The 461,373-nt window shown below is 68.6% G+C and carries 409 protein-coding genes, 6 tRNA genes, 3 pseudogenes and 1 riboswitch (1 of these 419 only partly in view); of the genes and pseudogenes, 179 read left to right on the forward strand and 239 right to left on the reverse strand.

Going from position 1 to position 461,373, the window contains the following annotated elements:
- Positions 1-122: 122 nt before the first annotated feature.
- Complete coding sequence (locus ACFYTS_RS00005; protein ID WP_387300239.1) at positions 123-521, reverse strand: hypothetical protein; 399 nt, start codon at positions 519-521, stop codon at positions 123-125.
- Between the two features lie 223 nt (positions 522-744).
- On the reverse strand, positions 745-1,371 hold the full coding sequence (locus tag ACFYTS_RS00010; protein ID WP_387300241.1) for a hypothetical protein: 627 nt from the start codon (positions 1,369-1,371) through the stop codon (positions 745-747).
- 277 nt (positions 1,372-1,648) lie between these two features.
- Between ACFYTS_RS00010 and ACFYTS_RS00015 the strand changes: the two are divergent.
- A pseudogene (locus ACFYTS_RS00015) lies at positions 1,649-2,163 on the forward strand (DUF1990 family protein).
- A gap of 301 nt (positions 2,164-2,464) precedes the next feature.
- On the opposite strand, the gene ACFYTS_RS00020 reads toward ACFYTS_RS00015, so the two are convergent.
- The gene (locus tag ACFYTS_RS00020; protein ID WP_387300243.1) at positions 2,465-3,049 is read right to left on the reverse strand and encodes a DUF1877 family protein; all 585 of its coding nucleotides are present in this window, start codon (positions 3,047-3,049) and stop codon (positions 2,465-2,467) included.
- Between the two features lie 446 nt (positions 3,050-3,495).
- Complete coding sequence (locus ACFYTS_RS00025; protein ID WP_387300245.1) at positions 3,496-4,341, reverse strand: SDR family NAD(P)-dependent oxidoreductase; 846 nt, start codon at positions 4,339-4,341, stop codon at positions 3,496-3,498.
- 102 nt (positions 4,342-4,443) lie between these two features.
- Here ACFYTS_RS00025 and ACFYTS_RS00030 point away from each other — a divergent pair, with 102 nt between their 5' ends.
- Positions 4,444-5,016, forward strand: coding sequence for a CGNR zinc finger domain-containing protein (locus ACFYTS_RS00030; RefSeq protein WP_357282400.1), 573 nt, complete (start codon positions 4,444-4,446; stop codon positions 5,014-5,016).
- Between the two features lie 75 nt (positions 5,017-5,091).
- Here ACFYTS_RS00030 and ACFYTS_RS00035 read toward each other — a convergent pair whose 3' ends face one another.
- From ACFYTS_RS00035 to ACFYTS_RS00045, 3 genes are all read right to left on the reverse strand, one after another.
- Positions 5,092-5,343: a hypothetical protein gene (locus ACFYTS_RS00035; protein ID WP_387300247.1), complete on the reverse strand. Its 252-nt coding sequence runs from the start codon at positions 5,341-5,343 to the stop codon at positions 5,092-5,094.
- Positions 5,340-5,522: a hypothetical protein gene (locus ACFYTS_RS00040; protein WP_387300249.1), complete on the reverse strand. Its 183-nt coding sequence runs from the start codon at positions 5,520-5,522 to the stop codon at positions 5,340-5,342. The genes ACFYTS_RS00035 and ACFYTS_RS00040 overlap by 4 nt, the downstream gene beginning before the upstream one ends.
- A 71-nt stretch (positions 5,523-5,593) precedes the next feature.
- Entirely contained in the window at positions 5,594-5,830 is a 237-nt protein-coding gene (locus ACFYTS_RS00045) for a helix-turn-helix domain-containing protein (RefSeq protein ID WP_357282405.1), read from the reverse strand.
- Between the two features lie 171 nt (positions 5,831-6,001).
- Between ACFYTS_RS00045 and ACFYTS_RS00050 the strand changes: the two genes are divergently transcribed.
- From ACFYTS_RS00050 to ACFYTS_RS00065, 4 genes are all read left to right on the forward strand, one after another.
- Positions 6,002-7,207, forward strand: coding sequence for a helix-turn-helix domain-containing protein (locus ACFYTS_RS00050; RefSeq protein ID WP_387300252.1), 1,206 nt, complete (start codon positions 6,002-6,004; stop codon positions 7,205-7,207).
- Positions 7,208-7,388: 181 nt separating this feature from the next.
- Entirely contained in the window at positions 7,389-7,883 is a 495-nt protein-coding gene (locus tag ACFYTS_RS00055; protein WP_387300254.1) for a hypothetical protein, read from the forward strand.
- Between the two features lie 68 nt (positions 7,884-7,951).
- The gene (locus tag ACFYTS_RS00060; protein ID WP_357282411.1) at positions 7,952-8,245 is read left to right on the forward strand and encodes a hypothetical protein; all 294 of its coding nucleotides are present in this window, start codon (positions 7,952-7,954) and stop codon (positions 8,243-8,245) included.
- Positions 8,242-8,670: a type II toxin-antitoxin system VapC family toxin gene (locus ACFYTS_RS00065; protein WP_357282413.1), complete on the forward strand. Its 429-nt coding sequence runs from the start codon at positions 8,242-8,244 to the stop codon at positions 8,668-8,670. Before ACFYTS_RS00060 ends, ACFYTS_RS00065 begins: the two co-directional genes overlap by 4 nt.
- Before the next feature lie 46 nt (positions 8,671-8,716).
- On the opposite strand, the gene ACFYTS_RS00070 is transcribed toward ACFYTS_RS00065, so the two are convergent.
- The 5 genes from ACFYTS_RS00070 to ACFYTS_RS00090 form a co-directional block, all read right to left on the reverse strand.
- The gene (locus ACFYTS_RS00070; RefSeq protein ID WP_387300257.1) at positions 8,717-9,517 is read right to left on the reverse strand and encodes an SGNH/GDSL hydrolase family protein; all 801 of its coding nucleotides are present in this window, start codon (positions 9,515-9,517) and stop codon (positions 8,717-8,719) included.
- Between the two features lie 242 nt (positions 9,518-9,759).
- A complete protein-coding gene (locus tag ACFYTS_RS00075) occupies positions 9,760-13,251 on the reverse strand; it encodes an indolepyruvate ferredoxin oxidoreductase family protein (RefSeq protein ID WP_387300259.1) in 3,492 nt (1,163 codons plus the stop codon).
- Positions 13,248-14,897 (reverse strand): FAD-dependent monooxygenase, encoded by a 1,650-nt coding sequence (locus ACFYTS_RS00080; RefSeq protein WP_387300261.1) that lies wholly within the window; start codon positions 14,895-14,897, stop codon positions 13,248-13,250. The genes ACFYTS_RS00075 and ACFYTS_RS00080 overlap by 4 nt, the downstream gene beginning before the upstream one ends.
- Positions 14,894-15,409: a VOC family protein gene (locus ACFYTS_RS00085; RefSeq protein WP_387300263.1), complete on the reverse strand. Its 516-nt coding sequence runs from the start codon at positions 15,407-15,409 to the stop codon at positions 14,894-14,896. The genes ACFYTS_RS00080 and ACFYTS_RS00085 overlap by 4 nt, the downstream gene beginning before the upstream one ends.
- Positions 15,410-15,494: 85 nt before the next feature.
- A complete protein-coding gene (locus tag ACFYTS_RS00090; RefSeq protein ID WP_387300264.1) occupies positions 15,495-16,058 on the reverse strand; it encodes a TetR/AcrR family transcriptional regulator in 564 nt (187 codons plus the stop codon).
- 100 nt (positions 16,059-16,158) lie between these two features.
- On the opposite strand from ACFYTS_RS00090, the gene ACFYTS_RS00095 reads away from it, so the two are divergent.
- Positions 16,159-17,025, forward strand: coding sequence for a fumarylacetoacetate hydrolase family protein (locus ACFYTS_RS00095; protein ID WP_387300266.1), 867 nt, complete (start codon positions 16,159-16,161; stop codon positions 17,023-17,025).
- Positions 17,022-18,890, forward strand: a complete 1,869-nt coding sequence (locus tag ACFYTS_RS00100; protein WP_387300268.1) for an acyl-CoA synthetase — start codon at positions 17,022-17,024, stop codon at positions 18,888-18,890. The genes ACFYTS_RS00095 and ACFYTS_RS00100 overlap by 4 nt, the downstream gene beginning before the upstream one ends.
- Before the next feature lie 34 nt (positions 18,891-18,924).
- Here ACFYTS_RS00100 and ACFYTS_RS00105 read toward each other — a convergent pair whose 3' ends face one another.
- Positions 18,925-19,848: an SGNH/GDSL hydrolase family protein gene (locus ACFYTS_RS00105; RefSeq protein WP_387300270.1), complete on the reverse strand. Its 924-nt coding sequence runs from the start codon at positions 19,846-19,848 to the stop codon at positions 18,925-18,927.
- Positions 19,849-19,942: 94 nt separating this feature from the next.
- Entirely contained in the window at positions 19,943-20,956 is a 1,014-nt protein-coding gene (locus ACFYTS_RS00110; protein ID WP_387300272.1) for an AraC family transcriptional regulator, read from the reverse strand.
- Between the two features lie 164 nt (positions 20,957-21,120).
- Between ACFYTS_RS00110 and ACFYTS_RS00115 the strand changes: the two genes are divergently transcribed.
- The 4 genes from ACFYTS_RS00115 to ACFYTS_RS00130 are packed head-to-tail and all read left to right on the forward strand — an operon-like array spanning position 21,121 to position 24,648.
- Complete coding sequence (locus ACFYTS_RS00115; protein WP_357282812.1) at positions 21,121-21,642, forward strand: hypothetical protein; 522 nt, start codon at positions 21,121-21,123, stop codon at positions 21,640-21,642.
- 11 nt (positions 21,643-21,653) lie between these two features.
- Positions 21,654-22,985, forward strand: a complete 1,332-nt coding sequence (locus ACFYTS_RS00120; protein WP_387300274.1) for a Dyp-type peroxidase — start codon at positions 21,654-21,656, stop codon at positions 22,983-22,985.
- Positions 22,982-24,001: a hypothetical protein gene (locus ACFYTS_RS00125; protein ID WP_387300276.1), complete on the forward strand. Its 1,020-nt coding sequence runs from the start codon at positions 22,982-22,984 to the stop codon at positions 23,999-24,001. The genes ACFYTS_RS00120 and ACFYTS_RS00125 overlap by 4 nt, the downstream gene beginning before the upstream one ends.
- Positions 23,998-24,648 (forward strand): GAP family protein, encoded by a 651-nt coding sequence (locus ACFYTS_RS00130; RefSeq protein ID WP_357282431.1) that lies wholly within the window; start codon positions 23,998-24,000, stop codon positions 24,646-24,648. The genes ACFYTS_RS00125 and ACFYTS_RS00130 overlap by 4 nt, the downstream gene beginning before the upstream one ends.
- Before the next feature lie 188 nt (positions 24,649-24,836).
- Here the strand turns inward: ACFYTS_RS00130 and ACFYTS_RS00135 are convergent, their stop codons facing one another.
- On the reverse strand, positions 24,837-25,307 hold the full coding sequence (locus ACFYTS_RS00135; RefSeq protein ID WP_357282432.1) for a carboxymuconolactone decarboxylase family protein: 471 nt from the start codon (positions 25,305-25,307) through the stop codon (positions 24,837-24,839).
- 42 nt (positions 25,308-25,349) lie between these two features.
- The gene (locus tag ACFYTS_RS00140; RefSeq protein ID WP_387300279.1) at positions 25,350-25,715 is read right to left on the reverse strand and encodes a DoxX family protein; all 366 of its coding nucleotides are present in this window, start codon (positions 25,713-25,715) and stop codon (positions 25,350-25,352) included.
- A 180-nt stretch (positions 25,716-25,895) separates the two neighbouring features.
- Here ACFYTS_RS00140 and ACFYTS_RS00145 point away from each other — a divergent pair, with 180 nt between their 5' ends.
- Together ACFYTS_RS00145 and ACFYTS_RS00150 are read left to right on the forward strand one after the other, a co-directional pair.
- Complete coding sequence (locus ACFYTS_RS00145) at positions 25,896-26,519, forward strand: LppP/LprE family lipoprotein (RefSeq protein ID WP_387300281.1); 624 nt, start codon at positions 25,896-25,898, stop codon at positions 26,517-26,519.
- Between the two features lie 207 nt (positions 26,520-26,726).
- On the forward strand, positions 26,727-27,950 hold the full coding sequence (locus tag ACFYTS_RS00150) for a PucR family transcriptional regulator (protein WP_387300283.1): 1,224 nt from the start codon (positions 26,727-26,729) through the stop codon (positions 27,948-27,950).
- Here the strand turns inward: ACFYTS_RS00150 and ACFYTS_RS00155 are convergent.
- Positions 27,934-28,956 carry a MaoC family dehydratase N-terminal domain-containing protein gene (locus ACFYTS_RS00155; RefSeq protein WP_387300285.1) on the reverse strand — a complete coding sequence of 341 codons (1,023 nt, stop codon included), beginning with the start codon at positions 28,954-28,956 and terminating at the stop codon, positions 27,934-27,936. The two genes, ACFYTS_RS00150 and ACFYTS_RS00155, sit on opposite strands and share 17 nt — an antisense overlap.
- Positions 28,957-29,172: 216 nt before the next feature.
- On the opposite strand from ACFYTS_RS00155, the gene ACFYTS_RS00160 reads away from it, so the two are divergent.
- Positions 29,173-30,303 carry an esterase/lipase family protein gene (locus ACFYTS_RS00160; protein WP_387300287.1) on the forward strand — a complete coding sequence of 377 codons (1,131 nt, stop codon included), beginning with the start codon at positions 29,173-29,175 and terminating at the stop codon, positions 30,301-30,303.
- Between the two features lie 40 nt (positions 30,304-30,343).
- On the opposite strand, the gene ACFYTS_RS00165 is transcribed toward ACFYTS_RS00160, so the two are convergent.
- Entirely contained in the window at positions 30,344-31,006 is a 663-nt protein-coding gene (locus tag ACFYTS_RS00165; protein ID WP_357282441.1) for a TetR/AcrR family transcriptional regulator, read from the reverse strand.
- 115 nt (positions 31,007-31,121) lie between these two features.
- On the opposite strand from ACFYTS_RS00165, the gene ACFYTS_RS00170 reads away from it, so the two are divergent.
- Entirely contained in the window at positions 31,122-32,483 is a 1,362-nt protein-coding gene (locus ACFYTS_RS00170; protein ID WP_387300289.1) for an ABC1 kinase family protein, read from the forward strand.
- Here the strand turns inward: ACFYTS_RS00170 and ACFYTS_RS00175 are convergent.
- Both ACFYTS_RS00175 and ACFYTS_RS00180 read right to left on the reverse strand, forming a co-directional pair.
- Positions 32,446-33,369 (reverse strand): formylglycine-generating enzyme family protein, encoded by a 924-nt coding sequence (locus tag ACFYTS_RS00175; RefSeq protein WP_387301051.1) that lies wholly within the window; start codon positions 33,367-33,369, stop codon positions 32,446-32,448. The two genes, ACFYTS_RS00170 and ACFYTS_RS00175, sit on opposite strands and share 38 nt — an antisense overlap.
- Before the next feature lie 29 nt (positions 33,370-33,398).
- A complete protein-coding gene (locus ACFYTS_RS00180; RefSeq protein ID WP_357282445.1) occupies positions 33,399-33,701 on the reverse strand; it encodes a hypothetical protein in 303 nt (100 codons plus the stop codon).
- A gap of 128 nt (positions 33,702-33,829) precedes the next feature.
- Here ACFYTS_RS00180 and ACFYTS_RS00185 point away from each other — a divergent pair, with 128 nt between their 5' ends.
- Together ACFYTS_RS00185 and ACFYTS_RS00190 are read left to right on the forward strand one after the other, a co-directional pair.
- Positions 33,830-34,774, forward strand: coding sequence for an ATP-binding cassette domain-containing protein (locus ACFYTS_RS00185; protein WP_387300291.1), 945 nt, complete (start codon positions 33,830-33,832; stop codon positions 34,772-34,774).
- Positions 34,771-35,583, forward strand: coding sequence for an ABC transporter permease (locus ACFYTS_RS00190; protein ID WP_387300293.1), 813 nt, complete (start codon positions 34,771-34,773; stop codon positions 35,581-35,583). The genes ACFYTS_RS00185 and ACFYTS_RS00190 overlap by 4 nt, the downstream gene beginning before the upstream one ends.
- On the opposite strand, the gene ACFYTS_RS00195 is transcribed toward ACFYTS_RS00190, so the two are convergent.
- Positions 35,567-38,728 carry a BTAD domain-containing putative transcriptional regulator gene (locus tag ACFYTS_RS00195; RefSeq protein WP_387300295.1) on the reverse strand — a complete coding sequence of 1,054 codons (3,162 nt, stop codon included), beginning with the start codon at positions 38,726-38,728 and terminating at the stop codon, positions 35,567-35,569. The genes ACFYTS_RS00190 and ACFYTS_RS00195 overlap by 17 nt on opposite strands.
- A gap of 147 nt (positions 38,729-38,875) precedes the next feature.
- Here ACFYTS_RS00195 and ACFYTS_RS00200 point away from each other — a divergent pair, with 147 nt between their 5' ends.
- The 7 genes from ACFYTS_RS00200 (at position 38,876) to ACFYTS_RS00230 (ending at position 45,625) form a co-directional block, all read left to right on the forward strand.
- Positions 38,876-39,511: a DUF4097 family beta strand repeat-containing protein gene (locus ACFYTS_RS00200; protein WP_387300297.1), complete on the forward strand. Its 636-nt coding sequence runs from the start codon at positions 38,876-38,878 to the stop codon at positions 39,509-39,511.
- A 128-nt stretch (positions 39,512-39,639) separates the two neighbouring features.
- Positions 39,640-40,710, forward strand: coding sequence for an FO synthase (locus ACFYTS_RS00205; protein WP_387300299.1), 1,071 nt, complete (start codon positions 39,640-39,642; stop codon positions 40,708-40,710).
- A 4-nt stretch (positions 40,711-40,714) separates the two neighbouring features.
- The gene (locus tag ACFYTS_RS00210) at positions 40,715-42,190 is read left to right on the forward strand and encodes a flavin-containing monooxygenase (protein ID WP_387300301.1); all 1,476 of its coding nucleotides are present in this window, start codon (positions 40,715-40,717) and stop codon (positions 42,188-42,190) included.
- A gap of 98 nt (positions 42,191-42,288) precedes the next feature.
- Positions 42,289-43,200 carry a dienelactone hydrolase family protein gene (locus ACFYTS_RS00215; RefSeq protein WP_357282454.1) on the forward strand — a complete coding sequence of 304 codons (912 nt, stop codon included), beginning with the start codon at positions 42,289-42,291 and terminating at the stop codon, positions 43,198-43,200.
- A gap of 295 nt (positions 43,201-43,495) precedes the next feature.
- Positions 43,496-44,152, forward strand: coding sequence for a hypothetical protein (locus ACFYTS_RS00220; RefSeq protein ID WP_387300303.1), 657 nt, complete (start codon positions 43,496-43,498; stop codon positions 44,150-44,152).
- Positions 44,153-44,348: 196 nt separating this feature from the next.
- Positions 44,349-44,525 carry a hypothetical protein gene (locus ACFYTS_RS00225; RefSeq protein WP_357089339.1) on the forward strand — a complete coding sequence of 59 codons (177 nt, stop codon included), beginning with the start codon at positions 44,349-44,351 and terminating at the stop codon, positions 44,523-44,525.
- 110 nt (positions 44,526-44,635) lie between these two features.
- Positions 44,636-45,625 carry a cation diffusion facilitator family transporter gene (locus ACFYTS_RS00230; protein ID WP_387300305.1) on the forward strand — a complete coding sequence of 330 codons (990 nt, stop codon included), beginning with the start codon at positions 44,636-44,638 and terminating at the stop codon, positions 45,623-45,625.
- 15 nt (positions 45,626-45,640) lie between these two features.
- Here the strand turns inward: ACFYTS_RS00230 and ACFYTS_RS00235 are convergent, their stop codons facing one another.
- Positions 45,641-46,483 (reverse strand): helix-turn-helix transcriptional regulator, encoded by an 843-nt coding sequence (locus ACFYTS_RS00235; protein WP_387300307.1) that lies wholly within the window; start codon positions 46,481-46,483, stop codon positions 45,641-45,643.
- 91 nt (positions 46,484-46,574) lie between these two features.
- On the opposite strand from ACFYTS_RS00235, the gene ACFYTS_RS00240 reads away from it, so the two are divergent.
- On the forward strand, positions 46,575-47,336 hold the full coding sequence (locus ACFYTS_RS00240; protein WP_387300309.1) for an SDR family oxidoreductase: 762 nt from the start codon (positions 46,575-46,577) through the stop codon (positions 47,334-47,336).
- 177 nt (positions 47,337-47,513) lie between these two features.
- Here ACFYTS_RS00240 and ACFYTS_RS00245 read toward each other — a convergent pair whose 3' ends face one another.
- Complete coding sequence (locus tag ACFYTS_RS00245) at positions 47,514-49,043, reverse strand: AMP-binding protein (RefSeq protein WP_387300311.1); 1,530 nt, start codon at positions 49,041-49,043, stop codon at positions 47,514-47,516.
- Positions 49,044-49,393: 350 nt separating this feature from the next.
- Complete coding sequence (gene ctaD / locus ACFYTS_RS00250; RefSeq protein WP_357282465.1) at positions 49,394-51,133, reverse strand: cytochrome c oxidase subunit I; 1,740 nt, start codon at positions 51,131-51,133, stop codon at positions 49,394-49,396.
- A 252-nt stretch (positions 51,134-51,385) separates the two neighbouring features.
- On the opposite strand from ctaD, the gene ACFYTS_RS00255 reads away from it, so the two are divergent.
- Complete coding sequence (locus ACFYTS_RS00255) at positions 51,386-51,787, forward strand: hypothetical protein (protein ID WP_357282466.1); 402 nt, start codon at positions 51,386-51,388, stop codon at positions 51,785-51,787.
- A gap of 38 nt (positions 51,788-51,825) precedes the next feature.
- On the opposite strand, the gene ACFYTS_RS00260 is transcribed toward ACFYTS_RS00255, so the two are convergent.
- Complete coding sequence (locus tag ACFYTS_RS00260; RefSeq protein WP_387300313.1) at positions 51,826-52,689, reverse strand: LLM class flavin-dependent oxidoreductase; 864 nt, start codon at positions 52,687-52,689, stop codon at positions 51,826-51,828.
- A gap of 161 nt (positions 52,690-52,850) precedes the next feature.
- Between ACFYTS_RS00260 and ACFYTS_RS00265 the strand changes: the two genes are divergently transcribed.
- The 4 genes from ACFYTS_RS00265 to ACFYTS_RS00280 all read left to right on the forward strand — a co-directional run bounded on the left by ACFYTS_RS00265 (position 52,851) and on the right by ACFYTS_RS00280 (position 56,852).
- On the forward strand, positions 52,851-53,591 hold the full coding sequence (locus ACFYTS_RS00265; protein ID WP_387300315.1) for a hypothetical protein: 741 nt from the start codon (positions 52,851-52,853) through the stop codon (positions 53,589-53,591).
- A gap of 83 nt (positions 53,592-53,674) precedes the next feature.
- On the forward strand, positions 53,675-55,033 hold the full coding sequence (locus ACFYTS_RS00270) for a wax ester/triacylglycerol synthase family O-acyltransferase (protein ID WP_387300317.1): 1,359 nt from the start codon (positions 53,675-53,677) through the stop codon (positions 55,031-55,033).
- A gap of 14 nt (positions 55,034-55,047) precedes the next feature.
- The gene (locus ACFYTS_RS00275; protein ID WP_387300319.1) at positions 55,048-55,812 is read left to right on the forward strand and encodes an RluA family pseudouridine synthase; all 765 of its coding nucleotides are present in this window, start codon (positions 55,048-55,050) and stop codon (positions 55,810-55,812) included.
- A 260-nt stretch (positions 55,813-56,072) separates the two neighbouring features.
- Entirely contained in the window at positions 56,073-56,852 is a 780-nt protein-coding gene (locus ACFYTS_RS00280; RefSeq protein WP_357282478.1) for a metallophosphoesterase, read from the forward strand.
- Here ACFYTS_RS00280 and ACFYTS_RS00285 read toward each other — a convergent pair.
- Positions 56,833-57,900, reverse strand: a complete 1,068-nt coding sequence (locus ACFYTS_RS00285; RefSeq protein ID WP_357282480.1) for an AraC family transcriptional regulator — start codon at positions 57,898-57,900, stop codon at positions 56,833-56,835. The two genes, ACFYTS_RS00280 and ACFYTS_RS00285, sit on opposite strands and share 20 nt — an antisense overlap.
- A 95-nt stretch (positions 57,901-57,995) precedes the next feature.
- Between ACFYTS_RS00285 and ACFYTS_RS00290 the strand changes: the two genes are divergently transcribed.
- From ACFYTS_RS00290 to ACFYTS_RS00305, 4 genes are all read left to right on the forward strand, one after another.
- Entirely contained in the window at positions 57,996-59,450 is a 1,455-nt protein-coding gene (locus ACFYTS_RS00290; protein ID WP_387300322.1) for a flavin-containing monooxygenase, read from the forward strand.
- Positions 59,451-59,690: 240 nt separating this feature from the next.
- A complete protein-coding gene (locus ACFYTS_RS00295; RefSeq protein ID WP_387301053.1) occupies positions 59,691-61,763 on the forward strand; it encodes an ABC transporter ATP-binding protein in 2,073 nt (690 codons plus the stop codon).
- Positions 61,760-62,524, forward strand: a complete 765-nt coding sequence (locus ACFYTS_RS00300; RefSeq protein WP_387300324.1) for an energy-coupling factor transporter transmembrane component T family protein — start codon at positions 61,760-61,762, stop codon at positions 62,522-62,524. The genes ACFYTS_RS00295 and ACFYTS_RS00300 overlap by 4 nt, the downstream gene beginning before the upstream one ends.
- A gap of 166 nt (positions 62,525-62,690) precedes the next feature.
- Positions 62,691-63,326, forward strand: coding sequence for an ammonium transporter (locus ACFYTS_RS00305; protein ID WP_387300326.1), 636 nt, complete (start codon positions 62,691-62,693; stop codon positions 63,324-63,326).
- A gap of 27 nt (positions 63,327-63,353) precedes the next feature.
- Here the strand turns inward: ACFYTS_RS00305 and ACFYTS_RS00310 are convergent, their stop codons facing one another.
- A complete protein-coding gene (locus tag ACFYTS_RS00310; protein ID WP_387300328.1) occupies positions 63,354-64,601 on the reverse strand; it encodes a lipase family protein in 1,248 nt (415 codons plus the stop codon).
- Between the two features lie 223 nt (positions 64,602-64,824).
- Here ACFYTS_RS00310 and ACFYTS_RS00315 point away from each other — a divergent pair, with 223 nt between their 5' ends.
- The 3 genes from ACFYTS_RS00315 to ACFYTS_RS00325 all read left to right on the forward strand — a co-directional run bounded on the left by ACFYTS_RS00315 (position 64,825) and on the right by ACFYTS_RS00325 (position 67,306).
- A complete protein-coding gene (locus ACFYTS_RS00315; RefSeq protein WP_387300330.1) occupies positions 64,825-65,463 on the forward strand; it encodes a YitT family protein in 639 nt (212 codons plus the stop codon).
- Between the two features lie 104 nt (positions 65,464-65,567).
- On the forward strand, positions 65,568-65,987 hold the full coding sequence (locus ACFYTS_RS00320; RefSeq protein ID WP_357282490.1) for a YciI family protein: 420 nt from the start codon (positions 65,568-65,570) through the stop codon (positions 65,985-65,987).
- 11 nt (positions 65,988-65,998) lie between these two features.
- Entirely contained in the window at positions 65,999-67,306 is a 1,308-nt protein-coding gene (locus ACFYTS_RS00325; protein ID WP_387300332.1) for an RNA polymerase sigma factor, read from the forward strand.
- On the opposite strand, the gene ACFYTS_RS00330 is transcribed toward ACFYTS_RS00325, so the two are convergent.
- Positions 67,281-67,907 carry a TetR/AcrR family transcriptional regulator gene (locus tag ACFYTS_RS00330; RefSeq protein ID WP_387300334.1) on the reverse strand — a complete coding sequence of 209 codons (627 nt, stop codon included), beginning with the start codon at positions 67,905-67,907 and terminating at the stop codon, positions 67,281-67,283. The genes ACFYTS_RS00325 and ACFYTS_RS00330 overlap by 26 nt on opposite strands.
- A gap of 86 nt (positions 67,908-67,993) precedes the next feature.
- Here ACFYTS_RS00330 and ACFYTS_RS00335 point away from each other — a divergent pair, with 86 nt between their 5' ends.
- Both ACFYTS_RS00335 and ACFYTS_RS00340 read left to right on the forward strand, forming a co-directional pair.
- Positions 67,994-68,995: an SDR family oxidoreductase gene (locus ACFYTS_RS00335; protein ID WP_387300336.1), complete on the forward strand. Its 1,002-nt coding sequence runs from the start codon at positions 67,994-67,996 to the stop codon at positions 68,993-68,995.
- 72 nt (positions 68,996-69,067) lie between these two features.
- Complete coding sequence (locus tag ACFYTS_RS00340; RefSeq protein WP_357282497.1) at positions 69,068-69,712, forward strand: isochorismatase family cysteine hydrolase; 645 nt, start codon at positions 69,068-69,070, stop codon at positions 69,710-69,712.
- On the opposite strand, the gene ACFYTS_RS00345 is transcribed toward ACFYTS_RS00340, so the two are convergent.
- The 4 genes from ACFYTS_RS00345 to ACFYTS_RS00360 form a co-directional block, all read right to left on the reverse strand.
- A complete protein-coding gene (locus tag ACFYTS_RS00345) occupies positions 69,709-71,982 on the reverse strand; it encodes an ATP-dependent DNA ligase (protein ID WP_387300339.1) in 2,274 nt (757 codons plus the stop codon). The genes ACFYTS_RS00340 and ACFYTS_RS00345 overlap by 4 nt on opposite strands.
- Before the next feature lie 131 nt (positions 71,983-72,113).
- Positions 72,114-72,452, reverse strand: coding sequence for an antitoxin (locus ACFYTS_RS00350; protein WP_387301055.1), 339 nt, complete (start codon positions 72,450-72,452; stop codon positions 72,114-72,116).
- A 35-nt stretch (positions 72,453-72,487) separates the two neighbouring features.
- Entirely contained in the window at positions 72,488-73,609 is a 1,122-nt protein-coding gene (locus tag ACFYTS_RS00355; RefSeq protein WP_387300341.1) for an MBL fold metallo-hydrolase, read from the reverse strand.
- Positions 73,610-73,650: 41 nt separating this feature from the next.
- Complete coding sequence (locus tag ACFYTS_RS00360; RefSeq protein ID WP_357282503.1) at positions 73,651-74,376, reverse strand: enoyl-CoA hydratase; 726 nt, start codon at positions 74,374-74,376, stop codon at positions 73,651-73,653.
- An 82-nt stretch (positions 74,377-74,458) separates the two neighbouring features.
- Between ACFYTS_RS00360 and ACFYTS_RS00365 the strand changes: the two genes are divergently transcribed.
- Complete coding sequence (locus ACFYTS_RS00365; protein WP_387300343.1) at positions 74,459-75,601, forward strand: NAD(P)-binding domain-containing protein; 1,143 nt, start codon at positions 74,459-74,461, stop codon at positions 75,599-75,601.
- Positions 75,602-75,605: 4 nt separating this feature from the next.
- Here ACFYTS_RS00365 and ACFYTS_RS00370 read toward each other — a convergent pair whose 3' ends face one another.
- The 7 genes and pseudogenes from ACFYTS_RS00370 to ACFYTS_RS00400 form a co-directional block, all read right to left on the reverse strand.
- Complete coding sequence (locus ACFYTS_RS00370; RefSeq protein ID WP_357282509.1) at positions 75,606-76,463, reverse strand: aldo/keto reductase; 858 nt, start codon at positions 76,461-76,463, stop codon at positions 75,606-75,608.
- A 119-nt stretch (positions 76,464-76,582) separates the two neighbouring features.
- Positions 76,583-78,133: a carboxyl transferase domain-containing protein gene (locus tag ACFYTS_RS00375; protein WP_387300345.1), complete on the reverse strand. Its 1,551-nt coding sequence runs from the start codon at positions 78,131-78,133 to the stop codon at positions 76,583-76,585.
- 148 nt (positions 78,134-78,281) lie between these two features.
- On the reverse strand, positions 78,282-78,884 hold the full coding sequence (locus ACFYTS_RS00380) for an ATP/GTP-binding protein (RefSeq protein ID WP_174391578.1): 603 nt from the start codon (positions 78,882-78,884) through the stop codon (positions 78,282-78,284).
- A complete protein-coding gene (locus ACFYTS_RS00385; protein ID WP_033085504.1) occupies positions 78,865-79,239 on the reverse strand; it encodes a DUF742 domain-containing protein in 375 nt (124 codons plus the stop codon). Before ACFYTS_RS00385 ends, ACFYTS_RS00380 begins: the two co-directional genes overlap by 20 nt.
- A gap of 7 nt (positions 79,240-79,246) precedes the next feature.
- On the reverse strand, positions 79,247-79,660 hold the full coding sequence (locus tag ACFYTS_RS00390) for a roadblock/LC7 domain-containing protein (RefSeq protein ID WP_029930951.1): 414 nt from the start codon (positions 79,658-79,660) through the stop codon (positions 79,247-79,249).
- A gap of 1,535 nt (positions 79,661-81,195) precedes the next feature.
- Positions 81,196-81,303: pseudogene (locus ACFYTS_RS00395) on the reverse strand (hypothetical protein); the annotation flags it as partial.
- Positions 81,304-81,813: 510 nt separating this feature from the next.
- Positions 81,814-83,667, reverse strand: a pseudogene (locus ACFYTS_RS00400) (sensor histidine kinase); the annotation flags it as partial.
- 341 nt (positions 83,668-84,008) lie between these two features.
- Here ACFYTS_RS00400 and ACFYTS_RS00405 point away from each other — a divergent pair.
- The 7 genes from ACFYTS_RS00405 (at position 84,009) to ACFYTS_RS00435 (ending at position 91,266) form a co-directional block, all read left to right on the forward strand.
- Positions 84,009-86,126, forward strand: a complete 2,118-nt coding sequence (locus tag ACFYTS_RS00405) for an AMP-binding protein (RefSeq protein ID WP_387300348.1) — start codon at positions 84,009-84,011, stop codon at positions 86,124-86,126.
- Positions 86,127-86,242: 116 nt separating this feature from the next.
- Complete coding sequence (locus ACFYTS_RS00410; protein ID WP_357282520.1) at positions 86,243-86,629, forward strand: hemophore-related protein; 387 nt, start codon at positions 86,243-86,245, stop codon at positions 86,627-86,629.
- 170 nt (positions 86,630-86,799) lie between these two features.
- On the forward strand, positions 86,800-87,501 hold the full coding sequence (locus tag ACFYTS_RS00415; RefSeq protein WP_357282522.1) for a response regulator transcription factor: 702 nt from the start codon (positions 86,800-86,802) through the stop codon (positions 87,499-87,501).
- Positions 87,498-88,898 (forward strand): sensor histidine kinase, encoded by a 1,401-nt coding sequence (locus ACFYTS_RS00420; RefSeq protein ID WP_387300351.1) that lies wholly within the window; start codon positions 87,498-87,500, stop codon positions 88,896-88,898. The genes ACFYTS_RS00415 and ACFYTS_RS00420 overlap by 4 nt, the downstream gene beginning before the upstream one ends.
- Before the next feature lie 73 nt (positions 88,899-88,971).
- Entirely contained in the window at positions 88,972-90,129 is a 1,158-nt protein-coding gene (locus ACFYTS_RS00425; RefSeq protein ID WP_357282525.1) for a hypothetical protein, read from the forward strand.
- Positions 90,130-90,278: 149 nt separating this feature from the next.
- A complete protein-coding gene (locus ACFYTS_RS00430) occupies positions 90,279-90,560 on the forward strand; it encodes a hypothetical protein (protein ID WP_357282819.1) in 282 nt (93 codons plus the stop codon).
- A 55-nt stretch (positions 90,561-90,615) separates the two neighbouring features.
- Positions 90,616-91,266 (forward strand): RDD family protein, encoded by a 651-nt coding sequence (locus tag ACFYTS_RS00435; RefSeq protein WP_387300353.1) that lies wholly within the window; start codon positions 90,616-90,618, stop codon positions 91,264-91,266.
- Positions 91,267-91,342: 76 nt separating this feature from the next.
- On the opposite strand, the gene ACFYTS_RS00440 is transcribed toward ACFYTS_RS00435, so the two are convergent.
- Complete coding sequence (locus tag ACFYTS_RS00440; protein WP_357282529.1) at positions 91,343-91,708, reverse strand: FKBP-type peptidyl-prolyl cis-trans isomerase; 366 nt, start codon at positions 91,706-91,708, stop codon at positions 91,343-91,345.
- 89 nt (positions 91,709-91,797) lie between these two features.
- Between ACFYTS_RS00440 and ACFYTS_RS00445 the strand changes: the two genes are divergently transcribed.
- The gene (locus ACFYTS_RS00445; RefSeq protein WP_387300355.1) at positions 91,798-92,601 is read left to right on the forward strand and encodes a TrmH family RNA methyltransferase; all 804 of its coding nucleotides are present in this window, start codon (positions 91,798-91,800) and stop codon (positions 92,599-92,601) included.
- Positions 92,598-92,891 (forward strand): DUF2537 domain-containing protein, encoded by a 294-nt coding sequence (locus ACFYTS_RS00450; RefSeq protein ID WP_357282535.1) that lies wholly within the window; start codon positions 92,598-92,600, stop codon positions 92,889-92,891. Before ACFYTS_RS00445 ends, ACFYTS_RS00450 begins: the two co-directional genes overlap by 4 nt.
- Before the next feature lie 23 nt (positions 92,892-92,914).
- Here ACFYTS_RS00450 and ACFYTS_RS00455 read toward each other — a convergent pair whose 3' ends face one another.
- The 3 genes from ACFYTS_RS00455 to serC all read right to left on the reverse strand — a co-directional run bounded on the left by ACFYTS_RS00455 (position 92,915) and on the right by serC (position 96,306).
- Positions 92,915-93,652, reverse strand: a complete 738-nt coding sequence (locus tag ACFYTS_RS00455) for a DUF6928 family protein (protein ID WP_387300357.1) — start codon at positions 93,650-93,652, stop codon at positions 92,915-92,917.
- A 238-nt stretch (positions 93,653-93,890) separates the two neighbouring features.
- Positions 93,891-94,961 carry a septation protein SepH gene (gene sepH / locus ACFYTS_RS00460; protein ID WP_387300359.1) on the reverse strand — a complete coding sequence of 357 codons (1,071 nt, stop codon included), beginning with the start codon at positions 94,959-94,961 and terminating at the stop codon, positions 93,891-93,893.
- Between the two features lie 220 nt (positions 94,962-95,181).
- Positions 95,182-96,306, reverse strand: coding sequence for a phosphoserine transaminase (gene serC, locus ACFYTS_RS00465; protein WP_357282542.1), 1,125 nt, complete (start codon positions 96,304-96,306; stop codon positions 95,182-95,184).
- A gap of 121 nt (positions 96,307-96,427) precedes the next feature.
- Between serC and ACFYTS_RS00470 the strand changes: the two genes are divergently transcribed.
- The gene (locus tag ACFYTS_RS00470) at positions 96,428-97,168 is read left to right on the forward strand and encodes a hypothetical protein (protein WP_387300362.1); all 741 of its coding nucleotides are present in this window, start codon (positions 96,428-96,430) and stop codon (positions 97,166-97,168) included.
- Positions 97,169-97,340: 172 nt separating this feature from the next.
- On the opposite strand, the gene ACFYTS_RS00475 is transcribed toward ACFYTS_RS00470, so the two are convergent.
- Together ACFYTS_RS00475 and ACFYTS_RS00480 are read right to left on the reverse strand one after the other, a co-directional pair.
- Positions 97,341-98,210, reverse strand: coding sequence for a polysaccharide deacetylase family protein (locus tag ACFYTS_RS00475; protein ID WP_387300364.1), 870 nt, complete (start codon positions 98,208-98,210; stop codon positions 97,341-97,343).
- A 44-nt stretch (positions 98,211-98,254) separates the two neighbouring features.
- Positions 98,255-98,503 (reverse strand): DUF1272 domain-containing protein, encoded by a 249-nt coding sequence (locus ACFYTS_RS00480; RefSeq protein WP_357282548.1) that lies wholly within the window; start codon positions 98,501-98,503, stop codon positions 98,255-98,257.
- 67 nt (positions 98,504-98,570) lie between these two features.
- On the opposite strand from ACFYTS_RS00480, the gene ACFYTS_RS00485 reads away from it, so the two are divergent.
- A complete protein-coding gene (locus tag ACFYTS_RS00485; RefSeq protein ID WP_387300366.1) occupies positions 98,571-99,326 on the forward strand; it encodes an RDD family protein in 756 nt (251 codons plus the stop codon).
- Positions 99,327-99,399: 73 nt separating this feature from the next.
- Here ACFYTS_RS00485 and ACFYTS_RS00490 read toward each other — a convergent pair whose 3' ends face one another.
- A complete protein-coding gene (locus ACFYTS_RS00490) occupies positions 99,400-100,539 on the reverse strand; it encodes a citrate synthase 2 (protein ID WP_357282550.1) in 1,140 nt (379 codons plus the stop codon).
- A gap of 100 nt (positions 100,540-100,639) precedes the next feature.
- Here ACFYTS_RS00490 and pdxH point away from each other — a divergent pair, with 100 nt between their 5' ends.
- The 4 genes from pdxH (at position 100,640) to ACFYTS_RS00510 (ending at position 105,685) form a co-directional block, all read left to right on the forward strand.
- Positions 100,640-101,389, forward strand: a complete 750-nt coding sequence (pdxH, locus tag ACFYTS_RS00495; RefSeq protein ID WP_387300369.1) for a pyridoxamine 5'-phosphate oxidase — start codon at positions 100,640-100,642, stop codon at positions 101,387-101,389.
- A gap of 73 nt (positions 101,390-101,462) precedes the next feature.
- A complete protein-coding gene (locus ACFYTS_RS00500; RefSeq protein WP_387300371.1) occupies positions 101,463-102,746 on the forward strand; it encodes an MFS transporter in 1,284 nt (427 codons plus the stop codon).
- Positions 102,747-102,932: 186 nt separating this feature from the next.
- Complete coding sequence (locus ACFYTS_RS00505; RefSeq protein ID WP_357282557.1) at positions 102,933-104,246, forward strand: citrate synthase; 1,314 nt, start codon at positions 102,933-102,935, stop codon at positions 104,244-104,246.
- A gap of 233 nt (positions 104,247-104,479) precedes the next feature.
- A complete protein-coding gene (locus ACFYTS_RS00510) occupies positions 104,480-105,685 on the forward strand; it encodes a GNAT family N-acetyltransferase (RefSeq protein WP_387300373.1) in 1,206 nt (401 codons plus the stop codon).
- Positions 105,686-105,772: 87 nt separating this feature from the next.
- Here the strand turns inward: ACFYTS_RS00510 and ACFYTS_RS00515 are convergent, their stop codons facing one another.
- Positions 105,773-107,446, reverse strand: a complete 1,674-nt coding sequence (locus ACFYTS_RS00515) for a hypothetical protein (RefSeq protein WP_387300375.1) — start codon at positions 107,444-107,446, stop codon at positions 105,773-105,775.
- Between the two features lie 196 nt (positions 107,447-107,642).
- Between ACFYTS_RS00515 and ACFYTS_RS00520 the strand changes: the two genes are divergently transcribed.
- Positions 107,643-108,041 carry a YccF domain-containing protein gene (locus ACFYTS_RS00520; RefSeq protein ID WP_387300377.1) on the forward strand — a complete coding sequence of 133 codons (399 nt, stop codon included), beginning with the start codon at positions 107,643-107,645 and terminating at the stop codon, positions 108,039-108,041.
- Positions 108,042-108,103: 62 nt separating this feature from the next.
- Here ACFYTS_RS00520 and ACFYTS_RS00525 read toward each other — a convergent pair whose 3' ends face one another.
- On the reverse strand, positions 108,104-108,541 hold the full coding sequence (locus ACFYTS_RS00525; RefSeq protein WP_357282564.1) for a MarR family transcriptional regulator: 438 nt from the start codon (positions 108,539-108,541) through the stop codon (positions 108,104-108,106).
- Positions 108,542-108,650: 109 nt separating this feature from the next.
- On the opposite strand from ACFYTS_RS00525, the gene ACFYTS_RS00530 reads away from it, so the two are divergent.
- Entirely contained in the window at positions 108,651-108,893 is a 243-nt protein-coding gene (locus ACFYTS_RS00530; protein ID WP_357282566.1) for a DUF2530 domain-containing protein, read from the forward strand.
- 99 nt (positions 108,894-108,992) lie between these two features.
- Positions 108,993-109,619 carry a TetR/AcrR family transcriptional regulator gene (locus ACFYTS_RS00535; protein WP_213558181.1) on the forward strand — a complete coding sequence of 209 codons (627 nt, stop codon included), beginning with the start codon at positions 108,993-108,995 and terminating at the stop codon, positions 109,617-109,619.
- Positions 109,620-109,677: 58 nt separating this feature from the next.
- Here the strand turns inward: ACFYTS_RS00535 and ACFYTS_RS00540 are convergent, their stop codons facing one another.
- Both ACFYTS_RS00540 and ACFYTS_RS00545 read right to left on the reverse strand, forming a co-directional pair.
- Positions 109,678-112,989 carry a sacsin N-terminal ATP-binding-like domain-containing protein gene (locus ACFYTS_RS00540; RefSeq protein ID WP_387300380.1) on the reverse strand — a complete coding sequence of 1,104 codons (3,312 nt, stop codon included), beginning with the start codon at positions 112,987-112,989 and terminating at the stop codon, positions 109,678-109,680.
- Positions 112,990-113,205: 216 nt separating this feature from the next.
- On the reverse strand, positions 113,206-114,393 hold the full coding sequence (locus tag ACFYTS_RS00545; protein ID WP_387300382.1) for a DUF3027 domain-containing protein: 1,188 nt from the start codon (positions 114,391-114,393) through the stop codon (positions 113,206-113,208).
- Positions 114,394-114,410: 17 nt separating this feature from the next.
- Between ACFYTS_RS00545 and ACFYTS_RS00550 the strand changes: the two genes are divergently transcribed.
- The 3 genes from ACFYTS_RS00550 to ACFYTS_RS00560 all read left to right on the forward strand — a co-directional run bounded on the left by ACFYTS_RS00550 (position 114,411) and on the right by ACFYTS_RS00560 (position 117,964).
- The gene (locus ACFYTS_RS00550; RefSeq protein ID WP_357282572.1) at positions 114,411-115,205 is read left to right on the forward strand and encodes a glutaminyl-peptide cyclotransferase; all 795 of its coding nucleotides are present in this window, start codon (positions 114,411-114,413) and stop codon (positions 115,203-115,205) included.
- Between the two features lie 465 nt (positions 115,206-115,670).
- Positions 115,671-117,374: an MFS transporter gene (locus ACFYTS_RS00555; protein ID WP_387301057.1), complete on the forward strand. Its 1,704-nt coding sequence runs from the start codon at positions 115,671-115,673 to the stop codon at positions 117,372-117,374.
- Positions 117,371-117,964 carry a DUF2771 family protein gene (locus tag ACFYTS_RS00560; RefSeq protein WP_379272168.1) on the forward strand — a complete coding sequence of 198 codons (594 nt, stop codon included), beginning with the start codon at positions 117,371-117,373 and terminating at the stop codon, positions 117,962-117,964. Before ACFYTS_RS00555 ends, ACFYTS_RS00560 begins: the two co-directional genes overlap by 4 nt.
- Positions 117,965-118,061: 97 nt before the next feature.
- On the opposite strand, the gene ACFYTS_RS00565 is transcribed toward ACFYTS_RS00560, so the two are convergent.
- On the reverse strand, positions 118,062-118,502 hold the full coding sequence (locus tag ACFYTS_RS00565; protein ID WP_357282822.1) for a cold-shock protein: 441 nt from the start codon (positions 118,500-118,502) through the stop codon (positions 118,062-118,064).
- Between the two features lie 137 nt (positions 118,503-118,639).
- Here ACFYTS_RS00565 and ACFYTS_RS00570 point away from each other — a divergent pair, with 137 nt between their 5' ends.
- The 4 genes from ACFYTS_RS00570 (at position 118,640) to ACFYTS_RS00585 (ending at position 122,863) form a co-directional block, all read left to right on the forward strand.
- Positions 118,640-118,870 (forward strand): hypothetical protein, encoded by a 231-nt coding sequence (locus ACFYTS_RS00570; protein ID WP_357282580.1) that lies wholly within the window; start codon positions 118,640-118,642, stop codon positions 118,868-118,870.
- A 393-nt stretch (positions 118,871-119,263) separates the two neighbouring features.
- Positions 119,264-119,899, forward strand: coding sequence for a transglycosylase family protein (locus ACFYTS_RS00575; protein WP_357282582.1), 636 nt, complete (start codon positions 119,264-119,266; stop codon positions 119,897-119,899).
- Between the two features lie 263 nt (positions 119,900-120,162).
- Positions 120,163-120,357, forward strand: coding sequence for a hypothetical protein (locus tag ACFYTS_RS00580; protein WP_379105784.1), 195 nt, complete (start codon positions 120,163-120,165; stop codon positions 120,355-120,357).
- A gap of 232 nt (positions 120,358-120,589) precedes the next feature.
- Positions 120,590-122,863 (forward strand): helicase-associated domain-containing protein, encoded by a 2,274-nt coding sequence (locus ACFYTS_RS00585; RefSeq protein ID WP_387301060.1) that lies wholly within the window; start codon positions 120,590-120,592, stop codon positions 122,861-122,863.
- A 142-nt stretch (positions 122,864-123,005) separates the two neighbouring features.
- Here the strand turns inward: ACFYTS_RS00585 and ACFYTS_RS00590 are convergent, their stop codons facing one another.
- Both ACFYTS_RS00590 and ACFYTS_RS00595 read right to left on the reverse strand, forming a co-directional pair.
- On the reverse strand, positions 123,006-123,509 hold the full coding sequence (locus ACFYTS_RS00590; protein ID WP_357282585.1) for a hypothetical protein: 504 nt from the start codon (positions 123,507-123,509) through the stop codon (positions 123,006-123,008).
- 359 nt (positions 123,510-123,868) lie between these two features.
- Positions 123,869-125,431: a cellulase family glycosylhydrolase gene (locus tag ACFYTS_RS00595; protein ID WP_387300386.1), complete on the reverse strand. Its 1,563-nt coding sequence runs from the start codon at positions 125,429-125,431 to the stop codon at positions 123,869-123,871.
- Between the two features lie 239 nt (positions 125,432-125,670).
- Here ACFYTS_RS00595 and ACFYTS_RS00600 point away from each other — a divergent pair, with 239 nt between their 5' ends.
- From ACFYTS_RS00600 to ACFYTS_RS00615, 4 genes are all read left to right on the forward strand, one after another.
- Positions 125,671-127,329, forward strand: a complete 1,659-nt coding sequence (locus ACFYTS_RS00600; protein WP_357282590.1) for a DNA repair helicase XPB — start codon at positions 125,671-125,673, stop codon at positions 127,327-127,329.
- A 37-nt stretch (positions 127,330-127,366) separates the two neighbouring features.
- Positions 127,367-128,035 carry a DUF3239 domain-containing protein gene (locus ACFYTS_RS00605; protein ID WP_357282592.1) on the forward strand — a complete coding sequence of 223 codons (669 nt, stop codon included), beginning with the start codon at positions 127,367-127,369 and terminating at the stop codon, positions 128,033-128,035.
- Between the two features lie 54 nt (positions 128,036-128,089).
- The gene (locus ACFYTS_RS00610; RefSeq protein ID WP_357089508.1) at positions 128,090-128,728 is read left to right on the forward strand and encodes a LysE family translocator; all 639 of its coding nucleotides are present in this window, start codon (positions 128,090-128,092) and stop codon (positions 128,726-128,728) included.
- A 67-nt stretch (positions 128,729-128,795) separates the two neighbouring features.
- Positions 128,796-130,199: a M1 family metallopeptidase gene (locus tag ACFYTS_RS00615; protein ID WP_387300389.1), complete on the forward strand. Its 1,404-nt coding sequence runs from the start codon at positions 128,796-128,798 to the stop codon at positions 130,197-130,199.
- On the opposite strand, the gene ACFYTS_RS00620 is transcribed toward ACFYTS_RS00615, so the two are convergent.
- The 3 genes from ACFYTS_RS00620 to ACFYTS_RS00630 all read right to left on the reverse strand — a co-directional run bounded on the left by ACFYTS_RS00620 (position 130,200) and on the right by ACFYTS_RS00630 (position 133,117).
- Entirely contained in the window at positions 130,200-130,844 is a 645-nt protein-coding gene (locus ACFYTS_RS00620) for a LysE family translocator (protein ID WP_387300391.1), read from the reverse strand. It abuts the gene before it with no gap.
- A gap of 86 nt (positions 130,845-130,930) precedes the next feature.
- The gene (locus ACFYTS_RS00625; RefSeq protein ID WP_387300393.1) at positions 130,931-132,115 is read right to left on the reverse strand and encodes a pyridoxal phosphate-dependent aminotransferase; all 1,185 of its coding nucleotides are present in this window, start codon (positions 132,113-132,115) and stop codon (positions 130,931-130,933) included.
- A 60-nt stretch (positions 132,116-132,175) separates the two neighbouring features.
- Positions 132,176-133,117, reverse strand: a complete 942-nt coding sequence (locus ACFYTS_RS00630) for a sigma-70 family RNA polymerase sigma factor (protein ID WP_357282604.1) — start codon at positions 133,115-133,117, stop codon at positions 132,176-132,178.
- A gap of 137 nt (positions 133,118-133,254) precedes the next feature.
- Here ACFYTS_RS00630 and ACFYTS_RS00635 point away from each other — a divergent pair, with 137 nt between their 5' ends.
- Entirely contained in the window at positions 133,255-133,836 is a 582-nt protein-coding gene (locus tag ACFYTS_RS00635) for a GNAT family N-acetyltransferase (RefSeq protein WP_357282606.1), read from the forward strand.
- A gap of 134 nt (positions 133,837-133,970) precedes the next feature.
- Here ACFYTS_RS00635 and ACFYTS_RS00640 read toward each other — a convergent pair whose 3' ends face one another.
- The 4 genes from ACFYTS_RS00640 to ACFYTS_RS00655 all read right to left on the reverse strand — a co-directional run bounded on the left by ACFYTS_RS00640 (position 133,971) and on the right by ACFYTS_RS00655 (position 140,583).
- Positions 133,971-135,065, reverse strand: coding sequence for a 3-deoxy-7-phosphoheptulonate synthase (locus tag ACFYTS_RS00640; RefSeq protein WP_387300396.1), 1,095 nt, complete (start codon positions 135,063-135,065; stop codon positions 133,971-133,973).
- 248 nt (positions 135,066-135,313) lie between these two features.
- Entirely contained in the window at positions 135,314-135,676 is a 363-nt protein-coding gene (locus ACFYTS_RS00645) for a PH domain-containing protein (RefSeq protein ID WP_387300398.1), read from the reverse strand.
- A gap of 41 nt (positions 135,677-135,717) precedes the next feature.
- On the reverse strand, positions 135,718-136,599 hold the full coding sequence (locus ACFYTS_RS00650; protein WP_357282613.1) for an oxidoreductase: 882 nt from the start codon (positions 136,597-136,599) through the stop codon (positions 135,718-135,720).
- Positions 136,600-136,914: 315 nt separating this feature from the next.
- The gene (locus ACFYTS_RS00655; protein ID WP_387300401.1) at positions 136,915-140,583 is read right to left on the reverse strand and encodes an amino acid adenylation domain-containing protein; all 3,669 of its coding nucleotides are present in this window, start codon (positions 140,581-140,583) and stop codon (positions 136,915-136,917) included.
- 108 nt (positions 140,584-140,691) lie between these two features.
- Here ACFYTS_RS00655 and ACFYTS_RS00660 point away from each other — a divergent pair, with 108 nt between their 5' ends.
- The gene (locus ACFYTS_RS00660) at positions 140,692-142,317 is read left to right on the forward strand and encodes a (2,3-dihydroxybenzoyl)adenylate synthase (protein WP_387300403.1); all 1,626 of its coding nucleotides are present in this window, start codon (positions 140,692-140,694) and stop codon (positions 142,315-142,317) included.
- Between the two features lie 26 nt (positions 142,318-142,343).
- Positions 142,344-143,213 carry an oxidoreductase gene (locus tag ACFYTS_RS00665; protein ID WP_387300405.1) on the forward strand — a complete coding sequence of 290 codons (870 nt, stop codon included), beginning with the start codon at positions 142,344-142,346 and terminating at the stop codon, positions 143,211-143,213.
- A 23-nt stretch (positions 143,214-143,236) separates the two neighbouring features.
- Here the strand turns inward: ACFYTS_RS00665 and ACFYTS_RS00670 are convergent, their stop codons facing one another.
- Positions 143,237-144,571 (reverse strand): salicylate synthase, encoded by a 1,335-nt coding sequence (locus ACFYTS_RS00670; protein ID WP_387300407.1) that lies wholly within the window; start codon positions 144,569-144,571, stop codon positions 143,237-143,239.
- A gap of 208 nt (positions 144,572-144,779) precedes the next feature.
- Between ACFYTS_RS00670 and ACFYTS_RS00675 the strand changes: the two genes are divergently transcribed.
- Together ACFYTS_RS00675 and ACFYTS_RS00680 are read left to right on the forward strand one after the other, a co-directional pair.
- A complete protein-coding gene (locus tag ACFYTS_RS00675) occupies positions 144,780-147,149 on the forward strand; it encodes a glycerol-3-phosphate 1-O-acyltransferase (protein WP_357282625.1) in 2,370 nt (789 codons plus the stop codon).
- Positions 147,146-148,693, forward strand: a complete 1,548-nt coding sequence (locus ACFYTS_RS00680; protein WP_387300409.1) for an HAD-IB family hydrolase — start codon at positions 147,146-147,148, stop codon at positions 148,691-148,693. The genes ACFYTS_RS00675 and ACFYTS_RS00680 overlap by 4 nt, the downstream gene beginning before the upstream one ends.
- On the opposite strand, the gene ACFYTS_RS00685 is transcribed toward ACFYTS_RS00680, so the two are convergent.
- The 6 genes from ACFYTS_RS00685 to ACFYTS_RS00710 form a co-directional block, all read right to left on the reverse strand.
- Entirely contained in the window at positions 148,690-149,391 is a 702-nt protein-coding gene (locus tag ACFYTS_RS00685; protein WP_357282825.1) for a polyprenol monophosphomannose synthase, read from the reverse strand. The two genes, ACFYTS_RS00680 and ACFYTS_RS00685, sit on opposite strands and share 4 nt — an antisense overlap.
- 125 nt (positions 149,392-149,516) lie before the next feature.
- Positions 149,517-149,687 (reverse strand): hypothetical protein, encoded by a 171-nt coding sequence (locus ACFYTS_RS00690; RefSeq protein WP_357089550.1) that lies wholly within the window; start codon positions 149,685-149,687, stop codon positions 149,517-149,519.
- A 198-nt stretch (positions 149,688-149,885) separates the two neighbouring features.
- Positions 149,886-149,959, reverse strand: a tRNA-Phe gene (locus tag ACFYTS_RS00695).
- A gap of 61 nt (positions 149,960-150,020) precedes the next feature.
- Positions 150,021-150,094, reverse strand: a tRNA-Asp gene (locus tag ACFYTS_RS00700).
- A 36-nt stretch (positions 150,095-150,130) separates the two neighbouring features.
- Positions 150,131-150,203 (reverse strand) — tRNA-Glu (locus ACFYTS_RS00705).
- 92 nt (positions 150,204-150,295) lie between these two features.
- A complete protein-coding gene (locus tag ACFYTS_RS00710) occupies positions 150,296-150,961 on the reverse strand; it encodes a TetR/AcrR family transcriptional regulator (protein ID WP_357089553.1) in 666 nt (221 codons plus the stop codon).
- A 1,096-nt stretch (positions 150,962-152,057) separates the two neighbouring features.
- Here ACFYTS_RS00710 and ACFYTS_RS00715 point away from each other — a divergent pair.
- The 3 genes from ACFYTS_RS00715 to ACFYTS_RS00725 all read left to right on the forward strand — a co-directional run bounded on the left by ACFYTS_RS00715 (position 152,058) and on the right by ACFYTS_RS00725 (position 154,058).
- Positions 152,058-152,130 (forward strand) — tRNA-Lys (locus tag ACFYTS_RS00715).
- Between the two features lie 134 nt (positions 152,131-152,264).
- A complete protein-coding gene (locus ACFYTS_RS00720) occupies positions 152,265-152,861 on the forward strand; it encodes a DUF937 domain-containing protein (RefSeq protein WP_387300412.1) in 597 nt (198 codons plus the stop codon).
- A gap of 213 nt (positions 152,862-153,074) precedes the next feature.
- The gene (locus ACFYTS_RS00725) at positions 153,075-154,058 is read left to right on the forward strand and encodes an acyl-ACP desaturase (protein ID WP_357282633.1); all 984 of its coding nucleotides are present in this window, start codon (positions 153,075-153,077) and stop codon (positions 154,056-154,058) included.
- A 64-nt stretch (positions 154,059-154,122) separates the two neighbouring features.
- Here the strand turns inward: ACFYTS_RS00725 and ACFYTS_RS00730 are convergent, their stop codons facing one another.
- Positions 154,123-154,563 (reverse strand): MarR family transcriptional regulator, encoded by a 441-nt coding sequence (locus tag ACFYTS_RS00730; RefSeq protein WP_357089559.1) that lies wholly within the window; start codon positions 154,561-154,563, stop codon positions 154,123-154,125.
- A 95-nt stretch (positions 154,564-154,658) separates the two neighbouring features.
- Between ACFYTS_RS00730 and ACFYTS_RS00735 the strand changes: the two genes are divergently transcribed.
- From ACFYTS_RS00735 to phoU, 4 genes are all read left to right on the forward strand, one after another.
- Entirely contained in the window at positions 154,659-155,102 is a 444-nt protein-coding gene (locus ACFYTS_RS00735; protein ID WP_387300414.1) for an SgcJ/EcaC family oxidoreductase, read from the forward strand.
- Positions 155,103-155,173: 71 nt separating this feature from the next.
- A complete protein-coding gene (dusB, locus tag ACFYTS_RS00740; protein WP_357282638.1) occupies positions 155,174-156,322 on the forward strand; it encodes a tRNA dihydrouridine synthase DusB in 1,149 nt (382 codons plus the stop codon).
- A gap of 245 nt (positions 156,323-156,567) precedes the next feature.
- Positions 156,568-158,730 carry an LCP family protein gene (locus ACFYTS_RS00745; protein WP_357282640.1) on the forward strand — a complete coding sequence of 721 codons (2,163 nt, stop codon included), beginning with the start codon at positions 156,568-156,570 and terminating at the stop codon, positions 158,728-158,730.
- 111 nt (positions 158,731-158,841) lie between these two features.
- Positions 158,842-159,513, forward strand: a complete 672-nt coding sequence (gene phoU, locus ACFYTS_RS00750) for a phosphate signaling complex protein PhoU (protein WP_357282642.1) — start codon at positions 158,842-158,844, stop codon at positions 159,511-159,513.
- On the opposite strand, the gene ACFYTS_RS00755 is transcribed toward phoU, so the two are convergent.
- From ACFYTS_RS00755 to ACFYTS_RS00785, 7 genes are all read right to left on the reverse strand, one after another.
- Complete coding sequence (locus ACFYTS_RS00755) at positions 159,510-161,126, reverse strand: MFS transporter (protein ID WP_387300417.1); 1,617 nt, start codon at positions 161,124-161,126, stop codon at positions 159,510-159,512. The genes phoU and ACFYTS_RS00755 overlap by 4 nt on opposite strands.
- Positions 161,127-161,269: 143 nt before the next feature.
- On the reverse strand, positions 161,270-162,046 hold the full coding sequence (gene pstB / locus ACFYTS_RS00760) for a phosphate ABC transporter ATP-binding protein PstB (protein ID WP_357282645.1): 777 nt from the start codon (positions 162,044-162,046) through the stop codon (positions 161,270-161,272).
- A 12-nt stretch (positions 162,047-162,058) separates the two neighbouring features.
- The gene (pstA, locus tag ACFYTS_RS00765) at positions 162,059-162,958 is read right to left on the reverse strand and encodes a phosphate ABC transporter permease PstA (RefSeq protein WP_357282647.1); all 900 of its coding nucleotides are present in this window, start codon (positions 162,956-162,958) and stop codon (positions 162,059-162,061) included.
- On the reverse strand, positions 162,955-163,923 hold the full coding sequence (gene pstC, locus ACFYTS_RS00770) for a phosphate ABC transporter permease subunit PstC (protein WP_357089579.1): 969 nt from the start codon (positions 163,921-163,923) through the stop codon (positions 162,955-162,957). The genes pstA and pstC overlap by 4 nt, the downstream gene beginning before the upstream one ends.
- Positions 163,924-164,034: 111 nt before the next feature.
- Complete coding sequence (pstS, locus tag ACFYTS_RS00775; RefSeq protein ID WP_357282826.1) at positions 164,035-165,150, reverse strand: phosphate ABC transporter substrate-binding protein PstS; 1,116 nt, start codon at positions 165,148-165,150, stop codon at positions 164,035-164,037.
- Between the two features lie 229 nt (positions 165,151-165,379).
- Entirely contained in the window at positions 165,380-166,279 is a 900-nt protein-coding gene (gene mshD / locus ACFYTS_RS00780) for a mycothiol synthase (RefSeq protein ID WP_387300420.1), read from the reverse strand.
- Positions 166,279-167,034: a response regulator transcription factor gene (locus ACFYTS_RS00785; RefSeq protein ID WP_357089585.1), complete on the reverse strand. Its 756-nt coding sequence runs from the start codon at positions 167,032-167,034 to the stop codon at positions 166,279-166,281. The genes mshD and ACFYTS_RS00785 overlap by 1 nt, the downstream gene beginning before the upstream one ends.
- A 235-nt stretch (positions 167,035-167,269) precedes the next feature.
- Between ACFYTS_RS00785 and ACFYTS_RS00790 the strand changes: the two genes are divergently transcribed.
- The 6 genes from ACFYTS_RS00790 to ACFYTS_RS00815 all read left to right on the forward strand — a co-directional run bounded on the left by ACFYTS_RS00790 (position 167,270) and on the right by ACFYTS_RS00815 (position 171,432).
- Positions 167,270-168,142, forward strand: coding sequence for an LmeA family phospholipid-binding protein (locus tag ACFYTS_RS00790; RefSeq protein WP_357282651.1), 873 nt, complete (start codon positions 167,270-167,272; stop codon positions 168,140-168,142).
- On the forward strand, positions 168,139-168,597 hold the full coding sequence (locus ACFYTS_RS00795; protein WP_387300422.1) for a thioredoxin family protein: 459 nt from the start codon (positions 168,139-168,141) through the stop codon (positions 168,595-168,597). Before ACFYTS_RS00790 ends, ACFYTS_RS00795 begins: the two co-directional genes overlap by 4 nt.
- 262 nt (positions 168,598-168,859) lie before the next feature.
- Positions 168,860-169,318 carry a DUF4395 domain-containing protein gene (locus ACFYTS_RS00800; protein WP_357282654.1) on the forward strand — a complete coding sequence of 153 codons (459 nt, stop codon included), beginning with the start codon at positions 168,860-168,862 and terminating at the stop codon, positions 169,316-169,318.
- A 65-nt stretch (positions 169,319-169,383) separates the two neighbouring features.
- Positions 169,384-170,217, forward strand: coding sequence for a sulfurtransferase (locus ACFYTS_RS00805; protein WP_387300424.1), 834 nt, complete (start codon positions 169,384-169,386; stop codon positions 170,215-170,217).
- 5 nt (positions 170,218-170,222) lie between these two features.
- Positions 170,223-170,528: a DUF1416 domain-containing protein gene (locus ACFYTS_RS00810; RefSeq protein ID WP_357282657.1), complete on the forward strand. Its 306-nt coding sequence runs from the start codon at positions 170,223-170,225 to the stop codon at positions 170,526-170,528.
- A 244-nt stretch (positions 170,529-170,772) separates the two neighbouring features.
- Positions 170,773-171,432: an FABP family protein gene (locus ACFYTS_RS00815; protein WP_357282828.1), complete on the forward strand. Its 660-nt coding sequence runs from the start codon at positions 170,773-170,775 to the stop codon at positions 171,430-171,432.
- A 419-nt stretch (positions 171,433-171,851) separates the two neighbouring features.
- On the opposite strand, the gene ACFYTS_RS00820 is transcribed toward ACFYTS_RS00815, so the two are convergent.
- From ACFYTS_RS00820 to ACFYTS_RS00840, 5 genes are all read right to left on the reverse strand, one after another.
- Positions 171,852-173,570, reverse strand: a complete 1,719-nt coding sequence (locus tag ACFYTS_RS00820) for an ATP-binding cassette domain-containing protein (RefSeq protein ID WP_387300426.1) — start codon at positions 173,568-173,570, stop codon at positions 171,852-171,854.
- Complete coding sequence (locus ACFYTS_RS00825; RefSeq protein WP_387300428.1) at positions 173,567-175,420, reverse strand: ABC transporter ATP-binding protein/permease; 1,854 nt, start codon at positions 175,418-175,420, stop codon at positions 173,567-173,569. Before ACFYTS_RS00825 ends, ACFYTS_RS00820 begins: the two co-directional genes overlap by 4 nt.
- Before the next feature lie 65 nt (positions 175,421-175,485).
- The gene (gene cydB, locus ACFYTS_RS00830; RefSeq protein ID WP_357282660.1) at positions 175,486-176,535 is read right to left on the reverse strand and encodes a cytochrome d ubiquinol oxidase subunit II; all 1,050 of its coding nucleotides are present in this window, start codon (positions 176,533-176,535) and stop codon (positions 175,486-175,488) included.
- 9 nt (positions 176,536-176,544) lie between these two features.
- Positions 176,545-178,017: a cytochrome ubiquinol oxidase subunit I gene (locus tag ACFYTS_RS00835; RefSeq protein ID WP_357282662.1), complete on the reverse strand. Its 1,473-nt coding sequence runs from the start codon at positions 178,015-178,017 to the stop codon at positions 176,545-176,547.
- 116 nt (positions 178,018-178,133) lie between these two features.
- A complete protein-coding gene (locus ACFYTS_RS00840) occupies positions 178,134-179,060 on the reverse strand; it encodes an aminodeoxychorismate lyase (protein ID WP_387300431.1) in 927 nt (308 codons plus the stop codon).
- A 210-nt stretch (positions 179,061-179,270) separates the two neighbouring features.
- On the opposite strand from ACFYTS_RS00840, the gene ACFYTS_RS00845 reads away from it, so the two are divergent.
- From ACFYTS_RS00845 to ACFYTS_RS00860, 4 genes are all read left to right on the forward strand, one after another.
- On the forward strand, positions 179,271-180,383 hold the full coding sequence (locus tag ACFYTS_RS00845) for a YgfZ/GcvT domain-containing protein (RefSeq protein WP_387300433.1): 1,113 nt from the start codon (positions 179,271-179,273) through the stop codon (positions 180,381-180,383).
- Positions 180,380-181,045, forward strand: a complete 666-nt coding sequence (locus tag ACFYTS_RS00850; protein WP_387300435.1) for an MOSC domain-containing protein — start codon at positions 180,380-180,382, stop codon at positions 181,043-181,045. Before ACFYTS_RS00845 ends, ACFYTS_RS00850 begins: the two co-directional genes overlap by 4 nt.
- Before the next feature lie 16 nt (positions 181,046-181,061).
- The gene (locus tag ACFYTS_RS00855) at positions 181,062-182,024 is read left to right on the forward strand and encodes an asparaginase (RefSeq protein ID WP_387300437.1); all 963 of its coding nucleotides are present in this window, start codon (positions 181,062-181,064) and stop codon (positions 182,022-182,024) included.
- A 187-nt stretch (positions 182,025-182,211) separates the two neighbouring features.
- The gene (locus ACFYTS_RS00860) at positions 182,212-182,424 is read left to right on the forward strand and encodes a DUF3073 domain-containing protein (protein ID WP_213558229.1); all 213 of its coding nucleotides are present in this window, start codon (positions 182,212-182,214) and stop codon (positions 182,422-182,424) included.
- Positions 182,425-182,609: 185 nt separating this feature from the next.
- Here ACFYTS_RS00860 and purM read toward each other — a convergent pair whose 3' ends face one another.
- Positions 182,610-183,689: a phosphoribosylformylglycinamidine cyclo-ligase gene (purM, locus tag ACFYTS_RS00865; protein WP_357282670.1), complete on the reverse strand. Its 1,080-nt coding sequence runs from the start codon at positions 183,687-183,689 to the stop codon at positions 182,610-182,612.
- A 206-nt stretch (positions 183,690-183,895) separates the two neighbouring features.
- A complete protein-coding gene (gene purF, locus ACFYTS_RS00870; RefSeq protein WP_379276305.1) occupies positions 183,896-185,500 on the reverse strand; it encodes an amidophosphoribosyltransferase in 1,605 nt (534 codons plus the stop codon).
- A 74-nt stretch (positions 185,501-185,574) separates the two neighbouring features.
- Between purF and ACFYTS_RS00875 the strand changes: the two genes are divergently transcribed.
- Positions 185,575-186,918 (forward strand): YhgE/Pip domain-containing protein, encoded by a 1,344-nt coding sequence (locus tag ACFYTS_RS00875; RefSeq protein ID WP_387300440.1) that lies wholly within the window; start codon positions 185,575-185,577, stop codon positions 186,916-186,918.
- Between the two features lie 3 nt (positions 186,919-186,921).
- Here ACFYTS_RS00875 and ACFYTS_RS00880 read toward each other — a convergent pair whose 3' ends face one another.
- From ACFYTS_RS00880 to ACFYTS_RS00890, 3 genes are read right to left on the reverse strand one after another with little or no spacing between them, the layout of a single operon-like run.
- On the reverse strand, positions 186,922-187,308 hold the full coding sequence (locus ACFYTS_RS00880; protein ID WP_387300442.1) for a sterol carrier family protein: 387 nt from the start codon (positions 187,306-187,308) through the stop codon (positions 186,922-186,924).
- A gap of 9 nt (positions 187,309-187,317) precedes the next feature.
- A complete protein-coding gene (locus ACFYTS_RS00885) occupies positions 187,318-187,959 on the reverse strand; it encodes a CPBP family intramembrane glutamic endopeptidase (protein WP_387300444.1) in 642 nt (213 codons plus the stop codon).
- 1 nt (position 187,960) lies between these two features.
- The gene (locus tag ACFYTS_RS00890; RefSeq protein ID WP_387300446.1) at positions 187,961-189,694 is read right to left on the reverse strand and encodes an alpha/beta hydrolase; all 1,734 of its coding nucleotides are present in this window, start codon (positions 189,692-189,694) and stop codon (positions 187,961-187,963) included.
- Between the two features lie 150 nt (positions 189,695-189,844).
- On the opposite strand from ACFYTS_RS00890, the gene ACFYTS_RS00895 reads away from it, so the two are divergent.
- Positions 189,845-190,132 carry a YiaA/YiaB family inner membrane protein gene (locus tag ACFYTS_RS00895; RefSeq protein WP_357089635.1) on the forward strand — a complete coding sequence of 96 codons (288 nt, stop codon included), beginning with the start codon at positions 189,845-189,847 and terminating at the stop codon, positions 190,130-190,132.
- A gap of 72 nt (positions 190,133-190,204) precedes the next feature.
- Positions 190,205-190,753: a hypothetical protein gene (locus ACFYTS_RS00900; protein WP_387300449.1), complete on the forward strand. Its 549-nt coding sequence runs from the start codon at positions 190,205-190,207 to the stop codon at positions 190,751-190,753.
- A gap of 96 nt (positions 190,754-190,849) precedes the next feature.
- Here the strand turns inward: ACFYTS_RS00900 and ACFYTS_RS00905 are convergent, their stop codons facing one another.
- Positions 190,850-191,500 carry a zinc ribbon domain-containing protein gene (locus tag ACFYTS_RS00905; protein ID WP_357282682.1) on the reverse strand — a complete coding sequence of 217 codons (651 nt, stop codon included), beginning with the start codon at positions 191,498-191,500 and terminating at the stop codon, positions 190,850-190,852.
- A 230-nt stretch (positions 191,501-191,730) separates the two neighbouring features.
- The gene (gene purL / locus ACFYTS_RS00910; protein ID WP_357282684.1) at positions 191,731-194,025 is read right to left on the reverse strand and encodes a phosphoribosylformylglycinamidine synthase subunit PurL; all 2,295 of its coding nucleotides are present in this window, start codon (positions 194,023-194,025) and stop codon (positions 191,731-191,733) included.
- Between the two features lie 338 nt (positions 194,026-194,363).
- Here purL and ACFYTS_RS00915 point away from each other — a divergent pair, with 338 nt between their 5' ends.
- On the forward strand, positions 194,364-195,623 hold the full coding sequence (locus ACFYTS_RS00915) for a glycosyltransferase 87 family protein (RefSeq protein WP_387300452.1): 1,260 nt from the start codon (positions 194,364-194,366) through the stop codon (positions 195,621-195,623).
- A gap of 67 nt (positions 195,624-195,690) precedes the next feature.
- On the opposite strand, the gene ACFYTS_RS00920 is transcribed toward ACFYTS_RS00915, so the two are convergent.
- Both ACFYTS_RS00920 and ACFYTS_RS00925 read right to left on the reverse strand, forming a co-directional pair.
- Complete coding sequence (locus ACFYTS_RS00920; protein WP_357282687.1) at positions 195,691-197,010, reverse strand: M18 family aminopeptidase; 1,320 nt, start codon at positions 197,008-197,010, stop codon at positions 195,691-195,693.
- A 24-nt stretch (positions 197,011-197,034) separates the two neighbouring features.
- Positions 197,035-197,445 (reverse strand): MarR family transcriptional regulator, encoded by a 411-nt coding sequence (locus ACFYTS_RS00925; RefSeq protein ID WP_357282689.1) that lies wholly within the window; start codon positions 197,443-197,445, stop codon positions 197,035-197,037.
- A gap of 78 nt (positions 197,446-197,523) precedes the next feature.
- Here ACFYTS_RS00925 and ACFYTS_RS00930 point away from each other — a divergent pair, with 78 nt between their 5' ends.
- Positions 197,524-198,597, forward strand: coding sequence for a substrate-binding domain-containing protein (locus tag ACFYTS_RS00930; RefSeq protein WP_387300454.1), 1,074 nt, complete (start codon positions 197,524-197,526; stop codon positions 198,595-198,597).
- Between the two features lie 22 nt (positions 198,598-198,619).
- Here ACFYTS_RS00930 and purQ read toward each other — a convergent pair whose 3' ends face one another.
- Together purQ and purS are read right to left on the reverse strand one after the other, a co-directional pair.
- Positions 198,620-199,297 (reverse strand): phosphoribosylformylglycinamidine synthase subunit PurQ, encoded by a 678-nt coding sequence (gene purQ / locus ACFYTS_RS00935; RefSeq protein ID WP_357282692.1) that lies wholly within the window; start codon positions 199,295-199,297, stop codon positions 198,620-198,622.
- Complete coding sequence (purS, locus tag ACFYTS_RS00940; RefSeq protein WP_357089657.1) at positions 199,294-199,527, reverse strand: phosphoribosylformylglycinamidine synthase subunit PurS; 234 nt, start codon at positions 199,525-199,527, stop codon at positions 199,294-199,296. Before purS ends, purQ begins: the two co-directional genes overlap by 4 nt.
- Before the next feature lie 201 nt (positions 199,528-199,728).
- Here purS and ACFYTS_RS00945 point away from each other — a divergent pair, with 201 nt between their 5' ends.
- On the forward strand, positions 199,729-200,373 hold the full coding sequence (locus ACFYTS_RS00945) for an MBL fold metallo-hydrolase (RefSeq protein WP_357089660.1): 645 nt from the start codon (positions 199,729-199,731) through the stop codon (positions 200,371-200,373).
- 54 nt (positions 200,374-200,427) lie between these two features.
- On the opposite strand, the gene ACFYTS_RS00950 is transcribed toward ACFYTS_RS00945, so the two are convergent.
- The 4 genes from ACFYTS_RS00950 to ACFYTS_RS00965 all read right to left on the reverse strand — a co-directional run bounded on the left by ACFYTS_RS00950 (position 200,428) and on the right by ACFYTS_RS00965 (position 203,186).
- Entirely contained in the window at positions 200,428-201,195 is a 768-nt protein-coding gene (locus ACFYTS_RS00950) for a hypothetical protein (protein WP_387300457.1), read from the reverse strand.
- A gap of 113 nt (positions 201,196-201,308) precedes the next feature.
- Complete coding sequence (locus tag ACFYTS_RS00955; RefSeq protein ID WP_387300459.1) at positions 201,309-202,691, reverse strand: dipeptidase; 1,383 nt, start codon at positions 202,689-202,691, stop codon at positions 201,309-201,311.
- Between the two features lie 16 nt (positions 202,692-202,707).
- The gene (locus tag ACFYTS_RS00960) at positions 202,708-202,887 is read right to left on the reverse strand and encodes a hypothetical protein (protein WP_387300461.1); all 180 of its coding nucleotides are present in this window, start codon (positions 202,885-202,887) and stop codon (positions 202,708-202,710) included.
- Positions 202,884-203,186, reverse strand: coding sequence for a hypothetical protein (locus tag ACFYTS_RS00965; protein WP_387300463.1), 303 nt, complete (start codon positions 203,184-203,186; stop codon positions 202,884-202,886). Before ACFYTS_RS00965 ends, ACFYTS_RS00960 begins: the two co-directional genes overlap by 4 nt.
- A gap of 214 nt (positions 203,187-203,400) precedes the next feature.
- On the opposite strand from ACFYTS_RS00965, the gene ACFYTS_RS00970 reads away from it, so the two are divergent.
- On the forward strand, positions 203,401-204,918 hold the full coding sequence (locus ACFYTS_RS00970; RefSeq protein ID WP_387300465.1) for a glutamate decarboxylase: 1,518 nt from the start codon (positions 203,401-203,403) through the stop codon (positions 204,916-204,918).
- 34 nt (positions 204,919-204,952) lie between these two features.
- Here ACFYTS_RS00970 and ACFYTS_RS00975 read toward each other — a convergent pair whose 3' ends face one another.
- On the reverse strand, positions 204,953-207,133 hold the full coding sequence (locus ACFYTS_RS00975) for a S9 family peptidase (protein WP_387300467.1): 2,181 nt from the start codon (positions 207,131-207,133) through the stop codon (positions 204,953-204,955).
- A 368-nt stretch (positions 207,134-207,501) separates the two neighbouring features.
- Here ACFYTS_RS00975 and ACFYTS_RS00980 point away from each other — a divergent pair, with 368 nt between their 5' ends.
- Positions 207,502-207,717 (forward strand): DUF397 domain-containing protein, encoded by a 216-nt coding sequence (locus ACFYTS_RS00980; protein WP_357282705.1) that lies wholly within the window; start codon positions 207,502-207,504, stop codon positions 207,715-207,717.
- A 65-nt stretch (positions 207,718-207,782) separates the two neighbouring features.
- On the opposite strand, the gene ACFYTS_RS00985 is transcribed toward ACFYTS_RS00980, so the two are convergent.
- From ACFYTS_RS00985 to ACFYTS_RS01005, 5 genes are all read right to left on the reverse strand, one after another.
- The gene (locus tag ACFYTS_RS00985; RefSeq protein ID WP_387300469.1) at positions 207,783-208,742 is read right to left on the reverse strand and encodes an alpha/beta hydrolase; all 960 of its coding nucleotides are present in this window, start codon (positions 208,740-208,742) and stop codon (positions 207,783-207,785) included.
- 128 nt (positions 208,743-208,870) lie between these two features.
- Complete coding sequence (locus ACFYTS_RS00990) at positions 208,871-209,308, reverse strand: HIT domain-containing protein (RefSeq protein WP_357282708.1); 438 nt, start codon at positions 209,306-209,308, stop codon at positions 208,871-208,873.
- 199 nt (positions 209,309-209,507) lie between these two features.
- On the reverse strand, positions 209,508-210,929 hold the full coding sequence (gene purB / locus ACFYTS_RS00995) for an adenylosuccinate lyase (RefSeq protein WP_357282709.1): 1,422 nt from the start codon (positions 210,927-210,929) through the stop codon (positions 209,508-209,510).
- Between the two features lie 32 nt (positions 210,930-210,961).
- The gene (locus ACFYTS_RS01000; RefSeq protein ID WP_357089689.1) at positions 210,962-211,567 is read right to left on the reverse strand and encodes a TetR family transcriptional regulator; all 606 of its coding nucleotides are present in this window, start codon (positions 211,565-211,567) and stop codon (positions 210,962-210,964) included.
- Positions 211,568-211,636: 69 nt separating this feature from the next.
- The gene (locus ACFYTS_RS01005) at positions 211,637-212,794 is read right to left on the reverse strand and encodes a pyridoxal phosphate-dependent aminotransferase (RefSeq protein WP_387300472.1); all 1,158 of its coding nucleotides are present in this window, start codon (positions 212,792-212,794) and stop codon (positions 211,637-211,639) included.
- Positions 212,795-212,988: 194 nt separating this feature from the next.
- Between ACFYTS_RS01005 and ACFYTS_RS01010 the strand changes: the two genes are divergently transcribed.
- Positions 212,989-214,149, forward strand: a complete 1,161-nt coding sequence (locus ACFYTS_RS01010) for a M23 family metallopeptidase (protein WP_387300474.1) — start codon at positions 212,989-212,991, stop codon at positions 214,147-214,149.
- A gap of 123 nt (positions 214,150-214,272) precedes the next feature.
- On the opposite strand, the gene purD is transcribed toward ACFYTS_RS01010, so the two are convergent.
- Positions 214,273-215,556, reverse strand: coding sequence for a phosphoribosylamine--glycine ligase (gene purD, locus ACFYTS_RS01015; RefSeq protein WP_357089695.1), 1,284 nt, complete (start codon positions 215,554-215,556; stop codon positions 214,273-214,275).
- A gap of 210 nt (positions 215,557-215,766) precedes the next feature.
- Between purD and ACFYTS_RS01020 the strand changes: the two genes are divergently transcribed.
- A complete protein-coding gene (locus ACFYTS_RS01020) occupies positions 215,767-216,192 on the forward strand; it encodes an HIT family protein (protein ID WP_357282714.1) in 426 nt (141 codons plus the stop codon).
- Positions 216,193-216,318: 126 nt separating this feature from the next.
- Here ACFYTS_RS01020 and ACFYTS_RS01025 read toward each other — a convergent pair whose 3' ends face one another.
- From ACFYTS_RS01025 to ACFYTS_RS01045, 5 genes are all read right to left on the reverse strand, one after another.
- Positions 216,319-217,782 (reverse strand): sensor histidine kinase, encoded by a 1,464-nt coding sequence (locus ACFYTS_RS01025; RefSeq protein ID WP_387300477.1) that lies wholly within the window; start codon positions 217,780-217,782, stop codon positions 216,319-216,321.
- Positions 217,779-218,516: a response regulator transcription factor gene (locus tag ACFYTS_RS01030; RefSeq protein WP_357282717.1), complete on the reverse strand. Its 738-nt coding sequence runs from the start codon at positions 218,514-218,516 to the stop codon at positions 217,779-217,781. Before ACFYTS_RS01030 ends, ACFYTS_RS01025 begins: the two co-directional genes overlap by 4 nt.
- A gap of 123 nt (positions 218,517-218,639) precedes the next feature.
- Positions 218,640-218,711: transfer RNA gene (locus ACFYTS_RS01035), tRNA-Thr, on the reverse strand.
- 165 nt (positions 218,712-218,876) lie between these two features.
- Positions 218,877-219,119 (reverse strand): MbtH family protein, encoded by a 243-nt coding sequence (locus ACFYTS_RS01040; RefSeq protein ID WP_019931522.1) that lies wholly within the window; start codon positions 219,117-219,119, stop codon positions 218,877-218,879.
- A gap of 138 nt (positions 219,120-219,257) precedes the next feature.
- Positions 219,258-220,091, reverse strand: coding sequence for an alpha/beta hydrolase (locus tag ACFYTS_RS01045; protein ID WP_357282719.1), 834 nt, complete (start codon positions 220,089-220,091; stop codon positions 219,258-219,260).
- Between the two features lie 189 nt (positions 220,092-220,280).
- Between ACFYTS_RS01045 and ACFYTS_RS01050 the strand changes: the two genes are divergently transcribed.
- Positions 220,281-220,448: a hypothetical protein gene (locus tag ACFYTS_RS01050; protein WP_167659823.1), complete on the forward strand. Its 168-nt coding sequence runs from the start codon at positions 220,281-220,283 to the stop codon at positions 220,446-220,448.
- A 3-nt stretch (positions 220,449-220,451) separates the two neighbouring features.
- The gene (locus tag ACFYTS_RS01055) at positions 220,452-221,933 is read left to right on the forward strand and encodes a trehalose-6-phosphate synthase (RefSeq protein ID WP_357282720.1); all 1,482 of its coding nucleotides are present in this window, start codon (positions 220,452-220,454) and stop codon (positions 221,931-221,933) included.
- A 49-nt stretch (positions 221,934-221,982) separates the two neighbouring features.
- Here ACFYTS_RS01055 and ACFYTS_RS01060 read toward each other — a convergent pair whose 3' ends face one another.
- The 13 genes from ACFYTS_RS01060 to ACFYTS_RS01120 all read right to left on the reverse strand — a co-directional run bounded on the left by ACFYTS_RS01060 (position 221,983) and on the right by ACFYTS_RS01120 (position 234,854).
- On the reverse strand, positions 221,983-222,921 hold the full coding sequence (locus tag ACFYTS_RS01060) for an oxidoreductase (protein WP_357282721.1): 939 nt from the start codon (positions 222,919-222,921) through the stop codon (positions 221,983-221,985).
- A gap of 244 nt (positions 222,922-223,165) precedes the next feature.
- On the reverse strand, positions 223,166-223,648 hold the full coding sequence (locus ACFYTS_RS01065; RefSeq protein ID WP_357282723.1) for a h domain protein: 483 nt from the start codon (positions 223,646-223,648) through the stop codon (positions 223,166-223,168).
- Positions 223,645-224,499: a hypothetical protein gene (locus ACFYTS_RS01070; protein ID WP_357282724.1), complete on the reverse strand. Its 855-nt coding sequence runs from the start codon at positions 224,497-224,499 to the stop codon at positions 223,645-223,647. Before ACFYTS_RS01070 ends, ACFYTS_RS01065 begins: the two co-directional genes overlap by 4 nt.
- Positions 224,496-225,941: an MlaD family protein gene (locus tag ACFYTS_RS01075; RefSeq protein WP_357282726.1), complete on the reverse strand. Its 1,446-nt coding sequence runs from the start codon at positions 225,939-225,941 to the stop codon at positions 224,496-224,498. Before ACFYTS_RS01075 ends, ACFYTS_RS01070 begins: the two co-directional genes overlap by 4 nt.
- The gene (locus ACFYTS_RS01080) at positions 225,938-227,164 is read right to left on the reverse strand and encodes an MCE family protein (RefSeq protein ID WP_357282727.1); all 1,227 of its coding nucleotides are present in this window, start codon (positions 227,162-227,164) and stop codon (positions 225,938-225,940) included. The genes ACFYTS_RS01075 and ACFYTS_RS01080 overlap by 4 nt, the downstream gene beginning before the upstream one ends.
- On the reverse strand, positions 227,164-228,423 hold the full coding sequence (locus tag ACFYTS_RS01085) for an MCE family protein (RefSeq protein WP_357282728.1): 1,260 nt from the start codon (positions 228,421-228,423) through the stop codon (positions 227,164-227,166). Before ACFYTS_RS01085 ends, ACFYTS_RS01080 begins: the two co-directional genes overlap by 1 nt.
- A complete protein-coding gene (locus ACFYTS_RS01090) occupies positions 228,420-229,472 on the reverse strand; it encodes an MCE family protein (protein WP_357282730.1) in 1,053 nt (350 codons plus the stop codon). Before ACFYTS_RS01090 ends, ACFYTS_RS01085 begins: the two co-directional genes overlap by 4 nt.
- A gap of 2 nt (positions 229,473-229,474) precedes the next feature.
- A complete protein-coding gene (locus ACFYTS_RS01095; RefSeq protein WP_387300483.1) occupies positions 229,475-230,500 on the reverse strand; it encodes an MCE family protein in 1,026 nt (341 codons plus the stop codon).
- The gene (locus tag ACFYTS_RS01100; RefSeq protein WP_387300485.1) at positions 230,497-231,738 is read right to left on the reverse strand and encodes an MCE family protein; all 1,242 of its coding nucleotides are present in this window, start codon (positions 231,736-231,738) and stop codon (positions 230,497-230,499) included. The genes ACFYTS_RS01095 and ACFYTS_RS01100 overlap by 4 nt, the downstream gene beginning before the upstream one ends.
- Before the next feature lie 15 nt (positions 231,739-231,753).
- The gene (locus tag ACFYTS_RS01105) at positions 231,754-232,605 is read right to left on the reverse strand and encodes an ABC transporter permease (RefSeq protein WP_357282734.1); all 852 of its coding nucleotides are present in this window, start codon (positions 232,603-232,605) and stop codon (positions 231,754-231,756) included.
- Positions 232,606-232,609: 4 nt separating this feature from the next.
- Complete coding sequence (locus ACFYTS_RS01110; RefSeq protein ID WP_357282736.1) at positions 232,610-233,374, reverse strand: ABC transporter permease; 765 nt, start codon at positions 233,372-233,374, stop codon at positions 232,610-232,612.
- 323 nt (positions 233,375-233,697) lie between these two features.
- Positions 233,698-234,600, reverse strand: a complete 903-nt coding sequence (locus ACFYTS_RS01115; protein ID WP_357282738.1) for a 3-oxoacyl-ACP reductase — start codon at positions 234,598-234,600, stop codon at positions 233,698-233,700.
- A 65-nt stretch (positions 234,601-234,665) separates the two neighbouring features.
- Positions 234,666-234,854: a ferredoxin gene (locus ACFYTS_RS01120; protein WP_379277423.1), complete on the reverse strand. Its 189-nt coding sequence runs from the start codon at positions 234,852-234,854 to the stop codon at positions 234,666-234,668.
- Positions 234,855-235,007: 153 nt separating this feature from the next.
- Between ACFYTS_RS01120 and ACFYTS_RS01125 the strand changes: the two genes are divergently transcribed.
- Both ACFYTS_RS01125 and ACFYTS_RS01130 read left to right on the forward strand, forming a co-directional pair.
- The gene (locus ACFYTS_RS01125) at positions 235,008-236,201 is read left to right on the forward strand and encodes an acyl-CoA dehydrogenase family protein (RefSeq protein WP_357282739.1); all 1,194 of its coding nucleotides are present in this window, start codon (positions 235,008-235,010) and stop codon (positions 236,199-236,201) included.
- Between the two features lie 97 nt (positions 236,202-236,298).
- Entirely contained in the window at positions 236,299-237,423 is a 1,125-nt protein-coding gene (locus ACFYTS_RS01130; RefSeq protein WP_387300489.1) for an acyl-CoA dehydrogenase family protein, read from the forward strand.
- Between the two features lie 185 nt (positions 237,424-237,608).
- Here the strand turns inward: ACFYTS_RS01130 and ACFYTS_RS01135 are convergent, their stop codons facing one another.
- Together ACFYTS_RS01135 and ACFYTS_RS01140 are read right to left on the reverse strand one after the other, a co-directional pair.
- The gene (locus tag ACFYTS_RS01135; RefSeq protein WP_387300491.1) at positions 237,609-238,304 is read right to left on the reverse strand and encodes a maleylpyruvate isomerase family mycothiol-dependent enzyme; all 696 of its coding nucleotides are present in this window, start codon (positions 238,302-238,304) and stop codon (positions 237,609-237,611) included.
- 94 nt (positions 238,305-238,398) lie between these two features.
- Complete coding sequence (locus tag ACFYTS_RS01140) at positions 238,399-239,595, reverse strand: glycosyltransferase (RefSeq protein ID WP_387300493.1); 1,197 nt, start codon at positions 239,593-239,595, stop codon at positions 238,399-238,401.
- A 96-nt stretch (positions 239,596-239,691) separates the two neighbouring features.
- On the opposite strand from ACFYTS_RS01140, the gene ACFYTS_RS01145 reads away from it, so the two are divergent.
- The 3 genes from ACFYTS_RS01145 (at position 239,692) to ACFYTS_RS01155 (ending at position 242,728) form a co-directional block, all read left to right on the forward strand.
- Positions 239,692-240,105 carry a VOC family protein gene (locus ACFYTS_RS01145; RefSeq protein ID WP_357282746.1) on the forward strand — a complete coding sequence of 138 codons (414 nt, stop codon included), beginning with the start codon at positions 239,692-239,694 and terminating at the stop codon, positions 240,103-240,105.
- A 3-nt stretch (positions 240,106-240,108) separates the two neighbouring features.
- Positions 240,109-240,927, forward strand: a complete 819-nt coding sequence (locus ACFYTS_RS01150) for a helix-turn-helix domain-containing protein (RefSeq protein ID WP_357282748.1) — start codon at positions 240,109-240,111, stop codon at positions 240,925-240,927.
- A 214-nt stretch (positions 240,928-241,141) separates the two neighbouring features.
- Positions 241,142-242,728 carry an acyl-CoA synthetase gene (locus tag ACFYTS_RS01155; protein ID WP_387300496.1) on the forward strand — a complete coding sequence of 529 codons (1,587 nt, stop codon included), beginning with the start codon at positions 241,142-241,144 and terminating at the stop codon, positions 242,726-242,728.
- Between the two features lie 36 nt (positions 242,729-242,764).
- On the opposite strand, the gene ACFYTS_RS01160 is transcribed toward ACFYTS_RS01155, so the two are convergent.
- The 4 genes from ACFYTS_RS01160 to ACFYTS_RS01175 form a co-directional block, all read right to left on the reverse strand.
- Positions 242,765-243,403, reverse strand: coding sequence for a hypothetical protein (locus ACFYTS_RS01160; protein WP_357282750.1), 639 nt, complete (start codon positions 243,401-243,403; stop codon positions 242,765-242,767).
- Positions 243,404-243,453: 50 nt separating this feature from the next.
- Positions 243,454-244,449, reverse strand: coding sequence for a sigma-70 family RNA polymerase sigma factor (locus ACFYTS_RS01165; RefSeq protein ID WP_387300498.1), 996 nt, complete (start codon positions 244,447-244,449; stop codon positions 243,454-243,456).
- A 215-nt stretch (positions 244,450-244,664) separates the two neighbouring features.
- Complete coding sequence (locus tag ACFYTS_RS01170; protein ID WP_357282754.1) at positions 244,665-246,311, reverse strand: acyl-CoA synthetase; 1,647 nt, start codon at positions 246,309-246,311, stop codon at positions 244,665-244,667.
- A gap of 174 nt (positions 246,312-246,485) precedes the next feature.
- Entirely contained in the window at positions 246,486-247,523 is a 1,038-nt protein-coding gene (locus ACFYTS_RS01175; protein ID WP_387300500.1) for an LLM class F420-dependent oxidoreductase, read from the reverse strand.
- Between the two features lie 135 nt (positions 247,524-247,658).
- Between ACFYTS_RS01175 and ACFYTS_RS01180 the strand changes: the two genes are divergently transcribed.
- From ACFYTS_RS01180 to ACFYTS_RS01195, 4 genes are read left to right on the forward strand one after another with little or no spacing between them, the layout of a single operon-like run.
- On the forward strand, positions 247,659-248,582 hold the full coding sequence (locus ACFYTS_RS01180) for a Zn-ribbon domain-containing OB-fold protein (protein WP_379106251.1): 924 nt from the start codon (positions 247,659-247,661) through the stop codon (positions 248,580-248,582).
- Positions 248,583-248,599: 17 nt separating this feature from the next.
- Positions 248,600-249,637: a thiolase domain-containing protein gene (locus tag ACFYTS_RS01185; RefSeq protein WP_357282759.1), complete on the forward strand. Its 1,038-nt coding sequence runs from the start codon at positions 248,600-248,602 to the stop codon at positions 249,635-249,637.
- Complete coding sequence (locus tag ACFYTS_RS01190) at positions 249,634-250,800, forward strand: thiolase domain-containing protein (RefSeq protein ID WP_357282761.1); 1,167 nt, start codon at positions 249,634-249,636, stop codon at positions 250,798-250,800. Before ACFYTS_RS01185 ends, ACFYTS_RS01190 begins: the two co-directional genes overlap by 4 nt.
- Positions 250,797-251,213 (forward strand): nuclear transport factor 2 family protein, encoded by a 417-nt coding sequence (locus tag ACFYTS_RS01195; protein WP_379105980.1) that lies wholly within the window; start codon positions 250,797-250,799, stop codon positions 251,211-251,213. Before ACFYTS_RS01190 ends, ACFYTS_RS01195 begins: the two co-directional genes overlap by 4 nt.
- A 107-nt stretch (positions 251,214-251,320) precedes the next feature.
- Here the strand turns inward: ACFYTS_RS01195 and ACFYTS_RS01200 are convergent, their stop codons facing one another.
- On the reverse strand, positions 251,321-252,580 hold the full coding sequence (locus tag ACFYTS_RS01200) for a cytochrome P450 (protein ID WP_387300502.1): 1,260 nt from the start codon (positions 252,578-252,580) through the stop codon (positions 251,321-251,323).
- A gap of 147 nt (positions 252,581-252,727) precedes the next feature.
- Here ACFYTS_RS01200 and ACFYTS_RS01205 point away from each other — a divergent pair, with 147 nt between their 5' ends.
- Both ACFYTS_RS01205 and ACFYTS_RS01210 read left to right on the forward strand, forming a co-directional pair.
- A complete protein-coding gene (locus ACFYTS_RS01205; protein WP_357282764.1) occupies positions 252,728-253,894 on the forward strand; it encodes a steroid 3-ketoacyl-CoA thiolase in 1,167 nt (388 codons plus the stop codon).
- A 359-nt stretch (positions 253,895-254,253) separates the two neighbouring features.
- The gene (locus tag ACFYTS_RS01210) at positions 254,254-254,670 is read left to right on the forward strand and encodes a helix-turn-helix domain-containing protein (protein WP_011207048.1); all 417 of its coding nucleotides are present in this window, start codon (positions 254,254-254,256) and stop codon (positions 254,668-254,670) included.
- 586 nt (positions 254,671-255,256) lie between these two features.
- On the opposite strand, the gene ACFYTS_RS01215 is transcribed toward ACFYTS_RS01210, so the two are convergent.
- From ACFYTS_RS01215 to ACFYTS_RS01245, 7 genes are all read right to left on the reverse strand, one after another.
- Complete coding sequence (locus ACFYTS_RS01215; protein WP_357282765.1) at positions 255,257-256,282, reverse strand: hypothetical protein; 1,026 nt, start codon at positions 256,280-256,282, stop codon at positions 255,257-255,259.
- Positions 256,283-256,355: 73 nt separating this feature from the next.
- Positions 256,356-256,868, reverse strand: coding sequence for an ImmA/IrrE family metallo-endopeptidase (locus ACFYTS_RS01220; RefSeq protein WP_357282767.1), 513 nt, complete (start codon positions 256,866-256,868; stop codon positions 256,356-256,358).
- Positions 256,869-256,878: 10 nt separating this feature from the next.
- Entirely contained in the window at positions 256,879-258,192 is a 1,314-nt protein-coding gene (locus ACFYTS_RS01225) for a hypothetical protein (protein ID WP_387300505.1), read from the reverse strand.
- 541 nt (positions 258,193-258,733) lie between these two features.
- Complete coding sequence (locus ACFYTS_RS01230) at positions 258,734-259,813, reverse strand: nitronate monooxygenase (RefSeq protein WP_357282770.1); 1,080 nt, start codon at positions 259,811-259,813, stop codon at positions 258,734-258,736.
- Positions 259,810-260,619: a CoA-transferase subunit beta gene (locus ACFYTS_RS01235; RefSeq protein ID WP_387300507.1), complete on the reverse strand. Its 810-nt coding sequence runs from the start codon at positions 260,617-260,619 to the stop codon at positions 259,810-259,812. The genes ACFYTS_RS01230 and ACFYTS_RS01235 overlap by 4 nt, the downstream gene beginning before the upstream one ends.
- The gene (locus tag ACFYTS_RS01240; protein WP_387300509.1) at positions 260,619-261,494 is read right to left on the reverse strand and encodes a CoA transferase subunit A; all 876 of its coding nucleotides are present in this window, start codon (positions 261,492-261,494) and stop codon (positions 260,619-260,621) included. Before ACFYTS_RS01240 ends, ACFYTS_RS01235 begins: the two co-directional genes overlap by 1 nt.
- Positions 261,495-261,498: 4 nt before the next feature.
- Entirely contained in the window at positions 261,499-262,263 is a 765-nt protein-coding gene (locus ACFYTS_RS01245; RefSeq protein ID WP_357089788.1) for an enoyl-CoA hydratase family protein, read from the reverse strand.
- Positions 262,264-262,313: 50 nt separating this feature from the next.
- On the opposite strand from ACFYTS_RS01245, the gene ACFYTS_RS01250 reads away from it, so the two are divergent.
- Positions 262,314-263,108: an SDR family oxidoreductase gene (locus ACFYTS_RS01250; RefSeq protein WP_379168008.1), complete on the forward strand. Its 795-nt coding sequence runs from the start codon at positions 262,314-262,316 to the stop codon at positions 263,106-263,108.
- Positions 263,109-263,136: 28 nt separating this feature from the next.
- A complete protein-coding gene (locus ACFYTS_RS01255) occupies positions 263,137-264,048 on the forward strand; it encodes an SDR family oxidoreductase (RefSeq protein ID WP_357282774.1) in 912 nt (303 codons plus the stop codon).
- A 69-nt stretch (positions 264,049-264,117) separates the two neighbouring features.
- Here the strand turns inward: ACFYTS_RS01255 and ACFYTS_RS01260 are convergent, their stop codons facing one another.
- Entirely contained in the window at positions 264,118-264,954 is an 837-nt protein-coding gene (locus ACFYTS_RS01260; RefSeq protein WP_387300512.1) for an SDR family NAD(P)-dependent oxidoreductase, read from the reverse strand.
- A 36-nt stretch (positions 264,955-264,990) separates the two neighbouring features.
- Here ACFYTS_RS01260 and ACFYTS_RS01265 point away from each other — a divergent pair, with 36 nt between their 5' ends.
- On the forward strand, positions 264,991-265,854 hold the full coding sequence (locus ACFYTS_RS01265; RefSeq protein ID WP_387300514.1) for a metallophosphoesterase: 864 nt from the start codon (positions 264,991-264,993) through the stop codon (positions 265,852-265,854).
- Here ACFYTS_RS01265 and ACFYTS_RS01270 read toward each other — a convergent pair.
- From ACFYTS_RS01270 to ACFYTS_RS01305, 8 genes are all read right to left on the reverse strand, one after another.
- Entirely contained in the window at positions 265,843-267,222 is a 1,380-nt protein-coding gene (locus ACFYTS_RS01270; RefSeq protein ID WP_387300516.1) for a uracil-xanthine permease family protein, read from the reverse strand. The two genes, ACFYTS_RS01265 and ACFYTS_RS01270, sit on opposite strands and share 12 nt — an antisense overlap.
- A gap of 175 nt (positions 267,223-267,397) precedes the next feature.
- Positions 267,398-267,814 carry a hypothetical protein gene (locus ACFYTS_RS01275; RefSeq protein WP_387300518.1) on the reverse strand — a complete coding sequence of 139 codons (417 nt, stop codon included), beginning with the start codon at positions 267,812-267,814 and terminating at the stop codon, positions 267,398-267,400.
- Positions 267,744-268,976 carry a multicopper oxidase family protein gene (locus ACFYTS_RS01280; protein ID WP_387300520.1) on the reverse strand — a complete coding sequence of 411 codons (1,233 nt, stop codon included), beginning with the start codon at positions 268,974-268,976 and terminating at the stop codon, positions 267,744-267,746. The genes ACFYTS_RS01275 and ACFYTS_RS01280 overlap by 71 nt, the downstream gene beginning before the upstream one ends.
- 130 nt (positions 268,977-269,106) lie before the next feature.
- Positions 269,107-270,258, reverse strand: coding sequence for an acetyl-CoA C-acetyltransferase (locus ACFYTS_RS01285; RefSeq protein WP_357089965.1), 1,152 nt, complete (start codon positions 270,256-270,258; stop codon positions 269,107-269,109).
- A 49-nt stretch (positions 270,259-270,307) separates the two neighbouring features.
- The gene (locus ACFYTS_RS01290) at positions 270,308-270,916 is read right to left on the reverse strand and encodes a TetR/AcrR family transcriptional regulator (protein ID WP_357089804.1); all 609 of its coding nucleotides are present in this window, start codon (positions 270,914-270,916) and stop codon (positions 270,308-270,310) included.
- 191 nt (positions 270,917-271,107) lie between these two features.
- Positions 271,108-271,812, reverse strand: coding sequence for a hypothetical protein (locus ACFYTS_RS01295; protein ID WP_379106013.1), 705 nt, complete (start codon positions 271,810-271,812; stop codon positions 271,108-271,110).
- Between the two features lie 320 nt (positions 271,813-272,132).
- On the reverse strand, positions 272,133-272,927 hold the full coding sequence (locus ACFYTS_RS01300; RefSeq protein ID WP_213558297.1) for an SDR family oxidoreductase: 795 nt from the start codon (positions 272,925-272,927) through the stop codon (positions 272,133-272,135).
- Positions 272,924-274,144 (reverse strand): acyl-CoA dehydrogenase family protein, encoded by a 1,221-nt coding sequence (locus ACFYTS_RS01305; protein ID WP_357089968.1) that lies wholly within the window; start codon positions 274,142-274,144, stop codon positions 272,924-272,926. Before ACFYTS_RS01305 ends, ACFYTS_RS01300 begins: the two co-directional genes overlap by 4 nt.
- Before the next feature lie 71 nt (positions 274,145-274,215).
- On the opposite strand from ACFYTS_RS01305, the gene ACFYTS_RS01310 reads away from it, so the two are divergent.
- From ACFYTS_RS01310 to ACFYTS_RS01340, 7 genes are all read left to right on the forward strand, one after another.
- Positions 274,216-275,766 (forward strand): FadD3 family acyl-CoA ligase, encoded by a 1,551-nt coding sequence (locus tag ACFYTS_RS01310; protein ID WP_357282786.1) that lies wholly within the window; start codon positions 274,216-274,218, stop codon positions 275,764-275,766.
- Positions 275,767-275,836: 70 nt separating this feature from the next.
- Positions 275,837-276,745, forward strand: a complete 909-nt coding sequence (locus ACFYTS_RS01315; protein WP_387300524.1) for an enoyl-CoA hydratase — start codon at positions 275,837-275,839, stop codon at positions 276,743-276,745.
- Positions 276,746-277,876: an acyl-CoA dehydrogenase family protein gene (locus ACFYTS_RS01320; RefSeq protein ID WP_357282790.1), complete on the forward strand. Its 1,131-nt coding sequence runs from the start codon at positions 276,746-276,748 to the stop codon at positions 277,874-277,876.
- Between the two features lie 19 nt (positions 277,877-277,895).
- Positions 277,896-278,939 carry an acyl-CoA dehydrogenase family protein gene (locus ACFYTS_RS01325; RefSeq protein WP_387300526.1) on the forward strand — a complete coding sequence of 348 codons (1,044 nt, stop codon included), beginning with the start codon at positions 277,896-277,898 and terminating at the stop codon, positions 278,937-278,939.
- A gap of 166 nt (positions 278,940-279,105) precedes the next feature.
- Positions 279,106-280,149 (forward strand): acyl-CoA dehydrogenase family protein, encoded by a 1,044-nt coding sequence (locus ACFYTS_RS01330; RefSeq protein ID WP_387300528.1) that lies wholly within the window; start codon positions 279,106-279,108, stop codon positions 280,147-280,149.
- A 252-nt stretch (positions 280,150-280,401) separates the two neighbouring features.
- The gene (locus ACFYTS_RS01335; protein WP_387301064.1) at positions 280,402-281,658 is read left to right on the forward strand and encodes an MFS transporter; all 1,257 of its coding nucleotides are present in this window, start codon (positions 280,402-280,404) and stop codon (positions 281,656-281,658) included.
- 71 nt (positions 281,659-281,729) lie between these two features.
- Positions 281,730-282,167 carry a YbjQ family protein gene (locus ACFYTS_RS01340; RefSeq protein WP_387300530.1) on the forward strand — a complete coding sequence of 146 codons (438 nt, stop codon included), beginning with the start codon at positions 281,730-281,732 and terminating at the stop codon, positions 282,165-282,167.
- A gap of 60 nt (positions 282,168-282,227) precedes the next feature.
- Here ACFYTS_RS01340 and ACFYTS_RS01345 read toward each other — a convergent pair whose 3' ends face one another.
- Both ACFYTS_RS01345 and ACFYTS_RS01350 read right to left on the reverse strand, forming a co-directional pair.
- On the reverse strand, positions 282,228-282,857 hold the full coding sequence (locus tag ACFYTS_RS01345; protein ID WP_387300532.1) for a hypothetical protein: 630 nt from the start codon (positions 282,855-282,857) through the stop codon (positions 282,228-282,230).
- 93 nt (positions 282,858-282,950) lie between these two features.
- A complete protein-coding gene (locus tag ACFYTS_RS01350; protein WP_387300534.1) occupies positions 282,951-284,402 on the reverse strand; it encodes an amino acid permease in 1,452 nt (483 codons plus the stop codon).
- 164 nt (positions 284,403-284,566) lie between these two features.
- On the opposite strand from ACFYTS_RS01350, the gene ACFYTS_RS01355 reads away from it, so the two are divergent.
- The gene (locus ACFYTS_RS01355; RefSeq protein ID WP_387300536.1) at positions 284,567-285,319 is read left to right on the forward strand and encodes a DUF427 domain-containing protein; all 753 of its coding nucleotides are present in this window, start codon (positions 284,567-284,569) and stop codon (positions 285,317-285,319) included.
- Positions 285,320-285,324: 5 nt separating this feature from the next.
- Here ACFYTS_RS01355 and ACFYTS_RS01360 read toward each other — a convergent pair whose 3' ends face one another.
- Together ACFYTS_RS01360 and ACFYTS_RS01365 are read right to left on the reverse strand one after the other, a co-directional pair.
- Complete coding sequence (locus ACFYTS_RS01360) at positions 285,325-286,059, reverse strand: Sir2 family NAD-dependent protein deacetylase (protein WP_357282799.1); 735 nt, start codon at positions 286,057-286,059, stop codon at positions 285,325-285,327.
- Positions 286,060-286,130: 71 nt separating this feature from the next.
- Entirely contained in the window at positions 286,131-287,042 is a 912-nt protein-coding gene (locus ACFYTS_RS01365; protein ID WP_387300538.1) for an AraC family transcriptional regulator, read from the reverse strand.
- Positions 287,043-287,138: 96 nt separating this feature from the next.
- Between ACFYTS_RS01365 and ACFYTS_RS01370 the strand changes: the two genes are divergently transcribed.
- Positions 287,139-288,197: a saccharopine dehydrogenase NADP-binding domain-containing protein gene (locus tag ACFYTS_RS01370; RefSeq protein WP_387300540.1), complete on the forward strand. Its 1,059-nt coding sequence runs from the start codon at positions 287,139-287,141 to the stop codon at positions 288,195-288,197.
- A 4-nt stretch (positions 288,198-288,201) separates the two neighbouring features.
- Positions 288,202-288,612 carry a cupin domain-containing protein gene (locus ACFYTS_RS01375; protein ID WP_357282804.1) on the forward strand — a complete coding sequence of 137 codons (411 nt, stop codon included), beginning with the start codon at positions 288,202-288,204 and terminating at the stop codon, positions 288,610-288,612.
- An 87-nt stretch (positions 288,613-288,699) separates the two neighbouring features.
- On the opposite strand, the gene ACFYTS_RS01380 is transcribed toward ACFYTS_RS01375, so the two are convergent.
- A complete protein-coding gene (locus tag ACFYTS_RS01380) occupies positions 288,700-289,029 on the reverse strand; it encodes a hypothetical protein (RefSeq protein ID WP_357282806.1) in 330 nt (109 codons plus the stop codon).
- Positions 289,029-290,234 (reverse strand): Rieske 2Fe-2S domain-containing protein, encoded by a 1,206-nt coding sequence (locus ACFYTS_RS01385; protein WP_357282807.1) that lies wholly within the window; start codon positions 290,232-290,234, stop codon positions 289,029-289,031. The genes ACFYTS_RS01380 and ACFYTS_RS01385 overlap by 1 nt, the downstream gene beginning before the upstream one ends.
- A gap of 200 nt (positions 290,235-290,434) precedes the next feature.
- On the opposite strand from ACFYTS_RS01385, the gene hsaA reads away from it, so the two are divergent.
- The 4 genes from hsaA to hsaB are packed head-to-tail and all read left to right on the forward strand — an operon-like array spanning position 290,435 to position 294,029.
- Positions 290,435-291,604, forward strand: coding sequence for a 3-hydroxy-9,10-secoandrosta-1,3,5(10)-triene-9,17-dione monooxygenase oxygenase subunit (gene hsaA, locus ACFYTS_RS01390; RefSeq protein WP_357282809.1), 1,170 nt, complete (start codon positions 290,435-290,437; stop codon positions 291,602-291,604).
- A 3-nt stretch (positions 291,605-291,607) separates the two neighbouring features.
- Positions 291,608-292,486, forward strand: a complete 879-nt coding sequence (gene hsaD, locus ACFYTS_RS01395; protein WP_357089847.1) for a 4,5:9,10-diseco-3-hydroxy-5,9,17-trioxoandrosta-1(10),2-diene-4-oate hydrolase — start codon at positions 291,608-291,610, stop codon at positions 292,484-292,486.
- Between the two features lie 2 nt (positions 292,487-292,488).
- On the forward strand, positions 292,489-293,388 hold the full coding sequence (hsaC, locus tag ACFYTS_RS01400) for an iron-dependent extradiol dioxygenase HsaC (protein ID WP_387300544.1): 900 nt from the start codon (positions 292,489-292,491) through the stop codon (positions 293,386-293,388).
- Positions 293,389-293,417: 29 nt separating this feature from the next.
- The gene (hsaB, locus tag ACFYTS_RS01405) at positions 293,418-294,029 is read left to right on the forward strand and encodes a 3-hydroxy-9,10-secoandrosta-1,3,5(10)-triene-9,17-dione monooxygenase reductase subunit (protein WP_357275848.1); all 612 of its coding nucleotides are present in this window, start codon (positions 293,418-293,420) and stop codon (positions 294,027-294,029) included.
- 253 nt (positions 294,030-294,282) lie between these two features.
- On the opposite strand, the gene ACFYTS_RS01410 is transcribed toward hsaB, so the two are convergent.
- Positions 294,283-295,143: a MaoC/PaaZ C-terminal domain-containing protein gene (locus tag ACFYTS_RS01410; protein WP_357275845.1), complete on the reverse strand. Its 861-nt coding sequence runs from the start codon at positions 295,141-295,143 to the stop codon at positions 294,283-294,285.
- A 346-nt stretch (positions 295,144-295,489) separates the two neighbouring features.
- Positions 295,490-297,205, reverse strand: a complete 1,716-nt coding sequence (gene kstD, locus ACFYTS_RS01415; protein ID WP_357275843.1) for a 3-oxosteroid 1-dehydrogenase — start codon at positions 297,203-297,205, stop codon at positions 295,490-295,492.
- 143 nt (positions 297,206-297,348) lie between these two features.
- On the opposite strand from kstD, the gene ACFYTS_RS01420 reads away from it, so the two are divergent.
- From ACFYTS_RS01420 to ACFYTS_RS01435, 4 genes are all read left to right on the forward strand, one after another.
- Positions 297,349-298,134, forward strand: a complete 786-nt coding sequence (locus ACFYTS_RS01420) for a 2-keto-4-pentenoate hydratase (RefSeq protein ID WP_387300547.1) — start codon at positions 297,349-297,351, stop codon at positions 298,132-298,134.
- 45 nt (positions 298,135-298,179) lie between these two features.
- The gene (locus ACFYTS_RS01425; RefSeq protein ID WP_213558314.1) at positions 298,180-299,088 is read left to right on the forward strand and encodes an acetaldehyde dehydrogenase (acetylating); all 909 of its coding nucleotides are present in this window, start codon (positions 298,180-298,182) and stop codon (positions 299,086-299,088) included.
- 12 nt (positions 299,089-299,100) lie between these two features.
- Entirely contained in the window at positions 299,101-300,165 is a 1,065-nt protein-coding gene (gene dmpG / locus ACFYTS_RS01430; protein WP_246598189.1) for a 4-hydroxy-2-oxovalerate aldolase, read from the forward strand.
- A 161-nt stretch (positions 300,166-300,326) separates the two neighbouring features.
- A complete protein-coding gene (locus ACFYTS_RS01435; protein WP_387300550.1) occupies positions 300,327-301,709 on the forward strand; it encodes a cytochrome P450 in 1,383 nt (460 codons plus the stop codon).
- Between the two features lie 64 nt (positions 301,710-301,773).
- On the opposite strand, the gene ACFYTS_RS01440 is transcribed toward ACFYTS_RS01435, so the two are convergent.
- On the reverse strand, positions 301,774-321,777 hold the full coding sequence (locus ACFYTS_RS01440; RefSeq protein WP_387300552.1) for an SDR family NAD(P)-dependent oxidoreductase: 20,004 nt from the start codon (positions 321,775-321,777) through the stop codon (positions 301,774-301,776).
- 562 nt (positions 321,778-322,339) lie between these two features.
- Here ACFYTS_RS01440 and ACFYTS_RS01445 point away from each other — a divergent pair.
- Complete coding sequence (locus tag ACFYTS_RS01445) at positions 322,340-323,287, forward strand: SAM-dependent methyltransferase (protein WP_387300554.1); 948 nt, start codon at positions 322,340-322,342, stop codon at positions 323,285-323,287.
- Positions 323,284-324,816, forward strand: coding sequence for a flavin-containing monooxygenase (locus ACFYTS_RS01450; RefSeq protein WP_387300556.1), 1,533 nt, complete (start codon positions 323,284-323,286; stop codon positions 324,814-324,816). The genes ACFYTS_RS01445 and ACFYTS_RS01450 overlap by 4 nt, the downstream gene beginning before the upstream one ends.
- Before the next feature lie 14 nt (positions 324,817-324,830).
- Here ACFYTS_RS01450 and ACFYTS_RS01455 read toward each other — a convergent pair whose 3' ends face one another.
- Entirely contained in the window at positions 324,831-326,354 is a 1,524-nt protein-coding gene (locus ACFYTS_RS01455) for a flavin-containing monooxygenase (protein WP_387300558.1), read from the reverse strand.
- Between the two features lie 13 nt (positions 326,355-326,367).
- Positions 326,368-332,379 carry an SDR family NAD(P)-dependent oxidoreductase gene (locus ACFYTS_RS01460; RefSeq protein ID WP_387300560.1) on the reverse strand — a complete coding sequence of 2,004 codons (6,012 nt, stop codon included), beginning with the start codon at positions 332,377-332,379 and terminating at the stop codon, positions 326,368-326,370.
- Between the two features lie 328 nt (positions 332,380-332,707).
- On the opposite strand from ACFYTS_RS01460, the gene ACFYTS_RS01465 reads away from it, so the two are divergent.
- Together ACFYTS_RS01465 and ACFYTS_RS01470 are read left to right on the forward strand one after the other, a co-directional pair.
- Entirely contained in the window at positions 332,708-334,054 is a 1,347-nt protein-coding gene (locus ACFYTS_RS01465) for a thioesterase domain-containing protein (RefSeq protein ID WP_387301066.1), read from the forward strand.
- A 586-nt stretch (positions 334,055-334,640) separates the two neighbouring features.
- Entirely contained in the window at positions 334,641-334,988 is a 348-nt protein-coding gene (locus tag ACFYTS_RS01470; protein ID WP_387300562.1) for a hypothetical protein, read from the forward strand.
- Between the two features lie 46 nt (positions 334,989-335,034).
- On the opposite strand, the gene ACFYTS_RS01475 is transcribed toward ACFYTS_RS01470, so the two are convergent.
- The 9 genes from ACFYTS_RS01475 to zapE all read right to left on the reverse strand — a co-directional run bounded on the left by ACFYTS_RS01475 (position 335,035) and on the right by zapE (position 344,000).
- Positions 335,035-335,595 carry an RNA 2'-phosphotransferase gene (locus ACFYTS_RS01475; RefSeq protein ID WP_357275821.1) on the reverse strand — a complete coding sequence of 187 codons (561 nt, stop codon included), beginning with the start codon at positions 335,593-335,595 and terminating at the stop codon, positions 335,035-335,037.
- 54 nt (positions 335,596-335,649) lie between these two features.
- A complete protein-coding gene (locus ACFYTS_RS01480) occupies positions 335,650-336,078 on the reverse strand; it encodes a hypothetical protein (RefSeq protein ID WP_387300564.1) in 429 nt (142 codons plus the stop codon).
- Positions 336,075-337,349, reverse strand: coding sequence for a DUF58 domain-containing protein (locus ACFYTS_RS01485; protein ID WP_357275816.1), 1,275 nt, complete (start codon positions 337,347-337,349; stop codon positions 336,075-336,077). The genes ACFYTS_RS01480 and ACFYTS_RS01485 overlap by 4 nt, the downstream gene beginning before the upstream one ends.
- Before the next feature lie 7 nt (positions 337,350-337,356).
- Positions 337,357-338,319: a MoxR family ATPase gene (locus tag ACFYTS_RS01490; RefSeq protein WP_357275813.1), complete on the reverse strand. Its 963-nt coding sequence runs from the start codon at positions 338,317-338,319 to the stop codon at positions 337,357-337,359.
- A gap of 20 nt (positions 338,320-338,339) precedes the next feature.
- Positions 338,340-338,840, reverse strand: a complete 501-nt coding sequence (locus tag ACFYTS_RS01495; protein ID WP_357275810.1) for a hypothetical protein — start codon at positions 338,838-338,840, stop codon at positions 338,340-338,342.
- Between the two features lie 49 nt (positions 338,841-338,889).
- Complete coding sequence (locus ACFYTS_RS01500; protein WP_387300567.1) at positions 338,890-339,807, reverse strand: DUF4129 domain-containing protein; 918 nt, start codon at positions 339,805-339,807, stop codon at positions 338,890-338,892.
- Positions 339,808-340,174: 367 nt separating this feature from the next.
- Complete coding sequence (locus ACFYTS_RS01505) at positions 340,175-341,641, reverse strand: UDP-glucose/GDP-mannose dehydrogenase family protein (protein ID WP_357275965.1); 1,467 nt, start codon at positions 341,639-341,641, stop codon at positions 340,175-340,177.
- Positions 341,642-341,643: 2 nt separating this feature from the next.
- Positions 341,644-342,762: a glycosyltransferase family 4 protein gene (locus ACFYTS_RS01510; RefSeq protein WP_387300569.1), complete on the reverse strand. Its 1,119-nt coding sequence runs from the start codon at positions 342,760-342,762 to the stop codon at positions 341,644-341,646.
- A gap of 269 nt (positions 342,763-343,031) precedes the next feature.
- Complete coding sequence (gene zapE / locus ACFYTS_RS01515) at positions 343,032-344,000, reverse strand: cell division protein ZapE (protein WP_387300571.1); 969 nt, start codon at positions 343,998-344,000, stop codon at positions 343,032-343,034.
- Positions 344,001-344,079: 79 nt separating this feature from the next.
- Between zapE and ACFYTS_RS01520 the strand changes: the two genes are divergently transcribed.
- On the forward strand, positions 344,080-344,697 hold the full coding sequence (locus ACFYTS_RS01520; RefSeq protein WP_387300573.1) for a TetR/AcrR family transcriptional regulator: 618 nt from the start codon (positions 344,080-344,082) through the stop codon (positions 344,695-344,697).
- Here the strand turns inward: ACFYTS_RS01520 and ACFYTS_RS01525 are convergent.
- The 7 genes from ACFYTS_RS01525 to ACFYTS_RS01555 form a co-directional block, all read right to left on the reverse strand.
- Positions 344,681-344,989: a hypothetical protein gene (locus ACFYTS_RS01525; RefSeq protein WP_387300575.1), complete on the reverse strand. Its 309-nt coding sequence runs from the start codon at positions 344,987-344,989 to the stop codon at positions 344,681-344,683. The two genes, ACFYTS_RS01520 and ACFYTS_RS01525, sit on opposite strands and share 17 nt — an antisense overlap.
- A 145-nt stretch (positions 344,990-345,134) precedes the next feature.
- The gene (locus ACFYTS_RS01530) at positions 345,135-346,310 is read right to left on the reverse strand and encodes a lipid-transfer protein (RefSeq protein ID WP_357275796.1); all 1,176 of its coding nucleotides are present in this window, start codon (positions 346,308-346,310) and stop codon (positions 345,135-345,137) included.
- Positions 346,307-346,720 carry a MaoC family dehydratase gene (locus ACFYTS_RS01535; RefSeq protein WP_357275795.1) on the reverse strand — a complete coding sequence of 138 codons (414 nt, stop codon included), beginning with the start codon at positions 346,718-346,720 and terminating at the stop codon, positions 346,307-346,309. The genes ACFYTS_RS01530 and ACFYTS_RS01535 overlap by 4 nt, the downstream gene beginning before the upstream one ends.
- Positions 346,717-347,682: a bifunctional MaoC family dehydratase N-terminal/OB-fold nucleic acid binding domain-containing protein gene (locus tag ACFYTS_RS01540; protein ID WP_387300577.1), complete on the reverse strand. Its 966-nt coding sequence runs from the start codon at positions 347,680-347,682 to the stop codon at positions 346,717-346,719. Before ACFYTS_RS01540 ends, ACFYTS_RS01535 begins: the two co-directional genes overlap by 4 nt.
- A gap of 18 nt (positions 347,683-347,700) precedes the next feature.
- Entirely contained in the window at positions 347,701-348,870 is a 1,170-nt protein-coding gene (locus ACFYTS_RS01545; protein WP_357275790.1) for an acyl-CoA dehydrogenase family protein, read from the reverse strand.
- Positions 348,855-349,922 carry an acyl-CoA dehydrogenase family protein gene (locus ACFYTS_RS01550; protein ID WP_387300579.1) on the reverse strand — a complete coding sequence of 356 codons (1,068 nt, stop codon included), beginning with the start codon at positions 349,920-349,922 and terminating at the stop codon, positions 348,855-348,857. The genes ACFYTS_RS01545 and ACFYTS_RS01550 overlap by 16 nt, the downstream gene beginning before the upstream one ends.
- Before the next feature lie 25 nt (positions 349,923-349,947).
- Positions 349,948-352,098, reverse strand: a complete 2,151-nt coding sequence (locus ACFYTS_RS01555; protein WP_357275784.1) for an acyl-CoA dehydrogenase — start codon at positions 352,096-352,098, stop codon at positions 349,948-349,950.
- Between the two features lie 168 nt (positions 352,099-352,266).
- Between ACFYTS_RS01555 and kstR the strand changes: the two genes are divergently transcribed.
- The 5 genes from kstR (at position 352,267) to ACFYTS_RS01580 (ending at position 358,935) form a co-directional block, all read left to right on the forward strand.
- A complete protein-coding gene (gene kstR / locus ACFYTS_RS01560) occupies positions 352,267-352,917 on the forward strand; it encodes a cholesterol catabolism transcriptional regulator KstR (RefSeq protein ID WP_357087396.1) in 651 nt (216 codons plus the stop codon).
- 270 nt (positions 352,918-353,187) lie between these two features.
- The gene (gene otsB / locus ACFYTS_RS01565; protein WP_387300582.1) at positions 353,188-355,764 is read left to right on the forward strand and encodes a trehalose-phosphatase; all 2,577 of its coding nucleotides are present in this window, start codon (positions 353,188-353,190) and stop codon (positions 355,762-355,764) included.
- Positions 355,765-355,934: 170 nt separating this feature from the next.
- Complete coding sequence (locus ACFYTS_RS01570) at positions 355,935-356,897, forward strand: metal ABC transporter solute-binding protein, Zn/Mn family (RefSeq protein WP_357275778.1); 963 nt, start codon at positions 355,935-355,937, stop codon at positions 356,895-356,897.
- 137 nt (positions 356,898-357,034) lie between these two features.
- Positions 357,035-358,060 (forward strand): metal ABC transporter ATP-binding protein, encoded by a 1,026-nt coding sequence (locus tag ACFYTS_RS01575; RefSeq protein ID WP_387300585.1) that lies wholly within the window; start codon positions 357,035-357,037, stop codon positions 358,058-358,060.
- Positions 358,060-358,935 carry a metal ABC transporter permease gene (locus ACFYTS_RS01580; protein WP_357275774.1) on the forward strand — a complete coding sequence of 292 codons (876 nt, stop codon included), beginning with the start codon at positions 358,060-358,062 and terminating at the stop codon, positions 358,933-358,935. The genes ACFYTS_RS01575 and ACFYTS_RS01580 overlap by 1 nt, the downstream gene beginning before the upstream one ends.
- A gap of 125 nt (positions 358,936-359,060) precedes the next feature.
- Here the strand turns inward: ACFYTS_RS01580 and ACFYTS_RS01585 are convergent, their stop codons facing one another.
- Complete coding sequence (locus tag ACFYTS_RS01585; RefSeq protein ID WP_387300587.1) at positions 359,061-359,933, reverse strand: A/G-specific adenine glycosylase; 873 nt, start codon at positions 359,931-359,933, stop codon at positions 359,061-359,063.
- A gap of 229 nt (positions 359,934-360,162) precedes the next feature.
- On the opposite strand from ACFYTS_RS01585, the gene ACFYTS_RS01590 reads away from it, so the two are divergent.
- The gene (locus tag ACFYTS_RS01590) at positions 360,163-360,786 is read left to right on the forward strand and encodes a carbonic anhydrase (protein WP_357275769.1); all 624 of its coding nucleotides are present in this window, start codon (positions 360,163-360,165) and stop codon (positions 360,784-360,786) included.
- A 104-nt stretch (positions 360,787-360,890) separates the two neighbouring features.
- Positions 360,891-361,559, forward strand: a complete 669-nt coding sequence (locus ACFYTS_RS01595; RefSeq protein WP_387300589.1) for a hypothetical protein — start codon at positions 360,891-360,893, stop codon at positions 361,557-361,559.
- A 135-nt stretch (positions 361,560-361,694) separates the two neighbouring features.
- Here the strand turns inward: ACFYTS_RS01595 and radA are convergent, their stop codons facing one another.
- Together radA and ACFYTS_RS01605 are read right to left on the reverse strand one after the other, a co-directional pair.
- On the reverse strand, positions 361,695-363,095 hold the full coding sequence (gene radA, locus ACFYTS_RS01600; protein WP_357275764.1) for a DNA repair protein RadA: 1,401 nt from the start codon (positions 363,093-363,095) through the stop codon (positions 361,695-361,697).
- 194 nt (positions 363,096-363,289) lie between these two features.
- Positions 363,290-363,940 carry a hypothetical protein gene (locus ACFYTS_RS01605; RefSeq protein ID WP_357275762.1) on the reverse strand — a complete coding sequence of 217 codons (651 nt, stop codon included), beginning with the start codon at positions 363,938-363,940 and terminating at the stop codon, positions 363,290-363,292.
- 475 nt (positions 363,941-364,415) lie between these two features.
- On the opposite strand from ACFYTS_RS01605, the gene carD reads away from it, so the two are divergent.
- The 6 genes from carD (at position 364,416) to ACFYTS_RS01635 (ending at position 369,350) form a co-directional block, all read left to right on the forward strand.
- Complete coding sequence (carD, locus tag ACFYTS_RS01610) at positions 364,416-364,904, forward strand: RNA polymerase-binding transcription factor CarD (protein ID WP_019931623.1); 489 nt, start codon at positions 364,416-364,418, stop codon at positions 364,902-364,904.
- 2 nt (positions 364,905-364,906) lie between these two features.
- Entirely contained in the window at positions 364,907-365,653 is a 747-nt protein-coding gene (gene ispD, locus ACFYTS_RS01615; RefSeq protein WP_357275758.1) for a 2-C-methyl-D-erythritol 4-phosphate cytidylyltransferase, read from the forward strand.
- A gap of 14 nt (positions 365,654-365,667) precedes the next feature.
- Positions 365,668-366,135 carry a 2-C-methyl-D-erythritol 2,4-cyclodiphosphate synthase gene (gene ispF / locus ACFYTS_RS01620; RefSeq protein ID WP_387301068.1) on the forward strand — a complete coding sequence of 156 codons (468 nt, stop codon included), beginning with the start codon at positions 365,668-365,670 and terminating at the stop codon, positions 366,133-366,135.
- A 45-nt stretch (positions 366,136-366,180) separates the two neighbouring features.
- Positions 366,181-367,581 (forward strand): cysteine--tRNA ligase, encoded by a 1,401-nt coding sequence (gene cysS, locus ACFYTS_RS01625; RefSeq protein WP_357275756.1) that lies wholly within the window; start codon positions 366,181-366,183, stop codon positions 367,579-367,581.
- A gap of 349 nt (positions 367,582-367,930) precedes the next feature.
- Positions 367,931-368,914: a 23S rRNA (guanosine(2251)-2'-O)-methyltransferase RlmB gene (gene rlmB, locus ACFYTS_RS01630; RefSeq protein ID WP_357275754.1), complete on the forward strand. Its 984-nt coding sequence runs from the start codon at positions 367,931-367,933 to the stop codon at positions 368,912-368,914.
- 157 nt (positions 368,915-369,071) lie between these two features.
- Positions 369,072-369,350 carry a DUF4190 domain-containing protein gene (locus ACFYTS_RS01635; RefSeq protein ID WP_357275752.1) on the forward strand — a complete coding sequence of 93 codons (279 nt, stop codon included), beginning with the start codon at positions 369,072-369,074 and terminating at the stop codon, positions 369,348-369,350.
- 52 nt (positions 369,351-369,402) lie between these two features.
- On the opposite strand, the gene ACFYTS_RS01640 is transcribed toward ACFYTS_RS01635, so the two are convergent.
- The 3 genes from ACFYTS_RS01640 to ACFYTS_RS01650 form a co-directional block, all read right to left on the reverse strand.
- Entirely contained in the window at positions 369,403-370,215 is an 813-nt protein-coding gene (locus ACFYTS_RS01640) for an enoyl-CoA hydratase/isomerase family protein (RefSeq protein ID WP_387300593.1), read from the reverse strand.
- A 48-nt stretch (positions 370,216-370,263) separates the two neighbouring features.
- Complete coding sequence (locus ACFYTS_RS01645; protein ID WP_357275748.1) at positions 370,264-371,436, reverse strand: acyl-CoA dehydrogenase family protein; 1,173 nt, start codon at positions 371,434-371,436, stop codon at positions 370,264-370,266.
- 77 nt (positions 371,437-371,513) lie between these two features.
- A complete protein-coding gene (locus ACFYTS_RS01650) occupies positions 371,514-372,257 on the reverse strand; it encodes an alpha/beta fold hydrolase (RefSeq protein WP_387300595.1) in 744 nt (247 codons plus the stop codon).
- 44 nt (positions 372,258-372,301) lie between these two features.
- Between ACFYTS_RS01650 and mhuD the strand changes: the two genes are divergently transcribed.
- On the forward strand, positions 372,302-372,613 hold the full coding sequence (mhuD, locus tag ACFYTS_RS01655; protein WP_357087432.1) for a mycobilin-forming heme oxygenase MhuD: 312 nt from the start codon (positions 372,302-372,304) through the stop codon (positions 372,611-372,613).
- Here mhuD and ACFYTS_RS01660 read toward each other — a convergent pair whose 3' ends face one another.
- From ACFYTS_RS01660 to ACFYTS_RS01680, 5 genes are all read right to left on the reverse strand, one after another.
- A complete protein-coding gene (locus tag ACFYTS_RS01660) occupies positions 372,614-373,834 on the reverse strand; it encodes a DUF418 domain-containing protein (RefSeq protein WP_387300597.1) in 1,221 nt (406 codons plus the stop codon).
- 177 nt (positions 373,835-374,011) lie between these two features.
- Positions 374,012-374,455 carry an OsmC family peroxiredoxin gene (locus tag ACFYTS_RS01665; RefSeq protein WP_357275741.1) on the reverse strand — a complete coding sequence of 148 codons (444 nt, stop codon included), beginning with the start codon at positions 374,453-374,455 and terminating at the stop codon, positions 374,012-374,014.
- A 43-nt stretch (positions 374,456-374,498) separates the two neighbouring features.
- A complete protein-coding gene (locus ACFYTS_RS01670) occupies positions 374,499-374,939 on the reverse strand; it encodes an SRPBCC domain-containing protein (protein ID WP_357275739.1) in 441 nt (146 codons plus the stop codon).
- Positions 374,940-374,969: 30 nt separating this feature from the next.
- Positions 374,970-375,290 (reverse strand): multidrug efflux SMR transporter, encoded by a 321-nt coding sequence (locus tag ACFYTS_RS01675; RefSeq protein ID WP_357275737.1) that lies wholly within the window; start codon positions 375,288-375,290, stop codon positions 374,970-374,972.
- A gap of 1 nt (position 375,291) precedes the next feature.
- Positions 375,292-375,939, reverse strand: coding sequence for an NAD(P)H-dependent oxidoreductase (locus ACFYTS_RS01680; RefSeq protein ID WP_357275735.1), 648 nt, complete (start codon positions 375,937-375,939; stop codon positions 375,292-375,294).
- A 105-nt stretch (positions 375,940-376,044) separates the two neighbouring features.
- Between ACFYTS_RS01680 and ACFYTS_RS01685 the strand changes: the two genes are divergently transcribed.
- Complete coding sequence (locus ACFYTS_RS01685) at positions 376,045-376,650, forward strand: TetR/AcrR family transcriptional regulator (protein WP_387300600.1); 606 nt, start codon at positions 376,045-376,047, stop codon at positions 376,648-376,650.
- 63 nt (positions 376,651-376,713) lie between these two features.
- Here the strand turns inward: ACFYTS_RS01685 and ACFYTS_RS01690 are convergent, their stop codons facing one another.
- Complete coding sequence (locus ACFYTS_RS01690; protein WP_357275731.1) at positions 376,714-377,601, reverse strand: ABC transporter permease; 888 nt, start codon at positions 377,599-377,601, stop codon at positions 376,714-376,716.
- The gene (locus ACFYTS_RS01695; RefSeq protein WP_357275729.1) at positions 377,598-378,494 is read right to left on the reverse strand and encodes an ABC transporter ATP-binding protein; all 897 of its coding nucleotides are present in this window, start codon (positions 378,492-378,494) and stop codon (positions 377,598-377,600) included. The genes ACFYTS_RS01690 and ACFYTS_RS01695 overlap by 4 nt, the downstream gene beginning before the upstream one ends.
- Before the next feature lie 148 nt (positions 378,495-378,642).
- Here ACFYTS_RS01695 and ACFYTS_RS01700 point away from each other — a divergent pair, with 148 nt between their 5' ends.
- Positions 378,643-379,869: a sensor histidine kinase gene (locus ACFYTS_RS01700; protein ID WP_387300602.1), complete on the forward strand. Its 1,227-nt coding sequence runs from the start codon at positions 378,643-378,645 to the stop codon at positions 379,867-379,869.
- A 22-nt stretch (positions 379,870-379,891) separates the two neighbouring features.
- Positions 379,892-380,554 carry a response regulator gene (locus tag ACFYTS_RS01705; protein WP_387300604.1) on the forward strand — a complete coding sequence of 221 codons (663 nt, stop codon included), beginning with the start codon at positions 379,892-379,894 and terminating at the stop codon, positions 380,552-380,554.
- Here ACFYTS_RS01705 and ACFYTS_RS01710 read toward each other — a convergent pair whose 3' ends face one another.
- Complete coding sequence (locus ACFYTS_RS01710) at positions 380,555-381,067, reverse strand: hypothetical protein (RefSeq protein ID WP_387300606.1); 513 nt, start codon at positions 381,065-381,067, stop codon at positions 380,555-380,557. It lies immediately after the preceding gene.
- Positions 381,068-381,192: 125 nt separating this feature from the next.
- Here ACFYTS_RS01710 and ACFYTS_RS01715 point away from each other — a divergent pair, with 125 nt between their 5' ends.
- On the forward strand, positions 381,193-381,999 hold the full coding sequence (locus tag ACFYTS_RS01715; RefSeq protein WP_387300608.1) for an LLM class flavin-dependent oxidoreductase: 807 nt from the start codon (positions 381,193-381,195) through the stop codon (positions 381,997-381,999).
- A gap of 3 nt (positions 382,000-382,002) precedes the next feature.
- Here the strand turns inward: ACFYTS_RS01715 and ACFYTS_RS01720 are convergent, their stop codons facing one another.
- The 21 genes from ACFYTS_RS01720 to ftsH form a co-directional block, all read right to left on the reverse strand.
- Positions 382,003-382,788 carry a phytanoyl-CoA dioxygenase family protein gene (locus ACFYTS_RS01720; protein WP_387300610.1) on the reverse strand — a complete coding sequence of 262 codons (786 nt, stop codon included), beginning with the start codon at positions 382,786-382,788 and terminating at the stop codon, positions 382,003-382,005.
- A gap of 122 nt (positions 382,789-382,910) precedes the next feature.
- Entirely contained in the window at positions 382,911-385,469 is a 2,559-nt protein-coding gene (locus ACFYTS_RS01725) for an ATP-dependent Clp protease ATP-binding subunit (protein ID WP_357275715.1), read from the reverse strand.
- A gap of 273 nt (positions 385,470-385,742) precedes the next feature.
- Entirely contained in the window at positions 385,743-386,369 is a 627-nt protein-coding gene (locus tag ACFYTS_RS01730; RefSeq protein WP_387300613.1) for a hypothetical protein, read from the reverse strand.
- 50 nt (positions 386,370-386,419) lie between these two features.
- A complete protein-coding gene (locus ACFYTS_RS01735) occupies positions 386,420-387,367 on the reverse strand; it encodes an esterase/lipase family protein (protein ID WP_387300615.1) in 948 nt (315 codons plus the stop codon).
- Positions 387,368-387,564: 197 nt separating this feature from the next.
- A complete protein-coding gene (locus ACFYTS_RS01740; protein ID WP_387300617.1) occupies positions 387,565-388,155 on the reverse strand; it encodes a DUF1772 domain-containing protein in 591 nt (196 codons plus the stop codon).
- A gap of 121 nt (positions 388,156-388,276) precedes the next feature.
- Entirely contained in the window at positions 388,277-388,900 is a 624-nt protein-coding gene (locus ACFYTS_RS01745; protein WP_379106162.1) for an FHA domain-containing protein, read from the reverse strand.
- Positions 388,901-389,087: 187 nt separating this feature from the next.
- Positions 389,088-389,450, reverse strand: coding sequence for an Lsr2 family protein (locus ACFYTS_RS01750; RefSeq protein WP_357087475.1), 363 nt, complete (start codon positions 389,448-389,450; stop codon positions 389,088-389,090).
- Between the two features lie 116 nt (positions 389,451-389,566).
- Positions 389,567-391,033 (reverse strand): lysine--tRNA ligase, encoded by a 1,467-nt coding sequence (gene lysS / locus ACFYTS_RS01755; RefSeq protein WP_357275961.1) that lies wholly within the window; start codon positions 391,031-391,033, stop codon positions 389,567-389,569.
- A gap of 157 nt (positions 391,034-391,190) precedes the next feature.
- Positions 391,191-391,622, reverse strand: a complete 432-nt coding sequence (locus ACFYTS_RS01760) for a rhodanese-like domain-containing protein (protein ID WP_357275706.1) — start codon at positions 391,620-391,622, stop codon at positions 391,191-391,193.
- A complete protein-coding gene (locus ACFYTS_RS01765) occupies positions 391,619-392,251 on the reverse strand; it encodes a cysteine dioxygenase (RefSeq protein WP_357275704.1) in 633 nt (210 codons plus the stop codon). The genes ACFYTS_RS01760 and ACFYTS_RS01765 overlap by 4 nt, the downstream gene beginning before the upstream one ends.
- Positions 392,252-392,442: 191 nt before the next feature.
- Positions 392,443-393,237: a type III pantothenate kinase gene (locus ACFYTS_RS01770; protein WP_387300620.1), complete on the reverse strand. Its 795-nt coding sequence runs from the start codon at positions 393,235-393,237 to the stop codon at positions 392,443-392,445.
- A gap of 14 nt (positions 393,238-393,251) precedes the next feature.
- On the reverse strand, positions 393,252-393,671 hold the full coding sequence (panD, locus tag ACFYTS_RS01775) for an aspartate 1-decarboxylase (protein ID WP_357087483.1): 420 nt from the start codon (positions 393,669-393,671) through the stop codon (positions 393,252-393,254).
- A gap of 13 nt (positions 393,672-393,684) precedes the next feature.
- Entirely contained in the window at positions 393,685-394,611 is a 927-nt protein-coding gene (gene panC / locus ACFYTS_RS01780; protein ID WP_387300622.1) for a pantoate--beta-alanine ligase, read from the reverse strand.
- Positions 394,611-395,615, reverse strand: a complete 1,005-nt coding sequence (locus ACFYTS_RS01785) for a DUF2520 domain-containing protein (RefSeq protein WP_357275699.1) — start codon at positions 395,613-395,615, stop codon at positions 394,611-394,613. Before ACFYTS_RS01785 ends, panC begins: the two co-directional genes overlap by 1 nt.
- A gap of 189 nt (positions 395,616-395,804) precedes the next feature.
- Entirely contained in the window at positions 395,805-396,806 is a 1,002-nt protein-coding gene (locus ACFYTS_RS01790) for a DUF6779 domain-containing protein (RefSeq protein WP_357275697.1), read from the reverse strand.
- A 69-nt stretch (positions 396,807-396,875) separates the two neighbouring features.
- Positions 396,876-397,343, reverse strand: coding sequence for a DUF3180 domain-containing protein (locus ACFYTS_RS01795; protein ID WP_357275695.1), 468 nt, complete (start codon positions 397,341-397,343; stop codon positions 396,876-396,878).
- Positions 397,340-397,876 (reverse strand): 2-amino-4-hydroxy-6-hydroxymethyldihydropteridine diphosphokinase, encoded by a 537-nt coding sequence (gene folK / locus ACFYTS_RS01800; protein WP_357275692.1) that lies wholly within the window; start codon positions 397,874-397,876, stop codon positions 397,340-397,342. The genes ACFYTS_RS01795 and folK overlap by 4 nt, the downstream gene beginning before the upstream one ends.
- Before the next feature lie 2 nt (positions 397,877-397,878).
- Positions 397,879-398,268: a dihydroneopterin aldolase gene (gene folB, locus ACFYTS_RS01805; RefSeq protein ID WP_357087499.1), complete on the reverse strand. Its 390-nt coding sequence runs from the start codon at positions 398,266-398,268 to the stop codon at positions 397,879-397,881.
- The gene (gene folP, locus ACFYTS_RS01810) at positions 398,265-399,122 is read right to left on the reverse strand and encodes a dihydropteroate synthase (RefSeq protein ID WP_387301070.1); all 858 of its coding nucleotides are present in this window, start codon (positions 399,120-399,122) and stop codon (positions 398,265-398,267) included. Before folP ends, folB begins: the two co-directional genes overlap by 4 nt.
- Before the next feature lie 77 nt (positions 399,123-399,199).
- Positions 399,200-399,823, reverse strand: coding sequence for a GTP cyclohydrolase I FolE (gene folE, locus ACFYTS_RS01815; RefSeq protein ID WP_387300625.1), 624 nt, complete (start codon positions 399,821-399,823; stop codon positions 399,200-399,202).
- Positions 399,824-399,976: 153 nt separating this feature from the next.
- Positions 399,977-402,337 (reverse strand): ATP-dependent zinc metalloprotease FtsH, encoded by a 2,361-nt coding sequence (ftsH, locus tag ACFYTS_RS01820; RefSeq protein WP_357275685.1) that lies wholly within the window; start codon positions 402,335-402,337, stop codon positions 399,977-399,979.
- A 367-nt stretch (positions 402,338-402,704) separates the two neighbouring features.
- Between ftsH and ACFYTS_RS01825 the strand changes: the two genes are divergently transcribed.
- On the forward strand, positions 402,705-403,571 hold the full coding sequence (locus ACFYTS_RS01825) for a hypothetical protein (RefSeq protein WP_387300628.1): 867 nt from the start codon (positions 402,705-402,707) through the stop codon (positions 403,569-403,571).
- Positions 403,572-403,629: 58 nt separating this feature from the next.
- On the opposite strand, the gene ACFYTS_RS01830 is transcribed toward ACFYTS_RS01825, so the two are convergent.
- Complete coding sequence (locus ACFYTS_RS01830) at positions 403,630-404,454, reverse strand: DUF1266 domain-containing protein (RefSeq protein ID WP_357087511.1); 825 nt, start codon at positions 404,452-404,454, stop codon at positions 403,630-403,632.
- Positions 404,455-404,647: 193 nt separating this feature from the next.
- On the opposite strand from ACFYTS_RS01830, the gene ACFYTS_RS01835 reads away from it, so the two are divergent.
- Entirely contained in the window at positions 404,648-404,917 is a 270-nt protein-coding gene (locus ACFYTS_RS01835; RefSeq protein ID WP_357275681.1) for a DUF2277 family protein, read from the forward strand.
- An 11-nt stretch (positions 404,918-404,928) separates the two neighbouring features.
- Here the strand turns inward: ACFYTS_RS01835 and ACFYTS_RS01840 are convergent, their stop codons facing one another.
- On the reverse strand, positions 404,929-406,194 hold the full coding sequence (locus ACFYTS_RS01840) for a helix-turn-helix domain-containing protein (protein WP_357275678.1): 1,266 nt from the start codon (positions 406,192-406,194) through the stop codon (positions 404,929-404,931).
- A gap of 156 nt (positions 406,195-406,350) precedes the next feature.
- Here ACFYTS_RS01840 and ACFYTS_RS01845 point away from each other — a divergent pair, with 156 nt between their 5' ends.
- Genes ACFYTS_RS01845 through ACFYTS_RS01855 form a run of 3 tightly spaced genes read left to right on the forward strand, consistent with a single transcriptional unit; the run spans position 406,351 to position 409,729 of the window.
- Entirely contained in the window at positions 406,351-407,985 is a 1,635-nt protein-coding gene (locus ACFYTS_RS01845; protein WP_387300631.1) for an aldehyde dehydrogenase family protein, read from the forward strand.
- Positions 407,985-408,815, forward strand: a complete 831-nt coding sequence (locus tag ACFYTS_RS01850; RefSeq protein WP_387300633.1) for an SDR family oxidoreductase — start codon at positions 407,985-407,987, stop codon at positions 408,813-408,815. The genes ACFYTS_RS01845 and ACFYTS_RS01850 overlap by 1 nt, the downstream gene beginning before the upstream one ends.
- Positions 408,816-408,835: 20 nt before the next feature.
- Positions 408,836-409,729 carry a PfkB family carbohydrate kinase gene (locus tag ACFYTS_RS01855; RefSeq protein ID WP_387300635.1) on the forward strand — a complete coding sequence of 298 codons (894 nt, stop codon included), beginning with the start codon at positions 408,836-408,838 and terminating at the stop codon, positions 409,727-409,729.
- 4 nt (positions 409,730-409,733) lie between these two features.
- Here ACFYTS_RS01855 and ACFYTS_RS01860 read toward each other — a convergent pair whose 3' ends face one another.
- The 3 genes from ACFYTS_RS01860 to ACFYTS_RS01870 are packed head-to-tail and all read right to left on the reverse strand — an operon-like array spanning position 409,734 to position 415,448.
- Positions 409,734-410,420 carry a nucleoside/nucleotide kinase family protein gene (locus tag ACFYTS_RS01860; RefSeq protein WP_357275669.1) on the reverse strand — a complete coding sequence of 229 codons (687 nt, stop codon included), beginning with the start codon at positions 410,418-410,420 and terminating at the stop codon, positions 409,734-409,736.
- A gap of 19 nt (positions 410,421-410,439) precedes the next feature.
- Positions 410,440-412,887, reverse strand: coding sequence for a protein kinase (locus ACFYTS_RS01865; RefSeq protein WP_387300638.1), 2,448 nt, complete (start codon positions 412,885-412,887; stop codon positions 410,440-410,442).
- Complete coding sequence (locus ACFYTS_RS01870) at positions 412,884-415,448, reverse strand: protein kinase (protein ID WP_357275665.1); 2,565 nt, start codon at positions 415,446-415,448, stop codon at positions 412,884-412,886. The genes ACFYTS_RS01865 and ACFYTS_RS01870 overlap by 4 nt, the downstream gene beginning before the upstream one ends.
- A 293-nt stretch (positions 415,449-415,741) precedes the next feature.
- On the opposite strand from ACFYTS_RS01870, the gene ACFYTS_RS01875 reads away from it, so the two are divergent.
- Positions 415,742-417,115 carry an amidase gene (locus ACFYTS_RS01875; RefSeq protein WP_387300640.1) on the forward strand — a complete coding sequence of 458 codons (1,374 nt, stop codon included), beginning with the start codon at positions 415,742-415,744 and terminating at the stop codon, positions 417,113-417,115.
- A gap of 226 nt (positions 417,116-417,341) precedes the next feature.
- Here ACFYTS_RS01875 and ACFYTS_RS01880 read toward each other — a convergent pair whose 3' ends face one another.
- The 5 genes from ACFYTS_RS01880 to dacB all read right to left on the reverse strand — a co-directional run bounded on the left by ACFYTS_RS01880 (position 417,342) and on the right by dacB (position 423,019).
- Positions 417,342-418,229: a LysR substrate-binding domain-containing protein gene (locus tag ACFYTS_RS01880; RefSeq protein WP_357275660.1), complete on the reverse strand. Its 888-nt coding sequence runs from the start codon at positions 418,227-418,229 to the stop codon at positions 417,342-417,344.
- A 379-nt stretch (positions 418,230-418,608) separates the two neighbouring features.
- Positions 418,609-419,166, reverse strand: coding sequence for a hypoxanthine phosphoribosyltransferase (hpt, locus tag ACFYTS_RS01885; protein ID WP_387300642.1), 558 nt, complete (start codon positions 419,164-419,166; stop codon positions 418,609-418,611).
- A 53-nt stretch (positions 419,167-419,219) separates the two neighbouring features.
- On the reverse strand, positions 419,220-420,359 hold the full coding sequence (locus ACFYTS_RS01890; protein ID WP_387300644.1) for an ATP-binding protein: 1,140 nt from the start codon (positions 420,357-420,359) through the stop codon (positions 419,220-419,222).
- Positions 420,360-420,471: 112 nt separating this feature from the next.
- On the reverse strand, positions 420,472-421,545 hold the full coding sequence (locus tag ACFYTS_RS01895; protein ID WP_387300646.1) for a zinc-dependent metalloprotease: 1,074 nt from the start codon (positions 421,543-421,545) through the stop codon (positions 420,472-420,474).
- A 13-nt stretch (positions 421,546-421,558) separates the two neighbouring features.
- On the reverse strand, positions 421,559-423,019 hold the full coding sequence (gene dacB / locus ACFYTS_RS01900) for a D-alanyl-D-alanine carboxypeptidase/D-alanyl-D-alanine-endopeptidase (protein ID WP_387300648.1): 1,461 nt from the start codon (positions 423,017-423,019) through the stop codon (positions 421,559-421,561).
- Between the two features lie 133 nt (positions 423,020-423,152).
- Between dacB and ppa the strand changes: the two genes are divergently transcribed.
- On the forward strand, positions 423,153-423,641 hold the full coding sequence (gene ppa, locus ACFYTS_RS01905) for an inorganic diphosphatase (RefSeq protein ID WP_357275651.1): 489 nt from the start codon (positions 423,153-423,155) through the stop codon (positions 423,639-423,641).
- A 48-nt stretch (positions 423,642-423,689) separates the two neighbouring features.
- Here the strand turns inward: ppa and ACFYTS_RS01910 are convergent, their stop codons facing one another.
- A complete protein-coding gene (locus tag ACFYTS_RS01910) occupies positions 423,690-425,345 on the reverse strand; it encodes an MDR family MFS transporter (RefSeq protein WP_387300650.1) in 1,656 nt (551 codons plus the stop codon).
- Positions 425,346-425,425: 80 nt separating this feature from the next.
- Positions 425,426-426,247: a crotonase/enoyl-CoA hydratase family protein gene (locus tag ACFYTS_RS01915; protein WP_357275647.1), complete on the reverse strand. Its 822-nt coding sequence runs from the start codon at positions 426,245-426,247 to the stop codon at positions 425,426-425,428.
- A gap of 149 nt (positions 426,248-426,396) precedes the next feature.
- Here ACFYTS_RS01915 and ACFYTS_RS01920 point away from each other — a divergent pair, with 149 nt between their 5' ends.
- From ACFYTS_RS01920 to ACFYTS_RS01930, 3 genes are all read left to right on the forward strand, one after another.
- Entirely contained in the window at positions 426,397-426,711 is a 315-nt protein-coding gene (locus ACFYTS_RS01920; protein ID WP_387300652.1) for a 2-oxo-4-hydroxy-4-carboxy-5-ureidoimidazoline decarboxylase, read from the forward strand.
- A gap of 41 nt (positions 426,712-426,752) precedes the next feature.
- A complete protein-coding gene (locus ACFYTS_RS01925) occupies positions 426,753-427,226 on the forward strand; it encodes a YbaK/EbsC family protein (RefSeq protein ID WP_357087551.1) in 474 nt (157 codons plus the stop codon).
- A 149-nt stretch (positions 427,227-427,375) separates the two neighbouring features.
- Positions 427,376-427,840 carry a flavin reductase family protein gene (locus ACFYTS_RS01930; RefSeq protein WP_379106274.1) on the forward strand — a complete coding sequence of 155 codons (465 nt, stop codon included), beginning with the start codon at positions 427,376-427,378 and terminating at the stop codon, positions 427,838-427,840.
- 2 nt (positions 427,841-427,842) lie between these two features.
- Here ACFYTS_RS01930 and ACFYTS_RS01935 read toward each other — a convergent pair whose 3' ends face one another.
- Positions 427,843-428,475, reverse strand: coding sequence for a LysE family translocator (locus tag ACFYTS_RS01935; RefSeq protein WP_357275640.1), 633 nt, complete (start codon positions 428,473-428,475; stop codon positions 427,843-427,845).
- 232 nt (positions 428,476-428,707) lie between these two features.
- Complete coding sequence (locus tag ACFYTS_RS01940) at positions 428,708-429,379, reverse strand: heme oxygenase (biliverdin-producing) (protein WP_387300655.1); 672 nt, start codon at positions 429,377-429,379, stop codon at positions 428,708-428,710.
- Positions 429,380-429,602: 223 nt separating this feature from the next.
- Positions 429,603-429,716, forward strand: a riboswitch (SAM riboswitch).
- A gap of 56 nt (positions 429,717-429,772) precedes the next feature.
- On the opposite strand from ACFYTS_RS01940, the gene ACFYTS_RS01945 reads away from it, so the two are divergent.
- Positions 429,773-431,086 carry an aminotransferase class V-fold PLP-dependent enzyme gene (locus ACFYTS_RS01945; protein ID WP_387300657.1) on the forward strand — a complete coding sequence of 438 codons (1,314 nt, stop codon included), beginning with the start codon at positions 429,773-429,775 and terminating at the stop codon, positions 431,084-431,086.
- 14 nt (positions 431,087-431,100) lie between these two features.
- On the opposite strand, the gene ACFYTS_RS01950 is transcribed toward ACFYTS_RS01945, so the two are convergent.
- The 3 genes from ACFYTS_RS01950 to ACFYTS_RS01960 all read right to left on the reverse strand — a co-directional run bounded on the left by ACFYTS_RS01950 (position 431,101) and on the right by ACFYTS_RS01960 (position 432,498).
- The gene (locus tag ACFYTS_RS01950; RefSeq protein ID WP_357275634.1) at positions 431,101-431,289 is read right to left on the reverse strand and encodes a hypothetical protein; all 189 of its coding nucleotides are present in this window, start codon (positions 431,287-431,289) and stop codon (positions 431,101-431,103) included.
- A gap of 19 nt (positions 431,290-431,308) precedes the next feature.
- On the reverse strand, positions 431,309-431,773 hold the full coding sequence (locus tag ACFYTS_RS01955; protein ID WP_387300659.1) for a DUF2752 domain-containing protein: 465 nt from the start codon (positions 431,771-431,773) through the stop codon (positions 431,309-431,311).
- Between the two features lie 95 nt (positions 431,774-431,868).
- Positions 431,869-432,498, reverse strand: coding sequence for a TetR/AcrR family transcriptional regulator (locus ACFYTS_RS01960; protein ID WP_357275631.1), 630 nt, complete (start codon positions 432,496-432,498; stop codon positions 431,869-431,871).
- Between the two features lie 139 nt (positions 432,499-432,637).
- Here ACFYTS_RS01960 and ACFYTS_RS01965 point away from each other — a divergent pair, with 139 nt between their 5' ends.
- From ACFYTS_RS01965 to ACFYTS_RS01975, 3 genes are all read left to right on the forward strand, one after another.
- Complete coding sequence (locus tag ACFYTS_RS01965; protein WP_387300662.1) at positions 432,638-433,426, forward strand: SDR family oxidoreductase; 789 nt, start codon at positions 432,638-432,640, stop codon at positions 433,424-433,426.
- 24 nt (positions 433,427-433,450) lie between these two features.
- Complete coding sequence (locus ACFYTS_RS01970) at positions 433,451-434,515, forward strand: diacylglycerol kinase (RefSeq protein ID WP_357275626.1); 1,065 nt, start codon at positions 433,451-433,453, stop codon at positions 434,513-434,515.
- A 305-nt stretch (positions 434,516-434,820) separates the two neighbouring features.
- Complete coding sequence (locus ACFYTS_RS01975; RefSeq protein ID WP_387300664.1) at positions 434,821-435,213, forward strand: hypothetical protein; 393 nt, start codon at positions 434,821-434,823, stop codon at positions 435,211-435,213.
- Positions 435,214-435,274: 61 nt separating this feature from the next.
- Here ACFYTS_RS01975 and ACFYTS_RS01980 read toward each other — a convergent pair.
- The 5 genes from ACFYTS_RS01980 to ACFYTS_RS02000 all read right to left on the reverse strand — a co-directional run bounded on the left by ACFYTS_RS01980 (position 435,275) and on the right by ACFYTS_RS02000 (position 440,679).
- Positions 435,275-435,350 (reverse strand) — tRNA-Thr (locus ACFYTS_RS01980).
- A gap of 82 nt (positions 435,351-435,432) precedes the next feature.
- Positions 435,433-436,647, reverse strand: a complete 1,215-nt coding sequence (locus ACFYTS_RS01985; RefSeq protein ID WP_379103676.1) for a DNA polymerase III subunit delta' — start codon at positions 436,645-436,647, stop codon at positions 435,433-435,435.
- A gap of 42 nt (positions 436,648-436,689) precedes the next feature.
- On the reverse strand, positions 436,690-437,196 hold the full coding sequence (locus tag ACFYTS_RS01990; protein ID WP_387300666.1) for a DinB family protein: 507 nt from the start codon (positions 437,194-437,196) through the stop codon (positions 436,690-436,692).
- A 61-nt stretch (positions 437,197-437,257) separates the two neighbouring features.
- Positions 437,258-440,233 (reverse strand): type I DNA topoisomerase, encoded by a 2,976-nt coding sequence (gene topA, locus ACFYTS_RS01995; RefSeq protein WP_387300668.1) that lies wholly within the window; start codon positions 440,231-440,233, stop codon positions 437,258-437,260.
- 242 nt (positions 440,234-440,475) lie between these two features.
- Positions 440,476-440,679, reverse strand: a complete 204-nt coding sequence (locus tag ACFYTS_RS02000) for a cold-shock protein (RefSeq protein ID WP_029925108.1) — start codon at positions 440,677-440,679, stop codon at positions 440,476-440,478.
- A 435-nt stretch (positions 440,680-441,114) separates the two neighbouring features.
- Here ACFYTS_RS02000 and ACFYTS_RS02005 point away from each other — a divergent pair, with 435 nt between their 5' ends.
- Positions 441,115-443,511, forward strand: coding sequence for a DEAD/DEAH box helicase (locus ACFYTS_RS02005; RefSeq protein ID WP_387300670.1), 2,397 nt, complete (start codon positions 441,115-441,117; stop codon positions 443,509-443,511).
- 320 nt (positions 443,512-443,831) lie between these two features.
- On the opposite strand, the gene ACFYTS_RS02010 is transcribed toward ACFYTS_RS02005, so the two are convergent.
- The 7 genes from ACFYTS_RS02010 to ssd form a co-directional block, all read right to left on the reverse strand.
- Complete coding sequence (locus ACFYTS_RS02010; protein WP_387300672.1) at positions 443,832-444,227, reverse strand: Rv3654c family TadE-like protein; 396 nt, start codon at positions 444,225-444,227, stop codon at positions 443,832-443,834.
- Positions 444,224-444,538: a TadE family type IV pilus minor pilin gene (locus ACFYTS_RS02015; RefSeq protein WP_387300674.1), complete on the reverse strand. Its 315-nt coding sequence runs from the start codon at positions 444,536-444,538 to the stop codon at positions 444,224-444,226. The genes ACFYTS_RS02010 and ACFYTS_RS02015 overlap by 4 nt, the downstream gene beginning before the upstream one ends.
- A 35-nt stretch (positions 444,539-444,573) precedes the next feature.
- Complete coding sequence (locus ACFYTS_RS02020; RefSeq protein ID WP_387301072.1) at positions 444,574-444,768, reverse strand: DUF4244 domain-containing protein; 195 nt, start codon at positions 444,766-444,768, stop codon at positions 444,574-444,576.
- Between the two features lie 78 nt (positions 444,769-444,846).
- Positions 444,847-445,443 carry a type II secretion system F family protein gene (locus tag ACFYTS_RS02025; RefSeq protein WP_387300677.1) on the reverse strand — a complete coding sequence of 199 codons (597 nt, stop codon included), beginning with the start codon at positions 445,441-445,443 and terminating at the stop codon, positions 444,847-444,849.
- Entirely contained in the window at positions 445,440-446,252 is an 813-nt protein-coding gene (locus tag ACFYTS_RS02030; RefSeq protein WP_387300679.1) for a type II secretion system F family protein, read from the reverse strand. The genes ACFYTS_RS02025 and ACFYTS_RS02030 overlap by 4 nt, the downstream gene beginning before the upstream one ends.
- A 234-nt stretch (positions 446,253-446,486) precedes the next feature.
- A complete protein-coding gene (locus ACFYTS_RS02035) occupies positions 446,487-447,683 on the reverse strand; it encodes a TadA family conjugal transfer-associated ATPase (protein WP_387300681.1) in 1,197 nt (398 codons plus the stop codon).
- A gap of 186 nt (positions 447,684-447,869) precedes the next feature.
- The gene (gene ssd, locus ACFYTS_RS02040; RefSeq protein WP_387300683.1) at positions 447,870-449,183 is read right to left on the reverse strand and encodes a septum site-determining protein Ssd; all 1,314 of its coding nucleotides are present in this window, start codon (positions 449,181-449,183) and stop codon (positions 447,870-447,872) included.
- Positions 449,184-449,622: 439 nt separating this feature from the next.
- Between ssd and ACFYTS_RS02045 the strand changes: the two genes are divergently transcribed.
- Positions 449,623-450,423, forward strand: coding sequence for an HAD-IB family hydrolase (locus ACFYTS_RS02045; RefSeq protein ID WP_357275601.1), 801 nt, complete (start codon positions 449,623-449,625; stop codon positions 450,421-450,423).
- 469 nt (positions 450,424-450,892) lie between these two features.
- Here the strand turns inward: ACFYTS_RS02045 and ACFYTS_RS02050 are convergent, their stop codons facing one another.
- The 5 genes from ACFYTS_RS02050 to ACFYTS_RS02070 form a co-directional block, all read right to left on the reverse strand.
- Positions 450,893-451,639 carry an oxidoreductase gene (locus tag ACFYTS_RS02050; protein ID WP_357275598.1) on the reverse strand — a complete coding sequence of 249 codons (747 nt, stop codon included), beginning with the start codon at positions 451,637-451,639 and terminating at the stop codon, positions 450,893-450,895.
- 61 nt (positions 451,640-451,700) lie between these two features.
- On the reverse strand, positions 451,701-453,371 hold the full coding sequence (locus ACFYTS_RS02055) for a dipeptide ABC transporter ATP-binding protein (RefSeq protein WP_387300685.1): 1,671 nt from the start codon (positions 453,369-453,371) through the stop codon (positions 451,701-451,703).
- Entirely contained in the window at positions 453,368-454,327 is a 960-nt protein-coding gene (locus tag ACFYTS_RS02060; protein WP_387300687.1) for an ABC transporter permease, read from the reverse strand. The genes ACFYTS_RS02055 and ACFYTS_RS02060 overlap by 4 nt, the downstream gene beginning before the upstream one ends.
- 13 nt (positions 454,328-454,340) lie before the next feature.
- On the reverse strand, positions 454,341-455,267 hold the full coding sequence (locus ACFYTS_RS02065) for an ABC transporter permease (protein WP_357275592.1): 927 nt from the start codon (positions 455,265-455,267) through the stop codon (positions 454,341-454,343).
- Between the two features lie 4 nt (positions 455,268-455,271).
- On the reverse strand, positions 455,272-456,783 hold the full coding sequence (locus tag ACFYTS_RS02070; protein ID WP_357275953.1) for an ABC transporter substrate-binding protein: 1,512 nt from the start codon (positions 456,781-456,783) through the stop codon (positions 455,272-455,274).
- Positions 456,784-457,081: 298 nt separating this feature from the next.
- Between ACFYTS_RS02070 and acs the strand changes: the two genes are divergently transcribed.
- The 4 genes from acs to ACFYTS_RS02090 form a co-directional block, all read left to right on the forward strand.
- Positions 457,082-459,028, forward strand: coding sequence for an acetate--CoA ligase (acs, locus tag ACFYTS_RS02075; protein WP_357275589.1), 1,947 nt, complete (start codon positions 457,082-457,084; stop codon positions 459,026-459,028).
- A 203-nt stretch (positions 459,029-459,231) separates the two neighbouring features.
- Entirely contained in the window at positions 459,232-460,458 is a 1,227-nt protein-coding gene (gene nhaA, locus ACFYTS_RS02080; protein WP_387300690.1) for a Na+/H+ antiporter NhaA, read from the forward strand.
- Positions 460,459-460,499: 41 nt separating this feature from the next.
- Entirely contained in the window at positions 460,500-461,042 is a 543-nt protein-coding gene (locus tag ACFYTS_RS02085; RefSeq protein ID WP_357275585.1) for a phage holin family protein, read from the forward strand.
- A 23-nt stretch (positions 461,043-461,065) separates the two neighbouring features.
- Positions 461,066-461,373 carry the start of an alpha/beta hydrolase gene (locus tag ACFYTS_RS02090; RefSeq protein WP_357275583.1) on the forward strand. Its footprint extends 640 nt past the window's final position, so the window shows 308 of its 948 coding nt (coding positions 1-308); its start codon is at positions 461,066-461,068; the stop codon falls past the right edge of the window.

The raw sequence follows: 461,373 nt of genomic DNA on the forward strand, positions 1-461,373 counted from the left end.
CGCACACCGATCCTTCGGACAAGCCACATCCCGGACCCGCCCTCAAGGCTAACCCCACCTCCTCACCGACGTCTTGACATAGAGGGGAGCCATGACAGGACATTCCCCTACGTGGTGCGCTGTTAGTCCTCGTTGTCCGTCCGCAGGAGGACACCGGTGACCGAGGAACGGAATTCCATGCGCCGTGTCCGGGGCAGCGGAACCTCGGTGAGCTTGCCGTCGTAGATCATCCACAGGCCGAAGCAACTGTCTTCTTCGTCGTGGACGAGGACTTGAACCGAGTGCGGATCAGGCCAGTGAAGAGACTCCAAGTGCGCCAAGAGGCCAGCCCAGTTGTGGCGGCGAAACTGGATCACCCAGGCGTAGCACTCGTCTGTTGGACGGTTGGTGCCCTCAAACATCGCATCGCCGACAGGGGTGAAGCATTGATGCCATTCACGCTCGTCGTCGCGAACGGTCAAGTGGTGTATGACTTGCTCGGCATCTCGGGCAAGAACGATGACCTCAGCGAATCTACTCACTTGCCCGATTCTCCAGCATGATTCTCATGGAATCTGTACTGGCGGCCCCTGTCTCAACCGCACGCAACTCGGCAGTTGCGGACGTTCGGCCGGCGTCACATCAGCTCGGCCCGTTGATCCTGGGCCCCCCGCGCTGGCCTCTTCGGTCAGCGCGGTATGCGGCATTACAGCGCGTGTCGCCGCAGGCCTAGAACTGGCTCCGAACGGCCTGGCTGGCCGGTTACTAGTTGAGGTAGAACAACCCCCATCCTCTGCGGTCAGCCTCCGCGACGATCTCCCCCCAATCCTGGAGCAACGTGGCTAGCTGGTCGAAGTCGGCGATCCACGGCCAGCGTGCGACGACCTCCGCTGTCAATGCAGGTCGGAGTTCCTCGAGCCGATCAGCACATCGGCCCCATACCCGAGCCAACTCGGCAACCTCGGACGGTGAACACGCCGTGCGCAAATGACGAACGTCGATCCTCTCCATAGGCAGTCCCGGCGAGATCTTCTGCTCGACTGGGTCGCCGTGTCTGTGCCTGACCAGTCGGCCGATGAACCGGTCGACCTGTGCGGCCAGGTCAGTGGGCAGATCGGAGTGTCCGTTCATCTCGTCCCAGACCTCGGAGAGTGCCCAGTGAAGGTCCCACGAACCGGTGGATGCCAGTCCGCGGAAGGTGCATTCGCCGTACCACGGTGCAGTATCCGACGGCGGCCACAGGAATCGAACACTGTGGTCGTACTTCTCACCCAGTTCCTCACCTGACGGGATGGCCCAGAACAGCTCCCAGATCCCGTCCATCCCATCACTGTTCAGCGTTTCAGCCAGTCGGTCCCATTGCGCGATGGCTGGGAAGATATCGACGCCCATGGACGCATCGTGCGCTCCAGAGTGGTCCGAAACCAACGAATAGCGCGGTGATTGGGACGGCGCTGGTTGTGCACTCCGCCTGAACCTTTCCGGAAATCGGCAGTAGCGGACGTTCCGGAAGCACGAACGCCCCGAGATGATCTCGGGGCGTTTGATCTTCAGCTGGACCGTGCCGGCCGCTCCGGACCGACCCGTGAGCGGCAGATCAGTGCGTTCACAGGCTCGAGTGGAAGGATCCTCGTATGGGCGAGCACTTTGAACCATCGGCGGTGCCGCGGTGACCACGGTTCTCACCTACAGCGAGGTCGGAGCCACCCGGCCCGCGGATTCCCGATGGAAACAAGCGCCATCGGGCTTCCGGTCTTACGCCCGCACGGTGGAGATCGGGCACGGAACTGATTTCTGGGACCGGGTGTCGGCAGAGGTCATACGCTGGGGCGTCAAGCGGCGCAGCGGCTTTCGGGTCAGCCCCGACACCGGTGCTGTCGAGGGCGCCGACTATCGGATCTCGGCCGGTTTTGGACCTGTGCTGGTGCATGAACCCGTACGGGTGGTGGAAGTGGTCGACCTACCCGACCGGCGCGGATTCGCCTACGGCACCTGCACGGACATCCGGTTTCCGGCGAGGAGGCGTTCATCGTCCACCGCGACCGCGATGGCACGGTCTACCTCACCCTGCGATCGCTGACACGCGCCGCGCCTACCGGACCGTGGAGATGGGGATTTCCCATCCTGCTTCTCGCGCAGCGCGTTTACCGACGCCGCTACCTGCGGGTTTTGAAGGCCGACTGACGCCATACGGCCAGGCCTGCAAATCATCCTGGACTCTGCAGGTATGTGCACTCGCCGGCCGCGCTTGCCGCTGGTGCCGAAGGCTCGAGTCGCGGCAGTATCGGATGATCAAGCGGACAGAACGTTTATGACAGGTTCGGCAGGGAGTCGCTCACCGAACCAGCATCCCCCTCACCACAACATGTGGCCGATAGTGTTTCCACCGCCCGGAGTTCGCGATTGGAGTAGACGCCTCTCGGTTCGGGCTCCGGTTATGGCACGCCCGGGTCGCGGCATGAGCAGATGCCTGAGCCGCGCTGGTTCAGTCGAGCACTACCAGCACGCATTCGTCCAGGTCGGCTGCAAGTCGATACAACTGTGCATACTTGGCCAGCAGATCGAGCAGGTGATCGCGATCCCACGGACCTTTGTAGACACTGGAGGCCTTCATGGCTTCAGCGTCGAAGAGCCGTGCAGCGCTGTCTAGGCTGCTCTCGATGTATTCGGCCACGATCCGCGCAGTAGGCGGCCGGACAAACCGGAGCGGAAACCCTTGTGTTGCAGTCGCGCCCGAAGCGAATGGCTCGGCTCCGAACACTGCGATCTCAGCCAATCCGGTCGGATCTTGCTCTTGCTGGTTCCGGCGGTTGGGCGCGAGCAACCAATACACCGCGTCCCATCCCCGCGTGGAGAGTCTCCGGTCCAGAATGCCGGGCCGCTCGGTCACGATCCGACGAGCGACCGGCGCCAACTCGAGGCAGATCGGCTCATCCCAGTAGTTCGAAATATCGTCGGTGGCCAAGGTGTCGAAGAACTGGACAGCACCCTCGGCGGCATCGCGATCCTGCATCGCGCGCTCCAGCAGCGGTTCGTATGGAATTGCGTGGTAACAAGCATCGAGGGCCATCTCGAGATCGTAAATTTCACTGTCACAGCGGCTCGGCACGGCCTCCTGGAATCGGCATTACTGGGCACTTCGGGTACGCAGTTCGTACGCAGCAGGGCCACACGCGTCTGGATCTCACCAACGATCCCAACGACAGAACGCCCGGTCACGCCATGCCAGCCAACGATGCAACACGGCACGTACCGGGCAAAACGGTCTAATCTCACTCTCCTGAAGCGGGTGTCGCAGGGGCGAATAGGGAACGCAGCAGTCGCGCAGCCATGTTGAGCTCAGTGAAGACGGCACGCTTCTCTCGCAAGCGAGTTCGAGTTCGTAGTGACGCACGGGTGGTGTTGTCCGACAGGTGATTCAGCGCAAGCACGGGGTGGTCTATCGGGCGATCGCGCGGGCATTGGTGCCGCCGGGATGTTCCGGCGTGCAATCCCGCGCTCTCGTTATGAACTTGCCTATCCCGTGTGGGCATCGACCAGGTTGGTGATCGTGGCCCATTCGTCGAGGTCGTCGAGGCGTGCGGTGAGCGCGGTGCGCATGCTGTCGGAGCCCGCGATGCCGAGGGCGAGACGGCGGGGCGGATTGTCGCTGGCAACGGCGGTTCGGATGCCTGCGGCTACACGATCGACAGCGGAGAATGCCGTGGCGGGCAGTGCCCGGATCGCCTGTTGCAGGGTGCGTACCGTCTGGTCGTAGTCGGCGTGGGTCGCTGTAGCCGCGGCGAGGTTCGACAGGAAAGGTGTCGCGGTCAGGCCGGGCTGGACGAGCGTGACGTGGATATCGAGTGGAGCCAACTCGGCGGCGAGCGCGTCGGAGAGACCCTCGACGGCGTACTTGGTCGCGGCGAGCAGCCCGACGCCGGGGTCGGCGGTCTGGCCGTAGTAGGACGAGCCTTGCAGAATGTGCCCGGATCGCCGGCTCCGCAGCACCGGCAGCGTCGCGCGCAGGACGTTGAGCACTCCGAAGACATTGGTGTCGAAGATCGCCCGTGCTTGCGTGTCGGAGGCTTCCTCGACGGCCCCGAAGAGCCCGTAGCCGGCGAAGTTGGCGACGACGTCGATGCGGCCGAAGCGAGCCACGCTCTGCTCGACCGCCTTCGCGACGGCTCTCTCGTCGCGCACGTCCGCCTCGATCGTGAGCAGCTGGTCGGGTTGCGCCAGGCCGGTAAGGGTTTCGGTGTGTCGAGCTACCGCGATAACGGCTTCACCAGATGCCAGCGCCTGCATCGTGAGCTCGCGTCCGATGCCCGAGGAGGCGCCGGTGATGAACCAGACTCGCGGGGTGTGTCCTTCATTCGTCATGTTGCGACCGTAACGGTTTAGAACGCAACATTTCAAGGGGTTTCCCTGAGGGAGTTGCGACCGAATGGGCTAACTCGAATGTGCCGTTGGTATCGTGAAGGAGTGGAGATACCGCAGTGGAGCGATGATGCGGCCGCCCTGGTGCTGGGGTTCGTCAACACCAGGGCCGACGGCGCGGGGCGTGCCGAGATCTTCGGCACGGCTGCGGGATTCGCGGATTGGGCGATCCAGCGAGGTCTGCTCGACGCAGCCACTGTGGTGACCGACTCCGACGCGGTCGCCGCCCGCGAGCTTCGCGACGCGTTGGTCACAACGCTGCTGACCCACGCGGGCGATCCTGATGTCGGTGACGCCCAGGTCGCCGAGGCGGAACGGTACCTACGGCAGGCTGGTGTCCGTTATCCGCTGACGACGGTCGTCACCGCGCAGGCGGCACAACTTCTCGCCGGATCGACCGGCGTCCCCGGTGTCCTGGGGAGCGTTCTTGCGGCGGTGACCGAGACGGCGCAGCGCGGGGACTGGATGCGAATCAAGGCATGCTGCAATCCGCCGTGTCACTTCGGTTTCATCGATCGCACCCGCAACCGGGCAGCGCGCTATTGCAGTCCCGGATGTGGATCGCAGGTGTCGATGCGCGCGCTCCGGCAACGACGCAAGCAGGCCGATTCCTTGTGATCGAGATGACCTCGGCTCGTTGACTTTCCCCGCACTCGACGACGGCTTTCGAACAGCCCCGTGCACGACAGGCGATCAGGCTGCGCTGCGCCTGTGCACCGGCCTTCGGGCGGCCCGCGTGTCCGTCACCGGCCGCCGCCGTATCGGGTCGGCAGCGGCGGCCCGGCGCTCCCGCTCGATCCTGGCTCTGATCGCACCCACGCTGTTCTGGGGCGGCATCCGATCGGACCAGAGCGCGAGCCGTATCAGGGCGATGCTGGGAACAACCATGGCCAGCACCCACTCCCAGACCAGCGACGTCTCGTAGTCGGCCAGGTAGGTGATCATCCCTCCAGCTCCCTTCGCGCGGAATCCATTGCATTCCCGTTGATTTCATCGATGCTCACGGGCGACGCCTCGATCGCGACCAGGCCGAGCGCCTCCAGGTCGGACACGTCGGCCTCGAGCTCGCACAGCCGCAAGCGGTATTCGTCCATCGAGATCGGCCACCCGTCCGCGCCGACCACCGACCAGGAGCCATCGGCGTGCTGGAGGTAGCCGAGCCTGGATCGCCCTGTGGGCCGGGGACTTCGGCGGGTCATTGCGCGTACCGCCTGAACTTCGTGACCCAAGCCGCGCGACCTCGGGGAGTGATCGACCAGCGGGAGGCGTGCGAGGCGGCCATCACCAGGCCACGCGACTCCAGTTGCCCGATTGCCCGGCGGGTGGACGCCCCTGTTATCTGGGCCTGTTCGCTGATCTGAGCGGCGGTCAGCATTCCGCCGGGCGCGAGCACGCCCAGCACCGCCGCCTCCGCTATGGACCCGGTTGCCATCGCTACCCCCTTGGTCGCCGATGTGTTCGTGGTCGGGTTCCGAGTGCCAGGTGGACCGGCGGCGGATACCCGCTTCCTGACCTTCGCAGCGCGGGCACCGAACTTTGTTCCCACCGGGAACACAGGGCACGTAACCTGTGCCTTGTCAGGGCGCATCGGAGGGAGCGGCGCATGATCGACGAACAAGACACCTATATCGGGCAGCGGGTCCGCGAGATCAGGGCGCGGCGCGGGATCTCGCAACAGGTACTGGCCGACCGCTCCGGGATCGGCCGATCGGTGATCGCGAAGTACGAGACCGGGCTACGGCCTGTGGACTCACGCCGCACCCTGCTGGCTCTTGCCGAAGCGCTCGGCTGCACGCTCGGCGACCTGACCGGCAGTGACGACCGAATTGACCCGTCCACCAGCGCATTCCACCGTGCGGTGCCCGCGATCGAAACGGCGTTGTGGACCCGGGGCGACGTGACCGAAACCCGTCCGCCGCGCACCCTGGACGAACTAAGCGCCGCCGTCGAGCACGCATCACGGCTGCGACAGGGCGGGGATTACGCCGCACTCGGCCCGCTGCTGCCTGATCTCCTCAACGACGCCTATCACCTCACCGAGACCGGCGGCACTGCGGCGTGGGACCTGCTGGCTACCGCCGCCTACGGCGTTTCCTCCGCGCTCCGCCAGCGCGGTCACGATGCCCTGGCATGGACCGCGGTGCAGGAATCCGAACGGGCTGCGGCGCATGCCGATTCGCTGGCCCCGATCGCCGCCGCCCAGTTCCTGAAGTCCCAAGTTCTCGCAGCCCGCCCCGGTGCTCTGTCGGCCGCGCTGACGGTCGCGACCGGTGTAGCCGATCAGCTGACACCCGATGCGAGCACGCGCGGCGAGCTGGAGACGGTGGGGATGGCACGCCTCCAGGCCGGGTTCGTCGAGACCCTGGCCGGGGGCGACCCGCAACCCCATCTGGATGAAGCGGCCGAGATGGCGGGCAGGCTCAGCAACGCACCGACCGGCCACAGCACCGCACGCAATCGAACCTTCGGCCCGGCCAATGTTGCTCTGTGGCAGCTGAGTTCGGCCGTCGAACGGCGCGAACCCGTCCAGGCGCTGCGTATCGCAGAGACCCTGAACCCGGCGGACCTGCCCAAGGGTTCACGCCACGCCCTCTACTTCGTGGAGGTCGGCCGCGCGTACGCGATGAAGTGCGACCACCGCGCGACACTTCACGCCCTCTTGAGGGCTGAACACGCCGCGCCCCAACATGTTCGCGGGCTGGCCCCGGTGCGCGAACTGGTCGGCGCGATGCTGCGGGAAGCACGGCGGGATCTCGCCACAGGGCAACTGGGCAAGCTGGCACAGCGCGTAGGCGTCGTGCCCTCCTGACTGAACCCGCAGGCACGAATATCCGACTCTCAGAACAATATTCGGCGCGCTTCCGGCTTATCGCTGTAGCTGCGCCGCTCGACCGAGATAGCTTGTGCCACAGTGCAATATTCGGTTTTCAGTAGGTTGAACAGCTTCCGTTCCAGCCACGCCCCCGAGTCCAAGTACTTAACATCTTCCCATGTGGACCGCCTTGGCATCAGGAGCGTTCGCGCTGATCGGCGCAGGCCTCGGCGCAGTGACAACCATCCTGATTCAGCGCCGAATGATGGTTCTCGAGCGAGAGAAGCTGCGTCACATCGCCGTAGGGCGGGTCAACGCATTGAGCATCGCGGTCTTCCGCGACATGCTCGCGGCCACGAAAGCGGTCGAGCGACTGGCTGAACGTCGTCGCGATGGGGAGACCTTGGACGGCATCGATGTTCCGGCTGCGACCTCGGAGATGTGGCTCAGATGGCAGGAAGTCGCGGTGTTCTGTCCGCGGGACATTCGCGATGCGGCCCTGCCCTTCGTCCAAGCGCTGTATAGCGCGGCTTACCACCAGGTGCCTGAGCCGTGGGAGCTGTACCTCGACCGGCCCCGGGCAGCATTGTTCGACGTCGCAGCACCGATCTTCCAGGAACAATCCGACGATGGATACGCAGGCGGAACTCAGCAAGGTTCACTTTCTCGATAGCAGTGATCTTCACAGGCGAGGGCGAGATCAGGCCCGGCTGCCGTACCACGGCGTGGTACGCTGTGGGGGTGTCTGCTCCCGAGTACAAGCAGCCGACCGAGGTCAGCGTGCGCCAGTTCGTCAATGACTCCGGCGCTGTGACTCGCGGCTTGCGCGAGGGCAGGCAGTACGTGCTCACCATCAATGGCGAGCCACTGGCCGAGGTGACGCCGATCAGGCGACATCGGTTCGTCCACACCAGCCAGGCTCAGGCGATGTTCGCCGCCGCTCCCGCCCTCGACTACGACGAGTTGCGGCGTGACTTGGATACCGCCGTCACCGATGAACTGTCCGACGACCCACTCGAGGGGACCGGCCTGTGAACCGCCACGCCCGAGGCGTGCTCGACACCAGCATCATCGCCGCACTGTCGTTGTTCGATCCGGCCGAGCTCCCGATCGAATCCGCCATCACCGCAGTCACATTGGGCGAACTGTCACGAGGGCCGTACGCGACCGACGATCCGATCAAGCGGGCACGCCGGATCGCCGTGCTGCAGCACACCGAGGCCACGTTCGGCGACGCCCTCCCGTACGACAGCGAGGCCGCACGCATCTTCGGCCTGATCTGCGCTTCGGTGTACGCGATCGGCCGGCAGCCGCGACGGCGCACCGCCGACCTGATGATCGCCGCAACCGCCGCACGCAACGGACTACCGCTCTACACGACCAATCCGAAGGACTTCGAGGGTCTGGACGACCTCGTCACGATCATGCCGGTCGCCCGTCCCGACGGCGCGACCGGCTGAAGTAACCGAGGGATCGATTCCCCACTACCCCTTCGGTATTGACCGCTCAGTGGCTGTAGCGGGTGTGGATCGCGTTCGCGAGGACGGTGTCGCCCTGGGTCGACGGATGGAAGGGGAGGCCGTCGATTCCGGTGCGGGGATCGAGGATTCCGTTCAGCCAGGGCTGGGACGAGCAGAGGTCGTGGCCGGTGGAGAGGGCTCGGGTGTCCAGGAAATCGATGTCCAGGAGTTGGGCTGCTTCTCGTTGCGCCAGGTCGAGGCGGTCGAGGTACTCGACCAACGCGCGGCCTCGCGGATTGATGAACGGCGTGACGCCCAGGATGGAGAGGCAGATGGTGCTGCTGCCCGGGGTGAAAAGTTCGGGGTAGCCGACCAATACGATGCGGGCGTCCGGGGCGTAGTACTTGATGTAGGCGACGGTGTTGCTCATGCGCTGGGCCATCAGCGCGCCCGAGACGCCGGTGTAGTCCGTCATCCGGCCCTCGGTTACGGACTCCGGATCACAGCCCTGTTCGAGGTTGAATACGCAGGTATGCAAGGAATCCCATAGCGTCCGCTTCGATGCTCCCCATTTGTCGTTCATCCCGAACTGCAGTGTCACCAGTTTGGTGTTCGGACCGAAAGCACCCTCGTTGTCCGCCCGCGCCGCTTCCTGACTCAGGGTCCATCCGGGCCCGCTGTCGATCGACGCACCCGGACATGAAGCGTCGGACACCTGCTCGGTCCCGTGCACGCCCATCAGCTTGGCCAGCTGCACCGGCCAGGCCGTGAGGCCGTGACGATTGCAGGTGTTCGAATTGTCGAAATGGTTCCATTCGTTCGCGGAGAACGAATCACCCAGGACCACAAGCTCTTTACCCGACCGGATCGGATCCGCTACCGCACTGCCAGCCGTCGGCGTCGTGACCGCGAGCGCCGCGATGGCCGCGCACAACCAACGCCTGCCAGTACCCAGCGACCCAACAGACACTATCGATACCCCGAATCCACAGTGAAGCACTACCTTTTCATCTCAACCGCACATTATCCGACCGGCGACCCGCCCACCCCCCGATGCCGGAGGTCGGGCGGGAAACCGGCCGCGGGGAGTCAGCGACCGGTGACCACTGCCGGTAGGCGGTCGGCGACGGCGGCGCGGTAGGCGTCGACGTTGGCGGCCTTGATCGCCTCGTAGCCGCGGATCATGTCGGGGAGGCCTGCGATGTCGACGGCGATCGGGTGGGTGCCGGGATTCAGGGACTCGAGAAGTTCCGTGATGGTGGCGCGGTATTCGGTGATCAGAGCGCGTTCGGTCCGGCGGATCTCGGCTCGGCCGAAAGGGTCGAGGCGGGTGCCGCGCAGGCGTCGCAGGGCCATCAGCGCACGGTAGACGGGTCGGAACCAAGGGCCCAGTTCGAGCTTGTTCTTCAGACCGAGGGCTCGGAGCGCCGGGGGATGCAGCCGGTAGGAGATCCGAGCGCCGGGACCGAATTCGGCTTCGACGGCGCGGCGCACCTCGGGGTCGAGGGAGAGCCGGGCCACCTCGTATTCGTCCTTGTAGGCCATGAGCTTGTACAGGTTTCGGGCCACGGACTCGGTGAGTGCGGTCGACCCGGGCATCCGTTCGGATTCGACCCGGAGGACCTGCGCGACGAAGCCGCTGTATTGCCGTGCGTAGGAGAGATTCTGATAGTCGATCAGATCCGGAACCCGGATTCCGAGTAGGCGGTGGAGTTCCGATCCCGGCTCGGCGGGCACGGCCGAAATGAGGTCTGCGGCCGCGCTCGACAATTCACGAACGGTTTCGACCGGACCACGGGCCCGTTCCATGGCGATGTCGAAGGCTGCCGGGTCGGCGACGGACAGACGGCCGTATCGGAATGCCGTCGTATTCGCCTCGGCTTGCACGCCATTGAGGGCGATGGCCTCCTCGATGGCGGCCGGCGGCAACGGCAGTGCCCCGGCCTGCACGGCCGCGCCCGCGAGCAGCAGATTGGCGAATTGATCCGCGCCGAGCAAGGTGGTCGCGGCGCCACGCGCATCGAGGAAGCGGCTGTCGGCGGCGGCAGCCTGGATGGTGTCCCGGATCGGACCGTGCGCGGGGAAGGAGACGGCCGGGTCGATCACCATCTGCCCGGTCGGGACTTCGCTGGTGGAGATCACCGCGACAGTGCGGGCCGGATCGACGGCCGTGAGGTAGCGGGGCTCAGCGGCGACGAGCAGATCGCAGCCAAGGTAGAGGTCGCACTCGTCGGCAGTCGCCTTGCTGCCCTGTTCGATCGGCTCGGTGGAGAATTTGAGATCGGAGACGACGGCGCCGCCCTTCTGCGCGAGCCCGGTCTGATCGAGTGCGCGGACCCGATGCCCGGCCAGGGTGGCCGCGGTGCTGAGCAGCTGGGCCAGCGTCACCACACCGGACCCGCCGACGCCGGTGATGCGCGTGGTGTGAGTGCCGGGGAAGGTTCCGGGCGGGGCAGGGATGTCGTTCGGGTCGAGGGCCGCGGGGGCGGGCCGGGCACGCTTCCCGGCGGGGACGACGGAAAGGAATGACGGGCAGTCTCCCGCCAGGCAGGACCGGTCGATATTGCAGGAGGATTGGTCGATGTGGGTCTTGCGGCCGAATTCGGTGTCGATCGGTTGCACCGAGAGACAATTCGACTTCTGCCCGCAGTCACCACAGCCCTCGCAGACGCGTTCATTGATGACGATGCGGTCCACGGGTGTGGGCGTGAGCCCGCGTTTGCGTTTGCGGCGCAGCTCGGTGGCGCATTCCTGATCGTGGATCAACAGGGTGACACCCGCTGTGCGGGAGAGGGTTTCCTGCGCCTCGATCGAACGGTCACGATGCCAGACCTGAACATCCTTGGGTAACCGCACTTTTCGATACCGCTTGACGTCATCGGTCGTCACGATGATCCGTGCGACTCCTTCGGCCAGCATGGCGGTACAGATCGCCGGGACCGGCATCACCCCGACAGCCTGTTGACCGCCGGTCATCGCCACCGCCGAGTTGTACAGCAGTTTGTAGGTGATGTGACTGCCCGCGGCGATCGCCGCACGCACCGCCAGGCTGCCCGAATGGTGGAAGGTCCCATCGCCGAGATTCTGGATCAGATGGGTGCGGGAAAGGAACGGCGCCATGCCGATCCACTGCGTACCCTCACCCCCCATCTGGGTGAGGCCGGTGATGTCGCCGACCTGGTCCGGGCTCATCAGCGACACCATGCCGTGGCAGCCGATGCCCGCGCCGACGGTGGCCCCGTCCGGCGTCTTCGTGGAGACATTGTGCGGGCAACCCGAGCAGAAGTACGGCGTCCTGGTGACGAGCGGCAGTGCGCGCGAGCCGATTCCGGTGCGGCGGCGACCACGCCACTGCTCCGCGGTCGGGAATCCGCCGATCACGGACAGCCGTGCGGCCAGCTTCCCGGCGATGACGTCCGGGTCGAGTTCGCCGTCCGCGGGCATGAATACCGCTCCGTCGGGCAGCCGCTTGCCGTGCACAGCGGGAGCTCCGGGGCTGCCGTACAGCAGATCCTTGACCGCGATCTCGAGGAACGGTCGCTTCTCCTCGATCACCAGAATTTCGTCGAGGCCCTCGGCGAATCGCCGGACGATGGATGGTTCCAGCGGATGGATCATCCCGAGCCGCAGCAGCCGGACGCCGCGGCGCTCCAGCTCGGCGTCGTCGAGCCCGAGCATCCGCAAGGCCTGCCGCACATCGAGATACGTCTTGCCCGCCGCGACGATCCCCAGCCGGTCGCCCGCGCCGGCGTGGGTGATCCGGTTGAGGTCATTGGCCACGGCGTAGCGTCGGGCGATCTCGATTCGCGCGCCCTCGCGGCTGCGTTCGAGCACCCCGAGCGTCGGTTGCAGGACGTGCGCCGTCACCTCGTGCCGGTAGGCGACACCGTCGACCGTCAGGTCGGGCACGACGGGCCGCACCCGATCGGGGTCCAGGTCCACCGTCCCCGAACCGTCCGCCACATTGGTCGCGATCTTCAGCGCCACCCACAGTCCGCACGCCCGCGACATCGCCACCCCGTGCAGCCCGAAGTCCAAGGCCTCCTGCGGATCCGCCGGATACAGGGTGGGCAGACCGAGGTCGGCCAGCAGCCCCTCGGACGCGCCGGGCACGGTGGAGGATTTGGCGGCCGGGTCGTCGCCGACCAGCGCCAGCACCCCGCCTTCGGGGTGCGTACCCATCAGGTTCGCGTGCCGGATGGCGTCGGAGGCGCGATCCAGCCCCGGCGACTTGCCGTACCAGAGCGCGAGGACGCCATCGACACGTTTATCGTCCTGGGTCGCCGCCCATTGCGTGCCCTGCACGGCGGTCGCCGCCAGTTCTTCGTTGACGCCGGGGCGGAACACGATGTCGTGCTCGTCCAGCAGTGCGGCGTTGCGGGCGAGTTCGGTGTCGTAGCCGGCGAGCGGCGAGCCTTCGTAGCCGGAGATGAAAGCCGCGGTGCGCCGACCGGCACGCAGGTCCGCGCGCCGCAGCTCCAGTGGCAGCCGGGCCAGGGCCTGGATCCCGGTGAGGTGGACGGCGCCGTGCTGCCGGGTGTACCGGTCCGACAGGGTGACCGGTGCGATCTGGTTCGTCATGGGTTCGGCTTTCTGCCGCAGGCGGTTCGGAGTGCGGCGGCGAGATCGGCGGCGGGTGCGCTGGAGCCCTGATCGGTCGACCAGGCGATATGCCCATCCGGCCGGACCAGGATGACTCCGGCCGAGCCGAGACCGAAGCGGTCGGTGTCGAGTTCGAAATCGTGCCCGACGATGAAGGCCCGGCACGGGACCTCCCCGGCGGCTTCGGAAAGCGCTGTCGCCCAGTCCGATCCGGAGGGACCGGCGATCACGGTGAACCACGGACCGATCAGATCGAGGGTCGATACCGTGGCGCCCTCGTGGACGATCCACGCATGCGGCAGCCGCGCGCCCGGGACCGCTACGGCGATCGGATCGGCGTCGGTGTCCTCCCCTCCGTAGACATAGGCCAATTCCTGATCGAGATCGTCGAAGTGCTCTCGATGCCGCGGGATCGCCGCGGCCAGCAGCTCGCGCTCACGCTGGGCGACCGAGGGTTCGGCACTGTCGAGCCGCTCGGCGATCTGGATGGTGAGCGGTCCGATTCCGGCGTCGAACATCTTCAGGGCATTGGCGACGCTGCGCTCGGCATTGCTGATCGCGACCGCCTTGCGCTCGGTTTCATAAGTGTCGAGCAGGGATTCGGGCGCCCAGCCACCGAGCACCGCGGCCAGCTTCCAGCCGAGGTTGTCGGCGTCGGCGAGCCCGGTGTTCATGCCGAGCCCACCGGTCGGCGGGAATTGGTGCGCACTGTCACCGGCGAGCAGCACCCGGCCGGTGCGATAGGTTTCGGCCGTGCTGGCCGCCATGGTCCAGGTCCCGATCGAGCGGATGTCGACGGCGAGGTCCGCGCTGCCGACCGCGGTGCGTACCAAGTCGATACAGCGCTGCGGGGTGTAGTCCGACAGCGATTCCAGGGCGGGGTCGAACGGCCGGTTCAGCGTCCATCGGTGCTTGCCGTCCATTCCGATGAACACACCAGGCGATTCGGCGTTGATCATCCAGATGAGCAGGGCCGGATCGGTGTCGGTCCACGGCGACAGGTCGGCGTGGAAGTAGATGTTCACCTGCCGACCCAGCTCCGGCATTCCCGCCATGCCGATTCCGAGGTCGGCGCGCAATGTGCCCGCCGCACCATCCGCCGCGACCACATAGCCTGCCGCGATAGTTCTTGTCGCACCGCCGGATTCGACGAGCACGTCGACCTGATCACCGGTATCGGTGACGCGGACGACGCTGGTGTCGAAGTGAACGGTGGCCATGCCCTGCGCTCGCAGCGCGTCGAGCAGCCGCTGCTGGACGCGATCCTGCGCGCACGAGGTGATCATCTCGGGAGAAGCGTTGCCGCGGCGTACGATTCGCTCCGCTCCCCCGTCGGCCAGATTGATCCGGCCGAGCGGCTCCCCCGCGAGGGTCTGCTTCCAGACGATGTTCAGCATCCACTCCGGGGCCACCGCGTCACCGGTGACAGCGGCGGCGACACCCCAGGCGCGCAGCAGTTCCATCGAGCGCGTATTGACGACGTGCGCGCGGGGATGCGGATTGACCGCCCCGAAACGCTCACAGACGATGCTCGGAATACCGTGTCGCCCCAGCACATACGCGGTGGCGAGGCCGACCGGGCCCGCGCCGGCGATGAGCACCGGGGTCTGTTCGTCCGCGCTCACGGCCGCCGCACCAGATCGGCCAGGGGCTCGCCCGCTTCGAATCGGGCGACGAGTTCGTCGGCATCGAATTCGACGCCGATGGGATTGGCGTCGAACGCGCCGGAGTCGAAGAAGTCCGCCAGCTCCGCGTCGGTGGCGAAGTTGTCGATCTGCAATTCGATGTGGTTGCCCTCCGGGTCCTCGTAGTACATCGAGGTGGTGGGGCCGTGGTTGATGGTCCAGAACGGTTGCACGCCAACGGCCTTCAGACGCTGGTAGGTGCCGAGCAGGTCGCCCAGCGAGTCGTAGGTGAAGGCGACGTGGTGCAGTCCCGAGTGCGCGTCCGTGGGCCGCTGGGACGCGCCGGTGGCGAGGAAGGCGACGCGATGATGCTCGTCGTCGTAGGTCACGAAGGCCAGCATGTCGTTGCCGAACACCAGGCGACCCTCGAGCACCTGCACGTACCAGTCGACCATCTCCGGCAGCCGGCCAGTGCGCAGGACGACGTGGGCGAGTTTTGCGGGTGATGCCATGAGCGGACTCTCCTTTGAGCCGAGACTCTCTTGAATGGGATACAAGAGAAGCTAGGCCCGCTCATGAATGGAAGTCAAGAGGTGATTATCGCCTCGCCTCCGCGGTGGCCACCAGCGAGGTGATGAGCAGGTCGATCAGCTCGCCGGTAGGCCGATCCAGCCGGCGGACGCTGATCAGCAACCCCTCGAACAGCACATGGGCGAGATCGGTGATCGACGCCGGATCCGCCCCGGCGGCGGCGCGCTGCGAGATCGCGGCCAGCAGCCGTTCTTCGAGCCAGTCCTGCATGCGCCCGTACACCGCGCGCAGCGTCTCGGTCTCGTCCATGCGCTCGTAGGCGACGCGATGCAGCCCGCGATAGGGCTCCATGCGCACCAGCAGGTCGACCAATTCGTCCCGCGGATCGCCCACCGATTCCGCCTCGACGAGTGCGCACGTCTCGCTGAAGATCGAATCGACGACGGCCGCGAAGAGGTCGTCCTTGGTGGGGAAATACCAGTGCACCGCGGCGGGCGCGATACCGGCGGCCCGGCCGACCGCCGCCACGCTGGTGCCGCGATAGCCATTGGCGGCGAAGAGTTCGCGCGCATGCGCGACGAGCTCGGCCTGACGTTCGGCCTTGGGGATGTCCTGGCGATTCTTGGGCATGGGGCAACTCTAGGCCCGCTCTTGACTGAGAGCTAAGACCTGCTCTTAACTATGAATCAAGAGAAGGCCGGTGTGGTGCCGGTGAACAAGGAGGTTCGGCATGCGTCTCTACTCCACCGACGACGGGCTCGCGCGAGAAGACCGCGCGGGCGTGCTCACGCTGCTCGATTTGCCTTACGCCGATGTCGGCGCGCTGTTGCGCGGTCCGGGACTGGACGCCGCCCGCACCGCGATGACGCTGCGGGAACAGGCCCTCGACCAAGCGGTGCTGCGGCCGCCGGTGGCACGTCCGGGCAAGGTGCTGATCATCGGATTGAACTATGCGAGCCATGCGGCCGAAGCCCTGGAAATGTTCGCGGCGCTGGGAAAGACCGACATCGCAGTGCCCAATGAACCGAACATGCAAGTCACCGCGGGATCGGCGGTCGTCGGGCCCGGCGATCCGATCGTGCTGCCGGAGGTCGCCGCGGAACAGGTCGACTACGAGGGTGAGGTCGCGCTCGTCATCGGCACGCCCGCACGCGGTGTGTCCGTCGACGAGGCCTGGCGTCACGTGGCCGGGTTGACCATCGTCAACGATGCCTCCGCGCGCGATATCCAGCTGCGCGCGATGACCGGCGACCCGAGCGCTTCCATCGGCGTCGCCAAGAGCTTCGACACCTTCAAACCGCTCGGGCCTTGTCTGGTGACCGCCGACGAATTCACCGAGACACCCGACCTCGCCCTCCGGACCCGGGTCAACGGCGAACTGCGTCAGGACGATCGGACCAGCGGCTTCATCCACTCCATACCGGAGTTGATCGCGCACGTGTCGCGGTATCAGACCCTCGAACCCGGTGACGTGATCTGCACCGGCACTCCGCGCGGGGCCGGCGTGTTCTCCGGGAGGTATCTGCGGGCGGGTGATGTGGTCGAGGTGGAGGTAGAGGGCATCGGCGTGCTCGCGAATCGGGTGGTGTGCGCGTGAACGCCCAGCTCGATGCGGCCTCCGTAGCCGGTGAACTCGCGCACCTCGAGTCGATTCCGCTCAGCGACCGAGACCTGCCGGGAAGCACCTACGAGCTGATCGCACGGACGGCTCGCCGCCATCACGACCGGACCTCACTGCATCTGCTGCCCGGCGGGAAGGGGTGGGACCGGCCCGAAACCTGGTCGTACGGCGAGCTTTTGCGGCGCATCGACCAGGCCGCGAATCTGTACGCCGCGCTGGGCCTCGAGCCCGGCGGCGTCGTCGGGCTGATGCTTCCCAATACCGGGACCACCTATTCCGCGTTCTTCGGCGCGCAGGTGATCGGTGTCGCCAACCCCGTCAATCCGATGCTCGCCACCGAACACATCGTCGACATCTTCCGGCTCACCGGTGCGCGCGTCCTGGTCGCTCCCGCACCGGAAATCGATGCCGCGGTGTGGCGTAGAGCGTGTGCGGTCGCCGCGGCCCTGCCCGATCTGCGGGCGCTGATCTCCGTCGGCGGCGCGGTCGACGACGCGCCGCCGCTATGGGCCGGGGACTTCGACGAGCTGGCCGCGGGCCAGCCGCGGGAGCTCACCTTCGACCGGCGACCCGGACCCGCGGATCTGGCGGCGTACTTCCATACCGGCGGCACCACGGGGACACCGAAAGTCGCGCCGCAGACGCACGCGAATCAGGTGTATGTCGCTTGGGCCCTCGCGCAGCACGCGATGTTCGCCGGAACGTCGGTCATGCTGGCGGGGCTGCCGTTGTTCCATGTCAACGCCGTGCACGTCACCGCGCTCGCGCCGTTCTATTCGGGGGGATCGGCCGTCTCGCTCGGCCCCCTCGGCTATCGGGACCGGGCGGCGATGGCCGACTTCTGGCGGATCGTGGAACGCTATGGCATCACCGGCTTCTCGGCGGTCCCGACCGTCTATGCCGCCTTGCCCGCCGTCCCCGATGGCGTCGAGATCTCGAGCCTGCGCGGCGGAATCGTCGGGGCCGCACCACTTCCCGGCCGAGTCCGCACGGACTTCGAATCCGCTACCGGAGTACCGATGCTCGAGGGATACGGCCTCACCGAGGCCACCTGCGTCAGCGTGCTCGCGCCGACGACCGGCAATCGACCGGGCGCGGTCGGGCTGCGGCTGCCGTACCAGCGGATCAAAGCCGTGCGGGTCGACGACGAAGGAATGCCCCGTGGCGATTGCGCGCCCGGCGAGGACGGTGTGCTCGCCATCCGGGGCCCCAGCGTCTTTCCCGGATACCTCCGGGCCGGACTCACCGGTCCGGCACCCGACCCCACCGGAATCGTGGTGGACGACTGGTTGATCACCGGGGACCTGGGCCGCGTCGACCCGGCGGGATTCGTCACCCTGACCGGCCGGGCCCGCGACGTCATCATCCGCGGCGGCCACAATATCGACCCTCGACTGGTCGAGGAGTCACTGCTCGGGCACCCGGATATCCTTGCCGCCGCGGTGGTTCCGAGACCCGACGCGCATGCCGGGGAAGTCCCCGCGGCCTATGTGGTCCTGCGCCCGGGGGCCGCGGCACCGGTCGCCGAACTGCTGACCTGGGCCGCCGCGCACGCTCCGGAACCGGCCGCCGCACCGAAGTTCATCGACCTCATCGGCGCGATACCCCTCACCGCCGTGGGCAAGGTGCACAAGGTGCCGCTGGTCCATGACGCCACGCGCCAGGTCGTAGCCCTGGAGCTGCACGCGACCCGGTTACGTGGCGACATCGCCGTCTCGACGCACAACAGCCACACGCACGCGCGGATCGAACTGGCGGGCAACGCATCAGACGAACTGATCGGCGCATTGACCGAACGGCTGGACGCGTACTCGTTCTCCTACGCCGTCGATCGCACCTAGGTTCCGGAGACGGTCACCGCGCCCGAGGGCGCACTCAGCGTCCGTAGCTGTGGTAGATCGCGTTCGCGACGACAGTGTCGCCCTGGGTCGACGGGTGGAAGGGGAGGCCGTCGATTCCGGTGCGGGGGTCGAGGATTCCGTTCAGCCAGGGCTGGGGAGAGCAGAGGTCGTGGCCTACGGAGAGGGCTCGGCCGTCGAAGAAATCGATGCCCAGGAGTTGGGCGGCTTCTCGTTGCGCGACGTCGATGCGGTCGAGGAATTCCACCAGTGCGCGGCCTCGCGGGTTGACGAACGGCGCGACGCCCAGGATGGAGAGGCAGATGGCGCCGCTGCCCGGGGTGAGGAGTTCGGGGTAGCCGACCAGGACGATGCGGGCGTTCGGTGCGTAGTACTTGATGTAGGTGACGGCGTTGCTCATGCGCTTGGCCATCAGGGCGCCGGAGACGCCGGTGTAATCGGTCATGCGGCCCTGCTCGACCGAATCCGGGTCACAACCCAGCTCGAGGTTGAACACGCAGGACTGCAAGGAGCTGAACAGGGTCTGATCCGATGATCCCCATTTGTCGTTCATTCCGAACTGCAAAGTCACCAGTTTGGTGTTCGGCCCGAAAGCGCCCTCTTTGTCGGCGCGCTGCGCCTGCTGGGCCATGGTCCAGCCGGGGCCGCTGTCGATCGACGCACCGGGACACGAAGGATCGGACACCCGGTCGGTCCCGTGCACGCCCATCAGCTTGGCCAGCTGCACCGGCCAGGCCGTGGCTCCGTGCCGATTGCAGTCGTTCTTGCCCTCGAAATGATCCCAGTCGTTGGCGGAGAACGAATCTCCCAGCACCACAAGCTCTTTGCCCGCTGGAGCCGGGTCCGCCGCGACGCTGCCCGCCGTCGCCGTCGTGACCGCGAGCGCCGCGATGGCCGCGCGCATCCACCGTCGGCCATTACCCAGCGACCCAACAGACACTACTGACACCCCGAATCCATACTGAAGCGCGATCTTTTCAACTCAACCGGGCAGCGTATCCGACCAGAGCGGCGGATATCCCCGTTTTCGGAGGTCAGGGAATTTCGGCCGCCATTCGGGCGCGACGCCATTCGGCGGGGCTGCAGCCGTGGTGGCGGCGGAACCAGCGGGAGAAGTTCGCGGGGGCGGTGTAGCCGAGGAGGCCGGCGACGTCTGTGAGCGAGCGGCGGGGGTTGGCGACCAGGTGGCGGGCCAGTTCGGCGCGGGTGGAGTCGAGCAGGGAGCTGAAGGTCTCGCCTTCGGCGGCGAGCCGGCGGTGGATGGTGCGGCGGTCGACGCCGAGGCTGCGGGCCACATTGTCGACCGAGCAGCGGCCGGTGGGCAGGAGCAGTTCGATGAGTTCGCGGACGCGTTCGGCGGTGGTGACGGGGCGGACGGGGAGGAGGGGGTCCAGCAGCTGCTGGGTGTAGGCACGCAGCTGCGGATCGGCCATGGCGTTGGGTGCGTCGAGATCGCTTGTGTAGGCGAGGATTCCGTTGAAGTCCTGCCCGAAGGTCACATGCGGCCCGAAGGTGCGGTGATGGGCGCGCGAGTCCGGCGGGGCGGGGTGGGTGAAGCGAACCTCGACGGGCTGCCACGCGGCGCCGCGGAATCCGGCCAGCAGGCCGTGCAGCACGCCGACGGCCAATTCGACCGATTGGCGGGTATCGCCGGGCTGGCCGGTATCGAGGGTGAGCCGGATGGTGGCGAGGCCGTTCTGTTCGGTCAGGCGGGTGCGCAGCGCCTCGTTGTAGGTGTCCTCGTGCCGCGACATCACGGTCAGCGCGCTGCGCACATCGGGTTCCTCGCGAATGACCAGGCTCAGCGGACCCAGGTTGGCGAAGCGGCGGCGGGCGGCCAGGCGCAGCCCGAAATCGGGGCATTCGGCCGCGGCGGCCGAGCGCTCCAGGAGGTCAGCTATCGCCGCGGCGGGGACCCATCGGTCCTGCAAGCTCAGCCCGGCGGGGTCCAGACCCGATGCGCGCAATAGCCCCACCGGGTCAATTCCCAGCGATTTACCCAGGTCAACGTACTCGTTCAGTGCCGCGTAACGGGCCAGCGGTTTCAACGTCTCTCCGATGTCCCCAAATGATCAATCCTCCGTCCCGCAATGATAAGCGATCGACATTTCCCGTCCCTACAGTTGGTTATGTTCCAGCTACCGCAGCCAGATCGAAGTGGAAGGACGAGAACGTGGCCACAAGCAACGAGGATTGGTCCAAGCCGGCCGCCATGGCACTCCCGGAGACGGGATATTTCGAATTCGAGCAGGGGCGATACGGACCGGTCTATCCCCGCACCCCCGCCAACTACGGATTCTCGATCATCGCCAAGGTGAAGCCCGGCCACGAGGCCGCGATCCGGGAGCACGGCAAGGTCATCCAGACCGCGGTCGAACAAGACCCGACCGTGCTCGCGCCCCTGCGCCTGCACTACCTGCGCTGGGTGCTGTTCGATATCGGCGACGGCCTCACATTCCAGTACCAGGGCATCTTCGACACCGACTTCGACAAGTACCTCGAGGACGCACTCGACCTGTTCCTATCCACGGGCCTCACCACCACATTCGTGAATCTCGAAGGCTTTCCCGAAGATTGGCGCACCAACCGGTCCGCCGCCATCGAGTTCTTCCGCAAACACCAGTTCCCGAGCTTCCTCGAGTACGGCGAGTACCCGTATGTGACCTCCGACGAGATCAAGAAGGCACTACGGCTCAAGTCGGCGTTCTCGAACATGCTCGACGAGATGCAGTAGCGGGACCGATCGTGCTCGAATTCGACGATATCCAGCACATCCTGCTGACCCGGGTGCCCGCGCTGACCGGGCGCTACGAGTTCCTTTCCTTCACCGACCCGGCCGCGGCGCGCGCATGGCTCGCGGCCATGACCGACCGGGTGCCCTCGGCCGCCGATCTCCAGGAGTCGGTGGACACCGACAAGCAGTGGGTGTCCGTGGCTTTCACCTGGAACGGTCTGCGCGCCCTGGGCGTCCCGGCGGACGCGCTGGCCAGCTTTCCGGAGGAATTCCGCCAGGGCATGGCCGCCCGGGCGGAGGTCCTGGGCGACGAAGGGGCCAACCATCCCGACCATTGGGTCGACGGCACCGCGGGAGAGGATCTGCACGCCATCGTGATCCTGTTCGCCCGCGACGCCGCCGAACGCGAACGCCGGGTGGCCGACCACAATGCCCTGCTCGCCGCCTTCCCGGGCGTGACCGTGTTGTCCTCGCTGGACCTGGAGGCGGTGCCGCCGTTCGACTACGCGCACGACCACTTCGGTTACCGGGATCGCCTGTCGCAGCCAGTGATCGAGGGCAGCGGCGAGGAACCCACCCCCGGCAGCGGTGCGCCGGTGAAGGCCGGGGAATTCATCCTGGGCTACCCCGACGAGCGAGGCGAACCGAAGGAACAGCCGCAGCCCGAGATACTGTCGCGCAACGGCACCTTCATGGCCTACCGCCGGCTTCGCGAGCATGTGGGTCGATTCCGCGACTTCCTGGCCGAACACGGCGCGACCGCCGACGAGCAGGAAATGGTGGCGGCCAAGCTGATGGGCCGGTGGCGCAGTGGCGCGCCGCTGGTCCTGGCTCCGGAAACCGATGACCCGGAGCTGGGCGCGGATCTGTCGCGCAACAACGACTTCAACTACAAGGAGATGGATCCGCACGGCTACGCGGTGCCGCTCGGCTCCCACATGCGCCGCATGAATCCGCGCGATACCGGCGTGAACATACAGCGCCGCCGCATGATTCGGCGCGGTGCCACCTACGGTTCGCACCTGCCCGAGGGCACGCCCGAGGACGGCGCGGATCGCGGGATCGCGGCCTTCATCCTGTGCGCCAGCCTGGTGCGCCAGTTCGAGTTCGCCCAGAACGTGTGGGCCAACGACAAGTCCTTCCACGAACTGGGCAACGAGCGCGATCCGATCATCGGCAATCAGGACGGCACCCTGGAATACAAGATTCCGAAGCGCCCGATTCGCAAGACCATCAAGGGAATTCCCGCGTTCACCACCGTGACCGGTGGCGCCTATTTCTTCCTGCCGGGGCTGCGGGCCCTGCGCTACCTGACCACTCTCACCGACAGCGAGGAAGCATGAGCTCGTTCACCCCGGCCCGAACCTATAACCAGTCCCACGTGGCCCGCCCCTACACGCCGGGCAAGCGCCGCATCAGCATCTACTGGACCTGGAGCTATCCCTGGGAGTCTCAGCGGAATCCGGCCGAGCTGGACAACCGCTTCTCCACCATGACCGAGGTGCGCCAGGCCCTCTGGCCCGCCTACGAGACCCCCGAATACGACGCCGCCCACTTCCTGCAGGGCATCGCGGGCACCCTCGAACTGTTCCACCGCTCCACCCTGCACTTCCAGCAGCTGGCCGGTGAGGTGACCGAGCATCCGGTGGCGGTGTTCCAGCGCATCGACCAGGCCGGATACAAGCTGCCGATCGACGAGCGCATCCTGGCCGACACCGACACCCTCATGGTGTTCGGCCTGGATCACCTGCTCGCACAGGAGGCGGCGGCACCGGAGGAGATCGCGGCCATCCAGCAGTGGTTGCAGCGGGAAGGCACCTGTCTGTTGCTCGCCCCGCACCACGATGTCGGTTTCACCGATGACCTGGCGCAGCGTCAGGTGGAGTTCGAGCACCACGGCGACCCGCTGGTGCCGCGCCAGCAGCGGTTCGGCGCGTACACGCGTTCGCTGATGACGGCCCTGAACGTCCCCGTCCACAATGTGTACGGCCTGCGTCCGGCCGTCGTCGAGGGCACCAAGTCGATCGCGCCGCTCACGGCGTTCCGCGATCTGGACGCGCCGCGCCTGCTCGACAACGTCACCACGTTCAACTTCCACCCGCACCTGCCGCACTACCAGCTCACCGAGCCGGAGAGCGATTCCGTGCGGCTGCTCGCCCGTCAGCCGATCGAGTTGTCCCGCCCGCATCCGTTCATCGAGGCGGGCAATACCGAGTTCAACACCCTGCTGTGGTTGCCGCCCAACGATGTTCGCGCCGGCGACATCGTGATGGCGGACTCCACCAACTTCACGACCCTGTTCGGCGGCACCGACAGCCTCGTCAACTTCTGGCGTAATCTCGCGGCGATGGCCTCGTGATCGCAGACCTGCTGCCCTTGGCGATCGGTGTGGCGCTCTCGCCCATACCGGTGGTGGCGGCCATCCTCATGCTGTTGTCCGCCAATGCCGGACGGGCGAGCGCCGGCTTCGCGCTCGGCTGGGTGACGGGGATCGTGACGGTCACGGGCCTCGTCACCGCGGCCGCGGCATCGGGTTTGATGCGGTCGGCGAGCCAGCCGTCGATCGCGGCCTCGGTGATCAAGACCGCCATGGGCCTGCTGCTGGTGTACATCGCGGTGCGCCAGTGGGGCAGTCGCAAGGACGATTCGATTCCGGGGTGGATGAAAGCCATCGACGAACTGGGGGTCGCCAAGGCCGCGGGCTTCGGACTGCTGGTGTCCCTGCTGAATCCGAAGAACCTGCTCCTGTGCATCACGGCGGGAGTGACCATCGGCACCGCGGGCCTGAACCCGACCGGCACGGCGACGGCCTTGACCGTCTTCGTCCTGCTGGGCGCCGCCTCGGTACTCGTCCCGGTCGGCGGGTACGCCATCGCGGCCGATCAACTGCGCGGCGCCCTGGCCCGCCTGAAGAACTGGCTACAGGCGAACAACCACACCGTGATCGCCGTGGTGTTCATGGTCATGGGCACCACCGCCCTCGCCAAGGGCGTGACCGGCTTCTGACGGATCAGGAAGTGAGATGGGGACATTCGGCATCCAGTTCGGGGATCCACGGACACGACGCGATCCCGCACCGGCCGGAGGTGTGATTCGGCTGGGCGAGGATGGGGAGACCATCTCGGAGTGGACAGCGCAGATCACCGCTGTCGAGGAGTTCCTCGACAGCGGTGATCTTCAGGGGCGAGGGCGGGTTACCACTGGCCGGGGGTGTAGGAGCCGCCGACCATGCCCGCGAGGACGTTGAGGCGGTTCCAGGCGTTGATGGTGGCGATGAGGGAGATCAGGGCGCCGATCTGGTCGTCGTCGTAGTGCTTGCGGACCTGGGCCCAGGTGTCGTCGGAGATGGCTGAGGAGGTGTCGGCCAGGCGGGTGCCCTCCTCGGTGAGGGCGAGGGCGGCGCGTTCCGGGTCGGTGAAGACGGTGGATTCGCGCCAGGCCGCGATCATCGCCAGGCGGACCGGGGTCTCGCCGGCGTGGGCGGCGTCCTTGGTGTGCATGTCCAGGCACATACCGCAGCCGTTGATCTGCGAGGAACGGATCTTCACCAGTTCCTGGGTGGCCTTGGGCAGGCTGGACTCGTCGATCACCCGGGCGGCGGTGACCAGTCGCTTGTTGAACTTGGCGGCAATGTCATTGGCGTACAGGTTGAAACGCGGTTCCATGATCTTCTCTTCTCTCGATCGACAGATTGGTAGCGGTCTCGGTCAGACGGCGAAGCCCAGGCCCATGGCCACGGCGACAGGGACCAGGTACAGCAGAGGGAACGGGATGCTGCCGTAGTGGCGGGCGCGGATAATGGTGATCACCGCACCGGCGAAGTACAGGATCAAGCCGATCGCGGCGGCTACCCCGATGAAGGGAATGAACAGTCCGGCGATCAGGCCGACCGCGCCGGCCGCCTTGGCCAGCGCCAGCGGGGTCCACCACGATTCGGGCACCGAGTACTGGCGCAGCGGGTCCACCACGAACTCGGCCCGGCGGTACAGCGAGAACGCCGAGAAACCCACCCAGGCGGCGGCCACGACGGTGACGATGACATAGGCGATGTACATGATGGACTCCAATTTCATTGCGGGAGAGAGCTATAAGGCCCTCTGCGAGTGCGGTAGCCGGGGTCCGGAGCGCGCTGCGTTTCGGTCGGCTTCGTCAAGGTGACGACGCAGCCCGTGGATGTGTGACACGGCCGATCGCGCAACGTTTCTCGCGTGGTCCGCGAATATCTCGGTAGTACCGAGGGGAGAGGACTGGTCATGAAACGGATCGTCGGGATGGGCATGGCGGTTGCGGCGTTGGCGCTCGTTACGGGCTGTCAGGACGGGGCCACCACGCCCAAGCCCGCAGGGACGCCGACCACCACGGTGGGTGCGCCCGGGGGTGTGCAGCCGACGGGTGCGGAGCAGGCGCCGGTGGTGACGAAGCCCGCGGGGGACGGGACGCCTGCCACGGCGGGTGGCGGGAAGTGTGTGGATCTGAAGTCGCCGGTGGTGACGGCGGCGTTGGGGAAGCTCGGGGCGAATGTGGGTGGGGAGGGGTTCTCCGCGCAGAGTGGGACCGAGGCGAAGGTGGGGTCCTGTCCGGCGCTGATGTGGGTGCTGGCGGATACGCCGCATGGGACGGCCAGTTCGCCGTGGCATGTGATGTTGTTCAACCAGGCCGGGTACCTGGGGACCGCGACGAAGAAGTCGACGTCCTATACGTCGGTGGTCGGGTCGTCGGATCGCAGCGTGCAGGTGCAGTACCGGTGGCTGGCGGGAAGCGATCCCAGCTGCTGCCCGTCGGGTGGGCCGGTGGTCGTGACGCTCATGCTGGGGGCGGACGGTCATACGGTGACGCCGGATCGGGACTTCCCGACCGAGGTGACCAATCCCAAGTAGTCCTGTCGAAAAGTGAGCAATCCTGCTGCTCCGGTGGACCGGGAGCGGCGGGATTTGCCGTATCTGGAGGAAGAATACGCAGGTGGGGCAGGGTATTCCGGGGGCGCGGAGGGGTGATTCGAAAGAGAGTAGAAGGTGAGCTGGTGGTCACTTTAGAGTTCGAATCACCGTGACCTTGCGGTAGATCACCTCGGAAGGGAGTCGATGATGACAACCGACCCAGCGCTCCGCACCGGGCTGACCGTGTCCGGCCGTCCCATGTCCGGGCCGCTGCAGGACGTGCGCACGCTGTCCCGGCAATTGGTGGGGCATTTCGTCGACACCGTGATCCCGTGCGGCACCCTGCCCGGGGATGTGATCTCCGGGGACGTCACCCGGGTCACCCGGGTCTGCCTGGACCTGGCCGTCAGCATGTTGGACGGCAAGGACATTCCCGCGAAGGTCGAGCGGCTGTCGGACGCGGCCGCGGGGTGGGCGCGGGAGGGGGTGCCGATCGACACCGTGCTGCATTCGGTCCACGAGGGATTCAAGGTCGGGATGGACCTGATCACCTCCGGGGCCACCGCACAGGATTACGCGCACCTGATGGACGCCGCGAGACTGGTGGTGGAGCTACTGGACACCATCAGCGCGACGGTGGCGCGGGCGTACGTGAGTGAGCTCCGGGCAGTGGTCAGCGAACACCACAATGCCGTGCACACCCTCACCTCGGCGCTGCTGGGCGGCCACCCGACCTCCACCATGGCCCGCGAATGCGGCATCGATATCGCGGCCGAGTATTCGGTGGTGGCCCTGGATATTCCGCGGCATCGGGACGAACAGCACCCGATGCTGGACGGAAAAGTGGTGGCCCGCCGCAAATTACGCCGCGTGCAGGCCGAACTCGCCACACGCTGCGGCGAATCCGCGCTGGCCCTGTTGAGCGTGGACGGCGGCACCGTCCTCTTGCCCACCACGAGCCCGATCACCGAACAACTCGACGAACTGCTCACGCGATTGTCGGCGGCCGCGCGCGTTCCCATCACCGCGACGGTGGTCGTCGCCGCACCGTCCGATATCCCGTCGGCCGCCGACCGGGCCCACGAACTCCTGGACATCGTGCACCGCCTGGCCTGCGAACCGGGCCTCTACCGATTCACCGATATGGCGCTGGAATACCAGCTCACCCGGCCCGGCCTGGGCCGCGAAACCCTCGGGGCCCTACTGGATCCGCTCGACGCGCATCCCGAACTGCTGCAAACCCTGCGCTGCCACATCAGCACGAACCTCAACCGCCGCCGCACCGCGCGTTTGATGCACATCCATACCAACACCGTCGACTACCGGGTCAAACGCATCTGCCAGATCACCGGTTTCGACCCGACGGTGACCTCTGGTCTGTGGCAGCTGCGGGCGGCGCTGATCGCCCGCTCCTTCACCGACCGCGAGTAGCCGCGAACGACACTTCCGCGGTGGCATAGCCGAACAGCTTGCGCCCCTGCGATCGGGCGTCGATCGCGATCGTCGCGGTCCGCCGCCGCCGGTCACAGGCGATGACGCGGCCGTTGAACTCGATATCCGCGCCCTCGAAACGCGGAACCGCGAGATAGTGCACGTGATTGGCGAATTCGGCCCAGAACTTGACGACCGCGGCGGGATCCCGGGTCCACGAGCTGACATACCCGGTGGCCAGCGCCAGCACCAGCTGCCCGGGCGCGACCTGCACGGGCCGCCCCGACGCTGTGAACCGACGGCGGTCAACCTCCGTATCCCCCACCGCGAGCGCGTAGTTCGCCAGATCGCGTGCGGTCACGGTGGCCCCCGCTGTGGGCAGGGCGGTATTGACGGCCAGACCGTCGAAATCGATGTGCGAGCCGTCCGCTCGCGGCTTCCCGCTGCGCCGGACGGCCGCCCGGACCACCGGGTCGGCGTATTCGGTGAGACCCACCCTGGCGGCCGGCCGGGCGCGGGCCGGCGCGCCGCCGGTCTCGCGACCACCGACCAGGAGAGCCGTGGAGCAGGTCTGCACCGGCTTCCCGTGCTGATCGGTGAGCGCGCCGGTGACGGTCACGACATCGAAAGACCGGAAATGCCGGAATGATTCGATGGAGAAGTCGCAGTTCAGCACGTCCCCCGCGAGTAACGGACGACCGATCTCGAGGGTTTGGTCCACGTGGACGACCCGGTCCGCCCGGGATCCGGTGATCAACCGTTCGAGGACCTCGCGACGCGCCTGCTGCCACACCAGCGCCCCGAAGGTCGGCGGGGCGACGAGTGCGTCGAAACCCCAGCGCGCCGCCGCGGATTCCTGCCAATGCGCGGGATGGTAAGCCTGCACGGCTCGCGCGAACTCCCGAATCCTGCCGCGCTCCACCGGAAACGAACCCGCGCACCGATAGTGGTGCCCGACCAGCGCGCGCGCCTGCTCCGCGGCCGCGCTCCGAGCATCTGTGTTCACCCGATCGATGATTCGCCGTCCGCCTGGCTACTCGCGCGTTCGTTCGTCAGATTCAGAAGACTCACCGCCGCGCGAAACCGGGTTTGTGACGGAGAACCCCCGCATCAGCGCACCCTTTGTTGCACGCCATGGCTGCGCCACCGCCGATTCGGGCTGCTTTCCAAATTCCCGTTCAGCACCGGTCCGACCAGCGTTTCCGCTCCTAGGTTCGCCCTCATGAGACGAAGAACCCGCCCGCACGCGCTACGGGCACTGGTCATGGTGGGAGTGTCACTGCTGACGCTCGGATTCGCGGGGACGGCGGCGGCCGAACCCTCCGGCAGCGGCGGCACCGGATCGGCCTGCACCTCCGGGAGCGGCGCCGGCTCGGGCAATGGCTCCGGAAACTGTTTCGGCGGTTCGGGATCCAGCGCCGGACTGTCGGGCGGCTACGCCTCCGACACCGTCGGCTACGGTCCGCCCATGACGTCCTGGCTGGCCGCGTTCGGGTACGGCCTGGCCAATCCCGATATCGCGCCGCCCGGCACCAATGACTGGAACTGCAAGCCGACCGCCGCGCATCCGCGGCCGGTGGTGCTGGTGCACGGCACCTGGATGAACGCCTACAACGGTTTCGCGTACATGAGCAAGCCCATCACCGACGCCGGATTCTGCACCTTCACCTTCAATTACGGCCGTTCCGGCCTGGTGCAGGGCGGCGGGCTGGGTTCGGTGCTGCCGGGCGTGATGGGCACCGGCTACATCCAGGATTCGGCGAAGCAGCTGGCCGTGTTCGTGGATCGGGTGCTGGCGGCGACCGGCGCACCGCAGGTCGACATCGTCGCGCATTCGCAGGGCGGCCCGATGTCGGGCTGGTACACCAAGTTCGAGGGCGGCGGCGCGAAGGTGAAACACCTGATCACCTATGGTGCGACGCATCACGGCACCTCGCTCGACGGGATCGGCGCGCTGGGCCGGGCGATCAACAACTTCGGTATCGACGTGCTCGGCTTCGTGGAGCTGTTCGTGGGGCACGCCGGTATCCAGCAGACCATCGGCTCGGATTTCATCAACAAGCTGAACGCGGGCGGCGACACCGTGCCGGGCATCGACTACACGGTGGTCGGCACCCGCTACGACGAGATCACCAACCCGTCGGAGCTGACCTATCTGAAGGCGGGTCCGGGTGCGCGCGTGGACAACATCGTCCTCCAGGACGGCTGTGAGCAGGATGTCTCCGACCATCTGACGCTCATGTACTCGCCGCGAGCGCTGTCGATCGCCTTGCGGGCACTGGATCCAGAGCGGTTCCCGACGCTGCAGTGCACCTTCAATCCGTGGGTGATCGGCGGCGGCGGAGGGTTGTAGACGCCTCGGTCGGGGGGCTCGGCGGGCATCGCCATCACCGTCATCGGGTGATGTCCGCCGGGCTGCCGTCCATTTCGGCGCTGATCCAGGCCGCGATCATGTACCCGGTCATGGCGACGACCTCCTGCCGTTCGTCACTGCCGACCTCGAGCGCGGACGCGCGCATCACCCCGGCGAATCCGGTATTGACCAGCACCGCGGCCATCACATCGTATTTGTGGTCGTTGCCCGGGCCGAGCAGCTGGATGAGCAGCACCTTGACCAGCAACCGCAGCCGTGGCTCGAACTCCGGCAGTCCACTGTTGTAGAACTGCACGCCGCCGACCAGGGCCCGCACCAGCTTCGCGTTCGCGACCGGTTCCTGGGTGAACATCTCCAGCAGTCCGGTCACCACGTCGGTGCGCGACTGAAGGGTCTGCGTCTCCGATTGCGGCGGCAGCCCGGAAAGCCATTGGGTGAAGCGGTTCTCGACCCTTTGCAGCAGCTGCTCGAGCAGTTCGTCGACCATGACGCCGCGATCGGCGAAGTACCGGTAGACGGTGCCGATGCTGACCTCGGCCTCGGCCGCGATCCGATTGGTGGAGGTGTCGGCGATGCCCCGCTCGCCGAATAGCCGCGCGGCGGTGTCGAGGATGTGCGCGCGGGTGGCCTTCGACCGCTCCTGGGTGGGTCCGCGACGCTGTCGCGCTGCCTTCGGCGGCATCACAGCCTCCCTGCTGTGCGGCGAAAATGAGCTTTGCTCATCTTAGGGCGACGAGCTCGACCCGGCTGTATGTTGTTGCCACACAGGCTCGAAGGCCCACACGGAGGTGCCATCCATGACCGGTCGAGTACGCGGCGGCCGGGTGGCCCGGGGCGGCCGATTGGGCAAGCTGGCCGCCGGGCAAGCCTTGCGCGGAGCGGGAACCCGTGTACAGATGATCGGCCGCACCGAGGAGGCCCGGCGCATCCTCGCCGAACGGTCCACGTTGCAGGCGGCGCAACAGCTGGTCACCGTCCTCGGCGGGATGAAGGGCGCGGCGATGAAGCTGGGACAGATGCTCTCGGTGCTCGAGGTCGACCTGATCCCGGAGGCGCATCGGGAGATGTTCCGCGCCAAGCTCGCCGAATTGCGCGACCGCGCCCCCGCCGTGGATTTCGCCGCCATGCGCACGGTCATCGAGGACGATCTCGGTCCGTTGTCCCGCGTCTTCGCCGATTTCGACGAGACCCCGGTCGCCGCCGCCTCCATCGGGCAGGTCTACCGCGCCACCCTGCACGACGGCCGCACCGTGGCGGTGAAGGCCAAGTATCCGGGCGTCGACGACGCTGTCGCCGCGGACATGCGCAACCTCGAATTCTTCAGCAGGCTCTGGAAATCCGCGCTACCCAGTGCCGCCGACGGCGGTGTCCTCGATGAGATCGCCCGCAATATCGGCACCGAGCTCGACTACGTGCGCGAGGCCCGCACCCAGCACCGCGCCGCCGCCCGCTTCCGCGGCCACCCCTACATCGTGGTCCCCGACAGCATCGAAGAATTCTGCGCGCCACACGTTCTCGTCACCGAATTCATCGACGGCTCCCCCTTCGAGCACATCCGCACCCTGCCGGCCGCCGACCGCGACCGCATCGGCGAGCTCATCTACCGCTTCTACATCACCGGCCTGTTCACCGATGCCGAGTTCTGCGGCGACCCGCACCCCGGCAATATGCTGCTCGCCGCCGACGGCCGCATCGGCTTCGTGGATTTCGGCCTCTACCACCGGATGGATCCGCGGCACGTCGAATTCGAACGCACCGCCCTGCGCGCCGCCGCCGAGAACCGGCCCCGGGACCTGTACGACCTGTGGACCGACCGCGGCATCATCGACCCGGCCGCGGGCGTCACACCCCAGGAATGCTTCGAATACGTGTGGGCCGCGGCCGGATGGCATCTCCTCGACGAGGAGATCACCATCACCCCGGAACTCGCCACGGCCGCCGTCGTCCACGCCGTCGACCCGCGCTCGACCGATTTCCGCGGCATGCGCCGCCAGCTCCTGCCGCCCGAGCACGTCTTCTCCCGCCGCGCCGACCTGCTCACCTTCGCGGCATTGGGCCAACTCGGAGCGACCGGCAACTGGCACCGGATCGCCCGGGAATGGCTCTACGACGAGCCGCCGGTCACCGAGATCGGCCGTCGTTCGCGCCTGCACGCATGACCGTCCGGAAGCCGAGGTGGCAGGTGGACGTGTCCTCGGTCTGGCCCTGCCGGGCCGCCGGTCGATACCGGAGGCAGTAGTTGGGTGCGCACAGGAACGAGCCTCCCTTGGTGACGCGACGCGGAAAGCGTTCCACCGTATCGGATTCCGTGACCGCCGGATTGGCGGGCGCGCAGCACGAGGCGGGCGCGGGACGCCGGTGGTCAGCGGTGAAGAGGTCGCTGGTCCATTCCCAGACATTGCCGGTCATGTCCGACAGGCCGTAACCGTTGGGCGGATAGGTGCCCACGGCGGTGGTGCCGGGCTGTTCGGATTGTCCACGGGCGGGGAGGAATTCCCACGGGAAGCGGCCCGTCCAGGTGTTGGCCATGCGGCGGCCGCGTGGTTCGAATTCGTCACCCCAGGCGTAGGTGGCGGCGTCGAGGCCGCCGCGCGCGGCGAATTCCCATTCGGCTTCCGTCGGGAGCGATCTGCCCGCCCAGGTGGCGTAGGCGGTGGCGTCCTCGTGGGCGACCTGGGTGACGGGATGACGGTCGAGGCCGTCGAGGGTGCCGGCCGGGCCGCGCGGATGCCGCCACGACGCGCCGGGCACATATGCCCACCACCGCCGGTAGTCGTCGAGGCGCACCGGTCCGGTGGTGCGCTGGAAGACCAGTCCGCCGGGTACCAGGGCGGCGGGATCCGCGCCTGGGAAATCGTCTGGGTCCAAGGGTCTTTCGGCAACCGTCACATACCCGGTCGCCTTCACGAAGCGGCGGAACTCGGCGTTGGTCACCGGGTGCTCGTCGATCCAGAACGGTTCGACGGTCACGGTGTGGACCGGTCGCTCCTCGGGGAAGAAGTCCTCCGACCCCATGGCGAAGCTGCCGCCCGGCACCCGCACCATGCCCTTCGGGGTTACGGGCAACCCGGTGGTCACCGCTCGTCGAAGCCCACCGCGGGGCCTCGGTAGCGGTCGGCGCGGTGGGATAGTCGCTCGGAGAAGGTCTCGGCCCAGGCCATCGACTCGGTCTCGTCGGTGTTCTTCGCACGACGCCGGGTCGCCGACGGCGAGGTCGACGGCCGACGCTTCGAGCCGCCCGGGCGGGCTTGGAACGCCAGCACCCGAACTCCCCAGGCCACGTATGCCGCCACGCTCATCCCCGCGCATTCGGCGGCATCGCTGAGGGTGAGCCAGTCGTCATCCCCGACGCTCACCACGATGTCCCTGCTTGCCATGACTGAACGGTAGTCCGATTGGGTCTCTGTCGTCGGTAAACCCAGGTCCAATGCCGTGTCAGGAGTGTCAGGAGCCGTATCAGGTCGGCATCAGGCCGATATCAGGCGCCGGGGCGACAGTTCTCCCCATGAACAGCACAGCAATCGCGGCCTCGGGGCTGCGGAAGGCATACGGGGACAAGACGATCCTCGACGGCATCGATCTGAACATCGCCACCGGGAGCATCTTCTCGCTGCTCGGGCCGAACGGGGCGGGCAAGACGACCACGGTCAACGTGTTGACCACCCTGCTGCGGGCCGACGGGGGGACGGCCCGCGTCGCCGGATACGACATCGCCACCGAGACCCGCGCGGTGCGGGCGGCGATCGGGGTCACCGGTCAGTTCGCGGCGGTCGACGACCTGCTCACCGGTGAGGAGAACCTGCGGCTCATGGCGGACCTGCACCGCCTGCGCGGCAGCGAGAGCAAGCGGGTGGTCGCCGGACTGCTCAAGCGGTTCGAGCTGACCGAGTCGGCACGCAAACCGGCCTCGACCTACTCCGGCGGCATGCGCCGCAAACTGGACCTGGCCATGACCCTGGTGACCAAGCCGGACATCGTCTTCCTCGACGAGCCGACCACCGGACTGGACCCGCGCAGCCGCCGCACCATGTGGGAGATCGTGCGCGAGTTGACCTCCGACGGCGTCACCATCTTCCTCACCACCCAGTACCTCGAGGAAGCCGACCAGCTGGCCGACCGGATCGCGGTGCTCGACGGCGGCCGCATCGTCGCCGAGGGCACGCCCGACGACCTCAAGCGCCGGGTGCCGGGCAGCTACCTGCAGCTCCGGTTCCGCGACAGCGCGCAGCTGGAAGCGGCTGCCCGGATCCTGCCCGACGGCACCGCCGACCACGAGGCCCTCACCCTCCAGGTGCCGGGCGACGGCGGGTCGAATGCCCTGCGCGCCTTGCTGAACCGGCTCGCCGACCACTCGGTCGAAGCCACCGACGTTTCCATCCACACCCCCGATCTCGACGACGTTTTCCTTGCCCTGACCGGGCACGCCACCACGGAGGCCGACGCAGCATGAGCACCATCGTTTCCACCGAATCCACCGCGACCGACCGCACCGGCGCCACCGGCGGCCTGACCGCCTCGCTCGGCGACTCCACGATCATGTTGCACCGCAACTTCAAACACATCGCCCGCAACCCCGTCGCCATCTTCAATGCCGCGCTGATGCCGGTGATGATGCTGCTGATCTTCGTCTACGTGTTCGGCAGCGCCTTCAATGTCGGCGAGGACTACATCAACTACGCGACGCCGGGCATGATCCTGCTGGCCATCAGCTACGGACTCTCCGGCACCGCGGTGTCGGTCAGCTCGGACATGGCCAAGGGCATCATCAACCGGTTCAAGGTCATGGACGTCTCCCGTGGCGCGGTGCTGACCGGGCACGTGGTGGCGACCATGCTGACCAACCTGATCGCCATCGCCGCCGTGCTCGGCGTGGCCTTCGCCCTGGGCTTCCGGTCCCCGGCCTCGGCCACCGAATGGCTGGGCGCGATCGGCGTCATGGTGGCGACCTCGTTCGCGGCCTCCTGGCTGACCGTCGCGCTGGGCATGGCGGCCAAGACCCCGGAGTCGGCGGGCATGTCGGTGGTGCCGCTGATCATGCTGCCCTTCGTCAGCAGCGCGATCGTCCCGGCCGACCAGATGGGCCAGGGTGTGCGGCAGTTCGCCCAGTACCAGCCCTTCACGCCGATCATCGAAGCCCTGCGTGGCTTCCTGACCGGTCACCCGTCGGGCGGCTACACCGCCGCCGCGCTGGCCTGGTGCGCCGGGTTCGCCATCGTCGGATACCTGTGGTCGCGAGCCACTTTCAGCAAGCGAGCGTGACCCGGGCCAGCTCGTGCCAGTCCGCCCGCGCCCCCTCCCCCGCCGCCTCGGTGAAGCCGTCTTCACCGAGGCGGCTTCGTGTCGTCTGCTCGATGCGGGCCACGTCCGGATGCGAGCGGTCGGCCAGGCCGCGCACCGCGTCACCGGCCGCCAGCAGCCGCACGGCCTGCTCGGCCTGGCCGTCGCGCAGGGCCAGATCGGCGATGCCGACCATGATCCGGGCCAGCAGGGGCGCGTGCCCGCCGGCGGTCGCCGCTTGAAAAGCCGCGGCGCGTTCGGTTCTGGCGGCGACGGTGTCCTCGGCCAGATAGCCGCGCAAATCGTGGATCAGGGCGCTCATGAAGGGCTGGCCCACATCCTCACCCAACATCGTGGTCGCGAACGCGATCTGACGTTCGGTCTCCGCGCCGTCACCGTTCCAGCGGGCCAATTCCGCTCGCGCCAAGGCCAGTTCGGCCAGGCCGCTCGGCCACGCCGCTTGATCCGCGTACCGCTGGGCCTCGGTCAGCGCGACCGCGCTCGCCTCGAAATCGCCGAGCAGCCAGTACAACTGGGCCTGGCGTGACCGCATCCGGACGGCGTCCTCGATCGCGCCGACCTCGGTGGCCGCGGCCACCGCCTGCTCGAAATACGCGCACGCGCGGCCGAATTCGCCGCGCATGGCGATCCGGTCGGCCAGCTCGGTCAGCGCGAACGACATCCCCCAGCGTTCACCGATGGCCCGGAACTCGGCCAGCGCCAACTCCAGCTGCTCGTCGGCGCGCTCCCCGTCCTGACCGAGCACGACCCGCAGCTTGCCGGTCTGCAACCGGGCCAGCGCCCGCACCCACGGGTCCGCGTCGTCGAGCAGCGCTTCGAAGGCGGGCAGGAACTCGTCGGGCCCCTGCAACATTCGTTCCAGGGCGGCGAGAAAGGCCAGAGCCGGATGACTGGCGTGGATACCCTGGCTGACCTCGCTCGCCTTGTGGATCCACTCCTCCACCTGATGCTGGTCGCCGGGGCCGGAGGTCACGAAGTGCACGACCAGCCCGTACACGGTGGCCCGGGTCTCGGCGTCGACCGTCTCGCCGGGCAGCGCCGCGGCGGCGCTCACCAGTTCCAGGCCCTCGGCCTTGTGGCCGCTGAGCCACCAGTACCAGCCCGCCGCCGCGGCCAGCCCCAGCGCGCCGGGCGCGTCCTCGGCGGCGAGGGCGCCGCGCATGGCGGCCGCGATGTTGTCGTACTCGGCGTCCAGAACCGCCAGCCATTGCACCTGTTCGGCGCGGCGCAGATGCGGTTCCGCGGTCGCGGCCAGTGCCGTGAAGCAGGCCAGATGCGCGCGGCGCGCGGCGTCGGACTCCCCCGCTTCGACGAGACGATCGCGGGCGTACTGCTTGATGGTGTCGAGCATGCGATAGCGCGGCTCGTCGTCACCGGCGGTGCGCAGCAAGGATTTCTCGGTCAGCGTGGTCAGCAGTTCGAGCACCTCCCACTGCTCGACCGCCGCGTCCGCGCCGAACTCGGCGGCCGCGCACACCTGTTCGGCCGCCTCCAGCGTCGCGCCGCCGGAGAATACGGCCAAGCGGCGCAAGACCTTTCGCTCGGCGTCGGTGAGCAGCTCCCAGCTCCAGTCGACCACCGCGCGCAGGGTGCGGTGCTGCGGGATCGCGGTGCGGCTGCCGCCGGTCAGCAACCGGAAGCGGTCGTCGAGACGGTCGGCCAGCTGCTCGAGGGACATGGTGCGCAGGCGCGCCGCGGCCAATTCGATGGCCAGCGGGATCCCGTCCAGCGCCCGGCACACCCGGGCCATGGTCGCCAGGGTGCGGGCGTCGGTCGCGAGATCCTTGCGGACCGCGCTCGCCCGGTCGCGCAGCAGCTGGACGGCCGGGGAGGATTCGATCTCGGCGGCGTCGGCGTTCCCGGGCGGCAGGGCCAGCGGCTCGACCTGCCAGAGCGCCTCACCTGTGATGCCCAGGGGCTCACGGCTGGTCGCGAGGATGCGCAATCGCCGGCACTCGCCGAGCATGCGATGCGCGAAGGCGGCCGCGGCCTCGATGAGATGTTCGCAGTTGTCGAGAATCAGCAGCATGTCTCGGTCGCGGACGGCCGCGATGAGCCGGTCGACAGGTTCCGCGTTGGGCGCGCCGCCGAGCAGCGCGTCGCGCAGGCCGAGCGCGGCCAGCGCTGATTGGGCGAGATCGCCACCCGCACCCGCCGACGCCAGCTCCACCAGCCACGCCCCGTCCGGCAGCTCGGCGAGCATGGCGCGCCCGGTCTCGGTGGCCAGCCGGGTCTTACCGGAACCGCCGGGACCGGTCACCGTCGTGAGCCGGTGCGCCGCAACGAGTTCCCGCACGGCGTCGAGGTCCGCCCGCTTGCCGACGAAGCTGGTCAGCTCGGCGCGCAGATTGGTACGGCGGTCCGCCTCGCGCTGTGCGCCCACCTCGCCGCGCAGCAGCGCGACATGCAGCGCGGACAGTTCCGGCGAGGGGTCCACGCCCAGCTCGTCGGCGAGGGCCTCGCGAGTGCGCTGATAGACGGTCAGCGCCTCCGCGCCGCGGCCCGCGGCGGCGAGCGCGCGCATCAGGGAACCGGCGAGGCGTTCCCGCACCGGGTTTCGATCCACCAGCTCGGTCAGCTCGGCGACCTGGCCCGCGCCGCGGCCGAGCCGGACCTCCGTCTCGTAGAGATCCTCGGCGGCGGCCAGGCGCAGGCCGTCGAAGCGGGTGATCGCGGCGTCGACAGCCGCGTTCTCCTGCGCGCCGAGGTCCTGCAGGGGCGCGCCGCGCCACAGTTCCAGGGCCTCGCGCAGGGCCTGCGCCTGCTGGGCTTCCGCGCCGCCGCGGGCCGCGTCCAGCAGCTGTTCGAAGCGGACCGCGTCCACCGCGCGGGGCGCGACGGCCAGCCGGTAGCCGCCCGGCTGCACGTCGATCACGCCGTCCGGCAGCACCTTTCGCAGCCGGGACACCAGCGCCTGCAAGGCGTTCGCCGCGTCGGCGGGCGGCTGTTCACCCCAGATCCAGTCGACCAGCGTGGTTTTCGCGACCGCGCGGCCGGGTTCGAGGGCCAGCGCGATCAACAAGGCCCGCAACCGGACACCCGGCACGTCCAGGGATCCACCGTCCTCGGTTCGGATCTCGAGCGGTCCAAGCATCCTGATCTGCACCGGACCATTGTGCCGTCAACCCGTGACCGAGGCAGAACCTGTGTCAGCGGCCGTGTCAGGGCAGCGTCAGCCCGCTGTCAGCGCGGGCCGTCAGAGTTGCTCCCATCAGCCCGGTACCAGCCGGAATCGCACCCAGAGGAGCAAGCCATGACCGCCTTCGAGACCCCCGCCCCGATCACCGTCGACGTCGCCGTGGCCGCCGGGAACGTCACCGTCACCGCCGCCGACCGCACCGAATCCGTCGTCGACATCCGGCCCGCGAACCCCGGCAAGAAGGAGGACGTGCGCGCCGCCGAACAGGTGCGGATCGACTTCACCGACGGCGTCCTCACCGTGAAGACCCCCACCGGCTGGCGCGCCCACAACCCCTTCGCCGCCGTCGGGACCATCGCGGTCACCATCGCCGTCCCCACCGGCTCCCGCCTCACCGGCACGGTCGGCCTGGGCAACCTGTTCGGCGCCGGCGGCCTCGGCGACTGCGAACTCGAGGTGTCCGCCGGCGACATCACCGTCGAGCGCCCCCAGGGCTCGGTGACCGCGAAAGTCGCCAAGGGCGACATCCACATCACCGAAGCCGCCCGCGGCGTCCTGCGCCTGGAAACCTCCATGGGCGACCTCACCGTCGGCATCAAGCCCGGCAGCGCCGCCCAACTGGAGTCCAACACCAAGTCCGGTTCGGTCCAGAACCGCCTGGCCGCCGTCGACCAGCCCCGGGACCTCGTCCAGGTCTACGCCCACACCTCCTTCGGCAATGTCAGCATCGGCCAGGGCACCGCCGCCTGACCCTTCCGACCACGTTGACCGGCCCGGTCGCCGCCCCGCGGCGCCGGGCCGAACGCGTGTCCGCACCGAAGTCCCGGCCACCAGCGGGCGCGGTAGCGGTCCGGAGGGGCGGCGGTATCGTGGCGATCGTGGATGGTGGTATCGCCGAGGTCGGGTCGCCCGACGTGGGTCAGGTGCGGGAATGGCTGGCCGAGGCGGAGCGGAATCCCGCGGGCCTGCCGGACGCGGGGTACCTCGCGCTGCTGGAGACCGATGGCCCCGAACTGGACCGGCTGGGGGAACTCGCGGACGCCGTGCGGAAGCAGAGTGTCGGCGATGCCGTTACCTATGTCGTGAATCGGAACCTGGACACGGCCGCGGTGTCGGGCTCGGCCGCGCGGGATCGGCTGGCCGCCCTCGTCGCCGAAGCGTATGAACTCGGCGCCACCGAGATCTGCATGCAGGGCCCGCTGCCCGCCGACAGCGATGACGACTACCTGTCGCTGGTCTCGGCCATCACCGGCAGCGCACCCCTGCATCTGCACGCCTTCCGGCCCGAGGAGCTGCTCGACGGCGCGACTCGGCTCGGGGTGCCGTTGGACGAATACCTGGTGCGGGCCAAGGCTTCCGGGCTGGGGTCGGTACCCGGCACCGGAGCGCGGATTCTCGACGACGACGTCCGTGCCCGGCTCAAGGGCGGGCCGGATCTGCCGGTGAGCGAATGGGTTCGGGTGATCGAGGCCGCGCATCGCGCGGGGCTGACCTCCACCGCGACCATGGTGTACGGGCATATCGAGACTCCCGCGCAGCAGCTCGCGCATCTGCGGCTGCTCGCGGAGATTCAGGACCGCACCGGCGGCTTCACCGAATTCATCGCCATGCCCATGGATCCCGTCACCGCGGCGGCCGGATTCCGCACGCCCGAGGTCCCGGAACGCCTGCGGCGGCAGTCCCGGGCCGTTCACGCCGTCGCGCGGCTGCTGTTGCACGGGCGGATCGACAATATTCAGGCCGCCTGGCCGCGGCTGGGTGTCACCGCGGCGGTCGAGCTGCTGAGCTGCGGCGCCAACGATTTCGGCGGACTGCTGCTCGACGGGCGGCTCGCGCCGGCATCGGGTCCCGAGGCCGGACTGACCCTCACCGTCGAGGATGTCGAGCGGATCGCGGGCGAGCTGGGCCGCACCCTGCGGCAGCGCACCACCCAGTACGGCTGGATCTGACGCCATGGCTTCGAATTTCACCGCGGCACCTGCCCCGGAAGAGGTCGACGTCCTGATCGTCGGCGCGGGGTTCGCCGGTATCGGCATGGGCATCCAGCTGGCCCGCCGCGGCCGGGAATCGTTCGTGATCATCGAACAGGCCGAGGATGTGGGCGGCACCTGGCGCGACAACCGCTATCCCGGTGTGGCCTGCGATATTCCGGCGCACCTGTACTCGTTCTCGTTCCTGCCGAACCCGCGCTGGTCGCGGGTGTTCGCCGAGGGCGCGGAGATTCACGACTACCTGCGCTCCTGCGTGAAGCAGGAAGCCCTCGAACCGTATCTGCGGCTGAATTGCGCACTGGAACAGGCGGAATGGCTCGAAGCCGAGGAGCGCTGGCGGATCCGCACCTCGCAGGGCGAGTTCTCGGCCGCGAACCTGGTCATCGCCACCGGGCGGCTGACCGAACCCAAGATCCCGCCGATCGCGAACCTCACCGAATTCCGTGGTCGCCGTTGGCATTCGGCGCGCTGGAATCCGAAGGTCTCCCTGGTCGGCAAGCGAGTCGGACTGGTGGGCACGGGCGCGTCGGCGGTGCAGATCCTGCCGCGGCTGGCGGGCGAGGCCAGTGAAGTCGTGGTCTTCCAGCGTTCGGCCCCGTACGTGCTGCCGCGCGGGGACCGCTTCTACACCCCCGACGAGCTGGCCGGATTCGCCGCCGACCCGCAGTCGATCACCGCGCTGCGGGACGAGCTGTTCGCCGAGGCGGAGCTCAGCATCGCCGCGCGCCGCCGCCGGCACCCGGAGATCGATCTGCTCAGCCGCCGCGCGCTCGACCACCTGGCCGCGCAGGTCCGCGATCCGGAACTGCGGCGGCGGCTCACCCCGGATTACGAGATCGGCTGCAAGCGAATCCTGTTCTCCGACGAGTACTACGCGGCCCTGCAACAGGACAATGTGCGGCTGGAGTCGACCGAGCTGACCCGGATCAGCGACGGCCTCGCCATCGCCGCGAGCGGACAGGCCCACGACCTCGAGGTGCTGGTCTTCGCGACCGGCTTCAACGCCACCCGCCCGTCCATCGCCAAGCGCATCCACGGCCGCACCTCCCTGCTGTCCGAACGCTGGAGCAACGGCATGGCGGCCCACGCCTCCACCACCGTGGACGGCTTCCCGAACATGTACGTCCTGGACGGTCCGAACGCGGCGCTCGGCCACAACTCGGCCATCTACGTGATCGAGACCCAGATCGACTACGTGCTCAGCGCTTTCGACCACCTGGCGGCGGTGCCGGACACCGTCCTGGAGGTCACACCCGAGGCGGTCGAATCCTCCATGGCCGATATCGAGAACCGCGCCCGCGACACCGTCTGGACCCAGGGCCGCTGCACCAGCTGGTACCGCGACGAGCAGACCGGCCGCGTCACCCTGCTGTGGCCGGACTCGGCGGAATCGTTCCGGCAGTCCAACGGGGCGTTCGACATCAACGCCTACCGGTAGCCCGTCCGGGCCGGCCCTGGAATGAACACTGGGCGCCCCGAGCGTTTCCACAGCGTTGTCTCCGGGACCGCGGCGGTGCAGCGGCCTAGGCTGAGGGCATGACGCCGCTGCAGCGCTATATCGCAGAGGAAATCGCCACCGACCACGTCGAGGGCCTGCTCAGCCGCCGCGAGGCGCTACGCCGGTTGAGTCTGCTCGGCATGGGAGCGCCGGCCGCGGTAGCGCTGCTGGCTTCCTGCGCCGAATCGGCCCGGCAGTCGACTCCCGCCACGACCGCCGCCGGACCTTCCGCGAGCCCGTCGTCCCCGCCGCCGGGCGCCGCGAACGCGGTACCGGCCGCTCCCATCACCTTCGCCGGACCCGAGGGCCGCACCCTGCAGGCCGCCTGGGCCGAGGCGGCGCAGCCGCGCGGCGGCGTGCTGGTCATCCATGAGAACCGCGGCCTGACCGACCACATCCGTTCGGTGACCGGCCGTTTCGCGGGCGCGGGCTATTCGGCGCTGGCGGTGGATCTGCTCTCCGAGGAGGGCGGCACCGCCACCTTCACCGATCAGGCCGCCGCCACCGCCGCCTTGAGCAAGATCCCTCAGGATCGCTTCATCGCCGACCTGCGCGCGGGCCTGACCGAGCTGGGGCGGCGGGCGCCCGGAAAGCGGCTGGGCGCCACCGGTTTCTGCTTCGGCGGCGGCCTGACCTGGCTGCTGCTCACCTCCGGCACTCCCGAGCTGGCCGCCGCCACCCCCTTCTACGGCCCCTTCCCCGACGGCGGCCAGGTCACCGGCTCCCGGGCCGCCGTCCTGGCGGTCTACGGCGCGCTCGATGCCCGCGTGGACGCATCCCGGCCCGCCGCCGAGGCCGCCCTGGACCAGGCCGGCCTGCCGCACGACAGCTATGTCGCCGAGAACGCCGACCACGCCTTCTTCAACGACACCGGCCCGCGCTACCAGCCCACCGCCGCCGCTGAAGCCTGGCGGCGCGTGATCGATTGGTACGGCCGCTATCTGGCCTGAGCGTCGTGGAGTTGTGGTGCGCCGCATCACCGGCGCGTGTCGGATTCCGGACGAGGCCGGGCAGGTCTGGATCCACGAGACGCCCGCGGACAGCTGGGGTACCGCCGGTCGCCTGACCGCGGACGGCAGGTAGCGGTGAACCGGGCGGGTCGCTGAAACCGGACCCCACGGTCCTAATCGACTGCGGCACACCCGAACCGACCCGCCGGTACCGATAGATGTCGGAGCCGTGACAACCTGGCATCGACTGCACATACCCGCAGGTAGGCCCCGGTTCTAGTGATACAACGGCAGCATGACGGAGGTTGCCGGCCCCAAGCTCGTACCCACACCCGCGGGCCACTCGGTGGAATTCTGGGGCTATTGCATGTGGGGCCTGGCCGCGCTGGCTATCGCCGTATCGGAACTGGCATCGGTGTTCGGGCTGGCGAGCTGGCCCACCATCTCCAATACGATCGGCCATCTCGAGACCCAGCATTCGATCGTGCGGGTGGTCGTGGTGACGGTGATCGTGCTGCTCGCCTATTACGCGGTCCCGCAACTGACCACCCCGCCCGATCCCGTCGTGCAGCAGGTGGCGGGACGCACCACTACCGTGAACGGCCGTGTCACCAAGACGGATTCGGTGATCACGCTCCTGGGCGCGGGCTATCTCACGGCAGCCTTCGCCACCTACGCCTTCGGCGTCCTGTTCGCCATCGCCGACCGCGGCATGAACCCGCACTCCTACCTGGGCGCATACGTGCTCTACGGACTGATCGCCCTGATGTGGGTCATCCTGCCCAGCGTGCTGGCCATGGTCTTCACCCGAGATGTCCCGTTCCCCACGCTGTTTCGCACCATCGGCTACCTGGAGCGACGCGCGCACCCGGTCGCCGCGATCCTGCTCGCCGGACTCGTGGTGCTGCTGATCCACCTGGCCTTCTACCCCTGGCCGCGTGTGGACAGCTGATCGGTGGACGACGTGAAAACCGTTGTCAGCGAATTATTTACGCCCCCGTAGCAGTAGGAAGGCCGCGTAGGCCGCGCCCGAGAGACCGATCACCGCGACGACACCGATGGTTGTCAGGATTGCGTCCACCCTTGCGATTTTATGGACCCGGCGGGTCACGCATGCCCGATCGCGGGAAAAGGCGTATGCAGGAGATATGGGTCGCCATCCGCAGCGGACCCCCCTCTACGGGGCGTTGATGCTGGTCGGGGTCATGCTCACCGGACTCTGGGTCCGGGACTGGCCCTGGCTGTGGCTGCGGGCGCTGGGTTTCATCGCGTTGTTCGTGATCGCCTTCGCCGGGTTCCTCATGACCTTCCGCGATCTCTCATGACCAGGTCGAAGCATATTTCGGGCAATCCGGTCGAATCGAACGTGTCACAAATATTGCACACATAGCGATTTATGCATATGGTCTTGTTCGAGCGACAACGGAGGAGGGTTATGAGCGACCACGGGCATTCACACGGACACGGTCACGCCGGGCATTCGCACGGCGCGACCGCCGACAGCGACAAGCGCTGGCTGGCCGGCGCGCTCGCCGTCATCGTCGTGTTCCTGCTCGGCGAAGTCGTCGTCGGCCTGATCGCCCAATCGCTGGCCCTGCTCTCCGACGCCGCGCACATGCTCACCGACGCCGCCTCGATCGTGCTGGCGCTGTGGGCCATCCGCCTGGCCGCCCGGCCCGCCGAGGGCCGCATGACCTACGGCTGGAAACGCGCCGAGATCCTCTCCGCCCAGGCCAACGGCCTCACCCTGCTGGGGCTCGCGGGCTGGCTCACCTACGAGGCCATCCGCCGCCTCATCGACCCGCCCGACGTCACCGGCGGCCTGGTGCTGGTCACCGCGCTCGCGGGCATCGTGGTGAACGTGCTGGCCAGCTGGATGATCAGTAAGGCCAACCGCACCAGCCTCAATGTCGAGGGCGCGTACCAGCACATCCTCAACGACCTGTTCGCCTTCATCGCCACCGCGGTCGCCGGTCTGATCATCATGCTCACCGGCTTCGCCCGTGCGGACGGCATCGCCACCCTGATCGTGGTGGTGCTCATGGTGAAGGCCGGCGTGGGCCTGGTCCGCGCCTCCGGCCGCATCTTCCTCGAGGCCGCGCCCGCCTACCTCGACCCGGTCGAGATCGGCGCCGAGATGGCCGCGGTCGACTCCGTGATCGAGGTGCACGACCTGCACATCTGGGAGATCACCTCGGGCACCCCGTCACTGTCGGCGCACATCCTGGTCGACGAGGACGCGGACAGTCAGGCGGTGCGGGCCGCGGTCGCCCACATGCTGGCCGAGAAGCATCACATCGACCACAGCGTGCTGCAGGTCGACTACACCGACCACGCGGAATGCCCCGACCACGACCACGACCACGTCCCGCACTGCCAGGACGCGCACGGTCCGGTGCACCGCAAAACCATTGCGACGAACTGAGATCCGGCCCGCGGATCAGACGCCGACCGAGCGCAGGCCCGCCAGCCGGGCCAGCGCCGCGGCGGTCGGCGAACCCGGCTCAGCGGTGTAGACCACCAGCAGCTGGTCCGGATCGGCGGGCAGCGCCAAGGTCTCGTAGCCGAGTTCGAGGCGGCCCAGCTCGGGATGCTGGATCAGCTTGGCGCCACGCGTCTTCTCCTTGACCGGATGCGACGCCCACAGCCGCCGGAAATCCGGGCTGCGCTCGGACAGCTCCGCGACCAGGGCGGTGAGGCGCGGATCGTCGGGGTGCAGACCCGCGTCACGGCGCAGGAACGCGACCGTCTCACCGGCCACCGTCTCCCACTCCGGGTAATAGGCCGGCGCGGCGGGCTCGAGGAACAGATAGCGGGCCTGATTCCGCTCCCCCGCCGGAACCCTGCTGAAACCGGACACCGAGTCGCCCAGGGCATTCCAGGCCAGCACATCCATCCGCCTGCCCAGCACGAAAGCGGGTGCGGTGAGAGCGTCGAGCACCAGGCGGACACCCGGATGGATGGCGGCGCTGTACACGCCCGACGCCGTGGTGGGATGCGCGTCGACGGTGCCGCCGGGCCGGGCCAGCGCGTACAGGTGCAGCCGCTCCGGATCGGTGAGCCGCAGCGCCCGGGCCACCGCGTCGAGCACGGCGTCCGAAACATGTTTGCCGCGGCCCTGTTCCAGGCGGATGTAGTAGTCGACGCTCACCCCGGCCAGCTGCGCCACCTCCTCGCGGCGCAGGCCCGGGACCCGGCGGCGGCCGTATTCCCGCAGTCCGGCGTCCCCCGGCCGGATACGGGAGCGGCGGGAGCGCAGGAAGTCACCGAGGTCGTTCTGCATGGGATCCAGCCTACGAACCCATCCTGGTACCGGCAGACCCAGGAAAAGCGCAACCCTCGTCGGCCGCTGGAAACGCTCGCAGGATGAGGACATGACTTACGAGAACCTGTCCGGCCGTACCGCCGTCATCGTCGGAGCCGCCAGCGGCATGGGCGAGGCCACCGCCCTCCTGCTGGCCCGCAACGGGGCCCGCGTCGCCCTGCTGGCCCGCCGCGCCGACCGCCTGGAAACCCTGGCCGCCAAGATCGAGGCCGACGGCGGGACCGCGCTGGCCGTCACCGTCGACGTCACCGACTCGGCGAGCGTCACCGCCGCGGCCGCCACCGTGCACGCCGCCTTCGGCCCCGCCGACCTGGTCGTGAACTCGGCGGGCGTGATGCTGCCCAACCCGATCACCGAGGGTCGCGAGGACGAGTGGACCCGCATGCTCGACACCAATGTCGCGGGCCGGCTGCGCATCATCCGCGCCTTCCTGCCCGACCTGCTCGCCGCCGCGGACGCGGGCCGCCCCGCCGACCTGGTGAACATCTCCTCCATCGGCGCGCACGTCACCTTCCCCGCCTACTCGGTGTACGGGGCCACCCAGGCCGCCATCACCCAGCTCTCCGCCACCCTGCGCACCGAACTCGGCGCCCGCAAGGTCCGCGTCACCAATATCGAGCCCGGCCTCACCGACACCGAACTCGGCACCCATATCGACAATCCGGAGATCAGCGGCCAGCTCGACGGCATGTTCGGTCTCATCGACGCGCTGAGCGCCGCCGACATCGCCGACCTGATCGCCTACACCACCAGCCGCCCGGCCCACGTGAACCTGCGCCAGGTCATCGTCCTTCCCACCCAGCAGGCGTAACCCGGCAACAACCACCGCGCGGCGAAAGCCACTGCGCGGCCGACATTTCCGACCGTCGACCCGAGATTCGCCCAATCAACGCGGCGACCTTTCCGGATCGGGCGCGCCACAGACCGGCTGCGCCCGCAGCAGGGCGCAGCCGCCGGTCACAGGAGCGGCCGGTCCGCGCCGCCGCCGTCAGCGCCAGACGGCCGCCGTGTTGTTGAGGACGGTGGCGTCGCCGTAGCCGACCAGTTGGCCGATGGGGAGCATGCCGAGACGGCCGTGGTGGTCGAGTTCGCCGTCACCGCGCCAGCAGCCGATCTCACCGGTGCGGAACATGCGGTCGCCCGGATCGCCGAAGGGGTCGGCGACCAGGCGCTCGCCGGTGGGGGCGGGGCGGCTGTGGTAGCCGCGGGCCAATCCCGCACCGGCGACATAGATTTCGCCGATCACACCGGGTGGTAGCGGGTTCAGCTTCTGGTCCAGGATGTAGCAGCGCGTCCCGACCACCGGGCCCCCGATGGAGACCGCCACATGCGGGGCGACCGGGGTCAGGGGGCGGCTCACGGTGGCGTGCAGGCCGGTCTCGGCCCAGCCGTAGCCGCTCACGAACGACCTTCCGGCCGACCAGATTCCGGTCAGCTTGGCGGGGCAGGCTGCACCCGTGGTGGCCAGCAGCCGCAGGTCCGGGAGCGGTTCCGCGGCGGGCAGGGTGGCGAGGATGTACGGGGTCAGCACGGCGTGGGTGACCCGGGCGTCCAGCATGAGTTCGTACAGGTCCGCACCCGCGTACGGCCCCGCGGGGGCGAGCACCAGGGTGGCCCCGGAGGCCAAGGCCAGCAACAGTTCCCAGATCGCCGTGTCACGACCCGGAGTGGCGGCGGCCAGCACCCGGGCGTCGGGATCGGTGTCGCAGCGCTGCGCCTGGGTCACCACGAGATGGGCGAGCGCGGCGTGGGTCATGGTCGCGCCCCGCACCACACCGCTCGATTCGAGCGGGTAGACGACGTAGGCGGGATTCCGCAGGTGCAGCGGGCGCACCCGATCGGCATCGGTGATCGGGGCCGCGAGCGGAGCCGCCCACACCCCGGCCGGGCCGGGCGCGCTCTCGCCACTGGTCCGGCGCAACGGCGCGTCGCCGCCCTCGGCCACCAGTTCCCGGGCTCGCGCGTCGAGTACCTCCAGCGGGGCCTCACCGTCCCCGTTCCAGGACGTGATCGGACCGATGCTCAGCCACGGACCCGCGCCCGGCACCGGCAGTGAGTCCCGCCGGTAATCGGCCGTAATCCCCGCGACCGCACCGGAATCCGCGAGGATCGGGGCGATCCTGGTGATCGGCGCGTCCGGGTCGACCGCGAGGAAGGCGGCCCCGGCATGGGCCACCGCGCACACCGCCACCACCCATTCCGGCGACCGCGGCAGCGCCACCGCCACCACGTCCTCGGAGCCGATGCCCGCACCGATCAGCTTGCGCGCCAGTCTGTTCGCGTGCCCGTCCAGTTCGCGATAGCTGAGGGTCAGGCCCCCGCACACCACCGCCGGGGCCTCCGGGTCGTAGGAGGCGGCCCGGGTCAACAGCCGCGGCAGGGTCAGCGCGACGGCCGTACTGGTGTCGTTCCAACGCTGTAGTTGCCGTTGCCAGTCGTAGGGCGATTCGATGGACTCGGTGGCGCGGCGGACGAAAGCCGGTGCGGCATCGCAAACATCCGGAGAATCGGTGAGCATTGTCCCTCCCGAAGTCGAGACCTGCGGATAGCGCCGGAGCGCGGCGGTTTCACGCTCCGAATGCGGACAGTACAGCACCGAGGCAGCAAGTCCGCTGCTATTCCTTTCGTGCCGCGAATGGACGCATGATCAGGCGTTATATGGACGTCCGATCAGGCCGCGCCCGCGGCCGGGAGATCACGCCGCGACGGTGTCCGAGCGCTCCGCCCTCGCGAACTTCCTCGAACGCTTCGACACCGATATCGAACGCCTCGACGGGCTGCCCCGGCCCTGACCCGCGAGCGCGGCGGCCGTCCGGAGACGACCGCCGCGCTCGATGTCGAGGAGAACCTGGTGGACGTGCGGGAGAACTAGGTGGTGGAGGCCTTCTCGGTCTCGTGCACCGTGTGCTGGCCCGAACCCCAGCCCACATGGGCCTCCGCGCGCATCCGCTCGACCATGTGCGGGTAGTGCAGCTCGAAAGCCGGTCGCTCCGAACGGATTCGGGGCAGCTCGTAGAAGTTGTGCCGCGGCGGCGGGCAGGAGGTCGCCCATTCGAGAGAGTTGCCGTAGCCCCACGGGTCGTCCACGGTCACGACCTCGCCGTAGCGGTAGGACTTGAAGACGTTCCACACGAACGGCAGCATCGACGCGCCGAGAACGAACGAGCCGATGGTGGAAATGGTGTTCAGGGTGGTGAATCCGTCGCTCGGCAGGTAGTCGGCGTACCGGCGCGGCATGCCCATGTTGCCCAGCCAGTGCTGCACCAGGAACGTGGTGTGGAAGCCGATGAACGTGGTCCAGAAGTGCCACTTGCCCAGACGCTCGTCGAGCATGCGGCCGGACATCTTCGGGAACCAGAAGTAGATGCCCGCGAAGGTGGCGAAGGCGATGGTCCCGAAGAGCACGTAGTGGAAGTGCGCGACCACGAAATAGGTGTCGGACACGTGGAAGTCCAGCGGCGGGCTCGCGAGGATGACGCCCGACAGACCGCCGAAGAGGAACGTCACGATGAAGCCGAGCGACCACAGCATCGGTGTCTCGAAGGTGAGCTGGCCGCGCCACATGGTGCCGATCCAGTTGAAGAACTTCACACCGGTCGGGACCGCGATGAGGAACGTCATGAACGAGAAGTACGGCAGCAGCACCGCGCCCGTGGCGTACATGTGGTGCGCCCACACCGCGATCGAGAGCGCCGCGATGGCGATCGTCGCGTACACCAGCGTGGTGTAACCGAAGATCGGCTTGCGGGAGAAGACCGGGTAGATCTCCGAGACGATGCCGAAGAACGGCAGCGCGATGATGTACACCTCGGGGTGGCCGAAGTACCAGAACAGGTGCTGCCACAGCAGATTGCCGCCATTGGCCGGGTCGTAGATGTGCCCGTGCAGGTGCCGGTCGTAGAACAGGGCCAGCGCGGCCGAGGTCAGGATCGGGAAGGCCAGCAGGATCAGCAGACTGGTGATCAGGATGTTCCAGGTGAAGATCGGCATCCGGAACATGGTCATGCCGGGACAGCGCAGGACCACGATGGTGGTGATGAAGTTGACGCCGCCGAGGATGGTGCCCAGACCGGAGACGGCGACACCCAGGATCCACAGGTCACCGCCCACACCCGGGGTGTGCACGATGTCCGACAGCGGGGTGTAGGCCGTCCAGCCGAAATCCGCCGCGCCGCCCGGGGTGATGAAGCCCGCGGTCGCCATGCTCGCGCCGAACAGGTACAGCCAATAGCTCAGCGCGTTCAGCCGCGGGAAAGCGACGTCGGGCGCGCCGATCTGAAGCGGCACAATGATATTGGCGAAGGCGAACACCACCGCGGTCGCGTAGAACAGCAGCATGATGGTGCCGTGCATGGTGAACAGCTGGTTGAACTGTTCAGTGGACAGGAACTGCATGCCCGGCCGCGCCAGCTCGCCGCGCATGAGCACCGCCATCAGACCGCCGATCAGGAAGAACGAGATCGACGTGAACAAGTACATCTGACCGAGCATCTTGGGGTCGGTCGTGGTGACCAATTGATAGATGAACGATCCTTTGGAGCGTTTCCGGGGCGGGTAGGGCCGGACCGCCTCGAGGTCCTGTTCGGGCTTTGGAGATACCGCAGTCACCACATCCTCCTTCGGGAGGGTTCCGTCCAGCTCTACCAATCGGGGCACATAGAACGGCGCACAGCGTACCGACAGCTACTCAATCTTGACCGAAAACACTCCGATCGGTGCGGAGTGGGATCGAAATGCAAGATACCGCAGGGCAACCGTGACGTACATGGCGGCCACCACCCAGGTTTGGCATGCTGTTCACCCGCGATTCACGCCTCGACATCATCAAAAGCTCATATGACGCGGTCCAATATCAGTGTTATGTCTCGATCGCTGCGCAACCGCGTACTCACCGTCACCGTGGTCGGCAGCCTCGGCCTCCTGCTCGCCGTGGGATCGGCCACCACCGCCCATGGCGAACCCCGGGCAGTCATCCAGGGGCGCGGCGAGGTGACCGCGCACGTCACCGGCGAGAAGCCGAACAACAAGTGCCAGATCGCGGGCCACGACGTGAGCGGGCCATGGGGGGTCGTCGGGGCCGACGGGACCGTGAACCTCACCCTCGGCGCGGCGTATCACGGCGGCAAACGACTACGGGTGATCTGCGAGGACCCCAAGCGCGGTGACGCCAGCCTGCACACGGTGAAGTCGGACCGCGTCGCCTTCGACGGGCTGCTCTCCCCGATCCGCCAGATCATGCACAACCGCTTCTTCGGGGCCTGACCAACTCTCGTGACCCTCGAAGGCTTCGCCGCGAACCCCTAGCGGGGTACGTGCCCGGCGCGGGCGGCGGCGACCGCCGCACGGACCGCGGGGGCGGTCTCGGCCGCGAAATGTCGGGTGGGGCGCTCGCCTTCGGGGTCGACGGGGAGCAGGAATTGGCTGATGCCCTGGGTCAAGGCGAGGTCGGTGAGCTGGGGCGGGCCCATGGTGGGGTCGATGACGTAGGCGCGGCGGATCAGGGCGGGGATGCGACCGGATGAACGGGCGGCGTCGTCGATGGCGGCCATGCGGGCCGGGAGAGTGGCGGGCGGGGCATAAGCGGCGCTGCCGAGCCAGCCGTCGGCGAGTTCACCGGTCAGGCGGAGCGCGCGGGGGCCGTAGACGCCGAGCCAGATGCCGATCGGATGTGCCGGGCGCGGGCCGGGTTTCGCGCCGCGCAGCGGGTAGAAGTCGCCGGGGAGACGGGAGCGGTCGGCCTCGCCCCAGAGCGCGCGCAGCACGCCGATTGCCTCGCGCAGCGCGCTCAGGGCTTGGCCGGGGGTGCGTCGCGCGCCGCCCATGACCTCGATGGCATCCCAGAACGCGCCCGCGCCCAGACCCAGTTCGACACGACCCGCGCTGAGCAGGTCGAGGCTGGCGGCGCTGCGGGCCAGCACCGCGGGCGGACGCAGCGGCAGGTTGGCGACCGCGGGCATCAGGGTCAGGGTGCGGGTGACTCCGGCCAGATAGGACAGCAGGGTCCAGGTGTCGAGGAACGCGGGCTGATACGGATGATCCTGGACGGCCAGCACTTCCAGCCCGGAGTCGTCGGCCTGCCGGACCAGGCGCAGCAGGGCACGCCCGCGCGCCGCATCGGGCGGGACGAAGATGCCGAACCTGAGCTCATGCCCGTAATCCGCCATAGCAATTATCAAGCTACCGCGCGGGCCGGGGACACGGGCGATAACGGGCCGATTCGGCGCGTCCAGCGAAGGTATTCGTTTCAGATCGTGATCGAGCGGAAACCCAACTCCATAGTCGTTGCCGGACAACGCAATACAATCGATCCGAAAGGGCGTGCGCGATGCGGGTTCACAACACGGTCGATACGGCTCGGCGGCACCTGAGGGAGGTCGATCCCTCGGCTCTGGCCCACGCGCGAAAACGGTTCGCCGAGACCGGAATCGCCAGACTCGGTTTCCTGCTCCCACACCGGGTCAAACGCGTGCTCGCGGCCGAGACCCTCGCACTGCTCGACCACCGCCGGCAGTGGGGCGACCTGCTCCCCGAGGGTGACAGCCTGACCCGCCGGCACGTGGAATCGACCGGCTCCGACGTCGCGGCCCACACCGCCTGCATCCCGCAGCTCTACGACTGTGAACCCTTGCGGCACAGCCTGTCCGTGATCGCGGCCGAACCCGTCCTGCCCTGCCCCGAACCCGAACGCTTCCACGTCAGCCGCCGGCGGCACGACGACGCGCTCGGCCGATGGCATTGGGACGCTTACGCTTTCACACTGGTTCTGGTGGTGGAGTGCCCGCCGCCGGCCGAGGGCGGTTTCGTGCAGACGGTGGCGCACACCTGCCCCGATCCCTACGACACCGACGTGCACCGGATCCTGACGCGCAATCCGATCCACTCCTGGGAGCTCGGCCCCGGCGATCTCTACCTGCTGCGCACCGACACCACCCTGCATCGCGTGCACCCGTTCACGCACGGCCGCCGAACCGCCGTCGCCATGGCCTTCGCGGCCCGAACGGAGCGTGATGCCGTAGATTTGCTCAAAGGCTCAACGAGAGCCGAGTCACAGACAGTGATAGCCTGATTTTCTGTTAACGCAGCGGGGGGCAGCGTCGCCGCACCGTATCCGCTCCGGGCAGTTCTGCCCACCCGGCAAAGGCGGCTTCCATGGACCTGCTCAACCCGCTCGACGCGATATTCCTGGCCATCGAATCCCGCGAGCACCCCATGCACGTGGGTGGCCTCCAGCTGTTCGAGCCGCCCGCCGACGCGGGCCCCGACTACACCCACGAACTGTTCGAGGCCATGGCCGCGAGCACCGAGGTGCGCACCCGCTTCCGACGCAAACCGAGCCGGCTGCTGGGCGGCTTCTCCAGCCTCGCCTGGTCGCACGCCGACACTGTGGATCTCGGCTACCACCTGCGCCGATCCGCGCTGCCCGCGCCCGGCGGCATGAGCGATCTGCTGGATCTCACCGAGCGTCTGCACGGCATCCTGCTGGACCGGCACCGGCCCCTGTGGGAGGGCCGCATCATCGAGGGTCTGAGCGACGGCCGCTTCGCGCTCTACATGAAGATGCACCACGCCCTCATCGACGGCGTCTCGGCCATGCGGCTGCTGCAGCGCACCCTCACCGACGACCCGCTCGACACCCGGATCGCCGTCCCGTGGGGCACTCCGCCGGTGCCGCGCGACGACAGCCCCGAACCCGAGAGCCTGTGGGCCCAGGCGGGCAAGGCGCTGCCGCGGCTGCTGCGCGCGAGCGGGTCGATCGCCGCGCCGTTGCGGGGCGCCCTCGACGGACGACTCACCCTGCCCATGACCGCACCGCGCACCCTGCTCAACACCTCCATCGGCGGGGCCCGGCGCATCGCCGTGCGGTCCTGGCCGCTGGAACGGATCAACGGCGTCCGGCAGGCCACCGGGGCCACCGTCAACGACGTGGTGCTGGCCATGAGTTCCGCCGCGCTGCGCGCCTACCTGCTCGAGCGGGACGCGCTGCCCGACGAGCCGTTGATCTCCATGGTGCCGGTCAATATCCGCAATGCCGCCGAGGCCGACACCTCCGAGGGCAATATGGTCGCGGCCTGCCTGGCTAACCTCGGCACCCACCTCGCCGACCCGGTGGCGCGGCTCGACCAGATCCGCGCCTCCATGCGCGACGCGAAGCAGGTGTTCACGCAGCTGCCGAAGCTGGAGGCGATGCTGCTGTCGGCCGCGCTGATGACGCCGCTGGGCGTCTCCCTCCTACCCGGTTTCGAGGCATTGCCGCGCATGCCGTTCAACCTGGTGATCTCCAATGTGCCGGGCCCGCGCAAGCCGGTCTATCTGCAGGGCGCGCGCCTCGACGCCAACTATCCGCTCTCGATTCCCTTCGAATCGCAGGCCATGAACATCACGCTCACCACCAATGGCGACAACCTCGATTTCGGTCTGGTCGGCTGCCGCCGCACGGTGCCGGACCTAGATCGCATGATCGACCATCTGGAGAACGGTCTGGCCGAGCTGGAGCAAGCGGTCGCCTGACGCGGAGCCGAGAGTTGGCCCTCGCTACGCTGGAGCGGGTGATGTCGTGGCCCGAACTGCGGAAAGAGTGCCTGATCCTCGAGGACGAGGCGGTGCTGGCGTTGAACAAGCCCGCCGGGATCTCCGTCACCGGTGAACGCCACGACACCGACATCGTGGAAATGGCCGCCGCGCAGGGCGAGACGCTCTACCCGGTGCACCGCATCGACAAGGTCACCTCGGGCCTGGTGCTGCTGGCCAAGGAGCTGCCCGCGCACGGGCAGCTCACCCGCCAGTTCAACAAGCGGACCGTGGAGAAGGCGTACCTGGCCGTCACCGCCTCCACCGGGCTCCCCGACCGCGGCGTCATCGACCTGCCGTTGAGCGTGGGCCGCAAGAACCGGGTCCGCATCGCCGCGCCCCGCGAGAGCATTCGCCGCGACGGCGACACCTGGCGGGTGGACGACCAGGATGTGCTGGCGGGCAAGAATTATCCGTCGGTCACCGAATTCACCACGCTGGCCCGCGGCGCGGACAGCACCGTCCTGGCAGTGCGCCCGATCACCGGGCGGCGGCACCAGATTCGCGTCCACCTGGCCTGGATCGGCCACCCCATCGTCGGCGACCCGCTCTTCGACAAGTCCGGCGCGTTCGGCCGCACCCACCTGCACTCCTGGCGGCTGACACTGGACGCGTCCTGGCGGTCGGGCGGCCGACTGGAACTGGAAGCCAATCCTGGAGAAGACTTCTGGCGCGTTGGCAACCAACAATTGGAGGTTCCAGCCGGGCTGGCGGGATGACCAGGTGGTTCGCGGCGCGTCTCGTTCTGGACTGAGTGGAGCGGGGGAGCGAAGCGGAGGAGCGGAGGGAGGGAAGAGCGAGACCATCAGCGCCGCGAACCCCGCCCGGAGCGAAGCGTAGGGCAATAGGACACAGCTATATTGGGTGGCGGGTCTCACCGCGACCACATCTGGGCAGGTCATCTAGCCTGAACAAGGTGCTGCGGTGCGGTGGCACAGCCGGGCGCAATGCTGCGACCCATGACAGAAAGCGAACGCCGATGGTTCTGCTCGCTCAGCTCAGTGACACCCACTTCAATATGGGCGCACGCAATGTCGAACGCGCCGAACGGGTGATGGCCTTCCTGGCCGAGCTGCCGCGGCGACCCGACGCCATCATCGTCACCGGCGACATCGCCGACGAGGGCGAGCCTGAGGAATACCAGCAGGCCCGCGCCGCGCTGACCGCCGATCTGCCCGTGCTGATCCTGCCCGGCAATCACGACGACCGCGGCAATATGCGCAGCGTCCTGTTCCCCGGCACCGAGGGCACCGGCCCGATCAACCAGTCCTACCGCGTGGACGGCGTCACCCTGGCGCTGCTCGACTCCAGCATCCCCGGCAAGCCGGAGGGCCTGCTCGAGGACGAGACCTACGACTTCCTCACCGACCTGCTCGCCGCCACCCCCGCCGACGAGACGGTGCTGATCGCCATGCACCATCCGCCGGTGCCGGTGCGGTCCACCGTGGTCGACCCGATCCGGCTCACCAATCCGGAACGGCTGGCCGAGATCGTGGCCGGCGACGACCGGATCGCGGCGGTGCTCACCGGGCACGTGCACGCCGGGCTGATGACCCAGTTCGCGGGCAAGCCGCTGATCGTCGCGCCGAGTGTGTCCTCCACCATCGGCTGCGAATGGGAGACGGCCGCACCGGGACACGTGCCGATCGACTTCGCGCCCGACCCGTCGATCATCTTCCACTCCATCGAGGACGGCCGGCTGCTGTCCATGTTCCGGCCCATCGCCATGGGCGGCTGGCTCAGCGAACCGCTGGACTGACCGCGCCGCGCCGGTACGCCGACGGGGTGGTGCCGGTCCAGCGTTTGAAGGCGTGGATGAAGGTCGACGCCTCGGCGTAGCCGAGCCGGATCGCCACATCGCTGACCGACAGCGGTGTTGCGGTGAGCATCTCCTCCGCCAGCGCGCGCCGCACCTCGTCCAGCAGCTGCCGGTAACTGGTGCCCGCCGCGTCCAGGTGGCGGCGCAGGGTGCGGGTGCTCATATTCAGATCCCGTGCCACCGAGTCGATTCCCGGCGGCACCGCGAAACCGTCCAGTCCGCCGCGCGGCACCAGCCGCTCCCGCACCTCGGCGGCGATGCCGGTGCGGGCGCGGCGGCGCGACACCAGCTCGCGGCACTGCGCCAGGCACATGGCCCAGGTGTGCTCGTTGGCCTGCGGCAAGGGCTGTTCCAGGACCGCCGGGTCCATGGTGAACAGGTTGTGATCGGCCTCGAAACTCGGTGTCACGCCGTAGATCTCGGTATACATGTCGAGGCTGCCGGGCGCGGGGAAGTCGAAGTCGGCGCGCAGCAGGTGGATCCGGTTGCCGGTGAGGTCCGACATCATCTGGTGCATGGCGGTGACATCACGCTCCACCAGGAAGCGGCGGACGTCGGCGGGCACGCCCTCGTCGTGGATCCGGGCCACGAACTCGCCCGGCCGCCAGCGGGCCGCCGGGATACAGAAGGTGAAGCTCAACTCCAGGTAGCGCAGGGCGAAGGCGATGGCCTCGCCCAGGGTGGGGCTGCTGACGCAGGCGAAACCGAAGATGCCGAATGTGGTGATGCGGTACCGCCGCCCCACCTCCAGCCCGAGGTTGGGACGCCCGCCCAGCTCACGCACCAGATTCCGGATCACCGCCAGCTCGGTGTGCGCGTCGATCTGCTCGTCCGGGTTGGCCAGCTGCTTCTCGCTCAGCCCGCTGCCCTGCAGCATGCGCGCCGCCGGGACCCCGTGTTCGCGTGCGAAACCGACCATGAGCGCGACACTCGCCACCCCACGTGGGAAGTCCCAATCCCGGATTCCCGCCTCCTGCACCGTGCCCATAGCCTGATTATGGCCGAAATTCTCGATCCGGTCGCCCACTAAATTCGACGAGCGCTCCTACCCTGAGAAGAGTCTTCGATGTGAGGAGCACCACAATGCCGAAGGTGATCATCATCGGTGCGGGGTTCGGCGGGCTCGGCATGGCGATCGAGCTGCAACGCAACGGCTTCCGCGAATTCACCATTCTGGAACGGGCCGCGGACCTGGGCGGAGTGTGGCGGGAGAACACCTACCCCGGGGCGGCCTGCGATGTGCCGTCGCCGCTGTACTCGTTCGCGCACGAGCCCAAACCGAGGTGGCGGCAGCGGTATTCGACGCGCGAGGACATCTGGGAGTACATGCGCGGGATCGCCGATCGGCACGGGCTGCGCGACCACATCGTGTTCGGGGCCGACGTCAGCGAGGCGGAATTCGACGAGACGACCGGGCAGTGGACGGTGCGGACCGCCGACGGGGCAGTCCGGACCGCCGACGTGCTGATCTCGGCGGTCGGGCAGCTGTCGCGACCGGCCATGCCGCCGATACCCGGGATCGAGCGGTTCGCCGGGGAGTCCTTCCACTCGGCGCAGTGGGATCACGGCGTGGAGTTGGCCGGCAAGCGGGTGGCCTGCATCGGCACCGGGGCCAGCGCCATCCAGTACGTTCCCGAGATCCAGCCGAAGGCCGCGCACCTGACGGTGTTCCAGCGCACCGCGGCCTGGGTGCTGCCCAAGTTCGACACCGACTACAAGCCGGTGCATCAACGCGTGCTGATCGCGGTGCCGGGAATGCCGGTGGCCGAACGGCTTTCGTGGTGGATGCTGGCCGAGTTCCTGGCACTGGGCCTGGTCGAGTTCCCCGGAATCGCGCGATTCGTGTCCCGGATCGCGGCGAAGCATCTCGAGGAGCAGGTCGCCGATCCGGCGCTGCGCGCCAAGCTCACCCCCGACTTCCCGATCGGCTGCAAACGCGCGCTGTTCTCCAACGACTACTACCCGGCCCTGTGCGAACCCAATGTCACCGTGGAGACCACCGCCATCAGCGAGATCGTCCCCGAAGGCATCCGCACCGCCGACGGCGCGCTGCACGAAGCCGACGTGATCATCTACGGCACCGGCTTCAAGGGCACGGAATTCCTGTGGCCCATGAAGATTCGCGGCCGCGGCGGCCGCAACCTGGAGGACGCCTGGGACGGCGGCGCGCACGCCTACCTCGGCATCACCGTCCCCGAATTTCCCAACCTGTTCCTCGTCTACGGTCCCAACACCAACCTCGGCGTCGGCTCCATCATCTACATGATCGAATCCCAGACCCACTACATTCGCCGCGCCCTGCAACTCCTCGGCGAGCGCCCCCGCACCTACCTCGAAGTCCGCCCCGACCCCGAGCGCGCCTACAACGACGCCCTCCAGCACCGCCTGGCCCGCACCCCCTGGAACTTCTGCACCAGCTGGTACCGCACCGCCTCCGGCCGGATCACCAACAACTGGCCCGGCACCACCCGCAGCTACCGCCGCCGCACCCGCGACCTCCGCCTCCTCGACTACACCTTCACAGAAATCCGCTCCTGACCAGCGTTATCGAACAACGCCCCGGACCCAACCCACCGGCCGACGCCCCATCCGTCACGGGGCATTCGGTCGAGCAGCTCAGCAAGGACCCGGCGTAGCCGACGAGGGTGGTTGTGGGGGTCGTGCCCGGACTCTGTGGAGATGGTGAGAGGTCTGCGGGGGTCGGGGCCCGGACACGGCAGACTGGTAGACGTGACCGATTCGTACCGGATTCGCGGCGGCCTGGCCGAGCCCGTCGGCGTGGCGCAGGCCGGAAGAACCGAGGGGCCGACGCTGCCGCACGGGGCGTTGCGGCCCATCGAGCTGGCGGCCGGCGCCGTGCTGGGCGGGGCCACGGTGGGGCTGGTGACCCTCGGGTCGCTGGTGCCGTTCGCGGCGGTGCTGCAGTTGGTGGCCGCCGTACCCATGGGACTGCTCGCGCATCGGCATCGATTCCGGGCGCAGCTGGCGACCACCATCGCGGGCACGCTGGTGACGTTCGTGGCGGCGGGTCTGCTGCCCGCCGAGAACCTGGTCGGTGTCGCCGTCATCGGCGGGATCATCGGAACGGTGAAGCGGCGGCGCGGCGGGCTGCCCGCGGTGGTCGGGTTGTCGGCGCTGGCCGGGTTCGTGATGGCGACCCTCACGGTCGGGATGCTGCTGGCGTTCGCGCGGTCGCGGGACCTGGTGTTCGACAACATCCGGAACACCGCCGAGGGTCTGGAGAGTCTTGCGGCGAAACAGGATGCGCTGCAGCCGATCGGGCGGGCCATCGCCGGTTACACCGACACCATCCTGCACTGGTGGTGGGCGTTCGTGGGTGGCGGAATCATTGCCGCGATGCTGGTCAGCGGCGTGTTCTCGTGGTTCGTGCTCGGGCGGGTGCTGGACCGGCTGGCCTGGCTGCCGGGGCGGGACAGCCTGCTCGACGCGCCGGACGATCCGCGACCGGTCGCCCCGCTGCCGGTCACCTTGCACGGCGTCACCTTCCGCTATCGGGGAGCCCGCGCCGACGCCCTGCACGGCATCGATCTGACCGTCGATGTCGGTGAGTTCGTGGCGGTGGTCGGGCACAACGGGTCCGGAAAGTCCACGCTCACCAGGATTCTCGCGGGCCGTCCGCCGACCTCCGGAACGGTGACCCGCCCGGGTGCGGCGGGCCTCGGCGTGCGCGGCGGCACCGCGATGGTGTTGCAGCGACCCGAGAGCCAGACCCTGGGTGTGCTCGTCGCCGACGACGTGGTGTGGGGTCTGCCCACCACGGACGCGGCGGCCGTGGACATCGATGGACTGCTCGCCGAGGTCGGATTGACCGGCATGGGCGGGCGCGAGACCGCGACCCTGTCCGGCGGCCAGCAGCAGCGACTCGCCGTCGCCGCCGCCCTGGCCCGGCAGCCCACCCTGCTCATCGCCGACGAGGCGACCTCCATGATCGACCCCGAAGGCCGCCGCGACCTGGTCGCACTGCTGGCCCGTCTGCCGCGCCGCCACCCCATGGCCGTCGTGCTGGTGACCCACCACGAAGCGGACGCGTCCGCCGCCGACCGGGTGATCCACCTCGAACAGGGCCGCTCGGTCGCGCACCTGCCCGCCTGGCCGCGTCCGGTCGGCGACCCACGGCGACGGCCGATGGGCGAACCCGTGCTCGAATTGACCGGCGTCGGCCACACCTACAACCGCGGCACCCCGTGGGAAGCGCCCGCCCTGCACGATGTCGACCTCAGTGTCCGGCGCGGCGAGGCCCTGCTCGTCGTGGGCGGCAACGGCTCCGGCAAATCGACACTCGCGTGGATCATGGCCGGGCTGACCGAGCCCACCTCGGGCACCTGCACACTGCGCGAACCCATGGGCACGACCCGCCCGGTACACAAGCGAATTGGGGCCGTACAGCTGGCTTTCCAGCATTCCCGCCTGCAGATGCAGCGTCAGGACGTGGGCGCCGAGATCGAGGATTGGGGTGGCCGCGGCAGTTACGCGGTCGCCCGCGCGCTGGACGAGGTCGGCCTGGACCGGAGCCTGGCCACCCGATCGATCGAGGAACTCAGCGGCGGTCAGGCCAAACGGGTGGTGCTGGCGGCCATCGTGGCCAGTCACCCGCACGTGGTGGTGCTCGACGAGCCGCTCGCCGGGCTGGACCCAGAAGGTCGCGCGGGAGTGGTGGAACTGCTTGCCCGCCTGCGTGATTCGGGCCTGACCCTGATCGTCATCTCACACGACGTGGCCGATATGGCCGCCGTCTGCGACCGCACCGTCCACCTGCGCGACGGCCGGCTCGTCGAGAACACAACCGCCGCGGCGCAGTACGCGCACGACTTCACCGGAGGTCTCCGATGAGCAGCGTCGTCCTCCGTGAAGTCCCCGTCGACAGCCCCGTGCATCGACTGTGGGCCGGTACCAAAATGATCGCCGTCTTCGCGATCAGCCTGCTGCTCATGTTCATCCCGTCGTGGGCGCTGCTCGGAGTGGCGGCCGCGTTCCTGATCGCGGTCTTCCTGCTGGCCCGCCTGCCGCTGGGCACGCTGCCGCGCTTCCCGTGGCTGCTCTGGCTGGGCATCGCGATCGGCGCGGCCATCAACGCGCCCGTCGGGTCGTCCGCGCTGCTGCGGTACGCGCAGGTGATCGTGTTCGGATTCCTGCTGCTGGGTGCGTCGTTCCTGGTCGCCTGGACCACGCCGATGGGTGAGATCGCACCCGCGCTGGCCCGGCTCGGCGCGCCGCTGAAACGGATCGGCTGGACCCGCAACGGTGTTCGCCACGCGGTGCCCGTCGACGAGTGGGCGGTGGTGGTGGCGCTGACGCTGCGCGGCCTGCCGCTGCTGCTCGAGGAGATGCGCCTGCTGCGGGCGGCGCGGCGGCTGCGACCCAAGGACTCATTGCTGCATCGCGCCTCGGAGAATCCGCTGGTCGACATTCTGACCGCGAGCATGGCCGTCTCCAGCCGCCGCGCGGGCGAACTCGGCGAGGCCATCACGACGCGCGGCGGCACCGGCGAATTGACCGCCCGGCCCAGCTCGCCGGGACGCGCCGACGCGGTGGCGCTACTGGTGGTGGGTTTGGTGTGCGCGCTCGGAATCGCCGTGGAACTGGTCATATAGGACGACGCGAGCCAAAAATTATCGAGGTTGTCGGCATCGCACGCTACCGTGAGGCGCGTAGAACGGGTTGCTGATAGCAACCGGGCTCAGGGCGGACACACAAGGGGGGAATTCTTCAACCTGTGCTGTGTGTTGCCACAAAAACCTGATCAAGATTGGAAGACCCATGATGCTGCGCAAGATCACCGCTGTCGCCGCGCCGGTAGTCACGGCCGTCGCCATCACCGGAGCCGGTGTGGCCCACGCCGACGCCACGGTGCCCGATATCGGTTACCAGACCCAGCTGGTCGGCAACACCGTCGTCACCACCCTCACCAACGGCACCTTCGAGTTGGCCGGCGGCGCCGTCGACATCAAGGACGCCGCGGGCGCGACCGTGCTCGAACTGCCGCTGGCCGTCACCCAGGACGGTCTGAGCTACCCGGTGCCCGCCACCGTCAGCGATGACGGCACGGTCCTGAACATGACCGCGGTCAAGGATGTCGCGGCGGCCACCCCGGCGCTGCGGCCGGTGGCGTCGTTGACCGAGAACCAGCTGGCCATGCAGACCTTCGCCAGCCAGTTCGGCATCGCGACCGCGATCGGCAGCTTTGTCGGCCTGGCCCTCGGTGCGGTCGTTGGTCTCCTCGGGTTCGCCGGTGGTCCGGCCGGCCTCGCGACGGTGCCGATCGCGGCGACCGTGGGCGCGATCATCGGCACCCTGGTGGTCGGCGGCCCGGCCCTGGTCATCGCGGGTGTCGACCTGATCAGCACGCTGACCGCGGCGCCCGGAACCACCAAGTGGGCGAACCCCGGCGCGTAGGACTCCGGCCGCCGGGTGGGCCGCGCCTCAGCGCACGGCGCACCCGGCGGTGACCGGCTCGCCCGCGAAGCGGTCGGTCAGAAAGTTCATGGCGCCCAAGGCTTCTCCCACCGCGGCCGGGTTGTGGCCCGGGATGCCCGAGTGCAGGGCGGTGAGGGTCGCGCCGAGCGCGCAGTAGCGGTCGACGAGGTCGCTGAAGCCTGATGACGGGATCACGTCGTCGAAATTGCTGTGGTACAGGTACAGCGGGACGTCCGGCGCCCAGCCGCCCAGTTCCTGGCGATCGGTGACGGACCGGAAGGCCTGGCTGCCGAGGATGTCCGGGATCGCCGAGTAGTCGTCGATGCGCCGGAACACATGGTGAGCCACGAGATCGCTACCGCAGGAAGCGGATTCCTGTGCGATCAGCGCGCGGCCGCTGTCATTGAGCGAGTCCGCCAGGCCGGGATCGATGCGCGTCATGGCGATCAGGATCAGCACCCCGAGTCCGGCCTGCACGCCGCCGTCCACGCCACGGGCGATGGCCGGGATACCGGCCGGGACGCCACCGGAGATCACGCCGGCGAACCAGAGCTCGGGCGCGTAGCTCGCCCGCAGCTGCATGGCCCACAGGGTGGCGAAGGCCCCGCCGGAATAACCCCAGGCCCCGAGTGGGCTGACATCGGTGATACCCAGCGGCGCAAAGGCTTTGGCGGCGCGGACGCCGTCCAGCACCGCGCGGCCGGAGTTGACACCGTCGAAGAATCGGGACTGCGCGCCCTCGTAGTCGGACACCACCACGGCCCAGCCGCGGCGCAGCGCCTCGGCCAGGAACGGCACGTCGAGCAGGGTGTTGGTGATCGCGAGGTCGCGGCCGCCGCCCAGCGCGAACGATGGGGCGCAGCGGGTTCCGAGACTGTCCTCGGCAATCTGATACGACAGCAACGGGCGATCTCCGGGCCCGGTCCACGGGGTGAGCGGAGTCATCACGGTGGCCACGTCGGCGGCGGCCCGCCCGGCGGAATCGGTGGTGCGGTATCGCACCTGCCAGCCCGCGACCGGCAGCGGCAGCCCCAGGACGGCGATCGGCCGGGTATCGAGAATCGCCCCGTTTTCGTACTCCCCCACGTCGATTGGCGTCGAATAGAAGGGATCGGCGTCGGGAACCGGAATCTCCGCCCTGGCACCGGGCACGACGATCGCCACCGCCAATAGGGCTGCCGCACCGATCAACCCGATCCGCCACCCCGATCCGAACCATGCGCCATCCCGCCGCATCACGCCTCCAGCGTCCACCCTCCCGACGCTCCGGACACCACGGACCTGCTGTTCGCCTGATGACTCCAGCGCATCGGAGACCCAAAAGGTACTGCCGCCGTCCGACCCGGTCAATGGCGTTCCGCGCGCCGTAACTACGGCGTTGCGCGGTTTCTCACACGAAAAGATATATCCAGCAAGAAGTCCAGCTCTTTATAACTGGCTCTATCATTTGCATGCCAGTTGCCGCCATGCTCGACCAATGCCGCGTCGTCTCCTCGCCCTCTACATCGGACTCTGGCTCTACGGCCTCTCCATGGCCGTCATGATCCGCGCCGCCCTCGGACTGGACCCGTGGGACGTCTTCCACCAGGGCGTAGCCGACCACGTTCCCCTGAGCTTCGGCACCGTGGTCGCGATCACCGGCGCGGCCGTCCTCCTGGCGTGGATTCCCTTGCGCCAGCGGCCGGGTCTGGGCACGGTCAGCAATGTCGTGGTCATCGGCATCTCGGTGGACGCCGGCCTCTGGCTCCTGCCCGAACTCCACGGCCTCCCGATCCGGTTCGCCGCCATGGCCGCAGCCGTCGTCCTCAATGCGATCGCCACGGTCCTCTACATCGGCGCGGGCATGGGCCCGGGCCCCCGCGATGGCCTGATGACTGGCCTGGTCCGCCGCACAGGCCGACCGGTATGGCTGGTGCGGACAGGCCTGGAGGCGACCGTGTTGTCCGTAGGTTGGGTCCTCGGCGGCAGCGTCGGCGTCGGCACCGTGGTCTACGCCTTCGGCATCGGCCCCCTGATCCAGCTCATGATCCCGTTCGTGGATCGCCATCTGCCCGGCTTCCACGAGCAGGAAGCCGCTGCCGCACCCACCTCGGCGGCGGAATCGATGGCTGCCTGACCACAACGGCGCGAACTTTTCCTCGGACCGTGTCGATCCGGCGGGGTTGCCGTTCGACCTTGTCATGAGAGGGTCGAAAGCGACCCGCGACAAGGAGGACCATCGTGAAGTACATGCTGATCTGGCGCGCCACCGACGAGGGCAACGCGGCGATGGCCGAGGCCGACTTCGAGAAGATGATCGAATCCGTCGGACGCTACAACGACGAGCTCATCCGGGCCGGGGTGCTGCTGGCGGCGGAGGGCCTCGACAGTGCCGAAGAGGGTGTCGTGGTGGACTTCTCGTCCGAGCCGCCGCTCGTCACGGACGGGCCGTACGGCGAGACCAAGGAGCTGTTCGGCGGCTTCTACATCCTGAATGTCGCCTCCAGGGAGGAAGCCGTCGAATGGGCCAAGCGGGCCCCGTCGCTGGGCGCGGGTTTCAAGACCGAGATCCGGCGCGTCACCACCATCGACGAGTTTCCACAGGACAACGAGTGGATCGCCAAGGAACGCGCGTGGCGCGAGGCCACCGGGCAACTGTGAGCCGCTGAGCGATGACCGATGCGGGCGGACGGGCCGCCGTCGCCGCGGTGTGGCGCATCGAATCGGCGCGCATCGTCGGCGCATTGGCGCGCTATACCGGTGATTTCGCGCTCGCCGAGGACCTCGCCCAGGAGGCGCTGGCCGAAGCGCTGGTGACCTGGCCGCGGGACGGGGTACCGCGCAATCCCGCCGGCTGGCTGCTCACCGTCGGGCGGCGGCGCGCGGTCGACGCCTTCCGCCGCCGCGCCCTCCGCGACGACCGGTACGCCGCCCTCGCCCGCGAACTGGGCGAGGGCGGAGCGGCCACGGGCGGACCCGCGCCGGAAGTGCGCGGAACGGAACAGCTCTGGGATCCGGATCAGCTCGACGACGATGTGCTCGCGCTCATGTTCGTGTCCTGTCACCCGATCCTGTCCCGGGAGGCACGGGTCGCGCTGACCCTGCGGGTGGTCGGCGGCCTGTCCAGCGACGAGATCGCCAAGGCCTTCCTGATTCCGACGGCCACCGTCCAGGCGCGGATCACCCGGGCCAAGAAGACCCTCGCGGCGGCGCGAATTCCGTTCGCGGTGCCGCCCGCCGACGAGCGCGCCGCCCGGCTGGGTTCGGTCCTCAATGTCGTCTACGTGATCTTCACGGAGGGCTCGTCCGCCACCTCGGGTACCGACCTCATCCGCCTGGACCTCGCGGCCGAGGCCCAGCGCCTGGCCCGCGTACTGGCCCGCCTCGTCCCCACCGAGCCCGAGGTCCACGGCCTGCTGGCATTGTTCGAGCTGACCGCCGCGCGGTTCCCCGGCCGCACCGCGGCCGACGGGCGGCCGGTCCCGCTGGACCAGCAGAATCGAATACGCTGGGATCGGGCGGCGATTCGCCGGGGCCGAGCCGCCCTGGACCACGCCGCCGCCATCGGGCGAGGGCTCGGCGCCTACGGTCTGCAGGCCGCGATCGCCGAATGTCATGCCGTCGCCACCTCCGTCGACAGCACCGACTGGGATCGCATCGTGCTGCTCTACGAAGCGCTGGGCAGGCTCGCTCCCTCCCCGGTCGTGGAGCTCAATCGCGCGGTCGCGGTCTGCATGGCGCACGGACCGGCGGCGGCCCTCGCGATCGTCGACAAGCTCGAGGCCTCGGCGGCACTGGCCGATTCGCGTCTGCTGCCGACGGTCCGCGGTGAACTGCTCGCGAAGTTGGGTCGGCGCGCGGAGGCCCGCGCCGAATTCGAGCGGGCGATCGCGCTGTGCGGCAACGACAGCGAGCGCGCCCTGCTCGAAGACAAACTGGCCGAGGTGAATCGGCTCAGCCCTCGCGCCCCCGGTCGATGAGGTCGGCGAAGATGCGGGTGATGCGGTCGGTCAAGGCTTCCGGGGTGGTGCCGGATTGGGTGGCGCGGAGGTCGAATTTGCCGTCGACGGTGAGGGAGGCCATGCCGTGGGCGAGGGACCACCAGGCCAGGGCCATGGTTTCGGCGTCGGCGGCGGGGAGGAAGCCGGAGGCGACGGCGTCGGCGACCGCGGATTCCAGGACGGCGAAGGCGGCGTCGCCGGCGGCCTCGGTATCGGGGTGTTTCTCGGGTTGGGAGAGTTCGGGACGGAACATGATGCGGAAGTAGGCGGCGTGGTCGCGGGCGAACTCGACGTAGCGGTTGGCCATGGCGATCAGGGCGGCGCGCGGGTCGGGGGCGGCGTCGCGGGCGGATGTCATTGTCGCGCCGAGGATTTCGAAGCCACGGGCGGCGAGGGCGGACATCAGGGCGGCGCGGTCGGCGAAGTGGTGATAGGGGGCGCCGGGGCTGACGCCGGCGGTGCGGGCGACTTTTCGCAGGCTGACGGCGGCCAGGCCCTCGGACTCGATCAGTTCCAGGGAGGCGCGCAGTAGTTCCTCGCGGAGGTCTCCGTGGTGATAGCGGTCCTTGGTCGGCGGCATGGCATGAGCGTAAGGGGTTGACGGCGCGCGGGCTCGCAATCTATACATTGTTTAGATTCTAAACACTGATCAGATTGGAGTCGGCGATGTCCGATCTCGTTCTCGTCACCGGTGCTTCGGGGTATGTCGCGGGGCACGTCATCCAGGAATTGCTCGGCCAGGGCTATCGAGTGCGCGGCACGGTCCGCTCGACCGCCCGCGCCGCCGACGTGGCCGCGCTGCTGCCCGGCATCGAACTGGTCGAAGCCGATCTCGGCGCGGACGCGGGCTGGGCGGAGGCCGTCGCGGGCTGCCGATACGTGCTGCACACCGCGTCGCCCTTCCCGTCGGACGCGCCCGAGCACGAGGAAGACCTGATCCGCCCGGCCGTCGACGGCACCCTGCGAGTGCTGCGCGCGGCCGCCGCCGGTGGCGTCGAACGCGTCGTGGTCACCTCCTCGATCGCCGCCATCCAGGCCGGGCACGAGGGGCGCCTGCTCACCGAGGCCGACTGGTCCGATCTCGCGGCCTGCGAGGCCTACCCGAAGAGCAAGACCCTGGCCGAGCGCGCCGCCTGGGATTTCGCGGCCGAACACCCGGAACTCGAACTGGCCGTGATCAATCCGGGCATGATCATCGGGCCCGTGCTGCGCGCCGAAGCCGGCACCTCCGTGGACGGCATCCGCGCCCTGCTCGCCGGGGGCATGCCCGGCGTGCCGCGCCTCAACTTCGCCACCGTCGACGTGCGCGACCTCGCCGTCGCCCACCGCCTCGCCATGGAAACCCCCGGCGCCGCGGGCAACCGGTACATCTGCGCGGGCGACAGCATCTCCTTCCCCGAGATGGCCCGCCTGCTCGCGAGCCGCTACCAGGTCCCCACCCGCGCCCTGCCCGACTGGCTGGTCCGGCTGAGCGCGGCCTTCAACGCCGACGCCCGCACCGCCGTCCGCTACCTCGGCCGCAAGGAGACCGTCAGCGCGGACAAGGCCCGCCGCGAACTGAACTGGACCATGCGCCCGGTCGCCGACTCCTTGCTGGACACCGCCGACAGCCTGGTCCGGTTCGGGCTCGTCCCCGCGCCCAAGCCCGCCCGGGCCGCGGCCGCCTGAGCGTCCGGCGCCGTTCCGCACAGGCGTAGGGTGGCGAAAGAGGGTGGGGCGGAAAGCGATTGCGGAGGGCTTATGCGGCGCGGCAACGGTGTGGAGATTCCGGAGACGCTCGAGGATGTGTGCGCACCGGACAAGATGGCGATCATTGTCTACGACATGCAGGCCGGTGTGCTGGGCCAGCTCGAGGACGGCCCGGCGATCACCGAGCGCGTCGTGCGCGTGGTCGAGGCCGCGCGGCGCGGCGGCTACCCGGTCATCTTCCTGCGGCACTTCTTCCTGCCCAAGCGGCTCATGGGCAGTTTCGCCATGCGGATGGCGATGACCTGGCAGGGCAAGGACTCCATCGACGAGGTGGTCCCGATCCTGCAGCGCGACACCCCGGGCTTCCAGCTGGTGCCGGAACTGCAGCCGCGGGACGGCGAGGTCGTCTTCGACAAGACGTCGATGTCGGCGTTCGAGGGCACCCCGCTCGCCTCGACGCTGCGTGACCTCGGGATCGGGGCCTACGCCATCGTCGGCGTCGCGCTGGAGATCGGGATCGCGCCGACGGTGTGCCACTCCACCGATCTGGGCTTCGTGCCGGTCGTCGTCCGCGACGGGGTCGGCGGGCGCGACGAGCCCGGCAAGCAGCGCGCCTGGGAGGACTTCGAATTCCAGGGGCACGCCATCGTCACCGACTCCGACAGCCTGATTCCGTTGCTGGAGAAGTCGAGCTAGTCCGAGCCGGGGATCCAGGCCGGGTGCCACAGGCGTCCGGTCTCGGTCCAGTTCTGGAAGCGGACCACGCCCGTGAGCTTCGGCGTCACCCAGACCGCGTCGCGGCGCTCGTCGACGGTGAGCTCGTTGTCGAACGGGCTGGTCTTGCGTTCCAGCCGGCGCAGGCGGTCGGCGAGATCGCTCATCTCCTGCTCGCCGAAACCGGTGCCGACACGGCCCAGGTAGTACAACTCGCCCTGATGCGGGACGCCGACCAGCAGGGACGCGAACTGCCGCGCCGCCGAACGCCGGTAGCCGCCGATCACCACGGACAGCGTCCGCCAATTGCGGGTCTTGATCCAGGACCGACCGCGGCGGCCCGGGAGGTAGACCGAGTCGCGCCGCTTGGCGACCACGCCCTCCATGCCGTGCTCCTGGCTGTCACGCAACGCGTCCGCGCCGGACCCCCGCAACTGCGCCGGCACGATCAGCGAACGCGCCTGCCCGGCAAGGGCTTCCAGCACGCGCCGCCGATCGTCGTAGCGTTTGCGGATCAGCGAGGTGCCGTCCAGGTACAGCAGATCGAAGGCCAGGAAGACCGCGCGGCCCGAATCCGCGCGCAGCAGGCCGAGATTCGCGCCGCCGTGATCGTCGAAGACCACCGCCTCGCCGTCGAGCACCGCGGAGTGGCCGGACAGTTCCTCGCCGAGCACGGCCAGGCCGGGGTATTTCCCGGTGACGATGTGCCCGGCGCGGCTGTGCAGGGTCACGGTTCCGTCCTCGATCTCGGCGATCAGCCGGAACCCGTCCCATTTGGTCTCGAACGCCCACTGTTTCGCGTCGAGCGTGGTCACGTCACCAGCGGTGGCGAGCATCGGCATGACGCCGCGCGGCATGGGCACGGGCGTCCGCGGGGTCGACGGCGCCCGCGCCCCCGGGCCTTCCTTCCCCGTGCCTCCCGGCGGCGTCTGATCCTTCATCAGATGCATGAGCCACTGGTTGCCATTGGTCTGGATGAGCGCGTACCGCCCGGACAGCCGCTGCCCGCGCAGCCACACGATGACCTCGTCGTCACGCCACTTCTCGGTCTCGTAGGTGCCCGAGTCCCAGATGGTCATCTCGCCGCCGCCGTACTCGCCCCGCGGGATGGTCCCGTGGAAGGTGAGGTACTCGATGGGGTGGTCCTCGGTGTGCACGGCCAGCCGGTTCTCGCCGGTATCGGTGGGCGGGCCCTTGGGCACGGCCCAGGAGGCGAGCACGCCGTCGCGTTCCAGCCGGACGTCCCAGTGCAGGCGGCGGGCATGATGCTCCTGCACGACGAAACGATCGCCCGGCCCGTCCGCGGGCGGGCCCGGGGGCACCGGTTCGGGGGTGCGGCCCGGGTCGCGCATGGATCGATAGGTGTCGAGCCGATCCGGTCGCGGCACCGCTTCGTCGAGTCCGTCCAGCAGGTCGCCCCGGTCCTCGAAGCGGCGCAGGACCTCGTCGAAGGTCAAGTGCCGCAGTTTCTTCGGCTTCTCGATCTCCGCCCAGGATCGGGGCGCGGCCACCCACGGCTGGGCGCGGCCGCGCAGCGAGTACGGCGCGATGGTGGTCTTGGCCGGATTGTTCTGGCTCCAGTCCAGGAACACCTTGCCTTCGCGCGCCGACTTGGCCATGGTGGCCGTGACCAGTTCGGGGCGCAGCTGCTGCAGGTTGGTGGCGACCTGCTTGGCCACGGCCGAGGCCCCGTTCGGGCCGAGCCTGCGGTCCAGCGGGACGTAGATGTGAATTCCCTTGGAGCCGCTGGTGACCGGGTACGCCTGGAGGCCCACCTCACGGACCACATCACGGAGAATGAGCGCGACCTCGGCACATTGCGCCAGCCCGGCGCCCGGCCCGGGGTCCAGGTCGAAGACCAGCCGGGTGATGTCACCGACCTCGGGGCCGTCGAAACACCATTGCGGCACATGCAATTCCAGGGCGGCCTGCTGCCCGAGCCAGGCCATGCCCGCGACCGTGCCGATGAGCGGATACGTGACCGGCCGGTCGGAGTGCTGAGCGGTGCGTCGCTCCAACCACTTCGGCGCGTGCTCGGCCAGATTCTTCTCGAAGAACGACTGCTCGTCCACGCCGTTCGGCCAGCGCTTGCGCGTCACCGGCCGCTCCGCGATATGCGGCAGCAGGGCCGAGGCGATGGCGGTGAAATAGTCGATGACCTCGCCCTTGGTGGTCCCGGTGGCCGGGTACAGCACCTTGTCGAGGTTGGTCAGCCCAACCTCGATGCCCCCGAAATCCCTGCGGGACCCCATGACAGCAGTTTAGAGCCGGGACCCGCCGAAAACCGGCAACCCGGAAGGCCCGTGAAAAGCCAACGGGCCGTTCGGGTCAAGCGGCGGAGCTTCCCCGCCACTCCCGAACGGCCCGCGGATGACCGGTAAGACTACGCCGGAGGCTGTTCGCCTTCCGGGGCTTCCGGAGCCGGGGCGGGCTCGGGTTCGACCGCCGCCTCGGCGGGTGCGGGCTCCGCGGCCGCCTCCGCCGCGGGGGCCTCCGCCGCGGGGGCCTCCGCCGCGGGGGCCTCCGCCACGCCCGCGGCGGCCGCGTCGGTCCCGAGCGCCGATTTGACCGCTTCCGTACCCTTGTCGATCTGGGAGGAGAACTTCCCCCCGGTCTTCTCGTCGATCACATGGCCGGCCTTCTCGACCGCGTGCTCAACCTTCTCGGCGTTCTGGGCCGCCATCTCTTTGCCCTTGCCGACCAAGCCCTTGAGCGTGTCCATGAGACTCACAGCCCTGCTCCTTCACCCTCGGTCCGTCATTGGCGAACATCTTCCCACCACGAATCCCGTGGTGGGACGCCAATCGGGTCGATCCGCTGACCGGGCTTCGGCACGGCAATGCCTGTCCCGGCCGCCTCCGCCGCCTCGACCAGTCGCCGCACCGGCTCCGACCAGCCGTGGAAGGCCAGATTGAAGGTGGCCCAGTGAATCGGCACCAGCACCCCGAAGCCCGCGTCGCCGATACACAGGTCGGCGTGGGCGCGGACCGCCTCCTCCGGGTTCATGTGCACGTCCGGCCAGTGCCGGTCGTAGGCGCCGATGGGCAGCAGGGTCAGGTCGAACGGGCCCAGGCGCGCGCCCGCCTCCGCGAACGCTTTCGTGTAGCCGGTGTCGCCACCGAAATAGACCCGCCGGGTCGGGCCCGCGATGGACCACGACGCCCACAGCGTGGTGTTGCGCACCAGGCCGCGACCCGAGAAATGCCGCGCCTCCGAACAGGTGATCAGCAGGTCCGTGCCGTCACCGTGGTCGCGCCGCAGCTCCGACAGCGAAACCGAGGCGGCCCAATCCAATTCGACGATGCGGTGCTCCGGCACCGACCAGTGCCGCAGGTGCGCGCCGATGCCGACGGGCACGATGAACACGCAGTCCTGGCCGTCCACCAGCCCGGACACGGTGTCGCGATCCAGGTGGTCGTAGTGGTCGTGGGAGATGAGCACCGCGTCCAGCGGCGGCAGCGCCGACAACGGCGACGGCACCGGATGCAGGCGGGCCGGGCCCACCAGCGGCGACGGCGACACCCGCTCGCTCCACACCGGATCGGTCAGCACCCGGTAGCCGTCCACCTCGACCAGGCAGGTGGCGTGCCCGTACCAGGTCACCGACAATTCCCCGGCCTGCTCCGGCAGTTCCGGCGTCACCAGCGGGATGGTCCCGGACGGGCGGCCGTTATTGCGCTGGGTGGCCAGCTGGTAGAGCAGCTCCAGCGGGGAACCGCTGAGCTGACTGCTCGGTTCGGTGTTGTGGAACTGCCGATTGCGATAGGAGGTCGCCCCGCGCGCGGTCGGCGCGATCGCCGAGATCGACGCACCCATGGCCGAGGGAATCCCCCATGCCGCCCGAAACACCCAGGAAAGACCGAAAGCGCCCGCTGCCATACCCACCAGTCTCCGCGCATTCTCGCGCGCGCGCCGCCCGTTCATCGGCCCTCGAACTTCGCCGACCGCTTCTCCTGGCGAGCCGCGCGCGCCTCCTGTGCGTCGGCGCTCTGCCAGGCGGCCTCCAGAGCGGCGCTCTGCGCGGCGGTGTCGGGGCCGCGAGTGTCATCGTCATTGAAGACCAGCTTCAGATGCCGCAGCGACAGCGGCGCGAGTTCGGCGATCTGCTTGGCCCAGGCCTGCGCGTCGGCCAGGGTCCCGATCTTGTTGGCGAAGCCGAAGTTGTAGGCGTCCGCGGCGGGGACCCGCTCGGCGCCCAGCAGAATCGTGCGCGCCGGACCGGCGCCGATCAGCGACGACAGCCGTCGCACGGTCCAACGGTCAACGGAGATACCGAGTTTCGCGGCCGGGACCGCGATGAACGAATCCGGCGACATCACGCGCAGGTCCGAGGCCAGGGCCAGTTGCACGCCCGCACCCAGCGCGCCCCCGTTGATCGCCGCGATCACCGGCACCGGAATGGTCTCGATGGTGCGCAGCATGGCCAGCAGACCGGTCAGGAAGCTGCCCGAATACACCCCGTCCAGATCCGCGCCCGCACTGAAGATCGGCCCCTGACCGGTCAGCACGATCACCCGCGCCGAGGCCGCGGCCTCCTCGAGGGCCGCGCGCAGGCGGCCGATGAGCTCCTCGTTCAGGGCGTTCCGGCGATCCGGACGCTGCAGTTCGATGGTCACGACCTCGCCATCGCGGCTGACTCCGAGCATCTGTCCCTTCCCCACTGTCCAACTCATCGGGCTGCCTACCCATTGATCTTCCTTCACTGTAGGTGGGCGTACCGTCGGGTCTGTGACCGCAACACCCGATGTCGACATCCTCGTAATCGGCGCGGGACAGGCAGGATTGTCGGTCGGCTACCACCTCAGGCGGCTCGGGCTGCGACCCGAACAGGACTTCCTGATCGTCGACCACTCCCCCGGCGCGGGCGGGGCATGGCAATTCCGTTGGCCGTCACTGACATTGAGCACCGTCAACCGGGTGCACGACCTGCCCGGCATGTCGTTCCAGGAGACCCTGCCCGCCGGATCGGACAACGCGCAGGCCGCCACCGCCGTGCCGCACTACTTCGAGCTGTACGAGAAGCGCTTCGACCTGCGCGTGCACCGGCCCATCTCGGTGACCGTGGTGTGCGACCGCGCCACCGCCGCCACCTGCCCGAACCAGGAGGTCGACGGGCTGCTGCACGCCGAACTGAAGCCCGGCGCGACGGTGCGCGCACGCGGACTGGTCAATGCCACCGGCACCTGGGACAAGCCGTTCATCCCCTACTACCGGGGCGCGGAGACCTTCGCCGGCCGCCAGCTGCACGCCCACGACTACCGCGCCGCAACGGAATTCGAGGGCAAGCAGGTCGTGGTGGTCGGCGGCGGAATCACCGCCGTCCAACTGCTGGACGAGATCTCGCAGGTCACCGGCACCACGTGGGTGACCCGACGCGAACCCGTCTTCCGCTCCGGTCAATTCGCGCCCGAGGACGGGCGCGCCGCGGTGGCCATGGTGGAAGACCGTGTCCGGCGCGGACTTCCACCCGGATCGGTGGTGTCGGTGACCGGGCTGCCCGAGGACGCGCGGGTGCGGGCCATGCGCGCCCGCGGGACATTGGAACGGCGACCGCTGTTCGACCACATCGAACCCGACGGAATCCGCTGGGCCGACGGCGCCTTCCAGCGCGCCGACGTCATCCTGTGGGCCACCGGATTCCGCAGCGCCCTCGACCATCTGGCCCCGCTGCGACTGCGCGGGCCCGGCGGCGGCATCACCATGGGCGGTCGCCTCGCCACCCGGGTCGAAGCCGATCCGCGCATCCACCTGATCGGCTACGGGCCGTCGGCCAGCACCATCGGCGCGAACCGCGCGGGCCGGGCGGCGGCCGTCGAGCTGACCTCGTACCTGGGCATTCCGACCCACCGGAACGGCGACCCGGAGAACTGAGGCGTCAGGCGGGCGCGTCCATATCGAAGAGGTCCGGGTCGCCGCCCTGCCGCGCGCCCTTGTCCAGACCGGCGATCTGGGTCATCTCCCGGCCGGTCAGCTCGAAATCGAAGATGGCCAGGTTCTCCGCCATCCGCGACGGGGTGTTGGACTTCGGGATGGCCACGTTCCCCAGCTGCATGTGCCAGCGCAGGATGATCTGCGCCGGCGTGCGGCCCAGCTTGTCGGCGAGGGCGATGATCACCGAATCGTTGAACTCCGCGCCGCGGCCCAGCGGACTCCACGCCTCGGTCACGATGCCGTGCGCGGCATGGAAGGCGCGTAGCTCCGACTGGGCGTAATACGGGTGCAGCTCAACCTGATTGATGGCGGGCACCTCACCGGTCTCGGCCATCACCCGCTCCAGGTGCGCCCGGGTGAAATTGGAGACGCCGATGGAGACGATGCGGCCCTGCCGCTTGAGTGCCTGCAAGGCCCGGAAGGTGTCGACGTAGAGGTCGGCGGACGGCACCGGCCAATGGATGAGGAACAGGTCGATGGCGTCCAGGCCCAGCCGCTCGGCGCTGGCGTCGACGGCGCGCAGGGTGGCGTCGTAGCCGTGGTCGGCGTTCCACAGCTTGGTGGCGACGAACACCTCGTCACGCGGCAGACCGGACTCACGGACGGCACGGCCCACTTCCTCCTCGTTGCCGTAGAAGGCCGCGGTGTCGAGACTGCGGTACCCGAGTTCGAGGGCTTTGGTGATGGCGCCGACCCCGTCGTCGCCATTGACCTTGTAGACGCCGAACCCCAGTTTGGGCATCACCTGGCCGTCACTGAGCACGATCGCTGGAATGTCGCTGGCCTCGAACCGGTACGTCACCATGTCGAAGTTAGAAGCGCAGGTCCATGGCGTCAACCGAGTGCTCTATACCGAAATCTGCGTGTCGAGCCCCCACGGCAGCAAATAGGCAGCTTCGCGCAGGTTCGACGTGATGAGCACTACGTTTGCAGGCCGAGCCGCCGATAGCGCAGATGCCGGGCGGCGAGCAGCTCCGCCGGGGAGCGAGCCGTCAGACCGGCCAGTTCGCCCGCGATCGCCTCCACCATGCGCAGCGCGAAATCCGCGGGCTCCTCCGCGGCGTCCGGATACTCGTGCACGATCCGGTCCACGATGCCGTCCTCGCGCAGGTCGACCGCCCGAATCCGCTGGGCGGCAGCCAGTTCCGGGGCGTGCCAGGTGTCGCGGTAGACGATCTCGCTCGCACCCTCCGGCGGCAAGGGGGCCAGCCAGCCATTCGCGGCGGCCAGCACCCGATCGGCGGGCAAGAGGGCCAGTGCGCCGCCGCCCGTGCCCTGCCCGAGCAGCACCGAGACGGTCGGGGTGTCCAGGGTGACGAGATCGGCGATGCAGCGGGCGATCTCGGGGGCCAGGCCGCGTTCCTCCGCCTCCCGGGACAGCGACGCACCCGCGGTATCGATCACCAGGACCAGCGGGACGCGCAGCTCGGCGGCCAGATGCATGCTGCGCCGCGCCTCCCGCAACGCCGCCGGACCCATGGTGTGCTCCGGCGACTGACCCGCGCGGTCGTGGCCGAACACGATGCAGGGTTGACCCTGGAACCGGGCCAGGGCGTGCACCACCGTGCGGTCCAGCTCGCCTTGTCCGGTGCCGGACAACGGAACCCGGTCGGTCACGTGGCGCAGCAGCTCACGGATGCCCGGACGATCCCCGCGCCGGGAGATCAGCACCGTCTGCCAGGCGTGCACCTCGGCCGTGTCGAGCACCGCGACACCGCCGCGCTCCTGCGGACCCGCCAGGAACGAACCCGACCCGAGCGCGGGTGGCATTGCGTCACCCGCCTTTTCTGGCAGCGGGGCGGGAGGGTCGCACAACACCGTGAGCGCCCGATGCACGATGCGGCGGAATATCGACACCGGCACGACACCGTCGATAACGCCGTTGCGGTAAAGGTTTTCGGCCGTCTGCACGCCCTCCGGGAACTTCTTCCCGTACAGCGCCCGGTAGACCCGCGGCCCCAGGAAGCCGACCAGCGCACCCGGTTCGGCGAATGTCATGTGCCCCAACGACCCCCACGACGCGAACACCCCGCCCATGGTCGGATCGCGCAGATACACCAGATACGGATGCCCCGCCGCCTTGTGCGCGGCCAGCGCCCCCGCCACCTTCACCATCTGCACGAAAGCGACTGTGCCCTCCTGCATTCGGGTCCCGCCGGAGGCCGGTGAGGCGAGCAGCGGCAAGCCCAGCTCGGTGGCGCGCTCCACCGCGGACACGATCCGCTCGGCGGCGGCCACCCCGATCGACCCCGCGAGAAACGCGAACTCGCACGCGATCACGGCAACGCGCCGTCCGCGCAGCAACCCCTCCCCGGTGAGCACCGCTTCATCAGTGCCCGCCGTTGCCGCGGCAGCCAGCAAATCCTCGCGATACCCCGGCGACGCCGCCACCGGCACCGGTGGCCGATCCCAGCTCACGAAGGAACCGGGATCCAGCAACTCGCCCAGCAACTCCGCCGCCGAGACCGTCATGGCATGAGAGTAGCTACAAACGGCTCACCCGCGGTTCGCGGCCCGCCTCGGCCAGGACTGACGGAGCGGGGAGCGAAACGGAGGAGGGAAGGCCGAGGTGACGAGGGCCGCGAACCGCGGCGGCGGAGCCGCCGCAATTCAACACAGCTCAGTAACCCTGCACGACCTTGCGCAGGGCGTACTCGGTCACCGCGACCAGAGCCTGCTTGACCGGCTCCCGGCGACGGGCGTCGATCGAGAGGATCGGCACGTCCGCGGGCACCGCCAGCGCCTGACGGATGTCCTCCACCGGATACCGTGGCGCATCATCGAATTCGTTGATGGCCACCAGGAAGGGTAGGTTGCGCGCCTCGAAATAGTCGACGGCGGCGAAACTGTCCTCCAGCCGACGGGTATCGACCAGCACCACCGCGCCGATGGCGCCCTTGATCAGGTCGTCCCACATGAACCAGAAGCGGTACTGGCCCGGCGTACCGAACAGGTACAGCACCAGGTCGTCGGCCAGGCTGATGCGGCCGAAGTCCATGGCCACCGTGGTGGTGGCCTTCGACGGGACACCGGTCAGGGAGTCCACGCCGACACTGGCATTGGTCACCAACGCCTCGGTGCGCAGCGGAACGATCTCCGACACGGCACCGACCAGGGTGGTCTTGCCGACACCGAAACCACCGGCCACGACGATCTTGGCCGACGTGGGCTTGCTGGTGCGCGTGTCGACCTGTGTCGTCGAATCAAATACGCCGGAGTCCACTGAGAACCCTTTCGATCAGCTCGCGACGTTCATCGTCGCTGGAATCGTCTTTCAAAGTCGCCGATACCCGCACATGGCCGGCATCGATGAGGTCCGCGACCAGCACCCGCGCGACCCCGAGCGGGATGCCCAGACGCGCGGCCACCTCGGCAACCGACGGCGATTCTCTGCACAACTCCACAATTGACGTCTCGATGTTGGTGAGTTCGAACTGCCGCTCGAGGGCGACCGGATGCGATGCGACGAGCGCCTCCAAGGCGAGCTCCACCTTCGGCCGGGTGCGACCGGCCGTCAGTGAATAGGGGCGAACCAAGCTCGGTTCGGCGCTCCCAACGCGTTCGTTGTCTATGTCCATCCCGCCATCAGGAACCCATCGTGACGCGAGGTGTGGCCTGAACCGTCTGGCCCACTCGCTCGACCAACAACGCCATCTCGTATCCGACCTGACCGATGTCACACGAGGTGTTGGTCAGGACCGCCAGATACGAGCCGTCACCGACAGCCATGAGCAGCAGGTAGCCGTGTTCCATCTCGACCACCGACTGCAACACGGTGCCGCCCTCGAACAAGTTCGACACACCCACCGAGAGGCTCGCGAGCCCCGCGGTCACTGCGGACAGCTGTTCGGCGCGGTCCACGGGCAGCTGCGCGCTCGCGGCCATCAGCAGGCCGTCGGCGGATACCAGGACCGCATGCGCAACGCCGGGAACCTCATTGGCGAAGTTCGAAACCAGCCAATCCAGCTGACGCTTCGTACCACCTAGATCGGGGTTCATCGGTCTCCTTTATCTCCGGTTAGGTTCATAGCTTGCATCGCGCGGCCATCCCGGACGCCCTTCTGGTGGCGACTCAGACTTGACCTGATGGATTCTGGGTCTCGGTGGGCCGCCTTGTCAGCGTTTCCGTTCACACCGCCGGGCACAAGTCGGTTACCCGGATCGCGTTGCGGCAGACCGGCGGCCGTGCGCTTCTCGGGCGCCGACTGGCTGACCCGGTGTGCGGCCTGCCAGCCCTCGTCGCCCGGTGATTCGAAGGACGAGGCCACCTGGGACCGATCGGCGTTCGGATCGGAGAGCCACGCCGACATCATCTCCGCGAAGATCGGCGTGCCGCCCATGACCGAGTCACCGGGGGCGTCCGTCGGCTGCAAACGCGTCTGGAAGAACGAGGCAGCCTTGGCCGGATTCGACCGGAAGCTGTGGCGTCCCGGCTCCTTGACGCCGTCGTCACCGCGCTGCGGCAGACCCACACCCGGAATCGGGGACGGACGCTGCGGCAACACCGAGCCCGGATCCCGCTGCGGCAGACCGGTGGCGCCGCGCTGCGGCAGACCACCGTCCCGCTGCGGCAGCGGATCGTTCAACGGATCCGCTCCGCCTCTCCGCGCTTGCGGCGGGAGCGGACCACTCAGCGGATCACGCTGAGTCAGACCACCCGAGAGCGAATCGGCACCCGCGGCGGCCGGGCGCTGCGGCTGACCGGCGCCCGGACCACGCTGCGGCAGACCGCTACCGGAATCCCGCTGCGGCAGACCGTTCGAGCCACGCTGCGGCAGACCACCGTCGCGCTGGGGCAGACCACCGGCGGCGGGGCCACCGTCACGCTGAGGCAGACCACCGGCGGCAGGACCGCTGTCCCGCTGCGGCAGGCCACCCGGACCACGCTGCGGCAGACCGCCCGCTGCCGAATCACGCTGCGGCAGACCACCGGGAGCGGCATCACGCTGGGGCAGACCACCGTCACGCGGGGCGAGACCGTCCCGCGGACGCAGACCCTGCTTGTCCGAATCCTGTGCGGCAAGACCATTGGCCCCGTCGCGCTGCGGCGCGGCGCCACGCTGCGGGAGACCACCCGGCGCTCCCGGACCACGCTGCGCCGGAGCGCCATTGGCACCGGGCTGACGGGTCGGCAGACCACCCGCTGCCGAATCACGCTGCGGCAGACCACCCGCGGCGGAGTCACGCGGCGGCAGACCACCGGCGGCGGGCTCACGACGGGTCGGGCCCGAGTCCGCTCCACGCGGCGCGGGAGCACCGTTCGCACCAGGCTCCGCTCCGCCTCCCCGCGCTTGCTGCGGCATACCGCTGGGAGCGGAACGCTGCGGCTGACCCAGACCGGCCTCACGGCCGGGGGCGCCATTGGCGCCCGGCTGACGGGTCGGCAGACCGGTCGGCCCGGCCGGAGCCGCGCCCGGCGCGGAGTCCGCACCGCCTCCCCGCGTTTGCGACGGCGGAAGTCCCACAGAAGGATTGCGCTGCGGCATCGCACCGGACTGACCCGGCTGCGGCGCTCCCCCCTGCCCCGGACCACGCGGCGCGGGTCCCGGCTCCCCCGGTGCGCCCGGTCGCGGCGGCATGCCCGGAGCACCTTGACGCTTGAGCATATTGGCGGCGAGGCCGCCCCGCGGCTGCGCCGGGGGTTCGCCCTGGCCGCGCTGCGGGAGGTTCGAACCCGGGCGGTCGGCGGGCGCGGACGGACCGTTCACACCCGGATCCCGCTGGGGTAGGCCCGGTCTCGTGTCACCCGGCGCGGAGACGGTGTGCTTGACGGTCGGGCCGTTCACACCCGGCTGACGGGTCGGCAGACCACCCGGCACCTGCGCACCCGGCTGACGGGTGGGCAGACCGGTGGCCGCACTGGCCGCGGCCGGGGCCGAAGGAGCCGAGGCCGGAGCTGGGCTCGGGGCGGCGCCCGCCGCCGTGCCCGCCGGAATCGGCCCGCTCACACCCGGATCCACGGTGACCATCACATTGCCGGTCGCCGTGCGGGTGACCGCGCGCATCTGCATGGAGGCCGGGGCTCCGGCCTGGGTGCCCGCACCCTGCGGCGCGGACGCCGTCGGGGCCGGGGCGGGAGCCGGCTGCTGCTGGCCCTGCTGCGGCGGCACCGAGATGGCGCCACCCGGCGAGACGATCAGCGGCTTGGGCACGTGCACGGTGACGGTCACACCCGGATCCCGGGCGGTGTCGAAGGTCGGGCGCAGGCGCACGGTCAGGCCGTGGCGCTCGGCCAGGCGGCCGACCACGAACAGACCCATGTGGCGCGCGGTATCCGGGCCGACCTCGGCCACGGCCTCCAGTCGCCGGTTGATCTCGGCCATCTCGGCCGGGGGCATACCGATACCGCGGTCCGCGACCTCGATCAGCAGACCCTGATCGTGGGCCTGGGCGAAGGTGAACTTGACGTCGGTCTCCGGCGGAGAGGCGCGCAGCGCGTTGTCCAGGAGCTCGGCGAACAGGTGCGCGAGGTCGGACGCGGCGGGCTCGACCAGCGAACCGCGCGGGGTGGCGCCCAGCTTGACGCGCTCGTAGTCCTCCACCTCGGAGATGGCGGCGCGCAGCACGTCGGCGATCTCGACCGGCGCCGACTTGGTCCGGCGCTGCTTGGTGCCGGCCAGAATCAGCAGGTTGTCGCCGTTTCGCCGCATACGGGCGGCGAGGTGGTCGAGACGGAAGAGGTTCTCGAGCAGGCGCGGGTCCTTCTCGTCGTACTCCATCGCCTCGATGAGCGAGAGCTGATGGTCGACAAGGGACTTGGAACGCCGCGCCAGGGTCTCGAACATGTCGTTGACCTGGGTACGCATGGCGGCCTGGTCGGCGGCCAGGCGCAGCGCCTGACCGTGGATGTCGTCGACGGCGCGAGCCAGCTGGCCGACCTCTTCGTCGGTGTGCACCGGCATCGGTTCCAGCGGAACGTCTTCGGGGTCGGCACCCTCACGCAGCGCGGAGACTTCCTGGCCGAGGTCGTATTCGGCGACGCGCAGGGCGGCCAGGCGCAGACGGCGCAGCGGGACGATCATCGCGCGCGCGATCAGCACGGCCAGCGCCATGGCGCCGAGGATGGTGGCGATCACGATGATCGAGTAGCGGATGGCGTCCGAACGGGCCGCCGCCGCCAGGTCGTCGACTCGGGACACGATGTCCTTGGTCGCGCCCGCCGCGATCGACTGATAGCCGTTGATGCTCGAGACCAGCGAGTCCTTCAGCTCGGCCACCGGCAGCTGACCGGCCAGCGCCTGCGGGCCGTTCACCAGTTGCACGCGGGTGTCCGCGCCACGCTGCAGATCGGCGACGGTCGCGTCGCCGTCCGGGAAGCGGTGGGCCAGCACGGCCAGCATCTGCCGCTCGGTGCTGACACTGATCTGGATGTCCTTGAGGCCATCCTTCGGGTTGCTGCGTAGCGCCTCCGCCATGCCGGCGACCTCGTTGAACAGCATCCATCGGGTGTTCAGCGAGTCGACCAGGCGCAGCTTGGACTGGTCCACGTTCTTGTCGGCGATGGTCGCCACGATGGACTCCACCGTGCGCACGCTGTCGCCACGAATCCGCTCGACCTGGGCGACGGTGTCGGGAATCGACTTCGAGGGCGCGAGGCCCTGCGCCCGGATCGCCTTCGCGCCCACGATCATCTCGTCCAGCGAGGAACGGGCGGTGGGGAGATCACTCAGGCGGCTCGCGGCCTTCTCGGCGAACGAGATCGCCGTGTCCAACTGAGTGAGTTCCGGATCAGAGGTCAAGGACTGGTTCGGGCCCAGCATGACCATCTGCCCACTGGCCACCTGCGCCGCGTCCGCACTGAGACCGGTGATCGCCGGGATCACCCCGACGTGGTCGGTCGCCGTCGAGAGCCTGCTCGAATCGGCGAACTCCGCCGAGATCCTGGACGCACCCAGCACAACAGCGACCAACAACGGCACGGCGAGGACCGCCGTGACCTTCCATCGCAGGTCCCAGTTGCTCAGCGCCCAGCGCTTATTGCTGCCGGACCTAGCGGCGTCACGCATCTCCCACTCACTTTCCAAACTGGCCCCAGCCACGCGCCATCAGCGAGCCTCCGAGCGATCGCACGCTCGGCTCGACAGACGGAGCTGACCGAGAACGGCGGCTGGCCGAGAAATTGCGTCCATGACGGCCGAAATATGTGACATGCGATTCTAACGGATCAATAACTTCTTGTGTGACCTCTTGGCAACCACCGGTCCCTGACCTGCCAATTCCAGGCAAAATCAAAGGTCGCGGCGCCCGCCCGGACGTCGCGTGAAGTCTGCCACAATCAGGCTGATCTATCGAGGCGGGCATCTTCAGCGCTTCTCAGGACACAAGGCGGAGCTAGGGAGTCACCGGGTTGAACGCGAAGCAGGAGTACCGATCGGCGTATCAGCTGAGCCTGGTCGATCCCTCGGAGTTCTGGCGCACCGCGGCCGAATCCATCAGCTGGGACGTGACTCCCACCCAGATTCTCGATACCGCTGCCCGCCCGGCGGCCCGGTGGTTTCCCGACGCTCGCCTCAACACCTCCTACAATGCGCTGGATCGGCATGTGCGCGAGATCACAACTCCCGAAGGCTCTTTCGAGGGCCAGGAGGGGGGTCGCGCCCAACAACCGGCCCTAATATACGACTCGGCTATGACCGGGTCCAGGCGGATGTACACATATCGGGAGTTGCTCGACGAAGTCGCCCGATTTGCCGGATCCATGCTGCGACTGGGCGTCAAGACCGGTGACCGCGTCGTCATCTATATGCCGATGATTCCCGAAGCCGTGATCGCCATGCTCGCCTGCGCCCGGATCGGCGCCGTGCACTCGGTGGTCTTCGGCGGTTTCGCCGCCCACGAACTCGCGGCCCGCATCGACGACGCCGAACCTGTGTTGATCATCACGGCCTCCGGCGGTCTGGAACCCGGACGCCGCATCGAATACCCGCCCATCGTGCTCGCCGCCCTCGACCTCGCCGAGACCACCGCCCCGAGAACCGTGCTGGTCAAGCAGCGAGACGGCTTCCCCACCATTCGCTTTCCGGCCGAGCAGGCCGCCACCGACTCGCTGCCCGCCTCCACCGAGACCGTGGCGGCCCGGTGGCTCGATTGGGACGAGGCGCAGATCGGGGCGGAGCCAGCCGATCCGGTGTCGATGGCCGCGACCGATCCCCTCTATATCCTCTATACCTCCGGCACCACCGGGAAACCCAAGGGCGTGGTGCGCGACAACGGCGGCCACGCGGTCGCCATGGCCTGGTCCATGCGCAATATCTACGAGGTCGGCGCGGGGCAGACCATGCTCACCACCTCCGATATCGGCTGGGTGGTCGGGCACTCCTACATCGTCTACGCGCCGCTGCTGGTCGGGGCCACCACCGTGCTCTACGAGGGCAAGCCGATCGGGACCCCCGACGCGGGCACCTTCTGGCGGCTGGTCGACGAGTACAAGGTGGATGTGATGTTCACCGCTCCGACCGCGCTGCGGGCCATCCGCCGCGCCGACCCGGACGCGGCGCTCGCCCATCAGCACGATTTGTCCCGCCTGCGGGCGCTGTTCTGCGCCGGGGAACGCCTGGACCCGGCCACCTACGAGTGGACCGTGGACACCCTGCTCGCCGACCGCCCCGACTGCCCGGTGGTGGACCACTGGTGGCAGACCGAGACCGGCTGGCCCATCTGCGCGAACCCGCTCGGACTCCAGCAGCTCCCGATCAAACCCGGTTCGGCGTCCGTGCCGGTGCCCGGATACCGGCTGCGGGTGCTGGACTCCGAGGGCAACGCGGTCGCCCCGAACACCGAGGGCAATATCGTCATCGGGCTGCCGCTGCCGCCCGGCACCCTGACCACGCTGTGGAAGGACGACGAGCGGTACGAGCGCTCCTATCTGTCCGCCTATCCCGGCCACTATCTGACCGGCGACTCGGGTTATTTCGACGAGGACGGCTACCTGTTCGTCCTGGGCCGCAGCGACGACGTCATCAATATGGCCGGGCACCGGCTGTCCGCGGGCGGGATCGAGGCGGCCATCTCGGGTCATCCGGCCGTGGCCGAGACCGCCGTGGTCGGCATTCCGGACGAGCTCAAGGGGCAGCGGCCGATCGGGTATGTGGTGCTCAAGACCGGCATCGACATCGAGTCCGAGCGGCTGCGCGCGGAGATCATCGACCGGGTGCGGGAGCGGGTCGGGGCGATCGCCACCCTCTACGACGTAGTCGCGGTGACCTCGCTGCCCAAGACCCGCTCGGGAAAGATCCTGCGCCGCACCATGCGTCAGATCGCCTCGGGTGAGCCGTTCGAGGTGCCGCCGACCATCGACGACGCCTCCATGCTGCCCACGCTGGAGAAGCAGATCCGCGACGCGGTGACATTGATGGAGGACAAGGAGCGCATCGCCGCCGCCGAGGCCGCGGTCGCCACCACTCCGATCCGCCGCCCGGACCCGGCCGCCGCCGATCCGGCCGGGGATCAAGCCGTCTCGGGCTAGCCTCAGAGTCTTTTCAGAATTGGCTCATCGACCTCCTAGAGCGGTCGTTTAGCGTCGGTCGGGCGCGCGGGAATCGCGCGCCCCGTCGTTATGCCAACTGAAAAGAAGGTCGCTGTATGAGCTTCGTCCGTAATCGTCGTGCCGGTGTGCTCTTCGGAGCCGGTGCGGTCGCCGCCGTCGCCCTCGCCTTCGCGCCCGCCACCGCCTCCGCCTCCCCCGCGGATCTGGTTGCGCCGCTCCTGAACTCCACCTGCAGCTTCGCCCAGGTGGACGCCGCCCTGCACGACAAGTCCCCGATGCTGGCCCAGTACCTCGATCAGAACCCCGGCTACAAGGCGGAATTGAAGGCCAAGTTCGACCTCTCCCCCGCCGAGCGCCAGGCCGAGCTCGACCAGTACCTGCGCGACAACCCGGACGCCGCCAACCAGGCCGCCTCCGACCCGCGGGCCGGTGGAATCGCCGCCACGATCCAGCAGGTCGCCGATTCCTGCCACAACTACTGACCGCCGCCGGGCAATACTGATGGTGTGCCACCCTCGTGTGGCACACCACGCATGTTCGCGGCCCGTCTCGTTCTGGACTGACGTAGCGGGGGAGCGAAGCGGAGGAGCGGAGGAGGAAGGAACGAGACCTCCGGGGCCGCGAACCCGCCCGGAGCGAAGCGGAGGGCAAATTGGACGCAGCGGTACCTACCGTCCTGGTCGTCGACGACGATGAGGATGTGCTCGCATCGGTCGAGCGCGGGCTCCGGCTGTCAGGTTTCCGGGTGGTGATCGCCCGGGATGGGGCGGCCGCCCTGCGCAGTGTGAATGAATTCGCCCCCGACGCGGTCGTGCTCGATATGAACATGCCGATCCTGGACGGGGCGGGCGTGGTGACCGCGCTGCGGGCCATGGGCAACGAGGTGCCGATCTGTGTGCTGTCGGCGCGCAGTTCGGTGGACGACCGCATCGCCGGGCTGGAGTCGGGGGCCGACGATTACCTGGTCAAACCGTTCGTGCTCGCCGAGCTGGTGGCGCGGATCAAGGCGCTGCTGCGGCGGCGCAGTGACGCACCGGCGTCCGCGATCCCGGGCGCGATCACCGTGGGGCCCTTGGAGGTCGACGTCGCGGGCTATCGGGCGCTGCTGCACGGCACCGAGATCGAGCTCACCAAGCGCGAATTCGAGCTGCTGTCCACGCTGGCGCGCAGCGCCGGGGTGGTGCTGAGCCGGGAACGGCTGCTGGAACTGGTGTGGGGCTACGACTTCGCGGCCGACACCAATGTGGTGGACGTGTTCGTGGGTTATCTGCGGCGCAAGCTCGAGGTCGAGGGCACCCCGCGCCTGCTGCACACCATCCGCGGCGTCGGGTTCGTCCTGCGGGCGCCGAAATGACCTCCGCGGCGGGCCCTTCCGTGCCCGGGGGCAGGCGCCGCCGCTGGTCCTACACGCTGCGGGTGCGCGTCGCCGCCGCCGCGGCGCTGGGCGCGACCATCATCGTGGCGATCCTGAGCTGGATCACCATCTACGCCATCGGCCGCAGCAATATGGCCCAGGCCGATCAGCAGTTGTCGATGGTGTCGCGGCTGGTGCTGATCCAGCCGGTCTTCGCGGTCAATGTGGTCGACATCCTCGCGCCCAACAAGGAAATGGCGCTGACGGTCCGCATGAACGATCGCGCGCTGGCCAGTACCCCGGTGAAACTGCCGGTGCTGCCGGTCGGCAATGCCACCGTCACCGTGGACGGCAACGCCTACCGGGTGCTCACCACCACCGAGGCGCAGCCCGCGGGACAGGTTGTGTCCCTGGGCATTCCGACCAATCAGACCGAGAAGACCATCAATGAGCAGCGGCGCTGGGTGTATCTGGCCGCGACGCTCGCGGTGACCGCGTCGGCGGGGCTGGGCTGGCTGTTCGGCGGGCGCGCGGTGCGGCCCATCGTGAAACTCACCCGGGACCTCGACGAGCGCGGGCCCACCGGGGAATCGGAAGTCCCGCTCTCGGTGGACGGTTCGGGCGTGAAGGAGGCGGACAAGCTCGCCGAGGCCGTCAACACGCTGCTGGAACGGGTGGACCGGGCGCAGGCCGAGACCGCCACCGCGCTCGAGACCGCCCGCGATTTCGCCGCGGTGTCCGCGCACGAACTGCGCACTCCGCTCACCGCCATGCGCACCGACCTCGAGGTGCTCAGCACCCTGGACCTGAACGAGGAGCAGCGCCGCGAGATCCTCACCGACCTGCAGCGTGGCCAGAACCGGGTGGAGACCACGCTGGCCGCGCTGGAACGGCTGGCCGCGGGCGACCTCACCCACGAACGCGACCACGTGGTCACCGACGTGGTCGAGCTGTGCGACGCCGCCGCGCACGACGCCATGCGGCACTTCCCGCAGTTGAAGGTGTGGATCGACGCCGACGCCGAGCTCGTCACCTGGGGCCTGCCCACGGGGCTGCGGCTGGCCGTGGACAACGCGCTCACCAATTCCGCGCGGCACGGCGGGGCCACCGAGGCGCTGGTGACGGCGCATCGCGCGCCCGACGGACGCATCGTGATCACCGTCGACGACAACGGCCGCGGCCTGCCCGCCCACGAGCGGGAGCAGGTGTTCGCGCGCTTCTTCCGGGGCAGTCAAGCCACCAAGGGCGGGTCCGGGCTGGGTCTGGCGCTGGTGGCGCAGCAGGCCCAATTGCACGGCGGCCGAGCCTATTTCGACGACGGCATGCTGGGCGGGGTGCGGCTGGTGCTGGAGCTGCCCGATCGCGGGGCGTGGCCGCCGCCACCCGCGCGGATGTGAACGTACCGGTCTTTACCGAACTCTCAGACATCCATCAGAGCTGCGGACATACCCGGCCTCTACGGTCTGAATCGTGTTCGGAAAACGTGCTCGCTGGGTCCTGATCGTCCTGCTGCTCGCCGCCGCGGTCGCGGCGAGCGTCGTCGGCATCGGCCGCCTGCGGACCGCGCCCACGGCGGTCGCGCTAGTCAACGGCGATTCCGGCCCGCTGGGCGCGCGCATCGCGAAGGACCTGCAGGCCAGTGGAATCCGGCACTGGGAGGTCGTCGACGAGGCGAGCCCCACCGACTACGCCGCGGTGATCACGCTGCCCGCCGACCTGACCGCCGACATCAACTCCCTGGTCACCGATCAACCGAAGAAGGCTCAGGTCACCGTGGCCACGCACGACCGCGCCGACCCGAATCTCGTCAACGACGCGGTGAGCGAGGTGACCAAGAAGATCAGTGCGGCCGGGCTGGACACCTTGTTCTCGACCATGAACACCGCGCGCCTGCAGGTGTCGCAGATCGCCGGGACGTCGGGCATGCTGAGCGCGGGCGTGCAGGCGGCCGCGGACGGCGCGCAGCAGTTCTCCGGCGGCGCGGATCAGCTGACCGATTTCCTGGCGCAGGCGAAAGCCGGTGCGGGGCAGCTGACTTCGGGGATCGACGCCCTGAACTCCACTCTGTCGGCGGCGACCACGCAGGCGAATCAGCTTGCCACGGCGCTGGATTCGACCGGCGTCACCATGTGGCAGGTCTCGCAGGCGGCGAGCGCGCTGTCGGGTGGATTGAACGTGGTGGTGCCGTTGCTGCAGGGGCTGCCGATCGCCACGGATCCGCAGTTGGCGAGTGTGATCACGCAGCTGCAGGGTCTGCGCACGATCGCGAATCAGGCGGATGTCCAGCTCAGCGGCTTCGCGAATCTGACAGGCACGCAAGTCACCCCGGACACCAAGGTCGGGCAACTGCTGCGGGACGCGGCCGGACGACTGAATGACGCAAGCGCCCAGTTGAATCAGGGTGCGTCGCTGGCACAGAGCATTCCCGCGATCGCCGATCAGGCCGGCGCCCAGCTGGTCACCGCGATGCAGGCGCTGACCGGCGGCGTGGCCCAATTGCAGTCCGTCACCAAGCTTCTGAGCAATCAGACCAACCAGGCGATGGGCGCGCTCCCCCAGCTCGGCGTGCCGCAGCAGACCGTGATCGCGGCCGCCCTCACCGACCCGGTCGACATCATTCGTAAATAAACGTTCGCAAACAATCAGCAACGATCGGCGGTTCGCCGGAGTACACTGTGGCCGAATTGCTCTAATCGACCCGTTTCATGAGCTCGTCCGCTTCATCCGCATCTTGGCTCCACTCAGCGCCCGGTATCGGAGAGGAAACGATCGTGAGCATGTTGATCGCCGCACACGACATGTACGGCACGGTTCTCGCCCAGCTCAGCAATCCCACCGCGGAAACCCCGCCCATGGCGGACAAGATGATGAAGATGTTCCGGTACTTCACCTGGTTCACCCAGATGTCCGGCATCGCGGCCATCACCTACGGTGGCGGACGTTTCGCCTGGGAGAAGTGGGGCGGCGGCTCGGCCTCGCCCAAGATGGTCGCCAACGCCATGCTGGGCGGCGCGACCGCCACCAGCGCGGGAACCATCATGAACGCCATCGTCGGCTAGCGATCCAGGAGACAATGCGGGGGCCATACCCCCGCATCCTCTTGGGGAGGAACCGATGACCTACGGCAACGATCCCTACTCGCAGCAGCCGCAGCAGCCTGGCTACGGGCAGCAGCCACCTCCCGGGTACGGGCAGCAGCCACCTCCCGGGTACGGGCAGCAACCGCCGGGCGGCTTCCCCGGACAGCAGCCCTCGGACTACGGCTACCAGCCGGGCTACGCCGCCTACCCCGCCCCGCCCTACGCCGGCTGGGGCGCGCGGGTCGGCGCCTACCTGATCGACCGGCTGATCGTGTTCGTGCCCGCGGCCATCTTCTACGGGCTCGGCTTCCTCATCGGATTCAAAGACGCCGACTGCGTGACCGAGCAGACCGACACCTCCTACAGCACCAGCTGCTCGGGCGGGCTGTCGGGCGCGGGCGTCGCCCTCATCGTCGTCGGCGCCCTCATCGCCTTGGCCGGCGCGCTGTGGCTCATCTACAGGGAGGGCACCACCGGCCAGACGCCCGGCCGGAAGATGCTCAACATCAAGCTCGTTCGCGAGGCGGACGGTCAGGTGCTGGGCTTCGGTATGGCGTTCGTCCGCCAGCTCTGCCACTTCGTGGACAGCCTCGCCTGCTATATCGGCTGGCTGTGGCCGATCTGGGACGCCAAGCGGCAGACCTTCGCTGACAAGATCATCGGCAGCATCGTGGTCAAGGTCTGAGAGCCGACGACCGAGACAACAGTGCCCGCCGCGCGGAATGCGCGGCGGGCACGTGTCTTTCAGCGACCCGGAGGCCTCAGTTCACGACGTCCAGCAGGTCGATGACGAAGACCAGGGTCTTGCCGGAAAGCTGGTGGCCGCGCCCGGCCTCGCCGTAGGCCAGCTTCGGCGGAATGGTCAGCTGGCGACGGCCGCCCACCTTCATGCCGGGGATGCCGTCCTGCCAGCCCTGGATCAGGCCGCGCAGCGGGAAGACGATCGACTCGCCGCGGTCCCAGGAGGCGTCGAACTGCTCGCCGGTGTCGTACTCGACGCCCACGTAGTGGACATCGACGGTGTCGCCGGGCTTGGCTTCGCTGCCCTCACCCACGACGAGGTCCTTGATCACGAGCTCGGCGGGGGCGGGGCCGTCCTGAAACTCGATTTCCGGCTTGCTGCTCATGGGCTGTCCTCTTCGATTAGGGGATCGGAACGTGATCTACCCTATGCCCCGCCCATTCGGCCGCCCCGGGCGGAGGCGAAAATGGGCGCGTGGCCGAAGTGATCGATATCGACGACCCCGCCGATCCGCGGGTCGCCGAATTCCGCGACCTCAATAACGCCGACCGCCGGCCCGACCTGCCGGGCGGAAAAGGCCTGGTGATCGCGGAGGGCGTGGTGGTGGTGCAGCGCATGCTGGCCTCGCGGTTCACGCCGTTCGCATTGTTCGGTGTCGCGAACCGATATGAGCAGTTGCGTGAGGATCTCGCGGCGGTGGATATTCCGTATTACCGGACCAGCGCCGAGGTGATGGCCGAGGTCGTCGGATTCCATTTGAATCGGGGCGTGCTCGCGGGGGCTTATCGGCCGCGCGAACTCGACGCCGCGGAAGTACTGGCGGACGCGCGCACCGTCGCGGTACTCGAGGGCGTGAACGACCACGAGAACATCGGTTCCATCTTCCGCAACGCGGCCGGACTCGGCGCGGACGCGGTGCTGTTCGGCGACCGCTGCTCGGATCCGCTGTACCGGCGCGCCGTGCGCGTGTCCATGGGGCACGTGCTGCGGGTGCCGTTCGCCCAGCTGCCGCCGTTCCCGGCGGGCCTGGAGGTACTGCGCGCGCGCGGTTTCCAGATCGTCGCGCTCACCCCGAACCCGAAGGCGGGCACGCTCGCCACCGCCATGACCGGCGACCGGGTAGCGCTGCTGCTCGGTGCGGAAGGCCCCGGCCTGACCGAGGAGACCATGCGCGGCAGCGACATTCGGGCCCGCATCCCTATGACTCCCGGCACCGATTCGCTTAATGTGGCGACAGCGGCCGCCATGGCCTTCTACGAGAGAGTGCGTGCGCAGTGAGTCATCCGCCCGACGGACCGTACGGATACGGATATTCCGAACCCACGCCGTGGGCCAGCGGCATCGCCGTGGTCGTCATGGTGGCGGCGCTGACCGCGGCGGGCGTGTACGCCTTCGGGGCGGCGCTGGCGCAGATCCATCCGTTGCTGTCGGTGGTGGTCAATCTGATCGCGGTGGGCGGGGCCGCGCCGACGGCCTGGCGCTGGCGGTTCGCTCCGGTGACCCGCTGGGTGATCGCGGGACTGGGCGTGGGCGTGCTGGTGGCCTGGCTGGCCCTGCTGCTGTCCTGAACCGGATACGGAGGCCGCTCCGGTCAGGAGACGCGGTCCCGGCCGCGCAGCCAGCCCAGCAGTCCGCGTCTGCCGTTGCCGTGCTCGATCGGTGGCTCCGGTTCGCTGTCCAGCCGCGGCGCTTCGCCCTTGGGGTACAGCGAGAATCCGCAGACCTCGATGTGGTCGGGAGTCAGGGCGTTCGCGGAAGTATGGCCGCGGTAACGGAATCCGAGCCACTGCTCGTTGGCGGCGTCCGCGAAGCCGGGCGGGTCGAAGGGCAGCAGCTGCGGGTCGAGCAGTTCGCCGGGGGTGAGGACGATCGGATGCTCGCCCGCCCAGTACGGCCGCTCCCAGACCCGTGGCATGCCCTCGTCCTCGAGGATGTTGACCCTGGTCGCGCTGAAGGAGCGGCGGAATTCGCCACGCTCCCAGTGCGCGAACGCGCCCCAGCCCAGTGACAGGTCGTAGGAGATCAGGTAGGTCTGCTCGGAGGCGAGCGGGCGGACCAGCAGCTCCGGCAGCCGGGTGGGTCGCGGCAGCGCGGCCTGGGTGGAACACACCACCGTGACGCCGGGATAGCAACCGATATAGACGGATTCGGGGTCCGGGCCCGCCCACACCTTCATGCTGCCGGAGGCGGCGGGCACCACGTCCCGATCCGGGTTGAGCTGCCGGGCGAGTGCGAAGGCGGCGTCGGGATCAGGTCCCGGTTGCGCGCGCAGCACGGCCACCGGATCGGGGGCGTCGACGTACCACAGGGATGAGACCGTTGATGGCACCGACGTCACCTCCCTCGCGCACGGCTACTTTCAAGCAACGCACAGCGGCCGGTCGGAGCCGACATCGATCGGCCGAACCAACCCGCCAACAGGATTGAATCTACCCCCGCGACAGCCCGAAATGCGGCTGTTGACAACGCCGTTTCGCGGCGCGGCGACGAACGACATGCCGGAAGGTCAGCAACCCTCCGGCATTCGTGAAGATCGACAAAGCGTCAGCGACCCGAACCGACAGTGGTCAGTGACCCGAGCTGCGCACGCCTAGGAGCACATCCTCCCAGGACGGCATCGGCGCCTTGCCGCCCCGCTTGGCCCGATTCGGCTTCTGCGCGTTGGACTTCGCCGCGGGCTGCGCGGGAGCCGGGGCCGGCGCCGATTCCGGCGTGGGCTCGGCGGCCGGAGCCGGAGCGGGCGGGGTGGCGGGCGGCGCCGGGGCGGTCGCCGCCGGAGTCGCGGGCTGCGCCGGAGCCGCCGGTTCCTTCGCGGCCGGGGCCGGTGCGGGAGCGGGCGCCGGGGCGGCCGCGGTGGTCACCGGCACGGTGCCGTCGCCGACCGCGGCGCGCTGCTCGAAGTAATCATCCACGTTCTGCTGCTGGGCGACTCGCGCCGGGGCGGGCTCGTAGTCGGAGCCGCGCTCCTCACGCGCCGCGGGCGCGGGTGCGGGGACCGCCTCCACCACCGGGTCGGTCTGGTCCGGCAGGATGGTCGCCAGGCCGCGCAGGGCCCGGCCGAAGTCGGGGTCGATGAGGTCGGAGGCCGGATCGTCGAGCGGCACCACGGAGCCGCCGTGCGCGTCGGGCTGGTAGCGCCAGTGCGCGGCGATCACCGAACGGCCCGCCTGCCACTGCAATTGGGCCACCCAGTAGCCCTTCTCGTCCTTCCAGGCGTCCCATTCGGCGACCTCGATATTGTGGCCGCGCTCGGCGAACGCGGCCGACACGATCTCGATCAGGGTCTCCACGGCGGGGCCGTCGTTGCGGACCGGGTGCGCCTTCTGCGCCAGCTCGGCGGCCCGGGCGCGTTCCAGCAGAACGGGATACGCGAAACGTTCGACCCGCGACAGCGGCATGCCCGACTCTTCGGTGACCTGCTCCACCGAGGCGCCGGCACGGATACGAGCCTGGATATCGCGAGGGCGCATCGTGGCTTCCGTTTCGATCTCGATTTGGCCGAATCGGGCAAGATCTCCGCGGGCAGCGGCGCGCAGTTTATCGTCGGCGGCGAGGCGGTACTTCTGACCGCTCTCGGTGTCGATGCATACGATATGCGTGGAATCGGGCGTCAATCCGATTACTCGAAGTTCACGCACCGTTACCTCCTGTTCGCTGCGCAACTCACAGCTATAGCTAGGCTCGCGACACCGCCCACGTTCTGGAACAGTAGTGCACTTCTGTGAATCTCGGGGCAAGACACGCGGCGCGGAAATCTGTTCCCAGACTTCCGCGCCGCATTAGTGTGATCGATTCGCCTCAGCTCCGAAACCGGGTTTCGCGAGGCGCGTTCGCCCGGTCAGATGCCATTTCTACTGATCAGCCGAGCTTTTCGACGACCCAGTCGACGCAGCGGGTCAGCTGCGACACATCGTCGGGGTCGATGGCCGGGAACATGCCGATGCGCAGCTGGTTACGCCCCAGCTTCCGGTACGGCTCGGTGTCCACGATGCCGTTGGCGCGCAGCACCTTCGCGACCTGCGCGGCGTCCACGCTGTCCGCGAAGTCGATGGTGCCCACGACCTGCGAACGCAGCGCCGGGTTGCCGACGAACGGGGTGGCGTACTCGCTGGTCTCGGCCCACGAGTACAGGCGCGAGGAGGAGTCGGCGGTGCGCTTCACGGCCCAGTCCAGACCGCCATTGCCGTTCATCCACTCGATCTGGTTGGCGAACAGCAACAGGGTGGCAAGCGCCGGGGTGTTGTAGGTCTGGTCCTTGGTGGAGTTGTCGATCGCGATCGGCAGCGACAGGAACTCCGGGGTCCAGCGACCCGAGTTCTTGATCTCCTCCACGCGCTCCAGGGCCTTCGGGCTCATCAGCGCGATCCACAGGCCGCCGTCGGAGGCGAAGCACTTCTGCGGGGCGAAGTAGTACACGTCGGTGTCGGCGATGTTCACCGGCAGACCGCCCGCGCCGGAGGTGGCGTCGATGGCGACCAGGGCGTGCTCGGAACCGGCCGGACGCGACACCGGGATGGCGACACCGGTCGAGGTCTCGTTGTGGGCCCAGCCGATGAGGTCGGCCGACGGGTCGGAGGTCGGCTCGGGGGCGTCGCCCGGCTCCGACTTCACGACGATCGGGTCACCGATGAACGGGTTGCCCTTGGCGACCGAGGCGAACTTCGAGGAGAACTCGCCGTTGCTCAGGTGCAGCGACTTCTCACGGATCAGACCGAAGGCGGCGGCGTCCCAGAACGCGGTGGTGCCACCGTTGCCCAGCACGACCTCGTAACCGTCGGGCAGGGAGAACAGGTCGCGCAGACCGGAGCGCACCCGCGCCACCACGTCCTTGACCGGCTTCTGCCGGTGCGAGGTACCGAACACCGAAGCGCCGGTATCCACCAGGGACTGCAGCTGCTCGGGGCGGACCTTGGAGGGGCCGCAACCGAACCGTCCGTCGGCGGGCTTGAGATCGTCGGGGATGGTCGGGAACGCAGAGGTCATGGCGACAAGGGTAGTGGTGCTATCACCCGCGCTCACGGGCGGGTCCGGGTGAAAAAAACAATCTCGCGGGCGGGTGCGTAATGCTGTGTGGCACGCCACAGACGCACTACCGTTCAGCGACATGGACATGGCCGCGGACAAGCGACCGAGCACCGCATCCGACCGGCAGACCGGTTCCGTCCCCGGGTTGCACCCGGATTCCGCGCGACCGCGGACCCGGCCCGATGAGGTGCCGCGCCTCGGTCTGCTGGCCCGGTTGTCCTCGCAGTTCGGCTCACGCGGCCTGACCCGCCGCGGTCCGGTGCTCGACGACGCCGCCCGCCGCGCACTGCTGCTGCACGGTCTCGAGGGGGCGGCCACCATCCTCGGCGTCCACGCGGACGAGCCCGCCCCGGAGTTCTGGGTGCGCGTACAGGTCGAGGACCGGCACGGCTACGAGACCCGGGTCCGGCAGCGGGCGGGCGCCGCCGATCGGGAGTGGATGCAGCCCGGTGATGTCGTCTGCTGCCGGGTCGATCCCGGCGATCCCGACCGGGTGGTGCTGTATCTGCCCGCGCCGGAGGAGACCTCGCGCACCAATATCACCAAGATCCTGTCCGACGGGCGTCGCGCCCGGGCTACCGTGCTGGCCGCCGCCCCGGTCGCGGCCGACTACACCGGGCGCGATGATCCGGTGCTGCGGCTGGATCTGGAACTGCGCGCCTGGGACGAGCCCGGCCCGTGGCGGGTGCGGGTGGTGCAGCCGGTGCCGCTCTCGGCGCTGGAGCTGGTGGATCTGGGCCGTCGCCTGGATGTGGCGTTCTTCACCGTCGACCGCGGCGAATCCGTGGCGGTCGACTGGGCGGCCTCGCGGCGCGACTGACCGTCGCGCCGGAGGCGGGTTCGAAGGACCGCGGGTTCGAAGGACCGCGGGTTCGAAGGACCGCGGGTTCGAAGGACCGCGGGTTCGAAGGACCGCGGGTTCGAAGGACCGCGGGTTCGAAGAACCGCGGGTTCGAAGAACCGCGGGTTCGAAGAACCGCGGGTTCGAAGAACTAAGGCAGATGCACGAATTGGAAGCCGTTGGCCTTCAGCGCGGGGAGCGCGGCGAGCATGCCCGCACCGGTGCCCGACTTGGGCCGATGCATGTGGGCCAGGGAGATGCCGCCGGACTTGGCCGCCGACATGGCCGACTGCACCTGCGCGGCCGAGGCGGTCGCGCCGAAGTCCGCGTTGACCGTGTAGCCGACCGGGGTCTCCCCCAGGTCCCGCACGATCGACACCGCCACCTCGTCGTAGTGGGCGGTGCCGGCGCGGAAGAACCGCGGTCCGCGCCCGGTCAGGGCGGCGATGCGCTGATGGTTGCCCCACACCTCGTCCACCGCGGCCTGCGCGGAGGCGGTGCCCTTGATCTCGTAGGCGGCGCGGCCGTTCACCGACAGCGGGCAGTGCGCGGTGCCGTGATTGCCGATCTCGAACAGCGGGTTCGCGGCCAGCTGCCCCGCGCGGGCCGGGTTGGCGTCGATCCAGCGCTTGTTCAGGAACAGGGTGGCCGGGATCTGCTGGGCTTGTAGGAAGGCGAGCAGGTTCTCGTCGATGTCGTTGTTGCCGGGGCCGCCACAGGCGTCGAAGGTGACGGCGAACTGCTTGCCGGTCGGATTGAAGCCGGTCAGGATGCCGTCGACGTCGACACCCCAGGCCTTAGGGGTGCGGCCCGCGTACTTGGCCGCGATGGCGTCCGGGGACACCGTGGAGACGGGTAGTCGAGCCGGCGCGGAGGCCGGATCGGCGCCACCGCGGGGTGGATCGAGGATGCGGTCGGACGAGTTGCCGTTCGCCACACCGCATCCGGCGGTAGCGAGGCCCGCGGCCAGCGCCGCGCCCGCGGCGAAGAAGCCGCGCCTGGACAGTCCTGCGTCGAGCACCGGAGCAGGTTATGTGAATCCCGGCGCACAATCCATGGCGTGAATCAGGATTCTCGCCGCCTTCGCGGTCTGGCAACCAATTCGCCACCGCAGTTGGGGCAGACGTAATCCATTGTTCGACCGCACGATTCACAGAAGGTGCACGCATAGCTGCAGATCAGCGCGGGACCCTCAGCAGGTAAATCGGCAATCTCGCATCGTTCACAGCGTGTCCGCATTTCCAGCGCCATCCGGTCTCCTCGTCCGCGCGCTGCCGGTCCCGGGTGCGCGACTGTGATCGATTTCCTTTTCATATCGAGGGGCCGGGTGCCCCAGACTGTAGCCTGCCTGTCCGAAACAACCCTTTTGCAAGGAAGCGCATTGACTTACCCGAACAACCCGTACCCGCAGCAACAGCCGGGGTACGGCTACCCGCCCGCCGACCAGCCCGCCCCGGGCTACGGCGCGCCCCAGCCCGGCTACGCGGCCCCGCCGCCCGGCTACGGCGCAACCCAGTCGCCCTACGGCGCACAGCAACCCGGATACAGCGCTCCGCAGCAGCCCGGCTACGGCGCCCCGCAGCCCGCGTACGGGGCTCCCCAATCTCCTTATGGCGCACCGCAACCCGCTTACGGCGCACCCCAGCCCGGTTACGCTCCGTTCGGGGGGTTCGGAGCGAATTACGCGAGCTGGGGCGCACGAGTGGGCGCGCGACTGGTGGACTCCCTGGTCGTGATGGGCCCGTTTATCCTGCTCGACGTCATCGCCAACACCGCGGGCACCTCGGAGCCCCAGTGCACGACCACCCGCTACTCGACCTACTGCGACTCCGGCACCATGAACGCCCTGGGCTTCATCTGCGTGCTGATCGGCTTCGTGGCGCTGGTCGGGGCCGGGCTGTTCATGGCCTACCAGGAGGGCACCACCGGCCAGACGCTCGGCAAGCGGGTGGCGGGCATCCGGTTGCTCAAGGAATCGACAGGCCAGCCCGTCGGTTTCGGCATGGCCATCGTGCGCTACTTCGCCGAGATGGTGAACACCCTCTGCTGCTACCTGGGCTGGCTGTGGCCGCTGTGGGACGAGAAGAAGCAGACCCTCGGCGACAAGATCATGGGGACGATCGTCGTCAAGGCCTAGAACGAAAGCAGTAGAACGAACAAATGGCCCGCGGCGAAGTCTCGCCGCGGGCCATTTATTCGTTCAGCGCACTCTAGTTGTGCGACACCAGGTTCCAGCCGGTGACCGTCTCCGGCTTGCGCGGGGCCGGGCCGGTGTAGATGGCGGCCGGGCGGACCAGCTTGCCGAGCTGCTTCTGCTCCAGGATGTGGGCACACCAGCCGGCGGTGCGGCCACAGGTGAACATGGCGGGCATCATGTGCGCCGGGACCTCGGCGAAGTCCAGGATCACGGCGGCCCAGAACTCGACGTTGGTCTCGATGGCGCGGTCGGGGCGACGCTCGCGCAGCTCGGCCAGGGCGGCCTGCTCCAGCGCGGCGGCGACCTCGTAGCGCGGGGCGTCCAGGCGCTGGGCGGTGGCGCGCAGCACGCGGGCGCGGGGGTCCTCGGCGCGGTAGACGCGGTGGCCGAAGCCCATCAGCTTTTCCTTGCGGTCCAGGATGCCCTTGACCAGAGCCCGTGCGTCGCCGGACTTCTCGACGGCCTCGATCATCGGGAGCACGCGGGCCGGGGCGCCGCCGTGCAACGGGCCGGACATGGCGCCGATGGCGCCGGACAGCGAGGCCGCGACGTCGGCGCCGGTGGAGGCGATGACGCGGGCGGTGAAGGTGGAGGCGTTCATGCCGTGCTCGGCCGCGGACACCCAGTAGGCGTCGATGGCCTCGATGTGGCGCGGGTCCGGGTCACCCTTCCAGCGGGTCATGAACCGCTCGGTAATGGTGGCCGATTCGTCGATCTTCGACTGCGGCACGGCGGGCTGGTAGATGCCGCGCGCCGACTGGGCGACGTAGGACAGCGCCATGACCGAGGCCCGGGCGAGGTTCTCGCGGGCGGTGTCGTCGTCGATGTCGAGCAGCGGCTCGTAACCCCAGATCGGGGCCAGCATGGCCAGACCGGCCTGCACGTCGACGCGGACGTCGCCGGTGTGGATGGGGAGCGGGAACGGTTCGGCGGGCGGTAGGCCGCGGCCGAATTCGCCGTCCACGAGCAGGGCCCAGACATCACCGAAGGTGACCCGGTTGCCGACCAGGTCCTCGATGTCGACGCCGCGGTACCGGAGCGCACCGCCGTCCTTGTCCGGTTCGGCGATATCGGTGGTGAAGGCCACCACGCCTTCGAGACCGCTCACGAAGCCGTCGGGGACGACATTGGGTACCGCAGCGCTGGCAGTCATGTTGTGACTCTCCTTGCATGTCGGGCCGCCCGATCCCTGAGCAGCCACGCCGATCACCTGGAGCTTAACCCCCGCATTACTCCGGAGTAACGTCTGGCCCATGGTTGACCAGGAGAAATTGGCCACTGGGCCGATGGCGCACGAAGTCCCGGTGGACATCGATATCGCGGCCTTGCGCGTCGAGTACGGGGTCGATCAGGGCGACAACCATCCGCACCGCGACACCGACCTGGACGAGACCTGGCTGACCGAGGGCTGGGAGCCGTTGCTGCGCAATTGGATCGAGGATGCCACCAGCGCGGGCTTGACCGACCCCAACTCGATGGTGCTGAGCACCGTGGAGATCACCGAGAGCGGTCCGCGGCCGTCCTCGCGAACCGTGTTGTGCAAGGGGCTTTCTGCCGAGGGTGTGACTTTTTACACGAATTACGACTCGTTCAAGGGCCGTCAGCTGACCCGAACCCCGTACGCGTCGGCCACATTCGTGTGGCAGGCGATGGGGCGGCAGGTGACGGTGCGCGGCCCGGTGCGGCGGGTGCCCACCGAGGCCACCGAGGTGTACTGGCAGTCCCGGCCGCGCGGCTCGCGGCTGGGGGCGTGGGCCTCGGAGCAGTCGCGGACCATCGCCTCGCGCGCCGAGCTGGATGAGCGCATGGTCGCGACCGAGGCCCGGTTCGCCGAGGTGGACGACATTCCGGTGCCGCCGTTCTGGGGCGGGTTCCAGATCCGGCCGGAGACGGTCGAGTTCTGGCAGGGCCGCCGCAGCCGTATGCACAACCGCATCCGGGTGACGGTGGAACCGGGCAACTCGGATGTTTCGGCCATGAAAGTCGAACGCCTCCAACCCTGATGCCCGAGCAAGGCCACGAAAGAGTTGGATATCTCACGTTCAAATGATGGGATGATCGGTCCAAAATAAGTCGGTGACGCTGCTCGCCGACATAACTCCATTACGGAATCCCGACTACCGGAGGCTCTGGACCACCGGCATCGTCACCGTGATCGGCGCGCAGCTGTCCGTCGTAGCCGTCCCCAAACAGCTCTACGACATCACCCATAGTTCCTCGTACGTCGGCCTGGCCGGACTGTTCGGCCTGATCCCGCTCATCGTGTTCGGGCTCTGGGGCGGCGCGCTCGCCGACGCCATGGACCGCCGCAAGATGCTGCTCGTCACCTCCGCGGGCACCGGCCTGACCGCGCTCGCCTTCTGGGCGCAGGCCGCGGCCGGGCTGAACAACGTGTGGCTGGTGCTGATCCTGTTCGCGGCGCAGCAGGCGTTCTTCGCCATGAACCAGCCCGCGCGCAGCGCCATCTACCCGCGCCTGCTGCCGCCCGAGCAGCTGCCCGCGGCGAACTCGCTGAGCATGACGGTCATGCAGTTCGGGGCGATCGCCGGACCGGTGCTGGCGGGCATGCTGATTCCGCTCGCGGGCCTGTCCACGTTGTACCTGCTGGACGCCATCGCGCTGCTGGCCACGCTGTGGGCCACCTGGAAGCTGCCGCCCATCCCGCCGCACGGCGAAGCCCGCCGGGCCGGGCTTCGTGAGGTGTTCGACGGCTTCGCCTACCTGGCCACCCAGCGCATCCTGCTGGCCTCCTTCGCGGTGGACGTGGTGGCCATGGTGTTCGGCATGCCGCGCGCCCTGTTCCCGCAGATCGCCCAGGACAGCTTCGGCGATTCCGCTTCGGGCGGAACGGCTCTGGGACTGTTGTTCGCGGCCATGTCGGTGGGCGCGGTGCTGGGCGGGGTGTTCTCCGGCTGGCTGTCACGGGTGCGGCGGCAGGGCCTGGCCGTGGTGGTCTGCATCGTGCTGTGGGGTCTGGGCATGGTCGGGTTCGGCTTGGCCGTGGGCCTGGTCGGGCACGGGCTGAGCATGACCCTGGCGCTCTGGATCGCACTGGCCTGCCTGGCCTTCGGCGGTGCGGTCGACATGTTCTCGGCGGCCTTGCGCACCACCATGCTGCAGTCGGTGGCGACCGACGAGATGCGCGGCCGACTGCAGGGCGTGTTCATCGTTGTCGTGGCGGGTGGACCGCGCATCGGTGATGTTGCGCACGGTTTCGCCGCAGCGGCGGTGGGTACCGCGGCGGCGGCCGCGGGCGGCGGCGCGCTGGTCGTGGTCGGCATGATGCTGGCCGTCGTGGCATTTCCCGCGTTCGTGCGTTACCGGGTGGCACGTGCCCATTCGGAGGTGCCGGTCGCCTGAGGTCCGGCGTTCATGCGCATAGCACATGACCGCCGCTCGCCTCACCTGCGAACGACGTGACTGTGAGGTAGTCAAGGGACACCCTCATTACTGGGGCGTAGTGGACAGCGGCTAGCGTTGAGTACAAGCGCATCGTGTGTCACCCGCGTCGATGCCTACGGTTTCAAGCCTGAGAGGGATCCTTCCGTGCCCGCTGAGAACATCATCAACGTCGACGACGACGCCAAGCCGGTACTGCAATACCCGGGCGGCGAGTACCCGATGACCGTCGCCAAGGCTGTCGAGGGCAATGACGGGATCGACCTGGGCAAGCTGCTCGCCAGCACCGGGTACGTCACCTACGACCCCGGCTTCATGAACACCGCGTCGACCAAGTCGGCCATCACCTACATCGACGGTGAGGCGGGCATCCTGCGCTACCGCGGGATCCCGATCGAGCAGCTGGCGGGCAAGTCGACCTTCATCGAGGTCAGCTACCTGCTCATCTACGGCGAGCTGCCGACCCAGGCCCAGCTCGACGACTTCACCGACCGGATCCGCCGGCACACCCTGCTGCACGAGGACCTGAAGCGGTTCTTCGACGGCTTCCCGCGCAACGCGCACCCGATGCCGGTGCTGTCCTCCGCGGTCAACGCGCTGTCGGCGTACTACCAGGACTCGCTGGACCCGCGTGACCCGGAGCAGGTCGAGCTGTCCACCATCCGACTGCTCGCCAAGCTGCCGACCATCGCGGCCTACGCGTACAAGAAGTCGGTCGGCCAGCCGTTCCTCTACCCGGACAACTCGCTGTCCCTGGTCGAGAACTTCCTGCGGATGACCTTCGGCTTCCCGGCCGAGCCCTACGAGGTCGACCCGGAGATCGCCGCGGCGCTCGACATGCTGCTCATCCTGCACGCCGATCACGAGCAGAACTGCTCGACGTCGACCGTGCGCCTGGTGGGTTCGTCGGACGCCAACCTGTTCACCTCGGTCTCCGGCGGCATCAACGCGCTGTGGGGCCCGCTGCACGGCGGCGCCAACCAGGCCGTGCTGGAGATGCTGGACGACATCAAGGCTCAGGGCGGTGACGTCAAGGAGTTCGTCCGCAAGGTCAAGAACAAGGAAGACGGCGTGAAGCTCATGGGCTTCGGGCACCGCGTCTACCGCAACTACGACCCGCGCGCGACGCTGGTCAAGCAGGTCGCGGACAACATCCTGTCCAAGATCGGCGGCGACGATCAGCTGCTCGACATCGCCAAGGCCCTCGAAGAGGCGGCCCTGACCGATGAGTACTTCATCGAGCGTCGCCTGTACCCGAACGTCGACTTCTACACCGGCGTCATCTACCGGGCCATGGGCTTCCCGACCCGCATGTTCACCGTGCTGTTCGCCATGGGCCGCCTGCCGGGCTGGATCGCGCACTGGCGCGAGATGCACCGCGAGCCGCTGAAGATCGGCCGTCCGCGGCAGATCTACACCGGCTACGGCGAGCGCGACTACGTGGAGATCAACGGCCGTTGATCCCTCGGGTCCTGTGCCCGAACGCTTTTCACGGGAAATCCCCGTCGTCACACATCGTGGCGGCGGGGATTTCCCGTTGACAATGACCTGTCGTTGACAAGGACTTGTTAAGGATCTCGCTGGCGCGGGGCGGCACTCTTGTTCTCACGGGGGTCAGCTGCCGCGGCGGGGGCGGCAGCTGGCCCCTGAAGAAATCGGATGCGGGAAACCGGGAATCCTGGGATCTTCGGGGAATGGCATCGACGAATGGCATTACCGTGCGTTCGGCACGAGCTGAGGAACGGCCGGAACTCGTCCAGCTGATGGATATGGGCTTCGGCATGCGTGGCGGTCCGGCGGACATCGAGTTCGGGCCGCAGGTCTTCCCCACCGAACGAGCCCTGGTCGCCGTCGACGGCGATCGTCTCGTCGGGCACGTCAACGATCGCGTCATGACCGTCACGGTGCCGGGTCCGCGCACCGTCCAAGCCAGTGGCGTCACCGGCGTCGCGGTCGCGCCCACGCATCGGCGGCGCGGCATTCTGCGGGCGCTCTACACCGCGCTGCACGAGCGCATCGAGGCCGAGCGCCTGCCGCTCACCATCTTCACCGTCAGCGAGGGCGGCATCTACGGCCGCTTCGGCTACGGGCCCTCGATCCAGGAGATCGACCTCTCGATTCGCGGACGCACCGCCGAATTCCGGCCCACCACACCGGATCCCGGCGGCGTGCGGGTCGCGTCCCTGGCCGAGGCCGAGCAGGCCCTGCCCGAGATCTACGACCGCTGGCGACGACTCACACCCGGCGCGCAGGTGCGCCCCGAAGCCCGGTGGCGGCAGCGGATCTTCGCGGAATCGGTGCAGAACGAAGACGGCGCGCCGCAGTTCTTCCTGATCCACCCCGACGGGTACGCCATCCTGCGCCGCTCCTGGCACGACTACAAGAACACCGCCACGGTCCGCGAAATGCGCACCGTCACACCGGAAGCCCACATCGCGCTGTGGCGGGTGCTGTTGAGCATGGACCTGGTGCACGACATCAAGGCCAGCACCTACGACGGGGATCCGCTCCCCTTCCTGGTCACCGATCCGCGCCTGATCGAGGTCGTCGGCCGCCACGACACGCTGTGGACCCGCCTCATGGACGTGCCCGCCGCGCTGACCGCGCGCACATATCAGCGGGACCTGGATGTGGTGCTGGCCGTGGACGATCCGTTCCGCGACGCGGGCGGCACCTTCGCGCTGCGGGTGCGCGACGGGATCGCCGAATGCGCGCCCACCGACCGCGGCCCGGATCTGGAACTCGGCATCGACGTGCTCGGCAGCCTCTACTTCGGTGTCTACCGGGCCCGGGTCTACGCCGCCGCCAACCGGATCCAGGCCAAGGACGCGGCGGTGCTGCGGGCCTTCGACGAGGCGTTCACCGCCGAGCGGGAGGCCGAGGTCGGCTGGTTCTTCTGAGCCCGGAACGGGCAGTGGCCGGGCCGCACCCGAGGGTGCCGCCCGGCCACTGACTCCCACCCGGCCCTGGGACGAGGCCGAATGCTCTTATTTGCCGGCGATCTTGGCCCGGAACGGTCCGCCGACACTGTTGAACAGCAGGTCGCCGTTGGGGAAGGCTTCGATCAGCGCGTACGCGCCGTTGCCGAGGTTGGATTGCCCGAAGATGGTGCGGTGCACCGTTTCCCCGGTCTTCCAGTCCAGGCCGGTGACCTCCCAGCCGTCGGCCTTGGAGTAGCCGTTGACGAACACCACTCCCGCACCACTGGAGACCGCGGGCACCATGGAGGTCGACACCACGTCGCCGCGGGCCCAGACCGATGTCCACCTGTGTTCCTGGGGATCCCACTCGAACCGCTGCATGCCGTGCGGGGGCACGGCGACCGGTCCGTTGGCCAGCACGTCCACCAACCGATCCGGGGAGCCGCCCTCCCCGATGTTCTGCACGACGAACGCGCCGTATCCGCTCGCCACCACCGACTGCTCGGACTGCACGAATTCCGGGAGCGGCTCGGGCAATCCGGCCGTCACCACGATCTGATCGGCGATCCGATTCGACTCGGCGTCCGGTTTCTGCGCGAATCCCTCGGGAATCTTGTTGCGCCAGAAGGCGACCAGCTTCATGTGGTCGGCGCCGTCGGTGATGACGACCAGCTGGTCGCTGTCCTCGCCGAAGCCCATGAGGGTAGGGGTCGAGCCGGTGCCGGTGCCGAACTTGACGGCGGGTGGCTGGCGGCCGAAGTCGTAGGGCGAGGACCAGGCGCCGTCGGACTCCTCTGTGGAGAGCCTGCCGTCCTTCCAGACCACCTTGCGCATGATCTTGTCGGAGGCGAAGTAGAGGCCACCGTCCGGATCCACGGCCATCGAATTGGAGATGGTCTCGTCGTCGCCGATCCGGAGCTGCACGGCGTCGCCGGTGAGGTCCCGGTTGAACACGAAGAGGGCGCGGGAGGCCAGCGCGATCAGGTGACCGTCGTAGGTCATGCTCAGGCCCACGATGTTCTCGGGGATGCCGAGCGAGGTTCCGGCGGTGCTCAGCAGCGGTTTCAGGTCGCGCTGCGCGACGACCTGGATGCCATCGGCGGGGTTGTTCTTGTCCTTCAGCCCGAATACGAACAGCTCCGAGTTCTGATTGATGTAGTAGAGGTGGTTGTCCTTGTCCACCAGCCCGTAGACGCCGTTGATCAGCCGCTGCCAGTTCTGCCCGGGCCAGTCCTGGGCGATGGCTGCTTCGATCTGGCCGGTGTCCGTGTACTGCTGGTTCAGCACCTGGTCGAGTGCTGCGGTGGGAATCGGCGGGATGCCCGGTGTGTCCATGGACGCGACTTCCTTGAAGCCGCCACCGGAGACGTCGACGTAGCGCGGGCCCGAGGTCGACGAGACCCACCAGTAGTCCGGATTCGGCGAGGCCAGGGTCATGATGTTGACTGGGCCGCCGGGCACCCGGGGCATCGCCGCGGGATCGATGTGGAAGGTTCCGCGCGGCGGTGCGGCCGGGAAGCTGTCGCTCTGCGCGGAGTCGATGTGGGTGATGCCGAATTTCTCGGCGGCGAGATACGGGTTGGGCATCGGTTCCGCCCCGGACGCCGAGTCGCCCGCGGCTTTCGAGCTGGAACTCGAACCCGAGCTCGATGAGTCGGCGCTACTGCACGCCACGAGCGTGCCGGTGGCGGCGAGCGTCAGGGCGGCGAGGCCCACCGATAGTCGTTTGATGTTGCTCAAAGTGTGCCCGCACTTTCTTCCGACGCCATCAAACACGATAGAGCTGGCCATATAAGAGATAGCGCGACATTAGCAGTGGCGAGTTTCGCTTACCGGAAAGTTCGCCGGGTTTCCCCTACCACTGGCCAGTGCACACACTCGGAAATCGGGGTTTTCCCGGTGGTGCCCGGCCAGGGCGCGCTGGCATGCTGGAAAGGTGAAACCGATCCAGCTGATTCTGAACATCCTGTGGCTAGTCCTGGTCGGATTCTGGATGGCCATCGGCTATGTGATCGCCGGGCTGATCTGCTGCATCCTGATCATCACGATCCCCTGGGGAATCGCGTCGTTCCGGATCGCCTATTTCGTGCTCTGGCCCTTCGGCCGCGAAGCCGTGGAGAAGCCCGACGCGGGCGTGGGCTCCATGCTCGGCAATATCGTGTGGATCGTGGTGGCCGGGTGGTGGCTGGCGCTGGGGCACCTGATGACCAGCATCGCCCTCGCGGTCACCATCATCGGAATCCCCTTCGCCTGGGCGAATCTCAAGCTGATCCCGGTGTCGCTGTTCCCACTGGGCCGCGAAATCGTCGACAGTGACCGACGTTTCGGCTACTAGGGCCGCGGGGCATGACAGGGGTTTCAGGGGAAGCCCCTGAGAGCCCCGAGAGTTGGTACCTCTTACTCCGACTCGTCGACGATCTGCTTCATGATGCCGACCGCTTCGCGGAGCACGCCCACCTGACCGGGCGTCAGCTGCGAGAGCTGATCGGTCATCCACGCCTCGCGGGCCTGATTCTCATCCGCTATCAACGCCCGGCCCGCGTCCGACAGCGACACGATGATCTGCCGCCCGTCGGTGGGGTGCGGATTGCGTTCCACCAGATCCATTTCCGACAGCGAGGCGATGACCCGGGTCATCGACGGCGGCTGCACCCGCTCCTTGGCGGCCAGCGCGCCCGGCGTCATGGCGCCCTCTCGATTCAGCGTGGCGAGCGCGGACAGCTGCGTCAGCGAAATCTGGGCATCGGCCCGCCGGCCTCGCAGATGCCGAGTCAAGCGCACCACCGCCAGCGAGAGTTCACCGGCGAGCGCTCGAATGTCGGAAGGCGTTGTCACAGAGGCAAACGATACGGGAACGCCCGCGCGGGAGTCGCCTGTTCGCCTGGTCCAGCGCCGAGCGCCTCGGCGCGCCACCTGAACGGCTCGCGCCCTCTAGTCTGAGGGGGTGACCCCGCCGACCGTCCCGGAGATTCCGCCGCGCTTCACCGATCCGCGTCCCGTACTCCTGGTGGGCGCCATCGGTTTCCTGATCGCGACCATCGCGGTGTGGTTGAACGACGCGTGGGCGACCGCGCGGCCGGTGTGCCTGATGGGATTGGGCGTCGGACTGCTGGGCTACGCCATCTTCGCGATTCAGCGGCGGAGTGCGCGTCGGGGTGATAAAGGCGCACAACGCGGTCTGGATTAGCACGGGGAAGCGACTGGTCATCTGACCAACAAGCGTGCCGAGCAAACTTGTGTAGCCTGCGAATTGACTGCACGCGCCTCGGACGCTTAACTCCCTGGAGTGTCCTCCCGATTGAGCGTCGAAGAACGACGGGCCCACCTTATCGAGGCAGCCATCGGCCTTGCCGAAAAAAAGGGCGTGGCCGGGGTTACCACCCGCGATGTCGCGCAGGCAGCCGGTGTTTCCCTCGGTGTGGTGCATTACTGTTTCGAAAACAAAGATCAGCTGATGACCGAGCTGGTCAAGGCGCTTTCGATGGAATTGCGTGATTCCGTCGACGCCAACGAAACCGTATGGCAGGACGTCGGAACCGGAAAAGCCGCGCTGCAGCAATTGGTGCGCGCCGGCCTGGAACTCATGTGGCTCAACATCGAAGCCACCCCGGAACGACAACTACTCACCTACGAGACCACCACCTACGCGCTACGCGAAGGGGAACAGACCCCCGCCAAACTGGCCATCGCCCGCGAGCAGTACACCTTCAACGACTCGACGGTCGCCGACATCTTCGAGCACGCGCGCGAAGCCACCGACTGCCAGTGGACCGTTCCGGTCGGCACCCTGTCCCGCTTCATCCTCGCCACCATCGACGGCATCGTGCTGCGCTGGCTGGTCGACAACGACAGCGCCGCCGTCCGCGACCAGTTGGACGTCCTCGCCACCACCGTGGCAGCCCACGCGGCCTGACCTGGCTCCTCCTTCTCCTCCGGCGCGGGCAGCGTGATCGCCCGCGCCGGACCCGATCTCAGCGACGCGAGAAATTCTGCGGCTGCCCCTGCACATGGGTGACATCGCCCTCGCGCCACCACGCCACCTCGACCGTGGCCTCGAACGCGCCCGTCAACCGGACCCGCAACTCGTCGTGCACCACGAGATCGCCTGCCGGAAGCGGCATATCGAACTGCAGGCGCAACAACACACCCAGCGGATCCGCGGTCCAGCTGGTCTCACGACCCGTGCTCACCACCTCCGCCGTCACCGCCTCCGAGGCCAGCGGCAGATCCAGCAGGGTGGCCAGCGGACGCGCGCACGCCATGTCCCCGACCACCAGGCGATCCGCGGGCAGCGCCGGACCGAACCACGGGCGATCCAGCACCAGCGCGTCGGCGGCCGGGATCACCTCACCGCTCAGCGCACGTACCTGACCCGGCAGCACCAGGTCCTCGGTGTCCAGCCGGCCCGCGTCCAACGCCTCCGCCAACCGGCGGTAGGTCTGCGAAATCGATTCGGGCGTGGGCACTCTCGCCGGATCGGCCAGCGCGTCGAGCAGCTCCTCGGCGAGCGCGGGCGTCAGCACCTCCGGATCGGCGAGGACACTGCGCAGCACCGCCAGATCCTGCGCGCCGAAGCCCGGCAGCTGCGGGAGCAGGCCCGCGAACAAGGTGTCGTCCGGGTGGCGCAGCAGGCCCAGCGGGATGCCGTCGATGTGCGCGTGATGCCGTAGCCACCAGGCCGTGTAGCCGTCGCGGTCGGCGACCAGGCGGCGGGTGCTCTCCTCGGCCAGCAGCAGGCGCAGGGCCTCCGGCCATTCGGCGTCGTCCACCAGATCCAGGTCGCGGACCGCCACCAGCTCGGACGGATCCTCGACCAGGCTCGCCCACCAGGCCTCCTCGTCGTCGAGGTGATGGTCGGGGCCGGTCGGATCGGACTCGGCGACCAGGGTGAAACCCCAGCCGACGCCGATGGCGCGCAAGGCTTCCGAGCCATAGCGCTCCAGGACCGCGGAATCCACGGTGGAGAACGGCGAATCCGCGACCAGCACCCGATCCAGCGGCGCGCCCGGCAGCAGCAATTCGTCGGCGGGCGTCAATTCGCCGTCCACGTCCGGCAATTCGATCACACCGAGCCAGGACGGCAACACGCCCGGCGCGGCCAGCGAATGCGCGGCCAGACCCAGTACCGCGTCCACGGTGTCGGGATCGCTGGGATCGTCCTCCAGCACCGCCTGCAGGCCCGGATCGTTCAGCAGATCCTCCGGCGTGGCCGGACGCGCGCCCAGGCGGCCCAGCAGCTCGTGCGCCGCCTCCGGATGCGCCAACCGCGCCCAGTGCACCGGAATCGCCTGCTCCAGACGGTCATCCAGCACCACCGTGCGCGGACCCGTCACCAGCCGCCCGTCCACCAGCGGCACCGCCAGCGCGCCCAGCTCCTCCACCGACAGCGGATCCACGGCGAACGACTCCAGGGCGTCGTACAGCGAATACCACCACTGCGGTTCGCGTTCCAGGCCGCCGGACAACTCCGCGATCCGGGCCAGGCCGATCCGGTGCACATCCAGGGCCGCGAGCGCGTCCGCGAACATGCGGCCCGACAACTCCGGAATCACCAGCGGTCCGGTCATCTCCGCCAGCAGATCCGCCAATTCCGTGGTCACGCCGGTGAAAACACACGCCCGCCGCGGCGAGGCCACCCCGATCCGAACCTCCCCGGCCACCGGAATTCCGGCCGGGCGCGATTCATCCACAGCCATCCCCAGCCCGCTGGGGTCGAATTCGGCTGCGCCGGTGGACACGGTCGGGTCCTCGACCCCGGCCAGGTCGGCGGCCCGGGCCAGATCCGCGGCGGCGGCGAGGTCACCGGACTCGGCCGCGCCGTATCCGGCGACCACATCGTGCGGGCCGATGGCGTCATGGGGTTCGACGGCGTCGGAAGGCGCTTCGTCCTCGGGCAGCTCCCACAGCGGCAGCGTCTCGGGCTCGGCGGCCCGGGCCGCGCGTGGCTTGGGGGCAGACACGGCAGCGTCCCTGAGCCCGGCAGGCCCGGCAGCTCCGCCCTGGTTCCCGTCCGCGGGCGTATCCCCGCCCGCGGCAGCACTGTCCGCCGCTGCGGCGGCCGGAGCTCCGGCAGCGAGATCGTCGAGCACCGGGGCGCCCGGTCGTGCCGCACCGGTGGAATCAGCGAGCGCCGCATCGAAATCCAGGGGAGCGAGCGCGGGTTCGTGATCCTGGCCAACCGTGAGGACCGGGAGCCACTCGTTGTCGCGGAGTTCGGCGATGAGGGCTTCACGCAGAACCGCGTCGGTCTCACTGCGGGCGAAACCCGGGGTGGGGACCAGCACCAGGCGGTCGCGGGGCGGCAGGGCGCGGGCGAAGGCGGCGTAGTCGGCCGCGAGCTCGGCCGGGCGGGCGCTCGGGAGCAGGCGGCGGCGGTCGGGCTGCATGGGGATGTCGGCGATGAGGACCGCGGGCAGCGAGAGTTCCTCGTCGGAGCGGGTGGGGGCGCGCAGGACGTCCGGGCGGGCGGCGACCGGGCGGCCGTCACGAACCGGGAGCAGCCAGCGGGCGCGGCCGGTGCGGTACTGCCACCACAGGCGCTCATCGGAATTCGGGCCGGTGACGGTGAGTTCGGTGAGGCCGCCCGCCAGTTCGCGCCGGGTACTGGCGATCTCGTCGTCGCCGATGCGAATGCTGTTCAGGGCGGGCAGTTCCAGCAGCAGGTCGGGCGCCTCGGCGCGCATCTCGGCGAGCAGCTCGCCCGGGTCCACCGATTCGCGCAGGCGCAGCACGATCTCGCTGTCGAAGCCGTCCGCGGGCCGCTCCGCGATGGCCCAGGCCAGGCGCAGCGCGGGCGGCTCGAAATCGCCTGACTGGTCCGGGATCTCGACGCCCTGCACGCCGAGCAACGCCCAGGTCTCGACCCGGGAGAACCGCACCGATCCGCTGGTCGACCGGAACTCCACCTCGTCGGACACGGTCAGCACCGCGGTGAAACCCACCCCGAACTGGCCGACAGCCGCGCCCTCGGTCTTGCCCGAGGCGCGCAGGGCGGTCAGCGCGTGCACACCCGAGACATCCAGCGGCGCACCGCTGTTGGCGATGTGCAGGGTGCGGCCGTCCAGCCAGACCGCGATCCGGCCGGGCACCCCGGCCTTCACCGCCGCGTCGGCGGCATTCTGGGCCAGCTCGGTCAGCAGCCGGTCCCGGTATCCGGCCCGCACCAGATCCGCCTCGGTGGCGGCGTCCTCCCGCAACCGGGTGGGCGAGCCGCGCCAGGCGGCCACCACTCCGGCGCGCAATTCCGCCGTGCCGAACGGATCCTCGAATTCGGTCGCGACCACGCCCTACGCCCTTTCCCGAAAGCGGTTGTTGGCACGCCAAGGCCAAGCATCCGGGGTATTACACAGGATCCGGCGCGATCCACCGAAATCCACGCTTCGTCACGACCGCACCGGCGACACCGTCATCGCCGGCGCGACCACGCTCCCGAGGTCGGTCGGCCCCGCTGTCACGCTGCCCGGCAGCACCGCCGGGCGGTGTCACGACCGGGCTCGGCGCTACTCCGCCGACCCGGTCTCCGGTTCGACCGACACCGCGGTCACCGCCCACGCGTCGTCGTACACCGCATCCGGATCGGCCGCCTCGAACACGCCGGGATCGGCCTGCTCGGCCTCGGTCTCCCCCGTCGCGGCGGACTCGCCCTCCGCGACGGCGATCTCGGTCACCTCGACATCGGCTTCCGCCACACCGGCCGCCACATCCGCGGACTCGGTCGCGGTCTGTTCGTCGGCGGGCTCGGGAGCGGTCTCGGCGTCGGAGGAGGGGTCGGGGTCGCCGGCGCCGGCCTCGGACTCTCCGGCCGCGGCGGACTCGCCTTCGGCGGCGCTCCGCGGCTCGGCGGCATCGCCCGATTCAGTCTCGGCCGCAGCGTTTTCCGCACCCTCGGCCGCACCGGATTCGCCGGATTCGTCCTCTACAGCCGCGATTTCCGGGCGAAGCTCCGCGAGCGGGATCAGTTCCACGGCGGCATCGTCGTACGCCTCGTACAGCGGGGAGCCGTTGCCGGTGGGCAGTTCCACGTCCGAATGCGCGCCGCAGCCGTAGGCCACGTGCACGACACGCCCGTCCGCGCCCATGGCATTGCCGCACACGCCGAAGGCGGCGCGCAGAGAACCGGCGAGGGGGACGTAGAAGCCGCAGCGCCCGCAGGTGGACGGTGCGGAACGGGCCATATCGGTGTCGGGGCCGAATTCGGAGAACCAGCGGTCCGCGGCTTCCTCACGGCCCTCGCGGGACAGCACCCGGGTGCGGCCGAGGCCGATCTCGAGCGCGACCTCGTCGACGGCCGGGTCGCCGGTGGCGACGTAGCCGGGCACCAGGCGCGGGTCGTTCGGCCGCGGGGCCAGCAGGTCGCCGGGGGCGAGATCGCCGGGGCGGATGCGCTGGTCCCACGGGATGAAGTCGGGGGCCACCAGGGCGTCGGGGCCCGGCAGCAGGGCCGACTCGCTGACGGTGGCGACCGTCGCCTCCGGCGGGGCCGCCACCACGACCGCCCACTGCCAGCCGTGATAGCCGGGCAGGGTGGCCTCGAAGTGATGGGTGGCCGAGGATTCGTCCTCGCCCGTCACGCCCAGATGCGCGCCCACGCCGACCGGCTCCAGATCCAGCAGCGCACGGCGGGCCAGCTGGACCGCCTCCGCCAGGATCGGCCGCACACCGGACTCCGAAACTCCAACCGCGCTCACGCCCTACATTTTGCCGTATGGAGCGCAAACACCGTGCACCGGTAGCGGCCGCCACGATCACGCTGTCCACGGCCCTGGCCCTGGCCGGGACCATCACCGGCTGCACCAGCGCCGACAACACGCCGAAGTGGCGTGTCGAGGTGGTCGCGACACGGCCGCACGACCCGGGCGCGTTCACCGAAGGATTGGAAGCCGATGGGTCGGTTCTCTATGAGGGCACCGGACTCTCCGGCCATTCGTCCGTCGTGTCCACCGACCTGAACACCGGAGCCGAACTCGCCCGCGCCGACCTGCCCGCCCCGCTGTTCGGCGAAGGCGTCACCCGCGCCGGCGACCTGCTCTGGCAGCTCACCTGGAAGGACGGGCTCGCCATCGCCCGAAACCCGGCCACCCTGGCCGAGATCCGCACCGCCCGCTTCGACGGCGAGGGCTGGGGCCTGTGCACGCGCGGCGATCGCGTCGTCATGAGCGATGGGAGTTCCACCCTGACCTTCCGCGATCCGCGGACCTTCGCCGTCACCGGGACGGTCGCGCTCACCAGCCACGAGAACGTTCACCTCAACGAACTGGATTGCGCCCCGGACGGTTCCGTCTACGCCAATACCTGGGCCACCGACACGATCCTGCGCATCGACCCCGACACCGGTGACGTACTGGCGAGCATCGACGCCTCCGGACTGCTGCCGAACAGCGCCCGCACCCCCGACACGGATGTCCTCAACGGCATCGCCCATCTGCCCGGCACCGATCGCTTCCTGCTCACCGGCAAGAAGTGGCCCACCTCCTACGAAGTCCGCTTCGTTCCCGCCTGAACCGCCAGAAAAACGACCGGTCTCTCCAACTTGTGGCGTCCCACACCGGCGGTAGTGCAGCCGCATGCCGATGGCACTGCAAGAATTGGGGGCGTGACTGCTCCCCGTGACCCCGGTGCCGATCCCGGTCGCTGGGGCGACGAGGACTCACCCATGATCGAACGGCATCCGGGGTACGACCGCTATCCGCCCGCGAACCGCGCCGGGCGGCGGCCCGCGTCGCCGCGCGACCAGGAGGACGTGCCGGAATTCCTCACCCGGCGCGCACCCACCCGACCCGCCGAACCGTCCTCGGGGGTGCGCAGCGAACCCGCGCGCGACCGCGGCGGCGACGCACCGCGCGAACCGGAGGCCAGGACCTCGCGCTGGGCCCAGCGCCGCCACGGCAAATCCGATCCCGGTGACAACCCTCCGACCCGGCCCTACGAGACCCAGCCGTCCCGGGGAACCGGGGACGAGCCCGAGATGTGGCAGCAGCCGCACGACTTCAACACCACCCGGCGGGTGCGCTACGACCCCGCCTCGGGACACGCCCAGGAGCCCGAGAACTCGCAGCCGCGCGGGCACACGCCACCGCGGCACGACCCGAAACCCACGGGCACGCCCGGGCCCGAGGGCCGCGACACCACCGCCGACTCCTCGGAAACGGCTCATACGCAGCAGCTTTCGCCCGGTGACACCCCCGATGCCCACGACAGCGGCGGGCTGCACAAGCCGCCCCGGAAGCTGACCGTCACCCGGGTCGCGGCGCGGCGCAGCATCGAACTGACGCAGAGCGGTTTCGCGACCTTCCAGCGCGCCGCCAAGGCCGACGGCGCGGAGGAGTCCGGCCTCACCGCGCTCGTGTACGCCACCATGGCGAACTTCGCGACCGACGCCGCCATCGCGGTGGCCCTGGCCAATACGTTGTTCTTCGCCAGCGCGACCGCGGAATCGGTCACCAAGGTGGCGCTGTACCTGGTGATCACCATCGCCCCGTTCGCGGTCATCGCACCGGTGATCGGCCCGATGCTGGACCGCCTGCAGCACGGCCGCCGGATCGCGCTGGCGGGTTCGTTCGCGATCCGCGTGCTGGTGGCCGGACTGCTCATCTTCAATATCGACAACTGGGCGCTGTACCCGCTGGCCCTGTGCATGATGGTGCTCAGCAAGTCGTTCTCGGTGCTGAAGTCCGCGGTCACCCCGCGCGTCTTGCCTCCGGGAATCGACCTGGTGCGCACCAACTCTCGCCTCACCGTCTTCGGACTGGTCGGCGGCACCCTGTGCGCGGGCGGCGTGGCCGCGCTGATCGCCAAGGTGACCGGCTCGACCGGTGCGCTGCTGTTCGCGGCCGCGCTGGCCGCCGCCGGCATGTTCCTGAGCCTGCGCATCCCGGCCTGGGTGGAGAACACCGAGGGCGAGGTGCCCGCCACCCTGGGCTACCACGGCGACGACTCCCGCACCGAGGTGCTGGACCCGAGCCGGGCCGGGGACGTGCCGCCCACCAAACGCCGTCAGCCGCTGGGCCGTTCGGTGGTGACCGGCCTGTGGGGCAACAGCACGGTGCGCGTGCTGACCGGCTTCCTCACCTTCTATGTGGCATTCGTGGTCAAGGCCACCGACAAACACGGCGTGCAGCAGATCGCCATGCTGGGCATCGTCGGCGCGGCCGCGGCCATCGGCAATTTCGCCGGCAATGCGACGGGCGCCCGCATGAAACTCGGCCGCCCCCAGCTGATCGTGCTGATCTGCACCGTCGCCTGCGTCGCCGCCGCCATCGCCGCGGCGGTCCTGGACAGCCTGCTGGGCGCGGCGCTCGCCACGCTGATCGCGGCGGGCGCGAGCGCGCTGGCCAAGGTGTCACTGGACGCCTCCATCCAGGACGATCTGCCCCCGGAATCGGTCGCGTCCGGTTTCGGCCGCTCCGAGACCGTCCTGCAGCTGGCATGGGTCTTCGGCGGCGCGCTGGGCGTCCTGCTGCCCACCCTGTGGATGCCGACCATGTGGTGGAAGGGATTCGCCGTGGTCTCCGTCATCATGGCGCTGGGCTTGATACAGACCGTGGTCAGCTACCGTGGTCATTCGCTGCTGCCCGGTTTGGGTGGTAACCGACCTCAGCACGCCAAGCAGGAGATTCCCGGTGCGCACGGCGCGGGGAACCCACCCAGTAACGGACAGGAAACCCGGTGAGCCAACCCAAAGCCCGCACGATCATCGCTCTGCTGGCGGTTCTAGCCGTGGTGGCCGTGGCCTATTTCGCCGCGATCGTGGTCATCGCCCGCCACACCGACAAGTCCGAGCCCGCGATCACCGCGTACGCGCACGGCAAGTCCGTGACGGTCGAGCCCTTCCTGTACTGCGACCTCGAGGTGTCCAAGGAACGCCTCTCGATGGGCAAGTGCAACACCACCGAGGCGGTGTCCGACCTCGACGTGCCGCCCGGCTCCACCATCCAGCTGTCGCTGCCCAAGGAGATCGTCGACGCGCCCTGGGAGCTGCTGATCGGCTACCGCCTGCCGAACAACAAGGCCGACGCGGAGATCCTCACCTACAAGGAGCCGTGGAAGCTGTCCGGCAAGCCGGAGCGCGACCAGGACTCCAAGTGGGACAAGCCGCGCACGCTGACCATCAAGACCCCCGCCAACGAGGGCGTGAAGCTGGCCATCATGGAGCTGCACCTGCCCATTCCGGCGCGCGACGAGGCCGGCAACGAGGGCGTCATCTCCCGCGGCATCTGGGCGGTGCACACCCCCGCGTTCGATCCCGCGCTGTTCAGCTGAGCTCGGCCGGACCCGGGAAACCGGGTCCGCCCCAACGTGAATCGGGCCCCGGTGATCGAATCACCGGGGCCCGATTGCCGTTTCGAGCGCGTGCGACCTAGTGGTCGAGCTCGCGCGCCACGCCACGCACCACTTCGGCGATGCGCTGGGCGGTCTTGCGGTCCGGGTACTTGCCGCGACGCAGATCCGGCTGCACCTTGGTCTCCAGCAGCGTGATCATGTCCTCGATGAGGCCGTGCAGCTCGTCGGGCGACTTCCGGTTGACGGGGGCGCCGTCGGTGCGGCCGCCGCGACCACCGCGCTCGCCCCGGCCGCCGCGCTCCTCGCGCAGGGTGGGGGTCTCCAGCAGCTTCAGCGAAAGCGCCTGCGGGCCACGGCGACCCGCGGCCATACCGAACTCGACACGCTGGCCGGGCTTGAGCGCCTCGACACCGTCGGGCAGCGCCGACGATCGAACATAGACGTCTTCTCCCTCATCCTGGGACAGGAAGCCGAAGCCCTTTTCGACGTCGTACCACTTCACCTTGCCGGTCGGCACTGCGCTCACCCGTTCGTCATTCCAGCCCGGAGCAACCGGGCAAAAGAACGCGCCCCACACAGCTATGCAGGACGCGACTGAACTCCGAGTCTACCCCGGTGCGAATAGCCCGAGCACATCAGTTTTACGGTCGAGAGGTGTCCGACACTTCTTCCGAGCAGGCCCCTCGCCGTTCCGCGGGCTGGCTGCTCTACATCGCCATGGGGCTGTTCGCGATCGGATTGCTGGCGGTCTTCGCCATCTTCGGCGTCGGGCTGCTGACCGATTCGAAGCCGGGGGTGTGGCTGTACCTGCTCGCCATGTGCGCGCCGCTCGGCTTCCTGCTGTCGATCGTCTACGCGCTGTGGTCGGGGCGCAAGGCGCGCTGAGATTGCCCAGTTCGTTACCCGGCCACGCCTGTGATCTTCGTCACATAACGAGAGGGTCACGGAGTGGTGACAGACCCCTATCGGCCGAGACTCACCGTGACCACCTGCACAGAAGCCCTGTGGAACCCGTTGCGCCGGTAAAAGACCCGAACGGACACGACGGTTACCAAATGGTGATTTTTCGCGGCGAGCGTCGTAATGTTCTCCACCAGCCGGGTCAGCCCGGCGCCACCGGCCCGCCGCACCGAACTTCGCCCCGCGGGTACGGACCCCCAACTGGAACGAGGGGCGAAGACGAGGCATAGCGCACAGCCAGTGCGCCGGGCCGGACGACCTCTCAGTCCGACCCCGGTAGTCGGTCTCGCAGGCGCGTACGAGAGGAAAGACCCGAAAATGAGTGGACGCCATCGCAAGCCGACCAACACCGGCCGCACTGTCGCCAAGGTTGCCCTGACCGGCATCGCTCTCGGCGGCGCGGGAGTGGCCATGGCAGGAAACGCCAGCGCGGCACCCGACTCCGACTGGGACAAGCTCGCACAGTGCGAAGCCGGCGGTAACTGGGGCATCAACACCGGCAACGGTTTCCAGGGCGGACTGCAGTTCTCCCCCGGCACCTGGACCGCCCACGGCGGCGGCGAGTACGCCGCGACCGCTAACCAGGCCACCCGTGAACAGCAGATCGCGGTCGCCGAGAAGGTGCTCGCCACGCAGGGCTGGGGCGCTTGGCCCGCCTGCTCCTCGAGCCTCGGCCTCTCCAGCTCCGCCACCCCGCGTACGGCCCCCGCGCCCGCCGCGTCCGACGTCCCGCAGTGGGCCCCGCAGCAGCAGGCCGGCCCCGGCAGCGCCACCAACGGCACGCAGGAAGTCTTCCAGGCCGTCGACCGCGCGATCGCGGTCGCCCAGCAGCAGGGCATTCAGATCCCGCAGCCCGCACTGGATTTCCTCAACGCCACCAAGGCCAATGGCACCCAGCTCGATCCGGGCGTCGTGAACTTCTTCCAGGCGAACAAGGGCCTGCTGCCCCAGTAGGCAGCGCCCCGTTCGCTCCCCGAAGGCCCCCATCAATGACGATGGGGGCCTTCGTCGTTCCCGCTCCGGGATTCCCTCCGGTTCGAGGCCCGCCTCGGCCCGGACTGCGCTCCGCCTCCCGGCGCTTGGAGCGGGGAGCGAAGCGGAGGCGGGAAGACCGAGGTAACGAAGACCGAGGTAACAGGGCCTCGAACACGCCGCAGCGAAGCGGAGGCAAACAGACACAGTGCCGGGGAGGGCGGCCGGTGGGTGCTCATGCCAGAATGAGCGGCGTGGTGAACAAATCGAACAAACCCTATGTGGACAACGGCTGGCCGGAGACCAACGGCGATCACGCGGTCACCGAGCTCTCCTCGACCCGCTCCGGTGGACTCTCCCCCTACGGCGAGGACATGGAGTTCCCGCTGCCGGTCGAGCAGCTGCCCTACGTGCACCCGCACACCATCGTCAACCGCTGATCCGTCGTACCGACCGATATGCGGTTGACGGCGCTCGTTCCCGAGCGACCGCCGCGCGTACGACTCCAGGCCCTGTCTACCGCCTGGTGGCCGCGGCGGTCGCTGAACCGCGCCCACACTCCCCGACGGATCGGGTGAAGTGACCGAAACCCCCACCCCGACGGGCGACCCGGACGCGCCCGCCGATTCCACGGCCACGGCCAAGCCCGCGAAATCCGCCAAATCCGCGGATCTGACGCTGGCCGAGTGGCTTTCCAAGCGCGGCGACGACGAACTCGTGACGCTGCTGGAGCTGCGTCCCGACCTGGCCGTCCCGCTGCCCGCCTCGATGGCGGTGCTGGCCGCCCGCACCGAACAGCGCGCCTCGGTGCTGCGCGCGGGCGACGAGCTGAACACCCTCGACTTCGCCGTCATCGAAACCCTTGTGGTGCAAGGAGCCGGGGACGGCCGCCACGGCGCTCCCCTCCCCGCCAAGACGTTGCGCAAGCTGCTCTCGGACCGGGTGCCCGCCGCGCCCGTGAACGCGGCGCTGGCCAAGCTGCGCGCCCGCGCCCTGGTCTGGGGTCCCGACACCGCCCTGCGCGTGTCACCGGCCGCGCAGGAGGCCCTGCCCTGGCCGCTGGGCAGCACCACCGAATTGCCGGACTCACTCACCGAACCCGAGATCAGCGCCGCCCTGGCCGCGTCCACGCCACAGGAACGCGCACTGCTGGACAAGCTGGCGAGCACCGGCCCGCGCGGCCGCACCCGCGACGCCGCGCCCGGCACTCCCGACGACCGTCCGGTGCAGCGGCTGCTGGCGCACCGGCTGCTCAACTGGATCGACGAGGAGACCGTGGAGCTGCCGGTCTCGGTCGGGCAGGTGCTGCGCAACGAGCCGGTCACCGATCCGCACGCGCTCGCGGCCCCGCACCCCGACACCACCAAGCACGCCCCCGCCGACATCAACGCGGTGGCCGCGGGCGAGGTGGGGGAACTGTTGCGGCACAGCGCCTCCGTGCTGGAGGTGCTCGGCCGCGCGCCCGCCCCGGTACTGCGGTCGGGCGGCCTCGGGGTGCGCGAGTTACGCCGGGTCGCCAAGCAGACCGGCATCGACGAGGACCGGCTCGGCCTGCTCGCCGAGATCCTGGCCGCCGCCCGCCTGATCGACAAGGGCACCCCCGAACCCGCACCCGACAGCGACGGCACCGATGACTTCTGGACGCCGACCACCACCTCCGACGCCTGGCTGGCCGTGGTGCCCTCGCGCCGCTGGGCGGTGCTGGCGCAGGCCTGGCTGGAACTGGACCGGCTGCCGTGGATGATCGGGCTGCGCGACGCCAACGACAAACCCCTGGCGGCGCTCTCGGCGGAGCTGCGCACCGTGTACGCGGTCCGCGACCGGCACGCCGTCCTGGGCCTGCTGGCCGAATTCCCGCCCGGCACCGAGGTTTCCGCCGCCGACCTGGGCCGCATCCTGGCCTGGCGGGAACCACGCCGGCGCCGCCACTACCGGCTGGAGGCGGTGCGCGCCACCCTCGCCGAGGCCGAGGCGCTCGGACTGCTGGCGCGCGGCGCGGTCACCTCCGCGGGGCGCGCCCTGCTGCACGGCAGTCCCGAGGACGCCGAATCGGAGATGGCGATCGCGCTGCCCGAACCGGTGGATCACGTGCTGGTGCAGGCGGATCTGACGGTCATCGCGCCCGGCCCGCTGGTGCCCGAACTGCAGGACCGGATCGCCATGGTCGCCGACGTCGAATCGGCGGGCGCGGCCACGGTGTACCGGATCGGTGAGACCTCGGTGCGCCGCGCCCTGGACGCCGGGGCCACGTCCGCGGAACTGCACCACCTGTTCACCACCCACTCCCGCACCCCGGTCCCCCAGTCGCTGACCTACCTCATCGACGATGTGGCCCGCCGCCACGGCCGCCTGCGCGCGGGCATGGCCCAGAGTTTCGTGCGCAGCGACGATCCCACCCTGCTCGCCGAGGTACTCGCCGCGCCGGTCGCCGGGGAACTGGCCCTGCGCGCGGTGGCCCCGACGGTCGCCATCTCCCAGGCCCCGCTGGGCGAGGTGCTGGAACGCTTACGGGCCGCCGGATTCAGCCCCGCGGGCGAGGATTCCGCAGGCGCCATCGTGGACCTGCGGCCGCGCGGCGCGCGCCTGCCCGCCCGGCAGCGCCCGCACCCGAATTGGCGACCCAACCCGCCCAGCACCGACCAGCTGCGATCCCTGGTGGCCGAACTGCGCGCGAGCGAGCGCGCCGCGCATGCCCGTGCCGGGCAGACGGTTCGCTCCGACGGCTCCCGCACCAGCACCCAGGCCACCCTGAACCTGCTCCAGCTGGCCGCCCGCACCCGCCGCCGCGTCCACATCGGCTATGTGGACGCCCAGGGCGTCGCCTCACAGCGCGTGGTGGAGCCGCTCAAGGTCGGCGGCGGGCAACTCGACGCCCTGGACCCGGTCACGGGCGCGGTCCGCCACTTCACGCTGCACCGCATCGCCTCGGTCGCCCTGGTGGAATAGGAAAAGCCCGGCACCCGAACGGCATTGGTGATGCCGATGAGTACCGGGCCGATCCTTGGGGCGCAACCCCTTGGAGGGTTTCCCGGGTTCGGGGCGAGGCCCGGCCGCGGAGAGGGGGAGGACCGAGTCCCGAGAGCTGGGCCTACCCCTTGGGGTTGCCCAGGCAGAAGGTGGTCTTCGGCTCGGGGACGATGCGGAACCCGATCGCGGTGCTCGGGTCGCAGGCGAACTCGTCGGCCTGGCCGTCGATCCGGTCGATCACCTTGAACGAGGCTTCCGGAGCCGTGCACGCCACGAACTTGTAGCCGGTGGTCTGGCTCTCGTTGTAGCAGGAGCCCTTCTTGAAGTTGGGGCTCAGGCATAGGAAGGCCGTGGTGCCGCCGTTGAGGGTCTCCTCGTAGGAGGTCTGCTCTTCCTTGCAGTCGGTCTTCTTGTCCGCGACCGCGGCGACCTTGTAGACCGCCTTCTGGTCGGAGCAGTCGACGGGCGCGGTCTTGGAGTCGGTGGCCGAGCCCTCGATCACATTGATGCAGTCACCGACCTTGGACTTGGCGGTGTCGGACTTGCTGGCGTTCTGGAGCGCCGAACAGCCGGAAACGGCGAACACGGCCACGGCCACCGCCACGAGGGCGAGCACGAGACGCACCAACGGCCTCGTTCCTGCGAGCTTCACTAGCGAAAACCTTTCTCACCGAACCGTTCACGGCTGTGAACGCGGTGAGAATACCTGTGTGCCGCCCGGACCCGCATCCGACGCCGGGTTATGTCCGGACGACATCACCGATCAGTGCCCGCGATTCAGTGCAGCAGCATGGACAATCCGCGCATACCCAGCCACGAGAGGTTCACGAGCAGGGTGGGCAGGGTGCTGAGCATCGGCAGGCCGAAATACAACATGGTTACCTCTCGATCGACAAACTGGGCACGCGACCAACAGCGCCCCTTTGCCGTGTGTCGATATCCGCGCCCCACTCGTTACACAAGCGGGGCAATAGCTTTCGCGCATCATTGCGCCGAACCGGATCCCGATCCGCTGCCGGACCCGGAATCCGCGGAGCCGCTCGCCGAACCGCTGCCCGCCGAACCGCTCGCCGACCCACTGGCCGAACCCGTCCCGATCGGACCGGTGGGCACGGTCGCGCCCTTCGAGCCCGGACGGTTGATGTACACGGTCACCGGCGTCGACGCGTCGGCCTCCACCGTCACCACCCGCGCACCCGGCGCGGAGGTCACGTGGCCGCCCTCGACCCGCACCGCGTAGCCATCCGGATAGTGGACATCCGAGGCGTAGATCTCCGTGGTCCCCGCGCGCGGGGTGTACCGGTAGGCGAAGTCACCGGTGTCCGGATCGAAGATCATCCGCCCGGGCGTGCCCGCGGTCGCCCGCGGATAGGTACGCACCAGCTGCTTGCCGACGTCCCCGAGGAACGGATCCGGCTTCGGCCCGCCCGCCCCGAAACGGGAGGAATAGTGCCAGTACTGCCAGCTCGCGAACCGCTCGTCCGCGCGGACCAGGGTATTGCGCAGCACCGTCGCGTCGCCGTCACCGAATTCGGTGACCAGTGTCGGCAATTGGGTGCGCGCGGTGAGAGCGTCGATATTGCCCCAGGTCTTGTCCTGCTGCAGCGGGCACAGGCCGCGCAGGAACGTGGGCAGGCCCATGTAGATGGCCATCTGGCTGGGCATGCAGTAGTCGTGCGGCGCGAACGCGATGTTCGGGGCGCTGATCGGCGGATTCTTGCCCAGGTTGCTGGGCATGGTCTCGTTCCAGGTGACGTTGGGCTCCCACAGCACCATGAGGTCGCCATTGCTCCCGCGCACCGCGTCGGTCAGCTTCTGCATGGCCGCTTGGTATTTCACGTCGAAGCCCGGGCAGCCGTTGGGGAAGCAGGACAGGAACGCGCTCCCCGGCCACGGCTCGTTGAGCAGTTCGATTCCCATCGCGCCGGGGTGGCCGCTCATCTTCGCGGCGAGCGCGCCGAGCGCCTGGCCGAGGTAGTCGAGGGCGCCGTAGGAGTTGTTCCACACCTCGTCCCAGCCCGCGTTCATGCTGGGCATCAGGTAGTAGAGGGGGAAGCCGAGATTGGGCTCCCCCGCTCCCGGGCGGGCGTGGAGGGACCACTCCGGAAAACCGTTCCCGCCCCACACCTCGGACAACCCGTCCTGATGGTTGTCGAGCACGGTGTGGATCCCGTACTCCGCCAGGGTGTCCACGATGTCCGCGACCCGATCCAGATACCCGGTGTCGACGACGCCCTTGGTCGGCATCAGCCCGTCGAAGGACACGCCCAGCCGGACGGTGTTGAAGCCGTGGCGAGCGAGCAGCGCCGCGTCATCCGCGGTGACGGTGAGGCCGTCCCCCGCCTGGAGGAAGGGCGGTTCCTTGTCGACATTGTTGACCCCGTGCAGCAGCACGACCCGGCCGCTGTCGTCCACGAAGTGCGAGCCGTCGGTGTGGATCCGCCCGATCGAGGTGGCGGTGGGCGCGGCGTCCGCGACGACCGCGGAGGCCATCACCCCGCCCGCGACGGCGGCGGCGAGCAGCCCGCGCGTCCAGCGTCTCTGCATTCTTTTCAGTTCCCTTGGGTCAAACGTCCAAATGGACAAGCGTCCAATTTTTGAGTGATCGTAGCCACCAGAACTCTGGTCTTGACCGATTTCATCGAATCCCGCGCGACGCATCGGCCCGGTCAGGGGCGTCATCGACCGTGGATCCGGGCACGGGACGCAGGTCACGTGGCTTTGTCGGTGGCTTCCTGGAGAATGGTCAAGGCCCGTTCGGGCCCGGATCAAGCCAGGAGGTGTTCGTGACCGACGGTCCACTCATCGTGCAGAGTGACAAAACGCTGCTGCTGGAGGTCGATCATGAGTCGGCCGGCGCGGCGCGGCAGGCCATCGCGCCGTTCGCGGAGCTCGAACGCGCGCCCGAGCACGTGCACACCTATCGGGTGACGCCGCTCGCGCTGTGGAACGCGCGGGCCGCCGGGCACGACGCCGAGCAGGTGGTCGACGCACTGGTCAGCTTCAGCCGGTACGCGGTGCCGCAGCCGCTGCTGGTCGACATCGTCGACACCATGGCCCGCTACGGGCGGCTGCAGTTGATGAAGCATCCGGCGCACGGGCTGGTCCTGGTCAGCCTGGATCGCGCGGTGCTGGAGGAGATCCTGCGGCACAAGAAGATTCAGCCCATGCTGGGCGCGCGCATCGACGACGACACGGTGATCGTGCATCCGTCCGAGCGCGGCCGCATCAAGCAGATGCTGCTCAAGGTCGGCTGGCCCGCCGAGGACCTGGCCGGCTACGTCGACGGCGAGGCGCACCAGATCGACCTGGACTACCAGTCCAGCAACTGGCATCTGCGCGACTATCAGGAACTGGCCGCGGAGTCGTTCTGGGCGGGCGGCTCCGGCGTGGTGGTGCTGCCGTGCGGCGCGGGCAAGACCATGGTGGGCGCGGCGGCGATGGCGAAGGCCAAGGCCACCACGCTGATCCTGGTCACCAATACCGTGGCCGGGCGGCAGTGGCGGCGCGAGCTGCTGGCCCGCACCTCGCTGACCGAGGACGAGATCGGCGAGTACTCCGGGGAGCGCAAGGAGATCCGTCCGGTCACCATCGCCACCTATCAGGTGATCACGCGCAAGACCAAGGGCGAGTACCGGCATCTCGAGCTGTTCGACAGCCGCGACTGGGGCCTGGTCATCTACGACGAGGTGCACCTGCTGCCCGCCCCGGTCTTCCGGATGACCGCGGATCTGCAGTCGCGCCGCCGGCTCGGGCTGACCGCCACCCTGGTGCGCGAGGACGGCCGCGAGGGCGACGTGTTCTCGCTGATCGGCCCGAAGCGCTATGACGCGCCGTGGAAGGACATCGAGTCGCAGGGCTGGATCGCGCCCGCGGACTGCGTCGAGGTGCGGGTCACCCTGACCGATGCCGAGCGCATGGCCTACGCCACCGCCGAGCCGGAGGAGCGCTACAAGCTGTGCTCCACCGCGCGCACCAAACTGCCGGTGGTGGAGTCGATCCTGGCCCGGCACAAGGACGCGCCGAGTCTGGTGATCGGGGCCTACCTGGACCAGCTGGACGAGCTGGGCGAGCACCTGAACGCCCCGGTCATCCAGGGTTCCACCCGCACCAAGGAGCGCGAGGAGCTGTTCGACGCCTTCCGCCGCGGCGAGATCCCGGTGCTGGTGGTGTCGAAGGTGGCCAACTTCTCCATCGACCTGCCGGAAGCCTCGGTGGCGGTGCAGGTTTCGGGCACCTTCGGGTCGCGCCAGGAGGAGGCGCAACGGCTCGGGCGGCTGTTGCGGCCGAAACACGACGGCGGCCAAGCTCACTTCTATTCCGTGGTCGCACGTGACACGCTGGACGCCGAGTATGCCGCGCACCGGCAGCGTTTCCTGGCCGAGCAGGGGTATGCCTATCGCATCACCGATGCGGACGACCTGCTGGGTCCGACGATAGGATAAGTGGAGGAAGAGCCTCCATAAGGCGGGAGGGACGTACGTGCGGCGCTTCGAATTCGCGGTGGACCGCGACCATGCTCGGGCGGTCAACGAGGTGGTCGCGTATCTGCGACGACTCCGCATCTGGGCATACACGGCGGCCACCGCGCTGGGACTGGGCACCGCGTTCCTGATCTGGGTCAACCACCCGTGGTCCTGGCTGCTGGCGGTGGCCTTCCTGGCCGCCGCGGTGACCGCGCTGTTCATCGGGTACTGGATGCCGCATCGCGGCCGGGTGGACAAGCTCTACGCCGCGGGCGCCCTGGTGCCCGCGGTGGTGTCGGAGACCCACGGGGACGGGGCCACCCTGCTGGCCCTGGTCGATCTGGCCAAGCCGAACGCCCCCGGCCCCCGCTACGCCCTGGTGACCCGCACGGTCCGTTCCCTCCCCGGGCACCGGGCCCGCACCGGGGAACGGGTACCGGCGGTGACGGTTCGCGTGGACCGCGCCCCCGGCCCGGTCGGCGACCTGTGGCAGTCGGTGAGCGCCATGCCCATCGCCTGGGGCACCCGGGACCTGAACATCATCGAACGCGCCCGCGAGGCCATCCACGAGGTCGAGTGGAAGCTGCTCACCGACAATCTGGATCTGGCCACCAAGGTGCGCGGCGCGGACGCCAAGCGCCTGCTGCTGGATCCGCAGCAGCTGCCGGAGGAGTTGCGCGGCTGAGCGATCCGCTCCGAACCCGCGATTTTCGCTTGCGCCGCTTCGTAGGATGGGGTGATGGTTCCCGTCACGAATCTGGTGGCGTTTCTGATCGCGGCCGTCGCGCTGATCGTAATCCCCGGCCCCGGAGTGCTTTTCGTCATCGGCCGGGCGCTGTCCTACGGGCGGCGGGCCGCGCTGCTGTCCGTGCTCGGCCATTCCCTGGGCGTCCTCGGCGTCATGGTGCTGGTCGCGGCCGGTCTGGGCACGCTGCTGGCCGCGTCCGCGATCGCGCTGGCGATCGTGAAGTTCGCGGGCGCGCTCTATCTCATCTACCTCGGGGTGCAGGCGATCCGGGATCGACGCGCGCTGCGGGAGGCGTTCCAGGCGCGGGCCGAGCCGGTCGGCACCGGCCGGGCGCTGCGGCAGTCGATGCTGGTGGGCGTCACCAATCCGAAGGCGATCATCTTCTTCTCCGCGGTGCTGCCGCAGTTCGTGGCCCCGCACGCCGGCCCGGTCCCGGTGCAGATGCTGATCCTCGGGCTGCTGTTCATCGCCGTCGCGCTGGTCTCCGACTCGGTGTGGGCGCTGGCGGCGGGTTCGGCTCGGGAATGGTTCGCGCGCTCGCCGAAGCGGCTGGAGGCGGTCGGCGGCGCGGGCGGGGTGATGATCATCGGCCTGGGGGCGAGCGTGGCCGTGTCGGGCAGCGGTAGCTGAGTCCGCAGCCGATTAGCATCAGCTCGTCGGCACTCGTACGTGTGTGTGGAAAGGGCGGCTGGAGCGGATGCTTCGGAACTGGCGGTACCTGACGGTGGGGGCGGTACTGCTGCTGGGCGCGAACGCGGCTCCCGCGCAGGCGGATTCGAGCGACCCGCTGACGGGCGCGCCCGGCGCGGGCGATCCGTACTACCCGCTGGACGGCAACGGCGGCTACGACGTCGGCCACTACGACGTCACCATCGCCTACGACCCGCCGACGCATCAGCTGACCGGGGACACCCGCGTCGACGCGGTGGCGACCCAGGCGCTGCGGGTGTTCAACCTGGACTACAGCGGCCCAGCGGTGTCCAAGGTGACCGTCAACAACCTGCCCGCCTGGTTCGACCGCAACGGCGAGCACGAGCTGTCCGTCACCCCGCTGCTCCCGCTGCTCCCGGGCCTGCCGTTCACCGTGCGGGTGGAGTACGCGGGCGAGGTGACCGGCACCGAGGGCGAGGGCTGGGTGTTCTCGCCCAGCGGCGGCGCGTTCGTGGCGGGTGAACCGCATTCGGCGAGCAGCTGGTACCCGCTCAACGACACGCCCCTGGACAAGGCGACCTTCACCCTGCACGCCACGGTGCCGCAGGAGTGGGAGGTGATGTCGATCGGCGACAAGGTGTCCGACACCGTGCAGGGCGCGAACCGGACCGTGTCCTGGGAGATGCGTCAGCCGGTGATCGGCTACCTGACCACGGTCGCCGTCGACCGGTTCGAGTTCCTGGAACAGCGGCGCGCCAATGGAACTCCGCTGCTGAGCGCCTTCGCGCCGAGCGCGGGTCAGGGCCGGGACCTGGAGGCGCGGCTGCCCGAGATCCTGGACTTCCAGGAGGAGCTGTACGGCCCATACCCGTTCGACACCGCGGGCGGCCTCTACGTCGACACCGGGCTCCAATTCTCGCTGGAGACGCAGTCGCGCCCGATCTACGCGCCCTGGACCGATCTGAGCACCGTGGTGCACGAGATCGCCCACCAGTGGTGGGGCGATTCCATGTCGGTGAAGCAGTGGTCCGACGTCTGCCTGAACGAGTGCTTCGCCAGCTACACCGCCGACTACCTGTGGCCGGAACGCAAGGACGGCAAGGACGTCGACGCCGAGTACCGCGACACCGTCGCGAAATACCATGACAATCCGAAGTTCTGGGAGATCGCGCTCCAGAACCCCGGCAAGGACAACGAATTCACCGCGGTCTACTACCGGGGTCCGCTGTTCCTGCACGCGCTGCGCCGGACCATGGGCGACGCCGCGTTCTTCGGAGCGGTCCGTGATTTCGTCATGGCGCACCGGTACGGCAACGCGTCCATGCCGGAGTTCCGGACCTTCCTGGGGTCGCGCTCGCCGGTCGATCTGACCGGGTTCCTGGCCGCCTGGCTGGACCGCACCGACCGTCCGGCCGACGAGTTCCTCTACCCCGGCCCGCTGCGCGCCTGATCAGGCCGGGACCGGCCGCGCCCGGTCCGAGAGCACCAGGGCGGCCATACCGCCGAGCACCGACCCGGTGACGTATCGCTGCGCCCGCAGCCACAGCGGCCGCCGGCCCAGGAAGGTCGAGACCGCGCCCGCGCTCAGCACGATCAGGGCGTTCACGGTGACCGCGATGGCGATCTGCACCGCGCCCAGCGACAAGCTCTGCAGCCAGACCCGCCCGTGCGCGGGCACCACGAACTGCGGGATCAGCGCCATGTAGAGGATGGCGATCTTGGGGTTGAGCAGGTTGGTGACCAGCCCCATCGTGAACAGCCGCCGAGCCGGATCCGCGGGCAGCTCGGTCGGCGCGAACAGCCCGGCCCCGCCCGGCCGCAAGGTCTTCCAGGCCAGGTAGACCAGGTACAGCGCGCCCGCGACCTTCACCGTCAGATACAGCGCGGGCACCATGGCGAAGACCGCGGTGATCCCGGCCGTCGCGGCCGCCAGATACACCCCGAATCCGACCGCCACCCCGCCCAGTGACACGAGTCCGGCCCGCCGCCCCTGCGACACGGTCCGCGACACCAGATACATCATGTTCGGCCCCGGCGTGAGCACCAGCCCGAGCGCCGCGGCGGCCACGCCCAGCACCGCACTCGCTTCGATCATGCGACCGATTCTCCGGCCGCATCGGTCCGCTGTCGCGGTCCACTCACCACCGACTGGACCCCCGACCGGAGGCCACCGGGTCCGGGTCAGCGCACCGCTTCGGCCTGGTGGCCGGCCCGGAGGCGGCGCACGCCCTCGGCGATGGTCTCCTCCTTCTTGCAGAAGGTGAACCGCACCAGATGGTTCCACGCGGCCTTGTCGTCGGCGAAGACGCTGACCGGCACCGCGGCCACGCCGAGGCGTTCGGGCAGTTCACGGCAGAAGGCGTAGGCGTCGGACGCGCCGAGCGGTGTGATGTCGGCGCACACGAAATAGGTGCCGTCACTGCGTTTCACGCCGAAACCGGCCTCGGACAACGCCGCGGAGAGGCGGAGTCGCTTCTCCGCGAGGGTGTCGCGCAGCGCGGCCACCCACTGCTGCTCGTGGTCGAGGGCGTGGGCGACGGCGGGCTGGAACGGGCCGCCGCCGACGAAGGTGAGGAACTGCTTGGCGGCCAGCACCGCGTCCAGCAGCGGCGCGGGCGCGCAGGCCCAGCCGATCTTCCAGCCGGTGACGCTGAAGGTCTTGGCGGCACTGGAGATCACGATGGTGCGCTCGAACATGCCGGGCAGCGTGGACAGGCTGATGTGCTCGTGCCCGTTGTAGCAGAGGTGTTCGTACGCCTCGTCGGACATGACGTACAGGTCGTGTTCGACGGCGAGTTCGGCGATGGCGGTGAGATCGGCGCGCGAGAGCACGGTGCCGGTCGGGTTGTGCGGCGAATTCACCAGCAGCAGTCGGGTTTTCGGGGTGATGGCGGCGCGCAGGCTGTCCAGGTCGAGCGCGAAGCCGTCGCCGTCGGGCACCAGCCGGGCGGTGCGGCGCCGGGCTCCGGCCAGGGCGATGGCCGCCGCGTAGGAGTCGTAGTAGGGCTCTATGAGCACCACGTCGTCGCCGGGTTCGACCAGGCCGAGCACGGTGGCCGCGATGGCCTCGGTGGCGCCGACGGTGACCAGCACCTGGCTGTCGGGGTCGTAGTGGGTGCCGTAGCGGCGGGCGCGGTCGGCGGCGATGGCCTGCCGCAGGGCGGGTACGCCGCGGCCGGGCGGGTACTGGTTGAAGCCGTCGGCGATGGCCTGCCGCGCCACCTCGAGCATGCCCGCGGGGCCGTCGCTGTCGGGGAAGCCCTGGCCGAGGTTGACCGCGCCGTGACGGACGGCCAGTTCGGTCATCTCGGCGAAGATCGTCGACGCGAACGGCTGCAGACGGGCGACGGTCGGAATACGCGGCATGTCCGGAGCCTAATCCATCGCCGGGAACGGCCGGCGGCCGTGATTCACGGCACAGCCAGGTCAGCGCGGGAGCCGGATGCCGCTCAGTTTGTCCGGGTTCACCACGTCATAGACGCCCCACACCTTGCCGTCGCGCACGGTGAACGCGTACACCCGCCGCGGATTGCCCGCATAGCCGTCCCGGGCCGGGATCGAGTGCGCGAGAATGCCGTGCTGCCCGTTGACCAGGACCGGTTCGAGTTCCCGGCCGGGCGCGGGATCGCCGGGGCCGCCGCCCGCGCCGACCAGCATGAACTTGCGCCACAGCCCCAGCCACAGGCGCGCGTTCTTGTCCACGCCCGCAACCACATTGACCGCGGTGGACACCTTGCCGCCGCCGTCGCCGACGGTGCGCACGTCCGGATGCAGCGCCGCCACCACGGCGTCCACGTTCCCGCTGGCCAGCGCGTCCAGCAGGGTCCGCACCGCGGCCTCGTGCTCGGCGTCGGCGGCCGGTTCCGGCGCGTCCGACACCGCCTTGCGGGCCCGGGTGGCGAGCTGTCGCGCGGCATCGACGGAAACGTCCAGGATGTCGGCGATCTCGGTGAACGGCACCGAGAAGCCGTCGTGCAGAACGAAGGCCACCCGCTGCGGCGGAGTCAGCGTGTCCAGCACCACGAGGGCGGCGAACCGGAACTCCTGTTTGCGCATCACCGCGGCGAGCGGATCGGGGGTGCTGGACGGCGTCACCGCGGTGACCACCGGCTCCGGGAGCCACTGCCCCACATAGGTTTCGCGGCGCACCGCCGCGCTGCGCAGCCGGTCCAGGCAGAGCCGGCTGACCACGGTGGTGAGCCAGGCGCGCAGGTCGTGGATCTCGGATTGGCGGGCCGCGGCGAGCCGTAACCAGCTCTCCTGCACGGCGTCCTCGGCGTCGCTCACGCTCCCGGTGAGCCGGTAGGCCACCGAGACCAGATGCGGCCGATGCGTTTCGAACAAGTCGGCGAGGAGAGCGGCAACCATCGCACCGATCCTACGACCGGCCACCGACAGCGCTACAGCCGGTCACCGGTAGAGCCGGAGCGGGTCACCGGCCCAGCTGCACCCGGGCACCGAGAATTACCGATCGCGCCCGCCCGATTCCGTGACAGCATGACCGCATGGACGCGGAATTCCTCTCCGACGGCACGGTCTGGTTGTCGCCGCCCGCCGTCTCCGACATCGACGCCATCACCGCCCTGTGCCAGGAGCCCTCGATCGGCGCGTGGACCACCATGCCGGTCCCCTACCATCGCGCCGACGCGGAGAAGTTCATCTACGACATCGTCGGCCCCGGGTGGGCCGCCCGCAGCCCCACCTGGGCGGTGCGCGGGGCGGCCGACGGCCCGGTGGTCGGGATGATCGGCCTGAGCCCGCTCTATCCCCGCCGCGACGACGCGACCGCCGAGATCGGCTTCTGGCTCACCCCCACCGCCCGCGGCGCGGGCGTGATGACCCGGGCGGCGCGACTGGTGGCGGCCGTCGGTCTGGATCCCGAGGCGCTGGGCTTCGAGCGCCTGGAGTGGCGGGCCTTCACCGGAAACCATCCGTCCGCGGCCGTGGCCCGCCGCATCGGCATGCACTACGAGGGCCTGATCCGCGGCGGCGGCATGCAGCGCGGCGTCCGCCGCGACATCTGGGTGGCGGGGCGGCTGCGCACCGATCCGGATACACCCAGCCCCCACTGGCCCGCGGACCTCTGACCAGTCGATACCCGGAAAAGCGTTCGGCGCACACCCGCCGGACTGGGTGTGCGCCGAACTCAGTGTGCACGCCGGATGCGTTCGGCGCGAGGCGAACTCGCCGCGCCCGGGTGCGGGTCTATCGGATCGGGAACCTACGCGCGGCCCACGCGGCGCTGGGCGACCGCGTCCGCGAGGCGCTCCAGCTGGGCGACCGTGGTGTCCCAGTCGATGCAGGCGTCGGTGATGGACTGGCCGTAGGTGAGGTCCTCCGGCTTGCCGAGGGTGAGGTCCTGGCGACCGGCGACGATGAAGGACTCCATCATCAGGCCGACCACGGTGTCCTCGCCGCCCGCGATGCGCTCGGCCAGATCGGTGACCACGTCGACCTGCTTGTTGTGGTCCTTGTTGGAGTTGCCATGCGAAGCGTCCACCACGAGGCGCTGGGGCAGCGACGACTTCTCCAGGCGCAGCAGGGCTTCCGAGCAGGAGGCGGCGTCGAAGTTGGGGCCGTTGGAGCCGCCGCGCAGGATGACGTGGCAGTCCGGGTTGCCGGCGGTGCGGATGAGCGCGGAACGCCCGTCCAGGTCGGTGCCGGGGAACACGTGGGAGGCGGCCGCGGCGCGCACGCCGTCCACCGCGACCTGCACGTCGCCGTCGGTGCCGTTCTTGATGCCGACCGGCATGGACAGCGCCGAGGACAGCTGCCGGTGCACCTGGCTGGCGGCGGTGCGGGCGCCGATCGCGCCGTAGGCGACCAGGTCGGCGATGTACTGCGGGGTGATCGGGTCCAGGAACTCGCACGCCACGGGCAGTCCGAGCGCGGTGATGTCGACCAGCAGGCGGCGGCCCAGGTCCAGGCCGGTGTTGATGTCGAAGCTGCCGTCCAGGTGCGGGTCGTTGATCAGGCCCTTCCAGCCCAGCGTGGTGCGCGGCTTCTCGAAGTAGACGCGCATCACCACGTGCAGGCGGTCGTCCAGTTCGGCGGCCTTGGCGGCCAGGCGACGGGCGTAGTCCATGGCGGCTTCGGGATCGTGCACCGAACACGGGCCGACGATCACCATGAGGCGGTCGTCGGTGCCGTTGAGCACGTCGACGGTGGCCTTGCGGCCGGCGCGCACGGTGTCGGCGAGGGTGTCGTCGATCGGGTGGGCGGCACGGACCTCGCGCGGCGAGCTCAGCGGACTGACGCTGAGGGTGCGCTGGTCATCGAGATCGGCATGCCGGTCGAGATCGGCGGTGGTGGTCATGGGTGGTTTTCCTTGTCCCAGGCCGACCCACGGAGAATTGCGAAACCCCTTGGAGCCGGTCTGATTTCGTCCGGCTCGGGGTGGAGGATGTCAGCGCGAGGTCACGCCGCACGACCCACCCGGGGCCGGCTGGCTAAACCAGAAATACTGACGCTGCATGCCTGGCACTGTACCAGAGATCCATTTTCGTGCGTGTGGCGTACGCCACGGTCACTGGGACGGGCATCCCACCTGATGGGATACCCGGGTCAGCGCAGGATGTAGTGCAGGATCACGTCGTGCACGTGCCGTGTCTTGTCGTCGCCGCGGAACTCCACCTCGTAGGTGTGGTGCCCGGTGCTGATGGCGATGTGCCCCGACGAGAAGAACTGGCCCGCGAACGACTTGTTGGTCAGGATGCTCACGCTCGAGATCCGCGCGTAGGGGATGGACGTGATCGCGATCTTCTTACCCACGAACGAGTTGTCCTGGATGACGACCCGCCGGTCGGTGAGCCCCAGGAATCCGGTGCCCACGCCGATGGCGTCGTACACGGCGAGGATCTGCTCGCCCTGCATCAACCCCTGCCGGATCTTGTCGAGTTGATCCTGTCGATCGAATGGAATGCTCACCAACCCCGCCTTTCGGCTCAGCGATGCTCCCGGATTTCGGTTCAGCGGCGCACGAACGGATAGCTGACCTTGGTCAGCTGCTCGGACAGCTCCCACAGCCGCCGCGCGGTCACCTCGTCCTTGGAGGCCGCGCTGGACGGGCTGGGCCCGGGGTAGCCGCGCATGCCGCGCAGCCCGGTGGGCCCGTAGAAGCCGCCCGGCTCGACCTCGGCGGTCGCGGCGAACAGCGTTGGCAGCGCGCCCATCTCGGCGCTCTGCGCGAACAGCCTGTTGCCGATCGACATCAGGGTGTCGTAGATCGACTCGGTGTGCCCCTGCAGGTCGGTGGCGGCATACCCGGGATGCGCGGCCACCGACAGCTTCGCCGATCCGGCGGCGGTCAGGCGGCGCTGCAGTTCCCGCGCGAACATCAGATTCGCGAGCTTGGACTGTCCGTAGGCGGCCCAGCGCTGATAGCTGCGCCGCTCCCAGTCCAGGTCCTCGAGATCGATGCGGCCGATGGCGTGCATGCCCGAGGACAGCGTGACCACCCGGTCCCGGATCTTGTCCAGCAGCAGCCCGGTCAGCGCGAAATGGCCGAGATGGTTTGTGCCGATCTGCATTTCGAAGCCCTCGGCGGTGCGCTTGAGCGGCACCGCCATCACGCCCGCGTTGTTGATCAGCACGTCCGCGCCGTCGACCGAGTCGGCGAACTCGTGCACCGAGGCCAGGTCGGCCAGGTCCAGGCGGCGCACCTGCGCGTTCGGGCCGATCCGATCGGCCACCGCTCTCGCCTTCACTTCATTACGGCACGCCATGATCACCTTCGCGCCCGCGCCGGCGAGCGCTCGCGCGGTGGCCGCGCCCAGCCCGCTGTTGGCCCCGGTGACGATGAAGGTCCGGCCCGCTTGATCGGGGATGTCGGAGATGTCCCAGCCGCTCACGGCATCGAGTCTAGGGGCGCGGAGGCGCGCACGTCCGATGTCGGCGTTAACGGTTCCCGGACGCGGGATTTGCCGCCCGTCCCGAGCGGGTACCGAGCGCGGCGTGTCCGTGTCCTATTCACCCCTTTGACCTGCGTGAGCGGTAGCGTCCGCGACCATGGACGCCCTGATACTCGCGGGTTTGCCGGGCATTCTGGTCCTGATCTGGAAACAGGGCTCCCACCGATCCGTGTCGGCGGCCTGGTGGGTGCGCGCACTGAGATACCTGCCGCCGATCCCCGCACCCTGTGAAAGGGGCGCGGGGATCACGCCTTTTCAGGAGAGGGCGAGCACCTCGTCGTCGGACATGGCGGCCACCTCCAGGTAGAGGCTGGCCACGCCGTCGAGCCGGCCGGTGGCGCCGGCCCGGCGTTCCCGCTCCAGCAGCCGGGCGGTCAGACCCTCGACCGTGCGGGCCGCGAAGAAGTCCGCGACCACCGCGTCCGGGGAGTCCAGCCAGTCCCGCACGCGGGCGATGACCGCGGTGGCCAGCACCGAATCGCCGCCCAGGGCGAAGAAGTCGTCGGTCACCCCGACGGACTCGCGGCCCAGCACCGACGCGATGATGTCGGCCACGGCGCGCTCGACATCGGTTCGGGGCGCGACGAATTCGCCCGCCCGCTCGCCCTCGGCCAGCAGCCCGGCGATGGCTTTGCGATCCGGTTTGCCGTTCGAGGTGAACGGCAGCTCGGCGAGCGTCTCCACTCGATCCGGAATCATGTAGGCGGGCAACAGATTCGCGGCCGTCTCCAGCAGCACCGGGACGTCCAGGGCGACGCCGTCGTCGGCCACCAGGACGGCGGCCAGCTTCGGCGCGGCCGCGCCCACCACGGCGGCGATGGCGTGCCGCACACCCGGCAGGCCGCGCAGCACGCTCTCCACCTCACCGAGTTCCACCCGGTAGCCGCGGATCTTGACCTGATGGTCGGCGCGGCCCAGGAATTCCAGGCAGCCGTCGGGCAGATAGCGGGCCAGATCGCCGGTGCGGTACCAGTTCAGGCCGTCGTGGGTGACGAACCGGTCGGCGGTGCGCTCCGGGTCCCCGCGGTACCCGGCGGCCACACCCTCGCCGCCGATCCACAGTTCACCCGTCACCCAGTCCGGGCAGTCCTGACCGGACGGGCCGACCACCCGGCAACGCACATTGCGCAGCGGGGTGCCGTACGGGACGGCCGACCACTCCGGCGGCACCTCGGCATTCACGACCTCGCGGATCGTGGAGTGGATGGCCGTCTCGGTGGCCCCGCCCAGCCCGGCGAACCGGCAGCCGGGAGCCACCGCGGCGAGGCGGCCCGGCAGCGCCACGTCCACCCAGTCGCCGCCCAGGATCACCGTGCGCAAACTGTCCACAGGTTTCCCGGCCGCGGCCTCCAGCGTCATGTCCAGCAGGCTGGGGACGCAGTTCAGCACCGACACCCGGTGGCGGCGGATGAGTTCCACCCAGCGGCCCGGCTCCGCGCGCTGTCCCTCATCCAGCGCGATCACCGCGCCGCCGGCGCTCAGCAGACCGAAGATGTCGTAGACGGACAGGTCGAATTCGAGCGCCGACAGGGCCAGCGCCCGATCATCCACCCCGATCCCGAAGCGTTCGTTCAGGTCGTCGATGGTGTTCATGGCGGCCCGGTGCGGCACCTCCACACCCTTCGGCCGCCCGGTGGAGCCGGAGGTGAACAGCACGTAGGCGATGGCCTCCGGATCCGGGATCACGGCCTGCGCCAACGGCTCCGGGTACTCCCGCGCCGCGCGCAAGGCCACGGTCGGCAGCCCGGGCACCTCGCCGCCGGTCGTCACCGCCGCGACGACCGCGCCGGTCCGCAGGATCTCGGCGCGCCGCCGGTCGGGCTGGTCGAAACCGATCGGCACGTACACGGCCCCCGCGGCCAGTACACCGACGGTAGCCAGGATCTGATCCGCGCCCTTCGGCAACTGCACGGCGACCGCGTCGCCCGGCCGCACACCCACCGCCCGCAGCGCACCCGCCACCGCGAGCGCCTGCGCGGCCAGCTCCCGATACGTGAGAATGTCTGCGACGACGCCCGATTCACGGCCGTCCGTCGCACCCGTCGGATCGACGCGGTCGGACTCCCAGACTATCGCCGGAGCGTCCGGGTTCGCGGCGGCGTGGTCGAACAGGCCGCTGTGCAGCGCGCTGCCGCTGACCGGGCCGTCGGTGGCGTTCACCTGGGCGCGAACTACCGCCTGCTCCACGGGAATTCGCACCGCGGCCTCGGCGTCCCATCCCGCGCCACCGAAACCGGCGGTGGTGTGGGCGGCATCGGCGTCCGGACCGGGCTCGTCACTGCCCGCGAGGCGCAGGACTGCGTCGATGTAGCGGGTGAACATGGTCTCGACCATGGCCGGCGGGAAGGCGTCGGAGCGGACGTCCCAGTTCAGCAGCAGACCGCCGCGAACTTCGGTGACCTGCGCGTCGAGCAGTACCTGCGGACCCTGCGAGATGATCCAGACCGGGTCGCCGAAGGTGTCGGTGACCTGGTCGGCGAACAGCTCGCCCAGATTGATGGCGCTGGTGTAGACGATCGGGGCCAGCACCGGTTCGGCGCGCAGGCGGCCCAGATCGCGCAGCACCTCCAGGCCGGTGTAGCCGGAATGCGCTCCGGCGGCGTGCAATTCGCGCTGCAGCGCCCGGGCGCGCTCGGTGACGGTAGCCGGCTCGGTGACGTCCACCTCCAGCAACACCGAGGAGGTGAAGTCGCCGACCACGCCGTCCACCTGCGGGTGCACCGGTTCCCGGTGGAACAGTGGCAGATTCAGCAGGAACCGGCGCTGTGCCGACCAGCCGCCGATACTCTCGGCGAACACCGAGGCCAAGGCCATGGCCGGGGTGATGCCGCGGGCGTGCGCCGCGGCGAACATGCGGCCCTTGGCCTCCGGCGACAGCCAGCGGTGCAACCGTACGGTCCGCGCCGCCCGCTCCCCCGGCTCCGCCACCGCGGCCTCGGAAGCCCGCGGCAGTTCCGGCGCGCCCGGCAGCTCGGGCAGGCGGGCCTGCCACCACGCGCGGTCGGCGGCGTGTTCCGGTGCGGGACCGGCATGTTCGGCCAGGTACTCGCGGAAGGTGTAGTCCTGGGGCGGCAGCTGCTCACCGTGGTACAGGCGCGCCAGGTCCGCGACCAGGATGCGGTAGCTCATGGCGTCGGCCGCGAGCATGTCCACGTCCAGGTGCAGACGGGTGCGGCCCTCCGGCAGCCGGGTCAGCGCGATATCGACGACCTGCCCGTCCTCGACGGCCATCAGCTGGTGGGTCCGGCGGTCCCGCAGCTCCTCCAGCGCCCGTTCCACCGCCTCGGGCGCGGCGTCGCGCAGGTCGGTGACGCTCCAGACGTCCCGGCCCGGGCGCTCCAAGGTCTGCTGCGTGCCGTCGGGCAGGAACCGGGTGCGCAGCATCGGATGCCGCCGCACCAGCGCCTCGACCGCGGCGCCCAGGCGGGCGGGATCGACACCGGCCCCGTCGAATTCGACGTAGAGGTGAGCGGCGACGGCGCCGAGTTGCTGACTGTCGGACCGCCCGATCCAGTACGCGTGCTGCATGGGCGCGAGCGCGAACGGGGCGCCGTCGTCGACGCCGGTTTCGAGGTCATCGGCCGCCGCGACGCCGACCGCGGCGAGCTCGCTACTCGGCTCCGGTCCCGAATCAGCCTGCGCGGCCTCGCGATTGGTCTCCGCCGCGCTCTCCTCGCCGGTCCCGCTCAGCAGGCCGTGCCAGGCGGCGACCGTGGGCTCGGCGGCGAGCTGGGCGAAGTTCACGGCCAGGCCGCGCTTGCGCCAGCCGCCCGCGAGTTTCATGGTGCGGATGGAGTCGAGGCCGAGCTGGATGAGGTCGTCGTGGTCGGCGATATCGGCCGGTTCGAGACCGAGGTGTCCGGCGATGGCGGCACGGATCTCGTCCCGGGCGATGTTCGCCGACGGCCCCTGGGGTGACTCCATTCCGCTGGTACTCCTTGTTCGACGGGATCGATGGGCAGAAGCGTAACCCATTGAGATAGGGTTGCCTAACCTATGCAAGGACACCCTTACCAGCAAGAGGTCAGAGCCGTGACAACGACCGCACCCGCCGCCGCGGGCCACCGCGACGGATTCGTCGCCTTCCCCGCCGACCTCGCCGAGCGGTACCGGCGCGAGGGCTACTGGGCGGGCCGCCCGCTCGGGGAACTCCTGCGCGACGCCGCCCGGCAGTGGCCCACGCGGCCCGCGCTGCTGAGCGACGAACCCGGCCGCGCCCCGGCCACCTACGCCGACCTCGACCGCGCCGCGGACCGGATGGCGCACGGCCTCCTGAAGCTCGGCATCCGATCCGGTGACCGCGTGGTGATCCAGCTGCCCAACACCCCCGCGTTCCTGCCGCTGCTGTTCGGCGTGCTGCGCGCGGGGATCATCCCGGTGCTCACCCTGCCCGCGCACCGCCGCGCCGAAATCGAGCATCTGGCCCGGCTTTCCGGCGCGGTCGCCTACATCGCGGCCGACCGGCTCGGCGACTTCGACTACCGCGCCCTGGCCGCCGAGGTCCGCCCACAACTCCCGGACCTGCGCCACATCCTGATCCTGGGCGACCCCGGGCCGTTCACCGACCTGGATTCGATTCCCGCCGACGGTGATTCGCTGCCCGAGGTGGACGCCTCCGACATCGCGCTCATGCTGGTGTCCGGCGGCACCACCGGACTGCCCAAGCTGATCGCGCGCACCCACGACGACTACGTCTACAACGCCACCGCCAGCGCCGCGGTCTGCGAACTCGGGCCCGACGACGTATACCTCGCGACCCTGCCCGTCGCCCACAACTTCCCGCTCGCCTGCCCCGGCGTGCTCGGCACCGTGGCCACCGGCGGGGCCATGGCGTTCGTCACCGACCCCAGCCCGGAGAGCGCCTTCGCCGCGATCGAACGGCACCAGGTGACCGTCACCGCCGTGGTGCCGCCGCTGGCCCAATTGTGGTGCGCGGCAGTGGAATGGGAGGACGCGGACCTGTCCTCGCTGCGACTGCTCCAGGTCGGCGGCGCGAAACTGGCCGAGGTGAACGCCCGCGAGGTCGCCCCCGCCCTGGACTGCCGCCTGCAGCAGGTGTTCGGCATGGCCGAGGGCCTGCTCAACTACACCCGCGCCGACGACTCCGACGACCTGGTGTGCACCACCCAGGGCCGTCCGCTCGCCCCCGGCGACGAGGTGCGGGTGGTGGACGAGCACGGCCACGACGTCGCCGACGGCGAGGAGGGTGAACTGCTCACCCGCGGCCCCTACACGCTGCGCGGCTACTACCGCGCCCCCGAGCACAACGCCCGTGCCTTCACCCCCGACGGCTTCTACCGCAGCGGCGACCTGGTGCGCCGCCTGCCCAGCGGCCACCTGATCGTGTCCGGCCGCATCAAGGACGTGATCAACCGCGGCGGCGAGAACATCTCCTGCGACGAACTCGAGGAGCATCTGCTCGCCTATCCGGGCGTCCGGCACGCGGCCGCCGTGGGCCTGCCCGACGCGGCCCTGGGTGAGAAGGTCGGCGTGTTCCTGGTGACCGAGGGCGAGCTGCCGTCGCTGGCGGCGGTCAAGACCTTCCTCACCGAGCGCGGCCTGGCCACCTACAAACTCCCGGATGTATTGCGGCAGACCGATTCCCTGCCCGTGACGGCGGTCGGCAAGATCGACAAGAAGGCCCTCGCCGCGCGCTGAGAGCCGTTCCGTCATAGAGTTCACCTATGGGTGGGTGGAACGAATCGGATATTCCTGACCAGAGTGGCCGGATCGTCATCGTCACCGGAGCGACCAGCGGCCTGGGCGAGGCCACCGCGCGCGCCCTGGCCGCCGCCGGAGCGCGCGTGATCATGGCCTGCCGCAATGAGATCAAGGCGCGGGCGGTGGCCGCCACCATGCCCGGGGACGTCCAGATCCGCGCCCTCGATCTGGCGGACCTGGCCTCCGTGCGCGCTTTCGCCGGCACCGTCGACCGGGCCGACGTCCTCATCAACAACGCGGGCGTGATGGCGGTGCCCAAGCGGGCCACCGCCGACGGCTTCGAATTGCAGATCGGCACCAACTATCTCGGCCATTTCGCGCTGACCGGCCTACTGCTGAACCGGATCTCGGAGCGCGTGGTCAACACCTCCAGCCTCACCCACCTGATCGGGCGCATCGACCTGGAGGACCTGAACTGGGAGCGGCGCGCCTACTCCCGGTTCGGCGCGTACGCGCAGTCCAAACTCGCCATGCTGCTGTTCACCTACGAACTCCAGCGGCGGCTCACGGTCACCGGATCGGCCAGACTGGCGGTCGCCGCGCACCCCGGCTACGCCGCCACCGAGATCAGCTCCGAGACCCAGAACGTGCTCGAACAGCTGGTCGGCCTCGGCAACCGGCTGATCGCGCAGAGCGCCGACATGGGCGCGCTGCCGACCCTGTACGCGGCCACCGCGGATGTCGAACCCGGCGCCTACTACGGGCCGGACCGGTTCAACTGGCGTGGCCACCCGACCCGGGTCGGCTCCAACGCCGCCTCCCACGACGAGAAAACCGCCCGGCAGCTCTGGGAGCTGTCCGAGCGGTTGACGGCTGTCGAATTCCCGATCTGACCTGCAGATCGCCGGTTCGGGGATCAGGCCCGCACCACGTACGGCGCGACGCTGCCCAGCTTCTCGCAGGTCTCCTCGAACTCCCGCTCCGGCCGCGACTGCCCGACCACGCCCGCGCCCGCGCGCAGCCAGGCGCCCGCACCGGACTGGTAGACCGCGCGCAGCACCAGCGTCGCCTCCAGCGCGCCGTCGGGGGAAACCGTCACCACCGCACCGGAATACAGGCCGCGCGGATCGTGGTCGAGGCGGAATACCGCGTCCACGCCCTCGGCCTTGGGGATGCCGGAGGCGGTGACGGACGGGAACAGCATCTCCAGCGCGTCCCACGGGCTGCGGTCGGCGGCCAGCCGCCCACGCACGGTGGAGGCCAGGTGCTGCACGCTGCCGCGCTCACGGACCGCCATGAAGTCGGAGACCGCAGTGGTGTCCGGCTCGGCGACCGCGGCGATCTCGGCGAACGAGGTCTGCACCGAGATGGCGTGCTCGACGATCTCCTTCGGGTCGCGCACCAGGTCGGCGCGGGCGGCCAGGTCGATGTCGTCGCCGCGGCCGAAGGCGCGGGTCCCGGCCAGCGGCTCGGTGGTGACCACCCGGTCGCGATCCACGGCCGCCACCAGTTCCGGGCTGAAGCCCGCGGCCTCCAGGCCGCCCAGGCGCAGCAGGAACGAGCGCGCCGGGGTGTTGTTCGCGCGGCCCAGGCGGTAGGTGGCGGGGATATTGACCGCGAAGGGCAGATCGACCTTCCGGGACAGAATCACCTTCTGGTACTTGCCGGCCCGGATCTCGGCCACGCCCGCGGCGACCCGGTCCTGATAGCCAGTCGGGTCCGGGGTGACGTCCACGGGATACGCGACGGGCAGCGCGGTGTCCTGCGCGGCGGCGATCAGCTCGTGGATGTCGCCGGTCTCGGCGGGCGTCGCGCCCGACACCCGCACGCCGGTGGCGTCGATGCGGACCTCGATGCGCGGAATCATCAAGTGCGCCAGGGTGGCCCGCGGGTGCACGTGCTCGGTCGCGCCCAGCGACCAGGCGCAGAACTCGAAGCCGATCCAGCCGAAGGCGTTGCGGCCCTCCAGGGGCAGCCCGGCCAGCGCGCGGTCGAGGGCCTGCGCCGGATTGCCCGACCACGGTCCCGCGGTGGTCTGTCCGTCCCAGCTCACCCGCAGTTCGCCCGCGTCCAGCTCGACGCCGCCCAGCGGGTCGGCGGCGAAGACCCATTCGCCGGGCCGTTCGTAGACCACGTACTCACCGAAGCGATCCGCCGCCGCCAGCGCGGTGACGGCCGCGACCGGATCGGTGACGTACTCTCCCCACCGCTGCTCCCCCTCGAGCCGTACCCGTTCGTCAGCGACCGACACCAGACCTCCAAGGTTATGCTTACCTAACTCGGGAGTGAGGTTAGCATTACCTTTCCATTTGTGGGGAGGCCCGCATCGCGACGTCCGTCACCACCACCGCGCAACACCGCGAAACTCCGGGTCGGACCGGTGAATTGCCCGACCTCCCGTCCCACCGCCCCGGTTTGGGCTTCAATGGATCGCAGCGGCTCAGGCGGAGGGAACGAAGATGCTCGATCACGACAGTCGGCTCCCCGAAGCCGCGCTCACCGCCCCGCAATCCGTGGTCGCCCTGGTCGACGCCGCCTCCCGGGTGGAACGCGAACTCATCGGGGGCTGGCTCGCCGAAGGCGGCATCACCCAGGAGTTCGGCACCTCCGCCCCCGTCACCCAAATCGACCTCGACCCCGCCGCCGTCACCGACCGCCTCGTCGGACGCGCCGACGACCCGCTGGTGGTGCCGGTCCGCGTGCTGTGGCTGCCGCCCGAACGAGACGGCGTGCGCCGCACCACCTTCAGCGACCTGCTGTCCCTGTCCAACCCGCGCAAACCGCACCGGTTCATGCAGCGGCGGCTCATCGGCAAGGCGCCCGACCGGCACCTGATCCTCACCGGGCAGCCGGCCCGGCTCAGCGAGCTGCGCGCCAACAACCCCGGATCCGCCATCGTGCCCGACGCTTTCGGGCGGGCCATCGTGCGCGCGGGCATCGTCGCGCTGGAACGCGCTGAGCGCGCCGTCATCGGCGACCGGTACAAGGTGCCGCGACTGGTGGTCGAGGAGATCCTGGACTCCCCCGAATTCCTGCGCCGGCTCGACATCATCGCCCTGGAATCCGGACTCCCCCCACGCGAGGTCTACCGGCGTGCCGAGCGAGGCCTGCGCGAACTCGTCGCCGCCCAGAGCCGCCTCGTCTCCGACCTGTTCACCCAGGCCATGCGGCCCGTCCACGCCTCCACCTGGAACGTCGACGCCGACGAGACCGGACTCGACCGGTTGCGCTCGCTCAACCGCCGCTATCCGCTGGTCTTCCTGCCCTCGCACCGCTCCTACGTGGACGCCTTCGTGCTCGGGGACATCCTGGCGCGCAACGACTTCCCGCCCAACCACGTGGTCGGCGGCGCCAACCTCAAGTTCTGGCCGATCGGGCCGATCGCCCGGCGTACCGGAACCGTCTTCATCCGCCGCAGTTTCGGCGACGACGAGGTCTACAAGGCCGTCGTCGAGGAGTACTTCGCCTACCTGCTCACCAAACGCTTCAACCTGGAGTGGTACTTCGAGGGCGGGCGCACCCGCACCGGCAAACTCCGGCCGCCACGCTACGGACTGCTGAATTACCTTGCGGCGGCGCTGCGTTCGAAACGCATCGACGACGTCATGCTGGTGCCGGTCTCCATCACCTACGAACGGCTCAACGAGATCGGGGCCATCGCCGACGAACAGACCGGCGGCCGTAAACAACCCGAGGGCCTCACCTGGCTGGCCCGCTACGTCCGCAACCAGCAGCACTCCGCCGGGCACGTGTACGTACGCTTCGGCACCCCGCTCTCGGCCCGCGACCGCCTCGCCGCCAACGGGGATCCGCTGACCGGACACCAGGATCCGGGCACCGAACAAGCCGTCGAACGCGAGCAGCTGGCCGTACAGCGGCTGGCCTTCGAGGTCGCCGTCGGCATCAACGAGGTCACCCCGATCACCGTCAACGCGCTCACCACCCTGGTGCTGCTCGGCGTCCACGAACGCGCGCTGACCCGGCCCGAACTCCGCAACGCCATCGCGCCCGTACTCGGCTACATCGAGAGCCGCGGCCTGCCGACCGGCGAGCTCGACACGCTGCGCGACGATCACGGGCTCGCCGTGGTCCTCGAACAGCTGGCCGTCGCCACCGTCGTCACCGTGTACCGGGCCGGACTGGAACCGGTGTACGCCATCAACGCGGGCGCGCACCTCGAGGCCGCGTTCTACCGCAACAGCGCCGTGCACTGGTTCGTGAACCGCGCCATCCTCGAACTCGCGGTCCTCACCGCCGTCGAAGCCCCCGAAGGCGACCAGCTGCGCGCCGGGTGGGACGCCGCCTACCGCCTGCGCGACCTGCTCAAGTTCGAGTTCTTCTTCCCCGAACGGGCCGAATTCACCACCCAGCTCACCGCCGAGATGCTGCGTGTGGACCCCGAATGGCATCACCGGACCGCCGCGGGCACCCTCGGCTCCGAGATCCAGGCCCGGCTCGCCGATTCCGGCTTCATGATGGCCCACCGCGTGCTGCGCTCCTTCTTCGACGCACAACTGGTGGTGGCCGAACGGCTCGCCGCCCGCGATCCGGTCGACCCCGTCGACCGCAAGGCCCTCATCGACGAATGCCTCCAGGTCGGCAAACAGATGCTGCTGCAACAACGCCTGCACAGCCCCGAATCGGTGTCCTCGGAATTGTTCGGCAGTGCTGTCAAACTCGCCGACAACCACGGCCTGCTGACCCCCGCCGGCGATCCGGCCGACCTGGCCGCCCGGCGCAGCGCCTTCGCCGCCGAACTGCGCGCCATCGGGCAGCGCATCACCCGGGCGGCCACCCTGGACCCGTCCAACCGAATGGAAGCGTTGTGACCCACCGGGTCCGGGGCCGCGCGGCGGGACGCACCAACCCGACCCTGCGACCCGGCGTCGGTGTCACCCAGCGGCCCATCGGCGCACAGGATCTCGCCACCGCCCTCGAGGCCGTGCGCACCGGACCGCAGGGCCCGCAGGTCGCCGCCATCTTCGACTTCGGCGGCACCGTCGTGCACGGCTTCAACCCGCCCCCGCTCGCCCGCCGCCTGCTGCGCCGCGGCAGCGCCCGCGGTGCGCTCACCGCCAGCCTGCTCGGCAGTATCCGCGGCGCCCGCAGCGAAGGCGAATACGAACGCTTCCTGCAATCGGCCATGTACGACTGGGCCGGGGTGCCCGAAGCCGACCTGATCGACCTCGGACGGCAGGTGTTCGCGCGCAACGTGTACGGGCACATCTACCCCGAGGCCTGGCGGCTGGTCCGCGAGCACGAGGCCGCCGGCCACACCCTGGTCCTGATCAGCTCGATCAGCCGCTACCAGGTGGAACCCGTCGCCGCCGAACTCGGCATCCCGCACGTGCTGTCCACCGCCATGGCCGTGCAGGACGGCGTGCTCACCGGGCATGTCGAGGGAAAGACGCTGTGGCGCAACGGCAAGGCCGACGCCGTCCGCCGCTTCGCCATCGCCCACGACATCGACCTCACCCGCAGCTGGGCCTACGCCGACAGCGCCGCCGACCTGCCGCTGCTCCAGACCGCCGGGCACCCGGTGGCCGTCAACCCGGACCCGCGCGTCGTGCTCGAGGCGGCCGAAAGGGAATGGCCGGTCCTGCATTTCCGGCCCCGGCAGGCCCCCAGGGCCACCGACTACGCCCGCACCCTGGCCGGATTCACGGGTCTACTCGGCGGGGCGCTGTTCGGCGTGGCCGCCAAGGCACACACGAAACAGCGCCGCCAGATGGCGGATTCGATGATGACCCACGCCGCCGACTCGACCCTGCGCGGCACCCAGGTCAAGGTGCGGGTGACCGGCGCGGAACACGCCCGCGCGCCCCGACCGGCGGTGTTCATCTTCAACCACCAGAGCCAGTTCGACATCGTGGTGCTGGCCGAGGTGCTGGGCGCCGGATTCACCGGCATCGCCAAACGCGAGATCACCAAGAACCCGGTCTTCGGGCCCCTCATGCGGTTCGTGGAGGTCACCTTCATCGACCGCGCCGACACCAAGGCCGCCAAGGCCGCGCTGGAACCGGTCGTCGACACCCTGCGCGGCGGACTGTCGGTGGTGATCGCCCCCGAGGGCACCCGCTCCCTGACGCCGCGCGTCGGCGCCTTCAAGAAGGGCGCGTTCCACATCGCCATCCAGGCGGGCGTGCCGATCATCCCCGTGGTGATCCGCAATGCCGGCGAGATCGCCTGGCGCAACTCCGCGATCGTCCGCAAGGGCGTGGTGGACGTGGCCGTCCTACCGCCGATCGATGTCAGCGGCTGGGACCCGGCCCGCCTGGACGCGGAAGTGGAGCAGGTCCGACAGTTGTTCGTCGACACGCTGCTCCACTGGCCTGGCGATACGGGTAAAACCCCTAGCGCCGGGAGTTCTTAAACCGCCCGCCCGAACAGCAGCTTCCACGGCATGGCCGCGGACTCGAGCTGCACCTTGAGGCTCATCTTCGAGGCGCCCTTGGTGCGCTCCTCGAAGCGGATCGGCACCTCCGCGATGGAGATGCCCTTCTTGACGGTGCGGTAGTTCATCTCGACCTGGAACGAGTAACCGTTCGACTTGATCGAGGCCACGTCGATGGCGCGCAGCGTGTCCGCTTTCCACGCCTTGAACCCGGCCGTGGCGTCCTTCACGCCCAGACGCAGGATCATGTTGACGTAGAAGTTGGCCCAGGCGGAGAGCGCCTTGCGGTACCACTTCCACTCCGCGGCGGTGGAACCGCCGGGGACGTACCGGGATCCGAGCACCACGCCGGCGTCGGTGGTCTTCAGCTTGTCGAGCATGGCCGGAATGACCTCGGCCGGGTGCGACAGGTCGGCGTCCATCTGGATCACCACGTCCGCGCCCTCGTCGAGCGCCTTGGTGATGCCGGCGATGTAGGCGCGGCCCAGGCCGTCCTTCTCCGTCCGGTGCAGCACGCTCACCACGTTCGGCAGGTCGGCGGCCAGCTTGTCCGCGACCTCGCCGGTGCCGTCCGGTGAATTGTCGTCCACCACCAGCACATGCAGGTCCTCCACCGGCAGTGCGGTCAGCCGCTCCACCGCAACGGGCAGGTTCTCCCGCTCGTTGTAGGTCGGCACCACCACGGTGACCTTCAAGGTACGCCCTCCCGATCGGTCGTCTTCTGGCTCAGAAACCGTACCTGGTCCGCCTGAGTGCCTCGTGAGCGCACCGTGTAGGCGCGGTCACCCCCGTCACCCGAGCGTCAGTCGTCCTCTTGGTCGGCACGCCGGTTTCGTTCTCGCACAATATCCAACGCCCGCTCGGCTGTCGCCTGATCCGGATACGGCCCCATCCGGTCCCCGACCCAGCAGGACTTTCCCTGCTCCGCCTTGTGATGGGAGATGCAGTAATACCACTGGTTGTCCTCAGCCATGCAACCCAGCATTCCACCAAGATCGGACGCGCATACGACAAAACACGCAACGACAGAACGATTCGGATCGAACCGCGGCGGGAGCCGGGGGCCCGGGGCGGAGCCCTCCGCCTGGGGTGTGGGGGCTCGACCCCCACAAGACAGACGAAGAGAGCCCCTGCTCGCGTTGTCCGCGAGCAGGGGCTCCCTGCGATCGAGTGGCCAGAGCCGGGATTGAACCGGCGACCTTCCGCTTTTCAGGCGGACGCTCGTACCAACTGAGCTACCTGGCCGAAAGGCACCCGATTCGAATGCCAAGTTTCGTGCGCTTCTTGCTGTCGCAAGAAGATCTTGCGACCCTGACGGGACTCGAACCCGCGACCTCCGCCGTGACAGGGCGGCGCGCTAACCAACTGCGCCACAGGGCCTTGCTGCTTGCTCCGACAACGATGTCACCATCGTTGTACCCCCTACGGGATTCGAACCCGCGCTACCGCCTTGAAAGGGCGGCGTCCTAGGCCGCTAGACGAAGGGGGCCCGCCGGATTTCTCCGGACCGTTTGCTCAACGGCTTCCGTTGGGAGCGGAGATAGCTTATGACAGGCTCCGCGTGATTCCCAAATCAGCTGGTCAGAGTCCCAAGTTGAGATCTTCGAGCCGGGCGGACACCCGCCAGCCCACGCGGCGGAACTCCTCGGCCCACTCCGGTGTCGCGGTGGCGTCGACGATCACCTCGAGCGCCTCGGCGAACCGGGCCCGCAGATCGGCCGGACCGGTGAGCACATCGGCGATGTAGCGCTGGCCCGCCAGGGCCGCCGCCAGGGTGCGGGTGAACCGGTCCGGATCCGAATCCGGGCGCAGCTGTTTGTGCTCCGCGGCCCGGACCGCGAGCTGCCGGATGGCGCGCCCGAGGATGCGGCCGCCGCCGGCCTGGATGTCGCGATAGAACTCCGGCTCGATGATGAGCCGGAACTCGGCCTGGATGATGATGTCGTTCTCCAGCCGCAACGCGATCTCGTCGATCATGCCGTGCAGCACGTCGAGTGGTCCGAGATCGGTTCGGGTCAGCCACCTTTCGGTCGATGCCCGGTAGCGGTCGACCGCCGCTTCCAGCACCGCGCGCGCCAAGTCCTCCTTGGAGTCGAAGTGAAAGTACATGGCCCCCTTGGTCGCCCGGGAACCTTCCAATATGCGGTTGAGCGATGCAGCGGCATAGCCGCTCTTCCCGAACTCAACGGCGGCGGACCTGATGATCGCCGCGCGTGTCCGGCGGGCCCGCTCTTGCTGCCGTGCCATGCTCGAAACGCCTCCGAAGCTAGCTAACCGTCGCCGACCGCGGTACGGCCTCGACGCGAAGTTACGTGTTTTTCAAATACTTCAAAACGGGCTATGCCCGGAATTACCAAACTCTTGGTACGGAAAAGCGCGAAAAACTTGAAACACACCAACTGGTATAGGTTTTCCCACCCAGCGCACCGCGCGGGTGCACGCCCGGGCGTTCACGTCGTCCTGGTCCGCCTCCCCGCAGCTTCATCTGTTGGAGCCGCGATCGGCCGGACCGGTCGCGACACGTTCGGGCATATCAACGATAAGCCGAATCCCGTGCCGCCGGGGCAATCCCAGCTCTTCGGGAATTCACCAGTCGGTCACCGTACCCGGAAAGTTCACCCAGCGTGACGTGTACCGGAAAGTCAGTTAGCCAGTACACCTCCTAACGAAAACCGCAATTCCACAGCAATCGTATGGACGATTGGTCCGAAACGACGAATTCGCCCATATCTCACCGAAGTTCGCCCCGGCGATCCCGGGAACGCGCGACGACGCCACCCGGCCCGCGGCACCGCCGAGCCACCACCCCCGCGCTCGGACCGGGCTGGACCGGCCGCTTCCCCCCACCCCAAAAAGCTTGCCACGCATCACCATTGGATGATATTCACACTCGAGGGCCACGAAACAAACTGAGTGGCAAGGCGATTGCGAGGGTCATCCGAGGCCGAGCCCGACGCGCGTCCGCGGACGCGCGAACGCCCACCCGGACGCGTCCGGGCATGACGGGACCACACCGTCACCTCACCCCACCCACACTCCGCGCCGACCCCCGTGGCACCCCGGCTCTGCCCCGTCGCGGTGACGCACCGACCGGTCCGCACCCTCACAGCGCCACATCGTCCCCCCAACACGCCACCCCGGCTCGCCGAGCCCCCACGATCGGCACGGCCGGTCACACCGTCGGCACGCCCCGTCACGCCGATCGCGCTGTCAGGGCGCCCCTCCCCGACCCGCCGCACACTCGACGCCACCACTATGACCTGCGCAAATACCGTCTGCCAGAGCACAATCGGATACTCGTTTAACACTTGTGGGCCCGGCCCATTAAACTGACCTCCCGCACGCCCCTATAGCTCAGTTGGTAGAGCTACGGACTTTTAATCCGCAGGTCCCAGGTTCGAGCCCTGGTGGGGGCACACTCACGCGAGGGCCCGGAACAGCCGTTCCGGGCCCTCGCCACATCCGCGAATCTGTGGCAATCTGTCCGGGTTTCACCTAGCGTGACCTCGGTAGGGCTTTTCCCGGGAATCCATCACCACAGGCGGAGTTCATGACTTCCTTCGATGACCTGCTCTCTCAAGTTCCAATCGCCCAGATCGCCGAACAGCTCGGCGTCGACGAGGCCACCGCCAAGACCGCGGTCGGCGCGGCCGTGCCAGTCCTGCTCGGCGGATTCCAGGCACAGGCCGGCAACCCCGAGGTCGGTCTGAATCTCGAGAACGAAGTCGCCAACCAGCCGCTGGGTCTGCTCGACGGCGGTGTCGACATGAGCCAGGTGGATACCTCCACGGGTAGCCAGATCATCGACCAGACGTTCGGCGCCGAGAAGAACACGGTGATCAGCGCTCTCGGCAATGTCGGCGGCAGCAATATCAGCGGCGACCTGATGGGCAAACTGCTCCCGATGCTCGCGCCGATCGTGCTGGCGTACCTCGGCAAGAAGATGCTCGGCGGGGGCGGCGCGGCCGCTCAGCCCGGCGCGGCCGGCGCCGGCGGTCTCGGCGACATCCTCGGCAGCCTGCTCGGCGGGGCCACCAGCGGTCAGGGCGGCACGGGCGGTCTGGGCGATATCCTCGGCAAGGCCATGGGCCAGAACGCCGGTGGCGTTCTCGGCAGCGTCCTGGGCGGTCTGCTCGGGAAGAAGTGATCTCGCATCCATTGCTGATGCACGGCTAACGAAGCGCGGCCCACAGCGATAGACCCCCTACGCTGTGGGCCGCGCTTCTTATGACATCCCTCACCTACCCCGCAATGGCGCACAGATGAGTTTCACATCACCCTACGGTCACGTAAGGTATGGGCCGCGGCGGCAGGCCGGCGAGGGTACGACAGCACGACGCACGACACGAAGGGCATATGTATGGCAAAGGATCTGACTCAACTCGAGCTACTGACGGAGTTGGAGCCGGTTGCCGAGGAGAACGTCAATCGCCACCTCTCCCTGGCCAAGGAATGGCACCCGCACGACTACGTGCCGTGGGACGAGGGCCGCAACTTCGCGGCCATGGGCGGTGAGGACTGGGATCCGTCGCAGTCGAAGCTGAGTGAACTGGCCAAGGCGGCCATGATCACCAATCTGCTCACCGAGGACAACCTGCCCTCCTACCACCGTGAGATCGCCGAGAACTTCTCCCAGGACGGCGCCTGGGGCACCTGGGTCGGCCGCTGGACCGCCGAGGAGAACCGCCACGGCATCGTCATGCGCGACTACCTGGTCGTCACCCGCGGCGTCGACCCGGTCGCCCTCGAGCAGGCCCGCATGATCCACATGACCAACGGGTTCGCCTCCCCCACCGAGCAGCTCGAGCAGACCGGCAGCGCCGGCTTCCTGCACTCGGTGGCGTACGTGACCTTCCAGGAACTCGCCACCCGCGTCTCGCACCGCAACACCGGCCGCGTGTGCGACGACCCCATCGCCGACCGCATGCTGCAGCGCATCGCCGCCGACGAGAACCTGCACATGATCTTCTACCGCAACATGTGCGGCGCGGCCCTGGATCTCTGCCCGGACCAGGCCCTCGAGGCGATCACCATGATCCTGGAGAACTTCCAGATGCCCGGCGCCGGCATGCCCAACTTCCGCCGCAACGGCGTGCTGATGGCCAAGCACGGCATCTACGACCTGCGCCAGCACCTCGAAGAGGTGGTGAACCCGGTGCTCAAGAAGTGGCAGATCTTCGAGCGCACCGACTTCACCGCGCGCGGTGAGGAGACCCGCGAGCGTCTGGGCCTCTTCCTCGAGCGGCTCGGCAAGGACGTCGTGAAGTTCGAGGAGCAGCGCGACAAGATGCTGGCCCGCGAGGCCGCCAAGCGCGACCGGGACCTGGCCGCGGCCAACGCCTGACCCGACTCGAATTCGGCACGGCCCCTCGGGATTCCGATCCCGGGGGGCCGTCGTCGTCTCCGGGTCAGTCGATCTCGTCGACCGCCTCCTGGAACGCCAGGCCCGCGCGCTCGAAGTAGTCGAACAGCACTTCCTGCTGCTCGGGGGTGTAGCCGAGCAGGATCTCGCCGACCTTGCGGCGCGCGGGGGCGAGCACCCGCTCGAGGTCGCCGGGGTTCGGGATCGGTTCGATGAGGACCTTGCGGCGATCGGCGGCATCGGGGACCCGGCGCACATGACCCGCCTGCTCCAGGCGGTCGATGAGGCGGGTGGTGGGCCCGGTGGTCAGTCCGGTGCGGGCGGCCAGTTCGCCCGGGGTCATGGCGCCGTTCAGGTCGAGGATGTTGAGGGCGTACAGATCGGTCGCGCCGAGTCCGACGGCCCGCGCCCCGGCCTGGGCGTGCAGCACCAGGGCGCTGAGGTAGCGGCGATAGATCGCACTGGCCCGTGCGGGGTCCGACAGCATGGGGACGCCTCCGATTCAATTCTCTTCTTGAAGGAAGATACTTCTTGTGAGAAGATGCTTTCCAGGAGCAGCAAACACCTGAAGGGGATTGAACCATGAACGGCAGCACCGATTTCGACGCCATCCATGCCCTGCTCGACCGTGTCGCCGCGGCCTGGAACGACGGCGACGGCGCCGCCTACGGCGACTGCTTCACCACCGACGCCACCGACGTCACCTTCGCCGGGACCGTGTACCACGGCGGCGCGGAGATCGGCCGGGCCCACCAGGCGCTGTTCGACTCGTTCCTGAAGGGCACCCGGATGTGGGGCGAGACCCTCGACATCCGCCGCTACGGCGCCGATACCGTCGTCGTCGTGTCGGCCGGGGACGTGGGCAAGAAGCAGCCCAAGAAGCTCGGCAAGCTCGTCACCTACACCGTCGTGCGCGACACCGACGCGGAGTGGCGGATCGCCGCCATCCAGAAGACCCAGCGCAAGCCGGTCATGGAGGCCATCGGCTTCACGTTCCAGCCCGGCACCCGGCCCGCCGCCCGCTGACGCTGTGACCGGGGGCACTCGAGTGGACGGGCGGCTCTGGCCGCCACCACGCGGATGAGAGACTGGGAGGCGTGACTGCCTCGCTCGAAGCCCCCAAGACCGAGCTGCGGATCGGGCCCTACCCGCTCGATCCGCCGGTCGTGCTGGCCCCGATGGCGGGCATCACCAATGTCGCCTTCCGCACCCTGTGCCGTGAATTCGGCAGCGCCACATCGCTGTACGTGTGCGAGATGATCACCGCCCGCGCGGTTGTCGAGCGCAACGAGAAGACCCTCAACATGATGGCCTTCGGACCCGACGAATCCCCGCGCTCCATGCAGCTCTACGGCGTCGACCCCAAGACCCTCGGCGAGGCCGTGCGGATCATCGTCGGCGAGGGCTGGGCCGACCACATCGACATGAACCTGGGCTGCCCGGTTCGCAAGGTCACCCGTCTCGGCGGCGGCTCCGCCCTGCCCTACAAGCGGCGGCTGTTCCGCGAGATCGTGCGCGAAATGGTCGCGGCCGCAGGCGAAGTGCCGGTCACCTTCAAATTCCGCATCGGCATCGACGACGACCACACCACCTACCTCGACACCGGCCGGATCGCCGAAGAGGAAGGCGCGGCGATGGTTTCGCTGCACGCCCGCACCGCCGCCCAGCTCTACTCCGGGCAGGCCGACTGGTCGGCCATCGCGCGGCTCAAGGAGACCGTCACCACCATCCCGGTGCTCGGCAACGGCGACATCTTCAGCGCCGACGACGCGCTGCGCATGATGGCCGAGACCGGCTGCGACGGCGTCGTGGTGGGCCGCGGCTGCCTGGGGCGGCCGTGGCTTTTCGGCGAACTGAGCGCCGCCCTGCGCGGTGAGCCCATCCCCGCCGGACCCACGCTCGGCAAGGTCGGCGAGATCCTCTACCGGCACGCCGCCCTGCTCGTCGAGCACGACGGCGAGGACAAGGCCATGCGCGACATCCGCAAGCACATGGCCTGGTACCTGATGGGCTTCCCGGTCGGCTCCGCGCTGCGGCGGCAGTTCGCCACCGTGACCAGCCTGGCTCAGATCGGGGATCTGGTCGGGCAGCTGGATCCGGACGTGCCGTTCCCGGAGGACGCGCTCGGACCGCGCGGGCGGCAGGGCTCCCCGCAGGCGAAGGTCGCGCTGCCCGACGGCTGGCTCGACGATCCGGAGGACGCGACCGTCCCGGCCGCCGCCGACGTCATGCATTCCGGCGGCTAGCGACCACCCTGGTCCAGCCGCCTGCCGCTGCCGGCGATCCGGCACGATCCGGTCAATGTCCGGCCCAGCTCCCGGGCGTAGGGCCGAGGCCCTGGCACACTTTGCGGAACGTTCGTCCCAGCGGTCGAAGCATCCCGACAAAGCAGAAAAAACGGATCTACCTGGGTGGACACATGTTCGAGTGGTTCACCGTGGCGAAATCGTTATCATGGCCCTCGGCATCAAGAGCAAAGTGAGGTTCGTTGGTGGGTGACGATCGGTACGGGCGTACGCCACGGCCCGGAGGTCGCGCCCCCTGGGAGCGCTACTCCGCGGACGGGGACGATCCGTCGCGCGCGGCCCGCCGCTCCCGGCACACCGACGACGCGGACTCCGCCGCCGCCCCCATCTCCGTGCAGGACCTGGTCGAGCGGGTGGACAGCGAGCGCCAGACGCGTCGCCGCCCCCGCACCGACGCGGGCAAGCCGAACGAACCGGCGGCCACCAACGGCACGGCCGAACGAGAAGGGGCCGCACCGGCTCCCGTGCCCCCGCCGAACGGCGCACCCGCCACCGGCGCCCGGCCCGTCGTTCCCCCGCCCGCACCGAGCACCCAGCCCCCGCCCGCCGGAAACCAGCCCGGCACAGGTTCGCAGCGCACCGTGCGCGACGACAGCCACCTCCGCCGGGTGGCGGCCGCGCCGGGCACCGGCAGCAGCCGGACCGTACGCCGGGCAGACCCGACCGCCGATCTGGTCACCGACGAACTACCCCCGGTCACCGAGGCCATCCCCGCCGCCCCGACCACGGCCGCGCGTGCCCGCGCCCTGCTGGGCCGCCGGGTCGCCTCGCCCGCCGACTATCCGACCACCGCGCTACCTGCCTCCGTGGGTTCCACACCGGCCAAATGGGTGTCGAGCACCAGCCGCCGCCGCAGCCGGCGCGCCGGCCTGGTGGCCCGCGGCGCCACCGCGATGTTCGCGGTGCTCGCGCTGCTCGTGACGGCGGGCGGCTGGAGTTATCTGCGCGCCAAGGACGGCAACTTCCAGCAGGTCGTCGCGCTCGATCCGAACAGCACGGACGTCGTCGACGCCGACGGGCAGAACGGCGACGAGAACTTCCTGATCGTCGGCACCGACACCCGGGCGGGCACCAACAGCACTCTCGGCGCGGGCAGTGTGGACGACGCCGAGGGCGCGCGCTCGGACACCGTCATGCTGGTCAACATCCCGGCCAACCGGTCCCGTGTGGTCGCGGTGTCCTTCCCCCGCGACCTGGACGTCTCCCGTCCGATCTGCGAGGGCTGGGACAACGAGAAGGCCGCCTACTCCAGCCAGAAGTTCCCGGCCGCCGACGGCGACAAGCTCAATGCCACCTACGCGCTGGGCGGGCCGAAGTGCCTGACCAAGGTGATCACCAAGATGTCGGGCCTGAAGATCAACCACTTCGTCGGCATCGACTTCGCCGGCTTCGAGTCCATGGTCGACGTGGTCGGCGGCGTCGAGGTGTGCACCACCAAACCGCTGGTCGACGAGGTCCTCGGAACGGTCCTGACCACCCCGGGCAAGCAGACGGTCAACGGTTCCACCGCCCTGGACTACGTGCGCGCCCGCCACGTGTACGGCGAGGAGCGCAGCGACTACGACCGGATCAACCGGCAGCAGCGATTCCTGTCATCCCTGCTGCGCAGCGCGCTGTCCAGCAAGGTGCTGTTCGACCCGGCCAAGCTCGACGGGTTCATCAACGCCTTCGCCAAGCACTCCTTCATGGACAGCGTCACCACCAAGGACCTGCTCACCCTGGGCCGTTCCATGCAGAAGATGCAGGCTGGGAGCATCACCTTCCTGACCGTCCCGACCGCGGGCACCACCTCGTACGGCAACGAGATCCCGCGCGAATCGGACATCAAGGCCATCTTCCGCGCGGTCATCGACGACCAGCCGCTGCCCGGTGAGAAGAAGTCCGAGCCCCCGGCGGCCCCCGCCGGCGTGCCCGTCGCCAAACCCAAACCGGCCGCGGTGGATCCGCAGACGGTCTCGGTGCAGGTGTCCAACGGTTCCGGCCAGGGCGGCATCGCGGGCACCACCGCGACCAAGCTGGCCGCGCAGGGCTTCCAGATCTACAGCACCGGCAACTACGCCGACGGCGTCTCCGCCAAGACCAAGGTCCGCTACTCCAGCGGCCACGAGGCCGATGCCGGAACCGTGGCCAGCGCGATTCCGGGCGCGATCCTGGAACCGGCGAGCGGGCTGGGCAGCATCGTCGAGGTCGTGGTGGGGTCGGATTTCTCGGGCACCGTGAAGACCCCGACCGCCTTCGGGCAGACCCTGCCCGACACGCCGAGCGACGCGGGCGGGCCCAGTGCGGCTCCGGTCACACTGCCCTCCGACCTCGAGCATGTGAACGCCGCCGACGACCTCTGCAAGTAGGCCGTCCCCCGGACCGGTCGGAGCTGCGGCGACTTTGCCGGAACCGACCAGAACCTACGTTTAACCCACCGTTGGTGACTTGGTCAAAGACGCGCACTAATGTCTTGACTCATGCGTGTCATCTACAACGAACAAATGGCCGAGCTCGCCGATCTGCTCGGCGGCATGGCCGGGCTCGCCGGATCGGCGATGGAGCGGGCCACCCAGTCCCTGCTCACCGCCGATCTCGAGCTCGCGGAGCAGGTGATCAGCGAGTACGACCGGATCGCCGAGATGATCACCCTGGCCGAGGAGAAGGCCTTCGCGCTGCTCGCGCTGCAGGCCCCGGTCGCCGGTGATTTGCGGCAGGTCGTCAGCGCCATCCAGATCGTCTCCGACGTGAACCGGATGGGCGTGCTGTCCCTGCATGTCGCCAAGATGACCCGGCGCCGCTTCCCTGCCCACGCCGTGCCGGAGGCCGTGAACAGCTACTTCGCCGAGATGGGCCGTGTCGCGGTCAAGATGGGCGCCACCGCCAAGGAGGTGCTGGAGACCCGCGATCCCGAGCGGGCCGCCAAGCTCACCGACGACGACGAGGCGATGGACGACCTGCGCAAGCACCTGTTCACGCTGATCATGGACCGCGACTGGCAGTTCGGTGTCGCGGCGGCCGTGGACGTGGCGCTGCTGGGTCGCTACTACGAGCGCTTCGCAGACCACGCCGTGGAGATCGGCCGCCGCGTCGTCTTCCTCGTCACCGGCGTGCTGCCCCCGGACCCGGATTCCGAGAAGGAATCGATCTAGTCCTCGTCGGACTCACGCCAGCCCATCAGGACCGAACGACCCCGTTCGGGACGCCATGGCAAGGTCGCGGCCACGATGACCGCGCACACGACCAGGGTGCCGACCGCGACGTATGACGCGGCCTCGGCGCCCTGCATGGCCGCGACCTTCATGGCGTGAATCAGATCCGCTTTCGCCGGTGCGACAAGCGGATTCACCGGGACCTTCACGATCTCCAGGACGCTGATCGGCGTATTGCTCGCCAGCTCCTTCTGCTGCGGATTCATGATCTGCGCGGGAATCGCCGCGATCCGGCCGCCGATCCTGTCCGCGTACACCGAGGTCATGATCGACCCCAGCAGGGCCACACCGAGCGCTCCGCCCACCTCCCGCGTGGTGTCGTTGACCGCCGAGCCCGCGCCGGCCTCCTCCACGGGCACCGCGCCCATGATGGATTCGGTCGCCGGACCCTGCACCACCGCGAATCCCAGGCCCATGAGGATCATGGACACCACCACCGGTCCCAGATACGGGGTGTCGACGGTGGTCCGGCCCGCGATGTACATGGCGACCGCCAGGATCAGCAGCCCCGACACCACCATGGCCGTGGTGCCCAGCCGCTGCGCCAGCAGGGTCGCGATGGGCGCGCCGAAGCCGACCGCCACCGCGAAAGGCAGTGAGTGGATGCCGAATTCGAGCGGCGACAGCTCCTTCACGCCCTGGAAGTACTGGGTGATCAGGAACAGGAATCCGAACGCCGAGAAGTAGGACACGGTGATGGCCAGCGACGGCAGCGCGAAGCGGCGGTTGCGGAACAGGCGCATGTTCAGCACGGGTGCGGGCACGCGTAGTTCCCAGGCCACGAACGCGGCCAGCAGCGCGGCCGAGAGCAGGTAGCCCGCAAGGCTTTCGGTGGCGAACCAGCCGTGTTTGGGGGCCTCGATGATGGACCACACCAGCGCGGTCACCCCGGCCAGGGAGAGCAGGATGCCGACCCGGTCGAGCCGATCCACGTGCGGTGCACGGGATTCCGGCACGGTGGCCAGGACCGCGCCGATGGCCACCAGCGCCACCGGGACATTGATCCAGAACACGGAGTGCCAGGAGAAGTACTCGAGCAGCCAGCCGCCCACGGTCGGCCCGATGGCGACGGCGATCCCGGCCATGGCCGTCCACAGCGCGATGGCGGCGGCGCGTTCGCGGGACTTGGTGAAGATATTGGTGAGCAGGGCCAGCGTGGCCGGGAAGACCACGGCCGCGAACACGCCCATGCCGGCGCGGGCCGCGATGACCTGGCCGAGTCCGGAGGACAGCGCGCCCGCCGCGGACATGACCGCGACGCCGCCCAGTCCGATGATCATGAACAGCCGTCGCCCGTAGCGGTCGCCGAGGTGTCCCATGGCGAGCAGCAGGCCGGAGAAGGCCAGGGTGAACGCGTCCACGATCCATTGCAGGCCGCTCATGTCGGCCTTCAGCTGGACGGCCATGGACGGCAGGGCCACGTTGACCAGCGTGTTGTCCAGGACCACGAGCAGTTCCGCGAGACAGATGGCGACCAGCGCCGCGATCTTCGCCCGTTGCGGCAGGTCCGCCGCGGCCCGTCCGGATTTCGGGCTCGCCGTTGAGACGGTCATCCGACACCTCCTTGTACTAAACCAATCGGTTTACCAACGAGCGTCAGACTAACTGTTACTAACGGTTGCACACAACCATCCAGGGCATAGAAAACGACCCCTGCCGCAAGGGCAGGGGCCGTAAGACGCCGGAAGGTCTGTGACTATCCGAAGCGACCCGAGATGTAGTCCTCGGTCTGCTTCTGCGACGGGTTCGAGAAGATCTTCTCGGTCTCGTCGATTTCGATGAGCTTGCCCGGCTTGCCCTGCGCCTCCAGGTTGAAGAAGGCGGTCTGGTCACTCACACGCGCGGCCTGCTGCATGTTGTGGGTGACGATGACGATGGTGTACTCCTTCTTCAGCTCGGTGATCAGATCCTCGATCGCGAGCGTGGAGATGGGGTCCAGGGCCGAACACGGCTCGTCCATGAGCAGCACGTCCGGCGACACCGCGATGGCGCGGGCGATGCACAGACGCTGCTGCTGACCACCGGAGAGGCCGCCGCCCGGCTTGTCCAGGCGGTCCTTGACCTCGTTCCAGAGGTTGGCGCCGCGCAGCGACTGCTCGGCCACCTCGTCCAGCCGGCCCTTGTTGCGCACGCCCTGCAGCTTCAGCCCGGCCACCACATTGTCGCGAATCGACATGGTGGGAAACGGGTTCGGCCGCTGGAACACCATGCCGATGGTGCGGCGCACGCCGACCGGGTCGACGGTGGCGCCGTAGATGTCCTCGCCGTCGAGCAGCACCGCGCCCTCGACGCGGGCCTCCGGGGTCACCTCGTGCATGCGGTTGAGCGCGCGCAGCACGGTCGACTTGCCACAACCGGACGGACCGATGAAGGCGGTCACGCTGCGCGGCAGCACCGTCAGCCCGACATTGGCGACCGCATGGAACTTGCCGTAGTAGATATTGAGGTCTTTGACGTCAATTCGCTTGGCCATCAGTCTTTCCTTCTATCGGTTCCGCGTGAGCAGCTTGTTGACCGCCGCGGCGGCGAGGTACAGCAGCGCGATGATCAGGATCAGGGTCAGCGCGGCACCCCAGATGCGCTCGCGGCCGGCGGGCTCGGGGTTCGACAGCTCCTGGTACATCAGCAGCGGAAGCGAGGCCATATTGCCGTTGAAGACATCGAAGTTGATCGCCTTCGAGTAACCCACCAGCACCAGCACCGGCGCGGTCTCACCCATGACACGGGCGACGGCCAGCAGCATGCCGGAGATCATGCCGGGCGCGGCGGTCGGAATGACGATCCGCACAATGGTTTTCCACTTCGGGATACCGAGCGCGTAGGACGCCTCACGCAGTTCGTCCGGAACCAGCTTGAGCATTTCCTCGGTGCTGCGCACCACCACCGGCAGCATCAGCAGCACCAGGGCGAGCGACACCGCGAAGGCGCTCTGCGGGTTGCCGAAGGTGGCGATCCACAGCGCGAAGATGAAGAGGGCGGCCACGATCGAGGGCACACCCGCGAGGATGTCGACCATGAAGGTGGTGGTCTTGGCCAGCCAGCCCCGGCCGTACTCGACCAGGTAGACCGCGGCCATGATGCCCAGCGGCACCGCGATCACCGCGGCGATGCCGGACTGCACGATGGTGCCGTAGATGGCGTGATAGACACCGCCGGTGCGCTGGTCGGGCAGCACGCCGTTCTGCGACTTGGTCCACCAGCCGGCCGAGGCCACGATGGCCCCGCCCTTCTGCAGCACCACGAACAGCACCCACAGCAGCGGCACCAGCGCGAGGCCGAAGCACAGCCAGACCAGGCCGGTGGCGATGTTGTTCTTGATCCGGCGAGCGGGGCTGACGTGCCGGAAGGTCGGCGCCTTGATCGGCTTGTCGAGTGTGGTGGTCATCCGTTGACCTTCCCGCCGGCGGCGAGCCGAGCCAGTGCGTTGACGACGAACGTCAGTGCGAACAACACGAAACCGGCGGCGATGTAGGCACCGGTCGGCAGCTTCGAGCTGAATTCCGAAGCCGCGGAGGCGATCTTCGAGGCGAAGGTGTAGCCGCCGTCGAACAGCGACCAGCTGCCCGCCTTGGTCGAGGTGCGCAGCACGATGAGGACCGCGATGGTCTCACCGAGCGCGCGGCCCAGGCCGAGCATGGAACCGGCGATCACGCCGGAGCGGCCGAAGGGCAGCACGGTGAGGCGCACGACCTCCCACTTGGTGGCGCCCAGCGCCTGCGCCGCCTCGATGTGCGAGCGCGGGGTCAGGCCGAACACCTCACGGGAGACCGAGGTGATGATCGGCAGGATCATCACCGCGAGCACCACGCCCGCGGTGAAGATGGTGCCGCCGCCGGCAATGCTGACATTGCCGTCGGAGAAGAGGAACAACCAGCTCAGGTGCTTGTTCAGGAAGTCCTGGAAGGGCCCCAGCTTGGGGGCCACGACCAGGAATCCCCAGAGACCGAACACGATCGACGGCACCGCGGCCAGCAGATCCACGATGACCGAGAACGGACGCGCCAGCGCCTTCGGCGAGTACTGCGTCAGGAACAGCGCGATCCCCACCCCGATCGGCACCGCGATGGCAAGGGCGAACAGCGAACTCAGCACCGTGACCATGAACAGGTCCTTGATGCCGAACCGCAGGTTGTTCTCGTCCTTGACGTTGAACTCGGTGGTGGTGAAGAAGTTCGCCTTGTTCGCCATGATCGAGGGCCACGCCCGGATCAGCAGGAACAGGGCGATCAGGGCGATGGCGGCGACGATGATCCCGCCGGCGGCCGTGGCCGCCGAGCGGAAAGCGAACTCCGCGCCGAACTTCTTGGGTGCGCGCCCCGCGGCCGGGGTGGTGCTGGGTTCGGTCGGCATGAGCGCAGTATCCCCCGGCAGTTGGGCACGGTCTTCCCGCGGGTCGGTCGAAACGGACAGACCCGCGGATGCAATGTCGTCGTGCACGGTCATCGTGTTTCGATCAGGCGATCAGGAGATGGCGTTGATCGCGGTGGTGAGCTTGGTCTTGAACGCGTCCGGCAGCGGCACGTAGCCGGCCTCGGCGAGACCGGTCTGGCCGTTGCCGACCGCGGAGGTCAGGAACGCCTTGACGGCCTTGGCGGTGTCGGCGTCGCTGTACTTCGAGCAGACGATCTCGTAGGTGGCCAGCATGATCGGGTACGCGCCCGCGGCGGTGGGCTTGTAGATCGAGCTGTTGTCCAGCACCAGGTCGTTGCCCTCGCCCTTGATCTTGGCGGCGTCGACGGCCTTGCCCGCGGACTCGGCGGTCAGCTCGACCGGCTTCGGGTCGTTGGAGGTGGCGGTGGTCAGCACGCGCACCGAGGACAGCTTCTGCGCCTTGGCGAAGGACCACTCGGTGTAGGTGATGGTGAACTTGGTGTTCGCGACCGCGGCCGAGGTGCCGTCCGAGCCCTTGGCGCCCTCACCGACGCCACCGTTGAACGCCTTGCCGGCGCCCTTGGTGTAGCCACCGGCGGTGGTCAGGTACTTCTGGAAGTTGTCGGTGGTGCCCGACTCGTCGGAGCGGAAGATCACGCCGATCTTGTCCGACGGCAGCTTGTCGGCCTTGTTGGTGTTCAGGGCCCGGATCGCCTGGTCGTTCCACGCGGTGATGTCACCGGAGAAGATCTTGGCGATGGTCGGCGGGTCCAGGACCAGGTCCTCGATGCCGGGCAGGTTGTAGGCCACGGAGATCGGGCCGAAGACGGCCGGCAGGTTCCAGGCGGGGCTGGCGCAACGAGCGGCGGCCTTGTCGGTCTCGCCCTTCTCGGCGTTCAGCGGCGAGTCGGAGCCCGCGAAATCGGTCTGGTTGCCGATGAACTCGTTGACGCCGGCGCCCGAGCCCGAACCGGTGTAGTCGAGCTTCGCGCCCGAGCAGTTGGTCTGGTACGCGGCGACGAAACGGTCCATCGCGTTCTTCTGCGCGGTGGAGCCACTGGCCTTCAGCGAGGTCTTGCCGCCACAGGCGACATCGATCTTGGCGCCGCCGCCGGTGGCGTTGTTGTCACTGCCACAGGCCGACAGGGTCAGGGCGCCGGCCGCGGCCAACACACCGAGCAGGGCGCTGCTGCGCTTGAGATTCACCAATTCCTCCGGGGGAATCACTTGCACGTCCAACCCCTCAACGGTCGGACGGGCGCGTTTGGCGGCTGTTCGCTGCGAACTAGCGCACCGGGCAGCGGTCTGCGGCCCACTTGCAACGTAAGGGCGGCTGGTTGACAGTTAGACCAGGGCAGGTGAACGGGAGATGAACAACCCACCCTGATTGCGGCGCACCGCGTGTGACATTAGCCGCACCGTTGCCGAGCGTAATTCAGGACACGCTGGAGTAGGCGACGTCGATATGGAATCGACTGAATCCGAGCCGGGTGTAGGTGTGCACGGCCGCGGTGTTGTCACCCTCGGTGTAGAGCAGGACGGCGTCCAGGCCGCGGTCCTTCAGGTAGTGCAGACCCGCCAGGGTGAGCAACCGGCCGAGACCGCGCCCCTGCGCGTCGGGGTCGATGCCGACCACGTAGACCTCGCCGATCGGCGGCGTCTCGTCGGAATGCGCCTTGGTCCAGTGGAATCCGAGAATGCGGTCCGGGTGGGCCGGATCCACGGCGATGAACAGACCCTTCGGGTCGAACCAGGATTCGGCGCGGCGGGCGTCGATATCGCGTTGGTTCCAGCCGCCCTGTTCGGGATGCCAGGAGAAGGCCGAGGCGTTCACACGGAGGAGTTCGGCGTCGTCGGAAGGCCCGGCGTAGGTGCGCAGTTCGAGCTCGGCGGGCACCGCCAGCTCGGGTAGCTCTGAATTAGCCAGCTCTCTTCGCATTTGCCACAATTCACGCGAAACGGACAGACCCAGTCGGGCCGCCACCGCCCGCGCGGGCGGCAGGTCACCGTGCGCCCACACGCGCGCGCCCGGGCCCCCGGCCTCGAGCGCGGCAGCCACCAGACCTGCGCCGATACCCCGGCCGCGGGCCGCCGGATCGACCGCCACCTCCGCCATCGCCGGGTGCTCGTCGTGCGCGGGCACGAGGTTCGCGTACCCCACGACGGCGCCGTCCCGGATGTCCACCAGATGTCTTGCGGGCGAATCAGTTCCGGCCAGCGAGAGCACCGCCTGCTCCGACACCGGGGCCACGCCGTCGGCCGCGGTGGCCCGCTCCAGCAGCGCCCGCACCTGCCCGGCCGTCTCGGAATCGGGCCGGTCGGTCCAGGAGGTCATCAGATCGCGCCGTTCGCCGAGGTCAGTTCGGAGTCGTCGGTGCCGTCGGAGTCGGGGAAGGTGACCGCGTCGCCCTTGCCCGGGGTGCGCGCCGGGCGCACCGCCTTGTATCCGACATTGCGCACGGTGCCGATCAGCGACTCGTACTCGCTGCCGAGCTTGGCGCGCAGTCGTCGCACGTGCACGTCCACGGTGCGGGTGCCGCCGAAGAAGTCGTAGCCCCAGACCTCCTGGAGCAACTGGGCACGGGTGAACACCCGACCGGCGTGCTGCGCCAGGTACTTGAGGAGCTCGAACTCCTTGTAGGTCAGGTCCAGCGGGCGGCCGCGCAGTCGTGCGGTGTAGGTGCCCTCGTCGATGACCAGCTCACCGAGGGTGATCTTGCCGGTGTTCTCCGGGCTGGCCACGCCGCCGTTGCGCGCCACCAAGAGTCGCAGCCGGGCGTCCAGTTCGGCGGGCCCGGTACCGGGTAGCAGGATGTCGTCCAGCCCCCAGTCGGCGTTCACCGCGACCAGACCGCCCTCGGTCAGCACGGCCACCACCGGCACCGACGAGCCGGTGCTCCCCAGCAAACGACACAGGCCGCGCGCGGCGGCCAGATCGGTACGCGCGTCCACCAGCGCCACGTCGGCGGATCCCGCCTCGAGCAGGGACGCCACCTCCGTCGGAGCCGGCCGCACATGATGCGGCAGCAACGCCAGTGACGGCAGCACCGCCTCGGGGTTGGGGTCGGAGGTCAGCAGGAGCAGCTCCATGGGGGCCCTCCATCCCATCTGGCATGTGTGTGGCTACCGCGCTGTCGGCCACTACCCCATGCAGGTCATCACAGGTAATCGCTGCCTACATTAGCCTGTGGTGTCTCGTATTTGCCCCCCGCTGCCACCACGGGCGGGTTGACGGCGCGAATCACCAGCGTCCGCCCCTTCCTGAACGGACTCCCGTAGGTGGATCCGAAGCGGATCGGCGACGGCACCCTATTAGTGTGCAGCTATGCGTTTCCGGAGGCTGCTCATCGGATTGCTCTGCCTGGCAGGGCTGGTCGTGCTGCTCGATTTCGGGGTCGCGGCCTACTCCGAGTACCGCGTCTCGCGGCTGCTGCGGACCGGTTCGGATCTGAGCGCCGATCCGGAGATCACCTTCCACGAGTCGCCTCGCCACCCGTTCGTGGCCCAGGCGCTGGGCGGTGAGTACATCAATATGGACATCCGCGCCCGCGCCATGCGACCCGACATTCCGGGCAAGATCATGGTCGAGGCCAATCTGAAGGGCGTCCGCCTGCCCATGCGTCAACTGGTCGACGGCGAGGTGGCGCAGGTCCCGGTCGACGAGGTGCAGGCCCGCATGCGCATCGAACCCAATGAGCTCGGACGACTGTTCAAGATTCCGGACCTCCAGGTCTTCGGCCCGCCCACCGACAAGTCCGACGGCTCCGGCAATGCCGCCGGCACCGGGCCCAGCACCACGGGCATCATCATCCTGGAAGGCACGGTGCCGATCGGCCCGAACGCCGACACCGTCGCGGTCACCGATTCGCGTGCGGACACCGCGCAGAAGGTCACCAAGAAGAAGGTCCACGTGCTGGCCGAACTGCGACTCGAGGGCGCCGAGGTGCGCATCACCGCGATCTCGATCGCCGGGCGCGATCTGCAGGCCGACTCCGATTCGGTGCTGCCCGAACAGGATCGGACCGTGATCTCCGAGCAGGACAAGCCCGCCATCCTGGCCCGCTTCACCCACACCATCGACACCCGCAATATGCCGTTCGGCATCGCCCCGACCTCGGTGGAGGCCAATGCCGGGCAGATCGTGGTGGAGGGCACCGGTCGCGCCGTGACCGTCGACCTGGATCGGCTACAGAAATGATCGCCCTCGGAGTCCTGACGGTCATGCTGGTCGCGGCGGTCGCGGTGGGCCTGCTGCTGCGCCGCAACGAGGGCCGGGTGCGCGAGCGCGCCGCCGCGCCGCGGCACGAACCGGAATCCACCCGGGCCACCCTGCTGGCCGCGGCCGGGGTCGTCCCGGGCCGGCCGACCGTCCTGCACTTCTCCGCCGACTGGTGCGGCCCGTGCGTGGCCGTGCGGCGCGTGGTCGCGGGCGTGGTGGCCGAACTGGCCGCCGCCGAGCTGCCGCCGCTGGATCTGGAGGTCGACATCGACGAGTTCGCGGAGCTCGCCAGGGAGCTGAACGTGCTCTCGCTGCCGACCACTTTCGGATTGGATTCTCGAGGATTGGAACGCTTCCGGATCTCCGGCGTTCCGAAGGCCGCGGATCTGCGCACGTCAATGGCCTCGTTGACGATCGCCGCGGCCGATGAGTGACCAGCATTACGGACCCCGGGTCCAATTTCCCCCGAAAATTGGGTAAACTCCCTCTCGTGCAATCCAACCGCGAGCTGATGCTCACCCGACGCCGCACGGTAGACCTGTGCCGGCTCGGTGGTTGTTGCTGCCTGTGCCGCTAGCCGGTCGGCCTTTCTATAACTCTGTCGCCGACCGGTTGTATCCCCCCGCTGTTGAGAGATCATGTCGATCCTCCGGCGATCTGGCCAATACATCCTCGAGCGCAGGAGTCCTTCCTTCCATGTCGAACACCACTACGAGCGCACCGCCCGTGGAGCAGGTCGATGTCCGGGGTCCCCGGTTCGCGGCCTGGATCACCACCGCGGTGCTCACCCTGGTCCTGATTCTCGCTTCCGTCTCGGCCCCCGCGGCCGCCGTGCTGCTGGCCGCGCAGGCCGTGGTCTTCGGCCTGGGCGCGGCCAACGGCCCCAAGCGCAGCCCGTACGGCCGGATCTACGCCGCCCTGGTCGCGCCGCGCAACGGCGCGCCGACCGAGCTGGAACCCGTTGCCCCGCTGCGGTTCGCGCAGCTGGTGGGTCTGGTCTTCGCGGTGCTGGGCGTGATCGGCTTCGCGGCCGGCAGCACGGTGGCGGGCTCCATCTTCGCCGGATTCGCGTTGTTCGCGGCCTTCCTGAACGCGGCGTTCGGCATCTGCCTGGGTTGCCAGATCTATCCGCTGGTCGCCCGACTCCGCCCCTGACCATCCCTATTACTCAGCCACACGAACGCAACGCCTGAACACGGCACCGCACCGAAAGGAACAACATGGCTCGCTCCGATGTCCTGGTCTCCGCAGACTGGGTCGAAGAGAACCTGAACACCCCGGGCGTCGTCCTGGTCGAGGTGGACGAGGACACCTCGGCCTACGACCTGGGGCACATCGAGGGCGCCGTGCGTCTCGACTGGAAGAAGGACCTGCAGGACCAGGTCCGCCGCGACTTCGTGAACCAGGAGCAGTTCTCGGCTCTGCTGTCCGAGCGCGGTATCTCCAACGACGACACCGTGGTGCTGTACGGCGGCAACAACAACTGGTTCGCCGCCTACGCCTACTGGTACTTCAAGCTGTACGGCCACCAGGACGTGAAGCTGCTCGACGGTGGCCGCAAGAAGTGGGAGCTGGACGGCCGCCCGCTGGTCAAGGACATCAAGGTGCGCCCGGCCACCGACTACAAGGCCTCCGCGCAGGACCTGTCCATCCGCGCCTTCCGTGACGAGGTCATCGACGCCATCGGCGCCAAGAACCTGGTCGACGTGCGTTCGCCCGACGAGTTCTCGGGCAAGATCCTGGCTCCGGCGCACCTGCCGCAGGAGCAGTCGCAGCGTCCGGGCCACATCCCCGGCGCCATCAACGTCCCGTGGTCCAAGGCCGCGAACGAGGACGGCACCTTCAAGAGCGACGCCGAGCTGGCGGAGCTCTACAAGGAGGCCGGTCTGGACGGCGAGAAGCAGACCATCGCGTACTGCCGCATCGGCGAGCGTTCCTCGCACACCTGGTTCGTGCTGCAGGAGCTGCTGGGCCACCAGAACGTCAAGAACTACGACGGGTCCTGGACCGAATACGGTTCCCTCGTCGGTGCACCGATCGAGTTGGGAGCGTAATCAATATGTGTGCAGCACCTACCCAGGGACAGGCCATCCCGGCCGGCGTCGACGTCGAGAAGGAGACGGTCATCACCGGCCGCGTCCTGACCGCTGACGGCCAGACCGTCGGTGGCGCGTTCGTCCGCCTGCTGGACGGCAACGGCGACTTCACCGCCGAGGTCGTGGCCTCGGGCACCGGCGACTTCCGCTTCTTCGCCGCGCCGGGCTCGTGGACCATCCGCGCGCTGTCGGCGTCCGGCAACGGCACCACCGAGGTGTCGCCGGAGGGCAACGGCATCCACAACGTGGACGTCACCGTCGCCAAGTAAGCGAAACATCAAGAACGGCCCCGGGATTAATGATCCCGGGGCCGTTCTCGTAGGTCGGCGCATTTTTCCCGGGGTCGTTTTCACCGGATCCCGGCGGTGGGATTAGACTCCGAGACGTGGTGCTTACCTTCGAAATTCTGCTGGTACTCGTGTCCGTGCTGATCGCGTGGTTCGGTCTGTACGTCCTCTACCGGCTGTTCACCGAGTCGTGACAGATCCGGCCCACGAGAACACCGAAAACGGAGTGGCCAACGGCTCGGCGTCCGATGACGCCGCCGGTTCGCGCCGCAGCGGCGACCAGGCGGTCGCGGAGGCGGTCGAGCGGGCCAAGTCGACCGGGGGGCTGAACGTTCCGGCGCTCCCCGATCTGCCGCTGCCCGTGGACACCGCGAATCTGCGGCTGGGCCCCGATCTGAGCTCGTCCATGCTCGCGCTGCTGCCGCTGGTCGGCGTGTGGCGCGGTGAGGGCGAGGGCAACGACCCCGAGACCGGCGACTACCGCTTCGGTCAGCAGATCATCGTCGCCCACGACGGCGGCGACTACCTGACCTGGGAAGCCCGGTCCTGGAAGCTGACCGCCGAGGGCGAGTTCGACGGCCCGGACCTGCGCGAGAGCGGCTTCTGGCGGGTCGGTATCGACGGCGACGACGAGGTGCTGGAGCTGCTGCTCACGCACTCGACCGGCATTGTCGAGCTGTTCTATGGCCAGGCCCTGACCCAGTCGTCCTGGGAGCTGGCCACCGACGTGGTGATCCGCAGCCAGTCCGGCATCGTGGTGGGCGGCGCGAAGCGGCTCTACGGCATCGTCGAGGGCGGCGACCTCGGTTACGTCGAGGAGCGCATCGCGGCCGACGGCGCGCTCGAGCCGCGACTTTCGGCGCGGTTGAAGCGGTACATCGGCTGAGAGCCTGCCGATACGGCACGCGACAACTGATTTCGCTGCGATGGGGGTACCTCATGGGGTACCCCCAAAATTGTTTGGGCACCCGACGCAGGCACGGAATGCCAACTCAGACGGCTCTCAGCCGCCCGCCGAAGTTCCGGGGAGGCGGCGCAGTACGGCCCCCGAGTCATACCCGCGGAAGGATGCAACGTTCTTCACGCAAGTCCGGTCGGACGGACCGTAACTCGGGGGCCGGGTGACTGCCGTGGATTCGCGAGGGCTCGCGCGATCGGAATCCGATTGCAGCGGTAGCGCCTAGCTGGCAGCCACCTCACGCGTCCTAGAAATCATTCTCGAACCACCTCCTTCCTGTGTACCGACGAAATTAGTCGGATCCGGCACCAGCGGCAACGTATTTTCGCGGACTGCGAAAAGGCAGGTCAGGCCGTGGTTTCGGGAATACGGGGACCGATGTCGATCGCACCTCCGGGATGGACGCGAACGATGGTGTCGGCCTTGGTGTCCGGAGGCAGCTGGTGGGTGACGACCACGACCGTCCGGTCGCGATCAACCAGGCCACTCGATTCGTTCAAGAGGCGGCGCAGTGTTTCGGCCCCGGCCTCGGCCTCGAGGTGCTCGGTCGGTTCGTCGAGCAGTAGCACTCGCGCGGGCGAGAGGAGGGCTCGGGCCAGCAGGATCCGGCGGCGCTGGCCGCCCGACACCGCCGCGGCGCCGCCGACCAGATCGGTCTCGACTCCGTCGGGCAGTGAGTCCAGCCATTCCCCCGCCCCGACCGCGCGCAGGGCGGCATCGGCCTCGGCGGCGGTGATGTCGCCGCGGGCCACGCGCAGATTCTCCAGCACGGTGGTGCCGAAGAGGTGCGCGTCCTCGGCGAAGAACGTGACGCCGGGCTCGGGTGTGCCGAACAGTCCCGCCCATTCCATGAGCAGGGTCGTCTTCCCCGCACCGCTGGGCCCGGTCACCGCGATCCGGCGGCCCTGCGGCAGGGGCGGGAATTTCGGTGCGGCGGCCTGGGATTCGCGGGGAGCCGGGTCCCCGGATTCGAGCTCGTCGAGGCGGCGCAGAGCGGCCCGGCCGGTGGTGAGCGCCTGCGCGGCGGCGGGCAGCACCGCGACCGCCTCGAAGGCCGACAGCGGCACCAGCACGAGCACCGTGAACGCCATCGGCGAGATGCCGCCGGGCGTGACGGTCTGGAATCCCGCCGTCGGCACCGGAGATCCGCCGCCGTACAACACGATCCCGATGAGCAGTGCCCCCAGCACGCTGACCCCGATGGACAGCGGTAGCACCGCCGCCGCCCACGCGCTGTGCGCCGCCGCCCGGTCCTCGGCCGCGACCGCGCGCTGCCCCGCCGCGGTGGCCGTGCCGACCGCTCCGGAAAGCCGTCCCGCGACCCGCAATTCGGGTGCGTGGTCCAGGACAGTCAGCGCCTCGGCGGTGAACTCGGTGCGGTCGGACCGCACCGCCAGTTCGGCTTCCTCGGCCGCCCGCGCCGACAGCCAGGGGGCGATGATCCCCGACACCGCCAGCGCCACCGCCAGAATCACCGCCGCCGGCACCGAGATGCTCGCCAGCAGTCCGACGGCGAGCACGGACAGGATCACCGCCACCGCGATCGGCACGAACGCTCGCACCACGACGGCACCGAGGTCGTCGATATCGCTCATCACCCGCCCGAGCAGTTCGCCCCGGCGCAGCTGGGTCGGATCCCCTTGCCGGGCTTCGGCGTCGGTCCGGGGCGCGCCGGTGGAGGCGGAGCGGCCCGCGCCGTCGGCTGCTCCGAAACTCGCGGCACCGGTCCGTCGGGGCCGCCAGATATTCGCGCCGGCCAGCGTGCGATAGGTGGTGGTTCGCGCCGTGCTCATGGCGCGCAGTGCGACGTCGTGGGTGGCGAGCCGCTCGAGGTACCGGCACAGCCCTCGCGAGATGCCCAGCGCCCGAACGGTCACCACGGCGAGGCTCAGATCCAGAACCGGCGGCATCTGCCAGGCGCGGGCGATCAGCCAGGCCGCGAGCGCGGCCAGTCCGAGCCCGCTGCCGAGCGCGAGCACACCCCATCCGATCGACAGCGCCATCCGCGCCCGCGACAGTTCGAGCAGTTCCCGGATCCGCCGGAAGTCGGCCAGTATCGCCCTCATCGCAGCGACGCCTCCTTCGCGGCGCCCGGCCGCATGCCGCTCCCGCCGGGCGGCCCCGACTCGGAGGCGCCGGGCGGAAGACCCTCTGCCACACCGATGCCGGGCCGGCCCTGGCGTCCGCCCGCTGTGGAGGTGACCTCGATGACCCGGTCCGCGATGGCGAGGATCGACGCGCGATGCGCCACCACCACCACGGTTGCTCCGGCGCGGGCGCGGTCCACCAGGGCCGCGAGCACCGTCGCCTCGGAGTCGTCGTCGAGGTGGGCGGTGGGCTCGTCGAGCAGCAGGATCGACCGGGGGGCCGCGAGGGTACGCGTGAGGGCCAGCCGCTGGCGCTGGCCCAGGGACAATCCGATGCCGCCCGAACCGACCACGGTGTCCCACCGGGCGGGGAGGGTGTCGAGGACGGCGTCGAAACCGGTGGCGGCGCAGGCGGCTTCGATCTGGTCCTCGCCCGATGGCGGTCCCAGCAGTTCGAGGTTGGCGCGGAGGGTGCCGGGGATCAGGACCGGGCGCTGCGGAAGCCAGGCCACGTGGGACCAGAACTCGTCGGGGTCCAGGTCGGGGACCGGGGTGCCGTCGATGGTGACGGTTCCGGCGTCCGGGGTGATGAGGCCCAGAACGGCTTGCAGGGCGGTCGATTTGCCGCAGCCGTTGGGACCGGTGAGGACGGTGACCTCGCCGGGGCGGACGGCGGCGGACAGTGCTTCGGGCGCGTTGCCGTCGCGGGCGGCGACGCTCAGATCGCGGATGTCGATGTGGCCGAGCAGGTTCCGATGCGATGTTCCGGCGGGAACGGCGGGCGTGGTCCCCGGACCCGGTTCGAGAATCGCGAATGCCCGTTCGGCGGCGGCCATTCCGTCCTGGGCGGCGTGGAAGCGTTCGCCGACGGCGCGTAGCGGGAGGTAGACCTCGGGAGCGAGGATCAGGGCGAGCAGGCCCGCGTACAGGCCCATGTGGCCGAAGACCAGGCGCATGCCGATGGAGACGGCGACCAGGGCCACACAGAGCGTGGCGAGCATCTCCAGCACCATCGACGACAGGAAGGCCAGACGCAACGCGGACATGGTCCGGTGGTGCAGGGCGTCGCCGAGCTCACGGACCCGGCCCGCCATGCTGCGCGGCGGATCATCGTTTCCCGCGGCGGGATTCGGGCCGGCCGTGTCGGCTCGGCCGTTCGTCGCGGTGCGACCGGTCTCGCGGCCGAGCGCGCGCAGCGTCGGCATTCCGGCGAACAGGTCCAGGAGCTGGTCCGACAGGCGGGTGGCGGCGGCCAGCGTGTCCGCGGACTTCCCCTGGGTGAGCAGCCCGATGAGGATCATGAAGATCGGGATCAGCGGCAGCGTGACAGCGATGATCGCGCCGGACACCCAGTCGTGGACGGCGATGACGGCCAGCACCACCGGGGGCACGAGAGCGGCCAGGATCAGGGCGGGCAGATACCCCGCGAGGTAGGCGCGCAGCCCACCGAGCCCGGAGCCGACGACGACCGCGAGTTCGGCACGGCGGCTCTCCAATTCACGCGGCGGGAGCTGGGCCCCGGCTTTCAGGGCGGCGGTCTCGAGTTCGGCCACGACCTGCGCCCCGGCTCGGTGCGCGAGCCGGGACTGCCACCAGGTGGCCGTCACCCGGCACAGCACGGCGATCGCGAACACCGCCAATTCGACCGTCCAGGAGCCGATCCGGCGCTGGTCCGGTTCGGTGATCACCCCGGCGAGCACCCGGGCCAGGGCGAGCGCCCCGATCACGATGCATCCGGTGGTGACCAGCGAGAGTCCCACGCTGAGTCCGAGATACCGGCGCGCGGAGCGGGCGTGCCGCCACAGCCGCGGGTCCACCGGTCGTGCCATGGTCGATCTCCTCTGCGAAAAGACGCGCCGCCCTGGGCCTTCCGGCGGGGCGGCGCGCCCCGGGTTCAGCTCTTCGCGGATTCCATGGGCAGCCCGATCGGGGCCGGGATCTGTTCCATGGTGAGCCGCTTGCGGAACACCCAGTACGTCCAGGCCTGGTAGACCAGCACGACCGGGACCAGCGCCACCGCGACCCAGCTCATCACCACCAGCGTGTAGTGGGTGGAGGAGGCGGCGACGGTGCCGTCGCGGCCGTCGACGGTGAGGCTGAACGCGTCGTTGATGGTGGACGGCAGCACATTCGGGAACAGCGACCCGAACAGCAGCACGGTGGCGGCCGCGATGGTGATCGCGGTGCCGGTGAACGCCCAGCCGTCGCGACCCTGGCTCGCGGCGAAGCCCGCGACCAGCAGTCCGATCACGGCCAGCGCCAGCGGAATCCAGGTCCAGCCGTGCCCGTGGGCGAGCTGGGTCCAGACGCCGAAGGCGGCCACCACGACGGCGGTGGGCACGAACAGCACGCGGATGATGCGTTGCGCGTCGTCGCGGACGTCGTTGCCGGTCTTGAGGGCGATGAACATCGCGCCGTGCAGCATGAACAGCAGCAGCGTGGTGAGCCCGCCGAGCAGCGCGTACGGGTTGAGCAGGTCGAAGAAGTTGCCCTCGATCTGCTTGCGCTCGTTGAGCTGCACGCCGTGCACGATGTTGGCGAAGGCCAGGCCCCAGGCCAGGGCGGGGATCCAGGAGCCCAGACCGATGCCGATGTCGCACCAGGTGCGCCAGCGTGGGTCGTTGATCTTGCCGCGCCATTCGATGGCGCAGGCCCGCGCGATCAGCCCGACCAGGATGAGCAGCAGCGCCAGGTAGAACCCGGAGAACAGGCTGGCGTACCACTCCGGGAAGGCGGCGAACATGGCGCCGCCGCCGGTGAGCAGCCACACCTCGTTGCCGTCCCACACCGGTCCGATGGTGTTGAGCACGGTGCGCTTCTTCTGCTCGTCACCGCGCCCGATGATCGGCATCAGCATGCCGACGCCGAAGTCGAAGCCCTCCAGCACGAAGTAGCCGGTGAACAGGACCGCGATCAGCAGAAACCAGAATTCAGGGAGACTCATCCTCGGCTCCTAGTAGGCGAAGGAAAGCTTCTCGACGGGCTCCCCGGTCATCTTCGGGGTGTCCGGGGTGGATGCCTGCTCGGGTCCGGCGATCACGTAGCGGCGCATCAGATAGAACCACCCGATGGCCAGCAGCCCGTAGAGCGCGGTGAACACGATCAGCGAGGTGAGGATCGTGCCCGCCGAGACCCCGGAGACGCCCTGCTGCACGGTCATCCGGATGTGCTGGTCGCCGGTCGGGTTGGGTGCGACGACCCAGGGCTGGCGGCCCATCTCGGTGAAGATCCAGCCGGAGATATTGCCCAGGAACGGGGTGGCGATCGCGATCAGCGACAGCCAGCTGAACCAGGTCTGGTCCGGGATCCGCCCGCGGCGGGTGACCCAGAATCCGGCCAGCGCCAACAGGATCGAGCCGGCCATCCAGGTGATCATGGCGCGGAAGGACCAGTAGGTGACGAACAGATTGGGCCGGTAGTCGCCGACACCGTACTTCTGGTTGTACTCGACCTGGAGGTCCTTGACTCCCTGCAAGGTGACGCCGGTGAATTCGCCGGTGGCCAGCCACGGCAGCACGTAGGGCACCTCGATGAGGTGGTCCACGCTGTCGCAGTTGTTGTGGGTGCCGACGGTCAGCACGGAGAAGTCCGGATCGGTCTCGGTGTGGCAGAGCGATTCGGCGGACGCCATCTTCATGGGCTGCTGCTTGAACATCAGCTTGCCCTGGATGTCACCGGTGAAGATCAGCGCCACCGCGGCGATGAGGACGACGTACAGGCCCATGCGCGCGCTCGGCCGCCACATGGTGCGGGCGTCCTCGAGGAGTGCCTCGTTCCCTTCCGCCTTGGCCTTGCGGGCATTTCGCACCATCCACCAGCCGGCGATGCCGGCCACGAACGTGCCCGCAGTGAGGAAGGCTCCGGCGATCACGTGTGGGAAGGCGGCGAGGGTGGTGTTGTTGGTGAGCACCGCCCAGATGCTGTGCAGTTCGGCGCGACCGGTCTCCGGGTTGTACTCCGCGCCGACCGGGTGCTGCATGAACGAGTTGGCGGCGATGATGAAGTAGGCGGAGGCGTTGGTGCCGATGGCGACGAGCCAGATGCACGCCAGGTGGAGCTTTTTCGGCAGTCTGGTCCAGCCGAAGATCCACAGGCCCAGGAAGGTCGATTCCATGAAGAAGGCGACCAGCGCCTCCATGGCCAGCGGGGCGCCGAACACGTCGCCGACGAAGCGGGAGTATTCGCTCCAGCCCATGCCGAACTGGAATTCCTGCACGATGCCGGTGGCGACGCCGAGGGCGAAATTGATCAGGAACAGTTTGCCGAAAAACTTTGTGAGCCTGAGCCAGTGCTCCTTACCGGTGATCACCCACGCGGTCTGCATGCCCGCGACGAGCGGTGCGAGGCCGATGGTGAGTGGCACCAGGATGAAGTGATAGACGGTGGTAATTCCGAACTGCCAGCGCGCCAGATCTACGACGCTCATCCGACCTCCCTGCCGATCTACGACATGACGTAGTAACAGAGACTACGCGTCAGGAGGCGCGGATCAACGTATGCCTCGCCACATCAAGCCCGATATTTGCTGGAACGTGATCGGGACTACCAGTCGGCGAGGCTCCCGGGGAGCGCGATGCCGCGGTTCACCATCTCGACGATCTCGGCCGCATTGTCCGGCGGCGACATGCGCAGTCCGTCCAGCGAATTGACCCGCGCGGCCAGGGTGATCGAGGACAACATCCACACGGCGTCCGCGGTGATCAGGTCGGCTGTGAACAGCGGCTCGTAGCGGCACTCCCAGCCCGCCTTCTCCGCTTGCGCGAACAGCGCCCGCTGCGTGGTGCCGGGCAGGACGCCGTGGCGGGCGGGCGGGGTGATGAGCTGGTTGTCGCGCTGCACGACCACGGTCGAGCGCGGACCCTCGAGGACGCGGTGCTCGGTGCTGGTGAAGATGACGTCGTCGGCGCCCATCCGCTGGGCGAACCGCAGCGCGGACATATTCGTCGCGTACGACAGGGTTTTCGCGCCCATCAGCAGCCACGGCGCGTTCTGGGCCAGGTCGATGGAGATGCCTTTGGAGAGGGTGATCACCGAAACGCCTTCGGTGCGCGCCTTTTCCACCCGCGCGGGGACTCCGACCACGAAAACGTAACCGGTGGTGGCGGGTTCGGCTCCGGCCAGATCTCCCGTCTTGTTCGCCAGACGTTCGCCCCCTCCGCCGTGATCACTGTCACGTCCGCGGGTCAGGACCATCCGCAGGGTGCCCTCGCGGTCCCTGCCCCATTCCTCGGCGGCCAGTTCGACCGCGAACCGCCACGCCTCGAGGTCCGGCGCGGGGAGATCCAGCGCCTCCGCCGAGCGCCGTAGCCGCGCCAGATGCATTTCCAGCGCGCACGGAACGCCGTCGCGCACCAGCACCGTCTCGAAGATGCCGTCGCCCCGCAACGCACCGATATCGTCCGCATACAACAACGGCGCGTCCGGATCCCGGATCGCGCCGTCGAGTGTCACCAGAACCCGTTCCACCATGCGATGAGCCTAGGGGAGTCGACGGGTCCTGGGTGCCATACTGTGCCACCCGGCCCGTCAAGCCACCTGCCACGACCTGCTGGAAGCAGGGCTCGCGTTTCAAACCTGCCCAAATGCGCCACCGGCGCGTCCCGGGGACGACATCGGTCCGGGTCCGGCTCCCGGGCCGTGCGCTCGAGGCCTGTCGCCGCGAGCCGCTAGGGTGGAGTCGTGTCCTCCTCGGTTGCCAGTCCGATCTTGCAGGTTCCAGGGGCTGTCGCGGGGCTGCCGGAGTCACCGGATGCCGCGGTCGCGTGGCATTACGGCGATCCCTTCGGGGAGCAGCGCGCGGCGGCGGAGCGGGTCGCGGTGGTGGATCGCTCCCACCGGTTCGTGCTCTCGATCACCGGCAAGGAACGACTGAGCTGGCTGCACACCATTTCCAGCCAGGCCGTCGCCGATCTCGGTGACGGGGAGTCCGCGGAGAACCTGGACCTCGATCTCAACGGCCGCGTGCTGAACCACTTCGTGCTCACCGAACTCGACGGCACGGTGTGGATAGACACCGAAGGCGCGCGCGGACCCGAACTGCTGAGCTTCCTGCAGAAGATGGTGTTCTGGGCCGACGCCAAGCCCGTCGACGCCAACGACCACGCGGTCCTGAGCCTGCTGGGCCCGGCCGCGGCCGACCTCGTCGCCGCCCTGGGCGTGCCCGCCCTACCCGACACCTACCGCGCGGTCCCGCTGCCCGGCGGCGGCTTCCTGCGCCGCATGCCCTGGCCCACCGCCGACTCCTTCGACCTGCTGGTCCCCCGCGATCAGCTCGCCGCCTGGTGGACCACGCTGCGCGACGCGGGCGCGGCGGCCGCGGGCCTGTGGGCGTTCGAGGCGCTGCGGGTGGCCGCCCTGCGCCCCCGTCTGGGCCTGGACACCGACGATCGCACCATCCCGCACGAGGTCAACTGGATCGGCGGCCCCGCCGAACACGGCGCCGTACACCTGAACAAGGGCTGCTACCGCGGTCAGGAGACGGTCGCGCGGGTGCACAATCTCGGCAAGCCGCCCCGGCACCTGGTGCTGCTGCACCTGGACGGCTCGGCGGATTCCCGTCCGGCGCCCGGTGATCCGGTGACGGCGGGCGGCCGCGCGGTCGGCACGCTGGGCACGGTGATCGACCACTACGAACTCGGCCCGATCGCGCTGGCCCTGATCAAACGCACCATCCCGGCGGACACCGAACTGGTGGCCGGCCCGTGCGCGGCGGCCATCGACCCGGATTCGGTGCCCGCGCACGACGAACCGCAGGCCGGGCGGCTCGCCGTCGAGAAGCTGCGCGGCCGATGACCGCCGCCCCTGTCGGCCGGGTGCTGGCCGTCTGCGTCGTGCACGCCGAACTCGAGGTGCCGGCCAAGTCCTCGAAGGTGGGCCGCACCGCCATCGACAAACGTCCGGTGCCGCACCGGGTTCCGGTCCGGGCCCTCGGCCTGGACGGCGACCACGTGTGCGACACCAAGCATCACGGCGGCGCCCACCAGGCCGTCTACGCCTACGCCGAGGAGGACGCGCGGCGCTGGTCCACCGAACTGGGCCGCGAACTCGCGGCGGGCTGGTTCGGCGAGAACCTGCGCATCGCCGGGCTCCCCGTCAGTGACGCTGTGCTCGGTGAGCGCTGGGCCATCGGCGACACCCTGCTCGAGGTGTCCGCCCCGCGGGTCCCGTGCGCCACTTTCCAGTGGCGCACCGGTGAGCCGCAGTGGGTGAAACGCTTTACAGCCCAGGCGAATACGGGCGCCTACCTGCGGGTTCTGACCGAGGGCGGGATCGGCGCGGGCGACGAGGTGCGGGTGGTGCACATCCCCGAGCACGGCGTCACGGTCCGCGATCTGTTCGCCGGCACGGACCCCGCGCGCCTGGAGTTGCTGGAATCCGCCGAGCCCACCCTCTCCGACGACGTCCGCATGCAGATCGACCGTCACCGCCGCCGCCATGCCGCGGCGGCCCGATGACAGCGAAGGGGCACCGATGAGCGTCGACCTGGTCGAGGTGGTGCGGTCCGGTTTCCGCGAGTGCGTGCACCGCGGTTCCGCGGTGGTGCTGCGCCCCGACGGTGAGCCGCTGGTCGAGGTGGGTGCGGTGCACGGCCCGATCTTCCCGCGCTCCACCAACAAGCCGCTGCAGGCGCTCACCCTGCTGCGCAACGGTTTCGAACCGGTGGACGACGCCGAGCTGGCCATCGCCACCGCCTCACATTTCGGCGAGCCCGATCACGTGGAGTTGGTGCGGCGGTTGCTGGACCGCTTCGGTTTCACCGAGGACGACCTGGAGTGCCCGCCGGATCTGCCGTTCGAGGAGCAGGCCCGGGCCCGGGTGCTGGCCGGCGCCGACCGTGACAAGGCGGCTCGACGGATCTTCATGAACTGCTCCGGCAAACACGCCGCCATGCTCGCCACCTGCGTGATCAATGATTGGCCGACCCGCGGCTATCTCGAGGTCGGGCACCCGTTGCAGCAGGCGGTGCTGGACACCGTGGCCGAGGTGACCGGTGAGCCGGAGACCGATCTCGGCATCGACGGGTGCGGCCTGCCCATCGTGCCGGTGTCGCTGGTGAATCTGGCCCGCGCCTACGCGGGTTTCGCCACCGCGCCCGAGGGTGCGCCGGAACGCCGCGTCGCGGACGCGATCCGTGCTTATCCGCGAGTGATTTCCGGCACGGACGGCCCCGATTTTCGCGTTATGTCCGCGACGCCGGGACTGGTGTGCAAGATCGGCGCGGACGGGGTGCACGCGGGTGCGCTGCCGGACGGTTCGGCCTTCGCGTACAAGATCGATGACGGCGCCGATCGCGCGCGGCTTCCGCTGACGCTGGCCATTCTCCAGCGTATGGGGGTCGAGTGGACCGCTGCGCACGCTGAGCTGGCAACGCCCGCGGTGCTGGGCGGCGGAGCTCGCGTCGGCATCATTCGAGCGATTCCCGGCGTCCTGTAGTCGCCGGTCCGCAGGGTTTTCAGGATCGCCCGGTCGTCGCCGGTCCCGGCCCCGGGACGTTTATCCCCCACTCCTGGAAGCGCGACCGCCTGACACACGCTAAAGTGTTCGTCAGGAAGAGTATTAATTCGAACGGGGCCGCCAAACCCACCCCAGGCCGCCCCGCAGTGACGCGAGGGGGTCAGCCATGGGCCGTGGCCGGGCTAAGGCAAAGCAGACCAAGGTTGCACGGGAGCTCAAGTACAGCTCACCGTCGACCGACTTCACGAGCCTTCAGCGCGAACTGTCGGGGAGTCCCTCCGACACGCAGCTGAGTGGTGCTGTGCTTTCCGACGAGCACGACGCGAAGGACTCGCGTGCGGGCTGGGACGAAGACGACTACGACGACTGGCGTCGCTGACCTCGGATTTTCGCCGTGTAAGGGGGAGGCCCACTATGGCCTTCCCCTTTAGCACGTCGATATGCCCCGAGGTCAGGGCCATTCGCTGAGCATCCGCGGCGAACAACTAGCCGGTCCCCCTTCCTACCGGCGAAAAGACAAACGGCCCCGGCACTCTCGCGAGTGCCGGGGCCGTTCTCTGTCTGCTAGAAGCGCGGGTGGTCGCCCACCAGCGCGACGCGGGCGGCGTCGGCGTCCTTGGCCTTCTTCACCGTGCCGAGGGTCCAGCAGTCGATGTGGCGGGCGGTGAGGACGGCCAGCGCGCGGTCGGCGTCCTCGGGCGCGACGACGGCGACCATGCCGACGCCCATGTTGAAGGTCTTCTCCATCTCCAGGCGCTCGACGCGGCCGCGCTGGGCGATCATCTTGAAGACCGGGGCCGGGTTCCAGGTGCCGCGGTCGAGCTCGGCGACGAGTCCGGCGGGGAGCACGCGGGCCAGGTTCTGGGCCAGGCCGCCGCCCGTCACGTGGCAGAAGGTGCGCACGTCGGTCTCGGCGATCAGGGCCAGGCAGTCCTTGGCGTAGATCTTGGTCGGCTCGAGCAGCTCCTCGCCGAGGGTGCGGCCGAATTCCTCGACGTGCCCGGTGAGGGACATGCGGTCGATGTCGAGCAGCACCTTGCGGGCCAGCGAGTAGCCGTTGGAGTGCAGGCCGGAGGAGCCCATGCCGATCACCACGTCGCCGGGGCGGACGCGGTCGGGGCCGAGCACGGCGTCGGCTTCGACGACGCCGACACCGGTACCGGAGATGTCGTAGTCGTCGGCGCCCATCAGGCCGGGGTGCTCGGCGGTCTCGCCACCGAGCAGCGCGCATCCGGCGATGACACAGCCCTCGGCGATGCCGGACACGATCTGCGCCACCCGCTCGGGCACTACCTTGCCGACGGCGATGTAGTCCTGCAGGAACAGCGGTTCGGCGCCGCAGACCACCAGGTCGTCGACGACCATGGCGACCAGGTCGAGGCCGATGGTGTCGTGCTTGTCGAGCGCCTGCGCGACCGCGATCTTGGTGCCGACGCCGTCGGTGGAGGCGGCGAGCAGGGGCTCCTTGTAGCCGCCCTTCAGTGCGAACAGTCCTGCGAAGCCGCCGAGGCCGCCCTGCACTTCGGGGCGGGAGGCCTTCTTGGCCAGGGGCGCGAACAGCTCGACTGCGCGGTCACCGGCTTCGATATCGACGCCGGCCGCCGCATACGAGGCACCGGCACCACTGGGGGTCTGTTCAGTCATTGTCGGGGAGAGCTCCAAGCCGAATCGTCGGATAGATGCCTGCTCACGCTAGCAGGAGCGCCGGTGCGCACCGGAGGCGCACGGCGTTGCGACCGTCCACCCGTTATGCGTGCGGGCGGGTTGTCACGGGAAAGCCACGGCGCCCGTTCGCGATTGCGCGAGCGGGCGCCGAGACCGCTTGCGCGGTGGCCACTCAGCGCTCAGCGCTAGGGGCGACTCAGCGCCGAGGCGTTGGCGTTGTCGGCCAGCAGCTCGGTTTCGGTGGTGCCGGACAGCATGCCCTCGAGCACGTTCTTGCCGATGGCGGTCTCCACCGGCAGCGCGATCGGGTACTCGCCGTCGAAGCAGGCGCAGCACAGCCGCGAGCGCGGTTGCTCGGTGGCGGCGACCATGCTGTCGAGGGAGATGTAGCCGAGGCTGTCCGCGCCGATGGAGCGGCGCACGCCCTCCACCATGTCGTCGAGGCTCTCGCCCTCGATGCCGTCGGGGCCCGCGCCGTTGGCGATCAGCTCCGCGCGCGAGGCGAAGTCGATGCCGTAGAAGCAGGGCCACTTGACCGGCGGGGAGGCGATCCGGACGTGGATCTCCAGGGCGCCCGCCTCCCGCAGCATGCGGATCAACGCGCGCTGGGTGTTGCCGCGCACGATGGAGTCGTCGACCACGATGAGCCGCTTGCCGCGGATCACCTCGCGAAGCGGGTTGAGCTTCAACCGGATTCCGAGCTGGCGGATTGTCTGGCTGGGCTGGATGAAGGTGCGGCCCACGTAGGCGTTCTTCATCAGACCCTGGCCGTAGGGGACGCCGGAGCCCTGCGCGTAGCCGACGGCGGCGGGGGTGCCGGATTCCGGGACCGGGATGACGAGGTCGGCCTCGACGGGGTGTTCGGCGGCGAGGCGGCGGCCGATGTCGACGCGGGTGGCGTGCACCGAGCGGCCCGAGATGGTGGAGTCGGGGCGGGCCAGGTACACGAATTCGAAGACGCAGCCCTTGGGGGTGGGGTTGGCGAAGCGCAGGGAGCGCACGCCGTCGGCGTCGATGGCGAGCAGTTCGCCCGGCTCGATCTCGCGGACGAACGAGGCGCCCACGATGTCGAGGGCGGCGGTCTCACTGGCGACCACCCAGCCGCGGTCGAGGCGGCCCAGGCACAGCGGGCGCACCCCGTGCGGGTCGCGGGCGGCGTAGAGGGTGTGCTCATCCATGAAGGTGAGGCAGAACGCGCCCTTCAGGGTCGGCAGCAGCTCCATGGCGGCCTGCTCGATGCTCTTGTCGGCGGCGGCGTGCGCGAGCAGCGCGGTCATCACGTCGGAGTCCGAGGTGGCGGCCATGCCGCCCGCCAGGCGGCCGGTGACCAGCCCGAGTTCCCGTGCGCGGGCGCTCAATTCGGCGGTGTTGACCAGGTTTCCGTTGTGGCCCAACGCGATTCCGGTGCCGACCGCGGTGGTGCGGAAGATCGGCTGCGCGTTCTCCCAGGTGGTGGAACCGGTTGTGGAGTAACGACAGTGGCCGACGGCCACGTGGCCGGGCATGGCGGCCAGGGTTTGTTCGTCGAAGACCTGGCTCACCAGGCCGAGATCCTTGAAGACCAGCACCTGCGAGCCGTCGGCGACCGCGATGCCCGCCGCCTCCTGTCCGCGATGCTGCAATGCGTATAGTCCGTAATACGTGAGCTTTGCCACATCTTCGCCCGGTGCCCAGACACCGAACACACCACACTCTTCGCGCGGTTCGTTCTCGTCCTGATCAACGGTCGTGGCGGAGGCGGGGAGATTCACCGTTTGCTCCCTGTTCGGCGGGCTGGGGGCGAGAGCCATTCTACGGGTAACCGCAAGGCAACCCGCCGTTGGGATAACGGAGATGGCAGCCGGTTTGCTGTTAGCGTGCGACGGTGGCGAGCACCGACAGCACCGGTCGCGCGGAAACCGGTCCGCGACGCAGGCATCTGAGCCCGATCCGGTGGGCGTTCCCGATCGTGGTGGTCACGCTGCTGGCCTCGCTCCTGGGCGTCATGTATCTCGACTACGTCGTGGACCCGGAGAAGAATCTGCACGATTTCCCGATCGCCCTGGTGAACCAGGATGTCGGTGATGATCTGAAGACCGGCGATCAGGTCCAGCACGTGAACTTCGGCGATCAGGTCGCGGACGGTCTCACCAAGGCGGTCCCGGCGGACAAGATCGATCTGCGGGTGCTCGGCATCAACGAGGCACAGCTGCAGATGCAGTCGGCGCGGGTGTACGGCACCATCATCATCCCCAGCGACTTCTCCAAGCGGCTCGGCATTCTCGGGGTCGGCAGCGTGGTGCCGGGCGAGATCACCAAGCCGGTGCTGACGCTGCAGACCAATCCGCGCACCGGCGCGTTCGCGACCGCGGTGGTGCAGAAGTTCGGTGAGCAAGCTCTCACCCAGGTGAACGCCGAGGTCGGCAAGCAGCTGACCGATCAGGTAACCAAGCAGCTGACTCCGCCGCCGGGCGCGCCCCCGACCGAACTGTCCGCCGCGACCCGGCTGGTGCTGGCGCAACCGCTGGACATCGTGACCGAACAGTTCCGGCCACTCCCGGGCGGTTCCGGCGAGGGGCTGACGGCCTTCTTCTACAGCCTGCTGCTCCTGCTGGTCGGCATGGTCGGCGCGATGATCATCCACCAGCTCATCGACTCCGCCCTCGGATTCCTGCCCACCGAGTGGGGTCCCTGGTACGTGCACTATCCGCGCGCGTCCATCTCGCGGGTGCGCACGCTGCTGATCAAGTGGTCGGCGATCGCGGTGATGGCGGTGGTGGTGTCGGGGGCGCTGGAGGGCATCGCGTCGCTGCTCGGCATGCCGATCGACAGACCGCTCCTGCTGTTCCTCTACGGCGCGCTGGTGATCACGGCCGTCGGCTTCACCTGCGCCTCGACGCTGGCCGCGATCGGCACCGCCGGCCTGATCATCAATCTGATCGTGTTCATCATCCTGGGCCTGCCGTCCTCGGGCGGCACCATCCCGATCGAGGCGACCCCGAAGTACTTCGGCTGGCTGGCCACGTTCGAGCCCATGCACCAGGTGTTCCTGGGCACCCGCTCGATCCTCTACTTCTTCGGCGACGGGCAGGCGGGCCTGACCCGCGGCGTCTGGATGGCGCTGCTCGGCCTGGCCATCGGCGTGGTGTTCGGCCTGTTCATCACGCGCTTCTACGACCGGAAGGGCTTGGAGCGCAAGCCCGCGACCCTGCCGGACGCGGCGGCGTAGCACTCAGAGCGGGACGACCGGCAGCCAGCGCGCGACCTCGCCCGCCCGGCTGCCGGAGGCGGTGAGGGCGGCCGATTCCACCGCGGCGCCGAAGTCGAGCAGACCGGTCGCCAGCAACAGCCAAGTCCGAGCATCTGTTTCGACGACATTGGGCGGATTTCCGCGGGTGTGCCTGGGACCCTCGATGCACTGGACGGCGACGAAGGGCGGAACCCGCACCTCGACCGAGTGGCCGGGGGCGTCGGCCGCGAGCGCCCGGGCGGTGCCGCGGACCGCCGCCGCGATCTCGGTGCGGGCGGGCGCGGGCGCGGAGTCGTCGCGCAGCCACTCCCCCACCGCGGCGACCGCCGCTCGCACCTCCGCCGGATCCACCGCACCTCGTCGCGCCATGCCGTGAGGCTACTGCGCGAGGCGGCGGGCCAGTCGAGGGGCGAGGGCTCCGCCCGCATTGAGGGCCAGATGCAGCAGGGCCGGGGCGGTGGCGCTGCCGGTGCGGCGGCGCAGCAGGTCGAACACCAGGCCCGCCCCCGTGGTGAGGGCGACGGTGCCGGCGATCGGGTCGGCGGCGGCACGCGCGGGCTGGATGTGGGAGAGGCCGAAAACCAGTGCGCCCGCGACGGTTCCGATCTCGCCCGCCGTGCGTTCCAGCAGCGGCGTCAGGGTGGAGCGGTAGACCAGTTCCTCGGTCAGGACGGTGCCGCCGGGAATGTGCAGGGCGGCCCATTCCAGGGTGGAGACGCCGGGGCCCCGGTCGGCGAGTCCGGCCAGGTGGCGGCGGGCGGCCGGAATGGCGAGGGCCGCGGCGTAGCCGGACAGCACGGTACCCGCGGCGACGGCTCCGGCCCGGATGCCGCGGCGGGACCCGAAGGTCGGGTCTCCCCGAAAGGCGAGGGTGTACGCGAGCGCGTAGCCGGTGTTGGCGGCGGTGCGGCCGCGCACATCCAGGCGCAGGGCCGGGAGCAGGTGGTTGCTCCAGATCAGCGGTATCGCCATGGCGGCCAGGGCTTTCGGATGCAGTAGCGCGCGGGCCCGGGCGCGCACGCTACTTGACCGCCCGCTCGTACGCCTCCGCGAGCTCGATCTGGGTGCGGATGCGTTCCCCGAGGACCGGCGTCCAGTCCGGCGGCGCGGCGACCGCGGCCCAGCCGTCGAGAACCAGGGAGCCGTACCGGTGGCCGTGCCCGTCGCTGACGCCCTGGGCGTTGGTGAGGTCGGCGACGACCTGCCAGAAGGTGACGAACGGCCACCACCGCATCTGTGAGGACACGTCCGCGCCGCGCGGTTCGGACAGCCAATCCGGTTGGGAGAAGATGAGATCCGACGACCACCACACGATGGGGTCGGACGGATGCTGCAGGTAGGCGATGCGCGGCTTGCGCCACTCCGGCGAGGGCCGGTTCAAATCCTCGGCGGTGGCGGCGAATCGGACCACCAGCCCGTCGGCGTAGATCGGATCCACTTCCCGGGTGCCCGGGTCGCGGCGTTGAACGAACTGCCGCCACAGTCGATTCGAGTTGGGCGGCCCCACCCACAGCGCGCCGTCGACCTTGGAGCGCAGATCGGCCAGTCCGTCGAAGGCGGATTCGGAGCCCTGCGAGCCGAGGCTCTCCCCGTACACGAGCAGCTTGGGCCGATGGTCGGCCGGTCGTTGCGACCAGGCCCGGTACACCGCGTCGAACATGGTGCGCCCGTTGGCCGCGACCTTCTCGCGGTCCGCCAGGAACGACAGCACGCTCGGCAGATACGAGTACTGGGACGCGACGATCGCGGTGTCGCCGCCCCACATGTATTCGAGCGCGGCGGCCGCCTCCCCGTTCACCCAGCCGGTCCCGGTGGTGGTGGCCAGCACCAGCACCTTGCGGTCGAAGGCCCCGGTGCGCTCGAGTTCGGCGACGGCCATGTCCTCCTCGCGCATGTCCTGGGTCGCCGATTTCAGTCCCACATAGACCCGAATCGGTTCGCGCGCGGGCTTTCCGGTGACAGCGCTGATCAACACCGGATCGGGTCCGTGCGAGACGAACCACCGTCCCTCCGACCCCAGCGTCTCCCACTTGGCCAGCGAGGCCGGACTCCCGGAACGCTCCGGCTTCATCGGCTGTACCGCGAAGTCGCTCATCTTGTCGTTGCGCACACTGAACGCCGAGTTCGCGACCGCGAAGAAGGCCCGGGTGGCGACACCGTTGAACAGGGTCACGATCAGGACGGTCAGCAGCAGCGCCCCGATCGCGGGCGCGAGCGCGGGCGGCACCTTCACCCACCGGCTGAGCAGCCGAGCCAGGAACCGCACCGTCTCCCGCAGCGTCCGGTAGACGGCGACGACGAGCGCGCCGACCGCCACGCTCAGCCCGCCCGTGCGCAGATACGCGGCGCGGGTGGTGCCCTCCATGTTCATGAGGCTGGTGATCTCGCGCTGCCAGTCCGCGGACAGCACCAGCATGGCGGCCGCCACCAGGGCGCACGCGCCGACCACGACGACCTTCACCAGGTAGCGCACCCATTCGGGCGGGGTCTCGACCGGAATCCGCGGCCGCACCCACCGCCGGAAGGCCCATTGCAGAACGCACCCGACGCCGTACCCGATGGCGGCGTTGATCCCGGAGATCAGGCCCTGGAACAACCAATCCCGCGGCACCAGCGAGGGCGTCACCGACCACGCGAAGAAGATGGTCGCCACCACCAACCCCGTGTGATTGAGGTCGATGATGTCCTCCGCCCGCCGCGCGACCACGGCGGCGCGCGTGCGCAACCGGGTCAGGGCGTGGGCGGAGTCCAGCACCCGTCAAGTATGGACGCAACCGGCCCGAATCCGGGGAGCCCCACGTGTGAGAGGGGCCATCACCCGGGCGTGTCGGACACGGCTTCTACCGACCCGACTCGAGTAGATGTACTCGGTCGATTCGACGGCGCGACAGCCACACTCGGATTCATGAGCAACCCCAGCGCACAGACCAAGTCCACCACGGCGTTTCTGGCGCAGGCCGCGATCGCCTTCGGAATCAGCTTCTGCGCCTTGATCATCGGCATCGCCTACCTCCCCCTCGACATCTGGCAGCGCGGCTTCCTCCTGATGGCCATGCTGTTCCTGGTCAGCAGTAGCTTCACCCTCGCGAAAGTCATTCGCGACCAGCATGAATCGTCGAAGGTGCACCAGCGCATCGACGAGGCCCGCATGGAGAAACTGATGGCCGAACACGATCCTTTCAAGATCAACTGACTTGTCGCCCCGCCCGGATACGCTGGCCGTCCCCTTGATCTCCAAGGGGTTTGGTTAGGGGAGTACAAAAGTATGAAGAAGTCGATCCTGGGCCACTCGAGCATCGGATTCGCTGCCATGGCCGCGGTGGGGGCGGCCGCGATCGCGACAGCGACGACCGCGTCGGCGGGCGTGGTGAACACCCTGCAGCTGCAGGCCTCGCAGGCCTACTGCGTCGGCACCACCTACACGATCAGCCTGTCCGCCACCGACGCCACGGCATTGATGGCCCAGGCCGCGGGCTACTCGAGCATCACGTTCGTCTGGTCGCCCGCCCCGCAGGGCACGACCACCACCATCGCCACCCTGCCGTATGTCGCGGGCCAGGGCATGACCGTGAATTGGGCACCCACCTATGCGGGAGACACCGCCCTCGGGGCATTCGCCTACGACTCGGCGCTCGGCCCCAACGCGATCATCGATTCCATGATCCCCAACGTCCATGTGGTTCAGAGCGCTCCCGCCGGAGCGAGCTGCACCCCGACGACGCCTCCGCCCACCACGACCCCGCCGACGACCGGAACCGGTAGCGCGAGTTCGATTCCGGTGATCGGCCCGCTGCTGAGCAGCCTGTTCCACTAGGTGCACGGCGCGGCGACAACTCGATCGAGCTGTCCCGCACGGGATATGGCGAGAGCCCGCCGGAGGAATCCGGCGGGCTCTCGTGCAGGTGGACCGCTATTGACCTTGACCGCAATTCGAGCAGAACGCCGACCCCACCGGGATCTGATGCCCGCAGCCGCGACAGCCCGAACGCAGGTCCAGAGCAGTGCCGCAGGCTCCGCAGAACCGACCGCCGGTGGTGTTGGAACCGCAGGTCGGGCAGAGAACCCGGGCCGGGGTGGAGATGTCGTGCTGCTGGGCCCAATCCTGTTGCCGCGCTGCTTCCTGGATCTGTTCACCGCGGGCGGCGGCCTGCGCCCGCGCGATCTCGTGCTGGACCAGGGGTGAGCAACCCGTGCACTGTCCCACCTGCTCGTTCCAGCAGTTGCGTGCGCACATCCAGGAACCGCAGCCCCCGCACTGCCGGAAGTTCGGCTCCACGTCCCTGATGGCGGTGGCGAAGGCCTTGTCCTTGGTGCTCGAGGATGAGCTGCCCCAGCTGTTGGAGTAGCTGTCGGCGGCCGAGGATGCCTTGTTCAGCACGCTGAAACGGTCACCGAACAGGTCCCGCAGCACGCGCAGCAGGCCGCGGCCTCGCGAGAGGTAGTTCTGCTGGAACGCCGACTGGTAGACGGTTCTGCATCGGTCGCAGTGGAAGTCCCACTGGAAGCCCTCGTCGTTCGACATATCGGAATAGTTGCTGGTGAAGACGACCGGCGCGGCCATGGTGGTGTTCGATTCCTTTGCAGCCGATGTGAATACGTCGAAGGCGCGCGGGAACCACCCGAGCACCAACAGGTCTGATATCGGCGGGAGATCACAAAGCGCAACATGTGTACCGCGTCGGCCACCGGCCGTGGCCGTGGATGGCGAGAGCCCGCCCGGACGAACCGGGCGGGCTCTCGATCATTCCTACGGCTGTGTGGCCGCTACGGTTCAGCGCCGCGGGCGACCGCTCAGTGGTCGGCGTTGCCGAAGAGGGCGGGGAGGGTGCCCTCATGGGCGGCGCGGAGCTCGTCGAGGGTGGCCTTGAACAGGCCCTGGACCTCGACGGAGTCGGAGCCGTCGTCGACGACGCCGATGCGGGCCCACGGGAGGCCGCGAGCGTCGCACATCTTGGTGAAGCGGGTTTCCTCCGAGCGGGGGACGGCGACCAGGACGCGACCGGCGGACTCGGAGAAGAGGGTGACGAACGGGTCGGCGCCCTCGGGAAGGATGATGCGGCAGGCGGTTTCGCCGGCCAGCGCGGCCTCGACGACGGTCTGGATGAGGCCGCCCTCGGAGACGTCGTGCGCGGCGGAGACCATGCCGTCGCGGGAGCCGGAGACCAGGATCTCGGAGATCAGCTGCTCGCGGGCGAAGTCGACCTTCGGGGGCAGGCCGCCGAGGTGGTCGTGCTCGACCTGCGCCCAGATGGAGCCGTCGAGCTCGTCACGGGTCTCGCCGAGCAGGATCAGGGTCTCGCCGGGCTCGGTGCCCAGGCCGGTCGGGATGCGGCGGTGCACATCGTCGATGACGCCGAGCACGCCGACCACGGGGGTCGGCAGGATGGCGGTCTGGCCGGTCTGGTTGTAGAACGACACGTTGCCGCCGGTGACCGGAATGCCCAGGGCCGCACAGCCGTCCGCGAGACCGCGCACGGCCTGCTGGAACTGCCACATGACGCCCGGGTCCTCCGGCGAACCGAAGTTGAGGCAGTTGGTGACGGCCTTCGGGGTGGCGCCGGTGACGGCGACATTGCGGAAGGCCTCGGCCAGCGCCAGCTGCGCGCCGGTGTACGGGTCCAGCTTGGTGTAGCGGCCGGAGGCGTCGGTGGCCAGGGCGATGCCGCGGCCGGACTCCTCGTCGATGCGGACCACGCCGGCGTCGGCGTGCTCGGCGAGCACGGTGTTGCCGCGCACGTAGCGGTCGTACTGCTCGGTGATCCACTTGCGCGAGCACAGCTGCGGGCTGGCCAGCATCTTCATCAGGGTGGCGCGCAGTTCGTCGCCGGTCTGCGGACGGTTCAGGTGCGAGGCCGAATCCGCGTTCAGCGCATCCTGATCCGCGGGCCGCTGCACCGGGCGCTCGTAGACCGGGCCCTGGTGGGCGACGGTGCGCGGCGGCACGTCGACGACGGTCTCGCCGTGCCAGGTGATGACCAGGCGGTCGCCGTCGGTGACCTCACCGATGACATTGGCGTTGACGTCCCACTTCTTGCAGACGGCCATGAAGGCGTCCACGTTCTCCGGGGTGACGACCGCGCACATGCGCTCCTGCGATTCGCTCGACAGGATCTCGGCGGCGGTCATGCCGGCGGCGCGCAGCGGGACCTGGTCCAGGTCGACCAGCATGCCGCCGTCACCGGCCGCGGCCAGTTCGGAGGTGGCGCAGGACAGGCCGGCGCCGCCGAGGTCCTGGATGCCGACCACGAGTCCGGCGTGGTACAGCTCGAGACAGCACTCGATGAGGACCTTCTCGGCGAACGGGTCGCCGACCTGGACGCTGGGGAGCTTCTTGCGGCCGGAGCCGGATTCGTCGCCGGAGAAGGTGTCCGAGGCGAGCACGGACACGCCGCCGATGCCGTCGAGGCCGGTGCGCGCGCCGAACAGGATGATCTTGTTGCCCTTGCCGGAGGCGAAGGCCAGGTGCAGGTCCTCGACCCGCATGACGCCCGCGCACAGCGCGTTGACGAGCGGATTGCCCTGGTAGGACGAGTCGAACACGGTCTCGCCGCCCACGTTCGGCAGGCCCAGCGAGTTGCCGTAGCCGCCGACACCGCGGACGACGCCGTCGACCACGCGCCGGGTGTCGGGGTGGTCGGCCGCGCCGAAGCGCAGCTGGTCCATCACCGCGATCGGGCGCGCGCCCATGGCCATGATGTCGCGCACGATGCCGCCGACGCCGGTGGCCGCGCCCTGGTAGGGCTCCACGTAGGAGGGGTGGTTGTGCGATTCGACCTTGAAGGTGACCGCCCAGCCGTCGCCGATGTCGACCACGCCGGCGTTCTCGCCGATGCCCGCGAGCATCGACTTCTTCATCTCGTCGGTGGTGGTCTCACCGAAGTAGCGCAGGTGCACCTTGGAGGACTTGTAGGAGCAGTGCTCCGACCACATCACCGAGTACATGGCGAGCTCGGCGTCGGTGGGACGGCGCCCGAGGATCTCCTTGATCCGGGCGTACTCGTCGTCCTTGAGGCCGAGTTCCTTGTAGGGCTGCGGGTGGTCCGAGGTGGCCGCGGCGTTGCTGACGGTATCGACGTGGCTGGTCACGGGAATACCAGAGTCCTTTCGGCCGGGCAGGTCGGAAGCGAATGCCCGCGTTGCTGGATGTCGGCGAGATACGCACCGAGTCTAATTGCCGACCAAATCAGGCCCTTACCCCGCCCATCGCTGTGTCCGGGACCACTTCTCGACACTCACAGCCCCGCCCATACCCACTACGTGTTTCGTATGCCGAAGCGCCAACTGATTTGCCGCCGACCGGGGTAACTCGCCGGGTACGCCCGAAATCGTTTCGGCTCCTGACCGCCGGTCCGCATGCAGTTCGGGCCACGGCACCCGAGCCGTGCGCTGAAGTCTCGGGGAGGCGGGGGAGCTAGTCTGTGGCGGTGAACGATCGATCCGGGGTCGCGGATCCGACCGAACAACCCGTGACCACGCCTGCAGGGCTGACTCGACGGCAGGGAGAGCTGCTCCTGGTCGCGGTCGCACTGTTCGCGGTGTCCGCTTTCATCAGCTATCAGGCCAAGCTCTGGCACGGATACATCGACCTGCAGGTGTACCGCAACGGTGCGCGGGCCTGGCTGGACGGCAAGGATCTGTACGGGCCGATGCCGCCGGTTTTCGGGCTCGGGCTTCCGTTCACCTATCCCCCGCTGGCCGCGCTGTTCTTCGCGCCGCTGGCCCTGATGCCCCTGGCGATCGCGGAGTGGGCGGTGCTCGCGGTGTCGATCGCCTCGCTGGGTGTGACGCTGTGGGTGGTGCTGGACCGGATCCGGCCGACCCTGGCCTGGCAGACCCGCCTGGCCATCGTGATCGGCGCGGTCGCCGTGCTGCAGCTGCTGGAACCGATCCGCCAGACCTACGGGTTCGGGCAGATCAACCTGGTGTTGATGGCCGCGGTCACGCTGGACTGCCTGGCGCGCAAGACCTTCTGGCCGCGCGGCATGCTGATCGGTATCGCGGTGTCGGTGAAGCTGACTCCGGGCGGCTATCTCCTCTACTTCCTGCTGCGTAAGGACTGGAAGGGCGCGATCACGCTCATCGTGTCGGCCATCGGCGCGGTGGCGGCCGGTTTCGTACTGTTCCCGCACGATTCGCCGGAGTACTGGTTCCACACGCTGGCCGACACCGGCCGCATCGGCCCGCCCTGGTACGCGGGCAATCAGTCGATCAAGGGTTTCGTGTTCCGGCTCGGCTACTCGACCTCGATGTCCACGCTGATCTGGCTGGTGCTGTCGGTGGCCGCGGTGGCGCTGGCCGCGCTGTGGATGAAGCGGCTGCTGGACGCCGGCTCGAACGTGGCCGCGCTGATGGTGAATGCCGCGGCGGTGCTGCTGGTTTCGCCGGTCTCCTGGTCGCATCACTGGGTGTGGATCGCGCCCGCGCTGATCGTGGCCGCCGACGCGATCTCCCGCGGCCGCCGCAATCCGTGGTTCCTGGGCGCGGTCGGCGCGGCCGTGGTGATGTTCGCGATCGGCCCGATGTGGCTGCTCCCGCACGACCACGACCGCGAGCTCACCTGGAACTGGTGGCAGCAGATCGTCGGCAACAGCTACGTGTTGTTCACGCTGATCGTGTTCGTGGTGGCGGCACTGACGTATCACCCGAAGCCCGCGGCGGCCGACGCCGAACTGTCGAACGCCTAGTACCCCGAAGCGAAAGGGCCGCCCGCACGGATCGTGCGGGCGGCCCTTCGTCGTGTCGGAAGCTGGATCAGCGCACGGCTTCCGGCGTCAGGAACGCCGCGAGCGCCGCCGCGTACGCGGCCACATCGGCCGCGCCCATCATTTCCCGCGCCGAGTGCATGGCCAGCTGGGCCGCGCCGACATCCACCGTGGGCATGCCGGTGCGGGCCGCGGTCATCGGCCCGATGGTGGAGCCGCAGGGCAGGTCGGCCCGGTGCACGTAGCGCTGCAGCGGCACGTCGGCCTGCGCGCAGGCGAGCGCGAAGGCGCCCGCGCCGGTGGCGTCGGTGGCGTAGCGCAGGTTCTGGTTGACCTTGAGCACCGGTCCCCCGTTCACCTCGATGCGGTGGGCCGGTTCGTGCCGGTCCGGGTAGTTGGGGTGGGTCGCGTGCGCCATGTCGCCCGAAGCGCAGATCGAACCGGCCAGGGCCGCCAGGTATTCGGCGCGGCCGCCGCCGCGGGTGAGCACGATGCGTTCGAGCACCGTGGGCAGCAGGTCGGATTGCGCGCCGCGGTCGGATTGGCTGCCGACCTCCTCGTGATCGAACATGGCCAGCACCGGAACCGCCGCGCCGGGTTCGTCGATCGCGGCCAGGAAGGCGCGCAGCCCGGCGTAGCAGGTGCCCTGGTTGTCGAGCCGGGGCGCGCTCACCAGATCCAGGGCGCGGCCGATCAGTCTGGACGGCACCAGATCATGGGTCATCAGCTCCCAGCCGAGCACCGCGTCCGCCTCGACGCCGGCCCGTTCGGCGATGAACGCCATGAACGATCGCGGTTCGCCGCCGATCCCCCACACCGCGTTCACGTGCCGCTGCGGGTCCAGCTGTACCCCGCGCCGGTCGTCGGAGAGGTGGATGGCCAGTTGCGGCACCCGCAGGAGCGGCTCGTCGATGCGAATCAGCTGCTCCCGCACCATGTTTCCATCGCGCACCGAGAGCCGCCCGGAGATGCCGAGGTCGCGGTCGAGCCAGGAGTTCAGCCAGGCCCCGCCGTAGGGTTCCAGCCCGACCAGCTGCCAGCCCGCGACGGCCAGGTCCGGGTGCTGCTTGACCCGCAGGTTGGGGCTGTCGGTATGTGCGCCGACCACGCGGAAGGGCGTGGCCTGCCCGGCGCGGAAGCCGGTGGGCGCGCCGGGTCCGCCGTCCGCCCACGCGACCAGCGAGCCGCCGCGCACCACGTAGTAGCGGCCCGCGCTGCTGGAGGGCCAGGGCGCCGATTCGGAGAGCCGGGTGAAGCCGAGGTCGTCGAGTTCCGCTGCGACAGTTCGGCAGACGTGGAACGGCGACGGGGAGGCATCGATGAATTCACACAGGCCGGCGGCGGTCGCGGTGGTCTCGGCAACAGGCATCCCCCGATACTAAGGAACCTCGGTTCAGTTCCCGGGGAGCGGGGCTTCGGCGACCCGGCCGAGCAGGCGGACCAGTTCGAGGTAGTCGTCACTGCCGAGACTGCGGCGCATTTCGGCCTCGGCGCGGGCTTCCTCGGCGCGCACCTCGGCGACGAGTTCCTCGCCGCGGCGGCTCAATCCGATGAGGATGCGGCGGCGGTCGTCGGCCGCGGCGACCCGGAAGATGAGTCCGCGCTCAGCCAGGTGGTCGGCGTGCCGGGTGGCCGAGGACGGGGCCAGCTGGGCCCGCGTCGCCAGTTCACTCATGGTGATGCCGATGTCGGCGGAGAGGTTGGTGAGCATGCACCATTGGTCGGCGGTGAGCCGTCGCGCGCACAGCGCGGCGTCCAGGTGACGAAGCCAACTCCGCTCGGCCGCCCGGAGGGCTCCATGCAAGGTGGAAAATCCACCTAGAATTGTCGCCATATTTCCCGCCCGTCAGAAAAACCGCTTGAACGAGGGGAAGGGTAACCGATGTCCCCGTTCGACGGGAATCCCGAGAACGTCTTCGAGATCATCAACATAGTTCCGCAGCAGGGTCCCGGCGGTATCTTCGGGCCTTCCTGCGAGGCGGCCATTTCTCTGGCGTTGGAAGAAATCAACTCCGGTACCGGAATTCTGGGAAGAGAATTGCGCGTCACCCACATAGACGGGGGCCGGGAACCGTCGGTAGTGGCGGCGGAGGTGTCCGCGCTGCTGGCCACCGGCCTGGTGCGGGCGGTCACGGGATGGCACACCTCGGCGGTGCGGCGGGCGGTGGAGCGGGTAACCGCGGGGCGGGTGCCGTATCTGTTCGCCACCGATCACGAGGGCCTGAACTCGGCTTCGGCTCCCGCGGGCCTGTTCATGATCGGCGCGGACCCCCGGCATCAGATCCTGCCCGCCCTGGACTGGCTGCGCCGCTCCTGCGACGCGCGCCGCTGGGCGATCATCGGCAACGATTACGTGTGGCCCCGGCGCACGGCGGCGGCCGTGCGGGCCGCGCTCACGGATCCGGACCTGATCCCGCTGGAGGTGTTCGTGCCCATGAACACCCACGATTTCCGGGACTTCCTCGACGATCCGCGGCTGGATCGGGCGGACGGGGTGATCGTGCTGCTGGTGGGCGCGGACGTGGCCCGCTTCAATGTGCAGTTCACCCGCACCGGACGAACGGCGCAGCAGGTCCGGGTGAGCCCGGCGGTGGACGAGAACGTGCTGCTGGCCGCGGGCGGCGGCGCGAACCACAATCTGTTCGTGCCGTCCGGATTCTTCGTGAACGGCCCGCACGACCGGGAACGACAGAACCGGTACCGCCGACTACACGGGGGCTTCGCGCCCTCCCTGACGAATTTCAGCAACACCAGCTACGAGGCCATTCACACCCTGCGCGGCATGGCCGAGCTGGCCGGATCGCTGGACGTGCGGCGGATCCAGTCCGCGATCGCGGACCGTCCGGTCATCGAAACCCCGTGGGGCGAGCTCGGATTCGAGGGCCGACAAGCGATCCGCCCGACCTGGCTGGCCAGGGCGGGCGGCATCGACTTCGAGATCCTCGACGGGATCTAGTTGTTCGGTTGTGCTCGCGTGATTACGCGGAGACCAGGCTGTCCAGCACGGACAGGAACAGGCCCAGGCCGTCGTCGCTGGGGCCGGTGAGCGGCTCGGTGGCGTGCTCGGGGTGCGGCATCAGACCGACGACGCGACGGTTCGCGGAGGTGATGCCCGCGATGTCGCGCTGCGACCCGTTGGGGTTGCCGCCCGCGTAGCGGAAGACCACGCGGCCCTCGCCCTCGAGCTCGTCGAGCACCTCGGCGGACGCCTGGAAGCGGCCCTCGGCGTTCTTGACGGGGATGAGGATCTGGGCGCCCGGCTCGTAGCGGGTGGTCCAGGCGGTGTCGGTCTGCTCGACGGTCAGCCACTGGTCGCGGCAGACGAAGTGCAGGCCCTCGTTGCGGGTCAGCGCGCCCGGCAGCAGGCCCGCCTCGCACAGGATCTGGAAGCCGTTGCAGATGCCCAGGATCGGCATGCCCTGCTCGGCGGCCTTGATGACCTCACCCATGACGGGGGCCATCGAGGCGATGGCGCCCGCGCGCAGGTAGTCGCCGTAGGAGAACCCGCCGGGGACCACGACCGCGTCGACCTGCTTGAGGTCGGCATCGGCGTGCCACAGCGAAACGGGCTCGGATCCGGCCAGTTTCACGGCCCGGGCGGCGTCGACGTCGTCGAGCGTGCCCGGGAAGGTGATGACACCGATGCGGGCGCTCACAGCCGGACGACCTTCCAGTCCTCGATCACGACGTTGGCCAGCAGCGTTTCGGCGATCTGCTCGAGATCGGCGTCGCTGACGTCGTCGGCGACGTCCAGCTCGAATCGCTTGCCCTGCCGCACATCCGAGATCCCGGGGTGCCCGAGACGCCCCAGCGCTCCGACGATGGCCTGTCCCTGCGGATCCAGGATCTCGGCCTTCGGCATCACCTCGACCACGACACGTGCCACGCGTTGCTCCTCAGCTGGTGGGGCGGCGCTCGGTCCATGCATGCCAGGCCGAGCGGGGGGTATCGCTGATCAGCGTAGTTGGCGTGGGCGGCGCGGGCCGCGCCGGGGCCGACCGTCCGTGGCCTGCGCCACAGCGGGGTCCGCCGCGACCAGGGGCGACTGACGGAGCGTGCCAGGCCGGTGCGGGGCTACCGTTGTCCCATGCGCATAGCCCATTTCGGACATTCCTGCATTCTGGTGGAACTGAACGGCGCGAAGATCCTATTCGATCCGGGCAATTTCTCGCACGGATTCGAGGGCATCACCGGATTGGACGCGATCGCGGTCACCCATCAGCACCCCGACCACATCGACTCGAACCGAATCGGGGCCCTGATCGAGGCGAATCCGCAGGCCAGGCTGTTGTCTGACCCGCAAACCGCGCTGCAGCGGGGTGAGCCCTGGGAGGCGGTCCATGCCGGAAATGTTCTGAAAGTCGGTGACGTCCAAATTACCGGCGGCGGTGGTCGGCACGCGGTCATCCACCCCGAGATCCCGGTAATAGACAACACTGTCTTCCAACTCGGCACCGCGGAAGATCCGTCCCAACTCGTCCACCCCGGTGATTCACTGTGGGTTCCGCCGACACCGGTCGGTGTTCTCGCCATTCCCGCCGTCGCACCGTGGATGCGTATCAGCGAGGCCGTCGATTACCTGCGGGCGGTAAATCCCCGCATCGCCTTCCCCATCCACTACGGGATCATCGAGCCCGCGGCGCAGGGCATCTATTTCGGTCGACTGGCCGAAATGGGTCCGGCCAATACCGAATTCCGGGTCGTGGAACCCGAGGACAACGCCGAATTCTGATTCCGCGCCGCCGGGCGGGAGCGGCCACCGCCCGGCGGCGCGAGTTCGTGGAAACTACTGCGGTGGAGGCGGATTCGTGGTGAACTGCGCGACCGCCGCCCCGACCCCGGCGCCCACCAGAGCGCCGACCAGGGCACTCGCGCCGCCGATGATGGCCGCGCCCAGGGTGCAGCCGCCGACGGTGCCGGTGATCGCACCGCCCGCGACGCCGAGCGCCGCACCGGCCGCCGCGAATCCGGGCGCCAGCGCCATCTCCCCGGAGACGACGATCGGCGCCAGCAGCGCTGCCGCGATGATGCCCGCGATGAACCCGAGCACACCGCCCGCGATGGCTCCGACGCCCGCGCCCGGTCCCCCGCCGAGGACACAGCCCGCCGCCGCACCCGGAATGCCGCCGGCGAGCGCGCCGATGGCCGCGCCCTGCGCGACGGTGGTGTCGAACCTGTCCTGTTGCTGCTGCTGGGTATCGGGCAGGGGCAGGGTGCCAGGGGCGGGGTCGAGGGTGGCCTGGCCGGGATCGGATTCCGGGGTCAGCTCGACCGACTGGTCGGAGACCAGTGCCCGGATCGGGTACCGGAGGTCGTCGACCTTGTAGTACAGCGCCAAGGTGCGGACGACCTGCCCGCCCGGCTCGCGGATGACGAGATTGCCGTTCTCGACGGCGAAGCTGCCGTTGTCGAGTGTGATCGAGGAGGTTCTGCCGGCCAGGCTCGCGGTGACGGTGACGTCTTCCGGGGCGGCCGTGGTGGTGCCGGAGGTGATGAACAGCGATGACAGTGTGACGGTGGTGAGGAACGTGGCCGGGGTTCTGCCGTGCTTCATGCTGGCTCCCTCGAGTCGGCGAACCTTCCCTTCTCTGACCGAAATGACCAGTTCAGTGTTCACCGACTCCGGCGCCCGCACGGCAGAACGCGAAAAAATACCGCTGACCTGCCCTAACGGTAGGAAGCCAGGAAGAGCGCCTCGGCGAGGGCCATGTTCTCGATCTCCGTCGGATCGACGCTCTCGTTCGGCGCGTGGATCAGGCACTTGGGTTCCTCGACCCCCATGAGCATGATCTCGGCCTCCGGATAGGTGTCGGCGAAGACATTGCACAGCGGGATCGAGCCGCCCTGCCCTTCGGTGGTCGCGGGCCGCCCGTAGGCGGCCTGCATGGCCGACGACATGGCCTGCCGCGCCGGGCCGTCGGTGCTGCCGACGAACGGCGAGCCGGTGGCCTCGGTCTCCACGGTCACTTTCGCGTGCCACGGCGCGTGCGACTTCAGGTGCGCGGTCAGGGCTTTCAGTGCCTCGTCCGGCCTGGTGCCCGGCGGGATACGCAGGTTCAGGCGCGCCCGGGTCTTCGGCTGGATGGCCGCCGAGGAGCCGACCACGGCCGGGACGTCCATGCCGAGCACGGTCAGCGCCGGTCGCGCCCACAGCATGTCGGCCACCTTGCCGCCGCCCACCAGGTCGACGCCGTCGAGAACGCCCGCGTCGGAACGGAATTGGGCCTCCGGGTAGTCGTGCCCCTCCCACACCTGGTCGTTGCGCAGACCGTCGACGGTGGTGTTGCCCTCCGCGTCGCGCAGTGTGCCCAGCAGATGGATCATGGCCGCGAGCGCGTCCGGCGCCGGGCCGCCGAACATGCCGGAATGCATGGGACCGGACAGGGTTTCGACGGTGACGACCACGTTCACATTGCCACGCAGGGTCTGGGTGAAGGTGGGCACGCCGACCGCGAAGTTGCCGCAGTCGCAGATCAGCAGGGTATCGGCGCGCAGCAGGTCGGCATGGCCGGGCACGAACTCCTCCAGGCCGCCGGTGCCCTGCTCCTCGGAGCCCTCCGAGACCAGTACCAGCCCGACCGGGAAGTCGTCGCCGTAGACCTTGCGCAGCGCCCGCAGCGCGGTCAGGTGCATGACGATATTGCCCTTGCAGTCGGCGGCGCCGCGCCCGTACCAGCGGCCGTTCTTCTCGGTGAGCTGCCAGACCGGGGTCTGCCAGGCGGCGCCGTCGAGCGGCGGCTGCACGTCGTAGTGGCAGTACAGCATGATGGTCGGCGCGCCCGCGGGGGTCTCACTGCGCGCGACCACGGCCTTGCTGCCGTCGGGCGTCTCGTACAGTCCGACATCGGCGAGGCCCTCCGCCCTGAAGGCGTCGGCCACCCACTTCGCGGTCTTCTCGCATTCCTCGATCGGGAACTGCCGGGCGTCGTACACCGACTTGAACGAGACGAGCTGGGCGAGATCGCTTTTCGCCCGCGGCATGAGTTCCTTCACCGCCGCGCGCAGGGCGGCCGTGGTCGAATCGTCCTCGTTTTCAACGGTACTGGTCATGGGCGTCCTCCCGTGGTCAGTGGTGGTCGTCGGAATCGACCGTGGCACCAGTCTTCAGGTCGCCGACGCTCTTCAGGTAGGAAGCGAGCTGATCGGGGCAGTAGGTGGTGATGGCCAGCGCGGTCGCCTTCAGCACATCGTCGTCGGCGATGACCGGGCGAGCGCCGGGCCCGGTCGCGCCCAGTTCTTCGGTCATGCCAGCGCCTCCTGCGGAACCTCGGTCTTCCAGCCGGGCTTACGGAATCGAAGGAACAGATACGGGATGAGCAGGCCGACCACACCCATGCCGCCGCCGATGAGCACCACATAGCTCAGCGCGTTGCCGCTGCCGTACTGCGAGGGCGGCACGAATCCGAGCACCACCAGCAGCGCGCCCGGTATGAGGGTGCCGACGATCAGCCCCATACTCGACAGGCCCGCAACGGTTTTGGTGCCCTGCGAGGACACGAACACCGCCACCCAGTAGATGGTGATGATGACGATCTCCACGTACATACTTGGTGGCCGTAGCCCCCTTGGTCACCGTGCCGGTCATCACTGGTCCTTTCCAGGCAGAACACCGAACCCGCTCACCGCCGCAAGGCTGAAATAGTAACTGTTCAGCAACTATCTCTCGATTACGAAACGGTAGCTTGCAGAACCAGTTTCGATGAGATGATCTGGCTACCATCGATGTGGCAAACCGTGGTGCGCGCGAGATCGGAGCCTCATGACCGGCATTCTGGAACCCGACGACGTCTTCGCGATGCCCGGCATCAAGCGCGCCGCACCGCATGGGGGCTTTCCCGAACACGAGATCTTCCCGCAGGTCGCCTACCAGATCGTGCACGACGAACTGCTGCTCGACGGCGTCTCCCGGATGAATCTGGCCACCTTCTGCACCACCTGGGTCGACGACGAGGCCCGGCGGCTGATGAACGAGTGCCTCGACAAGAACATCGTCGACAAGGACGAGTACCCGCAGACCGCCGAGCTCGAGCAGCGCTGCGTGCACATGCTCGCCGATCTGTGGAACTCCCCCGACGCCCTGGGCACTCTCGGCACCTCCACCACCGGCTCCAGCGAGGCCGCCATGCTGGGCGGGCTGGCCGCGAAATTCCGCTGGCGCAAGCGCGGCGGGCGCGGCATCCCCAACTTCGTGTGCGGACCGGTGCAGGTGTGCTGGGAGAAGTTCGCCCGCTACTTCGACGTGGAGATCCGACAGATTCCGCTGCGCGGCGACCGCTACACGATGCACCCCGACGACATCGCCGCCTACTGCGACGAGAACACCATCATGGTGGTGCCGACCTTCGGCCAGACCTTCACCGGCCTGTTCGAGGACGTCGAGGGCGTCAGCCGGGCCCTCGACGAAATCCAGGACCGGACCGGACTCGATATCCCGATCCACGTCGACGCGGCCAGCGGCGGCTTCCTCGCCCCCTTCTGCGCGCCCGAGATCCGCTGGGACTTCCGGCTGCCCCGGGTCAAGTCCATCAACGCCTCCGGCCACAAGACCGGCCTCGCCCCGCTGGGCGCGGGCTGGGCGATCTGGCGCACCAAGGAGGACCTGCCCGAGGAACTCATCTTCAACGTCGACTATCTGGGCGGCAATATGCCCACCTTCAATCTGAACTTCTCCCGGCCCGGCGGGCAGGCCGTCACCCAGTACTACGACTTCATCCGGCTCGGCCGCACCGGCTACCGCAATGTGCAGACCGCGATCTACAGCGCCGGACAGCATCTGGCCGAGGGGCTCACCGAGGCCGGGCCGTTCGAACTCATTCACGACTCCGACCCCCGGCACGGCATCACAGCGGTCTCCTGGAAGACGTCGGGCACGTCGAAGCTCAGCCTCTACGACCTGTCCGACCGGCTGCGCACCCGGGGCTGGCTGATCGCGGCCTACCCGCTGCCCGCCGACCGCGCGGACGAGACCATCATGCGGGCCGTGCTGCGGCACGGATTCACCCACGACATGGCCGATCTGCTGCTCGACGACCTGGCCCGCGGCATGAAGGTGCTCGACAAGCACCCGCTGACGACCTCGCTCACCCGCGAGGACGCGGGCGGCTTCACCCACAACGCCGACGCGGCGGTGCCCACCGCGGAGCTCCAGGCGAAGATCAAGGCCGAGCTCGGCGGGCGCGCGAAGACCGATGGCGAGTCGGCCACCGGCACGAAGACCAAGTCCGCCACCGGCAAACACAAACACGCGGCGCGCAAGTCCGAGGCCAAGAAGAAATGACGGCGGCCGAGGATCCGGCCGCCGTCGAGGGTTGCTAGTTGTCCGCCGCCCCGGCGGTATCGAGCACCCACGCGAACTCGAACGCGACTTCCTTCCACTTCTCGTAGCGTCCGCTCACACCGCCGTGGCCGGCGCTCATCTCGGTCTTGAGCAGCAGCTGCGAGTCGCCGGTCTTGGTGGCGCGAAGTTTGGCCACCCACTTGGCGGGCTCGACGTAGAGCACGCGGGTGTCGTTGAGACCGGTGATGGCGAGGATCGCCGGGTAGTCCTGGGCCGTGACGTTCTCGTACGGCGAGTAGGACTTCATGTACTCGTAGACTTCCTTGTCCTCCAACGGGTTTCCCCACTCGTCCCACTCGGTGACGGTGAGCGGCAGGGAGGGGTCGAGGATGGAGGTCAGCGGGTCCACGAACGGCACGTTGGACAGGATGCCCGCGAACAGTCCGGGGGCGATGTTCGCCACCGCGCCCATGAGCAGGCCGCCCGCGCTGCCGCCGTCGGCCACCATGCGGTCCGGCGCGGTCACCCCGGAATCCACCAGATGCCGTGCGACGGAGACGAAGTCGGTGAAGGTGTTCTTCTTGGTGAGGGTCTTGCCGTGCTCGTACCAGAGCCGGCCCATCTCACCGCCGCCGCGCACGTGCGCCACCGCGAACACCATGCCGCGGTCCAGCAGCGACAGCCGCGCCACCGAGAAGTACGGGTCGATGGCGGCCTCGTAGGAGCCGTACCCGTAGAGCAGCAACGGCTTCGGCTCCGCCACCGCGTCCCCGCCCATCGCGGCCGCGGTCTCACGGCGCATCACCAGCGAGATCGGCACCCGGGTGCCGTCCGCGGCCACCGCCCAATCCCGTTGCTGCACATACTCGTCGGCGTCGTAGCCGCCGAGCACCACCTGCTCCTTGCGCAGCAGCAGTTCACCGGTCTCGGGCACGTAGTCGTACACCTGGGTCGGGGTGATGAAGGAGGTGAGCCCGATGCGCAGCATGGGCTGCTCCCACTCCGGGTTCGCGCTCAGCCCGGCCGAGAACAGGGCCAGGTCGAAGTCGATGTCCTTCAGCTCGCCGTAGCCATCGGCGGTCAGCGGCCACACCGCGACCCGGGGCAGCGCCTCGCGGCGGTAGCTCAGCACCAGCTTGTCGGCGAAGGCGTCGATGTCCTCGAGCCGCACGTCGTCGCGGTGCGGGATCAGGATCTTCATGGCGGCGGGCTCGGCCAGCGGGGCCTCGGCCAGCACGAAGTTGACCGCCTTCACGCCGTCCACCACGTCGTTGTGCAGGATGAGCAGCTTGTCCTCGCCGCCGATGACGGCGTGCTCGGCCGAGTACTCCACGCCCTCCCGGCGCGGGATGAGTACCCGGAACTCGCCCTCGGGGTTGTCCGCCTCCAGGATCCAATTCTCGGTGGTGATCTTGGAACCGGTCATGATGACCAGGAACTGCTCCGAGCGGGTGGCGCCGATGCTGACCCAGAAGCTCTCGTCCGGCTCGTGGAAGACCCGGACGTCCGCGGACTGCTCGGTCCCCAGCCGGTGCCGCCACACGCTGTCGGGCCGCCAGGAGTCGTCGAGGGTCTGATAGAAGACGTGGGTGCCGTCCAGCGACCAGGTCGCGCCGGGCGCGATGTTCGGGATCTCGTCGGCCAGCAGTTCACCGGTGCGCAGGTTCTTGATGCGCAGGGTGTACCGCTCGTTGCCGAGCGTGTCGGCCGAGTAGGCGAGCATGTCGCCGGCGTGGCTCAGCGAGTACGCGCCGAGCGCGAAGAAGTCGTGGCCCTCGGCCAGCTCATTGGAGTCGAGCACGATCTCCTCGCCCGGGATCTCGACCTCGGCCTCCAGCTTGGGCGGGGTCCAGTCGTCCGGGTCGGCGATCGGGCAGCGGCAGTGCACACCATGCTGCTTGCCCTCGAAGGTGCGCGAGTAGTACCAGTAGGCACCCATGCGGGTGGGCAGCGACAGGTCGGTCTCCTGGGTCCGCCCCTTGATCTCCTCGAAGATCTTCTCCCGGAGCGGGCCCAGCTTCGCGGTCTGCGCCTCGGTATAGGCGTTCTCCGCCTCCAGATACGCGATGACCTCGGGATTCTCCTTGTCCCGCAGCCACTCGTACTCTTCGATGACGACGTCCCCGTGGTGCACGCGCTCCGTCGGCACCCGCTTGGCGATCGGCGCCACCACCGCGCCGCTGACTGACGTCGTGCTCCCACTGTCCAAAGCCATGGGACCAACTTAGTGGGGAACCCCGCGGTGGGGGTCAACGGGCGCGGCGCTGCCTCGGCAGGGCCGTCAGACGCTGCTCGTACAGGTAGAAAACGGCCGCCTTCCGGCGAGCGCATTGATCGGTGGGGCAACTTCGGTGGATCCGCAGGATGCTGTGGGCCAATTCCACCGAGAACCGCTCGGGAACCACCGCACAGCTGTCGGAGACCGGGGCTGCGCGTTGCGGGGACCATGGCGTGCGCACCACATACCTCCTTCCGCTGACAGAAGATGGAATATCCGATCCGAACCCTTCACAAACACTGGCATGATGAGTGCGATCTACATCACCGACCAGTCCTGCTGGTCTGCGCACAGGGGAGGCGATAGTGGAAGCGAAGAACCGCGTGATCGAAGCCGACGCGGTGTGGCGGCGCGGGGACGACAGCGCCGACGGCGTCGAAATCGCCTTCCTGGCCAGTGGAAACATCGGCTTACGGGATTCCCGGAATCCGGACGGCCCGGTGCTGATCTTCACTCCCGGCGAGTGGGAGGCCTTCGTCGCCGGCGCCAAGGACGGCGAATTCAACCGGCCCGGAGCCTGATTCGACCGAGCCCGGCTCGAAACGAGTCGGGCTCAACGCCGTTCGAGCCCGGGCGGCGACCATGTTCAGGCCCCTAACGCCCCACTGATGGTCGGCCAGGAATTGTGCAGCGTGTCCTCCCAGTACGACCACGAATGCGTGCCCACCGGTGAATGTTCCACCCGCGCCGGAATGTTCAACGAACGCAACCGCTGTTCGAACGCGGTGACGCAGGCGTCCACCCCGAATTCGATGGGACCGCCGAAGAAGATGTTCTCCGGCAACTGCGGCTTGATCTCCAGCTCGTGTGGACCGGGCAGGCCGGTGCCGGTGGACAGGAAGATGGTCTTGCCGCGCAACGCCTCGGTCAGCACCGCCGGATTGTGGCCGGCCCAGACCGGACCGCCCGGCGCGCCCCACATGTTCAGCGGATTCCCGCCGCGATTGGCCACCGAGAACATCATGGCGCCCTGCGCGATGGTGGTGTCCGGGCAGGCGCTGTAGCCCGCCACCGCCCGGTACATCTCCGGATGCCGCACCGCCAGCACGAACGCCGCGATCCCGCCCATGGACAGGCCGCCGATGGCATTCACGCCGTTACCGTCGAAATACCCGTCGATGATCGACGGAAGTTCCTGCGTCAGAAAGGTTTCCCACCGGTAGCGGCCGAAGCGCGGATCGTCGGACACCCAGTCGGTGTAGTAGCTGGCCTGGCCGCCCATCGGCAGCACCACGTTCACATTCTTGCCCTGGAAGAACGGCTCCGCGTCGGTGGCATTGGTCCAGGTGCTCTGGACGGCGCCGGGATCGAGACCGTCGAGCAGGTAGTAGGCGGGGCGCTCGCCGCTCCCGGTGGGATGCAGCACCTGCACCTGGATGACGCGTCCCATGGCCGCGGAGTCGATGAACAGCGCCGAGCGGGTGGCGCTCAACTCGTCGACCCGGACCACCTGGGCGGCGCCGGCGGTAGCAGGCGACGCGGCCACCGGATACAGCAAGCCTGTGGCAATTGCCAAAACAGCTGCGGCAACGGCTTTCCTGCGCATTCCCCACCTCCATCAGCCCACCACGATCGCAATCCAACGTAACTCGAGAAACTCGCGTGGTGTCGGGGAATGCGGTTATGGCGCGTCCTTGGCAAACCAGACGGTTCAGATATGGTAATGCGAGGCAGCTATGAATTCAGGGCAATTCGGGCCAATGCCCCCTTGATAGATCCCGCCAGATAATCCAGGTCCGCGCGCGCCGGGGAAGTCGGGCGCGCCCGCAACCCGAAACCATCCCCCGGAGTGCGCGGAATCACGTGCAGATGCACATGGAACACCTCCTGACCCGCCGTCACCCCGTCGGCCAGAAAGAAGTTCACGCCGTCGCAGCCCACCTCGGACTCCCGCAGACCCGCCGCGATCCGCTGCCCCACCTGAAACAGCTTGCCACCCATCGCGGGATCCAACTCCGCCAGACTCCGCGCCGGCACCTTCGGAATCACCAGCACATGGCCCGGCGTCACCGGCCGAATGTCCATGAACGCCAGGCAATCCTCGTCCTCGTACACCTTCGAGGACGGGGCCCGACCGGCGACGATTTCGGCGAAGATCGTGTAAGGATTCATGCCCGCAGCTTAGGCGCGCGCCACCCGCTGCCCGTCCGCCACCGCGGCTCCATCGACTGCGATCCCGCACCACGCTGCCCGTCCGCCACCACGGCTCCACCGACTGACAGGCGAACCGATCCCGCGCCACTCACCACATACTCGTTCGCCCCCGGCTCCGTTCAGGAGCCGGGGGCGAGATCCGAGAGTCGTTGTACCCCTACAGGATCGGAGACGGGGTGTAGCGGGCCGCCTCCGGGTCGGCGTCCACCAGCTTCTGCACCTGGGCGATCACCTCGGCGGTCTGCGCCTCGGCCGCGCCGATGAAGGCGGACCGGTCGGCCAGCGCCGCGTCCAGGGCGGCCCGGTCCAGCGGCATCCGGTCGTCGGCGGCCAGACGGTCCAGCAGATCGGGCTCGCGGCCCTGCTCACGCATGGCCAGCGCCACCGCCACCGCGTGCTCCTTGATGACCTCGTGCGCGGTCTCGCGGCCCACGCCCGCGCGCACCGCCGCCATCAGGATGCGGGTGGTGGCCAGGAACGGCAGGTAGCGGTTGAGCTCGCGGTCCACCACGGCCGGGTAGGCGCCGAACTCGGCCAGCACGGTCAGGAAGGTCTCCATCATGCCGTCGATGGCGAAGAAGGCGTCCGGCAGCGCGACACGGCGCACCACCGAGCAGAACACGTCACCCTCGTTCCACTGCGCGCCCGCCAGCTCAGCGGCCATCGAGCCGTAGCCGCGCAGCACCACCTGCAGGCCGTTGACGCGCTCGCAGGAGCGGGTGTTCATCTTGTGCGGCATGGCCGAGGAACCTACCTGGCCGGGCTGGAAGCCCTCGGTGACCAGCTCGTGGCCCGCCATCAGCCGAATGGTGTGCGCGAACGAGGACGGGCCCGCGCCCACCTGCACCAGCGCGGAGATCACGTCGTGGTCCAGCGAGCGCGGGTAGATCTGGCCGACGCTGGTGAAGACGTTCGCGAAGCCCAGGTGCTTGGACACCTTCTGCTCCAGCTGCGCCAGCTTGGCCGAATCGCCGCCGAGCAGGTCCAGCATGTCCTGGGCGGTGCCCATCGGGCCCTTGATGCCACGCAACGGGTAGCGGTCGACGAGCTCCCGCAGCCGGGTCAGCGCGATGACCAATTCGTCTGCGGCGGAAGCGAATCGCTTGCCGAGGGTGGTGGCCTGCGCGGCCACGTTGTGCGAGCGTCCCGCCATCACCAGGGTCTGGTACTGCGCCGCGCGCTCGGCCAGCCGCGCCGCGATGGCCACGCCGTGGCCGTACACGTGCTGCAGCGACAGCCGGATCTGCAGCTGCTCCACATTCTCGGTGAGGTCGCGGGAGGTCATGCCCTTGTGCACGTGCTCGTGCCCGGCGAGCGCGTTGAACTCCTCGATCCGCGCCTTCACGTCGTGGCGGGTGACCCGCTCGCGCTCGGCGATGGACTTCAGATCGACCTGATCGATGACCCGCTCGTAGTCCTCGACGACACCGGCCGGAACATCGATCCCCAGCTCGGCCTGCGCCCGGAGAACCTCGAGCCACAGCCGCCGCTCGAGCACGATCTTGTTCTCGGGCGACCAGAGGTGAACCAGCTCGGGGCTGGCGTAACGGGTGGCGAGGACGTTCGGCACAAGACTCACGTTGTGCCAGTTTACCGGCTGTGTGCTGCGGGTTAAGCCGGTGGGGCGACGATGTCGATGATCTCCAACAGCGCCCCGCGCGCCATGCGGCGGGGTTGGGGGTCGAACTCACCGAGCGCGGTCACCACCGCCCCATCGACTACCGCCACCAGACGGCGGGTCTGTTCCGGGCGGACCACCCGGTCGGACCGACGCAGGACATCGGTCAGCAGTTCGTCCAGCTGGGCGCGTAGTCGCAGCTGGACCTCCCGTAGTTCGGGGTGGCGGGCGGAGGCGACGGAGCGTTCGTAGCGGGCGATCAACTGGCCGCGTGCGTCCTCGTCCTGAATCTCGGGGCCCACCAACAGATCCAGCACCAGTTCGACCGTCGCCTCCGCGCCGCGGCGGCGGTGCGTCACCTCGCCGACCCGGCGGCGCATGGCCTCGAGTTCGGCGGTGCCGGAGAACTCGACCGCCCGCGCGATCAGATCCTCGAGCGATTCGAAGTAGTAGGTGGTCGACGCGAGCGGCAGATCCGCCCGGGTCGCCACCGAGCGGTGCCGGACCGCCTCGAAGCCACCCTCGAGCAGTAGCTCGGCGGCGGCACAAACCAGTGCATGGCGACGCCGTTCGCCTTTCGGAGTCGTCGCAGTGGTCACGGTGCAATCGTGCCAGTCATCAGCGGCGCTGTGTTCATTTTGCCCACCGCGCTCAATCCTCTTGGCAGATCAGGCCAAATACCGTCCCAACCGGTCCAGTGCCTCTTCGATGTCGGCGGCGGCTCCGGCGAACGAGAAGCGAACGGTGTGATGGCCGTGGCGGGTGTCGAAGTCGATGCCGGGGGCGAGTGCCACGCCGGTCGCGTCGAGTACCTCGGTGCACCAGCGCATCGAATCATCGGTCAGGTGTGCGATATCCGCGTAGACATAGAACGCACCGTCGGCGGGGGCGAGGTCGGTGATTCCAAGCTTCGGCAGGCCCGACAGCAGCAGCTGGCGATTTGCCGCATAGCGTTTCACATGACCGTCCAGTTCGGCTTTGGCTTCCGGACCGAACGCGTGCACCGCCGCAAACTGAGAAATAGCTGGAGGGCACACGGTCATATTCGAGGCAAGCCGTTGCAGCGCCGGACGCAGCGACTGCGGCACCAGCATCCAGCCCAGCCGCCAACCCGTCATGGAGAAGTACTTCGACACCGAGCCGATCACGACGGACTCACGCGAGGTCTCCCACGCGGACGAGGTCGGTTCGGTGTCGTCGTAGACGATGCCGTGATAGATCTCGTCCGAGATGAGCAGCGTCCCGTGCTCGTCGCACCAGCGGGCCAGCGCCGCCAGTTCCTCCGGCGCGATCATGGTGCCGGTCGGATTGGCCGGGCTGGCCACGATCAACCCCGCGGGCGGTTCGGGCAGCGCCTCCAGCATGGCCACGGTCGGCTGGAACCGCGTCTCCGGACCGCAGTCCAGCTCCACCACGTCACAGCCCAGCGCGGTCAGCGTGTTCCGATAGGCCGGATACCCGGGCCGCGCCACCACCACGGTGTCCCCGACGTCGAACGCGGCCAGGAACAGCAGCGTGAACGCGCCGGACGACCCGGTCGTGACCACGACATCGTCCGCCTCCACCCGCACCCCGTAGGTGCTCCGATGGTGCTCGGCGATGGCCTCCCGCAACGCCAGAACCCCGAATGTCTCGGTATAACCCAGCAATTCGGAATCCATGGCCTGTTTGGTGGCCCGCAAAACCGCCTGCGGAGCGGGCGTGGAAGGCTGCCCCGCGGCCAGCACCAGCACGTCGCCGTGGGTCCGAGCCCGTTCAGCTGCTGCTTTCCAGACGTCCATCACGTAAAAAGGTGGAATGGTCGACCGGCGAGATTCGATACGCACCCGACAGACGGTAGAGCACCCGCTCCCCCGACTGTCCGGGAACGGTCGTGCGAATGCCTGAGGAGGCCGCTGTGCAGGGGGGACCAGCAACCACCGGGAACACCCGGGCCGCCGACCCACAGCCACCCGCCTCCCCCGCCCCGGACGCCTCCACACCGCACAACGGCCGTCGACCGCGACGAGGCGGGACCGCGATGCTCCGGAAGCTCCGACGCGGAGGCTCGGCCACCGAAGCCACCCCGGATGCGCCGCGGCCGGACACCGAGGCCACCTCCGACCTTCGACCCGGCACCGCAATAGGCGAGCCGCAGAGCGTGGACACCGATCTGCGTCGTCAGCGCCGGACCACCGAGACCTACACACCCGGGCTGCGGTCGCTGCCGAACGTCGAAAGACCGTCACGCGTCCGAGCGGCTTCGAAGCGAGCCGGGCTGCGGGCGGTCCAGCTCGTCGGGCGGGTGATCGCCTCCCTGCGGGCGTACGCGCCGATCGTGCGGGCGCGAGCCGTCGAATTGTGGTCGCGGCGACCGCGCTCCTGGGCCGAAGCCGTCGCGTTGGCGCGGCGGGGGCGTGCGGAGGCGCGGCGGCAGTGGCCTGTGCTGCGGGCGTGGAGTATTCAGCATCGGGTGCTGATCGGGGGGATGACGGCGGTACTCGTGTTCGCGAGCGCGGATGGGGCGCTCGGGTTGATCCCCACCGACGCCGCGGTGAGTCCCGGTGTGGCGGTGCGTGTTCCGGTGCAGTATCCGCTGCAGATCCAGGCCACGCGGGAATCGTCGAAACGGTACCTGGACGCCATCAACAATGGTGAACACCTGCGCGAGCAGGCCGTGGTCTCGGCGGCCGCGGCGGCAACGCTGGAACGCGCCAAGGCCGAGGCGGCAGCCGCCGTGGCCGGGCAGCCGCAGCCGTGGCTGACCCCGTCTCCCGACGCGACGTTGCCGCCAGGATTCGTGCTCCCGGGCGTCGGCGGTTTCGCGTTGCCCGCGAAGGGCCTGTTCACCTCCGGATTCGGCGCGCGCTGGGGCACTTTCCACGCGGGCATCGACATCGCCGCCCCGCTGGGTTCACCGATCTACGCGGTCGCCGCGGGCACGGTCATCGACGCGGGCCCGGCCCAGGGCTTCGGTCTCTGGGTGCGCATCCGCCACGACGACGGCGCCATCTCGGTCTACGGCCACATGTACGACTTCTCGGTCTCCGTGGGTGAACGCATCCCGGCGGGTATGCAGATCGCCCGCATCGGCAACCGCGGCGACTCCACCGGCCCCCACCTGCATTTCGAGATCGTCATCAACGGCCAGCACGTCGACCCCCAGGCCTGGCTCGCCCAACGCGGCATCGTCCTCGGCTGATCCGGCCTGGAGCGCGGAATATGGCCGGGCTCCAGCCGAATACCGGATCGCCCGCCCGAACCAGGTTCGGGCGGGCGATCTCTCGTCGGTCGCGGTGTCGGAGTCGGCCGCGGCGAGCGGGATTCAGTTCGCGGTCGGCACCGTGATGCGGCCCTCGGTGGCGGCCAGCGCGATGTCGGTGCGGAAGTGGCCGCCCGGCAGCTTGATGCCGGCGAGGCGCTCGTAGGCGTTCTTGCGGGCCTCGACCAGGTCGGCGCCCTGGCCGACGATGGCGAGCACGCGGCCGCCGGCGGAGACCAGCGCACCGTCCTCACGCTGCGCGGTGCCGGCGTGCAGCACCTCGGATTCGACTCCGGTGCCGGTGGATTCGGCGCCGGTGATGACGTCGCCGCTGCGCGGGCGGGCGGGGTAGTTCTCGGCGGCCAGCACCACGGTGACGGCCGCGCCGTCCTTCCAGCGCGGTGCGGCGACCTGGTCGAGGGTGCCGGTGGCGGTGGCGTGCAGGAGTTCACCGAGCGGGCTGTCCAGCATGGCGAGCACGGCCTGGGTCTCGGGATCGCCGAAGCGGCAGTTGAATTCGACCACGGCCGGACCGTTCTGGCCGATGGCGAGGCCGGCGTAGAGCAGGCCGCTGAACGGCACTCCACGCTTCACCATCTCGGCGGCGACGGGCTTGACCACGTCGTCGACGATGGCCTGCAGAGTCGCTTCGGGCAGCCACGGCAGCGGCGTGTAGGCGCCCATGCCGCCGGTGTTGGGGCCGGTGTCGCCGTCGCCGACCCGCTTGTGGTCCTGGGCGGGCAGCAGCGGCACCACGGTCTCGCCGTCGACCAGGCAGAACAGCGACACCTCGGGGCCGTCGAGGAACGACTCCAGCAGCACCGGGTGGCCCTGCTCGAGCAGTTCGGCCCCGTGCTCGCGGGCGACCGACCGGTCCGGGGTCACCACGACGCCCTTGCCCGCGGCCAGCCCGTCGTCCTTGACCACCCAGGTCGGGCCGAAACGGTCCAGCGCCGCATCCAATTCGCCCGGGTGATCCACGATCTCGCTGTGCGCGGTCCGCACTCCGGCCGCGTTCATCACGTCCTTGGCGAACGCCTTCGAGCCTTCGATCCGCGCGGCGGCGGCCGACGGGCCGAATACCGGGATCCCGGCCGCGCGCACCGCGTCGGCCACGCCGAGCACCAGCGGCACCTCGGGCCCGACCACCACGAGGTCGGCGGCCAGCTCCTGAGCCAGCGCCACCACCTCGTCGCCGGAGGAGGCGTCGACGGCCCGCACCTCGGCATGCTGGGCGATGCCGGCATTGCCGGGCGCCGCATAGACCGCGGTCACCGCCGGGTCCTTGCGCAGTGCCAGGACGAGGGCATGTTCACGGGCTCCGGAACCGATGACGAGTACGCGCACGGCAGACAGCTTAAAGGGCTGGACTCACGCACCGGGGAGCGGTCTGCCATGCGTCGGTGCGGGATGCTCCGCCCAGTGTTCGGGGCGCGTCTCGTTCCGGACCGAGTGGAGCGGGGAAGCGATGCGGAGGAGCGGAGGGAGGGAAGAACGAGACCTCCAGCGCCCCGAACCGACCCCGGAGCGGAGCGGGAGGGCCAATAGACTCAGCTCATGGCTTCTGTTTTCTCCGCAATCATCGACGGTCAGCTGCCCGGCCGATTCGTCTGGGAGGACGACGAATTCGTCGGCTTCCTCACGATCGCCCCGGTGACGCAGGGGCACACCCTGGTGGTGCCGCGCAAGGAGATCGACCAGTGGCAGGACGTCGATCCGGGCACCATGGCCCGATTGACCGGTGTCGCCCAGAAGATCGGCCAGGCCGTGCGCACCGCGTGGGACGCCCCGCGCGCGGGCCTGCTCATCGCCGGACTCGAGGTGCCGCACCTGCACGTGCACGTGTTCCCGGCCTTCTCGATGGGCAACTTCGACATCTCCGGCGCCGACCCGCAGCCCAGCGTCGAATCCCTGGACGAGGCCCAGACCAGGATCAAGCAGGCCCTGCGCGACCTCGGCTACGGCGCGAACGTCCCGGAGTGACCCGACCGGGTGCGCGCCCACAGCGCGCACCCGCCGGTGGCCACGCCGCGTGAAGTCACCTCCTGCGGCTCACCGCCCGCATCCACCCTTCGGCTGCTCCGCAGGGCTGACAACTCGCAGCCCGGTTCACGACTCCGCGCGCGGCAGCCGCACGGTGAACGTCGCGCCCTCCCCCGGCACGCTCGTCACCGATACCGCTCCCCCGTGTGCCGCGACCAGCGCCTGCACGATCGACAGTCCCAGCCCCGTCCCGCCGCTGACCCGGCTGCGCGACACATCGGTGCGATAGAACCGCTCGAACACCCGCTCGGCCTGTTCGGCGGCCAATCCCGGCCCAGTGTCGGCCACCTCGATCAGCACCTCGCTGGTGGCGGGTGTGAGCCGCACGGCCACCTCGGCGTCCGGCGGCGTGTGCACCAGCGCGTTGTTGATCAGATTGGCGAGCACCTGCCGCAGCCGCGTCTCGTCGCCGAGGATCTCCAAAGTGCCGGGGCCGGGCCGGATTTCGAGGTCGATCTTGCGTTCCGGCCCTTCCGGATGTTGCGCCGCCGCCAGGGCGCGCGCCCCGTGCACGGCATCGCTGGCGAGCATGAGCAGATCCACCGACCGTCGTTCGACGGGCCGCTGCGCGTCCAGCCGGGCCAGCATGAGCAGGTCCTCGACCAGCAACCCCATCCGGTTGGATTCGCGTTCGATGCGGTCCATGAGCAGGTCGGGCTCGGTGATCGCGCCCTGCCGGTACAGCTCGGAGAAGCCTTTGATGGTGGTGAGCGGGGTGCGCAGTTCGTGGCTGGCGTCGGCGACGAACTGCCGCATCTTGGCCTCGGAACGCCGGGCCGCCTCCTCCGACGCCTCGGTGGCGGCGAAGGCCTGCTGGATCTGGGTCAGCATGGTGTTCAGCGACTGCGAGAGGTGATCGACCTCGGTATCGGTGCCGCGCACCGGAACTCGCCGATGCAGGTCACCGCCCGCGATGGCGGCGGCCGTGCCCTCGACTTCCCGCAATGGCCGCAGACTGCGCCGGATCACCATGCGCGCCACCGCGGCCAGCGCCGCCAGCACCAGCGCGCCGATCACCAGTTGCAGCACGATCAGCTTGTCCAGCAGCGAGTTCGTCTCGTCCATGCGCAGCGCGATGGTGCTGGTGCCCTGGTCGTTGACGGTCCGCAGCACCCGCCATTCCTCACCCGAGGCCCCGATGGAGCCGACCGTGCGCGGCTTGCTGCCCAGATCGGCGGGCACGTCCGGTTCCTGCACCCCGGCGGTCAGGGTCAGGGTCGACTGCCCGGCCGCGTCACGCACCTGCACCCAGTACAGGTGCGGGGGTCGTTCCCGCCCGCGCACGGTGGGCAGCGGTTCGGGTCGTTGCGCGCCGGGCGCGGCCCAGCTGTGGGCGGCGTCGGACAGCTGCCGGTCGATGCGCTCGACCAGCACGTTCCGCATGAGCGAGGTGACCGCGATCCCCGAGACCAGCAGCCCGAACCCGACCAGCGACACCAGCGCCAGCACCAGGGTGGTGCGCAGCGGCACCGCGGCGAGCCGGTCGGTGATCTTGCCGCGCAATCCGCGAGCCGCCTCGGCCGCGTTCACTGTGCCGCCGTGCGACCGCGCGGCTCCCGCATCACGTATCCGACCCCGCGCAGCGTGTGGATGAGCCGATCGGGCCCGGTGTCGACCTTCTTGCGCAGGTACGACACGTAGGTCTCGACCACGCCGACCTCGCCGCCGAAGTCGTAGCGCCACACGTGGTCCAGGATCCGCGGTTTGCTCAGCACGGTGCCCGCGTTGACCAGGAAGTACCGCAGCAGCGTGAACTCGGTGGGCGACAGGGCGACTGGTTCGCCCGCCTTCCACACCTCGTGCGTGTCGTCGTCGAGCTCGATGTCGGCGAACCGCAGCCGCGACGACTTGGTCTCCGGCGCGGACCGTCCGGCGCGGCGCAGGATCACCCGCAGCCGGGCCACCACTTCCTCGAGGCTGAACGGTTTGGTGACGTAGTCGTCGGCTCCGAGCGTCAGCCCGGTGATCTTGTCGTCCACGTCGTCGCGGGCGGTCAGGAACAGCACGGGCGCGTCGATCCCGTCGGCCCGCAGCCGCCGCAGCAGCCCGAATCCGTCCATGCCGGGCATCATCACGTCGATGATCATGGCGTCGGGCCGGAAGGTCTTGGCCCGGTCCAGCCCCTCGGTCCCGCTGGCGGCGCTGGCGACCTCGAAGCCCTGATACCGCAGGCTCACGGACAGCAACTCGACGATCATCGGCTCGTCGTCGACGACGAGCACTCTGGCCTCGGGTTCGCGTCCTTGCGCCGGCACACCTGTCATGGCCTCATATTCTGCGCCGCGCCCGCGAGAACGCTGGTCCTTCCCTGGGAGTTTCCTGCGAACGCGCCGGGACCCCCGGATACGACGAACGCCGGTCGATGTCTCGACCGGCGTTCGTGCACGAGCCCCCTGTCAGGATTGAACTGACGACCTTCGCTTTACAAGAGCGGTGCTCTACCACTGAGCTAAGGAGGCGGAAAGCGGAGCCATCATAACCGGGGTGGCCGGCTGCGCGGAAAAGCCGGCTTCCCGGTCGGAACGATGCTGACTGCGAACACCGGGACACGGCCTGTCGACGCTCGTGGCATCGACGGCCGCGTTCGGAAGTCGTTCGCGCAGTATCGGACTAACCGCTGAGTGTCAGGACTGGGCCGCCTGACGAGCCGCGTCGTCCGCCGCCATGGCGTCACGCAGGCTCTTGGGCCGCATGTCAGTCCAGTTCTTCTCGACGTACTCGACGCATGCGGCGCGGGAGTCCTCGCCGAACACGACTCGCCAACCCGCCGGAACCTCGGCGAAGGCCGGCCAGAGGGAGTGCTGTTCCTCATCGTTGACCAGGACGAAGAACCGGCCGTCTTCGTCATCGAAGGGATTGGTGCTCATTTCACCTCACTGGATACTGGCGCTGTGTACGGGTACGTAGACGGATCGTCCAGCCACCGCAGTGTTGGAACGAGCCCCCGACGTTGATTCGACCCTAGCAAGGCAGGCGTTACCGCTGGGCGGTTACCTGCACTTCGTTCAGGCCACGAAGAATTCGACAAGGATCTTATTGACGACCTCCGGTTGTTCCAGGTAGCCGAAGTGCCCGGCGTCGGGAACCTCCTGGTAGCGGGCACCCGGAATGATATCGGCGACCTCTCGCGCGAGGTAGGGCGGGATCATCCGATCGTCGGCGAAGCCCAGCGCGAGGCAGGGCACGGTGATGCCGCGATAGGCCGCGGTGCGGTCGAAATCGTGGTCCATGCGGCGCTGGGCCCGCACGCCCGGGGTGACCGGGCCGCCGGTGAATTCGAACAGGTCGAGCCAGTCGCGGGCGGCGTGCTGGTCGGCCAGCGAGGCCGGGGAGAGGTTCATCAGGGCGGTCATGGCGGCCTCGTACTTGGCGGGCAGCCGCACACCGGCGTCGTCGAGGTCGTGCTCGCCGATTCCGAGGGTTTTCTGGAACTGGTCGAGCCGGGCGTGTCCGGCCATGAACACGGCCTTGCGGACCAGGTCGGGACGGGCGAGCGCGACTTCCTGCGCGACCCGCGAGCCCATCGACTGGCCGACCAGGAAGACCGGCCCCTCGCCGAGGAATTCGATCAGGGCGACGGTGTCGCGGACCAGGTCCTCGATGGTGATCCCGGCGGGCGATTCGAAGGAGGGCGCGATGCCGCGGTTGTCGAAGGTGCAGACCCGGTAACCGGCCGCGACCAGCGCGGGAACCTGGTGCAGTTCCCAGACCCGGCCTCCGCTGCCGGTGCCCATGATCATGACGACCAGCGGCGCCGACCCCTTGACGTCGGTGCCCTTGGACCGGTCTCCCTTGACCTGGTAGTTCAGCGAGATTCCGTTCACCGTCGCCAACGGCATGCTTGCGACCCCTCACATCTGGTGTTGCCACTCTCTTTGCGTCCACCGTATAGGTCCGAGCCGACGGAATGTTTCTTCCCCGCTCGCATTGCGGTTAGGGCTCGCAATGCACGCAGCGGCGAGGCCCGACTTACCTGGCGGATACGATGGACTCCTCGCACCGAGCAGACTTCTCCGAGAGGACATGAGATGGCCGCGAAGACCGGCGCAAACGACATCGCGGACGACGATCTGGAGCCGCTCGCCGACGAAACCGCTCGCCAGGCGCAGCGGGTGGTGGCGGCGTACGCCACCGACGCCGACGAATGCCGCATGCTGCTGTCGATGCTGGGCATCGCTCCGACGCGAGGCGAATGACCCGTGCACCCGGATAGCTCCGGCTCCGGTTTCGTCGTCGTCGCCAACCGGCTCCCGGTGGACCTGGAGCGCCTGCCCGACGGAACCACTCGCTGGAAGCGCAGCCCCGGCGGCCTGGTCACGGCACTGGAACCGGTACTGCGCAATAACAAAGGCGCCTGGGTCGGCTGGGCCGGCGTCCCGGACGTGGAGCTCGATCCGATCGTCGAGGACGGTCTGGAACTGCATCCCGTCCCGTTGTCGGGCGACGAGGTCGCCGATTACTACGAGGGCTTCTCCAACGCGACGCTGTGGCCGCTGTATCACGACGTGATCGTGCGGCCGGTCTACGACCGCCAGTGGTGGCAGGCGTACGTGCAGGTGAATCGGCGCTTCGCCGAGTACACCGCGAAGGTGGCCGCCGAGGGCGCGACCGTGTGGGTCCAGGACTACCAGCTGCAGCTGGTGCCGAAGATGCTGCGCATGCTCCGCCCCGACCTGACCATCGGCTTCTTCCTGCACATTCCGTTCCCGCCGGTGGAACTGTTCATGCAGATGCCGTGGCGCACCGAGATCGTCGAGGGCCTGCTCGGCGCCGACCTGATCGGCTTCCATCTCCCGGGCGGCGCGCAGAACTTCCTGTATCTGGCCAGGAGGCTGGCCGGGCAGCCGACGTCACGCGGCAATGTGGGCGTGCGCTCGAAACTCGGTGTGGTGCAGGTGGGTTTCCGCACCGTACGGGTGGGCGCGTTCCCGATCTCCATCACCTCCGCGGAACTGGACGAGTATTCGCGCCGCCGCGATGTGCGGGAGCGGGCCGCGAAAATCCGTGCGGAACTGGGCAATCCGAAGACGATCCTGCTGGGCGTCGACCGCCTCGACTACACCAAGGGCATCGACATCCGGCTCGCCGCGCTCGAGGAGCTGCTGCACGACGGCCGCATCGACCCCGCGGACACGGTGATGGTGCAGCTGGCCACGCCGTCCCGCGAACGCGTCGAGTCCTACAAGCAGATGCGCGGCGATATCGAACGCCAGGTGGGCCGCATCAACGGCGAGTTCGCCCGGGTGGGTTATCCGGTGGTGCACTACCTGCACCGTCCCATCCCGCGCGAGGAGCTGATCGCGTTCTTCGTGGCCGCCGACGTCATGGTGGTGACCCCGCTGCGCGACGGCATGAATCTGGTCGCCAAGGAGTACGTGGCCTGCCAGGGCAGCCTCAACGGCGCACTCGTGCTGAGCGAGTTCACCGGCGCGGCAGCCGAATTGCGGCAGGCCTACCTGTGCAACCCGCACGACCTGGACAGCGTCAAGGACGCGCTGATCGGCGCGATCGACGACGACCGCGACACCCGCCGCCGACGCATGCGCTCCATGCGCCGCCAGGTCCTGACCCACGACGTCGACCGGTGGGCCCGAGCCTTCCTCGACGCCCTGGCCACCGACCGCGTCGCGGGCAGCGCCCTGCTCACCGACGACGATGTGGACCCGGGCCTGAGCCGCTGACCACGGAAACCGGACGCCCCCTGGATATTCCAGGGGGCGTTCGCCGTTTCTACAGCGCGTAGGTGACTCCGGTGAGCCGCTCCGACGCTTCCCATACCCGCGCCGCCAGTTCCGGATCGAGCGCCTGTGCACTGGGTTCGTTCAGGACCGGGTAGCCCTTGGTGAAGCCGGTCGGCCCGAAGAGATCTCCGGGGTTGACGGCGGGGTCGGTGGCCGCCCGCAGCGTTGGGAGCGCACCCATTTCGACGGTCTGCATGGCGAACCGGAACACCCAGCGCAGCGACGGTCGCGACAGGAAGGTGACGGCGGGCCCGAGGTTCTGGGCGAAATCCGATTCGGCCGCCCCCGGATGCGCGGCGATCGACATCACTGCGGCGTCGGTGCCGTTGAGCCGCCGCTGCAACTCGAACGCGGTCAGCACATTGGCCAGCTTGGACTGCGCGTAAGCCTGGAATCCCTTGTAGGTGCGCCGTTCGAAGAACAGATCATCGAGATCGATCGGGGCATCCTTCTTGGAGGCGAACCCCGTGGTCACGGCCACCACCCGCCCGGCCGGCGCGGCCCGCAGCAAATCCAGCACCTGTCCGGTGAACGCGAACGGCCCGAGATGATTCGTCGCGAACGTCGTCTCGAACCCGTCCTCGGTGAGACTCCGTGCCCGGCTCAACATCCCCGCGTTGTTGACCAGCAGATCAACCCGCTCGACCTCGTCGTGCAGCCGCACCGCGGCCTTCCCCACCGACTCCAGCGAAGTCAGATCCAGTTCCACGAACAACAATTCGGCGTCCGGCACCCGCGCACGGATGAGATCCGCGGCGGCCCCGGCCTTCTCAGCGTTGCGGCACGCCATGACCACCCGAGCCCCATGCTCGGCCAGCCGGAGCGCGGTCTCGAGCCCCAGGCCGGCACTGGCTCCGGTGACGATCGCGGTGCGCCCATGGAGATCCGGAATGTCAGCGGCGGTCCAGCGCGTGTTCTTGGTACCCATGCGTTACATCCTGAACGGTCCGCTTCCACTTAGCCCATCGACCGTCTCGAAATACCGCCCACCGCACCGTCTCCCGCTCCGGCATCCCCCCTTTCCACCGGCTTCGGCGATTGGCGTGTTGTCGACCCGACTGGACGGCAGGACGCGCGCACGGACGAGAGTCGCCCGCTGTCGTAAATCCGCGCACAGAAAAAGCCGTGGCGCGCTGGGTTATCCCGCGCGCCACGGCCTTACACGGTGTTCGTCAGATCGGGGTGACCTCGGAGACCAGCCAGCGGTTGCCGCTCTTCTCCAGGTCGACCCGCACCCGGCTGCCGCTCGCGGTGGCCTGGGGGTTGTCCTTGCTGGTGGTCATCTGGTTGAGGAACAGCAGCACCTTGGCGTGTTTGGTGTCGGCGTCGATGACGCCGGCCGCCTGGGTGGAGGCGATGACGGTGAGCTGCTTTTCCTTGGCGCCGGGGGCGATGGATTCGTTGACGAGCTTGAGGTAGTCGTCCTTGAAGCCGCCGGAGAGGTCGTCGGCGACCTTGGGCAGCTCCTTGTCGACGGAATTGAAGTTGTAGCTGAACATCGACTCGACCGTCTTGCGGGCGGCGTCCACCGAATCGGTGCGGGCGTGGTCGAGCTGCTTCATGTGCCAGGCGTCGTAGCCGAACCAGCCGGCTGCCGCCAGCATGGCCACCATGACGGCCGCGATGGCCGAGATCCGGATGCGGTTCTTGCTCACGAGACGAACTCCAGCTTCGAGGCGGTGAACTGGTCACCGTCGTGGGTGATCGTCACACGGAATCGGTAGACGCGCTGCTGCGGCTGGTCCGAGCCGGCGTTGGTGAGGTTCTGCTTGGCGGCGACGAGGATCTGGGCGGAGCGGTCGTCGTAGGACTCGACGGCGGTCTCCACGACCTGGCCGCTGGCCTTCACGTTCGCCTGCTTGATGACGTCGGCGTAAGCGTCGCTGCGGGAGGAGTATTCGTCCTTGAGCTGGCCCGACGCCACCGAGAGCACCCGGTTGATGTCGTCCTTGACGGTATCCACCTTGATGGTGGTGATGTTCAGGACGGCCTGCTTGGCGGTCTGGGTGTAGTCCGCGCGCAGCTGCTCGTTCTTGTCCGCGGCGTTGTGCGCCGGAATCCAGAAGATCAGGCTGGTCGCCAGCGCGACCAGGCACAGCGCCGCCGCGGCGCCGAGCAGCAGGACCGGCCACTTGCGGCCGTCCTTCGACTCCTCGTCCTCGGTGGTTGCCTCGGAGTCCTCGGTGTCGGCCGCGACCGCCGGAGCGCCCTCGACCACCTCGAGCGACTCGTCCTCCGGCTCAGCCGATTCCGCCGCGTCCGGAGCGTCGACGGCCTCCCCCGCGTCGGCGCCGGCTTCCGGCGTCACGACCGTCTTCGCGATCGTGACGCTGGTCTCGGCGACCTCGGGGGCTTCGGCCTCGGGGGTCGCGGCAGCAGCCTCGACACCCGCGGCCTTCACGGTGGTGACCTCCGCTATGGGTGCATCCCCGTCGTGGACCGGCGGTCCTTCTGACCGCACGGCCTTCCGCCGGGTCTTGCTGTTCACCACCGTGGGATCACTCATCGTTGTTGCTCCTGAAGCATTGTTTGCCAGTTAGCCGGCACGATGCCGGAACCATCGGGCCCGATATCGGCCTGGCGGGTGAGTACACCGTCCGGCCCGAGATACGTGCCACTCTTCGGATCGTACGTTCTCGTCGTCACACTCGCAGGCGCGGCTCCCGGTTGCCCGCCGGTCTCCAGCGAACTCGGAGTGAACGTGGGCTTGCCGTTGTTGTCCACCGGGTTCGGCTTACCGAAGGCCGGGTTGTCGCCGAGCGGCTGGTAGCCCTCGGGGGCGTGGCACTGTTCGACCGTGGCCGCTCGCTTCCCGGGCACGTCCATACAGGGGTTGTTGCGGACACCGCGGACCACGTCCGGGGAGTTCTGCGGAATCTTGCAGTACAGCCCCTTCGGGGTCTCCGGGACCGGACCCGTGTAGTCGGCCGGCGAGCGCCGGTCCTCAGGCGCCAGGAAGCCCGTGGTGCAGCCCTTCGGGTCATTGAGGCCGATCTTGAAGTCGACCTTGCCGCCGTACTCGGTCGGGCTGCCCTTGGCGAGCGTCATCAGCGCACCGATCAGCGGCGGGAAAATGACCAGCAACTGCTCCACGCTGGCGTGGTAGGTGACGCCGACCTGGCCGAGGCTGACCAGGTTCTGCGCCAGCAGCGGCACGGTCGGCTTCAAGTCCTCGAACAGCTCGGTGGCCTTGTTGAGCGCGCCCGGGCCGTGGTCGATCACATTGCGCAGCGCCGGATCGTGCTCGCGGAGTTGATCGGTGACGGTGGCCAGGTCCTTGGTCCACCCGCGGATGGCGGAGTCGGACTCGATCTGGGTGTCCAGCAGCGGGCCGATCTTGTCGATCAGATCCTTGGTGGCATCGGTGTTGTTCTTGGCCTCCTGGACCAGCAGCGACGCGGAGTCGAGCAGCCGTTCCAGATCCGGGCCCGCGCCGTTGAAGGCGAGGAACGCCTGCTCGATCACCTGCTGCAGGCGGGTGTCCGCGACGCTGGAGAGCAGCCGGTCGGTGCGGTCCAGAATGCCGCCGATATCCATCGGCAGCTTGGTGCGGTCGACCGGGATGACCGAACCGTCGCGCAGATTGCCGCCCTGCGGGTTGTCCTTGGGCACCAGATCCACGTACTGCTCACCGATGGCCGAGACCGACTTGACCCAGGCGTCCACATCGGACGGGATCTTGAAGTCGGACTCGATGGACAGCTTGGCGTCGACACCCTGCGGGGTCAGCACCACCGAATCCACCTTGCCCACATTGGTTCCGCGGTAGGCGACATTGGCATGCTCGTACAAACCGCCGGTAGCGGCCAGCTTCACCGTCACGTCGTACCGGCCGATGCCGAACATGGCGGGCAGCTTCACGTACTCCCCACCCATCACCGTGATGCCGATGACGGTCAGCACGGTGAAGATGGCGAGCTGAATCTTGACGAAGCGACTCAGTTTCATTTGCCCGGATCCCCTTGCGGCACGGTGATTCCGGGAATGGCGGGCAGGCCCGGAATGTTCAGGCCCGGCAGGCCGGGCACGGTCGGCGACGGCTGGGTCGAGGACGGTTGCTGCTGCAGCGGAGTCTTGGCGGGATCGCCCTGATCGCCCGCCACACCGGCTCCTTGGCCGAGCGCACCCTCCACACCGCCGAACCGTCCACCCAGCGGGGTTCCGGTCAGGAAGTTGGAATCCAGCCGGGCCGCGGTCAGGTCGAAGGTGATCTTCACGTTCATGTAGTCACCGCGGATGTACCGGTCGATGTACTTGAAGGGGAACGGGAAGGTCAGCATCATGTTCAGCGACCTGGTGAAGTTGTCGCTGGTGTCGGCGATCTTTTCCAGAGTCGGTCCCAGATCGGCGATCTCGGCCTTCAGATCGTCACCGGCATTGTCGATGATCCGTTTGACCACCTCGCTGAGGTCACCCGCCGCGGTCAGCGCATTGGTGATCTGCTCCCGCTTGTTCGCGAGCACGGTCAGCGCGGGATGGATGTTGTCGATCGCGCTCGCGACCCGATCCTTCTCCTGCACAAGCGTTCCCGACAAACGGTCGAGCCCGCTCATCGCGTTGATGATGTCGGTGGTCTGGGCGTTGAGCGTCCCGACCATCTGGTTCAACTGCGGCAGCAGGTCGCGGATCGCGTCGGTGCGGCCGGTGAACGCGGTGTTCAGCTCGTGGGTGATGTTCTCCAGCTGGCTGATACCGCCGCCGTTGAGCACCACCGACAACGAGGACAGCGTCTGCTCGGTGGTCGGGTACTGTCCCGCCCGCTCCAGCGTGATGGTGTCACCGTCGTGCAACTGCCCGGTGGCGGGAATATCGGCCGGCGCTGCCAATTCGACGTGATTACTGCCCAGCAGCGAGGTCTGCCCGATCTTCGCGATGGCGTTCGCGGGCAGCTTCACGTCCTTGTCGAGCCCGATGCTGACCAGCGCGTGCCAGTCCTGCACCTCGATACCGGTGACGGTACCGACCGTCACGTCGTTCACCAGGACCGGCGAATTGCGGGTCAGAGTGGTGACATTCGGCATCTGCACCTTGATGTGCCAAGCATCGGAACCGGTTCCGGCGGAACCCGGCATGGAGACGGTGTTGAGGCCGTCCCAATCACATCCGGTGGCGCTCAGAGCGACCGCGACACCGATCGCCAGGCCCGCCACCCCGCGGCGACGAGTATTCATCAGTTCCCTCCCGGAATGGCGAGGCCCGAAAGCCCGTTCGGGATCCCGACCGGCGCCCGTTCGCCCTGTCCGGCGTAGCGCGCGGCGACGTCGGGCGTACTGGGCACCAGCTGGCGCGGCAACGCCGTGGCGCCCGTACCGTCGTTCATGAGCAGCGGTGGGTAGTTCATCGCCAGGTTCTGGATCACCGGGGCCAGGTACTGCGCACACATCTGGGCGCTCTCATGGCCGTTGCCGGTGGAGAGGTTGTCGATGGAGCCACAGATGAAGCTCAAAGGTGAGTTGAAGCCGGCGAACACCGGATAGCCGGCGACCGTGCCCTGCGCGGGGTTGTACAGCTGATAGAAGTTCACGAGAGCGGTCGGCGCGGTGTGCAGCACCTGTTCGATCTGAGGCTTGCTCTGTACCAGCGTGTTGGTGACGTCGGCGAGCTGCGCCAGGTCCGTGCTCAGCGCCCCGCCGTGCGAGTCGAGGAACTTCTTCACATCGGAGACCGCGGAGTCCAGATTGTCCAAACCCGCTCCGAGATCACCGGATACGCCCGCCAGCACCTGTGACACCGACGCCAGCCGACCGCCGAACTGCACGATCTGGTCGTTGCTCTTGGAGAGCACGTCCACGAACTGCTGCAGGTTCTTGATGGTGCCGAACAGGTCGGTGCGACCGTCCGACAGCGTGGTCAGCGTGGCCGACAGCTCCTTGAGGGTGTCGCGGAAGGCCTGGCCGTTGCCGTCGAGGTTGTCGGCGGCGGTATTGACGAAGCGCCCGAACGAGCCCTGCTTGTCCTCGCCGACCGGGCCGAGAGACGTTGCCAGCTTGTTCAATTCGGTCTTGATGTCGTCCCACTCGACCGGGACGGCGGTCCGCTCGAGCGGAATGACCGAGCCGTCGTGCATCTTCGCGCCGCCGGTGTAGGCCGGGGCCAGCTGGATGAACCGGGCCGACACCACGGACGGGGAGACCAGCACGGCCTTGGCGTCGGCGGGGATGTCGACGCCGCGGTCGATGGTCATCTTGACCGTGGCCTTGTCCTTGCCGGGATCCACGGAGTCGACGGTGCCCACGCGGACACCGAGGATCCGCACCTCGTCGCCCTTGTACAGGCCGACGGTGGACGGGAAGTAGGCGGTGATCTGCGGCTTGCCGATCCGGGAGATCCCGGTGTACGCACCCCCGGCCACGATCGCGGCCAATGCCACGATCGCCGCCACGCGGGTCCAGCGCGGCAGACCGCGGATTTTGTCGAGCAAAGTCGTCATTTCGGCAGCTCCGTGATCAGCGGGCGAGGCTGGAGGCCGCCGCTCTGCATGTTCTTCAGCGCTTCGGGCAGGTTCTGCGGCCAGACCAGCGCGTCGGAAAGAGCCTGCAGCATCGGGCTGTTCCAGTTGACGATGTACGCCTGGAAGTACGGACCGCTGCCGACCTGCTCACCGAGCGCACCGGCGTAGGGGCCGAGCGCGTCGAGCGCGTCGGAGATGTTCTGCTTGTTCTTCTGCAGCAGTCCCAGCACCGAATTCAACTTGTCCAGAGCCGGTTTCAGCGCCACCTGATTGTCGTTGACGAAGCCGCTGAGCTGTTTGGCCAGGCCGTTGATGTAGGTGATCAGCTGGCTGATCGCGCCCCGGCGGGCATCCAGTTCACCGAGCAGGTTGTTGCCGTCCACGAGCAACGAATTGATCTTCGCGGCCCGATCGGACAGCACCTTGGTGACGCCCTGGGCCTTGCCCAGCAGGTCGGTCAGCGCCTTGTCGCGGGTGTTGATGCTCTTGGACAGCTGGGTGATGCCGTCCAGTGCCGAGCGCAGCGGAGCCGGCGTGTCCTTGAAGGTGCTCGACAGCGCGTCCAGGGTCTGGTTGACCCGGTCCATGTCGAGGTCCTTCACGGTGCCGGACAGATCCTGCAGCGCGTCGTTGAGCGAGTACGGAGACGTGGTGCGCTCCAAGGGAATCGGCTGATCACGCTTCAGCGCGCCGTCCCCTTCCGGAGCCACCTCGAGCGACTTGCGGCCCAGCACCGTGTTGGTCTTGATCGCGGCGGTGGTCTTCGTGCCCAGCACGATCGACTCGTCCATGGTGAAGGTGACCTTCACCTTCGGGCCGTCCAGCGCCACTTTGTCCACCCGGCCGGACTTCACGCCGGCCACCTGGACCTGATCACCCGGCAGCAGTCCGCCCGCGTCGGCGAAGTACGCGCTGAACTGCGCGCCCGAGCGGACGAACGGCAGCCGATCGAATTGCAGGGCGGTGAGGCAGATGCTCACGACCACGACGATGCCGACGACGCCGATATTGATGACGCGTTGTCCCATGACTATCCACACCTCCCGTCGAACTGGCTGCCAGGCAGGGCGAGACGCACGTCCTTGCCGTCGGGCCCAGTGAACATGATGTCGGTGCTGCACGCGTAGATGTTCAGGAACGATCCGTAGGCACCGATGCGGGTCAGCTTCTTGTAGGTACTCGGCAGCGCCGAGAGCACCGTCTGGAACTCGTCGCGGCCGTCGTCGAGAACCGTTGCCGCGCGGCCCAACTGCTCCACCGTGTTCTTCAGGTCCGGCCGGGCCGTCCTGAGCAGGTCGGTGAGATCACCGGTGGCTCCGGCGATCCGGGGCAGGGCCGCGCCGATCGGGTCCTTGTCCGCGGCCAATCCACTGACCAGACGCTGCAATTCGTCCAGGGTGGTGCCGAAGGCCTTGTCGCGGTCGTCGATGGTGGCCAGCACCGTCTTCAGGTTCTCGATCACGCTGCCGATCAGGGCATCGCGGGAGGAGAGGGTCTTGCCGAAGTCGCCGCCGCTGTTCAGCAGCGAGACCAGCGTGCCGCCCTGTCCCTGGAAGATCTGCAGCAGCGCCTCGGTCAGGCTGTTGACCTGGGTCGGATTCAGGCCGCGCAGCAGCGGTTTGAACCCGCCCAGCAGCATGTCCAGATCCAGCGCGGGCTGGGTGTGGTCGAGATCGATGGTGCCGCCGGAGCGCAGCGCGGTCGCCGTGCCCGGGCCGTCCATCAGTTCGAGGTAGCGGTCGCCGACCAGGTTCTCGTACCGGATGGCCGCTTTGGTGCTGGCGTAGAGCTTGTACTTGCGATCCACGTCGAACTCGACGTGCGCCTGGTGGTCCTTGCCGACGTAGACCCGGCTCACCGAACCGACCGGGACGCCCGCGATCCGCACCTTCGACCCGGGCAGCATGCCCGAGGACGAGGTGAACACCGCGCGATAGCCGGTCTCCCGGGCGAACCGCATCTGGCTGAAGACGACCACCAGCAGCGCCAGGATCAGCAGCATGGCGATGCCGAAAACGCTGAGTTTGACGGTGGTGGCGTGTGGTTTGAATTTCACTTCTTACCGACCCCCGGGAGCTGGTCGAACAGGATCTCGAAGACGGTCTTGGACGGATGCGGCTGCGTGGCCGGGGCCCAGATGTGGCCCTCCGAGGTATCGGTCATCAGGAAGTTGGCCTTCTGACCGCCCGTCAGGTCGAAGGTGTTCTCGCAGTGCGGGCCGCCGGTGGCGTTCACCTTCGGCAGGTCCTCGGGATACTGGTACGGCGTACCGCTGGGCATGATGCCGGCGTTCATGGAGAAGGCCGGGTACCGGCCACCGATCAGCTCGTCCATCAGCGGCACGTTCAGACCGAAGGTCATGATGGTGCAGTACAGCGCCGACCGGTACTCGAACAGCAGATCCGTGGTGGGCCGCAACAGGTTCAGCGACTTGATCAGATCGTTCTCGTTGGGCTTCAGCACCGAGTTCGAGGTGTCGGCCAACCCGATGAGGTTGGTCAGCAGATCGTCCACGCGAGCCTGCTCATCGGTAATCGTCTTACCGGTGACCTGCATGTTGTCGGTGACGCGCAGCAGGTCCCCGACGGTGTCGGAGTAGGTGCCGGTGACCGAGGCGGTCTTGCGCAGGTCCTCCTGCAACGTGGGCAGCGAGGGGTTGATCTGCTTGAGGAACTCGTCGCTGTCCGACAGCAGCAGGCCCAGCTTCTCGCCGCGACCCTGCAGGGCGGTGCCCAGCGCGGTCAGCGTGGCGTTCAGCTTCTCCGGCTGCACCTTGTTGAGCACGTCGCTCAAATGCTGGAACAGCGTATTGAATTCGACGGTCACGCCATCGGCCTGCACCACGGCTCCCGCGTGCAGCTGCCCCGACGGGTTCTGCGGCTCGATGAAGTTGATGTACTTCGCGCCGAACACGGTGGTGGAGTTGATGTCCACGGTGGCGTTGGCCGGCACCAGCTTCAGCTTGTCCGGATCCATGGAGAGTTCGATGCGCGCGCCCTCGGGCGTCTCGTTGATCGACTTGACCCGGCCGATCTCGACACCGCGGATCTTCACCTTGGCGTCGCGATCCATGACCAGACCCGCGCGCGGCGAATTGACAGTCACCATAGCGGTATTCGTGAAACCGCCGGCGAAACTCACCAGGCAGAACACGACTACGGCGACCAGGCCGAGCACCAGGCCGGCGCCGGCCAGCCGGATCACCCACCCCTGGTCGAGGTAGCGCTTCGGCGCCGGCTTCTGGACGAACGGCGAGCCGATCGGGCTCGCCGTCCCGCCTTGTTGTTGAACCATGTGTTCGTCCCGCCCCTACCCGGAGAGATGGAAATTGCCGGAGGTGCCGTAGATGGCCAGCGACATCAGCAGCGTCACCGTGACGACTGCGATCAGCGAGGCCCGCACCGCATTACCTACCGCCACGCCTACGCCGACCGGTCCGCCCGCGGCGTTGTAGCCGTAGTAGGTGTGGATCAGCATGACCGCCATGGCCATGAAGATCGCCTGCGCGAAGGACCAGAGGATGTCGCTGGGGATCAGGAAGGTCGAGAAGTAGTGGTCGTACACACCGGCCGACTGCCCGTAGATCTGCACCGTCGCGAAACGCGAGGCGATGAACGAGGCGATGACCGCCAGTGAGTACAACGGGATGATGGCGAGGATGCCCGCCAGCATGCGGGTACCCACCAGGAAGGGGATGGGCCGGATGGCCATCACCTCGAGGGCGTCGATCTCTTCGGAGACGCGCATGGCGCCCAATTGTGCCGTGGTTCCCGCGCCCAGCGTCGCCGCCAGGCCGATGCCCGAGATGACCGGTGCCGCGATGCGAACGTTGATGAACGCCGCGAAGAAGCCGGTGAGGGCCTCGACGCCGATATTGCCGAGCGAGCTGTAGCCCTGCACGGCGATGGTGCCACCGGCGGCCAGGGTCAGGAAGCCGACGATCACGACGGTGCCGCCGATGACCGCGAGAGCGCCGGTGCCCATCGAGATCTCGGCGATCAGCCGGATGGTCTCGGTGCGGTAGTGCACCAGCGCCTTGGGCACCGACGCGATCGAGCGCGCGTAGAACACCGCGTGCTTGCCGACCGAGTCGAGCGCCTCGGTGAAGCGCTGAAAGCGCTTGGTCACCTTGGGAAAACGAGACTGGATTACGAAAGCCATCTGATCACCGCGCCGCGAACTTGATGCTGATGGCGGTCATCACGACGTTGATGACGAACAGTGCCATGAAGGCGAACACGACCGTCTGGTTCACGGCGTCGCCGACACTCTTGGGACCGCCTTTGACGTTCAGGCCCAGGTAGCAGGCGACCAGTCCGGCGACGAGACCGAACAGCATGGCCTTCACCTCGGAGATGACGAGCTCCGGGAGATGGGTCAGCAGGGTGATGCCGTTGACGAACGCGCCCGGGTTCACGCCCTGCAAGAAGACCGAGAACACGAAGCCGCCCAGGATGCCGATGGCGGACACCAGGCCGTTGAGCAGGAAGGCCACGAACATCGAGGCCAGCACGCGCGGAACCACCAGGCGCTGAATCGGATCGATGCCGAGCACCTTCATCGCGTCGATCTCTTCGCGGATGGTGCGGGCGCCGAGGTCGGCGCAGATGGCCGTCGCGCCCGCGCCGGCCACGATGAGCACCGTGACCATCGGGCCGATCTGGGTGATCGCACCGAAGGCCGCACCCGCGCCCGAGAGGTCGGCCGCACCGATCTCGCGCAAAAGAATGTTGAGCGTGAACACCACGAGCACGGTGAACGGAATCGCCACCATCAGTGTGGGAAACATGGAGACCCTGGCGATGAACCAGGACTGATCGATGAATTCCCGTCGCTGGAACGGGGGCCGTACTGCAGCGCGAGCGACCGCGCCGGCGAGTTCGAAGAACCCTCCGACCGCCCGCAGCGGTACGGCAAGGACTTCATTCATTCCCGCTATTCCTCCTGCCCCTGCCTAGCGATAGCAACCGAAATCTGAATGTGATCTCGGTCCCGCCGAAGATTAGAACACGTTCTCATACGGTTCGGGAAGGTTTCCAATGCTTTGAACAGGCCCTCTTTCTGAACTGGTGTCCAGTTTCAAGAACATGTTCAGGTGAGCCTAACCGTCAGACGTATGCCGCATTGTGAGGCGACACACATAGTTGATCCCCATTCCTACCAATGTTCGATCTCGCGATCAACTGCAGGGTCGGGGGCCGGGTCCGTCAAGACGACACGCGGCCCCCATACGGGGAAATCGAGGTGAAAACCTCAGCCCAGATCCTTCAGGGAGGAAGCCGAGAAAGTGGCGTCCGACGCGCGATCGGCGAAGTAGCCGCCGAGGGTCTCGGCCAGGCCCTCACGGGTGAACTCGCCGACGGCGTCGAAGCGCTGCTCGACGACGGGCGCCGCCATCAGGGCCACCATCGGGCCGTAGACGACGAACAGCTGACCGGTGATCTTCTCGGCCGCCGGGGAGGCCAGGAAGGCCACCAGGCGCGCGACGTGATCGGGCGACAGCGGGTCCGGGCCCTCGTCGGGAGCCGCGGAGAAGACGTTCTCGGTCATGGCGGTACGCGCGCGGGGGGCGATCGCGTTGGCGCGCACACCGACCTGCTCCAGAGCACGGGCCGCGGACAGGGTCAGCGCGGTGATACCGGCCTTGGCCGCACCGTAGTTCGCCTGACCGGCGGGGCCGAGCAGACCGGCCTCGGAGGACGTGTTGATGATGCGCCCGTAGACGGGGGCACCGGTCTCCTTGAACTTGGCACGCCAGTAGGCGGCCGCGTTGCGGGTCAGCAGGAAGTGCCCGCGCAGGTGCACGGCGACGACCGCGTCGAAGTCCTCGTCGGACATGTTGAACAACATCTTGTCCCGGGTGATCCCGGCATTGTTGACCACGATGTCCAGGCCGCCGAGGGACTCCTCCGCGGTACGGATGATGGCATCGGCGGTGGACCGCTCGGCAATGCTGCCGCCGACGAACTCCGCCTTCACGCCCAGCGCCCGGATATCGGCGAGGGTTGCGCTGACCGCGTCGTTCTCGGCAAGGTCGTTGACAATGATCGACGCGCCCGCGCGGGCCAGCTCGAGGGCTTCGGCCCGGCCGAGCCCGGCGCCGGCACCGGTAACGACGGCAACCCGGCCGGAAAGACTCACATCAGATTCGCTCACGACGGCGACTCTAGAACGTGTTCCACCCGCCGGGCAAGGACCGGTCCCGACGGGCGGGGCCGGCCTCAGACCAGCTTCAGCGCGGCCTTGGGGCACTGCGCCACGGCAGACTCGATGTCCTTGCGGTTGTCCTCGGTGACCGCGACCTCGTTGACGTGCAAGTTGTCGTCGTCATCGAGATCGAACACGTCAGGGGCGATTCCAACGCAGATCCCGTTCGCTTCGCACTGATCGAAATCGACGATGACCTTCATAGTTCTCTCCTTCAACACAGGTTCAGCACGAGCCTAACAAGCAGACCCCCGCCCGGAACAGCAAAGCAGCCCTAACCGGAACCAATACTGGAACATGTTTCACTCGCGTGCGATGATCGGCAGAACCGAGAAACGAAGGCTAGAGGTACTGCTATGCGTATCGCCTACACGCCGCAACAGGAACAGCTGCGTGCCGAGCTGCGTGACTATTTCACCAAGCTCATCACTCCCGAACGGCGGCAAGCGCTTTCGGCCCAGACCGGAGAGTACGGCGAGGGCAATGTCTACCGCGAGGTCGTCGAGGAGATGGGCCGCGACGGCTGGCTCGCCCTGGGCTGGCCCAAGGAGTACGGCGGCCAGGACCGGTCCACCATGGATCAGCTGATCTTCACCGACGAGGCCGCCATCGCCGGCGCCCCGGTGCCGTTCCTGACCATCAACTCGGTCGCGCCGACCATCATGCACTACGGCACCGAGGAGCAGAAGAAGTTCTTCCTGCCCAAGATCGCCGCCGGTCAGCTGCACTTCGCCATCGGCTATTCGGAGCCCGGCGCCGGCACCGACCTGGCCTCGCTGCGCACCTCCGCGGTCCGCGACGGCGACGACTGGATCATCAACGGCCAGAAGATGTGGACCTCCCTCATCGCCTACGCCGACTACGTGTGGCTGGCCGCGCGCACCGACCCGAATGCCAAGAAGCACAAGGGCATCTCGATGTTCATCATGCCGACCGACGCCGAGGGCTTCTCCTGGACGCCGGTGCACACCATGGCCGGTCCGGACACCTCCGCCACCTACTACCAGGACGTGCGGGTCAAGAACTCCGACATGGTGGGCCCGGAGAACGGCGGCTGGGCGCTGGTCACCAACCAGCTCAACCACGAGCGCGTCGCGCTGACCTCCTCCGCGCCGCTCGCCCTGGCCGTCGCCCAGGTCACCGAGTGGGCGCGCAACACCAAGACCGCCAACGGCCAGCGCGTCATCGACCAGGAATGGGTGCAGGTCTCGCTGGCCCGCATCCACGCCAAGGTCGAATACCTGAAGCTGACCAACTGGGAGATCGCCTCGCGCGCCGACCAGGGCGGCGACGCCGCGCCGCGGCCGTGGGACGCCTCCGCCACCAAGGTGTACGGCACCGAACTGGCCACCGAGGCCTACCGGGCGCTGATGGAGATCCTCGGCCCGCAGGCCTACCTGCGCCAGGACTCGGCGGGCTCGCAGCTGCGCGGCCGCCTCGAGCGCATGCACCGCGCCTGCCTGATCCTCACCTTCGGCGGCGGCACCAACGAGGTGCAGCGCGACATCATCGCCATGACCGCCCTCAAGCAGCCCGCCGCCGCGCGCTAGCTGTGCCCATCAGCGATGTGAGCGGGCCCTACGTGGTTACGCAAGCTGCCTCCTCCGGGCCTGACCCTCACATCGCACGAAAACCAAGGTACCCATCATGGATTTCACCCTCACCGAGGCGCAGCAGGATCTGGCCCGCCTCACCGCCGAGGTCACCGGCAAGCTGGTCACCGCCGACCGGCTGCGTGAGCTCGACAAGAACACCGACGCCGACGGCAACCGCACCGTGCGCTTCGACGCCGGCCTGTGGGACTCGCTCGCCGAGACCGGCGTGCTGGCCGCGGCCCTGCCGGAGAGCGTGGGCGGCAGCGACTTCGGCGTGCTCGAGCAGACCGCCATCCTGCGCGAGATCGGCAAGTCCGTCGCCCCCGTGCCCTACCTGTGGTCGATCGTGCTCGGCGCGGGCGCGCTCGCGCAGTTCGGCTCCGCCGCCCAGCGCGAACTGGCCGCCCAGGCCGCGACCGGCGAGGTCATCCTCACCGCCGCGCTGAGCGAGGAGCGCAACTGGGAGCCGGCCAAGCCCGTCACCACCGCCATCGCGGGCGACGGCTGGCAGCTCACCGGCCTCAAGACCACCGTGCCCTTCGCCCGCCAGGCGGCGCGAATCCTGGTGTCCGCCAGCGTCGACGGCGCCCCCGCCGTCTTCCTGGTCGACCCGTCGCACGCCTCGATGCGCATCGAGGACCAGATCGTCACCGACCGCTCCCCCGAGGCCGAGGTCGAATTCGCCGGCACCCCCGCCGAACTGGTGGGCACCCTCGAACAGGGCGGCGAGATCCTGACCTGGCTGCTGGAGCGCGCCTGGCTCGGCCTGGCCGCCACCCAACTCGGCGTCGTCGAGAAGGGCCTGGAACTGGTCGCCGACTACGCCCGCGAGCGCGAGCAGTTCAACCGCAAGATCGGCAGCTTCCAGGCCGTGGCCCAGCGCCTCGCCGACGGCTACATCGACGTGCAGGGCGTGCGCCTGGCCGTGCAGCAGGCGGCCTGGCGGATCGCCGAGGGCCTGCCCGCCACCGCCGAGGTGCACACCGCCAAGTTCTGGGCCGCCGAGGCCGGACACCGCGTCGCCCACACCGTGGTGCACGTGCACGGCGGCGTCGGCATCGACCGCGACCACATCGTGAACCAGTACTTCACGGCGGCCAAGCACAACGAGTTCGCGCTCGGCGGCGCGACCGATCACCTGCGCGCCCTGGGCTCCCTGCTCGCCGACGCGCAGTAAGAACGAACAACTCTCGTCATCTCAGGGGCTAGCCCCTGAGACCCCACGGCCCGGTTGGGCCTGGAGACTCGGCCGACCCTGCAAACGCGGCCGACGGCGAGGCGGTGGCTCCCATACCGGCCACTGCCTCGCCGTTTCCGTGTCACCACCTCGCCGTTCTCCGTGTCGGGGAACGGTTTGTGCCGTCACGGCACCAGCGGACCCACGAGAACCTGCTTGCCCTCGGCCCAGTTCCCCTGCCAGCTCAGTGCGGCGTCGTCGAGCTCCTTGCGAGCCCACAGCGCCAGCAGCAGATCGGACGCGGCGCCGGAGAGTTCGGCCACCGGCGCGCCCGGGCCGTAGGTCCAGCTGTCGCCGGTGTCGGTGGCGCGCACGCTGATCGCCGCGGTCGGCACGCTCGCCAGGCCGCGCAGGATCATGCGAGGCGTGAACAGTTCGAACACCTCGGTCACACCGTCGGCGGCGAGCGCCGGATCGAACGCCTCGGCCGTGCCCAGCGCATCCTGGCCGTCCCACAGGTGCATGAGGGTTTCCTGCGCGCGGCGACGCTGCCAGAAGCCGACCTTGCGCGGCATCTGCGAGGTGAAGGTCCAGGCCGGAGTCTCGGGATCGACCGACAGCGCGTCGATCATCGCCTTCGCCGTGCCGTCGTACCAGGTCCGCAGTCCCACCGGGTCCTTGGGCGCGGGCTCGCCCTGAAAGTCCCCCCGCTGCTCCAGGACCGCCGTGGTCACCCACAGATTCCCCTGACCGACATGGTCGGCCAGGTCATAGAAGGTCCAGTCGCCGCAGGACGGGACGGGCGTGGACAGCTCGACCTCCGGCGTGATCAGTTCGCCGAACTCGTTCAACTTCTCGCGCACAACGGCCAGGAAATCCATGCGGCTCACGCTAAACAGAGAAACCGCAGCGTGCCAGCCATATCCGGCCGGTGGTGCGCGAAATTCGGCCAAACCTCCGGTGTCGCGCGGATGCTCAGGACTCGAGTTCGCGGACCGAGAAGACTCGCTCCCCCACCTGTTCGGGGTGTTCGGGCGACGGCTCCAGCTCGCGCAGCAACGCCTCTCCGCGGGCGTCGCGGCGGATGGCGCGGCCCAGTTCGGCGGCGGCGCGATAGTGGGCCGGGGTGCGCAGGGTGTGCCGGACGGCGCGGGCGATGCGCTGCGGAGTGGCGGTGCGCGGCAGGACGATTCCGGCGTCGTGACCGCGGACGCGGGCGGCGTTGTCGGCATGGTCGCGACCGTGCGGGAGGACCACGACCGGCAGGTCGGCGGCGAAGGATTTCATCAGCGTGCCGTGGCCGCCGTGGGTGACGACCAGGCTGGCGTGGCGCATGATCTCGCGGTGCGGGGCGTCGCGCAGGACCGACACATTATGGGGCACACGGAGTTCGGCGGGATCGATCGCGGGTCCGGTGGTGATGACGCCGCGCACCGGTAGCTGGCCCAACGCCTCGGAAATTCTTTGCAGGCAGTCGGTTTGACGCTGGAACGTGGTGGACAACGCGACCAGCACCAGCGGATCGCCGCCGTCGGTCTGAGTCCAGGTGGTGTCGGCGACCCAGTCGGGTTCGTCGAGGATGGGGCCGACCCAGCGCACCCCGTCGGGTCCCTGACCGGGGAAATCGAAAGCGGCACTGGACAAGACGAGCTGACGGCGGGCCAGTCGCGCCTGATCCTGGTAGTGCGCCAGACGTTCCAGCCCGAAATCCGAGCGCAGGGCGTTGAGCTTGGGTAGCAGCTCCTCGTCCCAGCGCCGCTGCACCAGCGAACCGACCAAACGGTCACGTAGCCGCCCGACCGGTCCGTGCGCGGGCGCGAAGCCGCTGCCCGGCGGCGGACCGCCCTCCACCGGCAGCGGATAGACACCCGGGATCAGCACCGAGAACGGCGTCTCACAGGCCTGCGCGGCGACCATGGCGCCGAAGGCGAAGAACGAGGCCAGCACCAGATCGGGCCGATTCGCGTCGATCTCGTCGGCGGTGTCGCGCGCGAATCCGGCCCCGGCCCGGGGGCGCAGCCGCGCGCCCGTCGCGGCCACCGCCTCGGCCAGCGATTCCTCCGCCAGCACCGTCACCCGATGGCCCCGGCGCACCAGCCGTCGCACCACCCCCAGCTCGGGCGGAACCATTCCCCCGCTGCCGGTGAGGGCGATCAGATAGCTGTGGCTCATCGGGCACCTCCACCGGCAACTCTCGCACGACCGATGAGTTTCCCGCACCCGCTTCGTCCTCATCAGTACATCGAATGAGAGAGGGAACGCGCCACCATGCCGAGCAAGATGATCTTCATCAATCTGCCCGTCGCCGACCTGGACCGGTCCAAGCGCTTCTACGAGTCCGTCGGCTGGAAGGTGAATCAGGACTTCACCGACGGCAACGCCGCCTGCATCGTGGTCGACGACAACATTTGCGTCATGCTGCTGACGCACGAGTTCTTCACGACCTTCGGCCGCCGCCCGCTGGGCGACACCCGCGGCACCGTCGGCAGTGTCTACTCCCTCGCCCTGGGCAGTACCCACGAGGTCGACGCGCTGCTGGAGGCCGCTCTGGCCGCGGGCGGCCAGGAGGAGGTCAGCGCGGACCGCCGGGCCCAGGAATCCGAGGTCGGCATGTACGGCCGCACCTTCCTCGACCCCGACGGCCACCAGTGGGAACCGTTCTACATGGCTTATCCTGTGTGATCGATGCGCGCCGATTGTCCTGAGTCCGAAGGCCCCCACGGGATATCACTGGGCGCGTACATCAAACGGGAACGACTCCGCCACGGCATGACCCAGCGCGCCGTCGCCGAGGCGCTGCACATGTCCCGCAGCGGCTACGAGAAGATCGAGAACGGGCAGCGCCTCCCGCATCCCAGCATGCTCAACGCGCTGGCCGTGCTCTTCGAGATACCGGTGAACCGGCGGCGGGTGCTGTGGTCGATCGCCACCGGCGACGACCTGTCGGTGTCGGCCGCGGCCGGGGGCTCGGTGACCGACGGCATGCTGGCTTTCATGCGCAACCTGCGCGGCCCCGCCTCCCTGCACCAGGTTCCCGAGAACAATATCCTGGCGGCCAATGCGGTGGCCTGCCGCCTGTTCCCGTGGCTGGATCCGCGGCTCGGCGCTCCCGACCGCCCCCTCAACGTCATCGTCGCCACGATGAACGAACCTCGGGCATCCGAATACCTGGTCAACTGGGCCGATTTCGTTCACCGCCTGGTCTGGGCGCTCACGGAGTACTCCCTGGCGAACACCCCGGTCGAACGCGTCCGCGAGATCCGCGAAGCCTGCCGGTCGAGCCCCGAATTCGACCGCATCTGGAACACCCCGTGCCCACGCCGGATCCTCGACGACGATTCCCTCCTGCTCCGCGACCCCGCCACCGGAGTCGTCACGGAATACCAAATGGACTGCCTGCGCTGGGCGTTCCCGAACCGAGACGTGGAGCTCTTCAGCCTCACGCCCCGTCACCCCGACCCCGCCACGGCCGATCCCGACACCTCGGACATCGCCCTCTGGTAATCCGCAAATCCGGCTGCCACCCAATACGGGTGACCTGCTGATCTTGATCTTGGTCAGCCCGGCGGCGAGGGTAGAGGGACCGCGGGCCGGGTTCATGTCTACATCTGGACAGGAGGGGATCGGCCCGCGGAACACCCCCGGCGCGGGCGGCCGTGACAGCTTCCTGCCATCCGGTGAACCGGTGCTCCACTCCCGTGAAAACCAGGGTGGATCCATGGCTTTCAACGTTGCAGACCTTTTCGAGCACGCGGTCGACGCGGTCCCGGAGCGGACCGCCCTCATCTGCGAGGACCGCCGCCTCACCTACCGCGAACTCGACGAGCGGGCCAATCGGCTCGCCCACCACCTGGCCACCCGCGGCATCGGCCGCGGCGATCACGTCGGCGTCTACTCCCGCAATTCCATCGAAGCGCTGGAAACGATGCTGGCGACCTTCAAACTGCGCGCCGTATCGGTGAGCGTGAATTATCGGTATGTGGCCGACGAGGTGCGCTATATCGTCGAGAACGCGGATTTGAAAGCAATTATCCACGAAGCGGAATTCACCGAAATCATCGCCGAGGTACGCGACTCCGCTCCGGACCTGACCGAAACACTCGCCATCGGGACCGAATACGATGCCGCGCTCGCCGCCCAATCCCCGGAACGCGATTTCGGACCGCGCAGCGGCGACGATCTGTACATCCTCTACACCGGCGGCACCACCGGCATGCCCAAGGGCGTCATGTGGCGGCACGAGGACGTCTGGCGGACGCTCGGTGGCGGCATCAATCACGTGACCGGCGAATACGTCTCGGACGAATGGGAATTGGCGAGGAACGCCGCCGCCGCGCCCGAGGGGATCGTCATGGCCCCGCTCTCGCCGCTCATCCACGGTGCGGCGCAGTGGGCCGCCTTCATGGGTCTGAATGCCGGCGGCACAGTCGTTTTCGTCCCGCGGTTCGATGCGCACGAAGTCTGGCGGGCCGTGCAGCGGCACGGCGTCCATGTACTCACCGTGGTCGGGGACGCCATGGCCAAACCGCTGCTGGAGGCGTACCACGCGGGTCGGTACGAGGTTCCGACCCTCTGGGCGTTCAGCAGCCACGCCGCGCTGTTCTCGCACTCGCTCAAACAGCAGTACCTCGAGGCCTTCCCCGACCTGTTCATCACCGACGTGATCGGGTCCTCGGAGAGCGGCAGCACCGGTTTGTCCACGGTCACCAAGGATTCCGACCACACCCAGGGCCCGCGGGTGAAGTTCGGCGCGCAGTCCGCCCTGCTGGATGACGACGGGCGGCTCGTCGAGCCTGTATCCGGCGCGGTGGGCCGGATGGCGCGAACCGGCCACGTTCCACTCGGGTACTACAAGGACCCGGAGAAGACGAAGACGATCTTCTTCGAGGTCGACGGCAAACGGTATGTGGCGCCGGGCGATTACGCGCGCTACGAGGCCGACGGCACCGTCACCCTGCTCGGACGCGGCTCGGAATGCGTCAATACCGGTGGCGAGAAGGTCTTCCCGGAGGAGGTCGAGACGGCGTTGAAGTCCCATCCGGACGTCTTCGACGCGCTGGTCATCGGCATTCCGGACGAGCGGTTCGGGCAGGCCGTGGCCGCGGTGACGCAACCGCGACCCGGTGCGGTGATCGACCTCGCCGAGCTGGACGCACACCTGCGCACCAAGGTGGCGGGATACAAAGCGCCGCGCGGATATTGGCTGGTGGACGCGGTCATGCGGCAGCCCAGCGGCAAGGCCAACTATCCCGCCGCCAAGCGCTACGCGAGCGAGCACGCGGACGAGATGCGCTCGCCTCGCTGACGATCGAGCAGCGCCGACACGGTCCGCCGGTGTCGCTCAGCTCAGCAGCCCGAGTTCCCGCACCCGCACCCCGAGCTGGAAGCGGGTGCTGACCTCGAAGCGGGCCATGAGCTGAGCGACATAGCGCCGATAGGTGCGCAGCGACACCCCCAGCACTCGCGCCGCCGTCTCGTCCTTGGCCCCGGAGTGGAGCTGCTCGACCACCGCCAACGCGACCGAGTCCAGCCCCTCCCGCAGCTCCAGGTGGTCCCGCAACCTCCGCGCCGAATGCCAGGTGCTGGTGGCGAACTGGTGCACCACCCCGAGCAGGGCGGGCTCGGCCACCAGATACCCGCGCGGCTGCTGCCCCGGTGCGGCCGCCCACAGCGCCGCCCGCTCCCGATCGACGATCAGCGCATTGCAGAAGTCCGTGTCGGTCACCCGGATCTGCGAGCCGAGCGTGAACTGCCGCAGCACCGACTGCCGGCCCCGGCTGCCCACATAGGCCGTCGACAACAGCAGCCGCACCTTCTTCCCGGCCTCGTGCAACTGCCGGAAAACCGTGTCCTCCGCACCGTATTCGGTCTCCGGCCGCACCGGCCGGGCGATGGCCATCACGGCTTCGTGACGCACTCCCACCAGCATGCGGCGCAGGTTCTCCGCCCATTGCTCGTCCGCGTTCAGCTCGACGGTCACGACGCCCCTCCCCCGGGCTGCGGCGCCCGTGAACTCCCGTGCCGGAGAGCCTAGTTCGGGCGTAGCTCCGGGGGGAGACCGAAGAGGGGGAACAGCTTCTCGGTGTCGAGGAAGAAGGTGAGACCGGAGATGCGGTCGCCGGAGAGTTCCAGCGTGGTGATGGACCACGGGATCCAGACGCCGGGCTCGTCGCCGGGCTTGTAGTGGCCGAAGGCGGGCAGGCCGTTCGCGCCCTCCAAGGGCACCATCCGGGAATCGCGGCAGGCCTGGCCGGTGCCGAGCATGAAGGCGGCCACGTTCTCGGGGCCGGACACCCACAGCGAGAACGGCGGCATGGACAGGGCCACATCGGCTTTCAGCAGCTCGGTCAGGGCGCTCATGTCGTAGGCCTCGAAGGCCTTCACGAAGTCGTCGACCAGCTTGCGCTGCTGCTCGTTGCGCTCGTCGAAGGGATCGGAGACGGTGGCGGTCTCCTGCACCTTCGACATGGTGGCGCGGGCCCGCTGCAGAGCGCTGTTCACCGAGGCGGGCGAGACATTCAGCATGTCGGCGGTCTCGCCGGCGGAGAAGCGCAGTACCTCACGCATGATGAGGATCGCGCGCTGGCTGGCGGGCAGGTGCTGCACGGCGGCGACGAAGGCCAGGCGCAGGGTGTCCTTGGTGCTGGCGGCCTCGGCGGGGTCGGCGCCGAAGGCGAGCGCGTTCGGAATCGGTTCCACCCACACGTAATCCGGCTCCGGCGCGGGCAACTGCGAATCGGGCGTGGAGGGTCCGTTGAGGTCCATGGGCCGGGCCCGGCGCTGCGGGCCGTCCAGCATGTCCAGACAGACATTGGTGGCGATCTTGTACAGCCAGGAGCGGACGCTGGCCCGGCCCTCGAACGAGTCGTAGGACTTCCAGGCCCGCGTGAAGGTCTCCTGCACCGCGTCCTCGGCCTCGAACGAGGATCCGAGCATTCGATACGCGTAGGCGCACAGTTCGCGCCGATGGCTCTCGAAAGACCGCAGTACTTCATCCGATACGGTGCCGCCCACCTTCTCGCTCATGCCTGACAGCCTCGCACAGCCCACCGACAAGAAACACCCGTCGAAATGAGCGAATGCCCGCCCGCAGAAAGCGGACGGGCACTATTCACCCGCAACAAATCTCGGGCCGCGCCCACCTGCGACCGCAGGCCGGCGCACTCAACCCACAACAAACCTAGGGCCGTGCCCGCCTGCGACAGCAGGCGGGCACGGGAGGTTCGGAGAGCTGGGCCGAGCTACTTCGACGACGCCTGGGCGTGGTTGTCGGCCTCGCGGGCTTCGGTCTGGGCCTTGGCCCACTTGTAGTCCGGCTTGCCGGCGGGCGAGCGCTTGATCTCGTCCACGTACCACAGGCTGCGCGGCATCTTGTAGGAGGAGATCTCCTTGACCAGGGTCGGGCGCAGCTCCTCCAGGGTCGGACGGGCCTCGCCGCGGCAGGCCACGACCGCGACGACGCGGTTGCCCCAGCGCTCGTCCGGCACGCCGACGACCAGCGCGTCGAACACGTCCGGATGCGCCTTCAGCGCGCCCTCGACCTCTTCGGGGAAGATCTTCTCGCCACCGGAGTTGATCGACACCGAGCCGCGGCCGAGCATGGTGACGGTGCCGTCGTCCTCCACCCGGGCGAAGTCGCCGGGGATGGAGTAGCGCTTGCCGTTGAACTCCTTGAACGTCTCGGCGGTCTTGACCGGGTCGTTGTAGTAGCCGATCGGGATGTTGCCGGTGCGGGCGAGCATGCCGACCTGGCCGGAGCCGGGGGCGACCTCGTTGCCCTCCTCGTCGATGACCTTGGTGGAGCCGTCGATCTTCACGCGCGGGCCGCCGGTGTGGGTGGCGCCCTTGGTGGCCACGGCCAGACCGCCGAAGCCGGTCTCGGACGCGCCGATGGAGTCGGTGATGAGCGCGTTCGGGAAGCGCTCGATGAACTCGTCCTTGAGCACGGGCGAGAACAGCGCCGCGCTGCTGGCCAGCACCCACAGGGCCGAATGGTCGTAGGGCGCACCGGTTTCCGGGTTGCCCTCGGCGAGCGCGTCCAGGATCGGGCGGGCCATGGCGTCACCGGTAATGAAGATCATGTTGACCCCGTGGTTCTGCACCGCGCGGCAGACGCCGTGGCCGCTGAACTCGGGCAGCATGACGGCCTTGCCGCCGTCGAAGAGGCTGTGCAGGGTCGCGGTGAACGCGCCGCCGTGGATCAGCGGCGGGATCGGGTAGCGCACCATCGGGGCGCTGCCGCTGGCGCCGCCCTTGGACTGCTGCCACTCGTCCTCGACGAATTCACCGGTGTAGAAGTTGATGCCGCCGCCGAGCACGCGCCACCAGTCCTCCTGCCGCCACATGACGCCCTTGGGCATACCGGTGGTGCCACCGGTGTAGATCATCATGATGTCGTCGGAGGTGCGCTCCTCGAAGTCGCGCTCGCCGTGCGAGGAGGCCAGGGCCGCCTCGTATTCGACGGCGGTCGGGGGCAGCGGCAGGTCGGTGCCGTCCTCGACGGTGATCACGGTCTTGATCGCGGGCACGTTGGGGACCACGTTGGCCACCTTGTCGCTGTAGCGACGCTCGTGCAGCAGCGCGACCATGTCCGAGTTCTCGAAGATGTACTGCAACTCGTTCTCAACGTAGCGGTAGTTCACGTTGATCATGACTGCCCGCGCCTTGAAGATGGCCACCATGGCCTCGACGGCCTCGATGGTGTTGCGCGAGTAGACGCCGACCTTGTCACCCGGCTGCACTCCCTGTTCCTGCAGGTAGTGCGCCAGCCGGTTGGCACGGTCCTCCAGCTCGGCGTAGGTGACCGAGCGGGTGTCGTCAACCAGCGCGACACGTTCCGGCATGAGGTCGATGGTGTGCTCGACAAGGTCCGCAATGTTGTAGCTCACAGGGACCAAAATAGAACGTGTTCCTGTGTGTGACAAGCCACTGTTTTCGCACCCGTCCCACTGAGCGGAAGTGCCCCCCTGTCACAACAGTACGGTGACGTACCCCCGGATGGGGACAAACAGAAAGAGCGCACCCCGCTCAGCAGGGCGCGCTCTTCCGGACCGCACCGGTTCTTACGACTCGATGAGCGGCTTCAGCTTCTCGAACTGCTCCACGTCGCGGACGCCGACCAGCATCATGGTGACGCCCGCCTGCTCCCACACCTTCAGCTGGTCACGGACCTGCGCCTCGTTGCCGATGATGGTGGTGTCGAGGATCAGCTCGTCGGGCACCACCGCCGCGGCCTCGTCCTTGCGGCCGGTGCGGAAGAGCCGGGTGATCTCGTCGACCTGCTCGCCGTAGCCCATGCGCCGGTACACCTCGGCGTGGAAGTTGAGTTCCTCCGCGCCCATGCCGCCGATGTAGAGCGCCATGAACGGCCGCAGCCGATCCAGTTCGGCCTTGGGATCGTCGGTGAGGATGACCTGCGCGGTGGCCGCGATCTCGAAGTCCTCGCGCGAGCGCCGCGCGCCCGGCCGGGAGAAGCCCTCGTCGAGCCATTCGTTGTACATGTCGGCCAGCCGCGGCGTGTAGTAGATGGCCAGCCAGCCATCGGCGATCTCCGCGGTCAGGGCCACGTTCTTGGGCCCCTCGGCGCCGAGCCAGATCGGCACGTCCGAGCGCAGCGGGTGGGTGATCGACTTGAGCGGCTTGCCGAATCCGGTGGCGCCGGGACCGCTGTAGGGCAGCGGGTAGTGCGGGCCCGCACTGGTCACCTTGCCCTCGCGGGCCAGCACCTGCCGCACGATCGAGACGTACTCGCGGGTGCGGGCCAGCGGCTTGGCGAAGGGCTGGCCGTACCAGCCCTCGACCACCTGCGGGCCGGAGACGCCGAGGCCGAGGATGTGCCGGCCGCCGCTGAGGTGGTCGATGGTCAGCGCGGCCATGGCGGTCGCGGTGGGGGTGCGGGCCGACATCTGCACGACCGAGGTGCCCAGCCGGACCCGGCTGGTGCCGGAGCCGTACCAGGCCAGCGGGGTGAAGGCGTCCGAGCCCCACGATTCGGCGGTGAAGACGGCGTCGAAGCCGGTCTCCTCAGCAGCCGCGATCAGCTCCCGCGTATTGGCGGGCGGCTGCGCGCCCCAATATCCGAGTTGCAAGCCAAAGCGCATTTCCGTGTTCCTTCCTAGAACATCCGGGACCGTTCGTCAGGGCCGCAGCCCGTACTCTTGCCACCGTCACTAGAACCTGTTCTACTCGATCTCGTGACTCTGGGGAACACCGAAGTACTGTCCGCACCGCTGCGGATGCAATTCGACTACACCCGCTCCACCGGTCCGACCATCGGGCGCTTCCTCACGGAATTGCGCGCCGGCAAGGTCGTCGGGGTGCGGGGTTCCGATGGGCGCGTGATCGTGCCGCCCGCGGAATACGATCCGAAGACCGCCGAACCGCTGACGGAATTCGTCGACGTCTCCGACGTCGGCACCGTGCAGACCTGGTCCTGGGTGGCCGAGCCGCTCCCGAGCCAGCCGTTCGACCGGCCCTTCGCCTACGCGCTGATCAAGCTGGACGGCGCGGACACCGCCATCCTGCACGCGGTGGATGTGGCGAGCCCCGCCGACATCAGCACCGGCATGCGCGTGCGGGCCCGCTGGGCGGCCGAGCGCACCGGCGACATCCACGACATCGTGGCCTTCGAACCGGGCGAGACCTCGGCTCCGGCAACGGCGTCCACCGCCGACGCGGAGCCGGTCACCGGCATCGTGACCCCGATCGACTTCTCGGTCAAGCACACCGCCGCACCGCAGGAAGCCGTCTTCCTGAAGGGCCTCATGGAGGGCAAGCTGCTGGGCGCCCGCGCGAAGCTGGACGGCAAGGTGTACTTCCCGCCGCGCGGCGCCGACCCGCGCGACGGCTCGCCGACCGACGACTTCGTCGAGGTGTCCGACAAGGGCATCGTGACCACCTTCTGCATCGTGAACGTGCCGTTCATGGGCCAGCGCCTGAAGCCGCCGTACGTGGCCGCCTACGTGCTGCTCGACGGCGCGGACATTCCCTTCCTGCACCTGGTGCTCGGCGTCGAAGCGAGCGAGGTCCGGATGGGCATGCGAATCGAGGCGGTGTGGAAGCCGCGCGAGGAGTGGGGCCTGTCCATGGCCAATATCGACCACTTCCGGCCGACCGGCGAACCCGACGCCGACTACGACAGCTTCGCGCACCACCTGTAGAGAGGCGCTGAAATACCTTGAGTAACACAGCAACCGACATCGCGGTGGTGGGCTTCGCCCACGCGCCGCACGTGCCGGAGACCTTCGGCACCACCAATGGCGTGGAAATGCTCGCGCCCTGCTTCGACGAGCTCAAGCAGAAGCTCGGCGTCGGCGTGTCCGATATCGATTTCTGGTGCTCCGGCTCCTCGGATTACCTTGCCGGACGCGCGTTCTCGTTCATCTCGGCGATCGACTCCATCGGCGCGGTGCCGCCGATCAACGAGTCGCACGTGGAGATGGACGCGGCCTGGGCGCTGTACGAGGCGTGGGTGAAACTCCGCTCCGGACAGGCGCAGACGGCGCTGGTCTACGGCTTCGGCAAGTCCTCGGCCGGTACCCTGCGCCAGATCCTGGGTCTGCAGACCGACCCGTACCTGGTGGCGCCGCTGGGCGTGGACTCGCTGTCCATGGCCGGCCTGCAGGCCCGCGCGGGCCTGGACGCGGGCCGCTGGACCGAGGCCGACATGGCCGCGGTAGCCGCCCGTACCACCGGCGGTGACATCGACAAGCTGCTGGCCGCGCCGAAGATCAACGATCCGCTGCGCGCCCACGACATCGCCCCCATCACCGATGGCGCGGCCGCCATCGTGCTGGCCGTCGGCGACCGGGCCCGCGAACTGTGCGAGCGTCCGGCCTGGCTGACCGGCATGGCGCACTACATCGACTCCCCCGTGCTGGGCGCCCGCGACCTCACCGTCTCGGAGTCCGCGGCCAAGGCGGCGAACGCCGTAACCGGCGGCGACGCGAGCGGTTTCGATGTGGCCGAGCTGCACGCGCAGTTCAGTCACGAGGAGCTGATCCTGAAGCAGGCCATCGGCCTGAACGGGGACACCCGGATCAACCCGTCCGGCGGCGCGCTGTCGGGCAACCCCATGTTCGCGGCCGGACTGGAGCGCATCGGCTTCGCCGCCCGCGAGATCATCAATGGCACCGCGAATCGCGCACTGGCGCATGCCGCCAGCGGCCCCGCGTTGCAGCAGAACCTGGTGGCCACCCTGGAGGCACGTTCATGAGCTACGCAGCTGCCGTCCTCGGCACCGGACAGACCCATCACGTGACCAAACGGTCCGATGTATCGATGGCCGGAATGATCCGCGAGGCCATCGACCGGGCTCTCACGGACTCCGGCCTGACCATGGCCGATATCGACGCCGTGGTCATCGGCAAGGCCCCCGACTTCTTCGAGGGCTCCATGATGCCGGAGCTGTTCCTCTCGGACGCGCTGGGCGCCACCGGAAAGCCGCTGCTCCGGGTGCACACCGCCGGTTCCGTCGGCGGTTCCACCGCCGTGGTCGCGGCCAACCAGGTCCAGGCCGGCGTGCACCGCCGGGTGCTGGCCGTGGCGTGGGAGAAGCAGTCCGAGTCCAACGCCATGTGGGCGCTGTCGAACCCGGTGCCGTTCACCATGCCGGTCGGCGCGGGCGCGGGCGGCTACTTCGCCCCGCACGTGCGCGCCTACATCCGCCGCTCCAACGCCCCGCTGCACGTGGGCGCCATGGTCGCGGTGAAGGACCGCCGCAACGGCGCGCGGAACCCGTTCGCGCACCTGCACCAGCCCGACATCAGCGTGGAATCGGTGATGGCGTCCCAGATGCTGTGGGACCCCATCCGTTTCGACGAGACCTGCCCGTCCTCGGACGGCGCCTGCGCCATCGTGATCGGTGACGAGGAATCGGCCAAGGCCGTGGAGGCGCAGGGCAAGAAGGTCGCGTGGGTGCACGGCACCGCCATGCGCACCGAGCCGCTCGCCTACGCGGGCCGCGACCAGGTGAACCCGCAGGCCGGTCAGGCCGCGGCGGCGGCGCTGTGGAAGCAGGCCGGGATCACCAACCCGCTCGAGGAGATCGACGCGGCCGAGATCTACGTCCCGTTCTCGTGGTTCGAGCCGATGTGGCTGGAGAACCTGGGCTTCATGCCCGAGGGCGAGGGCTGGAAGCTCACCGACGCCGGCGAGACGGCCATCGGCGGGAAGCTGCCGGTCAACCCGTCGGGCGGCGTGCTGTCCTCCAACCCGATCGGCGCGTCCGGCATGATCCGTTTCGCCGAGGCCGCCAAGCAGGTCATGGGCCGCGCGGGCGACTACCAGGTGGAGAACGCGCGCAAGGCCTTCGGCCACGCGTACGGTGGTGGCTCGCAGTACTTCTCGATGTGGGTCGTCGGTAGCGAGCAGCGATGACCACCACCACCGAACACCCCGCACGGGTGGCGGGCGCGGCCTCGCAGGCCGCGGTGCGCGCCAAGGACAAGGACGCCTGGGTAGCGCTGTTCGCCGCCGACGGCATCGTGGAGGATCCCGTCGGCCCGTCCTTCTTCGATCCCGAGGGCGTGGGACACCGTGGCGCGGAAGCGATCGCGGCGTTCTGGGACAAGGCGATCGCCCAGACCGAGTCGATCGAGTTCCTCTTCGACGACTCGTTCGCGTGCGGGCGTGAGGTCGCCTATACCGGCCGCATCCGCACCACCATGGGTGGGCACATCATCGATGCCGAAGGCGTCTTCACCTACAAGGTGGACGAGGACGGCAAGATCCTTGCCCTGCGCGCGTTCTGGGAAACCGACCGCGCCATGGCGACGACGAAGAAGGCCTAGCGCCTCGAAAACCGAAGCGGGCGACTGGATTCATCCAGTCGCCCGCTTCTCTTTGTCTCCGCCCTGAGGAGTGAGAGGGGTACAGGGCGGATCAAACCATCAGTGCCTCAGTGCTTTACAGGGCAGCCGCCCTTGTAATCCACCTGGAACTCCTTGATGCCGTTCAGCCAGCCCGAGCGCAGGCGCTTGGGGTCGCCCAGCTTGCTGATGTCGGGCATGTGGTCGGCGATGGCGTTGAAGATGATCTCGATCTCGAGTCGAGCCAGGTTCGCGCCGATGCAGAAGTGCGCGCCGGTACCGCCGAAGGACAGGTGCGGGTTCGGGTCACGCAGGATATTGAAGGTGTACGGGTCCTCGAACACCTCTTCGTCGAAGTTGGCCGAGCGGTAGGACAGGATGACCCGCTGACCCTTCTTGATCTCCACGCCGCCGACCTCGACGTCCTCGAGCGCGGTGCGCTGGAAGGAGCTGACCGGGGTGGCCCAGCGGATGATCTCGTCGGCGGCGGTCTTGGGCCGCTCCTTCTTGAAGAGCTCCCACTGGTCGGGGTTCTCCATGAAGGCGATCATGCCGTGGGTGGTGGCGTTGCGGGTGGTCTCGTTGCCCGCGACGGCCAGCATCATGACGAAGAAGCCGAATTCCTCGGGCAGCAGCGCCTCGCCGTCCATGTCGGCGTTGATCAGCTGGGTGACGATGTCGTCGGCCGGGCAGGCGCGGCGGGCTTCGGCCATCTGGTACGAGTAGCCGAGGATCTCGGTGGAGGCGACCACCGGGTCGGCGTTCGATTCCGGATCGTCGTAGCTGGTCATATCGTTGGACCACTGGAAGAGCTTCATGCGGTCTTCCTGCGGCACACCGATCAGCTCGGCGATGGCCTGCAGCGGCAGCTCGGCGGCCACCTGCTCCACGAAGTCGCCGTTGCCGGACTCGACGGCGGCCTTCACGATGGACTCCGCGCGGGCGGTCAGCTCGGCGCGCAGGCCGTTGATGACGCGCGGCGTGAAGCCCTTGGAGATGATCTTGCGGAGCTTGGTGTGCTCCGGGGCGTCCTTGTTCAGCAGAACGAAACGCTGCAGATCGATCTGCTCACGGGTGATGTCATCCTGGAACCGCGGGATGGCGGTGTTCTCGTAGGTGGAGAACACGTCATCGCGGCGCGAGACGGTCTTCACATCGGCATGCTTGGACAGCACCCAGAAGCCGTCGTCGGTGAACCCACCGACCTCCGGCGACTTCGGGTTCCACCAGATAGGCGCAGTTTTGCGCAGTTCGGCAAGCTCCTCGGCCGGCACTCGCTTCGCCCAAATTTCGGGGTCGGTGACGTCGAATCCATCCGGCACTCCGGGCCGGGCTGCAGTGTCAACCACCAGCAGTCTCCTTTGACCAACTGAAACACGTTCTACCGCTATTGAAGCACAGGGGGTAGAACAAGAGAAGGGACTAGGTAATAGTCCGGAACAGACTTACGTTACTGGTCGTGAACTCGTTGCAGTTCTGATCCGGAAGGAAAGACAATGGGTACTCCCGTCATCGTCGAGGCCGCGCGCACCCCGATCGGCAAGCGCAACGGCTGGCTCGCCGGCCTGCACGCCGCCGAGCTGCTCGGCGCCGCACAGCAGGGCGTGCTCGAGCGCGCGGAGCTGAACCCGGCTCTGGTCGAGCAGGTCGTCGGCGGCTGTGTCATGCAGGTGGGCGAGCAGGGCAACAATGTCACTCGCACCGCTTGGCTGCACGCCGGACTGCCGTGGCAGACCGGCGCCGTCACCATCGACAACCAGTGCGGTTCCGCGCAGCAGGCCGCGGGCATGGTGGCCGGCCTGATCGCCACCGGCGCCATCGAGGTCGGCATGGCCTGCGGCATCGAGTCCATGAGCCATGTTCCGTTGGGCGCCAACGTCGGAACGCACGCCGGGCCGCGCCGCCCCGCGTCGTGGGACATCGACATGCCCAACCAGTTCGAGGCCGCCGAGCGAATCGCCAAGCGGCGCGGCATCACTCGTGACGACGTCGAGGAGCTGGGCGTGCGTTCGCAGCGGCTGGCCGCGCAGGCGTGGGCCGAGGGCCGCTTCGACCGCGAGGTGCTGACCATCAAGAACGCCCCGCAGGTCGACAAGGAGGGCAACCTCACCGGCGAGTTCGCCGACATCAGCAAGGACCAGGGCCTGCGCGCGACCGACCGCGAGGGCCTGGCGAAGCTGAAGCCGGTGCTGGAGGGCGGAATTCACACCGCCGGTACGTCCTCGCAGATCTCCGACGGGGCCGCCGCGGTGCTGCTGATGGACGAAAAGGCCGCGCAGCGTGAGGGTTTGCGTCCGCGCGCCCGCATCGTCTCGCAGTGCCTGGTCGGCGGCGAGCCGGAATTCCACCTCGACGGACCCGTGCAGGCGTGCGAGCGACTGCTCGAGCGTTCCGGCATGAGCATCTCCGATATCGACTTGTTCGAGATCAATGAGGCTTTCGCTTCCGTGGTGCTGTCGTGGGCCTCGGTGCACAAGCCGGATTTCGATCGCGTGAATGTCAACGGCGGTGCGATCGCGCTGGGCCACCCGGTCGGCAGCACCGGATCCCGCTTGATCACAACGGCTTTGCACGAGCTGGAGCGCACCGACAAGAGCACCGCCATGATCCTGATGTGCTGCGGCGGGGCCCTCGCGACGGGCACGATCATCGAACGGATCTAGTCCCTCAACGATTTTCGGCCAGGTTGAACGTTCATCCGTCTCGCCGTGAGACGTGGCGTACGCCACACAAAATCCGGTACAGACAAGAAGATGATCCGTCAGCTATCTTATGGCTACCTCTGGCCCGTCCGGGAAGACCCCCGCGACGGGCCAGAACCGGGGCTCTTAAGCCCTTGGCAAGAACCGGGGGGGTTGGCCCGCAAACGCCCAAGCCACAGCGGGTGAACCGGATCACCGCCTAGAAGCTTCAAGGAAATCGCGAATCAGGCGTAGGTTTTCAGTTACTGAGCCGCTAATATCAATGATACGTATCCGAGATAACGACTGTTAGTACAGCGAAGGGAATTGGGCGGCTCACAATGGCTGATTTCGCGGCGCGGCTGAACAAGCTGTTCGAAACCGTGCATCCCCCGGGGCGTAAGCCGCACACGAACGCAGAGGTGGCGGCCGCTTTGACGGCATCCGGCCACCCGATCTCGAAACCGTATCTGTCGCAGTTGCGGTCGGGACAGCGCACGAACCCGTCGGATGAGACGGTGGCTGCTCTGGCAAAGTTCTTCAAGGTCAAACCGGACTACTTCTTCAACGACATCTACGCGGCGAAGATCGATCACGATCTCGAGCTGCTGTCCCAGCTGCAGGGCTATGGACTCCGTCGTCTGTCGAGCAGGGCGTTCGACCTGTCCGAAGAATCTCAGAATCTCCTCACGTCTATGGCGGAGAAGTTGCGGGCAAGCGAAGGTTTGCCCGAAATTCCTCCGGATGGCACGGAATAAGCGCTGCCACAGAGCAACACAGTGCGGCTAGCTCGGAGGCCGCACTGTGTTGGTTTGTTACAGGGCTTGCTTCAGACCGGACATAAGGCGGTCGCCGGTGCTGCTTGCAGGGCAGTACCGGCGTCCCCGCCGGACCATGCGGTCCGTGTGAAGGATGTTGCACCGGTCTCAGCGCGCTGAGGCCATGTGGCGCAGACCCCTGCGCTGGTGCAGTATGCACAAAACTGGCATAACGCTGTCCAGGTGCACCCGGATGGCCGAATCAGTTGTTTTGTGCACTATGTCGTTTTGTGCACTGTGAGTGTTTCGGCCCATTGCACTAACCGCGACAAGCAAGAGTGACAACTTCAAGTGACAAGCAAAGTCCCGTACCACGCACGGCGGGTTCGGTGAGACGAAACCTCGGATACGAAGTCTCATCGAGAAGGCCCGACGGAATGCCACGCCCATGGCAATCACGCGAGGTGCGGGACTTGCGCATTTGCGACAAGATCTCAAATCGGTCGGTGATCTCCGCGTGATCAACTTCGAGGCCCTTCCGAACGGTAATGCCCGCCCGCCTCGAAAGGTAATGGAAGAGTAATGTCTACCGCTTGGCGGACCCCGGAACCGCGGCCCGCGCCGGCGCCGCGTCATAGGCGCGGGCGATGGCCTGCACCCAGCCGCGCGGGCTGACACCCGCGGGCGGCGAGATCCAGCGGCCGTCGATCATCGCCTCGCCGAACGGATTTCGCGCCCACTCGGCCACCCGCCGCGCCCGCTCGGCCACCGAGACCGGCGGCTGACCGGCCGCGGCCAGCTCCACACCGCCGCCGGACTGCAGGTAGAGCGCGTCCATGATCTGCGCGACCTGGTCCGATGCCTTGAGCTGGGTACCCGAACCGGTCTGTTCGTGCGCCACCACCTCCGGGAACCGGGCGATCAACACCCGGTGCAGGGTGTGAATCTGCTTGAGCAGCACCCGCGCCCGCCACCACAGCTCGATCACGATCCACACCGCGCCGATGGCGATGAGCAGCGCCGCGATCTGCCATATCGGCCAGAACCAGCCCTCGTCACCCGGATTCGGCACGGGCTCGTCGTTCACCTCGCGGCGAATCGACAGGGCGGCCAGCAAGCCGACCACCCCGGTGCCGGTCGTGTACAGCGCGATGCCGCGGCCGAGGGTGGTCCAATCCAGGTTGCGCACACCGGTGATCACGATGAAGACGCACTCCACCAGCACGATCGCCCAACCGAAGGTGACCGACCAGAGCAGGGTCAGCAGCATGGCGAGCGCGCCGCCGCCATAGATCATCATGGCGATCTGGCGCAGATTGCGACGCGACACCACCGGCCACGCGGCCGACGCCACCACCGAGGTGGCGGTGGCGAACATGATCCACGCCGCCGTCACCACCCGATCGCCCAGCCACATACCGTGCACACCGTTCGGCATCAGATGGTCAACGGCCAGACCGATTTCCGGCACTCCGACCGTCGCCGCCAGCGCCACCGCGGCCACCGCGATGACGATCGCGACCCGAGCCGTGGTCGCCGGTTTCACCAGCACGCGCCCGACGCGTGCGCCCGAGGCCATCCACACCAGCATGGCCACCAACCAGAAGGTCATGCCGCGTCCTTTCGGAGATGCCCCAGGGCCCCTATGTGATTACGCAAGGTGCCGCCTCCGGGGCCTGACTCGGTCATCCCAGCGCCTCATCGAATCGAAGGACCGAGACGCCAGCGCCCCGGCTGTTGAACACCCGCAGGCGGGTCATCAGCATGCTCGCGAAAGTCTCCGCTTCCCATTCGCACTGCTCGTCGTCGCCCAGATCGATGGCCTTCTGATGCGCGCGCTGGCTGAGCATGTAGGCGATCAGATCGTCGCTGGCCTCCAGCACCACCTCGGTCGCCGCCTCGCCCGGATGATCGAAGACGATGTGGCCGAGCTCGTGCGCGAGGGTGTGCTCGCGGCTGGGCAGCGCCTGCGCCAGCACGATCACGTCCCGGTCCGGATAGCTGCGGCGCTGGCCGCAGACGCCCGGACCCAGTGTGGCGCTGGCTATCTCGATCGGCCGCCGCCGCTCGGCGGAGATGGCGAGCACCACCTCGTCCAGGTCGGTGGCGTCGAAGTCGGCCGCCACCGCGCATACCGCGTCCACCGCGGCGGCCACCCGGCGGTAGGACCCGAGGCTATGAGCCTTGCTCTCGGTCATCGCGGTCCCCTCATGCCCTCGGTCCGAAGAATGCCGCGCGGGCGGCGTCGACCCGCCCCTGCGCCGCGGACGCGCTCTGGAAACTGACCGCACCCGACCCGGTGCCCGCCAGCGCCATGGCGATCATGCCGCCGATCACCGACAGCGGCTTCCACGGCGGCAGCGGCGAGTTGTGCGAGGTCGGCTTCACATCCGGATCCGGTTGCGCCAGAACGGGAGCGGGCTTCGGCGCGGGGGGCGCCGGCGCGGCGGGGACGGCCTCCGGCGCGGGCTCGGCGACCACCGCGGGCAGCGCCGGAACGGCCGGGGGCTGCGGAATCTCCAGCGGAACCGGCGGCGCCGCGGGTGCGGCGGGCGGCGGAATCAGCAACAGCAGCAACGGTGAGGCGCAGATGGCGGCGGAACCGATGCCCGCCGAACCCACGGCCGCGGAACCGACGGCGGCCGAACCGAGCTCGGCCGAGCCCGCGCCCAGGCCTCCGACACTGGCGGAACCGAGGGCGGCGGAACCGGCGCCGGTCGAACCGCTGGCCGCCGAACCCACCCCCGACCCCGCGCCGGCCGAACCGGCGGCCGAACCCATACCGGCGGAACCGGCACCCGAGCCGAGGCCGGCGCCCAGACCGGCCGAGCCGGCGAGCGCGGAACCCACTCCGGAGGAACCGATTCCGGCGGAACCGACGGCCGCGGATCCGGTGCACAGGGCCGCCGATCCGGCCGAGCCGACGGCCGCGGAGCCGACCGCGGCGGAACCCGTTGCGGCCGAGCCGGTGCCGAGCAGCAGCGCCAGTAGCGCGGAGCCGGTGCCGACTCCCGCCGAGCCGACTCCAGCCGAGCCCAGGCCCAGCGCCAATCCGGTGCCCAGTCCGGCCGAACCGACGGCGGCGGAGCCGGTGCCCAGCACAGCCGAGCCGGTGGCGGCGCCGGCGGAACCGGTGCCCGCCACGGCGGAACCCAATCCCGCGCCGGCGGAACCGGTTACGGCCGAACCGCTGCCGAGCGCCGCCGAACCGGTGCCGCCCAGCACGGCGCCCAGGCCCGCGGAGCCGACCGCTGCCGAGCCGACGCCCAGTCCGGCCGAGCCGGTACCGAGGCCGAGCAGAATGGAGAGCAGGTCCTGGGGCCCGGCCACCGGGGCGGCGGGCACGGTCACGGCCTGCGACCGCGGAGCCCCCGGCAGCGACTGCGGGGCCACGGACCGGGGCTGCGCCGGATCCTGCCCGGTGGGTGCGGGGTCGAGTGGGATGCCCGGCTGCGCGTCGGCGGCAGCGGGCCCGAGCAGTGCCGAACCGGCGACAGCCGCTATCACTGCCGCCAGTCGCATTGCACGATCCACGATCATGCGACAGCCATCCCCTCATCGGTACCGCGCACTTGGCTTCTCTCCGCACCAGGGGTACGGAATCCCGATCCGCGACAGGCGGTTCGGGACAGGTTTCGAGCTCACACTGTCGCCCCGATTGCCGGACTGTTGCGGAACGCGGTCATCGTACCGGTCGCTACCTGATTCCGCACAAGTCCCGATCGCATTAGGGGTGCTCGCAAACCGTACGCCTGCGCTTACCCCCGCGTAGCCAATATCACCAAGCGCCCCAGGCCAATTGACCCGAACCGGTGCCTCACCCCCACCCCTCACAGCCGAATCCTGGCGACCGAGAGGTTTCACCGCCGTTCAGATTGCCGACAATTCAGACAGATCGCAGCAACCATCCAAACGGCGATCGCCCCCCAACGCGCGAAGCCGCCCCCGGGCGAGAGGTTCCGGGAGCGGCTCGGTGCGCCGGACATGCGGCGCGCGATGGATCCGATGGTGTGCGGATCCGGAGTGCGCGGCCGGGCTGTGGTGGCCGCGCACGTCGGGGGCGTCAGGCCGAAGTCGTGACGCGGTACTTGTTGAGGCTGTCGATGCGCTCGACGGCCTCGGTGATGATGCTGTCCATCAGGTCCGCCACGCTCGGCAGATCCTCGATGATGCCCGCGACCTGACCCGAGGCGAGCACACCGGCTTCGGTGTTGCCCTCCACCAGACCGGCCTTCAGGTACATGGCGGTGTTCGCGCCCATGATGACCTGCGACCAGGTGAGGTCCTTGTGCTTGCGGGTGTTGAGGCCCTCCTTGGCCAGCGTCGTCCACTTCATGCCGGTCATCGACTTGAACTTGGCGGCGTTGACCAGCGCGGCGTACAGGCCACGGATGTTGCCCGAGTGCTCGAGCTTCTCGACCAGCTCGGTCTTGAGCACGCGGTGCGGCATGCCGTCGACCTTGAGCGAGACCACGGTGTCCTGCAGCCCGCGCTTGAGGTACTCCTGCTTCACCGAATCCGGCACGCTGGAGTCCTGGGTCAGCAGGAAGCGGGTGCCCATGGCGACACCGGCCGCGCCGTAGGACAGCGCGGCGGCCAGGCCGCGGCCATCGAAGAAGCCGCCACCGGCCACGACCGGGATGTCGACGGCGTCCAGGACGGACGGCAGCAGCAGGGTGGTCGCGACGGAACCGGTGTGGCCACCGCCCTCGCCGCCCTGCACGATCACGGCGTCCGCGCCCCAGGAGGCGACCTTCACCGCGTGCTTCGCCGCGCCGATGGACGGCATCACGACGACGCCGTTGTCCTTCAGCTTCGCGATCAGCTCCTTCTTGGGAGCCAGCGCGAACGAGGCCACCTTCACGCCGTCGCGGATCATCATGTCGATGCGGTCCGGAGCGTCCGACAGGTCGGCGCGGATGTTCACGCCGAAGGGCTTGTCGGTCTTGGCCTTGGTCTTGGCGATGGCCACCTCGAGCTCGTCGAGGTCCATGGTCGCCGAGGCCAGGATGCCGAGGCCGCCCGCGTTGGCGGTGGCCGCGACCAGACCGGGTCCGGCGACCCAGCCCATGCCGGTCTGCACGACCGGGTGCTCGATGCCGACCAGTTCGGTCAGCGGCGTCTTCAAACGCTGGGCGGTCATGCCGTCACTTCCTTCTCGCGGAAACCCTTCGGGTCCAGCACGGTCCGGATAATGGTGAGCTCTTCCTCGGTCGGCAGCCGGGTCTCGCCCGCCTCGGCCAGACCGGCGACCTCGAAGGACGTGTTCTCCGCGACCTCGTCCGCGGTCACACCGGGGTGCAGCGACAGCGCGCGCATGGTGTGGTCCGGGCCGTTGTAGTCGAACACGCCCAGGTTCGAGACCACCCGGTGCAGGTGGTGGAACCGGTAGGCCGGGTTCTCCGGATCGATCTTGTCGTAACCGATGCCGGAGACGATGTCGACCTGGTCCACGAACACCCGCTTGTTGTGCTTGGGCACGAAGTAGCTGGTGGCGTGGTTGATGGTGTTGCCCGGCGCGCCGCGCACACCGAACATCTGGCGGGTCGGCTGCTGCAGCGGGCCGAACGCCGACAGGTTCTGGTTGCCGAAGCGGTCGAGCTGGTTGGCGCCCATGACCACGTGGCGGCGACCGGAGTTCACGACGTCGAAGACCTTCGAGAACGGGATCCAGCCCTCGATGGGAGCCTTGCCGCCGATCGGCGGAACCTCGGCGAAGAACAGCGCCTCACCGTCGGACAGCAGCAGGTCGGGCTCGAAGGTGAGCCGCGCCAGACGCGCGCCGATGGTGGTGACGGTGGACATCGGGGAGGCCATGATCTCGCCCGCGCCCCGGAAGATCTCGGCGGCCGCGACGACGCAGATCTCCGCCCGAGTGAGCCCACCCGTCTCCCCGCCGCCGCCCCTGTGGGAATCGCTACGCGATGCAGTGCTGTTGGTGTCGCTCATTACTTCTGCTCCTCGGCGAAAGCCTTGACGGCGGCCTGGTATTCGGCCTCGGACACGTCCAGGTAGCGAGCCTTGAACTCGGCCCACGACTCGGGCGTCTTGGCGGCCTCGACGTAGTGGCGCTGGAACTTCTCGTCGCGGCCGTAGCCGCCGGAGAAGGTGAAGTGCGCGCCGCCGGGAGCCTCGACGACCCCGTCGACCATCATGCGGTTGAGGATGAGGGCCTGCGTCGGAACGGCTTTCACCAGTTCCTCGGTCTCGACCAGGCGGTCCACCGACAGGTAGCGCTTCTCGGCCGAGAGCATGTACAGGTCGTCCATGTACGGGTCGACGCCGGTGTAGGCGGCGTTGCCGTGCTTGTCGCCCAGGTCCAGGTGCACGAAAGCGGCGTCCAGGTTCAGCGCGGGCATGGCGACCAGGGTCTCGGTCTTGCCGTCCGTCTCGTAAGGCGACTGAACGGTTTTCAGCTCGCCCTCCCAGAAATCGACAACGGCCGAGCCCAATCCGGCGCGGATCGGCAGGAACGGCAGGCGAGCCGCCGCGGCCTGCAGACCGCACTTGACCATGCCCTCGTCCATCTCGCGCACGGTGATCGCACCCTCGGTGCGGGCCTTGGCGAACCACGGGTCGTAGAACGGCGCGGAGTCCAGGGACACGAAGCCGTAGTACGCCTTCTTCACCTTGCCCGCCGAGCACAGCAGACCCAGGTCCGGGCCACCGTAGGTGACCACGGTCAGATCGGTGACGTCCGAACGCAGCAGGGCGCGCACGAACGCCATCGGCTTGCGCCGGGAACCCCAGCCGCCGATGCCGATGGTCATGCCGCTGCGCAGCTCACCGACGACCTCGTCAAGGCTCATTCGCTTGTCGCGCATGGCTTTACTTCCCCTTCTTCTGCGCGGCCAGGTCGTCGTCGAAGCGCGCCCGGATCTCGTCGGCCACACCGGCGAGGTTCAGCTCCATGGTGAAGCCCTGCTCGAAGCGGTAGGAGCGGTGCACGTCCTGCACGTCGATGCCGTTGAGCGCCTTCTTGGCGGCGCGGATCACGCGGCCGTCCTTGTTGGCGATGTTCTTGGCGACCTCCATGGCGGCGGCGTCCAGTTCGGCGCGCGGCACCACCTTGAAGACCGAGCCGTAGTGGTGCAGCTGCTGCGCGGTCAGGGTGCCCGCGGTGTAGAACATGGTCCGCATCAGGTGCTGGGGGACCAGCCGGGCCAGGTGGGTGGCCGCACCGAGCGCGCCGCGGTCGACCTCGGGGAGGCCGAAGGTCGCGTCGTCGGAGGCGACGATGACGTCGGAGTTGCCGACCAGGCCGATGCCGCCGCCGAGGCAGAAACCGTTCACGGCGGTGACGACCGGGACCTCACAGTCGTAGATCGCGGCGAACGCGGCGAAGCAGCCGTGGTTCGCGCGGATCAGGGCGGTGTGGCCGGTGTCGGCGTTCATCTCCTTGATGTCCACGCCGGCGTTGAAGCCGCGGCCCTCGGCGCGCAGCACCACGACCCGGGTCTCCGGGTTCTTACCGGCCTGGGTGACGGCGTCGGCCAGGGCGAACCAGCCGTCGGAAGGCAGAGCGTTGACCGGGGCGTAGTCGACAGTGACGACTTCGACGCCCTCGGTTTCGGTGTGACGGTTGATCCCCATCGCGAGTCCCATCGTTGGCAAAACAAGCAAGTGCTTGGTAGGTTAGCACGGTGGGAATCGAAGTAAACCTGTCCGGCTCGGTCGTCTTGGTCACCGGCGGCGTGCGCGGCGTCGGCGCCGGCATCAGCCGGGTGTTCCTGGACGCGGGCGCGACCGTGGTGGCCTGCGCGCGACGGCCCGGCGACACCCCCGTCGAGAGCAATGGCCGCACCATCGACTTCCTGCCGTGCGACGTGCGCGATACGGATTCGGTGCGCGGGCTCATCGAGACGATCGTCGAGAAGTACGGGCGCCTGGACACCGTCGTGAACAATGCCGGCGGCGCGCCCTTCGCCCTGGCCGCCGACGCCAGCGCCAACTTCCACTCGAAGATCGTGCAGCTGAACCTGCTCGCGCCGCTGCTGGTTTCGCAGATCGCCAACGAGGTCATGCAGAAGCAGGACACCGGCGGCTCGATCGTGATGATCTCCAGCGTCTCCGGGCACCGGCCCTCGCCCGGCACCGCGGCCTACGGCGCCGCCAAAGCCGGTGTGGACAGCCTGGTTTCGTCGCTCGCGGTGGAGTGGGCGCCCAAGGTCCGAATGAACTCCGTCATCTGCGGCCTGGTCAACACCGAGTCCTCGCACCTGCACTACGGCGACGAGGACGGCATCGCCTCGGTCAGCGCCACGGTGCCCATGGGGCGCATGGCCACCCCCGAGGACATCGGCCGCACCGCCGCCTTCCTGGCCTCGCCCCTCGCGTCCTACGTCACCGGCAGCGCGCTGCTGGTGCACGGTGGCGGCGAGAAGCCCGCCTTCCTCGAGGCATCCACCGCAGACGTTCCGGCCGTCTCGGGCCACTAGACCGATCGAAAACGAAGAGGTAATCGATATGACGGACAACAAGATCTGCGACGGCCGCGTCGTCATCGTGACCGGAGCCGGTCGTGGCATCGGCCGCGCGCACGCCCTGGCCTTCGCGGCCGCCGGCGCCAAGGTGGTCGTGAACGACCTCGGCGCCGAGCTCGACGGCGCGCCCAGCCCGGACTCCCCGGCCGCGCAGGTCGTCGAGGAGATCAAGGCCCTCGGCGGCGAGGCCGTCGTGAACGGCGACGACATCTCCGACTGGGAGGGCGCGCGCCGCCTCATCCAGACCGCCGTCGACACCTTCGGCCGCCTGGACGTGCTGGTCAACAATGCCGGCATCGTGCGCGACCGGATGCTGGTCAACCTCGGCGAGGACGAGTGGGACGCCGTCATCAAGGTGCACCTCAAGGGCCACTTCGCGCCCATGCGGCACGCCGCCGACTACTGGCGCAACGAGTCCAAGGCCGGCCGTCAGCCCGAGGCCCGCATCATCAACACCAGCTCCGGCGCCGGCCTGCTCGGCTCGGTCGGCCAGGGCAACTACTCCGCCGCCAAGTCCGGCATCGCGGGCCTGACCCTCACCGCCTCGGCCGAGTTCGCCCGCTACGGCATCACCGTGAACGCCATCGCCCCGGCCGCGCGCACCCGCATGACCGAGACCGTGTTCGCCGACATGATGGCCGCCCCCGAGGACGGCTTCGACGCCATGGCACCGGAAAACGTGTCCCCGCTGGTGGTCTGGCTGGGCAGCACCGACTCCGCCGGTGTCACCGGCCGCATGTTCGAAGTCGAGGGCGGCAAGGTCACGGTCGCCGACGGCTGGCGGCACGGCGTCTCCGTCGACCGCGGCGCCCGCTGGGAGCCCGCCGACCTGGGCCCGGCCGTGCGCGACCTGCTCGCCAAGGCCGTCACCCCGGAGCCGGTCTACGGCGCGTAATACGCACCGCCCGAAGCGCTTCGACCGCCGGTACCCGTCTCGATGGGTACCGGCGGTTCGCGTTTCGGACTACTTCTTCTTGCTGATGCCCGCGACCAGGGAGAAGAGGGCGTCCAGCACCGGGGTCGGGGTCAGGGCGGTGGCGACCACCTGGACCTTTCCGGCGAGGCCGGGAATGTAGCGGACGCTCGGTCGCTTTGCGGTGAGCGCCTTTTCGACCTCCTTGACCACCGACTCGACGGGGGCGGCGATCTTGGGGACCTGCTGGGACATCCGGCGCAGGCCCGCGAGGTGGGCGGCGTAGAGGGTGCGCTGGTCATCGGTGAGGTGGGCGGTGGTGGAGTCGACCATGTCCGTCGCGCCGAACCAGAGGTCGGTGGCGATCGGGCCGGGCTCGATCAGCGAGGTACGGATTCCCCAGGGGCGCAGTTCCATTCGCAGGGCGTCGACCAGGCCCTCGAGCGCGAACTTGGACGCGTTGTAGGCGCCGGTGCCGGGGGTGGAGATGCGGCCGGACAGCGAGGAGATGAAGACCGCCCGGCCCTGGGTGGCGCGCAGACGCGGAAGAACGGCCTGGGTGACGGCGACCGCGCCGAAGACATTGACCTCGAACTGGGTTCGGAGCTCCTCCTGGGTGAGCAGCTCCACCGGGCCGTCGACGACGACGCCCGCATTGTTGACCACGGCGGTGAGGTCGGCGGGCAGCACCGCGTCGAGGGCCGCGATCTGGTCGGGGTCGGTGACGTCCAGGACGATCGGGGTGATGGCGGGATTCGCGGCGGTCAGGGCCTCGCCGTCGGAGAGCTTGCGGACGCCCGCGTAGACCTGCCAGCCCCGCTGCGCCATCCGCAGGCAGATGGCTTTTCCGATACCACGGGCCGCTCCGGTGACCAAGACAGAATTCATGTGGTCAGCCTAATTCCGTCATGCCACGATGTGGCGATGGGGAATGTCCTGGTTGTCGGAGACCTGCACGGGAACACCGAGCACGCGCTGAAGCTGGTGCGGGTCGCGGCACACCGTGACTGCGCGAAGCTGTTCGCGGTCGGCGACTTCGGGGCCTGGGAGCACACGCCCGCCGGGCGGCGGTACTTCGACGTGGTGAACAAGGCCGCCAAGAAGGCCGGGATCACCGTGTACTTCCTCGACGGCAACCACGACAAGACCTCGCTGCTGCACGAGCTCTACGACGGGCAGCGCGACGACGAGGGCTTCCTGATCTGCCGCAAACACCTGCGGTACGCGCCCCGCGGACACCGCTGGACCTGGGAGGGCACCACCTTCGCCGCGTTCGGCGGGGCCCGCTCCACCGACAAGGGCCGCCGCCTGGCCTGGGAGGCGCGCAAGGCCGCCCAGCTCGACAAGCGCCGCCGCTACGGTTCCTCGAGAAGCCCGGATACCGCGGGCACGCTGTGGTTTCCGGAGGAGGAGATGACCGACGACGAGCTGGCCGAGCTGCTCGCGGCCGACAGCTCGCCGGTGGACGTGCTGCTCACCCACGACAAACCCCGCGCCTCGCAACCGAAGTGGAACCGCAAGGACAAGCCCGAGTGCTATCCCAACCAGGACCGCATCCAGACCGTGGTGCGCACCCTGCGGCCGGACCTGCTCTTCCACGGCCACCTGCACGTCCGCTACACCGACACCATCGCCGCCGGTGACGGCGACTGGACCCGGGTGGAGGGCCTGGCCTGCGATCCGGACGCCTCGCAGTACCTGGAGTATTCGACCGACCACACCTGGTATGTCCTGCAACTCCCTTATGCCGGGGCGGACACGGCCGAACCCCGTTCGCTACCCGCCTGATTCGTCGTAGGAGGAGGTGCCCTCGTCCAGCAGCGGCTCCTCCCCCTTGAAATGCGCGGGCGCGAACACGCGCAGGACGTGATAGCCGGTGATGACGACCAGCGTGCCCAGTGCGATACCGCTCAGGGTGAAGGTGTCGGTGAACTTCATGCTCACATTGCCGATGCCGATGATCAGGCCCGCCGCGGCCGGGACCAGGTTCAGCGGATTGCGCAGATCAACCCGGGCATTGGTCCAGATCTGCGCGCCGAGTAGGCCGATCATGCCGTAGAGGATGACGGTGATCCCGCCCAGCACGCCGCCGGGGATGGCCGCGACGATGGCCCCGAACTTGGGGCAGAGGCCGAACAGCAGAGCGAAGAACGCGGCGGCCCAGTACGCGGCCGTCGAGTACACCCGGGTGGCGGCCATGACCCCGATATTCTCGGAGTAGGTGGTGTTGGGCGGGCCGCCGACCGCGGTGGACAGCATGGAGGCCGCGCCGTCCGCGGCGATGGCGGCGCCGAGTTTGTCGTCGAGGTCACCGCCGGTCATCTCGCCGACCGCCTTCACATGGCCGGCGTTCTCGGCGACCAGCGCGATCACCACGGGCAGGGCCACCAGGACGGCCGACCACTGGAAGGCCGGGGCATGGAAACCGGGCAGTCCGATCCAATCCGCCTGGGCCACACCGGAAAGATCGAGCCGCCAGTGGTCGGTGACCTTGCCGCTGCCGTCGGCGGAGTGGATCCGCCCGAACACCCGGTCCAGCAGCCGGGACAGCCCATACCCGAACACCAGGCCCAGGAAGATGGCGATGCGCGCGAAGAAGCCGCGCAGCGCCACCACCGCCAGCCCGGTGAACAGCATGACCAGCAGCGCGGTCCACTGGTCCTGCGGCCAGTAGGTCGCAGCGGTGACCGGAGCCAGGTTGAAGCCGATCAGCATGACCACCGCGCCGGTCACCACCGGCGGCATGGCGGCGTGGATGACGCGCGCGCCGAAGCGCTGCACGGCCAGGCCGATCAGGAACAGGGCGGCCCCGACCACCAGGCAGGCCCCGGTGACCGTGGCGCTACTGCCGCCCTGCGCCCGGATCACCGCGGCAACGCCGACGAACGACAGTGAGCAGCCCAGATAGCTGGGTACCCGGCCGCGAGTGGCCAGCAGGAACAGGGCGGTCGCGACGCCGGACATCATGATGGCGAGGTTGGGATCCAGACCCATCAGGACCGGCGCGACGAAGCTCGCGCCGAACATGGCCACCACATGCTGCGCGCCGAGGCCGAAGGTGCGCGGCCAGGACAGCCGCTCGTCGGGCCGCACCACGGCTCCCGGTGCGGGCGTGCGACCGTCGCCGTGCACCGTCCAGCGGACACCCAAATCCATGAACTGCCCGCTTTCTCCCGAAGGTCCGAAATGCGTCCGCGGCCATCATAATCCGAGCAAACTTGCAGTTCACCACCCCACGCGGCCGGGGCCGATGTCGGGCACGTGGGCTTCAAGATCACCAATGCCCGGATTCACGGCCTGAACCCGCTCCGGAGACAATGCTCCGCAACCTTCACCGTCGCCGGTCCACGCCGTAGCGCCGCCCGATGTCGAACGGCAGCGCGTACGGATTCGGAGCCTCCGCCGAGCCGGATCCGGAAATATTCTGTGAGACACAGATATTCGACGGCTCCACGGCCGCGGGTAGCCATCGACGCAGGGCCGCCGCCACGGCCGGATCGGCGGTGAACTCGCGTCGCAGTGCGGCGACCCGCTCCCGCGCTCGCGCGTACGCGCGCTCGTGCGCCCGCGTAACCGACTGTGCCATACCGGAATCCGGTAGCACCAGGGTGGTGATCCGGCCGTCGAACGCCACCTCGACGCGCACGCCGCCCACCGCGGCGCCGGCGTGGACCCGCTCAACCGCGTCCTGGACGCGCCGGGCCAGGCGCGCCACCTCCTCGAACCGAGCATCCACGGAATTCGACATGGGGAAAGCCTAGGACGGATCGATGAGATGCCGTGCAGCATAGAGAACTTCGCGCACTCGCCGTCAGGACAGCACGCGAATCCGCGGTGTTCATCAGGTCGACGTGCTCCCCGTCCCGAATCCCCCGGAAGTCGACGAGCAGGTCCACCCGCTCCCCCGGGCTCACCCGCACCCCCGGCGCGGCCACCGGCGCGTCGAGCAGCCCCAGGTCACCGCCGATGACGAAGAACGGCCGGGCATCGGAGAACTCGAAGACGTAGGGCCGCGAATTGGATCCATTGAGCAGCCGGAACCGGTAGACGGTGCGCCGGACCTCCAGCCGCGGCCACACCACCCCGTTCACGCAGCACACGTCGCCGAGCTGCCCGGATTGGTTGGAGCCCTGCGGAATATAGGTGGCCACCATGGGTTGCAGGCTTCCGTCGGCATTGAAAGTGCGGACCTGCACGATGAGCGGGATCTCGAATTCACCGCTGGGCAGCCCGAGCGGATTGCCGTCGCGGCCGGTGTCGAATTCGTCGCGCAGATAATACATTCCGGCCAGTCCGGCCTGGATGTTCAATCGGGTGATCCCCATGGCGTGGTCGTGATACCAGAGGGTGGCCGCCTCCTGCCGATTGCCGTAGGTGAAGGCCGGCCCGCCACCATTGCGCCACCCGATCAGCGGATGCCCTTCGGCGCCCGGAGAATTCGCGCCGCCGTGCAGATGCACGGTGAAGCGCGGATCGGTGCGATCCGCCTCGGTCACGCCGTGCATCGTGGTGTCCACATGCGCAGCCAGCACATGCTCGCCCAGCTGATTGCGAAACCTGATGCGTGCCACACGATCCCGCACGGCCTCCAGGTTCGGGCCGAGCACCGGCTGCCCGAAGCCCCAGCTGCGGGTTTCGGGGAGGTCACGATGGTAGCGGTGTGTCCCCGACATCGCGTCCAATTCCCCTGCCGCCACGCGTGTTTCGGGAATGGGCAGCTCGTCGACGAAAGGCCGCAACGGCGGCGAGTGATAGTTGAACGGCGTCACCGGGGGCGCCGGAAGGGCCGGCAGCGGCACCGGCGGTGGCGGCAGGGGCGACGGTTCGGCCGCGGCCGAGGCCAGGTAGCCCATGCCCGCGATTCCGAAGGCCCCCAAGAGGAACCCCCGTCGCGGCAGGTTCTCATTCATCCAGCTCAACCCCTGGACAATGCCCGACTGTCAACGGGTCCGCCTTCGACGATAACCGACGAACGGGCACGCAACGCCGAAAGCCGCACACCGTAATCCGGTGTGCGGCTTTCGAAACGGTCGGGCGGGACTAGCCCAGGCGCTCGATGATGGTGACGTTGGCGGTGCCGCCACCCTCACAGATGGTGAGCAGACCGTAGCGGCCGTTCACCCGCTCCAGCTCGTTGAGCAGGGTGGAGAACAGCTTGGCGCCGGTCGCGCCCAGCGGGTGGCCCAGCGCGATGGCGCCACCGTTGACGTTCACCTTGTCCGGGTCGGCGCCGGTCTCCTTGATCCAGGCCAGGACGACCGAGGCGAAGGCCTCGTTGATCTCGATGACGTCCATGTCGTGGATGGTGAGGCCGGTCTTCTCCAGCGCCCACTGGGTGGCCGGGATCGGCGCGGTGAGCATGAAGATCGGGTCCGCGCCGCGGGCGCTCACGTGGTGGATGCGGGCGCGCGGGGTCAGGCCGTACTCCTGCACCGCCCACTCCGAGGCGAGCAGGGTGGCACTGGAGCCGTCGGAGATCTGGCTGGCCAGCGCGGCGGTGATGCGGCTGCCCTCGGCGAGCGGCTGCAGGCCGGCCATCTTCTCCAGGGTGGTCTCGCGCGGGCACTCGTCGATCGAGAACTCGCCGACCGGGATGATCTCGCGGTCGAACTTGCCGTCCACGATGGCCTTGCGGGCGCGGTCGTGGCTGCGCAGCGCCCACTCCTCCATCTCCTGGCGGGAGATGTCCCACTTCTCGGCGATCATGGTGGCCGAATTGAACTGCGACACTTCACCGGTGCCGTAGCGGTGGTCCCAGCCCTGCGCGCCGACGAACGGCGAGTCGAAGCCGTACTGCTGGCCGGCCAGCATGGCCGCGGAGATCGGGATGGCGCTCATGTTCTGCACGCCGCCCGCCACGATCACCTCGGCGGTGCCGGACATGATGGCCTGCGCGCCGAAGGTGATGGCCTGCTGCGAGGAACCGCACTGGCGGTCCACGGTCACACCCGGCACCGACTCGGGGTAACCGGCGGCCAGCCACGAGGAGCGGGCGATATTGCCGGCCTGCGGGCCGATGGTGTCGCAGCAGCCGAACACCACGTCGTCCACGGCGGCCGGGTCCAGGTTGTGGCGCTCGAGCAGGCCCTTGATGGCGGCCGCGCCCAGGTCGGCCGGGTGCACGGCGGACAGCGAGCCGCCCCGCTTGCCGACCGGGGTGCGCACGGCGTCGATCACGTACGCCTCACGCATCGGCGAGTACTGGCGGCGGGACGGTGCTGACATGAAAACTCCTACTGCTCTAGGCGCGCTGGTCGGGGCTGGTGAGCCCGTCGAGAACGATGGTCAGGTACTGCTTGGCGAGGTTGTCCACGGTGATCCGGCCGCCGGGCTGGTACCAGCGCACCGACACCCAGACGGTGTCGCGCAGGAACCGGTAGGCCAGCTCGATGTCCATCTCCGGACGGAAGCTGCCGTCGGCGACGCCCTTGGCCAGCACCTGGTGCCAGAGCTCGCGGAACTCCTTGTTGTATTCGGCGATGTAGTCGAATCGCGGAGTGCCACTGAGGCGTTTGGCTTCGGCCTGGTAGATGGCGACGGCGGCGTGGAACCGGTCGAAGGATTCATAGGACGCGGTGACCAGGGCCTCGAGGGTGTCGCGCGCGGGCACGCCGGCCGACACGATCTCGCGGTAGCGTCCGAAGAGGTCGTCGAGGAACCCGCGCAGGATTTCGTCCACCATGGCTTCTTTGGAATCGAAGTGGTGGTACAGACTCCCGGATAGAATCCCCGCCGCGTCGGCAATGTCGCGCACCGTGGTGGCCCGCAGGCCACGCTCCGCGAATAGGTTCGCGGCGAGGCCGAGCAGCTCGGTGCGACGTGCCGATTTGGAGGGGTCTGGTTGGGTCACCCCGTCAATATACAACCAAGCATTTGCTTGGTCTAGGCGGTGTCTTATTGCGCCGCCTCCGGCGTCGCGGGGCCACGGCCCTGTTACCTCGGTCTTCCCTCCTCCGCTCCTCCGCTTCGCTCCCCCGCTCCGTCGGTCCACACCGAGGCGGGCCGTGGCCTGTGAGTGCCGCATCACCTGCTGGTTGGCGATCAACGCATCGAGAAACGCAGGGGTGAGGACACCGACAGGTCGGCCAGCAGGCGGTCGCAGATGACAATGGGCGAGATCCCCGCCCGGGCCATGCGCGCCACCAGAGCCAATCGGCGCTCGGGGCTGTCCCATTCGACGGTCAGCGGATCGCGGCCCGGGCCGGCGTCCACGGTGGCCATGACCCGCGGCGGCGCGCCTCCCCGCGCGGGTTCCTCGATGAGTTTCAGCACCATGCCGCGCTGCCACGCGCGGTAGGTCTCCATATCCGCGCCGACCACCAATTTGTCGGTGGCGGCGCACAATCCCTGCGCGATCCCGTCGGCGAAGGCCACGTGGTCGTAGCGCAGGCGGCGGCAGGTCCGGACCACCTCGAGCAGGTCGGCCCGCACCTCGCACAGCAGGGCCGTTCGTTTTCGGCGGCGTTGTTCGGCTTCGGTGTCCAGATGCCCGGCGGCCCGGGACAGACCGAGGCGGCGGGCGCGATCGCGGTCGCGAATCATGTCCTGCCGCAACGCGGCACGCGGATCGCGCGTCACGTCGGATTCATCCACCGCGTGTTGTTCGAGGATCTGCGCCGCGCGCATGGCGGTGGCGCACTCCGAGTCGTGGTCGAGTAATTCCGCACCCAAAGTCAGTGCGGCCAGAACGACATTGTCGAGCCTGCGGCGCGCCAGGACGACCTCGCGCACCAGCTCGAGTTCCATTTCCTCGTGGGCTCGTTCTGGAGGTGCTTGTTGTCGGCGATCCGGACCCATGGGTCGTGCCCTTCGACTAGCGGTACCGGCCTAAACAAGGATTGCACAACGACAGGGTCGGCGCGCCAGCGATTTTCTTTTGCCCTCCGCTACGCTCCGGGCGGGTTCGCGGCCCCTGGTCCCGATTCTTCCCTCCTCCGCTTCGCTCCCCCGCTCCGTCAGTCCAGAATCGGGACGCCGCGAACCACCACAGTTCTTCTCCTTATGCAGAAAAGTCCGGCCCCGCCCATTCTTGGGCGGGGCCGGACTTTGTGGAATTGCGTTCGAAATCAGGCGCGCTGGCTCGAAATGGAGACGACCTCACCGGTCAGGTAGGTGGTGTAGTCGCTGGCGAGCATGGCGATGGTGGCGGCCACCTCCCACGGCTCGGCGGCGCGGCCGAACGCCTCACCGGCGGCCAGGCGGTCGAGCAGGTCGCCCGAGGTGACCTTGTCCAGGAAGGCGTGGCGGGCGATGGACGGGGCCACCGCGTTGATGCGCACGCCGTACTCGGCGGCCTCGACGGCCGAGCAGCGGGTCAGCGCCATCACGCCCGCCTTGGCGGCGGCGTAGTGGGCCTGGCCGTGCTGGGCGCGCCAGCCGAGCACCGAGGCGTTGTTCACGACGACGCCGCCGTGGCCCGCCTCGCGGAAGTACTTCAGCACCGCGCGGGTGGCGCGGAAGGTGCCGTTGAGGGTGATGTCGAGGACCTTGTCCCACTGCTCGTCGGTCATGTCGACGACCGGGACCTCGCCACCCAGACCGGCGTTGTTGACCATGACGTCGATGCGGCCGAACGCGGCCACAGCGCCGGCGATCAGGGCGTCGACCTGCTCGGTGGAGCTGACGTCGCACGGCACCGAAGCGACTCGGCGATCCGGGAACTCGGCCTGCAGGGCCTCCTCGGTCTCCTTCAGGCGACGCTCGTGCCAGTCGGAGACGACCACGTCCGCGCCCTCGGAGAGCAGGCGGCGCGCGGTGGCCGAACCGATGCCGGTGCCCGCGGCGGCGGTCACGACCGCGATCTTGCCCGCGAGCAGGTTGTGGCCGGGGGTGATTTCGGGGGCGGTGGACAGATCCGTCACGGTCGAGCCTCTCGGGGAAGTCCGAGCACGCGCTCGGAGATGATATTGCGCTGCACTTCGTTCGAACCGCCGTAGATGGTGTCCGCGCGAGTGAAGAGGAACATGCGCTGCCAGGCGTTCAGGTCATCGCCCTCGCCGTCGGCGATCAGGCCGGGCGCGCCGAGCACGTCCATGGCCAGCTCGCCGAGGTCGCGGTGCCAGTTGGCCCACAGCAGCTTGGTGACCGACGCCTGGCCGGCCGCGGTGCGAGCGTCCACCGACGCGCCGTCATGGCCGGACTCGAGGGTGCGCAGCACGTGGGCGCGCAGCACCCGCAGACCGACCCACGCCTTGTCCAGGCGATCGGCGATGACCGGGTTGTCGATGGCCCCGTTCTCCTTGGCCACGGCCTCCAGATCGGCAAGCTCCCGCGCGTAGCGGATCTGCTGGCCTACCGTGGAGATGCCGCGCTCGAAGGTGAGCGTGCCCATGGCGACCTTCCAGCCGTCGCCGGGCTGCCCGACCACCAGATCGGCGGCGGTGCGGGCGTTCTCGAAGAAGACCTCGTTGAATTCCGCGGTCCCGGTGAGCTGGATGATCGGCCGCACCTCGACGCCCGGCTGCTTCATGGGCACGAGCAGATAGGACAGGCCGTGATGGCGGGTCGAGCCCTTCTCGGTGCGGGCGACCACGAAGCACCAGTCCGACAGATGCGCCAGCGAGGTCCAGACCTTCTGACCGTTGATGACCCACTCGTCGCCCTCGAGCTGGGCGGAGGTGGTGACGGCGGCCAGGTCCGAACCCGCGCCCGGCTCCGAGTAGCCCTGGCACCACAGTTCGGTGACATTGCGGATACCGGGCAGGAAGCGCTGCTTCTGCTCCTCGGTACCGAAGGCCAGAACGGTCGGGCCGAGCAGTTCCTCACCCAGGTGCGAGACCCGGGCCGGGGCGTCGGCCTTGGCGTATTCCTCGTGGAAGATGACCTGCTGGCGCAGGGTGGCGTCGCGGCCGCCCCATTCCTTGGGCCAGCCCAGGCAGGTCAGCCCGGCGGCGGCGAGGGCGCGGTCCCATTCGAGCCGCTCCTCGAAAGCCTCGTGCTCGCGCCCGGGACCACCCAGACCGCGCAGCTCGCGGAACTGGCCGTTCAGGTTCTCGGCCAGCCATTCCCGCACCTCGGTACGGAATTCGGCATCCTCGCGGGGCTCAGTCCCGCTGGCCGGTTCGGGGGTCTGGATCATGCTCACGTCGGTAGAGTAACCTACCAAGCACTTGCTTTGTTAGACCCATTCCCGGACAGCGAGGAAGCTCAGTGACATCTCCTCCGCAGACCACACCGCTCGCTCTGCACGCGGCGGCGCACGCCTACGGTGACGCGCCCGCCGTGGCCGACGGTGCCGTGCGACTGAGCTGGTCGCAACTGCTGGACTCGGTCCGTGAGACCGCCCGTGCGCTCATGGCCCGCGGCATCGAACGCGGCGATCGCATCGGCATCTGGGCGCCCAACACCCACCACTGGGTGACCGCGGTGCTGGCCACCCATTACGTGGGCGCGACCATCGTGCCGCTGAACACGCGGTACGTGGCCGACGAGGCGGCGGACACGCTGTCGCGGGTGCACGCCAAGGCGCTGTTCATCGCCGGCGATTTCCTCGGCCGCGACCGGCTGGCCGAATTGCGGGCGCACGCACCGGAACTGGGCATCGAGACCATCGTCGTGATTCCGGTCGAGGGCGAGGCGCCGGTGGAGAACGCCATCGCCTGGTCCGATCTGGGCAAGGTGGCCGAGACCGTGAGCCTCGACGAGGTCGTCGCGCGCGCGGAATCGGTATCGCCGGAAGATCTTTCCGACATCCTGTTCACCTCGGGCACCACCGGGCGCAGCAAGGGCGCGCTCATCGCGCACGGTCAACTGCTGGCCAGCGCCCGGGCCTGGGCCGACTGCGCCACCCTGAACAGCGACGACCGCTACCTGGTGGTGCCGCCGTTCTTCCACAGCTTCGGCTACAAGGCGGGCATCATCACCTGCCTGGCCACCGGCGCGACCATCGTGCCGCAGGCGGTGTTCGACGTGCCCGAGACCATGCGCTTGATCGCCGCCGAGCGCATCACCGTGCTCACCGGCCCGCCGACCATTCACCAGACCATCCTCGATCACCCCCAGCGGGATGCGGCGGATCTGTCCAGCCTGCGCGTCGCGGTCACCGGTGCGGCCACCGTGCCGGTCGTGCTCATCGAAAGACTGCGCTCGGAGCTGACTTTCGACGTGGTGCTGACCGCCTACGGCCAGACCGAGTCCGGCGGCTTCGGCACCATGTGCCGGCCCGAGGACTCCAGCGAGACCATCGCCAACACCTGCGGCCGCACCATCGACGGCTTCGAGATGAAGCTGGCCGACAACGGCGAACTGCTGCTGCGCAGCAGTCAGGTGATGCGCGGTTACCTCGACGACCCGCAGGCCACCGCCGCCACCATCGACCCGGACGGCTGGCTGCACACCGGCGATGTCGCGGTGATCGACGAGCGCGGGTACATGAAGGTCACCGACCGGCTCAAGGACATGTACATCTCCGGCGGCTTCAATGTGTATCCCGCCGAGGTGGAGCAGGCCATGGCCCGCATCGAGGGCGTCGCCGAGACCGCGGTCATCGGTGTGCCCGACGAGCGCATGGGCGAGGTCGGCAAGGTGTACGTGGTCCGGCGGGCCGGCTCGGAGCTGACCGCCGAAGACGTGATCGCGAAGGCCAAGACCATGCTGGCCAACTTCAAGGTGCCGCGGTTCGTGGAATTCCGCGACGCGCTGCCGTACAACGCCGCAGGCAAGGTGCTGAAGCGCAACCTACGTGATGAGGAGACCGCGTGATCGAGTCCAGCCCGGAGGCGGTAGCGCAGCGTAACCACGCAGGGCGCTCGATCACGCATAAGGAGGCAGTGTGAGCCAGGAATTGGGGCCCATCCCCGATGAGGGCGAAGTCGTCCTCTACGAGAAGCGCGGCCCGATCGCGGTCGTCACGCTGAACCGGCCGGATTTCCGCAACGCGCAGAACTCGGTCATGACCTACGCGCTCGACGCCGCCTTCACCAAGGCCGTCGAGGACGCCGAGGTCAAGGTGATCGTCCTGGCCGGGGCCGGAAAGCACTTCAGCGCTGGGCACGACATCGGCACGCAGGGCCGCGACCACCACATCTCCTACGAGAACCAGGCCGTCATGTGGTGGGACCACGTGGACCGGCCGGGCGGCGACCAGCGCTTCGCGCGCGAGTCCGAGGTGTACCTGGGCATGTGCCGGCGCTGGCGGGAGATCCCCAAGCCGACCATCGCCATGGTGCAGGGCGCGTGCATCGCGGGCGCGCTCATGCTGGCGTGGGCCTGCGACATGATCGTGGCCTCCGAGGACGCGTTCTTCTCCGATCCGGTGGTGCGCATGGGCATTCCGGGCGTCGAGTACTTCGCGCACCCGTGGGTGCTGGGTCCGCGCCGCGCCAAGGAGGTGCTGTTCACCGGTGAGCGCTTCACCGCGGCACAGGCTTACGAGTGGGGCATGCTGAATCGCGTTGTCCCGCGCGAGGAGCTGGAGGCGCAGACCTTCGCGCTCGCCGAGAAGATCGCGGAGATGCCGCAGTTCGGGCTGGCGCTCACCAAGAAGGCAGTCAACCAGTGCGAGGACCTGATGGGGATGCGCGCGGGCATGGACTCCGTGTTTGGGCTGCATCACTTCGCGCACGCGCACAACGCCGAGGTCGGCACGGGCTCTCTGGGCGGTATGGACGCCAAGTCCATGAAGGCTGCCGCTGCCACGGCGAGCCGTGAATCCAGCACCATCAACGACGGGGCAAAGTAAGTGGATCTCGAATTCGACAGCAAGACCGAGGAATTCCGCGCCGAGGTGCGCGACTTCCTGGCGGCCAACAAGCCCGCCGCTCCCCTGCCGTCCATGGACACCAAGGCCGGTTTCGAACTGCACCGCGAGTGGGAGGCCAAGCTGGCCGACGCCCGCCTGTCGTGTGTGGCCTGGCCCGCCGAGTACGGCGGCCGCGACGCCTCGCTGACCGAATGGGTCATCTTCGAGGAGGAGTACTACGCCGCGGGCGCGCCCGGTCGCGTCTCGCAGAACGGCATCTTCCTGCTCGCGCCGACCCTGTTCGAGCACGGTTCGCCCGAGCAGCTGGCCCGCATCCTGCCGAGAATGGCGCGCGCGGACGACATCTGGGCGCAGGCCTGGTCCGAGCCGGAGGCCGGTTCCGATCTGGCCGGTATCCGCTCCACCGCCAAGCGCACCGAGGGCGGCTGGCTGCTCAACGGCCAGAAGACCTGGAGCTCGCGGGCCTCGTTCGCGGACTGGGGTTTCGGCCTGTTCCGCAGCGACCCGGAGGCGCAGCGCCACAAGGGCCTCACCTACCTGATGTTCCCGCTCACCGCGGAAGGCATCACGGTGCGGCCGATTCCGCAGCTGGACGGCGAGCCGGGCTTCGCGGAGATCTTCCTGGACAACGTGTTCGTGCCGGATCAGGACGTGATCGGCGAGGCGAACAACGGCTGGAAGGTCGCCATGGCGACCTCGAGCAACGAGCGTGGTCTGTCGCTGCGCGCGCCGGGCCGGTTCAACGCCACCGCCCGCAAGCTGGTCGAGCTGTGGAAGGACTCGGCCGCCGAGTCCGACACCGCCGCCGCCGACCGCGTGGTCGACGCGTGGGTGGGCGCGGAGGCGTACCGCCTCAACACCTGGGCCACCGTGACCCGCCTGGCCGATGGCGGCCAGCTGGGCGCCGAGTCCTCGGTGAACAAGGTGTTCTGGTCGGATCTGGACATCGCCATGCACGAGACCGCGCTCGATCTGCACGGCGCGGCCGCGGAGCAGGAGTCGGCCTGGACCGACGGCTACCTGTTCTCGCTGGCGGGCCCGATCTACGCCGGCACCAACGAGATCCAGCGCAACATCATCGCCGAACGCCTGCTCGGCCTGCCGCGATAGCCACAGGGAGGACGACGACATGCGATTCGCATTGACCGCAGAACAGAATGATTTCGCCGCCAGCCTGCGCAAGATGGGCGAGGCCGCCAAGACTCCCGGCCTGGTCCGGGCGTGGGGCGAGGGCGAGGCCGCCGCCGGGCGCGCGCTGATCGGCCAGCTGGCCGAGGCGGGCGCGCTGGGGCTGACCATTTCCGAGGACAACGGCGGCTTCGGCGCGGGCCCGGTCGAGATGATCGTGGCCTTCACCGAGATCGGCCGGGCCGCCGTGCCGGGACCGCTGGTGGAGACCGCCGCCGCGATTCCCGCACTGCTGCAGGCGCTTCCGGACTCGGCGCTCGCCGCCGAGCGGCTGCCGGAGCTGGCCGAGGGCGCGAAGCTGGGCACCCTCGCGGTGACCGCCTCCGCGGGTGCCAACGCGGGCCGCTCCGCCGGTGCCGCCACCGCGCTGGACGCCGACATCGCCGACCTGGTGCTGATCGCCGAGGGCGACCGCATCGCGCTCGGCACCGCCGGTGACCTGGTGACCTCGGTGGACGCCGCGCGCCGCCTCTTCACCGTGACCGCGGGCGAGACCCTCGCGGAGGGCGAAGGCGTTTCCGCCGCAATCGATCTCGCCTTCGACACCGCCGCCCTGGCCGCCGCCGCGCAGCTGCTCGGCGCGGGCCGGGCCATGCTGGACACCAGCGTCGAGTACGTGAAGCAGCGCCAGCAGTTCGGCACCCCGATCGGTCGCAACCAGGCCATCAAGCACCACCTGGCCAATGCCCACATCGGCCTGGAGATGGCGCTGCCGCTGCTCTACCGCGCCGCGCTGACCCTGGAGTCGGGCGCGGACGCCGAGACCCGGGGCCGCGACATCTCCGCCGCCAAGCTGGCCTGCGGCGAGGCCGCGTACCAGACCGCGCGCATCGCGCTGCAGGTGCACGGCGCGATCGGCTACACCGCCGAATGCGATCTGTCGCTGTGGCTGACCAAGGTCACCGCCCTGCGTTCGGCCTGGGGCACCCCCGCGCAGCACCGCGCCCGCATCGCCGCGGCGCTCCGGGCCGGGAACGTCGCATGAGCACCCCGGTGGCCGGCGCCACGCTCGACACCCCGTGCGCGGGTGGGGCACACACCCCGCTCGTCGCCCGGTGCGTCCGCTCGCTCATGGCCGCTGCCGCCGGTGCGGACCGGCCCGGCCACCGGACCTCTGACTCGAATCACTTCTACCCCTTGGGAGCGCAGGCATGAGCCTCACTGCCGAACAGCAGGAACTCGTCACCACCGTGCGCGCGGTGCTGACCAAGCACGGTGACAGCGCGGCCATGCGGCGCGGGCTGGAGACCGACCTCGGCTATGACGAACAGCTGTGGAAGCTGCTGTGCGAGCAGGTCGGCGTCGCGGCCCTGGCCATTCCGGAGGAGTTCGGCGGCATCGGGGTCGGCCTGGTCGAATCCCTGCTGGTGGTCGAGGAACTCGGCCGCACGCTGTCCGCGCCCCCGATGCTCGGTTCTGCCGTGCTGGGTGTGCAGGCGCTGCTGCTGACCGGGAACGCCGAGGCCGGCGAGCGGCTGCTGCCGGAGGTCGCCGAGGGCGCGCGGACGCTGGCCCTGTGCTGGGCGGCGGCGAGCGGCTGGGACGCCTTCGGGGTCGGGTCGACCGGTGAAACCCTCTCGGGCTCCGCGCATTACGTGCTCGACGGCGCGTTCGCCGACACCCTGCTGGTGCTCACCGCCGACGGCCTGTTCGAGGTCGCGGGCGACGCGGCGGGCGTCACCCGCACCGCCGTGGTCACCCAGGACCCGACCCGCAAGCTGGCGCGCATCGACTTCGACTCCGTGGCGGCGACCCCGCTGGGGCAGCTCGATGTCACCCGCCTGCGTGAGATCGCCTGGGCCGCAATGGTGGCCGAGCAGATCGGCGCGGCCGAGCAGTGCCTCGACATGACCGTCGAGTACTCGAAGTCGCGCGTGCAGTTCGGCCGCCCGATCGGCAGCTTCCAGGCCCTCAAGCACCGCATGGCCGACATGTACGTGCTGGTGGAGTCGGCCCGTTCGCTGGGCTATCTGGCGATCGCCGGTCTCGCGGAGGGCGCGGTGGAGCCGATCGACATCCAGGCCGCTCGCCTGCACGCCATCGACACCTTCAACTCGGTGGTCTCGGAGACCGTCCAGATGCACGGCGGCATCGCCATCACCTGGGAACACGACGCGCACCTGTTCTTCAAGCGCGCGCACGCCGACGCCCAGCTCTTCGGCACCCCGGCCCGCCCCCTGGCCCGCCCGGCCTAGCGCGGCACCTTCGCGGAAGCGGCCCGTACGCAGTTCGCTGCGTACGGGCCGCTTCGTGTTGTGCCCCATCTCACCCGTCCAAATATCGTTAGCCTATGTAACTAGATAGTTAGCTTATGCAACAATTGAGGGGCGCGGCCGTTCTCGACAACGGCGCCGATCGGACGGCCGCCCTCTCGCAACTCGAACGAAAGTAGCTGCGACTCACCATCATTCACAGATGAGGACTTCCCAGTGACCACCAGCGCCCCGATCACCCGACCGGCCTTTCCCGCGGCCGTCGCCGCCGACAATGCCGCCGTAGCGAAGCCCGAGCAGCCCAAATCCGTGTGGGCGGTCGCCTTCGCCTCGGTCATCGCCTTCATGGGCATCGGCCTGGTGGACCCGATCCTGAAGCCGATCGGCGAGCAACTGCATGCCTCGCCCTCGCAGGTGACGCTGCTGTTCACCAGCTACATGCTGGTCACCGGCGTGGCCATGCTGATCACCAGCGTGGTCTCCAGCCGCTTCGGGGCCAAGAAGACCCTGCTCGCCGGCCTGGCCATCATCATCGTCTTCGCCGCTCTCGCGGGCAGCTCGAGCACCGTCGGGCAGATCGTCGGCTTCCGCGCCGGGTGGGGTCTGGGCAATGCGCTGTTCATCGCCACCGCCCTGGCCACCATCGTGGGCGCGGCCGCCGGCGGCGTCGCCCGCGCCATCATCCTCTACGAAGCGGCCCTGGGCATCGGCATCGCCTCCGGCCCGCTGCTGGGCGGTTTCCTCGGGCACTTCACATGGCGCGCACCGTTCTTCGGCGTCTCGGCCCTGATGGCCGTCGCCTTCATCGCCCTGGTGGTGCTGCTGCCCGAATCACCGAAGCCCGCGAAACCGACCTCCCTGGCCGCACCGTTCAAGGCCCTCGCCTACCCGGGCCTGCTGCTGGTGAGCATCACCGCGCTGCTGTACAACTACGGCTTCTTCACGCTGCTCGCCTACACCCCGTTCCCATTGGACATGGGCACGTACGCGATCGGCTTCATCTTCTTCGGCTGGGGCCTGCTGCTCGCCCTGTCCTCGGTGTTCGTCGCCCCGAAGTTGCAGCGCGCCTTCGGAACCGCGCCGATGATCGCCCTCGCGCTGGCCCTTTTCGCCGCCGATCTCGCGGTCATGGCGATCTTCACCGAGCACAAGCCGGTCCTCATCATCGGTACCGTCCTGGCGGGCCTGTTCCTGGGCGTCAACAACACCCTGATCACCGAGGCGGTCATGGAGGCCGCGCCGGTCGAGCGCCCCACCGCCTCCGCCGCCTACAGCTTCGTCCGCTTCGCCGGCGGCGCGGCCGCCCCGTACCTGGCGGGCAAGCTCGGCGAGCACCAGGCATCGCTCCCCTTCTGGGTCGGCGCGGCCTGCACCGCCGCCGCGGTCGCGGTGCTCGTCTCCGGCCGAAAGCTCTTGTCCCACATCGATGATCACGTCCCGGCCGCGCACACCCCGGCCGAGGCCCAGGCGATCACACTCGGCGACGACTGATCGCCCGCCGTTCGCGGACCGCACCCACAAGGTGCGGTCCGCGTTCGATCGCACCCCGTACGATCCCGCTCATGAACCAACCGATGCCGCCGCAGCAGCCCTATCAGCAGCAGGGGCCCGGCCAGCAGCCGTATCCCCCGCAGGGCCAGCCGCAGCCGCAGCAGCCTCCAGCCCCGCAGTTCCCGATCCTGGTGTCCACCATGAACGATGTGCCCGGCCAGGAGATCATCCAGGTGATCGGCGAGGTCGCGGGCCTGACCGTCCGCAGCCGCGGCCTGGGCGCGAATTTCGCCGCGGGGTTCCGTGCCCTCGGCGGCGGAGAAATCCATGAATACACGCAGCTCCTCTACCAATCTCGACACGAGGCGATCATGCGGATGTGCCAACATGCAATCGCCTTTGGCGCCAACGCAGTGATAGCAATGCGGTTCGACTGCAATGAGATTGCCAATACCATGAGCGAGGTTGCGGCCTACGGCACTGCCGTCATCATCAAGCCGAACCAATAGCCATCGCGTGCTGGCAGTATCCGGAGTCGTGAGGGCTACCCGCGGCTCCGGTTGACATCGTCATTGGCAACGACGTAGCGGTACTGCGACCGCGTGTCGCTCGCTTGCGGAGGGGGGTCGGATCGATCCGCCACCTAGCACGGAACGCAGGCTGCGCGAGACCGACACTCCCGCGATCGGCCCATCCATCGACATAGTGCGCACTCGGGAGAGGTTGGGAAAGGGATGCTTCCGCAGCCAGCCGTCGGCCAGCTCTGCCGATCTGCGAATCGCCGCATCCGACACGACAACACCTCGATTGGCATCAAGTAGACCGTCCCGCGCCCACCAGGCCATATAGGCATTGATTCGGTACAGGTCCTCGCGGATCACATCATCCTCGAGATCCAGACTCCGGATCACCTCTCGCAGTCCGGCTTTCGCCTTCCCCCGCCACGACGCCAGGGCGCCGTTGACTTGGTTGACGACCGATCTCCACTGACGCTGAGAAAGATACGACGGCAACGACTTCGTTTCCGGCACCGTCAGCCAACCCAGTTTCGAATCCCCCGCCTTCAGCTTGCGGACCTGCATGTATTGCACGTGCACCAGCCCTCGCTGCCACCACGGCAGCATTGCCGCCACGGCGTCGACCTTGCCCCGATTGGCGGTGGTCGGCAGTCGAAAGGCACGCATCATGCCCATGAACATAGCCACTGGCTCGAATGCCAGTTCGAAATCTATCGGTAGGAGTCTGGAATCGCCCGGTTCATCACGAGCCTCGGTGCGTCACAGGCAATTTCGTCAGTGGTGGAGCACCTCGACCTCGCGGACCGGCTTCTTGCGGCCGAATGTGGCGCGCAGGGGGTAGATCGCCATGACCGCCAGGAGGCTGACGGTGGAGGCGATGAGCTGGTTGCGTTGGTCGGGGTTGCGGGCCATGGCGACGAAGACGGCGAACAGGGCGATGATCACGGCCCAGCTGATGTAGGGGTAGCCCCACATGCGGTAGGTGAGGGCGGAGGGGTCCTCGCGGCGGAGGCGGGCGCGTAGGCGGAGCTGGGAGAACATGATCGCCACGTAGACGAAGGCCAGCACCACGCCGATGGAGTTCACCAGGAAGGTGAAGACCTTGTCCGGGGAGACGAAGGAGGCGATGACCGCGCCCCAGGCGGCGATGGTGCCGAGCAGGACGGCCCGGGCGGGGACGCCGCGCTTGTTGAGTTTCACCAGGGCGGCGGGGGCGTCGCCGTCGCGGGTGAGGACGTAGAGCATGCGGGAGGAGACGTAGATGGCCGAGTTCAGCACCGACAGCACCGCGGTCAGGATGACGACCTGCATGATGGTGCCGGCCGCGGGGATGCCGATGTGCTCGAGGGCGCTGACGAAGGGGCTCTTCAGCACCTTGGCGTCGTTCCACGGCAGGATCGTGACCACCAGGAAGATCGAGGCCACGTAGAACAGGCCCACCCGCCACAGCACGCTGTTGGTGGCCCGGGTGACCGCCTTGGCCGGTTCCTTGGTCTCGGCGGCCGCGACGGTGACAATCTCGGTGCCACCGAAGGCGAACATCACCACCACGATTGCCGAGAAGATGCCGGTGACCCCGTTGGGTGCGAAACCGCCATGGCCGGTGAGGTTCCCGAATCCGGGCTGCGACCCGGGCCAGAGCCCGAAGATCCAGGCCAGCCCGACCGCCAGGAAGCCGACGATGGCCACCACCTTGATGGAGGCGAACCAGAACTCGAACTCACCGAACGACTTCACCGACAGCAGGTTGACGGCGGTCATGATGATCAGCAGTCCGGCCGAGAGCACCCACTGGTCCAGGTCGACCCAGGTGCCGAGGATGGCCGCCCCGGCCACCGCCTCGGCACCGACCAGGATGACGTAGAGGTACCAGTACAGCCAGCCGACGGTGAATCCGGCGAACGGGCCCATGGCCAGGCGCGCGTACTCCCCCATCGATCCCGCGACCGGGCGGGCGACCACCATTTCACCGAGGGCGCGCAGCACGGCCAGCACCACCAGCCCGGCGGCCGCGTAGGACAGCACGGCGGCGGGCCCGGCGGTCTGGATGACCGATCCGCTGCCCACGAACAGGCCCGCGCCGATCGCGCCGCCGATGCCGATCATGGTCATGTGACGGCGTCGGAGCCCGGTGCGCAGCCCCTGCGGCTCGGGTGGCGTGGCGTCGGAGCCCACTGTCAGCGTGCCGTCCGGCCCCGTCACGCGCACCTCGACCGGTTCCGACATCTGACCGCCACCTTCTTGTGTTGCCCATAAATTGCCAGACCACCCTATCGGGCCTGGTCAGCCAGGGAAAATCGCCTCCGGAACCGGGCCGGACACGCACCGGCCCACTTCCCGAATCCGCTTCGCCGCCAGCCGCTTCCATGGCGGGCGTACCGTCGGAAGGTATGACCGAGACTCAGCGCGGCCGAGTACGCGTCGAACCGAGCGCCAAGCGAGTACGCGCCTACCTCGGCGGCCACCTGGCCGCGGACACCGTCACTCCGACGCTGGTGTGGGAGTCCCCGCACTACCCCACCTACTACCTGCCGGTCGCCGACCTGCGGGCCAAGCTGGAACCCAATGGCAAGACCCGCCCGTCCCCCAGCCGCGGCACCGGCACCGAGTTCGATGTGGTGACCGACGGCGTCGTGGCGGCCGGCGCGGCCGTCCGGCACCTCGATTCCCCGCTCCCGGAATTGCGTGACCTGGTGAAACTGGATTTCCATGCGATGACGGAATGGTTCGAGGAGGACGAACCGATCTACGTGCACCCGCGTGACCCCTACACCCGGGTGGACATCCTCGGCAGTTCCCGGCACGTGCGGGTGGAACTGAACGGCCAGGTGCTGGCCGATTCGCACAGCCCGCGCATCCTGTTCGAGACCGGACTGCCGGCCCGCTACTACGTGCCGCTCACCGATGTCCGGATGGACCTGCTGACACCGTCCGATACCGAGACGCACTGCCCGTACAAGGGCACCGCCGAATACTGGTCGGTCCGGCTCGGTGAGGAGGAGTTCCCGGACCTGGTCTGGATCTACCGCACCCCGCTGCCGGAGAGTCAGAAGATCGCCGGGCTCGCCTGCTTCTACAACGAGAAGGTCGACCTGTGGATCGACGGCGAACTCCAGGCCCGCCCGAAGACCCCGTTCAGCTGAGACCCTCAGTCCGCCAGGATCTCCGACACCAACCGGGGTAGCGCGACACCGATCGGGTCGCGCACGATCTCGGCGGCGTACTCGTCGTACGGGGTCGGCTCCGCGTTCACCACGACCAGGTCCGCGCCCGCGTCCACGGCCACCGCGCACATCGAGGCCGCGGGCTCGACCTGGAGCGTACTGCCCACGGCCAGAAAGATCTCCGCGGTCTCCGCGATCTGCACGGCCGCGCGGATAGCATCCGAATCCAGGTGCTGCCCGAACATGATGGTGGCCGCCTTGAGAATCCCGCCGCACCGCGGGCAGGCGGGATCCGGTTCCCCGGCCGCGACCCGCTCCAGCGTGGCCGCCATGGAATCGGTGAATTCGCAGTCGATGCAGACGACTTCGAACATGTTGCCGTGGATCTCCACGACCGTGTCCGAGCCGGCCCGTTGATGCAGCCGGTCGATGTTCTGTGTGATGATCCCGACCTGCCGCTCCGCCGCCAGCCTGGCCAGCGCGCGATGGGCGTCGTTCGGGGTGGCCGTCCAGGCCGGATTGTCGCGGCGGGCCAGCCAGGCCCGTACCCGCAATTCCGGATCGGCCACATAGTTCTGATAGGTGGAGAGCAGTTCCGCGATCGGATCCTCGGTCCAGACTCCGCGCGGCCCACGGAAATCCGGAATCCCGGAATCGGTGGAGATGCCCGCGCCCGTCAGTACCCCGATCGGTCCCTTGCGTGCACGCCAGTCCGTCACGCCTGCCAGCCTAGGCCGTCGCGCCACCCTTCCGCCTCCGGATTCACCGGCCGTTCAGCAGCGCGACCGCCTCACACCGCGATGACCGACAGCTGATCCTCCGCGCGCCGGTACTGCCCGGGGGCCAGCCCGTATTCGCGTTTGAACGCCTTGGCGAAGGCGAATTCGCTCTGGTAGCCGACCTTTCGGGCGACACCGGCCAGCGGGGTGTCGGTCTCGCGCAGCAGCCGGGCGGCGGTGAGCATGCGCCAGCGGGTGAGGTAGGACAGCGGCGGCTCCCCGACGGTGGCGAGGAACCGCCGGGCCAGGGTGGCTCGACTGACGCCGGCGACCGCGCCGAGTTCCGGCACGGTCCACGCCTTCTCGGGCGCGGCGTGGATGGCCCGCAGCGCATCCGCCACCGCGGGATCCTGGAACACCCCGGCCCAGCCGGTCGAGTCGGCCCGCTCGTCGAACCAGGCGCGCAGCAGGAACAGCAGCAGCGTGTCGAGCAGCGCGGGAATGACGGCATCTGTTCCGGGCCGGGGTTCGGCGATCTCACTGGCGAGCAGATCGACGGCGGACCGCAGCGCCGGATGCCGGCCGGGACGCGCCGGCAGGTGGATGAACTCGGGCAGGTCCTCCAGCAGCGGGTGACTGCGCTGCCTGCCGAGTTCGTAAGCGCCGCAGACCAATACGGTGCGGGCTCCGGGACCCGCGATCTCGCGCGGTTCGCCGGGGGCGGCGACCTCGCCGATCGGCGTGCCCAGCGCGTCGACCAGATCGTGGTTCTCCCCGCGCGGCATGAACAGCACGTCGCCCGCGCCCATCGCGATCGGTTCCCCGTCCGGCGGCAGCACCCAGCACGAACCCTGCAGCACCACATGGAATCCAGCGCCCGGCACCTTCGGATAGCGCCGACCCCACGGCGCGTGGCGGATGAACAGCCCGCTGGCGGGGTTCCCGGTCCGAATGGCGGCGATGGTTTCGCTCAGGATGTCCACGTCTTCACCATACCGATCATTGAATGAGCGTTTTGGACATCCAGATGAGCAATGTAACCATTCAGATACTCATAGAGCGCCGATAACTTCGAAAGCATGACGAACAGCGAAGCACCGCGGAAGCACCCGATTGTCGCCCTCTACGGCGCCACCGGCCACACCGGCGGGCACATCCTCGCCGAACTGCGCCGCCGCGGCCTCACCCCGGTCCTGGTGGGCCGCAACGCCGAACGACTGCGCGCCGCCGCCGACGCCGCCGGACTGCCCGCGGCCGAGATCCGGATCGCCGACCTGAACGATCACGCCGCCCTGGTCGCCGCGTTCACCGGCGCGGACGTGGTGATCAGCAGCCTGGTCGCCTTCGTCGATCTCGGCGGCGCGGTGCTGACCGCCGCGATCGAAGCGGGCGCGCACTACACCGACACCTCCGGCGAGCAGCGATTCCTGCGCCGGGTGCTGGACGAGTACGGGCCGCGGGCCGAACAGGCCGGGGTGACGGTGATCTCCGGCGTCACCGACAACAATCTGACCGCCGACCTGCTGGCCCATCTGACCGTGCCCCGGCTGGCGGGCCCCGTCGACGTGGTGGTCACCCATCGCAGCCGCAGCGGTGGCGACGGCTCCAGGGGCAGCGCGAAAACCGTCCTGGCCAACCTGGATTGGTTCCGCGACGGCGGCTGGCACTACGAGGCCGGCGCGCTGCGCACCGGCCCGGCCACGCGGTATCGGGAACTGACCTTCCCGGGCGAGCCGGCCCCCATCGCGGTGACCAAGTCCCCGCAGTCGGCGGTGCTCACCATTCCGCGCCACTCCGACGTGTCCTACGCGGCGGGCGCGATCGAACTCGCGTATCACGCGAACCTGAGCGGATTCACCAGCGAGGCACTCGATCTCATCCCGGAGACCCCCGATTCGGACCTGCGGTACGACGTGATCGTCGACGCCTTCGGCCGGGACGGGGTCCGGGCGCGGGCCGTGGTCAGCGGCGGCGATTCCTACCGGGATTCCGCACTGCTCACGGTGGAGGTGGCCGTCCGGCTCGCCGCGGGCGGCGTCCGCGCGGGCGCCCTGGCCCCCGCCGAGGCGTTCGACGCCGCCGACTTCCTGGATTCGCTCGCGCCGCACGGCATCACGTGGTCGGTCGAAATACAGTGAACCGATGAGCGACGACCGTCCGAAACTGGCCGTGGAATTGGATCTTCAGCCGCATCCCGAGGGTGGCTGGTATCGCGAAACCTGGCGCAGCCCGATGGAATTCACGCCGGAGGACTATCCGGGGCCGCGGGCGAGTGGCACCGCGATCTACTTCCTGCTGCTGCCGGGTGAGAAGTCCGCGCCGCACACGGTGGCCTCGGACGAGATCTGGTTCTGGCATCGGGGTGGTCCCCTGCTGCTGAACATCGGGGGTGAGGAGATCGTCCTCGGACCCGATGTCGAGCAGGGGCAGCGCCCCCAGGCGGTGGTTCCCGGCGGGATCAGCCAGGCCGCCCGTCCAGCGGGAGACGACTACGCGCTGGTGAGTTGCGTCGTCTCCCCCGGATTCGACTTCGAAGACTTCCGACTCGACTGAGCGCATTTCCACTCGTCGGTTCTCGTGCCCGCCATGCGTGCGCGCGGCGGGCACCACCGCGGGTGGAACCCAGCGGGTCGACAGACGTCAGTCGTCGACCCCGAGAATCCCTTCCGCGACCGCGTGGTCGATGGTCTTCTCGAGGTTCGGGCACGAGTCCGGCTTCCCGGTGGTGGGACCGGACTCGGCCAGCTTGCGGAAGACGGGGCAGGTGGCGGCCGGATCGGTCGTCCACTGCACCGTCTTCTGGTTGTGGCTGTGCTTGCGCACCTGCACCTGGGTGCCGCAGGTCTGACACGCGATCGGCGTCAGCCCGGACTCCATGTAGTGCTCTTTGTCGACGACCGTCTGGGCGCGCACCTGCGCTCGCTGTTCCGGCCGGTCCGCGAAATCGGGTGCCTTCGCCCAGGTGGTCATCAGGCGTTCGCCTCCTGCGCGGCGGCCGCTTCGGCCTCCGCCTTCTTGCGCAGGTTCTCCTCGACCTCGAGACCCCACTGCTCATTGGCCTTGGAGGTGTCGATCTCGAATTCGAAGCGCTGCGTCATTTTCGGGTCGATGTCGGCGACGTCGACGTAGAACTGCTCGTACCAGCGGCGCAGCTGGTACACCGGGCCGTCTTCCTCGGTCAGCAGCGGGTTGTCGATCTTGGACTTGTGCTTCCAGATCTCGACGTCCTGCAGGAATCCCTCGGACACGCCCTCGGTCATCTTGGCGGCGAACTTCTCCGCCTGCTCCTCGGGCAGCCCCTTCGGCTTCTCCAGCGACACACCCCATTGCAGCACGAACGAGTCCTGCGAGACCGGGTAGTGGCAGTTGATGAGGACCGTCTTGACCTCGAAGCCGCTGTAGATGTTGAGCAGCGGGTTGATCATGTAGGACGGGCCGAAGTACGACGCCTCGGACTTGAGCAGCACATCGATGCCGTTCTCCGCGGCCTTGCCGACGTCCGGACGGCCCTTGGTCTCGAGGTACTGGGTGGCGACGTGGCCTTCGAGGACGTTCTTGAAGTACGTCGGGAAGGCGTAGTGGATATAGAAGAAGTGCGCCATATCCACGACGTTGTCGATGATCTCGCGGCAGTTGGAGCCCTCGATCAGCAGCGAGTGCCAGGTCCAGTCGGTCCAGCCGTCGTTGCGGGTTTCCGACGGGGTGCCGTCGGCGTTGGTGTACGGACCCTCGACGTAGGGGATGGTCACCTCGTCGGTGGGCGGGTTGCCCTCGTGGTCGTGCCAGACATACAGCTGGCCGTTGCGCTCGAGCGTGGTCCACGCGCGGGTGCGGGCCAGCGGGGGCACGCGCCGGGCATACGGGATGCCGGTGCACTTGCCGTTGCCGCCCCAGCGCCAGTCGTGGAACGGGCACGCGATGGAGTCGCCCTTGACCTCACCCATGGAGAGGTCGCCGCCGAGATGACGGCAGTAGGAGTCCAGGACCTTCAGTTCACCCTGGCTGTTCATGAAAACGACCAGCTTGGTGCCGAAAATATTGACCGAGTGCGGCTTGCCGTCCCGGAAGTCCTTGGCCAGGCCTACACAGTGCCAGCCCCGGGCGAAACGGGTGGGCGCGGAGCCCACGTCGATCTCGCGGACCTTCCCGCGGGGCCCTTGGGGGGTTGTCGCCATTTCCTGATCCTCCTATGGATGTACTAGAACACGTTACAAAATCGGCTGGCCGTTTGCCAGCGATAGGACCAACTACCTGGATGGGGGCTCTCTGAGCTGGGCGTGAACCGCGTTCTCGACAGGAATAGGAACGTGTTCTACTCTCAGGGGCAAACGAAGACCGCTTCCGGTACCAGCACCAGGCAGGAGCAACTGGCGAGATGACGCAAGAAGTAGTTGAGCGGGTCGAGGCGCTGCTGCCCACCCTGCGTGAGCGCGCCCAGGAGACCGAGGATCTGCGCCGCCTTCCGGACCAGACCGTCAAGGATCTGCAGGCGACCGGCTTCTTCAAGCTCGTGCAGCCCAAGCAGTGGGGCGGCTACGCCTGTGACCCGGTGATCTTCTATGACCAGGTCCGCAAGCTGGCCAGCGCCTGCGGTTCCACCGGCTGGTGTGCCGGCATCCTCGGCATCCACAACTGGCACCTGGCGCTGTTCGACCAGAAGGCCCAGGAAGAGGTCTGGGGCAACGACACCGAGGTCCGGATCTCCTCCTCCTACGCCCCGATGGGCGCGGGTGTGGTGACCGAGGACGGCTCGGGCTACATCGTCAACGGTTCGTGGGCCTGGTCCTCGGGTTCCGATCACGCCGACTGGGTCTTCGTCGGCGGTCCGGTCATCAAGAACGGCAAGCCGGTCGACTTCGGCTCGTTCCTGATCCCCCGCAGCGAGTACGTCGTCAACGATGTGTGGCACGTCGTGGGCCTGCGCGGCACCGGCTCCAACACCGTCGTGGTCAAGGACGTTTTCGTTCCCAAGCACCGTTTCCTCAGCATGCGGACCATGGGCGAACTGAAATCGCCTGGCCTGGAGCAGAATACCGATCCGCTGTACAAGATGCCGTGGGGCAGCATCCATCCCGCGACCATCACCGCGCCGATCATCGGCATGGGCTACGGCGCCTACGAGGCCCACGTCGAGCACCAGGGCAAGCGCGTGCGCGCCGCCTTCGCCGGCGAGAACGCCAAGGACGACCCGTTCGCCAAGGTCCGGATCGCCGAGGCCGCCAGTGACATCGACGCCGCCTGGCGTCAGCTCTCGGGCAATATCGCCGACGAGTACGCGTGCATCGTCGCGGGCAAGGACGTCCCGTTCGAGATGCGTGCCGCCGCCCGCCGCGACCAGGTGCGCGCCACCGGCCGCGTGATCGCCTCCGTCGACCGCCTCTTCGAGGCCGCCGGCGCCACCGCGCTGGTGGAAGGCACTCCGCTGCAGCGCTTCTGGCGTGACGCCCACGCCGGCCGCGTGCACGCCTCGCAGGATCCCGAGCGCGCCTACGTCATGTACGGCACCCACGCGTTCGGCCTGCCGGTCACCGACGGAATGGTGTAATCCGTGACCGCCGTAGAGGAAATCACCTACGAGTCCACCTCGCGCTTCGCGCAGGTGCGGCCGGACCTGAAGCTGCACTACCACGAGGCGGGCGTCGGCAACGGCCCCACCATCGTGCTGCTGCACGGCGGCGGTCCGGGCGCGAGCTCCTGGTCGAACTTCGCCAAGAACATTCCGGTGCTGGCCAAGGACTTCCACGTCCTGGCCGTCGACCAGCCCGGCTTCGGGCAGTCCGACAAGCCGACCGAGCACCCGCAGTACTTCGTGCACTCGTCCTCGGCGCTCAAGGACCTGCTCGACACCCTCGGCATCACCGATCGCGTTCACCTGCTGGGCAATTCGCTCGGCGGCGGCGCGGCCACCCGCTTCGCGCTGGACTACCCGGACCGCGCCGGCAAGCTGGTGCTGATGGGCCCGGGCGGCCTGTCCACCAACCTGTTCGCGCCGGACCCCACCGAGGGCGTGAAGCTGCTGTCCAAGTTCAACTTCGAACCCACGAAGGAGAACCTGGAGGCGTTCCTGCGGATCATGGTCTTCGACCAGTCGCTGATCACGCCGGAACTCGTCGAGGAGCGTTTCGCCTCGGCCTCGCAGCCGGAATCCCTGGCCGCCACCCGCGCCATGGGCAAGTCCTTCGCGGGCGCCGACTTCGCCAAGGGCATGATCTGGCGGGACGCGTTCAAGCTGCGTCAGCCGGTGCTGATGATCTGGGGCCGCGAGGACCGCGTGAACCCGATCGACGGCGCGCTCGTGGCCCTGAAGATGGTGCCGCGTGTGCAGCTGCACGTGTTCGGCGGTTGCGGGCACTGGGCTCAGCTCGAGAAGTTCGACGAGTTCAACCGCCTGGCAACCGACTTCCTGCTCGGCGTCAAGGAGAAGTGACCATGAGTATCAAGGCACTCGGGTACATGCGCATCGAGGCCACCGACATGGCGGCCTGGCGCGAGTACGGCCTCAAGGTGCTCGGCATGATGGAGGGCAGCGGGCTCAACCCCGACGCGCTCTACCTGCGCATGGACGACTTCGCCGCGCGTCTGGTCATCGTGCCCGGCGAGCAGGACCGCCTGCTGGTCTCCGGCTGGGAGGTCACTGACGCCAAGGGCCTGCAGGAGCTGCGCGAGAGCCTGGCCAAGGCCGGGGTCGCCTACACCGAGGGCACCAAGGAAGAACTCGGTGAGCGTCGCGTCGAGGGCATGATCCGGTTCCAGGATCCGGCCGGGAACACCCTGGAGGCGTTCTACGGTGCGCAGTACCTGGGCCGCCGTTTCGTGAGCCCGTACGGCCACAAGTTCGTGACCGCGGAGCAGGGTCTGGGCCACGTGGTCCTCACCTGCACCGATGATGCTGCCGCGCAGGCGTTCTACCAGGACGTGCTGGGCTTCCGCCTGCGTGACTCCATGCGTCTGCCCCCGCAGATGGTGGGCCGTCCCGCCGACGGCGACCCGGCCTGGCTGCGCTTCTACGGCTGCAACCCGCGCCACCACGCGCTGGCGTTCCTGCCGCTGCCCAACCCGACCGGGATCGTGCACCTCATGGTCGAGGTGGAGAACTCCGACGACGTCGGCCTCTGCCTGGATCGCGCGAACCGTAAGAAGGTCAAGATGTCGGCCACCCTGGGTCGCCACATCAACGACAAGATGCTCTCCTTCTACATGAAGACGCCGGGCGGATTCGACATCGAATTCGGCTGTGAGGGACTCGAAGTCGACGACCACTCGTGGATCGCGCGGGAATCCACCGCGGTCAGCCTGTGGGGCCACGACTTCACCGTCGGATTCAAGTAGCGAGCACGGACTACGAGGGGCGGCAGAACATGACCGAGGCCGAATTGACCAAGGAAGCGACCACCGACGGGCACCCCGTCATCGATGGGCGTCAGTTCCGGAATGTGCTGGGGCAGTTCTGCACCGGCATCACCGTCATCACCACCTTCGACGACGAGGGCGGCGAGCGGGCGCCGATCGGCTTCGCGTGCCAGTCGTTCGCCGCGCTGTCCCTCGATCCGCCGCTGGTGCTGTTCTGCCCCACCAAGGAGTCCCGCTCCTGGAAGGCGATCGAACGCAACGGCAACTTCGCCGTGAACATGCTGGCCGAGGAGCAACAGCCGGTGTGCGCCCGCTTCGGTTCCCGCGAACCCGACAAGTTCGCCGGAATCGACTGGCACACCTCGGAACTGGACCTCCCGGTTTTGGACGGCGCGTTGGCCACGATCCAGTGCACTGTGGACAACGTGCTCGACGGCGGCGATCACTACATCGTGATCGGCCGGGTACAGGCCCTGTCGGAGTCCACCGACTCCGGCAGGCCGCTGCTCTTCTACCGCGGCCAGTACACGGCCATCGAACCGGAGAAGACCACCCCCGCCCCTTGGCGCGCCGACCTCGAACACTTCCTCACCACCACCACGCTCGACACCTGGCTGTGAGGCGGGTTCCTCCAGAACCCTGGCGATAGAGAAAGGCCCCTGTGGATTTCATCCACAGGGGCCTTTCGCATTGGGGAGGGTTGGGGAAAAACTGGCCTCGACGGCGAGGGTTCCCCGTGGACTGGAAGACCTCCGGATCGACAGCTCCATCAACCACCGCATTCCGCAACCGCGCAAGCATGACCGATCGACGTCGCCGTTGAACGACGCTGGGCCGCAACCGGAGTCGGTTGCGGCCCAGTGGAGACCGGGGTCAGGAGTGGGTGAGGACCACGTCGGCGAGGACGGGGGCGTCGTCGCGTTCGACGACGGTCACCGCGATGACGAGTTCGCCGTCCTGCTGCCAGATACGCGAGCGCAGGGTCTCGCCGGGGTACATGACGCCGGCGAAGCGGGCACGGAAACCCTTGACGCGGGAGACATCCGAGGCCAGGGCGGTGTCCGTGGCGGTCTTGAGGACCAGGCCGTAGGTGCACAGGCCGTGCAGGATGGGGTTCGGGAAGCCGGCGTTGCGGGCGAACTCGGGGTCCGAGTGCAGCGGGTTGCGGTCACCGCACATGCGGTAGAGCAGGGCCTGCTGCGGCAGGGTGGGGGTGAGCACCTCGAAATCCGGTGCGCGGTCGGGGAGTTCGGTCTTGGCGGACGGGCCGCGGTCGCCGCCGAAGCCGCCCTCGCCCTTCGCGAAGATGGAGGAGCGGGAGGTCCACAGGGGTTCGCCGTCGGAGCCGACCGCGGTGTCCTCACGCCAGATGACGGCGTTGGAGCCCTTGTCCCAGATCTCGCTGATCTTGCCCGCGATGGTGCCCTTGCCCGACGCCGGGATCGGGCGGTGCACGATGATCTCCTGGCTGCCGTGCACGACCTTCGCCAGGTCGATGTCGATGCCGTCGAACTTGACCTTCGGCGCCTCGGTCTCGTGGAACGAGGGCGCGACGGTGCCGAAGGACGGCAGCACGGCCGGCTCGCGGTCGTCGAGGTAGCGCAGCTCGGCCGGGTCGGTCCAGCGGTTGCCCGCGCCCAGCGCCAGGTTGTAGGTCTGCACGTCGCTGGCCGACCAGCTGAAGTCGCGCGCCGGGATCTGCGCGCCGAGCGCGACGCTCAAGTCGATGGGCATGAAAGTTCTCCTCGTGATCGCGACCCCACTCGGGTCCGAGTTGACGTCGTAGTGCCGAACCCGCGAGCCCCGTTCGTTGGGTCCGATGGTTCAACGCGGCCGCCGAGTCCGCAAGCTTGTGCCCGCTGACCGGGTAGCGCGTCGCCGCGCTCGGCTCCTGATGCTCGGGATATACGCCGGACCCGCCATCGGAAAGAGCGTTCGCGATGGCGGATCCGGGTTCTTCAGTTGTCGTCACACATCCCGCCGGGATAGAGCGGTACGACGGGATGTGTGGGTGGGTTGGGCGCGGACTCGACGTGACCCGACTCGCGCCCAACCCGATCCTGAACCGGGTTGGGACGGTTCAGGACGCCTTGTCGGCCTTCACCGGCGCGCCGTTCTTCGCCTTGGCGGCGATATCGAGGGCGGCCAGGTACCCGAAGGTGATCGCGGGTCCGATGGTCGCGCCGGGACCGGCGTAGGTGTGGCCCATGACCGGCGACGAGGTGTTGCCGGCGGCGTAGAGGCCGTCGATCACGGTGCCGTCCTCGCGCAGCACGCGGGCGTCGTTGTCGGTGACCAGACCACCCTTGGTGCCCAGGTCGCCGGGGACCATCTTGACCGCGTAGAACGGGCCGACCTCGAGCTTGTTGAGGCACGGGTTCGGCTTGATGGTCTCGTCGCCGTAGTAGCGGTCGTAGGCGGAGTCGCCGCGCTTGTAGTCGAGGTCCTTGCCGGTCTCGGCGAAGCCGTTGAAGCGCTCGATGGTGGCGGCCAGGTTGTCGGCGGGGACGCCGATCTTCTCCGCGAGAGCTTCTACCGAAGAGGCCTTGACAATGAGGTCGTTTTCCATCCAGCGGGACGGAATCGGCTGGCCAGGCTGCAATCCGGCGAAGATGTAGCGAGACCGGTAGCGCTGATCGAACACGAGCCAGCACGGCACGTTCTCGCCCGGACCCTCACCCTGCCCGTATTCGCCGCCGTACATGGTGTGCACTGCCTCGACGTAAGGAGCGGACTCATTACCGAATCGCTGACCTTGCGTGTTGATCATGATGGATCCGGGCAGGTTCCGCTCGGCGAGGCAGAACCAGGGCTTGCCCTCGCCGCGGAAGGTGGTCGGACCCCACCACGAGTCGTCCATGAAGTCGATCGCGCCGCCCGCTTCGATGCCCGCGCGGATGCCGTCGCCGGTGTTGGCCTCGGCGCCGGTGGTCCACTCGGTGGTGATGGGCTCACGCTGGTACTTGTGCCGCATGTCGGCGTTGCGCTCGAAGCCGCCGCTGCCCAGGATCACGCCGTACTTGGCGTTGAACCGCACGGTCTCGCCGTTCTGGGTGGCCTCGACGCCGGTGACCACGCCGTTCTCGATGACCAGACCGGTCAGCGGGGTGTTCAGCAGGACCGGCACGTTCGCGTCCAGCAGGCCCTTGCGCAGACCCGCGATGATCGCCTGACCCATGCCGACCAGCGCCTTGCCGGTGGCCTTGCCCCACGCCCAGCGGGTGCCGACGCGCAGCACGCGCAGGATGCCGCTCGGGTGGCGGCGGATCAGGTTGAGCTTCTTGTAGTCGGCCTGCATGACGACCACGTTCAGCGGCGCCTTGCTGTAGGGCGGCTCCAGATTGAAGCGCTCTGCGCCCAGTACCTTCAGGTTGAAGGGCTTGGGCTCGCAGGAGCGGCCGTCCGCCTTGCCGCCCGGTGCCTCCGGGTAGTAGTCGGAGTAGCCCGGCACCCAGGTCATCTTCAGCGCGGAGTGGTCCAGGACGTAGTCGAACGCCTCGGCGCCGCGATCGATGTAGGTATCGATCTTCTCCTTGGGCACCACGTCGCCGATGATGCTGTAGAGGTAGGTCCGCGCCTCGTCCAGGTCGTCGCCCTTGCCGGCGGCCTTGAGCACCTTGTTTCCGGGAATCCAGACGCCACCGCCCGAACGCGCGGTAGAACCGCCGTAATGAGCGGCCTTTTCGATGAGCACCGTGCGCAGACCGTGGTGCGCAGCGGTGAGGGCGGCGGACATACCGGCGGCACCGCTGCCGACCACCACCACGTCGTAATCCCGATCAGTCATGTAGAACACGTTATAGAATCAATCCTGGTTTGGTCTATGTTGGTCTGGCAGATGGGACTGCTGAAGCGATGTTCTTCACAAAAACTCGTTTCAATTTCTAGTCTCGTTACCGTAGGGCCACCGGCCGGTACCCCCGATGGAAGGAACACAGCGTGCTGACCGACGCGCTTCGCAAGGAACTGGCTGACGAGCTCGCGGCGGCCGAACGGGATCGCACCCCGATCGACCCGCTGGTCGCGCGGCACCCCGAGATCGACGTGGTCGACGCGTACGAGATCCAGCTGATCAACATGCGGCAGCGGTTCGCCGGTGGCGCGAAGGTGGTGGGCCACAAGGTCGGCCTGTCCTCGCTGGCCATGCAGCAGATGATGGGCGTCGACGAGCCCGACTACGGGCACCTGCTCGCGGAAATGGAAGTCTACGAAGACGTTCCGGTCGACACCTCCAAGTACCTGTACCCCCGCGTCGAGGTCGAGGTCGGGTTCATCCTCGGCGCCGATCTGCCCGGCGAGGACTGCACCGAGGAGGACGTCCGCAAGGCCACCGTCGCCTACGCGCCCTCCATCGAGCTGATCGACACCCGCATCAAGGAGTGGAAGATCGGCCTCTGCGACACCATCGCCGACAACGCCTCCTCGGCCGGCTACGTGCTCGGCAAGGCCCGCGTCGCGCCGGAACTGCTGGACATCAAGGCCATCGACGCCGTGCTGACCCGCAATGGCGAGGTCATCGCCGAGGGCCGTTCCGACGCCGTGCTCGGCGACCCCACCATCGCCGTGGCGTGGCTGGCTCGCAAGGTCGCCTCGTTCGGCGTGCGGTTGAAGGCGGGCGACATCGTGCTGCCCGGCTCCTGCACCCGTGCCATCGACGCCCGACCGGGCGACGAGTTCATCGCCGAGTTCGCCGGACTCGGTTCCGTCCACCTGGGTTTCGCGTAAGCGCCGCCCCGACTGACACAGACCTCACCTGAGTAGGAGAAAGCCGTGACTGCAAGCAAAGTCACCGCCGCGATCGTCGGGTCCGGCAACATCAGCACCGACCTGCTGTACAAGCTGCTGCGTTCGGACAAGATCGAGCCGCGCTGGATGATCGGCATCGACCCCGATTCCGAGGGCCTCAAGCGCGCCCGCGGCCTGGGCCTGGAGACCTCCGCCGAGGGCGCGGACTGGCTGCTCGCGCTGCCGGAGAAGCCGGACCTGCTGTTCGAGGCGACCTCCGCGTACGTGCACCGCGCCTACGCGCCGAAGTACGCCGAGGCCGGCATCCGTGCCATCGACCTCACCCCGGCCGCCGTCGGCCCCGCCGTGATCCCGCCGGTCAACCTCGACACCCTGCGTGACGAGATGAACGTCAACATGATCACCTGCGGTGGCCAGGCCACGATTCCGATGGTGCACGCGGTGTCCCGCGTCGTGCCGGTCGACTACGCCGAGATCGTGGCGTCGGTGTCCTCGGTGTCCGCCGGCCCGGGTACCCGCGCCAACATCGACGAGTTCACCAAGACCACCTCCGCGGGTGTCATGAACATCGGTGGCGCCAAGCGCGGCAAGGCCATCATCATCCTGAACCCGGCCGAGCCGCCGATGATCATGCGCGACACCATCTTCTGCTCGATCCCCGAGGATGCCGACCGCGACGCGATCACCGAGTCGGTGCACCGCATGGAGAAGGCCATCCAGGAGTACGTGCCCGGTTACCGCCTGCTCAACGAGCCGCAGTTCGACGAGCCGTCGCTGGTTTCCGGTGGCATGGCGAAGGTGTCGATCTTCGTCGAGGTCGAGGGCGCGGGCGACTTCCTGCCGCCGTACTCGGGCAACCTCGACATCATGACCGCGGCCGCCACCCAGGTGGGCAATGTGCTGGCCGACCAGATCATCTCGGCTCGGGTGTAAGGAGTACCGACAGTGAGCAATTCGAACATTCTCAAGCCGTTCTCCGCGGACCTCGACGTCCGGGTGACCGACACGTCGCTGCGCGACGGCTCGCACCACAAGCGCCACCAGTTCGTGGTGGAAGAGGTCCGTGACATCGTCGCCGCCCTCGACAACTCCGGCGTGCCGGTCATCGAGGTCACCCACGGTGACGGCCTCGGCGGTTCCTCGTTCAACTACGGTTTCTCGAAGACCCCTGAGCAGGAACTGATCAAGGTCGCGGCCGAGACCGCCAAGCAGGCCAAGATCGCCTTCCTCATGCTGCCGGGCGTCGGCGTCAAGGAAGACATCAAGATCTCGCAGGACAATGGCGCGAGCATCTGCCGCATCGCCACCCACTGCACCGAGGCCGACGTCTCGATCCAGCACTTCAACATGGCGCGCGACCTCGGCCTCGAGACCGTCGGCTTCCTGATGATGGCGCACTCCACCACCCCGGAGAACCTCGCCAAGCAGGCCCGCATCATGGCCGACGCCGGCTGCCAGTGCATCTACGTCGTCGACTCCGCCGGCGCGCTGGTGCTGGAACAGGTCTCCGACCGTGTCTCCGCCCTGGTCGCCGAGCTCGGCAACGACGCGCAGGTCGGCTTCCACGGCCACGAGAACCTGGGCCTCGCGGTCGCGAACTCGGTGTACGCCGTGCGCGCGGGCGCCACCCAGATCGACGGCAGCGCACGTCGTTTCGGCGCGGGCGCGGGCAACCTGCCCGTTGAGGCCTTCATCGGCGTCTGCGACAAGCTCGGCATCAAGACCGGCGTCGACTTCTTCGCCATCACCGACGCCGCCGAGGACGTCGTCCGCCCGGCCATGCCGAGCGAATGCCTCCTCGACCGCCAGGCCCTGATGATGGGCTACGCGGGCGTCTACTCGTCGTTCCTGCGTCACGCCGAGCGCCAGGCCGAACGCTACGGCGTCTCCGCCGCCGAGATGCTCGTCCGCGCCGGCCAGCGCAAGCTCGTCGGTGGCCAGGAAGACCAGCTCATCGACATCGCCCTGGAACTCCAGCGCGAAAAGGAGAAGTCGGCCGCCAACGCCTGACCCAACCGCTCGACGCTGGGCCGCAACCGAATCCGGTTGCGGCCCAGCGTCGTTTTGGACAGTGGAACGTGTTGACGCTACCGTTCCGTTGAGATGTCGACCACTGGGGAGGGTGGCGAAACCATGACGATTATCGAATCCCGCGACGACTGCCTGAGCGCATGACACCGCCCCTGGTTCGCCGAGACCTCCCGCATCCCCCGGGACGGGTGCCCCTCTTGGGCGATATCACCCATGTCGACCGCTATCGCCCCATTCAGAACGAAAAGGCCCTGGCCGCATCGCTCGGTCCCATTTTCGAGCGGAGAGCGCTCGGCCTGCACTTCACCTACGTGACAGGTGCTCGCCTCGCGGCCCAATGCTCGGATGAACAGCATTGGGAGCGCGCACTGTACGGGCCGGTGCTCGAGTTCCAACGGTTCATGCCGGACAGTCTGTTCGTGGTGGACAACGACAATCCGCTGTGGGGCCAGGCACGCCGCATCTTCACTCCGGCCTTCGCGCAGAAGGCAATGCGCAGCTATCACCAGGCGATGCAGTCGGTCGCCGATGATCTCGTCGCGGAGTGGTCCGCCGGTGACGGCGTGATCGACACGCACTCGGCCATGACGCGGGCCGCGGGGGAAGTCATCGGGCGTGCCGGGTTCTCCAGGGAGCTCGGGCTTTTCCGCGATGCTCCCGACAGCGCCGATTCGCACGCGTTCATCGATTCTCTCTCGGACCTACTGCGCATGGCGTCGGACGCCGGCTTGGCATTGCCTGTCGTCGGCCCGATCCGGCGGCGGCTACTCGCAGCCAGGGTGCGCCGCAACAGCGCGGCGCTCCACCGCTTTTCCGACAGGATCATCGCCGAACGACAAGCTCATCCGACCGATGACGAGGATCTGCTCAACCTCATGCTCACGGCCACCGACCCGGAAACCGGCCACCGGTTGCCGTTGGACAATGTCCGCGACCAAGTGCTGACCTTCATGGCGGGCGGATACGAAACCACAGCCGCACTGCTCGAGTCGGTACTGCACTACATCGCAGCCGACCAAAAGCTCCAAGAACAGATCCGCACGGAAATTTCGGAACGCGGCGGGTTCGATTACAAGGCAGTAACCGGGATGCGCCTGATCCGGCATGTTCTCAACGAGTGTCTGAGATTATGGCCGCCGGCGCCCGGATACTTCCGGAGAGCCCGCACCGACCAGGATCTCGGCGGGTATCGAATCCCCGCCGGGCACATGGTTTTCGTCATCGCGCTCGCCGCGCACCGCGACAAAGACGTCTGGGGCGCTGACGCCGACGCCTTCGACCCGTATCGCTTCGAACCCGACCGTTTGCGCAGCCATCCCGACCGGTTCTTCGAACCGTGGGGCACCGGACCCCGCAGCTGCATCGGCCGCCAGTTCGCGCTACACGAAGCCACGCTGCTGGTCGCCCGCATTCTGTCCGCCTTCGAATTGAGCACCGACGGCACACCACTGGCCATGCGGGAACGTGGGACGCTGCGCCCCGAGCCATATCGGCTGAAGGCCGTACCCCGAGCCGACCGCTGAGGCGGGCGTCCCGCCCTCCCGATGCTGGGCCGCAACCGAATTCGGTTGCGGCCCAGCGCCGTTGCTACGAGATGCCGAATTCGTCTTCCAGCAGGTCCATCAGATTTTCGTCGCTCATGGCCATGATGTCCTCCGAGTGGGACGCATCCGGATCTTCGTTCGCCCGACCGGCGATTCGTGTCAGATTCACCAGTCTCGAGTAGAACTCGTCGGTCATCCGGTTGCCGTCGACCATATCCATGACCTCTTTTTCCAGGCGCGACAAAGAGTCCGAGGTATCGGTGTCGGCGAGTTGGGCGAGAATGTACGCGGTGACCGCATCGGGTGTCGGATAGTCGAAAACGAGCGTCGCGGGCAGCCGCAGCCCGGTGACGGCGTTCAATCGATTGCGCGCCTCGACGGCGGTCAGCGAATCGAAGCCCAGATCCCGGAAATTGCGGTCGGCATCGATGACCACATCGCTATCGTGCCCCAGCACGGCCGCGGCCTGGCTACGCACAGTGGCCAGTACCAGGGTCTTTCGGTCGGCGTCCGGCAGTCCCGCCAACCGCTGCCGCAGATCCACCGCGACTTCGGCGCCCCGGCGTACCTCCGGGAGCAAGCCCTCCAGCATCGGGGCGAGCGTCCCGGCACGCGCGCCGGCAACCAGTGCGGCCATGTCCACGCGGGCAGCGACCACACCCGAACGGTGTTCCGCCACAGCGGCGTCGAACAACGCCAAGCCCTGCTCGTCCGACATCGCCGCCATCCCGACGCGGCCCAGCCGTGTGGTGTCGGTGTCGCCGAGGTGTCCGGTCATCCCGGTGCCCTGGGCCCACAGGCCCCACGCGATCGACACCGCCGCTCGACTGTCGCCGCGGCGATGCTCGGCCAACCCGTCGAGGAACGCGTTCGCGGCCGCGTAGTTGCCCTGCCCCGCAGCGCCCAGCACACCGGCGACCGAGGAGTACAACACGAACAGCGGGAGATCCAGCTCGCGGGTCGACTCGTGCAGATGCCACGCCGCATCCGCCTTGGCCGCCAGCACCGCATCCACCTGTTCGGGGCGCAACGACACCACCACACCGTCGTCGAGCACACCGGCCGTGTGCACCACACCGGTCAGCGGCGCGTCCTCCGGAACCGCGGTCAGCAACCGCGCCACCGCCGCCCGATCGGACACATCACAGGCCAGCACCCGCACCCGCGCGCCCAGCTCGGACAGTTCCGTGACCAGCTCCGCCGCTCCCGGCGCGGCCGGACCGCGCCGGCTGGCCAGCACCAGCGACCGCACCCCGTACTGGGCCACCAGGTGCCGGGCGAGCATCGCTCCCAACCCTCCGGTGCCACCGGTCACCAACACCGTGCCCGCCGAAACCGCCGACACCACACCGGAATCCACACCACCCGGACCCGCCGGGAGGGTAAGGACGATCTTGCCGATGTGGCGCGCCTGACTGAAGTATCGGAACGCGTCGCGCGCACGCCGAATGTCGAAGGTCTTGACAGGCAGCGGAGTGATCACTTCGGTGTCGAACATCGCTTTGAGATCGACCAGCATCTCCGCGATCCGATCCGGCCCGGCATGCACCAGATCGAACGCACGATAGTGCACTCCCGGATAACGAGCGGCGATCTCTCCGCTGTCACGGATGTCGGTCTTGCCCATCTCCAGGAAACGACCGCCGCGCGGTAGCAGCCGTAGCGACGTATCGACGAATTCCCCTGCCAGCGAGTCCAGAACGACATCCACACCGCGGCCACCGGTAGCCGCCATGAACTGTTCTTCGAAGTGAAGCGACCGGGAATCCCCGATGTGCTGCTCGTCGTACCCCAGGGAACGCAAGGTGTCCCACTTGCCCTGGCTCGCGGTCCCGTACACCTCGATTCCCCAGTGCCGGGCCAACTGGGTAGCCGCCATGCCCACCCCGCCGGCCGCCGCATGCACCAGCAGAGTCTCGCCTGGCCGGACGCGACCCAGATCGCGAAGCCCGTAATAGGCGGTCAGGAAGACGATCGGAACGGTGGCCGCCTCGATGAACGACCACCCCTCGGGCATATGGATGATCAGTCTCTGATCCGTCACCTCGAATGGACCCAGACCGCCTTCGATCAATCCCATCACCCGGTCGCCGGGCGCGAAGCCGTCCACCCCCGGGCCGACCTCGACGACGACGCCCGCCGCTTCCATGCCCATCAGGGTGTTCTTCGAAGCCACTTCACCCAGGCAGATGAGAATGTCTCGGAAGTTCAGGCCACCGGCCCGCACCGCGATACGGACCTGCCCCGGCGCCAGAGGTTGATCAGCGGCACCGCATCGCTTCAGCTCGAGCCCGTCGATGGTGTCATTACCGGCTTCGAGGCGCCACGACATCGAGTCCGGCACAACCAGACCCGGCGAATCGGTGAGCCGGACCAGTCGAGCGGTATGCGGCGACCCGGAACGGATCATGACTTGAGGTTCACCGCAGGCCAGCGCCTCGGTCAGCATCGCCATCGGCATATCCACGGGGTGATCGGAGTCGACGAGCACGATCCTGCCCGGGTCCTCCGACTGCGCCGAACGCACCAGCCCCCACACCGCGGCACCAGCCAGATCAGCGATCTGCTCACCCGCACGCGCGACCGCCCCACTGGTCAGCACCACCAATGTGCTCGCGGCGAACCGCGACTCACCCAGCCAGGCCTGCAACCCGGCCAGCACCTCACCGGTCGCCCGATGCACCCGCCGCAGCACATCCTCGGAGGTGTCGCCGATCTCGCGTCGGTCCAGCACCACAACCGGCGGCACCGACGCAGTATCGTCGCGCGTCCACGCCAAGAATTCCTCGATCGCGGTGAACACCCGAGACTCCGGCTCCGACCCCGCACCCGGGATCGGAGTCTCCGCCGGTGTCCACTGCACCACGCACAACCGCTCCCGCGTGCTCGACGCGCCCAGCTGTCCCGGCGACACCGGCCGCGAGGTCAATGACCCAGCCGTCAGCACCGGCTGCCCGGCGGTGTCTGCGACCTCGATCGCCAACGCGCCGGTACCGGAATCAGTCGGCGAGATCCGCGCCCGAACTACTGACGCGCCGACCGCGTGCAGCGACACCTCCGACCACGCGAACGGCAACATCACCTCGCCACCGGCACCGGCCATCACCGCGGCATGCAGTACAGAATCCAATAGCGCCGGATGCAGTCCGAACCCCGACGCATCACTCACCGAATCCGGCAGTGCGGCCTCGACGAACAACTCCTCACCACGACGCCACAACGACCGCAACCCCTGGAAGGTCGGACCGTAGTCATATCCGCGATCAGCCAACACCGGATACACATCGTCGGTCGCCTCAGCCACCGCGCCCTCAGGCGGCCACACCGCCAACGCCTCCGACACCGCACCGGCGGCAACCGAATTCGCGACATCAGCGTCCCGCTGCTCGAGTACGCCCTCAGCATGAGTAACCCAGCCGGCCTGCGGGCCCTCGGCGTCACGGGAGTACAACGCCACGCGTCGCGCACCCGACCCCTGCCCGTCGGGTCCGTCGACCACGACCTGAAGCTGCACCGCGGTCTCGGCAGTCAACACCAACGGGGTCATCAGCGTCAGGTCCCGCAGCACCGGGCACCCGGCTTCCGCCCCCGCCCGCATCGCCAATTCCACGAACCCGGTGCCGGGGAACAACACCACGCCACCGACCGCGTGATCAGCAAGCCACGGCCGCGACGCCAACGACAACCGGCCCGTCAACACCACCGCACCCGAGTCCGCGGACACCATCACCGCACCCAGCAGCGGGTGCCCGGCACCGGTCAACCCCAGCGACGCCACGTCAGCAGTCCCGGCCGGCGTCAACCAGTAGCGGCGACGCTGGAACGCGTACGTGGGCAACTCGACCCGGCGACCACCACCCTGACGTACCGCATCCCACGCCACATCGACACCCGACACCTCCAGGCGGGCCATCGAGCGCGTGAACGCGACCGCGCAATCCTCGCCACGCAGCAACGAACCCACGATCACCGGGTCATGGACGTCGGGATCGGCTGCCGCACAAATCTGTTCGACATCGACGGTCAGCAAGGGGTGCGGGCTCGCCTCGACGAACACCCCGTATCCATCCCGCCGCAACGCCCGCACCGCCTGCTCGAAACGCACCGTCTCCCGCAGATTGCGGAACCAGTACCGGGCATCCAATTCGGCGGGGTCCAGGACCGTGCCGGTGACGGTCGAATAGAACACCACCCCTGTCGGGCTCGTGGAACCTTGTGAGCGCGGAAGGATTTCGGCGAGTGCGCCGAGGAGGCGATCGCGGACCTGTTCGACCTGAGGAGAATGCGAGGCATAATCCACCGCGATCCGGCGGGCACGCACCTCGAGTCGCTCACACTCGGCCAGGAACGACTCCATCTGCCCGATCTCACCGGACACCACGGTCGATCCCGGGCCGTTGACCACAGCCACGGCCAAACGGTCGAACCGCTCGAGCAGCCGCTCGACCCGCTCGACCGACAGTCCGACCGCCACCATCGCGCCCTGACCCGCCAACACCGTCAACGCCGCCGACCTCAGAATCACGACCCGGGCCGCATCCTCGAGCGACAACACACCAGCCACATAGGCCGCGGCGATCTCTCCCTGCGAATGACCCACCACCGCATCAGGTTCCACACCAACCGAACGCCACAGCTGCGCCAACGACACCATCACCGCGAACAACACCGGCTGCACAATCTCGACCTGCTCGAGCCACCCCGCATCATCGGAACCGAGCACATCCAACAGCGACCACTCCACCAACGAGGAAAACACCCGATCACACTCGGCCATAGCCTGCGCGAACACCGGCGACGACACCAACAGCACCCGGCCCATCCCCAGCCACTGCGCCCCCTGACCCGGGAAGATCAGCACCGTCTTACCGGGTTTGCCGGCGACCCCCGACACCACACCATCGCCTGGCAGCCCGCGTGCGACCGTGTCGAGCCCGCCCAGCAGCTGCGTCCGATCCAGGCCCACGATCACCGCTCGATGATCGAACCGCGAACGGCCCGACAGGGTCGCGGCCACATCCACCGCATCCGCATCCGGACGCTGCCCCAGATACGCCGACAACCGAGATGCCTGCCCTGCCAACCCGTCCCGGGTCCGTGCCGACACCACCCACACCAGCGGCACCGATTCATCGATCGGTGTCCGGGGTTGCGGTACCGGCTCGCTCACCGGAGCTTGTTCGAGGATGACGTGAGCATTGGTGCCACTGACACCGAAAGCCGACACCGCGGCTCGCCGCGGCCGATCGGCCTCCGGCCAGTTCTGTGCCCGGCTCAGCAGCTCGGCGTGACCCGCCGTCCAATCCACGTGCGAGGACGGCGCATCCACGTGCAGGGTTCTGGGCAGCACCCCGTGGCGCAGGGCCTGCACCATCTTGATCACACCGGCCACACCGGCAGCCGCCTGCGTGTGGCCGATATTCGACTTGATCGAACCCAACCGCACCGGTTCCGAATCGGTTTCACGCTGACCATAGGTCGCCAGCAATGCCTGCGCCTCGATCGGATCACCCAACCTGGTCGCCGTGCCGTGGGCCTCGACCACGTCGACCTCAGCGGCAGACACCCCGGCATTGGCCAATGCCCGCCGGATCACCCGCTGCTGGGAAGGCCCGTTCGGCGCACTGAAGCCATTGGACGCACCGTCCTGGTTGACCGCGCTGCCACGCACCACCGCCAGCACCTGATGCCCGTTGCGCTCGGCATCGGACAGCCGTTCCAGCACAAGGACACCTGAGCCCTCACCGAACGCGGTCCCGTCGGCCGCCTCCGCGAAAGGCTTACACCGACCATCCGCCGCCAATGCCCGCTGCCGGGAGAACTCGACGAATGTCGCGGGTGTCGACATCACCGTCACCCCACCGGCCAACGCCAGCGAACACTCCCCCGTACGCAACGCAGTCACCGCCTGATGCAGGGCCACCAGACTCGACGAACACGCCGTATCCACCGACACCGCAGGACCTTCCAGACCCAGCACATACGACACCCGACCCGACAGGACAGCGCCGGCTGATTCGGTCTGCGGATAGTCGTGATACATCGCACCGACATACACGCCGGTATCGCTGCCCCTCAACGTCTCCGGCCGGATCCCGGCATGCTCGAGCGCCTCCCACGCCGTTTCCAATATCAGCCGCTGTTGCGGGTCCATACCGACCGCCTCACGCGGACTGATCCCGAAGAACTCCGCGTCGAACTCCGCTGCGTCGTAAAGGAATCCGCCCTCATTCGCGTACGACTTACCCTCGACACCCGGCGCGGGATCGAACACCCCTTCCCAGCCACGATCGGTCGGGAACGTCGAGATCACATCACGCCCGTCGACCACCAAGCGCCACAACTCCTCCGGCGAGGACACCCCACCAGGGAAACGGCAGCCCACCCCCACAATCGCTACCGGCTCCGACGACGACCACGACACCACCGATGCCGATTCCGAGACCGCAGCGATATCGGTGCCGGTGAGCCGGCCAAGGATGTGCGCGGCGGCACGGTCGGGCGTCGGGTGGTCGAAAACCAGGGTCGCCGACAACCGTAACCCGGTGACCGCGTTCAACCGATTGCGGGCCTCGACCGCGGTCAGCGAATCGAAACCCAGATCCCGGAAACTACGGTCGGCATTCACGGCCGCACCGCTATCGTGACCCAGCACAGCCGCGACCTGACCGCGAACAATGTCCAGGACCAGCGCTTGTTGTTCGGTCGGTGTCAGCCCGACCAGCCGCTGCCGCAGACCCACCGCGCCTGCCGCACCCGATGGGCTGCGGCGAATAGTCGGCAGCATGCCCTCCAGCATCGGAGCAAGGACACCGGCACGGGAACGGGCCGCCAACGCGGCCGAATCGATGCGCGCCGCCACTACACCCGAACGAGTTTGCGCCACAGCGGCGTCGAACAACGCCAAACCCTGCTCGTCCGACATCGCCGCCACCCCATCACGATTCAAACGCATGGCGTCGACATCACCGAGATGCCCGGTCATCCCGGTATCGGAAGCCCACAACCCCCACGCGATCGATGTCGCGACCAGCCCACTCGCACGCCGATGCTCGGCCAACCCATCGAGGAACGTATTCGCGGCCGCGTAGTTGCCCTGCCCGGCGGTGCCCAGCACGCCCGCGACCGAGGAATACAACACGAACAACCCCAGATCCAGCTCACGGGTCAACTCGTGCAGGTGCCATGCCGCATCAGCCTTGGCCGCCAACACCGCGTCCATCCGATCCGGGCTCAACGACACCACCACACCGTCATCGAGCACACCCGCGGTGTGCACCACACCGCTCAACGGTGCGTCCTGAGGAACCGAGGCCAGCAACTCCACGACCTCATCGCGCTGGGACACATCGCACGCCACGATCCGCACCCGGGCACCCAACCCGGTCAACTCCGCGACCAACTCCGCTGCCCCCGAAGCCGCAAGGCCACGGCGACTGGCCAACACCAACGACCGCACCCCGTACTCGGTCACCAGATGCCGCGCCAACATCGATCCCAGCCCACCGGTGCCCCCGGTGACCACCACCGTGCCCGCAGACGCCACACCCGCATCCACACCGGTCTCCTCCACCTGCACCCGGACCAGTCGAGCGGTATGCGATACCCCGGAACGGATCATGACCTGAGGTTCACCACACGCCAATACCCCGGCCAAGTCCACTGCCGTTGCGGCGGTCGCGCTCCCGGACACGACGCCCACGGAAACACCGTCTGGGAGATCGGTGTCCACAAGCACGATCCGGCCCGGGTCCTCCGTTTGCGCCGAACGCACCAGCCCCCACACCGCGGCACCTGCCAGATCAGCGACCGGCTCACCCGCCTGGGCGATCGCCCCACAGGTCAACACCACCAACCTGCTTTCCGCGAATCGCGACTCACCCAGCCAGGCCTGCAACCCGGCCAGCACCTCACCGGTCGCCCGATGCACCCGCCGCAGCACATCCTCGGAGGTGTCGCCGATCTCGCGTCGGTCCAGCACCACAACCGGCTGCACCGACACACCCTCGTCGCGCGTCCACGCCAAGAATTCCTCGATCGCGGTGAACACCCGAGACTCCGGCTCCGACCCCGCACCCGGGATCGGAGTCTCCGCCGGTGTCCACTGCACCACGCACAACCGGTCACGTGACATGGATGTGCCCAATTGCCCCGGCGACACCGGCCGCAAGGTCAACGACCCGACCGCCAACACCAGATGCCCGGAAAGGTCGGCGACCTCGACCGCGACCGCACCGACATCGGTCGGTGAGATCCGCGCCCGCACCGCAGACGCACCGACCGCATACAAGGCCGTCTCCGACCATGCGAACGGCAACACCACCTCGACACCAGCACCGGAATCGGTTGCCACCACAGCCATCACCGTGGCATGCAACACCGAATCCAACAGCGCCGGATGCAGCCCGTACCCCGACCCATCACTCACCGAATCCGGCAGTGCGGCTTCGACGAACAACTCCTCACCACGCCGCCACAACGACCGCACCCCCCGGAACGCCGGACCGTAGCCGTACCCGAGATCGCCGAGCCTGCCGTAGAGGTCCTCCACGCCCACACGCACCGCGCCCGCAGGCGGCCACACCGCCAACGCCTCCGACACCGCACCGGCGGCAACCGAATTCGCGACATCAGCGTCCCGCTGCTCGAGCACCCCCTCGGCATGGGTAACCCACCCGGCCTGTAGGTCCTCGGCGTCACGGGAGTACAACGCCACGCGTCGCGCACCCGACCCCTGCCCGTCGGGTCCGTCGACCACGACCTGAAGCTGCACCGCGGTCTCGGCAGTCAACACCAACGGCGTCATCAGCGTCAGGTCCCGCAGGACCGGACACCCGATCTCTTCGCCCGCCCGCATGGCCAACTCCACGAAACCGGTGCCCGGGAGCAATACCGTTCCACCGACCGCGTGATCGGAAAGCCATGGCTGCGACGACAACGACAGTCGACCCGTCAGCACCACCGCACCCGAGTCCGCGGACACCATCACCGCGCCCAGCAGCGGGTGCCCGGCACCAGCCAATCCCAGCGACGCCGCGTCACTGTTCCCGGTCGAGTTCAACCAGTAGCGTCGACGCTGGAACGCGTACGTGGGCAACTCGATTCGACAACCACGAGCCTGAAGCAAAGCATCCCATGCCACATCGACACCCGACACCTCCAACCGGGCCATCGAGCGCGTGAACGCGACCGCGCAATCCTCGCCACGCAGCAACGAACCCACGATCACCGGATCATGGGCGTTCGAGGGTATGCCGTTGCCGGGATCGGCTGCGGCACAGATCTGTTCGACATCGACGGTCAACAGCGGGTGCGGGCTCGCCTCGACGAACACGCCGTATCCGTCGCGGTGCAATGCCCGCACGGCCTGCTCGAAGCTCACCGTCGCCCGCAGATTGCGGAACCAGTAGTCCGCGTCCAGCCCGGCAGGATCCAGGACCGTGCCGGTGACAGTCGAATAGAACACCACCCCTGTCGGGCTCGTGGAACCTTGTGAGCGCGGAAGGATTTCGGCGAGCGCGCCGAGGAGGCGATCGCGGACCTGTTCGACCTGAGGAGAATGCGAGGCATAATCCACCGCGATCCGGCGGGCACGCACCTCGAGTCGCTCACACTCGGCCAGGAACGACCCCATCTGCCCGACATCACCGGAGACCACGGTCGATCCCGGGCCATTGACCACAGCCACCGCCAACCCGTCGAACCCGCCGAGCAGCTCCTCGACCCGATCCCGAGGCGCGTACACCGACACCATCGCGCCTTGACCCGCGAGCGCCGTCAACGCCGCCGAACGCAGGATCACGACCCGAGCCGCATCCTCGAGCGACAACACACCAGCCACATAGGCCGCGGCGATCTCTCCCTGCGAATGACCCACCACCGCATCAGGTTCCACACCAACCGAACGCCACAACGCCGCAAGCGACACCATCACCGCGAACAACACCGGCTGCACAATCTCGACCTGCTCGAGCCACCCCGCATCATCGGAACCGAGCACATCCAACAGCGACCACTCCACCAACGAGGAAAACACCCGATCACACTCGGCCATAGCCTGCGCGAACACCGGCGACGACACCAACAGCACCCGGCCCATCCCCAGCCACTGCGCCCCCTGACCCGGAAACACCAACACTGTCTTGCCCTGTGCGCGTGCGGTCCCCGACACCACACCATCGCCTGGCAGCCCGCGAGCCACCGCGTCCAAGCCCGACAGCAACGCCGCATGGCCCCTGCCCGTGACCACCGCTCGATGATCGAACCGCGAACGTCCCGACAGGGTCGCCGCCACATCCACCGGATCCACATCCGGGCGCTCGCGCAGGTGCCGCGACAACCGATCCGCCTGCCCCGCAAGCGCTTCCGGTGCCCGACCGGACAACACCCACGCCACCGGCGCTGACCCGTCCGACGGTATCGGTGGCTGCGGCGCCGACTCGCTCACCGGAGCTTCTTCTAGGATGACGTGAGCATTGGTGCCACTGATGCCGAAAGCCGACACCGCCGCTCGCCGCGGCCGATCGGCCGCCGGCCAGTTCTGTGCCCGACTCAGCAGCTCGGCGTGACCCGCCGTCCAATCCACCTGTGAGGACGGCGCGTCCACGTGCAGGGTTCTGGGCAGCACCCCATAGCGCAAGGCCTGCACCATCTTGATCACACCGGCCACACCCGCCGCCGCCTGCGTGTGCCCGATATTCGACTTGACCGAACCCAACCACACCGGCCGGTCCGCCGGACGGCCCTGACCGTAGGTCGCCAGCAGCGCCTGCGCCTCGATCGGATCACCCAACCTGGTGCCGGTGCCATGGGCTTCGACCACGTCGACCTCGGCCGCCGGCACCCCCGCATCGGCCAACGCCCGCCGGATCACCCGCTGCTGGGAAGGCCCGTTCGGGGCACTGAAACCGTTGGAGGCGCCATCCTGATTGACCGCGCTGCCACGCACCACCGCCAGCACCTGATGCCCGTTGCGCTGGGCATCCGACAGCCGCTCCAACACCAGCACACCCGAACCCTCACCGAACGCGGTCCCGTCAGCGGCCTCCGAAAACGGCTTACACCGACCATCCGCAGCCAACCCCCGCTGCCGAGAGAACTCGACGAACGTCGCGGGCGTGGCCATCACCGTCACCCCACCGGCCAGCGCCAGCGAGCATTCTCCCGCGCGCAAAGCCGCCACCGCCTGATGCAGGGCCACCAGACTCGACGAACACGCCGTATCCACCGACACCGCAGGCCCTTCCAGCCCCAGCACATACGACACCCGACCCGACAGGACAGCACCGGCTACTTCGCTGTGCGGGTAATCGTGATACATCGCACCGACATACACGCCGGTGTCGCTGCCCCGCAGCGTCAACGGGTCGATGCCCGCTGATTCCAGTGCCTCCCAGGAAGTTTCCAGCAGTACTCGCTGCTGCGGGTCCATCGTGATCGCCTCGCGCGGACTGATTCCGAAGAACCCGGCATCGAACTCGCCCGCTTCGTAAAGGAACCCGCCCTGGTTCGTGTACGACTTACCCGCGGTACCGAGCACCGGATCGAACACCCCGTCCCAGCCACGATCGGTCGGGAACGTCGAGATCACATCACGCCCGTCGACCACCAAGCGCCACAACTCCTCCGGCGAGGACACCCCACCAGGGAAACGGCAGCCCACCCCCACAATCGCTACCGGCTCCGACGACGACACCACCGAGGCGGATTCCGGGACCGCAGCGATATCGGCGCCGGTGAGCCGGCCAAGGATGTGTGTAGCGACACTGTCGGGCGTCGGATAATCGAAAACCAGGGTCACGGGCAACCGCAACCCGGTGACCGCGTTCAACCGATTGCGCGCCTCGACCGCGGTCAGCGAATCGAAACCCAGATCCCGGAAACTACGGTCAGCGGCTACGGCCGCACCACTATCGTGACCCAGCACAGCCGCGACCTGACCGCGAACAGTGTCCAGCACCAGCGCCTTTCGCTCGGTCGGTGTCAACCCGACCAACCGCTGCCCCAAACCCACCGCACCTGCCGCACCCGATGGGCTGCGGCGAATAGTCGGCAGCATGCCCTCCAGCATCGGAGCCAGAACACCGGCACGGGAACGGGCCGCCAATGCGGCCGAATCGATGCGCGCCGCCACTACGCCCGCACGGTGTTGGACGAGTGCGGCGTCGAACAACGCCAAGCCCTGCTCGTCCGACATCGCCGCCACCCCGACGCGGCCCAGCCGTGTGGTGTCGGTGTCGCCGAGGTGACCGGTCATACCGGTATCGGAAGCCCACAACCCCCACGCGATCGATGTCGCGACCAACCCACTCACACGGCGATGCTCGGCCAACCCGTCGAGGAATGCGTTCGCGGCCGCGTAATTGCCCTGCCCCGCGGTGCCCAGCACACCCGCGACCGACGAATACAACACGAACAACCGAAGATCCAGCTCACGGGTCAACTCGTGCAGATGCCACGCCGCATCCGTCTTGGCCGCCAACACCGCGTCTACTTGTTCGGGGCGCAACGACACCACGACACCGTCGTCGAGCACGCCTGCGGTGTGCACCACACCGCTCAACGGTGCGTCCTGAGGAACCGCGGCCAGCAACTCCACGACCTCATCGCGCTGGGACACATCGCACGCCACGATCCGCACCCGGGCACCCAACCCGGTCAACTCCGCGACCAACTCCGCTGCCCCCGGCGCTGCCGGGCCGCGCCGACTGGCCAACACCAACGACCGCACCCCGTACTCGGTCACCAGATGCCGCGCCAACATCGATCCCAGCCCACCGGTGCCCCCGGTGATCAGCACCGTGCCCTCCGACACCACACCCGAATCCACGCCAGTGTCTTGCACCGGGAGCCGGACCAATCGGGCGGTATGCGACACCCCGGAACGGATCATGACCTGAGGCTCACCACACGCCAACACCCCGGCCAAGTCCACTGCCGTTGCGGCAGTGTCGGTGTCGACCAGGACGATCCGGCCCGGATCCTCCGTTTGCGCCGAACGCACCAGACCCCACACCGCCGCACCAGCCAGATCATCGACCGGCTCACCCGCAGGTGCGACCGCCCCACAGGTCAGCACCACCAATGTGCTCGCGGCGAACCGCGACTCACCCAGCCAGGCCTGCAACCCGGCCAACACCTCACCGGTCGCCCGATGCACCCGCCGCGGCACATCCCCGGAAGTGTCGATCTCGCGTCGGTCCAGCACCACAACCGGCGGCACCGACACACCCTCGTCGCGCGTCCACGCCAAGAATTCCTCGATCGCGGTGAACACCCGAGACTCCGGCTCCGACCCCAGAATCGAAGTCTCCGCCGGTGTCCACTGCACCACACACAACCGCTCCCGCGTGCTCGACGCACGCAATTGCCCCGGCAACACCGGCCGCAAAGTCAACGACCCGACTGTCAGCACCGGCTGCCCGGCGGTGTCGGCGACCTCGATCGCGACCGCACCGGTACCGGATTCGATCGGGTGGATCCGGGCCCGCACCACCGACGCGCCGCCCGTATGCGGCGACACCTCCGACCACGCGAACGGCAACATCACGCCACCGGAATGGGAATCGGAAGGCATCACCACGCCATGCAGCACAGAATCCAACAGCGCCGGATGCAGTCCGTACCCCGACGCATCACTCACCGAATCCGGCAGTGCGGCTTCGACGAACAACTCCTCACCACGACGCCACAACGACCGCAACCCCTGGAACGCCGGACCGTAGTCATATCCGAGATCAGCCAACACCGGATACACATCGTCCACCGGCACTGCGCCACTCGGCGGCCACACCGCCAAGCCCTCCGACACCGCTCCGGCGGCAACGGAATTCGCGACATCAGCGTCCTGCTGCTGGAGTACTCCCTCGGCATGCGTGACCCACGCGGCCTGCGGGTCATCGGCGTCACGGGAGTACACCACCACCCGCCGCACTCCCTGCCCCTGCCCGTCGGGTCGGTCGACCACGACCTGGAGCTGCACCGCGGTCTCGGCGGTCAACACCAACGGAGTCGTCAGGGTCAGGTCCCGCAGCACCGGGCATCCGGCTTCCGCTCCCGCCCGCATCGCCAACTCCACGAACCCGGTACCGGGGAACAACACCACGCCACCGACCGCGTGATCGGAAAGCCATGGCTGCGACGACAACGACAGTCGACCCGTCAGCACCACCGCACCTGTGTCCGCGGACATCATCACCGCACCCAGCAGCGGGTGCCCGGCCCCGGTCAACCCCAGCGACGCCGCGTCACCGTTACCGGTCGGGGTCTTCCAGTAGTGTCGACGCTGGAACGCGTACGTGGGCAAGTCGATTCGACGACCACGATCCTGACGCAGTACATTCCACTCCACATCCACACCTGCCACCTCCAGGCGGGCCATGGAGCGCGTGAACGCGACCGCGCAATCCTCGCCACGCAGCAACGAACCCACGATCACCGGGCCATGGACGTTCGGGAGCATGGTGCTGCCGGGATCGGCTGCGGCACAGATCTGTTCGATATCAACGGTCAGCAAGGGGTGCGGGCTCGCCTCGACGAACACGCTGTATCCGTCGCGGTGCAATGCCCGCACGGCCTGTTCGAAACGCACCGTCTCCCGCAGATTGCGGAACCAGTACTCGGCATCCAATTCGCTCGGGTCCAGGACCGTGCCGGTGACGGTCGAACAGAACGCCACCTCCGACGCACCCCTCGAACGCGTGGAACCTGATGTACGCGGCTGGATTTCGGTGAGCGCGCCGAGCAGCTGCGCACGGACCTGTTCGACTTGAGGAGAATGCGAGGCGTAGTCCACCGCGATCCGGCGGGCGCGCACCTCGAGTCGCTCACACTCGGTCAGGAACGACCCCATCTGCCCGACATCACCGGACACCACTGTCGATCCCGGGCCGTTGACCACAGCCACCGCCAAACGGTCAAACCGCTCGAGCAGCCGCTCGACCTGCTCGACCGCGAGCCCGACCGACACCATCGCGCCCTGACCGGCCAGCACCGTCAACGCCGCCGACCTCAGAATCACGACCCGAGCCGCATCCTCGAGCGACAACACACCCGCCACATAAGCCGCCGCGATCTCTCCCTGCGAATGACCCACCACCGCATCAGGTTCCACACCAACCGAACGCCACAACGCCGCCAACGACACCATCACCGCGAACAACACCGGCTGTACCACGTCGACGCGCTCCAGCGAGGGCGCGCCGTCACCACCGTCGAGCACCTCGAGCAGCGACCAGTCCACCAACGTGGAGAACACGCGATCACACTCGGTCATGGACTGCGCGAACACCGGTGAGGACGCCAGCAGCTCCCGGCCCATCCCCAGCCACTGCGCGCCCTGACCCGGGAACACCAACACCGTCTTGCCTTGTGCGCGTGCGGTTCCCGACACCACCGCACCAGCGCCCGCGGGCAGCCCTTGCGCCACCGCGTCCAGCCCGCCCAGCAGCTGCGCCCGATCCAGGCCCACGATCACCGCTCGATGATCGAACCGCGAACGGCCCGACAGGGTCGCGGCCACATCCACCGCGTCCACGTCCGGGCACTGCCCCAGATGGGTCGACAGCCGAGCCGCCTGCTCCGCCAATCCATCCCGGGTCCGTGCCGACAACACCCACGCCACCGGTGCCGACCCGTCCGACGGTATCGGTGGCTGCGGCGCCGACTCGCTCACCGGAGCTTCTTCTAGGATGACGTGAGCATTGGTGCCACTGATGCCGAAAGCCGACACCGCCGCTCGCCGCGGCCGATCGGCCGCCGGCCAGTTCTGTGCCCGACTCAGCAGCTCGGCGTGACCCGCCGTCCAATCCACCTGTGAGGACGGCGCGTCCACGTGCAGGGTTCTGGGCAGCACCCCATAGCGCAAGGCCTGCACCATCTTGATCACACCGGCCACACCCGCCGCCGCCTGCGTGTGCCCGATATTCGACTTGACCGAACCCAACCACACCGGCCGGTCCGCCGGACGGCCCTGACCGTAGGTCGCCAGCAGCGCCTGCGCCTCGATCGGATCACCCAACCTGGTCCCCGTACCGTGCGCCTCCACCACATCGACCTCGGCCGCCGACAACCCGGCATCGGCCAACGCGCGCCGGATCACTCGCTGCTGCGAAGGCCCGTTCGGCGCGGTCAACCCATTGGACGCACCGTCCTGATTGACCGCGCTGCCACGCACCACCGCCAGCACCTGATGCCCGTTGCGCCGCGCATCCGACAGCCGCTCCAGTACCAGCACACCCGAACCCTCACCCCACGCCGTCCCATCCGCGGCCTCCGCGAACGGTTTACACCGGCCATCCGCAGCCAACCCCCGCTGCCGAGAGAACTCCACGAACATCGACGGAGTGGACATCACCGTCACCGCACCGGCCAACGCCAGCGAACACTCCCCCGCGCGCAATGCCGCCACCGCCTGATGCAACGCCACCAGGCCCCCCGAGCACGCCGTATCCACGGATACCGCAGGCCCTTCCAACCCCAGCACGTACGACACGCGGCCCGACACCACGCTCGCCGTACCGCCGGTGAAGTCGCCATCGCCGACCCCGTCCCCGTAGCCCTGGTCGATCACCCCGATGTACACGCCGGTGTCGCTGCCCCGCAACGTCTCCGGCCGGATCGCGGCATGCTCGAGCGCCTCCCACGCCGTCTCCAGCATGATCCGCTGCTGCGGGTCCATCCCGACCGCCTCACGCGGACTGATCCCGAAGAACCCGGCGTCGAACTCCGCTGCTTCGTAAAGGAATCCGCCCTCATTCGTGTACGACTTACCCGCCGCACCCGGCACCGGATCGAACACCCCGTCCCAGCCGCGGTCGGTCGGGAATCCCGAAATCACATCACGCCCGTCGACCACCAACCGCCACAGCTCTTCCGCGGAAGACACCCCACCCGGAAAACGACAGCCCACCCCCACAATCGCCACCGGATCCGACGACGACCACGACACCACCGATGCCGATTCCGAAGCCGCGGCGATATCGGCGCCGGTGAGCTGGGAAAGGATGTGGGCGGCCACCGCATCCGGCGTCGGATGATCGAAGACGAGGGACGCGGGCAACCGCAACCCGGTGACCGTGTTCAACCGCTCCCGTGCCTCGACCCCGGTCAACGAATCGAAGCCCAGATCCCGGAAGTTGCGGCCGCCATCGATAGCCGTGCCACCGTCGTGGCCCAGCACGGCCGCGACCTGGCCGCGAACAGTGTCCCGGACCAATGCCTCCCGCTCGGCGGACGTCAATCCCGCCAACCGCTGTCGCAAACTCACCACAACGTCCGGGACGGGACGGACCACCGAATGCCCGGCCTCCGCCGGCCCCGCAACAGCGGCCCCCGAAGAGCTCAACCAATATCGGCGACGCTGGAACGCGTAACCCGGCAACTCCACACGCCGCCCGCGACCCCCGAACACCGCATCCCACACCACACCCACACCCGACACTTCCAAGCGGGCCACCGAGCGGGTGAAAGTGAGAGCACTGTCCTGGTCGCGCTGCAGCGATCCCACGATCACCGGGTCATGGCTGTCGGGATCGGCTGCCGCACAGATCTGTTCGACATCGACGGTCAGCAAGGGGTGCGGGCTCGCCTCGACGAACACGCTGTATCCGTCGCGGTGCAATGCCCGCACGGCCTGTTCGAAACGCACCGTCTCCCGCAGATTGCGGAACCAGTACTCGGCATCCAATTCGCTCGGGTCCAGGACCGTGCCGGTGACAGTCGAATAGAACGCCGCCCGCGACGAAGGCTTCTCGAGTGAAGCAGTCCGGTCTGTGGTGAGCGCCTGCATCAAGTGCTCGCGGAGCTGGTCGACCTGGGGAGAATGGGAGGCGTAGTCCACCGCGATCCGGCGGGCGCGCACCTCGAGTCGCTCACACTCGGTCAGGAACAACTCGATCTGCCCGACATCACCGGACACCACGGTCGATCCCGGGCCGTTGACCACGGCGACCGCCAACCCGTCGAACCCGCTGAGCAGCTCCTCGACCTGCTCGACCGCGAGCCCGACCGCCACCATCGCGCCCTGACCGGCCAGCACCGTCAACGCCGCCGACCTCAGAATCACGACCCGAGCCGCATCCTCGAGCGACAACACACCAGCCACATAGGCCGCGGCGATCTCTCCCTGCGAATGACCCACCACCGCATCAGGTTCCACACCAACCGAACGCCACAACGCCGCCAGCGACACCATCACCGCGAACAACACCGGCTGCACGATCTCGACCTGCTCGAGCCACCCCGCATCATCGGAAGCGACCACATCCAACAGCGACCACTCCACCAACGAGGAAAACACCCGATCACACTCGGCCATAGCCTGCGCGAACACCGGCGACGACACCAACAGCTCCCGGCCCATCCCCAGCCACTGCGCGCCCTGACCCGGAAACACCAACACTGTCTTGCCCTGTGCGCGTGCGGTTCCCGACACCACACCTTCGGCGGGTAGCCCTTGGGTCACCGCCGCCAAGCCCGCCAGCAGCGCCGCCCGGTCCGCGCCCGTGACCACCGCACGCTGCTCGAACCGCGACCGACGCGCCAGCGTCGCCGCCACATCCGCCGGATCCACATCCGGACGCTCGAGCAGGTGCCGCGACAACCGATCCGCCTGCCCCGCAAGCGCTTCCGGCGACCGACCCGACAACACCCACGCCACCGGCCCGTCCGCACCGCCATCGGCCACCGGTTCGGTCACCGATTCCGGAGCCTGCTCGAGGATGACGTGGGCATTGGTGCCACTGACACCGAACCCCGACACCGCGGCACGACGCGGCCGATCGACCGTCGGCCAGTCGCGTTGCTCGGTGAGCAGCTCCACCCGCCCAGCAGTCCAATCCACCCGTGTGGACGGCATATCCACGTTCAGCGTCTTAGGTAGGATTCCGCGGCGCAACGCCTGCACCATCTTGATCACCCCGGCCACGCCGGCAGCCGCTTGTGTGTGCCCGATATTCGATTTGACCGAACCCAGCCACACCGGCAGATCCGCCGGCCGGTCCTGCCCGTAAGTTGCCAGCAACGCGTGCGCCTCGATCGGATCGCCCACCCTGGTGCCGGTGCCGTGCGCCTCCACCACATCGACCTCGGCCGCGGACACCCCGGCATCGGCCAATGCCCGCCGGATCACCCGCTGCTGGGAGCGACCATTCGGCGCGGTCAACCCGGTCGACGCCCCGTCCTGATTGACCGCGCTACCCCGCACCACCGCCAGCACCCGATGCCCGTTGCGCTGGGCGTCGGACAACCGTTCCAGCACAAGGACACCCGAGCCCTCGCCCCATGCCGTCCCGTCGGCCGCGTCGGCGAACGGTTTGGCCCGGCCATCGACCGCGAGCCCTCGCTGCCGGGAGAACTCGACGAACGTCGCGGGTGTCGACATCACGGTCACCCCACCGGCCAGCGCCAGCGAACACTCCCCCGACCGCAACGCCTGGACCGCCAGATGCAGCGCCACCAACGAGGACGAGGCAGACGTGTCCACCGAAATCGCCGGGCCCTCCAACCCCAGCACGTACGACACCCGACCTGACACCACACTGGTCGAGCCGCCCGTCAATTGATAGCCCTCGACGTCGACCGGAACCTGCCCGCCCGCCCCGACCCCGTAGTCGTTGTGCATCACCCCGCAGAACACCCCGGTGTCGCTGCCGCGCAGGGCCGACGGGTCGAACCCCGCGGATTCCAATGCGTCCCAGGCTGTTTCCAGCAGTACCCGCTGCTGAGGGTCCATCGCCAGCGCCTCGCGCGGACTGATCCCGAAGAACTCGGCGTCGAACTCGGACGAGCGATGGAGGAATCCACCCACCCGCACATAGGACTTGCCCGGCACACCCGGCTCCGGGTTGTACAGATGGTCCAGATCCCAGCCACGGTCGGACGGAAAATCCGATAGCCCGTCACGACCGTCGATGATCAGCTGCCACAGGTCTTCGGATGACTCCACCCCGCCCGGGAACCGGCAACCTATACCCACAATCGCGATCGGCTGTGTCGGCTCAGTCTCATTGCCGAGAATCCCAGCGTGCCCTTTATACGGTTGAGTCATACCAATCCCCTATGCAACTCGGATGAAGTTGTGTTGCGATGAGTTGTCGTACGGATCCGTCGGAATAACCCGCGAAATCATCGTGACGCGCGTCAGCAACACGATGCTCTGACGTGTTGCGCGCTAGGCCAACTGACGAACTGTCCACACTTCGCGCCCCGCAGTCGTCACCAAAGATCGACACTGCTGTCGAAATTATGGGCGCAGGCATCAAGTTTCTGAAACGCCGCGATCGCCGACATATGACTCCCCTCATATGACTCCCGAAGCAGTCCTGCCCGGGCAGGGCCGACAGGCCCAGAACCGCATCATCAACCTAGAACACGTTCCAGTCCGATGCAAGCAGTCACCGCACCGCCGCTCCCCACGCGCGAGGCCTTGTCCAGCCCTTCGATAGGCCCGAGGTTGCTTGGCGGACAAGGGACTTCACAGCGGAGGCGACCACTCTCTCCGGACCAGGAGGTCCGCGGCCATAATCCGACGGCCGGGTGGACCGGCTGCTAGCATCGGCGACCGGCCCGCCTGGCGGCGGGGAGAGCCAGCGGCTGGAGGGGAAATATTGATGGCAGTCATGGAATTTCGCGATTCCGAGAGCTCGGCCCGACGCACTGTGCGGTGGATTCGCGAATGGGGGTGGTTTGCGGCCTTGCTTTTCGTGCCCAGGGTTCCCAATCGATTCAGTCTGGTGTACGACAGAATTGTCACTGCACCCAACTCGCTCGGTGAGGAATCGCTGTTTCTGAACCTGGGCTACTGGGAGGACGGTACGCAAGACTTCGATCAAGCGGGCGCGGCGTTGGCTCGGCTGGTAGCAACCGAAGCCCGCATCGGGTCCGATGACGTCGTGGTCGACGTCGGTTGCGGACTCGGCGACCAAGACTTTCTCTGGGCGAAAGAGTTTGGCCCGAAACGAATTACAGGCGTGAACATCTCCGCGAAACAGATCGAGATCTCGACCGCGCGGGCCACCGAATTGGGACTCAGCGATGTCGTGACGTATATGCACGGGTCGGCAAACGATCTACCGCAATCCGATGCGTCCGCAACGAAAGTGACTGCGCTCGAATCAGCACTCCACTTCCCGTCGCGTCCACGATTTTTCGACGAAGCATTCCGAGTCCTGGAACCTGGCGGCCGGTTGGTGACCGCGGACGTCGTGCCGCTCGCAGATGAGCACGTTCCGAGCGAGGTCAAGCGGTCGCGTACCAAGCGCATTCTGGTGCACCGCATATTCACGACTGCCCGCAAGAACAACACCAATGCGGAGGAATATCGCCAAGCGCTCGCGACAGCCGGCTTCGAAAATGTGCGAGTCTATTCGATCCGCGACCACGTATACCCCCAATATACCGAGTATGTCAGCCGCAGGTTCGAGCTTCCGGAGATGAGGCGAATCAATCCGCTGATCCGGCGGTTCTTCGGCCGAAAAGGCGCCTCGTTCTGGGCCCCTTGGCTGGACTACATCGTCGCTGTCGCAGACAAGCCACACATTGAAGGGTTGTCGCGGTGACGGCACCAGAAGCGACATCATCCGAGACGCCGGACAACCCCGTGGCACCGGATCATTCGGTGGCGATCATCGGGGCCGGATTCGGTGGTTTGACCATGGCACTGGAGCTTCGCCGCCTCGGCATCGAGGACTTCGTCATCTACGACCGCCTGGACGGTGTGGGCGGGACGTGGCGGAGCAATGTGTACCCTGGAGTCGGCGTCGATACACCCGCTCACCTGTACCAGTACCGGGATCATATGAATCCGAACTGGAGTCGGCTTTTTCCGAAGGGGCCCGAAGTACTGGCCTACATCGAGCGGGTCTATCAGGAGAACAACCTCCTGCCCCACGTGCGGCCGAATTGCGAGGTACAGTCGCGCAGCTGGGACGATGAACACAAGCTGTGGAAACTGCGAATCGACGATCGCTGGGTCACAGCGCGTTTCGTGATCTCGGCCATCGGCCCACTGCCCGAGATCAAGCCACCGGACCTCGAGGGACTGGACGACTACCGCGGAACGGTGCTGCAGCCGGCGTCTTGGGACACCAGCGTGGATCTGACCGGCAAACGCGTCGCGGTGATCGGAACAGGAGCCAGTGCGGTCCAGATCATCCCGGAGATCGCGCCGGCGGTCGGCCAACTCACCGTGTACCAGCGCACGCCGATATGGGTCACGCCCAAATGGGATCCGGCAATGCCGCCCTGGCTCAACGAGTTGTTCCGCCGTGTGCCTCGCGTTCAACGCCTGCTGCACGAAAGTCTCGACTCGATGTACTCACTGACGGTCATGTGGGTGCTGCACTACCAACGCACCCCACGCATCGGGCGCATGGTCACACAGTGGCTCGACGAATTCTATCGACGCGAAATTCCGAACGATGAACTGCGCGCGAAGCTTCTGCCCACCTACACCTTCCCATGCAAGCCGGTCTCACCGACGAACGCGTATCTGCAGACCTTCCTGCGAGACAACGTCGATCTGACCACGGACTCCATCGAGAGAATCACCGAGAACGGTATCCGCACGGTCGACGGAACGGAGCGAGAAATCGATGTACTCGTACTCGCCACCGGGTTCCGGCTCTACTACGATCCGCAGATATATCGCGACCGGCCGGTGACCGGTCGCGACGGGTTCGATATGGCTGAATTCCTGGAGAAGCAGCGAACATCGACCTACCACGGTTACTCCGTACCCGGGATGCCGAACAGCTTCACCATGTTCGGAGACTATGGCTGGACGGGCGGTACCTACCATATCGCGGCGGAGGTTGCCGCGACCCATATAGGTCGCGTCCTCGCCGAAGCCGAACGTCGCGATGCCATCGACGTCGAAGTGCGACAGGCAGCGGCCGAGGAGTGGACCGCCAAAACCGCTGCCCTGACTCCGAACTCACTCTTCGAGGGCGGCACCTGCGATTCGACCAATACGCAGTACATCAACCATCACGGACAATCGGTGTTCTACCGCCCGGTACGCACACGCCGAGCTCGAGCCGATGCACAGTCGTTCCCCCTCGGCGACTACATCTTCGCGGGCCGGTAGGCGTAGCCCACCGTTCACCGACCGAAGTGGTAGTCGGTGAACGGGAAATGGCGTCCACGCCACCGTGTTTCGAGGAGACCGGAGGGCCGGAAGTACGGAGTGTCACCGTGTGAGTTGCTGTAGTAGGTCGGAATGCCCTTGTTCAGCGTGCTGATGTAGTAGCGAAGCACCTGGCCGCGCTTGCGGATCTCGGCATGGTGAGCGGCGTGCGCCCGTTCGCTCACCTCGACAACCGAGGCTCCGCGGCGTCTCGCCTCCCGGATCGCTCGAATAGCGTGTGACGCGGTCGTTTCGACCATCCCGTGCCATCCGATATCGGCCAGCGAGTACGGCCCGACCAGCATCCAGCGGTTCGGCAGGCCGGGGAGGGCCACGCCCTCATAGGCCTGTACGCCATTGGCGCGGAAGAACCGACCGAGATCGAATCCATCCCGCCCGACGATGGCGCCTTCGGCGTAGCTCTCCGGATCGGTGTGCATCTGGTAGCCGGTTGCCAGCACGATGGCGTCATATTTGTGCTCGGTGCCATCGCTGGTCCGGAGGCCGTGCTCGGTGAACCGCTCGATGCCGTCGGTGACCAGGCGGACATTGTCGCGATTGAACACCGCCGGGTATCCGGTCGACAGGGTGAGCCGCTTGGTCATGGGGCCATAGTCGGGTGTCAGTGCGGCGGCCGTGTCGGGATCGTCGATGACCCGACGGAGATAGGCTCCGTATACCCGCTTGGCGAAGGCGTCGAATGCGGCCATCAACGGTTTCACCAGTCTCAAGGGCAGATAGGTGGCCAGTCTGGCGATGGGTTCCATCGCGAGCAAGATCATCCCCTGCTGGGCCGCTGCCACGCCCGGCACGCGCAAGGCGTTCTGGAACCATTGCGGGACCGCGTAATTGGGTTTGGGTACGCACCACACCGGCGTCCGCTGGTGGACATCGAGATGAGCTACTTCGGGCGCGATCGCGGGCGTGATCTGCACGGAACTCGCGCCGGTGCCGACCACGGCCACGCGCTTGCCCGCCATGTCGAAATCATGGTCCCAGGCGTCCGGGCATTGGACCTTGCCGGCGAAGTCAGCGAAACCCTCGATGCCACAATCGACTTTGGGCCGCAGAAACGCGCCTACCGCGCTGATCACGAACCTGGCCGTAATGATCTGGTCGTCAGCGGTGTGCAACTCCCAGCGGCGGTGTGTCTCGTCCCAGACTTCGCGGACGATCTCGGTGTGGAACCGCAGGTGCCGATAGAGACCGTAGCGGCGAGCGACGTCCCGGTGATACTCCTGCACCTCGGCGCCCGCCGGGAACAGCGTCGGCCAATCGGCCTTGCGCGCGAACGAATACTGGTAGGTGAGCGCGGGTACATCGACACTGATCCCGGGGTAGGTATTGTCGCGCCAACTGCCGCCGACCTCGCCGGCGCGTTCCAGGATGGTGAACTCTTCGATTCCCGCGCGTGTGAGCAGCGCGCCCGCCGCGATACCGCCGGGTCCGGCACCGATCACCACGATCTCGTGATCGGGTTGCGTTGTCGTAGTACCCATGTGTGCATGTCCCTTACTGAATAGGTCGGGTGTCGGCGGTCAGCTGCGTGAGCCATTGAGCTGTCAGCTGCGCCGCTTCTCGGGCCTTGGCACCGCTCAGCGCGGCGTGATCGGCATCCGCGGTGTCGACGACAAGCGTCGGAAGGTCAACGGGCTTGTGTTCGAGCCGCATCGCCAAGTCGAACCACCAGCCGAACGCGGTCAACCGTGCGGTGGTCAGGCCGGCGCGGTCGGGGATCGTGGCGGCCAGCTCGAGCATGTGGTGCCCGCGCGCGTTCAGCCGGCCTTCATCCAATTCTCGGTCGATGAAGCCGTCGAGGATGACCAGGCCGTGCAGCCGGGTATTTCCTTGCTCCACCAGCCGAGTCGCCGCCGCGTGGGCGATGTTTCCGCCTACCGAGTAACCGCCGAGGACGAACTCGTCCTGGCCCACCGTGTCGAGGATCGCCTGGACGATGCTGTCGACAGCGGCATCGAGCGATGCGGGGAGCGGCTCATCCGGGTCGTATCCGGACAGCGGGATAGCCGAGACACGGTGGCTACCGCCCAGATCGGCGGCGTACTGCGCGTACTGAACGGACCCGCCGAGGAATTCGGGGGAATTGACGAATACCAAGTGCGGCAGGACATGCCCGCCACTGATTCCGATTCCGCTCGGCATTCCCTCGGCGACTCGGTCGAACACCGGACGGAGTTTCGCGGCTGCTCGCAAGAACGCCAGACCGCGCTTGAACTTGTTGCCTGCGACCGCCTGCCGGATGACACCGACAACGGTCTCCGAGGCGGATTCTTCCGCCACGGTCTCCGCATCCGCCCCGAACAGTTCGCGCAGTATGTGCCGGGCGACGGCGGCCGGTGTCGGATGGTCGAAGATCAGGGTCGCGGGCAGTCGCAGTCCCGTGAGCGTATTGAGCCGGTTCCGCGCCTCGACCGCGGCCAGCGAATCGAAACCCAACTCCCGGAAGTTGCGGTCCGGATCGATCGCGTCGAGACCGTCATGGCCCAGCACGACCGCCATCTGCTCTCGCACCACGCCCAACAGCGTCGGCAATCGCTCGGCATCCGCCATCGCCGACACCCGCTCCCGCAGAACCGCTCCCGGCTCCCGCGACGGCTCCACCACCGAACGACGTCGCGCGCTCGATACCGATCCCCGCAGCAGCGGGATCAATGTCCCAGCCCTGACCTGCGCATCCAGCACCGCGCGGTCCAGCGGCGACGCGACCACCGCGGCACGGTCCTGAACGATCGCGGCGTCGAACAGTGCCAATCCCTGCTCGGTCGACATGGGTGACAACCCGCCACGACCCAATCGAGCGGTGTCGGTATCGGCGAGATGTCCGGTCATCCCGGTGGCGGAAGCCCACCAGCCCCACGCGATCGACGTCGCGACCAAGCCATTCGCACGCCGATGCTCGGCCAAACCGTCCAGGAACACATTCGCGGCCGCGTAGTTGCCCTGCCCCGCCAGTCCCAGTACGCCCGCCACCGACGAATAGAACACGAACATCGGCAAATCCATATGGCTCGTGGCCTCGTGCAGATACCAGGCGGCGTCGGCCTTCGCCGCCAGCACCGTGTCCATCCGGTCCGGTGTCAGTGACGCGATCACACCGTCATCGAGCACACCCGCCGCATGCACCACACCCGTCAGCGGGAACTGCTCGGGCACCGCCGCCAGCAACTCGGCCACCCCATCGCGAGTCGCGACATCACAGGCCACGATCCGCACCTGAGCGCCCAGCTCACCCAGCCCCATCGCCAACAGCGCCGCTCCCGGCGCAGCCGTGCCACGACGACTCGCCAATACCAGCGACCGCACGCCATGGTTCGTCACCAGATGCCGGGCCAACGCCGCACCCAAACCGCCGGTGCCACCGGTGACCAGCACCGTCCCCGCCGACACCACGCCAAAGGTGTCCGATACCGGCCGCCGCCCGACAGGCAGTCGGGCCAATCGGGCTCCGTGCACGACCCCGGCCCGGATCACGGCCTGGGGCTCGCCTGAAACGAGCACCGCCGCCAGCGCTTCGGCGGTCAGCTCGTCGCCGTCGGTGTCGACGAGGACCACACGACCCGGAGCCTCCGACCGCGCCGAACCCACCAGACCCCAGACCGCCGTACCCGCCAAATCGGTGACATCGTGGCCAGCGGGGCCGACTGCTCCGCGAGTGACCACGACCAGCGTGCTCGCCGCACACCGCGACTCACCCAGCCAGGCCTGCAACACACTCAACGTCTCGTGCGTCGCAGCGCGGACACGGCTCGGTACATCGTCGTCGGCACCGGCTTCGTCCACGCCGCGATCGAATACGACCACCGAGGGAACGGGCACCGCCGCGTTCTGCACTCGGCTACCGAAAACCTCGGCATTGCTGATGGTTTCGGCATCGACAGGCGGGGTGTCCGGTGTCGCCAGAGGTGTCCACCGCACGCCGTGCAACCCGTCGCGGACCGAGAAGGCCTCCGGCTGCGCGGAAGCCGCTTCCCGCACGGTCAAGGATCGCGCGGAGAGCACCATCCGTCCCGCCGCATCGGCGACCCGGATCGACACCGTATCCACCTGCCCCGAGACCGGAGTGATGCGCGCCCGCAGCAGTGCGGCTCCGGTCGCGTGCAGCGTCACTCCCTGCCAGCGGACTGGCGACTTCACTTGCCCCGCAACGGGTTCGGCATCGACGAACTGTCCGTGCAGCACCGACTCCAGCAGAGCGGGATGCACCCCGAACCGCGACACATCGGTGAGCTTCGGGGGCGCCTCGACCTCTACGAAAAGGTCCGCACCGCACCGCCATACCGACCGCGGACCTCCCCCGGGCACGGCGACCGCGCCGGCGGGCGGCCACACCGCCCACCCCGCAGCCGCGTCCGGCTCACCCTCGATACCCAGCACACCCTGTGCGTGCGGAACCCACCTGCCGTCGGCGGTCTCGGCACGGGAATACACCGACACCGACCGGCAGCCGAGTTCGTCGGCGCCTTCCACCACTACCTGCACTTGCATCCCGACCTCGTCGTGCAGCACAAGCGGATTCAGCAACGTCAGATCCCGCACCAGCGCACATCCGACTTCCTCGGCCGCACGCAGCACCAACTCCAGGTAAGCGGTCCCCGGGAACAGCGCAACCCCGTCCACGGCACGCTCGGCCAGCCACGGATGGGTCGCCAGGCCGACTCGACCCGTCAGCACGACACCGTCACCGTCCGGGGACTGCACCACCGCCCCCAGTAACGGATGACCTGTTGCCGACAGCCCCAACGACGACGCATCGCCACGAGACGAGGCTCCGTCCAGCCAATACCTGCGCCGCTGAAACGCGTACGTCGGCAACGACACCCCTGCCCCATGCGCAGGTCCCAGCAACGCCTCCCAATCAACCGCCACGCCCGACACTTCCAACTGCGCCGCCGACCGCAGGAAACCGTCCAGGCCCCCGTCGTCACGTCGCAGCGAACCCACCACGGTCACGGGATTCGCACCCGCCGGCAGGTCACACGTCTGCTCGATACCGACCGTCAGCAGCGGATGCGGACTGGCCTCGACGAAGACGTCGTACCCGTCCTCCAGCAGGGCTTGAACCGCTGGTTGGAAACGCACCGGTTCCCGCAGATTCCGGAACCAGTAGTCCGCGTCCAACTCGGCGCCGTCCATTACGCCGCCGGTCACGCTGGACCAGAACGCCAGGTGCGACGATCCGGGCCGAAGTTCGGCCAGCGCCTTCAGCAGCGGTTCGCGGAGCATGTCGACCTGCGGCGAATGCGAGGCGTAGTCCACCGGGATCCGGCGGGCATGAATGTCGTCGCGCGCACAGGCTTCCAGAAAGGTCTCGAGCTGCGCCGCCACACCGGACACCACCGTTGCCCGCGGGCCGTTGACCGCGGCCACCGACAATTCGCCGTATCCGGCCAGCAGCGAGGTGACCCGGTCGACCGGCAGGGACACCGAGACCATTCCACCCTGCCCGGCCACGGCATTCAGCGCGGCCGACCGCAGCACCACTACCCGAGCGGCATCCTCGAGGGACAGGGCCCCGGCGACGTACGCCGCGGCTATCTCGCCTTGTGAATGACCCACGACGGCATCCGGAACGACACCGGCCGAGCGCCACAGCTCGGCCAGCGACACCATCACCGCGAAGAGCACCGGTTGAATCACGTCGACGCGCTCCAGCGACGGCGCTCCGTCCGCACCCGCGAGCACGTCGGACAACGACCAATCCACCAGCGGCGAGAACGCGGCATCACACTCGGCCATTTTTCGAGCGAACACCGGCGAACAGTCCACCAGCTGTTTTCCCATGCCCAGCCATTGAGCTCCCTGGCCGGGGAACACCAGCACCGTCTTGCGTCGCGCTCCAACGACACCCGTCACCACACCGGGCCTCGGCGTCTGCTCCGACAGCGCGGTCAGCCCCGCGAGCAGCTGGTCACGATCCACACCGACCACCACCGCGCGGTGGTCGAACCGCGACCGCTGGGACACCAGCGACCGCGCCACGTCACGCACGTTCAGCGACGGGTCACCGGCCACGAGATCCCGCAGCCGCCGCGCCTGTCCCGCCAGTGCCTGCGGTGCCCGGCCCGACAGCACCCACGCCGCCGACCCGTCCCCGCCGGCACCGGCCACCGGTTCGGTCGCCGATTCCGGTTCCGGCGCCTGCTCGAGGATCACATGCGCATTCGTGCCACTGACGCCGAACGCCGACACCGCGGCCCGGCGCGGCCGATCCACCACCGGCCAATCCCGCGCCGCGGTCAGCAGATCCACATGCCCCGATGACCAATCCACGTGCGTAGACGGCTCATCCACGTGCAACGTCGCGGGCAACACCCCGAAGCGCAACGCCTGCACCATCTTGATCAGCCCGGCCATGCCCGCCGCTGCCTGGGTGTGCCCGATATTGGACTTCACCGAACCCAGCCACAACGGCTCCTGACCACGATCACGCTGACCGTAAGTCGCCAGCAACGCCTGCGCCTCGATCGGATCACCCAGCGTGGTGCCGGTGCCGTGCGCCTCCACCACATCCACCCCGCCGACCGACAACCCGGCATTCGCCAACGCCCGCCGGATCACCCGCTGCTGGGAAGGCCCGTTCGGCGCGGTCAACCCGTTCGAGGCGCCGTCCTGATTGACCGCGCTACCCCGCACCACCGCCAGCACCCGATGCCGGTTGCGGCGTGCGTCCGACAAGCGTTCCAGCACAAGCACACCGACGCCCTCACCCCACCCCGTCCCATCGGCCGCCTCCGCGAACGGTTTACACCGGCCATCCGCCGCCAAACCCCGCTGCCGCGAGAATTCCACGAACGACTCCGGTGTCGCCATCACCGCCACCCCACCGGCCAGCGCCAGCGAACACTCCCCCGTACGCAACGCAGTCACCGCCTGATGCAACGCCACCAGACTCGACGAACACGCCGTATCCACCGACACCGCAGGACCTTCCAGACCCAGCACATACGACACCCGACCCGACACCACGCTCGACGCCACACCCGTCAACCCGTAGCCGCCGTCGCCGGTATCGGCGCCGGCGCCGTAGCCCTGGTCGATCACACCGACATACACACCGGTATCGCTGCCCCGCAACGTCTCCGGCCGGATCCCGGCATGCTCGAGGGCCTCCCACACGGTTTCCAGCATCAAGCGCTGTTGCGGGTCCATCTCCAGTGCCTCGCGCGGACTGATCCCGAAGAACCCGGCGTCGAACTCGCCCGCGTCGTCGAGGAACCCGCCCTCCCGCACGTACGACTTGCCCGCGACACCCGGCTCCGGGGAGTACAGACCCGACTGATCCCACCCACGATCGGACGGCCACGCCGACACCGCATCCCGGCCCTCGACCAGCAGGCGCCACAGGTCATCCGGCGAACCCACCCCGCCCGGATAACGACACCCCATGCCCACGATCGCTACGGGCTCCGAGTTCAGCTCCGTCAGCTCCCGCAGCTTGGCCCTGGTCTCCTGGAGCTCGGCGGTGACGCGTCGCAGGAGATGTTGCAGCTTCTGCTGGTCAACCATTGCGGAACCCCTAATCCAGACAACTAGAACCCGATCCAGTTGAAGACGTGGGTATACCGAACTCGCTGCCGAAGCCTGCCATCGATACATCGCTCAATGGCTTGGTGTACAGCACAATTCGAGCCTTCACCATCCACCCACCCCACTCGAACTGACTCGCAGTGGCTGCCAGCCTTTCGCAAGAACACGTTCTAGTCAAGTGATGGACGACGCCAGGTAGCCATGGCATGCTGGCGACGAGGGCTGGTCGAGACATCCGGGGGAATTCATGAATACGCATCACGTCGGCGAGTGGTCCGCAATTCCCACTCCCACGTCCTTGCCCGCGGTGGCGCCCTGCGACTGGACAGAAGCGCTCAACGGCGACGCCGACAATGCCCAGGTAATAGTTCTGGACTGCCGCAGGGATGAATCCGGTGCGCTGCCAACGGATGCGCACGCCATGACACAGCGGGTGTCGACCGCATTGCGGACCTGGTCCGGACAACAACGCTTCGATTCCAGCACATTCCTGGTGCTCACGCGCGGCGCGATCGCGGTTGCGGCCGACGAGGTCGCGCACCCGGTGGCAGCGGCGGTATGGGAGCTGGTGCGGTCGGCTCAATCCGAGCACCCGGGGCGGATCATCCTCGTGGACACCGACTCTCCCGATGCGGGCCTCGGAGAATTGTCCGGACTCATGGCCATCCGGAATATGACCGTCCTCGCGGTCGCGAGCGCCGAACCGCAACTCGCCCTACGCGGAAATACCTTGCTCGTACCTCGCGGTGACGGGATCGCATACACCCCCGACCGGGCAACCGCGGTGGCCGAGTCCGCTGATTCGTCCATCGTCCGCATGTTCAGACAGGCGATCGCTGACGATAGATTCGCCGACGGCCTGGAGTTCCTGCTCGCAGCCGCGCAGCTGCGTGAGACGTTCGCCCACTATTCGGCAGAACTCCCGAAGGGCATCGCACTCAGCGGTGGCACGCCCCACAATAGTGGCGGAGACGTCCTGCCCCACGTTGTATTGATCTGCACCCCGGCGTTTCTCGGCGGATACATTCAGTACATTCTGCTCGCGGCCCACCTGGGCGGCCATCGCCGCCTCTCCGTCATTCCGCTGTCCGGATACGAGCCGGGTGAGCCGCTGCCCGCTTCGCTCGACGCCGCCATAGACAGCATCGCCGAGTCCGTCCGCGAGACCGTCGGGGACGATGATTACGTCGTGGGCGGTATGTCGGGCGGCGGCAACCTCGCCCACGCCACCGCGGCTCGCCTGCTGGAAAAGGGCGATACCCGGCTACGGGGATTGATCATCTTCGATTCCTTCATCGCTCCGGAGGCGCACGAGCGCCAAATGGGCACCGCGAAAGACGCCGTGGCCGATACCGACGCGATGATCCCCGACCTGGCCGGCTTCACCACCGAACGACTGACCGCGCTGGCGTGCTGGCTCGATCTGCTGATGCAGCACGAGCATCAGCCCCTCGACTGCGAGACGCTCGTGCTCAAATGCACAAGGCCCTCACCGACGCACAACCTCAACGAGTGGCCCGTCGAAACCTGGTCCACCGCACAGACTGTGCGTACCGTGGACGCTCAGCACGTCGAACTGTGCAGCACGGAGGCGCCGACGACCGCGCAGCTGGTCGACCACTGGCTGGGGCAGTTGAGCATTCCCCGAACGTGACCCGAACCCGCGCGGCCGAGTAGGACTACATCGTCGTCGGAGCGGGCGGCGCCGCGGTCGCGGGCGGCCTCGCCGAACGCGGCGCCGGTGTCGTCCTGCTCGAGGCCGGGCGCGGCGACGACACCCGGCTGGTGCGGGTGCCCGGGATGATGTTCGTGGTCCACACCGTTACGCAGCGCGCCCGCCTGTGCTGGAAGGCCACAATGCGCGGACGGGTCGGGCCTCGTCCGAAAATCACTGTCCAAGTGAATCTTCGACTCGGTGGAGCGGGTGGCTGCTCGATGCCCGCCTAGCAAGTCCGCCGTCAGCAAACCGACCGTTTCGGTTGAGTTTTGACGCCTATGCCCGATTCGGTCGCTAGGCGCGAGTTGGCCGCTATTGCGCATTCGGTTGCGGTAGTTGCAGATACCGAGGCTGCCGTGGCGCGACGGAACGACCGGGGAAGTTGCTGAAAGCGGCCGAAATTCGATTGTTCCTGACCCACGACACGCTGGAGGCGTAACGTTTCAGGGCATACGGTGAATATCTAGCTAACCAACTGAATATCTCGCTGACTACATCCGATAGACATGGAGAAGGTGAACGAATGGCCGCCTGGCAAGTGTTCACGGCCACCCTCGCAACGCTCGTGGTCACGGCAATCGCCATCATGAGCCTGCACCACCCCCACCGGGATCCGGATCGGCTCTCAGTGGATCGGATCCGCGATCGAATCACCAAGGAGCACAACGCCTTGGCGTTGGCTACCACCGCACCATCAGCCTGGTCGCACCTCGCCCCCGATCACCCCCTGGGCGTCCAGGAAGCCCACCGCACCATGCAGCAGCACCGCCGCTGCCCGGTCGCCGAATGTCAACGCAAAGCCGCGGCATTCCGGGCGCTCATCGACGCCGGCCGGATCAAGCCGACCCGGATGCCGCCCGCGCTCCAATAGTTCTCGTCCACAGTGGATTCCGTCCTGCTCGAGTCCTGTCTGGAGCTCAGAGACCGGTGAGGTAACCGGGCGGGACGGCGGCCACCAGCCAGACCCCATTGGCGCTGACCCGGAACTCGTGTCCGTCGCGGTGCATCGCGGCGGCGTCCACGGTCAGCACGATGGGTCGGCCTCGACGTGAACCGACCTTGACGGCGGTCTCGATATCCGCCGACAGATGGACGTCGTGGCGGCGCATGGGCCGCAGGCCCTCGGCGCGAATTCCGGGCAGCGCAGCGGCGACGGTGCCGTGGTAGAGCAGTTCGGGCGGCGTGGTCGCCCGGTACTCCAGGTCAACGTCGACGCTGTGCCCCTGACTCGCGCGGATCCGGGTACCCGTCGCGTCGAATTCGAAGCGGCGCTTGTTGTTCCGTGCCACCACCTCGTCGAGCTCGGGCCGCGTGACGGTGCGGCCGTGCCGGGCCAGTCCCGCCAGCAGCGCGGTGACGTCCACCCAGCCGGCCGAGTCCAGGGTGAGCCCGATCGCCTCGGGTGCGTGCCGCAGATGCCGGGACAGCCGCTTGGAGGTCCGGACGAGCTGTTGCTCGTTCATGCGATATTCGTTCATGTTCGCGAGTGAAGCAGTCCCGCACGCGAATTCGAAGCGATTTTCGCCGGGACGCTAGGCCGCCGGGTTGCTCGACAGCCCGCGCACCAGCATGGCGTACAACGCGATCACGGCGAACGGCGCGAGGATCGGCACCCAGGTCAGTCCGGCGGGCAGCACGGTCGCCGCCCCGGCCGCCACGGTGAACAGGAGCGCGCCCGCGACCGACGGAATCGTCGTGGGCACCACGCCCGCCGGGGCCGACACGGTGGCGATGTTCAGCAGGTAGGTGGTGGCGACCAGCCCGATGCCGCCCGCGACCATCGCCCCGGTGCCGACCCAGGCCAGCGCCGCCATGGCGGCCAGCACGGCCAGCACCGCGCAGACCCGCCAGCGCCAGCCCGCCGCGGCCAGCACCGCCACCGGCAGTGCGGCCCAGGGCAGGACGACGGCCACCGCGCCCGCGAGCAGGACGCCGGACAGTACGGCCAGAAACTTCGTCATCGGCGGACCCTCACGGTGCGGCGGTGTTCGGGCAGCAGCCGCATCACCTGGTCGAGCCGGGTGTCCTCGGGCCAGGGCACGATGTCGACGCCGACGGTGCCCATGTCGCGGTACATGGAGGTGCGTTCCAGCTGCCACATGCGGGCGAGCGTATTGTCCAGGCCCTCGCCGAACGGCGGCCCGCGCAGCACGTCGATCACCACCACGACGTGGCCGCGTTTGCGCAGATCGATCAGGGCCAGGGCGAATTGGGTGTCGAGCAGGGTCGAGAAGGCGACGATGACCGCGCCGATCGGGACCGCCGAGTGCGGGGCCAGCGAGCCCTGCATGCCGATGTGCTCGTCGCCGACATCGAGGACGGCGTCCACGATGCGATAGAACTGGCGGCGGCCGATATCGGGTCGCAGCCAGCGCGGGTTGCGGCCCAGGCACACCACCGCGGTGCGGTCACCGGCCTGCAGCGCTGACTGCGCCACCTGGGCGGCGCCGCGCACCGACAGCTCCAGTGACTCCGAGGCCGGGCCGGGGGCCTGCATCGAGGTGTCCACCAACACCACCACGTCCGCGGCCCGGTTGGTGAAGCGTTCGGTCACGAACAGCTGCCCGCGCCGCGCGCTCACCGGCCAGTTGACGGTGCGCAGCTGGTCGCCCGGGGTATAGGCCCGGATATCGGCGTACTCCACGCCGGGCCCGTGCCGCCGGGTCAGATGCGAGCCCATGCGTTCGGGAAGTTCGGTGCGCGGCAACCGCATCCGCTGCGGGTCGGTGATCGGGTAGATGTACAGCTCCCCCGCGGGCAGCCGCACCGAGGCCACCGCCAGTCCGGCGGGGCTGAGCGCGGTGATCCGCATCGGCACCGGGTACCGGCCCCAGCGCGCCGCCGACAGCGCCAGCCGCAGCCCGGCCGGGGAGACGCCGGAGTCGACCGTCTCCTCGACGTGGATCTCCATGTCCGGCAGGGGTTCCGGGTGCAGCCGCAGCAGCGCGTGACCGCTCTCCACGAAGGCGGCGGCGGTCAGCACCACCTCCTCGGTCTCGAAGCAGCGCAACACCCCGGACCCGTCGATCTGGATGCGGGTGCGCGACTGCTGCAAAGGCGCGGAGGCCAGTACTCCGAGCATGGGCGCGGCGAACACCACCAGCTGCCATTTGCCCAGGATCACCGCCAGCACCAGCGCGAGGGCCGACACCGCGGCGAGCATGAACACCAACGGCGCGGGCCGCCAGCGCAGTTCGGCCTCGACGGAGGCGGTGGTGTCGCGATGCTTCATGCGCGCCTCAAGCGGTGGTGGCGCGCGGGACGGGCAGGCGGCGCAGCAGTTCGGAGATGACGTCCTCGCCGCGGATACGGCGCACCCACATCTCGGGGCGCAGCGTGATGCGGTGCGCCATGGCGGGAATGGCCAGCGCCTTCACGTCCTCGGGGACCACGTAGTCGCGACCGTTCAGCAGGGCGCGGGCGCGGGCCATCTGCACCAGGTCGAGTTCGGCGCGCGGGCTGGCACCGACCTCCACCTGCGGGTGGCCGCGGGTGGCGGAGGCGAGCGAGACCACGTAGCCGACCACATCGGGGTGCACGGTGACGAATTCGACGGACTGCCGCATCTCGAGCAGGCCCTCGGCGTCCACCACCTGCCCGATCTGGGCGGGCTGCGCGCCGCGTTCCAGGCGGCGGCGGATCATGTTCATCTCGTCGTTCTCCGACAGGTACCCGAGCCGCAGCTGCATGGCGAAGCGGTCGAGCTGGGCCTCGGGCAGCGGGTAGGTGCCCTCGTACTCGATCGGGTTGTCGGTGGCGAAGACGATGAACGGCTGTGGCAGCGGGAAGGTCTCACCGTCGATCGAGACCTGGCCCTCGGCCATGGCCTCCAGCAGGGCGGCCTGGGTCTTGGGCGGGGTGCGGTTGACCTCGTCGGCCAGCAGCATATTGGTGAACACCGGGCCGCGCCGGAAACTGAACCGGCCCGAATGCATGTCGTAGATGGTGGAGCCGATCAGGTCGGCGGGCAGCAGGTCCGGGGTGAACTGCACGCGGGTGAAGTTCAGCCCGAGCGCGGTCGCGAAGGAGCGCGCGATCAGGGTCTTGCCCAGGCCGGGCAGATCCTCGATCAGGATGTGGCCGCCGGACAGCACCGCGATCATGATCAGCTGCAGCTCGTCCCGCTTGCCGACCACGACCCGGGATACTTCGCGCAGAACGGCGTCGGTGCGCTTGATGGTCACGTCCATCGGTGATGTCATGGCAACTCTCGCATCTCATCTCACATGTCTTGTAGCCGACGCAGGATCTCGTCGAGGGCTTCACGGCCGGGTGCGCGATTGACCTCGTCGCGCAGCGCCGAGTTGGCCGGGTCCACCCACCGCCACAGTTCGGGGCCGAACTGCAGCTGTCCCGCCACCTCGAGGGCCCGGCGGTTCTTGTTCATCCGATGCCCGCTGGTCAGCTCGAATTCCTTGGCCAGCAACGGCCGCAGGTGCCGGTCCCAGTCGGCGCGGGTGCCCTCGGACCGGTCGGCCAGCATCGTGGCGCGCGCCTGCCAGCGGCGCAGCATCTCGACGGGGCCGTTGTCGATGTCGTTGTCCTCCTCGACGGGGGCGAGCCGCCGCGACCGCTCGACCAGCGTCCACACCAGCAGTCCGAGTGCGCCCGCCACCGGAATGCCGGTGAGCAGCGGCAGCAGTTCGCGCTGATTGCCGAGCGCGACGAACTCGAACAACACCACCAGCACCACCGCGCCGGTCACGATCGCGCCCCGATTCATGGCCGATCCCCCGTTCGGTCCCACCAGATCTCCCCCGCCACAACAGCTTTCATGCGGCCAGCCCCTGGAGATCTGCCAATACGATACGCAGCAGCTGCTCGGCCCGCATCCGCTGCCACTCCAGCATGGAGTGCGGACTGAACCGCGCCTCCTCGAACAGCGACACCAGTTCCCGCGCCGAGGCGTCATGCAGGAAGCCGCGGTCGAAGGCTCGCGCCAGCACCTCGGAGGGGGTGTCGGAGGCCAGCGGCGCGACCTCCCGCGCCTGCGCCAGACCGCTTTCCATGGCCACGTAGCAGGCGATGATGGCGGTGCGCGGATCCTGTCCGGGCGCGATCATCGCGGCCAGGCCCATCTCGGCCACCTTGGCCAGCGAGACCGCCTCGGTGGGGCTGGGCTGCGGCAGCGGGGTGCGGGTCAGGGCGGGCCGGCGGTTCGTGTTGACCGCCACCACGACCAGGCCGGTCATGGCGATCAGCACCAGTACGGTGGCGGTGATGCCGACCAGCAGCAGCGCGGTGCCGCTCAGCGACGGCTCCGGCACGGAGTCCGTGGGCGGCGCAGTGGTTTCCAGCTGTTCCGTGGCGCCGGGCGTCGCGGTGGGCTGGGTTCCGCTCTCGTCGTGCCGTGCGGGGGTCACCAGGTAGATCGACAGCACCGCGGTCACGATCAGCGTCAGCGCCGCGACGCCGACCACCACGAGCAGCCCGAGCCGCCGCAGTCCCGGGACGCGCACCAGGTTCTCGCGATCGGGTTCGGGCATGGCGAGCGGCAGCCGGTGCCGGCTGTTGATCACACCCGCCACCAGGATCACCATCGAGACCAGCAGCAGCACCGGCATCAATGCCAGGGACACCGCCGACGACGGATGCGGCGCCGCGGGTCCTCCGGTTCCCGGAACGTACCCGCGCAGTGCGACGACAGCCAGCACGACGAGACCGATCAGTGCGATCGTCCGCGTTGCCACCGTCCCCACCCCAGTCACGACCACTCCTAACCAGAGTCCAGCAGAAACAGGCACATAGTTACATGCCAAGCGGTTCGTCAGGACCAAAATCGGGAAGCTGGAATCACATACCCGCCGCGCATAAATCCCCCACCTGCGCGGCGAGCGTCGCCAGCCCCGAAAACCCAGGTCATCCCGCCCGCACCGGGCAGCCGACGCGCAACCCCACTTATCACCATCGGTGGTGGATCGCGGGCGCGACGGACCGCCCGTCAAGATCGAACGGATGGTGCCGGAGCGGGACCGGGAGTGCCGGAATCGACAGCGGTCGCGACGTACCGACAGCAGCCAGGCCGTAGCGACGACGGTCAGGCCGTAGCGATGACGGTCAGGCTGTGCGGCGCACCCGGGCGCGCAGGCGCGTCAGCGGCGACGGCTGCGGCAGGGCGCGGGCCGGTTCGGCCACGTCCCGCACCGCCGTCGGACCCGGGTAGGAGCTCCCGGCCGGAGCGCCGACCGCACCGGCGGCCGTCCGCGGCTCCACCAGGCGACCCAGGGCGCGGAAGTCCCAGCCCGCGGCCAGCCACGGTTCAGGGTCCAGGGTGTTGCGGGCGTCGATGATCACGCGCCCGCGCGCGACCGTGCGCAGGAAACCGGGGTCCAGCTCCCGGAATTCCCGCCACTCGGTCAGGTGCAGCACCACGTCCGCCTCGTGCAGGGCGGCGGCCGGGGTGGCCGCGAACACCAGCTGCGGGGCCACCGCGCGCGCCGGAGCCGTCGCGGCCGGGTCGAAGACGGTCACCTCGACGCCCGCCGCGTGCAGCCGCCGCGCCACGTCCAGGGCCGGGGAGTCGCGCACGTCGTCGGAGAGCGGCTTGAAGGCCGCGCCCAGGATGCCCACCCGGCCGGTCGTCCGGTGCTCGCCGCCGAGCAGTTCGAGGGTCTCGCGCACCACTCGCTCGCGGCGGCGCAGGTTCACCGCGTCGACGTCGCGCAGGAACGCCACCGACTCCCCGGCGCCGAGCTCGGTGGCGCGGGCGATCAGGGCGCGCACGTCCTTCGGCAGGCAGCCGCCGCCGTAGCCGAGACCGGCGCCGAGGAACTTGCGGCCGATCCGGTCGTCGTGACCCAGCGCGTCGGCCAGCAGGGTCACATCCGCGCCGGTCAGATCGCACAGCTCGGCCATGGCGTTGATGAACGAGATCTTGGTCGCCAGAAAGGCGTTCGCGGACACCTTGATCAGTTCCGCAGTCGGCAGGTTGGTGATCACCACCGGCGATCCGCCGGCGATGGGTGTGGCGTAGACCTGCCGCAGCGCCCATTCGGCGTCCGGGGTGGTCACACCGAACACCAGCCGGTTCGGGTGCAGGGTGTCGTGGACGGCATGCCCCTCGCGCAGGAACTCCGGGTTCCAGGCCAGATCCACCGAGATGCCCTCGGGGGCCAGCTCGGCGATGCGCGCGGTGAGCGCCTCGGCCGTGCCCACCGGCACCGTGGACTTGCCGACGATCAGGCAGTTGCGGGTCAGGTGCGGCACCAGGCCGTCCAGCGCGCTGTAGAGCTGCGACAGGTCCGCGGCCCCGTTCACGCCGGGCGGCGTTCCCACACAGAGGAAGTGGACGTCGGCGAACTCGGCGGCCGCGACCAGCGAGGTGCCGAAGCGCAGGCGGCCGTGAGCCACGTGCCCGGCCAGCAGGTCCGGCAGGCCGGGTTCGTGGAAGGGCACCCGCCCGGCCGACAGCGCCGCGGCCTTGGCCGGGTCATTGTCCACCCCGAGCACGTCGAATCCGAGTTCGGCCATGCCCGCGGCGTGGGTGGCGCCCAGGTAGCCGGTGCCGATGACGGAGATGCGCAGCATCAGGATGCCTCCTTGGCAGCCGGGACCTCGCCCGGCACCGGGTCGGACCGCAGCGCCGAATCGGGCTGCGCGCGTTCCGCGATCACCTCGCGGTAGTGGCGGATGAGCAGGTCGTTGACCGCGGCCCAGGAGCGGTCGCGCACGCTGCGCACCGCGGTGGCCGCGGTCTGCTCGCGCAGCCGGTCGTCCTCGACCAGGCGGCGCACCAGCGCGGTCATGGCATCGGCGTCGCCGGGCGAATAGAGGAATCCGGCGCCGGGCGTGATCACGTCGATCGGGCCGCCGGACTTGGGCGCGACCACCGGCACCCCGGAGGCCAGCGCCTCCTGCGCTGCCTGGCAATAGGTTTCGTGACGGCCGGTGTGCACGAAGACGTCCAGCGAGGCGTACGCGGCGGCGAGCTCCTCACCGTGCAGGACGCCGAGGAACTCCGCGTCCGGCAGCAGCTTGCGCAGCCGCTTCTCCTCCGGGCCGCCGCCCACGATGACCAGCCGCACGCCGGCCAGCGGGCGCAGCGCGGCCAGCAGCTCGAGTTCCTTCTCCGGCGCGAGCCGCCCGATGTAGCCGACCAGCGCTTCACCATTGGGGGCCAGGCGCTTTCGCAGCTCCTCCGAGCGGCGGAAGGGCCCGAACTGCTGCAGGTCCACACCGCGCGGCCAGCGACCCAGGCCCGGGATGCCCATCAACTCCAGCTGGCGCAGGCTGGCGGTGGAGGGCGCGAGGGTGCGGTCCACCCGAAGGTGGATGCGGCGGGTCAGCGCGGTCATCGCGCGCACGCCGCCGGGCAGGTCGTAGCGCAGCGCGAAACCCACCAGATCGGTCTGATAGATGGCGACCGTCGGAATTCCGAGTTCCCCCGCGACCTTGGCCGCCTGATAACCCAGTGTGGCCGGGGAGGCGATGTGCACTACGTCGGGCCGGAATTCGCGCATGATCTTGCGCAGCCGCCGGCGGGTCTCGAGCCCGATCCGGAAGTCCCGATAGAACGGCAGCCGGGCTCCGCGCACCACGTGCACGCGGAACCCGGCGTATTTCGCCGGTCCGGTCGGGGCCACCAGTGTGGCTTCGTGACCCTTGGCGGCCAGGTGATCCAGCACCCGCCGCACGGAGTTGGTCACGCCGTTGACCTGGGGAAGAAAGGACTCGGCGACAACCAACACCCGCAAGCGGGCGCTGTTCCGGATATGGGGGCTACTCGGTCTGCTCGGGTTCCGCGGCGCGGAATCCCTTGCCTGCTCGCGGATTCGCATCGGTCCCCTCCGGTTCGGTGCAGCTCCTGACGCCACGGTAGGAAGCGGCCCGAAACCCGAGCCCCCCTCCGCATGGCCGGGACGTGAACCGTGCGCGTCGATCTCCCCGGCCAGTTCACCGGGGCTTCGCCGAACGGCTATCGAGCCTCGAGATTGGCCGGTTCCCGCAGCTCGCCGAGGCGGCTGAGGGTGCGGTAGAGGTCGGGGACCCGCCGCACCTCACCGCCGAGTTCGGCCAGCGGGACCTCCGCGAAGACCGACAGTTCGAAGTCGGCGTCGTAGAGCACGTCGACCAGGTTCACGAAGCGCATCACCCAGTCCGGCGGGACCGTGCCCAGCGGCGGGACGTCGCACACCACCCAGGTGTGGAGTTCGGCGGTGAGTTCGAGGAAGTCGGCCGCCGACACCGGGATACCGCACAGTTCCGCGAAATCGACGGTGATCACGCCGTTTTCGATCGAGCGGGCGCGCAGCCGCCGGTGGGCGACCGGAAGGTCCACGGCCCCGGTCGCGGGGCAGGCGCCGACCACGTAGTGCCCGGCCGCGAATCCGGTGTGCCGCCCGCCGAGCGTGCGGTAGTCCGTCGGCCCGTTCACCGACACCACGTCGAGGTGCTCGAGGATGCGGTCGATGGTGGGCACGAACAGGGGGTGCATATAGGGATTGGGCAGCAGGTCGTGCGGCGGGTAGTTCGAGGTCACCACCAGCGTGATGTGCCGGGCGAACAGGGTGTCCAGCAGCCGGGCCACCAGGCGGGCGTCGCCCGAGTCGTGGACGTGGAATTCGTCGAAGCAGATCAGCTCGGCGTCGCCCAGCAGCGCGGCGGCCGAGGCGTCGATGCTGCCGTACTCGTGGATGCCCGCGTTCAGCCGGGCGAAGAAGGCGTGGAAATGGTAGCGCCGCTTGCGCGTCGTTCGCACGGACTCGAAGAAGCGGTTCATCAGCATGGTCTTGCCGCGGCCCGGCCCGCCGTACAGGTAGAGCCCGCGCGACCCGTGCTGCCCGACATGGAACCGCCACCGCTTGCCCACCCGGGCGGCGATGGCGTCCAGCCGTTCGGCGGCCTGCCGCTGGTCGGCATCGAGCACGATCTCCGGGGTTTCCATTGCGACCTCCCTGCATCCTCTACCGCTGTAGAGCTTCCTCTATAGTTGTAGAGGATCGCGAAGCCGCAGAGGAGCGAAGGTGACCACTCCCACAACCGATCGGCGCAGTCTCATCGTGGACAGCGCCATAGATCTCATTGCCGCCCAAGGACTCCGGGCCCTCACCCATCGGGCCCTGGACACCGCGCTGGAACTCCCCGCGGGCTCGACGTCGTACTACTTCCGCACCAAACGCGCGCTCATCGAGGCTGTCGTGGACCGCATCACCACCCGCTCCCGCACCGATTTCACGGCCGGACAGGGCGGTCTGATCACCCCCGCGGCGCTGCCGGGCACGCGCGAGGACATCGACCTGGACGCGCTCGCGACCGGCATCGCGGGCTGGCTGGATCACCTACTGGCACATCGCCGCAACCATCTGATCGCTCGGCAGGCGCTCATCCTCGAACTGCTCGGCGACACCGAACTGCGGCCGCGACTGGTGCGCAGCCTCTTCTCCCACCAGCACGCCACCGGCCTGTTCGAAACCTTGGGCACGGCCGAACCCGCCACCGCCGCAGCCGATTTCATCGCGGTCATCGAGGGCCTGGTCTTCGACCGCTTCGCCGGCGCCCGCACCGAACTCACGCCGGGCACCGCGGCGAGCGTCGCGCAACTGAAAGGCGTACTCGCCGTTCAGCTCAGAGGTTCTTGGTAATCGTGATCCGGGTGTCCGGCCACGGCGGCCGCTTGATCATGGCCGCGGTCGCGAACGCCGCCGCGATCAGCCCGGTGAGCACGCCGAGCAGCGCGACCCGCTCACCGTTGGTGGTGCACACCCACTCGACGTTCCCGCCGCTGACCACGAACACTCCGCGCGCCCGCGGCCCGAAAAGCCCGGGCTCGGTCACGGTGATGACCGTGGTCCCGTCCGGTGTCTCGTGCGGCTCCCCGAATACCGGCGTGCCACCCAGCGGTGACAGCTCGTTCAGACGGTCTCGCAAGGTCATGACATACCCTTCCCCACAGGCGAATCCCGTCCCAATGTACGCCGCCCACCGAAATGCGGAAGTCCACCGGCGCATCGGCGCCGGTGGACTTCCGGTCCCCTCTTCGCGAGGTCACCCCTCGAATCGAGGTCGGGTTCGATCGAGGTCAGTTGGCGGTGAGCACCAGGCCCGAGGTCGGGACGCCGGTACCGGCGGTCACCACGATGTTCTCCAGGCCCTGGACCTGGTTGACCGAGGTGCCGCGGATCTGGCGCACGCCCTCGGCGATGCCGTTCATGCCGTGGATGTACGCCTCACCGAGCTGGCCGCCGTGGGTGTTCAGCGGCAACCGGCCGCCGATCTCGATGGCGCCGTCGGCGATGAAGTCCTTGGCCTCGCCACGACCACAGAAGCCCAGCTCCTCGAGCTGCATCAGCACGAAGGGGGTGAAGTGGTCGTAGAGGATGCCCGCCTGCATGTCCTCCGGGCGCAGACCGCTCTGCGCCCACAGCTGGTCGCCGACCAGACCCATCTCCGGCAGACCCGTCATACCGTCGCGGTAGTAGCTGGTCATGACGTACTGATCCGCACCCGAACCCTGGGCGGCGCCCGCGATCAGCGCGGGCTTGTTGGGCAGATCCTTGGCCCGCTCCGCGGAGGTGATGACGATGGCCACGCCGCCGTCGGTCTCCTGGCAGCAGTCCAGCAGGTGCAGCGGCTCCGCGATGTAGCGCGAGGCCTGGTGCTCCTCGAGGGTGATCGGCTTGCCGTAGAAGTGGGCCGCCGGGTTCACCGCCGCGTGCTTGCGGTCGGCCACCGCGATGCGGCCGAAATCCTCACTGCGCGCGCCGTACACGTGCATGTAGCGGCGGGCCACCATGGCCACCTGCGCGGCCGGGGTGCCCAGGCCGTGGGTGTAGGAGAAGCCGTTGTCCACGCCCGAGGAGCTCGGGTTGCCGGTCGCCAGGTGAGTGGCGAACTGGCCGAAGCGGTTTCCGGAGCGCTCGTTGAACGCGCGGTAGGCGACGACGACATCCGCGATCCCGGTCGCCACCGCCATGGCGGCGTGCTGCACGGTCGCGGCGGCCGCGCCACCGCCGAACGGGATGTTGGAGAAGAACTTCAGGGACGGGATACCGGTGGCGCGCGCGACGGCGGCCTGGGTATTGGTGTCCATGGTGAAGGTCGTCAGGCCGTCCACGTCGGCGGGGGTCAGGCCCGCGTCGGCGAGAGCGGCGGTGACCGCCTCGGCGGCCAGACGCAGTTCACTGCGGCCGGAGTCCTTGGAGAAGTCGGTCGCGCCGATGCCGACGATCGCGGCTTCGCGGCTCAGCCCGGTCACTGTGCCTCCTGCAGGGAGATAACGGCTTTCGCCGTGATGTGGTCGCCGAGCGAATCCTTGCCGACCACGTCGATGGTGACGGTCGAGCCCTCGACGGCCGAGACGGTGCCGGACAGGGTGAGGGTGTCACCCGCGTACAGCGGCACGCCCAGGCGCAGCGACAGCGACTTGACGATGGCCGTGGGCCCCGCCCAGTCGGTCACGAACCGCTGCACCAGACCGGTGTCGGTGAGGATATTGACGAAGATGTCCTTGGAGCCACGCGCCAGCGCCTTGTCGCGGTCGTGGTGCACGTCCTGGAAGTCGCGGGTGGCCAGCGCCGTCGACACGATGAACGTGGTGTCGGCGTGGATCACCAACTCCGGCAACGTGGTTCCGACCTGAACGGCCGACAGTTCGACAGTTGTCATTTGACGGCCTTCCAGTAGGGCACGGTGTTGTCGTCGTCGAGCTTCAGGAACGCGGCCTCGACCGGCATGCCGACCTCGACGTCGGCCGGGTCGACCCCGGTCAGCTCGCCGAGCATGCGCACGCCTTCTTCCAGCTCGACCAGGGCGATCACGTACGGCAGCTGCCGTCCGGGCACGCGCGGGGCGTGGTGCACGACGAAGCTGAAGACGGTGCCGCGACCCGAGGCCACCACGTAGTCGGTCTGCTCGGAGTGGTGCTTCCACAGCGCCGGAACCGGCGGATGCTGCAGCGAGCCGTCGGGCCGCTGCTGGATGCGCAGCTCTCCGGCTTTGACACCCTCCCAATAGAACTCGGTGTCCTTGGAGACGGTCGGCCGCACGCGCTTGGCGAGATCCTCGGCCGAGACGTCTTCGGATTCCTTGGGGGCCTCGGTCTTTCCGGTCCCGGGCGCGAACTTCAGCATCCGGAACTTCATCTCGGTGACCAGTTCGTCGCCCACGTACCAGTTGGTGAGGTAGGTGGTGAACCAGCCGTCGCCGAGCCCGGTCTTCTTGGGGCCCACGATGTCACCGATGCTGGACCGCACCGTCACCTGCTCGCCGAGCTGCAGGTAGCGGTGGTAGACCTGCTCGCAGTTGGTGGCGACCACCGAGGTGAAACCGGCCGCGTCGAACAGCTCGTTGGTGCGGGTCATCGGGTCGTCGTCGGCGCGGACGCCGCCCAGGCCCAGCATGGTCCACACCTGCGCCATGGCCGGCGGGGCCACGATGCCGGGGTGCCCGGCCGCCCGCGCGGCGGCCTCGTCGACGTAGATCGGGTTGGCGTCGCCGAGGGCCTCGACCCAGTTGTTGATCATCGGCTGGTTGATCGGGTCGCGGCCCGCGCGGGGCGCGGACTCGCCGTCGGCCTTGATCTTCTCCAGGCCGTCGCGGATCTCGTCGGCCGTGAAACTCTTCGTCACGCTCTGCTCCTCTGCGATCTAGCGCGGCACCCGCGGCAGCCGCAGGCCCATCTGGGCGATCAGCTCGCGCATGACCTCGTTGACACCGCCACCGAAGGTCACCACCAGGTTCTGCTTGGTGCGGCGGTCCAGCCAGACCAGCAGTTCGGCGGTGGCCGGGTCGGCGGGATCACCGAAGCGGCCCACGATCTCCTCGGCCAGACGGCCGGCCTCCTGCAGCGCCTCGGTGGAGAACACCTTGGTCGCCGAGGCGTCGGCGATCACGTCGCGCGGATCGGCGTCGGGGCGTTCCATATTGGACGCCACCTGCCAGTTCAGCAGTTCGTTGAGCCGGGTCATGGCGTGCAGGCGGCCCAGCGAGCGGCGCACCTCGGCCTGGCCGAGCACGCCCTGCTTCTGCGCCCACTCGCGCACCCGCTCGTAGAGCTGCTCGATCTTGCCGGACGGGCCCAGGCTGACCCGCTCGTGGTTGAGCTGGGTGGTGATCAGCTTCCAGCCGCCGTCGACCTCGCCGACGACCATGTTCGCGGGGACGCGGACATTGTCGAAGTAGGTGGCGTTGGTGTGGTGCGCGCCGTCGGCGGTGATGATCGGCGTCCAGGAGTAGCCCGGGTCCTTGGTGTCCACGATCAGGATCGTGATGCCCTTGTGCCGGGACTCCACGGTGCCGGTGCGGACGGCCAGCCAGACGTAGTCGGCCTCGTGCGCACCGGTGGTGAAGATCTTCTGGCCGTTGACGATCCAGTCGCCGTTGGCGTCACGCACCGCGGAGGTGCGCAAGGCCGCCAGGTCGGTGCCGGCGTCGGGTTCGGAGTAGCCGATGGCGAAATGCACGTCACCGGTGAGGATTCCGGGCAGGAACTTCTGCTTCTGCTCCTCGGTGCCGAACGACTGCAGGGCCGGGCCCACGGTCAGCAGGGTCACCAGGGGCACGGGCACATCGGCCCGGACCGCCTCGTTGTAGAAGATCTGCTGTTCCAGCGGACCGAAGCCCTGGCCGCCGTACTCCTTGGGCCAGCCGACGCCGAGCTTGCCGTCGCGGCCCATGCGCTTGACCACCGCGCGGTAGGCGTCGCCGTGCCGGTTCACCAGCATCTCGGCCTCCTCTTCGGGAGTCACGAGACCGGTGAAGTACGAGCGCAATTCGTCGCGCAGTTGCCGCTGTTCCGCGGTCAGTTCGATGAACATCTGGCTCCCAAACGGTCCAGCCGGAACGATTCGCCGCCGAGCCAGCGGGCGATGTCCTTGGCCTGTGAGTAGTAGCGGTGCAGCGGGTGGGTGATGTCGACGCCCAGGCCGCCGTGCAGGTGGTGACACTGCTGCATGGCCGCGGGCAGTTCCGAGGCCACCGTGTACGCCAGCACGTCGAGATCGTCGTCGATTCGCTCCAGGTGCTCCGCGCTGGGGTCTTCCTGGGCGAGCGCCCAGGCCGCCGACAGCGCGACCGCGTGCAGGGTCCGCGAGACCACGTACACATCGGCGATCTGCTGCGCGACCGCCTGGAATTCGGCCAGCGCGCGGCCGAACTGCTGACGAGTGCGCACGTGCTCGGCGGTCAGCCCGACGACGCCCTTCAGCAGGCCGTCGGCCACCGAGCCCAGGCCCGCCAGCGCGTACCGGTGCAGTTCGGTGAGCCCGCCCGGCAGCAGCTGCTCGGCCGGAATCGCGACGCCGTCGAAGCGGACCGAGAACTCCGGCACGCCATCGGACGTCGGGCTCGCGGTGCGGGTGATGCCGGCGGCGTCACCGTTGACCACGGCCAGGCCGTTGTCGGTGGGCACCAGGATCCAGCGCGCGGTGTCCGCGTAGGGCACCGCCACCTTGGCGCCGGTGACACGCACGGTGGCGCCGTCGGACACCGCGGTGGTCTCGGGCTTCACCGTGAACGGCGCGCCGGTCTCGTGCAGGGCCGCGGTCAGCACCGCGCCCTCGGCCACGGCCGGGAACACCTTCTCCGCCAAGGCACCCGGCACGCCGATCGCCTTGAGCGGCAGCACGCCGAACGCGAGGGTGGCCAGGGCGGGCACCTGCGCGGCGTCGGTGGCCAGCTCGGTGAGCATGGCCGAGACCTCGAGCAGACCCATATCGTCGCCGCCGAACTGCTCGGGCAGCGGCACGGCGAGCAGACCGCTCTCCGCGATGATGGGCCAGAGCGCGATATCGCGTGCGCTTTCACGCTCCAGCAAACTTACGACAACCTCGGCGACAGCGTCCTGGCTCTCGTCCCTGGTGAAGTCCAATTCAAAGCTCCCGGTTGAGTGTGGGCTAGCTGCTCGACTCGCGAGGCAGCCCGAGAATCCGTTCACCGGCGACGGTCAACAGAATCTGTTCGGTACCGCCAGCAATCGACAAACAGCGTGTGAGCAGGAATTCCTTCACCACAGGGGTTTCCAGAGCGCCCGCGACACCGGACAATTCGACGGCGAACTCGGCCACCGCCTGCCGGTGCCTGACACCGACCAGTTTGCGCACACTGCTCTCCGCGGCGGGGTCGCCGCCGGTCAGCAGTTTCCGGGCCGCACGGGCCTCCAACAATGTTCCCGCAACCGACTCCGCGACGAGTCCGCCGAGCCGATCCGCGACCAGTTCCGCGCCCGGGCCCGAGACGGGCGCGGCGGCGATCAACGCCTCCAGCTCGTCACCGATTCCCTTGCCGCCCATGGCCACCCGCTCCGCCGACAGCGTCGACCGCGCGATCTTCCAGCCATTGCCGAGCTCGCCGACCAGGCAGTCGTCCGGCACGAAGACGTCGTCGAGGAACACCTCGTTGAAGCGCGCCTCGCCGGTGATCTCCACCAGCGGCCGGATGTCCAGCCCGGCGCTCTTCATGTCGACCAGGAAGTAGCTGATGCCCTTGTGCTTCGGCGCGGACGCGTCGGTGCGGGCCAGGCAGATACCCCAGGTGGCGCGATCGGCCAGCGAGGTCCACACCTTCTGACCGCGCAGCTTCCAGCCGCCCTCGACCCGCTCGGCCACCGTGCGCAGCGCCGCCAGGTCCGAACCGGCGCCCGGCTCGGAGAAGAGCTGGCACCAGATGACCTCGCCGGTCAGCGTGGGCATGGCGTAGCGCTCGATCTGCTCGGGGGTGCCCCACTGCAGCAGGGTCGGGATCGCCCAGTTGGCGATCGCGATGTCCGGCAGCGTGATCCCGGCCTTGCGGACCTGATCGTCGAGGCGGGTGCGCAGCAGCGGGCCGGCGCCGCGACCGTAGGGCGCGGGCCAGTGCGCGGCGATCAGTCCGGCCTCGGCCAGCGCCGGACGCTGCTCGGCCTCGGGCAGGGCCGCGATCTTGGCCAGGTCGGCCTCCAGCACGGCCGCCTCGGCGGCGTCCAAACCGCCCGTCTCCCAGTCCGATTCGGCCTCGCCGCCCAGGTCGATGCCGACGGTGCGGCGCACGCCCGCCAGGGTGAGCTCGGTGACCCGGGCCCGCCAGCGCGCGGTGCCGCCCAGCAGCTGCCGCAGTGCGGTGGCGCGGCGGAGGTACAGGTGGGCGTCGTGCTCCCAGGTGAAGCCGATGCCACCCAGGACCTGGATGCAGTCCTTGGCGTTCTCGACCGCGGCGTCAAGGGACATCGACAGGGCGACCGCGGCGGCCAGCGGGAGCTCGGCGCTCCCGGCGTCCGCGGCGGCGGCGGCATCGGCGGCCACCGCGCGAATCTGCTCGACCCGGCACAGCATCCAGGCGCAGATGTGCTTGACGGCCTGGAACTCGCCGATCCGGCGGCCGAACTGCTCGCGCACCTTCGCGTATTCGGTGGCGGTCTCCAGGGCCCAGCCCGCGATGCCCGCCAGCTCGGCGGCGACCAGGGTGGCCGCCAGGTCCAGCACCGAGAAGCCGGGCTCGAACAGCCGGTCCGCGGCCACGGTGACATCGGTGACGACCACGCGGGACAGCGGCACGCTCTGGTCGATCGCGTCCAGCGGCTCGACGGTCAGCCCGGCGGCGTCGGCGTCGATCAGCGCCCACAGGTGGCGGTCGCCGTCACGCACCGGGACCAGCACGGCGGTTCCCGGCGCGGCGCCCGGAACCGAGTCCCACGCACCGGAGACCACGGCGCCCGAGGCGCTCGCCGAGATCGCGATTTCGCCCTCGAGCGCGACGCCGCATGGCGTAGTCTCGTCGAGCGCCTCGCCGACGACGAGACCTGCCAGCGCCGTCGCGAGAACCGGTCCGCCGACGAGGTCGTGCGCCGCCTGTTCGATCAGGACGGCCAGGTCCCCGACGGTACCGCCCGCGCCCCCGGCCTCTTCCGGAACCGCGACCCGGAAAACCCCGAGATCGGCCAGGCGCGGCCAGTATTCGTGCCAGAAATCTGGTGCGCCGGAACGCATTGTTGCAATTGGTCGCACTGCCGACGCCCATCCGCGCATCGACTCCTGGACGGCTTTATGCTCGTCAGTGGTGGCTATGGTCACAACCCCTACCTTCTTCCCGGCGTGACTTCCACTCCTAGAACATGTTCTAATGTTCGAGCCGGGCGGAAGTCAAGCGCCGTCCCGACGACGCGGTACGAACTCGTGCCCGGCGCGCGTGTCTGCCGGGTGAGATGAACCGAACGATTCGTGCGAAAGGACTTTCAACCGATGGCCAGTCCCTCCCGATCGCAGGCCGCCGACGGGGCGCCCGGTGGACGCACCGCGCCCGTCACCACCCTCAGCGAGGAGGATCTGAGCTCGGCGGCCCAGCGCGACCGGCGTAAACGCATCCTCGACGCGACCCTCGCACTCGCCTCCAAGGGCGGCTACGACGCGGTCCAGATGCGGGCCGTCGCCGAACGCGCGGACGTCGCCGTCGGCACGCTCTACCGGTACTTCCCGTCCAAGGTGCACCTGCTGGTGTCCGCCCTGGCCCGGGAGTTCGAGTCCTTCGAGGGCCGCCGCAAGCCGCTGGCCGGGGCCACCCCGCAGGAGCGCATGCACCTGCTGCTCACCCAGGTCACCCGGGCCATGCAGCGCGACCCGCTGCTCACCGAGGCCATGACCCGTGCCTTCATGTTCGCCGACGCGTCCGCGGCCGCCGAGGTCGATCGGGTCGGCAAGGTGATGGACCGGTTCTTCGCCCGCGCCCTGTCCGACGAGATCCCCAGCGACCGCCAGCTCGCCATCGCCCGCGTCATCTCCGATGTGTGGCTGTCGAATCTGGTCGCCTGGCTGACCCGTCGCGCGTCCGCCACGGACGTCACCGAGCGTCTGGAGCTGACCGTCGATCTGCTCATCGGCGGTGACAAGGAGTAGCGAACGCATTACTGCGTTCGCGAAGCGAGACGGGCTGCCCGGTCCGGAGAGCCGGGCAGCCCGTTGGCATTTCCGGGGTCCGGGTTTGCTGGAACAGCGCTGGTCAGCCGGGGTGAACAGCGAGCAACCCGGGTGTGTCTCACACAAGGTGCGAAGGACGCGAAAGTGTCTTGTAAACGCTATGTATCACCGCACACACGAGCGGGCAATCAAGACCCAGTAGCATCACTCGCGCCCTGAAAAATCTCCTCCGATCACTAGGTTGGATGCGTGAGCGCACAGGATTTGTCACTCGAACTGCGCCGTGCCCTGTCGGCTATCGCCCGCGTGCCACGGCTGCTGGTCGCTTCGGACTACGACGGGACCATCGCGCCCATCGTCTCCGACCCGGCCAAGGCCTATCCCCATCGAGAGTCGGTGAACGCCTTACGCGCTCTCGCCGGCCTCAGCGGCACCACGGCTGCCGTCATCTCGGGCCGCGCCCTGCGAGATCTCGCGGCGCTGTCGCGACTTCCGGTCGAGGTTCAGCTGATCGGTAGTCACGGTTCGGAATTCGATGTCGGCTTCGTGCACGCCATCGACAACGACGCGAAACAGCTACTGCAAGAAGTCACTACAACCCTGACGCAGATCGCTCAGGACAACCCGGGCGCCTCGGTCGAGATCAAACCCGCCAGCGTGGCCCTGCACGTCCGCAATGCCAGCCCCGAAATCGGCCGTCGCGCACTGGTTCAGGTGCGACAGGGTCCGGCCAGCTGGGTGGGCGTGCAGACCACCGAGGGCAAGGAAGTCATCGAGCTCGCGGTAGTCGAGACCGACAAGGGCGCGGCCCTCGACATCGTCCGGCATCAGCAGGGCGCTTCCGCGGCGCTGTTCATCGGCGACGACGTAACCGACGAGAAGGCATTCAAGCGCCTCTCCGGACCCGACGTCGGCATCAAGGTCGGCGACGGCGAATCCCTCGCGAAATACCATGTGGCCAGCACCGAGGAGGTGTCGAAGGCGCTGGCGTTCCTACTCGAGGAGCGCCGCACATGGTTGGCAGGTGCCTCGGCCCCTCGAATCGAGCGGCTGACCATGCTGGCCAGCCCTCGCTCCAAAGCCCTTGTCACACCGGACGGCACGGTCACCTGGCTGTGCCACCCCGAACCCGACTCCGCCGCCGTCTTCGCCCACCTGCTGGGCGGACCGGGCGCGGGGCACTTCACCATTCAGCCCGAACGCGCCGGGCTGCCGCTGTCGCAGCGGTACGTCGACGGCACCATGACCGTCGAAACCCGTTGGTCCAGTTTGCAGGTCGTGGATTACCTCCCGCACGACGTGGTACCCGAGCGCACCGACCTCACCCGGGTCATCACCGGTGACGCCAAGGCGGTCATCACCTTCGCGCCTCGGCCCGAATTCGGGCAGGTGCCCGTGCGGCTGATGCACGCCACCGGCGGGCTCAAGCTCGAGGGCACCAACGATCCGATGGTGCTGCGCTCCCCAGGCGTCGAATGGGAGATCATCGACGAGGGCAACCACCACACCGCCCGCGCCGTCGTGGACCCCTCCCAGGGTCCGGTCGTGCTCGAACTGCGCTGCGGCACCTCCGATCTCGCGCCCGCCATGCGCCCCGAGACGGACCGCCGCCGCGAGGCCGAACGCTACTGGGCGGAATGGGTCGGCACCCTCGAACTGCCGCCGCTCAAGCCCGACCTGATGAAGCGCTCCGCGCTCACCCTGCGCGGACTGGTGCACGCGCCGTCCGGCTCCATCCTGGCCGCGGCCACCACCTCGCTGCCCGAGGACATCGGCGGCGTGCGTAACTGGGACTACCGCTACTGCTGGCTGCGCGACGCCTCGCTCACCGCGTCCGCGCTGGTCTCGCTGGGCTCCACCGGCGAGGCCGAGGAGCTGCTGGCCTGGGTGCATCGGGTGCTCGAGACGCTGCCCGGACCCGAGCGGCTGCACCCGCTGTACACCCTCTACGGCGAGACCCTGCCGCCCGAGGCCGTCATCGACCAGCTGCCCGGCTACGCCGGCTCGCGGCCGGTGCGCGTCGGCAACGCGGCGAACATGCAGGTCCAGCTGGACGTGTTCGGGCCCATCGTGGACCTCATCTCGCAGCTCGCGCACACCCGGGAACGCCAGGGCATCAACGATCCCGACAAGGCGCTGCCGGACGCGGACTGGGAATTGGTGCACGCCATGGTGTCCGCGGTGCAGCGGCGCTGGCGCGAAGCCGACCACGGCATCTGGGAGATCCGCGGCAATCCGCGCCACCACGTGTACTCGAAGGTCATGGGCTGGCTGACGGTGGACCGGGCGCTCACCCTGGCCAAGCAGTTCGGCCGCCCGGCCGACCCGGAGTGGGCGCCGCTGCGCGACACCATCGCCGACGAGGTCAAGGCCGAGGGCTGGAACGACGAAGTCCAGTCCTACACAGCGGCTTACGACGGCACCGACCTGGACGCCGCCACCCTGCACATCGGGTTGAGCGGGCTGATCGAGCCCTCCGACCCGCGCTTCGCGGCGACCGTGGTGGCCACCGAGGCGGAACTGCGCAGCGGGTCGACCGTCTACCGGTACCACCACGACGACGGGCTGCCCGGCGGCGAGGGCGGGTTCCACCTGTGCGCCGCGTGGCTGGTCGAGGCGTACCTGCTGATCGGCAAGCGGGAGGACGCGGAGGCGTTGTTCGCGCAACTGGTGGATGTGGCGGGACCGACCGGTCTGCTCTCCGAGGAGTACGACCCGGTCGCCGAACGCTCGCTCGGCAACCACCCGCAGGCCTACAGCCACCTCGGTCTGCTGCGCTGCGCGCAGTTGCTGAGCCAGCCGGTCGCGGCCTTCACCAGCCGCTGACCTGAGGATTCGATAGTTCTGAAAGGCCCGGAGAGCAGGTTGCTCTCCGGGCCTTTCGTGTCGCGGACCACATCCGCGGATCGGGGCTAGGGACTCGCCCGGGACGTGCGCTACATTCAAATGGCAATCGTTTTCGTTATTGATAAGCCGTCGTGCCAGGAGTGCCCCGCGTGACCAGAAGCTCTGCCCGAGGATTCGCCGTGTTCGCCGCAGGACTCGCGACCGTCGCCACCCTGACCGCCTGCGGCAGCACCAAGACCTCGGACCAGCTCACCGTCGTCGCCTCCACCAATGTCTGGGGCGACATCACCAAGGCCGTCGCGGGGCCCGACGTGCGGGTCGAATCGATCATCAGCGACCCGAGCGCCGACCCGCACTCGTTCGAGGTCTCGCCCGCCGACGCCGCCAAGATCACCGACGCCAAGCTGGTCGTCTACAACGGCGGCCACTACGACGAATTCATCGACAAGGCCATCGCCGGACGGAACACCAAGACGGTCAACGCCTTCGACATCGCCACCGAAGGCGACCCGGCACACGCAGACAAGGCGCACGAGAGCGCCTCGGCCGCACCGACTTCCGCCAAGACCGAGGCCGCCGCGCACGACCACGAGACCAACGAGCACGTCTGGTACGACGTACACCAGGTCGGCCATGTCGCCGAGCACATCGCCGACGCCCTCGGCGCGATCGACCCCGCCCACAAGCAGGACTACGCCGACCGCGCCGCCGCCTTCGCGGCCAAGCTGGCCCCCATCGAGGCCGTGACCGCCAAGATCGCCGCCGAGCACCCGAACCAGCCGGTCCTGCAGACCGAGCCGATCGCCGCCAATCTGCTCACCGCCGCCAAGGCCGACGACAAGACCCCGCACGCCTTCCAGGAGGCCATCGAGCAGGGCACCGACCCGGCCCCGCAGGACGTGGCCACCGTCCGGGACCTGGTGACCGCCAAGCAGGTTCGCGCCCTGGTCTACAACATCCAGACCGAGGACAAGCTCACCAAGGACCTGCGCGCCGCCGCCGACAAGTCCGGTCTCGCCGTCGTCGAGGTAACCGAATCCCTCCCCGAAGGCAAGGACTACGTCACCTGGATGACCGAGAACGCCCAGGCCCTGGCCAAAGCCCTGGCCTGACCGCCGCCGCACCCGACCCTCGCACCTAGGAAACCCCGCTGAACGACCGGAGCACCCCGCGGTCACCGAGCGCACGCACCGCGCCCGGTGACCGCGCCGTCTCCGAAACCCGTTCCGCCCCAACCGGGAGCACCATCATGTCCGCGAAGCCCGACGCCCCCGCCACCCCCGGCGTCACCACCCCGAAACCCGGTTGTGCCCTCACCGGCGCGCGGCCCCGCACCCCCTCCGGCCGCGCCACCCGCACCGACAACAACCAGGCGACACTCCGCGATACCGCCGCGGCCGAACAACGAGCGGATGCGGCGGGCGTGGACGATCGTTCCACTGAACGTCGCGGAGCGCCGGCGGTGCGACTATCGGGTGCGCGGCTGTCGTTCGGGGACCGGACCTTGTGGGAGGGACTGGACCTCGAGGTCGAGGCCGGGGAATTCATCGCGGTGCTGGGGCCCAACGGGTCCGGGAAGACCTCGATGCTGCGGATGCTACTGGGGCAGGTGGCGTTGAGCGCGGGGACCGCCGAGGTGGCGGGATCGCCGGCGCGGCTCGGGAATCCGGCGATCGGATACGTGCCGCAGCAGAAGACCATCGAGGGCGGGGCACAGCTGCGCGGGGTCGACCTCGTCGGCCTCGGGGTGGACGGGCATCGTTGGGGCATCGGGTTCCGAGGGCGTAAGGAGCGGAAACGAAAAGTCGCGGAAGCGATCTCGGCGGTAGGCGCCGAGCAGTTCGCGCACGCGCCCCTGGACGCGCTGTCGGGCGGTGAGCAGCAGCGGCTGCGGGTCGCGCAGGCGCTCGCGGGAGATCCTCGGGTGCTGCTGTGCGACGAACCGCTGCTCTCACTCGACCTGGCCAATCAGCGGCTGGTGTCCGAACTGATCGATCGGCGGCGGCGCAGCCACGAGACGGCCGTGCTGTTCGTGACCCACGAGATCAATCCCATTCTGCCGCTGGTGGATCGGGTGCTCTACCTGGTGGACGGGAAGTTCCGGATCGGGACGCCCGACGAGGTGATGACCTCCGAGACGCTCTCCGAGCTCTACGGCACCGAGGTCGACGTGCTGCGGGTGCGCGGCCGCCTCGTCGTGGTCGGCACCGGCGACGCCATGGACGCGCTCGGTGAATCCGGCGCGGCCCACTGCCAGCCGGAGGTGCGGGCCTGATGGAGAAACTGTCCAAGCTGTTCTCGCAGCTGTTCGACGTGTCCACCACCACGCACCTGCTGGCCTACGACTTCGTGCAGCAGGCCGTGATCGCCGCCGCGCTGCTGGGCCTGCTGGCCGGGGCCATCGGACCGCTCATCATCAGCCGCCAGATGTCGTTCGCCGTGCACGGCACCAGCGAACTGTCACTGACCGGCGCGGCCGCCGCGCTGCTCGCCGGGATCGGGGTGGGCGTCGGCGCCATCATCGGGTCGGTCGTGGCCGCCGTGCTGTTCGGCGTGCTCGGTTCCCGGGCCCGCGAACGCGATTCGGTGATCGCGGTGGTGCTGTCCTTCGGTCTGGGCCTGTCGGTGCTGTTCCTGTGGCTCGGCCCGGAACGCGCGGGCTCCAAGTTCTCGCTGCTCACCGGCCAGGTGGTGAGCGTCGGCAATTCCGGTCTCGGGCTGCTGGCCACCTGCACGGCCGCGGTGCTGGTGGTGCTGGCCGCCGTCTACCGGCCGCTGTTGTTCGCCAGCTCCGACCCGGAAGTCGCTGTCGCGCGCGGGGTTCCGGTGCGGGCGCTGTCGATCGTGTTCGCGGTGCTGCTCGGCGTGACGGCCGCCTTCGGCGTGCAGATCGTGGGCGCACTGCTGGTGCTGTCGCTGCTCATCACGCCCGCCGCGGCGGCCGCGCAGCTCACCGCGAGCCCGGCCCGGGTAGCGGTGCTGTCGATCGTGTTCGCCGAGATCGCCGCGGTCGGCGGCATTCTGCTGTCGCTGGCCCCCGGCGTGCCGATCTCAACCTTCGTCACCACCATCTCGTTCACCATCTACCTGATCTGCCGCGTGGTCGGGTCCCGCACCCGCAATCGGCGCACCGCCCTGGTCGCCGCCTGATTTTCGCGACTATCCCGCGAAACCGGCCACACCCCACCCGATCTGCCGCATGAGGGGCGGCAGATCGTGCCCACTCGCTCGCTCCCGGGCCGTCACGTATCGGCCCGGGAGCGAGCGACGCGGCGTCAGCTCCCCTCGCCCGCCAGCGCGAACAAGCCGTCGGGGGTCTGCTCGATAAGACCGTCGACCAGCAGCGAATCCAGGGCCCGGTCCCGCTGACCCGGATCCCGAGTCCAGGCCAGGTCCAGGCGAACCCGCTCCACCGGCCCCGACGAATCCCGCAGCACATCGAGCAGTCGTCCGCGCGCCTGACGATCGGTGCCCTCGTACTTCTGCACCTTGCGCACCACCTCCGAGACCGGACGGCCCGCCGACACCCACGCGCACGCGGGCAGCGGGCAGCGCTCGCAGCCCGGGGTCCGGGCGGTGCAGACCAGCGCGCCCAGCTCCATCAGCGCCGCGGACATGACCGCGGCCCGATCGACCCGCGTCGGCAACAGCTCCTCGGTCTCGGCCAGATCGCGGGCCGCCGGATTGCCGGCCTCGGCGCGACCGTGCACGGCCCGCGCCACCACCCGGCGAACATTGGTGTCCACCACCGGAACTCGCTGCCCGTACGCGAAACACGCGACCGCGCGGGCGGTGTACGCCCCGATGCCCGGCAAGCCCAGCAGCACATCCACGTCGGCGGGCACCTCGTCGCCGTGCTCGGCGGCCAATACCCGCGCGCACTCGTGCAGCCGCAGCGCCCGCCGCGGATACCCGAGCTTGCCCCAGGCGCGCAGCACCTCACCCTGCGGCGCGGCCGCCATCGCCGACGGCACCGGCCAGCGCGCCACCCACTCCCGCCAGATCGGCTCCACCCGAACCACGGGCGTCTGCTGCAGCATGATCTCGCTCATCAAGATCTGCCACGCGGTAACCCCCGGCCGCCGCCACGGCAGGTCCCGAGCAGTCTCCTGATACCAGTCGATCAGCGCATCACTGTCCATATCCATTTGCCCTCCGCTGCGCTCCGGGTTGGGGCACAGGGAATCCTGCAGACCACCATGGGCGATGGTATCCATACCGAAGGGGCCGGATTTCCCAGCCCGGCGTGCCGCACACAGAAGTCTCCCGGCGTGTTCGGCAGCTCACCGAGTTCGCGGCGGCGTGGTCGGCCCGTCTTTGCCGGACCGTAACGCCATGGACTCGCCGGTAACCGAGGGGCTATGGAAAATGAGTCACATGCCGCATAACAACCCGATCAGTGCGTGGAAAGCCCTGCGCGAAGGCAATGAACGCTTCGTCAACGGCCAGTTGCGGCACCCTAGCCAAGGCGCGATCGAGCGGGCCAAGCTCGTCGACGGGCAGCAGCCCGGCGCGGTGTTGTTCGGCTGCGGCGACTCCCGAGTGGCCGCCGAGATCATCTTCGATCAGGGCCTCGGCGACATGTTCGTGGTGCGCACCGCCGGGCACGTCATCGACGCCTCCGTGCTGGGCTCCATCGAATACGGCGTGCAGGTCCTGAACGTGCCGCTCATCGTGGTCCTCGGCCACGACAGCTGCGGCGCGGTCCGGGCCACCATCGACGCCCTCGACCACGGCAATGTGCCCGGCGGCTTCATCCGCTCGGTCGTCGAACGCGTCACCCCGTCCATTCTGATCGGCCGCCGCGAGGGCCTGGCGAGCGTCGACGAACTCGAGGCCCGCCATGTCGAGGAGACCGCCCGCCTGCTCATGCAGCGGTCGATGATCATCTCCCAGCGGGTCGCCACCGGCGAGTGCGCCATCGCCTGCGTCACCTACAACCTCGGCGAAGGCCAGATCAAGCTGCACCGCGTCATCGGCAATATCGGCGAAGTGGTCTGACCCGCCGCGGGGGCCGGAATTTACCGGCCCCGTAGCCGCTTTCGCGACCGACACGCCGAGACCCTGCTCGGGATGACCCGGACGGTGCGCTTACCGTTGTCACCGTGCTGGAACCGAACGGACCACTCCCACCGGAAATCTACTGGCGTCGACGCGCGGTCGCGATCGGCGCGATGGTGATCGGGCTCGCCCTGGTGCTCTGGGTGGGCTTCGCGCTGCTGAAGGGCGGCGGCGACGACCACAAGTCCGACACCAAGGCCGCCGCCGGCTCCAGTGCGGCGGCCAGCGGTAAGCCCTCGGGCAGCGCCACGGGCACTCCGGACCCGAGCTCGGCCAAGCCGTCCGCCGCGTCGTCGAGCGGCGCGGCCCCGGTGGCGAAGGCCCAGTGCCCCGATCAGTCGCTGGCGGTGAAGGTCACCGTCGGACAGGCCACCTACAAGGTCGGCGAGCAGCCGCAATTCGGCATCGTCATCACCAATATCTCCAGCGGCGTCTGCGAACGCGACATGGGTTCCGGGTTGCAGCTGGTCCAGGTGCAGTCCCTCGACGGCCAGCGCAGGCTGTGGTCCAGCACCGACTGCTACCCGGACGGCACCCCCGACATGCGCGCCCTGGCCCCCGGCCAGCAGGCCGCCTTCACCGTCACCTGGTCCGGCGCCAGCTCGCAGCCGGGCTGCGCGGGCGAGCGCCTGCAGGTTCCGGCCGGGCCGTACACCGTTGTGGCCCAGCTCGGTTCGGTCCGCAGCCAGCCGGAACCGTTCAATATCGCCTGACGCCGCCAGCACACCGAAGGCCGGGATCCGATCACACGGATCCCGGCCTTCGTCGTTTCCGGAGAATTCCGGGTATTCGCGAATCGAATTCCTCCCCCATGTCGAATTCGCGCTCGCGCTATTCGATTCCGGCGTTCACTCCGCCATTTCCACGGGCTCCTGATCGCGCCGACGCCGACGCAGACCGGTAACCGACAGTGCCGCACGGATATCGGCCACCTCGCGCAATGTCATGGTGCGGCCGGTGCGGTCCACGCCCGGCGGGACCAGGGCCTCGGTGAAGCCCAGCCGCTCCGCCTCCGCCAACCGGCGGGTCAGCCCGGTCACCTGGCGCACCTCGCCCGCCAGCCCGACCTCACCCAGCACCACCATGCCGGTCGGCAGCGCCAGATCCTGGCTGGCGCTCGCGATGGCAAGCGCGACAGCCAGATCCGCCGCGGGCTCGGTGAGCCGCATACCGCCCACGGTGGCCGCGTAGACGTCCTGCTTGCCCACGTACACGCCCCCACGGCTCTGCAGGACCGCCAGAACCATGGAAACGCGGTTGTAGTCCAGCCCGCTCACCGCGCGCCGCGGGGCGGGCGCCTGGGTGTCCACGGTGAGGCCCTGCACCTCACCCAGCATGGGGCGCTTGCCGTCCATGGCGACCGTGACCGCGGTCCCGGGCACCGCATCGGTGCGATGGTGCAGGAACAGCCCGGAAGGGTCGTCCACGCAACGGATTCCCGCCTCCACCATCTCGAAGCAGCCGACCTCGTCGGTGCTGCCGAAACGGTTCTTGATGCCGCGCACCATGCGCAGCGACGAATGCTTGTCCCCCTCGAACTGCAGCACCACGTCCACCAGGTGCTCCAGCGTGCGCGGACCGGCCACCGCGCCGTCCTTGGTGACGTGCCCGACCAGCAGCACCGCGATCCCGGTCGCCTTCGCCAGCGAGGTGAGCGCCGCCGTCACCGACCGCACCTGGGTGACACCGCCGATCACGCCGTCCGCGTCGGCGGCCAGCATGGTCTGCACCGAGTCCACCACCAGCAGACTGGGTTTCACCTGCTCCACGTGGCCCAGGATGGTCGCAAGATCGGATTCCGCGGCCAGGTACACCTTTTCGTGCACCGCGTCGGTCCGGTCCGCCCGCAGCCGCACCTGACCCGCCGACTCCTCCGCGGTCACGTACAGCGCGATCTCGTCACGCGCCCGCGCCCACCGGTGCGCCACCTCGAGCAGCAGCGTCGACTTGCCGACGCCCGGTTCCCCCGACAACAGCACCACCGAACCGGGGATGATCCCGCCGCCCAGCACCCGGTCCAGCTCGGACACGCCCGTCGACCGCGACTGCGTCTTGTTGGAGTCGATGCTCGAGATCGGCGTGGCCGCCGTGCTCGGCAGCATGGCCCGCCGCCCCACCGCCATCGCGCCCGAGGACGCGGCCACCTCCTCGATGCTCCCCCACGCCCCGCAATCCGGGCAGCGCCCAACCCATTTGGCGACCTCGCACGTGCACTCCGCACACCGATACACCGATTTCACCTTGGCCATATCTTTTGCCCTCCGCTTCGCTCCGGGCGGGGTTCGCGGCCCCGAGGTCTCGATTCTTCCCTCCTCCGCTCCTCCGCTTCGCTCCCCCGCTCCGTCAGTCCAGAATCGAGACGGCCGCGAACGTCCGGGTGATCGGAAACAACTGTGCCCGCCCCAGATCCGGGACGGGCACAATTCAGAGGTTCAGCGCGAGCTCAGTGCTCGCCGCCCTTCTTCTCCGCCTTGGCGGGCTCGGGGCGCGGGTTGTTCGGACCGGCGTCGACCGGGGTGTTGACGACGACGGTGCCGGCCTCCTTGAAGTTGAAGGTGAGCGGGTAGGTCAGGCCCGGGTTCACGTCCTTGGCGAGACCGGTGACCTCGATCAGGATCGGCTTGGCGCTCGGGTCCGCGACCTTGTCGGAGGCGGGCTGGCCGGCGTTCTGCTCGCGCACGGCGGAGGCCTGAGCCGCGTCCTTGGCGGTCGGCTTGTCGGCGACGACAGCGCTGGACGGCTTGATCTCGATCTTGCCGTCGAGCTTGACCGTGCCCAGGCCCTCGGCGGTGATGCTGACCAGCTCGTCGGTCTTGCTGTCGCTCATGTTCACGGCGGTGAAGGCCAGCACGGCCTTGCCACCCTTGGTGTTGCCGGATTCCTCGCCCTGCGGCAGCAGGAAGCGCACGTCACGCAGCGCGATGGACCCGACATTGGCGGTGCTGCCGTTGACGGCGGCGACCTGGGTGGCGGTCTGCGAGATCTGACCGGCGCCGCAACCCGACAGCGCGAGCACCGCACCCGCAGCGAGTGCAGCAACTGTCACGGCACGCCGCCGCGACTTCGACGCAGTGGTGGCTTTCAGGGCAGTCACGGTGTCCTCCATGTCGACCGGGCTCACTCCACTATGGAGAGTAGTAGTCAATGAGAGTAGTGCGTCGCTTCCCCCGTGCTACACGCGGGCGGTGTCGTGCGCGCGTCACGCGGTATCGGTTGCGAGCGTCGTGCGATATCGGTGCGAGTGCGGTGCGTTCTCGGCCGGGCGCGTCACAGATCACACGGAGCGACCGGGTGGGATGTGTCAGGGGGCCTGACAGAGATTCCGAGACGAGTTCTCGAGAGATGCATTGCCGTTTATGCGAGGGTGCCCGGTCGCGTATGCGAACTACGCACTCGCATATGCGCGCGAACAGTGCGATGCGCTATCCCCTTATGCCACAACGGGATGCACACGATTCGCCATCTGTCAACCCCCGCCGCCGCTCCGTTGTGGCCCTGACCTGCGCCGTTGATCGCGCCGTTACCGAGTCGCATGTTAAACTGTGAACATCGAAAGGGGCACGGGACACATGATTTTTAAGGTCGGAGACACCGTCGTTTACCCCCACCACGGAGCGGCGCTGATCGAAGCTATCGAAACCCGCACCATCAAGGGTGTACAAAAGGAGTATCTGGTCCTGAAGGTCGCACAGGGCGACCTGACCGTTCGGGTTCCCGCGGAGAATGCCGAGTATGTCGGCGTCCGCGATGTCGTCGGGCAGGAGGGCCTGGACCGGGTCTTCCAGGTGTTGCGGGCTCCGCACACCGAGGAGCCGACCAACTGGTCCCGTCGCTACAAGGCCAACCTCGAGAAGCTCGCCTCCGGCGATGTGAACAAGGTGGCCGAGGTCGTCCGCGACCTGTGGCGTCGTGAGCAGGACCGCGGCCTGTCCGCCGGTGAGAAGCGCATGCTGGCCAAGGCCCGGCAGATCCTCGTCGGCGAGCTCGCGCTCGCCGAGGGCACCGACGACGTCAAGGCCGAGACCCTGCTCGACGAGGTTCTCGCAGCGGCCTCCTGACCGTGAAAACAACACCCGGCGACGGCGTTCGTGTCGTCGCCCTGGTTCCTGCCGCCGGCATGGGCGTGCGTCTCGGTGAGAACAAGCCGAAGGCCTTCGTCCACGTCGGCGGCAGTCCCATGCTCACTCTCGCGGTCCAGGGGCTGATCGATTCAGGGTCGGTCGACGACGTTGTGGTTATGGTGCCCGCCGAACTCGTCGCCCAGACCCGAGCCCTGCTGCCCGACTCCGACGTCCCCGTGCACGTGGTCGCCGGCGGCGCCGAGCGCACCGATTCGGTGCGGGCCGGCCTCGCGGCCGCCCCCGACGCCACCCTGGTGCTGGTGCACGACGCCGCCCGGGCCCTGACTCCCCCGGCCCTGATCACCCGGGTCGTGGACGCGCTGCGCGCGGGTGCGCGGGCCGTGGTGCCCGCCCTGCCGGTGGCCGACACCATCAAATCCGTGGACGCCTCGGGCGCGGTGACCGGCACGCCGGACCGCTCCGAGCTGCGCGCCGTCCAGACTCCGCAGGGCTTCGACGCCGAGCTGCTGCGCTCCGCCTACGCTGTGGGCACACAGGCGACCGATGACGCGGGGTTGGTGGAGATGCTGGGTGCGACCGTCGAGACGGTGCTCGGTGACGCCCTCGCTTTCAAGATCACTTCGCCCTTGGACCTGGTCCTGGCCAATACCCTGGCCGCCCGCCGTGATACGCCCGACACCGCAGGCGGGCTGGACACGACACGCGCGGCGGTGATCGCGCCGTGATGGATCCGATGAGCCTGCGCACCGGCATCGGCAGCGATGTCCACCCCATCAAACCCGGCCGCCCCTGCTGGATGGCGGGCCTGCTGTTCGAGGGCGACAGCGGCTGCGCGGGCCACTCCGACGGCGATGTCGCCGCCCACGCGCTCTGCGACGCCCTGCTCTCGGCCGCCGGACTCGGCGATGTCGGCGCGGTCTTCGGCACCGGCCGTCCCGAATGGGAGGGCGTGTCCGGCGCGGCCATGCTGAAAGAAGTCCGGCGACTGCTCGACGAGGCCGGATTCTCGATTGTCAATGCGGCTGTACAGGTCATCGGAAATCGGCCCAAAATCGGTCCCCGGCGGGCCGAGGCGCAACAGGTGCTGGGTGAGATCCTGGGTGCGCCGATCTCGGTGTCGGGCACCACGACCGACGGTCTGGGCCTTACCGGCCGCGGCGAGGGCGTGGCCGCGGTGGCCACCGCCCTGCTGTGTTGCCGCGCCTGACGCACCCGTAATCCGCCCATTTCCCAACAGCTAGGATGCTCTGTCGTGACTCTGCGCCTTTTCGACACCGAGACGCGGACCCTGCGTGATTTCACGCCGCTGGTCCCCGGCAAAGCCTCGGTGTACCTGTGCGGCGCGACCGTTCAGGGGGAACCCCACATCGGGCACGTGCGCAGCGGCGTCGCCTTCGACGTGCTGCGACGGTGGCTGGCCGCCAACGGTTTCGACGTCGCCTTCATCCGCAATGTCACCGATATCGACGACAAGATCCTGACCAAGGCCGCCGAGCACGGCCGCCCCTGGTGGGAGTGGGCGGCCACGCACGAGCGCGCCTTCGACCGCGCCTACGAGACGCTCGGCGTGCTGCCGCCGTCCGCGGAACCGCGCGCCACCGGGCACATCACCCAGATGGTCGGGATGATGGAACGGCTCATCGAGCGCGGCCACGCCTATGCCTCCGAGGGCAATGTCTATTTCGATGTGCTGAGCTTCCCGGATTACGGAAAGTTGTCCGGGCACAAGCTCGATGACGTGCACCAGGGTGAGAGCGCGGGCACCGGTAAGAAGGATCCGCGCGATTTCACGCTGTGGAAGGCCGCGAAACCCGGTGAACCGAATTGGCCGTCGCCGTGGGGCCCCGGCCGGCCGGGCTGGCATTTGGAATGCTCCGCCATGGCCGAGTTCTATCTCGGTGCGGAATTCGATATTCATTGCGGTGGAATGGATCTGGTTTTCCCGCACCACGAGAACGAGATCGCGCAATCGCGCGCGGCCGGGGACGGATTCGCGCGCTACTGGCTGCACAACGGCTGGGTGACCATGGGCGGCGAGAAGATGTCCAAGTCCCTGGGCAATGTGCTGTCCATTCCGAATGTGCTGGAACGGGTCGGGGTGCGCGCGGTCGAATTGCGCTACTACCTCGGCAGCGTGGGCTACCGGTCGATGGTCGAATACTCCGATCAGGCGCTGACCGAGGCCGCCGCCGGATACCAGCGCCTGGAGGCGTTCGTGCTGCGGGTCGCCGAGCGCACCGGCGACGTGCCGGTCGGCACCTGGACCCCGGCCTTCGCCGAGGCACTCGACGACGATCTCGGCGTTCCGCAGGCGCTGGCCGCACTTCACGGCGTGGTGAGCGAGGGCAACAAGGCGCTCGATGCCGGTGACCTCTCGGGCGCGCGCATGCTCGCCGGTCAGGTCCGGGCCATGCTGGGCATTCTCGGCGTGGATCCGCTGGACGCGCACTGGGCCGCGCCCGCCGACAACTCGAACGCCATCGCCGCACTGGACGTGCTGATCGGCGCGGAACTGGAGCGGCGGCAGCAGGCGCGCGCTGACAAGGATTGGGCCACCGCCGACGCGGTCCGCGACCGGCTGCAGGCCGCGGGCGTCGAGGTCACCGACACGCCGCAGGGCGCGGAATGGGCCTTGTCCAAGGGGAAGAAGTAGCGGTTCCGAGCGGGAGCTGCGGTTCCGCAACGGTGTGGCGGAGCGCACCGAATTCGGGGCCGCGGCCCAGCGTGGGGCACAATTCCTACGTCCCCTGCGTGGCATGGCAGGGGTTACTGCCTCGGCAGCGCAAGATCATGCCAAGCCGACCACCAGCAGGTCTCCCGTACGGCCCAGTCGAGACCGCTCACCATGTTCGCCCCGCGTACAGTTCGCGGCCCGTCTCGATTCTGGACTGACGGAGCGGGGGAGCGAAGCGGAGGAGCGGAGGAGGGAAGAATCGAGACCTCGGGGGCCGCGAACCCGCCCGGAGCGAAGCGGAGGGCAATTAGACACGGAAGGCAAAGTGATGGCAGGCAATTCCCAGCGACGCGGGGCTACCCGCAAGACCGGCAGCAAGAAGGGGCAGACCGTCGGGTCCGGCGGGCAGCGCCGGCGTGGACTCGAGGGCAAGGGGGCGACCCCCAAGGCCGAGGACCGCGTCTACCATGTCGCCGCCAAGCGCGCGAAGGCGAAGGCCAAGGCCGAGGCGACCGCCGCCACCACCCGGTCGCGCAATGCGAGCCGCCCCATCGCGGGCCGCAAGGACAATGAGGGGCCCGAGCTGGTGCTCGGCCGCAACCCGGTCGTGGAGTGCCTGCGCGCGGGCGTGCCCGCCACCGCCCTGTACGTCGCCAACGGCACCGAGAACGACGACCGGCTCTCCGAGGCGGTGAAGACGGCCGCCGAGATCGGTATCTCGATCCTGGAGGTGCCGCGCACCGACCTGGACAAGATGAGCCACAACGGCATGCACCAGGGCATGGCGCTGCAGGTGCCGCCGTACAAGTACGCGCACCCCGACGATCTGGTGGACCGGGTGCACAACTCCGGCGAGCCCGCGCTGATCGTGGCGCTGGACAACATCACCGACCCGCGCAACCTGGGCGCGGTCATCCGGTCCGTGGCGGCCTTCGGCGGGCAGGGCGTGCTCATCCCGCAGCGGCGCAGCGCCAGCGTCACCGCGGTGGCGTGGCGCACGAGTGCCGGTGCGGCGGCGCGGCTTCCGGTCGCGCGCGCCACGAATCTGACTCGCACGCTGAAGGATTGGGCGAACAAGGGCTATCAGATCGTCGGGCTCGACGCGGGCGGCGACACCACCCTCGACGAATTCGACGGCAGCGCACCGACGGTCATCGTGGTCGGCTCCGAGGGCAAGGGGCTCTCCCGACTGGTGCGCGAGAACTGCGACTCGATCCTGAGCATTCCGATGGCGGGGCCGGTGGAGTCGCTCAACGCGTCGGTGGCGGCGGGCGTCGTGCTGGCCGAGGTGGCGCGGCAGCGCCGCTCCTGAGGCCGGTGGAGCCGGGGCCGAATCCGACGGCGCCGGTTCCGAATCGGTCACTCGACCATCACCGGCCGCTGTCCAGACGGCCTCGATAATCAAGTGGCCCAAGCGAACACCGCGCGTCCACCTGCCGCGCGGCGCCTTCCGCCCGTAAACTTTGGCGGTGGTCTTCGATCAGCCGCCCCTCGGGTCCCCCGTCGAGCACGAGCACGCAACCGCCGTCCTGCTACTGGGCGCGCTCAGCGTGTTCTGCTGCGGCGCGCTGGGACCGATCGCGTGGGCCCTCGGCCGCCGCGCGCTCAACGACATCGAGGAGGGCGGGGGGCGCTTCGGTGGCCGGGTGCAGGTCCTGGTCGGCTACGTCCTCGGCATCATCGGAACGTTCATGATGGTCGTGTTCGGCAGCATCTTCCTGATGATGGTGATCAGCGGACGCGCGTAAGCGACTCCCCGGGGGCTCGGCCGCCGAACCTCCGAACGCGGCTCGCCCGGAGTCAGTCCAGGCCCGGGCGCTGCTCGCCGCCGGTGATGCCGTCCCAGGCGGGCCATTCCCCCGCGACACTGCCGGTCCACTTCGGCGGGCGGCGGTCCTTCAATGCCGCGACGCCTTCGCCGCCGTCGGTGCTCTTGGCGACGTAGTCGTTGAGCTCGGTTTCCAAGCGACCCACGGTGTCCGGGTCCATGGTGGGGGCCTCCCAGAGCAGGCGCTTGGACAGCGCCACCGGGAGCGGGGCCGAGCCGTGGGCGATGTCGTGGGCCACCTCGAGGGCGGTGGGCAGGACCTCGGCGGCATGCAGGCAGGAGTTGGCGATGCCGAGCGCGTACGCCTCGTCGCCGTCGAAGGTGCGGCCGGTGAGCAGCAGGTCGGCGGCGCGGGCGCTGCCGATCAGGCGGGGCAGGGTCCAGTGCGCGAAGCCGTCGGCGAGCGCGCCGCGGCGGACCTGGTTGAGGGCGTACACGGCGTCGCGGGCCAGGTAGCGCAGGTCGCACTGCAGCGCGATCTCCAGGCCGATGCCGACGGCGTGCCCGTTGACCGCGGCGATGACCGGTTTCCGGATCCGGAACGGCGCCGGGTCGATGAGGCCGTTGACCTCGCCGACCTTGAGCGACAGGTCCGCGCCCGCGCAGAACGCGGGCGCGGTGCCGGTGATGACGACCGCACCGATGGCGTCATCGTTGTCGCAGCGACGCAGGGACGCACCGAGTTCCGACGCCATGGCCGGAGTCAGCGCGTTTTGCTGGGCGGGCCGGTTGAGCGTCAGGACCGCGACGCCCCCGGAGACGTCCACAAGCAATTCCGAACTCATGCGGTGCATATTAGGCCCTGTGTCCGACTCCGGGCAGGTTCCCACAGCTCAGGCGCGGAGGATCTGCCGGCCGATGGCGTACTTGTGCACCTCGGTGGGGCCGTCGTAGAGGCGGAAGGCGCGCATGTCACGGAAGATCATCTCGACCACGGTCTCGTCGGAGATGCCGATGCCGCCGAGCACCTGGACGCAGCGGTCGGTGACCTTGAACAGTTCCTCGGAGACGGAGGACTTGGCGATCGAGGACTCGTGGCGGGCCTTGTGGCCCTGATCCATCAGCCAGCAGGCGTGCCAGATGGTGAGGCGGCACTGGTGCAGCGCGATCTCATTGTCCGCCAGCATGAACGACACGCCCTGGTGCTCGCCGATCGGCTTGCCGAAGGCGGTGCGGGACTTGGCGTAGTCGACCGCGATGGCCTGGGCGCGTTCGGCGGCGCCGAGCCAGCGCATGCAGTGGGTGAGGCGGGCGGGGGCCAGCCGCAGCTGGGCGTAGCGCAGCGCCTGGCCGGTCTCGCCGAGCACGGATTCCCTGGGCAGCACCAGGTTTTCGAAGTTCACCACCGCGTGGCCGCCGACGTAGTTGCGGTCCATGGTGTTCATGATCCGCTCGATGACGATGCCCTCGGTGTCGCCGTCGCAGAGGAACAGGGTGGGGCCCTCGGGCAGGTGCGGGTTGGCGGCCAGGCGCGCCATGATGATCCAGGTCTTGGCGCCGTCGGCGCCGGTGATCAGCCATTTGCGGCCGTTGATGGTGAAGTTCTCGCCGTCGAAGACGGCCTCGGTGGCGAGCTGGTTGGGGTCGGAGCCCGCGCCGCCCGGCTCGGTCATGGCGAAGACCGAGCGCTGGTGGCCGTCGATCACCGGCTGCAGGAAGCGTTGCGTCTGTTCCGGATTCGCGATCTTGGACAGCATGAACATATTGCCCTCGTCGGGGGCGGCGCAGTTCATGGCGACCGGGCCGAGGGTGGACCAGCCGGCGGCCTCGTACAGCACGGCCTGCTCGACGTGGGTCAGGCCGCGCCCGCCCAGCTCCACGGGGGCCTGGATGGTGAGCAGCTTCTCGGCGCGGGCCAGTTCCACCATTTCCTGGCGCAGTTCGTCGTTGGGGCCGTGCGCGGTCAGGCGCGGGTCGCGTTCGAAGGGCACGATCTTGTCGATGACGAACTGGCGAACGCGGTCGCGTTCGGCAGCGAGGTCGGCGGGAATCGAGAAGTCGATCATCGTGGTCACCATCCGTCAGGAGTCGCGGTCGAGCCGAGCATACGACGGCTACCCCACCCGACTGAAGGCACCCGCCCTCAAACGAGGACGCGACGCAGGAAATCCTCGACTGCGGCCCGGTAGACAGCCGGTTGATCGTCGTGCACCAGGTGCCCGGCGTCCGCGACGACCACGTGCCGGGCGTCCGGATGCAGCGCGGCCATCTCCCGCATCTGACCCGGCGGCGTGATGGTGTACTCGCCCTCGATCAGCAGCGCGGGCACGGTCACCGACTTCCATTGCGCCCAGAAGTCGCGGGTGCCCCACTCCTCGGAGATATCCCGGAAGGTCGGCACCTCGCCGTGCAGGTGGTAGCCGTCGGGCTCGCGCCGGAAGGAGTCCAGGAAGTAGCGTCCGGCCACCGGGCCGAAGAACTCCAGCACGGCCTCCTCGGTCGCGAACGGGACCGGCCAGGCCTCGACCATGGCCGCCCAGTCCGCCGCGGTGCGCCCCTGGAAGTCGGGGGCCATGTCCTCGACCACCAGCGCCCGGACCCGGTCCGGGTGGGCGGCGGTGAACATCCAGCCGTGCAGGCCGCCCATGGAGTGCCCGATCACCACCATCGGCTCGTCGATGTGAGCGGTCGCGGCCGCGAGATCGGCCACGAAGGCCTCGGTGGTGAGCCGCGGCGGCGCGGGCCGCCCGTGCCCGGCCGCGTCGAACGTGTACACGTGCCCGAATTCCCGCACCCAGGGCAGCTGCGCCCGCCAGGTCCGGGCACTGCCCATCAGCCCATGCAGCAGCAGGATCGGAGTCCCGGTGCCGCCTTCGTCATACAACATCGCCCCGAACGATACGTCCGGAGTGCCGGAGTACATTCGCAGGCATGGCAGTCGTCAAGATCAACGCAATCGAGGTCCCCGAGGGCGCCGGCCCCGAACTGGAGAAGCGTTTCGCGCACCGCGCGCACGCGGTCGAGAACTCGCCCGGGTTCCTGGGCTTCCAGCTGCTCCGCCCGGTCGCCGGTGACAATCGCTACTTCGTTGTCACGCAGTGGGATTCGGAGGAGTCCTTCGCGGCGTGGCGGGACGGCCCGGCGCGCGAGGCGCACGCGGGCGAGGCACGCAAGCCCGTCTCGACCGGCGCGTCGCTGCTGGAGTTCGAGGTCGTCCTGGATGTGGCGGGCAAGAACGCCTGATCAGGCCCGGTAGGTGGCCTTGTGGAGCAACCATTCCGCCGGACCGCGGCGGAAGCGGTAGCGCCATAGGGTCGCCGCCACCAGCGAGCCGAGCGCCAGCAGTGCCAGCAGTGGCCAGCCCGGCCCGTGGATACCGCCGGGCAGTGAAGTCGCCGCCGGATCCGGGACCGGCACCAGCACGCTGACCGCGATCACCTGCAGGATGTAGAGACTCAGGGCGCACGAGCCCGCGGCGGTCAAGGGCCGCAACGCGATTCCGGTGCGCGGCACCACCGCCATCAGGACGCCGATCACCAGGAAGGCGACGCCGGTCGCGCCGAGTACCTCGAACGGGGTGCCGCTGTGCGGGGTCGCGACGGTCAGCCACCACGGGCTGGTCGTGGACACCGCGCCGAATCCGGCCGCGTCGATGACCTGGCCCGGATCGAAATCGGTGATGCCCGCCTCCGACATGGTCCGGGTGAGCAGCTCGACCAGGTGCGCGCGGCCGCCGAACGGATGCTGCACCAGCCACGAACCGCCGTAGCCGAGCAGCGCGAGCGCCGCGCCAACGCCGAGCACCGGCCGCGGACGTAGCGAGCGAATCCCCCAGCGGCCCAGGGCCATACCAGCGAAGAGGAACGGCATCCAGGTCAGCGCCGGGTAGGTGCCGGTGAGCGCCAGCATCTGGAATGCCTGCTTCACGCCGGACCAGGAGGTGAGCATGCCGAAGTCCGGATGGCCGCCGAAGGCGGTCTGCTCCATCTGATTTCGGATCGCATAGGACTCGATCGGCCCCGCGATCGCCCAGATCGCCGCCAGCAGGGCTAGCCCCCGCGCACTCAACCACAGCGCGGGCAGCGCCAGCAGGAAGAACAGGCCGTAATAGGTCAGGATGAGCGCGATTCCGATACCGGAATGCAGTTGCGCCAGTGCCAGGCCCAGCAGCGCGACCAGGATCGCGCGGGCGGCGACGCGCACCACCACGCGGCGGGCGGCCCGACCGGTGACCGGTTGCGCCCCGGCCGACATGAGGGCCAGGGAGACGCCCGCGAGCACCGCGAACAAGGCCGCTGAACGGCCCTCGAAGACCGTCAGCCAGCCCGCGCCGGAACTCTCCCGCGGCGGCCCGACATGGACCGCGAACATGCCGAGCACCGCGATCCCGCGGGCCGCGTCCAGCGCGAGCACGCGCGGCAGCGGATCGGCGATCGATGATTCCCGTGGTGTGTCAACCGACACCGGTGACCCCATGACTACTGCTCACCTCCAGTTCTCGACCGGCAGTGACAGCGAGGCTAACGGTGCGGCAGCGTGAATTTCGAGCTCATCGCCCGCTTCCGGGGCAAGTCTGACCGAAAGAACTAGTCCCGGCAGACGAAAGAGTCAGCCGGGACTTCGCGCACTACGCCTCGAGGACTAGGCCTCGAAGGTGGCGTCCAATTCGATGGTGTCGACGCCGGTCAGCGCCTTGGACACCGGGCAGCCCGCCTTGGCGGCCTCGGCGGCGGCCAGGAACCCGGCCTCGTCGATGCCGGAGGCCTTGCCGACCAGGGTCAGCTTGATCTTGGAGATGCGGAAGCCGCCGGCCGGGTCCGGGCCCAAGGTGACGTCGGCGGTGATGTCGAGGCTCTGCACGGTGCCGCCCGCCTTGCCGATCTCGCCGGACAGGGCCATGGCGTAGCAGGAGGAGTGCGCGGCCGCGATGAGCTCTTCGGGGCTGGTGGTGCCGTCGGCCGCGTCGGCGGCGCGCTTGGGGAACGAGACGTCGTACTTGCCGACGCCCGAGCTGACCAGCTCGACCTGACCGGAACCGTCCTGCAGACCACCGGACCAGCTGGTACGCGCGGAACGTGTAGGCATCGTTACGTCCTTTCGTATGGGGGAACTCGACTTCCGCTCGAACCTACCCGGTGGCGGCGGCGCTGTGGTCCCAGTGTTCGAGGATGTGCGGCCAGGACTGCCGGTGCCGGTCCCGGGCGGGCTCGTCGGGGAATCCGGCGTGGGTGAGCAGCAGGGCGGTGCCCGCGCCGTGCGCCGAGAGTTCCACCGTGAGCACGGTTTCCGCGCCCGCCGTGCCGTCGGTGATCCAGGTGAGCTCCACCAGGTTGTCCGGGACCAGGCGGAGGAAACGCCCGTAGTGCGGGTGGCCGCCGCCCGCCGTGAAGTAGAACGGCTCGTTCACTTCGGGCCGCATGCGCACCGAACCCGGGTCCGCGAACCAGGTCCCGAACTGTCTGGTGGCCATGCGATACAGCTCGGCCGGGGAGGCGGCCATGATGCGTTCGGCGACCAGCGAGAACGGTCGCGCGGCGAGGTCGGGTGGCCGCGAAGGCGCAGCGTTCATGGGCGGCGACGATACCGCCCCGAACCGCGCTCACCCGGGATTGGTGACCCGGGCGAGCACGATGCCGCCGATGATCATGGACAGCGCCAGCATCCGGCCCACGCTGAGCGGGTCCTTCTGCACCAGCACACCCAGCGCGATCGCGCCGACCGCCCCGATGCCGGTGAAGATCGCGTACGCGGTGCCCACCGGCAGCGACTGCATGGCGTAGGACAGCAGGTACACCGCGACCGCCGCGAGCAGGAAGCACACCAGGGTCGGGAGCGGCTTGGTGAAATTCTGGGTCGGTTTGATGGACTGCGACCAGGCGATCTCCACCAGGCCGGCCACACCCAGGACGAGCCAGTTCATGTCAGTACTCCTTTCCGAGCGCGCGGACCGCGTCGAGGGCGGCCGCGTAGGAGGCGTCGTGCTTGTCGCGCAGGTGGGCCAGCGCCGGATCATGACGGGCGTTCACCAGTTCGGCGTTGACGAAAACCGTGTCCTCGACGGCGAAGTGGCCGGCGAAGAAGTCGCGCAGATAGCGCTCCTGGTAGTCGTAGATCGCCTTGGGCGCGCCCGGGGAGTACGCGCCGCCGCGGGCGGTCACCACCACGAATCGGGTGGGGGCCAGCGACATTCGCGGGAAGGTGACCTGGTCCAGCCAGGCCTTGAGGCTCGCCGGGATCGAGTAGTTGTACATCGGCGTGCCGATCAGCACCACATCGGCGGCGCGGACCTCGGCGAGCAGGGGTTCGACGATTTCCCAGGCCCGCTGCTGCGCGGGTGAGTCCACCAGGTCGGCCAGACGGTCCAGGTCGGTGCTGCCGTGCGCGAGGACGCGGTCGCACAGTTCGGTCCAGCCCTCGCCGATGAACGGGATGGGGTCTGCGGCCAGGTCGCGGTGGACGTAGGCGCCGTCGGGGTGTTCGGCCCGCCAGGCGTCGGCGAAGGTCCCGCCGAGCAGGCGACTGACGGAGTTGCGGCGGGCGCTGGCGTCGAGGTGCAGCAGCGTGGTCATGAGCGGGTCTCCCATCAAGTGGACATGCTGTCCGTTTACTTCTCCGACGGTAGACCTGAACCGGACATATTGTCCACTTATTCCGCGGCGGCTACAGTGAGCTGCATGAACCGCCCCGGCCTACCGCTCATCGACGACCAGGCCGCGCCCGTCGAACGCGCTGACGCGGCTCGCAACCGGGCCAAGGTGCTGGCCGCCGCCGCGCGACTGTTCGCCGACCGCGACCCGCGCACGGTCACCATGGACGACATCGCCAAGGCCGCCGGGGTCGGCCGCGGGACGCTGTACCGGCGCTACCCGGACGTGGGCTCGATCGCGGTGGCCCTGCTCGACGAACACGAGAAGGCGCTGCAGGAACAGCTGTTACGCGGGGAACCCCCGCTCGGGCCGGGCGCACCGCCCGCCGAACGGCTCACCGCGTTCTATGCCGCGATGCTCGAATTGCTCGACACCCACGCCCATTTGGTGCTCGGCGCGGAGACCGGGGGCGCGCGCTTCCGCACCGGCGCCTACCGATTCTGGGCGCTACACGTACGGACACTGCTCACCGAAGCCGGTGTGGCCGAACCGGATGCACTGGTGGACGCCCTCCTCGCCCCGCTCGCCGCCGAGGTGTACCGGCAGCAGCGCGACCGCGGCCTCAGCACCGGGCAGATCGCCGCCGGACTCGCGCGGCTCGCGCACGGCGTGCTGGACTCACCCCGGCCATGACGCGGCGCCGCGACCGTCCACGGGTCGGGTGGACGGTCGCGGCACACGGTATTCCCTTGTGCCTCACACCATGTCGCGACGGCGGACCAGCCAGATCGTGCCGCCCGCGAACAGCAGCACGTAGACGGCCAGCACGATCACGGACTCGCCGCGCGAGAGGATGTTCAGCACCCCCGGCGTGGCCGGGCCGCTCACCGTGCGCATCGCGCCCGCGAGTGAACCGGCGGCCGTACCCGGCAGGTGATCGGTGACCCCCTCGATCGGTGCGAGGATCGCGCCGACGCCGCGCAGCAGATTCTCCACCACCAGCACCCACACCAGGCCGAGACCGACCGCCAGCGCGGGACCCCGGGCAGCGGTCCCGATCAGTGCGCCCGCCAGCGTCCACATGCCCAGAATCGCCGCGCCCGAACCGATTCCGAGCAGCATCCGTCCCATGGACGGCAGCGCCAGGGACTGCCCCTGGGTGCTCGCGATGAGTGCCGCCACGCCGGTGTCGACCGCGAAGGCGACCAGCACCAGCGCGACCACCGTCAGCGCCAGGCTCGACACCACCGCGCCGATCACGGCCACCCGCGAAGGGCCCTGCGTGAGTGCGGTTTTCCAGCTGCCCCAGCCGTACCCGCTACCCGTCGCCAGCGCGCCCAGCACCAGCATGAGCGCGCCCCCGAACAGCGCCATGCCCTGCGTGAACACCTCCGGCACCGCGGCGGGCAGCATCTGCTGCAGGAGCACGTCGCGGGGCAGACCATTGGACATGCGCGTGCTGCTGCCGGTCGTGTAGGCCAGGTAGTTGAACAGGTAGGCGAAGGTGAGGTTCAGCAGGATCCAGGTGCCGAGCACGATCCAGAAGGCGGGCCACTTGCGCAGCCGCAGCAGTTCGGCTCGAGCGCTGGCCACCAGATCCGTGAACGCGCCACCGTGGTTCCCGTGTGCGCCGGGGTCGGTCATTTCGCTGTCTCCGTCATCTCGAAAAACACTTCTTCCAAGGACTTTTCGTCGCTGCGCAGCTCGACCAGGTCCGCGCCCGCCGCGATGACCGCGCGCGCCACCGCGGGGGCGTGCGCGGATCCCGCGTCGACGCGGATTCCGGCGGCGGTCAGCAGCGCGGATCGCTCCCCCACCGCGGCGCGCACGGCCTGGAACGCCACCTCCAAGGGCTCGGCACGGACGAGCAGGGACGCCTGGCCGCGCAGGTCCCGCACCGTCGATTCGGTGAGCAGGCGGCCGTCGGAGATGACGCCGACGCGATCGCAGATCTCCTGCACTTCGCTGAGCAGGTGACTGGACAGCACGACGGTGTGCCCGTCGGCGGCGAGTCCGGTGATGAGTTCCCGCATGTCGGCCATGCCCGCGGGATCCAGGCCATTGGTGGGTTCGTCGAGGATCAGCAGGTCGGGGTGGCCGAGCAGGGCGGCCGCGACACCGAGGCGCTGCTTCATGCCGAGCGAGTAGGTGCGGAACCTGTCCTTGCCGCGGGCGGAGAGGTCCACCCGGGCCAGGGCGTCGGCGACCGCGTCGTCGCCGACCCCCCGATAACGGGCCAGGACGCGCAGGTTGTCGCGGCCCGAGAGATAGGGGTAGAAGCCGGGGCCCTCGATGAGAACGCCCATGCGGCGCAGCGCATCCGGGTCGCCGGGCGCGCGGCCGAGCACGGTCGCGGCGCCGGAGTCCGGGCGGATGAGACCGGCCAGCATGCGCAGCGTGGTGGTCTTGCCCGCGCCGTTGGGGCCCAGGAACCCGTAGATCTCGCCGCGGCGCACGCTCATGCTGACCGCGTCCACGGCGGTGTGGGAGCCGTAGCGCTTGGTCAGCCGGTCGGTGACGGCGATCGCTTCGTTCATGGCTTACACGATCCGATTCCGGGGACGGAAAGTAATCCGTCCCGGCGCGTGATCGGGTGTACGTATCGAGACGTATTCGGGGGTCGTATCCGGACGTATTTCGGTGTGACACGGTGCCGCTGCCCGCCGACGGCGCTACGGTGCAGCTATGGACACACGCGGGGGAAGGCTGGGTCGGCGCGACGTGCTCCCGGCTCTGGCGGTGGGGGCGATACAGCTCGGCGCGGGCACGCTGGCCAATCACCATCAGAACGTGCCGCGCGCCCTCGACCTGCTCGGATACGTGCTGCTCGCGGTGGGTCCGGTGCTGCTTCTGCTGCGCCGGCGGTACCCGCTGGGGGTGTTCTACGGGACGATGGCCGTCACCGTCGCGTACCTACTGTTCGGTTATGGATACGGGCCGATCTTCGTATCGCTCGTCATCGCCTTCCTGACCGCCGCCGTACGCGGATCCCGTTGGTACACCTACCCGTTCGTCGCCGTCGGGTATCTGCTCATGGTGTGGCCGGTTCCCGGGTGGTGCGGGTACCGGACCAGCGCCTGGCAGGAATTCGGTTTGCTCGCTTGGCTTTTCCTGCTGGCGGCCGCGGCCGAGGGGCTGCGGCAGCGGCGCGTCGCCCTGATCGCGCGGCTGCAGCGCGCCGAAGCCGCGGCACGCGAGGAACAGGCCGAACGGCAGCGCGCCCGCGCCCAGCACGCCCTGGAATCGGCGGAGCGGGAACAGCGGGTCACCGAGGAGCGCCTGGCCATCGCGCGCGAACTGCACGACGTGCTGGCGCACAGCCTCTCGCTGATCAATGTGCAGTCCTCGGTCGCGCTGGAGTTGTTCGAGCGCAAGCCCGAACAGGCCGCCACCGCGCTGGCCGCCATCAAGACCGCCAGCAAGGACGCGCTCGGCGAGGTCAACGCCCTGCTGCGATCCATCCGCGGCGGCACCGCCACCGTCGCCGCCCCCACCACGCCCACCATCGGCATCACCGACCTCGAGAAACTCACCGGACCGGCCCGCGCCGCGGGACTCGAGGTGCACACCATGGTCACCGGCGGACCGCGCCGGCTGCCCGCCGTGGTCGACGTGGCCGCCGCCCGCATCGTGCAGGAGTCGCTCACCAATGTGGTGCGGCACGCGCCCGGCGCGAGCGTGCTTGTCACCGTGCACTATGCGGCCGAACGGCTGCAGCTCACCATCGACAACACCCGGCCCACCCGCCAGCCCGCGCCCCAGTCGCCGTCCGGCGGCCACGGCATCACCGGCATGACCGAACGCGCCCACGCGCTGGGCGGGCAGCTCTCCGCCGAACCCAAGGCCGACGGCGGATTCCGGGTCAAGGCGCGCCTGCCCACCCACCTGGCCCACCCCGAACCGGCTGCGTAACCTGGGAATTCGAGGAGGACCGATGCCGATCCGAGTGGTGATCGCCGACGACCAGGCGCTGGTGCGCGCGGGCTTCGTCGCCCTGCTCGGCGCCCAGGACGACATCGAGGTGGTGGGCGAGGCCGACCACGGCGGCCAGGCCGTCGACCTGGCCCGAACCCTGGTCCCCGACATCGTGCTCATGGACATCCGCATGCCGGTCCTGGACGGGCTGGCCGCCACCCGCGCCATCGCGGCCGACCCAGCCCTCGCGGCGGTGAAGGTCATCGTGCTCACCACCTTCGAACTCGACGAATACGTCTTCGAGGCGATGCGCGCCGGAGCCACCGGCTTCCTGGTCAAACACACCGAACCCGCCGACCTGGTCAAGGCCGTCCGGGTGGTCGCGGGCGGTGACGCCCTGCTCTCCCCCAGCGTCACCAAACGCCTGGTCGCGGAATTCGCCACCCACGCCAAACCCGCCCCCGCCGCCGCCTTCTCCGAACTCACCGACCGCGAACGCGAAGTCATGACCCTCGTCGCCGAGGGCCTCACCAACGCCGAGATCGCCGAACGCCTCTACCTCAGCCCCGCCACCGCCCGCACCCACGTCAGCCGCATCCTGGTCAAACTCGGCGCCCGCGACCGCACCCAACTGGTGGTCCTGGCCTACGAATCCGGCCTGGTCCGGCCCGGCTGGCAGTGATCAGAAGGTGCTCCAGTACTCCCCCACCGTGAAGCTCTGCACCACACCGCGTTTCATCTGCGGATCATCGGTGATCGTCACCATCTGACGCGACAGGTCCAGCTTCATGCCGTCCGCGGCGAGGAACTGCTGACTGTTGGCGGTGAAGGTGAAGAACTTGGCCTCGAACGGCTGCGCACGCAACTGCGGGACATCGGCGCGCAGCACCCGCGGACCACCGGGCTCCTCGCACACCGCCAGACGCTGCGTGGTCCCGAGCAGGGCGCCGATCAGCAGCACCGGGCGTTCACCATCTCCGCAGCGCGCGAAGGAATCCCGCCAGCCCTGCGCATCCGCGGCGGGCGGCAGGGCGCCGGAGGTGGCGGGAATCGACGGGGTCGCCGCGGCCGTCGTCGTCCCCGTCGGCGGCGTGGACGTCGCCGGTGACGCGGCATCGCTCCCCGAGCACGCCGCCGTCGACGCCAGGAGCGCGAGCCCGGTCAACACCGGAAAACAGGAACGAACCACGAACATCGGGGCAGGGTAGCAATCACGCGAACCTCCCCGAATCGGTCGGCGATTAGGTCGCCGCCGGGTACGCACCCGGACGTAGTCGAGAAGCCGACTCGAAGCGGATTCCCCGCCAGTAGAATCCGCGCATGCTCGAAGGCATGAGCATGAACTTCGGCATTGTCATCGCGCCCCGGTCAGGGGCCACGTGGATCCAAGCGGTACAGGCCGCCGAGCGGCAGGGTTACGGCACCGTGCTGCTGCCCGACACGCTCTACACGCCCTCGCCGTTCCCAGCGCTGGCCGCCGCGGCCGCCGTCACCACCACCCTGCGGCTCCGGCCCAACGTGCTGGCCGCGCCGATGCGGTCGGCAGCCGCCACCGTCCGCGAAACCGCTGCGCTGCAACTGCTTTCCGACGGCCGGTTCGAGCTCGGGCTCGGGACCGGACGGCCCGATGCGGCTGCCGAGGCCGAAAAGCTCGGTGTCGCTTTCGGTTCCGGGACTCAGCGGCGCGACCACCTGGTGGACGTCGTGCGGGCAGTCCGCGCGGAGGTCTCGCCCGTGCCGCCCATCGTCATCGCCGCGTCCGGCGCGCGCATGCTCGGCGCCTGCGCGGAGATCGCGGACCGCATCCACCTCGCCGTCGATCCGGCCGCCACCGAGGACGACCTGGCCGACATCGTCGCACAGGTCCGCGACCGCACCGACCGCCCGATCCCGTTCAGCCTGCAACTGGTCGCCATCGGCGAGATCCTGCCGCCGTATCTGAGCAAGTTCCGGGGCCTCAGCGTGGATCGGCTGCGCGCCGCCGGCGCGGCCGCCCTGCTGCCCGCCGATCCAGGCGCGGCGGCCGAACTGCTCGAGCGTCGCCGCGAGAAGCTCGGCATCGACGAAATCCTGGTGCCCGGCGAGCTCGCCGACGCGTTCGCACCGGTGATCGACCGCAGCCGCTGAACCTCAGCGCACCGGCTCGCCGATACCCAGCCGAATAGCCTGCTCCACCGGGGAATACGCGCCGTCCGGCCGGTCCAGGACACAGGGCTCGCGGGACAGCAGTGGGGGCTGTGCCAGGAATCTTGGGCGTCCGGTGCGATTGGGCTGGGCGGCGTGGATCAGGAACGGATGGCACAGGTAGACATCGCCCGCCGCGCCGGTGGCCAATGCCTCGGGGAGATCCCCCGTGGCGGTGTAGAAGTCGGCCAGGTCGAACATCGTGGTACCCGCCTCGCCGAACGATTCCAGCTCCCGGGCCAGACGCAGGTGCGAGCCCACACGGATGCGGGTCGGTGCGTCGTCGACGCCGATATCGGAGAAGAGGAACAGCATGAGCAGGCAGCGGCCCTGCGAGAAGACGTTCACCCGCCAGCTCAGATAGTCGTCGCGCGCGGCGTCGCCGGGGAAGCTGACATCCACATGCCAGCCGTCATCACCCGGCGGCTCCGGGCTGGGAAAGCGAATCGGCCAGCTGCCCAGGCTCCGGCGCGGGATCCAGCGGCCGGGGCCCGCCAGCTGGTCGTATGCCTCGACCAGGGGCGCGGCGGTGACCGCTCGGGTGAACGGCTCCTCGGCATGGTCCCAGAGCCGAATCACCGGCTGCGTCCAGGTCGCGGAATCGTCGGGGTCGCAACCGGTTTCGCGCCACAGAATCGACCGGCCCGCGGCAGCGGTCTCGGCCGAGAAGGCGCCGTCGATCTTCACGAAACCGTCGGCGATGAAGGAGGCGATCTGTGCGTCGGTGAGCATCGCATCCCAGCATCGGCCATACCGGAGTCGCGCCGCCACCGAATTTCGGCCCCGGACATGGCGGAAGCCCCGCCCTCCCGGAGGAGGAGCGGGGCTTCCGTTGTCTCGCTGAGCCTTACCGGCTACTCGCCGGAGGCGGCGGCCGGGGCCTCACCCGCGAGGGCGGCGACCGGCTTGTCCTCGGCGGCCGAGTCGGCCTTCTTGGTCAGCTTGGCCTTGGCGGCGAAGGTGAACTTCGCGTTCTCGCCCTGGCCTTCGCCGTCCCAGCCCTCGACGTCGACCACCACGACCTGACCGGCGCCCAGTTCGCCGAAGAGGATCTTCTCCGACAGCTGGTCCTCGATCTCGCGCTGAATGGTGCGACGCAGCGGGCGGGCGCCCAGGACCGGGTCGAAACCGCGCTTGGCGAGCAGGCTCTTGGCCTTCTCGGACAGCTCGATCTCCATGTCCTTGTTCCGCAGCTGGTTGGCGACGCGGCCGATCATCAGGTCGACCATCTGGATGATCTGGTCCTGAGTCAGCTGGTGGAACACGATCACGTCGTCGATACGGTTCAGGAACTCCGGGCGGAAGTGCTTCTTCAGCTCGTCGTTGACCTTCAGCTTCATCCGCTCGTAGTTCGAGCCCTCGGCGTTGGACTGGGCGAAGCCCAGGCCCACGGCCTTGGAGATGTCCGAGGTACCGAGGTTCGAGGTGAAGATCAGCACGGTGTTCTTGAAGTCGACCGTACGACCCTGACCGTCGGTCAGGCGACCGTCCTCCAGGACCTGCAACAGGGTGTTGTAGATCTCCTGGTGCGCCTTCTCGATCTCGTCGAACAGCACCACCGAGAACGGCTTGCGCCGCACCTTCTCGGTGAGCTGGCCGCCCTCCTCGTAGCCGACGTAGCCCGGAGGGGCACCGAACAGACGCGAGGCGGTGAAGCGGTCGTGGAACTCGCCCATGTCGATCTGGATGAGCGCGTCGTCCTCGCCGAACAGGAAGTTCGCCAGCGCCTTCGACAGCTCGGTCTTACCGACACCGGACGGACCGGCGAAGATGAACGAGCCCGACGGACGCTTCGGGTCCTTCAGACCGGCGCGGGTGCGGCGGATGGCCTTGGACACGGCCTTGACCGCGTCCTCCTGGCCGATGATCCGCTTGTGCAGCTCGTCCTCCATGCGGAGCAGACGGGTGGTCTCCTCCTCGGTGAGCTTGAACACCGGGATACCGGTCCAGTTCGCCAGGACTTCGGCGATCTGCTCGTCGTCGACCTCGGCCACGACGTCCAGATCACCGGAGCGCCACTGCTTTTCGCGCTCGGCCCGCTTGGCGACGAGCTGCTTCTCCTTATCGCGCAGACGCGCGGCCTTCTCGAAGTCCTGCGCGTCGATCGCGGACTCCTTCTCCCGGCGCGCCTCGGCGATCTTGTCGTCGAACTCGCGCAGGTCCGGCGGCGCGGTCATCCGGCGGATGCGCATGCGCGCGCCCGCCTCGTCGATGAGGTCGATCGCCTTGTCCGGCAGGAAGCGGTCGTTGATGTAGCGGTCGGCCAGCGTGGCCGCGGCGACGAGAGCGCCATCGGTGATGGAGACCCGGTGGTGCGCCTCGTAGCGGTCGCGCAGACCCTTGAGGATGTTGATGGTGTGCTCGACCGTCGGCTCGCCCACCTGGACCGGCTGGAACCGGCGCTCCAGGGCGGCGTCCTTCTCGATGTACTTGCGGTACTCGTCGAGGGTGGTGGCACCGATGGTCTGCAGCTCACCGCGAGCCAGCTTGGGCTTCAGGATCGAGGCCGCGTCGATCGCGCCCTCGGCCGCGCCCGCACCCACCAGGGTGTGCAGCTCGTCGATGAACAGGATGATGTCGCCGCGGGTGTTGATCTCCTTGAGCACCTTCTTCAGGCGCTCCTCGAAATCACCGCGGTAGCGGCTGCCCGCGACCAGGGAACCCAGGTCGAGGGTGTACAGCTGCTTGTCCTTCAGCGTCTCCGGCACCTCGCCGTTGACGATGGCCTGGGCGAGACCCTCCACGACGGCGGTCTTACCGACGCCGGGCTCGCCGATCAGGACCGGGTTGTTCTTGGTACGGCGGCTCAGCACCTGCATGACGCGCTCGATTTCCTTCGAGCGGCCGATGACCGGGTCGAGCTTGCCCTCGAGGGCGGCCTGGGTCAGGTTGCGGCCGAACTGGTCCAGCACCAGCGAGGTGGACGGGGTGCCCTGCTCGCCGCGCGAACCGGAACCCTCGACCGGCTCCTTGCCCTGGTACCCGGACAGCAGCTGGATGACCTGCTGACGGACGCGGTTGAGATCCGCGCCCAGCTTCACCAGCACCTGCGCCGCGACGCCCTCACCCTCGCGGATCAGGCCGAGCAGGATGTGCTCGGTGCCGATGTAGTTGTGGCCGAGCTGCAGCGCCTCACGCAACGACAGCTCGAGCACCTTCTTGGCACGCGGGGTGAAGGGGATGTGACCGGACGGCGCCTGCTGGCCCTGCCCGATGATCTCCTCGACCTGCGAACGCACACCCTCCAGCGAGATACCAAGGGACTCCAGCGACTTCGCCGCGACGCCCTCGCCCTCGTGGATCAGGCCCAGCAGGATGTGCTCGGTGCCGATGTAGTTGTGGTTGAGCATCCGGGCCTCTTCTTGGGCCAGGACAACGACCCGCCGCGCGCGGTCGGTGAACCTCTCGAACATCGCTCCCTCACTCTCCTGCTCCGCCATCACTGGCATCCGGCGCTTCAGACCCTGTGCTGCCCTTCTGGTCGCCAGCCTGCCATGAAGCCCTGGGGTTGCATCCCCCGACTCCACTCTAGTTGCCGGGGGTCACGCACGTCGTCCGTCCACCCTATTGCGAACCGGCGACAGTACGACTCATTCAGTCATAACGGGGCAGTTGCGCGGCTCGTTTCCGAACTCGCTACGCCCACAGCGAACAAGCCGGTCAGTCCGGGAAATCGAACGCGTCGGCTATCCGGTGAGCGGCGGGACGAACTCACACGGGACCGGCCGCGGATGCTCCGGATCGAGAGCGTTGAGCGCGATCATCGCCCCGCGGTGACTCCCCGCGATCGCGAGGTGGTCGGAGTAGTCGATCGGGCAACCGTCCTGCATGAAGAAGTTCGCGACGTTCGGACCGGGCACCAGACCGATCGTGTACGGCACGATCAGCTCGTCGTAGCGGGTGTCCAGGTTGGTGTAGGCCACGGTCGGGTCGTAGACGCCGTCGGCGTTCAGGGCCGTCATGAACGGATCCCCGCCCAGCATCTCCGAGCAGGCCGGGCACACGCCCATGCTGACCGCCGCGTCCACGGTCGCGGCGTCGATCCCCAGCCGCGCGGCGAAGGCCCGGACCATGGCCATGTTGTCGCCGTAGGTGCCGAGCCACGGCGCGGCGATGGCCACGAACTTGTCCACCTGACCCGAACCGCCGAGCCGCTTGATGAAGTACTGGCCGACGATATTGCCGGGATCGGCGAGCTCGTACGGAATACCCGCGAAGAAGTTGAAGCTGACCGGGTACTCGGCGCGAGCGGCACCGCTCGCGGCGATCCCCAGCATCGCCAGGATCAACAGCGAACCCGATGTTCCCCGCACCCTTGTCATCGTCCCTCCCGATGCCCCGAATCCCCAGGTGAACCGGCCGATCAGGCGCCCGTGAAGGGCGGGACGAACTCGCACGGGACCGGACGGGGATGCGCCGGATCCAGGGCGTTGAGCGTCATCATGGCCGCGCGGCGGCTGCCCGCGATGGCCATGTGATCGGAGAAGTCGAGTGCGCAGCCCTCCTGCATCAGGTCGTTGGTGACGTTCGCGCCCGGGACCAGGGCGATCGACGGCCACACCGCCTCGTCGAAATTGGAGGCCAGGTTGGTGTAGGTGACCGACGGATCGAACACGCCGTCGGCGTTCAGGGCGTTCATGAAGGAGGAGTTGCCGAGCATCTCCGGGCAGGCCTGGCAGATGACGCCCATGGTGGCCAGGTTGTCGATCTGGTCGGCGGTCGCGCCGAGCTGCTCGCCGAAGGCCCGGATCACGTTCATCTGATCGCCGAAGATGCCCAGCCACGGGGGCGCGATCGCGGCGAAGTGGTTGACCTTGCCGGCGCCGCCGAGCCGCTTGATGAAGTAGTTGCCGACGGTGTTGCCCTGCGAGTGGGCAACGAAGTCGACCTGGGCGGCACCGGTCGCCGACAGCACCCGGTTCACGAATGCGGCCAGCTGAGCGGCACTTTCGGGGATCGGCTTCATCCCGCCCAGCGCGTTCAAAGGCCACGGGACGTCGAGGGCGCCGTAGGTCAGGGCGTACACGCAGTAGCCCTCGTTGGCGAGCAGCGGGGCGTAGGCGCCCCAGTTGGTCTGCGCGCCGCCCGCGGTGCCGTGGATCAGCACCACCGGATCGGGGTGCGCGGCCGTGGGCTTGCAGGACCAGTCATTGGCGCCGGGGAGCGAGCCGCCCGGATTGAGCAGCTCGTTCGGGATACCGGCGAAGAAGCTGAATGTGACCGGGTATTCCGCGCGAGCCGTACCGCTCGCGGTGATACCTAATATCGCCAGCACCGCCATGATCAGCAGTGATCCTGGCGTTCCACGCATGGGCATCCTCTGCATGTTCCCTCCCAAATTAGAACGCGTTCTGACAACCTAGCCAGGAAACAAGCACGGAGGATGGATTACTGACGAGTAAGTTCTGAAACCGGTTTCACTACAGGAAAACGGCGATGGCCGGGACCCGCAGGCGGCTTGTGTTGCCGCACATCGGGTCCCGGCCACCGCCGGAAAAGCGTGCCGAATTACTGCCGGGCGGAGGGGAATCCGGGATGCGGGGCGTACTGCGGATACATCGGAGCCGCGGCCGGAGCCGACACCGACTTCTGATCCGCCTTGGCGTGCTGCATGCCCGCCACGAACAGGGCACCCGTCAGCACCAGGAAGGCCAGGGTGTGGATCACCGCGCGCACGACGTTCCAAGCCACCCAGGAGCTTTCGAACTGCGACCGCACCGCCGCCAGATCCGGGATCCGATCGACATCACCGGCATTGGCCAGCTGGTTGTTGAGCGGCACGTTCAGGCCGGAGGTCACCGCGAAGGCGATCACATTGAGCGCCAGCGCGACGCCGACCCAGATCAGCGTGGTGCGGGTGTCCTTGCCCAGGTGCAGGGCCGCGGCCAGCACGGTGAACCCGACCGAACCCATGAAGGCGAGCATGAACGGCGGGTTGATGATGACCACGTTGATCTTCTGCATGACGTCGACGAAGGTGCGGTCGTCGGACTGACCCAGAGCCGTCATCACCGAGGTCGCGTAGGCGAAGAAGATACCGGCGGTGAGGCCGGTGGTCAGCGTCGCCGCCACCAGCGCGGCCGTGCGAAGTGCGAACATCGATCTCTCCTGACTGGATCCGCCACCCGAACTCCCGGGCGATCAACTACATCCAGTCAACAGTCCGCGGCGCCGGAAACCCATGGCTCAGAAGCTCACCCCCATGCGCGCGGGTCCAGGGTCAGAGATCGCGCTCCGAGATGACGCCCGACTGCATGGCCAGGTTGGCGAGGCGGACGCGCTTCTGGTTCTGCGGCAGATCCTCGACACCGAACTTGGCGAACAGGGCGCGCAGATGGGTCTTGATGGCGTCGACGCTGAGGAAGAGTTCGGCCGCGATCTGCTGGTTCGAGGCGGGCGAGGCGAAGCCGTCGTTGCCGCGCAGGGGGCGGCAGAGCGCGATCAGCACCGACCGCTGCGTCTCGGTGAGCGAGCGGAGCGTGGGCAGCCCGCCGGTCGAGGTCTGCGTGACATCGCCTGCGGCACCGCTGAAGTCGTGGAAGGTGACCCGCGAGGTGCCCATCCGGATGACATCCCCCGGCTGCAATCGATGCCGCCCGACCAGGCGGTCACCGTTGACGAAGGTGCCGTTGCGGGACAGGCCGTCGTCCACGATGGTCCAGTGCGCGCCCAGGTACTCCGCGGTCGCGTGCAGGCGCGACACCTCGGCGTCCCAGAACAGCGACAGATCGGCCTGCGGGGAGCGGCCGATGGTGATCCGGGGCTGGTCGGAGGACAGCATCAACTCGTGCTGGCGTCCCTCTTGGTCCTTGACCCGGAGGAAGGAACCGTGGAAAGCGGTCACTGTGCCGATACCTCTTCTCTACACCCAGCCAGTGACGTCGTCTGCACGTTTCAATGGTGCCTGGCCACCCCGGGCAGTAGCAAGATCGCAGTTGATCCTCTGGTTATACGCAAAGCGTATGAATAAACCACTGCCGCCCGGGTCGCACGAACACCCGGACGGCAGTCGAATCGGCGACTAGCGGACACTAGTTCTTAGCGGCGGCCTTGTTGTAAGCCTCGGTGATGTCAGCGGAGATACGACCACGGGCGGACACCTTGTGTCCATTCCGGCGAGCCCATTCGCGAATGGCCGCGCTTTGTTCACGGTCGATCGAGACCCGGTTCTTCGGTCCCGCGGCCGGAGCGCCGGCCACCTTGGTGCGACGCCGTCCGCTCGTACGCCGAGCGGCCGAAACCCAAGTCTCCAGACCCTCCCGAAGCTTGGCCGCATTCGCCGTCGACAAGTCGATCTCGTACGAGACGCCATCGATAGCGAACTCGATGGTCTCGTCCGCGATGGACTCACCGTCGACATCGTCGATCAAGCTAACGGTGACCTTCTTTGCCATGAGATGAACGTCCTCTCGAAATCGTGCGACCCACATAGTCAGGCCGATTACCCGACGCCAGAATACCGCTAATTCCGATAGTCCCAGAACAGGGCCCGGAAATGCAATCCGGAGAACTAACGGGCGGCCGGCCGCACAATTGGAAAGAGTATCGTTTCCCGGATTCCGTGGCCAGTCAGGGCCATCAGCAAACGATCGATACCCATACCGGTTCCGGTAGTGGGGGGCATACCGTGCTCCATCGCGGCGAGGAAGTCCTCGTCCAGGCGCATGGCCTCGTCGTCACCGGCCGCCGCCAAACGCGCCTGATCCATGAAACGTTCCCGCTGGATCACCGGATCCACCAGTTCCGAATAGCCGGTGGCCAGTTCGAAGCCGCGCACGTACAGGTCCCACTTCTCGGTAACCCCGGGCTTGCTCCGATGCTGACGGGTCAGCGGCGAAGTCTCCACCGGGAAGTCGCGCACGAAAGTCGGGGCGTAGAGCTTGTCGCCGTAGACGTGCTCCCACAGTTCCTCGACCAGTTTGCCGTGACCGTAGCCCTTACCCTGCGGAATTTCCAGACCGACCCGATCCGCGAGCGCCAGCAATTCCTCCACGGAAGTTTCCGGGGTGACCTCGGTACCGATCTGCTCGGACAGCGACGGGTACATCTCGACGGTCGCCCACTCGCCGGACAGATCGTATTCGGTGCCGTCGGCCAGCGTCACCACCTGCGTGCCGTAGACCTCCTGCGCGACTTCCTGGATCAATTCGCGCATCATCACGGCGGAATCGTCGTAGGTGCCGTACGCCTCGTAGGTTTCCAGCATTGCGAACTCGGGCGAATGGGTGGAGTCCGCGCCCTCGTTGCGGAAGTTCCGGTTGATCTCGAAGACCTTCTCGATGCCGCCCACCACGCAACGCTTCAGGAACAGCTCCGGCGCGATGCGCAGGAACAGCTCCATGTCGAGCGCGTTGGAGTGGGTGGCGAACGGACGGGCCGCCGCGCCGCCGTGGATGGTCTGCAGCATCGGGGTCTCGACCTCGAGGAATCCCCTGCGCTCCAACGCGTTTCGCAGCGCGCGCACCGCGGCGACGCGGGTGCGGGCCATCTCACGCGCCTCGGGGCGCACGATCAGGTCGACATAGCGCTGCCGGACCCGGGACTCCTCGTTCATCTCCTTGTGCGCCACCGGCAGCGGGCGCAGCGACTTCGCCGCCATCTCCCAGGAGTCGGCCATGACGCTCAATTCGCCACTGCGCGAGGCGATCACCTCACCGTGCACGAATACGAAGTCACCCAGGTCGACATCGGCCTTCCAGGCCGCCAGCGACTCCGCGCCGACCCCGTTCAGGCTGATCATCGCCTGCAGCTTGGTGCCGTCGCCCTCCTGCAGGGTGGCGAAACACAACTTGCCGGTATTGCGGACGAAAATGACGCGACCCGCGATCCCGACCGTCTGACCGGTCTGGGTATCGGGCGCCAGCTCCGGGTGCGCCGCCCGAATTTCGGCGAGCGTGTGGGTGCGGTCCACCACCACCGGATAAGCCTCGCGCCCCTCCCCCAGCAACCGTTCCCGCTTCTCCTGGCGAATCCGCATCTGCTCGGGGACGTCATGCTCCACCGCGGGCGCCGCGGCACGCTTTTGCCCAGCGGAAACGGTGGTGCTTGCAGAAGAAGAAGAGGGAGGGGTGCTCACGGGTACCCAGCCTATCCTGCGGCGGAAACCTTTTTCACTCCCCCGCCTCCGTCGAAAGCTACAGCCACGCCAGGGTGGCGACCTCGCGTTCGAAGTGGGGCGCCGAGGCGGCGACGGTCAGCAGGCCGGCGGCCTTGAGCGCCTGATATCCGCCCTCCAGGTCGGTGGCGCGGCGCAGGCCGAGCTGCTGCAGGGAGGCGGCGGCCAGGCTGGAGGTGTAGCCCTCCGAGCAAACGACGATCCATTCCACGTCGTGGTGCTCGGCCATTGCCAAACGCGCGGAACTGGACGGATCCAAACGCCATTCCAGGACATTCCGCTCGATGACCAGCGCGCCCGGCAGGGTGCCCTCGCGCAGGCGCTGCGCCTGCGGGCGAATATCCACCAGAATCGCGCCGCGGGCGATGGCCTGCGGCAATTCGATCGGGAGCAGGCGACGCAGCTGCTGGCGCGCCTGGGCGAGCATGCCGTCGATCGTCAAGTGGGTCATTCGAGTTCGCCTTCGGGCTGGTCGGTGAGGACGGTACGGGTGCGCCGCAGGGTGCCGTGGCCGGTGACCTCGTAATAGGACATGGCCGTCAGCGGCGGCGAATAGGCGTGCACGCTCAGGGTCGGATTCAGTGGACCGGTGATGCCCGCCTCGGATGCTCCATCAATGGATTCAGCGGGGGCCCGCACCACGTCGTGCACCCAGCCGAGCGGGAAGGAGGCCTGGTCGCCGGCGGTGAGAGTGCGGCGGCGCAGGTCCCGGCCGTTCCAGCGGTATTCCGAGAGCGCGCCGGACAGCACGGTCAGCGCGCCCAGCGAGCCCGCGTGGTCGTGCAGTTCGGTGTACTTGCCCTCCACCCAGCTGATCAGCCAGACATCGACCTCGTCGTCCGCGACAAGCCTTGCGGCCCAGCGGTTCTCGGTGGGCCACAGACCGCCGTCGGGCAGCAGGTGATCGTAGCGGCCCTCCAGCACGTCCTGGGCGCCCTCATCGGTCAGGCGCAGCAGGTCGGCCGGACGCAGCCGGGTGGGCAGGGCGGAGGCGGTGGCGCGCTCGGTCACCTCGGGCAGCAGGCCCGACGTGGCGGCGGCACGCGAATCGACAGGTAAGGAAAGAACAGAGGAACGCATGAGCGCATCTCCAAGAAGTGTGAAAGTGGCCGGGGGCTATACGAAGCCTCGACGACCGTCGAGGCGAATCAGCCTCGACAACACTCCTGGGTGCTCACACGGAAAGACACGAGGGCGAGTTTAACAGCGGATCGCCGGGAATCACCAGGCCCCCGGCGACGACTGCGTCACTTTTATTCCACCCGGTCGGTTCAGGGGCGGGTACGGCGCGCCTGATTGCGCTCGTACACCAGCCGCAGGCCGTCCAGGGTCAGGTTCGGCTCGTGATGCTCGATGGTCTCCGACTCCGGCACGATCAGCGGCGCCGTCGCACCCGTCGCCACCACCGCCACATCGTCGCCGGAGAAGGCGTCTATATCGCGGATCCGGTCGATCAGGCCGTCCACCAGGCCCGCGAAACCGAAGATGGCGCCCGACTGCAGGCACTCCATGCTGTTCTTGCCCACCACCGACCGCGGCCGGGTCAATTCCGCGCGCCGCAGCGCACTGCGGGAGATCAGCGCCTCGGTGGAAATCTCCACACCCGGCGCGATACTGCCGCCCAGGAATTCGCCCTTCGCCGACACCAGGTCCACACAGATGGCGGTCCCGAAGTCCACCACGATGGCCGGAGATTGGAAACGGTGATATGCCGCAAGACAATTCACGATCCGGTCCGCGCCGACCTCTTTGGGATTGTCCACCAGCAACGGAATACCCGTGCGCACACCGGGTTCCACGAGCACATGCGGCACATGACCCCAATAGCGCGAGAGCATCTCGCGTAGCTCACGCAGCACCGGCGGCACCGTGGACAGCGCCGCGACACCCACCACCTGATCGGCGTCCGCGCCGATCAGGCCGCGCACCTGCAGCGCGAACTCGTCCGCGGTCAACAACGGATTGGTGTGCATCCGCCAGTGCCGGGCCAGCTTCGCGTGCTCCCCGCTGCCGGCGAACAGGCCCAGCTCGATGCTGGTGTTGCGGACGTCGATACAGAGCAGCATGCCCGCCCCGCCGCTCAGGCCATCGTGAGCGAACGCGGCGAGATCAGGTCCGAGCCCTCCGGGGCGTGCGCCGGATCGGTGCCCAGCTCGATCGGGCGATTGCGCTCATCGACGAAAACCACGTGCGGAGCGTAGTTCTCGAGCTCCTTCGCGTCCATCATGCCGTAGGCGATGAGGATCACCAGGTCGCCCGGGTGCACGAGATGCGCTGCCGCGCCGTTGATTCCGATCACGCCGGAACCGCGCTCACCGGCGATCACATAGGTCTCGAGGCGGGCCCCGTTGGTGATGTCGACAATGCTGACCTTCTCACCCTCGAGCAGGTCGGCGGCATCGAGCAGGTCCTGGTCCACGGTCACCGAACCCACATAGTGCAGATCGGCGTGAGTCACCGTGGCGCGGTGGATCTTCGACGTCATCATGGTGCGCAACATCGTCGTCGCCTTCCTACTGGGTCGCCTGGGCAGGCTGGTCGGGAACGGTGGGCAGGCCGTCGAGGGCCTGTCCGACGGGAACATGCATGTTGTCGATCAAGCGGGTGCTGCCGATCCGGGCCGCGACCAGCAGCCGGGCATTGCCGGTCGGCCACGCCTCGGAGAAATCTGAGCCGCGCAGGGTCAGGTAGTCGACCTCGATATCGGGCGCCGTATCCAGCACCGACTGCGCGGTCTCCAGCACGGCCTCCGGGCCACGGCCCGCCGCGTGCCGGCCGGCCAGCAGCGCGGCCGACAGGGTGGTGGCCAGCTCGCGCTCCTCGGGGTTCAGGAAGCGGTTGCGCGAGGACAGCGCCAGACCGTCGGCCTCGCGAATGGTGGCCGCGGGCACCACCTTCACGTCCATATTGAGATCCACCACCATCTGGCGGATCAGGGACAGCTGCTGGTAGTCCTTCTCACCGAAGAACGCCTCGTGCGGCTGACAGATATTGAGCAGCTTCGACACCACGGTCAGCACGCCGGAGAAATGACCCGGACGGGTAGCGCCCTCGAGGATGTCGCCGTACGGACCGGCCTGCACGGTGGTGCGGGGACCGAACGGGTACATGTCCTGCGCGCTCGGCGCGAAGACCAGCTCCACACCCTCGCCGCGCAGCAGCTCCACATCCGCGTCCAGGGTGCGCGGGTACTTGTCGAGATCCTCGTTCGCGCCGAACTGCAGCGGATTCACGAAGATCGACACGATCACGGTGGTGTTGGTGACCTTCGCCAGCCGCACCAGCTCCAGATGGCCCTCGTGCAGCGCGCCCATGGTCGGAACCAGCGCGACCCGGCGGCCCACCGAACGCAACGCCTTCACGACCTTGGTCATGACGGCCGGATCGCGGTGCACGGTCAGCTCGCCGCGCTTGTACGTTCCGATCAGCTTGGGGTCCATCAGTGTCCTTTCTCCGGCCGGTCGGGGGCCTCCGTGGTTACGTTTCGCTGCCGCCTCCGGCCCTGACCGCCCGGCCCGGGTCCTTCCAACAGATCGATGAGAGCGGGATTGGTGCGGGCGCGCTCGGCCGCGCGCAGCGACTGGGCCCGATAGCCGGCGGCCAGGCGCGGATCCAGCGCCTCGAAAGCCTCCAGGTGCGCGGCCACCGCGGCCACGTCACCGCGGGCGACGGGACCGGTCAACGCGGCCGGGCCGCGCCGCAGGGCATTGTCGAGAGCCGCCGAGGCCAGCGGGGCGAGCACGCGCTCGGCCAGGCCGTTCGGCTGATCGTCCACGATCTGCTGACCCAGCAGACCGGGACCGGACAGGGCCGCGCGCAGCGCCTCCACCGCGTCCACGATCAGGGTCACCAGATGGTTGCTGCCATGCGCCAGAGCCGCGTGATAGAGGGTGCGGTTCTCCTCCGCCACCCGCACCGGCTCGCCGCCCATCTCGATCACCAGCGACTGCGCGATGGCGTAGCCGATGTCGTCCGCGGCGGTCACGCCGAAGCAGGCGTTCGCCAGCCGGGCCACATCCTCGTCGTGCCCGGTGAACGTCATGGCCGGGTGAATCGCCAACGGCAACGCGCCCAGCTCGGTCAAGGGCGCCAGCACTCCGACACCGTTCGCACCCGAGGTGTGCACCACGATCGTGCCCGAGCGCACCGCGTGCGCGGCCGCCAATCCCGCGACCAGACCGGGCAACTCACTGTCCGGAACGGCGAGAACCAGCAGTTCACTGCGGGCCGCCACCTCCTCGGCCGGCAGGATGCGAGAATCCGGCAGGCGCGTGGTGGCACGCCGCACCGAGGCGTCCGAAATCGCGGACACCCCGAAAACGACATGGCCGGCACGCTCCAGTGCCACACCCAGTGCTGAGCCGACGCGTCCCGCCGAGACGATTCCCACCGTCAACCGTGCAGGCGCAGGATCGGTCCCGCAGACATCCTTGTCCGAGGTCACTTCGTCCTCTCGAAAGTCGTTCCAGTCCCGCCATGCGGGTACCGGACGTTACGAGAGCGAGAATATCGCCGCCGATTCGCCAGAGCTACCCAGTGTGGGATAGGCAACTCTCGCAACTCTCAGGGGCACGCCCCCGGCCCCCTCGGGACTCGCGGGGGCACGCCCCCACACCCCTATCGGAGCACCGCTCTAGTTGCTGCTCTCCGACTTCAGGTTGGCCATTATCTCGGCGACCGAGAGGCGCTGGGTGCCTTCGGGGTCGGCGCTGTCGTCGCGGCGACGGCGGCGGGAAGTGGCTCGGCCGACGGGGACGGCGGCGGCGGGCTCGGGGGCCAGGCGCGGGACCGGGGTGGCGGTGCCGCCGTTGCCGTTCCCGGTGGCGTGGCCGTTGGTGGCGGGTTCGGGCTCCGGAGTTTCGGCCGTGGCGGCGGGGGCCTCCGGCTCGGCGGCCGGGGGCTCGGGGGCCGGGTCGGCGGCACGTTCGGCCTCGTAGTCCTGGCGCATGGCGTCGGTGATGATCGAGGTTTCGGCGGTGACCGGGTCGTCGAAGGGGGTGGCGAAGGCCGGGGGCTCGGGGTGGGAGGGGTCGAATTTGGGGGCGATGCGGGCGCGCGGATCGTCCTCGTCCTCGGCCTGATCGGGCGACGACCACGGGTCCCAGGGGTCCGCGTTCGGCCAGTTATCGTTCGCCGCTTCCGGAGCCGTCACCGTGTCGCCACCCGGAAGTTCTTGGACGCGAACGGCATCGGCCCGCAGGGCGGGGCGCTCGGAGGGCAGGTCGCCGTCGAAGAGGCGCTGCAGGCTCTCGCGCAGGACCGTCAGTTCGGCGCGCAGCGCGGCCATTTCCGCGGCGTCCGCGCCGACCTCGTGGCGGACCCGGGTCTCCACGCCCAGCTCGTATTCGCGGCGGGCAGCAACCTCGCGTTCCAGCTGCAGTTGGTAGACCTTCTGGAGGTCGCCCACTTTCGCCTTGTCGACGGCCGCCTCCCTGCGATAACGGGTGGCGGCGAGGGCGCCGATGGCGGCCGCCCAGAGCGCCGCGACCAAGCCCACCCGGATCAGGTGGAGGTTGTCACTGAAGACCAGGAAAACGCTGGCAACCAGTCCGAGGAGAAGCAGAAAGCCGGTGAAGAACTTTCCCGCATCCTCCCGGCGGCGACGGGAAGCACTGCTACGGGAGGGTGAAACCATGTCCGCCAGCGTAGCGTGATCTTCCGGGCACGTCCTCGACCTTGGCGATGAAGAGCGTGATTCTGTTAGCTATGAAGTAGCTGCCTCGTCGGGCGGCTCGATGGGCGCGCGACAGCAATACTCCAGCCACAACGCCGCCCCGACCAGCGCGATACCGCTGACCAGACCCACCACCGTGCCCGGCGTATCCGCCGTCGCCGCGCGCAGATCCGAATGCATGGCCAGCCACACCAGGAAACCCAGCCAGATCCCGCCCACCAGCGAGCCCACCTGCGCCGACGCCTTGGCCAGCGCCACCGCGCGGGCCGCCGTGATCGGATGCAGCTGCCCCGAACCGGGACCGATCCCGTGATTGTCCTTACGCTGCCGGATCACGAAGGCCAGCACCACCTCCAGCAGCGCCACCGGCAGCAGCGACGCGCCCGAGAACACCGAGATCGGCGGGAAGCTGGAGTACGCCACATTGGTGGCGATCCACGCCACCACCGCGGCCAGCAGCACGTTCGCGCACAGATCGAGAATGCGAGTCGGCTTCACCGCGGCGTCCAGCCCAACGTCAACTCGGTGCGGCGCACGCCCAGCACCTCGGCGCCGTCCAAGGCGGACAGCCACTCTCGCAGCGAGCGCAGCGCCCCGGCCGCCTCCAGTTCCGCGTCCGGCTCCACCTCGAGCCACGGCACCAGCACGAACGCCCGGTGATGCGCCTGCGGGTGCGGCAGCGTCAGCACCGGATCCAGACTGCGCACCACGGTCCGGCCGTCGCGGCGGCGCTGCTCGGCGGACACCACGTCCACGTCGAGAGTGCGCGCGCCCCAGCGGACTTCCCGGACCCGGCCCGCCGCCTGCTCCAGCTCCTGGCCCAGGCGTAGCCAGTCCGAGGGCTCCAACGCCGGATCGTCGGCCACCAGGACGGCATTCAGGTAGTCCTGCTGCGGCACCCCGCCCCAGGGCGGCGTCGAGTACACCGACGAGACCGCCACCAGGCGCGGGCCCAGTGCCTCCACGACACTGCGCAGATGCGCCAGCCGGTCGCCGAGATTGGATCCGATGGACAGGACTACGCGGGTCACCGCTACTCCTCCGCTCCCTCAGGGTCTGCTGCGCGCCGGCGGGACGTGACTACTCGGACGTCTTCGAAGGTATGCGGAATCGGCGCGAAAGGCTTGTGCAGCACCACTTCCAGCGCCTGGATGCGGGAATCGGCCATCACCTCGTCGGCGATGTTCGAGACCACCGTCTCGATCAGGTCCTTCGGCTCGCCCGCCACGATGGCCACCACCTGCTCGGCGAGTTCGCCGTAGTGGATGGTGTCGGCGATGTCGTCGGATTTCGCGGCGGCCGAGAAGTCGGTCCACAGCGTGAGATCCACGACGAACTCCTGGCCGTCGCGCTTCTCGAAGTCGAACACCCCGTGGTGGCCGAAGACGCGCAGGCCGCGCAATTCGATCCGGTCCCCGCTCACTGCCGCTGCCCCGCTTCCCGCCGATACCGCTCCCGCAGCCGCCGCGCGGCCCGGGTGGTGGCGTCCACCACCGAAATCGCGTCCAGAGACGACCGCACGTCGTGCACTCGCACGCCCCACGCGCCGTGCTCGGCGGCCAGCGCGGAGATCGTGGCCGTGGCCACCTCGCGGCCGTCGGGCGGACGCGGGGTCTCGCCCTCGGCCAGCAGCGCGCCGAGGAAACGCTTGCGGGAGGCCCCGATCAGGATCGGGATCCCGGCGTCCATCATCTCGGTCATGCGATAGAACAAGCCGCCCAGCAACTCCCAGTTGTGGTCGGCGTTCTTGGCGAAGCCCAGACCCGGATCCAGCACCAGCTGTTCCGGGGCGACGCCGCCGGCGAGCGCGAACTCGACCTGGGCGTTGAGCTCCTCCCACACCTTCGACACCACGTCGTCGTACTGCTCGGCGGGCCCGGCGTGCCGGTAGTCCGCCTCGGCGCGCCAGTGCATGAGGATCCACGGAATCCCGGACTCCGCGACCACTTTCACCATGTTCGCGTCGGCGCGACCGCCGGATACATCGTTGACCATGGTCACACCCGCCGCGATCGCCGCCGCGGCCACATCGGACCGCATGGTGTCCACGCTGGTCGGCACACCCGCCGCGGCCAGCTCCCGGATCACCGGAACCACCCGCGCCGCTTCGGTTTCCGGATCGATCCGGATAGCGCCCGGCCGCGTCGACTCACCGCCGACATCGACGATGTCCGCGCCCATCTCGTACAGCTCGAGCCCGTGCGCCACCGCCAGACCCGGATCCAGGTAGCGGCCGCCATCGGAGAACGAATCGCTGGTGACGTTCACGACGCCCATGACCACGCACGAGCGGCCCCCACGAGGAACAACCAATTCGGCCCCCCGCGTACCGCTCTCGGCCATGGTCAGCCCGCTCACTTTCGGAGAATGAGGTCCAGGGCCTCGGCGCGCGAGGAGGCATTGCTCTGCAGCATGCCGCGCACGGCCGAGGTGGTGGTGGACGCGCCCGGCTTGCGGATGCCGCGCATCGCCATGCACAGGTGCTCGGCCTCGATCACCACGATCGCGCCGCGCGGATCCAGCTTCTCCATCACCGCGTCGGCGATCTGGGAGGTGAGCCGCTCCTGCACCTGCGGGCGCTTGGCGTAGAGGTCGACCAGACGGGCCAGCTTGGACAGACCGGTCACCCGGCCGTGCGGGCCGGGGATGTAGCCGACGTGCGCGACGCCGTGGAACGCCACCAGGTGGTGTTCACAGGTCGAGTACATGGGGATGTCACGCACCAGCACCAGTTCCTGGTGCCCTTCCTCGAAGGTGGTGTTGAGGACGTCGGACGGATTGGTGAACAAGCCCGCGAACATCTCGCGGTAGGCCCGGGCCACCCGGGCCGGGGTATCGGCGAGACCGGGACGGTCCGGGTCCTCGCCGACCGCGATCAGCAGTTCGCGGACAGCGGCCTCGGCACGCTCCTGATCGAACTGCCGACCGGTGTCGAGCGCGATCAGGCCGGATACGACACGATTGTTGGTGGCCGACAATCGACACCTCCTGTGTTGACTTGCCGCACATACAGACGCGGCCTGGACGCGGTCGCCGTGCCACTCGGGCGAGTCCCTTCGCGTCGGCAATCGCCCCGCGAACGAACTCGCCCGAGCCGGGCCGCGAACCCCTAGAGCGTATCGGGACCGCGGTCAGCGACGACCGTTCGGTCCGTCCCAACCGTTCTTCTCGTCCTCGTCATTCCCGGCGGCGGGCGACGCGGCCGGGGACTCCGGCTGCTGATAGCCCGGCTGGTACTGACCGCCCGGCTGATACCGCTGGTTACCCGCGGGCGCCCAGCCGCCGTACGCGCCGCGCGGCTGCGGGGCCTGACCCTCATCCTCCTGCGGCGGCCAGCCCGGCGCGGACCAGCCGGCCGGAGCGCCGTAGTCCGGACGCGAACCGTGCGTGGGCGTGCCATGGCGGGGGTAGGCCGGAGCCTGCGGCGCCACCGGGTAGCCCTGCGGCGCGGGGGCCGGATAGCCGCCGCCGTACTGCGGCTGCGCACCGGCGTAGGCCGGATCCGGGTACCCGTTGGCGGGCTGCGCCGCCGGGCGCGACTCCTCCTCCGGGAACGGCTCACCGCGCTCGGCGGCCAGCTCGCGCGGCGTCTTCACCGGCGGGCGGTCGGAGGGCTTGCGCTCACCGAAATCGTTGAAAGCCGTGATGCGCGGCCGCTTCTCGACGGTGGCGAGGATGGTCTCGAGGTCCTTGCGGTGCAGGGTCTCGCGTTCCAGCAGCGCGGTGGCCAGCGAGTCCAGCTCGTCGCGGTAGTCGTTGAGCACCGACCAGGCCTCGGTGTGCGCGGCCTCGATGAGGTTGCGCACCTCCTCGTCGATCTCGCGGGCCACCTCGTGCGAGTAGTCCGAACCCATGCCCATGGACCGGCCCAGGAACGGGTCGCCCTGCTCCTGGCCGTAGCGGACCGCGCCCAGGCGGGCGCTCATGCCGTACTCGGTCACCATGGCCTTCGCGGTCTTGGTGGCCTGGTCGATATCGGACGACGCACCCGTGGTCGGCTCGTGGAACACCAGTTCCTCGGCCGCGCGGCCACCCATGGCGAACACCAGGCGGGCGATCATCTCCGAGCGGGTCATCAGGCCCTTGTCGTCCTCGGGCACGGTCATGGCGTGGCCGCCGGTGCGGCCGCGAGCCAGGATGGTGACCTTGTAGACGGGCTCGATATCGGGCATCGCCCAGGCGGCCAGGGTGTGACCGGCCTCGTGGTAGGCGGTGATCTTCTTCTCGTGCTCGCTGATCACCCGCGACTTGCGGCGGGGGCCGCCGATGACGCGGTCGACCGACTCCTCCAGGGCCGCACCGGTGATCACGGTGCCGTGCACGCGCGCGGTGAGCAGCGCGGCCTCGTTGATGACGTTCGCCAGATCCGCGCCCGACATGCCGACGGTGCGCTTGGCCAGCCCGTCCAGGTCGGCTTCCGGTGAGATCGGCTTGCCCTTGGAGTGCACGGCCAGAATCGCGCGGCGGCCCTTGAGGTCCGGGTTGCCGACCGGGATCTGCCGGTCGAAACGACCCGGACGCAGCAACGCCGGGTCCAGGATGTCGGGCCGGTTGGTGGCCGCCATGATGATGACGCCGGTGCGCTCACCGAAGCCGTCCATCTCGACCAGCAGCTGGTTCAGGGTCTGTTCGCGCTCGTCGTGACCGCCGCCCAGGCCCGCGCCGCGCTGGCGGCCGACCGCGTCGATCTCGTCGACGAAGATGATGCAGGGGCTGTTCTGCTTGGCCTGATCGAACAGGTCACGCACGCGGGAGGCGCCGACACCGACGAACATCTCGACGAAGTCCGAACCGGAGATGGTGAAGAACGGCACGCCCGCCTCACCGGCAACGGCCTTGGCCAGCAACGTCTTTCCGGTGCCGGGCGGGCCGTAGAGCAGCACGCCCTTGGGGATCTTCGCGCCCAGCGCCTGGTAGCGCGCCGGCTGCTGCAGGAAGTCCTTGATCTCCTCGAGCTCTTCGATGGCCTCGTCGGCGCCCGCCACATCCTGGAACGTGGTCTTGGGCATGTCCTTCGACAGCAGCTTGGCCTTCGACTTGCCGAAGCCCATCATGCCGCCGCGGCCGCCGCCCTGCATGCGCGACATCACGAAGATGAACAGGCCCAGCAGGATCACCATGGGCAGCATGAAGAGCAGGATCTGGCTCAGCCACGAGTCCTGCTTGACCGAGGTGTTCACCTTGGCGCCGGAATCCTGTGCGGCCTTGAACATCTGCGCGGACACCTCACCGCCGCCCGGATACTTGGCGAGCAGCTTGGTCTCGCCCTTGGTCGCGTCGGTGGGATTCTTCAGCGTGATGCGCAGCTGCTGTTCTTTGTCGTCGATCTGAACCGATTCGACATTCTGCTTGTCCTGCAGCTGGGACAGCGCCACCGAAGTATCGACGCTATGCCAGCCGCGCGTGTCGTTGCTGAAATAGCTGACCAACCAGATCACGAGCAGAAAGCCCGCGACTATGGCCAGGTTGCGGAACACATTCTTGCGGGTCATAGAGCGTCGGCCGGAGGCCAGTCCTTTCCGGGGGGTGTATCCGGTTGCCTGCTGTGCTTTCGGGGCACGCCCGTTCCGGCGAACGGATGCGGACATGCCACGGTACCGCGTACGGTCTAGTCGTTACATCGCGCAGTTCGGCAGCTAGTGCAGTTCAACAGGTAAACGGCTGGAGAACGCGGGTGGTTCCCCGACCACTTGCGGCAACACGTCGGTTCGATCACCCCCTGGTGTCGGACCTCGTGGTCACAATCATGGCATGGTCGTTACATCGTGAGTGGCGACACAACAGAGCGCAGGGGGTATGGACATAGTCGAGCTACGGACACCCACGGCGATTGTGCGTCATGGCAACGGGCGGTTGACGGTGCTGCGACCTGGAACGGACGGCGAGCGCGTGCTCGACGTGCCGGTGAGCGACCTGCTGAAGGTTCGTTTGAACCGGCGCGCCGATGACGCCGTCGTCATCGAGATCTATCTCCGCTACCCCACCCCGGTCCTGACCGGAGTCCCCGCCGACCGGACCCCGCTGCCGGTGCTCATCGCCGAACACGATGTGCCCGCCGCGACCGTCATCGTCGAGCGGATCAACAACCAGATCCTGGCCACCCAGCGGCTGGATGTGGCCGCCCCCGATCTGACCCCGCCCGCGCCCTCCTGGGGTCGCAGCGGACCCGCTCGCGCCGACGTGGACCGCGCGGTGCGGCGCATGGCCCCCAAGCGGGACGTCAAGCCCGCGATCGCGGCATTGCAGCGGTTCGTCACGCCCGGCGAGTACGTACTGGAGACCGCCCTGGTCACCGCGCAGGCGCCCGCGCCCAAGGCCACCGGCCTGCTCGCGGTCACCACCACGCGGCTGATCTTCGTGGCCCTCGGGCTGGGCAAGCGTTTCGCCCACGAGCTACCGATCGCGACCCTGCTGTGGGCGCGCACCACCGACGACGAGGACGCGGCGGACTCCGCTCCGGGCGAATACGGTTTCGAGGTCAGTGACGGCAATCTGATCTGGAATTTCCTCGGCACCGATCGCGCCGATACCGATCGGGTCGCGGGCGCGTTGAATTTCGCCATTCAGCGCGAGGTCGCCGACGGTGCGGCCGGGCCGGCCGATCCGGGCGTGGCGAAGCTGTACTCGGAGTGGGAATTGCTGGTCGAGCGCCATTCGCTCGGCATGGTCGACGACGCGCAGTTCCAGCGTTACGGCCGCGGAATTCTGCGGTCCCTGCCGGACTGATCGACACCGCCGGACCGCGGCACGGGTTTGGGGGCGAATGGCCCCCGAACCGGGGATGTCATTCGTCCGGCTGCAGCGTGATCCGCCGCCACGGGCTGGTCGGACGCATCCACAGGCGTAGCAATTCCATGCGCCGATCCACGCCACCGGATTTCAGTTCCGCGAGGTCCTCGCAGGCCTGCCAGTAGGTCCACCCGGCCAGATAGGCGTCGCCGAATTGCCGCCAGTTGCGGTATTTGCGCTGGGCCGGGGGCAGGGCCCGCATCAGGTAGTCCCAGGCGACGTCGGCGTCGAGGTAGCCGGCGGTATAGGCCATGCGGGCGACAGCCACCACACGGGCCAGATCCCAGGCCTGGATATCGGTGGGCAGCGGGCGGACCAGGTGGTCGGTGAGACCGAGTTTGATGGCCTGCGACCAGATATCGTAATCGCGGACCAGGGCTTCGGGATTCTCCATGCCGCGGAAAGATCCGACCTGGCGTAGGAAGGCGCGATGACGATCCGCGCGTTCGCCGAAGCGGTCGCGTTCAGGGGAGTTGATGGCCGCCATGACGAGCGGATGCACGAGCGCGTAGAGCGGGCCGTGCATGCCATCGAGCAGCTGTTCCATCGAGGCCATGGCCTCGGTGCCGTCGGTGATGCCCCAGGCGCCGGTGAGGGTGTCGATGGCAAGTTCGCGGCGATCGCCCAAGGGGTGGTCGCGTTCGGGTCCGAGCAGCAGCGCGTCGTGGAAGGCGTCCCAGCGCGCTGAATAGAAGCCGCCGAGCGCCAGTGCGCGCAGTTCGTCGTCCGAGACCTGCGCACCGGACCAATGATCGTCTTCGCGCTGGTCCAGCTCCGGATAGGGAAATGTGGTCAGCGTGGGTACGTCGCGGGCGGGCATAACCCGATTGTTCCCCATCGATCTTGGAGTGGCCGCCTATTCGCCGATCGCGTCTGCCACACCCGTCGCGGCGGGTGCGAATAATCGGCAAACCATTCGGTCCGTAATTTCGGCGGCCCGGCACGACACAGTCACGCAATTGTCTGAATCTTGCCCTGTCACAGCGGGTAATCCGACGCTAACCTCTGGGGGCATGAGTGGGAACATCACCCTGCTGCGCGGTCTCACACCGGCCGCCACCGAGCAGGAAATCTATGCCGCCGCACAGGAATACGTGCGGAAAGTCGGCGGGGTGTCGGGATTGACAACGGCCACCAAGACGGCGGTGGACAAGGCGGTCGCGGCAATCGCCGCGGCCACTACCCAATTGCTGGCCGAATTACCGGAACGCCGGGCCTCGGAGGGCGAACCGCCCACCCGTCGCCGGGCCGCCCGGGAGGCCATCGCGGAGGAGGCGAGCTGAGGCTCGCCGAATCACACCCCATACACCGCCACGCAGTCGAGCGCGATCTCCAGCCGAGGTCCGCGCTGGTCGAGTGAGTGACCGAGTAGTTCTTCTATGCGCTGAACGCGGTATCGCACCGTGTTCTTGTGCACGCCGAGCATTTTCGCGGCCGCGTCGGGGCTGCGCCGGGCTCGGAGATAGGCATGCAAGGTTTCGCGCAATCGCGCCGACTGCGGGTCGGGCGCGACGAGTGCGCCCAGTTCCCGTGTGATGAGTGATCGCATCGCGGCCTCATCGGTTCCCGCTAGGTAGGCGACCTCCACCTCCGAGTAGTGCAGCACCCGCGGCGTATCCGGCCGGGCCCGTTCGGCGACCTGCCGGGCAGCGACCGCCTCGCGGTGGCTGGCCCGGAATCCGGTGGTGTGCGTGGCGGGCACGCCGACCGCGACGCGCACGGGCGCGTCCACCGACCACACCGGATCGTCCGGCCCGGGAATCGCCGGGCCGGACACTCCGTCGCCGTCCACGCCGATCCAGGCCCACAGCGCGGCCGCGCCGGAGGGCACGGTGAGCAGGCTGCCGTTGCCGATCGTGCCCGCGAATCGGGCCACGATCCGGTCGAGCCGGCCCACCGCCTCACCGCTGCCGTCGGACGGCAACGGCGCGGCATCCTCGTCGGTCCACACCACGAGCGCCAGATGCCGTTGCCCGAGCCGGTATCCGAGCCGGGCCGAGGCGCTCTCGGTGTCCACGTCGGCCCCGTCGAGCAGGCTGCGCACGATCTCGGCGCGCTGGGTGAGAGCGGCGCGCAGGCCGCGTTCGCGTTCGGCCATGTAGGTGTCGGTGAGAGTTTCGACCGAGGTGCTGACCCAGCGCGTGGTTCGGTCGAAAAGCCGTAGCAGCAGCGATCTTTCGATATCGCGGGGCAGCTGCCGCTGTTCGAGCACCTCGGTCATGTAGTCGATGCAGGCCTCCTGGCCGAGGTGGTAGACGCGCAGCAGCAGGCGCACGTCGTAGCCGCGGCGGGCGACGGTGCGGGCGAAAGCGTGGGCTTCCTCGGGGACCGGGTAGTCGAAGCGGTCCTGGGTGAGGCCGCTGAGCACGGCGACGGCGTGGGCGCGGCTGCTGGCGGCCAGGTCGCGGCGCATATCGCGGTCGCGCAGTTCGGGGATGCGGGCGATGATCGCGTTGTCGAGGCGGGTGACGACCTGTTCGAGGGTTTCGGCGGGCAGGGTCTCGGCGACGAAATCGGCGATCCATTGCCGAAGCTCGGCACTGTTCAGCGTCGTCGTCACAGGGCACCTCCGGGGTTTGTACTCCGAGCACAAAACCGACCGGAACTATTGACCCGATTGGCCAAGCATGGGCTCGCGAAATTGTGTCACGATCATAGTCCGGTGAGCTGGCACACAGCTCGCGATCGCAACGTAGCGCATGGGGAGAGGCACATCGTGACCAATACCGAACCCGCCGCGGGCACCGCTCGCAAGACCGGGACCCGCAAGGCAGCCGGGACCGCGACCAAGGCCGCCCCGCAGCCCCAGGCCCCGACGCCGGCCACCGAGCTCGAGGTCCGCAACCCCGCGACCGGGGCGCTCGCCGGGACGGTCCCGATCGACTCGGCCGACACCGTCGCGGCCAAGGTCCGCGAGCTGCGCGCGCATCAGCCCGCCTGGGAGGCCCTGGGCCCCGACGGCCGCAAGGAGTGGCTGCTCAAGCTCCAGGACTGGCTGGTCGACAACACCGACCACCTGGCCGACGTGCTGCAGTCCGAGACCGGCAAGGCCCGCGTGGACTCGCTCATCGACCCGGCCTTCTCGGTCGACCTGACCGGCTACTACGCCCGCCGCGCCGCGAAATTCCTCGCCGACGAACACCCTTCGCCGCACAGCCCGCTGGCCCGGGTCAAGCAGCTGACCACCGTCTTCCGCCCGTACCCGGTGGTCGGCGTGATCACCCCGTGGAACTTCCCGCTGGCCATGCCGGTCATCGACGTGATCCCGGCGCTGGCCGCGGGCGCGGCGGTCATCCTCAAGCCCTCCGAGGTGACCCCGCTCTCGGCCGTCGAACTGGCGCGCGGCTGGCGTGAGATCGGCGCGCCCCCGGTTTTCGAGGTCGTCACCGGCGCGGGCGAGACCGGCGCGGCCGTGGTCGGCAACGCCGACTACATCCAGTTCACCGGTTCCACCGCCACCGGCCGCAAGATCGCCGCGGCCTGCACCGAGCGGATGATCCCGTTCAGCCTGGAGCTCGGCGGCAAGGACCCGGCCATCGTGCTGGCCGACGCCGACCTGGACCGGGCGGCGCACGGCATCGCCTTCGGCGGGCTGTTCAACGCCGGACAGGTCTGTATCTCGGTGGAGCGCGTGTACGTGGAAGCCGCCGTGTACGACGAGTTCCTGGCGAAGCTGACCGCCGCGGTCAAGGAGGTCCGCCAGGGCGTCGACGGCCGCAAGCCGCAGTTCGATATGGGCGCGCTGGCCAACGAAAACCAGGCCCAGATCGTCCAGCGGCATGTCGAGGAGGCCGTCAAGGCGGGTGCGCGAATCACCACCGGCGGCAAGCGGACCGGCGTCGGCACGCTGTTCGAGCCGACCGTGCTCGCCGACGTGGACCACACCATGACCTGCATGACCGAGGAGACCTTCGGCCCCACACTGCCGGTCATGAAGGTCGCCAACGAGGCGGAAGCCATTCGGCTGGCCAATGATTCGATCTACGGCCTGTCCGCGTCGGTGTGGTCGGGCGACAACGATCGCGCCGAACGCGTTGCGCGCCAGCTGAACGCCGGCGCGGTCAATATCAACGACGTGTTCGCCAATATGTTCAGCTTCGCGCTGCCCATGGGCGGCTGGGGCCTGTCCGGCACCGGCGCGCGCTGGGGCGGCCCCAACGGCGTGCGCAAGTACTGCCGCCAGCAGGCCATCACCAAGCCGATCCTGCCCACCATGACCAAGGAACCCCTGTGGTTCCCGTATTCGCCGCCCAAGCTGATGTTCGCCATGAGCGCCATGCGGGCCGCGGGCACCCGCGGGCTGCGTCGTCTGAACGTGCCCGCCATCGTCAAGACCGTGCGGGGGCAGTGATGACCGACTTCGGAACCATCACCGGCAAGGTCGTGGTGATCACCGGCGGCGCGCGCGGCATCGGCCTGGCCACCGCCACCGCGCTGCAGGCGCTCGGCGCGAAGATCGCCATCGGCGACATCGACGAGACCACCGTCAAAGAGTCCGGCGCGGCACGGGATTTCGACGTCTACGACAAGCTGGACGTCACCGACCAGCAGTCCTTCGAGGGCTTCCTCGACGAGGTGGAACGCCGCCTCGGACCGATCGACGTGCTGATCAACAATGCCGGGATCATGCCCACCGGGCGCGTGGTGGACGAGCCCGACCAGATCACCCGCCGCATCCTCGACATCAATGTCTACGGCGTGATCCTCGGCTCCAAACTGGCCATCGCCCGCATGCTGCCGCGCGGCCGCGGGCACGTCATCAATATCGCGTCGCTGGCGGGCGAGAGCCATATTCCCGGCCTGGCCACCTACAACGCCAGCAAGCACGCGGTGCTCGGCTTCACCGACACCCTGCGCGAGGAGTACCGGGGTACCGGACTCGAGTTCTCCTCGGTGCTGCCCACGCTCACCAAAACCGAACTGGGCTCCGGGGTTTCACTGCCCAAGCTGATGCGCGCCGCCGAGCCGGAGGAGATCGCCGACGCCATCGCCAAGCTGATCGTGGCGCCCAAGGCGAAGGCGCGGGTCACCGCGGTGGCGGGGATCATCGCACAGGCCGTGGGGCTGCTGCCGCAGGCCGTGGGTGACGCCATCGGGCGGGCGCTGGGCTCACAGACCGCCTTCCTCGACGATGTGGACGGCGACGCGCGCAAGGCGTACGAGCACCGGGTGCGCGACTAGCTCGCCGTAGGGTCGGCGGCATGGGAAGCAGGAGTGCGGTTTTCGCCGGATTGTCGACACTGGATCTCGCCTATGCCGTCGACCGGTATCCCGCCGAGGACTCCAAGACCCAGGCCGCCGACCTGTTCCTCGGCGCGGGCGGACCGGCCGCCAATGCGGCGGTCGCGTACGCGTTCCTGTCCGGCGCGCACCCCGCGCTGGTCACCGCGCTGGGGAAACACCCACTGGCGGAACTGATCCGGGGTGATCTGCGGCAGCACGGCGTCACCGCCGTCGACCTCACCCCGGACGGTGATCAGCAACCGCCGGTGTCCTCGATCATCGTCGCGACCGAGGCGGCCACCCGGACCATCGTGTCGCTGGACGGCTCGCGGATCCATCCGGATCTCGACGACTCGACAGCCGAGACGGTCGCGGACGCGTCACTGCTACTGGTGGACGGCCACTATCCCGACCATGCCGTGCGGCTCGCGACGGCGGCTCGAGCGGCGGGTGTGCCGGTAGTGCTCGATGCCGGACGCTGGCGACCGGTACATGCCGAACTGCTGCCCGTCGTGGACATCGCGATCTGCTCGAGTGCCTTCACTCCGCCTGGGGTAGCGGCGAATTCGGTGCATGAGGTGTTCGACCACCTGCACGCGATGGGCCCGGCGCTGGTGGCGGTCACCGGGGGCGGCGGCCCGATCCGCTATTCGATGCCGGGCGGCCACGGTGAGGTCCAGGTTCCCGCCGAACCCGCGATCGATACGCTCGGGGCGGGCGACATCCTGCACGGTGCGTTCTGCCACTTCCACGAGCGCGGCGCGGACTTCCCGGCGGCACTGCGCGAGGCGGCCGTCGTGGCCGGCGCCTCGTGTCGCTACCTCGGCACCCGGGAATGGATGCGGCACTTCGACACTCGGCCGGCGCGGTAACCGGTCAGTCGATGCGGTAGCCGCGACCTGCTTTGCGGAGCACCAGATCGGCGCGGACGCGGGTGGATTCGACCAGGACCGCATTGCGCAGGTCGCTGTTGGTCACCTTGTCGCGGGCGGCCGCGGGAGTGCGGCCGCCGCGAATATGTCGGCGCAGCAGGCGTTGTTCGATGATCGGGCGCGGCACGTCCAGGTACCAGGCCTCGTCGAGCTGGGGGCGGACGGCGGCCCAGCCCGGGTGGGCGCGGTCGTCGAGGAGCAAGTAGTTGCCTTCGGTGACGACGATGCCGTGGTGGTCGAAGACGACGCCGCCGGGCACCGGTTCGTGCAGGTCGCGGTCGTAGGTGGGCCAGGGCACGGGGGTGCCGGGGGCGGCGTCGCGGAGCGTTCGGAGCAGCGCCACATAACCTTCGGCGTCGAACGTCTCCGGTTCGCCCTTGCGGTCCAGGATTCCGGCGGCGCGGAGCTGGTCGTTGGTGAGGTGAAAGCCGTCCATGGGCGCGACTTCGGCGATGGCGGTCCCGGCGGCGAGGTTCAGTTCGTCGCGGAGGCCGCGGGCGAGGGTGGATTTGCCAGCCCCGGGCGGGCCTGCGATCCCCAGCAGAAACCGACCGGAATGACCTTCAGCACGCCGGCGGACACGCGCCGCCAACTCCGCCAAGGAGGTTTCGACACTGCCACGTATCGCCACCCCACGAGCCTACGGGGAATCAGCGCCCGCCTTCGGGAATGGCGCGAACCAGCGCTCCCAGATCGGCTTCCAGCATTCGTGACAACTGGTAGATCACCACGAACGCCAGCACCCCGCCCACGCTGAGGATGCGCAGCGGCACGATCACCAACCCCAGATCGTCGGTCGCCACGAAGGTCACCGACGCCACACCCAGCAGCGGCACCGACGCCGCCGCGGCCAGATAGAAATTGCTGCGCCGCGCCAGCGCCGCCAGCTGCCGCCGATCTTCGTGCCCCACCGAACCGCGCGCCAACAACTGCGGATAGAGCGACCGCACCGAATACACCATGATCAGGAAGAACGGATAGGCCAGCGCGATGGTCGCGCACACCACCTGCGCGGTGAAGAAGTGCGCGAAAGCCATGTGCGGCAGACGCGCTCCCGCTCCGGCCAGCGCCAGCGGCCACACGATTCCGGCTATCAGCCACAACGCGAACGGCACCCACACCACCCGCTCTCCGAGCAGCAGGGTGTCGGCGCGGGCACGGGCCAGCTGATCCGGGGTGTACTCGTGCCCACGGCCCAGCCGATACGAGACCGTCAACGGTCGCCGCGCCAGCCACAACAACAGCAGCGCGGCCATCGGGAAAGTCGCCAGATTGGTGATCAGCGCCACCTGTTCGAACCGGTTCTGGTCCGGCGCCGACAGCTCATCCACGATGAGGCTCTTGTTGATCCGGATGTTGAACCAACTGGCCAGTGCGTTCGGCAGGCCCACGCACAGCATCGCGATCGGCACCGGCCAGCTCCGCAACCGCGCCCACAGACTGTGCGCGGGCGGGTCGATCAGATCCCGGGCATCGGGATCCAGGCACAGATCCAACTGACCGGCCAGCTGGGCGCCGCTCTGCCAGCGCCGGGACGCGTCGGGGCGCAGGCATTCCAGCAACACGCGCCGCAGGGTGGCGGGAGTGTCCGGGGGCAGGTTGTCCAACGCCGCCGCGGGCACCCCGGCCATGCGGCGGGCCAGCATCGCCCGCACGGCCTCGGTCCCGGTCCCGGCCTCCGCTTCGGCTGTGGCCACCAGCTCGGCCGCGGGTTTCACCTCGACTCCGGCCCCCTGATCAGCAGTAGTCCCCCGTTCGGCTCCGGTCCCGTGCTCAACCACGGTCCCGTGCTCGGGGGCGGTCTCGTGGGCGGCTCCGGCCCCCGGTTCGGCGGTGGTGTCGTGTCCAGCCTCGGCCCTCGCCTCGGGATCGTCGAACGGCAGTGCGCCGGTGAGCATTTCCCACAGCACCACACCGAGCGAGTAGATGTCGCTGGCCGGACCGGGTGACGGCGCGGCCGAATCCAGCAGGGCCCGCAGCGCCTCCGGCGACCGATACCGCAGTGCCCCCGCACCATTCGCGGTCGCGCCGCGCGTCCCGATGAAGCCCGTGCTCCAATACATCGGCCCCAGTGCGAAATCCGCGAGCTTCGGCACCCCTTCGGCCGTGAACAGCACATTGGCCGGCCGGATGTCGTGGTGCAGCACCCCTTGCCGTTCCCCGTATTCGAGTGCCTCGGCGAGCCGTCTCCCCACCCAGGCCACGGTTTCGGGCCAGCTCAGGGCGGCGATGTCGGTCCGTACCGGCGATCCGGACGGGCGGCTCTCGCCCTTGGCCTCCATGGCGGAATCGATGGCGCGCAGCAGCAATCCGCCGTCGGGCAGCCCGTTCGTGGCGGGGGCGGCGCGGTGGATCACGCGGCCTCCGGGTTTGCCGCCATTGCCCGCCGTCCTGGCTTCGCGGCGCAGCTGGGCGAGCACGCCCTCGGCGGTGCCGCCGGGCACGTACTGCATGTACAGCAGCCGCAGCGGTTTCCCGGTGCTGCCGTCCGCGATCAGCCGCTGGTCGAAGACGCGCACGATGTACTGGTGGTCGAGCTGGGCGACGGTGTCGGTGTCGCTGTCCGTGCCCGCCTCCACCCGGACCGCGACCAGTCGCTGCATGGAGCGCTGCCGGGCCAGGAACATGCGGCTGTGGTCGGCGCCGCCGAGATCGGTGAGTAGATCGAAATCGTCGAGGCGGCGGCCGGTTTCGATGCCCTCGGGCAGCACCGGCGGAGGCGGCGGCGGGGTCTCGCCGGTGAAGCGGCGGCGGATCTCGGTGGCGACCTCGGGGTATTCGGCGGTGAAGCTGTCCACGTCGAGGGGCCGGAAGCGGCTGCGGGCCAGGTACTCGTCGCACACCAGGTCGGCGAAGGCCGGGCTGGCTCCCATCTCCGGGAATTCGTCGCGGTACTCCGTGATCCGCTTCTCCAGTCCGGCGCGGCGCCAGCGCTGCCGCATGTCGACACGGACCAGGTCGGTGAGGACCTCGAGCCGGACCGCGCGCCCGTCGGGCAGGTACCCGGCCAGGGGCGGCGGTTCCTGGCGGTCGCCGCGCAGGGTCGATTCCCAGTCGGCGGCAAAACGGGCGAGAGCTCGGGCCGAGAGTTCACTCACGGCTCGGCACCCGGGTCACCGCCGTCGCCGGATTCCGTGGCCTTGACGGTCTCGTGCACCGAACGGGCCGGGGCGACCACCCGTTCCAGCGCCGCCAGGTCCGCTTCGAGGGCCCGGAAGATGATGTAGATCAGCACGAACGCGGCGATCCCGCCGACGCTGAGCACGCGCACCGCCACGATCACCTTGGGGATGTCCTCCGGCGGCAGGAACGTCACGCCCGCGACCGCCAGCAGCGGCACCGACGCCGCCACCGCCAGATAGGTGGTGCAGCGTCGTCCCAGCCGGTGCAGCCACACCGCGTCCTCGCCGCTGATGTCCCCGTGCCGCAGGTACATCGGATAGATGCACCGCACCAGGTAGAAGGCGACCAGGAAGAACGGGTACGCCACCGCGATCGCACCGCACACCACCAGCGACACCAGGAAGTGCACGATCCCGCGAGCCGGGAGGTCGGTGGCGGTCATCCGCAGCACCATCGGGAAGGTGAAGCCCGCGATGACCCACAGCGAGAACACCACCAGGGAGATGCGTTCCCCGGCCAGCAGGACGTCCGCCCGGGCTCTGCGTAGCGTCTCGGCGTCGTATTCGCGGCCTTTGCGCAGGCCGCGCGGCACCACGATCACCGAGCGGCACAGGTAGGCGATGATGGCCGTGCCGAGGGGGAAGAAGACCAGGTTCACCAACGAGGTGGTGAGGAAGAAAGTACGCATGGCGGACTCGGACAGGTGGCTGATGATGAAGGCCCGATTGTGCGCGATGTTGTACAGCGAGGCGAGGGTGTTCGGGATCGCCACGGCCAGGATGACCAGCGGCATCAGCCACGGCCGCATCCGTTTCCGCCAACTGTGCGGCGGCGGGTCGACCAGGTCGCGGGCGCGTTCGTCCAGGCACAGGTCGAGCTGGGAGGCGAGGACGGCGCCGCTGCTCCAACGCTGCTCGCGGGACGGTTCGAGGCAGGTGAGCAGGACCCGGCGCAGCGCGGCCGGGCAGTCGGGCGGCACCCGGTCCAGGGCCACGGTGTCGACGCCGTGGCGGCGGCGGGTGAGCATGGCCTCGAGGGTGGTGCGGTCGCCGTGGTCGCCGGGTCCGGCGGTGGTGTCGTCGAAGGGTTTGGCCCCGGTGAGCAGCTCCCACAGCACCACGCCGAGGGAGAAGATGTCGGCCCGGGTGTCCAGGTCGGCGGCACTGGTCGCGGCCGCCGGATGGCAGGCTTCCAGCTGTTCCGGGGACATGTAGGACAGCGAACCACCGAAGTAGGAGACCGGGCTGGAACTGTCCAGATTGCGGCTGAAACTGATATTGAAGTCGGCCAGCTTCGGCACGGCCTCGGCGGTGAGCAGCACGTTCGCGGGCTTCACGTCGCGGTGCAGCACCCCGTGCGAGTCCGCGTAGTCCAGCGCCTCGGCCAGCCTGCGGCCCAGCCACGCGACGGTTTCCGGCCAGCTCAGCCCGGCCAGTTCGGCGCGCACACTGGAGTCGGTGGGCCGGATCTCGCCCTTCTCCTCCATGGCGGCGTCCACCGCGTCCAGCAGCAGTTGCCCGCTGCGTTCGGCGGGCGGGGTGGCGCGCACCCAGCGCAGCACGCCGAGCAGGGTGCCACCGGGCAGGAACTGCATGTACAGCAGCCGCAGCCGCCGCCCGGATTCGGTGCGCACGTCCGAGAGCAGCCGCTGGTCGAAGACGCGCACGATGTAGTCGTGGTCGAGCTGGGCCAGGGTCTGCGGTTCGGTGCCGTGGTCGGCGGAGATCTTCACCGCGACCAGGCGTTGCAGGGAGCGTTGCCGGGCCAGGAAGACGCGGGCGAACGCCCCGGAACCGAGGCTGGTCAGCAGGTCGAAATCATCGATGCGCTGGCCGATCTCGATGCGATCGAGCAGCGCGCCGGTGTCGGGCGTGGTGGCGACTCCGTCGGTGACGCGGGTGGGGTCGGCCGGGTCGCTGACCAACTGCGAGGGGTCCTCGTACTGGGTCAGCTCGCTCGCGTCGGGCACCCTGGTGGTGTCGCCGTCGATCGGCTGACCGGTGCGGGTGGTGGCCTCGACCGGCAGCCGGGTGGATTCGTCGAGCCAGGCGCCGCGCGTGGCGTCGAGCTCGAAATCGCCGCGGGTGGATTCATCGGGCCCGGCGCGGCGGGTGCTCTGGTCCTCATCGTCGGCATTGAGCAGCTGCCGCAGTTCGCTCGCCTGATCCGGGTATTCGCGCAGGCAGTCGCGCGGATCCACGCGCTCGCCGCTGTGGCGGCGGATGACGAACTCCTCGTACACCAGCCCGGCGGGCAGATCGGCCACCGCGAGCTCGGGGAATTCGGCGCTGTAGTCGCGCAGTCGTTTGGGCGGGGTGGCCGGTTCCCCGGTCGTGCGGCGCAGCCACCGGTGACGCATGTCGACGCGGATCAGCTCCAGCAGCGCGCCCCGGCGCAGCGTGCTGGCGTCGGGCAGATAGTCGGCGATAACGGGTGGTGACGCAGCGGAGTCCCAGGCCGCCGCGAAAGCGACGACCGCACTCGATTCGGTTCCGGCAGAGTACGCGCCGGAACGGTAGTCGGAACCAGAAGCCATGTCCGCACCCATTCTGGCTCGGCACGGATGTCGTCGATCCGCACGGTCGATCCGGGGATGTCGTGGATTCCGATCTTCGGACAAAGAACCCGCCACACCCAGCACCATCATCCCCGACCAATAGCCGGAATGATAACTTGCGGGCCACGAGCGGATCACCCGATTTCGACACGATGCGACGGGGGACGACGAGCATGTACGACGAGGGCACGGCATTAGCGGCGGACATCGCCGCGGCCGGAGCCGCCGAGGAGGAAGCGGTGGCGCTAAACGCGCGAGACGGGGGAGCCGACATGCCCGATTCCGACACGCCGTCCGACCGTCCCCCGGTGGATCCGACCACGGCGATCGGCGTCGCCACCGCGGTCCAGAACGGCACCCTGTCCCCCGAGGACGCCGTCGAGGCCGCGCTGACCCGGATTCGCGCCCGCGACCGGAAGCTGAACGCCTTCAGCCTGGTCCGGGAGGAGGCCGCGCGCGCCGAGGCCCGCGCCGTCGCCGAGCGGGCCGACCTGGACATGCTGCCGCTGGCGGGGGTGCCCATCGCGGTCAAGAACAACATCGACGTCGCGGGTGAGGTGACCCGGGGCGGGTCGCTGTCCGGGTCCGATCTGGCCGCCACCGCCGATCACGCCGTGGTGCGGCGGCTGCGGGCGGCGGGCGCGGTGGTCGTCGGGCTCACCCACGTTCCCGAGTTCGGGCTGTGGGGCGTCACCGACGAGCCGGGCAGCATCACCCGCAGTCCCTGGAACACCCGCTACTCCGCGGGCGGTTCGTCGGGTGGCTCCGGCGCGGCGGTCGGCTCCGGCATGGTGCCGATCGCGCACGGCAACGACGGACTCGGCTCGGTGCGCATCCCGGCGGCCTGCTCCGGCGTGGTCGGCCTGAAGCCGGGACGCGGCCTGGTGCCCGCGGACGTGGGCATCGACTCCTGGGGCGGAATGACCGAAAACGGCGTTCTCGCAACGACTGTCGCCGATACGGCGCTCATGCTGTCGGTGCTGGCGGACCGCCCCGACCTGGCCGACCTGGACACCCCGCAGACCCTGCGCATCGGCCTGGCGACCGCGACCCCGATGCCGCTCGCCCACGTCGATCTGGCCTGGACCGCGGCCGCCGACAAGGCCGCCGCGGCCGCCTCGCTGGCCGGGCACATCATCGGCGTGGCCGAACTCCCGTACCAGGGCGTGACTTTCGCGCTGCTGCTGCGCTGGCTGGCCAATGCCGCCCGCGAGGCCGCGACCGTGCCGCACCCCGACCGGCTGCAGCGCCGTACCCGCACCCACGTGGCGCTGGGCCGGATGGTGCTGAAGTCGGGTCTGCTGCGGGCCTCGCAGGTCGACCGGGTGGAATCGCGGCTGCTGGACTACTTCGAGCGCTACGACGTGGTCATCACGCCGACGCTGGCCGCCCCCGCGCCACGCGCCCGCCGCTGGCATTCACGGCCGTGGCTGGCGAATGCGCTTGCCAACGTGAAGTTCTCGCCGTTCACGCCGCTGTGGAATCTGGTCGGCTGGCCGGCCATCTCCATTCCGATGGGCCTGCACCCGCGCTCCGGCACCCCGGTGGCGGCGCAGATCGCGGGCCCGCCCGGCAGCGAGGCCACCATCCTGCGGCTGGCCGCCCAGATCGAGGCCGCCCACCCCTGGCAGCGGACTGTCTCCTGACGAGATCGGACACTGCGTCCTGACGAGATCGGACACCGCCTCCTGACACGGGGCACCGCCTCCTGACCGTCTCCGGACACACGACAGCGCCGCGTCACCGAAGTGACGCGGCGCTGTCTTCGTGCCGATCCCGCACGCCGTTGTGCCGGGCCCACACTGCCCGGACCGACCGCGGCAACCTCCGACCCTCTGCCGCCGCCCGTCTCGGACTGTCCTTCCCTCGGGCCTAAACGGCCGCGAGCGGTTCCTGTTCGGCGAAGCCGCCGTCGAGCACGCGGGCCGCGAACTCGAGAATGGTCGGGCGGTCGTCGTCGGCGCGCCAGGCGACCGCGAGTTCACACGGGGCCAGGCCGGTCACCGGGCGGGCGGTCAGGCCCGGCCAGCGGTACATGGGGACGTTGTTCTCGGCCAGCAGGCAGACGCCCAGGCCGAGGCTGACCGCCTCGAGGCGTTCCTCCGCGGTGGCGGCTTCCGCACCGATCTTGGCCTGGCGGCCGCCGCGGGAGTCGGCGCCGAGCCAGAAGTCGCGGGCCGCACCGGCTTCGGCGGGCATGGCGACGAAGGGCTCGTCGATCAGGTCGGCGAAGTCGATGCTCTCCTGGCCGGCGAGGGCGTGGTTCTCGGGCAGCAGCACCCAGCGCGGCTCGGTACGCAGCACCTGCCAGCGGTAGCGGCTGGTGTCGGGCACGGGCAGCCACATGAGCGCCAGGTCCGCCTGGCGGCCCGCGAGGCCGCTGGACGGGTCGGTCCAGGACGCGGAGTGCAGGGCGAGCCGGTGGCCGCTGGCGCTCTCCAGGTCGGTGATCAGGCCGCGGCCGATGGAGGACTGGATGCCGACGCGCAGCACCTCACCGGCCTCCTGCAGGGCGACATTGGTGACTTCCCAGAGTTCGAGGATCTTCCGGGCGCCTTCGAGCAGTTCCTTGCCGGCGACGGTCAGGGCCACGCTGCGCTGGTTGCGGTCGAACAGCACGACGTCCAGCTGGCGTTCCAGCTGCCGGATCTGTCGTGACAGGGTGGGTTGAGCGATGTGCAGCCGTTGCGCCGCGTTGGTGAAATGCAGTTCCTCAGCGACGGCGACGAAATACCGCAGGTCGCGCAAATGCGGGTCCATAGCCCCTTGCTATCAGAATCGGTCTTGATTTTCCAGCCGTATCCGACCCAAAAGTTTGCAACAGGATCAGAAAACAGCCGTCAGGTTTGTTACGGACAGCATATGACGCCGGTTCAACATTCCGTTAACCGGACTCGCGAATTCCTGGCCATTTGCCAGCACTCCCCCACACGCCTCGAAACGGACACTTGACCAGCATCGATTCACGATCTTGTTCAATCCGCGATCCGAAAGCGATCCGAGCGCTGACCTTCAGCAACAACGCTCCGCCCCGGCCCACACCCCAAACCAGCCGATCGAGTGAGTTTGGTCACAATACGGCAAAAGACCGCCTCCCACAGTGGAAGGCGGCCTGTTTTTCGAGCCGGTGAGGCGGCGGTTACTCCCCGCTGTAGACCTTCGGATCCAGGGTGCCGATGTACGGCAGATCGCGGTACCGCTCGGCGTAGTCGAGGCCGTAGCCGACCACGAACTCGTTCGGGATGTCGAAGCCGACGGCCATCACGTCCACCTGGGTGCGCAGCGCGTCGGGCTTGCGCAGCAGCGTCACCACCTCGAGCGAGGCCGGGTTGCGACTGGACAGGTTGCGCAGCAGCCACGACAGCGTCAGACCGGAGTCGATGATGTCCTCGACGATCAGCACATTGCGCCCGGCGATGTCCTTGTCCAGGTCCTTCATGATGCGCACCACGCCCGAGGACGAGGTGGAGGAGCCGTAGGACGAGACGGCCATGAACTCCATCTGCGTCGGCACGGTGAGCTTCTTGGCCAGATCGGTCATGAAGAAGATCGCGCCCTTGAGCACGCCCACCAGCAGCAGGTCACCCTCGGGGGCATCGGCGGGATAACGCTTGGCGACCAGTTCGGCCAGTTCCTCGACCTTGGCGGCGATCTCTTCCTCGCTGATCAGCACCGACGCGATGTCGTCCCCGTACACGTCCGCTGGTTTCCCTTCAGTCGACCCGACTGTGACTCTTTCAAAAAACGGGTTCACTCCGACCCGAGTATGAGCCTGCCATGTTCACGCGCGGCAACCAACCTCGTCCCGCTGGGTGAACCCCCCACCGCGACCCCGCCCTGCCCACGCCACCGCGTGACCAGCGCCTCCACCGCACGTAAATTGCTGTCCGTCAATGATTTTGCGCCACGCTCGAGCAGCCACGCGCGAATGACGCGGCGCCGGATCGCGGGTTCGGCAGTGGCGAGCGTCTCGATCCCCAGCCCGTCGCCCGCCCGCGCCGCCGCCAGCAACTGCCCGGCGAGCGCGTCCAGCACCGCCGAGTCCTCCCGCAGCTGCGCCGCCGTCCGCGCCAGCGCCTCGGCCACCCCGCCCCCGAGCACCTCCTCGAGCAACGGCAGCACCTCGGCACGCAGCCGCACCCGGGTGAACTCCGGTGCGCTGTTGTGCGGATCCTCCCAGGCCTCGAGCCCCAGATCCGCGCACAGCTCCCGGGTCGTGCTCCGCCGCACTCCCAGCAGCGGCCGCCCCCACGGCTCGTCGTACTCCCCCATCCCCCTGATCGATCGCGCCCCCGACCCGCGCCCGAGGCCCAGCAACACGGTCTCGGCCTGGTCGTCGAGCGTGTGCCCGAGCAGCACCGGCTTGCCTTCGCGGGCCGCCCGCAACGCGTCGTATCGGGCCCGCCGCGCGGCCGCCTCGGGCCCGCCCGGGAACCTGTTGCCCACGGGACCGCTGCCCGCCGGTTCCTCCCCGGCCGCCCACTCCGCCACCGGAACGGCCCCGCCCTCGAGGGGCGAACCGTTCTCGGGTGTCGGTACGACGGCCGCGGTCGGATCCGCCGACCACACCGGCCGGATCGCCCCGTTCGGCGCGCTGCGCTCGACCTCAACGCGCAACACCCGGGCAGACCTGCAGCCGAGGCCCAGCGCGGTGGCCGCGGCGCGATCCGCCACCTCGGCCGAGCCGTCCTGCAGGCCGTGGTCCACGATCAGCGCGTCGACCACGTCGGCTTCGACGCAGGCGGCGGCGGTCAGGGCCAGGGAGTCCGCGCCGCCGGAGAGGGCCACGCGGACCACACCCTCGGGCGCGTAGCGGCCCAGCCACTCCCGGACGGCGCGGCGCAGCTCCAGCGCGGCGCGCGTCTCGGGTAGTCGGGGCCGTTCGTTCACGTCCCGATCGTCGCACGCGGCCGGGGGGCGGCGCCGTGCGGCGAGGATTCCTGCCGGGTACGTCCCGAATTCCGGCGTGGCGCAAGCGCTCCGGAGGGACGAGGGCCGTGGATCAGCCCAGGACCCGGGTGACCCACCGTTGCGGTTCGCCGATCTCGTCGGTGCGGGGCAGGGTTTCCGGCTCGGTCCAGATGGTGTTGAAGCGGGCCATGCCGACGGTGTCGACCACCTCGTCGACGAAGGCCTTGCCGCGCACGTACTGGGCGACCTTGGCGTCCATGCCGAGCAGGGCACGCAGCAGGCGCTGGATCGGGTTGGCGGGCCGCTTGCGACGCTGATCGAAGGCGGCGCGAATACGGGTGACGGAGGGGACCACGGCCGGGCCGACGGCGTCCATGACATGGTCGGCGTGGCCTTCGAGCAGGGTGCCGAGCATGAGTAGTCGGTCCAGGGCCAGCCGCTGGGGTTCGGCCTGGGTGGCTCGCAGCAGCCCGATGACACCGCCCGCGGGGTCCTCGACGCCGCGGCGGCGTTCCTTCACGGCGTCGGCGAGCCGGGCCAGGATGTCGGCGAGCGGCTCGTCGCCCGCCTCACCCAGGGTCTCGACATTGCGGCGCATGTAGTCGGCGATCCAAGGGGCGGACGAGAATTGGACCCGGTGGGTGACCTCGTGCAGGCACACCCAGAGCCGGAAGTCGCTGGGCGGCACGCCCAGTGCACGTTCCACCGCCATGATGTTGGGCGCCACCAGCAGCAGCGTGCCGTCCGGCCCGGTGAACGGGTCGTACTGGCCGAGGATGGCGGTGGACAGGAAGGCCAGCATGGCCCCGGCCTGCAGTCCGGCCGGTTTGCCGACCAGCTTGCCCTTCTCGCCGGGTTCGATGCCGCTGCCGGTGAGCTGGGCCATGGAGTCGGCGGCGGCCCGGATCCAGCCCGGCCGGTCCACGATCAGCGCGTCGGGCACCACCGAGCCGTCGTCGAGCCCGCTGACCTCACGCACCGGCGCCTCGGCGCGGACCGAGGCGGCGGCGAGTTCGGCGACCGCGTGCTCGGCCGAATACCGGGAGGTGCGCGGCCCGGCCGGGACCAGGGCGGCGCCGGTGCGGGCGGCCACGTTCCAGTCGACCGACCCGGTCAGCGTGGTCCGGGTGCGGGCAGGGGCGGCGGGGCTATCGGATCCGGTCATGTTCATCCACCCGTCAGGAGCAGCCACAGTTGCGCAGTGCGTTGGCGACGGCGTCCAGCGCGGGTCGGCTCACCTCCGGCGGCCGATCATTCGACATGAGCGCGAACGTCAGGACGCGTCCGTCACGGTCCAGCACATAACCGACCAACGCACTCGATACGGACAGAGTTCCTGTTTTGGCCCGTATCCAACCCGCGCCCTCGCGATCGCGGTCCACATATCGGCTCGCCAGCGAGCCGGTGCCGCCCGCGACCGGCAGATAGTCCAGCAGCGGGGCGAGCGGGGAGCCGGGGGTGGTGACCGCGGCCGGATCGACGGTCGAATTGCCTTGCGGAGCAGCGCCGTTGGGCAGCGCGGCCACCGTCAGCACCCGGTTGAGCAGGCGTGGCGGGATCCGGTCGTCGGTCGAGAGTCCGCTGTTGTCGGCCATTTTCAGGCCGGCGAGATCGAACCCGGCGGCCTGCAGCACGGTGTTCATGGCGGTGACCGCGCCGGTGAAGGAGGCCTCCTGCCCGCCGGCCACCGCGACCTCGCGGCCGATCGCCTCGGCCAGCACGTTGTCCGAGTGCACCATGGCCTGCAGCAGGCGGTCCCGCAGCGGCGCGGACTGCACCGCGGCCAGCTGGGTGGCGGTCGCGGGCGCGCTGCCCGCCTTCACCTTCGAACCGTCCACGCCCAGTTCGGCGGCCATCCTGCGGCCCGCGTCGAGAGCCGGAGTGGCGGTGCGGGGCGAGTATTCGACCAGCGGGTCCAGGCGGCCGCCGTCGATCATCACCGCGTCCATGGGCGCGATGGAGCCGCCCCCGATGTCGGCGGCGTCCCAGCCGGGCGCGAAGTTCGGTCCCGGGTAGGCGGAGGTGTCGACGGTGATCGAGTCCACCCGCTGTCCGGTGGCCTTGATCTGCGCGACCAGGTCCTGCAGGCGCGGGGCGCCCGGGTAGTAGCCCTTGCCGTCCGGCTGCGCGGTGAGGGTGGGGTCGCCGCCGCCGACCAGCACGATCTCGCCGGGAGCCGCACCGGTCACCACCTTGGTGGTGACCCGGTGGTCGGCGGGCAGCGCCAGCAGGGCGGCCGCGACGGTGAGGATCTTGGCGGTGGAGGACGGGATCATGGCCTTGTCCGGGTCCAGCGTCCACAGCACCGTGCCGGTGTCCCCGTCGGACACCGAGGCGGCGAACGCGCCCAGGTCCGGGTTGCCGACGACGGGCGCGAGTGCGGCCGCCAGACCGGCGGTGCTCGCGGCGGGCGCGGTCTCGGGGGCGGGCGCGACCTGCGGGATCGGCTTCACCGGCGCGGGCGGGTCGGCGATCGTCAACCCCCCGTGCTGGAACTCCTCGGTCCAGGGCTTCAGGATCAGCACCACGGCCGTGGCCGCCACCAGCATGACGACCAGCACCGATGACACCATGATCCAGGTTCTGCGTCGCCGCTTGGCCTCCAGACCACCGATGTTCTGCTTGTTCCGACCAAACACCTGCCGCTGTCTCCCTGATACCTGTGGTGGGGCTGATGGCTCTACCGCGGTCCACACTATCCTCGTTGCGCAGTCGTTCCCCCGAACGTGCTGGCGAGTCGGCAGCCTTACCGCCCACCGAAAAGGAGATGACGTGGAGTTCGACGTCACCATCGAGATCCCCCGGGGTCAGCGCAACAAGTACGAGGTCGATCACGAGACCGGACGCGTGCGGCTGGACCGCTACCTGTACACGCCGATGATGTACCCGGCCGACTACGGCTACATCGAGAACACCCTGGGCGGCGACGGCGACCCGCTGGACTGCATGGTCCTGCTGCCCGAGCCGGTGTTCCCAGGTGTGCTGGTCGAGGCCCGCCCGGTCGGCGTGCTCATCATGAGCGACGAGGCCGGCACCGACGAGAAGCTGGTCGCGGTCCCCAACAAGGACAAGCGCTGGGACCACATCCAGGACGTCGAGGACATCCCGGAATTTCAGCGCAAGGAGATCGCGCACTTCTTCGAGCGCTACAAGGACCTGGAGCCCGGCAAGTGGGTCAAGGTCGAGGGCTGGGAGGGCCGCGAGAAGGCCGAGAAGCTCGTCGACGAGGCCTACGCCCGTCTGAAGGAGCAGGGCCACTAGGTCACGCCGAGTGAGGGGCGGCACGGATTCCGTGCCGCCCCTTCGCTTTTACTCGGGAACGGAATCCAGTCCCGCGGTGGTGCGGAGGGGGACTTCCTTCCAGAACATCACCAGGACGAGCGCGACGAACGCGACCGCGGAGGTCGTCAGGAACACCGTGGACAGCGATTCCGCGAATCCGACCTTGAACGGATGCGCCAGGACGGGATTCAGCTTCTGAATGATCGAGCTGTCCTTCAGCACGCTCTGTGCCGCCGAAGTGTCGTGGTTCAGGAATCCCTGCGCCAGTGCCATATCCGCCGGATTCCCGTCGTGCGCGGCGTTCACCACGGCCTTCTGGAAATTCGGGTCGGTGCTGGACGCCTCCAGTTGAGCGCGAATATCGGTCCCCAGCCGGTCGAACAGGATGGACAGGAAGACCGCCGCGCCGAGGGTGCCGCCGATCTGCCGGAAGAAGGTGGCCGACGCGGTGGAGACGCCCATATCCTTGGGCGGCAACGCATTCTGCAATGCCACGATGAGCGGCTGCATGAGATTTCCCAGTCCGAATCCCACGCACAACATGAACAGGACCACGATCCAGAACGCGGTATCGGCCTTCAGATAGTGCAGCAGGAAAAGTCCGAGGGTGATCATGGCCGCGCCGAGCAGCGTATAGATCCGGTAATGCCCGGTGCGCGAGATCAATTGGCCCGACAGCACCGACCCGATCATCATGCCCAGCACCATGGGAATCATCTGCAAGCCGCCCAGCATCGGACTGGCGCCCCGGTCGGCCTGCAAGTACTGGGGCAACAGCAGGATGCCCCCGAACATGCCCGCACCGACCACGAACGAGATGACAACGCCGAGCGCGAAGGTGCGATTGGCGAAGATGCGCAGCGGGATCAGCGCCGCATCCCCCAGCGCGCGCTCGATCAGCACGAACGCGGCGACACCGAGCGCGCCGATCAGGTAGCAGGCCACGGATCTCCCGCTGCTCCACCCCCATTCGCGCCCCTGCTGGGCCACGATCAGTAGCGGGCTCATGGCGACGATCAAGGCGAGCGCGCCCCAATAGTCCACGCGGTCACGGGATTTCTCGCGCGGCGGCAGCCGCAGCACGCGGGTCACCACGACCAGTGTGAACAGTCCGATGGGAACGTTCACCAGGAACACCCACCGCCAGCCCGCGATCCCCAGAATGCTGTGCTGCCCCGCGAACAGCCCGCCCAGCACCGGCCCGATCACGCTGGAGGTGCCGAACACGGCCAGGAAATACCCTTGGTACCTGGACCTTTCGCGCGGGCTCACGATATCGCCGACGATGGTCAGCGCCAGCGACATCAACCCGCCCGCGCCCAGCCCTTGCAACGCCCGGAACACCGCCAGCTCGTACATGGACTGCGCGAAGGTGCACAGCAGCGAACCGGTCACGAAGATGGTGATGGAGGCCAGGTAGAAGGGCTTGCGCCCGTACATGTCCGAGAGCTTGCCGTAGAGCGGCGTGGCCAGCGTCGCGGTGATCAGGTACGCGGTGGTCGCCCAGGCCTGCAGCGAATACCCGTTCAGGTCATCGGCGATGGTGCGGATCGCCGTGGACACGATGGTCTGATCCAGCGCCGCGAGCAGAATGCCCAGCAGCAGCCCGGAGAGGATCACCAGTATCTGCCGATGCGTGAAGCCGCCCTCGCCGGTCGCTTCGCCCACTTCGGATGTCGCCATGCCAAACCTCCAGCCCCGACCAAAACGATAGGCCGGGAACCGGAGGCATGGGGTCCTTTTTTGGCGGTAACCCGAAGGGGTTACTTGCCTTTGAACTGCGGGTCGCGCTTCTCGAAGACGGCCTGGATGGCCTCGGTCAGGTCCTCCGAGGGCAGGAACGCCGAGTTCCAGGCGGAGACGTAGCGCAGGCCGTCGGCGATCTTGCCGCGCTTGGGCTGGTCCAGGACGTCCTTGATGCCCTGCACGACCAGCGGCGGGTTGGCCGCGATCTCGCGCGCCATGGCGTAGGCGGCGTCCAGCACGGCTTCCTGATCGGCGTAGACGTCGTTGACCAGCCCGATCTTCTCGGCGCGGGCGGCGTCGATGTCCTTGCCGGTGTAGGCGAGTTCGCGCACGTGCCCCTCACCGATGATGCCCGGCAGCCGGTGCAGCGAGCCGATGTCGGCCACGATGGCCACCTTGGCCTCGCGCAGGCTGAACTTGGCGTCGGCGCTGGCCAGCCGGACGTCGGCGGCGGCGATGAGGTCCAGTCCGCCGCCGATGCACCAGCCGGAGACGGCCGCGATGACCGGCTTCACGCAGTCGGCGACCGCGGTCACCGAGTCCTGCATGCCGCGCACGTGCTTGAGGAAGTCGGTGCGGGGCCCGGCGAGCGCCTTGTCGGCCAGCAGCGGCCCGAACAGCGGGCTCATGGCCGGCAGGTCCAGTCCGTAGGAGAAGTGCTTCCCGGCGCCGGTGAGCACGATGGCCCGGATGTCGGGGTCGGCGTCGAGCTCGGCGAAGATGAGCGGTAGCTCACGCCAGAAGTCGGGGCCCATGGCATTGCCCTTGCCAGGACCGGTGAGCGTCACCGTCGCGATGTGGTCCTTGCTTTCGACGTCGAAAGCCTTCCATTCGGTCATTGGTCCAGCGTATAGGGGTTACTCGCGAGTAGGTTGGCCGGTGTAAACCCTGTGCTAAATCTGCTGCGTCCCAGCGTTTTCGCGGCGCCCGGAGGCGGACGATTATCGCGTCCGCACAAACTGCTCCTCCTGTGTGTGAGGTCACGATGATGCATCACGGAGTCGGCCTCGACCGCTTCAACGCCCTCCCCCGCCGTCGCGCGATTCATGCCCTGTACGAATGCTGCTGCAATGTCACCTGGGCGCAGAAGATCGCCGACGGCCGCCCCTACCCGGGCCACGCCGCGTTGCAGACCGCGGCCGCGGCGGAACTGCGCGCCATGTCCGCCGTCGATCTGGAACGGGTCTTCGATTCCTGTGCGCACCAGCCGGTTTCGGAGCGCACCGTCGACGAGCTGGCCCCGATCGTGTCGGCCCGCCTGACCACGATGCTGGGCCCCGAGGAGGGCTACCCCGACTACTGATCCCCCCGCACATCCACCGCAATCGCTCTACCCTGGTTGGCATGCGCAGGTCCCTGCCACCGGTCGCGTCGAAGGTTTCCGACACCTTGATCGCGCGCGGCCATCACGGGGTGATCATCACCCAGCCCACACCCACCCCCACCGCGCGCGATGCGGCCGACGCGGTCGGCGTCACCGTCGGGGCCATCACCAAATCCCTGGTGTTCCTGCTCGACGACGACCCCGTGCTGCTGCTCGTCTCCGGCGCGCACCAGGTGCATCTGGCGCGCACCGGGCAACGCCTGGAGGGCACGCTCAGCCGGGCGCCCGCGGCCATGGTCCAGGAGGTGACCGGACAGCCCATCGGCGGCGTCGCCCCGCTCGGGCACCCCACCAACCTGCCCACCTTCGTCGACAACGCGCTGGCCCAGTACCGGGAGCTGTGGGCGGCGGGCGGGCACCCGAACACCCTGTTCCGCACGACCTTCGGCGAGCTGGTCCGGATCACCGCGGGCCTGGCCATCGACGTGGACTGACCGCCGTCGACGGGGTTTTCCAACAGCGTGGAATACCGGGGCCCGCGACCACGTAGGTTCTTGACGTGACCGATTCTCCGACGCCCGGCGCCGAGCTACACGTGCCCGACGACCTGAGCGGCATCACCGCGCAGCAATACCGTGCCGCCATGCGGCACTATCCGGCGGGCGTCACCATCGTCACGCTGAACTCCGCGCAGGGTCCGGTCGGTTTCACCGCGACCTCGTTCGCCTCGCTCTCCGCGCAGCCGCCGCTCATCTCGTTCAATATCGCCGAGACCTCCTCCAGCATCGAGGCCATGCTCGGGGCCGAATCGGTGGTGGTGCACTTCCTCGGCGAGCATCAGAAGCATCTGGCGCAGCGGTTCAGCCGGTCCGCCGAGGAGCGCTTCACCGACAAGTCCTTGTGGGCCACGCTCGGCTCCGGCGAACCGGTCCTGCACGGCACCCCGATCTGGGTGCGCGCGACCGTGCACCAGCTGATCCCGATCGGCGATCACACACTGGTGATCGGACTGGTCACACAGGTGCACGACAACACCGAGAGCTCGCCCGCGGCCGGCCCGCTGGTGTACTACAACGGCGCGTATCACCGCGCCGAGATCGCCGACTGACCTCAGGCCGCCGAGGCCGCGGTGCCGATGCCCAGCGCCGCCAGGATCGCCGCGCTCGCCTGTTCCAGCCGGGCCCGGATCCGCGGCCGCTGCAACAGCGTGACCGCGCGGGCGGCGGCCACCGCGAGCAGGATCATCTCGACGGCCGCGATGCTGGATTCGATGGCGCCGAGAGTGAGCGTGTTCAGGAAGGTCACCTCGGTCAGGAACTGCGGCAGCACCGCGAGGTAGAACAAACCCACCTTCGGGTTGAAAACACAGGACAGCAATCCGGCAGCGAACGCCGAGCGCATCGACGCGGGCGTGCCCTGCGCGACCGCGGCCTGGGGCTCGGCCTCCGCGTTCCGCGCCCGCCGCTGCTCGACCAGCGCCCGAATCCCCAGGTACAGCAGGTAGATTCCGCCGATCACCTTCAGCGTGCGATACGCCGTGGCCGACTGTTCCAGCAGCGCCGCCACCCCGGCCGCCACCACCGTCGCCCAGACGATCCCGCCGAACGCCGAGCCCACCGCCGCCGCGATCCCGGGTCGCGGTCCGGCCATCGAGAATCGCAGCACCAGAAAGGTATCGGGGCCCGGCGTGAGCGCCAGCAGCACGCACAACCCGGCGAAACTCAACAGCAGCGGAAGACTCATGCCCTCCATGGCAACCCAGGACAGCACCGGGACGCAAGCCCGACCGGCATGAACTCCGCCACCGCTGACTTGCCCCCGACGAGCAGGTCAGCGACCCATCGGGCCACGCCCGGGTAACCCAACGCGACAACCGATCTCGTGAGGCGCGGGTAATTCACCGGGTACGTCCACAACTGTTTCGGGTCCGAACCGCCGGCACGGGTTGCCAATTCCGACGGCTCTCGGCCGCCCGCTAGTTACGCGGGGCGGAAGAGTACTCCGCACCCAGCTCACGGAACAGGTCGGTGTTCATCGTGAACGCCAGTCGCGCCTCGTCGAGCACGCGATCGACTTCGGGACCTTCGAGGGGAAGCTGGTCCAGGGCCTCGCGGTACTCGCGCTTGAACGCGGCCGGATTGGTGATCTCGTCGAAGACGTAGAAGCGCACGCCGTCGCCCTTCTTGGGCAGGTCCCACAGCTTCTCGGCGGTGCCGCGGATGACCTGGCCGCCGGAGAGATCACCCAGGTAGCGGGTGTAGTGGTGGACGACGTACCCGGCCGGCCACTCCTGCGCGCACTCCTCGATGCGGGCGGCGTAGGCGGCGGTCGAGGGCAGCGGCTGCAGTTCATCGCGCCAGTTCGCGCCGCCGAGGTGGGCCAGATCGGTCTCGAGCGCGGCCAGACGCGCCAGTTCCGGCTTCACGAACGGACCCGCGACGGAGTCGGACGCCAGTGTGGCGGAATGCTTTTCGAGGGCCTCGTAGACGAACCAGAGCTGTCCGGTGTAGCGGAGGAAGGCCTCGACGCCGAGCTGACCGGTGAGCAGGTCACGCATGAACGTGGAGTGCTCGGCCTCGCTGTGCTGCTGCTCGGTCGCGGTGCGAATGAGCGTCGAGAACGGGGCGGCGGTGTCCGTGTCCAACATGGTCGGGCTCCTCGTGGTCAACTCCGGGGGCACCACACTTTGGCTACCCTAACTTCCTCATCGACCCTACGCCCCAGCAACGATCGCGCGATTCGAACTTTGCGGCCCACCCACTCCAACTTTCGGATGATTTTTCCGCCCCGCCGGTGCCGTTGGTCACACCGCGTCACCATCGCGCCGAGGGTTGACAAGCCCGCGAAGCGTCTGCCAGTCTCTGCAATCAGGTCATGAGTACCAGCGCTAAGCCCCGGCTAGCTGGTCGGCAACCCTCCACCGCGGCGGGGTGCTCCGGGTGACGACCGGGCCGTCGCCCGACCGGGCACGGCAAGCGCGGACTCACGATCGATTCCTGTCTTCCGATCGCGTGGTCCCCTGAATCCGATGGGATTTGTGATGACCGCTTTCGCCGACCAGACCTGTGCTCCCCTCGCCACCGTGTCCGGCTGTGACCTCCGGGTTCCGCTGGTCCAGGGCGGGACCACCGGCTACGCCAACTTCGACTACGCCGCCAGCGCCCCCGCGTTGCGGCAGGTCACCGACCGGGTCGCCGACCTGCTGCCGTTCTACGCCAGCGTCCACCGCGGCGCCGGATACGCCTCCCGCGTCTCCACCGACTGCTACGAGTCGGCCCGCGGCTCGGTCGCCCGCTTCCTCAACGCCGCCGACGACCAGGTGGTGGTGTTCACCCGCAACACCACCGACTCGCTGAATCTGCTGGCCGCGTGCGTGCCCGGTGACACCGTGGTGCTGGATGTCGAACACCACGCCAACTTCCTGCCCTGGACCCGGCACGGCCGCCGCGTGGTGCCGGTCGCCGACACCATCGAGGAGACCATTCAGCGGCTGGTCGCGGAACTGTGCTCGAAACCCGCTGCGCTGCTGGCGGTTACCGGCGCCTCCAATGTGACCGGCGAACTGCTGCCGCTGGAACGGCTGGCCTGGATCGCACACCAGTGCGGGACCCGCATCCTGGTCGACGCCGCCCAGCTGGCCCCGCACCGACGGATCGACCTGCGCACCACCGGCATCGACTACTTGGCCTTCTCCGGGCACAAGGCGTACGCGCCGTTCGGCGCGGGCGTCCTGGTCGGCCGCCGGGACTGGCTCGACGCCGCGGAGCCGTATCTGGCGGGCGGCGGCGCGGTGCGTTCGGTCGCCGCCGACCGCGTGGAGTGGGCGAGCGCGCCGCAGCGCCACGAGGCCGGTTCCCCGAACGTGCTCGGGGTGGCCGCCCTGGCCGCCGCCTGCGACGCGATCGCCGACCTGGACGAGACCACCGTCGTCGAGCATGAGCAGTACCTCACCCACCGGCTGCGCTACGGGCTGAAAACCGTTCCGGGCGTGAACTTCCTGCGGGTGTGGCGCGACAGCACCGACGCCGTCGGCATCGTCGCCTTCACGGTCGACGGTTTCGAGCCCGGCCAGGTGGCCGCGTATCTCTCCGCCGAGCATGGGATCGGGGTGCGCGACGGACGGTTCTGCGCGCACCCGCTGCTGTCGCGGCTCGGGGTGGACGCGGCGCTGCGCGCCAGCATCGGACTCGGCACCACCGCCGCCGACGTGGACCGCCTCATCGACGCGATCGCCACCCTGGTCGAGCATGGTCCGAGCTGGGATTACGCCCGCACCGACGGCCACTGGAACCCGGTCCCGGAAACCCGGCCCTTCGGCGGTTCGGCGGACGGCGGAGCGCCCTGCGGATTCTGAATCGCGGGAGCGGGTCAGGGCACCATGTAGCGAGCCGCGAGCTCCTCGACAAACGGATCGTCCTCGCTGACGGCTTCGAGCCGGTCCAGATCGTTCTGGACCCACACCTGCCGGGTGTCCTGCAGCTCCGGATCGGGCGGTCCGTCCTCTTCGAGCTGGCGGAGCAGCTTGTTCCGCACCCGTTCCTTCAGCGATTCGCTCATATCAAGAGCATCCTCCGCCTCAGATGGGTGCGATCCAGGTACCCCACGGCGTGTTCCGCACGACCGTGAACACGACGAGGAAGGCCACCGCGATCCACAGCGCCGACCTGGGCAGAATCCGCGGTAGTCGCGGCGGCGTCGCCCGGCCCCGCCAAGCGCGCACCAGCCAGGTGCCCCACCAGGCGAGGAAGCCGAGCGTCAACGGCAGCAGCAGCACATTGCTGTGGATGGCGTCGAGGAACCGGCCATCGGTCAGATTGTGCAGGCCGCGCAGGCCGCCGCAGCCGGGACACCAGTACCCGGTCAGTTCGTAGAACGGGCAGAACCCGTAGGCCCCCTGCACGTGCGGGTCCCGGAAGTGCAGCAGCGCCAAGCCGCCGGCCACGGCCGCACCGCTCAGCAGCGGGAGTCCGACGCCGAGCCGTCGCGGGCGCGTAGGCCCTGGTTCGGCTCCCGCCGTCGGTACTGCTGCCGTGGTGTCCACGAGAATCAACGGTAGCCGGGCCACCGCCCACCTGCCAGGTCGCGGCGAACTTCGCACCCCGGTCGCGCGGGTTCACACCCGATTGCGTTGCGGCCTCAGCGGATCGGGGCGCGTTCCACGACCGGGGCGGTGAGCACGCCCGCGAGCATGTCCACGATTTCTCCCCAGGCATCCACATCCCCCGCGGCGACCTTGCCCGCCTCGACCGCGCGTTCGTGATCGGCCAGTAGCGCGAACAGTACGGTCGGCAACGCGCGCAACCGCCGCAGCCGCAAGCGTTTCGGCAGGTCGGCGAGTTCCCGATCGAGCTGCTGCATGATCACGCGCACCGAGGTGCGCTGGGCGGAGGCCAGATTCGCGGCGTCGGTGACGGCTCGATGGGTGTGGATCTGTTCCAGGAAGCGGGCGTAATGGTGGATCCCGTGCCGGTCCCCCAGTTCGAGCATGGGGATGACCAGTGCTTCGAGCAGGTCGTGGACGCTGGTCACGCCGGTCCCGGCCTGTTCGGCCAGCAGTTCCAGCCGCCGGATCTCCAGGGTGGCGAGCCGGTGTTCGACCACAGCCTCGATGAGCCCGTCGCGGGAGCCGAAGTGGTATTGGACCGCGGAGTTGTTGCGCTGTTCGGCGACCGCGGCGATATCGCGCAGCGGCACCGCCGGCCCGCGCTCGGCGATCAGCTGTTCCGCCGCCAGGATGATGCGCTCGCGCGCCCCCGTGACTGTCATTCGAGTACCGCCACCCTCCTTGTGCACAGCCTGCACTGTAGCCTTTCACCTGGGGATAAAGAACTTCTCCTTGACGGTTAAGAACTAATGCTTAAAAGTGTCGAGTGACTGTCGTCACCCTCGAAGGACTGATTTAGCGATGATCCTGGACACCTTCCGACTGGACGGCCGCGTCGCCGTCGTGACCGGCGCGGGCCGCGGCATCGGCGCCGCCACCGCTCTCGCGCTCGCCGAAGCCGGTGCGGACGTGGCCATTTCGGCCCGCACCGCCGCCCAGCTCGACGAGGTCGCCGGCAAGATCCGCGCGCTGGGCCGCCGTTGCGTCACCGTCCCCGCGGACCTGTCGGACCTCTCGGCCGTGACCGCGCTGGCCGAGACCGCCGCCGCCGAGCTGGGCGGCATCGACATCGTGGTCAACAATGTCGGCGGCACCATGCCCAACACCTTCCTCACCAGCACCCCCGAGTTCCTGGAGGAGGCGTTCCGGTTCAACGTGTCGACCGCGCACGCCCTCACCCAGGCCGCGGTGCCGTACATGCTGAAGAGCGGCGGCGGCTCGGTCGTGAACATCTCCTCGCGCATGGGCATCAGCGCGGGCCGCGGCTTCCTGGCCTACGGCACCGCCAAGGCCGCGCTCGCGCACTGGACCAAGCTGGCCGCCGCCGACCTGTCCCCGCGCATCCGGGTGAACGCCATCGCGGTCGGCTCGGTGCTCACCTCGGCGCTGGAAGTCGTTGCGCAGCAGCCGGAGATCAAGCAGCAGATGGAGGACGCCACCCCGCTGCATCGCCTCGGCGAACCGTGGGAGATCGCCGCCGCCATCGTCTACCTGAGCTCCCGTGCGGGCGGCTACATCACCGGCAAGGTGCTCGAGGTGGACGGCGGCATCGACGCCCCCAACCTGGCCCTCCCCATTCCCGACCTGTAATCCGCCGCGCCCCAGGAGTTTTCCATGACCTACCGCGTAGTCCAGTGGAGCACAGGCAATGTCGGCCGCCGCGCCCTGCGCTCCATCATCAACCGCCCCGAACTCGAACTGGTCGGAGTCTGGGTGTCCAGCGCCGAGAAGGCCGGCAAGGATGCCGGCGAACTCGCCGGTCTCGACCGCGAGACCGGTGTCCTGGCCACCCGGGACGCCGAGGCCCTGCTGGCCCTGAAGCCCGACTGCATCGTCCACACCGCCATGGCCGACGACCGCCTGATGGAGGCCGTCGAGGACCTGAAGACCTTCCTCCGAGCCGGCATCAATGTCGTCTCCAGCAGTCCCGTCTTCCTCCAATTCCCTTACGGCACCCTCCCCGACGAGGCCATCGCCCCCATCGTCGAGGCCGCGGAGGAGGGCGGCGCGTCCCTGTGGGTCAACGGCATCGACCCCGGCTGGGCCAACGACTGGCTGCCGCTGCTCCTGTCCAGCGGCTCCGAACGCATCGACCGGGTCATCTGCTCGGAGATCATGGACTATTCGACCTACGACAACCCGAAGGTCGTCTTCGACATCATGGGCTTCGGCAGCAAGCTCGACGACCTCCCTCTGCTCCTGCAGCCCGGCATTCTCACCCTCGCCTGGGGCAGCGTCATCCGTCAGCTCGCCGCCGCCCTCGATATCGAACTCGACTCGGTGACACAGCATTTCGAGCGCCTCCCCGCGACGGAACCGATCCGCATCGGCGCCCACACCATCGAGGAAGGGACCGCCGCGGCCCTCCGCTTCCAGATCCACGGCATCCGCGACGGCCGCGAAATCCTCACCCTCGAACACGTCACCCGCCTCCACCCCGACCTGGCCCCCGACTGGCCCCAACCAGCCGGATCGGGTTGCTACCGAGTGGAAATCAAGGGCGAACCCGACTACCTGCTCGACCTCCAGCTCTACAGCAACGGCGACCACGCCGAAGCCGGAGTGGTCGGCACCGCCGCCCGCCTGGTCAGCACCATCCCCGCCGTAGTCCAAGCCCGCCCCGGCCTCCTGACAGCCATGGACCTCCCCCTGACCACCGGCCGCGGCCTGGTCTCCTGACCCACCAACGACACGGTGAGGGCCACGATGGTCCTCACCTTTGTCGTTTGAGCCGCCCGGGGGAATGACCCCCGATCCTTCATAACGGCAGGTCACGACTGCGCCACACGCTTCAGCGCCGTTGATCACCTGAGTAGGATTCTGATCAGGGCGATCGCAGATGGGGGTATCTCCTGGACGGCGCCCCTGGACATATGCCCCCGGATGGTCACGACGACGTAGTAGTTGCCCGAACGAGATGTGCGAGGTGACGAGATCGATCAGTCGCAGTAGTCGGCACCGAGTCCGCCGGAAAGGCAATGATCATGACCAACGAGACTTACCGAAATGTCACACGTCAGCTGTTCACCCCGTTCGTGCTGGCAGGGGTGGTGATGGCGTTTCCCGCGACAGCGGCGGTTCCAGCCGTGGCCGCGTCTGATGCGGTGTCCGGCGTCGTGCAGGTCGATCGGGCTGGGGGGTGGTCCGGTAATCTCGCCGAGCCGGTTCCGCCACCTCCGCCCGTCCCGCCCCATGGCTGCGACAACGAAAACTGCGGGGAGAGCGACGGGGGCGAGAAGACCTGCACCGATCCCAGCGAGACCGGGAACGGCTGCACCGACAACGGCGAACACGGCGGGACCGGAGGTGGACCAGGCGTTGCCGAAGCCCGCGGAATCCACGACGCCACGAGCACGCCCCTGGTGATCGGGAAGTAGTGGCGGATGATCCCGAAACGACAACAGGTGGAGAGCGACGATCGCTCTCCACCTGCTTGTTTGGAGCCGCCTGGGGGAATCGAACCCCCGACCTTTTCATTACGAGTGAAGCGCTCTACCGACTGAGCTAAGGCGGCGTGCCTTCCGGCGCTGCGAGTCTATCGTCTCGTGCCCGAATCGCGAAAACGTGTGTTCACGGTGACCAACCACACTCGGCGGTCAGGCGGAACGGGCTGCCATCAGGGCGGCGACCATGGCGGCGAGGGCGAAGCGGGGCTTCACGTTGGTTTCGAGGGCCTCGCGGCAGTCGAGGACCGCCTGGATGGAGAGGAGCAGACCTTCGGGGCGGACGTCGGTGGCCAGTTCGCGGATCTGGTCGGCCATATCGGGGTGGGTGAGGGTGACGCCGGACGAAGAATCGGCGGCGGCCGCGCCGAAACGGACGGCCAGGGCGTCGCGGTAGAGGCCCGCCACATCGATCAGGGACCGGTCCAAGGCGTCGCGGCCGGTGCGGGTGGCGCGTGATTTCTGGCGCTTTTCCAGGTCTTTCAATGCTCCCGCGGACCCCCGGGTCGCCGAGGCGGTGCCCTTGCCGGTGCCGCCCGCGCCCAGCGCGGTGGCCAGGGCGTCGCGTTCCTTCTCATCGCGGTCGGCGCTGACCAGCTTGGCCTCGTCGTCGGCGGACTTCACCAGCTCATCGGCGGCCGCATAGGCCTGAGCGGGGCGAGCGGTCGCCGCGACCAGGGCCAGGGCCCGGCGACGACGCGCACGGGCGTCGTCATCGGTGGCCAGCCGGCGGGCGCGACCGACGTGGCCGCCGCTCACCGAGGCCGCCCAACCGGCGACCTTGTCGTCCAACCCGTCCCGCTCACGCAGCACCCGGGCGATCGATTCCACCGACGGCGTCGCCAAATGCACGTGGCGGCAGCGGGATCGCAGCGTCACCGAGATGTCCTCCGGATCCACCGACGGCGCGCAGAGCAGGAAGACCGTTCGGGCCGGCGGCTCCTCGACCACCTTCAGCAGCACATTGCCCGCCGCCTCGGTCAGCCGGTCCGCATCCTCCACCACCACGACCTGCCAGCGGCCGGTACTCGGCCGCCGCGACGCCACCTGCACGATCTCGCGCATCTCCTTGGTGCCGATGCTCAAACCCTCCGGCACCACCCGGCGCACATCGCCGTGGGTGCCGGCCATGGTGGTGGTGCAGGCGTGGCAGCGGCCGCAGCCGGGCGTCCCCTCGTCCGTGCACTGCAGAGCGGCCGCGAAACACAGCGCCGCCACCGACCGCCCCGAACCGGGCGGACCGGTGAACAACCAGGAATGCGTCATGGCCGACGACGATCCGGCCCCACCCCGCGCCGCCACCGCCGCAGCCGTCAACTCGGACTCGACCGCACCCTGGCCGACCAGCCGATCGAAGACACCCGCCACGCCGACCACCTTAGCGGCCACCTCCGACAGCGCCGCCGAGTGTCAGTTCGCGCGCTGATATGTCGTGTTCGCGCCGTCCAGCGCCTCGCGGATGATGTCCGCGTGACCGGAATGGTGCGCGATCTCCCGCAGGATGTGCAGCAGGATGTAGCGCACGGTCAGCCACTCCCGCTCCGGCGCCCACGGGGCGGTCGGCGTCGGCACCGAATCCTCGAGGTTCGGTAGTTCGCGGATCAGCTTCGCGGTGTGCTCGGCCACCGCCTCCCACTCGGCGAGCAACCCCGCGACCGTCTGGTCCGCGTCCAGCCGGTACTCGGAATCCATTCGGGAGATGTCGAATTCGGAGTTCGGGTCCCGCTCGGCCAGGATGGTGGTCCAGTGCCGCTCGACATTCACGCAATGACTGAGCAGCCCGCCGAGGGTGAGTTCACTGATCGTGCTGCGCTGACGCGCCTGCTCGTCGTCGATTCCCCGGACAGTGATCCGGAACAGGTCCCGCTGGCTCGCGAGAACCTTGATCAGCTCTTCCCGCTCGTGGTCGACCATCATCGAATGCCCTTCCGCTGGTGCGTGTTCAGAACAGCACGCTACGGCAGGGCATCGACAATCGTCAGGATTGCGCCGACGCGGCGCTCTTCGTCGCGGCCTTCTTGACCGGGGCCTTCTTCGCCGCCGCGGCCTTCTTGGTGGTGACGCCGTCGGCCGTCTTGGCCGCCGCCTTCTTCGCCGCCGCCTTCTTGACCACGGTCTTGGCCACCGCCGTCTTCTTGGCCGGGGTCTTCTTCGCCGCCGCCTTCTTGGCCGTCTTCTTCGCGGCCTTCTTGACCGGGCCGCGGGCCCGCCGGTCCGCCAGCAGCTCCGAAGCCCGGGCGTCGGTGATGGATTCGACCTCGTCGCCCTTGCGCAGGCTGGCATTGGTCTCGCCGTCGGTGACGTACGGGCCGAAACGCCCGTCCTTGATCACCATCGGCTTCTCCGACACCGGGTCGACGCCCAGTTCCCGCAGCGGCGGCGCGCTCGCCGCCTGCCCGCCGCGCCGCTTGGGCTCGGCGTAGATCTTGAGCGCCTCCTCGAGGGTCACCGTGAAGATCTGGTCCTCACTGGTGAGCGACCGCGAATCGGTGCCCTTCTTCAGATACGGCCCGTAACGACCGTTCTGCGAGGTGATCTCGTCCCCGGAAGCCGGGTCGACACCGACTACGCGCGGCAGCGACAGCAGCCGCAGCGCCTCGTCCAGCGTCACCGTCTCCACGCTCATGGACTTGAACAGCGAGCCGGTGCGCGGCTTCGGCTTGTCGGCCGCCTTCTTGGTCTTCTTCGCGCCGGTGTCGGCTTCCTCGACCGGCTCGGGCAGGACCTCGGTGACGTACGGGCCGAAACGTCCTTCCTTGGCGACGATTTCGTGTCCCGACTCCGGATCCACACCCAGCGAGCGACCCTCCTGCGGCGTCGCGAACAGCTTCTCCGCGACCTCCGGGGTCAGCTCGTCCGGCGGCAGATCGTCAGGCAGGTTGGCGCGCTGCGAGACCGGATCCCCGTCCGGGTCATCGGGATTGACGACCATGCGCTCCAGGTACGGCCCGAACTTGCCGACCCGGACCACCACATCGCGGCCCTCCTCGTCGGCGAAGAGCTTGATGGAGTTGACTTCTCGCGCGTCGATGCCGTCGAGCCGTTCGCCCACCATCTTTTTCAGGCCACCCTCGCGCGCGACCGAACCCTGCGCGCCGTGATCGCCACCGAAATAGAAGGAGGACAACCAGTTTCCGCGCTGCTCGCGGCCGCCGGCGATGGCGTCGAGGTCATCTTCCATGGCCGCGGTGAAGTCGAAGTCCACCAGCCGCCCGAAGTGTTCCTCCAGCAGCCCGATCACCGCGAACGCCACCCACGACGGCACCAGCGCGCTACCGCGCTTGTACACGTAACCGCGGTCGAGAATGGTCTTGATGATCGAGGAGTAGGTGGACGGACGGCCGATGCCGAGGTCTTCCAGCGCCTTGATCAGCGAGGCTTCGGTGAATCGCGCGGGCGGATTGGTGGTGTGCCCGTCCGGCAGCAGCTCGATGGCGGTGACGCCCTGGCCCTCGGTCAGCGCGGGCAGCCGCGATTCGGCGTCATCGGACTGGCCGCCCGCCTCCTCGTCGACACTCTCCACGTACGCCTTGAGGAAGCCCGCGAAGGTGATGGTCCGGCCCGACGCCGAGAACACGCACTCCTCACCGGAATTCGCGACACCGGTGATGCGGACGGTCAGCGTGGTGCCGCGCGCGTCCTGCATCTGCGACGCCACGGTGCGCTGCCAGATCAGCTCGTACAAACGGAATTCGTCGTTGTCGACCTTGTTGTGCAACTGGCCCGGCGTGGCGAAGGTGTCACCCGCGGGACGAATCGCCTCGTGCGCTTCCTGCGCGTTCTTGACCTTGCGCGTGTACTGCCGGGGCGTGGGGCTCACGTACTCCGCGCCGTACAACTGGGTGGCCTGCGACCGGGCCGCCTGAATCGCCGACTCCGACAACGTCGTCGAGTCGGTACGCATATAGGTGATGTAACCGTTCTCGTACAACCGCTGCGCCACCCGCATGGTGCGCTCGGAGGTGAAACGCAGCTTGCGTGCCGCCTCCTGCTGCAGCGTCGAGGTCATGAACGGCGCGTACGGCTTTCGCGTGTACGGCTTGGACTCCACCGAGGTGACAGAGAGATTCACGCCGTGCAGCGACTCGGCCAGATGCTGGGCGGCCGCCGCGTTCAGCACCCGAACGGTCGGTGCGTCGGCCTGCGACTTCAGCTGCCCGTCGGCGCCGAAATCTCGACCGGTCGCGACCCTCAGACCGTCGACGCTGACCAGGCGCGCGCCGAAGACCCGCGGATTCCCGCCGTCCTCCTTGCCGCCGGCGTCCAGCTTGGCCGCGATGTCCCAGTACTCCGCGGACCGGAACGCCATGCGCTCCCGCTCGCGCTGCACGATGACTCGGGTCGCCACCGACTGCACGCGGCCCGCCGACAAACGCGGCATGACCTTCTTCCACAGCACCGGCGACACTTCATAGCCGTAGAGCCGGTCCAGGATGCGCCGCGTCTCCTGCGCGTCGACCAGATCCTGGTCCAGTTCCCGGGTGTCGGCGGCGGCCGCGCGGATCGCGGGCTCGGTGATCTCGTGGAACACCATGCGCCGGACCGGCACCTTGGGCTTGAGGGTTTCGAGCAGATGCCAGGCGATGGCCTCGCCCTCGCGGTCGGGGTCGGTGGCGAGGTAGAGCTCGTCGGCGTCGGCCAGCAGGCTCTTCAGCTCGCTGACCTTCCCTTTCTTTTCGGGGCTGACAACATAGATGGGCTCGAAATCATGATCGACGTCGACGCCGAGCCGCGCCCACTGTTGTCCTTTGTATTTGGCGGGCACATCCGCCGCACCACGCGGCAGGTCCCGAATGTGGCCGACCGACGCCTCCACCACATAACCGCGGCCCAGATACGGGGCGATCTTCTTGGCCTTCGTCGGCGACTCGACGATCACGAGACGACGCAGGGAACGGCCCTGGTCGGGCGCTGCCTCGGGGTTCGGCGCTGCACCGCGGTCTCGTGTTGCCACCGGCGAACACACCTTTCGTCTCGATCCGCGCCGGAGCTTGGTGTACGCGCTCTACGCGGCTGGGGCAAAGCGGCTGCGATGTCCGATATCGCTGCCAGCAACGTTTATACCGTGTTCAAAGGCCGCGGCTGGTGCGCGGCGACGATGTAGCCCCTGATCGTGATCGAGTGTAATGGGTCAAGATATGGGTCGTCCCCCACCGCCGGGGGCGATGGGGGACGGAACCTTAGGGGTTGGCTCGCTCAGAGCGCGCGAACACCGGTGGCCTGCGGGCCCTTGGTGCCCTGACCAACCTCGAACTCGACCTTCTGGTTCTCCTCGAGGGTGCGGAAGCCCGACCCCTGGATCTCGGAGTAGTGGACGAAGACGTCAGCTGAGCCGTCCTCGGGCGCGATGAAGCCGAACCCCTTCTCCGCGTTGAACCACTTCACAGTTCCCTGTGCCATTCTGTTCCTTCTCTTTCCATACCGGAACGGCGGACAACTGGGTTCATCCACCGGGTCCGTTGAGACCGCTGTACTCTGTTCCCCCTGCAGGAAAGCACCTAGTACACCGTTCGCAACATCGATCCTGCTGATGGTTTGGACTTTAGATCCGTTCCCTCGAACACAGAAGCTTGCGACCAGGGACCAGTGAACCATGTCTTCGGGCAATTCAACAGCGGAGTTACCCACAATTTGCAAAAAAGTTGATCTTGCGAATGCGCAGGTGAGGGGCATAATGCCCAAATCCGTACTTGAAGTTGGTTTGCTTCCGGATAACAGAGCGAGCATCTGGCAAACAGGGTGTGAGGCAGGTCGCTACCCTGTAGTGAAATGGCAGGTAGAGCGGCGGACGCACACACGTTTCGCACCCCTTCGGCGTGTCGCGATGGCGCTTCGATGATTGATCGAGATCCAGCGCCGCGATCCGGAGATGCGAGCGACATCAGCTACGGGAGATCGTTGCTGAATCGTGTCCTAAACGGCCCTGTTTCAGGTGACCCCCGACTCACTCATGTTCGCGAGCTACCACCGCGCGCGGCGCAGGTCACGAAATGGCCCGAATGGATATCTCCCGACGTCATCACCGCAGTTCAGGCGGCCGGGGTCACGGAGCCGTGGAGTCACCAGAGCCGGGCCGCGGACCTCGCCGCGGCGGGCCGGCACGTAGTGGTGTCGACCGGAACGGCGTCTGGAAAGTCGCTGGCGTATCAGCTGCCGGTGCTGACCGCGCTGCAGGAGGATCCGCGGGCCACCGCGTTGTATCTCGCGCCGACCAAAGCGCTGGGAGCCGACCAGCTACGCATGGTCAATGAGCTGACCAGCGAAGATCCGCTGCGGAGCATCCATCCCGCACCCTACGACGGCGACACGCCGGCGGAGATCCGGCAGTGGGTGCGGGCGCACGCGCGCTGGGTCTTCACGAATCCGGACATGCTGCATGTCGGCATGTTGCGGTCGCATCAGCGGTGGGCGCGGCTGTTTCGCCAGCTCAGGTACATCGTCGTCGACGAATGCCATATCTACCGCGGGGTTTTCGGGTCGCACGTGGCGCTGGTGCTGCGCCGACTCCGGCGACTCGCCGAGCGGTACGGGGCCGATCCGGTCTTCGTGCTGTGCTCCGCGACGGCCGCCGACCCCGCCGCCACCGCCGAGAAACTCATCGGGGCACCGTGTGTCGCGGTCACCGAGGACGGGTCGCCACAGGGCGCGCGGACCGTGGCGCTGTGGGAGCCGCCGCTCGTCGGCAGCGGCGTGACCGGGGAAAACGGTGCGGCGCTGCGGCGTTCGGCGGGAGCGGAAGCGGCCACCGTGATGGCCGACCTGGTCGCCGAGGGCGCCCGCACCCTGACCTTCGTGCGGTCCCGGCGCGGCGCGGAACTCATCGCCATGGACACCCGGCGGCTGCTCGCTGATGTGGATGCGGGACTGCCCAGGCGTGTCGCGGCCTATCGGGCCGGATATCTGGCCGAGGACCGGCGCGCCCTGGAAGCGGCCCTGTCGGAGGGCACACTGCTGGGGGCCGCCACCACGAATGCCCTGGAACTGGGCGTGGACATCGCCGGACTGGACGCCGTCGTGGTGGCGGGATATCCGGGGACGGTCGCCTCGTTCTGGCAGCAGGCCGGGCGCGCCGGACGCCGCACACAGGGGTCGTTGGTGCTGCTCATCGCCCGTGACGACCCGCTGGACACCTACCTCGTGCACCACCCGGAAGCGCTGCTCGGGCGGCCGCTGGAAGCGACCATCACCGACCCGCACAATCCGTACGTGCTCGGGCCGCACCTGCTGTGCGCCGCGCTGGAACAGCCGCTCAGCGATGCCGAAGTGCACGCCTTCGAAGCCTGGGAACTGCTCTCCGACCTGGCCGAACAGGGTCTGATCCGGCGGCGGGCGGGCGTGGCGCGGGACGGGTCGGCGCGCTGGTTCGTGACGGCCGACGCGCACCCGCACGACGCGGTGGACGTGCGCGGCGGCATCGGCACCGCGATCGCGGTGGTGGACGTCGAATCGGGGCGCATGCTGGGCACCACCGACGCCGGACGCGCCCCCGCGACCCTGCACCCGGGCGCGGTGCACCTGCATCAGGGCGAGAGCTACGTGGTCGACGAGCTGGACCTGGACGAGGGTGTCGCCCTGGTCCGCGCCGACACGCCGGGGTGGAGCACCAGCGCGCGGGCGGTCACCACGCTGGAGATCGAGGCGGTCACCGAGGAACGGCGGTACGGCTCGGTCACCACGGGTTTGGCCCAGGTGCTGGTCACCCGGCAGGTCGTCGCCTACCTGCGCAGACTGCCCAGCGGCGAGGTGCTGGACCTGATCCCGCTGGACATGCCCGCCCAGGCCCTGCCCACCCGGGCGGTGTACTACACCGTCACGCCGGACCTGCTGGCCCGGGCCGGGATCGACGCGCGACACGCCGCGGGCGCGCTGCACGCGGCCGAACACGCCGCCATCGGCATGCTGCCGCTGGTCGCGACCTGCGATCGGTGGGACATCGGCGGAGTGTCGACGGCCGAACATGCCGACACCGGCCTGCCGACAGTATTCGTCTACGACGGACATCCCGGCGGGGCCGGATTCGCCGAACGTGGGTTCCTGCGACTACGCCACTGGCTGACCGCCACGCTGGGCGTGATCGACTCCTGCGGCTGCGCCGCCGGGTGCCCGTCCTGTGTGCAGTCACCCAAGTGCGGGAACGGCAACAATCCCCTGGACAAGGCCGGGGCCGCCCGGCTCCTCCGGGCGGTTCTGGCCGATCTCGGCGAAGGTGACGACGGCACTACCGAACCGTGACGCCGCCGTCGCCGCGGTGAGACCGGAGCGCCATCCGACCAACCGGTCGGCGTCGTCAACTGGCAGATATCGGGCCGAATCCGGATGCTGGAGGGTGGCGACGACACGCCGAGGCCTCGAGTCGATTAAAAAGGGATGCGATCCTGTTAACTGAGGGGTTGCTCCACTCGAATATGTCACCCGTGGATTTACCTGTGCATTCATTCGAATGAGTCTCGGGCGACGAATTGCAATGCAATCGACACCTCTTCAATTCGGCTTAAGCTTTCATCGAATTTCCGCATTGATCGACCACCGATGTGGCCCGCGCCATCACAATTTTAACCAACCGCTCGGTACGAGATATCCCCTCGCAACCCCAGGTCATCCCCCAAGCCCGCCCGAGCGGCCGCCCGGACATCCCGCTCCCCGAGCGGCCCGAGCGACACCCGCCCGACGACGGTCACCGTCACGTCCCACCCCAGCGCTTCGCACCCGACGGACCGGACACCCATGCGGTCCGCGATCTCGGCGGCCCGGCGACACGCGGCATCCACACCGCCATCCAGGGCACCCGCCGCCGCGAGCGCGCCCAGATCCGCGGCGGCCTGCACCCGATGCCGCGCCGCGACCGCCACCCCGACCTGCGCGACCAGGATCGTCACCGCGAACAGGCCGATCAGCGCCAGGCACGCGGTCACCGTCACCCCGCCCGAATCCCGCCGCGGACGGGTCATGGCGGCTCCCCCGGTTCCCGAGCCGCGACCGCCGCCGCGTGCAGCGTGACCGGGACCAGCGCGGCGTGGGCGCTCACCTCGGCCACCACGAGCTCCCCCTCGGACCGGACGACGATCCGGGCATCGGCCGGCGCCAGCCGCCGGGCGGTCGCGACGCCGGCGTCGGTCTCGCCGCGGGCCGCGAGCCGGGCCGCCTCACGGGCGGCGTCGACACAACGCACCTGCGCCGACACCGCCAGCAGGGCGCCGACACCGAGAATCACCACCGCGACCAGCGTGGCCAGCGCGATCGCCGCCTCAACGGTCGCCATCCCCGCCTCGGCATGATCAGGTGGTGTGGCATACGTCACTTGACGGGAGTCTTCAGGGCTCGGTCGATGATGGCCGTCAGCGCACTCACGATGCTGTTCCCGGTGACCACGGTGTAGAGCACCGCGCCGAAGGCCGCGGCCGCGATGGTGCCGATCGCGTACTCGGCGGTGCTCATGCCGGAGTCGGCGGTCAGGGCGCACAGCAGTCGGGCGCGCAGTTCCCAGCACAGGTGTCGGATGGTCGTTCCCACGGTTTCTCCCTCCCTCGTCGCCGCGCGGCCGTTCCGCGCCGGCACAGTCGTCGGCGGTCACAGCAGACCGCCGTCCAGTACCCGGCCCGCCAGACCCAGTACCACCGGGACGATGCCCAGGCATACGAAGGCGGGCAGGAAGCAGAGGCCGAGCGGGCCGCCGATCAGCACTCCGGCCCGCTCGGCGCGGGCGGCGGCGGCATCCTCGAGCTCCCCGCGGCGGCGTTCCGCCAATTCGGTGACGGCGGTGGCCAATCCGGTTCCCGAGCGCGCCGACCGGCGGGCCATCCGGGCCAGCGCCGCCACCGCGTCGTCGGCGACACCCTCGGTGGCCTGCGCCCAGGCGCTCGCCGGATCCGCGCCCAACACCAGCAGATCCGAGACCCGGGACAGGACCGACGCCAATGGCTCAGGCGATTCGGCGGCCACCGCGGCGGCTGCCTGCGCGGTGGGCAGTCCGGCTCGCAGGCAGGCCGCGAGCAGATCGAGCGCCGAGGCGACGCCCAGCACGTCCGGATCGGCCGGAAAGGCCGATGGCATCGGCGGTTCCGCCGACGTGGAGTCACGCATCCAGCGCAGCCTGCGCATCGCGCCGACCCGGCCCGGCAGGACCAGCAGGGCGAGGGCCGCCAGCACGGCGACAGCGGGGCTCATCGCAGCACCTTGCCCGCGATGGCGTCGGACCACAGCAGACCGGCACAGGTGAGGGCGGAACCCAACGGCAACAAGGCTGTTCCCGCCGGGGACAGGAACAGCACCCGCAGTGGGGCCGCGCCCATCAGCTGCCCCAGGCCGATGCCGAGGACCGGAAGCAGGGCCAAAACCACCGCTGTCGCCCGGGCTCCGGCCAGTGCCGCGGCCGTTCGGTCCCGGAAGCGTTTGCGGCCCAGCAGATCCAGACGCGCGGCCGTCAACAGCTCGGCCAGCGCGAGGCCGTGCCGCTCCGCCACCCGCCAGGCACCGGACACCCGGGACAGTTCCCGTGCCACCACCGAACCGGGGCGGCGCAGGCCCTCCGCACCCGACCCGCCCAGTCGGCTGCGCGCGGCGCTGACCGCGAAAGCCCTGGCCACCTCGCCCTCGGTCTCGACCGCGGCCACCGCGGCCGCCGCACTCGGATGGGCCCCGATGCGCAGTTCACCGATCACCGCCTCCAACCCCTCCAGCAGCTGTGCTGTGGCGGCGATCCGCGACCGCTCACGGCGGGCCCGGCGATAGCGGACCACGAGCGTCGCGGACACCAGCAAGCCGGCCAGCGCAAGTCCCGGACTGGCGAACAGCAGCAGAGGTGCGGCAGCGAACGGAAGTGTGCGAACAATCGAGGTGCGCTGGGCCTTTCGCGCGCCCGCAGGTTGATCGAACAACCTGCGCAACCGCCGTCGGGCGATAGGCGGCGGCAACAAGAAGAGCGCGATCGCGACGCACACCAGCACGGAAACCGGCTGGCCGACGCAGGTCGGCATCAGTTTCCTTCGCTCAGCGAGGTGGGCGACTCTTCCTGTGCCCCAGTCGAATCACCGCTCGTATGGCGACCACATCCAGCGGGCCAGGCCAGCCCGAGACCCGGAAACCGCGACCCATGCACCCCGAATGGATTGCAGCACGGCGCATTACCGACCGGAACCGGGTAGGTCTTCTCCAGGCGGACGCGCGGGACCGCTCCGGGCCCCGGGCACCCGCACGAACCCGAGCGCTCGTCACTCGCGGGAATCATCAGGAGTCCTTTCCTCGAGCAGGGTCAGCAGGGCGGATGCCGCCGGGGCCGGACGATCGTCGGCGGTCCACGCGGGGACGAGCCGCACCCGGCCGCTGTCGGCCGTCACCAGGCCGATCTCGTGAAGCGTGCGGCGGCCGTCGGGATGGCGGTGAACGTGCAGGATCACCTGGATCGCCGCCGCCAGCTGGCTGTGCAGGGCGGCCGCGGGCAGGCCGCCGAGGGCGGCCAACGCCTCCAGGCGGGCCGGGACCTCGCCGGGCGAGTTCGCGTGCACCGTGCCCGCCCCGCCGTCGTGTCCGGTGTTCAGGGCCGTCAGGAGGTCCACCACCTCCGCGCCGCGGACCTCCCCGACGACGATGCGGTCGGGCCGCATGCGGAGCGCCTGGCGGACCAGGTCGCGCATCGTGACCTGGCCCGCGCCTTCGACATTGGCGGGCCGGGCCACCAGGCGGACCACGTGCGGATGCGGCGGCGCGAGCTCGGCCGCGTCCTCGACACAGACGATGCGCTCGGCCGGATCGACCATGGCCAGCAGGCTCGACAGCAGGGTTGTCTTGCCCGATCCGGTCCCGCCCACCACCAGGAACGCGAGCCGAGCGCGAATGATGCGCTCCAGCAGCGACTTCGCGTCGGAGTTCACCGCCCCGGCCGCCGCGAGGGCATCCAGGCCCAGGGTGGCGGGCCGCAGCACCCGCAGGGACAGGCAGGTGCCGCCGTGCGCGATCGGCGAGAGCACCGCGTGCAATCGGACGCCGAACGAATCCCCCTGTGCCGCGCCGATTCCCGGCAGTCGACCGTCCACCCACGGCTGCGCGTCGTCCAGCCTGCGTCCGGCCGCCAGTGCGAGCCGCTGGGCCAGGCGCCGCACCGCCGCTTCGTCCGGGAATCGGATCGACGTGCGTCGCAGCCCCCGCCCGCGATCCACCCACACCGACTCCGGTCCGGTGACCAGCACATCGGCCACCTCGGGATCGTGCAGCAGCGGTTCCAGCACCCCGGCTCCGGTCATCTCGGTCTGCAGCATTCGCAAGGCGCGCAACAGATCCGTGTCGGCCAGCACCCCGCCGGCCTCGGTCCGGATGGCCGCCGCCACGCGAGCCGGATCCGGATCGGCGGCCCCGTCGGCCAGCCGCTCCCGCACGCGCTCCAGCAGTTCGGCCGTCACCAGCTCACTCATCGCGCACCTCCACATCGAACGCGAGCCACCGGCAGCCGGGCCCGGACCCGATACGGCAGTAGGTCAATCGCCCGGCGGTCGATCGCGCGTGCGACAGCGGACCCCCGCCCGCTGCCCGTGAGGTGCGCGCATCCGGCCAGATGCCCACGAGCACCCGCTGCAACCGGCAGCGCCCGCACCCCGGCATCATCGGCCCACCTGCGCTGACGCCTGTGCCCCCGCGTGGGTGCCACGGGCCCGGGCGAGACTCCACCAGAACGGGCCCGGGTGGCGCGCTGCGCGGTCATGGTCGGGTCCACCGGCGAACAAGGCCGTCAGCGCGGACTCGGCGGCGGTGCGGAGCGGACCGCGACGGCGCACTGTGAGGCCACCCCGTTCCAGGCGCTCGGTCAGCCCCGGCTGAGAGGGAACGGCCGACAACAGTGGCAGCGCGAGGGTCTCCGCGATATCGGTGGGCGTGAGGCCGCCGGGGGCCGGTCCGCGGATAATCAAGCGCACATGCGGGTTTCGGGCCTTCAGGTAGGCCGCCGCGGACTCCGCCGCCGCGATCGAACGCAGCCGCGCCGGCGTCACCAGCACCACCAGATCCGCCAGATCGAGAACCTGATCGGTGTGCGGACCATGATCACTGGACAGGTCGGCGACCACCAGATCACCGGCCGCGCGACCGCCCTCCAGGACGGCGCGCACCGCCGCCGGCGCCAGGGGCGAATTCGCCCGACCGCCATCCGCCCACGCGCCGCCCGACGCCGCCGATCCGGAGCCGAGTTCGGTTGCCACTCCGAAGATTCCGGAGCACCCGGTCATCTCGCCGCGATCTATCTCGCAGCCCTCCGCATCGAGTTCCCCTGCGGGAGTGGCTCTTCCACACGAGAGGACCGCCAGCCCGGAGGCGCTGGGCAGGGCCTCGTGCAGCGCCGATGCGGCGACACGGCCGTGTTCGATGGTGAGGTCGGGCCAGCGCAGGCCCGCGTGCTTCTCCAGACCGAGCAGCAGATCGAGGCCGCCGCCGTAGGGCGCGCAGTCGACGAGCAGCGTGCGGTCGCGGAAACGCCCTGCGGCAGTGAGGGCTACGGCGGCGGCGAGCACCGAGGCGCCCGCACCGGCGCCCGCGCCCGCGACCGCGAGGACCGCGCCGTCGCCGGGACGGCGGCCGTCGTGGGCGGCGAAGGCGGCGATCAAGGCGTCGGCCGCGGCCGGCAGGGGAAGGACTTGTTCGGCGCCCGCCGCGGTGGCTGCTTGCCAGTCGAGCAAACTCGGCTCGCCGTCGGTCACCAGGAGGATCCCCGGGCGGCGGGGGTGCCCGGCGGATACGCAGCTATGCGCGGCGGCGGTGTCGAGGATGATGACGGACGCGGCTGTCCAGGGGTGTCGACCCGGGGGTGGCACGCGTTCGTCGAGCGGGCGGTCGGCCGCGGCGGCGATGCGGCGGATCTCCTCGCGCAGACGGGGATCGGCGACCAGCGCGAGCGCGGGTGGGGTGGCGACATCGGAGTTCATGCAGGTCAGCGTCGCCTGATTGGCGAAGCGGCGACAGCGGCCCGACGGCGAGTGTGGATAACACGCGGCCTGTACACAATTCGGGAAGCGTGGGCGGATCCGAAACCGCCTGAAAATAGAGGACGGCCCCAGCCGGGGGGGGAGGAGGCTGGGGCCGTCGGGTTCAGCCCCGGGGGGTCGGGCTGAACGCGCCTGGACCATGTCCAGGTAACTGCGATACTACACCCAAGCCCCGGCCGTATTGCAAGTCCGCCCGGCGAGTCTTTTTCCCGTCCTGACCGCCCGGCTTCCAGCTGGCTAACCCCGGCGAACCCCGGTTCGAACGTGACGTCGACCATGGCCGCCGACCGAGTCGCATGAAGGACCCCCGGCGCATCGGGGACCCGCGCGGGACGACCCATGACGCCCGCCGCACGGCACGGAACCATATCCTGGACCCGTGACAGCCGAACGCGGACGAGTCGCCGCCTTCTTCGATCTCGACAAGACGGTGATCGCCCGGTCGAGCGCCTTCGTCTTCAGCAAGCCGTTCCTGGACCAGGGGCTGCTCAGCCGGCGCGCGGTGCTGGAGAGCAGCTACGCGCACTTCCTGTTCCTGTTGTCCGGCGCTGATCACGACCAGATGGAGCGCATGCGCGAGCACCTCACCAAGATGTGCGCCGGCTGGGATGTCGACCAGGTGCGCTCGATCGTCGCCGAGACCCTGCACGACATCGTGGACCCGCTGATCTACGCCGAAGCCGCGGATCTCATTGCGGACCACCGGATTCGGGGACACGACGTGGTGATCGTCTCCGCCTCCGGCGAGGAGGTGGTGGCCCCGATCGCGGCCGCCCTGGGCGCGGATCATTTCGCCGCCACCCGCATGGTGATCGAAGACGGCCGGTACGCGGGCGAGGTGGAGTTCTACTGTTACGGCCCCGGCAAGGTCGAGGCGATCGAAAAGCTTGCCGCGCACTACGATTACGACCTGGACCGCTGCTACGCCTACTCCGACTCGGTGACCGACCTGCCGATGCTGGAGGTGGTCGGCCACCCGACCGCGGTGAACCCGGACCGGGGTCTGCGGCGCGAGGCCGCCGCCCGCGGCTGGCCGGTGCTGGCCTTCTCGAACCCGGTGTCGCTGTGGGCCCGGATCCCGGCGCCGACGACCACCACGGTGGCCGCGACGGTCGCGGTCGGCTTGAGCGCGGTGGCGGCCGGAGCACTGAGCTACCGGCTGCTGCGCCGGCGACGCTGACCCGGTCATTCGTCCGAAACGCCGGGTATGAAACGAGGCGGACGCGCCGGGATTGGAAAGTTTCCGCAGGTCTTGATGTGACGGCGGTCACGGGGTAACAATGGAGGCACGGAAGGACGGAAGGCCAAGATCGGATCGGAAGAGAAGATCCGACCTCCCATCCCACCCTTCCCAGCACGGACACCAGGCACCCACGCGGAGCACGCCGCGACAAGGGCACGGATAGTTGTGGGCCTGCGTTATCCGGGATTTCGAGGGCGAGGGCCTCGCATCCAATGCGGGGATGAACCACCGGATCCCGGAGAGCTCGCCGAGGCCGAAGAGAACACAACCCGAAAAGCACGCTTGGTAACCGGGTAGTCCGTGCTAGCGGGCGGTGAGGTCGCAATCGCGACAACGCCGCCCGCTCTTAATGCGTGTGGAACCTCGAATCACAGTGGTGCACACGCATTTTCGATGTCGGTGGTGTTTATCCCGAGGCCGCGTCCGCGATCGACCGGGCTTCGCGCGCGCCGTCCTCGAGCGCGCCGCAGGTGAAGATCACCCAGCCGCCGACCCCGTCGGGGGTGCCCATGCCGAAGGAGGCCGCCGCGTCCAGATACGCCTGACGGCGGCGGAGCCAGAAAACCTCGGGAACGCCGAGGCTGTGGGGGTCAAGACCGCTGGACACCGCGACGAGCCGGGAGGCGGCACGGGCGACGATCCCGTCGGCGGTGCCGAAAGGCCGCAGTGAGAGCAGCTCACCGTGGACGACAGCCGCGATGACCGGCGCGGGGGCTTTGGTCGTGGTGACGGTCTGGGCGAGCAGGTCCAGGCGCTCGGCGACTCCGGGCACGTTGCGCGGGCGGCCCAGCTGCTGCTGGTCCTCGACCATGTCGGCCGCGGCGAGCAGGTGCAGGCGGGCCAGGGCCTGGAGAGGTGCGCGCTGCCAGACGCCGACCAGGTTGGTGAGGGCTTCCGCGTCCAGCGCCTGCCCGACGCGCAGCGAGCCGGCGAGGATCGGGTCCTCGACATTGCCGTCGGCGGGCAGGTCGATGGTGCCGCCCTCGATGGCGGCCGAGGAGCGGGCCGCGCGGACGGCGGCCTCGGCGGCGGTGGTGGGCCAGCCGCGCCGGTTCGCCCGGTGGCGGTGCACCTCGGCGAGGGCGTCACGGGCCTTGTCGGCGGCGTCGCGCACGCCGGGCAGGTCGACGAGGGGCTGCAGCGGGTCGGTCACGAGATACGAGGCTACTGGCTGGTCACCAGCGCCCCGGCCACCACCTCGCGCCCCGGCCCCGTCAGCTCACGTGCAGATCGCGGCCGGGGATGGCTTCGAGCAGGCGCTGGGTATACGGCGACCGCGGGTTCGCGAACAGGTCGGTGGTGGACGCCGATTCGGCCACCTTCCCGTCCTGCATGACCAGGACCGAATCGGCGATCTGCCGCACCACCGCGAGGTCGTGGGTGATGAACAGGTAGGAGAGCCCGAATTCGGCCTGCAGCGTGTTGAGCAGCTCGAGGATCTGGTCCTGCACCAGGACATCGAGCGCGGACACCGCCTCGTCGCACACGATCAGCTCGGGTTCCAGCGCCAGCGCGCGGGCGATGGCGACGCGTTGCCTTTGGCCGCCGGACAATTCGCGCGGATAGCGGGCGGCCACGGCGGACGGCAGGGCCACCAGGTCCAGGAGTTCCCGGACGCGGGCGTCGCGCGACTCCCGGGTGCCGATGCGGTGGGTGCGCAGCGGTTCGGCGATGGCGCGATGGATCGAGTAGGTGGGATCCAGTGACCCGTACGGGTTCTGGAAGATCGGCTGGATCCGCCGCCGGAAGGCGAGCGGCGTCCGGTGGGCGAGCTCGGCGACGTCCTTGCCGTCGAAATGCACCGAACCCGCTGTGGGCGTGTCCAATCCGAGCACCAGTGACGCCACCGTCGTCTTGCCGGAGCCCGATTCCCCGACCAGCGCGGTGGTGGTACCCCGCCGCAGCCGGAACGAGACGTCTTCGGCCGCGGTGAATTCCGTGTGCTTCCACGGCACCGACCCGCGCACCCGATACCGCTTGGTGAGCCCCTCGGCGACCACGATGTCGTCGGGTACGTCGGCCGCTTCGGCGTCGGCCACATCGATGGCGAGGTCCCGGTAGGCGGCGTGTTCGGTGGTGGTGGCGCTGCGCCGAGCCGCCAGCGAGGGCGCCGCGGCCACCAGTCGCCGGGTGTATTCGTGGCGGGGATCGCGCAGGATCTCCGCGGCCGGTCCGGATTCCACCACCCGCCCGCGGTACATGACCACCAGGTGTTCGGCGCGTTCGGCGGCGAGCCCGAGGTCGTGGGTGATGAGCAGCAGCGCGGTGCCGAGTTCGCGGGTCAGTTCGTCGATGTGGTCGAGGATCTGGCGTTGCACGGTGACGTCGAGCGCGGAGGTCGGTTCGTCGGCGATGAGCAGTTTCGGCCGCGCCGAGAGCCCGATGGCGATGAGCGCGCGCTGCCGCATCCCGCCGGAGTATTCGTGCGGGTACTGGCCGGCGCGCCGTTCGGGTTCCTTGATCCCCGCCTCGGCGAGCAGTTCCACGGCTCGCTGCCGTGCGGCCCGTCCGCGCGCGATGCCGTTGGCGGCCAGGGTTTCCGAGATCTGGAATCCGACTTTCCACACCGGGTCGAGGTTGGACATGGGGTCCTGCGGCACGAATCCGATCCCATTGCCGCGCACCGCGACCAGCTCCGAGTCGGATGCTCCCGCGAGATCCCGCCCCTGGAACAGGATGCTGCCGGATTCGACGCGCCCGCCGCCGGGCAGCAGTCCGATGACGGCGTGCGCGGTGGTGGACTTCCCGGACCCGGACTCCCCCACGATGGCCACGGTCTGGCCGGGGTACACGGTGAGGTTCACCCCACGCACCGCCTCGACCCGGTTGTCCCCGGATCCGAAACACACTCGCAGGTCCCGGATGTCGAGCAGGGGCTCGGTCATCGCCGCTCCTTGGGGTCGAGTGCGTCGCGCAGCGCGTCGCCGAGCATGATGAAGCCGAGCACGGTCAGCGCCAGCGCGGTGGCCGGGTAGAACAGGATGAGCGATCCGGCGCGCAGTTGCCGCTGGCCGGCCGCGATGTCCGCGCCCCAGGACACTTCGGTGGGCGGCAGTCCGACGCCGAGGAACGACAAGGTGGCCTCGGTGACGATGAAGACGCCCAGCCAGATGGTGGTCACCACGATGACCGGTCCGAGCGCGTTGGGGATGATGTGCCGCACCAGGATCCGGAATCGCGACACCCCGAGCGCCTTGGCCGCGAGCACGTAGTCGTTGCCCTTGGCGGCGAGGACCGAGCCACGGGCGATGCGCGCCACCTGCGGCCAGGTGAAGGCCGCGAGGATGGCGATCACCACCCAGATGGTGCGGTGCCCGGCCAGCTGCATGAGGACGATGGCGGCCAGCATGAGCGGGATGGCGTACACGATCTCGGCGATCCGGGAGATGATCGAATCCAGCGGTCCCCCATAGAATCCCGCGAGCGCGCCGAGGCTGCCGCCGACGAGCAGGAACAGCAGGGTGGCCCCGACGCCGGTGAGCACGGAGGCCCGCGCGCCGTAGATGGTGCGGGCGTAGATGTCGCAGCCTTGCAGGTCGTAGCCGAACCAGTGGTCCCGATTCGGCGGCGCGAGACTGAAATCCACCACGCAGTGCCGCGGATCCTGTCCGGTGAACAGGCTCGGGAACGCGGCGACCAGCAGCACCAGCACGATGATGGCCATCGAGATTAGGAACAGCGGTTTCCGGCGCAGCTGCCGCCAGGCCGAGCCCCAGAATCCGGCGGGCGCGCCGTGCACGTCGACCCGGTCGGTGGCGACCACTTCGACCGCGTCGGGCGGCGCCACCCAGCGTTCCTGGCCGGGTCGCGGATCACGCCGGGGCGGTGAGGTTTCGGGCATGTCGGCGCTCCCGTCAGGCATAGCGGATCCGCGGGTCGAGCACGGCGTAGAGCAGGTCCACGATCAGGTTGGAGAGCAGGAAGATGACGATGAGCGCGGTCACGAAGGACACCACGGTCGGCGCCTCACCGCGCACCACGGCCTGGTAGAGGGTGCCGCCGACGCCGGGGATATTGAAGATGCCCTCGGTGACGATGGCCCCGCCCATGAGCGCGCCCAGGTCGGCGCCCACGAAGGTGACCACCGGGATCAGCGAATTGCGCAGGATGTGCACCACGACCACCCGTCGCCGCGGCAGGCCCTTGGCGGTGGCGGTGCGCACGAAGTCGGCGTCCTTGTTCTCCGCCACCGAGTTCCGGGTCAGCCGCAGCACATAGGCGAAGGACAGCGAGGCGAGGACCAGCGCGGGCAGGACGAGCCGCGGGATGCTCACGTCGGAGCCGACGGTGACGGGCGCGAGATGCCAGCTGACGCCGAACAGGAACTGGGCCAGGAACCCGATCACGAAGATGGGCATGGCGATCACGAGCAGGCTGAGCACCAGCATGGTGGAGTCGAACCAGCCGCCCTTGCGCAATCCGGCGATCACGCCGAACGCGATGCCGAACACCGCCTCGAAGAACACCGCGAGCAGGGCCAGCCGGAAGGTGATCGGGAAGGCGCGGGCGAGCACTTCGCGCACCGGCCGTCCCGAGTACGAGGTGCCGAAGTCGAGGGTGACGATGCCCTTCAGGTAGTGCAGGTATTGCCACCAGAACGGTTTGTCCAGCCCGTATTGCGCCTTCAACTGCGCTTCCAGCGCCGGTGTCAGCGTGCGCTGCCCGGCCAGCGCCGTGACCGACCCGCCGGTGACCTTCCAGATCAGGAAGTAGATGAGCAGCGTCGCGCCGAAGAACACCGGGATCATCTGCAGCAGCCGCCGCGCTATGTACCAGGCCATCAGGTCACCTCAACTCGATGTTCTCGAAGTCGGCCAGACCGTTCCAGGTCATGACCACGTCGCGGACGCGTTTGGAGTAGCCGGCGGAGTTGATGTAGTCGAAGACCGGGATGGTGGGCAGGTCGTGCAGCAGCACGGATTGGGCCTGCCCCACCAGCTTCCACGATTCCTGTTCGGTGGGCGCGGCTTCGGCGGCGGTGAGCAGCCGGTCGAATTCCGGGTTGCTGTAGTCGACGTCGTTGGTCTCCGAGCCGGTCACGAAGCCGGGTTCGAGGAATTGCAGCATGGTCGGATAGTCACCCTGCCAGCCGTAGCGGAAGGCCTTGCCGATGGTGCGGTGCACGACCTGGTCACGCAGTTGCTTGAAGGTCGGGTAGGGCGCGCCGACCGCGTCGATGTGCAGCGTGTTACGAATGCTGTTGGCCAGGGCGTCGATCCAGGACTGATGGCCGCCGTCGGCGTTGTAGGCGATTTCGAAGCGCCCGCTCCAGGGTGCGATGGCGTCGGCCTGGTTCCACAGCCGGACGGCCTCGGCCGGGTTGTAGTCGAGGACGTTCGAGCCGGGCAGGTTCGGGTTGTAGCCGGGCAGGACCGCGGAGGTGAAGTCGCGGGCGGGAATTCGGGTGCCGTGGAAGATCTTCCGCCCGATCTGCGCGCGGTCGATGGCCATCGAGAGGGCCTGCCGTCGCAGCCGTCCCTCCTCGCCGCCGAAGTGGGCCATATTGGGCTGGAAGCCGAGCCACTGGTTCTGCGCGGTGGGGGCCTCGATCGCGCGGTCGCCGAGATCGCGCTGGTACACGGCGATGGCGCTGTCGGGGATGGTGTCGAGTACGTCGAGGTTGTCGGCCAGCAGATCGGAATAGGCGGCGTCGAAGTTGGAGTAGAACACGAAGGTGAGGCCCTTGTTGCGCGGCGGCCGCCCGCCCCGGTAGCTCTCGTTGGGCACGACGGTGAGCTGCACGTCGTGCTGCCAGGCATTGCCGTCGGCGAATCGATAGGGGCCGTTGCCGATCGGTCGCTCCCCGAAGGCCTTCATGTCCTTGAAGGCGGCGGCGGGCAGCGGATAGAACGGCGCGTAGGCCAGCCGGGTCCGGAAGTCGATGGTCGGCGCGACCAGGTCGACGGTGAAGTGCAGGTCGTCGACCACCTTCAGCCCCGACATGGTCTGCGCGCGTGGTGGATCGGCCTGCACGTCCGCGAATCCGGCGATCGGCCCGTAGGTGTAGCTCTGCAGTTGCGCGTTGGTGACCAGCGCACCGTAGTTCCAGGCGTCCACGAAAGAGTGTGCGGTGACCGGTGTTCCGTCGCTGAAGGTCCACCCGGGCTTCAGGGTGATCCGGTAGTGCTGCTGGTCGGTGGTGTCGATGGATTCGGCCACCTCGTCGTGCAGCGCGCCGCGCTGGTCGATGTAGCGCAGTCCCGCGAACAGCCGGTCGACGATGCGCCCGCCGCCGTTCTCGTTGGTATTGGACGGGATCAGCGGATTCTGCGGTTCGGTGCCGTTGACTGCGATCATGTCGCCGTAGACCGGGGTGACGGCGCATCCGGTCAGGCTCGCGGCCGCGATCAGCGCGAGTACGGCGGCCAGCACGGCGATCCCTCTGATTCTCAACGCGTTCTCCCGCCTCGAGCCGCTGTCGGTGACAGGGACAGTAGTGACCGCCACCGCCCTTGTCAGGGGATCGCATCACCGTGTGTCCCGGGGGCCGCCCCACCGATCGAGACAGCGAAGCCCGGCCCAGGTCACAGTCGGTTAGGGTCGGACGTGGCCGTCGTCACCCACGCGGCTTGCACGCGAGAGAAGAAGAGACGAGATGACCGAGACATCCGCAGACCACCTGGATGCCTATCCGCCCAGCGCTGAGTTCGCGGCCGCCGCCAATGGCGACGCCTCTCTTTATGCTCGATCGCAGTCCGACCGGGAGGGCTTCTGGGCCGAGCAGGCGCGCCGCCTGCACTGGCATCAGCCGTTCACCCAGGTGCTGGACTGGACCGACGCCCCCTTCGCCACGTGGTTCGCCGACGGCAAGCTGAACGTCGCCTACAACTGTGTGGACCGGCACGTGCTCGACGGGCACGGCGATCAGGTCGCCATCCACTGGGAGGGCGAGCCGGGCGATTCCCGCGACCTCACCTACGCCGACCTGCTGGCCGAGGTGTCGAAGGCCGCCAACTACCTGACCGGTCTCGGCCTGGTCGCCGGCGATCGGGTCGCCATCTACATGCCGATGGTCCCCGAGGCCATCGTGTCGATGCTGGCGTGCGCCCGTCTGGGCCTGACCCATTCGGTGGTGTTCGCGGGCTTCTCGCCCAGCGCCCTGCGCCAGCGCGTCGACGACGCCGCGGCCAAGCTGGTCATCACCACCGACGGCCAGTGGCGGCGCGGCGCCGCGGCCCCGCTCAAGGCGGCCGTGGACGAGGCGCTCGCCGAGGGCGAGTCGACCGTCGAGCACGTGCTCGTGGTGCGCCGCACCGGCCTCGACACCGAGATGACCGAGGGCCGCGACCTGTGGTGGGACGAGACGGTCGCGCTGTCCTCCCCCGAGCACGAGGCACAGGCCTTCGACGCCGAGCACCCGCTGTTCATCCTCTACACCTCCGGCACCACCGGGAAGCCCAAGGGCATCCTGCACACCTCCGGCGGCTACCTGACCCAGGCGGCGTACACCCACCACCAGGTGTTCGACCACAACCCGGGCCAGGACGTGTACTGGTGCACCGCCGACATCGGCTGGGTGACCGGGCACAGCTACATCGTGTACGGCCCGCTGGCCAACCGCGCCACCGAGATCGTCTACGAGGGCACCCCGAACTTCCCGGACGAGCACCGGCACTGGCAGATCATCGAGAAGTACGGCGTCAGCATCTATTACACGGCGCCGACGCTGGTCCGCACCTTCATGAAGTGGGGCCGCGAGATCCCGGACGCGCACGACCTGTCGAGCCTGCGGCTGCTGGGCTCGGTCGGCGAGCCGATCAACCCGGAGGCCTGGCGCTGGTACCGGGATGTGGTGGGCGGCAACCGAACTCCCATCGTGGACACCTGGTGGCAGACCGAGACCGGCGCCATCATGATCTCCCCGCTGCCCGGCGTCACCGCGGCCAAGCCGGGCGCGGCCATGACCCCGCTGCCCGGTATCTCCGCGAAAGTGGTTGACGAGGAGGGCAATCCGGTCCAGCTGGGCGAGACCGAGGCCAACGGGTACCTGGTGCTCGACGAGCCGTGGCCGTCCATGCTGCGCGGCATCTGGGGCGACAACGAGCGCTATGCGGACACCTACTGGTCCCGCTACGCCGAGAAGGGCTGGTACTTCGCCGGCGACGGCGCCAAGCTCGACAAGGACGGGGACCTGTGGGTGCTCGGCCGCGTCGACGACGTGATGAACGTGTCGGGCCACCGCATCTCGACCGCCGAGGTGGAGTCCGCGCTGGTCGGGCACTCGGGCGTGGCCGAGGCGGCGGTGGTCGGCGCGTCCGACGACACCACCGGCCAGGGCATCGTGGCGTTCGTGATCCTGACCGCCGAGGCCAAGGACACCGGTGCGGATCTGATCACCGAGCTCAAGGCCGAGGTCTCCCGCGAGATCTCCCCCATCGCGCGCCCGCGGGAGATCCACGTGGTGCCGGAGCTGCCCAAGACCCGCTCGGGCAAGATCATGCGCCGCCTGCTGCGCGACGTGGCCGAGGGCCGCGAACTGGGCGACACCTCAACCCTGGTGGACCCCAACGTCTTCGAGGCCATCCGGGCCGGCAAGGCGTAACCGGTAGCACCCCGCGCGAGGCCCTCCGATCGCTGATCGGGGGGCCTCGCTGCCGTGGGATGGTCAAGAAGTTCCAGGCAAACCGTTAGAATTGCGCAAAAAGGTGTGCCGGGAAGTCTGGTCGGCATGCGGTTGTGCCGATGATCCCGTCAGTGGTGTGCACGCCGCTGTTCTGTCGAACGCACGGCTGAAAGGTGCACCCGGTGATCGCTCAGGTCCGATCGGAGCTCACGCGCTATCTGAGAACCGAAACCTTCGGTGGCGCACTCCTTCTCATCGCCGCCGCGAGCGCGCTCATCTGGGTCAACTCACCGTGGGGCGCGAGCTACACCACCATGGTCGAGACCAAGCTCGCGATTCCCGCCCTCCACCTGGACCTCACGCTGGCCGACTGGACCAAGGACGGCCTGCTCGCCGTCTTCTTCTTCGTCGCCGGACTGGAGCTCAAACGCGAGCTGGTGATCGGCGAGCTCGCCGATCGCAAACGCGCCACCCTGCCCATCGTGGCCGCCGTCGGCGGCGTGATCATGCCCGCGATCATCGCCATGGTGGTCGGGCACGGCGTGGAGGGCATGGATCGCGGCTGGGCCATCCCGGTGGCCACCGACATCGCCTTCGCGCTGGCCGTGCTGGCCATGACGGGGTCGCGGATCCCGGCCGGCGCCCGGGTGTTCCTGCTCAGCCTGGCCGTGGTGGACGACCTGATCGCCATCATCCTGATCGCGGTGCTGTTCACCATCACCCTGAAGATGCTGTGGCTGCTGATCGCCGTCGTATGCTTCGCGGGCTGGGCGCTGGGCCAGCGGTTCCGGATCGGCACCCCGTTCCTCTATGTGCCGCTGGGCCTGCTGTCCTGGTACGCCCTGCACGAGGCCGGGATTCACGCCACGCTGGCGGGCGTCGCGTGCGGCCTGCTCACCCGGGTGCGCCCGGATCCCGGCGAGGACGAGCACTGCGTGCCCGCGGCCCGGCTCGAGCACTTCTTCCAGCCCATCTCCGCGGCGCTGTGCGTGCCGCTGTTCGCGCTGTTCGCCTCCGGCGTCCCGCTGGATTCGGCCGTGCTGTCGAAGCTGTTCACCAACCGGATGTCGCTGGCCATCATCCTGGGTCTGCTGGTCGGCAAGATAGTCGGTATCTTCGGATTCAGTTGGCTCGCCGTGCGGTTGAGGATCGCCGAACGACCGGGGGATCTCGGGTATCGGGACATGTTCGCCCTGTCGGTACTGGGCGCGATCGGCTTCACCGTTAGCCTCTTGGTGGCAGAACTGGCCTTGGAAGACGTCGGCGACGGGTCGGCGGCAGAACTCGCGAAAGCGGCTGTGTTGCTCACGTCTTTGACGTCTTCCCTGGCCGGTTCGGCGCTACTGTTGCGTCGTGGCCGTGCTCACCAGGCACGACGTGACGAGCGCGCACTGCAAAGTCAAGAGTGACACCGGAACGTACTACCGGGACATGGAGAAGGGTCGAGCAATTGAGCTTCACACAGGGCGGTAACGGCTACGACGGGAACCGCACCCGCACCGTCACCTCGATTCCGTTGTCCGATATCGACGCCCATCAGTCGGCCACCATCGGCAGTCTGGTCCGCGACGCCACCGAGCAGATGTCGACCCTGGTGCGCGCCGAGGTGGAGCTCGCCAAGACCGAGGTCACCGGCGAGATCAAGAAGGGCCTGCAGGGCAGCGTCTTCTTCATCCTGGCGCTGACCATTCTGCTGTTCAGCTCCTTCTTCTTTTTCTTCTTCCTCGCCGAACTGCTCGACGTGTGGCTGTACCGCTGGGCCGCGTTCCTGGTGGTGTTCCTGCTGATGATCGCGGCGGTCGCGGCGTTCGCGCTGCTCGGCTACCTCAAGGTGCGCAAACTGCGCGCGCCGGAGAAGACCATCGGCTCGCTGAAGGAGACCCAGACGCTGCTGTCGAGCAGCTTCAGCCACTCCGACGAGCACTCGGTGGACGCCACCGTCGGCAGTACCGATAAATTCGGCTCCGCCGAAGTCGGCAAGCCCCGGGCCTAGACCTTCGATTACGCTCCTTCGGCGTGTCGTCGAAATCGCAGCCGGATCCGTCCGCAGTCCGCTATGACGGGCCGTGGACCCATCGCGACGTGCGCGCCAACGGCATTCGCTTCCACGTCGTCGAGGCCGCGCCCGAACCCGCCCAGCCCGGAACCAGCGCGCCGCTGGTGCTGCTGCTGCACGGTTTCGGCGATTTCTGGTGGTCGTGGCGGCATCAGCTGACCGGACTGGCCGCGCGCGGCTACCGCACCGTCGCGGTGGACCTGCGCGGCTACGGCGACACCGACAAGCCGCCGCGCGGCTACGACGGCTGGACCCTCGCCGGTGACGT

The sequence above is a fragment of the Nocardia sp. NPDC004151 genome, assembly GCF_042874235.1.
Lineage (GTDB): Bacteria > Actinomycetota > Actinomycetes > Mycobacteriales > Mycobacteriaceae > Nocardia.

Excerpts from the sequence above, each read along its gene's own strand:
- ACFYTS_RS00010 (WP_387300241.1), bottom strand. The coding sequence starts at position 1,371 with ATGGGCGTCGATATCTTCCCAGCCATCGCGCAATGGGACCGACTGGCT.
- ACFYTS_RS00020 (WP_387300243.1), bottom strand. The coding sequence starts at position 3,049 with ATGGCCCTCGATGCTTGTTACCACGCAATTCCATACGAACCGCTGCTG.
- ACFYTS_RS00025 (WP_387300245.1), bottom strand. The coding sequence starts at position 4,341 with ATGACGAATGAAGGACACACCCCGCGAGTCTGGTTCATCACCGGCGCC.
- ACFYTS_RS00035 (WP_387300247.1), bottom strand. The coding sequence starts at position 5,343 with ATGATCACCTACCTGGCCGACTACGAGACGTCGCTGGTCTGGGAGTGG.
- ACFYTS_RS00045 (WP_357282405.1), bottom strand. The coding sequence starts at position 5,830 with ATGGCAACCGGGTCCATAGCGGAGGCGGCGGTGCTGGGCGTGCTCGCG.
- ACFYTS_RS00050 (WP_387300252.1), top strand. The coding sequence starts at position 6,002 with ATGATCGACGAACAAGACACCTATATCGGGCAGCGGGTCCGCGAGATC.
- ACFYTS_RS00055 (WP_387300254.1), top strand. The coding sequence starts at position 7,389 with ATGTGGACCGCCTTGGCATCAGGAGCGTTCGCGCTGATCGGCGCAGGC.
- ACFYTS_RS00075 (WP_387300259.1), bottom strand. The coding sequence starts at position 13,251 with ATGACGAACCAGATCGCACCGGTCACCCTGTCGGACCGGTACACCCGG.
- ACFYTS_RS00085 (WP_387300263.1), bottom strand. The coding sequence starts at position 15,409 with ATGGCATCACCCGCAAAACTCGCCCACGTCGTCCTGCGCACTGGCCGG.
- ACFYTS_RS00090 (WP_387300264.1), bottom strand. The coding sequence starts at position 16,058 with ATGCCCAAGAATCGCCAGGACATCCCCAAGGCCGAACGTCAGGCCGAG.
- ACFYTS_RS00095 (WP_387300266.1), top strand. The coding sequence starts at position 16,159 with ATGCGTCTCTACTCCACCGACGACGGGCTCGCGCGAGAAGACCGCGCG.
- ACFYTS_RS00115 (WP_357282812.1), top strand. The coding sequence starts at position 21,121 with ATGGCACTCCCGGAGACGGGATATTTCGAATTCGAGCAGGGGCGATAC.
- ACFYTS_RS00125 (WP_387300276.1), top strand. The coding sequence starts at position 22,982 with ATGAGCTCGTTCACCCCGGCCCGAACCTATAACCAGTCCCACGTGGCC.
- ACFYTS_RS00135 (WP_357282432.1), bottom strand. The coding sequence starts at position 25,307 with ATGGAACCGCGTTTCAACCTGTACGCCAATGACATTGCCGCCAAGTTC.
- ACFYTS_RS00140 (WP_387300279.1), bottom strand. The coding sequence starts at position 25,715 with ATGAAATTGGAGTCCATCATGTACATCGCCTATGTCATCGTCACCGTC.
- ACFYTS_RS00145 (WP_387300281.1), top strand. The coding sequence starts at position 25,896 with ATGAAACGGATCGTCGGGATGGGCATGGCGGTTGCGGCGTTGGCGCTC.
- ACFYTS_RS00150 (WP_387300283.1), top strand. The coding sequence starts at position 26,727 with ATGACAACCGACCCAGCGCTCCGCACCGGGCTGACCGTGTCCGGCCGT.
- ACFYTS_RS00160 (WP_387300287.1), top strand. The coding sequence starts at position 29,173 with ATGAGACGAAGAACCCGCCCGCACGCGCTACGGGCACTGGTCATGGTG.
- ACFYTS_RS00165 (WP_357282441.1), bottom strand. The coding sequence starts at position 31,006 with ATGCCGCCGAAGGCAGCGCGACAGCGTCGCGGACCCACCCAGGAGCGG.
- ACFYTS_RS00170 (WP_387300289.1), top strand. The coding sequence starts at position 31,122 with ATGACCGGTCGAGTACGCGGCGGCCGGGTGGCCCGGGGCGGCCGATTG.
- ACFYTS_RS00175 (WP_387301051.1), bottom strand. The coding sequence starts at position 33,369 with ATGGTGCGGGTGCCGGGCGGCAGCTTCGCCATGGGGTCGGAGGACTTC.
- ACFYTS_RS00180 (WP_357282445.1), bottom strand. The coding sequence starts at position 33,701 with ATGGCAAGCAGGGACATCGTGGTGAGCGTCGGGGATGACGACTGGCTC.
- ACFYTS_RS00185 (WP_387300291.1), top strand. The coding sequence starts at position 33,830 with ATGAACAGCACAGCAATCGCGGCCTCGGGGCTGCGGAAGGCATACGGG.
- ACFYTS_RS00190 (WP_387300293.1), top strand. The coding sequence starts at position 34,771 with ATGAGCACCATCGTTTCCACCGAATCCACCGCGACCGACCGCACCGGC.
- ACFYTS_RS00200 (WP_387300297.1), top strand. The coding sequence starts at position 38,876 with ATGACCGCCTTCGAGACCCCCGCCCCGATCACCGTCGACGTCGCCGTG.
- ACFYTS_RS00210 (WP_387300301.1), top strand. The coding sequence starts at position 40,715 with ATGGCTTCGAATTTCACCGCGGCACCTGCCCCGGAAGAGGTCGACGTC.
- ACFYTS_RS00215 (WP_357282454.1), top strand. The coding sequence starts at position 42,289 with ATGACGCCGCTGCAGCGCTATATCGCAGAGGAAATCGCCACCGACCAC.
- ACFYTS_RS00220 (WP_387300303.1), top strand. The coding sequence starts at position 43,496 with ATGACGGAGGTTGCCGGCCCCAAGCTCGTACCCACACCCGCGGGCCAC.
- ACFYTS_RS00225 (WP_357089339.1), top strand. The coding sequence starts at position 44,349 with ATGGGTCGCCATCCGCAGCGGACCCCCCTCTACGGGGCGTTGATGCTG.
- ACFYTS_RS00230 (WP_387300305.1), top strand. The coding sequence starts at position 44,636 with ATGAGCGACCACGGGCATTCACACGGACACGGTCACGCCGGGCATTCG.
- ACFYTS_RS00235 (WP_387300307.1), bottom strand. The coding sequence starts at position 46,483 with ATGCAGAACGACCTCGGTGACTTCCTGCGCTCCCGCCGCTCCCGTATC.
- ACFYTS_RS00240 (WP_387300309.1), top strand. The coding sequence starts at position 46,575 with ATGACTTACGAGAACCTGTCCGGCCGTACCGCCGTCATCGTCGGAGCC.
- ACFYTS_RS00245 (WP_387300311.1), bottom strand. The coding sequence starts at position 49,043 with ATGCTCACCGATTCTCCGGATGTTTGCGATGCCGCACCGGCTTTCGTC.
- ACFYTS_RS00255 (WP_357282466.1), top strand. The coding sequence starts at position 51,386 with ATGTCTCGATCGCTGCGCAACCGCGTACTCACCGTCACCGTGGTCGGC.
- ACFYTS_RS00260 (WP_387300313.1), bottom strand. The coding sequence starts at position 52,689 with ATGGCGGATTACGGGCATGAGCTCAGGTTCGGCATCTTCGTCCCGCCC.
- ACFYTS_RS00265 (WP_387300315.1), top strand. The coding sequence starts at position 52,851 with ATGCGGGTTCACAACACGGTCGATACGGCTCGGCGGCACCTGAGGGAG.
- ACFYTS_RS00270 (WP_387300317.1), top strand. The coding sequence starts at position 53,675 with ATGGACCTGCTCAACCCGCTCGACGCGATATTCCTGGCCATCGAATCC.
- ACFYTS_RS00280 (WP_357282478.1), top strand. The coding sequence starts at position 56,073 with ATGGTTCTGCTCGCTCAGCTCAGTGACACCCACTTCAATATGGGCGCA.
- ACFYTS_RS00285 (WP_357282480.1), bottom strand. The coding sequence starts at position 57,900 with ATGGGCACGGTGCAGGAGGCGGGAATCCGGGATTGGGACTTCCCACGT.
- ACFYTS_RS00290 (WP_387300322.1), top strand. The coding sequence starts at position 57,996 with ATGCCGAAGGTGATCATCATCGGTGCGGGGTTCGGCGGGCTCGGCATG.
- ACFYTS_RS00300 (WP_387300324.1), top strand. The coding sequence starts at position 61,760 with ATGAGCAGCGTCGTCCTCCGTGAAGTCCCCGTCGACAGCCCCGTGCAT.
- ACFYTS_RS00305 (WP_387300326.1), top strand. The coding sequence starts at position 62,691 with ATGATGCTGCGCAAGATCACCGCTGTCGCCGCGCCGGTAGTCACGGCC.
- ACFYTS_RS00315 (WP_387300330.1), top strand. The coding sequence starts at position 64,825 with ATGCCGCGTCGTCTCCTCGCCCTCTACATCGGACTCTGGCTCTACGGC.
- ACFYTS_RS00325 (WP_387300332.1), top strand. The coding sequence starts at position 65,999 with ATGACCGATGCGGGCGGACGGGCCGCCGTCGCCGCGGTGTGGCGCATC.
- ACFYTS_RS00330 (WP_387300334.1), bottom strand. The coding sequence starts at position 67,907 with ATGCCGCCGACCAAGGACCGCTATCACCACGGAGACCTCCGCGAGGAA.
- ACFYTS_RS00335 (WP_387300336.1), top strand. The coding sequence starts at position 67,994 with ATGTCCGATCTCGTTCTCGTCACCGGTGCTTCGGGGTATGTCGCGGGG.
- ACFYTS_RS00340 (WP_357282497.1), top strand. The coding sequence starts at position 69,068 with ATGCGGCGCGGCAACGGTGTGGAGATTCCGGAGACGCTCGAGGATGTG.
- ACFYTS_RS00345 (WP_387300339.1), bottom strand. The coding sequence starts at position 71,982 with ATGGGGTCCCGCAGGGATTTCGGGGGCATCGAGGTTGGGCTGACCAAC.
- ACFYTS_RS00350 (WP_387301055.1), bottom strand. The coding sequence starts at position 72,452 with ATGGACACGCTCAAGGGCTTGGTCGGCAAGGGCAAAGAGATGGCGGCC.
- ACFYTS_RS00355 (WP_387300341.1), bottom strand. The coding sequence starts at position 73,609 with ATGGCAGCGGGCGCTTTCGGTCTTTCCTGGGTGTTTCGGGCGGCATGG.
- ACFYTS_RS00360 (WP_357282503.1), bottom strand. The coding sequence starts at position 74,376 with ATGCTCGGAGTCAGCCGCGATGGCGAGGTCGTGACCATCGAACTGCAG.
- ACFYTS_RS00375 (WP_387300345.1), bottom strand. The coding sequence starts at position 78,133 with ATGACGGTCTCGGCGGCGGAGTTGCTGGGCGAGTTGCTGGATCCCGGT.
- ACFYTS_RS00385 (WP_033085504.1), bottom strand. The coding sequence starts at position 79,239 with ATGGACATAGACAACGAACGCGTTGGGAGCGCCGAACCGAGCTTGGTT.
- ACFYTS_RS00390 (WP_029930951.1), bottom strand. The coding sequence starts at position 79,660 with ATGAACCCCGATCTAGGTGGTACGAAGCGTCAGCTGGATTGGCTGGTT.
- ACFYTS_RS00410 (WP_357282520.1), top strand. The coding sequence starts at position 86,243 with ATGAGCTTCGTCCGTAATCGTCGTGCCGGTGTGCTCTTCGGAGCCGGT.
- ACFYTS_RS00420 (WP_387300351.1), top strand. The coding sequence starts at position 87,498 with ATGACCTCCGCGGCGGGCCCTTCCGTGCCCGGGGGCAGGCGCCGCCGC.
- ACFYTS_RS00430 (WP_357282819.1), top strand. The coding sequence starts at position 90,279 with ATGTTGATCGCCGCACACGACATGTACGGCACGGTTCTCGCCCAGCTC.
- ACFYTS_RS00435 (WP_387300353.1), top strand. The coding sequence starts at position 90,616 with ATGACCTACGGCAACGATCCCTACTCGCAGCAGCCGCAGCAGCCTGGC.
- ACFYTS_RS00440 (WP_357282529.1), bottom strand. The coding sequence starts at position 91,708 with ATGAGCAGCAAGCCGGAAATCGAGTTTCAGGACGGCCCCGCCCCCGCC.
- serC (WP_357282542.1), bottom strand. The coding sequence starts at position 96,306 with ATGACCTCTGCGTTCCCGACCATCCCCGACGATCTCAAGCCCGCCGAC.
- ACFYTS_RS00470 (WP_387300362.1), top strand. The coding sequence starts at position 96,428 with ATGGACATGGCCGCGGACAAGCGACCGAGCACCGCATCCGACCGGCAG.
- ACFYTS_RS00480 (WP_357282548.1), bottom strand. The coding sequence starts at position 98,503 with ATGAAAAGGAAATCGATCACAGTCGCGCACCCGGGACCGGCAGCGCGC.
- ACFYTS_RS00490 (WP_357282550.1), bottom strand. The coding sequence starts at position 100,539 with ATGACTGCCAGCGCTGCGGTACCCAATGTCGTCCCCGACGGCTTCGTG.
- pdxH (WP_387300369.1), top strand. The coding sequence starts at position 100,640 with ATGGTTGACCAGGAGAAATTGGCCACTGGGCCGATGGCGCACGAAGTC.
- ACFYTS_RS00510 (WP_387300373.1), top strand. The coding sequence starts at position 104,480 with ATGGCATCGACGAATGGCATTACCGTGCGTTCGGCACGAGCTGAGGAA.
- ACFYTS_RS00550 (WP_357282572.1), top strand. The coding sequence starts at position 114,411 with ATGGAGCGCAAACACCGTGCACCGGTAGCGGCCGCCACGATCACGCTG.
- ACFYTS_RS00555 (WP_387301057.1), top strand. The coding sequence starts at position 115,671 with ATGTGGCAGCAGCCGCACGACTTCAACACCACCCGGCGGGTGCGCTAC.
- ACFYTS_RS00575 (WP_357282582.1), top strand. The coding sequence starts at position 119,264 with ATGAGTGGACGCCATCGCAAGCCGACCAACACCGGCCGCACTGTCGCC.
- ACFYTS_RS00580 (WP_379105784.1), top strand. The coding sequence starts at position 120,163 with ATGAGCGGCGTGGTGAACAAATCGAACAAACCCTATGTGGACAACGGC.
- ACFYTS_RS00595 (WP_387300386.1), bottom strand. The coding sequence starts at position 125,431 with ATGCAGAGACGCTGGACGCGCGGGCTGCTCGCCGCCGCCGTCGCGGGC.
- ACFYTS_RS00610 (WP_357089508.1), top strand. The coding sequence starts at position 128,090 with ATGGTTCCCGTCACGAATCTGGTGGCGTTTCTGATCGCGGCCGTCGCG.
- ACFYTS_RS00615 (WP_387300389.1), top strand. The coding sequence starts at position 128,796 with ATGCTTCGGAACTGGCGGTACCTGACGGTGGGGGCGGTACTGCTGCTG.
- ACFYTS_RS00620 (WP_387300391.1), bottom strand. The coding sequence starts at position 130,844 with ATGATCGAAGCGAGTGCGGTGCTGGGCGTGGCCGCCGCGGCGCTCGGG.
- ACFYTS_RS00625 (WP_387300393.1), bottom strand. The coding sequence starts at position 132,115 with ATGCCGCGTATTCCGACCGTCGCCCGTCTGCAGCCGTTCGCGTCGACG.
- ACFYTS_RS00630 (WP_357282604.1), bottom strand. The coding sequence starts at position 133,117 with ATGGTTGCCGCTCTCCTCGCCGACTTGTTCGAAACGCATCGGCCGCAT.
- ACFYTS_RS00635 (WP_357282606.1), top strand. The coding sequence starts at position 133,255 with ATGGACGCGGAATTCCTCTCCGACGGCACGGTCTGGTTGTCGCCGCCC.
- ACFYTS_RS00640 (WP_387300396.1), bottom strand. The coding sequence starts at position 135,065 with ATGACCACCACCGCCGATCTCGACCGGCATGCCGATCTCGATGACCAG.
- ACFYTS_RS00655 (WP_387300401.1), bottom strand. The coding sequence starts at position 140,583 with ATGGAGTCACCCCAGGGGCCGTCGGCGAACATCGCCCGGGACGAGATC.
- ACFYTS_RS00665 (WP_387300405.1), top strand. The coding sequence starts at position 142,344 with ATGGGTGGGTGGAACGAATCGGATATTCCTGACCAGAGTGGCCGGATC.
- ACFYTS_RS00675 (WP_357282625.1), top strand. The coding sequence starts at position 144,780 with ATGCTCGATCACGACAGTCGGCTCCCCGAAGCCGCGCTCACCGCCCCG.
- ACFYTS_RS00690 (WP_357089550.1), bottom strand. The coding sequence starts at position 149,687 with ATGGCTGAGGACAACCAGTGGTATTACTGCATCTCCCATCACAAGGCG.
- ACFYTS_RS00710 (WP_357089553.1), bottom strand. The coding sequence starts at position 150,961 with ATGGCACGGCAGCAAGAGCGGGCCCGCCGGACACGCGCGGCGATCATC.
- ACFYTS_RS00720 (WP_387300412.1), top strand. The coding sequence starts at position 152,265 with ATGACTTCCTTCGATGACCTGCTCTCTCAAGTTCCAATCGCCCAGATC.
- ACFYTS_RS00725 (WP_357282633.1), top strand. The coding sequence starts at position 153,075 with ATGGCAAAGGATCTGACTCAACTCGAGCTACTGACGGAGTTGGAGCCG.
- ACFYTS_RS00730 (WP_357089559.1), bottom strand. The coding sequence starts at position 154,563 with ATGCTGTCGGACCCCGCACGGGCCAGTGCGATCTATCGCCGCTACCTC.
- ACFYTS_RS00735 (WP_387300414.1), top strand. The coding sequence starts at position 154,659 with ATGAACGGCAGCACCGATTTCGACGCCATCCATGCCCTGCTCGACCGT.
- phoU (WP_357282642.1), top strand. The coding sequence starts at position 158,842 with ATGCGTGTCATCTACAACGAACAAATGGCCGAGCTCGCCGATCTGCTC.
- ACFYTS_RS00755 (WP_387300417.1), bottom strand. The coding sequence starts at position 161,126 with ATGACCGTCTCAACGGCGAGCCCGAAATCCGGACGGGCCGCGGCGGAC.
- pstB (WP_357282645.1), bottom strand. The coding sequence starts at position 162,046 with ATGGCCAAGCGAATTGACGTCAAAGACCTCAATATCTACTACGGCAAG.
- pstA (WP_357282647.1), bottom strand. The coding sequence starts at position 162,958 with ATGACCACCACACTCGACAAGCCGATCAAGGCGCCGACCTTCCGGCAC.
- pstC (WP_357089579.1), bottom strand. The coding sequence starts at position 163,923 with ATGCCGACCGAACCCAGCACCACCCCGGCCGCGGGGCGCGCACCCAAG.
- mshD (WP_387300420.1), bottom strand. The coding sequence starts at position 166,279 with ATGACCTCCTGGACCGACCGGCCCGATTCCGAGACGGCCGGGCAGGTG.
- ACFYTS_RS00785 (WP_357089585.1), bottom strand. The coding sequence starts at position 167,034 with ATGGAGCTGCTCCTGCTGACCTCCGACCCCAACCCCGAGGCGGTGCTG.
- ACFYTS_RS00790 (WP_357282651.1), top strand. The coding sequence starts at position 167,270 with ATGCGTTTCCGGAGGCTGCTCATCGGATTGCTCTGCCTGGCAGGGCTG.
- ACFYTS_RS00795 (WP_387300422.1), top strand. The coding sequence starts at position 168,139 with ATGATCGCCCTCGGAGTCCTGACGGTCATGCTGGTCGCGGCGGTCGCG.
- ACFYTS_RS00800 (WP_357282654.1), top strand. The coding sequence starts at position 168,860 with ATGTCGAACACCACTACGAGCGCACCGCCCGTGGAGCAGGTCGATGTC.
- ACFYTS_RS00805 (WP_387300424.1), top strand. The coding sequence starts at position 169,384 with ATGGCTCGCTCCGATGTCCTGGTCTCCGCAGACTGGGTCGAAGAGAAC.
- ACFYTS_RS00810 (WP_357282657.1), top strand. The coding sequence starts at position 170,223 with ATGTGTGCAGCACCTACCCAGGGACAGGCCATCCCGGCCGGCGTCGAC.
- ACFYTS_RS00820 (WP_387300426.1), bottom strand. The coding sequence starts at position 173,570 with ATGAGGGCGATACTGGCCGACTTCCGGCGGATCCGGGAACTGCTCGAA.
- ACFYTS_RS00825 (WP_387300428.1), bottom strand. The coding sequence starts at position 175,420 with ATGGCACGACCGGTGGACCCGCGGCTGTGGCGGCACGCCCGCTCCGCG.
- cydB (WP_357282660.1), bottom strand. The coding sequence starts at position 176,535 with ATGAGTCTCCCTGAATTCTGGTTTCTGCTGATCGCGGTCCTGTTCACC.
- ACFYTS_RS00835 (WP_357282662.1), bottom strand. The coding sequence starts at position 178,017 with ATGAGCGTCGTAGATCTGGCGCGCTGGCAGTTCGGAATTACCACCGTC.
- ACFYTS_RS00840 (WP_387300431.1), bottom strand. The coding sequence starts at position 179,060 with ATGGTGGAACGGGTTCTGGTGACACTCGACGGCGCGATCCGGGATCCG.
- ACFYTS_RS00850 (WP_387300435.1), top strand. The coding sequence starts at position 180,380 with ATGACCGCCGCCCCTGTCGGCCGGGTGCTGGCCGTCTGCGTCGTGCAC.
- ACFYTS_RS00855 (WP_387300437.1), top strand. The coding sequence starts at position 181,062 with ATGAGCGTCGACCTGGTCGAGGTGGTGCGGTCCGGTTTCCGCGAGTGC.
- ACFYTS_RS00860 (WP_213558229.1), top strand. The coding sequence starts at position 182,212 with ATGGGCCGTGGCCGGGCTAAGGCAAAGCAGACCAAGGTTGCACGGGAG.
- purM (WP_357282670.1), bottom strand. The coding sequence starts at position 183,689 with ATGACTGAACAGACCCCCAGTGGTGCCGGTGCCTCGTATGCGGCGGCC.
- purF (WP_379276305.1), bottom strand. The coding sequence starts at position 185,500 with ATGGCTCTCGCCCCCAGCCCGCCGAACAGGGAGCAAACGGTGAATCTC.
- ACFYTS_RS00880 (WP_387300442.1), bottom strand. The coding sequence starts at position 187,308 with ATGGCGCGACGAGGTGCGGTGGATCCGGCGGAGGTGCGAGCGGCGGTC.
- ACFYTS_RS00895 (WP_357089635.1), top strand. The coding sequence starts at position 189,845 with ATGAGCAACCCCAGCGCACAGACCAAGTCCACCACGGCGTTTCTGGCG.
- ACFYTS_RS00900 (WP_387300449.1), top strand. The coding sequence starts at position 190,205 with ATGAAGAAGTCGATCCTGGGCCACTCGAGCATCGGATTCGCTGCCATG.
- ACFYTS_RS00905 (WP_357282682.1), bottom strand. The coding sequence starts at position 191,500 with ATGGCCGCGCCGGTCGTCTTCACCAGCAACTATTCCGATATGTCGAAC.
- ACFYTS_RS00920 (WP_357282687.1), bottom strand. The coding sequence starts at position 197,010 with ATGCCTGTTGCCGAGACCACCGCGACCGCCGCCGGCCTGTGTGAATTC.
- ACFYTS_RS00930 (WP_387300454.1), top strand. The coding sequence starts at position 197,524 with ATGTCCCCGTTCGACGGGAATCCCGAGAACGTCTTCGAGATCATCAAC.
- ACFYTS_RS00945 (WP_357089660.1), top strand. The coding sequence starts at position 199,729 with ATGCGCATAGCCCATTTCGGACATTCCTGCATTCTGGTGGAACTGAAC.
- ACFYTS_RS00950 (WP_387300457.1), bottom strand. The coding sequence starts at position 201,195 with ATGAAGCACGGCAGAACCCCGGCCACGTTCCTCACCACCGTCACACTG.
- ACFYTS_RS00955 (WP_387300459.1), bottom strand. The coding sequence starts at position 202,691 with ATGACCAGTACCGTTGAAAACGAGGACGATTCGACCACGGCCGCCCTG.
- ACFYTS_RS00960 (WP_387300461.1), bottom strand. The coding sequence starts at position 202,887 with ATGACCGAAGAACTGGGCGCGACCGGGCCCGGCGCTCGCCCGGTCATC.
- ACFYTS_RS00965 (WP_387300463.1), bottom strand. The coding sequence starts at position 203,186 with ATGTACGTGGAGATCGTCATCATCACCATCTACTGGGTGGCGGTGTTC.
- ACFYTS_RS00970 (WP_387300465.1), top strand. The coding sequence starts at position 203,401 with ATGACCGGCATTCTGGAACCCGACGACGTCTTCGCGATGCCCGGCATC.
- ACFYTS_RS00975 (WP_387300467.1), bottom strand. The coding sequence starts at position 207,133 with ATGGCTTTGGACAGTGGGAGCACGACGTCAGTCAGCGGCGCGGTGGTG.
- ACFYTS_RS00985 (WP_387300469.1), bottom strand. The coding sequence starts at position 208,742 with ATGCGCAGGAAAGCCGTTGCCGCAGCTGTTTTGGCAATTGCCACAGGC.
- ACFYTS_RS00990 (WP_357282708.1), bottom strand. The coding sequence starts at position 209,308 with ATGAATCCTTACACGATCTTCGCCGAAATCGTCGCCGGTCGGGCCCCG.
- ACFYTS_RS01010 (WP_387300474.1), top strand. The coding sequence starts at position 212,989 with ATGCTCCGGAAGCTCCGACGCGGAGGCTCGGCCACCGAAGCCACCCCG.
- ACFYTS_RS01020 (WP_357282714.1), top strand. The coding sequence starts at position 215,767 with ATGGCTTCTGTTTTCTCCGCAATCATCGACGGTCAGCTGCCCGGCCGA.
- ACFYTS_RS01030 (WP_357282717.1), bottom strand. The coding sequence starts at position 218,516 with ATGACAGGTGTGCCGGCGCAAGGACGCGAACCCGAGGCCAGAGTGCTC.
- ACFYTS_RS01040 (WP_019931522.1), bottom strand. The coding sequence starts at position 219,119 with ATGAGCACCAATCCCTTCGATGACGAAGACGGCCGGTTCTTCGTCCTG.
- ACFYTS_RS01045 (WP_357282719.1), bottom strand. The coding sequence starts at position 220,091 with ATGCCGTTGGCGACGGTGAACGGAATCTCGCTGAACTACCAGGTCAAG.
- ACFYTS_RS01050 (WP_167659823.1), top strand. The coding sequence starts at position 220,281 with ATGGCCGCGAAGACCGGCGCAAACGACATCGCGGACGACGATCTGGAG.
- ACFYTS_RS01060 (WP_357282721.1), bottom strand. The coding sequence starts at position 222,921 with ATGGGTACCAAGAACACGCGCTGGACCGCCGCTGACATTCCGGATCTC.
- ACFYTS_RS01070 (WP_357282724.1), bottom strand. The coding sequence starts at position 224,499 with ATGAGTGATCCCACGGTGGTGAACAGCAAGACCCGGCGGAAGGCCGTG.
- ACFYTS_RS01075 (WP_357282726.1), bottom strand. The coding sequence starts at position 225,941 with ATGAAACTGAGTCGCTTCGTCAAGATTCAGCTCGCCATCTTCACCGTG.
- ACFYTS_RS01080 (WP_357282727.1), bottom strand. The coding sequence starts at position 227,164 with ATGAATACTCGTCGCCGCGGGGTGGCGGGCCTGGCGATCGGTGTCGCG.
- ACFYTS_RS01085 (WP_357282728.1), bottom strand. The coding sequence starts at position 228,423 with ATGACGACTTTGCTCGACAAAATCCGCGGTCTGCCGCGCTGGACCCGC.
- ACFYTS_RS01090 (WP_357282730.1), bottom strand. The coding sequence starts at position 229,472 with ATGGGACAACGCGTCATCAATATCGGCGTCGTCGGCATCGTCGTGGTC.
- ACFYTS_RS01100 (WP_387300485.1), bottom strand. The coding sequence starts at position 231,738 with ATGGTTCAACAACAAGGCGGGACGGCGAGCCCGATCGGCTCGCCGTTC.
- ACFYTS_RS01105 (WP_357282734.1), bottom strand. The coding sequence starts at position 232,605 with ATGGCTTTCGTAATCCAGTCTCGTTTTCCCAAGGTGACCAAGCGCTTT.
- ACFYTS_RS01110 (WP_357282736.1), bottom strand. The coding sequence starts at position 233,374 with ATGAATGAAGTCCTTGCCGTACCGCTGCGGGCGGTCGGAGGGTTCTTC.
- ACFYTS_RS01120 (WP_379277423.1), bottom strand. The coding sequence starts at position 234,854 with ATGAAGGTCATCGTCGATTTCGATCAGTGCGAAGCGAACGGGATCTGC.
- ACFYTS_RS01125 (WP_357282739.1), top strand. The coding sequence starts at position 235,008 with ATGCGTATCGCCTACACGCCGCAACAGGAACAGCTGCGTGCCGAGCTG.
- ACFYTS_RS01130 (WP_387300489.1), top strand. The coding sequence starts at position 236,299 with ATGGATTTCACCCTCACCGAGGCGCAGCAGGATCTGGCCCGCCTCACC.
- ACFYTS_RS01135 (WP_387300491.1), bottom strand. The coding sequence starts at position 238,304 with ATGGATTTCCTGGCCGTTGTGCGCGAGAAGTTGAACGAGTTCGGCGAA.
- ACFYTS_RS01140 (WP_387300493.1), bottom strand. The coding sequence starts at position 239,595 with ATGAGCCACAGCTATCTGATCGCCCTCACCGGCAGCGGGGGAATGGTT.
- ACFYTS_RS01145 (WP_357282746.1), top strand. The coding sequence starts at position 239,692 with ATGCCGAGCAAGATGATCTTCATCAATCTGCCCGTCGCCGACCTGGAC.
- ACFYTS_RS01150 (WP_357282748.1), top strand. The coding sequence starts at position 240,109 with ATGCGCGCCGATTGTCCTGAGTCCGAAGGCCCCCACGGGATATCACTG.
- ACFYTS_RS01155 (WP_387300496.1), top strand. The coding sequence starts at position 241,142 with ATGGCTTTCAACGTTGCAGACCTTTTCGAGCACGCGGTCGACGCGGTC.
- ACFYTS_RS01165 (WP_387300498.1), bottom strand. The coding sequence starts at position 244,449 with ATGAGCGAGAAGGTGGGCGGCACCGTATCGGATGAAGTACTGCGGTCT.
- ACFYTS_RS01175 (WP_387300500.1), bottom strand. The coding sequence starts at position 247,523 with ATGCGCTTTGGCTTGCAACTCGGATATTGGGGCGCGCAGCCGCCCGCC.
- ACFYTS_RS01180 (WP_379106251.1), top strand. The coding sequence starts at position 247,659 with ATGCAATTCGACTACACCCGCTCCACCGGTCCGACCATCGGGCGCTTC.
- ACFYTS_RS01190 (WP_357282761.1), top strand. The coding sequence starts at position 249,634 with ATGAGCTACGCAGCTGCCGTCCTCGGCACCGGACAGACCCATCACGTG.
- ACFYTS_RS01195 (WP_379105980.1), top strand. The coding sequence starts at position 250,797 with ATGACCACCACCACCGAACACCCCGCACGGGTGGCGGGCGCGGCCTCG.
- ACFYTS_RS01205 (WP_357282764.1), top strand. The coding sequence starts at position 252,728 with ATGGGTACTCCCGTCATCGTCGAGGCCGCGCGCACCCCGATCGGCAAG.
- ACFYTS_RS01210 (WP_011207048.1), top strand. The coding sequence starts at position 254,254 with ATGGCTGATTTCGCGGCGCGGCTGAACAAGCTGTTCGAAACCGTGCAT.
- ACFYTS_RS01215 (WP_357282765.1), bottom strand. The coding sequence starts at position 256,282 with ATGACCTTCTGGTTGGTGGCCATGCTGGTGTGGATGGCCTCGGGCGCA.
- ACFYTS_RS01220 (WP_357282767.1), bottom strand. The coding sequence starts at position 256,868 with ATGACCGAGAGCAAGGCTCATAGCCTCGGGTCCTACCGCCGGGTGGCC.
- ACFYTS_RS01225 (WP_387300505.1), bottom strand. The coding sequence starts at position 258,192 with ATGCGACTGGCGGCAGTGATAGCGGCTGTCGCCGGTTCGGCACTGCTC.
- ACFYTS_RS01230 (WP_357282770.1), bottom strand. The coding sequence starts at position 259,813 with ATGACCGCCCAGCGTTTGAAGACGCCGCTGACCGAACTGGTCGGCATC.
- ACFYTS_RS01235 (WP_387300507.1), bottom strand. The coding sequence starts at position 260,619 with ATGAGCGACACCAACAGCACTGCATCGCGTAGCGATTCCCACAGGGGC.
- ACFYTS_RS01240 (WP_387300509.1), bottom strand. The coding sequence starts at position 261,494 with ATGCGCGACAAGCGAATGAGCCTTGACGAGGTCGTCGGTGAGCTGCGC.
- ACFYTS_RS01245 (WP_357089788.1), bottom strand. The coding sequence starts at position 262,263 with ATGGGGATCAACCGTCACACCGAAACCGAGGGCGTCGAAGTCGTCACT.
- ACFYTS_RS01255 (WP_357282774.1), top strand. The coding sequence starts at position 263,137 with ATGACGGACAACAAGATCTGCGACGGCCGCGTCGTCATCGTGACCGGA.
- ACFYTS_RS01260 (WP_387300512.1), bottom strand. The coding sequence starts at position 264,954 with ATGAATTCTGTCTTGGTCACCGGAGCGGCCCGTGGTATCGGAAAAGCC.
- ACFYTS_RS01265 (WP_387300514.1), top strand. The coding sequence starts at position 264,991 with ATGGGGAATGTCCTGGTTGTCGGAGACCTGCACGGGAACACCGAGCAC.
- ACFYTS_RS01270 (WP_387300516.1), bottom strand. The coding sequence starts at position 267,222 with ATGGATTTGGGTGTCCGCTGGACGGTGCACGGCGACGGTCGCACGCCC.
- ACFYTS_RS01275 (WP_387300518.1), bottom strand. The coding sequence starts at position 267,814 with ATGTCGAATTCCGTGGATGCTCGGTTCGAGGAGGTGGCGCGCCTGGCC.
- ACFYTS_RS01280 (WP_387300520.1), bottom strand. The coding sequence starts at position 268,976 with ATGAATGAGAACCTGCCGCGACGGGGGTTCCTCTTGGGGGCCTTCGGA.
- ACFYTS_RS01285 (WP_357089965.1), bottom strand. The coding sequence starts at position 270,258 with ATGCGTGAGGCGTACGTGATCGACGCCGTGCGCACCCCGGTCGGCAAG.
- ACFYTS_RS01295 (WP_379106013.1), bottom strand. The coding sequence starts at position 271,812 with ATGGAACTCGAGCTGGTGCGCGAGGTCGTCCTGGCGCGCCGCAGGCTC.
- ACFYTS_RS01305 (WP_357089968.1), bottom strand. The coding sequence starts at position 274,144 with ATGATCCAGACCCCCGAACCGGCCAGCGGGACTGAGCCCCGCGAGGAT.
- ACFYTS_RS01325 (WP_387300526.1), top strand. The coding sequence starts at position 277,896 with ATGCGATTCGCATTGACCGCAGAACAGAATGATTTCGCCGCCAGCCTG.
- ACFYTS_RS01330 (WP_387300528.1), top strand. The coding sequence starts at position 279,106 with ATGAGCCTCACTGCCGAACAGCAGGAACTCGTCACCACCGTGCGCGCG.
- ACFYTS_RS01340 (WP_387300530.1), top strand. The coding sequence starts at position 281,730 with ATGAACCAACCGATGCCGCCGCAGCAGCCCTATCAGCAGCAGGGGCCC.
- ACFYTS_RS01345 (WP_387300532.1), bottom strand. The coding sequence starts at position 282,857 with ATGTTCATGGGCATGATGCGTGCCTTTCGACTGCCGACCACCGCCAAT.
- ACFYTS_RS01350 (WP_387300534.1), bottom strand. The coding sequence starts at position 284,402 with ATGTCGGAACCGGTCGAGGTGCGCGTGACGGGGCCGGACGGCACGCTG.
- ACFYTS_RS01355 (WP_387300536.1), top strand. The coding sequence starts at position 284,567 with ATGACCGAGACTCAGCGCGGCCGAGTACGCGTCGAACCGAGCGCCAAG.
- ACFYTS_RS01370 (WP_387300540.1), top strand. The coding sequence starts at position 287,139 with ATGACGAACAGCGAAGCACCGCGGAAGCACCCGATTGTCGCCCTCTAC.
- ACFYTS_RS01375 (WP_357282804.1), top strand. The coding sequence starts at position 288,202 with ATGAGCGACGACCGTCCGAAACTGGCCGTGGAATTGGATCTTCAGCCG.
- ACFYTS_RS01380 (WP_357282806.1), bottom strand. The coding sequence starts at position 289,029 with ATGACCACCTGGGCGAAGGCACCCGATTTCGCGGACCGGCCGGAACAG.
- ACFYTS_RS01385 (WP_357282807.1), bottom strand. The coding sequence starts at position 290,234 with ATGGCGACAACCCCCCAAGGGCCCCGCGGGAAGGTCCGCGAGATCGAC.
- hsaA (WP_357282809.1), top strand. The coding sequence starts at position 290,435 with ATGACGCAAGAAGTAGTTGAGCGGGTCGAGGCGCTGCTGCCCACCCTG.
- hsaC (WP_387300544.1), top strand. The coding sequence starts at position 292,489 with ATGAGTATCAAGGCACTCGGGTACATGCGCATCGAGGCCACCGACATG.
- hsaB (WP_357275848.1), top strand. The coding sequence starts at position 293,418 with ATGACCGAGGCCGAATTGACCAAGGAAGCGACCACCGACGGGCACCCC.
- ACFYTS_RS01410 (WP_357275845.1), bottom strand. The coding sequence starts at position 295,143 with ATGCCCATCGACTTGAGCGTCGCGCTCGGCGCGCAGATCCCGGCGCGC.
- ACFYTS_RS01435 (WP_387300550.1), top strand. The coding sequence starts at position 300,327 with ATGACACCGCCCCTGGTTCGCCGAGACCTCCCGCATCCCCCGGGACGG.
- ACFYTS_RS01440 (WP_387300552.1), bottom strand. The coding sequence starts at position 321,777 with ATGACTCAACCGTATAAAGGGCACGCTGGGATTCTCGGCAATGAGACT.
- ACFYTS_RS01445 (WP_387300554.1), top strand. The coding sequence starts at position 322,340 with ATGGCAGTCATGGAATTTCGCGATTCCGAGAGCTCGGCCCGACGCACT.
- ACFYTS_RS01455 (WP_387300558.1), bottom strand. The coding sequence starts at position 326,354 with ATGGGTACTACGACAACGCAACCCGATCACGAGATCGTGGTGATCGGT.
- ACFYTS_RS01460 (WP_387300560.1), bottom strand. The coding sequence starts at position 332,379 with ATGGTTGACCAGCAGAAGCTGCAACATCTCCTGCGACGCGTCACCGCC.
- ACFYTS_RS01470 (WP_387300562.1), top strand. The coding sequence starts at position 334,641 with ATGGCCGCCTGGCAAGTGTTCACGGCCACCCTCGCAACGCTCGTGGTC.
- ACFYTS_RS01475 (WP_357275821.1), bottom strand. The coding sequence starts at position 335,595 with ATGAACGAATATCGCATGAACGAGCAACAGCTCGTCCGGACCTCCAAG.
- ACFYTS_RS01480 (WP_387300564.1), bottom strand. The coding sequence starts at position 336,078 with ATGACGAAGTTTCTGGCCGTACTGTCCGGCGTCCTGCTCGCGGGCGCG.
- ACFYTS_RS01485 (WP_357275816.1), bottom strand. The coding sequence starts at position 337,349 with ATGAAGCATCGCGACACCACCGCCTCCGTCGAGGCCGAACTGCGCTGG.
- ACFYTS_RS01490 (WP_357275813.1), bottom strand. The coding sequence starts at position 338,319 with ATGACATCACCGATGGACGTGACCATCAAGCGCACCGACGCCGTTCTG.
- ACFYTS_RS01495 (WP_357275810.1), bottom strand. The coding sequence starts at position 338,840 with ATGAATCGGGGCGCGATCGTGACCGGCGCGGTGGTGCTGGTGGTGTTG.
- zapE (WP_387300571.1), bottom strand. The coding sequence starts at position 344,000 with ATGGAAACCCCGGAGATCGTGCTCGATGCCGACCAGCGGCAGGCCGCC.
- ACFYTS_RS01525 (WP_387300575.1), bottom strand. The coding sequence starts at position 344,989 with ATGACCTTGCGAGACCGTCTGAACGAGCTGTCACCGCTGGGTGGCACG.
- ACFYTS_RS01535 (WP_357275795.1), bottom strand. The coding sequence starts at position 346,720 with ATGACAACTGTCGAACTGTCGGCCGTTCAGGTCGGAACCACGTTGCCG.
- ACFYTS_RS01545 (WP_357275790.1), bottom strand. The coding sequence starts at position 348,870 with ATGTTCATCGAACTGACCGCGGAACAGCGGCAACTGCGCGACGAATTG.
- kstR (WP_357087396.1), top strand. The coding sequence starts at position 352,267 with ATGGCCAGTCCCTCCCGATCGCAGGCCGCCGACGGGGCGCCCGGTGGA.
- ACFYTS_RS01575 (WP_387300585.1), top strand. The coding sequence starts at position 357,035 with ATGTCCGCGAAGCCCGACGCCCCCGCCACCCCCGGCGTCACCACCCCG.
- ACFYTS_RS01580 (WP_357275774.1), top strand. The coding sequence starts at position 358,060 with ATGGAGAAACTGTCCAAGCTGTTCTCGCAGCTGTTCGACGTGTCCACC.
- ACFYTS_RS01585 (WP_387300587.1), bottom strand. The coding sequence starts at position 359,933 with ATGGATATGGACAGTGATGCGCTGATCGACTGGTATCAGGAGACTGCT.
- ACFYTS_RS01590 (WP_357275769.1), top strand. The coding sequence starts at position 360,163 with ATGCCGCATAACAACCCGATCAGTGCGTGGAAAGCCCTGCGCGAAGGC.
- radA (WP_357275764.1), bottom strand. The coding sequence starts at position 363,095 with ATGGCCAAGGTGAAATCGGTGTATCGGTGTGCGGAGTGCACGTGCGAG.
- carD (WP_019931623.1), top strand. The coding sequence starts at position 364,416 with ATGATTTTTAAGGTCGGAGACACCGTCGTTTACCCCCACCACGGAGCG.
- rlmB (WP_357275754.1), top strand. The coding sequence starts at position 367,931 with ATGGCAGGCAATTCCCAGCGACGCGGGGCTACCCGCAAGACCGGCAGC.
- ACFYTS_RS01640 (WP_387300593.1), bottom strand. The coding sequence starts at position 370,215 with ATGAGTTCGGAATTGCTTGTGGACGTCTCCGGGGGCGTCGCGGTCCTG.
- ACFYTS_RS01645 (WP_357275748.1), bottom strand. The coding sequence starts at position 371,436 with ATGATCGACTTCTCGATTCCCGCCGACCTCGCTGCCGAACGCGACCGC.
- ACFYTS_RS01650 (WP_387300595.1), bottom strand. The coding sequence starts at position 372,257 with ATGTTGTATGACGAAGGCGGCACCGGGACTCCGATCCTGCTGCTGCAT.
- mhuD (WP_357087432.1), top strand. The coding sequence starts at position 372,302 with ATGGCAGTCGTCAAGATCAACGCAATCGAGGTCCCCGAGGGCGCCGGC.
- ACFYTS_RS01665 (WP_357275741.1), bottom strand. The coding sequence starts at position 374,455 with ATGCCTACACGTTCCGCGCGTACCAGCTGGTCCGGTGGTCTGCAGGAC.
- ACFYTS_RS01670 (WP_357275739.1), bottom strand. The coding sequence starts at position 374,939 with ATGAACGCTGCGCCTTCGCGGCCACCCGACCTCGCCGCGCGACCGTTC.
- ACFYTS_RS01675 (WP_357275737.1), bottom strand. The coding sequence starts at position 375,290 with ATGAACTGGCTCGTCCTGGGTGTGGCCGGCCTGGTGGAGATCGCCTGG.
- ACFYTS_RS01680 (WP_357275735.1), bottom strand. The coding sequence starts at position 375,939 with ATGACCACGCTGCTGCACCTCGACGCCAGCGCCCGCCGCAACTCCGTC.
- ACFYTS_RS01685 (WP_387300600.1), top strand. The coding sequence starts at position 376,045 with ATGAACCGCCCCGGCCTACCGCTCATCGACGACCAGGCCGCGCCCGTC.
- ACFYTS_RS01690 (WP_357275731.1), bottom strand. The coding sequence starts at position 377,601 with ATGACCGACCCCGGCGCACACGGGAACCACGGTGGCGCGTTCACGGAT.
- ACFYTS_RS01695 (WP_357275729.1), bottom strand. The coding sequence starts at position 378,494 with ATGAACGAAGCGATCGCCGTCACCGACCGGCTGACCAAGCGCTACGGC.
- ACFYTS_RS01700 (WP_387300602.1), top strand. The coding sequence starts at position 378,643 with ATGGACACACGCGGGGGAAGGCTGGGTCGGCGCGACGTGCTCCCGGCT.
- ACFYTS_RS01705 (WP_387300604.1), top strand. The coding sequence starts at position 379,892 with ATGCCGATCCGAGTGGTGATCGCCGACGACCAGGCGCTGGTGCGCGCG.
- ACFYTS_RS01710 (WP_387300606.1), bottom strand. The coding sequence starts at position 381,067 with ATGTTCGTGGTTCGTTCCTGTTTTCCGGTGTTGACCGGGCTCGCGCTC.
- ACFYTS_RS01715 (WP_387300608.1), top strand. The coding sequence starts at position 381,193 with ATGCTCGAAGGCATGAGCATGAACTTCGGCATTGTCATCGCGCCCCGG.
- ACFYTS_RS01720 (WP_387300610.1), bottom strand. The coding sequence starts at position 382,788 with ATGCTCACCGACGCACAGATCGCCTCCTTCATCGCCGACGGTTTCGTG.
- ACFYTS_RS01725 (WP_357275715.1), bottom strand. The coding sequence starts at position 385,469 with ATGTTCGAGAGGTTCACCGACCGCGCGCGGCGGGTCGTTGTCCTGGCC.
- ACFYTS_RS01735 (WP_387300615.1), bottom strand. The coding sequence starts at position 387,367 with ATGCGTGGAACGCCAGGATCACTGCTGATCATGGCGGTGCTGGCGATA.
- ACFYTS_RS01740 (WP_387300617.1), bottom strand. The coding sequence starts at position 388,155 with ATGTTCGCACTTCGCACGGCCGCGCTGGTGGCGGCGACGCTGACCACC.
- ACFYTS_RS01750 (WP_357087475.1), bottom strand. The coding sequence starts at position 389,450 with ATGGCAAAGAAGGTCACCGTTAGCTTGATCGACGATGTCGACGGTGAG.
- lysS (WP_357275961.1), bottom strand. The coding sequence starts at position 391,033 with ATGCGGATTCGCCAGGAGAAGCGGGAACGGTTGCTGGGGGAGGGGCGC.
- ACFYTS_RS01760 (WP_357275706.1), bottom strand. The coding sequence starts at position 391,622 with ATGACCCACTTGACGATCGACGGCATGCTCGCCCAGGCGCGCCAGCAG.
- ACFYTS_RS01765 (WP_357275704.1), bottom strand. The coding sequence starts at position 392,251 with ATGCGTTCCTCTGTTCTTTCCTTACCTGTCGATTCGCGTGCCGCCGCC.
- ACFYTS_RS01770 (WP_387300620.1), bottom strand. The coding sequence starts at position 393,237 with ATGCTGCTCTGTATCGACGTCCGCAACACCAGCATCGAGCTGGGCCTG.
- panD (WP_357087483.1), bottom strand. The coding sequence starts at position 393,671 with ATGTTGCGCACCATGATGACGTCGAAGATCCACCGCGCCACGGTGACT.
- panC (WP_387300622.1), bottom strand. The coding sequence starts at position 394,611 with ATGGACCCCAAGCTGATCGGAACGTACAAGCGCGGCGAGCTGACCGTG.
- ACFYTS_RS01790 (WP_357275697.1), bottom strand. The coding sequence starts at position 396,806 with ATGGTTTCACCCTCCCGTAGCAGTGCTTCCCGTCGCCGCCGGGAGGAT.
- folP (WP_387301070.1), bottom strand. The coding sequence starts at position 399,122 with ATGGGCGTCGTGAACGTCACCAGCGATTCGTTCTCCGATGGCGGCCGC.
- ftsH (WP_357275685.1), bottom strand. The coding sequence starts at position 402,337 with ATGACCCGCAAGAATGTGTTCCGCAACCTGGCCATAGTCGCGGGCTTT.
- ACFYTS_RS01830 (WP_357087511.1), bottom strand. The coding sequence starts at position 404,454 with ATGCCCGCCCGCGACGTACCCACGCTGACCACATTTCCCTATCCGGAG.
- ACFYTS_RS01835 (WP_357275681.1), top strand. The coding sequence starts at position 404,648 with ATGAGTGGGAACATCACCCTGCTGCGCGGTCTCACACCGGCCGCCACC.
- ACFYTS_RS01850 (WP_387300633.1), top strand. The coding sequence starts at position 407,985 with ATGACCGACTTCGGAACCATCACCGGCAAGGTCGTGGTGATCACCGGC.
- ACFYTS_RS01855 (WP_387300635.1), top strand. The coding sequence starts at position 408,836 with ATGGGAAGCAGGAGTGCGGTTTTCGCCGGATTGTCGACACTGGATCTC.
- ACFYTS_RS01870 (WP_357275665.1), bottom strand. The coding sequence starts at position 415,448 with ATGGCTTCTGGTTCCGACTACCGTTCCGGCGCGTACTCTGCCGGAACC.
- ACFYTS_RS01875 (WP_387300640.1), top strand. The coding sequence starts at position 415,742 with ATGCCCGATTCCGACACGCCGTCCGACCGTCCCCCGGTGGATCCGACC.
- ACFYTS_RS01880 (WP_357275660.1), bottom strand. The coding sequence starts at position 418,229 with ATGGACCCGCATTTGCGCGACCTGCGGTATTTCGTCGCCGTCGCTGAG.
- ACFYTS_RS01895 (WP_387300646.1), bottom strand. The coding sequence starts at position 421,545 with ATGACCGGATCCGATAGCCCCGCCGCCCCTGCCCGCACCCGGACCACG.
- ACFYTS_RS01910 (WP_387300650.1), bottom strand. The coding sequence starts at position 425,345 with ATGGCGACATCCGAAGTGGGCGAAGCGACCGGCGAGGGCGGCTTCACG.
- ACFYTS_RS01915 (WP_357275647.1), bottom strand. The coding sequence starts at position 426,247 with ATGACCGAATGGAAGGCTTTCGACGTCGAAAGCAAGGACCACATCGCG.
- ACFYTS_RS01920 (WP_387300652.1), top strand. The coding sequence starts at position 426,397 with ATGCATCACGGAGTCGGCCTCGACCGCTTCAACGCCCTCCCCCGCCGT.
- ACFYTS_RS01925 (WP_357087551.1), top strand. The coding sequence starts at position 426,753 with ATGCGCAGGTCCCTGCCACCGGTCGCGTCGAAGGTTTCCGACACCTTG.
- ACFYTS_RS01930 (WP_379106274.1), top strand. The coding sequence starts at position 427,376 with ATGCGGCACTATCCGGCGGGCGTCACCATCGTCACGCTGAACTCCGCG.
- ACFYTS_RS01935 (WP_357275640.1), bottom strand. The coding sequence starts at position 428,475 with ATGAGTCTTCCGCTGCTGTTGAGTTTCGCCGGGTTGTGCGTGCTGCTG.
- ACFYTS_RS01940 (WP_387300655.1), bottom strand. The coding sequence starts at position 429,379 with ATGTTGGACACGGACACCGCCGCCCCGTTCTCGACGCTCATTCGCACC.
- ACFYTS_RS01945 (WP_387300657.1), top strand. The coding sequence starts at position 429,773 with ATGACCGCTTTCGCCGACCAGACCTGTGCTCCCCTCGCCACCGTGTCC.
- ACFYTS_RS01950 (WP_357275634.1), bottom strand. The coding sequence starts at position 431,289 with ATGAGCGAATCGCTGAAGGAACGGGTGCGGAACAAGCTGCTCCGCCAG.
- ACFYTS_RS01960 (WP_357275631.1), bottom strand. The coding sequence starts at position 432,498 with ATGACAGTCACGGGGGCGCGCGAGCGCATCATCCTGGCGGCGGAACAG.
- ACFYTS_RS01965 (WP_387300662.1), top strand. The coding sequence starts at position 432,638 with ATGATCCTGGACACCTTCCGACTGGACGGCCGCGTCGCCGTCGTGACC.
- ACFYTS_RS01970 (WP_357275626.1), top strand. The coding sequence starts at position 433,451 with ATGACCTACCGCGTAGTCCAGTGGAGCACAGGCAATGTCGGCCGCCGC.
- ACFYTS_RS01975 (WP_387300664.1), top strand. The coding sequence starts at position 434,821 with ATGACCAACGAGACTTACCGAAATGTCACACGTCAGCTGTTCACCCCG.
- ACFYTS_RS01990 (WP_387300666.1), bottom strand. The coding sequence starts at position 437,196 with ATGATGGTCGACCACGAGCGGGAAGAGCTGATCAAGGTTCTCGCGAGC.
- ACFYTS_RS02000 (WP_029925108.1), bottom strand. The coding sequence starts at position 440,679 with ATGGCACAGGGAACTGTGAAGTGGTTCAACGCGGAGAAGGGGTTCGGC.
- ACFYTS_RS02005 (WP_387300670.1), top strand. The coding sequence starts at position 441,115 with ATGATTGATCGAGATCCAGCGCCGCGATCCGGAGATGCGAGCGACATC.
- ACFYTS_RS02010 (WP_387300672.1), bottom strand. The coding sequence starts at position 444,227 with ATGACCCGTCCGCGGCGGGATTCGGGCGGGGTGACGGTGACCGCGTGC.
- ACFYTS_RS02015 (WP_387300674.1), bottom strand. The coding sequence starts at position 444,538 with ATGGCGACCGTTGAGGCGGCGATCGCGCTGGCCACGCTGGTCGCGGTG.
- ACFYTS_RS02025 (WP_387300677.1), bottom strand. The coding sequence starts at position 445,443 with ATGAGCCCCGCTGTCGCCGTGCTGGCGGCCCTCGCCCTGCTGGTCCTG.
- ACFYTS_RS02030 (WP_387300679.1), bottom strand. The coding sequence starts at position 446,252 with ATGCCGACCTGCGTCGGCCAGCCGGTTTCCGTGCTGGTGTGCGTCGCG.
- ACFYTS_RS02035 (WP_387300681.1), bottom strand. The coding sequence starts at position 447,683 with ATGAGTGAGCTGGTGACGGCCGAACTGCTGGAGCGCGTGCGGGAGCGG.
- ssd (WP_387300683.1), bottom strand. The coding sequence starts at position 449,183 with ATGAACTCCGATGTCGCCACCCCACCCGCGCTCGCGCTGGTCGCCGAT.
- ACFYTS_RS02055 (WP_387300685.1), bottom strand. The coding sequence starts at position 453,371 with ATGACCGAGCCCCTGCTCGACATCCGGGACCTGCGAGTGTGTTTCGGA.
- ACFYTS_RS02060 (WP_387300687.1), bottom strand. The coding sequence starts at position 454,327 with ATGCCCGAAACCTCACCGCCCCGGCGTGATCCGCGACCCGGCCAGGAA.
- ACFYTS_RS02065 (WP_357275592.1), bottom strand. The coding sequence starts at position 455,267 with ATGGCCTGGTACATAGCGCGGCGGCTGCTGCAGATGATCCCGGTGTTC.
- ACFYTS_RS02070 (WP_357275953.1), bottom strand. The coding sequence starts at position 456,783 with ATGATCGCAGTCAACGGCACCGAACCGCAGAATCCGCTGATCCCGTCC.
- acs (WP_357275589.1), top strand. The coding sequence starts at position 457,082 with ATGACCGAGACATCCGCAGACCACCTGGATGCCTATCCGCCCAGCGCT.